Consider the following 452063-nt stretch of genomic DNA (forward strand, 5'->3'; position numbering starts at 1 on the left):
TGGTGATCTTGTTTGGTGAGCATGCGTGCGTAACTCGCGTCTCCTGGGCGATCAGCCTGGTTGATCACCTTGAGGCGAGCCCTGCGTTCGGGCTCGGTTCCCGGTCCTGCTGATTCAATCAATGGCATCGCTTCCACCATGAGTTCAGCGGTGAGAGTGCTCATGCGTTTGGCCAGAGTGTGGCCGTTTTCAAGTAACCCAATCGGCAGGTTTCGCTCAATCAGAACAGGTCCTGTGTCCAGTCCCTCTTCCATGGCCATCACACCCACGCCGGTTTCGGGGTCTCCTTCCAGAATGGACCACTGAATTGGTCCAGCACCTCTCCATCGGGGAAGTACGGATCCATGGCCGTTCCAACACCCCAGTGGCGGTTGATCCAGCACACGTTTCGGCAAGATTTGACCGAATGCCACCACGACGGATAGGTCCGCTTGAAGCTCGGCAAGTTGCCTTTGGCAGCCTTCGTCCTGCTTGATCCGTGCCGGCGTGAACACGGTGATCCCCATCTCAAGGGCCTTGGCTTTCACCGCTGAGGGGATCAAAGACTTACCACGCCCTCGGCGTCGATCCGGTTGGGTGACCACTCCGACGAGCGTATGGCCAGCTTGATGCAGAGCGACCAGGGTTGGCACTGCATAGTCGGGAGTTCCCCAAAACAAAATCTTCATCGAGCGAAGCTCAGGCCTCGCCTGTAATTGCCAAACCATCCACCCACACATGGGGTGACACACCTTGGTGGGTCACCACCTCATTGGGTTCCAAGTGAACGATCCCTTTCAGAACATCTCGGATGTCGCCAGCGATCGTGGCTGCTTCCACAGAGATGCGCTCACCATCTTTCACGAGCCAGCCATCAAATGGAAGTGAAAAGGCCCCTTGACTCGCCTTTACGCCTGCATGGAGTGCGCTCAAACTTTCGATCAATACGAAAGTATCCCGAGTATTGCGATGGTCGAGATGGGCAGCGGCACTGCTGCCCTCTTCGCTTGTACTCACTTCAAACCAATCTGGACCAACGGACACCTTGGCTCCGAGTCCGGCATGACCGGTGGGTTGAACACCAAACTGACGAGCTGTGGCCTCGGAATGGAGCAGATTCTCCAACTTGCCGTTGCCAATCAGACAGAGGCGTTTGGTTGGTGTGCCTTCTCCATCAAAGGCAGCTGCTCCCACGTGATTGGGATGCAAACCGTTGTCGTGCAAATTAAAAAATGGCACCGCCAGTTGTTGGCCGAGCGATTCCTTGCTGCTGAGACTGATCCCATCAAGAATGGAACGGGCATTAATCATGCTGCTGAATGCACCGAGCAGATCCAGGAAAGCCTCTGGCGTGAAGCAGACCAGATAGCGACCGGTATCGATCGGTTGGTAGTTGAGATGGCTGATTGTGCGTTCGGCTGCTTCCTTGATGCAGCCGCTCAGATCCAGATCAGCGCTTCCCAGCGCTACGCGCACAGCTCCGCCACTGCGAGGTTTTCTGCCACTTTCTTCGGCACGGGCATACAGGTAAAGGCTGGCCTGAGTCCGTTGCATGTGGCGAAGCGCCCCTTCGCTGTTGAGGTAAATCCGCTCGCTATTGCCCTCGCTCAAGCCGTTATAGGGAACGGTTTCGATTGCAGGGTGTTTAGCAAGGAGTTCTCCTTCCACATCTTTCAGGGTGCTGAGCAACGTCTGAATGCTCTGAGAGGGTTTGAGAGGTCGATCAATCTCGGGGATCGGTGCTGTTGCGAGTGGCGAAAAGCCTGGAATGTCTTCTGCATTTCCAAAAGCACTGGCCTGATAAGCACCATTGAGTGCCTTCTCGAGGCCTCCTGGTGACAGATCAGAGGTGCTGGTCACACCAACCAGTCCTTGCTCATTCCAAACGCGCACAGTGATGGAACTGCGTTGAGCAGCCTTCATTTGCTTCGCTTCCCCTCGATCCACTTGGACCGAAGCATTCATGCCTCTGCTGGCTCCAAGATCCCATTGACGGATTCCATCCCTGGTCGCTAGGGCGTGGAGCTGATCGCGGAGCTCTTCCACATTGAGAGGTGTATGGGTCATGGTCAGCGGCCTCCCACCGTGATCGAATCAACCTTGATGTGGGGTTGCCCCACCGTGACAAAAATGCTGCCGCTCACCGATCCGCAGTATCCAGCGGCTAAATCGAGGTCGTTGGCGCACATGGAAATCCTCGGCATGACTTCCTTGGCTTCACCGATCAAGGTGGCTCCCTTCACCGGACGCCCCAGTTGTCCATTCTCAATGATGTAGCCCTCTTCCACAGAGAAATTGAATTGACCGGTTGGTCCCACACTTCCACCGCCCATCGATTTGCAATAGAGGCCACGATCAACGGATTGGATTAGTTCGTCAGTGCTGTGGGGACCTGCAGCGATGTAGGTGTTACGCATGCGACTTGCAGCAGCAAAACCATGGTTTTGTCTCCTACCGCTTCCAGTACGCACATGACCGGTCCGTAGTTCACCGGCACGATCACTCAAAAATCCTTTTAAGACGCCTTGCTCGATTAAGACCGTGCGTTGTGATTCCATCCCCTCATCGTCCATGGATAGGGAACCAAAGGCACCGCTACTCAAACCTTCATCAATCGCGGTGACTGCAGGGTTGGCAATCAGTTCTCCGACTTGATCTGCAAAGGGGGTCGTTCCCCGTTCAACCTGTGTGGTTTCGAGCAGATGGCCGCAGGCTTCATGGAATATGACCCCTCCAAAACGATTGGCGAGAACCACTGGCATCTGCCCTCCATCCACGTAATTGGCATGGAGCATGGTTGCAGCACTGGTGCACACTTCGTTGGCCGCTGCATCCACATCCCAGTCCCGTAGGTCATGAGGGCGATCGCTGGATCCAAACCGGCGAGCGATGTTTGCACGATGCTCGCCATCTGCGGCCAGGACACTCAGGCCGCTGGACTGATGCAGACGGATGTCGCGGGCATAGGTCCCATCACTGGCTGCCACAAGAACCTCTTGCCAATCCCGTGAAAAGCTGCCTCTTCGCACCTCCAGGTGCTCTCCAAGCTGATCAAGACGAGCTGTTCCTTCCAGCAGTCGCTGCGTGATTTCACTGAGCTCAGGGGACTGAGTGAGCCAGGTGTCTTTGTTGACCCCAAAATCTCTGAGTGGATGGAGCCCCTGAAAGCCTCGATCATGCTGGAGAGCATTGTGCTCCAATTCGAGCATGGCCAAGGCTTGGTCAAGCGCTTGGGCTAAGCCGGATTCACTGAGATCGTTCGTGCTCACGAAACCGTCTCGGTGTCCGAGGAAGACGCGGATTCCTGCGCCCATTCCGAAAGATGGAGACACACTTGTGATGCGTTCCTGTTCGGCGAGCACACCTAAATGATCCGTGCGTTCTAGGAACACTTCTACAAGATCCGCACCAGCACGGACCCCTGTCTGAAGAAGCGTTTCCAGGCGATCTTTCCAGGGCGTGTGGCTCGGATCCAGATTGAATGTCTGGTTAAGAGCGGGATGGGTATCGACCAAGCCCCTCATCTGCATCAGCCTTGATTATGGAGAATCGCAGAAGGAAACGCAGACAGAGGTGCTGGTCGATAGGTCCCTCTCAACGAACGCCTGGGTGATATTGATCGCTGCGGATCGGGGCCATTAAGAACAACGATGCCATTTGAGCTCCGTTGGCCACCCAATGGGGCAGTTTGCGCAGCAATTTGATCGGTGCAGGGGCTTGCGATGCATCCACTGCGCTCAGCGCTGCGTTGTTGTTCACCAAGCGTTCGAGACCGTCGAAAAAGCGAGGATTCTTGACATCGAGGACCACTGGAAACACCCGAGCAGTGTTTTCATTGGTCTTGTCGATCACCAAGCGGTCGTATTCCCGCGCATCCAGCCCCAGAGCTTCGTAAAACTCTTTGCGAGCGACATCTCGCACATACATGGTGGCAAACACCGCAAGCAGAAAGAAGCGGCACCACAGTCGTGCACGTAGTCCCCTCACAGTGTCTGGTTGCGCTTTCATCAACGCATCAAAGAAATCACCATGGCGATTTTCGTCCTGACACCAATTTTCGAAGAAGTTGAAGATTGGGAAAATTTTATGATCTGGATTCTGTTCAAGATGGCGGAAAATGGTGATGTAGCGCCAGTAACCAATTTTTTCAGAAAGATATGTGGCGTAAAAAATAAATTTTGGTTTGAAGAATGTATAGCTTTTATTTGCTGTTAGAAAGCCAAGATCAAGCTGCAGGCCAAAATCGCTCATCGACTTGTTGAGGAAGCCGGCATGCCGAGCCTCATCTCGCGCCATATGGGAGAAGCATTCGGCTAGTAGGGGATTTTTGGTTTTGATCCGACGACTGAGCTCTTTGTAAAGCAAAAACCCTGAAAATTCAGACGTGCAACTTTGCTCTAAAAATTCAACGAATACTTTCCGTGTTGCCGGATCGAGCTGATCTGCAGCTCCATCAAACTCGCCATTGCGTACAAAGTGATGGCGGTTGTAATCCTTTCGAAATTCTTCGCAGATGGCCTCTAGTTCTGCCTCATTCGGACGCAGATCCATCGCGGCCATCGCCTCGAAATCTGTCGTGTAAAAACGAGGGGTGAGGATCGTGTCCTTCTCCGGGTCTTTCGCCGTTACGTTGGACCCTGGTGCTGCTGTGGCTTCCGTCACGGCTGTTGGAGGCACCATCAGTTGCGTCAGTAAGTACCTCTCATCGTAGGTCGCCCTCTGGAAACCCCGCCTCCACTGTTAAGAGCTCTCAGTTAATTCCCACCCAGCCATTTCTGGCCATTCAGGCGCTGCAGCAAACGGGACTGCAGAAGAGCCAGATTGATGCGCTTCTCATCGATCAAAAACGACTCCAGCAGGCTGGGCTCCGTTCCGGACTCGGCAAGAGCAATGGTTTTACCAGATGTGATCGAATCCGATTCAAAACAAACCCAGAATCGCCGATCGCCCGGCAACTCACCCATGACCATCCAGCATTGGCCTCCCACAACAGGACGATCGCCCTCGATTAAATCGATCGAGGCGTTGATCTGATAGTTGCTGCTAAGCGCTTTGCTGAGGGATGGGATGAGATCGTCCTTAATGAACGCTTGAAAGGGCTTGTCCTCCAGCTTGGGCTTCGGGGCAGGTTTTGCTGCCGGCTTTGCCGCTGGTTTGGCTGCAGCTTTGGGTGTTTCGGGAGTTTCGCTCACCGGACTTTGATTGCTGGGCGAACTGTAGACAGCCCAGTGCTTTCTCTACCAATCATCGCCAATCTCTCGATTCCAATCGTCAGGATCAGAGTCTGCTGCTCCTCTTGCAGTAGCAGTAGACGGATTGGTGTCTTGGCTTTGGGTTGGTGTTGCGTTGGCTTGGTTGCCTCGATGCACCACCCTGAAGGGCACTGAGACGGTTGGGGCTGGATCGCGCACGTCACGTTCAGGCCAGGGCGTGGCTTGAGCTGTTCTGGCCTCATGTGGTTGCTCACGAGGCAACGGATCTTGAACATGGGGTCCTGTTGCCGGCCGTCGAACCTCTCGACGCAGTACGGGGCTCGAGGTCACCATTGCCAATCCACCCACAGCGCTGACGCCCGATCCCAAGATCGTTGCAACAGCGATCCAGGCCCCAATCGGCAAGCTGGGCAATCTCCATGTGAGCACTCGCAACGATGACGCTTGTCCGAGATTGAGTGAGGCGATCAACAGCATCAATACCACTGGACTCAGACAGGGAATCAGCAGCAAGCGTTGAAGAGCTGTCATGGCTGGCGCCCCTGCCAACGTTTCAGAGGCCCTAAATCCTCACCAAGAGAGTCGAAGAGTCTCACCACCAAGAAATCCACCATCTCGCTGAGATTTTGGGGCTGGCTGTACCAAGCAGGAATCGGTGGTGCAATTCTTGCTCCCGCTTCAGCCAGAGTTGTGAGGTTGCGGAGATGAATCAGGCTCCATGGCATTTCTCTTGGTGCCAGCACCAGGGGGCGTCCTTCCTTGAGATGAACATCAGCACAACGTTCGAGCAGATCACTGGCCACTCCTGCCGCAATACGCCCCACGGTTCCCATCGAACAAGGCACAATCACCATGCCTCGGGTTGCCACACTTCCACTGGCAATCGTTGCGGCTTGATCTCCCCAGCGATGGCAAATCAATGATCCTGTTTGAACATTCAGCCGAGATCTCCAAAAGCGTTCCTGAAGCTCAGGATCGACGGGGACCTGGATGGATTGTTCAGCGAGCCAAACCTCATGAGCACCACGACTCATGATCAGGTGAACGCTGCGTTCCTGCTGAAGCAACAGTTGTAGGGCCCTCTCAGCAAGCGGTTGGGCTGAGGCGCCGCTCACCCCAAGGACATAAGGACGATCAGGTTGCTCCAACAGCGACACGTCCTTAATCCTCACTCACGGCCACGGGCATCGGGGACTCGTCCTCTGCTTCTTCCTTTGACATCACGATGTCTAGGTCGATCTGATTGCGCAGGACGTCCACCTTGGTTACACGCACTGTGACGGGATCTCCAAGTTTGTAAACGCGACGATTACGACGACCCACAAGCCGATTTTGGCGCGAACGGTATTCGTACCAATCGTCGTTCAAGGAGCTGACATGCACCAAACCCTCCACCATGGAGGGGGCAATTTCGACGAAGAACCCATAACTTTGAACGCCGCTGATCACACCTTGTTGCTCGTGGTCGAGCATCGGTTCGGCGCTTCGTGCTTGCGCCATCGCAATCACATCTCTAGAAAGCTCAGCTTGTTGGCGACGCCGAGAATTGAGACGTTGAAGTTTGCGTTCTGGAAGGATTTCCTGCAATCGTTGTTGAAGAGATCCACTGAAGAGTGGCCAGGTCATCGTTGAAGCGGCACCTTTGCTGCCCAAGTTGACCGTTTCTTTTTGGCGAACGCTTGGACGATCTTTGCCGTCGTTGAGAAGCTGACACAACACCTGTTGGTTCAATAAATCGGCGTAATGCAGGGTGGGACAGCACCAAGGCGCCAATAACGGAGTCGCCCCATCCTGAGTAGGAGGAGTGATCGCATCAATGTCTGCTGCTTTGTCGAGCTCTTCATCACCTTGTTCTGTCTCAGTGACCGATTCATTGTTTTCATTGGTGAGAGCGATTTGCTTGGCTTTCGACTGGATGAAGCGGAATTGAGGATCTGGAAGGGTCTGTCGCAGCTGCAGGTTGAGCACCCGTCTCGATGGACTTGTAATCAAGGCTTGCGCGAGTTCGGACGCCGAGGTGGTCCCTTCTTCATCCAGGGAGATCGGCAGCTCTAAGGCAATGGCTGCTTTGGCGACGTCATTCAGCGATCCACTTTCGGGATCATTGGCTTGAAGCACCAGGGCTGGAAGATTGAAATCCAGGCAATGCTGAGTCCAAGTGGCATTCGCTGCTCGAAGGAAAACAGCCAGGATTGAGAAGGGATCCTCTTCTCTCAGGGGTTCAATCCACTGACGATTGCCACCATCAGGTTCGGCGGCTCGGAGGTCTCCCAGCGTTTCCAAATCAGGGGTTGGAAGATCTAATTCGATTAGGCCCTGTCTTAACTCTGCGGCGTGCAGAGCTTTGGCGCAAAAGATCAGTGTCTCGAGTTGTCCGATGTGATCTTTGATTGGTTTCAGTGCTGCTGGAATCGCGCGAGAACGGGGCTTGCGCCCTGCCAAGGCCGTTAAGGCTTCCGAGGTCACTTCTGCGACAGGCCGAATCTGTGTCAAACAGAATTCCCAGTCTTGAACGCTGCCTTCAGCGTCGAAATCAATGCGAACACTCACTGCCGCTTGTGATTCTCCAACGTTGAACGCTGCCGCTTTGGAGAGGTTGGGACTCAGTAGTGGAATCCACTTATTGCCCAAACAAAGAGCTTCGCTTTGTTCGCACAGCCATTGATCAAGACTGTTTCCGGGGTTCACGCGTTCAGCGACAGCAGGAGCATGAATCCACAGCTGGGTCCCACCTTCATGGGGGATGACATGGGCTGCTGGTAGCTGGGGAGCACCATCAATCACCCAATTGTTCAAGAGTAAACAGGGCTGATCGGTGAGGTCTTTGCGTCGTTTATCGACTGGAGCCTTAATCGTTGTTCTTGGGACAGTTGCCCTGTTATGTAGGTGGGCTTTCGTGAGTAAAAGATCTCGATCAGCATCGACACCACCGTTGAGTGGCAGCGAACGGGCCACATGACCACGGGCTGGGTGTTGAGCGATCGGGTATCGATCGAGCTGCACTTCAACCACTGATGTGGCTGGTCCCTCGACTCGATAGTTGCTATCTCCTTCGGGTAACTCGATGGAGGCGAGAACACGATCATCGAGGGGAACGGCGAGAAGTCGCTCATCCTGTTGTTCCACTTGAGCCAGAAGACTTGTGGTGGCTCGCTGCAAAATGCATTGCACCCCCCCTTCTGGAGATCGACGGCGGCCTGCATCACGGATGATGCGCACCAACACGCGATCACCATTCCAAGCGTGATTCAGCTGATGGTCACGGATGTAGACGTCTTCACCGCCGTCATCACGAATGGCAAAACAGAACCCTTTGCTGCTGCAGCGCAAACGGGCTTCAATCAAACCAATGTCGTCTTCTCTGGAGACCGAACTCTCCTCTTCAAGGCTCAGAACACCAAGTCGATCAAGCGCTTTCAGCGCAATGCCGAGAGATTGTTTATCCGCTCGATTGGTTAATCGGAGAATCTTTTCGAGCTTGCTGACCTCAACGGAACCGTCATGGGGGACCTGATCGAGAAGGTCGGCGACCGTGAATTTCATCGGAGCATGCAAGAAACCGGCCTTCAGGACCGGGAGTTGAATCAAAACCGCAGCACTCGAAGACTTGTAGTGCAAACAGTGAATGACAGTCCAACTCTAATCGCTCGACTGTGCGCGATTCGTCCCTTAGTCCTCGGCCTGGGTGGATCCCAGTCCGGCTTGGAGCATGGGCATGAGCAGGCGGCCCCCGATCACTAGAAACCCAGTTGAGGCAATTAGTTGCAACCAGTCAGCTGGAATCACAGCCGATAAGGATCCTCCCGCGACAGCGCCAATCAAGCTCGCGAGTACTAAAGCGCTGGATGATCCGAGAAACACCGCTAAGGGGCGATTGGATGTGCCGCTAATAGCAACTGTTGCTAATTGGGTTTTGTCACCGAGCTCTGCCAGGAACACGGTGACAAAAGTGGAAATGAGAAGGGTGAAGTCCATAACAATTTCAGAGTGATTGGGTCTCTAACAGTGACTTCAAGGCCTGAGTTCCCAGCCACAAACCCAGTCCCACCATCAGCAAACCTGCCATTTGTTCCAGCCGTTCTGGGGGAAGGATGGTGGAGAGCCAACGTCCCACCAGAACTCCTACCAGGCTTGAACAAATCAATGCCAGCGCGGCCCCGATAAACACCAACCATGGTTCGCCGGATTGGGCCGAAAGAAGGAGAGTGGCTAATTGGGTTTTATCACCCAATTCAGCCAAAAAAACGGTGGTGAAGGTGCTCAGCAAAATGGCGTTGAACCCAAGCTTGCTGTCGCTACCTGCTTCAGTCATCGGAATCCTGAGGTGAGCGAATCAACCGCTCGAACTTACGCAGTTCCAGGCTTCTTCCGCCATGAACCGAGCGAATTTGCTGTCGACAGCAATCAATGGCGAACGCATTGACCTCCTCGGCTGGTACTGCAAATAAATCGGATAAACCAGTCACCCGGCAAAAGTCAGGTCGGTTCTCATAAATTCTGCAGCGCCGACCACCCTTGTCGAAATGTCGACACCAACCGTCTTCTCCCACCATTTCTAGGTAGATCGTTTGCTGCTCGTCCGATAGCGCTTCAAGCGCTTCCGGTCGTTCCGCCGGAGCGAGCCTGCAACAAGCACCGCATTGACTCAGGCAGGACCAGTGAAGGGGAGGGCGGCTCATGGTTCAATTTCAATGGTGCTGTGACAAGGCATCACAGTGATACCTCTCTTCAAAGGCAATGCGGGGGAACGCCCCGTACCCTTTTGGAGGCATCATGCTGATCAACTGCTTTCCTCCCATGGGATTTGATATCCACCTGATTGCAAATTTTGGGGCCCTCGCTCTGATCACGCTTGCTGGCCCAGCTGTGATCTTCATCCTCTTCTACAGGCGCGGAGCTCTCTGAAGCTTTGCGAGAGCGTGATACACCGGTGTTCTGGAGACCAGCCGTCCGGTGTAAGCGGCAATGATGGCCGTGAGACAAGCTCCTGCAAATAACTGTTGATCGCCCACCAGTCGCCAGGAAAAAATGAGCGAGACCAGCGGCAGTTGGGTGGCACCAGCTAGTCCTGCCGCTAGTCCAAGACCTACACCCACTTGGGTGCTGAATCCAATCACCGCACAGGTGCTGTAACCGAGTACGGCACCGAAGGTGAGTGATGGGTCGATCAATCCGCCTGGCACTCCTGGTGCTAGGGCGAGCATGGGGCCAATCACCCGGACCACCGTGATCCAAATGCTCACGAGTCCTGAGCGGACATTGCTGTGATCCGACCCCAATTCTGGTAAGCCTCGCTCGAGGAGTTGCTTCACGAGTGCTTCACCGTCCGCAGTGCTAGTTCCCCAGCTCAACAAGGCGAGCAGACTGAGTGCTGCGCCAAGGAATAGGCCGGTGCGCAGGGGACGTTGTCGCACCATTGGAGCTAAACGCGATGTGGACCAAACCAGACCACGGTTAAAGAATCCACCGACAAGTCCAGCGGCGATTCCGATCGGCACGGCCAGCAAGAGTTGTTCACTTTCGGGTGCAAACACATTGATAAGACCTAAGCCAAAGATCGGCTCCCCTCCAAGGTTCGAAAAACCAGCCGCGGCGATGCACACCAGCAAAGCTGGCCAGATCGTGACGATTGAATATTCAGCGGTGAGCTCCTCAAGCATGAAGACAACACCAAGTAGGGGGGTGTTGAAGCCGCCGGCTAGGCCAGCACCTCCGCCGATGGCAACCATCTGCCGTTCAGTCAGAGCTGGCATCCAATTGGGCCAACGTTTCTGACAGGCGCGTGCCACAGCAGAGCCAAATTGCACCACCGGGCCTTCCCGTCCCAGAGGAAACATGGCTGCTGTTGCCAGCGACCACAGAATTCCTCTGTGCACTGTGCTGCCTGCTTCCATCGCACTGGGCATCAACGAAGGATCTCCCAGGGCGTTCATCGTGGATGGAATTCCTGATCCAGCACCTGCACGCCACGGTCCCCGCTGAAGAATTAACAGGATTGGCATTACCACCACAGGAGTGAACACAATCAGCAGACCGATCGAGGTCCACGGGTTTTCGCCGGTTGTTGGCAGGAACTGGAAGAGCCACTCCTGAATGCGATCAACAAGATTCAGTGGGAGGCACGCCAGGCCGATCAAGACGCCAACAACCAGCAAGCCAATGAAGTGGCGCCCAAGTCGACTGATCTCGTTGAAAACCGCCGCTGTGCCCAGGAACCGTGAGCTGGTGGATTTGAGTTCAGAAGTCATGGAAGGAGGCCGAGGCCAATGCAAGCGTCTTGAATGAGGTCAGCAACGTAAGGGTGGCTTGCCCTTTTGTCTTCACTTTCGAAAACTCCTTTGCTGTTCACCGATCCAGACAGTCGCTCTCCTGTGGGGTTCTGAATCTCTACGCTAGAAGCGGCGGGGCTTGTGCAGCGATAAACCCCTGGGCCGCGGAGCAGATCTAAGCAGGCATGATGTTCTCGAAGCGCCTGAATGTCGAGCTGCAGTTTTGCTTCTCCCTGCCAGCGGTTGAGGCTGATCCGAAACGCAACATCAACCGTGGCTGGCAGGGGCTCGGTTTGTTGCCAGCGCCAGGCGATGGCTTCCCGCTCACAGTCGTCCTGAGCCAGGGTGAGTTTCAGGTGCCCGCCGCGGAGCAATCGTTGTGATGTCACCTGGCATCCTCTCGACCAAAACAGAGGGGCTGGATGGCCAATGCCAAAGGGTTCAAGAGACAGCAACGCTGACCAAAGGTCGTGATTGATCGCTGAGAGCGATAACAGTGCTTCTGGTTCCACCAGAAGTCCTTCTCCACGGGTTTGGATCCAAGACAGAGCCAAGACATTGAGCGCCTCATGCAGGCGATGCACATGTTCGGCCTTCACGGTGAAGCCCCCTGCGGCGGGGTGGCCGCCATGGCGTTCCAGGAGGTTGGTGCAGTGGTCTAGTGCCTTGTCGACAGCAAACCCTTCGGGTGCCCGTACCGAAGCCCGCATGAGGCCATCCCCATCAGCAGCCAGCAAGGCGGTTGGGCGTTGAAATCGGTCCATCAGCCGTGCAGCAACGATGCCAATCACACCGTGATGCCAGTGGCCTTGCGCGAGAAGCAGAAAGGGTGGTAGTGGATCACGGTCAGACTCCAATAAGGCCAATGCTTCGGCCTCAATGGCATCGCAGAGTTCCCGCCGCTGTCGGTTGAGACTGTCGCATTGACGACCCAGCTCAATGGCGCTGTCTTGGTCCTCTGCCGTGAGCAAATCCACCACCAGCTGGGGATCGCCGATGCGTCCCACCGCGTTGATTCTGGGGGCCAGTTGAAAACCGATGTCATCGGCGCGCAGTGGTCGATCGCCGAGTCCTGCAAGTTGCTGCAGGGCGCGTACACCCGGACACTTGCTTCGATGGAGATGAAGCAACCCTTCTCTCAGGAGTGTCCTATTCGCGCCTGTCAGAGGTGCCATGTCGGCCACCGTTCCAATGCAAAACAAATCACGAGCACTGGCGATAGCAGCGGGTTGGCGCATGCGTTCTGCGAGTTCGCGCGCAAGCACATACGCGAGCCCAACGCCTGCTAATCCCCGATAGGGAGAGTGGTCTGGCGTTGTGGCCGGATGAATCAACGCGAGAGCTTTTGGGCGTGTCTTTGGGAGCGTGTGGTGATCGGTGAGCACCACCTCCATCTCCAACTCTTCAGCTCTATTCAGGGCCTCGTGAGCAGCCACTCCGTTATCGACAGTGACAATGAGGCGGACTCCACAGTTGTGGAGTTCATTCACCATCGAACAGTTCAAGCCGTAGCCATCAGCCATACGGCTTGGAATCGCTGCTTGCGGTTCCGCTCCCAAGGTGCGCAGGGTGCGCAACAACAACGCTGTGCTTGTCATGCCATCAGCGTCGTAGTCGCCACAAATCGCAACGCGCTCTGCCTTTAAACAGGCCTGATGTAAGCGATGGACCGCCTTCTTCATGTCAGGGAAGTGACCATCAGGCTTGGGTAAGGGTGAATCGTTTAGCAGTGCATTCACCTGAGCTGGTTCTCTTAGACCTCGCCGGGACAACAGGGCAAGGAGGGGCAGAGGAAGGGGCACTGCCTGCAGAGCCGTGAGATCAATCCCCCTGGGTAGTTGCCATTGCTGAATCGAGGCGGCAGACGGCAACGGGCAGGTGCTCAAGGAGCCTGCATTGTGCTTCGTCCTTCAAGCTGTTGCCATTAATTGCATGGCTGTCATGCCTGTCTTGAAGACCGTGTTCTGGGATGTGGATGGCACCCTTGCAGACACTGAAATGGATGGACATCGACCAGCCTTCAATCGAGCTTTCGCTGAACAGGGTTTGAAGTGGACCTGGGATCCAGAGACCTACAGGCGTTTGCTCAGCATTCCTGGTGGTGGCCTTCGGATGAAAACCTTTGCGCAGCAGCAGGGTGACGTCTTGAGTGATGCGCAGTTTGCTCAGCTACGCGTTTCCAAACAGCGTCACTATCTCGATGCAGTGCGTGCCGGAGCTGTGTCGTTTCGCCCAGGCGTCAAAAGACTGCTTCGTGAGCTTGAGCAACGTGCGATTGCTCAATGGATTGTGACCAGCAGCGGCGGTCCTTCCGTCTCCGCGCTGTTAGGCACTTTGTTTCCTGGCGGCGACCATCCGTTTGCTGGGGTGATCAGTGCCGATGATGTATCAAGGCACAAACCCGGTCCTGAGCCTTATCTGAAAGCGTTAGAACGCAGCCACACCGATCCGGCTGAGGCTCTGGCCTTTGAGGATTCAACACCGGGTCTTCTCTCGGCAAGAAGCGCTGGCCTGCGTTGTCTTCTGATGCCTTCCCCATGGGATCAGGAGCTTGATCATTATCAAGATCAGGCCGTGGCGGTCCTGGATCATCTTGGAAGTGCCCAGGTTTCATGCAGTGTTTCGAGCGGCCCCCCTTGTGTCGAGGGCTTTGTCACGCTGGAGTACTTACAGATGCTTCTCGTCTTAACGGATTGATGACGACCCATCTCACCCGCTATGAACAGTTTCAGCGACGGATTGGTGTTCAACTCACACGAGCGCTAACTGGATCTTGGCGTCGCCGCAGCCTGGGTGTTCTCTCCCTGCTGCTGGGGTTCCTTTTGGGCAGCAACTTCACCATGTATTGGTTTCAAAAGATCGGCCAACGCCCCGTAGTCGTTTTCTTGATGGTGGTTGTGATTGAGCTGCTGATTCGAGCACGTACCTATGTCAAGCAAGAACCATGGCCCCTGGGGTGGCTAGCCCTCGACAACATCCGGATTGGTTGCGTGTTTTCAGTCGTCTTTGAGGCCTTCAAGCTTGGCTCCTGATTCGTCGCAAATGGCTCCCAAAGGTCTGTCTTTGCTCCTTGAAACCTTGGGATGGACAGATCCAGATCTCTGGTGGAGCCATTGGCAGCAACGCGGTGGCTTCGAGCTTGCCCGTCGTGTCTGGCCTGCAGAAGTGAAGGATGAATGGTTGCTGGGCGTGGCATTGCCACTGCTTTCGCAGGCAGAGAGCCTCTTAGAGAGCGGTGGTCGTCCTCTGCTCGGATTGAGTGCACTCCCTGGATGCGGGAAAACCACGCTTTGTGATTGGCTTGTTCAAGCGAGTTCCGAGTTGGGGTGGTCGATCGCGTTTCTTTCGATCGATGATTTTTATTGGCCTGGTCCGGAGCTTGATCGACGGATGGCAGGAAATCCGTGGGGAGTGCCCAGGGCCATACCTGGCAGTCATGATTTGGAACTGATGGCTACAGCTCTCGACCGTTGGCGAGAGACAGGAGTGTTGTACGCCCCTCGCTTTGATAAATCCCTACGTCAAGGTCGAGGAGATCGCAGTGAATGGGTTCGCTCCACTCCAGATTTAGTTGTTTTTGAAGGATGGTTCGTTGGCGTTCACGTTTCCGACGAGGTCTCTTTTGATCAGAATTCCACCACCGAGCCGCCTGTTGCTGAGACCATCGATTCGCTGGAACTCACGACGGAAGAGTTGTTGTATCGCGAGCAGTTGATTCGGCTCATCCCTGACTACGTACCGATCTGGAATCGAATCGATAAGCTCTGGCACCTCAAATCTCAAAGCGGAACATCAAGCCGGCTTTGGAAACGACAGCAGGTGGAGACTCAGGCCAAGACCACTGGTGTTCAAGTGCCTCAAACAGCTGTTCAAAATTTTGTTCGGATGATTGAAACTGTGTTTCCAGCTCCTTGGTTGCAGGATCTGCATCAATCCGATGTTGTGATTGATCTCACCAACCAACGCGCTGTTCGTGAGATCACCTTGAAATGAATTCAGTCCTCGCTGTCATCAGCATCAGCAACCGGATACACAAAACCTTGAGCACGACCACTCAAGACCGACTTGCCGATTGACATGGCACGTTGTGCAGCAGTGGCAGCTTTTGCTTTCCAAACAGCATGCCGTTGATTGCGCTTGCTCTTTGAGGTTTTCTTCTTCGGTACAGCCATTGCAGCCGGAACTCTTGCAAAGGCCCATATTCTCCTTTCGAGAGTCCGCTCGTCAAATCGCTACTCTTAATAGATCGCAGGAACGGTGTGAGTTCAGGTCAGGAAGATCGTGAAATCATTGTCTCCCAGGCATCTGGGGGGGATACCAAGGAAAGGCCCACCAATCCTTTTGCTCGTTTCAAATCGGATCCACCGCCGAGTTACAGCGAGTTATTGACACAAATTTCAGAGGGAAAAGTCAAAGATCTGCAGTTGGTTCCTGCTCGGCGGGAAGTGATCGTTCAATACGACGACGGCCGCAATGCCACTGTTTCCACGCTGGCGAACGATCAGCAAATCCTGCGCACAGCTGAATCTGCTGGTGTTCCCCTAACGGTCAAAGATGTTCGTCAGGAACAAGCATTGGCTGGTTTGGCGGGAAACTTGGCCCTGATCGCCTTGATTGTGATCGGTCTTTCCTTTCTTCTTCGTCGCTCAGCGCAGGCGGCAAACAAGGCCATGGGCTTTGGTCGCAGTCAAGCGCGGATCCGCCCTCAAGATGAAATCACCGTTCGATTTGAGGACGTCGCTGGGATCAGCGAAGCCAAGGAGGAACTTCAGGAGGTCGTGACCTTTCTGAAGCAACCGGAGAGTTTTATCCGTCTTGGAGCCCGGATCCCCCGGGGTGTTCTCTTGGTGGGACCACCAGGAACGGGCAAAACCTTGCTTGCTAAAGCCATCGCTGGAGAGGCTGGCGTTCCATTTTTCTCGATCGCTGCATCTGAGTTTGTTGAGCTCTTTGTGGGCGTTGGTGCCAGCCGCGTTCGCGATCTGTTTCGCAAGGCCAAGGAAAAGTCGCCTTGCATCATTTTTATCGATGAAATTGACGCTGTGGGCCGTCAACGCGGTGCAGGAATTGGGGGAGGAAATGATGAGCGCGAGCAGACCCTGAATCAGTTGCTGACTGAAATGGATGGTTTTGCGGATAATTCAGGTGTGATCCTGCTAGCGGCCACCAATAGAGCTGATGTTCTGGACACAGCTTTGATGCGTCCAGGCCGTTTCGATCGTCGTATCCATGTCGACCTGCCTGATCGCAAAGGGCGTGAAGCGATTCTTTCGGTCCATGCCCGAAGTAGACCCCTCTCAGACGAAGTCTCTTTGGCTGATTGGGCCTTAAGAACACCAGGCTTTTCAGGTGCTGACTTGGCCAACCTCATCAATGAGGCCGCCATCCTGACGGCACGTCATGAGCGCTCTTTTGTGGGGAGCTCAGAGTTAGAAGTTGCGTTGGAACGCATCACGATGGGCTTATCCGCGTCTCCACTGCAAGACAGTGCCAAGAAACGCTTGATTGCTTATCACGAAATTGGCCACGCCTTGGTGGCAGCTCATACACCTCACGCTGATCCCGTGGACAAGGTGACTCTGCTCCCACGTAGTGGCGGTGTGGGCGGATTTACCCGATTTTTCCCTGATGAGGAGGTGATTGATTCCGGCCTGGTGAGCAAAGCTTATTTGCGGGCGCGTCTTGTGATGGCACTTGGTGGTCGTGCTGCAGAGATGGTCGTGTTTGGACCTGGTGAGATCACTCAGGGAGCGAGCGGAGACCTTCAAATGGTGTCTCATCTCGCCAGAGAAATGGTGACTCGCTTTGGATTTTCTTCTTTAGGGCCCGTCGCCCTTGAAGGGGGAGACCAGGAGGTGTTTTTAGGCAGAGATTTAATTCAGACCCGTCCTTCCTATGCAGAGAGCACTGGTAAAGCGATTGATGCTTGTGTTCGCCAACTTGCAATCCAAGCTCTCAACGAGGCGATCGCCTTGTTGGAGTCGCGTCGCGAGGTGATGGACCGTCTTGTGGAGGCCTTGATTGCCGAAGAAACCCTATCGAGTTCGCGTTTTTATGATTTGGCAGGTCTTGATCAACCCCTCAGCCAATCCCCTCTGGCTCACAAGCCAGCCATGACTTGATTCGCTCTACTCCAGTGGCAAAGATCATCTGGACGTTAGGGCGCTTTGGGATCTTGTTGATCCCCTTGATTGTGATTGTCTCCAGGCTCCAGGTGGAGTGGTACTGGTTCGATCAATTCGACTTCGGCTCTGTTTATCGAAAACGCCTATTACTTCAAATAGCTGGCGCACTGTTTGCATTTCTATTTGTCGGGGGTTGTGCGCTTTGGCGTCAGTCTTGGCTGCGTTTACCTGAATCTTTAAAAGCTGAGAAAAAACCTGTCTTAACCGGATATCGCTTTGGCTTCAGCTTGATTGCATGCCTCCTGGTTTTGCTATCTGTCCTTGCAATCGATACACGGTTGGCCTGGCTGGCTTGGAACGAACCTTTTTCACTGTCCTACTGGTGGAGCCTTCCCTTTTCGACAGGTTGGCCATTGCTGAGCTTGTCGATTCTGTTGCTGACCCTGATTCTGTTCGGCCTTACGCGCAGCCGTCGTTTAGGTCTGGCCCAGGTTTACGGAAGCGTGTGTCTTTGTTTGATCGTTGCGCGCAGTTGGGGACTTTGGAGTCTTGCTTTATCGATTCCTGATATGGGACGAGTTGAACCCATGCTCGGTTCGGATGTGAGCTTTGGTTTGGGTCGTTTTTCTGCGATCGCGCTGGCACTCGAGTTAGTACTTTTGCAGCTTTCACTCACCTTGAGTACAGCTTTATGGAGTCGATTAACACGTTCAACTTGTCTCAGTGATTGGGCTTTTCCAGGATTAACTGTGCGGCAGCGACATGGATTGAGACCTGGTTTTGCCTTGGTGCTGATGACCTGCTCTGGATTGATGTGGCTCTCAAGGCACCAGTTGCTTTGGACTCAGGATGGAATTGTTGCAGGCGCCGGTTGGCTTGATGTTCATCTGCTGCTCCCTCTCCGATCTGTGGCCGCTGTTGCGCTATTTGTGTTGGCGATTGTTGTTTTGCCTTCACCCTTTTCCAGTCTTCGGCGCCAACAAATACGGCTCATCTTGGCCTCAATTGCTGTGGCTTCGTTTGCCTTGGAGATGGTGTTGTTCCCTTTGATGCACTGGCTTGTGGTGCGTCCCCGAGAATTACAGCTCGAGCGCCCTTATATCAGTCGAGCGATAGAGGCCACCCGTCACGCTTACCAATTGGATGCAATTGAGACTGAGCCTTTCGATCCTTCGCCTCGATTGAGCCCTGAAGATCTTCAAGACGGTTTGAGTACCTTGCGCAATATTCGGTTGTGGGATAGCCAACCGCTGCTTGCGACCAATCGGCAGCTTCAGCAGCTCAGGGTTTACTACCGCTTTACCAATGCAGCGGTTGATCGCTATCCGTTGCGTCCTGATTTACTTGAACGCCAGCAGGTGATCCTTGCTGCTCGTGAACTCGACCAGGCAGCGCTCCCCAAGCGATCACGGACCTGGCAAAACCGTCATTTCGTCTTTACGCATGGTTTTGGATTCACCTTGAGTCCAGTGAACTCACGTGCAGCAGACGGACTCCCTGATTATTTTATTAGTGATATCGGTCGTTCAGAGCGTATTAATGGCAACGAAACTCTTGGTATTAGTCGCGCCGATGTCAAAAAGAATGTACCAATTGGTCGGCCTGCTCTCTATTTTGGAATGCTACCTTCTCCCTATGCCGTTGCGCCAACGCAAATTGAGGAGTTCGATCATCCAGAAGGCGATGAAAATACCTACAACCATTATTCAGGGAGAGCGGGCGTTCCTCTTGCATCTTTAGGACAGCGAATTGCTGCATCGATTTATATCCGGGATCCCAGGTTGCTGAATACGGGTGTATTGAAGACTGATTCACGTTTATTGCTGAGACGTGATGTTAAACAGCGTGTCAATGCTTTGGCACCATTTTTGCAGTTGAAAGGTGATCCTTATCTTGTTTCTGTTCCCATGGAGTCTGGTCTTGATCAGTATCAGGAGAATCAACATCAGTATTGGATTGTTGATGGATATACCAGTTCCAATACCTATCCCTATGCATCAACGCTTCCAGACGGACAAGAGATGCGTTATGTGCGCAACTCCGTGAAGGCGATTGTTGATGCCTACAACGGAACAGTTCATCTTTATGTGAGTGAGCCTGACGACCCGATGATTCTTGGTTGGCAGAAGGTGTTTCCCGAGTTGTTCCAACCCTTGGAGGCAATGCCCACGGCTTTGAGTCAGCATCTCATGGTTCCTAGTTCCATGTTTGAACTACAGGTGCAACAATTACTCCGTTATCACGTTACGGATCCACGCATTTTTTATAGTGGAGATGACGTTTGGCAGGTTCCCAAAGAGCTGTATGGAAAGACGCAGATTCCTGTTGCTCCGTATCATATAACGGCTCAATTAAAGCGCAGTTTGGACTCTGAATTCTTGCTTTTGCAGCCGCTTACTCCACTAGCTCGTCCCAACCTTTCCGGTTGGTTGGCAGCCAGAAGCGATGCAGATCATTACGGAGAACTGATTCTACTGCGTTTCCCAAGTGATGTACCGATTTTTGGGCCTGAACAGATTCAGGCTTTGATTAATCAGAATCCCGAAATTAGCCAACAGTTTGGTCTCTGGGATCGCGCGGGCTCGCAAGTTGTGCAAGGCAACCTTTTGGTGTTGCCACTTGGGAACGCTCTTCTCTATGTCGAACCAATTTATTTAAGAGCACGTCGTGGTGGGTTGCCGACCCTAACGCGCGTAGTTGTCAGCGATGGAAGTCGTGTAGCGATGGCGAATGATTTAAACACGGGCCTTGAAGCACTTCTTCAGGGCAGTGGATCGAAGGATGTTGTTGTTCAGGAGCTTGATACGGCTTCCTAGGCCTCATGGCTAATATTCAATTCTGCTGGAAGATAAAGGCCAGTATTAATGCCAATTGGAACACTTAAGCCTTCCAGTCTCCTCAAACCCATCGAAAACATGAGGTGGATCTTGCCCTAATGTCCTGTGTCGGTCATACAGACTGAAGGAATCGACGTTACCTGGCCGTGTGTCGATAGCTGCCCTATGGAGCGTCTTGCTGCGGAACTCCATATCCAGCTCAGTGATGTGCCGGACCATGTGTTGCTCTGCAGTACAAGTGATCTGCGTCAACAAGGATTAACGAGACATGAAAAAACGGGATAGATCAGTGACCTACCCCGTGAACTCAATGATTAGCTTCTATGCGCTCAATTCCTTGTAAATCAGAGAATTTACAGGGTCATTGGAGTATTGATCAGCCGATTGCAGCAAAAAACTCTTTACTGCCCTTGGGATCAGGCTTCATGGTCTTCTCGCCTGGTGTCCAGTTGGCTGGACAGACTTCATCTGGGTTGGACTGCACGTACTGGAACGCTTGAAGTACACGCAGGGTCTCGTCAACATTCCTGCCAACAGGCAAGTTGTTGATCGTGGCGTGCATGATCACACCCTCTGGGTCGATGATGAACAAACCACGCAGAGCCACGCCTTCAGCGTCATCGAGAACGTTGTAAGCAGTGGAAATTTCTTTCTTCAGGTCTGAAACGAGCGGATAGTTGATATCGCCGATTCCGCCTTGATTGCGTGCGGTCTGGATCCAAGCCAGGTGACTGAATTGGCTGTCTACTGAAATACCCAGCACTTCAGTGTTTTTGCTTGAGAAATCAGAGTAGCGATCGCTGAACGCTGTGATTTCAGTTGGGCAAACAAAGGTGAAGTCCAGAGGGTAGAAAAACAGGACCACATACTTGCCGCGGTACTGAGACAGGCTGATCTCTTTGAACTCCTGATCCACTACAGCGGTAGCGGTGAAATCAGGGGCCTGTTGGCCCACGCGCAGGCAACCGTTGTCGGTCATGATGAAAGCTCGATGGGTACGTGACGGAAGCGAGGGACCAGACTCAATCCAAAGTCGGTCCGACTTCTAGTTACACGTCTCAATTTATCACGCCCTGCCCTTGAGTGCCGTCGGCTGAAGTACGAATAGTTTTCAGCAGATGGAGTTATAAAATTGTCAGATGATTGATCAACCGATGTCTTGGGATCAGGCCTTATTGCGCAAATTCAGCAGTACTGGTCACTTTCGACTCTTAAATCAAGTCCGCAGTGAGCTCAAAAGCCAGCCACTGAATCGTGACCCTCAGACCAGAAAGCTCACCCTTCAGGCAAGGCCTCACCACGGACAGTCGGTGCGTCAACAGAGGCGTCCTAATCCTGTTCCCGAAGATCAACCAATATTGACAATTGAAGAAACAACAAAAGACCACCCAACATCATTCAGAGAGAGACTTAATGCGATCGAAATGCGCTGAGTTTAATTCGCATTAACACGATCTAAGTAAAACAAATTGAGTGGCTCGGGGGAGACTTGAACTCCCGACCTTGGGGTTATGAATCCCACGCTCTAACCAGCTGAGCTACCGAGCCATAACCTCTACATTTTAGACGATCGCCTGATCGTGTTAGGCCTGGCGGCGTGCTGGAAGCTTTGCCATTGGATCCAATGCTGAGCCTCCACGTTGGCGAATTTCGAAATGCAGATGAGGCCCAGTGCTTCTCCCAGTACTGCCCATGAGTGAGATTTTCACTCCCTGGGCAATGATTTGTCCTTTACGTACTAAAAGGCGACTGTTGTGGGCGTAACGGGTGGATGATCCATCGGAGTGTGTTAACTCGACTAAATAACCGTATCCACTACTCCAACCAGAAAATTTCACAATGCCATCTCTGGCGGCAACGATTGGGGTGCCGACGTTGTTTGCAATGTCAATTCCCTTGTGCATTCGCCCCCATCTCCATCCATATCCAGATGTAAAGACCCCTTTTGTGGGCCACATGAAGGTTTCATTTCCAGCCCCGCCGTTGTCCATGCCGGGCAATGCGGGCAGGGCTGGGAAGCTGGCACCACCTGAAACTGTTGGACGAATCGCCAATAGAGCCCTTGGGGAAGCTTTGGCTACACGCACTTCACTGCCAATTGCCAAACGGGCAAGATCAAGCCCTGGATTCAGTGAACGCAATTCACTCAAGCTCAAGCCTTGATCTCGAGAAAACGATGACAACGATTCGTTGGCTTTGATGCGCACAACGGATTGTGGAGCTGGAGGCGACTGAAGTGGTGCCTTGCGCAGAACCGTGGTTCCGTCCAGACGGGTAGCGTTAACAAGACTTTCCTCAGCGTCGGCGGGGATCACAATCCATGCGCCGGCCTTGATTGTCTCAAAGGATGACTGGTCGTTAAGAGCGGTTAAATCAGAAGAGGAAAGGCCGAGATCCGCGGCTATATCTTTAAGGGAACTTCTCCTAGCAAGCTTCACCCAAAGCCGTGTTTGGGTTGATGGCGCCGATGCCAGAAGAAGGGGAGCCTGCACATGACCGGCGTCGGCAAATCCTGGGTGCTGAGACAAAACAGATAGGGACGTTCCTGATGCGATTGCCGTAACGAGAACGAGAAGGGGCTTCATCTGAATCAGCGATTTTTAACGTTCCTGGAGAAGCCACCACAGCTCAGGAACGGGCTGAAAGTAGCGGGAGTATGAGAGGAGCGCAAGGGCTGGGGTGTCAGCTTGGCGATTACCACAGCTGAAGCTGCGATCCTGCTTGGTGGCTGACGATGGCACACGCCACAGAAAGATTGAGGCTCCGCACGCCCCCTTGGCCATCTTCCCCGGCGCTGCACGGCATCGAAATCGTTGTGATTTGACTACAGCGGCTGCGTACCGCTTCCGATAGGCCGGTGTCTTCGCGGCCGAACAGCAAAACATCTCCCTGTTGGAACTGCATCTCCCTTAGGAGAATCCCTCCGCGACGGCTACAGCCAATCACCCTTGAGGGTTGCGTCAATGACTCGAAAAACGCGTCAATATCCTTGTGAATCGTGAGGTCAACGTGGGGCCAATAATCAAGACCAGCCCTTTTTAAATAACGATCATCAAGACTGAATCCAAGTGGTTCAATTAGATCCAGTGGTAAACCAAAAGCTGCGCAAGTACGGGCAATATTCCCTGTGTTTGGAGGAATGCGTGGTTCAAAGAGTGCCACCCTTAATGGTCTTCGGATCAGAGACTGCTTATCTGATGATTGATTCTTTGAGACTTTGTTCACGGAACGAGTACGCCTAATTGTGAGAGGTTGATAGCTCTTCCTTGGATCACCAGCCAGCTATCGGCTGAATGTTGTTCTAAGCGTTGTGCGAGCCAGCCTTGGCGGTCCCTAAATAGCCCGCCAATCTTGGTTGCTGGGACGACGCCCCAGCCTGTTTCTTCAACCACGATCACGGTGGGGCGTGTACGGGAAAGAAGACTTTGAATCAACTCTTCCACCTCTTGCTCCCACTGCAGATCATTGCGATCCAGGTGCAAGGCCGTAAAACCACCAAGGGCATCGATCAGTAAGGGTTGATTGGCCTCCTCTCTTCGAATGCATTCGGCAAGCTTTGATCCGGGTTCGCGCAGCTGCCAGTGCAAGGGGCGTCTCTCTCGATGCAGATGAATCCTTTTATCCCAGCTTGGATCGTTCGAACGAGGAGCCGACGTCGCGACGTAGGTCACTGTTTCTTCAGCGCTGAGCAAATGTTCAGCCCAGCGGCTTTTTCCTCCACGGCTGGGTCCGCTAACAAGAATGATCCCGTTGGGAACCTCTGGTTTGCTGGTGTTCGGATCAGCCAAGGCGTTATCCGCCTCCGTTCATACCTCGCAATGTGGCAACCGAGGATGGACTGACACGGTTGAGATAGCGGAAGATCCAATATTTAAAAATGGTCGCTAAAATGACAGGGAAAGTAGCGATGAAAAGCAGGATAAAGTTTTCGCGGGCGGGGAATCCAAAGTGATTGGCAATCCCATCAAGAAGCACAGTCCAACCCTCTGGACTATGAAATCCAACAAAGATATCAGTAAATAATATAATTGCGAAGGCTTTAGCTGAGTCACTTAATCCGTAGACAGCCTCATCAAAAAATCCTCGAAGTACCCTGAGCTCTTCACGGCTGAACAAGCAGACCATGACAAATGCAAGCGTGGCAGAGATGTCCGCTAAAACATTTTTCACAGCATGGGTACTTTCTGCATCGGCCTCTTCTTTGAGCTCAGCAGCTTTTTTCCCAAGCTCTTGTTGTAGTTCTTCTTGGCTTGGGATTGTGTCACCGCGAAGAAGTGCATCGAATTCAATTTCTGCCTTATACACTCTCAACTTTTCTACAGCTTGTTCTTCGAGTTGTGGCTTTGGGTAACTCAAAAAGGGGAGGTCTGGAGCAAAGCGATCTACGGCAGGACTAATGATGTAGGTGCGGCTGACCTGTTGGACTAACAAAGGCACAAGAATCAGCAGCAATAGAACTTTCAATGAGATCAGGGTTGAATCCCTTCGTCTCCGAAAGCCTGCAACTAAGGTCGCTTCCCCAGCTGGATTGAGCTGCCGGCGCACCTTGTCGAACACCCCTAGCAACGATCGTGGAAGCGGATCTGGCTCGCGAGTCATGGTCGGCGCAGCCGAGACCCGTTTGGGGCTGTACCGGTTGACGACACTTTCAATGAGCTGAAGTTGACGCAGTTCCTGAGGATCCAGCTGAGAGCGCTGGTATTCCAGTTGATCGAGCGATGCTCGACAAACATTGATGGCAACACGAAACTTGCGCAGAACCGTTGCCTGGACTGACTTCGGAACAGAGAGCTCTAGATCGGGACGGATGGGGCGGTCGCCGTAGTACTCGAGCTCCAAGCTCTGGATCAATAAGGCCGCCTCGTAGCCCCGATCGAGATCAGAGTTGACGTCAAGGGCGTTGGCCTTACCAAAGGCTCCGATCCAATTGCGAAATGCCATAGCTGATCAGCGGGAGAAGACCCACCAAGTGGCCATTGGCACAATGGTTCCGACCACTAGCAGCACAATCACCCAAGTGAAGGCGTTACTCTCGCGCGTTTCCTCAATCGTTGGAACGTTGGTGGGAATCGAGGTGCGTTCCATTTCAATCGGTGGGCCGGGATCTTCGCCTCCATTGAGAACCACGGCAATGCGGTCAATTCCATCCATCGATGCCTGACGGAATCTCTCTCCGTTGCGCATTGGCTGACTCATTGTGGTCCGGCCGGTGCTGCGGAGCAATGCATCTGGAAGCTGATCCCTTAGCTCTGGTGAGACAACAACCGCAGCTTGATTGTTCTGTATTTCTTCAAGAAAAAGAATGAGAGGACGTTCGCTTCTGTTCTCATTGTTTGACCACCGTTCAACTAATTCTTCTCCGAACCCTGAAAGACTCAGCCCATAGTCAAGTCGCCGCAAGGTAATTACCCGGGCGTCAACTTTTGAGGATTCCAATTGATTCAGCCGACTTTCAATTTCACTCTTTCCAGCCCGACTGAGTACATCAGCAGAATCAAGAACAGCTTCTTCGGGCGGCTGAGCTGGTAAATCTTGGGGAGACAAGCCGAAACCCGCAGGCACTGCCAAAAAGAAGCAGAGGCTGGTGGCAATGAGCAGCTGCAGAGACTTGAAGAGGCTAGGCATCATGGGAAGTTCGATTTGGAGAGTCTGCTTCAGCTGGCAAGGCTGTCGTAATTCAAGGCCATGATCGCGTCCATCACGGCTTGAGCTTTGCCTTGCGGTAAGTCAACGCTTTGAGCAAGCTCGTTGAGGAACGCTTGTTCCTCTGTGGTCACAGTTCGATCAGCGTGAACCAGCTGAACGGCTACGGCAAGAGCCGTTTCCTTTTGGGGCTGTTTTAGATGAGGAAGGGCATCTTTGATCAATTGGCTTGATCCATGTTCGCGAAGGCGTTTGAGCAGCTGGTCAAACAACATTGCCATTTCACGCTCACTTCGATCTTTATAGGGAGTTCGATATTCAAGTTGACGTCTTAAAGCATGCGCTTCATCCTTTCCTAATATTCCATCGCAAGCCACTGTGGCCAGCGCAATTGCGGCAAAGGCTTCAGATTCAGTCATCAGCGTTGGGGGAATGCTTCTATTTCAGCAAGAGTGCATCGATCTGACTGCTCATGAGTTGCAAAATATGTTGAGATCCGCCCAATGGTGTTTGCTCGCAGGCGTGCTTGTTTTGGGGCTTTCGATCCTGAATGCCAGCACTGCTGAAACCATCACTCCAAGTCTGGAGCGAGCCGATGTTCTTGCCGGGATGGCGGGAGTTGGTTTGATGCTTGTTTCCATACTCTGGACCCGGGCCTCCCCACGCAGTCCGGATGCGGTTGAACTTGAAGGTGAGCAGGGTTTTGTGCTCTCTTCCAACTTGACCGATGCGGTACGAGCTGAAATGGCGTGGGGTAGCCATCAATTCCTTACAGCGACCTCCGCCGCCACGATTCTTGTCTTTTGGAAGGGTTCCGTTCTGCTTCGACGTGGCCTTTTAGGAACTGGTGATTTTGAACCGGGCCAAATTTGTCGACGCTCCCTCCAAAAGCAAGAACTTGTTTCGCTCGTGAAAACAGCCCTCTATCCGGGTAAAGCTGAGTTTGACCCCGTTTTGCCCGGCTTGCCTTCCGTGATGGTGCAACCACTTGGAGATAGTGGCTGGGTTGTGATTGGTGGCTGGTCGGAGCGATGTTTCAGTCGATCCGATGAACGGTGGCTGATGGGTTGGGCTGAAAGGCTTAAAACAACACTGGAGCTTGAGAACGCTCTTCTGATTGATCCTGACGATTCGTCTTTTCCTCAATCGTGAGTTCGGAACGTACCTTGTTGCCTGGAGCTGAGAAAGTCAGTGATCCTTTCTCTCCTACAGATCCTCTGAGCGTTTGTGCCTCTGTAATTTGATTGTTGTCATCCCGTTCTACCCGAACGTTTCCAGTCGCTAAAACTTCGTCTGTTTGCCAATTCCATCGGCATTTCCGCGCGCGTAACCGTTCGCCTGGTTGTTTGATGCGGCAGCCCTCAGGGATGATCACAGTATTTTGATCGAGTTCAGCGCTGAAACGTTCACCATTGATCTGGATGTCATTGATCAACCCCTCAAATGAGTCGTTACTTCTCAGGGTTTGTTGACGGAAATTCCAGCTGGTGTCTTTGGCCAGTAACAGGCCTTTGCTTCTAGGCATGGTGACGGTCACAGGAGATTTCACCGTGATGACGCCTTTCTTGGTATTGCCGATCAATTCACGTCCCTCGAGCTGCTCTAAGACAACGCCCTCTTGATCGCGACGTTGACCCAGAACTGGTCCATCCGCTTTGAGCGCGCCGTTTTCTAGGTTCCACAGCGCCTTTCCTGTTCGGACAGCCGTATCTGGCTTCATCGTGAGTGCGAGCTTGTCTTGCCAGCGATCGAGTTGAACAGGACCGTTGAGAGTTAGGTCATTGGTGTCTTGCTGAAGAATGGCAATGGTTGCGGTGATTCTCGAACGAGCATCAAAAGCTCTTGGCTTTTCTTCCATCACCAGGCGAGAGAGTTCTGGAATCCAACGCAATCTTTCACCTTTAACTAATAGCTTTTGACCATTGATTTGCTGTAGCTGAACATCGCCTTCGAGAATTATCTGTTCACCATCATTGATGACTACCGCAAACTCAGCTCTAATTTTAAAAGATGGTTTGTTCTTGTTGTAGAGAATTCCTATGGGTTGCTTAGCTCTCACTAATCTGCGTGACAGTTCATAGCGAGCTTCGGGGCTCGAGAGTTTCCAGTCGATATCTCCACTCGATTTTTTTTGTTCAAGCTCCAACTTGCGAAACACAAATGGCAGGGGTGCATCAGTTCCCGCGCGATTGTCTGTGGATGAGGTGCATCCCAGCATGAGGGCACTAAGAATCACTGGAGTCATCAAGGTTGCGCTTTTCAGCAACCTGTTGATGGTGAATTGCTGAGCCAAGGTCACAGTGCTTCTTCGAGTTCCAGTCGTTGCATCACTGGCTGGGGCTGGGGTAGGGGATGGCCAGATTCGAGACGTCCCCATACCAGTTCTCCGGTCCAGTTAGTTGCTGAAGGTTGGTTGAGCTGGGACAAAATCCTCTCGCTCAAATCAGGAACGAGAGGTTGGAGTAGCCATCCCACAAGTCGAGCGCTCTCTAGAACTCCGTATAAGTCGACCGCGACCTGAGCTTCTTGACCACCCTTCTTCATTTTGCTCCAAGGTGCTTGGTCATTAAGGTATCCGTTCGCTTGAATCGCTAGGTGAAGAATGGCCTCAGCCGCTTTCTGAAAGGCCATGGATGGCATGGCCTCGCGCACCGAAGCAATAGCTGTTTCTGCGGACTGGCGTAACGCATGTTGATCGCTGTCTTTGGACGTAACAGTGGGAGTGGACTCGTTAAACCATTTACGAGACATCGATGAGGTTCGATTGAGCAAATTGCCAATGGTATTGGCGAGGTCATTGTTGACGAGATCGACAAAACGCTGCTGTTGGAAATCACCATCGTCTCCAAATTGAATATCGCGTAAGAGATACCAGCGAACGGCATCTGTGCCGCAGCGATTTAAAAGTAATTCTGGGTCAAGCACGTTGCCAATCGACTTGCCCATTTTTTGACCTTCTCTGGTTAAAAAACCATGACCAAATACTTTTTTGGGTAAAGCTAAACCTGCTGACATCAACATTGCTGGCCAATACACAGCATGGAAACGCAAGATGTCTTTGCCAATCACGTGTTGATTCGCTGGCCAGCCAACAGCATTTAAGCGATCAAGCTCAATAGTCCCACCATCGTCTAATAGAGCTGTGAGGTAGCCGAGTAAGGCATCGAACCAGACATAAAAGGTATGGCCTTGATGCCCTGGTACTGGTAATCCCCAATCCACATTGACCCTTGAGATGGAAAAGTCGCGCAATCCACCTGCTACAAAATTTTGAATCTCGTTGCGACGACTCGCTGGTGCAATGAAGTCGGACTGCTCGATTAGCTTCTCAATTTTGTCTTGGAAGTGCGACAAACAAAAGAAAAGGTTTTCCTCATCTCTCCACTCCAATGGTTTCTGGTGGATCGAACACGTTGGGTTAACTGCTTCGGCGGGATCATCCTTGAATTCCTCACAACCAACGCAATACCAACCGGTTTGTCGTCCACTTCTGATATCTCCTGCCTCTTCACAGCGTTGGAAAAACTGTTGGACCAGCGGCAAATGGCGTGGTGAGGTGGTTCGGACAAATCGATCGTTGCTGATGTCCCATTCCTTCCAAGCTTTTTCGTACCTGGCTGTGATCCGATTGCAGTGATCAATTGGACTAATTCCCTGATCAGCAGCTGTGCGTTGGATCTTTTGACCGTGTTCATCAACGCCAGTCACGAACACCACTTCATGGCCTTCCAGCCTTTGAAAGCGGGCCAATGCATCACAAGCAATGGTGGTGTAGGTGCTTCCTAAGTGTGGTTTGTCGTTGACGTAATAAAGCGGGGTTGTAAGGGTATAAATCATGGTCGTCTCGGGGTGGTCCCCTTCCGGCCTTGGATCCTAACGACCCCCCTTCGCTCCGCCATGCCGATTCTCAACGTTGCGTTCGAAGATGAAGCGAGGTCCACTTGGCTTGCGGCGTTGCACCAGTTGGCCCTAGTTGATGGAGACTTCGATCCTGAGGAACAGCGGCAGCTCGCTGAGCAGCTCAATAACGATTGTCCAGTTCAAGACTTTGATTGGAATCTTTGGCAGGCCCCTGATCCGGAAGACATCAGACGACTGTTTTCCTTGGACCCCAACCAAGCGGAGCAATTCCTGAGATCTGCTGTGGTGGTTGCTTTGGCTGATGGCCATCTCAGCCAAGTGGAACTTGACTTACTTCAGATCTGGGCCGAGGCGCTTGGCCTGAATAGCGAATTAATCAGCAGCTTGGTTCCTTGCTCCAGTGGGGTGACTCAGCCATGGAAGCCTTTAGATCCCCTGAAGAATTGGCTGGATGATCTGGATCCCTGTGACGAGAGGATTTCCTCCTTCATCGTTCACCTGATTCCTTCTCAGTGCCCGTTTGAGCGCGACATCATTTTGTTTGGCCGCAAGCTGGTCCACATTCCACCGATGTGCAAAATCAACCCTTTGTATGAGCAGCTTGTGGCGCTGCGGTTTCGTTGCCTTGGTCATCTTTCAGTGGATGAACAATTGCGGATTAGCTGTCTCGATTCCGCTCAGGCATGACAGCGCAAACTTGCCACATCCCAGTATTGGTTTGGGGTGGTGGGACCGGAGGCGTTGCTGCTGCAGTTCAGGCTGCTCGGTCCGGGGCAGACACGCTTCTTCTCACTCCAGGTCGCTGGCTTGGGGGAATGGTCAGTACGGCGGGTGTGTGTTGCCCTGATGGCAATGAACTTGCCCCCTGGCAGACCGGTTTGTGGGGTGCCTTCCTGAGGGCTTTGTATCAAGCCGAGCCTGAAGGTCTCGATCAGAACTGGGTGAGCTGCTTTGGTTATCGGCCTACGACGGCTGAGGCGATTCTTCAAAACTGGGTGCAGGCACTCCCGAATCTTCAGTGGTGGGCGGATTGTCAGTTGCTGGATGTGGAACGCTCTGGATCTTCGGTCCAAGCAGTGCTGATTCAACGCTCCAGTGATGTTCACCGCATTGTCTGCGATCTGGTGATCGACGGAAGTGATCGCGGAGATTTATTGCCTTTGGCTGAGGCACCCTTTCGTTTTGGGTGGGAGGCTGAGGAGGTGTGGGGGGAGCCGAGCGCTCCCAGCGAGCAGCGCCTTAAGACAGAAGATTTTTTTCGAGAGCAGCCTGTGCAGTCCCCCACCTGGGTGGTGATGGGTCAGCTGCAGAGCGATCGTTTGGAGCCCGATGCTTCCTCCAACATTCTTCTCCCTGATCAGCCGGTGTTACCAGCGCCGTTTGAGCGGGCTTGCGAGGCCTTCGGCCTGGAACGAACCATCACGTATGGCCGCCTGCCTGGCGGACTGGTGATGCTCAATTGGCCGTTGCACGGCAATGACTGGCACCGGGGGTTGGAGCCTGCATTTCGTGGAGATCCTCAAAGGGAAGCAGAGCTGTTTCGGGAGATGCAAGCCCACAGTCTTCAATTTGTTGAGGCCCTTTCAGAAGCAAGCGACGGTTGGTTGGCCTTTGGCCATGGGTTCCCTCAGAAGTCTGGAAGCCTGGCTCCCTGGTTGGCGGCCATGCCCTACTGGCGGGAGGGGCGCCGGATGATTGGACTCCGGACAGTGATTGAACAGGAGCTGCTGCCTCAGACGACCGGTCAATCCATCGCTGCACTTCCTTTGAATGACGCCGGTGAGCTGCAATCAATTGCTGTTGGTAATTACGCCAACGACCATCACTATCCAGGACCTGATTGGCCATTAACCCCAAAAAGCTGTCGCTGGGGTGGTCGTTGGTCAGGGACTCCCTTCTGCATCCCGTATCAAGCGCTGGTGAGTGCTGATGTCGACAACCTGTTAGTTGCTGACAAGGGTTTTAGTACGAGCCACATGGCCAATGGGGCCACAAGGCTCCAACCACTGATTTTCAATGTGGGACAGGCTGCTGGAGCTGCTGCGGCCCTGTCGATTCGGCTCCGACATCCCCTCGCATCTCTTCCAGTTCGGCTTGTTCAAGAGCTCTTAATCGAGGAGCCCACGGCTCCTTCCGGACTTGTTCCGCTTTGGGACACCCCTTGGCATCATCCCCATTGGCAACAAAGGCAGCGCGCTTGTCTGAACAACCCTGAGCTACTGGGCCCGAATGGTTGTTGGCTAGGTCCAGAGGAGAAGGTTTCGATCTCTCCTCCTCCCCAGCCTCAACAGGGCGTTTGGTCAGGAACACTGGTGCCTGATCACCACGGTGGATACGAACTGGAACTGGTGGGTGGTCGACGTTGGCCCTTGATCACCCTGGAGCCTGAGCTGAGCGATTGGCTTGCGGATCAGGAACGTCCTAAAGCCGTTGAGTTACGCGCCGTCGCCAACCCCTGGGGGCCTTGGTTACGGGGTATCAGCCTGCATGACTCCGGGGACAGTCAATGAGCCGTGGCCACAAGTCTGAGTTGATCTCGTGCCGAGTCCACATGGTGCACGTTGATCAGCATGCCTTCGCCCGGTTCTGAATCTCTTGGACAATCCGCAGCCACATCCATGGCTAGGTCGTCGATTCGCACCAATCCAAGCTGATCTTGAGGTCTCAACCAGCGCAAGAACTGAGCAGCCCATTGCTCCTTACGGTGGTGTTCAAACCAAACCTGCTGCCAGTGGCGTTGGTCTTCCCGGGAGATCCCAATGCCTTCACGCACCGCTGCATCAAAGTCGGTGATCAGCAGTTGCATGGCATCGCGATTCAGAGCTTCCTCGCCATTGAGTTGAGCTTGCAATTGCCGCTGCACAACGAGATCGCCATAGCGACGGATGGGCGATGTGGCCTGGGCATAGGCGGCCAGTCCCAAACTGAAGTGGGCTGCGGGTTGGGTTCCCATCAGTCCACGACTGAGACAGCGCTTGATGGCGGCAAATCGTACGGCTCCATCGGGGAGCGCCTCCAATTCGGAGCTGGTGGGGAGGTCAGCGGTCAGCTGGCTGCGAAACGGCAAGGCGAGGTCATGAACTTCCGCAAATCTGGCGACCGCCGCACCCGCCAAGATCATCGCTTCGGCCACCATCTGTCTTGATCTACCAGGTTCACTGACCTCCAGAGAAGGCTGACCATCTCGACACCGAATTCGCCCTTCTGGAAGATCCATGAGCAAGGCTCCATCGCGGACTCGGCACTCACGCCTGAGGCTGAGGAGCGCATCCAATTCCGCTAGGTCGGTGTCTTCTGGGGGTGCCAATTCGATCAACTCATCGGCATCGTCGTAGCTGAGTCGGTAGGTGGGTTGGACCCAGCTCCGTTGGATTCCGTGATCTCCGAGTTCTCCTTCGGATGTGAGTTCCGCCCAGATGCTCCAGGCAGCCGTTCGCGTTCGTGCTCGCAAACTGAAAGGCCCCGTCGACAGGCATTCTGGAAACATTGGCAGATTGCCTTTCGCTAAATAAAGGCTGCTCCCGCGACGCCTCGCCTCGAGATCAAGAGCTGAGTCTTGATCGATCAGTCGTCCGGGGTCGGCAATATGGATCCAGATTCTTTGGGTACCATCGTCGCGGCGTTCAAGCGCGATCCCGTCATCAATATCCCGGGTCTCTTGATCGTCGATCGTGAAGCAGCGCTGATCACAAAGATCGATGCGTTCGGAGTCACCGGGGCGTTCGCTCGCGTTGAGCCCCACCAAGCGTTCGGCCTCTTCAAGTAGAGCCGGGCTAAATCCCGATGACCAGGTTGTTCCGGCCATCGACGCCAGTTGATGAGGATCCCAAAGTCCGAGATCCACCAAGAGAAGTCGAAGCTCAGCCCGGTCTTGATCGAGACGTAGACCCACCAGGCTCTGCTGAACGGACCGATCCAATTGGGCAAATTCGATGGAACCTGAAACCAGGTCCTTGAGTTGCTCGAACCTTTCGCATAGGGCTTGGGGGAGGCTTGCGAGATCCAGCTGTTTTCGGGAGCTCAACAGCTGTTTCCAGAGTTGTTCTCTTTGCTGTTCCAGGGCTTTGAGTCGTTGCTGTCGGCGCAACGGTTTCAGTTCATCTGCTGAGCGAGCCTTGATTTGATCCTGCTTGTAACGGAACCAAAGCTGGGGACCCATTAAGGCCAGCCAACACAGCGCCAACTGGCTTGGACTGGTTCCTCCGCAGACCAGATCACACAAAAAATCAATCTCAACTGTCTCGTCTGACTCCAGAAGCAAGAGCCATGCCGAGCCCCAACTGCGACGATCGAGACACGCAGTGTTGACTTGTTCGGGTTTCAGATTCCAAGGAGAAGCCCCCAGACCATCCGGAAGTTCAGCTCCGGAGGGCAGGGGGCAAATAAGATCCAATTGCCGTTGAGGTAGAACAACAGATTTGCGATCGAATCCGAGTTTCAAGCGCGCTTTGCTGCCTTGAAGCGATTCGATGACAGCCAGTTGATTACCTTTCGACTCGTGAACGCCGACAAGATCTCCTGGTTGGAGAGAGGACGAAGCCAGTGGATCAGCCTTCAGGGTTCACGAAGGGCAGCAATGCAACGATGCGCGCACGCTTCACCGCATTCGTCAGGTCGCGCTGCTGCTTCGCAGTCAGCCCTGTCAAACGACGAGGAAGAATTTTTCCTCGCTCGGTGATGAATTTCTTCAGTAGATCCACATCTTTGTAGTCAATGGGATCTCCAGGTTTGATCGGAGAAAGACGCTTCTTGAAGAAGGAACTAGACATAACTCAGGAAAGCTGTTGAACGAAGAACACCTGCAAAATCACTTGATTTCCTTGTGGAGAGTCATCTTGTTGAGCTGGGGGCAGAATTTCATGATCTCCAGCCGCTCAGTGGTGTTCCGTCGGTTCTTCTCCGTCGTGTATCGAGACACGCCGGGAGAACGCTTTTCAGAGGCGGAGGCGGACCGGCATTCAGTGCACTCGAGAGTGATCACGATCCGGACGCCCTTGTTTTTAGCCATAAAGGACGTTGCGCCGCAAAAGCGAAGCGTAGTAACAAAGAACGACTTTACATCTTCAACTGACACCATTCAAATTTTTGACGATTCCAATGGTGTTTTGTTTTGACGATTCCACGGTGCTTCGTAGGATCGCGATCCGATTGAATCGTTGATGTGCGGGTCTCCCTTTCCTGGTTGCAGGATCTCGTCCAGGTAAATGAAGCCGCAGATCAACTCGGCGAACGCCTTTCCATGGCTGGATTTGAGGTGGAGGAGATCGATGATTTGAGCCGAATGGCGCAAGGTGTTGTGGTGGGCCATGTTCTCGAACGCGACAAACATCCCAATGCCGACAAGCTCAGTGTCTGTGTTGTGGATATTGGAGCAGAGGAGACGGTTCAGATCGTTTGTGGTGCAAGCAACGTGCGAGCAGGTATTCATGTTCCTGTTGCCACCATTGGCGCCGTTCTTCCTGCGGTGAATCTCACGATCAAGGCTGGTGAGTTACGTGGGGTCGCGAGCCAGGGAATGATTTGTTCGCTCGCCGAGCTCGGGCAACCCACGGATGTTGACGGCATTGCTGTCTTGGACGATTTGCTTGAAAGCCTTCCTGCACCTGGAACACCAGTGGCGCCATGCCTTGGTTTGGATGACACCGTTCTGGAATTGGCGATTACTGCGAATCGGCCAGATGGTTTGTCGATGACAGGAATTGCAAGGGAAGTGGCGGCGCTGACAGGAGCGTCTCTGCACTTACCTCAGCCGGAGGCTCCAACGTCCGTAGCTGATCTGAACCCTTCAGCAGACCATGCATCTGCGATGAAGGAGGGGGGTGTTTACGCCCTGACTGAAGTGGGCGGCCTTGATGGTGGAAAAGATGCTCCTGCGTGGCTCCAACAGAGACTTCTCCGGGCCGGTGTGAAACCTGTTAACGCCATTGTGGATATCACCAATTTGGTGATGTTGGAACAAGGTCAACCCCTCCATGCGTTCGACCTTGATGCCTTGGAACGGCTTTGTGGCAGCGACCTCAAGCCCTCTGATTTTGGACTGAGGCAAGGACGCTCCAAGGAACCCTTCACGGGTTTAGATGGCCGCACCATCGAGGTGGATGAGCGCGTTCAGTTGGTGACTTGTCGTGATCGACCGGTTGCGATTGCGGGGGTGATCGGTAGTGCTGAGTCCGGAGTGACGGCGACGACCAGCAAAATTTGGCTGGAATCAGCCCTGTTCACTCCTGCTTCGATCCGTAGCAGCAGTCGTGCAACAGGATTGCGTACGGATGCCAGTTCTCGTTACGAGAAAGGTCTACCGCGTCAGATCACCTTGCCTGCGGCTGGTCGTGCGCTTGAACTAATGGATCAACTCCTAGGTGGTGTGGCTGGCATCAGCTGGCAGTGCTCTGCCGAGGAAGATCCTGAACCGGTGGTGACTCTTCGCCGTCACGCCCTTCATCAGCTTCTGGGGCCTTTGGCTGCTGAGGGCCAAGCAGGAACCGATGTGAGTGATCAACAAGTGGAAGATTGTTTGTCAGCACTCGGTTGTCAACTCAACTCTTCTGAGGACGGCTGGACTGTGGTGGTCCCCCCCTCCCGTCGAATGGACCTTCGTCGCGAGGTGGATCTGATCGAGGAGGTGGCGCGTCTTGTGGGATTCGACTGTTTTGGTGCTCACTTGCCTGATCCCCTCGCTCCAGGGGGGCTCACCGATAGGCAGCAGGCGGAGCGTCGGTTGCGTCGCCGCCTTTGTAGTGCTGGTCTTCAAGAGATCACCTGCTTATCGCTTACGGGTGCGGATGCCGATGATCCCAATCGGATTCCTATCAGCAATCCTCTCTTGGCGGAGACCAGCCATCTCAGAACTGCGCTCTGGCAGGAGCATCTTCAGATCTGCCAACGCAACCTTCAAGCGTCCCAGCCCGGCTGCTGGGTGTTTGAAATTGGCCATGTGTTTCATCCTCAGGACCGAGAGATTGTCCAGACAGCGCGTCTTGGTGGAGTGATTTGTGGAGAACGGCGTGTTTCACGCTGGTCCAGCAGCGGCAAGCCACTCATGCCCGATTACTTCATGGCTCGTGGTGTACTCGCCACCGTCTTGAACTCCCTAGGCCTGGAAACTCAAGATCGCCCTCTCTCTGACGACTCGCGACTTCATCCCGGGCGTGCAGCAGCAGTGGTGGTCGAAGGACGCAGCATGGGTTGCTTTGGCCAGCTCCATCCCCTGCTGTGTTCGCAGTACGAGCTCCCCGACGCCACCTATCTGTTTGACCTTGATCTGCCAAGGCTCTTGGAAGCGGCAACGCGGCGCAATCGTTGGGTTCCCACTTTCAAAGCGTTCTCAACACTTCCTGCGATGGAAAGGGATCTGGCGATGCTTGTGCCGAAAACATTGCCAGCTGCCGACCTGATGCAGGCCATTCGCAAAGCGGGGAAGCCGCTTCTCGAAAGTGTGGAATTGATCGATCGGTTTGAAGGAGGTCAACTCCCTGATGATCAATGTAGTCAGGCTTTCCGCCTTCGTTATCGCGGCAAAGACAGCACGCTGACCGATGAGCAACTACAGCCTGTGCAAGACAAGGTTCGGCAGGCCTTGGTCAAACAATTCAACGTTGAGCTTCGAAGTTGATGCGCTTCATCAGCACCAGGCATTCCAGATGGGTTGTTTGGGGAAAGAAGTCCACCGGTTGAATGCGATCAATGGCGTAGGGACCGTTATCTGAGACCAGTCGTTTGATGTCCCGCGCCAAGGTTGCAGAATCACAACTCAGGTAAGCCAGGCTTTTGGGTGGACAATTCAGGATGGCGTCTAGCACATCTGGCGTTAATCCTTTTCGTGGTGGGTCCACCACAAGAGCATCGTGATCCCGAAGGTAATCTCCCAGTAGTAATGCCACATCGCCGGCTTCAAAGCTGGCTTCAGTAATTCCATTCAAGGCCGCGTTCTGTCGTGCCTGTTGGACAGAAGCCGGATTGATTTCAAGACCAACGACGCCTATTCCAGCTGCAGCGATCGGCAAGCTGATGGTTCCAATGCCGCAATAGGCATCAATTAATCGTTTGCAGTCTCCAAGCTGGAGAAGCCAATCGCGCAAAACAATCACGATCTGCTCAGCACGATCGGTATTCACTTGGAAGAACGTGGTGGTTCCTAGAAGGAGTTGAAGATCGCAGAAGCGTTCGCTGATGCAATCTCGACCAGCGAGCGTGTGGGTGATCGCACCGAGAACGGTATTGCTACGGCGTGGTTGCAGGTTCAAGGTCACACCGGCTAGGGCAGGCCACCGGTTCATCCACTCCTCGGCCAGCGTTTTTACACCGTTGAGTTCGGCTGTTGCACTGACCAATGTGATCAGCAGTTCTCCTGTTCTCACACCCACGCGCAAGCCAAGGTGGCGCAGACCCGGTTCGCCATGCAAGTCAGCATCAGCTGGCCAGCCGCTGGCTTCCAGGTCTTGTTTGAGAGGTTTGATCAGGGCATCGATGCGCGGGTCCAAGACTGGACAACGATTGAGGTTCACGATCCGGTGGCTCCCGCGTCGGTAGTACCCCAGTCGCAGTTGATCTTCTCGCCGAAGCAAGGGAATCAGGGCTCGATTGCGGTAGCCCAAATGGTCAAGGTCGTTGTTGATCGGCGCAGGCGACTGGATGTCGATTCCACCGATCCGTCTAAGGGTCTGTTCCAGACGCGTGCGCTTCCATTCCGCCTGGAGGCTGTCTTCGAGGTGCTGCAGAGAACAGCCTCCACAGTCTTGAGCAAGGATGCAGGGGGATTTTCTTGCGCCTGGGCCTGCAACGAGCGTTTTGAGATGGCGTGCAAACCATTGCGACTTCTTGCGTTGCAGCAACTGCACTTGGGCTTCTTCCCCTGGAAGCAGCTGGGGAACAATCACCACCCAGCCTTGCCAGCGAGCCAGTCCAAGGCCCTGGTGATTGAGATCGCTCCCGAGAACGGTGATGATTTGACCGGCGACTGGTGGGTCGCTCAAGGACTGGGCCATTGCAAAGGCGTAACACCAATCACCGCAATTTCATGCGAAGCGATCGATAGCTCTAGACTCATTCAAGCTTGCCAGCTGACATGAGCGTTGTACGGGATCTGATTCTCAGAGCAGATGACGATCTGCGTTACCCCAACAGTGGTGAACTGCGATCCATGGTTGATTTCCTCAGCCAGGGTTCGAATCGTTTATCTGTTGTTCGAAGTCTCACTGAGAACGAAAAGAAAATCGTCGATGAATCAGCGAAACAGCTGTTCAGTCGAAAACCTGAATACGTTGCTCCTGGAGGCAATGCCTTCGGTCAGAAGCAACGAGCCCAGTGCCTGCGTGACTACAGCTGGTATCTACGCCTCGTGACCTATGGAGTTCTTGCAGGCAGTACCGAGCTCATCCAACAGATTGGTCTAGTGGGTGCGCGTGAGATGTACAACAGCCTTGGTGTTCCGATGCCTGGAATGGTGGAAGCCATGCGCTGCATGAGACAGGCTTCTTTGACACTTCTTTCTGAAGACCAGCAAGCACTCGCAGCTCCTTATTTCGATTACCTCATTCAAGGGATGCAGACCTCGACCTAAGCCATCCTGTCTTAATCCCACAGCCGCCTGACCAGTGCTGTTTTCTTGCTGACTGCTCTCGAGACTGTGTTCCACACGTCTCGTTCGAGACACTTCATGAGTGTCTTTCGGCTTAAGCGATGCCTCTAGGCATTTTGGTTTCTCCCCAATGTCACCGGTGAAACCCCACGTTCTGGCAGGAATGGGGCGGTTCGTTTCTGCGCCAAGGCAGGAGAACCTTTATCGCGCACAACCTAATCACTTATCTCGCTAGTCTCAGTTGCGTCTTGTTATCAGTCTATTAATAAGACACGAGTGAGCCGCATTTGATTGTTTTCGGTTCCGTGAGCGCTTCCGGTGTTTAGTCCCAAAAAGGTGGCCCGGGGCATAAGGCTGGCTAGGGCTGAACAGGGAGGCCAGCGTTCTTGCGTCACTGTGTCTACAGCAGGTACGCGAGCTTCAAGAAGGCTGCAAGCACTTGTGTTTGCATTGGCCATCATTGCCTTGGACATGCAATCGCTGTACGTGGACAGGGATTGCATCGTGGCTTTGCGGTGAGCGCATCGCAATCAGAGTTCCGTCTCGGACGATCCATTCGTTTTTATCGGCTCAGTCGACAGGGTGCTGAAGGTTCCTGCATTTAAAACGATGGAAAAGATGGGTCTTAACAACAAGTTGACCGGGAGTCTCACTTGCGACTCTTTCTTGGACTTGCCTTGAGACCTGCCTGAGACAACTGATTCAAATTGATCCCAATTGAGTCTCTCGGTGAGTCCATTGATGAGCCTCGAGCGAGACTGCTGAGGTTATTTGTCTCTGTAGAGCTCGCGCAACATTTGGTAAGCCTCGTTGAGTCGTCTCATGCCGTCCGTAGAGCCACCTGCATCGGGATGGGCCTCGATTGCCTTTTTCTTGTAGGCGTCTCGGATGGTGCGCAATGTGAGTGATGCTCCAGCCTGTGTGGGCAGATCTAACAAACGCAGAGCACCATGAAGGGTCATGGTGGATTCCAAGGTTTCAAATGACGTCACACGCCGGCTCCGTTTGAAGCGGTTCACAAAGCGGCGAATCAAGGTTGGAATGCGATCCTCCAAGCTCCCTGCTGCAAATGGATCCTCGAGAACTGCAGCAGCGACAATCACATGTTCGAATTTTGGAGATTGCACAGACCAATCCGCACAGACGTCTTGCATGGACTGGTTCACCTGACTCCAGGTGAAGGTGCGGCCCTCGCTTCCATCTAATTGGGGCCAAATATCTCGGGCCATCCAGAGCATGACCGCTTCAAGAACCGTTGCTCCTGGCATTGATCCATAGAGATTGGTCCAATGATCGATGGCCTTAGCGCAGCAAGCGGTGAGGTGGTCAAAACTCACCACCGGTACAAAGGGACTGTCGGGCCGCTCTTCTGGTACTTGCGGTTTTTGCAGGCTGGTTCGGATGGCTTGTGTACGGCTGCGTACAAATCCCGGTAGGTCAATGCCAGGACTTTTCGTTTTTCTTTGGTTCGGCTGACTGGTCTCATCGGTGAGCAGCGACGCTGCGTCTTGCTCCTTAGGGTCTTGACTTCGGCGCACTAAAACGATGGCCCGGTCTTCGTCGTAGGAAGGTTTTGTGGGTTGCTGGCCTGGGGTAGATCCGATGGCATCAGGCGAGCTTGATGCCGAAACGTCCTCTGGATCCTCGATGGCTCCGCTCTCGAGCAGATCATCGGCATCTGTCTCGAGATCTGTCTCGTCAGTCCAGATTTCTTCGAGCAATCGCGTTAAGCAATCGCCTCTCGATCTGATGCACCACTCTTTCTTCAGCTCGTCGAGGCGATCGACGAGATGATCAGGAAGTTCAAGTGTGATCCGACGCCCCATTCAGTCTGCCGCGATGATCCGAGTAAATGAAATGCGCGAAACCTATTGACCTTGTAGTCGACGCAACCAATCCTGTTGGGCCTTGATTGCATCGCGATAACGTTGCTCCAGCGAGTCATTCACGCGCTGAGGCATGATCATCGCTGACGGCAACTGATTGGTGCCACTTGATGGTGCGGCAAGAGACGGAGGAGGAATCCTTGGGGCAGGTTTGGGATAGGTCTGCGGTGTGGCTTGAGGTTGAGGAGATCGAATGATCGGCTTTGCCTTGTTGTCTTTGGCCTGACGCAGATTCGGCTGTGCATTGATTGCCGGTGGAGGCGTTGTCGGAACAACCTTTCGTTTTTTAGCTGCTGCTTCAGCTTTTCTTGCCGCTTTGAGCATCTCTTCGCGGCGGCGAAGCATGGCGAGCTGGGTCACTGGAACCACGCTTAAGAGGTGACCTGGCGTTGCATCGGCTGGATAAACAAGGCTCACCGTGACCGGATTGACAGAGTTTGGCTGAGCCTTGATTTGGCCGAGGGGCAGGCTCTGGCCCGACTTCATTCCAACATGAACTTCTCGATAGCCTTCGGCACTTTTAATTCCAATGGATCCTCGGAATGCAGTGAAAGGTTTTCGTCCGGACGCGACTGGATGGCTTAAAACTAATTCGTGAGCGCCAACGCCTGAAAGATTCATCTCAACATCAAAACGTACGCCATAGGTGCCCACATTATTGAGTGCAGAATCAATCATTCGCGTTGACAATTGATTGACCTGTATGTCTCTTGTTCCAAAATGATGCTTGCGAGTGCTTGTTAGTGGAATGTGCAGAGCTCCCTGTGAGAGATCATGATTGATTGAGGCCTTGTACTCATCGCCAAGGGCTACACCAGCCACTCTTGAAAAGACTTTGCCGGTACGGATCTCATTCAGACGGTTTAAATAAATGCGTCCTGGAGCAAGCTTTTTTCTGTCAAGAACGGCTATGAGTTCTTGCTCTTGGCTTGTTTCTTCTGCTGCAATAACAGCAAGTTGGAAGGGTCCATCACTGCGGCCTCTGAGCAGTCCATTCATAATTCCCCTGGCAGGAAGAACTGAACTCACAATGACCTTACGGCTTCGAGCTGGGATCGTTATTTCAGCTGGGAGTTTGCGATCGAGTTCTCCTCGCAGCATTTGAACCGCTGTAGCGTCACCAGGACCTGTATTCCAAGGACGGCGGCCGAGGGGCTTTACCCCCATCAGACGGTTGGGGTGATAAGGAGCCTCAAAACTGTTTTTTACAGACCCTCTTTTAAATCTTAGTGTGACTGGATTATTGCCTGGGTTGATAGCGATTGCAGCAACCGTTAATAAACCTCTTGCGCGACGTCCACCTAATTTACTGCTGTCTTGTGGATAATATTTATGGTGCATATGCAAGCCGAATTCGCCATTAAAAGTAAATTCAGGATTCTTGATTGGTTGATTGTTTTCGGCGGCAATCGCAGATCCTGGCGCTGTGGTGACGAGGATTCCAGGTCCTTTAACAATTTCGGGTTGATTGGAATGAAGGACTGGAACGTTATTAAAGGTGCCATTAAGAGCTCGAGCCCTTTGACCAGCCATCAGTGGCACATAGGCGTGCGCACACTCCATGACACCTAAATTGAGCGTCGCAATTGCGACGCTGCCTAGGACCAGTTTTGATAATCGGTGAGACACGCGAGACTGGTTGTGGGGGCGCTGAGGCCTGAGCTCTCCGCAAGCTCCAAACCTAATCGTCTGGTTCAGAAGCGCCAAGTGTGTGTTGGCAGTCCCGATTTCTGGAACAATTCGCCAGGATTATGGAAGATCATGTGTTTAATCATGCTGCCTCCCTTTTTCTGTCAGTCCTCATGTGAGTCCAGTCATTGGCGCAGTCATCACCAGCAACGCAAGATGGAGATGCTCCGTTTTTGGCGTGATGGCCTTGAACGCCAACTTGCTGCTGTAACAGCAGCGATGTCCACGCTTGAAGGGCAAATTCAGCGGGACCACAGCGACGACGAATCCTGATCACCAAGGTCTTGGCGCAACTGGGCTAGGGCGCGCTTCAGTCTGCGCTGCATGGTCATTGCGCTCACACCCTGCTTTGTTCCGGCTCCACGAAGGCTGGCACCCTCCAGCACCACTTCAATGAGCGCCCTTTTCTCTGAGGGCCCTAATCCGTTGATTGCCGTCCAGATCCGTTTGGCCCGCTCCTGCATCAGCAGCGGTTGCCATACAGGGTCGTCAGCTGCAACCCTGCCTTCGTCTAGAGGTTCCCATGACTGTCGGCAACGATAGGCATGCACGTTCAGTTCCAGCTCAGCAGACATCTCCTGTCTTTGTTGTGGCTGTGCAGAGTTGTTTTTAATCGTGTGCTGCGCTTGTTCTTGGAGGCGGCGGGGGAGTTTGACTAGTCCCACACTGTCTCTGAGGTAATGAAGGATTGCCCCTCTGATATGGGGCCTTGCATACACCTCAAAAGGTTTCTCCTGGCTTTGCTGATAACCCTCCGCGGCACGTAGCAACCCAAGCCTCCCCACCTGTTTGAGATCTTCTCGATCGAGTCCCGATCGCCTGGCGTAATGGCCAGCAATGGGATCAACAAGTTTCAGATGTCGCTCGATTCGTTGATTTCTGATCGCGTGGGTTTTGTTCATGGCTGTTGTCGAAGGAAGGGTCGGTGTCGGCCGGATGTCCCTCCTCAGACAGACATCTAAGGGGTTCTCTTCACAACCGTGTTTCCACGGATTTCGAGAATCACTTCTCGCAATAAAGCCTCGGGTCCATGGGTCTTCAGCCAGTTCAGATCTGAGTTTGCAGTGGCCAAGAGATATCCAGCAAATCCAAGGGCATTGATACTGAAACCAGCTGCGCCTTCTTGGCGACGCCTCACCATCGCCATCCATTGCGGTGTTAACAACAGGTTGTAAAACGATCTTGGACGATGATCCTGAGAGGGATGGCCTATGCCTAGCTGTTTAGAGAGTGATAAATAGCTGTCCTGAAGATCTTGTGCCTGTTCATCAACATCGTTGCTGTGATGGAATCGTGAGATAACGGAACAGCCGTTCAATAAGGGATCGCTAGAGGATTCGTACGTTCCTTTCGATATCAATCGGTTTAGAAACCAGAGGTCTCTAGGACAACTTGTCTCGTCTTTGCTGCGTGGGAGAAGTTGAAGATGTCGATGGGGCTGACTCGCTCCCGCAATCGGACCACTGTTGAAGAACCACAGCCCAGATGTGTCTTGGTCAACGCACACTAAAGCTCTCCAGTCAGCCAGAGTGAGCCAACCATCCTGGGCGGCCCAATCTTTAGTAATCAGGAGCATGTGTCCGCGTTGGACAGGATATTTATTCAGGATGACGGCGTGACCTGGATTCAGAGTTGCCACTTCCAGCGACGGATCCCATGGTTGAAATGGATTGGGTTTGGGCCCGTCTATTTTTAAATGTTTGGGTAAGCGACTTTCAAGAGTTCTCAACTCGAAATGTGATTCTGGACTCCTAAAAAGATGTTCTAATGAGGTGCTCAGTGGAACTAGAGCACCAGACATCAATGCCCTCTCGCTTTGCTCGAGCGCTCGAGTCCAGTAGGTTTTAGTTCCCATCTGTTTTGAGCCTCGCGAGGGATGCACCCACGTAATATCGACCAAGGATTTCATTGAATTTGAGACCCTCCATTGCTAAGTTTTGGGCACCGTGCTGACTCATGCTTGCGCCTAAATGGCTATGCGCTTCAGCAGCGATTTCACTTGTCGATGCATATAAAGATTCCACCAGTCCTCCTTTAAAACTAAGTACAAGACCTTGTGTGGCTTTAGTGGCGTCGGTTGTGGCCACGCTTTGACTCTCCAGGCCTCCATAGGCTTGCCAACGTGTCGTATCACCAAGATTGAAATCAGAATCTGCAGGACGCACAAGATGCACTAGGGCGTAGGAGCGTGCGGCTACTGCTTGTGCCTTTAATGCTTCAGGATTCCAGTGACTAGGCATCTCCGCGCCAACAACAGAGGCAACGTATCGCTCCATAGGCAGCTGGTTAATCACAGTCCAACCATGACCTCTGTTAAGGAAATAAACCGTCTCCGGATACGAGCGTTCATTCACGACGATGGTGCCAGTTTGACCTGAATGGCAGGTCACAAAATTCGAATGATGACCGGCTATTAGTTGATTTAGGGTTCTTTTTTGTACGACTTTACCGTTGCTCAATCTGCATTCGACCTGTCCTGATAAGTCCACAGAGCGGGGTGGCGACTGACTTAACAAAGCAACGCGCACAATTGGATTGCCTGGGGCTCCTAGCGGCTTAGCACCAGGACTTGCGTGCAGTACCGATTTGGATGCATCGGCTGAGTTGATGGAGTCATCAGCAGAGGCGTGAACAGGTTGATGATCGGTGCCGGATTCCTCTAGCAGCGTTTCGAGGAGGTGTTGTTGGGTGCGTTGTTGTTCAAGCTGCCCAATCGCTTGGACACCCCAGGTGACCACCCCGATCAGTCCCGCGGTTACGGACATTCCCAGCAACAGTGGTGTGAGCTGTCTCACTGTCCCTCGGACCACGCTTTCGATCATGCCTGAAATCAACAGAGTTGCTTGGATTGGCCGTGCCTTGATCGTTGGCCGTGGCGGTCTTGGTACGGCACTTGCGCAGGAACTGCAACGTCGTCAGCCCACTCTGAAGGTGACGCTCTGTGGTCGAACATTGGGGTCAGACGCTGATTGGCTCGTTGATCTTGAGTCTGCAGAGAGTTTGCAGGCGTTGTCTCAGAGGCTCCTGGAGGATCCCCAGCCCCTTCGATTGGTCATCAATGCCACAGGGCGACTGCATGGAGCTTCCTTGACCCCTGAGAAGCGTCTGCAGCAGGTTTGTGCCGATCATTTGATGGAATCGTTTGCCATCAATGCTGCGGGGCCTTTGCTACTCGCCAAAGCGATTGAACCTGTCCTGACGCGTGATCGTCCTTTTCACTTTGCGAGTCTCAGTGCGCGGGTGGGGAGTATCGGTGACAACCACAGTGGGGGCTGGTACTCCTATCGCGGATCCAAAGCTGCCCAGAACATGTTCTTGCGTTCGTTGAGTGTGGAGTGGGCGCGGCGATTTCCACTCGCCACCGTCACGATGCTCCATCCAGGGACCACCGATACGGCTCTTTCCAAACCGTTTCAGAGTTTTGTTCCGCCGGATCGCTTGTTCAGTCCTCAGAAAGCGGCCGCTCTATTGCTCGATGTTTTGTTGCGTCAGACAGCTGGCGAAAGCGGTCGTTTCCTGGCTTGGGACGGTCAGGAGATTCCCTGGTGAGCGTGCATCTTGAGGACCTCTAACGGGATCACCTCCAGCGCTGTGGATTCGGTTGCTTCGAGTCGCACGGGTGGAGCCATACCGTCGTCGTAGGCCTGTTTCCAACGTGGGGCGCAGACACACCAGTGATCGCCTGGTTGAAGTCCAGGAAAGCCAAAGTTGGGCATCGGAGTGCTCAGGTCATTCCCCTGGGCCTTGCTGTAATTCAGAAATTGTTCTGACATCACGCAGCAGACGCTGTGTTGTCCTGAATCGCTGGCATCGGTGCGGCAATGTCCATCTCGAAACCAACCTGTCATCGGTTCACAACTACAGCCTTCAAGCTCGCCACCTAAAACATTCAGATCCCTTTTCCCAACTGGCTTTTGCCCTTGTTCCTTTGACGGCATTCGCTTGCTTTGGCTGCCTGGAGTCTGCCGAATGACTGGCACATTCTGAAACGAGATGGTTGACGGATCCCGGGGGTTAGGCGTTAAAGGTCGTTCAGTTATGCCTCCTCGATGGATTGGGAGTTCACTGAAGACGCCGCGTTTCTCGCCCTCTGCGACGCGTTCCGCGAAAGTGGCGAATCGTCCGCTATTGAGTTCCTCGCCAATGGTGAGGGAGCGTTCCACTTTCAGGATCTTGCGCAGAACGCTGCGGGAGAGGGATTTGATTTGAGCGAGTCCAGTGCGCTCGACGATTTTCAGCAGGAAGTGATCGACACGATGGAAAAGCTCTGCCAGGAATAATCCTGAACAGAGCTCGGTAAAGGTGGCCGCTCAACTGAAGAAAAAAGCGATCTCCTTGGCTTTCAGCCCATCCCAGCCGGCATCGATCAGCCGTTTGTTCAGAGTGTCTTGATCGAAATGCTTGGCACCGGTCTTGACGATCCGATTGCGCATTGATTTTTTGACGCCACTACGTGCCCGCTTGCTCTCCAGGTCCATGACCTCGTTGTAGAGGTTCACCATCGGCCCTGGAATCGGGGTTCCATCCAGGTCGAGGCCAGCTGCGATGGCTTCATCGACACCACCAGGTCCTGCTATTGCCATGGGAATTGTTCTGCAGCGGCTCAGGTTGGCATGTCAGGCGCTGAAGTATCGAGCTTGGCTGTGGAGTGCCACCAAAGCGGTTGTGCTCTGCTCAGGCTCTAACTGGTCGCTGTCGTCCATGGAGAGGCCGATGCGTTCTGCATTCAGCCAATCGAGCTGCGGCCTTGAATCGGCGACATTCGGGCAGGCGGGATAGCCAAAGGAATAGCGGCTGCCGCGGTAGCGCTGGGCCAATACATCGCGTAGGGCCGACGGTTCATCAGCGCTGAAGCCAAGTTCACGGCGGATCCGGGCGTGGGTCCACTCCGCCAGAGCTTCGGCCATCTGGACGCCCAGGCCGTGAAAATACAGATAATCGCTGTAGCGATCAGCCTGGAACAGTTCCCTCGCAAAGGCACTGGCCTTCTCTCCCATGGTGACGGCCTGCATGGGAAGAACATCAGTGGGTCGGCCCTCGGGGGAGAGATCCCGATAGAAATCACCGATGCAGTATTTGTTTCCCGAACGCTGCCTGGGAAGTTCGAAGCGGCCCAGCTCAACGCTGGGATCTGCAGGATCGAAAACGACGACGGCATTGCCATCCCTGCCGCAGGGAAAGTAGCCATAGGCCACCCGTGGCGTCAGCAACTGCTCAGAGCGGGAGCGTTGCAACCATTCCTGTAATACGGGCTCGGCCTTCTCCTTGAGCTGTTGTTCATACTCCTCGCGGCTCTGATCCTTGCTTTTGCGGATCTGCCATTGGCCAGCGAAGAGTGCATTGCGATCGAGATAACTGAAGACCTCCTCCAGATTGATCTCCTCCTCTGAAAGTACGTTGGTTCCCCAGAATGGTGGCTCCAGAGCAGGTTCCTCAGGCACGGCCTTCGAGCGCTCGCGGCTGACGGGAGCCTTGGGCTTGGCCTCTTCCTGCTTGGCACTCGAATCAGCCTCTTCGGTCTCATGACTGTTGGCATCCCCATTGAGCCCCAGACCTTCGGGAATGGCGCCCATGAAGCCCTTGTTGTTATCCCATTCACCACCTTTTTTGGCCTCCACCAGAGCGTCCATGAATCTCAGGTCTGCGAAGGCATCACGCCCATAAATGACCTGGCCGTCATAGACCTCACGGCAGTCTTTCTGAACAAAGCGAGGTGTGAGTGCCGCACCGCCGAGAATCACTGGAACGGAAATACCAGCCTCATTGAAGGCCTGCAAGTTGTCTTTCATGAAAGCGGTTGATTTCACCAAAAGACCACTCATGGCGATGCAATCTGCTTCATGGGTTTGTTGAGCTTCGATGATTGCATCGACCGATTGTTTGATGCCTAGATTGACTACTTCGTAGCCATTATTGGTGAGAATAATGTCCACAAGATTCTTGCCAATATCGTGAACATCACCCTTGACTGTTGCAATTAGGAATTTGGCCTTGGCTGAACTTTTCCCCTCGGTTTTTTCCATATGCGGTTCGAGATAAGCCACCGCACTTTTCATGGTTTCGGCGCTCTGCAGCACAAAAGGCAGTTGCATTTGACCTGAACCGAAGAGTTCACCCACCACCTTCATGCCATCGAGCAAGAATGTGTTCACGATTTCCAAAGGTCTGTACTGAGCCAGACCCTCATCAAGGGCTGGTTCTAGGCCGATGCGCTCGCCATCGATGATGTGCTGCTTCAGTCGCTCTTCAACGGGAAGGTCAGCTAGAGAGGGACCTGAGGCCCGGGCTTCCTTAGTGCTTACACCTTCGAACAGCGTGGTGAGTTCAGTGAGCGGGTCGTAGGTGCAGACATCCCCCTCAAATCGACGCTTGTCATTGATCAGATCACGGCAGACCTGCTGATGTTCCTCGCTGATCTTCATCAGCGGCAGGATCTTGGCGGGGCTGACGATCGCCGCATCCATTCCCGCCTTACAGCAGTCATGCAAGAAGACAGAATTGAGGTTGATCCGTGCCGCTGGCGAGAGTCCGAAACTGATGTTGCTGACGCCAAGCACCACATGGACACCGGGCAATTCCGTGGTGATTCGCCTGATGGCTTCGATGGTTTCACAGCCGTTGCGGCGGTCCTCCTCGATGCCCGTTGAGATTGGCAGCGCCAGAGGGTCGTAGAAGATCTCGTGAGCGGGGATCCCGAATTCGACCGCATCCCTGTAGGCGCGCTGGGCGATGGCGAATTTGCGGTCCGCTGTCCTGGCCATGCCGTCTTCATCGATGGTGCCGATCACCACCCCCGCGCCATAGGCTCGAGCTAGTTCCAATACCTTGAAGAAGCGTTCGTCGCCGTCCTCGTAATTAGTGGAATTCAGCAGGCATTTGCCACCGGCCACCTTGAGGCCGGCTTCCATCTTTTGCCACTCGGTGGAATCGAGCATCAATGGCAAGTTGACGTTGGTGACCAAACGGCTCACCAGGTCATGCATATCCTTTTCGCCATCGCGACCGACGTAGTCGACGTTTACATCAAGCACGTGGGCGTTTTCCTTCACCTGGCCGCGGGCGACCGCTACAAGGCCATCCCAATCTTCGGAATTAAGGAGGTCCCTGACTTTTTTTGAGCCACTGGCATTGAGCCGTTCACCGATGATCAGAAATGAGTTGTCCTGGTGATAGGGCGTTGTTCCGTAGATCGAGGAAACGGAAGCTTCAGCCCCAAGCAGTGGGCGCTCCTTTCTGAGGACTGGGGTTCGTACCGGCCGGTCAGCGGGACGCATCTCCTGCGACAGTTCTGAGAGAGCGGCGATGTGAGCGGGTGTGGTGCCGCAGCAGCCACCGATCACCTGAACGCCTAGATCTTCGATGAAGTGGTGCATCGCCATCTTCATCTCAACCGGAGTTAAGCGGTAGTGAGCCACACCACCGATGTTCTCCGGCAGTCCGGCGTTGGGAATGCAGCTCACCACGAAGGGAGCGTGGGCACTCAGATATTTGACGTGCTCCTTCATCTGCTCCGGACCGGTGGCGCAGTTGAGACCGAGAACATCAATGGGGAAGGGCTCAAGGATCGACACCACCGCTGCGATATCGGAGCCGACAAGCATCGTGCCGGTGGTTTCCATCGTGACGCTGACCATCAATGGTCGTCGTTCACCGGCCACCTCAAATGCCTGTTCAATGCCACCCAGAGCCGCCTTGATCTGCAGGGGGTCCTGACAGGTTTCGATGATGAAGAGATCCACATCCCCTGCCAGCAAGCCTCTGGCCTGCTCGGCAAAGGAATCGCGCATCTCATCGAACCCCACATGGCCGAGGGTCGGCAGCTTTGTGGTGGGGCCCATCGATCCCGCCACAAATCGGGGTTTCTCAAGGGTGCTGTAGCGATCGGCCATCTCCCTGGCCAACCGTGCAGCCTGAACATTGAGTTCGTAGGTTTGATCCTGAAGCTCGTATTCCGCTAGTACCAGGGAGGTGGCTCCGAACGTGTCGGTTTCGATCACATCGCAGCCCGCCTCAAGGAACTGGCGATGGACCTCCTGCACGGCATCGGGCCTTGTGACCACAAGATTCTCGTTACAACCCTCGAGGTCAACGCCACCGAAATCATCTGGACCGAGATCCATCTGTTGAAGCGACGTACCGGTGGCACCGTCGAATACCAACACGGGACGCGACGGATCATGCAGACGTTGTAGAAAGCGGGAAGCGTTCAGGGTTGAAGTCTTTGTGACGGCCTGCATCGCTTAATCGCTTCTCTCACCCCATTCTATGAACTGCTCTTGATCCCAAGAGCCATCCTTAGCCTTCGAGCTCGATCCTGGTCACCCAGTGGCTGAACTCCGGATCCTTTCCTTCCGTAATCGCAACCAGACGTTTTCTTAAGGCATCCATCACCGGTCGGTTGGTCGGCAAGACGGTGGATTCGAGTTGACGAATCGGCGTGATTTTCGCGGCCGTTCCCGTGAGGAACACTTCATCAGCGATGCAAAGTTCAGTTTTATCCACGGGGCGTTCGATCACCTGCAATCCCATGTGCTTGGCCAGCTCAATCACGCTGGAGCGGGTGATTCCCTCAAGAATGTCTTGATCAACGCCAGGGGTGATCAGGACGCCATCGCGCACTAAAAACAGATTCATCCCACTGGCTTCGCTCACCTTTCCCCGCGTGTTCATGAGCAGGGCTTCATCAAAGCCGCTGGTGACGGCTTCCGTTTTGGCAAGCGAACTCGTGATGTAAGCACCACTGATTTTTCCGCGTAGGGGAAGGGAGCGATCCTCCTGCCGGGTCCAACTACTGATTCGGCAACTCACGCCATCGGGAGAGAGGTAATCGCCAAGCTCTAAGCCGTAAATCAGAAAATCAGTCTCGATGTTGTGCAGCCGTGGTGCGATGCCTAAATCACTGGTGTAAACAAACGGTCTGAGGTAGATCGGCGTCGTGGGTTTGTTCGCCCTGAGTACGGCGATCAGAGCCTCCATCACCGTTTCTTCCGTCAGATCAGCGAGCAAGAGCTTGGCGCTTTGTGAGAGGCGGCGCGCATGGCGATCGGGTCGAAACAACAGCATGCCGCCAGGTTTTTCCGGATCCGGTATGGCGCGCATGCCTCCGAACGCACCGGTGCCGTAGTGCAGGGCATGGGTTGCGATCGACACTTTGGCCTGGTCAAACGGGATGCAGCGGCCTTCAAACCAGGCGTAGGGAAGGAACTGATGCATCGCACATTGATCGATGCTCAAATTTTCTCACTCACCTCGCGCGGTTGGTGGGATGTGATCAGACCAGAATGGAGACATGCATCGACTGAGCAGTCTTCCGGGCGCCGAAAGCAACGAGGTTTTCACCGTTGTTGAGCAACCGCCCGCCCCGATTCTTTTCCTGACGAGCGCAGCGACCGATATCAGCACCCTTTCAGCCTGCCTTCGGCAGCCAGAGCTGCAGCATTGGAAGGAGCAGTTGCGAGCTTTACCCCTCGATTGTCTTCGGCATCCCGCTCAAATTGATCACTATCTGGCCACGACGGCGAGCTTGGCTCGGGTGCTGGTGGTGCGCCTGCTGGGTGGGCGAGGTCACTGGAGTTATGGGCTTGAACAGTGCCGGCGTTGGCAGGCGTCTGCGCAACATCGAACCTTGCTTGTTTTGGCGGGGACCGCCGATCAAGACGACGAACTCCATCCGATTGGATCGGTGTCTTCGACGCTGTCTCAACAATTAGCTCTGTTGTTGCGCGAAGGGGGGATGCCCAACATGACCAAGGTTTTGAAGGCGATTCACCCCTTCATCAACCGCTGCAAGGCACCTGAACTCCTCAATGTCGGTATCGATCTTCAGCCCGAACGGATGGCTGATCCAGCTCCGTTTGATTGGTGTGATGAACCTGGTGCGAAGGTCGGAGTCCTGCTCTATCGGGCTCATGCCCGTGCCGCAGACACGGACTGGTGTCATCAACTTTTAACGGCGTTGCGAAGCCGTGGATTATCACCGCGTGCCCTGTGGGTGAGCAGCTTGAGAGATCCCGTGGTCCAAGAGGGGGTGCAACGAGCATTTCAAGCGCAGGATGTCCAGCTAGTGGTCAGCACCACGGCCTTTGCATCGGTGCAGTTTCAAGAGGCAGGGCTTGGCACTCCGCTTTGGGATGGCCTTGATCTGCCCGTGTTGCAGCTGCTGTGCTCTGGACGATCCAAGCAGGATTGGGACGCTACAACCCAGGGTCTTGATCCCATCGATCTCTCCCTTCAAGTGGTTCTTCCTGAGTTGGATGGCCGCATCACCACAAGAATCGGTGCCTTCCGGGAAGTTCAAGATTCGGAATCCAGTTTGTCGACGGCTGTTAAAGGTTTGGTTCCCGACTCCGTTGGGCTGAATTGGCTGGCCGACCATGCCCGTTGTTGGGTGGATCTTCGTCAAACGGAAGCAGCAGAGAAGCGCGTGGCATTGGTGCTTGCGAATTACCCAGTTCGCAATGGACGTTTAGCCAATGGGGTTGGTCTGGACACACCCGCCAGCACCATCAATATTTTGAACTGGCTTGCTGAAGCGGGCGTTGAGCTGGGCAGCGAGTCGCGTCCCGATTCGTCTGAGGCGCTGATGGCCCAATTGTTGTCTAGACGCAGCAACGATCCCGAGAGTTTTCACCTTCAGCCCCTGACCTATCTACCTCTCCACCACTATTTGCGCTGGTGGAGTCAGCTCCCACCTGGCGCACGAGCTCTGATTGAGCGTCGTTGGGGCTCACCAGAACAGGCCGTGGATCTGGAGGAGAAGGGGTTTGCTGTCCATGGTTTGCTTCTGGGTCATGTGGCCGTGTTGATTCAACCCAGCCGCGGCTATGACCCCGATCAGATCAGTGATCTTCATTCGCCTGATCTTCCTCCCCCTCATCGTTATTTGGCCCAATATCTTTGGCTGCAGGAGGTGCACGCCACCCAGCTGATGGTCCATGTGGGGAAGCATGGCAGTGCCGAATGGTTACCAGGCAAGTCGGTTGGACTGAGTGAAGCCTGTGGTCCAGGGCTAGCGCTTGCTCCGATCCCTCACGTTTATCCCTTCATCGTGAATGATCCGGGGGAGGGATCCCAAGCCAAGCGTCGGGGACATGCCGTGATCCTCGACCACCTCACTCCGCCCTTGGGTCGGGCTGGATTGCATGGATCTTTGCTGTCTCTGGAAGCCTTGCTGGATGAGTACGTCGAGGCTCGTCAAGTTGCTGCTGAACGCTGCGATGTACTCGAGCAGCAAATCAAGCAGTTGCTACAACACCTCGATTGGCCATCCTTCCCCGATGCATCGAATGATTCTTCCAGCGCGGCTAATCAAGACAACGCTTCTTGGGCCCGCTGTCTTGATCAGGTTGAGACCTATCTCTGTGAGTTGAAGGAGGCGCAAATCAGAACCGGCCTGCATCGTTTTGGCAGCCAGCCTGAACGCTCGGTTCAAAGAGAACTCGTGCTGGCTATTGCGCGATCGCCGTCGGGTGGCTGCCAAGGCATCACCCAGGCCATGGCCAAGGTGGTTGGACTGGAATGCGACCCCTGGTCGGATGAAGATGGTGCCCGTTTGAGCGACCACGACCGCAGAACCCTCGAGCAGTTGGGTTGTGATCATCCCAGACGTGTCTCGGCTGCTGTGAGTTGGCTCGATGGTCAAGCGCTTCGCTTGCTGGAGCAGATCACAGACGAGCCCGGTGAACCGCTATGTCCAGCGCTCCAGCAGTGGCTCCACGACAACAAGGAGCCTGCTCTCCTGCGCCTGCACGATGAGCTGTTACCGCGTTTGTTGGCCTGTGCCTCGAGTGAAAAGAAGGCCTTCCTTGCTGCTTTGTCTGGAAGACGGATCGCCAGTGGACCTTCCGGAGCTCCAACGCGTGGTCGTCCAGATGTATTGCCAACGGGGCGAAATTTCTATTCCGTTGATCTGCGTGGTCTTCCAACCGAAGCGGCCTGGGATTTAGGCCGGCGTAGCGCTGAGCAATTGTTGGATCTCTACCGACTCGAGGAAGGGGAAGATCTGCGTCACCTTGCCCTCTCGGTGTGGGGGACAGCCACGATGCGTAACGGCGGTGAAGACATCGCACAGATGTTGGCTCTTCTTGGCGTTCGACCTCTCTGGGATGGCCCAACACGGCGAATGGTGGACCTTGAAGTGATTCCTTTGAGCCTGTTGGCTCGACCCCGGGTTGATGTCACCCTGCGAATGTCAGGACTGTTCCGCGATGCCTTCCCTCAGCTTGTGGGTTGGGTGAATCGCGCTGTGCAACTCGTCTCAACCCTCGATGAAAGCGACGATGTGAATCCTCTTGCCTCGATCACCCGCGAGGAAGGCCCTCAAGCCAGGATTTTTGGTTCTGCACCAGGTGCGTATGGCGCTGGATTGCAGGCCTTGATTGATTCGGGCCAATGGGACCATCAGGAACAACTTGGCGAGGCTTTTTTAGCTTGGAGTTCGTGGAGTTACGACGGCGACGTTCAAGCTCATGCCAACCGCACAGGGTTAGAACGAGCTCTGCGTCACGTGCAGGTGGTCCTCCATAACCAAGACAACCGGGAACACGATTTACTCGATTCCGATGATTACTACCAGTTTCATGGAGGGATGACCGCAGCGGTGCGTCGCTCTGGAGGGACCAACGTGCGGCCATGGTTTGCAGATCACTCTCGCCAGGAACGACTTCGCATTCATTCCCTCAGCCGTGAAATCGACAAGGTGGTGAGAAGCCGTTTATTGAACCCACGCTGGATCGAAGGAATGCAACAGCATGGCTACAAAGGAGCGTTCGAAATGGGAGCCAGCCTCGATTATCTGTTTGCTTATGACGCTTCAACTGAAGCGGTTCCTGATTGGTGCTACGGGGCCATCTGTGATCAGTGGCTGCTTGAAGTCAGCACACAAGACTTTTTAAGGCGGTCGAACCCCTGGGTTCTCAGGGATATGGCCGAACGCCTGTTGGAAGCTGCAAACCGAGGCTTGTGGTCTCAACCTTCCCCCGATCAGCTTGAGCAGATCCGGGGATTGGTTCTTCAGGCCGAGGAGGCCGTCGAGAAAGGAGGCCTCAGTTGTTGAGGTCGCGAACCATGTCCTTAAACGGATCAATCGATCCTGGCTTCGAGGATGGAGTCCGCGTCTGCATTTGAGGAGCAGGCTGCATTTTGGGTGGTTCGGATTTCAATTCTTCCTTGCGACCTGCAGGGGCTGCATTGGGAGCCATTGGTGCGTTGACACCTGCCGTACGCAACGCATTTCCCTTGAGTTTTTGATCTAGCTCCTCCTTTGTCATCGCCTCGGCGAAAGTCTTTTTCACCGGGGTGGGAATGCCACTTGAAATCACCGAGGGGATCGAAGGTTCTTCGTTGGGTTTCTCATCTCCCAATCCTTTGGAACGGGTCCCAACTTTGAGATCCATTGCATCCACTTCGGTCACCAGTTCCTTATTGCCTGGATTGTCGGCGGATCCTGGGAAGGTGCGGCGGATGGTTTTGGCCTCCCGCATGTAGTCCACATTTCCGTAGGAGGAGGACGTGTCTGAATCGAGAAAGAAGGCCTCTGCTTTCGCTTTGACGTTGTCCTTAGGAAGGCCCTGTTGACCGTCCTTCTTGGAGCTTGAATTAAGCAGCCGATCGAAAAGACCCATTGCAACCATCCAGATCGTTGAATGAATTTAGCGGCCCTTAAGGTCAATTCCGTGTGTATCAGTGCCGCAAGTACGCAAAAGGCCAAGGTTTTTTAACTGTTGATCGATCGATTCACAGATCAATGGCGTGGGTGACCAGCGTTGTTGCATGTCGTAGTCGTACCAGGCTTCACCACCATCGAAACCGAGCTCAGCGGCTGCATCGATTAAGACCGAGAACCCCAACCTGTACCGACCTGGATGGGCAAGGATTGCGATCCCGCCGGCTTCATGAATCGCTTTACGAACCTCGCCTGCCCTCAGAGGTGCACCAACCGCAGCATCGCCGGTGGAGTAAGGCAACAAAGCGGTATGTCCTGGCGTAAAGCCCAGAGCTAGGACGTGAACCAAACAACCGCGCAGGATGCAACTGATTTCCATCCCACTCCAAAGCGTTGGAGTGTTCACGCCCTGATCGCGAGCACGCTCAAGCCAACGAACCATCGGACCATAGGCGGCGATCGAATGGTGATCGGTGACGGCAATGTGACTCAGCTTGCGCGCATTGGCTTGTTCAATCAGTGCAACCGGTTCCAGGCTTCCGTCACTGCAGACGGTATGGCAATGAAAATTGAGTAAACCTGGACAGCTCTCAGGTCCAACCGTGTTCAGAACAGCCCGCAGTGGGTGCTGGTCATGCGTCACTGGCTGACTCCTGCGCGAGCGCTGCTTCGCGGAGACGTCGCCAGCGGGCATAAAACTGAATGGTGCCGGCCATAAACACCACGAGTCCAACGGTTAACCAGGTTGCTGCTCCTGTTGGAAATTGGGTTTTGAAGACCACCAGCATCACCACGAGAACAAGCAACAGGGTTGGAAGTTCGTTGAGAGCACGGAGTTGCCTGCCGCTCCACTGGCAAACCCCAGCTTGCAGTTGTCCCATCAGTCGATAACAGAACACGTGATAGGCCAGCAACAGAGCCACAAAGCCGAGCTTTGCGTGCATCCAGCCTTGCTGCAGCCAGGATGGTTGTGTGATCAACAGACCTGCCGCCATTGTCACGGTGAGGATCAGGCCAGGTGTGGTGATGATGTTGGCCAGCCGCCTTTCCATCACTGCGTACTGCGCTTTGAAGGCTTCGCGAACAGGCGACTCCACCTCGTCCGCTTCAACGTGATAGATGAACAGTCGAACGAGATAAAAGAGACCCGCGAACCAGACCACCACGCCAACGATGTGAAGGGTCTTGAACCACAGGTAAGCCTCAGGAGGAAGCGTCAGTGTCATGACCCCATCAATCTCTCCTCAACAATAGAAAGCCGCTAGCTGAGTGAGTCAAGAAACTGTTGCGCCTTGGAGTAATGCGTTTCCATTACCTCGGCTGCCATGCGATCGAGATTTCGAGTCATCATCGCCAATCTTGGTTGTGAACGAAAAAAGTCTCCATGACGATGAATAAAACTCCAGAACAAGCCATCCCATATCTCACACCACTCTCCGCGTTTGTAGTCAGACATTTTGCGAACGTAATTGGAGCCTGATATATAAGGTTTGCTCGTAAAGATTCCACCGTCTGCAAACTGACTCATCCCATAAACATTAGGAACCATGACCCAATCGTAAGCATCCACGAACAGTTCCATAAACCAAGTATAGATACGACTGGGATGAAAACCACAAAGAAGCATCGGGTTTCCCAGCAGCATCAGGCGCTCAATGTGATGACAATATCCAGTGTTCAAAGCACGTTTGATTGCATCATCAATCGGTGGAATCCCCGTGGTTCCTTGGTAAAATGCGTCTGGGATGGGGCGATCTTCAAAGTTCCAAAAATTGCTATTGCGCATCGTTACTCCATGGCGCAGATACATCGCAGCCATGAATTCACGCCAACCAATGATTTGCCTTAGAAAACCCTCCAGAGAATTCAGTGGGATCTCACTAGATTCTGCAACGTCGAGCGTTTGGGTGAGAATCTGCTGGGGAGTCAGAAGCCCGAGGTTGAGCATCGGGGTTAAGACGCTATGCCACATCACACGGTGTTTGGAGCTGATGGCATCTTCATAGGTGCCGAAACCAGCCAGTCTTTGTTCCAAAAAGGTGTCAAGCCATTGTTTTGCTGATCGGTGATCAATAGGGAAATCAATTGATGGTTCTTCAGGAACCGTGATTCCTTTGGGAAGTTTTTTACGGTTATCGGCGTCATAACTCCAGCGACCACCCACAGGATCTCCCTGATCATCGATCAACACTCCTAAGCGCTTGCGCTGCATTTGATAGAAATTGGCCATCATTGGTTTGCGTCGGCCGCTGAAATATTTATCCATCACTTCGGTTGGCGTCAGCAACATCGGAGTGGGTAGAAGATTGAGAATGCAATGGCGCCGTTCCAATGTCTTTTTGACTCTTTTATTCAACAAATCATCGATTGGATCGACCATGTAAAATGTTTGATATCCAGAATCAATTAATTGGTTCAGAAGATCTGATGTTTGCTGATTCTGATTGGGTGTGAGTATGCAAACGCTAAAACCTTTGGACGCAAGATCCTTTTGGTAGGCAAGCATCGTTTGTTGATGCAACTTGAGCTTGCGTGGGTGGATGGTGAGCGGCCATTGAGGATCACCTCCGAGGATCAAGCCATCTGCAATCAAGGCAATGCTGCGGTTGTCACAAATACCTGGATGGTGTTCGAAAAGCTGATGGGGGAAAACAAGCGTGATTTCCATAACGTCTTATCCGGTTTCTCCCGCTAGTCGGCAGGCACGCCGTCCCAGCGCTGTGGCTGGGATGCGATCCACCAGCCCTCCTCGTGGGCTGAGCTGCTGGTTTCGGCAGTCCATCACGACACGCTCCCGATGCCCTTGTTGATCTTCCAAGCGCATCCGCAGTTGCCAGTGATTTTTGGCGCTGCGGGTGATCTCATCGGCGCACACCACACCTGTGCATAGGCCCGGTGCCGCCAAGGCTCGATCAGGATTTATCAGACAGATGGAGAATGCGATCAACACAGTGCAGACCAGGTTCGTGGCGTGAAAGCAGCGTTTCATTCCGTGTCCTCACCTGCCATCCCCACGTTGTCCTCATCCAGTTCCTGCGGATGAAAATAGGTGCGGATCTGTTTCGCCAGAGAGAGTCCAACCCCGGGGGCTTGATGGATTTGCTCCACGCTGGCCAGCTGAATGGCGTCAATCGACTGAAAGTGAGCCAATAGATCACGCACCCGTTTCGGCCCCAGCCCAGGAATGTCAGATAGTCGTGAGCGCTTCATCCGCTGGCCACGCTGCTGTCGATGGAAGGTCACTGCGAAGCGATGCGCCTCGTCGCGCAAACGTCGCAACAACGTCACTCCGAGTTGATCCGGTTCGCTCTCGAGGGGCTGCTTTGCTTCTGGGAGGAAAATCTCTTCGCGTTGTTTGGCCAAGGAACAAACCACTAGGTCCTCATGCAAATCCAACTCGCGTAAGGCCTCCATCACTGCGGACAACTGCCCCTTACCACCATCAATCATCACGACATCGGGCCAATCGTGGAGTCCATTCATGTTCAGGCTGCTATTGGATTGACGACGGACCTCATCCAGGTCAGCACCTTCAGCTTTAACGCGGGCCCATTTGCGAAAGCGCCTGCGCATGATTTCTGCCATGGCCATGAAGTCATCGCTGTGGCCGGCCTGAATACTGCTGCTTTGGATTTTGTATCGGCGGTAATGCTGCTTGGCAGGAAGTCCGTCAATAAAGACCACCTGAGAGGCCACAGCATCACTGCCCTGAATATGACTGATGTCATAACCCTCAATTCGTCTTGGAGGTGTGGCTAACTCAAGAAGTTGAGCGAGATCCTCATTCGCTAAGGCTTGCTGCTCCTGAGTCTGACGAGCCCTGCCCAGTTCAAATTCAGCGTTACGCATCACCAAATCAATCAGGTCTGCTTTTTGGCGTCGTTGGGGATGCAACACCTGAACTTTGCGCTCTCTTTGCTCGCTCAGCCATTCAGTAATCAAGCTCTGTTGAGGTAGCTCATGCTGCACCAAAACTTCTGGAGGAATCTCAACAGCATCAACCTGGCTGTAGTGCTCTTCAATGACGCGTTGAAGAATGATTCCTGCCTCTAGATTTGTTGCATCTGCGGCGAAACCAAGTCTCCCCACAAGTTTTCCAGCACGCATCTGGAACAACTGAATGGCTGCAAAATGATCGTCTTGGGCAACAGCCAGAACATCTCTACTCACTGATGCATTAGGCAAGCTCATTTTTTGGTCAGCTGTTAATTGATCAATACCCTGAAGTTGATCGCGTATTCGTGCTGCAGATTCAAAATCAAGCCTCTCGGCGTAACGTTCCATTTGCTGGTTCAGGAGTTTCCTGAGTTCATCACTTCGACCCTGAAACACCATCGCAACTTTGCGTAAAATTTGGTGATAATCCTCAGAGCTCACCTTCTCTTGACAAACTCCTGGACAACGGCCAATCGAATAATTAAGGCAGGTTCGATTAGGATAAAGTGGTCGTGGTCGTTGGCGTAGTGGAAAAACACGTTTTACAAGAAACAGGGTCCTTCTCAGTAAGCCCACATCCACATAAGGTCCATAAAACCGATCAAGTGGGCTTCTAAACCTTCGACGTCTAGTAATGAAAATTCGGGGGTAGGCTTCGCTCCAGGTAATGCAGAGATAGGGATATTTTTTGTCGTCTTTCAGCAACACATTAAAATGTGGTTGCTGGTTTTTGATCAGATTCGATTCCAGAGCGAGCGCTTCAGCTTCGCTATCCGTGACGATGAATTCGATTTCACAGATTTGCCGCACCATCAAGCGGATGCGTGGACTCAGGTCATGGCTGCTTCGAAAGTAGCTTCGAACCCTGCTGCGCAAGGTTTTTGATTTTCCGACGTAGAGCAACCGGTCGTCGGCATCGCGCATGAGATAACAGCCCGGCTCTGGGGGGATCTCTTTCAGGCGCTGTTCCAGGCGCTCCGGTTGCTCTAGCAAAGGACGCTGCATCTCTTGAATCTAGAGAACCTGCGCTGCATAGGATCCGATCAGTCCTTCATGGCTGATGCGCGCTCTCTATCCGGGCAGTTTTGATCCACTCACCCTTGGTCATCTCGATTTAATCGAGCGTGGCTGTTCCTTATTCGGAGAAGTCGTTGTGGCTGTTCTCCAGAACCCAGGCAAGTCTCCCGCTTTTAGTCTTGATCAACGGTTGGAGCAAATCACTCAGGCCACCTCCCATCTGCAAGGGGTCACGGTGACCAGCTTCAACGGCCTAACCGTGAACTGCGCTCGCGAACACCATGCCCAGTTGATCCTGCGTGGATTACGAGCGATGAGTGATTTTGAATACGAACTCCAAATTGCCCATACCAACCGATCTTTGGATTCAGAATTTGAAACGATTTTTCTCAGCACTGCAGCCCACTACAGCTTTTTGAGCAGTTCGGTTGTGAAAGAAGTGGCTCGATTTGGTGGCCGTGTGGATCACATGGTTCCGGCGGTGGTGGCGGAAGACCTCAAGAGGTTCTTTAATTCGGCTTTATAAGCCAGTTGCGATGAGCGAGATCCAGTTCTCCGTGCTCGACCAGCTCGATCAGCTCGAGGAAATTGTTCTCGAAGGTAGTCGCATTCCTTTTAGCGGTGGCAGGCTAGTCAATGAGCAGGACGCCGTCGAGATTATCGATGGCGTTAGAGAGGCCCTTCCCGGGCAGGTCGTGCAAGCTGATCAGTTGCTGCAAAAGAAGGACGAATTCATTTCCTCAGCGCGCAGTCAGGCCGACGAAATTGTTCAAAAAGCCCAGCTTCAGCGCGAACAGCTTGTGAGTGCGGCTGCGGTTCGCCAGGAAGCTGAACGTCAAGTTAATGAAATGAGAGATCAAGTTCGCCAGCAGTGCGAACAGCTCCTCCAGAGTTCTCGCCAACAGGCCGCTCAAATGGAGCACGAAATGCAGTCCAAGCAAGTTCAACTTGATCAGCAATATGCAACGCGTCGTCAACATTTAGAGCAAGAGGCTCTGCAACGCCGTCAACAACTTGATCAAGAAGCGCTCGAACTCAAGCGCCAATTGGCTGAGCATCATGAGCGAAGTCGACAGCAGTCTGCTCAGGAGTTAGAGCAAATCCGTCTTGAAGGGGTCAAACTCCAGAAAGAAGCTCAATCGGAAGCTGAGCGTATTCATAACGATGCTCTGCAGTTTCGTCAGCAGACTCAACAGCAGTGTGAATCGTTGATTCAGCGCACACGCCAAGAAGCAGCCTCTGTTCAAGACGGTGCTAACCGCTACGCCGAGCAAACCCTTGGCGAATTAGAGCAGCGACTCAAGGAGATGGCTCAGGTGGTGTTGGCTGGGCGCCAGGAACTCGTCAAGATTCAAATGATTCGCCCCGAGAGTTCCGCATCTGAGACAGAAGCTCTTGAACCAAACAATCGTCAGGGAAAAGCGGTCTCGATGAACAAAGCACGTCGTGCAGCTTCCCGTCTTAGATCGATGAAGGGCACGGGCTGAGGTTGTACACGGTCCTCAAGATCTGGCCGATCGTTGCGTTAGGTCGGCTAGCACCATTCGAGATCATGCTCACGTAGCGAGGCCCGTCGTTCGTTTGGAGAATTCCTGAAATTGAGCGCACCCCGCTAATCGTTCCTGTTTTGCCCCAAAACTTGCCTTGGATCGGTGAACCGATGAAGTAGTTGCGCAGTGTTCCTCTCTGTCCAGCAATCGCCATCGAAGCTTGGTAATAAGCGGCGTAAGGGTGTTGATCCATCCGCATCAATAACGCAGCAATGGTCTGACTTGACACACGGTTGTTGCGCGAAAGACCACTGCCGTCTGCAACCCTGAGTCCCTCCACAGAGATCCCTTGTTGCTGCATCCAACGGTGTGCGGCTGCCGATGCCGCTCTCACATCCCATTGGTCAGCAGCTTGTCTCAGCAAAACTTCTGCCGTGAAGTTATGACTTTCAGTGTTGGCAAGGCTCATCAAGGCATGCATCGGAGCAGAGGTCTCTTCATGCACCACGATTTGATCGTCGCTTTGTTGTCGCTGTTGGCTGTTTCGAATCGGTAGCACTTGTTGGACCTGGACGGATCCGCCGCGCCGCTTCACCTCTTTCTTGAACAACGTCTCTAACCGTTTGTAGGGATCGTTCACAGCACCTCCTAGAGCGTTACTGGTTAGGGCAAGGCGAGTGATTGGGGCTCCATAGGCATAGGCGCGATCTGCGGGGTGCCAATCGTTCGGCCACCAGTTTTTGCGAGGTTCTTCCTGCACCATCAACTTCACGGATCCGGCTGAGGCTCCCCGTGCTCCTCCTTGACCCATAGCGGCCATGGCAAAACGCTGTAAACCGGCAATGCCAAGATCAGGATCCCCTTGACCCTTGAGTTCAAGGGTGCCATCAGCCCGTTGGACTAACTGAGTTCGCAAGCGGAAATCTGGACCTAATTGGTCGAGGGCGAAGGCGGTGCTGATGAGTTTTTGGTTGGAGGCTGGAATGCGTGCCATCCCGCCATTGACGTCACCCAGCAAATCACCATTGCTGTTAACCACTGAAACGCTCCAGGATCTGGCAACGGGTGCGAGTAAGCGATTCAGAGCTTGCTGCAGAGGTGCACAGGAGCGTCCTCTCTGTTGGAGATCGGGAAGAGGCTGGTTGGACGGTGGTGGTGGAAGGGTAAGCAGTGGGGGCTGCTCGGCCTTACCAGGAATTGAGGCTGTAGTGCTTGCCGCCAGCGTTAGGACAAGGAGAGCTGCTTTCATTGCACCTTCAAGCCACTAACCGTTCCATTGAGGCGGTAAAGCTCACCTTCAAGTTCGACGGGTATGCCGACTTTCAACTTGGTACCGGCCAGAACCACGCCAGATTTGGACACCGTTGCATCACCTTTCAGCACAAAGCGAGCATTCAATGTGCCCACAGTCGCTCGGTTTGGATCGGGTGCCGTCACGACGGATCCATCAGGTTGAACCGCTGCTAGCACTCGGTTGATGTCATCGACGCGAATCAACTTGACGCTTCCAGCGGGTTGATTCCGAATGATGATGCTCGCCCGTCCTGAAGCAAGCGCTTTCTGGACCAATGCTTCAGGGTCTGCGGCACTCACCCGACGAACGTCCACCATGATTTGCACAGATTTCACAGACCCGTTCGCTTTTGCGAACGTATTAGAGAGCTTTGGACTCCAAAGCACCCCACCAACGGCGACCAGTGCAATCAGGCCAGCAGTGGTATCGAGAACTGACAACCCTCGTAATCGGTCTCTGAAAGCCATACCCATTGCCGATCACCTGGCCAGAGTAAAAGCCTTATTCAGGAACTTCAACTCCTTAGATCCTCGATGAAGCGGTCGACGGCTCCTAATTGGCGTCCAAGACTGTCACCTTCGCCATTGATTGCCATTTCAATAGCCTCAGCGTCTGGCTTTGAGGGCATCGTTCCCAAGAACCGATAGCCATCAGGATCCGCTTTAAAGAGATGCCACATCTCCACTTCGGTTTGCAGGAGTGCCCCTGCAGCAAGCGGTTCTAAATGGAAAGCAGACCTCCAGACCGAGAGAAATCCTTTGCGTCTGGCCCTAGCGACACTGCCGAGACCAACTCCAGCATCTTCAAGCTTTCCATTGAGCAGAACCACCGTTCCCTGCCAGCTGTTGCAGATCTGTTCGACCATCTCGTAATCACTTGGCTGCGGTCCAATGGCCAAGAGCAACCGACCTGTGATTTCGGGATCCACGGAAAGCATTAGATCCTTGAGGGCAAGGCAGTGGGTCGCCAGTTCGGGGCTTTCTCGCTGCGCCAGGGCCGCTGCCCCTGCATCAGGCCAGCCCAATACCACGTCCTGACCGCCAGCCTCTAACGCTTTGGCTAGTCGCAAAGCTGGTTTTAAGATCCTGAGTCCTTCGAAGCGCCAGGTCACGGTCCAGCGCCGTTGCTGACGATCGCTCAGAGCTTTCTTGAGAGAGTCGAGGGTCATCGACTCGGCCTGGACAAGATCGGCAGGAAGGGTGACGGACAAACTCAACTCGATGGGAGGGCTTCGCGGGGAGAGTACCTAGACGTCAGACACGATTGTGGTTCATGCGATCGATGGCGTTTTGAAACCGATCGTTGATCTCAGTCAAGGTTCCAGGATGAATCCAGTAGCCAAGACTGAGTCGAAGCCCCGATCGTTGCCATAGGGGATCCACGCCCATCGCTTTAAGGATGGGGCTATCACTATCGCGGCCGGAGGAGCATGCACTCCCACTACTTGCTGCGATTCCTTCACGATCCAGTGCTCGTACCAAGGCACGACCCGACATGGGCTGTCCGTAGCGATCGGAGACCAGCATTGAGATGTGGTGCGGTAAACGCTCCGTGGGATGACCACTGAGACGGATTGCATCGTTTTGGCAAAGCAGGTCAAACAAGGCATCGCGCACGGTTGCGATTCCTGATCCTGATGATTCAACTTGATTTACCTGACAAGAAGCGATGTCACGGAATGCTGCTGCCATTCCTTGCGCCAGGACGGGGCACTCAGTACCGGCGCGAAGACCATTTTCCTGTTCACCTCCGGCAAACAAGGGCTGGATCCGTTCAGCGATCTCCTTTCTGATCAGTAACAGACCGATGCCTCTTGGACCACCGCACTTGTGTGCTGAGGCCGTTAGGAGATCAACCGGAAGCTCATCCCAATTTGGACAACCCTGGCTCAGGACTTGGGTGGCATCGGTATGGAACGGAATGCGCTTTGAACGACATGCCTCTCCAACGGCCTGAATCGGTTGAAGCGTACCCACCTCGCTCTGACCCCAGATTAAAGAGACGAGTTTGGTTGGAGGTTGCAGGAACCGATCCAGATGCTGCATTTGGATCTTTCCGTAGGCATCCACGGGCCATCGTTCAATCGTCCATCCGCACGCAATCAATTGCTCAGCTGCTGCAGAAACAGCCGGGTGTTCTACAGCAGAGATCACCAATCGTCCTGGTGACATGGATTTGGCGACACCAAGCAGGGCGAGATGGGCTGACTCGGTGGCACCTGAGCTGAACAGAATGTTTGATCGATCAGCTCTCAGGCTGTTGCTGATGGAAAGACGTGCACGTTCGAGTGACTCAGCAGCATCACAGCCGATTCGATGAAGGCTTGAAGGATTCCCCCAATTGTCTTGCTGCGCTCTGATCATGCAGGAGATCACGCTCTCCCTTAAGGGAGCGGTGGCACACCCATCCAGGTAAAAGTAGGGCTCTTCAGGGCCTCTCATCGCGTTGAAAGCGGGACAGTGTTCGCTCCTCCAGGGAATCGCCAGCGAGGTTGATCATGGCGTCGAGTGAAGTTGATGATAAAAATTCTTGGACGAGCGCTTGAGCTTCATCGCGTAAGCAATGGTCAGGTTGTTGGCAGGTGTCTTGGCAATCATTCGCGCAGTCCAAACTGTTCTTGGCTTGCGTTGATGGTGTGGAAGCATCGGCGCTTGATGGGGTTGTCTGTTCAACTGTTGCCGCTGATGTCGGCTGTTCCGGTCTTGGCTGTGGCAATAATTCAGGATTCAGAACTCCATCAAAAACAGCTACGGCAGGTCCTGTCATAAACACGGAGCCTTCGGGATCGGGCCAGCTGATCTCGAGTGGACCGCCCGGGAGTTTTACCGTGGCCTCTGATCCCGATAACCCGAGCAACGTTGCGGCAACGAGTGTGGCGCAGGCCCCCGTTCCGCAAGCAAGGGTTGGACCTGCTCCGCGTTCCCACACGCGGATTTCAAGGGTCTGTTCGTCGATCACTTCCAGGAAGTGAACATTGGTTTTGGCGGGAAATAAAGGAGCGACCTCCAGTGCCGATCCCCATGCATCAAAGGGAATGGACTTGAGGTCTTGCACGGGCACCACCACATGAGGATTGCCCATGCCCACAGCCGCGAGCTGAAGGGTGCAGCCCTGGAGATCAATGTCCCCTTGTGGAAGTCCAGACCGTCCTTTCGGAAGCGTGGTTGGAATTTGATCCGAATTCAGAAATGGCTGACCCATATCAACTCGGATCTGTCCGTCTTCACATAGTTCAGGGACGATGACGCCCGCCATGGTTTCGGTTCTCCAGGTTCGTCCTGGCTGATCTCCATCGCTATCAGCCAGAAAACGGGCTAGGCAGCGAATGCCATTGCCGCACATCTCTGCTTCGCTTCCATCCGCATTGAAAATGCGCATCCTCAGTTCTTCGCCCTGCTGTGGGGGCAGGGCCAAAATCAATCCATCGCCTCCGATCCCAAAGCGTCGATCACAGATCTGGCGCACCCAATTTGGATCTGGTTCGGTGATGTTGAGAGGAAGTTGTCCAGCACGACCTTCCAACAACACGAAGTCATTGCCTAAGCCCTGGTACTTGCTGAATTGGATCATCTCCTCAAACTCCAGTATGGAACTGGGTTCCTTGAATGTTTCCATGACCAGTATTGACACCCATTACGATACGTTACATGTGCTATTTGATCATCCTATTCGACACTCGTGCTGAAGACGCTTAGCCCTTTGAAGATTGCCTATCGAGCCTCTCTGCTTCTGTCGTTTCTAGCAATATCAAAGATAACGAGATTTGTCTCATAGCTTTACTGGCTCCTCTCAAAGTATTTAATTTGCTTAAGTCCTATTGAAACTAGTCACTACTGCAAACCGTATGTCTTTTGGAATCGTAGATCTGAATTGCCCCGATCTTTTATTTGCTCGGCCTCACTCAAAGCCTTCTCAGTAATTAAAAGTCTAAGCATCATATTTAGTGATGGGTAAAGATCTCCTGTTCCGCTCTTGGTGGCCTGGCGCGATAGACCGAACGTTCGATGAATACCCTGTCATGTCAATACTTTTCAGCGATCAGCCAGCGTAGATCCAGCCAGCAGCCCTAGGGGAGCCCATGCCCATGCTGTGTGTTCATGCTCGGTTGCTTTTCCTGATCGTGGAGGGAACGGACCTCCTTTGACCTGTCATGAGTGACGCTAACAGGTAGATAGCGCGGCTCATATGTATTAAGTATATGATTCGGTAATTATTTTGAAATGCATGGCTTCTTCTTGATTAGCCCTTTAAACTCAATGCAATACTCATGATCATTTAAATCATCAGGCTAAGGGGCGTTCGGAGGATTTCAGTAATATCTACATGCGACTTTGTCGTGGACTGCGTGCAGGCCTCGCTCGCTCGCGATCTCATCCAATTTTGAGATGACCCTCCACAGAATTACGCATCATCTGAGCTGTATTCGGCATCGATAGGGGTGCGAGGTCACGTCTGCCCTTTCTGCTTGCTCGTCGTAGCTTCTCTTCCTAAGTCTGCCTTCCTATTGAGCATTGTTATCTCAAGGCTTGGTTCTCAGCGTTTCCGATCTAGAGGATCTCCATAGGTCCATGTTTAATCGGTTCTTATAATGATCTGTCTGCAGTCATTCAATGGAGTTCCACGGGTCTTTGCTTCAGCTAAAAGCTGCTGTTGAAAAACTTGGTGTGCCTTGTCATTGGGAGCACCGACACGATTTTGAATCTGCTTTTTTTGACGATGAAGTCAGTAACCTTAAATTGAATTGGTGGCCTTCCACAGGCGTCATTCAAATGGTTGGCGATCCTGAAGTCAGGGAGGACATGTGGAATCGTCTTCTATTGGCTTTAGATCTTTGATCTACCCCCTCTTCGCTGGCTCGTTAGCGCCTTCCCCTCCTCATCGTGGGGTTTGATCAGTTCATCCTCAAGATGAAACACGCATGCAACAAGGGTCCTGTAGTTTTTGAGGAAAGCGGGGTTATCACCTGCTTGGTTGTCATCAGTGGTTCATCCAGAGATTGGAGAGAGTGGTTGTCGTTGGTCCTTTGATTCCATTTGACCTGAATCGTTTGAGCAAACTCAGAGATTCTTGGCATGCAAGCCATGTCACTGAACAAATGATCGTGCCTTCCCCAACTCACCTTCAATTCAGTTCTTAAGCGAAGAGCATTCAAACGGTCTGATCGAGAGCTGACTCATCTTTTTCTCAGATTTCTCAGCATTCTCTCAGTTCACTATCAGGTCTCTTTAGGCAAAGATTCATTGAAGTGCGTTAATTATAAACAATCATTGGTTTACCAACAATGGAAGGCTGGTTGCAAGATTCTCAAAAGTATTGGTCAGTGAGATTTCATAGTGACCCGGACATACGTAATGATGATGCTCGCGTTCTGGTTGATCATGGACGAGAGATGCCTCCTGGACAACCTGCTCTGCTGTTGTCACGCAGATATATGAGGTACGAGGACGCTGTCAGTCTCTGGAAACATCTGATACGAGGTGGCTGGGAAGAAACAAATGCTGTTTGGTGAGGCTCGCTAGGAGATTAAGCCGGTTCCGCAAATTAGATCTGATGATAAAGCTTAATGAGTCTACTCATCACTATTGGTTGGTATTATTCGCTTCGTAAAGAGTTCGATCGTTGTTAGATCAAGTTAGAATAGGTTGTTTTTATCCGTCTCTTGCAATGATTCCCTGAAAAACACCTGTCTCAGGTAGGTCTATCTATCGCAGAATGGGTGAAGTGGCATTTGTTTGTCGGATTGAAGAGGTATTCTTTTGTTGAGCCTGTGTCGCTAAGAAGATGAGTATTTTGTGCGTGCACTCTAGGGGCCTCTGGTGAGGGATTGATAGCAATCTGACCAATTTTAATGATCGTCCGCCTCACTCCTAAATCCTCACTGAAGCAATTGGAACATGGTTTGATCTGTCACTGTCGTGGTTTGGCGTGACGGGGCATCACTCTCATGGTCGCTGATCCTTGTAGAGATCATTCAGGCCGTAATTTCGGGTTTTTCTCCATGTCTTGACGATCTTTTCACAACGACTGGAAATTCTTGTTTTGATTTAAATCAGACAGTTCACTATTGGAAATTTTTTTGTAAAAGCTTTCATTCTCTGATTTTTATTCCAACTGCTCCAATGCCTTCCGCATTGTCTCCAAGCCAACTGAGCTATAGGTACCACTACCTTTGCTCTTTTTTGGACTGTGGCCAAGCAACTTGCCAATGGTCCTCTCATTTACTTCCTTTGTCCGAAGACACGATGCTGCCCAGTCACGTGTTGCTTTGGGTGATACACCGATGATGTCATTCCAGTGCATTCCTTCCGCCCAGCGTGCTCTATTTGGGTTGTAAGCCCAGGGGAATATCAAGCCAGAGTTACCGGCCGAGCACTCACTTCCCGAGCGCATGATCTCCATCAGCTTGGGATGTATGGGAATCGTTCTCTGTCTGAAAGCGCTCTTCAGGGGCCTTGTCTCATGTCCCTTGAAGCTGATCGTTCCCTCGTTCAGATCCATGTCATCCCAACGGAGTCCTGCTGCCTCTGAGGCATGACTCCCTGTCCATCTGAGGACATGCCAGAGCAGTTGATGGTGTTTAGGCAGGTTCTGCCATCTCTCATCGGCTTGGTCCAGTCTCACCACCTTCTTGACCCTGGCCTTGCTCGTCACCTTCTTGTTCAATCCTTCCATCGGGTTGCTTTGGATCCAACCCTCATCCACGGCCACGTTGTACAAGCCAGAGAGATACCTCAGGCGAGTCTTGGTCGTGCTGGCTGCTGTGGTCGTCAGCAGGTGCTTCCTGTAGTTCAGAGCGTCATCTCTGGTTAGCTCCGTAATGAATTGTTTGTGGGAGTGCTCCATCAGCTTCCCTAGATTCCTCTCCCATTCCTTCTTGGTGGACGGCGCAGGGCTCTTCGACAGGGTTGCAAGATCTAGCAGGTCATCAGCCGTCTTGGGCGTCTTGGTGGTCCCCTTCAGGACTCTCTTGGTTAGGCGGTGGAGCTCCTCATCGTGAGGGTTGATGTTCTCTGGGTCATCAAGGCGTATGAACTCCCTGCTGGTCGTCTGCGCCAGATCGTGGCTGTCTACGTTTTTAGGGAACTGGTTCTTCATTGGCAGGAGTGACAGGAGCTTCTGCTCTGGCATGACCTGCTGGCCCCTGGCCTCCCTGATGAGCTGGTCGGTCTCTTTGAGGAACTCAACAGCGTTCTTCTTTGCCTCATTGAGTGTCTTGCCTGCCTTGCGGCGCCACGTTGCGCACCCGATGCTGCCTCTGAGCTTTGGAGGGACAGACCGGATGAAATACCAGCCATCCCGACCTGTTCTTCGGGTGAGATAGCGAGGTTTAGAGGAGGTCGCCATAGGCATGGACCAGTCCCCCAATTCCTACTTGTTTTGTCGCTCTGTGGATCAGATCTTCCTTTCGATTTCGACTGGACCTAACGCCTACGGCTGCTTTGCATTGCTTGATGGTCAGGACATTCAACCCCGACCGTGATGGATGTACACATGTAGTGGCAAATTTGGAGTATCTCTTGTTGATAAACCCCACATGTGGAGCTGTCGATGGTTGTGGCGTTGATGCTGATGTCGTTGATGGTGTTGGTTGTTCTGGGAGATGACCTGCTCGCGCGTTAACCATCAAGACGCTGTCCTCACAGAGATTGATGAGGGCCGCGATGACGAGCTCTCTTGGGGGGACAGGCTTCATCGTTGATCGGTTTGCGTCGGGACTCATTGTTTTGGAGATCGATCAACCGGCGCTGCTCTAGCTGCCCTGTTATCTATGCCCAGATTCTATGCCCAGTTGTTGGTCAATAGCTAGTTATCAGCGGGGATCTAAACTCTCGTGTCCTATGCTCCGGACCTTGCTGAATTGCAGCATGACATGTCCGATCCCTTTGTGATCCTATGGAGCCAAGTTCCTTTGATCCGAGCTTGCCCAGCATTCGTTTGCTGCAGACATGGATTCGCGAACGGAAAATTCTCAGCCTTGAATTAAATGATGGACGTCGGCTGATTGGAGTCCTGATCTGGCAAGACCAACATTGTTTAGCCCTGCAACCCACTGACTCTGATGAACCGGTTTTGATCAGTCGAACCGCCATGCAGCTGGTCAGGCCGTTGCCCCGAGGCCTTTGAAAACAGCATTTGTGTCACGATCTCTCCAAATGGTCCTTTGCCGTGACGGCTTCCTCGTCCCCATCCTCTAACGCAGCCTCTTCGGCCACTGATCGGTATCAACCCCTAGCGCTCGAAGAGCGATGGCAAGCGCTTTGGAAGGATCAGCGCCTCTATGAAACGCAGATCCCGAAGCCAGGGCAGCGAACTTTTTATGCCTTGTCGATGTTTCCGTACCCCTCGGGAACACTTCATATGGGGCATGTCCGCAATTACGTGATTACGGATGTGATTGCTCGGGTGCAACGCATGCGGGGTGATGCAGTGCTGCATCCCATGGGGTGGGATGCCTTTGGCTTACCCGCCGAAAATGCCGCGATCGAACGGAAGATCGACCCCGGTGTTTGGACAGACAGCAACATTGCTCAGATGCGCGGCCAATTGGATCGTCTGGGGTTATCGATTGATTGGGATCGCGAGGTGGCAACCTGCCACAGCGACTACTACCGCTGGACGCAATGGTTGTTCCTGGAACTGCATTCCGGCGGCCTTGCCTATCAAAAGGAAGCCACTGTCAATTGGGATCCCGTTGATCAAACGGTGCTCGCGAACGAGCAAGTGGATGCTGATGGTCGCTCCTGGCGTTCGGGAGCGTTGGTGGAAAAGCGAGATTTGCGCCAATGGTTTTTACGCATCACGGATTACGCCGATGCCCTGCTTGATGATCTCGATCAACTCCAGGGTTGGCCTGAACGTGTCCGCACAATGCAAGCGAATTGGATTGGCCGCTCCATTGGTGCGGAGATCGATTTCCAAGTGGAAGCCCATCAAGGGACTTCCATCACCGTTTTCACCACGCGTCCAGACACGTTGTTTGGAGTGAGCTATCTGGTTTTAGCGCCTGATCACGCCCTCGTTGACCAACTCACCACAAACGAAGAACGCATCTCGGTGACTGCGTTCAGGGATCTCATGGCTGAACTCAGTCAAGAGGAGCGTACGTCTGATGATCAACCAAAACGCGGCGTTCCGACCGGCGCTTTCGCTATCAATCCGGCCAACGGTCAATCGATTCCCATCTGGATTGCTGATTACGTGCTGGCTGATTACGGAACGGGCGCTGTCATGGGTGTACCGGCCCATGACATTCGAGATTTTTCATTCGCTCGACAACACGAATTGCCTGTTCAAAGGGTGATTGAAGTCTCTGGCACCAATGAACATCTCAGTGATGGTGAAGCCTGGACAGGACCAGGAACACTGATTCATAGTGATGGCTTCAGCGGTTTAAGCAATGAAGAGGCTAAAACTGCGATTACAAATCATGGGGCCGAAAACGGTTGGGCTCGGGCTAAACGTCAATACAGACTTCGCGATTGGTTGATCTCAAGGCAAAGATATTGGGGGTGTCCCATTCCAATCATTCATTGCGATGATTGCGGTGCTGTTCCGGTCCCCCGCGACCAGCTTCCTGTGGAATTGCCAACTGGAATTGATCTGAAAGGGGCTGGAGGATCACCTCTCAATCGTGCAAAGGATTGGGTCAATGTGACCTGCCCCAAATGTGGCAAACCAGCTCGTCGTGAGACCGACACGATGGACACTTTTATGTGTTCATCGTGGTATTTCCTTCGATTTGCGGATCCTCATAATCGAGATCTTCCATTTGATGCAACCTCCGTTAATCGATGGTTGCCTGTTAAGCAGTATGTGGGGGGGATTGAGCATGCCATTCTCCACTTGTTGTATGCGCGCTTTTTTACTAAGGCATTAAAAGATCGGGATTTACTGGAAACCAAAGAACCCTTTGAACGCTTGTTAACGCAAGGCATGGTGCAGGGCATCACCTACCGCAATCCAAGAACTGGGCGTTATATCTCCCCGGCAGCCGTCCAGGACGAATCCAATCCCCTCGATCCGGATGACGGTGGACCCTTAGAAGTGTTGTTCGAAAAAATGTCCAAGTCGAAGCACAACGGTGTGGATCCTGCGGCTGTGATTGATCGTTATGGCGCCGATACGGCTCGGATGTTCATTCTTTTCAAAGCTCCTCCAGAAAAGGATTTGGAATGGGATGACGCTGATGTAGAGGGGCAATTTCGTTTCTTGCAGCGTCTTTGGCGTTTGGTGGATGCGGAGGTGAACCATGGCGAAACCTCCACCGCAACGGGCGAATCAGACAGCGATATCCGTCGTGCCGTGCACCAGGCAATCAAAGCTGTTAGCGAGGACCTCAGTGATGACTTTCAGTTCAACACGGCGATTTCGGAGCTGATGAAGCTCAGCAATTCCCTTTCCTCTGGCTTGGCGCAAGCCTCACCTGGAGTGCGGAAGGAAGCGATGTCAGCTCTTGTGCGCTTACTGGCGCCATTTGCACCGCATTTGGCCGAGGAGTTTTGGCAACGACTCGGCGGTGAAAACAGTGTTCACTGTCAGCCGTGGCCTGACCATGATCCAGAGGCCCTGGTCTTGGAGTCCATTGAAGTGGTGATTCAGGTCAAAGGAAAGGTAAGGGGATCGATGTCCGTGGCCGTTGACTGCAGCAAGGACGAACTAGAGCGCTTGGCTCTTGCGAGTGATGTGGCCCAACGCTGGTTGGAAGGCAAGCCGCCGAGACGAGTCATTGTGGTTCCAGGAAAGCTCGTCAACCTGGTGCCGAGCTCTTAACGGGTCAGCCTTTGCTGAAGCGCAGTGAGGCTGGACTATCCCAACTTCCCTGTGCCACGTATCCACGATTGTTCCCCGTGAGATGACGCAGGATCCAGAAAATAGCCTCATCCGTGCCTGATCCAATGGCCTTTTGGATTTCCACGGCAGACCTGGACACTCCGTCGGATAGGACCTCTTCCACTTGCTTCTGCAAATTCAAGATGGCAGCAGCGGCTTTTTTGCCCGCTTCAACGCCTGGTTGGTGATAGGCATTCACATTCACCAATTCTCCGTATAAACCAACGGCGCGTTCAAACAAGGCGATCAGCGCTCCGAGACGGCGCGCGTCAAAGCGACGCATGCTGATACTCAAGCTTTGACGTCCGCCTTCAGTGAGCGCTGATCGCGTGCCTTGCAGGAACCCATCAAGGAAGTCACCAGGGCGCTCCCCTTCGATCGAAGGGATATCTTCCACATCGCGCAGAACCTCGATGAAGGTCACGAAAAAATTGTCGATGCCGTCACGAAGTTGCTGGACGTACGCGTGTTGGTCGGTTGATCCCTTATTCCCATACACCGCAATGCCCTGATGCACTTCCTTGCCATCACGATCAAGGCGTTTGCCGAGTGATTCCATCACCAGCTGTTGGAGATAACGACTGAAGACCTCGAGACGATCGCGGTAAGGGAGCACGACCATGTCGCGTTTGCCTTTGCCTTCACCCGCGGCATACCAGGCTGCTGCCATCAAGGCTGATGGATTGCGACGCACATCAGGACAGCGAGTGGCTTCATCCATTTGGGCAGCCCCCGCCAAGAACCCACGGATATCGCAACCGATCAATGCGCCAGGCAGTAAACCCACAGCACTCGTGATACTGGTGCGACCACCAATCCAGTCGAACATATCGAAACGCTGGAGCCAGTTCTCTTGTTCGGCTTGTTGATCGAGCTTGCTGCCTGCCATGGTGACAACCACTGCTTGCCCCGTCCAACTGCCTCCGAGAGCTTCAAGACGATGTCTTGCTTGTTCCATGCCGAGGTGGGGTTCAGGTGTCCCCCCCGACTTGCTGACCGTGATCACCAACGTCGTACAAAGACGTTCTCCGAGGTCTGCAAGAACCCGGCTCATGCCATTGGGGTCAACGTTGTCGAAAAAGTGGAACGGAAGCCCTACTTGATGGTCCTGAAGAGCGCGAACCATGAGGAGAGGTCCGAGGGCACTCCCTCCGATCCCGATCCAAAGAACATCCGTAAAGGGCTTTCCGTTGGGAGCCTGGATGGATCCATCAAGAATCGACTTTCCAAATTCATCGATGGCGTCGATTTCAGCTGAGATGCTTGCCCCAACTCCTTGATCAGGCGCTAATTGCGGTTGACGTAACCAATAGTGCCCAACTTGACGTTGCTCATCTGCGTTGGCGATCGCACCTCCTTCTAAGTCCTCCATCGCCTTGAAAGCTTGGTCCAGGCGGGGGGTGAGAGTCTCGAGATCAGAACTGTTGAGATGCATCCGACTGACATCGAGCCAAAGGCCTAGATCGTCGTGATACCAAAGCAAATCGCAAAAGCGTTGCCACTGGGTCTGGCTATCGATGGCGCTGAAATCCGGGAAGCTCATCTCTTGCGGAGAACCTTCATCCCCGAACCTATCCGTGATTGTCCGAGATGCCCACGAATTGGAATATCGAGGTTATTCTCTCCGCGGAAACGTGGAGTGTCTTTTGTGAGTCTTTTTGGACGTCAGGTTGTTGCCACAGCGGGAGTTCTGGGCTTGATCTGTTTGTCCGTAGCTCACCTTCGCAGCACCGCTCAACTGCCATTGATTGATGCTGAGATCCAGACGCAGCCGATCCAGGGAGATCCGAGTGTCTTCAGCCCAGAAGAGCTCTTAATGCTGCAGCGCCGGTTTGGTGTGCATGGGCCACAGACTCGACTCGCTCAGTTGTTCACCCGAGGGATGGATCAATTCCAGCCCTTGCGAACCCAAACAGTCAATCGACTTCAAGCACTAAAGCCAGTCATCAAAAGAGAATCGAGACGCTATCGGGTCAACCCGATGTTAGTGACAGCGATCTTGTTTGATGAAATCCAGCATTCGAAGCCCGGAGAAGATCTGCCATTTGTTGTGCACTCAGGTTTTGTGTCAACGCACGGGCCTGCTCAGCTTGGAATTAGTGAGTTAATTCATCAAGGTCGTCTTCCGTTGAATCCATCAAAAACTGAAATCGCTGAAGCCAGAAATCTGTTGATGAATTCTGAAGCCAATGTTGAATTACTTGCGGCAAAAATAGCTCGGCTCAAGAAAGAATTGGGACTGGCTCCCGATCAAGTCCTAATAGCGAGTCGTTCATATGTTGATGCTAAGGCGATCGCAACACTGGCTTACCTTCACAACGGAAAACTTGATTATCCCAGGCGAGTGTTGCGCTACATGCAAGATACTGAGTTGCATGGCTTGATCTTTTCAGAGTCTCGCTCCACCAATCAACTATTGATTTAAGGATTGACCTCATTAAGTAAATAGGCTCTTGATGAACGAAGAATTCTGTCCTGAGTCGTCAGGGACAAAGAACTTGTAATGCGGCTAAACGTGTTTGAAGTTGATCCCAATCAAAACTTCTTGGGTCACCCCGCTCTCCACCAAGATCAACGTGCCTGTGGGTCGTAATCGCCGCTGGAGTAAATCCAAAACGATCGATCCAGTCTTTTAGTACAAGCGCTAATGAATCATATTGTTCACTTGAGTATCCGCTATGGGTTGATCTGCTATTACCGCCATCTTGAGGTGTTTCCAGGCTTAAGTGAAGGGCAAAATTATTGACTGAGCCCCTTATTTTTGGATTGGTGACGGCCCACTCACCAAGAAAAGCCGAATAGCCCGCTCCATAGGCGCGCTTGAGTGGATCCACAAGGTCAACGATCTTCCCATCGAGACCAATCACTGTGTGATAACTCACTTGATCTGCATCTCTGGGATGGGGAGTCATAAAGGTATTCACAGCTGATTGAAGCGAGTACACCGTTTCATGGAGTACAACGACGCGCGGATCAGGATTGAGAGTTGCTCCCCAGGGATTAATCCTGAAGCGTTCTCCAAAATTGGTAGGATCTGTAGCTACGGATACTCTCCGTTGCTTGAGTGTGCGTTGTTGAGCAGCTAGCCGATGTTTGACCTTCTCGTCAAAGCCTGAACATTGCTTGGCAAGAGGTGAAGACCAGGAGATCGCCCTTGGGGGTTGCGGTTGTCCGGATGGCTCAACTTGTTGACGTTCTCGCTTCGTCTCGCTGCCCACTTCATCAAGAAGATCGAGGAGAGATGGACTGCTCGCTTTAAGCGCACCACTTTGGTCATTGCTTAACCAGGCCAGAGCACCAATACCAAGAACCAGAGTTCCACTACAGAGAATCAGAGTCGCACCACGATGGGATAGGTGAGACTGCACTCGCTTCCAGATTTCAGTTACACGATAGAAAACCATCGATCACGTAATTCTTTTTGTGATGACGATGCACCAGCGTCCCAGGTGATCTCCCAGCGCTCAACAATTGGATCCTTTTTCTTCAGGATTGTCGTGCTGAGACGCCCGCGACGTGCATAAAGCACTGGAATGTGTTCGGGACCTTGAAGGAGTGCTTGCCAATGCTCAAGACCTCTGATACGCCAATCATGAGCTCCGACGATCTCGTCTCCTGGTACGAGACCTGCTTGTTCGCCAGGACTGTCAGGGCGTACTTTATTGATCAACAAACGATCGTTTTGCTTAGACAATTGCATCCCAACGTCTGCATGCTTCGAGTGAATCGGAACGGCAATCAAACCGAGGGAATTCAGGCAGTCATGAATTGGAGCGTCAATCGTTGTTTCAAGCCAGGTTGGTAAAACCTCGGCTAGTGACTTGTTGTGATCAGCTACGACCTGGATTAAATCTTTTGGTTCATACCCCTTGCCATAACGCCCTAAGCGAAGCCAAAGATCTCTCACAACAGAGGACAGAGCCGAACCAGATTGTCTTAGCTGTACATCAAGGCAAAATGAGACAACAGTTCCAAGTCGGTAGTAACTGATTTGGGCAACAGAATTGGCAGGTGTTTGCTTATAAAGCCTTAGCCATGCTTCTCTTGAGCTATCAGCCAATGATTGAATCCTGCATCCGGGATTTAGGAGTACATGAGAGATGTCTTTCCCTAAATCCTCAAGCAACGTTTGACGATCAGATTTTGACGCTAAAAGCGTCAGGGTTAGATCAAAATAGCTGGTAATTCCTTCTGCAAACCAAAGCCCATCGCTAATCTCAGCCCTATCGTATCGATAGGGAACATAGGCACCAGGCCGAAGCCTTCGCACATTCCATTGGTGAAAGTATTCATGGCCAATCAACTGCAGAAGCTGTCGATAGCCATCCTTTTTTGTCAGTGCATCCCATGAAAATTGAAGCACTGAGGAATGATCATGTTCTAAACCGCCATACCCTTGATCTAGTAGTTGAATCACTAATTGATAACGATCTCCAGCCGGTGGAGGGCTGCCCATCAAGGTGCAAGCTGCAGTGCAGACGGCTTCGATATCGGCTTGAAAGGTGGGAGGCCAACCCATCGGTGGCACGCCAATCGTCAACAATTCATGCTGATGCCCACAAACTGCAAAGGGACGTGAGTGAAAAGGACCGGCGTGGACGGGTGCATCGACGAGATGGTCGAAATCTTTAGCTTCATACCCAGCGTCAACCTGTGGCAGGGGCAGATGTCCCAACCAACCGTCTGGCAACAACAGCCGGAGGTGATGCGGATTCCAGCGTTCTCCATCAATCAACATGACCACTGCGGGAAGGCACAGGGATGCGAAATCTGGATCCAAATGATTGGTGCGGACCGTGAGCTGACGTGCTTCCAGCGTGTAGGTCAAGCAAACGGGATCGAGACTGACTAGTTCCGCGGTCCAGCACGATGGTGCTACACGCTTGGTGCTAACAGCCAGACCTGCTTGCTCAAACTGAAGACTGTGAAGATGCTGTGCGTGGTCTCGAACCGTGTAGGACCCAGGAGTCCATATGGGCATCAGCCATGATTGCTGAAGGACACGAGGTGTCCACTCGAGTTTCACTTTGAGTTGCTGACTTGCAGGCTCACAGAGATCGATCGAAATCCTGACGCGATCCATCAGGACATGGCTCGCTCAGCTCCCTGTTGCTCTGTTGTTGTGAGGGAAGGAGTAAAGGTGGCCCCGTCTGTCGAGCGCAGCGCTGACCTCAGGGCGTAGGCCCGCAAAATAGTTTTGAGATGGGTTTGATGTCCTGCGGAATCGTTGGTTTGACCAAGATCCAGCATCAACGCCAACGATCCATCGTCATCACGCCTCCAGCCCATTTGTAGCCCGCTGCGATTTGTGGCCACCAACTCAGCTGAATAAATATCCTGCCCAAATGCTTTGATCAGGCCTGGACGCTGTACAAGATAGTTTTCTGCCAACAGAGTTTCCTCAAGAAGCTCGAGGTCGGTGATGACGGTTGGCAGGATAGTCAGATGGGACATGAGCACATGATGCCCGCGCACTCGAACCTTAGCCACTGTGTTGATGATTCACTCGATTCAGGTCTCGCGCTCATCTCCCCATTGATTCAGACGTGGCCACAGTTCGAGCCACGTCTGCGTCTCGGTGTGATGGCCTCTGGCAATGGAAGTAATTTCGAGGCGATTCAAGACTCGATTTCTGCCAAAGCGCTGCATGCCGACATTCACCTCTTAGTGGTCAACAACCAGGGTTGTGGTGCAGAACAGAGAGCACAACGTCTCAATATTCCTTGCCAATTATTGGATCATCGTCAGTTTGAGACGAGAGAAAGTCTTGATCACGCTCTTGTTCAATCGTTTCTTGATGCTGATGTGGAGCTCATCGTGATGGCTGGCTGGATGAGGATTGTGACTCCAGTGTTGATTCAAGCCTTTCCAAACAGATTGCTCAATATCCACCCATCCCTCCTGCCCAGCTTCAAAGGTCTCGATGCGGTTGGACAAGCTCTACAAGCGTCGGTACGGATCAGTGGTTGCACTGCTCATCTAGTAAGGGCTGATGTGGATACCGGACCGGTCATTGCCCAAGCGGCTGTTCCAGTCCTTGAGGACGACACGCGAACGTCCTTGGCTATACGAATTCAATCTCAGGAACATCGCATTTTGCCCTGGGCAATCGCTCTTGCAGGATTGAAGTGGCGCCAGACCGTGGAGCCCCTGACCAGCACAGGTCAGGGGTAGAACGGAGCTAGCGGTAAACCTGTTTCACCTGGCAGGCCTGCCATGAGGTTCAGGCATTGAAAAGCCTGTGCGGCCTGTCCTTTCATCAAGTTGTCCACAGCGCTCATCAAGACAAGCCGTCCGGTCCGGTTGTCGACTTGCACCGATAAAAAAGCCCGGTTGGTGTGTTTAGCCCATTTCGTTGCTGGGTAGGTGCCAACAGGCAACACCGTGACACACGTGTGATGGCGGTAGAAACTATCAAGAACAGTGGTGCAGTCTTCGGCTGTTAGTCCGGGGTCGCGCAATCTGGCGTACACCGTTGACAGCAGCCCTCGCACCATGGGAACGAGATGTGGTGTGAACTGCAACTGGATGCCACATCCGGCAACCTCACTGGCCATCTGCTCAATTTCTGACGTGTGGCGATGGCCTACAACGCCGTAAGGACAGATCGATTCAGAGGCCTCCGCTAACAGAAGATGTTCTTTAGCAGCACGTCCGCCACCGGATGTGCCCGTCTTTGCATCGATGATCACACCGTCTTGTTCGATCAATCCTTGCTTGAGGAATGGCAACAAAGGCAGCAAGCTCGCGGTGGGAAAACAGCCAGGGGCCGCAACCAATCGTGCAGTTGCAATGGCCGATGCATTCCATTCAGGTAACCCGTAGACGGCTTCAAGACACAGGTCAGCATCCCTGCGCTTGCAAGAGAGAGCCTCCTGGGCGTAGACCCTCGCCCACTGATCGAGCGAGCGGTAGCGGTAATCAGCGGAGAGATCCACGACTCGAACACCACGTTCCAGAAGTTCAGGAACCATTCCGCTCGCCAATCCATTGGGAAGGCTGAGCAAAGCCACATCAGCGCACTCGGCAATTCTGCTGGGGTCAGGACTCTCCACAACGGGATCATCCGGTAGCGACAAAAAGGGGCAGAGCTCACTCCAACGCTTGCCAGCACTGCGTTCTCCGCCGAGCAAGCTGATCTCAAATTCGGGATGGGACTGCAACAGCCTCAGGCTTTGCAAGCCCCCATAACCGGATGCACCGATAACCGCAACTCGTTTGATCGCCATGAACTGAGCGGAATGATCGGCTGATCGTACTGGCGTCGATCATGATGAGAGCTTGTTGGATACCTAGAACGCTGAGCCATTCAGCCGTAGCTTCCGAGGGCATGGATCCGAACTTTGACTCCATCCCCGATGCCCTCAACGCCATCCGGAATGGCGAGTGCGTTGTTGTTGTCGATGATGAACGCCGTGAAAACGAAGGAGATTTGATTTGCGCTTCGCAATTCGCGACGCCAGAGCAGATCAATTTCATGGCCAAAGAGGCTCGCGGTTTGATCTGTCTTGCCATCGAAGGAGATCGTCTCGATGCTCTTGACCTCCCCTTGATGGTTGATCGCAACACCGATGAAAATCAAACGGCGTTCACGGTGAGTATTGATGCCGGCCCTGAGCACGGTGTCTCGACCGGAATTTCAGCTGAAGATCGCTCTCGCACGATTCAGGTTGTGCTTCAGGCCGATGCCAAGCCTTCTGATCTAAGGCGTCCAGGGCACGTGTTTCCGTTGAGGGCCCGTTCTGGAGGTGTGCTTAAACGTGCTGGACATACGGAGGCTGCGGTTGATCTCGCTCAGCTCGCAGGGCTGATCCCATCAGGAGTCATTTGTGAAATTCAGAACTCCGATGGCTCGATGGCTCGTCTTCCAGAACTTCAGATTTACGCCAAACAATTTGGCTTGAGGCTGATCAGCATTGCTGACCTCATCAGCTATCGGCTTCAGAACGAACGCTTTGTTCGTCGTCATGCACAGTGTGTGATGCCCAGTCAGTTTGGACAGTTCCAGGCGGTTGGATTTCGCAATGAACTGGACAACAGTGAGCATGTTGCTCTGGTGAAAGGTGTCCCTGGGCAATTGCAGGAACCTGTGTTGGTTCGGATGCATTCAGAGTGCCTGACTGGGGACGCCTTTGGTTCTCTTCGCTGTGACTGTGGTCCACAACTGGAGGCCGCCCTGTCGCAAATCGAGCAAGAAGGAGAAGGCGTTGTTGTTTATTTGAAGCAAGAAGGTCGTGGCATTGGCCTGATCAATAAGTTGAAGGCCTATAGCCTTCAAGATGGAGGTCTAGACACCGTGGAAGCGAATGAGAAGTTGGGATTTGGAGCAGATCTACGAAATTACGGAGTGGGAGCACAGATCCTTAGTGATCTTGGAATTCATCGCCTAAGGCTACTCACCAATAATCCTCGCAAAATTGCAGGACTCGGTGGATATGGTCTGGAAGTTGTGAGTCGAGTCCCGCTGATCATCAATCCAGGAGATCATAATGCCAATTATTTGGCCACAAAACGGGATAAATTAGGTCATCTATTTAATGCCAATAGTGCAGCTGATGTCGTTACTCTTGCCTGGGATTGCGGTGAAGATTTGATCGCTAAACTTCCAGATCTTCTTAAAAGGGCAGAAGAATCAGCGTCGAAATTAAGTCTTACCCTGCAACCAGAACAAACACCACGGCTCCTTGCTCTTTGGGAACGTCCGCAATTTGTTTGGACTGTTTCAGGTGATCTCACCGCAATTGAGTTGTTCCTCAAAACGTTGGCCTCTTGGACAGAAACAAAAAGACTCGGTTTCTTGAAAACGGCGAAAGCAGAACAACGTCTTCACCCTTCATTACAACTTAATCGTGAAGAAATGGACCTTTCATTATTATTGGATAATACAAAAAATGGCTGGTCAGGACATTCTGACCAGCCAATCTTAATTCACTGGTCCTAACGCATCAGTCGGTGACCGTCACACTTTCAATGCGGCTGCCATTTTTCAAGGCGAGAACCACATCCATGTCACCGGTTTGCCCAAATACGGTGTGCACACCATCAAGGTGGGGCTGAGCTTCGTGAACAATGAAAAATTGGCTTCCACCGGTGTTGGGACCGGCGTGGGCCATGGAAAGAATCCCTGGGGCATGCTTCCGGTTGTTGATTTCGCAATCAATGGTGTAGCCAGGACCGCCTGTTCCAGGCATTCCCTTGGCTCCTTCACGGCTGTTGGGGCATCCACCCTGAGCCATAAAACCATTGATGACGCGATGAAAGGCAAGACCGTCGTAAAAGCCTTCGCGCGCCAGCTTCACAAAATTGGCGACGGTGTTCGGCGCATCTTGATCGAACATTTCCAGCTTGATCTGGCCGGCATCCGTTTTCATCAGGACTGTCGTCAAGGCACCAAAAGCAAAAACCAATCTTAGGCAAGCGGGCAAGATGAGTGTCAAAGTGCGCCCTTTTTAAAAGAATGACCACACTCCATTCCTCCCTCCAAGACGCACGCGTTGGTGTGATCGGTGGTAGTGGCTTGTATTCGATCGAGGGCCTCGAATCCGTAGAAGAGGTCACGCTGGAGACTCCATTTGGCGCTCCCTCTGATTGTTTGCGTGTCGGCCAACTGAATGGCGTTGAGGTGGTGTTTCTTGCCCGTCATGGACGCTCGCATCACCTACTCCCTAGTGAGGTTCCCTATCAGGCCAATATTTGGGCCATGAGGTCCTTAGGGGTGCGCTGGTTGATCTCGGTTTCCGCTGTTGGATCTCTTCAGGAACATCTCCGCCCTCGCGACATGGTTGTCCCCAATCAATTCATCGACAGAACGATGCAGAGGCCCCAGTCCTTCTTTGGTGGTGGCTGTGTTGCCCATGTCAGCTTGGCGGATCCGTTTTGTGAGCGATTGAGTGATCTGCTTGCTTCTGCTGCTACCGCCGAGATGCCTTCTGGGCATCGCCTGCATCGAGGTGGCACCTATCTGTGTATGGAAGGTCCGGCATTCTCGACAAGAGCTGAAAGTGAGCTGTATCGCAACTGGGGTTGTGATGTGATTGGCATGACGAATCACACCGAAGCTCGATTAGCAAGAGAAGCTGAAATCGCCTATGCCTCCCTCAGCATGGTGACTGATTTTGATTGTTGGCATACCGAGCACGACGCTGTGACCGTTGAAATGATCATTGGCAACCTCCAAGCAAATGCCGCTGCCACGGGGCCAATCCTCTTTGCTCTGATGGAGAAACTAGGCCGTGAACGTCCTTCTTCTCCAGCCCATCACGCCCTTAAGGATGCCTTGATGACTCCTCCAGCTGCCGTTCCTGCAGCAATCCGCCAACGCCTTGATTTATTTACGAGTTCCTATTGGGGGCCTGCGACTGCTCCAGCCGACTAAGGGGTTCATTCAGGTGGATTCCGATCGAACCAAGAGCAGCGCGCAGGTTGCCGTCGTGATTGGCCAGCAGGATATGGGCCTGTTCAAGATCCATGGATCCAGCTGCCATCACCAGAGCCCGTTTGACCGATCCCTGGGCTTCCGTCAGCAGGGGAAGACCTTGCTCGCGAGATAGGCCAGCAAGATCCGTCAAGATCCTCAGAGACCGGTCGACAAGCTTGCTGTTGCTGGCAGAGACATCAACCATGCGGTTCCCGTAGACCTTTCCCAACTTCACCATCACCCCGGTGGAAAGGATATTGAGTGCCATTTTTGTTGCTGTTCCCGCCTTCAAACGCGTCGATCCAGTCAGCAGTTCTGGGCCTGTGATCAAGCGGACGTCCAGGTGACAGGGCATGGGTGCCTGTTCTGCAGGCACGCATGCCATCGCGATCGCCAAAGCATCCAAATCAACGGCGTATTGCAGGGCACCGAGTACATAAGGAGTGGTGCCACCAGCGGCAATGCCAACCAAACAATCGTCTGCGCTGAATTGATGACCTTTGAGGTCGTCTACTCCCCCCGTCTCTAGATCCTCAAGTCCCTCTGAACTGCGCAGAAGGGCAGGAGCACCTCCGGCCAAAACACCCTGGACCAATTCTGGTGGGCTGCAAAACGTGGGGGGACATTCAGCAGCGTCCAAAACACCAAGTCGGCCTGAGGTTCCTGCTCCGATGTAAAAAAGGCGACCGCCTCTGCTTAAACGCAATGCAACAGCATCGATTGCAGCACTGAGAGCGCCTGAGGCACCTTCAACAGCTAATTGAGGTTTGCGATCTTCATCGATGAACAACTTCACCAGGTCGTCTGTGGACAACACGTCCAAATCAGCGCTTCGTGGATTCGACTGCTCTGTAGTGAGGTAGCCCCGATTTTCAGAAGGATTCACAGCAAATCCTCCAGACGACGGCGAACATCATCCAGACCATCGCTTGAGCTTGATGGTTGAACGCTATCGACCGATTGATCTTCTGTTTGCCAATTGCTGACGTCTCGATTGGAACTGGGAGGGGCCAGCATCAAGCGTTCATCATCTGTTTTAGGGACAAAACCAGTTTCGACAAGTCGCGCTTCATACCCAGCCTCCGTGCAGAACAGCTCCACCTCGTGTTGATCGAGAGCTTCCACAGTCGGTGTTGGGAAATCCTGGGCCTCTAACAGGCCTGCATACCGTTCGGCGTCGTCGGAGTTTTCAAACATCAAAACCACCGTTGTCCCAGACAACTCCAGGGAATGGATGCCCTCACTGTCCTGACCAGCGTCGTAAAGAAGGACGTGAACGAGCATGAGCTGTTTGAGGTCCCTTTCAGTCTCTCATCGAAAGACCTGGATTAGATCCGCCCTTGGTCCAAGCTCAGTTCCTGAAGCCTCTGGTAAAGGGCTTGTTCGTCTTCGTTCAAATGGGCAGGTATCACGATGACCACTTCCACCAGTTGATCTCCTTGTCGGTCGTTCCAGACCAGGCCGCGTTCGCGTAATCGCAACAAACGACCACTCGATGACCCTGGAGGCACCTGAAGGGTGACGGATCCCGACAGCGTTGGAACATCCACCGCGCATCCAAGGGCGGCATCAGGAGGAAACAGTTCCAAGCGGTACAGCACGCGCAACCCATCAATGCGTAGCCCCTCAGCGGTCACCACTTGCAACTGCAAAAAGTGATCACGTCCGCCAGGTGCCACTCCCTCCAAACGGAGGCGCCAGCCATCCCCAGCAAATGGAGGCGTCTCCACCTCGATCACCGTTCCATCGGAAAGCTCCAAATTCACTGCTGTTCCGTGAAGGGCCTGGTCGGGGGTCAAGACAACTGTCGTTTCGAGATTGTCTTGTGAGCGAACAGGCGGAGGCGGTTGGGGAGATGGGGTTGGTCTGTGCTCCGATTGCGCTTGATCCTCCTTGTGAGTGGGTTCAGCTCGATCAGGCTCTGGTGGATCACCAATGCCCAGAACAACAGCGAGATACTCCTCGAAATCAGGGAACCCTGAAGCAAATGGATCTTTGCTGTTACTGCGACCCGAGCGACGTTGTTCCCAGGCGACACGCCTGTCGTGATCACTGAGGACGGCATAGGCCTCATTGACGAGTTTGAAGCGCTCTTCAGCTTGGCGATCGTTCCCATTGAGATCGGGGTGCCAACGCCTTGCCTCACGCCTGAAGGCCCTCTTCAGCGCGTCTGCGTCACTTCCTGGATCGAGACCAAGGAGGGCCCAATAATCGGGCTCAGCGATAGAAGTCATCATCCCAGGGGTCGATTCCTCGACGTCCACTTCTGATTCTTTCGTCGGAACGACTGTTACCTGTGGACCAGGGGTCATCGTCCCAATCGTCGTCTGCAAAGAGTTCGTCTTTCAACGTCCCCAGCGTGCTGCGAATGCCCTGAAGCGGCCCCGTATCGCTGCTTCGTTCTGCAGAAAGGCGTCGGTTTAAACCGAAGAGAGCTTCCTGAAGGCCGCTGACGCCCATCTCCAATTGCTGAGGATCATCTTGCTCCAGCAGATCTTGGACATCTCGCATGGCCATTTCAACGGCTCTCTGCTGTCGTTCAGCGCCATATGGACCGAGTTCTAGAGCGGCATCACGCAGACGTCGCTCCGCTTGCGCCACCAAAGTGAGGGCTGAGTTGCGCCGCTCAATCGCCGCACGCCGACGCCGGTCTTCATCTGCGCGAGCTTCCGCTTCGGCTAAAAGTGCTTGTAATTCGTCTTCGTTGAGATTCGATCCACCTTGGATCGTGACGGATTGTTTTCGACCCGTCGTGCGATCGGTTGCGCTGACCTGAAGGATTCCGTTGGCATCAATGTCAAAAGCGACCTGAATTTGCGGGACACCACGGGGCGCAGGAGGAATCCCTGATAAGCGGAAACGGCCTAGGGACTTGTTGTCTTGCGCCATTTGTCGCTCACCCTGCCAAACGTGAATTTCCACGGATGATTGGTTGGCACCAGATGTGCTGAATACGTCGGATTGACGGACTGGAATGGGTGTATTCCGTGGAATCAAGACCTTCATGAGGCCTCCCACAGTTTCCAAACCAAGGGACAGGGGTGTGACGTCATTGAGCAGAAGATCTCTCAGCTCACCGGTAATGATTCCGGCTTGAACGGCTGCCCCTACAGCAACCACCTCATCGGGATTGACGGATTGACAGGGGTCATGAGGAACCAACGTTCTCACCAGCTGCATCACCATGGGCATCCGGGTGCTGCCACCCACAAGCACAACATCGTCAATGTCTTCTGCAAGCCAGCCTGAATCGCGAAGAGCAGCCTGAACAGGGGTCAGCAGTCGATCAAGCAGATCAGGACACAGGCCTTCAAATGTTTTGCGATCGAGGGTGGTCTCGATGTGAAGGGGGCCTTCCTCACCGGTCGCGATAAAAGGGAGGGAAATGGGTGTTGTGGAAATGCCTGAAAGTTCTTGTTTGGCTTTTTCCGCCGCTTCAGTAAGACGTTGAAGCGCTTGGCGATCCCTGCGAAGATCAATTTGATGTTGCTTGAGAAAGGCTTCAGCAAGCCAATCAACGATGAGTTGATCAAAGTCATTACCGCCCAGCTGGGTGTCGCCATTGGTGGCCTTGACATCGAAGACGCCATTGGCGATCCGGAGAAGTGAGACGTCAAAGGTGCCTCCACCAAGATCGAAAACAAGAACGCGACGAACAGCACTTCGATCAAAGCCATAGGCAAGGGCTGCAGCCGTGGGCTCATTGAGAATTCGCTCAATCGACAAACCAGCGAGACGTCCTGCGTCTCGAGTGGCCTGGCGCTGGGCATCATTGAAGTAGGCCGGAACCGTGAGAACGGCTGCGTCAACTGTTTCGCCTAGATAGGTACTGGCGTCATCAACAAGTTTGCGCAAGATGCTTGAGACAAGCTCTTCAGGCGCATATTCACGTTCGGTTTGAGGGCATGCCACACGAACGTTGCCCTGGTTGTTCGCACTCACGGTGTAGGGAACGGTGAGCGTGTTGTCGTCGAGCTCATCCCAAGCGCGTCCTACAAAGCGCTTGAGGTTTGAAAATGTGTTGCGAGGATTAAGGACGAGCTGGCGCCTTGCAGGCTGGCCTACCAGCAGCTCATCCTCTTTTGTGTAGCCCACAACCGATGGAGTTGTCCTAGTTCCTTCCGCGTTGGCAATCACCACCGGTCGACCCGCTTCAAGCACGGCGACTACGGAGTTCGTGGTTCCCAGGTCGATTCCGACGATCCGGCCCATAACCGCGCATTTGGTGTCTCCAAGCTAACGGGCCAAACTCCAATCACCAAGCTTCTATGTGTTCGGATCCTGTGGTGTTCTTTCCCTTACCTTCCAAACAGCAGACGTAGGGATAGGGTTTAACAATCTGTCTGCCAGCAGAGTGACCAATTTCAAGGCTCAATACCTGCTGCGAAGCAGACCAGCAGCAGAAAAGTTTGTGGATGGCAGTTTTCAGAGGCTGGTCGTGGTCATGGCCTCCATGGTTGCGCTGATTCTCATCTCCATCCTTGTGGTGGTGTTTTGGGGATCATTGGAGTCGATGGGGCGGTACGGACTGAAATTTTTGGTCACGTCCAATTGGAATCCCGTTGATGATGAATACGGAGCGTTCACGGCGATCTATGGAACACTTGTGACCTCTCTGTTGGCACTTGTTATTGCTGTTCCTTTAGGAGTTGGTACTGCAATATTCATTACAGAAGACATCATTCCACTGAAGATCAGAAATATTATTGGCTTGATGGTAGAGCTGCTAGCTGCCATTCCCTCTGTGGTTTTAGGTTTGTGGGCGATCTTTATTTTAGAGCCATTTATTCGACCTTTTCTCATGTTCCTTTATGAGGATTTTGGATGGATACCATTTTTTAGTACGGAACCATTGGGACCAGGTATATCACCAGCTATTTTGATTCTGGTTGTGATGATATTACCGATCATCACTGCCATAGCCCGTGATTCATTAAACCAAGTGCCGATGCAACTCCGCCAAGCTGCCTATGGAGTTGGAGCGACGCGCTGGGGAGCCATTCTGAATGTCATTTTACCTGCAGCTGTATCAGGAATTGTTGGTGGAGTGATGCTTGCCCTCGGGAGAGCAATGGGAGAAACCATGGCGGTCACGATGATTATCGGAAACTCAAATGTCTTTAGTTGGTCCTTGCTCGCTCCTGGCAATACGATTTCAGCCATGCTTGCCAACCAGTTTGGAGAGGCAGATGTTGGGCAACTCTCTTCACTGATGTATGCAGCATTTGTTTTAATGATTCTTACTTTGCTGGTCAATATATTGGCTCAGTGGCTTGTAAAACGTCTCAGTCTAAAGTATTAATCAATGAACTATCCCTCATCAACTATTCGATCTGAAGCTCGAGTTCCGGACCTGAGCTACAAGGGTTTTTTAAAGAGAAATCTTGGTAGTCGTTTTTTATCATTTTTGGCCGGTGTGTTTTCAATTCTTTGCGTTTTGCCGTTGATTGCGGTTCTTGCTTATGTTTTGATCAAAGGTATTTCTACGATTAATGTTGATTTCTTTACCCAACTCCCGCCTCCTCCAGGCGGGCAAGGTGGAGGAGTTGGTAATGCCATTCTTGGAAGTATTGTTGTTACAACGATAGCGGCCTTGATTGCAATTCCCATCGGCGTTGGTGGTGGTATTTACTTAGCCGAATATTCCACTGGCCGTGGCTTTTCACAATTCATTCGATTTGGAACGAATGTACTTGCTGGTGTCCCGTCAATCATTGCTGGCGTTTTCATTTATGGAGTGATTGTTTCTACTCGAATCCTTTTTGGCCATACCTTCAGCGCGATTGCGGGAGGAACTGCTCTGTCTGTTTTGATGCTTCCCACTGTGGTCAAGACAACAGATGAAGGCTTGAAACTTGTTTCCAACGACCTGCGACGTGCTGCTTATGGAGTTGGTGCATCTCGTTTCGTGACTATCAGTCAAATTACGCTCCCCAAGGCTTTTACTCCGATTGCAACTGGGGTGGTGTTGTCGATCGCTAGAGCCGCTGGAGAAACTGCACCATTGATTTTTACAGCTCTGTTCTCTCCGTTCTGGCCGAATGGCATCTTTGATCCTATTGCAACTCTATCTGTCTTAATTTATAATTTTTCTGCACAGCCTTATGATCTGCAAAACCAACTCGCTTGGTCAGCATCCTTTCTTCTCGTTGTGTTCATATTCGCCCTCAATCTTCTCGCTCGTTGGTTTGGGAGGATGGCAAATAAGTGATATCGATGATTAAAGGCTTCAATTAATCAATTTCCGGTTCTGAACTTTTCTCTCATGACAGCCCTTTCATCAACAGAGTTGCAGGAACCAAATCTTGATACTTGCCTGTCGATTCAAAATACAACAATTAGTTATGGCGAATTTGAAGCCTTAAAAAATGTTTTCTGTGATATCCCAAGAGGCAAGGTAACGGCATTTATTGGACCCTCGGGTTGTGGCAAGTCAACTCTCCTAAGAGGTCTTAATCGAATGAATGATTTGATTGAGGGTTGTACTCTTAAAGGAAGAATACTTTTTGACGGTGCGGATTTATACGCTCCTGAAGTTGACCCAGTCGAAGTTCGTCGTCGCATTGGAATGGTATTTCAACAACCCAATCCCTTCCCAAAGAGCATCTATGAAAATATTGCTTTCGGTGCTCGCATTAATGGATATAACGGCGATATGGACGAATTGGTTGAACGCTCACTACGTCAAGCAGCAATATGGGATGAATGCAAAGACAAACTTAAAGAGAGTGGAAATTCCCTTTCCGGTGGCCAACAGCAACGTCTTTGTATTGCACGCACCATAGCGATCGAGCCTGAAGTGATCTTGATGGATGAACCATGTTCTGCACTCGATCCGATCTCAACCTTGAAAATTGAGGAAACCATCCATGAGCTTAAAAATAATTTCACGATCGTAATCGTGACTCATAATATGCAGCAGGCTGTACGTGTCAGTGACATGACAGCATTCTTTAATGCTGAGGCTATAGACGGAGAATCAGGGAAAGTGGGATATCTCGTAGAATTTAATGACACAGATAAGATTTTCAATGCTCCCTCACAGCAGGCTACTAAGGATTATGTCTCTGGTCGTTTTGGTTGATTGAATCGGTATGACGACCCCCTGTCTTTACCTCCTGTAGGACTATTTCCGATTGAATTGATTGAATGTATCAAGGAGCCCTTGATGCTCTCCACCCATTCATGAGCTTTGATGTTCATTTAAGAGATTTTTTGATTCCGCTTCATTCGCTAAAAGTGCTCCGTCTGTCGTTCTTTCTTGATGTGTTTGGATCAAACGATGTCAGATCGCTGATGCCCCCCTTTCAATGGTTGACTCTTTCAATGGCTGACTCGAGTCCAATCAAAAACCCCTCGCAAAGCAAGGGGTGGATGAGCTTCAACGGAGAGGGAGGGATTCGAACCCTCGATAGAGTTGCCCCTATACAGCATTTCCAGTGCTGCGCCTTCGACCACTCGGCCACCTCTCCAGTGGCTGAAGTGAGAATGTAGCAGGGCGTTTCCTGAGGGCCTGATATGAGACCAAATCACACAGTCACAATTCACTGGCTACAGGCTGGACGAACGATCACCCATCAGGTTCCAGAGGGGGAGTACATCCTCCAAAGCTTCGAGCAACAGGGAGATCCACTCCCTTTCTCCTGCCGTAATGGTTGCTGTACGTCCTGCGCGGTAAAAATCAAGGCGGGATGCCTCGATCAAGCAGAGGCCATGGGACTCTCAAAGGAGCTCAGGCAACAGGGTTATGGACTGCTTTGTGTTGCAAGAGCGCTGGGACCTCTTGAAGCAGTCACACAAGATGAAGATGAGGTGTATGAGCTTCAATTCGGTCGTCATTTCGGTCGGGGGCGGATACGCCACGGCATTCCACTGGAGGAGGAGTGATGTCTTCAGCACTTGATTGTCGTCAAGTTGCCTACGATGCTCAACTTGACGAATCCAGCCTGCGAAAGCTATCTGAGGTAGCCCGAACTGCTGCAAATCTCGGAGCGACCGTGCTGATGAAGCATTACGGCCGCCTCAGCAGTATCAAAAGCAAGGGCCGCGTTGGCGACTTAGTCACAAACGCCGATTTTGCCGCTGAACAAGTGGTACTCGACTATCTGAGGGAACACACTCCCTCGATTGCGATCCTTGCCGAAGAATCAGGCCCGAGCGGGAGCCCAAGTTCCCTGTGTTGGTGTGTCGATCCCCTCGATGGAACGACCAATTTTGCCCATGGGTATCCGTTCTTTGCTACCTCAGTGGGTTTGATCTGGAAGGGGACCCCACTGCTGGGTTCAGTGGCAGTGCCCTTTCTGAACGAGACCTATTGGTGTTCCCCTCAGATCGGAAGCTTTGTGAACGACACACCCATTCAGGTGAGTGATTGCAGCTCATTGCAAGACAGCCTTCTTGTGACGGGATTTGCCTACGACAGGCACGAACGGATCGATAACAATTACGCCGAGTTTTGTTGGTTAACCCATCGATGTCGTGGGGTTCGTCGGGGAGGAGCCGCTGCCGTTGATCTTGCTTTCGTTGCCACTGGACGTTTAGACGGCTACTGGGAGCGTGGTTTGGCACCATGGGATCTCGCCGCTGGTGCAGCGTTGGTGGCCTGTGCGGGTGGTTCTGTTGGTGATTACAAAGACACCCCATTTGATGTTGAGCAAGGCAGGATTCTCGCAACCTCACCCGGGCTACACCTGCCTTTAAAACAAGAATTGGCCAGCGTGACCGCTTTTGAACCCAAGCTTTATGGAGCTTGAGATTCAGCAGTCATAAGATTGTTGTTCGTGATTTGTTGACTAGCTGGATGGCCCTGCAACCCGCCACGGGCGCTCGAGATCTGAATCCGAAGCAAGTCCAACAAAATCAGTATTTGCGGGACCAGTTAGCGACGGTGTATCGCCATTGGGGATACGACGAAGTGTCGCCACCACAGGTTGAGAGGCTCGACACACTCATGGCAGGTGGTGCGATTGCCAGCCATGACGTGGTTCGACTTGTGGCTGATGACCCGCTCGGTCTCAGGCCCGAGATGACAGCCTCGATTGCGAGAGCCGCTTGTACAAGACTGAAAGACCGAGCGCGGCCACTACGACTTTGTGCCTGCGGAACCATTTTTGAATGCCGAGCAGCAGAAGAGGGGGGATTGTCTATTGAAGAGAAGCTGCACAGTGGTGTTGAGCTTTTCGGAGTGAAAGATCTGGCAGCAGAACTCGAACTCCTGACGCTGCTCTTACAGGCTATGAATGCTCTCTCCCTGCTTGGGGAGCATCAGCCACAACTTCTGATTGGCCATACGTCATTGATGGAATTGGTGTTGGCCCCATTTGAGCAACCGCTTCGGGAAGAAATCCGCAGCTGCTTAATCCAATACGACCGACTCGGTCTAGAAGCCATGGGACTTGAAGCTTCAGATCTCCAACGGCTGGTGAACCTTCTGGACTGTCGCGGCACACCCATGACAACCCTTGAACTGTTGGAAGAAAGTTTCGGTTCGCAACCTGTTTTGACTGACCTGACACGATTGTTTCTGCATCTCAGTCCACTTGCTGAACAACAATCTCTCGCACTTCAATTGGATCCCACCTTTCACCCTCACCATCAGCTCTACGACGGTTTTGTTTTCCAACTTGTTTGTCAGGGGGTTTCAGCTCCAGTGGTGATTGCCCGTGGAGGACGTTACGACGGTTTGGTAGAGCGATGTGGTGAAAGTGAGTTGAAGGCTGGAGGTGTGGGATTTAGTTTCTGTCTCGACGATATTCGCGACCTTCCTGGCTCTAACACTGAAATTGCGAAAGCCGAATCACGTATTTTAATTTGCTGGAGCGATGATTCAAGCCTTGAAAAGGCTTTAGTGAAACAGACGCGCTGGCATGCTCAAGGGAAAATCGCCGAATGTGATCTCAAGTCTTGTCACAACCGTGAAGAAGCAGAGAGGCGTCTCCAGTCATCCGGATGCAACACCATGGACTGGCTCTCTGATTAGATTGCCCTCGATAGGAACCAATCGCTATGGCACACACGATCGTCACTGACATCTGCGAGGGGGTAGCTGACTGTGTCGACGCTTGTCCAGTTGCCTGCATTAAGCCAGGCAGTGGGACAAACAAGAAGGGAACAGATTTTTATTGGATTGATTTTGATACCTGCATTGACTGTGGTATTTGTCTACAGGTCTGCCCTGTAGCTAACGCCATCGTTCCTGAAGAGCGAGCAGACTTACAAACGCCTGGATGATGTCCATCGATCCCAGCATGATCGGATATCGCATTTCAATCCCATAAGGCTGAACTGTGATTAAGAGGTTCGGAGAACCCCCTCAATCCGCCGTTGTACAACGAAGGGGCCATCACTAAAGTTGAGCTTTAATTTTGGTGTTATGGCGGTGTTGGACGAGCAGGGACAAATTCAGATTCATACCGAGAATATTTTTCCGATCATTAAGAAGGCCGTCTACTCCGGCCATGAGGTGTTTTTGAGGGAGTTGGTCAGCAATGGTGTTGATGCGATCAATAAGCGCAGAATGGCCGCTATGGCAGGCGACTGCAGTGAGGGAGAAGATGGCAAAATCAAAATTCATTTAGACCGCGAGGCCAAAACTCTTACGATTTCCGACAACGGAATTGGTATGTCTGCAGATGAGGTTAAACGCTATATCAATCAAGTTGCCTTTTCTAGCGCTGAAGACTTTCTCGAGAAATATAAGCAAGAAGACGATGCCATCATCGGCCACTTCGGTTTAGGTTTTTATTCGAGCTTTATGGTGGCGGAGAGCGTTGAATTGCTCACCAAATCTGCCAAGCCTGATCATGAAGCGGTGCGTTGGTCCTGCGATGGTTCGCCCAATTTCAATCTAGCTGCAGCAGAACGCACCGAAGCAGGCACCGATGTGATCTTGCATCTGATGGAGGAGGAGCTGGAATATATAGAGCCAGCCAGAATCAAAACTCTAATCAATACGTACTGTGACTTTATGTCAGTACCGGTGCAACTTGAAGGGGAAACTGTTAACAAAATGGTGGCTCCATGGCGTAAAAATGCCAGAGAGCTTTCGGATCAAGACTACATTGATCTTTACAATTATCTTTATCCTTTCCAGGGTGATCCGTTGCTTTGGGTTCACTTAAATACTGATTATCCCTATAATTTGCAAGGCATTCTTTTCTTTCCGAAGCAAACAGGAAGAGCTGACTGGGAAAAGGGAGAAATTAAGCTGTACTGCAATCAGGTGTTTGTAAGCGATTCAATCAAGGAGGTTGTACCACGCTATCTCCTTCCTTTGAGAGGCGTGATTGATTCGCCTGATATTCCTTTAAATGTCAGCAGAAGTGCACTTCAAACCGACCGTCGAGTGCGCTCCATAGGTAATTTTGTTGCAAAGAAAGTTTCTGATCGCCTTCGCAGTCTTAAAAAGGAGGATCCGCAAGCCTACGCAGAGGCTTGGGAATCCCTTGCACCGTTTGTGAAGATCGGGGCTATGGAAGATGACAAGTTTGCAGAGCAAGTAGAAGAACTTGTGATGTTCGCTACCAGTGCACCCGCCTCTACTGAAGATTCATCAGATCCAATCAGTGGGAACGAGCGGAGTTTTACAACCCTTGATGGCTATAGGGGCCGTATGGCTGGTGATGAGAAATTAATTTTGTATTGTACAGATGAAATATCACAATCAGCAGCACTTAATTTATGGACTTCACAGGGACGAGAAGTTTTGTATGCAGATACAGTAATTGATAGTCAGTTCATTCCATGGCTTGAAACACGCCACGAAGAACTTAAGTTCCAACGTGTTGATGCTGAATTAGATTCTTCGCTGAAGGAAGAATCACCTGAGCTAAGTGATGGAGACGGAGAAACAAAAAGTGAGAGCTTGCGCAAGTTGATTAAAGATGCTCTTTCAAACGACAAAGTGACGGTTCAGGTGCAATCTCTCAAATCAGGCGCCGAGGGTCCAGCAGCGCTCATTTTGCTACCAGAGCAAATGCGTCGGATGAACGACATCGGTGCATTGATGGATCAGCGACTACCTGGATTGCCTGACTATCACGTGTTGCTCGTGAATCAAAAGCATCCGCTAGTGGAAGGTCTGCTGAAACTCCAGGCTGGTGGCGTCATTGTTGGCGATGCAGGTCAATCACCGAGCGAAATGCTTGCACGAGACCTAGCTCAACATTTGTACGAGACAGCAAAGCTGTCTGTGGGGGGGCTTGATCCAAAAGAACTCGCAAACTTCCAAACCAATAATTTGCAACTGATGTCTCGACTGATGGAGCGAGGGATCTAAGCAGACACTTTGCTAATATTTCCACTCGGCCATTGGCCACCGCTTTCTTAAGGACGCCGTTATGTCACGGGTGTGTCAGCTCACAGGAACTCGCGCCAACAACGGCATGGCTGTGAGCCACTCGCATATACGTACCAAAAAGCTTCAACAGGCCAATTTGCAGCAGCGCCGGTTGTGGTGGGCCGAAGGGAAGCGTTGGATCAATCTGCGCATCACGACTCGTGCCCTGAAGACCATCCAGAAAAAAGGTTTGGATGCTTACGCACGCTCTTTGGGAGTCAACCTCGGAAAACTCTGAGTTTCTCTAGAATTTCCGAACTGACATCGGTTCGATGAAAAGACGATCCCTACTCCAGACAGCTGTTCTGGGAGCAGGGATTTTTTTATTGGCCCCCACCCGTGTCCGCGCGTTGGGAGGACAAGCTCCCCAGACCGGAATCAAAGCACCTGACTTTGACCTTCCTGGGTTTAGCCCTGTGCAACCTGACCAAAAGCACTGGAGCCTGACCGATTTTCAAGGTCGTTGGTTGGTGCTTTACTTCTATCCGAGGGATTTCACTTCTGGTTGCACGATTGAAGCCCACGGATTTCAGGACGCATTGCCAGCTTTCAAAAAGAAAGGTGCAGAGGTCGTCGCCATTAGTGCAGACTCTCTCAGCGACCACGAATCATTTTGTAGCTCTGAGGAGCTTAAGTTTCCTTTGCTTTCTGATCCTGATGGCGTTGTGAGCAAGGCCTATGGATCTTGGATGGCGCCTTACTCGATGAGGCACACCTTTCTTATCGATCCAGAGTCCGTCCTTCAGGCTGTCTGGACAGGGGTGCGCCCCGTAGGTCATGCCAATGAAGTGTTCACCCGACTCAGCCAGTTACAGACCAGTTGAGTTCTCAGCGCGTGTTAGAGATGGGGGGTTGACCATGGCTCGGTAGAGCTAGGAAAGAGAGGTGAAGCATGGCGGTCACAAAGGGGCAAAGTCCATTCATTCTTCTGTATCACCGGACCCCATTTGACGAGGGAAGAGATGAAAAGGGAAATAGGATTTGGTGCGATCAGAAAAGTCCCAATGGAATTATCCCGACTTTAAGGAATTTATTTCGAACGAGAGAAAACGGTACTTGGATTGCATGGAGGAAAGTTGACAAAGTTGAAGATGCTCATGATGAAAACATCTCAATGTCTAATCCGAAACCATTTACTCTCTGCAGGATCCCACTAGAAGAAGATCAAATCTCTAGTTTTTATCATGTAACCTCTAAGGAATCGTTCTGGCCAATTTTACATACTTTTCCCACACATTTTAATGTCAACAATGCAGATTGGGGTATTTTTGAAGAGGTTAATCTAAGGTTTGCGAAAGCCGCATGTCATCAGGCAGCCGAGTCAGCAACCGTTTGGGTTCATGACTATAACTTGTGGCTTGTTCCTGGTTATATCAGAGAATTACGGCCTGACCTGAAGATTGCATTTTTCCATCACACACCTTTTCCAGGAAATGATGTATTTGCCATTTTGCCCTGGCGCGAACAGATTCTCGAAAGTCTTTTGTGTTGCGATGTTGTTGGATTCCATATTCCACGTTATACCGAAAATTTTGCACGTGCTGCTAACTGCCTATTAGGAGCTAAAAAGGGATCGAAGCAACCTGTGAACTCTCGATTTGTATCGACTGGTTCGGCATTAACTGAACCATCGGAAACCCCTTGTTTACATTACAAGGGACGTAAGATTCAACTTTTGTCGTCACCAGTAGGAACATCGCCAGATGTTATCCAAGAACTTGCAGCACGAGCTGATGTTCAAGAGTTAGCCGATAAAATTGACGATGACACAAAAAAAGGTAGAAAGCTAATTCTTTCTGCTAGCCGTGTTGATTATACAAAGGGCAATGAAGAGCTTTTACTTGCCTTCGAACGTTTACTGGAGCGTCGTCCAGATTGGCATGGAAAAGTTGTTCTGATGCTGGCTTGTGTTGCAGCTGCAAGCGGGATGAAAATCTATGAAGACACGCAACGCACCATTGAAGAGACCGCTGGTCGTATTAATGGACGATTTAGTTTGATTGATTGGGTTCCTATCCGATTCTCAACACGTCGTATCCCTTACGAAGAAATGGTTGCATGGTTCACACGTTCAGATATCTGTTGGATCACACCACTTCGAGATGGATTAAATTTGGTAGCTAAAGAATATGCTGCTGCACGTAAGGACCGCGGAGGAGCATTAGTTCTCTCTGAGTTTACGGGTGCCTCTGTTGTGCTTGATGGAGCGATTTTGACCAATCCCTATTCACATCGTCAGATGGATGATGCGATTGAAAGAGCGCTAGAAATGCCCAAAGACGAGCAAATACTACGAATGAGCCGAATGAGTAGTGCTGTTGAGAGTTTCACCGTGAGTGATTGGGTTCACGAACAGATGGATGCACTTGAACACTAAGCTCAAGACCGATGACCAAAGTTATTTTCCCAAGACGATTACTAGGCCTTCTTATTGCTGTTTTAATTTGTAGTACATCCTTTGCCCTTGTCCAGGCAACAACGATTGAATCAGTTTCGTTTTTGATGGCAGCCCCTTTTGCTGATGCGACTCAAGATTTGGTGAAGCAGTTTAATCAAGAGCATCGTGGTGTCATTAATTTGAAAGTAATTAGGGGTCCACTGGAAACAGAAGCCATGTCTGATTTAGCTATCAGTAGCTTGCTTTTAGGTAAAGCTCCCTTTGATGTCTTATTGATGGATGTCACATGGCTACCAAAATATGCAGCAGCTGGTTGGATGGTACCTCTTGAGGATTATTTTAATGACAATGATATTAACGAATTAGCGACAGGTGCACGGGAAGGCAATTCATATAATGATCATCTTTATCGTTGGCCATTGACGGCAGATATGGGGTTACTTTATTACAGAACTGATTTGATGGATCAGCCACCAGAAACTCCAGAAGACTTGATTTTAATGAGTCAATCCCTGCAAAATAATCAAAAAGTAGATTGGGGCTATGTCTGGCAAGGTCGTCAGTATGAAGGGCTTAGTTGTGTCTATTTGGAAATGATAGATGGCTTTGGTGGTGATTGGTTGCAGACCAGTACCAATCAAATTGGATTAAATTCAACTCCCGGTGTTGAAGCAGCGGCATGGTTACAGGACCTCATCGATCAAGGTGTTAGTCCAGAGGCAGTCACCAATTATGCGGAATCTGAGGCGTTGCAGAGCTTCAAAGTTGGTGATTCTGCATTCATGCGCAATTGGCCCTACGCCTGGGCTGAACTTCAAAAATCGGATAGCGCTGTTAAGGGAAATGTTGGTATTACGACCATGGTTGCTGAACCTGGACACACCACTGCCACGCTTGGAAGCTGGGGTCTAGCGGTTCTACAAGGGTCTTCGCATGTGGAGGCTTCGATCGAAGCCATTCGTTTTCTCACATCTGAGTCTGCACAAAAGGAGTTATTTCTCAAATATGGATATACACCAACACAACAACGTGTTTTTGATGATCCACAATTACTCCAAGAATCACCAATCCTCGCTGAATTTGGGAAGGCTCTTAAAGTCGCTAAACCAAGGCCTCAAACGCCGTTATATGCTCAAATCAGTGATGTTTTACAACGTCAACTCAGTTCGATTTTAACTCGTGAGCAAACTCCACAGTTAGGGATGGATATAGCAGACATTAATACCAAGCAAATTCTGATTTCAGCGGGAGATGGCTCATGATTTCGTTTCTTTTAGCCCCAGCTCTGCTGTTACTTTTAGTTGTTTTTATTGGGCCCTTATTTCGTTATGGCTGGCTTAGTTTTCATGCCGATTCCGTGATTACAGGATTAATTGCGATTCCAAATGGAGGAGCCAATTGGCTAAGGCTATTGCAAGATCAACGGTTTTGGCAGGACTTGGCCCAAACACTGCGCTTCGCAGGCGTCTCAGTGGGCCTCGAGCTGCTTCTTGCACTCATGATCGCACTCTTACTTGACCAGAGCTGGCGGGGTCGTGATGCGGTGCGCACTTTGGCACTCATTCCTTGGGCCTTACCCACAACAGTGATGGCGCTGGGTTGGCGTTGGATTTTCAATACACCTTATGGCCCAATTGATCAATTCACAAGGATGATTGGTCTTCGCTCATTGAATATTCTTGGTGATCCCAGTTTTACCTGGATGGCAACAGTATGGGCCGATGTTTGGAAAACAACGCCCTTTGCAGCCTTGATCCTGCTTGCTGGCTTGCAGACGATTCCGGTTGATCTTTATGAAGCAGTACGCCTAGAAGGAGGCAATGCTCTCATCTGTTTGCGACGAATAACACTTCCATTGTTGCGGCCCTATATTTTACTTGCTTTGCTTTTTAGACTCGCACAAGCTTTTGGCGTATTTGATTTAATTCAAGTCCTCACTGGTGGTGGTCCAGCGAGTAGTACTGAAAGTGTTGCTTTGTATGCTTATTGGAATGCACTGCGGTTTTTGGACTTTGGATATAGCGCTACCATTATCATGGCCAGCTTTATACTTATTAGTTTAATTTGTTTCATTGCTTGGATTGTTTTGCAATTGTTGATTCCTGTCCATCCAAAAACAAGTCATTCTATCGAGCCATGAATCGACGATTCCTCATTGGGCTACTACTGCTTTGGTCTTTGGGGCCATTGATGTGGCAGCTTTATACCTCCTTCTGTAATGATCAAGCTCTAACTCAACCCTTTTCATCCATTGATCATCGTTGGACATTGATTCATTATCGCAATGTACTAACTTCCAATCCGCCATTCTGGCGTTATCTTGTCAATAGCTTAATCGTTGGAATATCCAGTACATTTCTTTGCTTACTACTAGCACTACCTGCTGCCTATGCATTGAATCGAATTCCGAGACAAATTTCAATCCTCAGTCGATTAGTCCTTGTTGGAGCTGCTTTGTTCCCCTATGTATTGCTATTCTTGGCTTTACTTGAGTTAGCACGGGCATTAAATCTGGGCAATCAACTTCTTGCTTTAAGCTTCCCGTATGCTGCCCTCTCGCAACCGCTGGCGATCCTGCTGCTCAACAGTGCATTTAAGGACCTCCCCCCTGAATTAGAAGATGCTGCAAAACTAGAAGGTCTCTCTCTTTTTCAACGAATGCGTTGGATTCTGATCCCTCTTATTTCACCAGCCACCGCTAGTACTGCAATCCTGGTGTTTCTTTTTTCTTGGAATGAGTATCCAATTGCCTTAACTTGGATAAGCGAATCAAGTAAATTAACATTGCCTGTTGCAATGGCGAGAATAGCTGGCTCATCAATTTATTCCGTTCCCTATGGTGCTTATGCAGCGGCAACTGTACTTGGTTCTATTCCTCTAGTTCTACTTGTTTTGATCTTTCAAAAACCGATTGTATCTGGTCTTACTAGCGGAGCGGTTAAAGGATGACTCTTCAAATTCAAAATTTGGGACGGCGTGTTGGGCAACAATGGATTGTGCGTCATCTCAACCTTCAGGTTGATGATGGTGAATGTGTTGCTTTAGTTGGTCCATCTGGCTGCGGAAAGAGTAGTACTTTGAGACTCATTGCTGGACTTGATCCAGTGTCTGAAGGAGAGATCCTTTTTGATCAAGCTAATGTCACGCATGCAAAAGCAGCTCAAAGAGCTGTTGGAATGGTATTTCAGAGTTATGCCTTGCTTCCGCACTTGAGTGTCCTGGCTAATTTAGAGCTTGGTTTGCGGGTACGTGGAGTTCGTGCGCCTGAGCGCAAACAGCGAATTGAAGCCATGCTCGATCTTGTGCAATTGCAGGACCGTGCTGATGTGTTGCCGGCACAGTTGTCTGGAGGTCAAAGGCAACGGGTGGCGTTGGCAAGAGCATTGTTGCGTGATCCTGATGTGTATTTGCTCGATGAGCCTATGAGCAATTTGGATGCCCAACTTCGGGAGGAGTTACGTCCAGAGCTTCGTCGCCTTGTTCTGAATCGGCAAAAACCAGTTATCCATGTCACTCACGACCAGCATGAGGCGATGGCGATTGCTGACCGTATTGCAGTTCTACATTCTGGTCGCATTCAACAGGTTGCTACTCCTGCTGAGCTCTATCGTCGTCCTGAAACGTTGTTTATTGCCAGGTTTATTGGGAGACCACAGATTAATTCCTTTATACATGACGATGGTTACGTTTGTGCCATTAGGCCCGAGTCCCTCTACTTTGCCAAGGAGGGGGTTCCTTGCAAATTAATCTCTCGCGAATGGCTTGGTAGTTCTCAGCTCCTTTACCTTGATTCACCTCAAGGGCCATTGAGGTTATCTTGTTCAACGGCTGTTGCCATACCTGAGTCTATCCATGTTTCATGGAATGTCTCTGATGAGCATCATTTCGATTCCACAAGTGGACATCGGCTTCCATAACCAGCTTTATTTTTCTTCAATATGTGTCAGTTTTCACTTTCTTTTTTGATTTTTAGTTCAGTTCATTGATTGAGATCTTCCAAGACTGATCTCAAGACTCTCTGGTGTTCGTAGGACTGTTCCCGAATGCTTTGAAGGTGTAGCTTTGATGGTGGATTTGACATGCATTGACACCAACTTTCCAACATAATTTCTAGGCTAGGTAATTCTGCTAAATCAACCCAGGGCACATCTGCGGTTCTTGCTGCTGCCTCTACTTTTGGGTCGTAGCTGAGTGCAGCTGAAGGACATTGACTTGCAATTGCCAGTATTAGTGCATGCAATCGCATTGCAAGTACTAAACTTGCCTCTTTGAAGATGGTCTGAGCATGTTCTATGTTTTCGGCTAGAACTGTTTGTGAATTTAGGTAGAGCGTGTTGGGTACCAATCCCTTTTCGTTCAATGCTTGGAGCAAGCTCGCATCTTGATGGGTATGAAATGCAAACCAAGTCACTGACTTTCCCGTAGTTTTACTGAGTTGATCGACTCCTTGAAGCAACAGTGACCAATCGCTAGCTGTTAACAAGTTGGTTGGGCGCCAACACAACACAATATTTCCCCCTCCTTGATGCTCACTCATTGGATGAGTCCAGACCGGATCTGGAGCTACTGTCATCGACGTTGTAATTCCAAGTCGCTTCGCCAGTTGCATCGATGCAGCATCTCTCCATGTAATCGACGTCACACCATTCAGCACCAGCCCTACGAGATAGCGACTCCACGAATGCCTAAGTGGACCGAGTCCTTGTCCCCACAACAGCACCGGTTTACGCTTAAATCGCGCCACCACAATCAAAATAATGTAATAAATAAGGCTTCGAAAACTTGTGCTGTCTTGGAGAAGGCTTCCACCTCCAAGGACCACAACCTGCACCTTCTTAATGCTTTTGAGGACAGTCTTCAACGACCTCCTGTTCACCACTGATCCACGGGGGACAATCGTGTGAACAGCGTCGAAATCATGGGCCGTAATCAGGGGATGCCAGCCTTGAGGCAACTGTTTGCTCAATACCTCAAGTAAGGCGTCATCTCCGAGGTTGTGTTCTCCGTAATAGCCACAGAGGAGAATGCGCCTCGGCGATGAAGACGAAGCCAGGCCAGACATTCAGAACACCATGGATGTATCCATTATCCGCGCTTAGGCCGCCTACGTTGGTGAAAGGCTCGGTTGTGAAGCATGCATGCCCTTTCACTTGGCACATGGTGGATTCATGTGGCATCAGTCTTTGAGTGGTTGTTGGCGATGGTGCTGATCGCTCAGCGCGGTTCAAAGCGCTCTCAAACGAGCATGATCTGGCTCTCTGCAGCCATGATTCCTGCCTTGATCAGTGCCATGGCTGCGTGCACTTGGCACTTCTATGACAACACCGAGAGCCTTCGTTGGCTTGTCACTCTTCAAGCCAGTACAACCCTTGTAGGAAATGTCACGTTGGCCATTGCTGCTTGGAATTTGCAACGCGACGACATGGTGAAGGGATGACATTGAACTTTGATCCAGCTCCCCTCTTTGCCTTCTCGTTGATTCCCTATTTGGTGTTTCTGTACCACCTAGGCCGCAGTAGCAAACTGCCAAAATTGACCATTCTTGGTTTTCAGCTCACGCTTTTGTTTGTCGCCGTCACAATTGCTGCCGCTGTTTTTGCCCTCGTTCGATACGACTCTGAATTGGTGGCTGTGGATTGGCTTCATGGTGGTGCTGAAGCCTTTCTGACCTTGAGCAATGCCTGCATTGTTGCCGGGCTGCTTCGATCGAAGCCGAAAGAACCAGTGAATAACTCTTACGAGGAGGAGATCTTGGGCCGTTGAAATCGGAAGATAAGGTGTCGCTTGCTGTGTTGCATGTTTACTCCTCTTCTGGCTATCGCTCCAGCCACCCTTTCCTGGTCCCCCAAAGTTGGCCTTGTGATGGTGGTCTGCAACATCATTGCCATCGCGATTGGCAAAGCCACGATTAAGCATCAAGACGTAGGTCTCAAACTGCCTGGTTCAAAATTCTTTGGTGGTATGAGCCACGCCAGCATGGTTGCCACCACAAGCCTTGGTCACATCATCGGTTTTGGTGCCATCCAGGGACTCGCAGCCCGAGGTGTTCTTTAAGTTTCCCTCGAAGTGGGAGTGCATCTGAGGCAGCATTGCTGCTTCAGATGATTCATGCTGAGCCAGCTGAAGACACTTCAGCTGGTGCAATCTCTTCGAGGCTGAGGGACCCTGTTGTTGAAAGCAGGAAATGCTGCTTGATTCGGACTGCCATTTGATCCGGTGTCAAACCCAAGGCTTCAAAGCTTTGCTGGGGAGTTGCATGATCCACCAGTCGATCAGGAATACCTATGCGGAGCATGGGAATCGCTAACCCTTTCTCCTGGAGCGATTCAAGAACAGCTGAGCCAAAGCCACCAGCTAACGCTCCCTCTTCCATCGTGACAATCTTGCCAATCTTCTTCGCCATGGGATGAATGAGTGCTTCATCCAGCGGCCGTAAATATCGGGCATTAATCACAGCAACCTCTACCCCCACTGCTGCCAAACATTTCGCCGTCGCCACTGCCTTTGGCACCATGGCTCCATAAGCAACGACCAAGATATCCTTACCCTCACGTACGACTTCACCACAGCCAATCGGGAGAGCCTCCCAGCCTTCTTCCATCAATGGCACTCCTTCACCAGGGCCACGAGGAATTCTCAAAGCTGTGGGGCCATCATGGTTGAGGCAAGTCACCAGCATTCGTTGAAGCTCCGCCTCATCCTTGGGCGCCATCACGGTGAAATTGGGAATTGCACGCATGTAGCTGATGTCGTATTGGCCTTGGTGGGTTGGGCCATCAGCACCGACAATTCCAGCCCTATCCAATACAAACGTCACCGGCAGTTTTTGAATCCCTACATCGTGGATGAGCTGATCAAAGGCTCTCTGTAAAAACGTGCTGTAGATCGCGACCACTGGCCTCAATCCATCGCAAGCCATGCCTGCGGACAGGGTGACGGCATGCTGTTCAGCAATGCCAACGTCGATGTATTGGTCGGGGAGTGCTTTTTGGAGAATATCCAGGCCAGTTCCAGTCGCCATCGCTGCTGTAATTCCAACAACTTTTGGATTCTGTTCGCAGAGTTTGACAAGAGTTTGACCAAACACCTTGCTGTAACTCGGTGGTTTTGGCGTTTTGCTAGGCCTCGCTTTGCCTGTACTGAGGTTGAAAGCTGACTGCGCGTGGTAACCAACTTGATCAGCTTCTGCGTAGGGATACCCTTTGCCTTTCTTTGTAACAACATGAACCATGACCGGACCGCCCACGCGATGAGCGGATTGAAACGTTCGGGTCATTTCAGCAATGTCATGACCATCGATCGGACCGATGTAGGTGAAACCAAGCTCTTCAAAGACGGCGCCAACTTTTGGAACAGCGAGTCGTCGCATGCTCTCCTTGAGCCGATTCAGCTCAGGTGGAATCTCTCCCCCCATGAAGGGGAGATTTCTTACGCTTTCTTCAACGCTTCCAGACAAAAATTGAATTGGTGGGCTTAATCGCATCCGATTCAGGTAGGTCGACAGCGCTCCAACAGGTGGAGAAATCGACATGTCGTTGTCGTTTAAAACAACGAGAAGTGGAGTGGATGGAAGATGACCTGCATGGTTGATCGCCTCTAAGGCCATACCACCAGTCAGCGCCCCATCACCAATCACAGCAACGCATTTGTAATCAAGACCTTGCCGATCACGGGCTATGGCCATTCCCAAAGCTGCCGAGATGGATGTGCTGGCGTGCCCAGCACCGAAATGATCAAAACGACTTTCCGTTCTCTTGAGGTATCCGGCAACTCCTCCCTGCTGACGCAGGGAGTCGAAGCTTCCATAGCGTCCAGTAATCAATTTGTGCGGATACGCCTGATGACCCACATCCCACACCACCTTGTCTTGATCAAGATCAAGGGTTTGGTAAAGGGCCAGTGTTAATTCAACAACTCCTAATCCGGGTCCGAGATGGCCGCCACTGTTGGACACCACTTCCAAATGGCGTTCACGAATTTGTTTGGCCACATCCTCAAGCTGGGTCTCCGACAGCCCATGCAGCTGATTGGGATGGGTTAATTCGCTCAGATGCATACCCATCCTCACACCGGTTCAGTCAATCTACGAGCCCCACCGACCCTTTGCGATCTTGAGCGGTTGTCAGACTGCAGCAATGGATCATTATTTGCCGAGGATCCTGCGCGCCCGTGTCTATGACGTGGCCCGGGAAACCCCTTTAGAACTCGCCAACAATTTGAGCCGACGGCTGAGCAACAGCGTTTGGTTGAAACGGGAAGATCTTCAACCCGTTTTTTCTTTCAAGCTGCGAGGTGCTTACAACCGCATGGCTCAACTCTCAGAGGCTGAGCTGTCACTCGGGGTCATCGCTTCCAGTGCTGGAAATCATGCCCAAGGTGTGGCCCTCAGCGCCTCCCATCTCCGCTGTAGAGCTGTGATCGTGATGCCAGTCACGACCCCTGGTGTGAAAGTTGATGCTGTGCGCCAGCTGGGAGCCGAGGTGGTGCTTCATGGTGAGACGTACGACGAGGCCTACGCCGAAGCCAGGTCACGGAGCGAAGCTGAGCAGCTTTGCTTTATCCATCCATTTGACGATCCTGAGGTGATCGCTGGACAAGGCACTGTGGGCATGGAAATCCTGCGCCAGTGTCATCAGCCACCCGACGCGATTTACGTGGCGGTGGGCGGTGGTGGTTTGATCGGCGGAATTGCCGTTTACGTGAAGAGTCTCTGGCCTGACGTCCAAATCATTGGTGTTGAACCCCACGATGCAGCCGCCATGACCCTGTCCCTAGAGGCCGGTGAACGCATCCGTTTGCCTCAAGTTGGGCTGTTTGCGGATGGAGTGGCTGTTCGTGAGGTAGGTGAACACACTTTTGAATTGGCTCAAAAGTATGTCGATGACATCGTGACCGTTAGTACTGATGAAATCTGTGCAGCGATCAAAGATGTTTTTGAAGACACCCGCTCGATTCTCGAACCCGCCGGCGCTCTCGCTGTTGCTGGTCTCAAAGCAGATGTGAGCCGAAGGTCGCTCCAGAATCAAAATCTTGTTGCAGTGGCCTGTGGCGCGAACATCAATTTCGCGCGTCTGCGTTTTGTTGCCGAACGTGCCGAATTGGGTGAAGAACGCGAAGCGATGCTCGCCGTGGAAATACCAGAACGTCCGGGCAGTCTTCGCTGTCTGTGTGAATTACTGGCCGACCGGAGCCTGACTGAATTTTCCTATCGAATGCGAGCTGGTGACCAAGCCCATATTTTCATGGGCGTTCAGGTGAGCGGGCCCGATGACAGATCGTCCTTGATTGGCCATCTCAACACGCACGGCTATCCATGCCTTGATCTCAGTGACGATGAACTCTCCAAAGTTCATCTTCGGCACATGGTTGGAGGTCGGCTCCCTGCCAGTGCAACGACCAGCCATGTGCAGGAGCTGCTGTATCGCTTCGAGTTTCCAGAGCGACCAGGGGCCTTAATGCGCTTCGTTACGGCTTTGCATCGCGACTGGAGCATCAGCATTTTCCACTACAGAAACCATGGAGCCGATGTGGGTCGGATTGTGGTGGGTGTTCTTGTCAGTCCAAACGATCTCAAGGCTTGGCAATCCTTCCTTCGCGACCTTGGTTACAGCAGTTGGGAAGAAACGAGTAATCCGGCATACCAACTGTTTCTTGGTGGATGATGAGGAGTGAATAGCCAAAACATCTACCAGCGTTACTTTGAAGCCGGTTCATAGGGGGAGGTCATGGCGCAAGGATTGGATCGAAGCAACATGCAGGAGCTCAATCTCTCCCTTCCAGCTCGCTTGGAGGCCATCCTTTATCTGAAGGGAAAATCTCTATCGGTTTCGGAGCTGGCCGAGCTAGCTGATGCCAGTGAAAAAGAAGCAGAGCAGGGCTTGCTCGCATTGGTCGCTGGCTATGCCCAACGGGATACCGCCTTGGAAATTCATGAAAACAGTGGCCGTTACAGCCTTCAGCTCCGGGCTGGTCTTGGTGAACTTGTTCGTAATCTTTTACCGGTCAACCTCTCCACGGCAACGCTCAGAACGCTGGCCACGATTGCTTTGAAACGCCGAATCCTTCAGTCGGAGCTCGTTGAATTACGAGGGTCAGGCGCTTATGACCACATCAAAGAGCTACTCAGCCAGAACTTCATTGAGCGCAAACGCCAAAGCGATGGGCGTTCCTATTGGCTCAGTCTTTCTGAAAAGTTTCATCGCACATTTTCTGTGCTTCCTGATAGAGGGATCTCAGAACCGGATCAGGCTGCATAAAGTTCATTCATAACTCTCTCAAGAAGCACCAATGGATTTGAGTTTTGTTTCCACCTTTCTGCAGATCATTGCGCAGACCCTGCAGATTTATTCTTTTGTCTTGATCGTTCGAGTGCTTCTTACCTGGTTCCCGAATGTTGACATGGGAAACCCTGTGCTCAGCACGGTGAGTTCGATCACTGACCCTTACCTCAATGCCTTTCGAGGCCTGATCCCTCCATTAGGTGGACTAGATCTTTCGGCCATTCTTGCTTTCGTTGCCCTGAGCTTGATGCAACAGCTCTTGGTGTCGGCCAGTTATGCCTTTGCAGGTGGATTTGGCACCTACGGCTAAGCCTGTCGTCAGCCATGGACCTCAGCGATGATCTCCGCTCCCCTTCAACTGCCCACGAGCTGATCGGTCACGCAGTTTCCTGAGGTTTTGGTTGGCCACATCCTCCAGCTCATATCCCAGTTCACTCGCGAGTTGAGCCACGTACCAGAGCACATCACCAAGCTCCAGGGCGATCTCAGCTCGCACCTCTTCATCAAAGAGCCCGGCTCGGTCGCGCAGCACCTTCTTCACCTTGTCTGCCACCTCCCCGGCCTCACCACTGAGGCCCAGGGTCGGATAGATGGGATTGCTGCCAGCATCGGGGTATAGAGCCGTCAGCCTTGCAGCGGCCTGATAGGAATTCAGGTCCATACGAATCATGTTGAAGAGAGTCATCATCCAACAACTTTTCGAGTCCCAAAGGGCAAGACGGTAGATTCCGCAAGCTTCAAGACCTGTGGATGGCTCAGATCGATCTAACCCGTAGAACCAAGATCGTGGCCACCATCGGGCCCGCAACGGAAAGTCCAGAAAGGATCCGTGAACTCATTCAAGCCGGAGCGACCACGTTTCGACTGAACTTCTCCCATGGAGATCACAGCGAGCACGCCGAACGAATCGCCACGATTCGGCAGGTGGCCCACGAATTGGGAGCCCATATCGGCATTCTTCAGGATCTTCAGGGTCCGAAGATTCGCTTAGGTCGGTTCGAAGAAGGTCCGATCACACTCGCGAAAGGCGATCAATTCGCCCTTACGGCGAAGCAGGTGCGATGCAATCAGACGGTTGCAACAGTGACCTACGACAAGCTGGCCGAAGAAGTCTCTGCTGGCAGTCGAATCCTTCTGGATGATGGCCGCGTTGAGATGAAGGTTGATCGTGTGGATAGCGTCGACCAGACCCTCCACTGCTTGGTCACCGTTCCTGGCGTGCTGTCCAACAACAAGGGTGTCAACTTCCCGGATGTGCAGCTCTCTGTCCGCGCCCTAACCCAAAAAGATCGCCAAGATCTGGCCTTTGGTCTTCAGCAGGGTGTCGACTGGGTGGCGCTGAGTTTCGTTCGCAACCCCTCTGACATGCAGGAGATCAGAGAACTGATTCGTAAGCACGGATACAGCACTCCTGTGGTTGCAAAAATCGAAAAGTTCGAAGCGATCGATCAAATTGACGCGATTTTGCCGCTTTGTGATGGCGTGATGGTCGCTCGAGGTGATCTGGGGGTTGAAATGCCAGCAGAAGAAGTCCCTCTTCTTCAAAAAGATCTGATCCACAAAGCCAACAGCCTGGGGATCCCGATCATCACGGCGACCCAGATGCTCGATTCCATGGCCTCGAGCCCTAGGCCTACGCGTGCTGAGGTCAGTGACGTTGCCAATGCCATTCTCGATGGCACTGATGCGGTGATGCTGTCCAACGAGACCGCTGTTGGTGACTTCCCTGTTGAGGCTGTTGAAACGATGGCGACGATCGCTAGACGGATCGAACGGGATTATCCTCAACGGCCCATTGATACGCATCTGCCGAGCACGATCCCGAATGCGATTAGTGGGGCCGTGAGCAGCATTGCCAGGCAGCTCAACGCGGCTGCGATCTTGCCTTTAACCAAAAGCGGTGCCACCGCCCATAACGTCAGTAAGTTCCGCCCCTCCACTCCGATCCTTGCGATCACCAGCGAAGTCAACGTGGCGCGCAAGCTTCAGTTGGTTTGGGGCGTGACTCCACTGTTGATAGAAACTCAGAAGAGCACCACCGCCACCTTCACTTTGGCGATGGCTTATGCCCAAGAGATCGGTGTGCTCAAAGACGGTGATCTTTGCGTGCAAACAGCAGGGACGCTTGCGGGAATCAGTGGTTCGACTGACCTGATCAAAGTGGGGATCGTGAGTGCTGTACTCGGACGAGGTACGGGTTTCGGAACTGGCTCTGTGAGCGGAAAAGTGCGCATTGCGATGTCTGCCAGTGATTGCGCCCGACTGGAACCCGGAGACATTCTTGTGGCTCGGGATACGTCAGCGGATTACCTCGACGGCATTCGCGATGCGGCAGCTGTGATCACAGAACAACCAGGTGAGGACTCACACGCTGCGGTCATCGCCAAACGCTTAGGCGTTCCCGTGATTACAGGGGTCGCCAATGCCACACAAGATCTCAGAGAAGGCGAAGTGGTCACCTTGCACGTGAAAGATGGTGTGGTTCATCGGGGAACCGGCAGCAACCAGGCGATGAAATTAGACACCATGCTCTGAGTTTGGTCCTATTCGCTCATGGCCAGCAAGTTGCCGCTTGCCGACACCGTCGGCATGGCTCTTACCACACTTAAAGCAAATCGCTTACGCAGCTTGCTCACGATGCTCGGCATCGTCATTGGAAACGCCTCAGTCATCACGCTTGTAGGTGTAGGGCGAGGGGCCCAAAATTTGGCGGAGAACCAGCTCAGCAGTCTTGGAGCCAATGTTCTGTTTGTGGTGCCTGGGAGCAACGACACGCGCAGGCAGGGGGTGGAATTTCCTCGCACCTTGGTTCTGGACGATGCCACTGCGATTGCTACGCAGGTTCCAAGCGTGAAACGTGTCGCTCCACAAATCTCAGCCAATGAAGTGGTTCAGGCTGGAGCGAGGAGTACCAGCGCCTCGATCTCAGGGGTCACACCCGCTTTTTTACCAGTGCGCAGTTTTGAAGTTGCCCAGGGTCGATTCATCAGTGCTGAAGATGAACAGAGTGCCAAGACCGTTGTGGTGATCGGGCCAGATCTTCGCGACAAACTCTTTCCCTCTGGTGCAGCGGTAGGCCAAAGCCTTCGCATTCGAGACCAGGGTTTCAGTGTGATTGGAGTGATGGAACCCAAAGGAGCGGTCTTTGGGTCAAATCAGGATGAAAATGCTTATATCCCTCTAACAACAATGGTGAGCCGTCTCACTGGCCGTAACCCAACCTATGGCGTGAGTCTCAGCTTCATTAGCGTTGAAGCAAAGGATGAGCAAAGTACTGGACCAGCCAAGTTTCAAATCACCAATTTGTTGAGGCAACGGCACCGCATTTTGCGCAAGGACGATTTTGCAGTTCGATCCCAAAAAGATGCTCTCACTATCGTTGGCACGATTACAGGCGGCCTAACGCTGATGCTCGGAGCGATTGGTGGCGTATCGCTGCTGGTAGGAGGCATCGGAATCATGAACATCATGTTGGTATCGGTGAGTGAGCGAACGGAAGAAATCGGTTTACGCAAGGCATTAGGTGCACGTAGTTCCGATGTGCTTCGACAGTTTTTAGTGGAGAGTCTTGTTTTGGCGAGCCTTGGTGGAGTGATTGGAACCGCACTAGGGCTTGGCACCGTCACAGCGGTTGCATTCCTGTCGCCTTTACCAGCAACGATTGGCGCCACAACAATTTTGGTCACTGTGGGCCTGTCTGGATCGATCGGTTTGTTTTTCGGAGTCGTGCCTGCCAAGCGTGCAGCCATGCTCGATCCGATCGTTGCACTACGAAGCCTCTAAATCCCCTTGCCCTGAAACAGCGGTTTAGGTAATGAAACTCTTACAGTCGTGTGAATCACGATGAATCCATGAATCAACGCTGGCGTCAGATTGCCCTTTGGATTCTTCCCATCGGCGTCGCGTTGCTGCTGGTATGGCAGCTGGTCGGAAGCGGAACTCTGAATAACGTCCGCACCACCAGTAGTGCTTCAACCGGTGGAGCTACCACGGTTGCTCCTCGCAATGCGGCTGTTGCTCGAATGAGTTACGGACGTTTCTTGGATTACGTGGAAGCTGGTCGTGTCACGGCAGTTGATATCTATGACGGTGGCCGCAATGCCGTCGTGGAAGCGGTAGATCCTGATCTTGATAATCGGGTTCAACGGCTCCGGGTTGACCTGCCTGGCTTGGCTCCTGAATTGATCAATACTCTGAAGGAAGAGGGCATCAGTTTTGATATTCATCCACCTAAGACCACACCTCCAGCTCTAGGAATTCTTGGGAACCTCCTCTTCCCGCTTCTGCTGATTGGATCTTTGATCTTTCTCGCTCGTCGGGGAAATTCCATGCCAGGCGGTCCTGGACAAGCGATGCAGTTCGGCAAGACCAAAGCCCGTTTTGCGATGGAAGCCGATACAGGGGTGAAATTTGATGATGTTGCCGGTGTCAGCGAAGCCAAGCAAGATCTTCAAGAAGTCGTCACCTTTTTGAAACAGCCTGAGCGTTTTACGTCTGTTGGTGCTCAGATTCCTAAGGGCGTTTTGTTGGTTGGTCCTCCAGGAACAGGTAAAACTCTCCTTGCCAAAGCCATCGCTGGAGAGGCGGGTGTTCCTTTCTTCTCCCTTTCTGGTTCTGAATTCGTTGAGATGTTCGTGGGTGTAGGTGCAAGCCGCGTCCGAGATCTGTTCAAACGAGCGAAGGAGAATAGTCCTTGTCTCATCTTCATTGATGAGATCGATGCTGTCGGACGACAGCGTGGTGCGGGAATTGGTGGAGGCAACGATGAGCGAGAACAAACGCTCAACCAGTTGCTCACTGAAATGGATGGGTTTGAAGGAAACAGTGGAATCATCATCCTTGCAGCAACCAACAGGCCTGATGTCCTTGATTCGGCGCTGATGCGTCCAGGTCGTTTTGACCGTCAAGTTACGGTTGATGCTCCTGATATCAAAGGCCGCCTTTCCATCCTCGAAGTTCATGCGAGGAATAAAAAACTCGATGAGCAACTCACTCTCGACAGTATTGCCAGAAGGACTCCTGGTTTTACAGGCGCAGATCTTGCCAATCTGTTGAACGAGGCAGCAATCCTTACAGCGCGACGTCGCAAAGAGAGTATCGGAATTTCAGAAATCGATGATGCCGTGGATCGCATCATTGCTGGTATGGAAGGTCATCCCCTCACCGATGGTCGAAGCAAGCGATTGATTGCTTATCACGAGGTGGGTCATGCCTTAGTGGGCACCCTCGTGAAAGATCATGATCCTGTTCAAAAGGTCACGTTGATTCCACGGGGACAGGCTCAGGGCTTGACATGGTTTTCACCAGATGAAGAGCAGATGCTCGTGTCTCGTGCCCAACTCAAAGCTCGCATCATGGGAGCCTTGGGAGGGCGCGCCGCAGAGGATGTTGTCTTCGGTCACTCCGAGGTCACCACTGGTGCTGGTGGTGACATCCAAATGGTGGCTTCCATGGCCCGTCAAATGGTGACGCAGTTCGGCATGAGCCAATTGGGCCCCATGGCTCTGGAGGGCGGCAGCCAGGAGGTATTTCTGGGCCGCGATTTGATGACGCGTAGCGATGTGTCTGATGCCATCTCCAAACAGATTGATGAGCAGGTGCGATTGATCGTGATGAAGTGCTACGAGGAAACCGTTGCACTCGTTGGTCAACATCGCCAAGCCATGGACAAATTGGTAGAGCAATTGATTGAGCAGGAAACGATGGACGGTGATGAATTCCGTAGTGTCGTTGCTGAATTCGCTGAAATTCCTGATAAGGAACGTTTCTCTCCCATCCTGGCTTAAAGCAAAAAGACCAGACTTTTAAGAAGTCTGGTCTTCAATCATTTTCAACTCATTTGAAAGACCCTCTTTATGAGGGTCTTTTTTTATACCGAGCGGACAGGGCTCTTATCGATGACGTTGTCGATTAAGCCATATTCCAAAGCCTGTTGTGGAGACATAAAGAAATCTCGATCAGTATCGGCTTGGATTTTGTCTAGAGGTTGTCCAGTGCGATCGGCCAGTTCATGGTTCAAACGATCCTTAAGGAACAGGATTTCATCGGCCTGGATTCGAATATCACTGGCCTGACCACTTGCTCCACCCAAGGGCTGGTGAATCATGATCCGAGAATGCTGCAAACTGCTGCGCTTACCTTTGGCGCCAGCACAAAGAAGGAAAGCACCCATACTTGCGGCAAGGCCAACACAAACGGTATGAACATCCGGTTTAATGTGCTGCATGGTGTCAAAGATCCCCAGCCCGTCGTACACCGATCCACCTGGAGAATTGACATATAGAAAGATCTCTTTTTCGGGATCTTCCGCTTCCAGAAAAAGAAGCTGCGCAACGATTCGATTGGCAGAATCGCTGGTGACAGGCTCACCTAAGAAAATGATTCGCTCCCTCAAGAGACGAGAATAAATATCAAAAGCCCTTTCTCCTCGTCCTGATTCCTCGATCACAATCGGGATCATGTTGCATAGCATCAGTTAGAACAATCCTAACGGCGGCAGCAGCGGCGCTATGGTCTTGATTCAAAGTGGGGTGGAAGGACCTTGACGGATCAACGGACGATCGCTGACAGCAAACGTGCCTTTCATACAGCTTTTCCCTATGTGATTCCGTCTCTGTACAGGAGGACGGCTGACGAGCTATTGGTTGAGCTGCATCTTCTCAGTCACCAACAGCATTTCAAGAGCGATGCCTTGTTTGCTGTTGGCTTACGTCAGGTGTTTACGGCGTTCACTCAGGGCTACAAGCCTGAAAAACACCTCGATGAGCTCTATGCAGCCATTTGTACATGCAATGGGTTTGATCCTGAAGCCTTGCAACAGCTCGCAGAGGGATCGACCTCAGCGGTGTCAGGACACACAATCAATGAAGTGCGTGAGTGGCTTTCCAATCGCGGGGCTGGGGCTCCTGAGCCTTTGGCATCTGGAATCTCAAGTGTTGGTGGTGAGTCATTTCACTACTCGCGACTAATGGCTGTGGGCTTGTTGAGCCTGCTCTCATCCGCTCAAGGTGGAGAACCCTCAGATCCTGACGAACTCAAAAACCTCGCCCATGAAATCGGTGAGCAACTTGGACTTTCCAAACCTCGTTTGGATAAGGACCTCAGCCTGTACACATCCAATCTTCAAAAGATGGCCCAGGCCGTGGAACTGATTGAAGAAACCTTGGCAGCAGAACGTCGTAAACGGGATCGTCAGGTGGCCAATTCTCAAGCAAGCGATTCAAAGACACCGGACGCTCAATCTGCGTCGCCCGATGAATCAGCTGCGGAAGAGATCACTAATTGACCACTCATCTCCCACCATGCCTGTTGGCCTGATGCCTTCGGGTTAGGAGAAGGTATGGCCGGCTTGACTTGAAGATGCAAGGAATCGGCCTGCTTTAGAAGTGCAGGCCACGATCCATTCATGAGTCCCAGAATCTCAAGGTTTCGGGGACGGGCATTGAGCTTCAGCGCTGCAGGGGATGACAGTGGAAGTACTTGATAAAAGGGTTTGGTGTCGGGAAGGCTTGCTAGCCCTGCACTGAAGATCGGCGCTTTTTGGGATTCCTGCAACCATCGCCAACCCCCCACAACTTTGCTCTGCCCGTCACGTTGATCGTTCCAAATCACAGCATCAGCTGGGTTTGCCTTGTCTTGAGCTGGAGTAGATCGTTGAAAGCCGCGTTCCTCTAAACGATTACTTACTTGATCAAGAACAGTGGCCCAAGCGGCAGAGCCTCCAGGCAACGGTGCTTGAAATTGGAGTCCAGCCCGGTAGGGCCCTTTGGTTTGTTGTTGTAATCGCAGCGAAAAGGGTGAGAGTGCGAGCCTTGATCGCGTGGATTGATTCACTCCGTACTGAGATTCCAAGGGTTCTTGGATGATCTGCCGACTCAGCAGCATTCCCAGAATCAAATCAACACGGGCTCCATGCACTTCAAGGAGGCTGGCCTGGTCAAAGTTTGATGGTTTTTGACGATCAGAGACTGAAAACTTCCAGCCTTGTTTGGGTTGTGATGCAGCAAGAGCAATCGAGCGATCGCCAACGTATCCGCCCCAATGAAGAGTGTTGCCATTGAGGCGCAGTGCAAGACAGCCATGACTCCCTTGCTGAAGCAAGGGAGCTGTGGTTCCGCTGATTGCAGCGAGTGCATCACTCGTCCAAAACACCGCTGGAGCGTCAGCGAGACGCTGCATACAACGACTGTGAAGGGAGGTTGGTTGCGTTGGGCGTTCGGAGTGGCGCTGAAGTCTTTGAATGAGTTGTTGACGATGCAGCTCATCGGAGCCGAGCAAGCTCAAACCCAAAACCTGGTGTTTGCGCAGATTTTTGCTGTCGTCTGCCAGAAGTTGATCGGGAAGAATCAAGTAGGCATCGCCATCTTCTGACCACCCCTGCCACCAAATCGATCGCCCCTGCCGTTTCCATAGGTTGCCAGCTCGCACCAGACCCAAGCGTTGATTCCAAAGCTTGGGTGCTGGGCGTTTGGCATCTCCGTGAAAGGACTGAATCAAGCTGAAGGCCCCTGAGACGCGACTGAGCGATGCAGGGGTTCCATCGTCTTGATGTGATGGCTGATTCAGAATGACGCCAATCAGACCGCTCAATAAAACAGTCCCTAACCCCAGTGTCGTGAGGGGGAGGGACTGAGCGAGAGATCGATAGGTGGAGATCTTCAGGAGTGATTCAGCTGCGGTCACGAGAACGCCTGCGACGACGATCTTTCCACTCGATGGTGGAAAGGTAAACGACTATCACGCTGACAAAGACCAAAAGAACCGCAGCGGTCATCGCCAATCCCTGACTGACGATGGGAGCTTGCAGTGCCTCGTTCACTTCAGAAATTCAGGGTGCCATCACCGTTGCGGCCCCAGACCACCATCGCAATCGAGAAACTGAAGACAGCAGCAAGGGATGCCCAGGCAATCGTGAACAGCATTGAATTAACGCTTGAATGTAGAGAGTTTACCTAGGTTCCCCCTCCGGAACTGACTGGTTGATTCATTACTTCTTATGACCATGGCAACTCCTGGAACCGCGAGCGTCCTGCAGCCCGAACGCACAACCCTGCGTTACCCGAATGCCAGAGTCATCGTTCTCAACGATGACGTGAATACGTTCGAACACGTCGTTGAGTGTTTATGCAAAATCATTCCTGGGATGAATAGCGATAAGGCTTGGACCCTGGCCCATCAAATCGATGGAGAAGGCGCTGCAGAAGTGTGGGCAGGCCCCCTGGAGCCCGCAGAGCTTTACCACCAACAGCTCAGTAGCGAGGGACTCACGATGGCTCCCCTGGAACGCAATTAACGCCCATGGCCGCTTCCATTGAGATGAACGAGGTTCAAGGTCTTCGCTGGCCAACCCTGCTCCGATTAAGTCTCTTCCAGGCTTGTCTTGGAACCCTCGCGGTGCTTTTCACTGGGACCTTTAATCGGATTCTCATTACAGAACTTGCCTTTCCTGCATTGCTGGCAGGCGGTGGTTTGGGATTTGAGCAACTGGTTTCACCGGCACGGGTGTTGTTTGGCCATCTCAGTGACTCGCATCCCTTAATGGGTCAACATCGGACTCCCTATGTACTGCTTGGGACCATCGCCATTTGTCTATTGGCGACTTTAAGTGTTCCCGTTAGTTTTAAAGTAAAAGAAGCTCTAGACAGTGGATCTCCCTTATTAGCTTCGGCTGGAGTTGCGGCATTTTGTGGTTTATTTGCTCTTTACGGCTTGGCGACTTCTCTAGCTAGTACCTCCTATTTAGCCCTTGTGATCGATCGCACAACGGAAGAACAACGACCGCGATGCATCGGAGTGATTTGGGCGATGCTCACTATCGGAATCATCGTTGGAGCGATTGCAATCAGTCTTGCTGTCAGCTCGATTGATGGCATTTCTGATCCAATCGTTCTTCAGAGTTGGCTTCAGAAGTTCATGATCTCGATCACCTCGATCGTGATGGTGTTGACCATTATTTCGACCTGGGGGGTGGAAAAGCCAATAGCAACTGGAACAGTTCGACCTGTCCAGGATTTGATCACACTTCAAGATGCATGGGGTGTTGTCACCTCAAGCCGACAAATTGTGATCTTTTTTGGATTTTTAGTTTTATTTACCCTTGGACTCTTTTTACAGGATCCAATTCTGGAAAGTTTTGGAGCTGAGGTCTTTTTGATGCCTGTGTCTAAAACCACTCTGCTCAATGCTTGGTGGGGATCAGGAACACTGGTTGGTTTGCTTCTAGCGGGCTGGTTCATCACACCAAAACTTGGGAAGTTGGCCACTGCCCGTTTGGGTTGCTGGATGGTGATGGGTTCTCTGTTTCTGTTGGTGATCAGCGGCTGGCAGCAAGCCTCAGGCCTTCTCCCCCTCGTCATGGTCTTGTTTGGCTTTGCTGCAGGCGTCGGCACCAACAGCGCACTGACCTTGATGCTTGATCTCACTCTCCCAGCGATGGCAGGAACCTTTGTAGGCATTTGGGGCTTAGCTCAAGCCCTCTCACGAGGGATGGGAAAGGTCGTAGGTGGTGGACTGCTTGACCTTGGGCGTCAGCTATTACCCAACGCTGGTCCGATGGCTGGCTACGGCTTGGTGTTTTCGATCGAAATTGTTGTCATGGCAGGCGCATTGATTGTTCTTAATCAGTTGAGCGTCGGCCAATTCAGAGAATCCACAGCGCAGCGACTCGACATGGTGTTGATGGCCGAAATCGATGGTTGAATCAAGCGGCAGGTTTACTCGTGGAGGTGGTTAAGGACAACAGGGCTTGGGTGTGTAGCCGTTGCGTTTGAGCAGCAAAGACATACCGAATCACTTTTCCAGGACAAAGAGCTAGACCCCGCACCTCATCGCCATGCACCTCAGCCGTAAGGATCTTGGCTTTTGGTCCCATTCGAGATGTCAACGGACCTGAGAGCTCAGTTCTGAGGGAATCGACAGATCGGAGCATGGCTCGCAAAGAACACTTACCTGATCTTTAGCCAGAGTGGCTAACTTAAAGAAGCTTTACTTTTGAACCCCTAGTGGGCCGTCTTGTCTTGACCCATAGCACCTACGTGAAAGGGCTCATACCCTGGCTCAAGGTGTTAGCGAATGACCCACAGATCCAAACCATCACTCCAGGAGTGATTGCAAGGGTCAAGGGACGCTGCCAAGACTTGACGCTTAGGCCATCGGTCCCAATCCGAGGTGGATTCAAGTTGATGGCACGCCGTGGCAGGACTGCACAGGAGGTGTTTGTGATTACAACTCTGCAGAAAATAGATTTAGTCCAACGCTTAGCTAGCTCTAGATCCTCAATTCTCTAAGTGCATCAAACGAGTCAATCTCTATCGCTTTGCCACTGCTCCATTCCATAGTCTGAACCCACAATCAAGAATCTGATACCTCTGAATTCAACGACTTCAAGCTTCCTTGAATCTCTTCTGTTGATTATTTTTGTTCTATAGCCCTTCACAACTCGCAGCCCTTGTCTTTTCTTTATTGAATTGAAATGGTCATTGAAACAATGTTCATCCCAATCAAATCACTAGGCTTCTGTTCTGGTTTTTTCGTAGCACCTAATGCACCACTTCTCAGTTTCACGATTAACACCCCATCACTAGAAGACGAACAATTATTTCAAACCAACAAGACTCAGAATATCAACCTAAAAACATTAATGATGACTTGATTCTGCAAGTCACTCCCATCAACGCTGAATGTGAATCCTTGTGAGGTCCCAGCCAGGTAACAGGCAGCTTCCTGCCCTGCTGACGGCATCCATGGTGGTGAACCGCTGTGCCGTGCGAGCCCCAGTGTTCGACCTGGAGTTACCAGAAGGGGCGAAAGATTTCGAGAGGATTCGTTTCCGGTTACGAGACCGGTTTACGGCACCAACACGACAGTCACCCCATGTCGAAAGAGAGTCAGATCAGAGCACTAGAGAAAGGCTGTCACCAACACAGCAGTTCGCTACCAATTTAGGGGAAGGGGCCAGATTTCACGAATACTTTGCAGCATGTGCTGTGCTCTCTCGGCCCGTTCAGCAGCGCTATGGCCCTTCAGCAGGGTGGTGACATGCCCCAGTTTTCGTCCCGGGATTTCATCTTTTCCATACCAATGCAAATGCAACTCCTCAATTGAGCGGAGTTTGGAAAGACGTTCGTCAAGCGGTTCAGCCTGGTCATGACTCAGGCCGAGCAGATTGACCATCAAGGAGCCATCTGCAATGAGCTGTGGATTAGGGACTTCCAGACCTGCAGCGATACAGAGTTGTTGATCAAATTGACTACTGGAACAGGCCTCAATTGAAAAATGCCCTGAATTATGAGTTCTAGGCGCTACTTCATTGACAAATAAACCCGATGATCCATAGAAAAACTCCAAAGTCATCACCCCCACATAACTAAGCTTTGTAAGAAGTGAAGCGGCAATGTTGTAAGCCGTAGCCTCAACGAGTTGACTTACTGCTGCCGGTGCAATCACCCAGTCACAAACTTGGTTTTTCTGATGCGTTTCGGCTAATGGCAGGCTTCGAATTCGCCCTTTTGAATCTCGGCTGACAACGAGGGCAAGTTCCTGTTCGTAGGAAATCCAGGCTTCGATGAACCACTCATTGGCATCGACGTTGCGAAGCAACTGAGCCAAGCCGTTGAGATCGTTCACAACCCGTGTGCCTTTGCCGTCGTAACCGCCATAGGCAGCCTTCGCCATGACAGGGAACGTCCATCCGCTCGGTAAGGATGGCGACCCAGGATTCAGTTCAGCTAATGAAATCCACTCTGGACTTGGGATTAACAGATCATCGAGAAGCCGTCTCTGGGACAACTTATTAACGAGAGGAACCAAGCTGGCAAGTGATGGAGTGAATTGCACTCCCTGTCGCTCGAGAGGCATCAATGCATCAACAGCGACCCATTCATTTTCGAAGGTAATGCCGGCGCAATGTGTTGAGAGCTCTCTCGTTGCATGGGCATCTGTGGATCCAGCGATTACTAAATCCTTCGCCAGGGAGGCTGCAGGATCTTCAGCTTTTGACGCTTGAACCGCAAGGGTCACACCTCGTGTTTGCGCTGCTTCACCGAGCATCAGGGCAAGTTGTCCGCCACCGATAACGCCAATTGTGTTGTCAACGCTGGGCATCCGTTGCAGATCGGTCTGGGGGAAGCTTGCCATTCTCTCCTTTTAGCAACGCTGGCAGCCCTAAATCAGGCTTCGTTCTCCTCCGAACGCAAGTCGAATGGCAGTCAGTAACAAAACCAATAGGAACAGAGCGAGTCCAACCGTGCATGCATAACTAATCTCTAGTTCTGCAAATGCCTGGTCATAGACGTAATACACAAGGGTGCGCGTTGAGTCTGCAGGACCTCCCTGTGTCATCAGAAAAACCTCCTCAAACACCTTTGTTGCAGCAATCGCCGAGATCACAGCCACAAGGGTCACGTACGGACGGAGCAACGGCAGAGTGATATCAACATGCTTCCGCCAACCTTCACTTCCATCCAACTCAGCGGCTTCATAAAGTTCCTTCGGGATTCCTTGCAGTCCTCCCAGAAAGATCACCATGTAGTAACCCAAGCCTTTCCACAGGGTGACAAGCATCACTGAGGGAAGGGCCAAAAAGGGATTGGTTAAAAAATCAATGGGGACGAATCCCTGACCAAACAAAGCGCTAAGCCAACCGTTAATTAAACCGTTTTCGGCATAGAGCCAACGAAAAGCGATGGCAGCCACAACAATCGAGACCAAAACTGGCGTATAGAAAGCAGCGCGCAGGATGTGCACACCGGGAAGGATTCGATTGACAAGAACCGCCAGGGTTAGGGCGCCGATCACAATGGGTGGAACGACGCCGAATAAGTAAATCAGAGTGGTGCCAAGCACCTGATAAAACATTGGATCGCCGAGGAGTCGCTGAAAGTTGGCGAAGCCGATGAATTTGAGTGGCTCGGTAACGTCTAAACCTGTTTGCGTGAAACTAATCACCAGAGCCATGAAGGCCGGAACCAAGACGGAAAGGCTCAAAAGAAGGAGAGCAGGAGCTAAAAATCCCCAAGCAATGAGCGTCGATCGCTGTTTGGACGTTGAAGGCAGAGCCATCACCAGCGCCAGATGATTTGGAGGAGAATAGATCCGTCACAGCGGGCGGCATGATCCAATCCCAACCGAGCACAACAGCATCGGCAGATGAAAGACGTCTCAGCGTTGCACTCGAACGCGATCCCTATGACGTCGTGATCTCCGCCGGTGGGATCGACTATCTCGGCAATGAATTGCGACGACTCGGGATTCGCGAACACACAAAAATTTTGGTGGTTAGCAATGTTGATGTTGCGACTCCCTATGGAAGCCGTTGTTTGACCAGCCTCGAACAGGCGGGATTTCAGGCCACCTTGCTCACGATCCCCGCGGGTGAAGAACAGAAGACCTTAACCACCTTCAGCACGATCCTTGATGCTGCCAAAGACGAAGGATTAGAGCGCCAGTCACTCATGCTCGCTTTAGGCGGTGGGATTGTGGGTGACATGACAGGTTTTGCAGCGGCATGCTGGCTGCGAGGAATCGGTGTCATCCAAGTGCCTACAACGTTGTTGGCCATGGTTGATGCCGCGATTGGCGGAAAAACTGGAGTGAATCATCCAGGAGGGAAAAATCTGATCGGCGCCTTCCATCAGCCTCGGCTGGTCATGATTGATCCAGATACGCTTCAAACCCTTCCTACGCGGGAATTTAGGGCTGGTCTCGCTGAGGTGATCAAATACGGCGTCATCGGAGATTCAGAGCTGTTCGAATTGCTCGAACGATCCGTCAGCTTTGACAACCCTCTTTCGATTTCTACAGAGCTGCTGGCAACGATGCTCGAACGTTCTGCACAAGCCAAAGCACTTGTTGTTGCTGCGGATGAAAAAGAAGGTGGTCAAAGGGCCATCCTGAATTATGGCCATACGTTTGGTCATGTGGTCGAGACGCTGACCGGATACGGCACCTGGCTCCATGGCGAAGCCGTGGCGATTGGGATGGTGGCGGTGGCAGCACTCGCCGTGCAACGAGGTGTGATGGCTCAAACCGACGCGGAGCGACAAACACGTTTGATCCAAAGCGCTGGATTACCCAGCCAATGGCCTGATCTGGATCCAGATTGTGTCTTAAAGACGCTTCAAGGCGACAAAAAAGTCCGTGATGGTCGTCTTCGCTTTGTCTTGCCGTCAAGCATCGGTGTTGTGTCGATCGTGGACAACGTTAGTCATGAAGAAATCAGAGCCTGCTTGGCTGCGTTGCGTTGAGGCCTGATGGTTCTTGAAGGAATTGACTTCGCTCACCCGGTGTGTTGCTGGGAACCAACGGATTGAATCGCAGGAACGACAGCCATCGAAACTCCCCAAGGCAGGAAGGGTCGACGAGACGCAGGAGTGCTTCACGACGTTGAAGCACCTCAGAGAGTTGGTTGCCAGGAAGTTGTTGAAGACTGCTGAAACGCTCAGCAAGGCCTAAGGCGAGTAAAGCCTCACCCTGGCGGCGCTGCCCCTCCAGGCACCACCCATTGGTTGTGGCTTGGTGAACCATCGTCTCAAGGCAAAGATGAGCCGTGATGTCTTGCTGTCCTGCATCCATCAAGACACTGTTACTGGCCCTTTGGTTTCGATAGGCGATCAGAGTCCCATCGCTGCGTCGAGCGGAGTAATAGCGATGAGCCTCTAGGGCATAGTCGACAACAAGGAGATGGCCCTCGATTAACGCCTCAGAGGCTTCAGCAAACCAACTGGCGCATTCGTCATGCCATTCCGTTGTCCAACCATCCTTCGCATCTGCTGGAGGCAAGCTGATCTGCGTTGCTGACAGTGTTGAATTCATGCGCTCCTGAAGCGCGTGAGGAATGGGTTCAGTTCCCCAATGCAGATCTGCACCGCCAGTTTGTTTTTGATGCAATTGAACGGTCTGACGACGAAGTTGGCCGTCGATCAATTCCAGGCGTTCCACCGGAAAAGCATCGAGGAGCTCATGAGCAATCAAGACACCAATCACCGGCCTTGTCTTGAGATCTGACAAGGAAGTCCAGCGTTTCGGAAAGAGTGGTTGAGTGTGTTGTGAATCCTGGTGCTGCTCCAGACGATTGCGTTGACGCTGTTCCATCCCAGGATTGATTTCAACTAACACCAGCTCAAGCCGATGCATCAGGTCAGGAAGATGTTCGGACAAATGATCGATGAGATCACAACTCAACTCCGCTTCTCCAGGCCCAACTTCAACAATGGAGAGGGTTTCTGATGGGTGCTTCTGAGCGAGAGCACGCAACCACTGGACGAGTTGACAACCCATTAAGGCTGAAAAATCAGGCCCCAGAGTTGCTGACGTCACAAAATCACCACCCTTGCCAATCTTCAGTTGGCCACTTCCATAGGACCCGTGCTCAGGGTCATGAAGCGCCCAGGCCATGAACTGGGAGAAGGGAACTGAACCGCCTGATTGAACAAATCGCTGATGAAGCCATAAAGGGCAGGGCGCAGCAGGGCCTGTCATTGAGGAGAATGCCTGTAATGCGACAGAGCTATGGGAACACAACCGCGCTTCACACGATTCTTGTTCCCATTCTTCAGCTTATTTCTGTTGCTCCTGGTCGCAAGTCCCGTCAAGGCGATCGACAACCCAGAGCTGCTTCCGGACCATCCGACGCCTGTGATCGATCTGGCTCGAGCCTTCAGTGACAATCAGCTCAAAGAGCTTGAAACATCACTGGATGCTTTTGAAGAACGCAGCGGATGGAAAGTTCGAGTTCTCACCCAATATGAAAAGACACCTGGACTTGCCATCAAAGAGTTTTGGGGCCTCGATGAACGAAGCTTGTTAATTGTCGGAGATCCCCGCGGCGGCAACCTGCTCAATTTCAACGTGGGCGATGCATTCTTTGCCTTGATGCCACGCACCTGGTGGGTGGAACTTCAAACCCGTTATGGGAATCAGTATTACGTCCGAGACAATGGCGAGGACGGTTCAATCCTGGCAACGGTCGGAGCGGTAGAGCTTTGTCTTGATCGGGGAGGTTGTCAGTTTGTTCCTGGTCTACCAAAGGAACAATGGCTTTTAACTTTGGCCACATCCGTACTGGGTGGATTAATTGCGGGTTTTGCCGCTTATCCGCGTCAACAAGGTGAACGGATCGCCTGGGCTTGGGTGCTTTTGCTGTCTCCCCTATGGGTGATGTTGTTTGGTGTGTTTGGGATTGCACCCGTGGTCACACGCACAAGTGATCTCTTGCCGCTGATTCGAAACGGCATGGGTTTCATTGGAGGGATGGTGGGCGCATATTTGATCGCCCAAGCAACAGTGGGAAGGAAATTGGCTGAAGAGTCAGAAAAGTAATTCGAGTACTTCACTCAAGGGCCCGTTCAGGGCATTCCACAAAGAATCGTTGGACCGGTACAAACGGGAGCTTTAGTTCCTGTGCTGCCCGACTCTTCACTCAGCGCTTGCTGACGCTGATCTCTAATCTGACGTAGCTGACTCAAATTGACGTTGTAAAACGACTTAAGATTGGCAAAACGCTTCACGGGTTGTCCGTAGTAGCTGCGTCCACGAAGAGTGGGAAAGGAAGCCCACTCCGGCGCAAGCTTCGCCGCAAGCTGAGGTGTCATCACACCCACATCGGTGAGCCTTAAGGCTTTTCGCCTTTGGACTAAGAACAGAGCACCTTGATCTTGGACTTCAGGTCCAAAACCCCTAACCCCCAAACTTCGCTTCACTAGATCCCAGGTGAAAGGCATGAACTGGTAAGCACCAGCCGCCGCACTCGCATAACGGGAGGAGTAAATCACGCGATCGGGATGGCGATCCATCGAGCGCATCAAACTTCCGCCAAACATCACGCGGTAGCCAACATCATGGCCGTTTTTCCAAGTTCCCTCGGCGAAGCGAATGGTATTGAGAAGCGCGCGACGCTCTGGAGTGATGATGTATGGAAGGGCACTCGCTTGGGACTCTTCATGGGAAGTAATCAGACCAGAGCGGGAAACTTGCAGCGTTGGAAGCGAAGCAACGGAAGCTTGAGAAGCCTGAGAAGAAACTAAAACAGGAGCAAAACCTGCGAGAGCTGCTGGAAGGAACCGACAGACAGTTTTCGCAAGAGAGGACATACGTGAAAGAAAGGAATTGACCGGAGGAGGTGATCAACAGACCGTTCAGATGACGGCGATCGAAATATCAGACAGGAACTCAATTGAACGCATCGGGTTCAATGGCTGGAACTTTGACGAACGGGTCCAAGCAAGCCAAGAGTTGATGTGCCAGACGAGTAATTGTCCCTAAAGGCAGACAAGACTCAAGTTGGACGCAAAGTGCGTCAAAGCGAGAGCAGGGGTGGCGTCTCAGCTGAGATTAAAAAAAGTAATTGGAGCAATCAGCCGTGCTGAACAGTGCTCGACGCGACCTGGGCCAAGGCCTTTGCTGCCTCTTCAGCACCATGCTTTGAAGCCATGGGATGGATGGGTTGGACCAGTGGCTGGTCCAACCCCCATTCACCTTGAGCGAATGCATCGCGGCTCAGAATCCTGTGATTTCCAAAACGACGAAGGCCATCCATCAGCACGGAAGCTTCGGCGAAGCCATCACGCTCCACGACATGCATCCCCAGTTCCTGACTTAAAGCCTCGCAAAAGGTGCTGTAACCAGGCTTGCCTAAGTGCCGGTCGCAATAAGGCATCACATCAAAAGGCCGCACACTTTGAGGCAAAAGCGTGACATTGGCCTCCCATTCAAGCTTGGCGTGAAGTTGGGGAGCCACCGGGGCTGGCATCAGAAAATGATGATTGGGCCAGAGACGGAATAAGGCAGGGTCGATAGCAACACCAAGGCCCCCAAATCCAACAAGTACAAGCGGCTGTTGAATCTGTTCCAAGTGGTGACGCAACGGTCTTGGCAATTCACGCAACCCAGAGACCGTGACACCTAACTCTTGCTCTTTTAAACCCCAATCCATCGCCAGTGAAAAAGGGCAGCGCAACAGCAGTTCCCCCTGTTGATAATGAGCTCTCGCAGCAGCTGCATACTTGGTGAAGAGTCCACCAAGAGGCTCATAAATGTCATCCCAACCGAAATTCCCCATCCATACCAAGGGAGCTCCAATTCGTTCAGCAAGAACTGCTGCGGACGGTGGAATGTCACCAACAACAACAACAGGTGTTTGTTGCTCTGCAAGCCAGGCGCTCTCTTGGTCAAGACGGTGTGGGAGAGACCTGTCGAGAGCCATCAGGAAACTCAAGGTTCTGTCTTGATCAACGCCGAGTGCATCGGCTTGGATCATGCCCACATCCCAACCAACGAAACGTTGCTCTACGGGGACAGCCCCGCAGGCAAGCTTGAGAAAATCTGCAGAGACAAGGGAACTGACCACAAGCCTCCAGGTTGGTTGGAGCCGATGCAAAGCACTCAAAACAGTGGCTTGCCGGGCAGCATGACCAAACCCATGACTGCTGAGACACAGATAAATCAGCATGCCGAAAAGCTTTCTCTTGGTTGCCGCAACAACGTTTGTTCATAGGCAAGGGTTCCATCCAGATGAAACCAGCGATGGCTGACAAGACTGAGATGACGCCCCTCAAATTCCACCCAGGTGAAGTGAATCAAAGTCTGTCCAGACTCATCTGATCCAGAGCGTGGAACGCAAGCCGCATTGACATAAGCAGTGCCATATCGATCGCGATGGAATGTCAGGCGTTCTCCCTTGCCTCCTCTAAGGCAGTGATGCATATGACCAAAGACCACGAGATCAGCAGCTCGGTGACGGCGCATGGCCTCTACAGCGATTGCAAGGTCTCGATCCCCCCAGTCGATGTGAGGATGTTTCCAATCACGACCACAGATGCTCGACGCATCGGATCCGAGACCAGTCGGACCACTGTGGGCTAAAAGAACAAGTGGCCAGGTTTCGGGGGCGCCAGAGGCGGCTTGAACGATCCGGTTGGCCGACTCCTCTTCGGTGACTGGACCAAAAACACTGCGAACAGCTTCAGATAGGTGGAAACCTCCTCCTGAACTGCAGGGACGGCAGCCAATAATCGCAACGGGCGGAGAGGACCAATTGCGCATCCTCCACGAGCAATCAAGCTCTCCCAGCATTAGAAGCTGCTGTCTGAGCTTCTCACCACTGCGATCCCTTCCGCGATCGTGATTACCCAGAATCACAGCGCAGGGACGGTTCAGGCGGGTGATTGCCTTGACTAAGCGAAGATCACCGTCACTGAGGTCGCCCACAAACAACACGGCATCAGGCTTCAGCTGATCGAGCAACTGCTCGTCGTCAAAGGTCCAATCACCGTGGAGGTCGCCGGCAATGGCGAGGCGCAATCTGGTCAGGAGTGATGCCTAGGCTATGGATATCCTGCCCGATGTGGCCAGAATGGCCGCAATCAACTCCGAGACAGGTCTAGGGATCAGGATCATGAAAACAACTCCCGATGATCTCGTCAGGGCAATCAACCAGCTTCGAAGAGAACGCAACGCAGTCGTATTGGCTCACTATTACCAGGAACCTGAAATACAAGACATCGCTGATTTCATTGGAGACTCCTTAGAGCTGTCCCGCAAAGCTGCGAGTACAGATGCGGATGTGATTGTTTTTTGTGGTGTTCATTTCATGGCCGAGACGGCAAAAATTTTAAGCCCAGAAAAAATTGTTCTGTTACCTGATAACGAAGCAGGTTGTTCACTCGCCGATGATTGCCCGGCCGATGAATTCAAAACTTTCAGGGCCAATCATCCCGAACATTTTGTTGTCAGCTATATCAACTGTACCGCTGCAGTTAAGGCTCAAAGTGACTTAATCTGCACAAGTAGTAATGCAGTAGATTTGGTCAATCAACTCCCCTCTGATCAACCAATTCTATTTGCACCAGATCAAAATCTTGGACGATGGGTACAGCAACAAAGCGGACGCGATCTAACACTATGGCCAGGACGCTGCATCGTGCATGAAACGTTTAGCGAGGAAGCATTATTAAAACTGAAGCTGAAATACCCAGACGCGGAGGTGATCGCCCATCCCGAATGCATGGAAAACCTTCTAGATCTAGCTGACTTCATAGGCTCAACAAGCAAACTTCTATTGCACGCACAAACAAGCCAAGCATCGACTTATATCGTACTCACTGAGCCAGGTATATTGCATCAAATGCAAAAATTGGTTCCGAACAAAACGTTCATTGATGTTCCGGGAATTGACGGATGCAGTTGCAATACATGTCCATACATGCGCATGAATACTCTTGAAAAACTTTGGCATTGCCTAGAGACACTAGAGCCAAGAATCGAGATGAACGAAGAGATAAGAGTGAAAGCATTGGAGCCAATTCAACGCATGCTTGAAATGAGCAAATAGCTGATAGTGCAACAAAATCTATACCCCAGATAAAATAGCAATCACAACCCGGAAGGAATTCACAATAATCACTAACCAGCATTGAAACTAAGATGCTATTAGACAAACGAGACAGGAAACATAAACCTTAAAGATACAGCAAAAGTTAAAAAGTACACCCAGATGCAACCCCTGCTTTATATTGAATATCAAAAAAAAATCGAAAAAATGCAAATCAGAATGGCAGAGACAAACGCAGCTAAAATGGAATACAGAAAACCATAATACTCAAGCCATTAAACAGTTGTATACGAGCATGACGAAGGAAAGCAGAATGCGCTTAAATCCACAGTCTAAAGAGAATTACGTCAAGATACAAAGATGTCAGTTTTGCATTACCTCAACCAAGGTTTGTATTGTCCAGCCGCAGATGCATGGATTGACCCTCCCTGCCCGGTCAAACGTGCGATCATAACCCATGCTCATGCTGATCATGCCAGACCAGGATGTGGAGAATATTGGGCCTGTGATCAGTCCGAAACGATACTAAGGCAAAGACTGGGAAGAGACATCAAAATTCACTCCATAAACTATGGGGAGGAGTTCAGACTTGGGCAGGCAAAACTTTCATTACATAGCGCAGGACATGTTTTAGGAAGTGCTCAGGTACGTATTGAAGTTGGAGATGAGGTATGGCTCGTCACTGGTGATTACAAACGTTGCCATGATCCAAGCTGTGAACCATTTGAATCAGTGAAGTGCGATGTACTCATCACTGAATCAACATTTGGATTGCCGATCTACCGTTGGAAGTCAGGCAAACAAGTAGCGAGAGAGATTTATGAATGGTGGAGGACAGAGACTGAACATCCTTCATTACTCTTCTGCTATGCATTTGGCAAAGCGCAACGAGTACTCGCTGAACTGAAATCGCTAGGCATTATGGAAGAAGTTCTACTGCATGGAGCAGTCGAGACCATAACCGGTCATTATCGAGAGGCAGGAGTGGACATGGTACCTACGAGACCGGTCAGTGAATTAGAACGAAAAGATCCCTTGAAGGGACGTCTCATCATCGCACCACCATCTGCCTATAAATCACCATGGATGAAACGTTTTAAGGAACCACAGACAGCATTCGCATCAGGATGGATGGCAGTTAGAGGAGCCAGAAGAAGACGGGGGTATGAGCGAGGATTTGTACTAAGTGACCATGCAGATTGGACAGGTTTGATAATGACAATCAAACAAAGTGAAGCTAAGAAAATCTACATAACACATGGGCAAGAAGATGTTTTGGCACGATATTTAACAGAAGTAGAAGGTTTAAATGCATTTCCACTCGAAATGCTAAAATAAGAGAGTAGATATGAATCAAGCAAGTTTACATGAATTTGGAGGCCTAATCACTGCTATTGATCGATGCAATAAAACCAACACAAAGATCAGCTTAATTTCAGAATTCATTGAAAACATTGATCCACGGGATGGATGCTGGACACTATGTCTTTTACTCAACCAACGAAAGCAAAGACTGATAACAGGCCAGAAACTCAGGAGAATACTAAACGAATGCACAAGTATACCTTCATGGCTGTTGGATGATTGCTTTACTCAAGTAGGAGATTCTGCCGAGACACTAAGTTTACTCTGGCCTCAGATTAAACCCAACATACAAAATATAGAATACAAATTCAAAGACGCAACAGATGAGATTTACTCTACTGTAAAAATAACAGACTCTCTTCACTTATGGATGGAAACAGTACTGCCTTTATTAAAAAGCAAAACTGATACAGAACAAAGACATTCAATGATTGAGTTATGGAAAAATATACCAGATGATCATCATTATCTGGTCAATAAGCTGATCACGGGAGGGTTCCGAATCGGGGTATCCAAGGGGCTTGTCGTAAAGAGTATTGCTCAGGCTTATGAAATCAATGAAAGCACAGTAATCGAACGTCTGATGAAATCCGAGGCTACAACGCAAAATTGGTTTAAAGAATTGGTCAAACCGCGACAAGAAGAAGAGGATGATCGCGGAGCCATTCCTTATCCCTTTTATTTAGCAAGTCCTGTAAATCTTGAACAGTTAAAAGCGTCGCCTGTCCAAGACTGGAGCTTAGAGTGCAAATGGGATGGCATACGCGGTCAATTAATACGCCGTCAATCAGGAATATTTCTATGGAGTAGGGGGGAGGAGCTAATCAATATATCATTCCCAGAAATAATTAATCTGGCAGAACAGTTACCTTACGGAACTGTGCTTGACGGAGAAATAATTTGCTGGAGAGATGATGCAAAGCAACCAATGACGTTCGCAAGTCTACAGAAAAGACTTGGGAGAAAATCAATAACTAAATTGCTATTACAAGAATGTCCTGTCAAATTTGTTGCTTACGATTTAATAGAGCATGAGAGTAAAGACCAAAGGAGCAAACCACTCAACGAAAGGAAGAAAATATTAGAAGTTATCCATAGAAATCTCAATCACAATGATCTGGTCTTAGGGGAATGCAAATCAATATCAAATTGGAGTGAATTGGAAAAAGCAAGAGATGAAACAACTGAACAAGGAGCGGAAGGATTAATGATTAAAAAAATAGATTCAATCTATCTATCAGGCAGGAGGAAAGGATCTTGGTGGAAGTATAAGCATGATCCAATGACATTAGATGTGGTGTTAATCTATGCACAAGCAGGGACTGGAAAGCGTGCGAACCTTTTTACAGATTATACCTTTGCATTATGGGATGAACCAAGGACATCGATTAGAACGAGGAAACTGATTACATTTGCGAAAGCATATTCAGGACTGAAGAATGATGAAATTATTCATCTCGATCGCTGGATCAGAAAGCATACAATAGAACGCTTTGGACCTACACGCGTAGTTGAACAAAAGCAAGTATTTGAAATTGCGTTTGAGGGTGTGATGGAATCGAAACGACATAAATGTGGCTTAGCAGTTAGATTTCCTAGAATCGTCCGATGGAGAGTCGATAAAAAAGCTGCAGAAGCAGATTGCCTAGAGCACGCACAAGCGCTTTGTAAAAAAGATTAAATGAAACCAAGCAAACAGCCAGCATCACTGGGTAATTTGAATACGAATCAGTTGGTATTCGAATTGATGAATGTGAATACTACGGACAGAAGAAGACAATGAAATTTAGATATGTACACAATTATTACAGGTTAAGAATCTAGGCAGAATGCAAACAGAAATCATTCACCAAGTCGAATCCTGGTTTAAATCAAAAGGCTGGGAGCCATCAACCTTTCAAAGGCAAAGCTGGAACGCTTTTCTAGAAGGTTCTAGTGGTCTCATACAAGTCCCTACTGGATCAGGTAAGACCTTTGCAGCGGTAATGGGCCCAATCGTACGGATCCTTTCGGACAAGCAACAAAAGAAAGGAATTCGGCTCTTATACATCACACCATTGAGGGCACTAAGTCGCGACCTGACATTAGCGATACGGGAACCAATCGATTCAATAGGTTGGCCAATACGAGTTGCCGCTAGAAATGGGGATACAACAAGTACAGAAAGAACGAAACAACTCAAAAACCCACCTCAGATTTTAGTGACGACACCGGAATCCCTTTGTGTTTTGCTAGGGAATCCAATGGCAATCAATCTATTTGCGAATCTCGAATCAGTGATTCTTGATGAGTGGCATGAGTTAATAGGAAGCAAGAGGGGTACACAAACTGAGTTAGCCCTTAGTTGGTTAAGGATGAATAATCGACAGCTGCAGACATGGGCATTAAGTGCAACGATTGGCAATCCTGTTCAGGCATCAGAACATGCACTCGGAGTGAAGACTAAAAAAATACTGATCAATTGTGCGCCAAAACGCTCTATATCAATTAAAAGTATCATTCCTGACTCTATCAATGGATTTCCATGGTCTGGACATCTTGGGCTCAGGCGGTATGAGGATTTAATCGCTGTATTGGATGTCAGTAAAAGCACATTAGTATTTACTAACACACGAAATCAATCGGAGCGTTGGCACCAGTGCTTAAGATTTGCCTGTCCAGCAATGGAGTGTGCATTAGCTCTTCATCACAGCGCAATAGATCGGAGTAAAAGAGAATTGATTGAAGAACAGATGAAAAACGGACAGCTTCGTTGGGTTGTCTGCACTAGTTCTTTAGACCTAGGCGTTGATTTCCAACCAGTAGAAAGAGTCATACAAATCGGTAGTCCGAAAAATATTGCACGACTGATTCAAAGGGCAGGTCGGTCTGCTCATTATCCCGAGGGTAAGTCTGAAGTTTTGTTTATGCCAACCAACGCACTAGAGCTTCTCGAACTAAGCGCCTTAAGACGTGGATTGAACAACGACTTAATTGAAACAAGAAAACCTCCATATAAACCACTTGATGTTCTCTTACAGCACCTAACAACGTTGGCATGTGGACCTGGATTTAACCCCACAGACACTCTGCAGGCAATTCGCAAAACTGCCTGCTATCAATCCATTACGAATGAAGAATGGCAATGGTGCCTCCTGTTTTTGGAAAAAGGAGGGAATTGTTTGAGCGCGTATTCTCGGTATCGCAAAATTGAATGGAACCAAAATAAGAAACTATTTTTCGTCAGGGATGGTTCCATAGCACGACTTCATAAGCTTAATATTGGAACAATAACTTCGGCACCATCAATTCGAGTTCGCTTTCACCGTGGAGCAATAATAGGACACGTAGAGGAAACCTTTATCAGTCAATTGAATCCTAAAGATGTATTCTTCTTTGCAGGGCGTCAATTAGAACTAATAAGGATCAAAGACATGACAGCTTATGTAAAATTATCCACACGAAAAAGTACAACAGTGCCTGCATGGGCAGGTGGACAAATGGCCTTGTCTGATCTATTAACCACTAAATTAAGAGAAGAGGTAGAACTAGCTTCTGAAAATAAACTGAACACAGCAGAGTTGAAAGCATTAAAACCACTTCTAGACCGTCAAAAAGACTTATCAATTCTGCCTAAACAAACGGAACTGTTAATCGAAACTTGTATGACCAAGGAAGGTCAGCATTTATTTGTTTATCCGTTTGAGGGTCGTTTTGTGCATGAAGGTCTTGGTTTTCTATGGGCATCACGATTGACTAAAAAAATGAGAAGTACAATCACAGTGTCAGTCAATGATTATGGTTTTGAACTCTTAGCACCAAAAGACTATCCATTAATTAAACTTTTTGAAGAATCACTAGACAATCTTATTAAAGATTCAGAGATAGAATCTGATCTCGAGAATGCTTTAAATTTATCAGAGCTTTGCAAGCGACGCTTTAGAAGCATCGCTCAAGTATCAGGTTTGATCCAACAAGGGTACCCGAGCAAGAACAAAACTAGTGGTCAAATACAGATTAGTAGCACACTGCTATGGGAAGTATTTAGCAAGCATGAGCCTGGCAACCTATTACTAAAGCAGGCACGACATGAAGTTCTTCATGACCAGCTAGAACTATCGCGCTTGACAACTGCATTAACAAGAATGAGAACAGGGAAAATAATACATAGTGAAATTCCTAGACCAGGACCATTAGCTTTCCCTCTATTGGTTGAACGATTACGAAACAGACTGAGCAATGAGTCTATACTGGAGAGAGTTAAGAGAATGCAAATTGAAGCCTTAAAACATGAAACCTACGAATAGTCTCAATAGAGTTCATAACAGAATTTCAGACATCGGTTCCATCAAAAGAGAAGATATGGAGCACCAAGAATGGTAATTTTGTGCAAAACTACTGTTGATCAAAGAAATGGACAACGGTTTTACCTGCTGATGTCTAAAATAATTGAAACGCCGTCACTGAATGCCAATCAAGGAAAATGTATCGGATTATCCTAGACCGCCACAAATTGAACTGATCATGGGTCAGGTGTCAGTGGCAATTGGAAATGAAGTAATCGCTAAAGATCATCGCTATATTCGTGTCTGTGAAACGTTCCACCCGCCTACTATCTATCTTGACAAGGATGCGTTTGCCATTGGAACACTGCATCAAACCTCTGGACGCGTCTCTTACTGCGAATGGAAGGGATTGGCAGAGTACTGGACAGTCAGCAAGTCCGATGGAAGTGACGCACGAGATCGTGCTGGATGGAGCTACCCAACTCCTACAAAACACTTTGAAGGGCTTGCTAACTGGATCGGTCTGTATCCTCGTTTAGTGGATACATGCATCTTGGAGGGAGAAATAGTAAAGCCACAACCTGGATCCTTTTATGGTGGCTGGGTCACAAGTTGGACAATCGGACCTTTCAAAGGAGATCCGAATCATCCTGAAATAATCTAATGAATTGCACCGCACAACTCATTGAACTTCTTCTGAAGGATTCCAAAAGCAACTTAATACCATCACTCATTCAAGATGTTGAATCGTGTTCACAAGTGAACCTTCAACATAATGGAGATCTATTGAAAGGAGTGTGGGAGTTGAAATGGAGTAGCTCACCACAGCCTTGGCTCAAACAATCCTCCTGGCTTGAAAATCTACAAATTCTTGATCCTAAGCAACGGAAGGGTATGAATTTACTTCGTTTACGCGGTCCGATTAGTAATCTTGCTGTCATTGCTGTTGAGGCTGAATTATCAATTGATGGAGTCAATCAGGTAGGCGTCCAATTCAAACGAGGTGGTTGGATAGGTCCTTCCTTGAACACTGGCTGGAGACCTAAACTACTTAAATCAATTAATCAATCCTTTCCTGCATGGTTAGATATCACATCAATTGATGAGACATTAAGAATTTGTCGTGGGAATGCAGGTACGTGCTTCGCACTCATAAGAAGAGACGACTTATCAATAGAGGATTGGATTCCACAACAAATGTAAATACCTTGACTTTAAAATGTTTTTAAATAACACTTGTCTCAAGATAGATAATCAGTACGATTGACTAATTCAAGAAATTCAATGAATTTTTTCGAAGGGTTTCTAGAAGTATTATAATTAAGCAGATTCAGGTAGCCCGTGATTTTTCCGTACTTAATCGTATTTTTGATTGTTACATCATTTTTCAAGCCATTCTGGAACTTGTATCGTCTTTTAATGCATTGGTTGATTTTACTGATTTTATCACCGTGGATTGTTGGTAAAGCATTAAGCGCTCGTTGGGCAGAGGACGATTATGGAAATGGTCCGAGGCTTATTGCTCTTCCAATCGCGCTAGGCGGATATTGGCTGTTATACGGTTCTTATGTTCATCCCGAATATTCTTTATTTCCTTTATTTATTTACTATTTTGTGGCTTGGCCAGCCTTTCGTCATAGCGATGCATGGGAAAAGTTGAATCAAAAGCCTAAATAAATCTACGCTCCCATTTTCAAATTCATTAAACACCTATTTAAACCTTCTAGCTTCTAAACATTCATGGCATAATGCAATCATTAACACCAATGATACCTTGTCGAAATATTAATTTGGATTGATGTTAGTCGCTTGTTTCACTGCCTTCTTTCAGAGTTAAATCCTCCGGCAACCGAAATCCTGTACTGACCTGAAACTGCTTCAACAATGTTGCAATCGAGAGATTTGTCTGACCTTCTCGTTCTCCAATGAGATTGACTTCTTCAACCTCAATAGGTTGAACAGTATCGCTTAGCATGGTGAGAAGTGGTTCAAGCTTTTGCAATAAGAATAGACGCTTTGCATCATCACCTGACCGTTGCAATGATTCGACTAAATCACGTAGACCTTCAGCTTGTGACCGTCCTTGTTCAATGATAGTTGCAGCTTCACCTTTAGCTTCCGCCATCATGGTTTGGCACTCAGACTCTGCAGGAGCAATCACGTCAGCTTCTAATTGCTGTGTGACTTGTTTAATTCGTTGTTCTTGTACTGGTAGCTCTGCTTCTGCTCGAGCTAATTCAGCGCCAATGCGAGCCTCCTCCTCAGCTACCAGCGCATCACGTCTCGTCAAAGCATCCTGAACTCTCTTACTTGCATTGGCTGTCGCGATTGCTAGGTCTTTATCAAGTCGTCGCAGGGATGTAATTCTTTCGTTTTCTGCTCGCTTAACAGCAGATTGTGACTTAGCCTCTGCCTCTGCAATGCGAGAATCTCTCTTCAATTCAACTAACTGCTTCCTGCCAATCGAATCGAGATATAAAACATCATCAGAGATATTTTGAATCTGAAGAGTATCCAATACTAAACCTAATTTTTGAAGGTCATCCTCAGCCTCCTCCAATAGTGTACGAGCAAAGGTTACCTTGTCTTCATTTAATTGCTCCGGAGTCAAACTGGCCATCACTCCTCTCAGATTTCCTTCAAGAGTTTCCTTGGCAATATGTCGAATATCATCTTGAGATTTCCCTATTAAACGCTCAATCGCATTATGAATTCCAGGTTCATCGCCTGCGATTTTGATATTTGCTACACCAGACACATTCAAGGGAATACCTCCACGCGAATATGCATTTGCAACTTGAAGATCAATGATCATATTGCTTAGATCCAAACGCATCACCTCTTCGAGCAATGGAATACGTAGTGCACTTCCACCACGAACAGTGCGATATCCCACCTTTTGACCTGATCCAGTTGTTCTCCTAAGACCAGCAAAGATCAGTGCCTCACTTGGTTGACAGATGTAATACAACTGACGAAGGAGAACTACAAAGGCCCATAAACCTGCTGCACCTGTTAACCCAATAGCTAAGAACATGACTAATTTCCTCTGTTTGAAAGGGTGTCAATAAGATCAATACCAAAGATTTCTTTGACCTGATCAAAGAACTGACGAACAACGACGTGATTCAGAGCTACAAGACTGGCAAGACTGGAGGCATCATTTCCGTCCAAGGTTGTGATCCTTTTCAAATGAAGACGTGCTGGAAGACGTGTGGCGTGATCAAGCACCATTTCAATTTGCTGAAGCAGAAAAACAAGCTCTGCAGTGCTACCAGCCTCTTCCCAGACTTGGGTGAGTAGATCATTCACTAATGCACTTGCCTTAACGTCCTCGGCCGTTGCAGCAGCCATACCACGAGCTCTAAGTTCTTTAGCCTTTTGATTGGCTTGTGCTGGGAGCACTTGTTCTGCTTGTAACCTTAACCGTTCAAGCTCAGCTCTTACTTTTTGAAGTTTTTGCTCCGCTATTGCTCTAGCTTCCAATTCAGCTGCTTGTGTTCTCTCCTCTTCCGATCGAGCTTTCTTTTCCATTTGGGCTATTTTAGTCCGAACAGCGTTATCTTTTTCAAGCACCACGGTTTGAGCCTCAGTCCGTACTACTTCAGCTTTTTCTTCCATCTCAGCTTCAACGCGCTCAGCTTGTCCAATCGCCTCAGCTTCTGCAATCTCTGCATCACGAACGATCTGAGCAACTCTTCGACGACTAATTGAATTGAGATAATCAACATCATCAGAAACGCTTTGAATCTTCAACGTATCCAGTTGCAGACCAAGTCGTCTCAGGTCATCTCCCACATCCTTGGCAATTTGCTCAGCAAATCGAAGCCGGTCTTCATTGACCTCCTCTGGTGTGAGCTGTGCAAGAACACTACGAAGATTTCCCTCTAGGTTTTCTTGGGCAACTTGGATAATTTCACGGGAATCACGTCCAAGAAAGCGTTCAATTGCATTGTTGCGAACCTCAGGATCAGTACTGACCTTCACGTTGGCAATCGCTTGGATATTCAGAGGTGTACCTCCATTCGAGTATGCATTTTTAACTTCGACCAAAACAGGTAGAAGCGTGACATCCATCCGCCGTGCTGTTTCGAGCACTGGTTTCACAAACGTCCAACCACCATTGGCAACAACGCGATATCCCTTGAACCCCTGACTGCCTTGATTGGAGCGTGACCCCGTGACAACCAACATTTCATTGGGTCGACAAATGCGTATCATCCATCGACTCAGAAGGGTCAGTCCCACAAGACTGACAACAACAATTCCCACTCCACCCGCAACTGTGTTGTTTTGATCCCTGGAGAGGAATCCCAGCGGTGGCGATGGCTGCTCGTGGAGCAGTCGTGAAGACATGCGTATCCGACTCACTGACCTTGGCTTAGCTCTCCTAAGGGAAATTGACCACGGAACTCACAGCCGATCCACGCGAAGGGTGTGCTGATCACTAGCCACCACCACCACCGCGGTCCCCTCTTCAAGTCTTCCTGCATTGCTGAAGGCAGGCCTTCGGATCAAACTGCCACGCACATTCAATTCAACAAAGCCACGCTGCTCTTTGCCAACAGTCAGGGTGATCTTGCCTTGTTGACCCACCAAGTCGTCATTGCGGATCAGGGTGTCTGCCTCCCTGCGACTCATCAAGCGCAAAACATGGGACGCTCCCCACCCCATAGCAAGACCCATGGCACTGGCAACTAGCAAGCTTGGTAAGCCACTGTCCTTAGGGCTAAGAATCAGCATCAGTAGACCGCATAAGCCAAATCCACAGAGCCCAAATGACCAAAACGGCGTACTGAATAACAGGCTTAGATTTCCACCCATACCATCGCCATCAAGCCCACCTCCATCATTATCAAGAGAAAGCGCAATCAAAACGGCGCCTGCAACAAGGCAAAAAGAGTAGGTCCAAACCATTGAAGATCAGCAGCTGAGTGCTCATGATGCAGTTCATGAGAGATTCTGGACCCGTTAGCCGATCACAGCCACTACTTACGGGTTGGAAGGATCGGCCAGAGTCATATACAGAAATCAGTAGGATCGAATCAAACCGATCAACCATTCCATAACACCGTAAGGTTTTCACTAAATTCCTCACATTGAGCACAATTTTTTAATCCGGAAAAATCATGAAAGAACGTGAGTCGGCAGCTATACAAAACTGGAATTCATTTTGGAATTTCCACTTGGGAGCCTGGAATGGTAGATGGTCGCGTTATCAACCAAATGGAAAGTTATCTGAAACCTTCTCAAGTAAACGTTCGTTTAGTTCAGATCAAGACAAAAAACTGATCAACCAATTGAATCAGTATTTATATGATGATGGGCAGCAGTCAGAAAAAGACTGGAACTATAGCCTCCTAGAACACTGCAAACAAGATGGATTCATGCATCCAGCAAGTGATTACATGAGGGGCCTAGCGTTCAAGAATGGTGCCGCCGCTTGGCTCGTTCCTCAGATCATCCCAAATCAATATTTTCCAATGGAGCTGTTTCTTGCGAACAAAAACATACGCCTCAGCGTCGGCATGCTCTATGGCCTGAACGGCACACTTGAGAGAACAGCCTGCATTCGTGAGCAAAGGAATCATCTAGCTGAATCACCCTGGACTGATGACGTTCAAATCATTCCGGCTTGGGACACAGGAAGCAACTGGAGAGGAATCACTCATATTATTGATGCAGAATTACAACGATCGAAAGTTAAAGGTACCCTTGAAATCCCGGTACAACCTGGCGAAAAAATATATTTTTTTCCTGATAACATTGTTTTACGTTGCCCAGAACAAATTACCTTAAACAAACCATTTTCTGTAAGTTCGATATGGCTTGATTCAAGCTATAAACTTAGAACAATCATGGCAACCTACGGAGCAGATTCAAGATTGATTGACGTTCGGCTTCAGCATTTATCACGACAAACAGCATGACTATATTTGATGATCTAATCATTGATTAGAAGTTGCTGATACGCTTCATTGATTTTACGAAATTCGTCAGCAGATCCACCTAAATCAGGGTGATGGTGTTTCACCAAACGACGATAAGACTTTTTAATCTCGTCCTGCGATGCACCACGCTTCAGCCCCAAAACTTGAAGCGCATCACGAACCGAAAACTCCCATGGATTGGCATCGTTCCCATAGGAACCAGAATCTCGGTCGGAAGCCCTCTGATCAGTTCTTGTTCTACGTCGTTGCCGCGAACTCTGTTGTCGGTTTTTTAATTCAAATACAACGCGTTGCGGGTCCTCATCCAGCCACTCACGAGACCTGATGCCATAGAGGGCAAAAGCAGCAAGCACTGCAGATCGTTTTTTTGTCATCGGCTTCGGTACTGCAGCCAGCAAGTCAGTACCTAAACCAGGCATCAGCCGATCCAAACGTTGTTGGAGATTCAGATGAGAGTGAAAACTCGCGCGATTTAAGGTGTCGATGAGGTCTTCAAGTTCCTTGAGACGAAGCGCACTCCAACCTCGCTGACATGCAAGAGCTTCTCCCCAGCGCTCAACCTGATCAGCGGTGACCGATGGAGTTTTCTCCTGACTCTCATCTCTTTGTGCTTGGGAACGTTGTTGATATCTGGAGCGGGCATGCGTCCACTGACGTTGACGCAGCAAATCAATTTGCTTCTTGAGCTGCAGTACCTCTCTACGAAGACTGTCATTTTCAGCCAAGAGTGCATCAACATTGCTTGTAACGGTCTGACGACGATGCGGTTCAGCCGCTGAAGACCAACGCCGAGGGTCAAACCCCATTAGCTGCCAACACAAGCCACGGCATCCACTGCCTGATTGCTTTGGTCACCATAGAGTGTCAATCCAGCAGCTCAATGAGGTCATTGTCAAAGCCGAGACATCTGTCTTACATAGACTACTCAGAGATTATTGATTCAGCCGACCTAATACTACAGAACAAAACAATCGATCAGAGCAAAGATGTTTATCACTAACGAGACTCGCGGCCACTTATGAATATCATTCTCCTACAAAAACAAGACTTTATTAGTAATTCAACAACTGCTCTCATTGATGATGATCGATTCCTTCATATTCGACAAGTCTTGAATCCAGACGTGGGTCAACCACTGAAAGTTGGTCTTTTAGGCGGAAGCTGTGGATATGGAATCGTCGAGTCTATCGATGATAATGGGGTAGTTCTCCAGGTTGTTCTCAATCAACCAGCACCACATAGACATGTATTTGACATCGTTCTTGCTTTACCACGACCAAAGATGCTGCGTCGTATTTTACGGACAATCGCAGAATTCGGAGTAGAGAATCTGCATTTGGTCAATAGCGCAAGGGTCGAAAAAAGCTTCTGGCAAAGCCCACTCTTACAACCTGAAAAAATCAATGATTCTTTGTTCGCAGGCATGGAACGATCCAAGGATACAGTCATAACAAATGTTAGATTGCACCGACGGTTTAAACCTTTTATAGAAGACCAATTGCCTGAGATATGTGGAGATCGTAATTGTTGGATTACAGATATGAGCGCAACGAAATCGGTTGTTGATTCTGATATATCTTCAGCACCTGCTGTTGTGATGATAGGCCCTGAAGGTGGCTTCGTACCTTTTGAAATTGAATTAGCACTGGCAACAATTGCACAGCCTGTCAACTTAGGAGGAAGAACTCTTAGCGTAGACACGGCAGTCACTACTGTATTAGCCCAAGCCTTACCAAGGAGGTGACTCTATGAGAGATCATCATCTACAAGAAAACGGCTCAAACTGATGAACTAGCCAATGCCCAAGGTTATAAAGCTCATCTCAAACTGAGCTGCAATCGGCGTGCTTCTGCAATGAGGATGTTGCATGTTCTTTGGAACAATTTGGATTGACTGAACAGAATGCAGAAGAAACAAGAAACTCCTACAGCAGACAATCTCTATAAAGTCGATAGAATAGAACAACAAATAATTTACCTAGTCATCCAGACATGTACAAAGCTTCTAGACAACATGCTTTAAAATCAATAAAGTTCAAGCCAGCTCAAAGGTGGGGACATAGCTTGTGCCAATTGAATTGTTGACATACATTTAAAGAGTTATCGCAACGAATTCCATTTCAAGCGATAATATAAGTCAACGATCAATGACTTAAAGAAACTCTTGATCACTTGCCCTAGCAGCACCAGGTTCGCTAATGAGTCTTGAGGAATTCCAGAAAGATCTTTCAAATCGAATTGGAAGACGTGTCACCGACGTCTTTACCAGAGATGGTGAACCTGTTAAGGATTTAATTGAACTCTACCAACCGTCTCCAGCTGGTTTTGCAGGACAGCTGGTTTTATCTGATTCTTCTCGCCACTCCTGGGAGTTGTGGCAGGAGGCAGGAGAAATTTGGAACTTTCAATCAACACGGATCTCAAGATGAATGATCTTTGATTTATGTGTATTGAGAGGTGACACTTTCAAAAATGCTAACTTTAAACTGATTCATAGGTGAACTCCTCTCCTTTATTTTGCCTACGGATTACGACAGTATTCAGACTCCTCCCAGATGGATGCTGAGGACGTTCTCTGTGAGCGACCTCCTAATGCCAAGCCACCGCGCTATGTGATACTGCTCAGTCGATGTTCTTCCGTTTCTAGCAAATGACGGCGTCTTGATTCGCACAACTGGAACTCAATGCCGGTGATCGAGCACTGAAGATTGTGTAGCAAACTGGTGATTGTTTCAGAGAACCCTTTGGCCACCTTTCTTGTCACAGGCGCAAACAGGGGAATCGGTCTTGAATTCTGCCGTCAATTGCACGATCGCGATGATCACGTGATTGCGGTATGCCGACAAGCCTCTCCAGAGCTTGAGGGTATGGGTGTGGAGATTCAGGCAGGGATCGAACTCACTTGTGAAACCTCTATCCAACGGTTAGTTCGGAACCTGGGAAAACGACAATTGGATGGTGTCATCCTCAATGCGGGGATTCTGCAATCAATGAGTCTCGAGAACCTGGATAGCGAAGGGATTAAACGTCAATTCGAGGTCAATGCGTTAGCGCCGTTGTTGCTGGCACAATCTCTGATCGAACAGATGCCTCACGGGGCGAAGCTCGCCCTGATAACCAGTCGAATGGGGTCTATCGACGACAACACTTCGGGTGGCTCATACGGCTATCGAATGTCAAAAGTGGCACTAAACATTGCTGGACGATCCCTATCGATCGATTTGAAACCACGCGGAATCGCAGTCGCCATCCTTCATCCAGGGCTCGTCAGCACGAGAATGATCAACTTCAACCCGAATGGCATCAGCACCAAAACAGCAGTGCTGGGGTTGTTGGCACGGATTGATGAGCTTGAACTAGAAACGAGCGGGAGGTTTTGGCACTCCAATGGCCAGCAGCTTCCTTGGTAAATAGATAAGCGGCAATGATCAGTGACCATGGATTTTCTGATTTCCCTTGCAGAAAGCCTTAATTCTTCATACTATTTAAGAAGGAAATGCGTCGAGCTCTTCACTCTTGTGGGGGGTTCTTTTTTTTGAATTCTCAAGAACAGCATAAATAAGGCTAACAAAAGAAATTCAGCACTTCTCAAGCGAGGGCCTTCATTCAATAAAGATCTAGCCTAAATTTGGGAAACGAGATAACTCTTTATGAATGAGTGGAAAGACTCCAATGAATCTTGCTCTTTCTTCATACAATCTCAACATTATCCAAGGCGGAGAAGTTTTGATTCAGATCCTTGATACCAACGAGGCTAGTGATGCAACGGCTCAAGATTACCAGCGAATCTTAAATCAGATTCATCGAGCTTGATTTAAAGAGACATTGAGCCTCAATAAATTCTCTATAAAACAGGAAAAACTAAAATCTAATCAAAACAGTTATTTAGAATTTATTAACTTGAGACAAAAAACGTTGTAGATTTATTGTTCGAAAAGTGTCTACGAGTTCAGGACAGGCACTAAACCGGAGTGGGCATGAGCATCGAAGGTGAGCTCAGGCGAAATCCTGTTGATTTGATTTTGTGATTGGTCACCTTGGCATTGATCGTTCTCGCATCAGGAGGATTTTGGTTCGCCCAGATCACAGGGGGCAAGCCATCAATGTCACAAATTTCATTTGACAATTCACGCCGACTGAGCTGCATGTCATCAACAAGATTATAAATCCCTGCAAGCTGATTACTGAAAGCAAAACACACACCATTGGTGATATCAAAAACACCACTCCAAGCAGGTATGTCATTTCCATTTTTGGGAATCGGTTGTCCAGCTGCTTGCTTAATCATGGACACCATGTCTCGACCAGGACCGTAAATACCACCCAAGCGCAAGACGCAGATTGTGGTGTCGGGGCGATCGATTGTGAGTAGAACGTTTTCGGCCTCAACCAACATCGCATTGACAGGATTTAAACAATCCACTGCCGAATCCTCGGTCACCAATTCACCGTGATGATCTCCATACACTCCGGCTGAGCTGATGTAGGTCACATGGAGCTGCTGGGTGGACTGTCGACAGCGCAGAGCTCGGGCAAGATTTCGGATCCCATTCGAAAAAACGTCTTGATACCCGTCACCATTTTGCGTTGGGGCGACGCTAATCAGCAAACCCTGCTGATCCTCAAGAAATGAAAAATCGCAGTCTTGCTGTGCAAGGTCAAGACTGATTGGCTCGTTGACCACATTGCGCAATTCGGCAAACCGTTGTGAAGAACGGGTTGTTCCAACGACGTAATGCCCTTGATTTTTCATGCTTGCCGCCACGTATCTACCGACGTAGCCACAGCCAATGACTGAATAGGAGGTCATCACGACATCAACGAGTCAACCTATTTTTACAACTCTTTACCCATCAACCGTGAGTCGGTCGATACCAAATGGACAGGGTCGCAGATATTGGAAGGGGCAAAGGGGCTTCTGCTCTTCAGCTGGCAGGGGAACGAAGGGCAGCAGTCGAACCCTTTGCGGTCACCAACCCTCAAGACATTCACCCTGTGCCAAGAGCTCAGCCATAGGTTGATCCCCAGAGACAGGTCTCAAAGACATCACCGTAAGTTTGAAAAACGACGTTGGGCAAAAGAGAAATCTCTGATCATCGCGAGCCATCAAGGTTGATGAGGTTGTCGACCTCAGAGATCGAGGCTCGATCAAACACAGGCTGATTCCAGGACACACAAGCGAAGATCCCGGTTCATAAAATTACAGGCTGTCTTATCACAACAATCCTGAGAATCCACCAGAAACACTGAGCTCAACGGCTCCGGTCAATGTTTTATCTAGCTTGTAGAAACAAAGGACCTGGTTTGATGATCTGGGGTAGAGCGCTCAACAACCGCGATCGACAACCGGAAGTGATGGATCAACCGGGCCTCGATCCCAGAGAGCATGCAAAAGCGTTAAAGGGTTTGAGACGCATCAATACGATCAGTCGCTGCTCTGCTGGCCTGTATCGGCCCATCGAGTCTCTAGCGATCACTCAGCCAGCCACACCGCTTCGTGTTCTCGAACTTGCCTGTGGAGGCGGTGATACAGCCATCGACCTTGCCCTGATGGCCAAGCGAAAGGGTTTGGGACTCGAGATTCATGCCTGTGATCTCAACCCTGAGGCCGTCGAGATTGCTAAGACCAATGCAAGAACAAGAAAGGCTGAAATCACTGTCTTTACTGCTGATGCTTTGGCAAAGCCAGCGGACCCGATCACTTTTGATGTGGTGTATTGCACGCTGTTCGCGCATCACCTAGATGAGATTGACGTGGTTCGCCTCTTAGAAGTGATGGCACTACGATCTCGAAAACTCATTCTCGTGGATGACTTAATTCGTAGTCGACTTGGGTTTGCATTGGCCTGGATTGGCACCCGACTCTTAAGTCGTTCCTGGGTGGTTCATACCGATGGTCCACTGTCTGTACGGGGAGCTTTTCAACCCGATGAAATGATGGGCATCGCCAAGCGAGCAGGTCTGAAAGGTGCGCAGATCAAACGCTCATGGCCAGAGCGATACCTGTTGAGCTGGACACGGTATTGAGATGCAAACGTTGTGGGATGTCTTGATTATTGGAGGAGGCCCAGCCGGAGGTCTTGCAGCTTTGGATTGTGCGAAACATGGATTGCGCGTTTTGCTCGTTGAACAACGGTTATTTCCGCGCTGGAAGGTCTGTGGATGCTGCTTCAACAATCAGGCTCAAGCGATTCTGAACTCGCGAGGTCAGAACAACTTGATTGTGGATAGCGGTGGACAGGCACTAAGAAGCTTGCGCCTTGGTCTGCGTGAACGGGAAACAACGTTAGCCCTACCCAACGGGTATGCCCTGTCCCGTGAACGATTCGATCAAGCCCTGATCCATGCTGCAATCCAAGCTGGAGCAACAGCTCGCTTTCACGTTACGGCCCAAGTTGAAGCCGTATCCCCTGAGTACAGACGTGTGCGCCTAAAAGATCATCAAAGTGGAGCTACCAGCCATGCCAAAGCGCGCGTTGTGCTGGTGGCAGCTGGTCTGACCCAACGCTGCCTTCCCAAACATGAAGCAGGACTAAGCGACATTCACCAGCAATCAAGACATGGTGCTGGATGCGTCGTGTTTGATGACAGCCATCACTACCCGGTAGGAGCCATTCATATGGCTATTGGTGATAGGGGCTACGTGGGATTGGTTCGAAGGGAGGACGGATTGCTCAACCTGGCAGGAGCCTTTGATCGTGAGGCGCTATCCCAAGGAAAAGGAGCCATTGATGCTGCTCAACACGTATTAAATCAGGCAGGATTTCCGGTACCTGAAGCAGTTCAACAAGGCCAACGCTGGCAACGCACTGCAGCGCTGAGCCGGAGCACGGGTGTGGTGGCAGGTGAACGCTTTCTAGTGATGGGCGATGCCGCGGGATATGTCGAACCCTTCACCGGTGAAGGAATGGCCTGGGCGCTAACAGCGGGTGCTGCTGCTACACCGTTCGTTCTGAAAGGAGTGGAACGATGGACTGAGGATTTGGAAACGCACTGGAAGAGCACGCTTCAGCTGACGATCGGCAGGCGTCAAATGGTCTGTCGGGCCCTGTCTTCGGTGTTAAAACGCCCAAGGCCCACAGCTTTGTTATTTGAGCTCGTGAATCGATGGCCCGCCGTGGCTGAACAGATCATCTCCAGCCTGAACGAGGCCAAGCTGCCATCGCCCAAAGGTGAGCCATGCCTTTGAGTGTTCGTGGGCTCGGTACCGCAATACCCGAGCAAACCGTCAATCAAACAGAATCAACAACACTGTCTCAATGGGTCAGTGCCGACAGTGAAAAACAAGCGTCGCTCGTACGACGCATTCAAAGGCGCTCGCAAGTCCAAACCAGAGGCAGTGTTTTATTAACTGGTGATGCAAAGCAGGCAATTCATCAACGCTTGCCGTTTTACGGGGATGAGAGCCCCAGCACGGCAACACGGATGGAAGCGTATCGACTGCATGCCACGTCATTGGCGCTGAAAGCAAGCAAACAGGCACTAGCAGAGTCGAAAATCTCTGCTCATACCATCACGCATCTGATCACAATCAGTTGTACAGGTTTTCATGCTCCTGGTGTTGATTGTGATCTGATTGATCAACTTCACTTACCACTAAATACACAACGCACGCATGTGGGATTTATGGGATGTCATGCGGCATTAAATGGTTTACGCGTTGCTCATGCTTTTATAGAAGCAGATCCCAAAGCTGTTGTTCTGCTTTGTGCTGTTGAACTATGCAGTCTGCATTTGCAATACGGCTGGAATCCTGAGCAGGTCGTGGCCAATACTTTGTTTGCAGATGGTGCTGCTGCAGCGGTCGCGACGTATTCTGAGAGGGTCACCCATGAGCCAAGTTCAAGCGGATTGTGTCTACAGGCCTCCGGGTCCACAGTGATTCCAGAGACCAGAGAATTAATGCATTGGCAGATTGGAAATCAAGGTTTCTCGATGGGCTTATCCCCTAAAGTTCCTGAAGCAATTGCCAACACATTGCAACCATGGCTATGTGAATGGCTGGATGCCCGTGGCACAGATCTCAAGAACATTCAACATTGGGCCATTCATCCAGGAGGTCCAAGAATTCTTCAAGCATGCGCTGAAGCCTTATCACTGAGTGAAGACCAAGTAGCTGTTTCAAGACATGTCCTGAGTCACTACGGAAACATGTCGTCTGCAACCATTTTGTTTGTTCTTAAGCATATGCGCCAGCACCATTGTCATGGACCCTGTGTTGCACTTGCCTTCGGGCCCGGGTTATGTGCAGAAGTTGCTTTGATATCCCTATAGGTGCAATCCACTATCGATGAGTTGCTAGTTTTAACGATCAAGATTTCAAAGGAAGCCAGCACTTATGATCAAGAGAGTACCGGTGGGATCGAGATGAAACGAGTTTATTTAGGGGTTTTAATGGCACTATTTTTTGCCATTCTCTCTCTACCTGTGAATGCTCAGCAAGCCGCAACCATCATTGAGCAACCATTGAGTCCGTCAACTCGCCCCAAGATTGCCATTTATCGATCTGAAAGTTGTGGGTGCTGCACGAAATGGGGTGAGTACATAGAAGCTGAAGGCTTCCCAATCCAAGACAAGGTGGTGAAGGATATGGATTCTTTCAAACAAGCCAACGGCATCACGCCAGAGCTGGCGTCTTGCCACACTGCAGTTGTGGAGGGATACGTTGTGGAGGGGCATGTTCCTGCAGCATCCATCAACAAAATGTTGGACGAACGTCCAGACATCAGAGGTCTCACAGCTCCAGGAATGCCCATGGGATCTCCTGGGATGGAAACTGCAGGGATCAAAGCTGAAGCATTTGATGTCCTTGCCATCGCGAACGATGGAACGACCACAATCTATGATCACATCAGGCCTATGTGAACGCCTCTCTGCTGATTTGTGAAACACTAAGCTTCACGAATAGCAAGGTTGCGCATCAGCAGACCCCAAACACTGGGTTACCCGCTGATGGCGACTCATGCTCGCCAACACGGCCGGCCGATGGCGTAGGCGCATCACCTAGTAGCGGATGTCTGCACCTTCAAATTTGAGTTTGGCATCGATGTCGCTATGGGGCGTCATGTCATCCAGAGGGAGGATCGCAGTGCCAAAGCGCTCAAACTTGCACTGTTCCCAAGGGAGGGCGGTCAGTATCGCTACTGTCATGACGCGGTGATCACTGGATATACGCCTTAGCTCATCACAACTAATATGAAAGAATTACATCCAACAAGTGGTCAGAGAAGCACTCCTATCATCAGAGCTGTAGCGATACCAACATGCTGAATCAGCATATTGAATAAGAACTGGATGAAGGGGTGTCACGAAGAAGAATCTGTACTGTCATGAAATAAGAAAATTTGAAGGATCTCATGGCAGAATCACTCCAAGCATTGACCCTAAAAAGCGTGGACAGGCATCAAAATCCAAGCCGTGAGCTCAAAGCTTGTCCATCCATGTGAATTGTCAGACATTCCGAACAAAATAAATCTGAAATATCCAGGCAATGCCCGGGTTGATGCACTAAAAAGAAGACATCTGATCGCTTCCAAGTGTCCACAAAGCAAGAGGCTCATACAATTATCAAGGGCTGCCTTGAGACCAACAATGCTTGGGTTGAAACCTTTAATGAACTCGGTTGCGTGCTGGCATTCGACATTGACCCGATGCTTGAAGGGACCGTTACAGTGGACTTCATCGTTAAAGATCTCTGGGACAAAGGCATAAAGGCCACTCAAGATGAAGTGGTTAAAAGTATTTGCAGCTATGCGATTGAAAATAATTATGTTTGGTCTGTTGAAACTATTTTTGACAACTACGACTATACAGCTAAAACCCTCGAGAATCTTGGTGAAGACAGCAAAGCCCTGTTGACTGATATGGCCGATGATTCGGACAATGAAGCCTTTAAAGCCATGGCAAAAGGTGGCTAATGGATGAACCACGGCCTGCTAGAAGATTTGAGCCACTATCAATTAAAATTAAAGCCGACAACCATTAACAAATTTAATTTAACCCGCCAATGACTAGAGCTGAATAAACGATAACCAAGATTTACCATCGCCCTACAGAAAAACCAGTGTTGGCTTTCGTAAAATTTCACAGGCCACATTGACAACATGCAACGTCTCCTACAACTCATTCAGCGACTGACAGGAAAAAAGCAGAAGCCCCCGCTTCACACACCTGAAGAGTTGGAGTGCTTCAAAAGGGATGCCATCGAGAATCGGGGCAAACACTACTGATGCAAGGCGCATTTGAGTTAGGGCTGATTGCCATCCTTGTTCTCGGACTTCAAGTTTGCTGGGTCAGCACAGTGCTTTTGAATCGACAACGAAGCCCATACGCTCCAATGCACTCCATAACAAGCGCAATGCTCTGGAGAGGATCTTTGGAACATGCTGATCACTCCAACACGTCCATCATTAAGTCCCTGCTTTGATCACACCTGGATCAGATCAATTCCCCTAGAAGTAGAGAAGACTTGACCGGCACAGACGGAGCGCCTCCCGAGCCGAATTCAACGATGCCTTGTTGGGTGCGATCAAACCTTCTGGAACCACAAGTGCGTCATTAGGATCAAGGTGCACCCGACCAGAGAACCAAGATCCACCCCCAGGAACCGATGCGCGGCAAACCTGATTCTGTTCACTATCCAACTTGCGTTCAATCACCCAACCATCCACGCGATCAAGGATCTGAAAACGCTGCGCCAATGCTGCTGTTCCAATCAGAGAAAGCAATAGCAAGGTGTGCTTCATCAGTTCAGTTTGCCAAAGTCAGTCAATCGTGCCCGTTCTACTCAGTGACTAGAAGTTGAGTTGATATACAAGTTTGACACCCAGTCGAGAGGTTAATGCAACCTTGAGAGAATCTATTCGTGATCGATAGATCAATGCCTGGAGGTCATTGCATGAAGAGCAACACGGTTGATCTTACCCACAGAATTCAGAGGAAGAGAGGGAAGGACCTGCAGAACTTCAGGAGCCTTGTAGCCAACCCGCTCACGGGCAAAAGAAATCAGCTCTGGAACTGAAGGGGCATCAAATCCAGATTTGAAAGACACATAAGCGTGCACATTTTGTCCATGCACGGAATCTTCAATTCCGATCACTCCTGCCTGGTCTACGGCGGGGTGCTCCATCAAAGCTTCCTCTACATCTTGGGGACAAATATTGGATCCGTCGTGAACGATGATTTGTTTTCTGCGACCGCAAAACCAGAAATAGCCATCATCATCAAGACGCATGGCGTCACCGGTGTTAAACCACCCCTCCTGCAAGGACTCCGCTGTAGCAGAAGGATTATTCCAATATCCGACCGTCAAAGTGGGGGACTTCACCCAGAGAACACCTTCCTCGCCAAAACTCAGCTCTCGTCCGTCGGATGAGCGGATGCAGCCTTCAAAACCAGGACACATTTGTCCTACAGAACCAAGCCGATTTTCACCTTCAATCGGGGAGAGGCTTGCAAAGCCAATCTCACTCATGCCATAGCACTCATCAATACGCTGTCCGGTGGCATTCTCAAACTCAACATGCAACTGATGATTCACTTTGTCTCCACCACTGATGCAAAGGCGAACCGATGAAAAATCACTGCGTTGTAGACGTTCATCGCGCACAAGGCTGAACAACGTGACAGGTAAGGCCATCAAGACCTGCGGGTGGTGCTGCCGAAGCAACATTTCCAGGGATGTACAGCTGAGATTGTTAGGCACCAGAACAGAGGCCCCACGGCACAGTGCAGACAAAGAAAACGTTGATGAGGCGATATGGGATAGAGAACCGCCAGCAAGAAATTGCTCACCAGGCTTTAAGGCGGTGGCATCGAGCAGAGAAGAAAACATCCAGCCCAAGCTTTGCCGTGTATGAGTGACACCCTTCGGTTTCCCTGTGCTTCCTGAAGTGAAGAATAAAAAGCAAGGTTGATCAGATTTATGCTCTGTTTGGGATAGCGCAAGCTCTCCAAAGTCTTGGCTCAGCTCGGAGGTGAATCCATCGTCATTCGCCGTGATGCAGCCAAGATCGCAGACACTTGAAACATTGCTGGCATCAACATCAGTCTGACGTTCGCAGTGATGCAACAGGCATCTGGCAGCGCTGACCTCAAGAGCATGGTTGATTTCGGGAACGGTATAGCGATAGTTCAGTGGCGTTAACACAAGCCCACAGCGCAAGCCAGCTAAATAATGAATCAACACCTCCAAACTATTAGGCATGAGTGAGGCAATTCGGTCGCCAGGGCGAAGACCGATGCTCAGGTAATGCTTCGCAAGTGCATTGCACGACTGTTCAAGTTCAGCCCAACTCATGCTGCCGTTTAGATCATGCAGAGCCACTGCGCCTGGATCTCGGCTCAAAGCTGATCGGAGCGGATCGTTCAGTTCGACTGGTTTAGCAAGGAATCGACCGGAAACCTGCAAGGCAACAACTCAATTTCTTCCTTTGATAGCACGCATCAAGCGATCGAATTCTGTAATGACCTGCCTGCAAAGCCACATTCAGAACACACTGGAAGAGTCCACCTCTGCCATCCAAAATCTGTGACAGGGAATCCGCTTCAACCCCTCCAACAGTTGGCTCCCTACATCGTGGGTCGTGTTCGGCGTGGAGTTGTCGGCAGCAGTCGCTACGCCTGCAAGCTACGTGAAGCGATCCGCAACGCAGCCTCAGATTCCGAGCGCAGGCCTGTTCTGATCTCCGGGGAGCCTGGCTTGGAAAAGGACAATATCGCGTCCTTGATTCATTTTGGATCGCCAGACCGAAAGCAATTAATGCTTCGGCTTGATGGAGCTCTTCTTAAACCCGATGGCAGCGACATTTTCGGTTCTTCGGGAGATCCATCCAAGGCTTCGCTACTCCAACAACTGGGGCATGGATCGCTACTAATCGATCAACTGGAACGGGTGCCAGAACAGCTCAAATCTCGCCTGTTGGAGTTAGCAGAAGGAAAGGTTGATAGCCAAGTCCGTCTGATCTTCACATCAGAAACACTCAGTCCTGGCTTTGATCGTTGCTGCACAGTAATCCGCGTTCCTCCCCTGCGTGTAAGGCGTCAGGATCTCGGAGAATGGCTGCGTTACGGAGTTCGGCAACGTAGTTCCATCTTGGGCTGGGCTCAAGCTCCTCTGGTTCCCGAGGCGGTGGTGAAACAGTTGCAGGCTTACGACTTCCCCAACAATCTGCGCGAGCTCGAAACGCTGATACAGCAGGCTCTCCAACAAATGGAACAGGAGGGCCAAGCCGCCCCTCACGTGATACCTGAAGTGGTGTTTTGGACGCCTCAAAGACAACAGCTCTATCGCTTCGACATTTGGCGTTGGAAACCAAAGCTACGTGAGTTGATGCGCTCCCCATCGCTATGGAATGGATTGCTGTTTGGAGTTGTGAGCTGGTTGTTTGTGTTGGTGAACCTGTGGTTATGGCTCGGACCACAAGACCGGGCCCATAACGGTGCTCTCAATCTTTTCTGGGGCTGGTGGTGGCCTCTCATTCTTTTGAGTTATCCATTCGTGGGTCGACTGTGGTGTTCCTTCTGCCCTTTCATGGTCTGGGGAGAGATTGTTCAACGCTGCGCTCGTCGACTTGGCTGGCAACCCAATCGCTGGCCTCGAAGTCAAAGCGACACTTGGGCCTCACCCATGCTCGCAGCTGGATTTGCTGTGATCTTGATCTGGGAAGAGGTGTGGAACCTACAAAACACAGCTTGGTTGAGCAGCTGCCTCTTGCTTGTGATTACAACAGGCGCAGTAGTCAGTTCACTGCTGTTTGAGAAACGGTTTTGGTGTCGTTACCTCTGTCCGGTCGGTGGAATGAATGGGTTATTTGCCAAACTTTCCGTCTTGGAACTGCGAGCGAAAGCGGGAACATGTAGCGGCAGCTGCAGCAGTTATGCCTGTTTCAAAGGAGGACCCTCGGAAGGGGAAGGATTGGCCACAGAGGGCTGCCCGCTAGGAACGCACCCCGCCCATCTTCAAGACAACCGTAATTGCGTGCTCTGTCTCACCTGCGCTCAGGCCTGCCCACACCAATCCGTACAAATTTCTGTGCGACCCCCTGCCGCAGACATTCAGCGCTCCATGGAAGTTCCAAGTGGCGAACCCGCTCTCATCTTGGTTTTAGCAGGAGATATTTGCTTACAAAACTGGCATCAACTTTGGGGCTGGTGGACTCAAGCTCCGCTGACTCTGGCGGAAGGTCCATTGCTGCCAAGGCTTGGGATCGCAGTCATGACTCTGGCTTTTCCTGCAAGCATCTTCGCAATCGCTCGTTTTCTGCTGAAAAAGGAACGACTCCAACGCACGCTCTATGGATTGCTGCCTTTGCTTTGGGCCGTCATGCTGGCTCAATATCTACCTTTAGGTATGAGCGAGGGTGGAGCTTTCTTACCGGTGAGCTTCTCTCCTCTTGATCTGTCTTGGCAGGAAGCGCTGCCTGTCTGGAGAGCTGATTCCCATGTGATTGGTTTCTGCCAAAGCGGAGCTGTAGGTCTGGGTTTGTTGTGGAGTGTGGTGCTGCTCAGGCGTCAGCTGGCTACCCATCGCTCGGCTTGGATAGTCGCTTCCGCTTGGGTCTCCGTGCTTGCAGTAGGTGGACGATGGCTTGTCGACAGCTAACTCATAGGTGATGAGAAGAAGATCACGTCCTTACCCTCCTGACCGTCAACCAAATCCAAGCTTCGACGGTCCTGATCCACCTGACGCACTAAGAAATTCAATGTGATCGCTGGCTGGGTCATAAAGGGTGTAATTCGCCCCGGAGCCGATACCGATCACACTGCGTTTTGGAACGGTGTGTTCCTGTGAAGCTTCGCCTGCAGGATCAATCACCTTTGACTGAATTTGACCACCTGTGAGCTGAAGTCGGAATTGCCGACCACTGCGAGCGGTAAACAAACGATTCACATCCAGACGGGTGAGGCGATCCAAAAGGATCAGGGGTGACGTTGTCTCAAGCAAACAATCACCCACATCAGCTGAACTTCCGTGGATCAAACCGCAATCCAGTTCAACGAAGCCAAACTGTAGTGAAGCCAACCAATTGAGATGATCCTGGCTTACCGCCGCACGCAGTTTCTCAAAGGTCGTTGGATCGTGATCGCCGTCTAAAGCCTCTGGTTTCTGATCGCCTCGGTAACCATGTCCAGCAAGAAGCTGCTCTTCCCACCAGCCATAGATGCAATTGGGTTGGAAATCTCCACGCTTGGGTTGGCGTAACCGGGTTAGCAAGGCATTGCAGTTGCGATCTGGACTGACCATGTCACCCAGCACAAAAAGATGCGCTATCCCGTTCTTTCGTTTCAAGTCGGATTGGATTTGTTCATAGAGATCGAGATCTCCACAAAGTCCAGAAACCAGGGCCCAACGTTCCATCAGCGCTCACACACGTGGCTGGCATCTTCCGCACGTTCGGCGTATTCGAATCCATGGCTCAGTCGCCATGCGAACACCTCTGGCAAACCCGCATCCAAAATGGCTCTGCAGGTTTTTGCCACGTCATAGTTCACCTCGCGGATACTCACCTCACCCGTTCTGTCGTCATGGATGACATAGGTGGCATTTGTGTTGCCGTGTCTAGGTTCACCAACCGAGCCAGCATTCACGATGCGGCGCAACGGCAGGGTCATCTCCTGTTCATTAGATGGCTGCACCCCTCGCTGTTGAACGCTGACACGAATGGATCCACCAGTGAGTACGCGGACATAAGGCTGATGGGTATGACCACAGAACAGGGTTTCGGCTCCTGCCGTTTCCACCCGTTCTAGTGCTGCAAAAGCATTCATGTCTGGCAACAGATATTCGTGTTGACTGTTGGGACTACCGTGCACAAACAGCAACTTGTCCTTACGCAACGTCAATGGAAGTTCAGCAAGAAATGCCTTGTTGTCCTCCGTTAAACGGCTCGCCGTCCAATGATGGGCGTGATGCCCTCGGCGCTCTGCAAGCTGTGACGGGTAGCTGCATTCGCAAGAATTAAGGCCATCGACAATGTCCTCATCCCAACAGCCTTGGCATGTGGGTATGGAGCGCTGTCGCAGCAGATCCACCACCTCATTGGGCTGGGGGCCATAGCCCACAAGGTCGCCCAGGCAAGTAACGGTGTTAATTCCTTGTTGGTCAATGTCATCCAACACGGCTTCAAAAGCGGCGAGATTGGCGTGCAAACAGGAGATCACAGCATGAGCCATCGTTATCAGTTGAGTTGAAGGTCTGGTTGTTGTTGACGCAGTTGGGCCTGTTGCATTTCGAGAACCTCGTCAGCGAGTAGGCAGTCGCTGATCGTGTTCTGGATCCCGACCTGATCGAGAGCCTTGCCCTGAACAACAAGGTGAGAACATCGCGTTGGCCTACCAGTGGGGGGCTCGACAGTCTCAAGAGGGAGGAACTGCGAACCCTCCTGACTCACCATCCAGTTACAGAAAAAAGAACGACCGTCAGGCAAGTTCATCAGGGCCTTAGCGCGATACACATCTCCATAGGCACCATTCACAAGCTCAAACCAAAAACTACTGAGGCTGCTCGGATCCCAAACGCTGTCGCGAAGGTTGAGATGCCAAGCCTCAAGTTGAGTGAAATCCAAAGTGTCTTGCTTAGGCAACTCAGAGTCGCGACCGAAATGCAAGGTCTTATCAGGTTTGAGATTCAAGCGATCCAATTGCTGCTGAATCCGAGGATCGATCCGATCAGAATCCGCGATGGAGGGAAACCTGAACTGCTGAGCCTCAATCAGTGCCAAGCAATCCTCAGAGGGAGGCAGAGGCGAAACACTTGCATTAGAAAGATCTTGCAGCCGCGGAATTTGATCGCTTAACCAATTGCGATCGATCCCCGCGTTGATCCCCGCCTCTAAACCTTCGTGACTACAACCATCAAGTCGCAAATAGGCACACGAACCTTGATGCTTCAGCAGGGTTTCGCGAATCCAATTGGTTTTTCCGCAGCCGGGAGGGCCAACGATCAACCAGGTCTGCGGCATGGCTCAGAACTTAATGACTTCACTTCCTCGGCAGGTCAACACCAGGAAAAGGAATGATTCTCATTATGGTCGATCAAATGCCACTTGTGCCTGTAACAAGTGTTCAGATCCACAACGTTTAGACCACAAAGCTGCCAGATGAGGGGTGTGAAAACACAACCGACGCCCATGAGCAGCTCGGAAACATGCGTTCAAAGTTGAAAAATCCCCGAAAGCTGTTGAGCCTTCAATGTCACACATTGGATGAAATTCGTGCACGGATAGAACTCAAAAGAGAGTGGGGCTTCTAGACCTAAAGAGGAATGCTCAATATGCTGAGACTGCGTCTGCGTTAACCGGCCTTGAGAAGGAACAATCTGGTGTTTTCTTTTTTAGCTGGTCTCTGCTGCGTCTTGATTGTGTCTGGTCTGCCAACCCTCGCAGTGTCGACAAGCAGTGGCCACCAACCACTGAATCTCAGACATGAGAGTTCTCTCCCAGTGATTCCACTGGATAATCAACCTTTTTATCCAGAGCTCGTACAAAGAGCCGATCTCTGGCTACACACTCCTCTAGGTCAGGTCGTTGGCGATACCCCAAGGGACACATTACTAAACTTCTATGCCGTTATGGCTGATGTGGGGATTCTCATTGATGAGGTCACAGCCAACCATTTGAATGATCCAGGTCTGTTCTGGAATCGTCAAACACTGCTCGAGATGGCAGAGGCAGAAGATTTATTTGATGCAGCTGTTTCTGCCTTAGATGGGTCGTCGTTTCCCCTAGGTGTGCGCTCCTACCTTAAAGATGAAGCAGCCATTCAACTGAAACAGGCCCTTGATTTTATTTTCAACAACAGTCGCCAAATCATCAATATTCCAGATGCCAAGGGAATGAAGGAGCTGAATGAGAATCGATCCAAACAAACACAATCATGGACGCTGCCTGGTTCATCGATTGAGCTAAGCAGTCAGATTCCTGAAAATCAAACCAATAACAATTTTTACTTCTCAGCTTCAACGGTTGCCAATGCATCAAACATCTACGAGCAGGCACAGGGTCAAGCCACAACTGAAGAGAACCAAAAATTTTCTACGAATACATTTTATGAAGACTTCATCCATACACCCGGACACCTCTTTCCACCCAAGTGGTATTTAATTTTACCCAGTAAGTTCCGAAGTTTGATTGAAACAGAAATCCTATTTGGCGAAACGCTATTCCAAGTCGTTTTAGCTGCTTTTGCAGTGAGTATCTTTGCATTGATTACAGCAATACTCTTTCATCAGTTAATTCAAACCTACCAGAAGAAATCAGAGGATCCATCCAGGGCTTGGCTGTTGGATTCCCTTGCCTGGAAAAGAACAGCGCTCATGCTTCCATTGGTTCCACTGGCAAAACTAACCGAAATCTTCATTGACGAATATCTTAACTTCACAGGTTTACCCTTAATCGTATTCACAATCATATTTGAAGTTACTTATTTCAGCTTCCTCGTGATTCTGGTTTTCCTCTTTTTTGAAGCATTTGGACGATCAACATCAGAAACACTAGTTCGAATGTCTGGGACTCAGGAGGTCTGGGAATTATCAAGAACCAGCAATCGCATCATGCCCATTTGCCGCGTGCTTTCCGGTGTTGTCGCCATTGCATTGATCTACCGAATGTTACTCCAACTGGGTCTATCTCCATCCGTTGTTCTAGCCCTATCTACAGTCCCTGGTCTAGCGATTGGCCTAGGCGCATCCAAGTTGCTTGGCAACTTATTTGCTGGTCTGTCACTACAGACCGATCGGCCCTTACGCGTAGGCGAATTCTGCGAACTAGGAGATGATCAAGGCTTCATCACAAAAATTGGTTTGCGTTCTGTAGAGATTGAAACAGCAACAGGAATCATCACCATTCCGAATGCAGTTGCTGAAGACTGCGTTGTGAACAATCTCTCTAGGAATCAACTCAAGTCAAGCACTTCGATGATGCAAGGACTGGAATTGAAGCTTGATCTTGAAGGCCAATCACCATTCAGTCCAGATCAAATCTCGGATTTGCTGTTGTTGTCAAGAACCTATGCCAACAACCGCGTTGATGTCAGTCATCCATGTCTCACTGTTGAGCTACAAGCAGGAGGTGAGCAAATCCTTCGCTGCATCGGTCTCATCAAAGTATCGAACTGGCGTGAATACATCGAGTTAACTGAATCACTAACATTAGCACTTAATCAACTCATCGTTCAAGTTGAAAAGTCTCATTTTGTTGTATCAGTGTCCTACGCCACAACGGATACGCAGCTATCCACAATCCCGGGAATTGTGCAAAGTATCATTGACGACATCCCAGGCTTTGAACTCAAAGCCTGCCGTTTGATGGACATCTCTGAATTCAGCTACGACTTCATATGCCATACCTTTTCTCAAGGACTGACGTATTCACAGTTCAAAGACTCTATCGATCTAATCAACCGTAAGCTACTCAGAGCCATGGCAGATGCAGAGATTGTGATTCCTTTCCCAACAGCGATTGAACTGGAGTCACAACCCGAACGCTTCACAAAGAGGAAGGATTAACAGGCTGAGACATTTAGCATCAAAAAACATTGATAATATTAATTTCACCCTTTATGCAACGTAAATGACAATTCCATCATGAGCTTGGTAGACACATCATTAAAGCAATCATGATTATCAAAAAATGCAAAGTGACGACCTCCGGCATCTCATGAAAAGATCTCCAGCAATAAATTAGGAGTCTGACGATAAATGCAGCGTAGACTCATTGCTGGTACAACACTATATTCACCTGAATCATCAAAGTTGGAATCTAATTCCGTGTGATCAAATCACGCCAATCCTGGGGCCAATGGTTGACAAGCAAAGACGCTGCATGCTGCCAATTAAATCTTAAATATTCAGCCATAATCAAATCTCGGTTATTACTTCTAATCTGATCACTAGGCATGCTATCCATCAAACCTCTGGTCAATTGATCAATCGGTAGGACCTTTCAAGCGGCACAGGTTTGGTTGAGTTGACACCAAGAATAACCCCTCACAACACACCAGATCAAAGAGATAGCCTAAATTGTTAATGGTCCAGTCATAACAACAACTGGTATTGAAATTCAGGATGCAATAGTGAAGATCAATAAAGCTGATTGCTAGACTTCGCGCAAGCAGCATATCGAAACGATGGGCGATATATGGTTTGATGCCAATCACATAGAAGCCTGGCTAGGTGGCCATCCAGTGATTCACGATCTATGTTTACAACTAAGGACTGGAGAATCAACGACGATACTAGGACCAAATGGCGCCGGTAAAAGCACGATAGTCAACCTCATCAATCGCAACCTTTATCCATTAGTGAAGCCAGATTCTCATTTTAAACTATTTGGTCAAAGCACGATCAATATTTGGCAGCTACGCTCCTCACTTGGACTTGCAAGCAGTGATCTCGAGACACGATTTTCCCCACAAATTCGTGCAAAAGAATTAATTTTGAGTGCTTTTTTTGGATCTACGAGACTTGGTCGTGATCAGATCCCTAATTCGAAACAGCTAGAACGAAGCGAATCACTTCTGGCACAATTGAATCTTGATACTTTTGCGAAGCAACCTTTTGGAGAATTATCAGATGGCCAACGTCGTCGGTTGATGATTGCAAGAGCACTCGTGCACGACCCCAAGGTCTTGGTTCTTGATGAACCTTGTAGAGCTCTCGATCTCAAGGCATGCCATCAACTCCTGGATACGATGCGGAAACTATGCCATCAAGGCACCACTCTGCTTGTCATCACGCATCGCATCGACACCATCATTCCAGAAATGAACAGAATTTTGTTCGTTAAGCATGGAAGACTCTGTGGGGATGGAACTCCTAGGCAATTACTGCTGGATCACAAGCTGAGCAATCTGTTCGCAACCCCCTTACGCGTCTTTGAACACAAGGGTTACAGACAAGTTCTGCCAGGTTAAAAAATCACTGCTAGGCAGAGCCATTACTGATGCTTGTCTCAAACGATAGCGGATAGAGCGATTCGCCTATAGCAATCACACCGTGACTTATAAAGGCATCAGATTGAGAGTGATTCATCAATGATTGCCCTTTTCAGTGTTGACTCTAAAAAATGTACATTTGTTACCTAAAAGATGGAGCATTGTTGCATTTTAGAAACTTTACGATGAGATTTGTGTTTAGATTTAATGTTTCCTTAAATCCACATTCTTCTTGCATCATATTGGCTCATAGTAAGGAGATGTTATTGATAGGTGAGATGGAGAAAGACACTTCAGCCAATCAAGAGGAGTTGCCGTTCAAAGAGCCAGATGTGGTCTCGCCTATCGAGCTGAATTCAGAGGAAGCAGAACAACCTCAATCACTTCCGGAACCAGTTATAGCTGTTGCTCCAGAAGCTGGTGAAATTGATGTTGTTTCTTCCCAAGACGAAGACAGCAAAGAGACTCCACCTAATGTTTCTCAACTCTTTGAGTATCTCAAGCAAGGAATGGAGTCGTTACGAGGACTCAATCTTGAAGGATTTAGGCACATCTATCCAGTATTTCTCTCCATTTTCGGAGCGATCCTGCTTGGTTTGGCACTTTTAATGACGGTTAATCTATTGCACTCAATGAATCAACTACCTCTTTTTGGTGGTGTGCTTGGGAGTATTGCAGAGCTTATAGGGCTTGTGGCTTTGGTTCGCTTTGTGACTTCTAACCTATTAAAGCAACAAAAGAGAGCTGAATTATTGACACGTATTGCACATTTAAAAAAGGAACTTCTTGGTTGAACCTCTCAATTACGGGATCAAGACAAAGAACAGGTGTGAATGGTGAAGCATGCAGCGATATCGGCGGGGCCGTTGATCGTAAGCGGATGAGTGACTGCGCTGATCCGCTGAAACAACAGTGGACCTTCTGGAAGTGGAAGTCGCTGGGCTAGCTCCTGCCTTCGCTCAAGAGTGTCTTGGCAATACAGCAAGCTCAGATGCGGATCAAGCCGGTAGCCGCAATCAGACGCTGAGCGTTGACGTAGCTGGATGAACCAAGGGAACAGTTCGGCCCTGGCTCCAGTGTTGAAGCGAAGAACAAGACTCTGCGTGTAAATCCGAGTGGCTTCAATCGCTTTAGGCCAAAGCTGCACAGGTTGACGGCAATCGGCGAGCTTCTGAAGTCGATCGATCACTTGCTCTTGGCTGGCATCAGGAGCGCCATCAAGAGGCTCGCTGTAGAGCGTGATATGCGGAGGCAATGTACAAGCCATGACCGACTGACAGGCCAGTGCAGAAAGTTGATCCAATGCCGCCTGATCCTTCCCGCCGGGAAGCAGCCAATACGACACGGCTTGAGCAGACGTTATCAATGCAGTTGGTAGCAACAGATGTCAACAATGGTGTTCTGATGATCGAAGAACAATCCCTTGAGTTCGTACTAGCTGGAAACGGTCAAAGGGAGCTCCCAGCACGATCATCATCGCTGCCATTAGCGAGAGGAATCAATGCTCTGTATCGACCCGGCACAGCTGATCCGTTGAACATTGCCATAGGAGAGCCTTTAGTCAGGTAACGCCGATTTAGGAGTCGTCGTCTGGTGAAAGATTTCAATGACCTCCTCGGCTAGGGGCTGGCTCTCTTCAGCAGGAATGAGCACTTCGAGGTAAGCAGCACCTTGATGAGCGCTGATTGCGGAGAATGCTTGCTCAAGTTCCGCAACGGTTCCAGCCCGTCCACACCACCAACCCTTGCAGCCAAGGGCAGCAGGAATGTTTGCGTAGCGCCAAGGCGGCAAATCGTTGTAGGCATGTCCCGTTTCACTGATCAACGCCTCGATCCCATGGAGGCCATTATTCAGAACGATCACCACAGGATTTACCCCTGTAAAGCCCATCACCCCGATTTCCTGCACCGTGAGCTGGTGGGCGCCATCACCGGTGACCAAAACGACCCGACGCTCGGGTTCAGCTAAAGCGCATCCAAGAGCTGCCGGTGTGCCCCATCCGATCGATCCCCAGAGGGTTTGACTTTCCATTGTCACGCCGTCCGGTAGCCGGATGGCGTTGAGTTTCAAAAGGCATGTGCCGGTCTCGGATAACAACAGGTCGTTGGGGCGCAGGAATTGCTGCAAGCGGGGGTAAAAGCTTGCTGAATCGGTGGGTTGATCTGGCGCTCCAACACGGGGAAGCATGGGAGCGGGCTGTACGGGTCGATGCTCTCCCCAGTAAGAGAGACGTTTCGACGAGGACTGAAAGCGTCTCGTTAGTCCTGCCAAGACATCACTGATGCTGACACTCGTGAACACCTGATGTCCGGCTTGGACCCAATCGGCATGCAAAGCAACGATCCGGTTGGGATCGAGTGACCCACTCCAGAGGCCAGTGTTCAGGTCCTCCAAAACAAGCCCCCCTAGATCGACCACCAGATCGGCATCTTCCACCACACTTTGCAGGGCAGCTGGGGTTGACCGACCGCCGTTATACATCCCGAGGAAAGCGGGGTGTTGCTCACTGAGTAGTGCCTTGTCCATGGGGGTCGTGGCATAAGCCAGACCGGAGGCCTTGAGAAATTCCTCGAATGCATTCACTAGACCGAAACGCTTCAAGGTGATGGTGGGGAGCACGACTGGACGTGAAGCTGAGGCAATGCGTGCCTCCAGGAGATCAAGGACAGCCTCAAGTTCCGCAGCAACACTGTCGTGTTGATCGATTACACCAAGAGGAGAACCCTGGATCGGCGTACCAGTGATCGGCATGAGAGCCAGATCCATCGGAAAGGTGAGATACGCAGGCCTGGATTCCTCCAGAGCTTTATCAATCACCCGCTCCAATTCGATGACGGCGTTTTCGGGCGTGAGCCTGGCGCTGACACAACTTGCAGAAGCAGAGATGGCCTCAAAGCGGTCATAGTTTCGATCGCCGAGGGTGTGATGACAGATGAGCCCTTGTCGCACGATCCGAAGACTGGGAGTGCCTACCAGATGAAACACGGGTAGACGTTCAGCCATTGATCCCATCAGGCCATTCAGAGCACTCAGTTCGCCCACTCCATAGGTGGTGCAGACGATGGCAGCGCCTCGGCGGCGGGCATAACCATCAGCGGCGTAAGCCGCATTCAGCTCATTGGCTGAGGGCACCCAGCTCAGGCGGCGATGCACCTCCACCGCATCATTGATTGGAAAGGCATAGTCACCCGGTACACCAAACACATGGCCGATACCGAGATCTGCTAACCGATCCAAGGCATAAGTCACGACAGAAGGAGTCATCAAGCCGACATGAGGATCACTTGGTGAGTCTGATCGTGGTCTTAGCGATAGGCCATGAGATAGGTCGCTATTCGGTATCGAAACAGACATTCGATAGCGATGAACTGAGGCTTCTTTTTGAGAATGGCCTTGGTGTTGGGCTGCTCACGATCATGCGGCTGGTGCGGTTTGAACGTGAGCACGGCTGGGCATGAGCTGGATGACGACTCGTAGACGCTGCCATTGGAATCATTGGCTACAAGCGGAATCAACCCTGGCGAGCAACACTTGCCTTCGTGGTCGCTGAAGCCACACAGGACTTCGAGCTGATTCTTGTGCGACTGGGGTTGATGATGATTGATCGGAATTTTTAGATGGCGCCGGTCAGCACGAGTTCTTCTGGTTGAGCATCCGACTTTTCACGAGATGAAAGGGGGTCGAGGCTGATCAGCAGTTTTGTTGCTGATCCGGTGGGTTGCGGTGGAATGGTCATCACCACATTGCCTGCCTGATCCGGCAGAAAGTGAACGCAGCCTTTAACCCCGTCTGGCGTCACAGCCCAGAGGCGGTAAAGCCTTCCTTCAGGAGCCTGCGGCAGTCGATTCAAGGTGAGGAGGTTGCTTGCCTGTCCAGGACGAATGAGAACCTCACCATGCGCGCTTTGCATCTTTCCTAGTGTCGTGGCATGCAGCTTCACCCTTTGATCACCAGGGTGTAGAGAGATGGGGGACGTTTCTCTTCTCACAGAAGCGATCTGCAGTTTGGATTGATAAAGCTCAACGCCAGTAATCGCGAGGATCAGAAGTAAGGCTCCAATCAACCAGTTCTGGGGGTTGGAGGTGCTTTTTTTAATCGACGAATTCAGAAGTCTCTCTCTGACTGCATCAGAAAGTGGCGGTGCAGAATGATTCTCAATTCGGCTGTGGGTTGTTTGCAGGTTCTCAAGAAGAGTTTGCTCTTCTTGAGACAATGGTTCAGTCGCCAAAGCTGTTTGCTCTTCGGGACTGAGGTTGCCCAGCACCTTCCCGGCTAACAGTTCATCCCGTTTGCTGAATTCATCGTGGATTTGTGAACGCGAAGTCATTGTTAGTTTTCCTCTTGTGATGAAAGTGCATGACGGAGTTTGAGCAATGCCCGACGACTGATCGTCTTGACCGTTCCCAGTGGCAGTTGTAGCGATGCTGCAATGTTGCTTTGACTGATGTCTTGGTGATAATTCATGGCCAGGATCTGTTGTTCACGCGATGAGAGCTGAGCCAGGGCCTGTTCAAGTCGGAATCGGGAATCAACGGCCTGGAGATCAATTGGATCCTGCTGACAGTGAGCTGGACGAAATCGTTCGAGAATTCGTCGGCGATTGCGATGTTTGTTAATTCTGTTGAGGCCCATCGATCGGGTCAGGAGCAAAAGGTACTGACGGATTTCCCCACGATTCGAATCGAAGCCCCCACGTTGTAAGCGTACGAAAACATCGTGAGTGAGATCTTCAGCCTCCTGTCGCTGTGAGAGAAGGCTGAAGGCGAGCCGATGCACAGCAGCTGAATGTTCGTCGTAGAGGAGGGCTAGCTCCTCAGGACTGATGGCTTCATGAGAGCTCACGTGTGACCCTGCAGCACCAGATCCTGGACCCCAGTCCAGAGGTAGATCCCACCAAATGTCAGCAGAACCATGGCACTAATTCCCGTGATCTGCTCCCCACGTTTGAGCAGGGCGCGGCGCAGACCACCGAGTTCAACACCTAATCCTGCTAGCAAGATCACCATGCTGTATCCAATGGAATACAAAACCATTGATAGAACTGCCAACGGTGGCGTGCTTGTGGCTGCAGCTGCACTAAGTACGGCGGCAAGCACCGGGCTTGCACAGGGAGATGTGACCAAAGCGAAGGTGAATCCAATCAAGAAAGGGCCTGCCACAACCCTGTGGATCCATCTCGGCACTGCAATGCCTCCAACATTGAGGCGATGCCAGGGGAACCGGGGGCCCCAACCTTTCAACTGCAAAGCCATGGCAATCACGATGACACCTGCAGTGACGAACAATCCACCTCGGTGATCAATGATCAGTGCTCCTGCCAAGGATGTGAACAAGCCAAGAATGCTGTAGGCCGTCACCACGCCAAAGCTGAACTGGATCACCTTGCCAGGGTTTGGGCGTTGCTGCTTTTGAGCCCCCAGATAAGAGAGCTGTACGGGAAGCAACGCAAGCACACAAGGAGACACGCTGGCAATCAGTCCGCCTCCAAAGGCCAGTGCTGGCAACCCGAATACAGCCCAGGCATTTTGCCCAGTCCAACGTGTGAGCCAATCTGCATAGCTCTGACTGATTAACAGAACGGCTGACTCAAGCTGCGCTGCAGAAATGACAACAACCGCTGCGATCAAGGCGAGAACCAAGAACTGAGCGCGGCGTGATGTCCAGAGATGTCTAGTGGAAGTTGCCATGTCTCTTCAGCGACCAAGCATGAAGCGAGTTTTCTTGATGGCCTGGAGATAAGGATCAAGCTTGGTCTGCGCACGAAACGTTTTAACTGCTTCGCCGGTTTCTGGATTGAAGATGCTGACCAGACTGGTTTGACTCCTATTGCGCATAAAGAATTGCCCTAAGCCGAGTTTCTCTGCTCGTGCAGCAGAAGTCTGAGCAGCGGTGGTATTAGAGACATCGAAACTCACCCAATGCACTGAGTTGCCTTCTTGTTGGCGTAGAGAGTTCATGACCGGCTTAATTTTCTGGCAAGCGCTGCACCAGGTTGCATAAACCTCAACCATCACCGGTTTTCCCTGGAGAGAGGTGGCGAGGGGACTTGCTGCTTTTGCTGGTTTTAAGAGCGAAAGTGCCACAGGTGTTTCTGGAAGTGGGGCCAGAGTTGCGGCGATAGGAACAAAGGCAGCTCCCAACAGTGTGATGGCCAGAGCACGTTGTTTCAAAGTGAGAGTTGAATCACTGCCTATCCATACCGGCGGAGCGCTCAATCGGATTCAAAACAGAGCAGAGTTGATCCAACCAGTTCTGGGAGCCCCCTTCAAAGCAATTAAAAACCAAATAACGAACAAACCTCAAATGGGTTCAACCTTGGAACGTGTTCGGCTATTAAGTAACATCGCAAGCAAAAACCCTAGAAACTGAACCATCACGACTGAAGGCCCTGAAGGAAGATTTGACAAGCCTGAAAACAAAAGTCCTAGCAATGCGCACCCACCACCAATGACAGATGAGATGATCACATAAATAGGAAAACTTCGACTAAGCAATCGACCTGCACAAGCAGGAATCACAACAAAAGCTGAAATCAACAAAACGCCTACGGCTTTTATTGATATTGCAACAACAACAGCCAAAAGAATGATAAATGCCAAACCATGCCAACGCGTCCGAACTCCCATCGCACCCGCTAAGTCTTGATTGAGAGTAAGCAACACCTGAGCCCGCATACTCAGGCCAAGATAGACAACACTTGCAACCAGAAAACCGGCAATAACAATAACATCAAGCCGACTTATTCCGAGGATATCCCCGAACAAAAGCTGTTGAATTCCTCCTCGATAGGTTTCTACACGGCTAAGCATCAAGATTGCTATTGCAAGTGAACTTGAATAAACAATGTTGAGAAGCGCATCCGTGGGAAGAGCGCTGCGCTCAACCAACTGACTAACAAGCAGTGCGAACAGAACAGCAAAAGGAATCAAAACAAGGGTGGGATTCACCCCGAGCAAAATGCCTAAGGTGATTCCTAACAGGGATGAATGGCCTAAAGCATCGCTGAAAAAAGACAGCTGCCTCAGAACAGCAAAGCTGCCAAGTACACCGCCAAGGGCTCCGGTGAGCATGCCGCCAAGTAAGGCGCGTTGCATGAACGGCTCAGACAGGAGGCTTAAAAAATCTGCTTCAGCCATGGGTCTGATGGCGCTGAGAGACCATGTTCAGTCCATAAAGCTCACCCACACGCTCCTCACTGAGGGTTGCCTCAGGACTACCACTGCAGCGCAGACTTCGGTTTAAGCACAGCACCTGATCGCTGCTTCGGCGGACCATCTCAAGATCGTGAGACACCTGCAAAACAGTCCAGCCTTCCTGACGACGTAGTTCCAGGAGTTGTTGTTGAAACTGCTCAATGGAATGAACATCTAAACCTGCTTGCGCTTCATCAAGCACGAGCAATCGACGAGGACGTACCAGGCAAAAAGCCAGCAACACCCGCTTCAACTGACCACCTGAAAGTTCAGTCAACAGGCGATGACGTAGATCACAGGTTTGAGTTCGCTCTAGGGCCGTCAACACGGCATCCTTTCTCTGCTTCCCTGATCTCCAGGGCAGGCGTGGCCCCGGCAAATCAAATCCGAACCCAACAAACTCAGAAACGGTGAGAGGCAATAAACCTTGAACCACAAGGTTTTGGGGTACGTAGGCGATCTGCGCACGCACAGAACGCGGTAAACAACCATGCGCATCAAGGGGTTGACCCAACAACTCAACTCGACCAGATGCGTGAGGAAGCAGCCCTAACAAAGCAGAGACAAGAGTGCTCTTTCCTGCTCCATTAGGACCAACGAGGGCCGTGTCACTTTCTGCGGGAAGGGCGAAGGAAACGCCTTCTACTGCCAAACGTCCACGACGTTCGACACTGAGATCATGAACCGTTAGGACTGCTTCTTTCACGCTCATCACTAGCCGCCGAAGGCCTTGATGAGGGAGGCCACGTTGCTCTTCATCACTTTAAAGTAAGTGTCGGGTTGTTTCGACGCTTCTTCCGAACCAGTCTCCAATGGGTCAAAGGTCACGACGTTGACACCAAGATCCTCTGCTACGGCGTTAAAAGAGCGATCACCTTCCTGGGGTTCACTTAGCAGAGCCTTGAGTTGGGTCTGCTCCACTCTGTTGGACACGCGTTGGAGATCCGCGGGAGTGGGGTTCATGTCGGGAACGTCAACGACAAACTCAGCTTTGAGGTCATAACGCTCTGCGAAATAGGGTGCGAAGTCATGGAAGGCGATGAAGGTCTTACCACTGAAAGGCTTGAGCTGAGTGGCAAAGGTTGTATTCAACTCCTTCAGCTGATCGCTGTATGCAGACGCCCGTTGGGTATAGCCGTCAGCACAATCTGGATCAGCCTTGACCAAACCGTCACGGATGTTTTCGACCTGTTGGACAGCGCGGAGTGGATCCAACCAAATGTGGGGATTAACCTCACCATGATCGTGATCATGGTCATGGTCGTGGTCACCACCCTCGTCCTCATCCGACTCAATCACAGCAACACCGCGACTGGTGTCAATCACCTGAAGCGAGTCGTTTTCGGCTGAATCGGTCAGCTTGTCGAGGAAATATTCCATACCCAAACCATTCTTAACCAAGACTGAAGCCTTACTCAGGGCAGCAATGTCAGAAGGAGTGGCCTGAAAATCGTGGGGGCCAAGGTTGGGTGGAATCAGGGCCGTGACAGTCGCACACTCACCGGCGACCGCTTCCGTAAACAGAGTGATTGGCAAAAACGTTGTAACAACGTTTAGCTTTGATTGATCGCTATTAGTATCTGTTTTTTGTGCAGTGCCACAGGAGACAAGAGCCGCCATAAGCAGCAGAGTTCCTGAGACAGACCAGAGAGATTTAGGACGAAGGCTTGAGGGTAACAAAGACATGAGAGGACATTAAACAAGAAAGAACGAAGGACGTAGTTTAAAAGTTAAAGGTTGTTTTCACTAATCCACCAAGCTGACTCAAAGCATCATCGCCACCATTTAGATCAGTATTCTGACCTTCAGGACGACTCAAATAGAACAATGCGGGTGTAACACTAATGTTGTCGGTAACCTGGAATTGATACCACCATTCCCAGACGTAATTACCATCTACAGGAACTTCATCACCCTTCAAATCTGTTGCGAAAACAGGCTGTCCGACAGCCATACCTGCATTGTTACCCTTCAAGAAAACGTCACTCCATTCCAGGCCAACATTCCATGACTGACTTGCCCTGACATCTCCATCATTCTTAGCGTAGAGAGAGTTGTAACCATAACCTGCAGAGATCGATGGTATCCAACCACTGTCTTGTGGCTGCCAAGAACCACCAATGCCCCAAGCATTCATAAAGGCTTTACGGCCAGAGAAGTAATTATCGGCAGCAAAGGTAGTGCCGAATCCACCGACCAATTCAGATGGGCTTTGAACGCCCGACCAAATAGCGGCGATGTTCCAGTTTTCTGATTCATACGCAAGTTGTACAGTTCCTGAAGCTTCAGAAAATTCTGTTCCTATGCCACCAGAATTAGGGTCTGAATTAGAGCCTTGTGCAGCAACATAATTCGCAGAGACACTGAAACCGTTGTCAGTAGCCCAACTAACACCAGCTCCTGCACCCAGGTTTTTGTTGTAAGCAGCTGGTGCACCATTAAGCGTGGTTACATCCAAAATTGGGTCACTTGGATATGCACTAGGCCAAACGGCAAGCATGTCTTCCTGACCAACACGAGCACCTAGCGTGAAAGTCAGTGAGTTACCGACAGGGAACTGATAAAAGAGTTTGTCAATACCTACAGAATTAGCACCAGAATCCTCCTGAAATGCTGTTTCTAACGTTGACAAGCCGTTTGGATTGCCACCGAATACAGAGTTATCACCAAAATTGCCTGACCTCAAGACTGTCAACAGCAAATCCTTGCCAGTGAAACTGGTTTCAAGGCTTAACTGAAGGTCGTAGTTAAAGGTAGTGGCACCAAAATCTCTATTTGCTGGATCGGCTTTTGATTTGGTTCCGGAAAAATTATTTGCACCAACAACAAACGTTGCCAATCCAGAAAGCTTGGTGGTGGTGGAGAACTGAGTGGCTTCCAGTTCGCCAACGCGGGCTTCCAAACCGTCAACACGGCCCTTGAGGATGGCGAGTTCCTTTTCGAACTCCTTCATCAGGCGCTTGAGCTCGTCGGTCACTTCGGTGACGCGGTCGAGACAGGCGTTCAACAGAGCAGCCGCTTCAAAGCGGGTCATTGCCCTGTTGCCGCGGTACGTGCCGTTGGGGTAACCGGCCACACAGCCGTAGCGCTCGATCAGGTTGCTCAGAGCCTGATAAGCCCAGTCGGTTGGGTAAACGTCGGAAAACTGAGTGATGCTGGTGACTTGTTCGCGGCTGCTCAATGCAGAGGTCGCGGCATAGTCAGACACACCGTTGATGTTGAGCTCAGTGGCGTTCGCAGCCACAGGTGCCAAAAGGCCCAAGGCAGCTGGAGCCACCAGCAGTTGATGGAAAAGTTTCAAGATGGGCCTCACACGAAAAAGAGCGTGAAAATGATAATCATTCTCACGCGACGTCAAATATAGGAGATAGAGCGTCGTACTGCCACCATTTGAACCCGAAACCAAGAGAAAGGGGACATCGAATTGGCCGAACTACAAAGATTGCAGAGTGACATCAACACTAGAAAGCAATTCAATCAACGATCAAAGTGCACATTTTACCAAAACACTATCTGGGAGACTAAATCATAAAGAAAACATAGAACAATCGAAGCAGACAACATCGAAAACACGCAAACCAATCAAAAGAAACAAGCAATAGCAAATCAGGGCATCACCATGCGAAAGAATGACCCATATTGAAAAAGACAGGATGGTGATTACATGAAACAACGAACAAAATTGGCATCAATATTGATGGCAGCAGGCTTGTCAGCAACGATCACGAGTGCCTGTACGTCAAAATCGCAGGCTGTGCCAACAGATCAAGATGTCAGCAGGGCTTTAGTCAATGATGTGGTTTTACCTAGTTATAAAGAATTAGTGGGTGGAACAGAAAGGCTTAATCAGGCACTCCAAGCTCTGATCGATAATCCAAACTCTGTCAATCTTAAAACAGCTCGTGATGAGTGGAAGCAGTCTCGTGATACTTGGGAAACAACGGAAACTTGGGCTTATGGCCCTGCTGAAACAGAAAATTTCGACCCTAATCTTGACGACTGGCCAGTCAGTGATAAGGAATTAGCTGAGGCTCTTTCTGAAAAAAATTTCACACAAGAAAATTTTGATGCTCTAGATACAACAGGAAAAGGTTTTCACGGGATTGAATATGTGATTTTCGGAGACGGAGATGCTTCTATTGAGGCATCTGATTTAACGACTCAGCAGCTAGCTTATTTAAGGATTGCTGGTAATAACTTAGAATCAAATGCTAAAGAGCTATTAGCTGCATGGAGTGGGCCAGGAGGGTTTGGTAAGGCTGATGTTGAAGCATATCCTGCTAAAACAGTGAATGACATCCTTGAAGGGATGGCAGGATGTCTTGATGAAGTAGGAAACACTAAATTGGGAGAAGCACTGGCTAGCGGAAAGGGGGAATTGGAAAGTACATTTAGTGGGAACACTGGTGCTGATGTTTTGTCAAACTTACAAGGAGTTCAACTGGCCTGGAAAAAATCGAAAATGCAGGACTATGCCAAAGCTAAGGATCCTGAGTTGAGCAATCAGTTGACAGCAGAATTGAAGGCGGCGCTCGCACAGGCGAAGGAACTACCAACGCGTCTGAATGACAAGCTTGATGATGGTGCGACCCAAGAGCAAGTTCAGAAACTGATTAAAGCAATTTCGCAAGCATTTAATACGACTGAGGCTTTGAAGGCAAAGATTGGATGATTGACTCAAAAAACTTTAATGTGTATCAAGTTGTAGTTTGAGGGGATGTAAGAATGAGATATTCACATTCCAAATTTTTAGTCGGATTCCTAGCCCTTCTCCTAACAGTAGGTCTAGGTACCTTTTTAAAGTTGGAGAGGCCCATGTGGGCAAGAGTTGGTGATCCACAGAAAGCCGCTGGGAAGATGACAGTCTTTAATCGATCATTCACCGCATATGCAACACCCGCTGCTGGACTCAGTGAGGCAGAGCTAGATCGCCATGTAGAAACAGATCCACTTTTTGATCAAAGCCACATTCCATTGGTTGGTCATGTTGGCGCTGGTTTAGGACCGATTCATAACGCAAAGTCGTGTGCTTCCTGCCATGTGTTAAATGGACGAGGGCGTCCAATTGCTGGTCAATCTCTATTTCGAATCGCGATGAGAGAGGGAGAAGGTGATCAACCAGTACCAGGACTAGGGTTTCAATTGCAAGACAAGGCAATTTATGGCCACAGCCCAGAAGCAACGGTTGAAAGGATATGGATTGAACGCAATGGTTTACGGACAATGCAAGCCAAGCTTACGAAACCAGATGGTGCTGAAATCTCGCCAGTCACCGTGGCAAGTTCCTTAAGGATTGCTCCACCAATGATTGGATTGGGATTGCTTGAAGCGATCCCTGAGGCAAATCTGCTTGCGAATGCTGATCCAGATGATCTGAATAGCGATCACATTTCAGGACGACCTGTTTGGGTTGAAGATGAAGATGGAGAACTTCGAATCGGTCGTTTCGGTTGGAAATCAACGACGACAAGCATGCTTCAACAGAGTGCAGATGCTTATCAGCAGGATATGGGGCTTACAACCGCCACTGGTCCTGACAGTCGATTAGCTGCTGATGGAAAGCCCGCAGACATCAGCTGGAACGAACTCGTTGGTGTGGCCTATTACACTCAGACCCTTGGATCTCCTGCGACTGCGAAACAAGCATCAAGCAAAGTGGTCAGTCGTGGAACACTTATATTTGATCAATTACAGTGTGCAAAGTGTCATGTTCCAAGTCAACAAACTGGCTTTAGCCCAGACGCAGTTGCTGCCGTACTGAATAATCAAAAAATCTGGCCGTATACAGATCTTTTAGTTCATGACATGGGACCTGGACTAGATGATGGTGTCGTAGAAGAGGGGATAAGTCTCTCCTCTGAGTGGAGGACTGCCCCATTGTGGGGACTAGGAATGACGCAACCAGTCAACCGAGGCGCAGGTTTTCTTCATGATGGTCGTGCCAGAACAATTGACGAAGCGATACGTTGGCATGGAGGTGAAGCACTACAAAGCAAAAATGACTATCTAGACTTATCGGAAAAACATCGAAAGCAATTGCTAAGCTGGTTAGATCAGCTGTAAAGAAAGCTGAGAACAAACGAACGATCAATACAGATCAAATATCGAATAGATATCAAGCATATAAGTAACGAAAAAGGTATTAGGACACTCTCATCATGGTACATAACGAGAATATTCACGAGAGGCTCAACAGAAAAAGCAGAACATTGACAGAACACTTAGATCAAAAGACAAAGGAAAAATAGATGATTCAGAGAGCAAGAGACGATCGATAGAATTCAAGTTCGGGAACCATATACAATTACTAAGCATCCTAGAGATCATGGCTCTAAAGGTTAGCAGGAGTTAGATTTAAGAGATGGCATAGGCAAAGCAAGAGACAATGAATGTTGAAACAACAAAGACAACAATCCGCCTGGGCGGATCTGTCGATGAAATTCGGTTTTTTTACACAGGACAAAACATTAAACTGGTTGTTGAACATCGAGGCCCAGAGGATGCCCCGATGCTGCTCTTACTACCAGCACTAAGCACTGTGTCTAGCAGGGGGGAATGGCGAAATTTTGTCGATTCTATTCAGGATAAATACCAGATCATTAGCTTTGATTGGCCTGGCTTTGGAGATAGTGATAGACCAAGATTGAAATACAATCTTGATATTCTACGTAGCGCACTATCGGCCATTTTTGATTACCTAAAGCAATACAAGCAAGAAAATCTTACAGTCATAGCGGCTGGTCACAGCGCTTGTGTTGTACTAAGTTTGGCTGATGACTATTCAGAGAAGTGGGAGCAACTCATTCTTGTTGCACCAACATGGAGAGGCCCACTACCCAGCATGAGCAGTTGGCATCCAAAATACTTTGGCTGGCTACGTCAGATTGTCTCATGTTCGATCATTGGACCAATACTCTATTACATCAATACATCTCGAGTAATCTTGAAATATATGTTGCGAAGACATGTTTGGTGCAATATTGAATTATTGACACCAACAGAAATTCTTGAACAACAAAAGTTAAGCCGACAACCAGGGGCGAGATTTGCGAGCGTTTCATTTGTTAGTGGTGGCTTTGATCCATCAGGAGAGCGATCGTGGTGGCTGAAGAAAATAAGACATCTCAGATGCAGATTGCAGGTAGTGGTAGCGATGGAAGCACCAGCGCGATCAAAGAGAGAAATGCAAATTTTGGCAGAACATGCTCATCAGTTCTTACAAATAAACGGTCGCTTAGGATTACACCAAGAGTTTGGGAAAATTTTATCGAGCAAAATATTTTCGAATTAATATTGCGAGGCAGAAGATCAAAAAAAACTTAGGGCAAATATCAATCAGAAAACATAAACCTTGTGATCAACAGTGGGAAGATAGAAGATGAGACAATTATCTGATCCAGGCTTTTTGGATTATTCCACTGAGATCGGATAAGATATTCTTTTCTAGCTTGAATAAGAGAGGCAAAAGAGTATGCAGTTGAGAAGGGTTATTAATACATGCTAACCAAATGACATCGCATAAATCAAAGCAAAAGGAATTTAAAACAAAACCTAGAGAAATGATAATCATTCTCACAGCTTGAGCTTAGTCGCTTTAATATATAGATATAATTTTTGTGCTAAAAGTGAATCAAAAAGTACCTGTTACTATCCTAACCGGATTTCTAGGATCGGGAAAGACAACCTTACTGAACAAAATTCTGAGCGAGGAGCACGGTAAAAGAATCGCTGTGATCGAAAATGAATACGGTGAAGTTGGTATTGATCAAGGCCTTGTGATCAATGCTGATGAAGAGGTATTTGAAATGTCAAATGGGTGCATATGTTGCACCGTAAGAGGAGATTTGATTCGAGTCTTAGGAAACCTAATGAAAAGACGAGATAAATTTGATTATATCCTAGTAGAAACTACTGGCCTTGCTGATCCTGGCCCTGTCGCCCAGACATTTTTTATGGACGACGAAATACGCGATGAATTTTCATTGGATGGAATCGTAACACTAGTCGATGCAGCCCATATTCAACAACAGCTTGGTCGCAGTGGAGAAAGTTCAGAACAAGTTGCTTTTGCAGATGTTCTTATTCTAAACAAGACGGATTTAGTGAGCGATAAAGATCTCAATGATCTTGAATCGCGTCTTCGAGAGATGAATAGAATGGCACGTATTGTAAGAAGTAAAGAAGCCAATGTACCTGTTGAGACTGTCTTAAACCTAAGCGCTTTTGATTTGGATCAAGTGCTAGCACGACGTCCAACCTTCCTTGAGCCAGAGTATCCATTTGAATGGACAGGCGTATTTGATCTTGAGAAAGGCAGTTATGAATTAAGCCTCGAGGAAGGCCCCGACCCAACAATGTCAATCATTGTGCGTCTTAATCAGGGAACAGATGAGAATTCATTGAAATTAGGTGCTGAACAATGTGTAAGATTATATGCTCACCCACCGATTGATTTGGAGCCAAATCAATCAATTCCAATCGGTGAACATGTCAATTTATTATTGAAACAAAAAGGACAAAAGAGATTTCAATTAGACCTGCTAGAATCATGCCAAGTTGGATTATTTACTCAGCATACTGCTGAAGAATTTGATATCAAGCTCAAGAAATTCTCATCCACTGGTCAATCGAATTCCAATGACAATCCGGATATTCCAACAAACGTCGAACGAATTTGGGTAGCCGAACATGAGCATGACGACGAAGTCGGATCCATCGCTATTGAACGTACTGGAAATGTTGATCCTGAAAAGCTAAATCAATGGATGGGCAAGCTGCTTGCAGAGAAAGGTGTTGATATTTTTAGAACGAAAGGGTTTATTAGCTATGAAGGAGAATCTCGACGGATTGTTTTCCAAGGCGTTCACATGCTGTTCACCGCTCAAGCCGACCGAGAATGGGGAGATGAGCCTCGACATAATCAACTCGTTTTTATTGGTCGAAACCTTGATGAAGTTGCCATGCGTGAGGGTTTTGATCAGTGTCTGATTTAAATGTTTATAAACCTCAAGGCATGCTCCACGAAGGTTGGACTGCCGTGGTTGATGACTACGCCATGTTTTGCGCTTGGATTCACAATGGTGAATCCTTGCTCGTAGCAGATGTTTGTGGAGGTTTATATTCATTTGATGGTCTAACTGGCGAAATAAATTGGCAGAAGAAGAATACTCACGAGGGTGGTTTATTGACCATGGCCATTCACCCCAGTAATAATCTATTTGCAACAGCTGGACAAAATGGATCCATTATGATCTGGGACAGTAAAACCTACCGTGTCTTAAGTACTATTGAACTCGGTCGTGGTTGGGTTGAACATCTCAAGTGGTCGCCAGATGGTAAGTCTTTAGCAGTAGCAATGTCTAGGTATGCGTATGTTTTTGATCATCATGGAAAAAAGATTTGGCAATCAACCGAGCACAACAGCACTGTAAGTGCTATCTCTTGGTCATCCTCCAAAGAATTAGCGACAGCGAGCTATGGCGGAGTCATTTTTTTCGACATAGCGAATGATGTTGTTAATCAAAATCTTGAATGGAAGGGTTCACTCGTCTCCATGGTGCTGAGTCCTGATGGAGATATAGTTGCTTGTGGAAGTCAGGATAAATCTGTTCATTTTTGGAGAAGGTCAACGGAGCTTGATGCAGAAATGACAGGATATCCCTGCAAGCCAAGTCAATTAGCATTTGATCAGTCAGGCAGATTTCTTGCAACTGGAGGAAGTGAGCAAATCACCGTTTGGAATTTTCATGGTGAAGGTCCTGAAGGTACTGCACCTGGACAATTACTTTTGCATGTAGAACCTGTTTCTAGCTTGAATTTTGCAAACAATAGTCTTCTTTTAGCCTCAGGTTCCCGAGATGGCTCACTCCTCGTCTGGTTTTTGGATGATTACGGGGACGGTCACCCATTAGGAGGCGTTTATGTTGGTGACAGAATCAGCGATATTGCATGGAAACCGAATGACCAAGCAATTGCTACGGTCAATGCAAGTGGTGGTGTTAATGTTTATACATTCAAACTTCGCGAGTCTCCTTCTCTGAACAGTGATTAGCTACACATAGCTACAAAAACCAAGCGAACTGTCAAACAATCACTAGTTCGACTAATCAATCAACCATTATAATCAATGGCTATCATATTCAGTCAGCAAAGAAAATATTTTCCGAAATTTCAGAATAGCACTTTGCCTCGATTTATTATCAATATAAATGTAACAAATTTCCCAATGCTGCAGATCGATTCATCATTTTTTATAGACTGAATTCAGCTTTTCAACTATTGCATAAGCTATGGCTTCATTCATATGGAAGGAATCAAACCTAACGGCTGACTGTCTTACTCTTGAGGACATGGCCAGGAGATTTGAAGAAACTGCTGCACTTATGCACAGACTTCATCGATGTGGCTTTGAACTCAATCGTATCAAAGGTGAGCAAAGCATCAGCCATAAGAATGTTAGAACCTTTTCAAGATTTGGCTTTGTAATTGATAAAGTATTGTCAAATATAGAACAACGCTCCTTGAAGCTTGGCGAATAAATAATTCAACACCGTAAAGATACAATTACTACTAAGTTGTAGTAGACACAAACTACGCCTCAAGGAATCAAGTCAAATAGTGTTAACGCGATCAAGCGATCCAGATCAAATCAAAATAGTTCCTTATTGAATACCATCTTGTCTTGGAAGGTTTAATGACTCATAAATGATTGCAGACTTAAGAACTGGAGAAATCATTCGAACCAAGGAGAATAGTCTTGCCAGGGAAAATCGAGAGCTATTCAAGCGAAAGCTGTGACATCAATGCCAGATCAATTTAATAAACGACAAATTAACCATTGTTCACAGATTTTGCTGGAACCGGATCATAACCACCTGGATGAAAAGGGTGGCAGCGACCAAGACGGCAGAATGTCAGCCAACATCCTTTCAAAGCACCATGAATTTCAATAGCTTCCATCGCGTACTGAGAGCATGTGGGAGTGAAACGACAATTACCGCCGAGAAAAGGGCTAATCAATACTTGGTAAAACTTGATCGTCAATCTCATTAAGTTTTGGACTAGAGAGTAACCATTGTTATTAGAAGGAAGCATTTTAGTTAACTAACCGTTTGGCTGAAGGGAAGAGTGGTGATGGGAAATTTTCCATTCTCCATCTTCAAGCATATAGATAAAACTATAGCGAGCTTCTGCCGTTGTTCCATCCTCAAAGTTAAAGCTATAAAGCCCAGCATCCTGAAGCATATTGCAACCGATAATAATCTCACGCTGATCGATGGAACCTTTAGGACTTTTCTCTAGAAAATGTTTAAAATAATCGACAATTGTGTCATGATCTGTTCGTGGTAAGTCAGAGAGTGTAGGGAGCAATATTGCATCACGGCTATATAAGTTTGCAACTTCTTCAGGGTCTTTGGTTTGCAATGCTGCATTCCATTTCTCAAAAAGTTGTTGCACCTCATTTTGAGAGATGAGGGCACATCCGCTGACACCATCTTTGCGCAATTCACCGCATTGACGATCTAGCAATTCCAGATTGAGCCAAATCAAACTATTTCTCGGTAACAGCGAGCTGTAGGACAGACAACTGGGACGGTCCCGCGGGCCCAGACGCCATCGATACTGCTGACCGACGGAACCACCTAACAGTTCCGATTCAATCCAATGAGGCAGCTTGCCTTGCCCGACAGCCATTGAAAAAATCTGACGCCCCGTGGTGAGCCTCTCGTTCAAATCGGTTGCCTGCATGGAGACCGTCAATACCGTTTTGGAACCAGAGGAGGCGGTGGAGTGCATCATCAGCTGTTCGAGTCTCTCCTCGTAGTGGCTTTGCGTAAAGATTACATGAGAATGATTATCGTTCTCCACGTAAACCGCTGGATGGCAGGTCTCAGAGCGACCAGACCTCTGAAGTCCAATCAAGGCACAGAGGATCAATGCTTCATCGCAGCCTGCACGAGCCATAAACCGGCCAGCGAGGAACAAAGCACAACGCGGAAGATTGGAGGTCTACGGCTTCATGCAGCATGTTTTGATCTTGAGAGAGCTCTTATTAACCTTTAACGAAAACACTTATCGTTGAATCATCTCTTGACTTCAAAATTACAACCTATCCCATCAGCAGTAACAACGAATCCTCTAAAGCCAAGCAAAAGATATTCACTATCATGACATTAACCGTCCGCTTGAAACATTAAAAATGCTTCTCTAGATTGATTATTCCTATCCATAGAAAGATAATGACTAGCGTTCGCTCAGCCATTAGAATCATCTGAAGCGAGAAGCTTGTAACGAACAACCAACAGGTTGGCCGTCTACCTGCCAAGATGGAATGAGAATCATTCTCGCAATGACGAGCTCCACGGCGTCTCAAGTGCCAGTCACCATCCTCAGTGGGTTTCTTGGTGCTGGAAAGACCACGCTGCTGAACCACATTCTCAGCAATCAAGTGGGGGTGAAAACTGCAGTGCTGGTCAACGAATTTGGCGAAATCGGAATTGATCATGATCTGATCGTTTCGACCAACGACGACATGGTGGAATTGAGCAATGGCTGCATCTGCTGCTCAATTAACGATGAGCTGAAAGAGGCTGTGGAGAGAATTCTGAACAGACCAGAGCAAATGGATTACATCGTGGTCGAAACCACCGGACTCGCGGACCCTCTCCCGGTGGCAATGACATTCGGGGCCACAGAGTTACGTGACGCCACTCGTCTCGATTCGATCATTACTTTAATCGATGCTGAGAATTTCAATGATGAAATACTCCACACGCAGATAGGCCGCGCTCAGGTGATTTACGGCGACATCTTATTACTCAACAAAACAGATCTCGTCTCCAAAGAACGTCTTGAAGAGGTGGAACAGAAGCTGCGTGATATTAAGACTGATGCCCGAATCATGCACTCCATTCAAGGTGAAGTGCCCCTGGCTCTGCTACTGAGTGTGGGCTTATTTGAGTCTGACAAGATCGTCAATCAGAGCGACCACAGCCATCACGACCACAGCCATCACGATCACGATCACGACCATCACGACCACAGCCATCACGATCACGGCCATCACCACGAGCACCATCAAGCAATCGAGGGTTTCACCTCCCTGTCGTTTGAAAGCGACGGACCTTTTTCATTACGCAAGTTTCAGAATTTTCTTGATAACCAGTTACCCAAGGAGATCTTTCGTTCGAAAGGAATTCTCTGGTTCCAGGAGAGTGAACGCCGTCATGTGTTCCACTTAACTGGGAAGCGCTTCTCTATCAATGACAGTGATTGGACTGGAGAACGCAAAAATCAGATTGTCATGATCGGACGTGACATCAATCACGACTCCTTGCGTCAGCAGCTTCAGAACTGCGTGGCCAGCACCAACTCCTGAATCCGAGTTGATCGCTGAAGGCAACCTGTTACGAGAACAGACTTCGCTTAGGACTACAACTAGTCCTCGAGTGTTGTGCTCATCGGCTTTGAAGCCACAAGGGTCGAACTTCGGCTCTGGACAAAGACAGTGCTTTTAGTCCGACCCATCAACAGCAATTCGTCTTTCTACTGAGGTGTTGAGATCCAAGACCTCGCAATCACAGAGGGCGTCCCCAATGGCCCCTTTGATGTTGCGAATTCTGCAGATGGTGAATCCAATCAAGACCTGGATCAAATGCGGCACTTCACCTCCGCTCCGCTCTCACCAAAAGGCCACCGCGGGGAGTGGGGCTGGGAATCTGTTGTAGCGAGAGATCCTGGTCCGCTACCAGCTGCAAGCTCAGATTACGGAGCAGGCCCACAGCCATCAAACGGATCTCCAGGTCCGCTAGGGCTTTACCCAGACAGACCCGTTCACCAGCTCCAAAAGGTAAAAGCGTCTGATTGAACGACCCATCCAGATGACGCTGCGGACGAAAGGCGCCAAGTTCATTGATTCCAGCAGGAGGTGTCGATCTCAGTGTCACTTGGATCACGCGATTCTCGGGAACCTCCACATCGGCAAGCTTGATCGAGCGCAGATTGCGACGGAAGAAGCCTCCTACAGGAGGAGTGAGGCGCATCACCTCCAAAACCGTGGCATCCAGCCGAGGCGATCGCGGCAAGGTGTCGACATTCTTGGGATATTCAAGAACTTCGGACAACAGCCAAGACTGGGCATCCGGATGAAGCAGCAGGGCACGGAATAGGCAACTCAGCGATGACGCGGTTGTCTCATAACCGGCGAACAGTAAGAGCAGGAGCTGTTCCACCAGATCATCATCATCAAGCGGAATGCCTGCTTCATCGAGACCACCGCTGAGCAAATCAAGCCCACCTGATCGGGCACCATCCCTGCGCAGAACACCCTTCAATCGCGACAGAATGCGCTGTCTTGAAGCCAGAGCACGGGCGAAAGGCGTTCCTGGCAACGCAATTGGGAATGAAAACAGGGCTTTTGACCAGATCTCAAAATCAGCGAAAAGCTCATCACTGCTGGAGCCATCCAGGCCCAACACGGTGGTAGCGATCACGGCGAAGGCGAAACGGCGCATCCTGGGAACAAGAGGGAGAGGAGCTTCCGCTTCTCTCAACTCAATGATCAGTTCATCAACCAAGCCCTGGATCGAAGGGGTGTAACGGATGAGGGCAGCACTGGAAAACAGTTGCCCAACCACCCGGCGACGGGCCTTGTGACCAGGCCCACTGCGGTTCACCAGCGAGCGTTTCCCGAGCAGTTCACGCACACTTTTTGGCCACCAACCTTCCAGCACATCGCCCTGGCTGAGTAGATCGGCAATGGCTCGATCACCGCGAATGAACACGATGCGTTGACCAAGCAGTTTTGTTTCAAAAACATCGCCATGGATGGCAAAGCGCTGCTGTGCAAACGCTGGATCGTTAAAGAAATCGAGGGTCTCTCTCAGACCGGTCACCGCACCAGTATTGGGCAAGGTCGCGGTGGGAAGAGTCGCGGAAGGCATGGTCACCGATGCGCAGCAAGCAAGCTATCGCCCGATCAATCCTTGCGGTGAGCTTTTCCGGCCACCGTTTTCAAGGTTTCTGATCCAAGACCGATGCACTACGCTCTTTCTTGAATGAAGGTATGGAGCCAGAAGAAGTCAAAAGCAAGCTCCGCAAACAGTATCGACCAAAGAACATTGGTTTGATCTGAATGAGATCAACCGTCTAAATACAAGCATTCAGAGCAAAAATATTCCGATACCATTCATATCTTATAGACCCAATCCAGACACTCCTTACCGAGTCAACGAAGATCAATACCATGCTTCGCTGAATTATAAAAGTTACATTGGCATTCATCACTAATCATTGCCCTGGAAATTCAAGTTGGCCCTCATAACAGCAAATTGGGTCTAGAAGGCAGGCGAAAATGCTTTCAACGACTTTATAAAGCCTACAATGACTGCAGAAATTTTAAAAGCTACAATCTCACCAAGATAGTTAATCATTGCACTAATAGATCGACTACATGCCCAGCAAGGGCGACTAACCAACATGAACAAACCTCCTCTTAAGGCCTTAAATTGACATGCACTCAAGGAATAACAAAATTTCAAGAGCCAAAAAGAAACGAAACGAATCAACGACACGCGTCCTTCACCAAAAAGGCGAAAAGCCAAAACAATCTCAGAATACTCTCAGAAGCCTATAAGCATCAATTCAGGGGCATTTAATTAAGAATTCAGGGCTTGATTCATCCAGCTATCAGACAATTGAGAAATATCTTGTTCGCGCCTTAGGAATGCCTGAGAACGTCAATAGTATCGATCGTTCCATCCTTTTAGAAGAGCTTGAGGCTGCTGGGGTCATTGATGCAGGGGATGTCCTAACAAGTACGCGTGATCAGGAAATCACCGCCAATCAGCGCAATCGCTTGAAAGGTGGCGATGGGGACGATCATTACATTGGTGAAGACGGAAAGAAGGAAACTTTTATCTTTGATGGTCGCAATGACAACAGGGATGAAGGTCGCCATGTTAATGTCATTAGCCATTTCTCTTTTCATGATCAGGATCGTCTGAGGATCCGCCTCGATGGAGGCTTCTTTCAAACTGACGATGGAAACAATCTGGCTCAATCCAGTGATGGGGATCAGGCCTACTTTCAAACAGCAAGAGATATTGCCGATCTGCTTTTACACATCAACCGAAAGGACGGTATTAAGGAAGGCATTGGTGAAGACCTTACCATCAGCCCAGTTGAGATAGTACAGCAAACAAGGGAAAAGAACGGCAAGGTTAAGGGCCAGTTCCGTAGGGAATTAAAGCAGCAGCAGATCGAGGGAAGCTATGTCGAGATCGTAGGCAATCATCTCGTCATTAACCTCGATGACGGAGATGGATCAGGAGAAACTGTTGACAAATGGGGGAATTATAAAACCAACGATGTGATGCTCGTTTATGAGAACTTCAATGAACAACTGGCCTCACAGCTGGCCAGTGAATTTGACTTTGATGCTGCAGATTTTACGGCCAATGCAGGCAGCATCAAAATAGAAGGTGACAGCGGCGATGTTCTTTCCTCTGGTTTTGACGATGCAGTGTTTATTTTAGGAAACGCTGCTAGCACAATTCGCATCAATAGTGAGCAGGATGGTGGCAACAACCCGAAAAAAATCAATATCATTTATGGCTTTGATCTCGATGCAGATACAGTCATTATTGACAACAATGCAAATTATTTCATAGGTATCGAAGGCAATAGCTTTAAAGAGTTTGTCGGTAAAGATGGCATTGGCGAGTTAATTGCAGCTGCCTCAAGTTTTGAGCAAACAGGCAGTGATCTGGTTGTGGAATTACAATCTGAAGGTGAAGAGAGCATTGTTATTGTTTTTGCGAATACTGATATCAACGACATTACGAATGGGGGCATCGAAAATATTGCGGATAATGTTGAGATCAGTTCGAGTGAAGGCAATCTTCTCGATATTGAGGGTTTGTCTCTCAATGATGAGCAATTTCAGGATGAAAATGGAGAGTTGATCGATCCAGCAGCACCTCCAAATGCTGAAGAGAATGGAGCGCTGTACATCCAGGCGACACCGATTGCTCTGACGATCAACCCAGATGAAGCGTCTTCAGACTTAGAGGATGCAAACCCCGCTAGGGATGGAACTCAGGTTGTTGTAGAAATCAATCTCACAGATGCGACCCTGAATCGCAATACGGTTAATTCACTTAGAAAGTTTGTTTCACAGTCTGTCCTTGATGACTATCAGCAAGCCGGCTTAGGAGACGTTCTTCTGGACCTCAATGGTGAAGCCATTACTCAAGCGGGCTGGTATGACTTCACACGCAAGAAGGATGAGCAAGGCAATTTCATAGGCGATGGTGCCGAATTGGTTTATGGAGACAATGGAATCCTTCAAACAATTAATTTGTATCTGACGGACAATCAATTTGGCGACAACAGCATCAATATCAATCAAATCAATGATCCCATTGTATTGGGTTATGAAGCGGAAGATACGGGCTTTATCAATGAAGACGAGACAGAGTCAATAGGAGGAAGTCTAAAGCCAAGCGATGTAGAAGGAAGTTTTTCAGCGCAAATCAATAGCCAGGGACTTTATGGATCATTTTCCCTTGATGAAGCAGGGCAATGGTCTTATTCCCTTGACAGTGAAGCGGCCCAGTCGCTGACCGATGGTGAAACTGTCTTGGATGTTTTCAATGCAGAAGGAGTTGTTAATGGTGAAACTGTTTCAGAAACAATCACTATCACCATCAGCGGCAGTAACGATGGCCCTGTCGTCAATGTGGAGGGATCGACCCTCAGTGGAGAGGTCACAGAAGACGGTGTTGATGATCAAGGGAATGAAACTCCAGGCAACTCAACTGCATTAGGTTCTGTAGTTTTGGATGATGTTGGTACCGAGATTTGGTCCATCCAAGGCACACCGTCTACGACTTACGGAACGTTCGAGCTTGAAAGCAATGGTGATTGGAAATTCACGCTCAATAACGCAAGTGCTGCGACGCAAGCGCTGCAGCAAGACGAAGAGGTATTTGAAAGCTTTACGGTTCGAGCGACCGATGAATTTGGTGCATTTGTTGATCAAGAGATCACGTTAAAGATCAGGGGTGCGAATGATGGCCCTGTCGTCAATGAGGAGGGATCGGCTCTCAGTGGAGAGGTCACAGAAGACGGTGTTGATGATCAAGGAAATGAAACGCCAGGCATTTCAAGTGCATCAGGTGCGTTATTAGCGGATGATGTTGACGGTGCCACTCAGACTTGGTCAATTCAAGGCACACCATCAGCGGCCTACGGCACATTTGCGCTTGATGAATTCGGTGCATGGAGCTTCACGCTTGATAACGCCAGTGCTGCAACGCAAGCCCTGAAAGAAGGCGAGCAGGTCAGCGAAACCTTTAGTGCACGCGTCACTGACGAGTTCGGCGCTTCTGCCGATCAAACGATCACGGTGACAATCACTGGCAGCAACGATGGCCCTGTCATCAATACTGTTGCCTCGGATCTCAGTGGCGATGTTTTAGAAGCCGGCACAACAGATGACGGCACCGTCATCGCAGGCACCTCTGTTGTTAGCGGCCAACTGTTGGCAACCGATCTGGATGCTGATGCCACGCAAACCTGGTCCATCCAAGGCACACCATCAGCGGCCTACGGCACATTTGCGCTTGATGAATTCGGTGCATGGAGCTTCACGCTTGATAACGCCAGTGCTGCAACGCAAGCCCTGAAAGAAGGCGAGCAGGTCAGCGAAACCTTTAGTGCACGCGTGATTGATGAGTTCGGTGCTTATGCCGATCAAACGATCACGGTGACAATCACTGGCAGCAACGATGGCCCTGTCATCAATACTGTTGCCTCGGATCTCAGTGGCGATGTTTTAGAAGCCGGCACAGAAGATGACGGCACCGTCATTGCTGGTACCTCTGTTGTGAGCGGCCAACTGTTGGCAACCGATCTGGATGCTGATGCCACGCAAACCTGGTCCATCCAAGGCACACCATCAGCGGCCTACGGCACATTCTCCCTAGATGAATTCGGTGCATGGGGCTTCACGCTTGATAACGCCAGTGCTGCAACGCAAGCCCTGAAAGAAGGCGAGCAGGTCAGCGAAACCTTTAATGCACGCGTGATTGATGAGTTCGGCGCTTATGCCGATCAAACGATCACGGTGACAATCACTGGCAGCAACGATGGCCCTGTCATCAATACTGTTGCCTCGGATCTCAGTGGCGATGTTTTAGAAGCCGGCACAACAGATGACGGCAGCGTGATTGCTGGCACCTCTGTTGTTAGCGGCCAACTGTTGGCAACCGATCTGGATGCTGATGCCACGCAAACCTGGTCGATCCAAGGCACATCATCCACAAGTAGCGGTTGGGCCACGCAAGCTGGAGGTACTGGATTCGATTACGGCAACAGCATCACGGCCTTAGCGGATGGCTCATCGCTGATTACTGGTCGATTCGAGGGCAGCGCCAGTTTTGGTGAGACCACCCTCACTTCTGCGGGTAACAATGATGTCTTTGTTGCCAAGCTCAATGCTGATGGCAGCTACGCCTGGGCCACGCAAGCCGGAGGCATTTCAACAGATATCGGCACCAGCATCACGGCGCTGGCGGATGGCTCCTCGCTGATTACTGGTTATTTCCAAGGCAGCGCCAGTTTTGGTGAGACCACTCTCACCACTGCAGGTGGCAATGATGTCTTTGTTGCCAAGCTGAATGCCGATGGCAGCTACGCCTGGGCCACGCAAGCTGGAGGTACTGGATTCGATTACGGCAACAGCATCACGGCCTTAGCGGATGGCTCCTCTCTAATCACGGGTCGATTCGCTGGCAGCGCCAGTTTTGGTGAGACCACCCTCACCGCTTCGGGTTTTGATGCCTTCATTGCCAAGCTCAATGCTGATGGCAGCTACGCCTGGGCCACGCAAGCCGGAGGCATTTCAACAGATATCGGCACCAGCATCACGGCGCTGGCGGATGGCTCCTCTCTAATCACGGGTCGATTCGCTGGCAGCGCCAGTTTTGGTGAGACCACTCTCACCACTGCAGGTGGCAATGATGTCTTTGTTGCCAAGCTGAATGCCGATGGCAGCTACGCCTGGGCCACGCAAGCCGGAGGTACCTCCAACGATGAAGGCTTTGGCATCACGGCCTTAGCGGATGGTGCCTCGCTGATTACGGGGTGGTTCACTGGCAGCGCCAGTTTTGGTGAGACCACCCTCACCGCTTCGGGTTTTGATGCCTTCATTGCCAAGCTCAATGCTGATGGCAGCTATGCCTGGGCGACGCAAGCCGGAGGCACGTCAACCGATTTCGGCCAGAGCATTACGGCCTTAGCGGACGGCTCCTCATTGATCACTGGTCGATTCTTTGGCAATGCCAGTTTTGGTGACAACACTCTCACTTCTGCGGGTCTCGGTGATGTCTTTATCGCCAAGCTGAATGCCGATGGCAGCTACGCCTGGGCCACGCAAGCTGGAGGTACTGGATTCGATTACGGCTACAGCATCACGGCGCTGGCGGATGGCTCCTCGCTGATTACTGGTTATTTCCAAGGCAGCGCCAGTTTTGGTGACACCACCCTCACCTCTGCGGGTGGCGAGGACGTCTTTATTGCCAAGCTCAATGCTGATGGCAGCTGGGGCACCATCACCACGATGGAGGAGCCATCCAGTGCTTACGGCACATTCTCCTTAGATGAATTCGGTGCATGGAGCTTCACGCTTGATAACGCCAGTGCTGCAACGCAAGCCCTGAAAGAAGGTGAGCAGGTCAGCGAAACCTTTAGCGCACGCGTCACTGATGAGTTCGGTGCTTCTGCCGATCAAACGATCACGGTGACGATCACTGGCAGCAACGATGCTCCTGTCATCAATACTGTTGCCTCGGATCTCAGTGGCGATGTTTTAGAAGCCGGCACAACAGATGACGGCACCGTCATCGCAGGCACCTCTGTTGTTAGCGGCCAACTGTTGGCAACCGATCTGGATGCTGATGCCACGCAAACCTGGTCCATCCAAGGCACACCATCAGCGGCCTACGGCACATTTGCGCTTGATGAATTCGGTGCATGGAGCTTCACGCTTGATAACGCCAGTGCTGCAACGCAAGCCCTGAAAGAAGGCGAGCAGGTCAGCGAAACCTTTAGTGCACGCGTCACTGACGAGTTCGGCGCTTCTGCCGATCAAACGATCACGGTGACAATCACTGGCAGCAACGATGGCCCTGTCATCAATACTGTTGCCTCGGATCTCAGTGGCGATGTTTTAGAAGCCGGCACAACAGATGACGGCACCGTCATCGCAGGCACCTCTGTTGTTAGCGGCCAACTGTTGGCAACCGATCTGGATGCTGATGCCACGCAAACCTGGTCCATCCAAGGCACACCATCAGCGGCCTACGGCACATTTGCGCTTGATGAATTCGGTGCATGGAGCTTCACGCTTGATAACGCCAGTGCTGCAACCCAAGCCCTGAAAGAAGGCGAGCAGGTCAGCGAAACCTTTAGTGCACGCGTGATTGATGAGTTCGGTGCTTATGCCGATCAAACGATCACGGTGACAATCACGGGCAGCAACGATGGCCCTGTCATCAATACTGTTGCCTCGGATCTCAGTGGCGATGTTTTAGAAGCCGGCACAGAAGATGACGGCACCGTCATTGCTGGTACCTCTGTTGTGAGCGGCCAACTGTTGGCAACCGATCTGGATGCTGATGCCACGCAAACCTGGTCCATCCAAGGCACACCATCCACAAGTAGCGGTTGGGTGACCCAAGCTGGTGGAACGGCCAACGATGAAGGGCGGAGCATCACGGCGTTGGCGGATGGCTCCTCGCTGATTACTGGTTCTTTTCAAGGCAGCGCCAGTTTTGGTGACACCACCCTCACTTCTGCGGGTAACAATGATGTCTTTGTTGCCAAGCTCAATGCCGATGGCAACTACGCCTGGGCGACTCAAGCCGGAGGTACCTCCAACGATGAAGGCTTTGGCATCACGGCTTTGGCGGATGGCTCCTCCCTGATTACTGGTTATTTCCAAGGCAGCGCCAGTTTTGGTGACACCACCCTCACCTCTACGGGTAGCGCTGATGTCTTTATTGCCAAGCTGAATGCCGATGGCAGCTACGCCTGGGTCAGCCAAGCCGGTGGAGCTTTTTCTAATAACGTAAGAAGCATCACGGCATTGGCGGATGGCTCTTCCCTGATTACGGGATATTTCCTGGGCAGCGCCAGTTTTGGTGTCACCACCCTCACCTCTGCTGGTAGCAATGATGTCTTTGTTGCCAAGCTCAATGCCGATGGCAGCTACGCCTGGGCCACCCGAGCGGGTGGGTCTTCCACAGACTTTGACTTGGCTGTTGCCGAGAGCATCACGGGATTGACGGATCGCTCCTCCCTGATCACAGGTCGATTCTTTGGCAGCGCCAGCTTTGGTGACACCACCCTCACCTCTACGGGTAGCGCTGATGTATTTATCGCCAAGCTGAATGCCGATGGCAGCTACGCCTGGGCCACGCAAGCCGGAGGTACTTCCAACGATGAAGGGCGGAGCATCACGGCCTTAGCGGATGGCTCCTCGCTGATTACGGGTTATTTCCAAGGCAGCGCCAATTTTGGAGACACCACCCTCACCTCTACGGGTAGCAATGATGTGTTCATTGCCAAACTGAATGCCGATGGCAGCTACGCCTGGGCGACTCAAGCCGGAGGTACTTCAGGCGATTACGGCACCAGCATTACGGCGCTGGCCGATGGCTCCTCGCTGATTACTGGTCGATTCAGTGGCAGCGCCAGCTTTGGTGAGACCACCCTCACCTCTGCGGGTAGCTTTGACGTCTTTATTGCCAAGCTCAATGCCGATGGCAGCTACGCCTGGGCCACGCAAGCCGGAGGCCAGGCAAGCGATTACGGCTTTGGCATCACGGCCTTAGCGGATGGCTCCTCATTGATCACTGGTCGATTCGAGGGCAGCGCCAGCTTTGGTGAGACCACCCTCACCTCTACGGGTGGCGTTGATGTCTTTGTTGCCAAGCTCAATGCTGATGGCAGCTGGGGCACCATCACCACGATGGAGGAGCCATCCAGTGCCTACGGCACATTTGCGCTTGATGAATTCGGTGAATGGAGCTTCACGCTTGATAACGCCAGTGCTGCAACGCAAGCCCTGAAAGAAGGCGAGCAGGTCAGCGAAACCTTTAATGCACGCGTGATTGATGAGTTCGGCGCTTCTGCCGATCAAACGATCACGGTGACAATCACTGGCAGCAACGATGGCCCTGTCATCAATACTGTTGCCTCGGATCTCAGTGGCGATGTTTTAGAAGCCGGCACAACAGATGACGGCACCGTCATCGCAGGCACCTCTGTTGTTAGCGGCCAACTGTTGGCAACCGATCTGGATGCTGATGCCACGCAAACCTGGTCCATCCAAGGCACATCATCCACAAGCAGCGGTTGGGCAACTCAAGCTGGTGGAACTTCAGACGATGAAGGGCGGAGCATTACGGCGTTGGCGGATGGCTCCTCGCTGATTACGGGGCGATTCAGTGGCAGCGCCAGTTTTGGTGACACCATCCTCACAACGTCTGGCCAATTTGATCGTGATGTCTTTGTTGCCAAGCTCAATGCTGATGGCAGCTATGCCTGGGCCACGCAAGCCGGTGGATCCTCAACAACGGGAGTAGATGAAGGCACCAGCATTACGGCGCTGGCAGATGGCTCCTCCCTGATCATTGGGCGATTTACTGGCAGCGCCAGTTTTGGTGATACCACGCTCACTTACGACGGGAATAGCGGTGACAGCAGCATTCCTGATGTCTTTATTGCCAAGCTCAATGCTGATGGCAGCTACGCCTGGGCCACCCAAGCGGGTGGGTCTTCCTTTGATCAAGGCTTTGGCATCACGGCCTTAGCGGATGGTTCCTCGCTGATCACGGGGGCCTTCGGGGGCAGCGCCACTTTTGGTGACACAACCCTCACCTCTGCCGGTGGCACTGATACTGATGTTTTTGTTGCCAAGCTTGATGCTCAAGGTCAGTTCCTATGGGCTACCCAAGCCGGAGGCGCGGCAGGGTCAGGCGACAGAGGCACCAGCATTGCGGCGCTGGCGGATGGCTCCTCCCTGATTACAGGCTGGATTACAGGCAGTTCAGGAGGCAGCGCCAGCTTTGGTGACATCACTCTCAACTTTTCTGCCAACAGCAGCAATGATGTCTTCATTGCCAAGCTTGATGATCAGGGTCAGTTCCTATGGGCCACGCAAGCTGGAGGCACGTCAACCGATATCGGCTTTGGCATTACGGCGTTGGCGGATGGCTCCTCGCTGATTACGGGTCAGTTCCAAGACAGCGCCAGTTTTGGTGACATCAGTCTCACCGCTGCGGGTGGCACTGATGTGTTTATTACCAAGCTCAATGCCGATGGCAGCTACACCTGGGCTACCCAAGCGGGTGGGTCTTCCTTTGATCAAGGCTTTGGCATCACGGCGTTGGCCGATGGCTCCTCCCTGATTACTGGTCGATTCTTTGGAAACGCCAGTTTTGGTGACATCAGTCTCACCGCTGCGGGTAGCAATGATGTGTTCATTGCCAAGCTCAATGCCGATGGCAGCTACGCCTGGGCCACGCAAGCCGGAGGCCAGGCAAGCGATTACGGCTTTGGCATCACGGCCTTAGCGGATGGCTCCTCATTGATCACTGGTCGATTCGAGGGCAGCGCCAGCTTTGGTGAGACCACCCTCACCTCTACGGGTGGCGTTGATGTCTTTGTTGCCAAGCTCAATGCTGATGGCAGCTGGGGCACCATCACCACGATGGAGGAGCCATCCAGTGCCTACGGCACATTTGCGCTTGATGAATTCGGTGCATGGAGCTTCACGCTTGATAACGCCAGTGCTGCAACCCAAGCCCTGAAAGAAGGCGAGCAGGTCAGCGAAACCTTTAGTGCACGCGTGATTGATGAGTTCGGTGCTTATGCCGATCAAACGATCACGGTGACAATCACGGGCAGCAACGATGGCCCTGTCATCAATACTGTTGCCTCGGATCTCAGTGGCGATGTCATAGAAGCCGGCACAACAGATGACGGCAGCGTGATTGCTGGCACCTCTGTTGTGAGCGGCCAACTGTTGGCAACCGATCTGGATGCTGATGCCACGCAAACCTGGTCCATCCAAGGCACACCATCAGCGGCCTACGGCACATTCTCCCTAGATGAATTTGGTGCATGGAGCTTCACGCTTGATAACGCCAGTGCTGCAACCCAAGCCCTGAAAGAAGGAGAGCAGGTCAGCGAAACCTTTAGTGCACGCGTCACTGATGAGTTCGGCGCTTCTGCCGATCAAACAATCACGGTGACGATCACTGGCAGCAACGATGCTCCAACCGTCACCGAGGCCATCGATGTCACAGGTGCTGTCACTGAACTCGCTGAACTTGATGTCAATGAAGGCAGCGCTGCACTCACCGATTCCGGCTCCTTCGCTATCGCTGATGTCGATCTGAGCGATGTCCAGAGCGTCTCCGTCACTGCATCGACAACCACGTCCACCGAGACGGCTGAAACGTCCACCACTCTCGGCAGCCTGACTGCCACCGTCAGTGATAACACCACCGCTGATGGCACTGGTGCCGTCAGCTGGACCTACTCCGTCGCCGATTCCGCTGTCGATTACCTCGCCGCTGGACAGACGATTAGCGAAACCTTCACGATCACTGTCGCTGATGGCAACGGTGGTAACGCCAGCCAGGACGTGACCGTCACCGTTACGGGCACCAATGACCAACCGGTGGCAGCTGCTGTCGCCATCAACGCCACAGAAGATGGCCCCACTGTTATTGGCAACTTCACTGAAACCGACGCCGACAGCACAGACAGCCACACCTTTGCGATCGGCAGCTGGACGCAGATTGGCGACGATATCGATGGAGAAGCGGCGGCTGATCGGTCCGGCTATTCCGTCTCCCTGTCGGGCGACGGCAACGTCGTGGCCATCGGGGCACCCTTCAACGACGGCAATGGCAGCTCCTCTGGCCAGGTGCGGCTCTATCGCAATACCGGAGACAGCTGGGCGCAGATCGGAGATGACATCGATGCAGAAGCCGCGGGTGATCAGTCCGGCACGTCCGTGGCCCTGTCGGGCGATGGCAGCATCGTCGCCATCGGGGCACCCTTGAACGACCCTGTTGGTAACGCCTCCGGCCACGTCCGGCTCTATCGCAATACAGGCGATAGCTGGACGCAGATTGGAGAAGACATCGATGGAGAAGTTCCGTCTGAACAGTCCGGTTTTTCCGTGTCCCTGTCGGAAAACGGCAACGTGGTGGCCATCGGGGCACGATGGCGGTCCAGCCGTTCCGGCCAGGTGCGCCTTTATCAACTCGAGAACGACAGCTGGACGCAGCTTGGCGATGACATCGATGAAGCAGCGGCGGGTGATGAGTCCGGCACTTCCGTGTCCCTGTCGGCCGACGGCAGCGTGGTGGCCATTGGCGCCCCCTTCAACGACGACAATGGCAACAACTCCGGCCAGGTACGCCTCTATCAACTCGAGAACGACAGCTGGACGCAGATTGGCGACGATATCGATGGAGAAGCGGCGGGTGATGAGTCCGGCACTTCCCTGGCCCTGTCCGCTGACGGCAGCGTCGTAGCCATCGGGGCACCCAACAACGACGGCAATAACGCCTCATCCGGGCAGGTGAGGCTTTATCGCAATACGGGAGGCAGCTGGACGCAGATCGGAGAGGATATCGATGGAGAAAAGGCGAATGACTACTCCGGTTGGTCCGTTTCCCTGTCCGCCGACGGCAACGTCGTCGCCATCGGGGCCAACAAAAACGATGGCAATGGCGGCAACTCCGGGCATGTCCGGCTGTATCAGAACGTCAACGACAGCTGGACGCAGATTGGAGCCGACATCGATGGAGAAGCGGCGCTTGATGAGTCCGGTTGGTCCGTGTCTCTGTCCGCCGACGGCAGTGTCGTGGCCATCGGTGCACGCTTCAACGACGGCAATGGCAGCTCATCCGGCCAGGTGCGGATGTATCAACTCGAGGGTCTCAACATCACCGGCGAGCCTGCTGAAGGCTCCATCGTCAATAACAACGACGGCACGTTCAGTTTTGATCCAGGCAGTGATTTCCAGGACCTAGCAGAGGGCGAAACCCGTGATGTCACCTTCACCTATACGGCGACTGATGACAGCGGTGCCGGCAACGCCACCAGTGATCCCGCCACCGCCACCATCACCGTTAGCGGCAGTAACGACGCTCCTGTTATCAATCCGGGGGGATCGGATCTCACTGGTGAGGTCACAGAAGATGGTGTTGATGATCAAGGAAATGAAACGCCAGGTATATCAAGTGCATCAGGTGCTTTATTAGCGGATGATGTTGACGGTGCAACTCAGACCTGGTCCATCCTAGATAACACAGTTGAGAGCTACGGAACATTCGAGCTTGAAAATAATGGAGATTGGAAATTCACGCTTGATAATGAAAGTGAAGCGACGCAAGCCCTGTGGCAAGACGATTTCGCAGTTGAAACCGTTACTGTTCGAGCGACCGATGAATTTGGTGCATTCGTTGATCAAGAGATCGAGTTTTTTTTCAATGGAAGTAACGATGGACCTGTCGTCAATGTTGATAACTCGACCCTTAGTGGAGAGGTCACAGAAGCTGGTGTTGATGATTTTGGCGAACAAATGCCAGGCATATCCAGTGCCTTGGGATTTTTAATAGCGGAGGATGTTGACGGTGCAACTCAGACCTGGTCCATCCTAGGTACACCGTCTGAGACTTACGGAACGTTCGAGCTTGATGAATTTGGATTTGGTGATTGGACCTTCACGCTTGATAACGAAAGTGCTGCCACCCAAGCTCTGCAGCAAGACGAGGAGGTCGTTGAACTGTTCAGCGTTCGAGCCACCGATGAATTTGGTGCGTTCGTTGATCAAGAGATCTCAATCACAATTAGGGGGGCGAATGATGATGACAGCACCGATCCTGATGATTCGACTCCCTTAGAACCGATTATGGTCGGCGACATTGGCAATGATGCACTTATTGGCATCGATGACGAAGAGGAATTCTTCGGAGGAGGCGGCGACAACTTGTTGAACCTACCGCAAAATTTTACAGATTTTGTTTAACTCAAATCGTGCACAGTTTATCTGGTGTTGTTGTTAGGGGGTGCTTACCATGCACCAGCTTGACAACACAGATTGGATAATGGTGGAGGCAGCCTTAATCAGGCGCGCAGGGTTGTGGTGGAGATAAAAATGCCGTCTCAGATGTATCTACCAGGCTCTCCAATCAGGCGTGCCTCCACTTTGATTCGTGGCGGAAATTGGAACGATGCCTCTCCATTTCTGCCCATTGAGGTACGGTCAGCCCCCTGCTGACTCGAGTCGGGTCGATGACTGATCGATTGCAGTGGCGATCGTTTATGGAAGGTGTGCCCCAGCGTTGAGTCTTCACTTCAGCCATCAGTGCTCATGCTCAGCCAAGCCAGGAAAAAATTGCATTTGTATTGAATGCATCTGGAATGAAGCAGAGCTATCTAGTTTCAAGAGACCGTTAGATATCTGAAATCATGGATATCGATTCCAATACTTTGCCTCAGGGCGGCATGAAACGGGGTGGCGGTTGGTCCGTCATCACTGGGTGGGGACGGGCAACGATCAGCCGCAGAGGCAAAAGGCTCTGGCAAACCTTGAATCACAAGAGTGCTTGTTTGTCTTGTGCGTGGGGCACTGGTGGCCAGAACGGTGGTTTTCGCGATGAGCTCGGGGAGCCGCTCCAGCGTTGCATCAAAAGCGTGGAAGCGATCCGGGCCGAACTGCAGCCGGCTGTTCCCCGCCATGTGTTCAAGCGTCGCAGTGTGGGGGAGCTGCAGCAGTTGGATTCATCCTCTTGTGACCGGTTAGGTCGTCTGGAACACCCTCTGATTCAGCGCTCGGGATGCGACTTCTACGAACCGATCCAGTGGGACGAGGTGTATGCCCTTCTTGCTGAGGCCTTCAAGACCTCGTCTCCTGAGCGGGTGGCTTCGTACAGCTCGGGGCGCTCTTCCAATGAAGCGGCGTATCTACTCCAGTTGCTGATGCGGGCCCGAGGTTCAAACAACCTCGCGGATTGCTCAGATCTTTGCCATGCCCCATCCAGTGTGGGGCTCACTCGCGTTTTCGGAAGTGGCACCTCCAATGTGAGCTTGGAGAGTTTGCGTCAAGCCGATGGTGTGGTGCTTGTGGGTTCCAACGCTCCTGCCAATCATCCCCGTTTGATGAATGAATTGATTCGGCTCCGGGAACGAGGGGGCACGGTGGTGGTGATCAATCCGGTTGTTGAGGGGGGTCTGCTCAAGTTTGGTTCCCCTGCCTTCCCGATCCGTTCGTTATTGCTAAGCAGTGAGATCGCGTCTCTTTATTTGCAACCGATTCCGGGATCCGATACGGCCGTCTTCCTTGGGTTTCAAAAGGCCTGGTTGGAGAGTGGCGCTATCGCATGGGACTTTGTGAAGTCGCATAGCGACGGTTGGGAGGCCTTACAAGACCAACTGATGGTCACCAGCTGGGAGTCGATCACCCAGTGCTGTGGCCTCAGTCGCGAAGAGCTGGAACACACCGCTGCCCGTTTGGCGAGTTGCCGTGCTGTGGTGTTCGCCTGGGCGATGGGGATCACGCATCACTCCAATGGAACCACCAATGTTCAGGCGATCGCCAACTCGGCTGTTTTAAGCGGAAATGTGGGCCGTCCTGGAGCGGGAACGATGCCAATCCGTGGTCATTCCAACGTGCAGGGGTTTGGCTCGATGGGGGTGTCAGTTCGCTTGCGCGAACCGATGCGACTGGCCCTTGAGGCCTTGCTCAAACGCCCCTTGAGTCGCACCCCTGGTTTTCACGCTAGGGATCTGATTGAGGCTGCCGATCGTGGTGAGGTGGATGCACTGCTCTGTCTTGGCGGGAATCTCTTTGGCGCCAATCCGGACAGCACCCAGGCGCGTCGCGCACTCGGGCGGATTGACACCATCGCCTATCTCGCGACCAAACCCAATCAGGGCCATTTTCATGGGCTTGGTGCTCGCCAGACCTTGCTCCTCCCGGTCTTTAATCGTTTTGAGACGCCCCATCGCACAACGGTGGAGTCGGGGAATAACTGGGTTCGATTCAATGAGCCTGGAAGCACTCATTTAAAACGAGCCAATCTGTCCAGCGAAGTGGAATTTTTGGCTGAGTTAGCGCATCGCATCTTTGGTGATGATCCGATCCACTGGAAACGTCTTCAGGATCCGATTTATGTGCGTGAATTAATTGCCAAGACGGTGCCAGGATATGAGGGAATGGCGGGTATTGATGCCACCAATCGCGAGTTCCAAGTGAGTGGCAGGGTGTTTCCAGTGCCCCGTTTTTCCACCCCAAACGGACGGGCTCAGCTCACGCCAACGCCGTTGCCAGAATTGACTCTTCCTGATGTGGATCACTTTGGTGGTTTGGCCGATGGTGAGCGGGGTTTTGTGCTCAATCTCATCACTGCCCGCAGCCATGGGCAGCACAATACGGTTGTGTATAAGACAGCTGATCGGTATCGCGGCATGCCCCACCGACAAACACTACTGATTAACCCTGAGGATTTGCAGAAGTTTGGTTTTGTAGCTCACGATCAAGTCACGGTTCAGGGTGAAGCGGGGACCCTTCAGCAGATTGAATTAATCCCAGGATCGATCAGGCAGGGGTGCGGACTGATGTTTTTCCCGGAAGCCAATGTCTTGATGCGTGGGGTATCTGATCAGGCCTGTGGAACGCCGGCTTTTAAACGCGTTCCTGTTCTGATCCGTGCACAAGTTCCTGCAAACGACAATTGATTGTCCATTTAGCGCTAATTGATCTAAAAATTGTTAGCTCATCCCTACATATTTTTGATGAATCAGAACGTCATGAGCGATGAAAACTAGGTGATCGACGATAAACCGGAGTCTCAAGACCAACTAAGCGGGCTTTGAGCTGTAGCGCCAAATAAAGCGAGTAGTGACGGCACAAATGCAAGTTGCCCCCATGAATCCAAAGGTTCTCCACTTGAGTGGGCTTCCACATGTTGCGAAGCTCACCTTCCCAGGGACCGGGGTCCTTCGGGGTATCAGAGCCAAGCCCCCAAACCTTGCCTACCTTCGCTGCCACTTCGGGTGAGATGAGATCCTCCAAGAAACGATTCATGGAGCCATAACCAGTGGCGTACACCACCAGATCAGCCTCCAAAATGCTTCCGTCGTTGAGCACCACTGTTTCAGGAGTGAAACGTTCGATTTCGACCCCACTACGAAGCTTGATACGACCATCCGCCACAAGCTCCGAAGCACCCACATCCATGTAATAACCAGAGCCTCTGCGCAGAAATTTCATGAACACGCCAGTATCGTCAGACCCGAAATCAAGTAAAAAACCGGCCCGTTCTAACCGGGTATAGAAGTCTGCATATTCAACGCGCATCGCGTCATAAATTGGCTTCTGCCACTTCGGTAGAAGCTTGTAGGGGATCGAAGCCATCGTCATATCCGACTGCTCAGGTGTGATGCCCTGCTGTATTGCTTCATCTGAATAAATAGACCAGGCACCAAATTTTTCTAGCGCCGGCACCGGCGCAATCATCGTCGAACTGCGTTGCAACATCGTCACCTCTGCCGCTCCGACCTTCCATAGAGCTGAGGCAATGTCATGGGCCGAGTTATTTGAGCCCACAACCACGCAGCGCTTGCCGCGATAAGCGTCAGGTCCGGGATGGGCGCTGGAGTGGTGCTGCTCTCCAATAAAACTGTCAGCACCAGGAATCTCAGGCAGGTTCGGATAGCCCGCAACTCCCAAAGCCATCACCAGGTGGCGGGGTCGCAGCTCCACCGACTGGCCGTCACGCTCTGTACGTACCAGCCAACGATCCTGGTCGGGATCAAAGCTCGCGCTATGGGCTGGCGAACCACACCAGACGTGCAGTCCCATCAAGTTGACGTAGGCCTCCATCCAGTCGGCAAGCCGATCCTTGGGAGCAAAGAGGGGCCATCCTTCAGGGAAGGGCAAATAAGGGAATTTGCAGTACTGAACGGGGTCATGCAAACAAAGGGTTTTGTAGCGGCGGCGCCATTGATCGCCAGGTCTGGCCAACTTCTCCAGCACCAGGGTGGGCACCTCCAGATGCCGAAGGCGAGCGGCAAGGGTTAGACCGGCCTGACCGCCGCCAACGATGACGACATCCGGCTGTTCCGTGACCCCCAAAGACTGCTGCTCTGCTTCACGACGCTCCGCCCATGACAAACGCTGGCGATCAACGCCAAATTCAGCACCGCGCTGCCGATGTTCGCGAACCTGTTGTTCGTGCCCCTTGAGAGCATCCATCGCTGTAAGAAGCGTCCAAATCCTTCCCTGACGCAGGCGGACATGACCTCGACAGCGAGCCACACGGGTTTGAAAGCAAAACCAACCGTCTAAAACACCATCAACGTCCTGAGGAACTCCAACGATCCGGAAATCTTTCGGCGCCACGTCAGCCAAGCGTTCATACAGCATTGCTTCGATGGCGGCAGGCCCTTCTTCTGTCGTTAAATTCCAAGTAAATGCAACCAAATCACGCCAGAAGCAATCCGGAGCAAATAACGGCATCACGGCTGTAGGGTCGCCTGACTGAAGCAAAGAATCGAATCTGATCAACCAGTCCTGAAACAAGTCCGTGGGAGAAGTCATCTGGACTGATCAAATTCACACTATGGACATGAGCCCTAGGGATGTCAGTCTTGACGTTGCCATTTTTCGTAAAAATTTTTTATACACTGGATCCACGTTATTTCGCCGCTAGTTTGATATCTTGAGTCTTCACCATGTCCAGTGAAATCATCCATTGATTGGCCACTGATTGCTTGCTGAGACGAAGAGCCACCGCCGATATCAATTCGATTGATCGCCAAAAAAGCCTGACCTCCAAGGGAGGATCATCTGATCTAAAATCCTGAATGCTTCAACAGCAAAGCTCCCCGGAGCAAGACATCTATCGGGCGAGCAGAATCCGAAAGGAAAGAGAGCTCTAGAGAAGAACTAAACTTCCTTGAGTATCAATCTCGTACGAATATACTTATAAAAGAGATATTCAGGAGAGTGATAAATATTAGGGAGTGAAGAGTGCAAACGCTGAAGGCAATCCCAGCATATTGTTCGTTTAACTTTTTCAAGACTGCTGCCCGCCTCAACCAACCGTCGTAAGGCTTTGCAGTAGGAGGGGAAACCGCTTTCCAGATCTGCAATGGTTTTTGGCTTGATGGTCTTAGTCATTGTCAATGACTGAAGGCAATACCAGCTTCATCTCACAAAGAGGTTGCGTCCTGTGTCAGGGGTTACTTGATCAAGTATCCGAGCGTTGAACGCATTAACGACGACTTACTTTTTGTATAGTTGTATACACAGACTACTTGGATATCGTTGATCCAGCGGTGAATTCACGGGAGGACTCATCAGAGAATGACAGAACAAATCACCAGGCCCCTGCTTCTGGCGATCGCCCCTTGATGCAGCGGTGTTGACGCAATCAACAAAGTGGATAGTTCAGAAGCATCTGATTCATCTGGTAAAACATACAAAACAAGCAAAATAAAATTGAAACTAATAGCCTGCAATCCAGGCAACACGACCCTGTCGCGTTAACAACATAACATCGACGACTTAATTGAAGCTTAACAATACCTTGAACTGCTCTTATCAGTACCTACATCTTCTTGGAACTAGTGTCGAAATGTGTCAAAAATGGCATCACCAATTCATCACTCATGAACTCATTCAAGAAGCTTTCAATTGCCACTATTTTAGTTGCATTTGGAGCTGGAGTCTCTACACATTCAGCTCCTCGACTAACAGGAGCTGGGGCTTCATTCCCAGCAAAGATCTACACCCGCTGGCTTGCAGACCTAGCCAACTCTGGGGGACCACAGGTCAACTACCAGTCCGTCGGTTCTGGTTCTGGTCGCCGTCAGTTCATGGCAAACACAGTTGATTTCGGTGCATCGGACGATCCGATGAAAAAGAAGGACATGGCCAAGGTGAAGCGCGGCGTCGTCCAAATCCCCATGGTTGGTGGCACGATTGCGTTCGGCTACAACAAGCCTGGCTGCAACCTGAAGCTGACTCAAACTCAGGCCGTGCGTGTCGCGATAGGCAAGATCACTAACTGGAAGGATCTTGGTTGTGCCGCTGGCCCCATTACCTGGGTGCATCGTTCAGACGGCTCTGGCACCACCAAAGCCTTCACAAACTCCATGCAGGCTTTTTCTCCTGAATGGAAATTAGGAACGGGTAAGTCTGTGAAGTGGCCTGGCAAGAATTCTGTCGGAGCCAAAGGAAACGAAGGTGTCTCAGCTGTGATTCAAAATAAAGTTGGAGCGATTGGTTACGTTAACCAGTCCTATATCAGGGGAAAAGTTGTCGCTGCAGCACTACAGAACAAATCTGGTGAATACCTGAAGCCATCAGTTTCAGCTGGAGCCAAGGCACTGAATGGGATCTCTCTCGACAAAGACTTGGCAGGTAAAAACCCCAATCCATCCGCAAAAGGTGCATACCCCATTGCAACCTTGACATGGGTCCTGGCTTATAAAACTGGTAACGGTGCCAAGGCCAAGACGGTTCAAGATACTTTGAACTACATGCTGAGCAGCAAAGCACAGAAAGTTGCGCCCTCTCTTGGTTTTGTTCCATTGAAGGGCAACATCTTGGCGAAGTCCAAAGCTGCGGTGAAAAAGATCGGCAAATAATCAAATCAGCCTGAGTAAATTGAATTCCGACTGAATGTCTCCAACAATTTGCTCCTAAGTTTCGCAAGCCCCGCACAATGCGGGGCTTTTTGTTGGCCATTTGCTTGAAGAGGAACAGTGTGTTCTAGATATCCATGTGGTTTTTTAGATTAACTAGCGTCTTGAAGAGACGTTCCCTTCACTATGTCTGCCTTACTGGAGGTATTCCTTCAGTTTTTTGCCTTGGGCTGCACATCGTTTGGAGGTCCTGTAGCCCACCTTGGCTACTTTCATGAACGGTTTGTGCTGCGCGAACGTTGGCTCACGGCTGATGCCTACACCGAACTCGTCGCGCTGTGTCAATTGCTGCCAGGACCATCGAGTTCCCAAGTTGGGATGGGCATTGGCTTGATCAGGGCTGGATGGTTGGGAGGGCTAGCGGCCTGGTTTGGCTTCACGTTGCCCTCAGCGGTGTTGATGGTTGTAGCCGCAGCCTTTCTCTCGTCTCAACCCAACTGGTTAGGCGATGGCTGGATCCATGGCCTGCGGGTGGCAGCCGTGGCAGTTGTGGCCCAGGCGATTCTTTCGCTCCAGCAGGCACTCGCCCCAGATCGGGAGCGAGCCACCTTGATGGCTTTGTCTGCGGTTCTGATTCTGATCGTCCCTCATTCCTGGGGGCAACTGCTGGCCTTGTTGATTGGCTGTCTGGCGGGCCTTGTGGTCCTTTCTCCTCCAGAGCAGGCGTCCTTGCAGTCGAACCGTCTTGACGTTCCGCTCAGGCGGTCGCTTGCTTTGGCGTTGTTGGGATGTCTGTTGGTGGTGTTGCTAGCTCTGCCTTGGCTTTCGGCATCGGATAGGCCTCTCGTTGTTCAGCAGCTCAGTGGATTTGTCCGGACCGGTGCGCTGATCTTCGGGGGTGGGCACCTGGTGCTGCCCCTCTTGGAGCAGTCCCTTGTTCCCCACGGTTGGATCGGGCTTGATCACTTTTTAGCGGGGTATGGGTTTGCACAAGCCGTACCTGGGCCGATGTACAGCTTTGCGGCATTCCTGGGCTTTGACCTACAGGCCGGGCTTCACGGCCTCGTTGGCGCCATGGCGGCACTCATCGCTTTGTTCGCTCCAGGATTTCTATTCATCGGAGCCATCTTGCCCTTCTGGAGTGACCTTGGCCGCCTCTCTGCGATGCGTCGGGCATTAAGGGGGGTCAATGCAGCGGTCGTCGGAATTCTGTTGGCAGCATTCTTTCAACCTGTCTGGCAGACAGCAATTCGTGGTGGCACTGAGTTCAGCCTTGCCATCACTGCATTTCTGCTGTTGGTCTGTTGGAGGCAACCGGCATGGAGAGTTGTGCTGTTTTGTGCCTTGGTGGGCGGGATGATCTTCTCTTGATGTGGGTTGTTCAGAATCAGGGAAACTGCGCCTGAATTGCTTGGCAGCAAGGGAAGCAAAAACTACTGAGCAACATGGGGCCTGGTGGCCTACAAAGCCGCTCTTTTTCTTTGAGTTTTCGATGACACGTCTCATTGTCCATCCCCCATCCGGGGGATGCCTAATGGGCAAGTTAAGAAGACACTGACAAAGACAACAGCACGTTCAGGCCCGATCGCTGGTTTCAGTTAGAGCCGTGAGATGGGACAAGACAAAACTGGTGATGGTGCTGGCGAGCTTGCCGACAGCGTCTCGAGCTTGCTTAACAGATCGGCGCTGCAGCGAATACCGCCATGGCAGAGGGAGATCTGTGGATGACGGCGAAGCCGTGCTTGATCGCAGCCTGGGTGACGGCGTAGACGTCTCTACGGTTGGTTGAGCAACGCTTGCTCGTGGCGCAGACCATCGGCAAACAGCTGTAGATCCAGCCCAATCACCACTGGCATGCTGCCTTCCAAGAGATTGAGTGTTTTCAACTGCTACCAGCACACCCCAATCGCTGGACTGGTCAGAACAGCGACAGCTGGCTTGGGGTGATCAGGCGGGTGGACATGGATGACAGAAAGGGCCCGTCACGTGGTTCTCGTCTTGAAGAAAAAAGCGCTCCCCCAAATAGGGGATACGGTCATTCGTGATTCGAGCCACACTGAAAAGACAAAGCCCACATCCAATCATTGGCACTCCATGATTCAGATCAGTAATCAAGAGTTGACGTTGGAAAACATCCCTGATCCGGATGTCCATTGGAATGTATGGAGTCGCTTCACGCACACGGACAATGGCCACGAGCTACAAGGTGGAATTAAACCCTGTTCAGATTTAGCCAATGATGGAGAGGCGGAAACTCTCACGGATAGTTGATTGACCTAGAGGCAGCCACAATTGATCAACAGACCTAAAAAAAACACTTGCACTGCCACTCCAAGCATGTGCACTCGTCGGCTCTCTCTCGAGTAGGCGTTACAACTAATCCTGTTGCATCGAATCAAATATCAAGCAAAACCCTCAAGGCCAGCATTGAACATGCTCCCCAGAGGATGCCGTAGTGATCGATTCAAAGGGAAACAGGATTGGTGTTCAATCTGGAGAAGCGGATGGTGCTGGTAATGGTGAAAGCTAGAAGTTTCCCTTCCGAGAGATGATCAATAAAGAGGTTCTGTTTGTGAATTCCAGTGATCACACAGACACACCTGTGAGAGATCCACTCACCTTTGCAGAAAAGATGGCGACTGAGTCCATCAACGGTGCTCAGACATTGAAGTTCGAGGATGAGATCCGGTCGATAAAACGGGCAAGAGTGTAGATAACAGAATTCATAACACCCAGGTTCTGCTGAAGATGACGAACAGGAACGCTCTGCAGCAATGATTGACGGCTGGGCTGTTAGCGAGGATGCCTCATCAGTTGAGTGTTCAAGATGGTTCGCCATAGATCGCCATCAGCACGATGAAAAGCTGACCTGTAACAAGGCTAGATTTTGCAGACGCCGGTCCCTGGCGAAAAAGCACACCTAAATGATGACGAGTGCCAAAATCATTGGATGAATTGGAGCAGAGTGAACTGGTTAAAATAATTCCGACAGACCTGTTACATTAAGGAAGACAACACAAACAGTTTCTAATCCAAGGGCTCGGATCCGTTGTCGAAGCGTGGAGTTAGGACAGTATTATCGTAGACTAAACAATGAGTTAAAACTCGATGAGGCACGAGTAAAAAAGAAATCTAACTCGTATAATCACATTGATAGAGCAACGTCTCTCTTCAATGCACCATCTAGCGAATAGCCACTCCTCCTTGACTCAGGTGCTTGAGCTTGTTATGGATGAGCTCTTGGATGGAATATTGGTAATAAACTGTTCTAGCAGAAAAGTGTCTTATTTTAACAATAAATTCGCAAGCATGTGGGGAATACCTCACCATATTTTAGCAAGCAATGACAATCAGACACTTTTAAATCATGTCAAAACAAAGATTTCATATCCAGAAGAATTCTTAAAGCCGATTCAATCACTTTACAAAAACGATGAAAACTGGCAAGATGAAATAAGGTTCAAGGACGGTCGCACACTTCTCAGGAAAAGTATTAGCATACCAGGCACAAATACACTAAAATCACGTGTATGGATTTTTAAAGATATAACGAATGAGAAAAGTGTTTTCATTGACAGTCTGACTGGATGCTTGAATCGAAAAGCATGGGATTCACTTGGAAATGAACATGGAGAAAAGATTAATCATTCAATTCAGTATTGTGTGGCCGTTATCGACCTTAACGACTTTAAAAGCATTAATGATGATTTTGGGCACGAAGCTGGTGATCGAGTTCTCAAAAGACTAGGAGCAACTTTAAAACGCCTAATTAGAAACAAGCAGGACAAAGTGTTTAGAACTGGAGGTGATGAATTCTGCATTTTACTTGAATCAACCACCGATATATCTAGTAGCATAGCAACTCGCCTATCCAACGAACTTATTGCGGCAGGAATTAACGCAGCTACTGGTGTATACATGTCAAATCAGGAAGGAGGAATTATCGATGCATTTAGAAAGGCTGATGAAAGAATGTTATCTAGAAAAAAGACACAAAAACATCTGCATAATAGCCTTATCCATCCATCTCATCTAGTCTCCACAAGAAAGACTAAAACCGATGAGGAGATAGAAATGCTGGCGAACCTTTCGGTTGCAATAAAAAAGGGAGAGCTTAAACTTGCATTTCAACCGATATTTAACAGATCCAATCAAATAGCCTGGATAGAAGTATTATGCCGCTGGAAGCATGAAGGCCAAGATATTCCCCCTAATGTCTTCATCCCTTTGTCAGAATCTACAGGACACATTCACCGCATCTGGGATTGGGCACTGGAAGAATCAATCAAAACAGTTCACAGATGGAAGCAAAACTCTCAATATACTTCTATATCAATAAATTTTTCAGCTGTTCAAGTTGAATACTATAAAAACACAGGCTTTTCATACCCTGATCAAATCAAGAGAATATGCTATCAATACAATGTGTCCCCAAAGTGTATAAAAATTGAGCTTACCGAAACATCTCTATTAACTGACTTAGACAAAGCAAAGGAATTATTTAATGAACTGTCGGAAATGGGTATCGATATTTGTATTGATGATTATGGTACAGGCTTTTCATCATTATCTATCATGCAGGCATTGCCTATTAAGTGCATCAAAATAGATGGTAGCTTCGTTAATGGCGTGCCACATAATTTGTCAAATACTGCGATTTCTAAGGGGACTATTTCTATGGCACACGAGCTAGGCATAGAAGTCTGCGCTGAATGCATTGAAAATGCTGATCAAATTCAGTTCTTGGAGTCATATGGTTGCGATTATTTTCAAGGTTACTTTAAATCAAAGCCTTTATCCGCTGAAGAGATGGCAAAGTGTATTGAGACGCACCTAAATTAATAGCCAGTATTGGGTAAGTTTTGGACTGGGAGTCTGCTTAGAACGACTATTCGTACCCTCTTAGCAATTAACCATTCAATAGTTCAATCGTAAGCAGACTCATTAAGTTTTAAACTCAAAGTTCCAATTGTTGAGTGATTCTGCGAGTCTTGCTCCTCTTGTATGATCAACTCACTCTTCTAATTTAAAAACTGAGAATAAATGACCATCTGCCTGAGAGTTCTCTTAGTTTGCCGACTATATGGCATGATTTTGCTAAGCTAACAGTATTACTGTATACATTTTGAAATATTCTTATCTTAAGCATTTATCGCAGTTCACGTTTTTAGCTCTGTCTCTATCGCTAGTTGGATGCAAACTTGAGCATGCTAATCGATTAAAAATTTCACATTCAGAATGGCCTGGCTACGAATATCTCAATCTAGCAGTATCTAAGGGTTTAGCTCCTGGTGCGGAAATTGTCTCGTTGACGGATCAATCTGAAGTGGTACGGTCTTATTTACGAGGCGATCTTGATATTGTTCAACTGACTACTGTTGATATTCTTGATATTTGCTCAAAACAGCCAAAGAAATGTCCTGTCATTGTATTGGTATTGGATGAATCGGTCGGTGGAGATCAGATTATGTCCTTGAAAATTAAATCTGTCTCCGATCTGCTAGGTGCAAAAGTTGCGGTAGCAGCTAATTCATTTGGACCATTTGTTTTGGAACAGGCATTGAAATCTATCGACCTTTCAATCGATGATGTAAGTATGATGCCCATGTTAGTTTCTGAGATGCCAAGGGCTCTCTATGATCGTAAGATCGATGCTGCAGTTCTATATCCTCCCAATAGTGAAAAAGTGAGGTCCATTGGGGGCAAAACTATTTTCGATAGCTCTGAAATACCTGGTCAGATTTTAGATGTACTTGCTGTTTCACCATCTGCTTATTCATCGCGGGCTGAGGATGTTTCCGTAATCGTCTCTGGTTGGTTCAAGGCTCATCAATATGCATTGAATAATGAAGTATCTTCCATTGCCTTTATGGCTTCAAGCCTGAATCTATCGCCCGATGAGTTCAAGCAATTATTGAAAGGGATTGCCTTTTATCCAAAAGTCCATAAGCAAAGTAAGTTAATGCAGACTCAAGGCATTGTCGAATTAAATATTGAGAATGTAAGGCAGTCAATGCAAAATTTGAATTTCATTTCGTTAGATACGCCATCTCCAAAAATTACCGATCGTTTCTTGCCATGAGACAAATATTTAAACCACTTCGCAGTCTTTGGAAGGAGATACGTTCATCCTCAAACAGTGTTAGCCGGCTTGTTCTTTATATCCAAATCGTCACAGTTGTTACAACTCTCTCTTCAGTAATATTGATTGAAGCTTTCACATCGCTCTCTTCTCAAAGTTCTAAAAAACAGCTTAACTCTATTCTTCTTGAAGAAACTAAAGTTACATATCTTGTTGGCAAACTGGGAGAAATTGACCATATCAAGGAAGATTTTTTGTTATCCACTAACGACTCAGACGACTCTACGCGTGAGTTTATTTTGCGTTTACAGGAACATTTATTGAGCCTTTCTTATGAATTCGAGATTGGTTGGATGAGGCGAACTGATGATGCTTTACCTCCCCTTATCACCAAAGAATTTGATTCAGCTCAAATGCGTATTTTACGTGCACAACGTGTTGTTTCTACGCTTCTTAAGAATAGTACGCTGACCAGAGATGATGCACTTGATGTTTTACGTGGATACCCATTAAAGGATCTTCGTCTCGCTCACGACAATCTTTTAGCCTCCAACAATGATCTCAATTTACTGAGTCAGGATCTGGAGCGAGAGATTAGGCGCACTGAGTTAAACTACGAAATACTACTCATTATTACCGTCATTATTGCATCTTGTGTGGCAATGTTGTCATCTTATCTTGTGTATAAGCGTAAAATCGTAAAGCCTTTGGAGTCAATTTTTTCGATCACTTCAGCAGTTCCTATTCTGAATACAGCAGGTGATACCTCTGAGGGTCTTGCTGATCTTCAAGTTGTGGAGAAGGAACTTCAATCTTCTGACAATGGAGTCCTTGAAATCAGGATGTTGCGTCAGATGGTGTCTGGCCTTCTGAACCGTCTGGTTCTTTCCTGTATGGCGCTGAATGATCTCTCGATGACCGATCCGTTATGTCAGATTGGTAATCGTAGGTCTCTGGATATTTATGGGGCAAAGGCCTGGAAGCAGGCAGTGCGAACAGTTAGCCCAATAGCTATCTTGATGATTGATGTTGACCATTTTAAACAGTTCAATGATGTTTATGGTCATACGACCGGCGACCAGGTTTTGGTCTCTATAGCTAGTTGTATTGCTAAAGCATTACGACGGCCCTTGGATGATTGCTTTCGCTATGGAGGGGAAGAGTTTTTGATCCTCATGTATGACGTTTCTGCTGAAAATTTTGATCACTTTTGTCATGAGCTTCGTGCTTCTGTTGAAAATCTTTCGATTGAGCATCTAGGTGCAGAGGCTGGTCGAATCACAATCAGCTGCGGTGGTTGTTATGTCTTCAACCCTTGCTCTTTATCACTTGATGATGCGATTCAACGCGCTGATCAAGAGCTTTATCGCTCTAAAAGGCAGGGCCGCAATCAGGTTTCCATCTATTCGCTTGAGCGACCTTGGTTCGTGAAACCACCAAACAATTCAGTTAATATCTGATCTTCGTTTTCTCTCTCTTTTGCCCAGTCAAGATTCGGAACTCCTCTTTTCCTTTCTATGCCGCACTTATTTGTTAGCTAATTGTGGTTATTTTTGGCGGCGGTGTGTTGTCGATCCCTTCTAGTTCTCTAGGTTACTTTTCTGGATGGAGAGCTCACACTGGATTTTGAGCTATCAAGTGTACAAGGGCCTTCGTCTGATTCGGGTCGATTCATCAGCCAGGTGCTCCAAATAGCTGCTCACTATCAAGAATGACTCGCTCGCAGATGCCGATTCATTAGCGGCTCAGGGAAAAGCAAGCCGGTACACTCTCTCATCTGAGAAATCGACAAATGCGATGCCTGCAACTCAGTGACGAATGTAAGACTATCGGCTTATGGCGACTGCCTTACTTAAGAGTGTGGCCTCAGCCTGAACTACTTACTGATGCTGGTTGCATCGGTTTCTTCTGAGGTTCAAGCCTAACGGATGCAATGGCATTGCGCTTTATCTCGAGTGATACAGCACGCTTTTTCATTAAAACCCTGTTAGGACATTTCTCTGTTTGTTGCTCATCACATCGTTGTTGAGTCTACTGACAACGAATGGTGAATTAAAATCCTTAACTTTACAAGATTTAGTTACTAGTAATCATAATTATATCAATGCAGTCGCCTCTAGCAGACATCTGTGGATTTTCAAATTGTTTAATCTCAATATCTTTTATGCGCAAAAATGGAAACACCTAAGTGATCAGATAAGCCAACTATTTTAACCTGAATTTATGGCGAGTGCTTTGTTTTTAGGACCATTTCATCGTCGAGGAGGGATTCTCCTCGAAATAGTGTCTGTAAAGTGCTGCAAAGTTACCGCGAGTCTGGAAGCCGTAATGTTCTCTTATTCGTTCAACAGTGTTTGCGGACAGTTAATTGCGGATTATTGAATTTCCTAGTGCCTTACGGACGTGCTCTAGACGTATGTATCGCAAAATTTCCATCGGACCAATGCCCATAGTTTCTTTGCATCCTCGGGAGAGAGCTGAGCGGGTGGTGTGAAGCTGTTCGATTGCAACCTCCAGCGATAGGGGTACATCAACGTTGTCATAACCCCAAGCAACTAGATCTTTACATAACACATGGCGTTGCGTCTCTTTTAAAGGGATGTTCTTTATTAGTTGAGAGCTATCAAGGCATTGGGCCAAGCTTTCCATGGCATTCTTACTGTAATTCTCTACTTTCGTAGCCTCATTGCCACTCAGCCTCAGAGCGGACTTTACTATTGATCGAAATTGATTTAATGTTTGAACGGACGGAAGTATTGCATTGGATTGATTTGCTATTCCTTCAAAACTTGAAGAGCATTTGTTTGTATAGTGAGTGATATTCTCTCTTTTGCCGCTAAAATTAAGTATTCGACTATTTGCTGGCAAATGGAAAAGCCGGAAGTTTGTTTTATTTGTAAACCCACCGAGAACCTGTGTTGCAACATGGGATAAATCGTTGCTGAAGTTGCGTAAATTATTGACGGGCCCTGTTATGCTGGCATCAGTGCAACTAAAATTAATTACCCCATCTTTTTTGTCGCCGCAAAAAATATTGAGCGGTTTGCGCTGATGCTGAAAAAGACATTATCTTGATCTATTAAGGCTGTCAGACTGCACTCCATCGCTCCGGGTTGAGTTTTAACTGCAAATACTGGATTGCGAAATAGTATTGATAAGGAATTTGCAACATCGACTGCTGTTGAAAACTGAAACTGCAAATAGTTTTTCGAACCACTCAATGTTGTAATTGTTCTTACATTGTGCATTCACATATTACACAAGGGCTTGTTCAGCAATTGTCCCTGTTTTTTGGTGCAACTGAGACCAATCGTGTACAACTCAGCTCAGGCTGCTTGTTGAGGGCCTGCACAGGTCGGTGATAGATGGATTCTGATCTTCTTTGAGCAACTTGCTGAAAATCTCGCAATCATGGGCTCAACAATCAACTGAATACATGCGCGCGTTTGTTCTCAGCTGTGCTCTTCTGTGTGGTGGTGGTGTTCAGGGCTTAATTGTTCCAGCCTCTCTGGCCCATTCCGGCCATGGCGATGAGTTCGTCCAGAACGGTGAGGTCGATCAGGTGAAGGCTTCGCCTGAGCAGGATCAGCTCCTGGGCATCACCACCGCTGCACCTCAGAGCGGACCCGATGGGCAGTTGACGCTACCGAGCGTCGCCATCGTTGATGCAGAGGGGAAATCACTGGTGTTCGTGCGCAGCGGTAACACCTACGACCCGGTGTTCGTCCGTCTCGGGACTGCAACGAACGACCGCACGGTTGTTCTGGAGGGTGTTAGCGCCGATGAACAGGTGGTGGTCTCAGGAGCTCTTTCGCTTTACGCGGAGTCGCAGAAGAATGATCGTGTTCTGATTGAGACCAGCGCAACAAGCACCGCCGGCGACGAGTCGGGGCAGGCTGACGTTGAGCCTGCACAAAACAGCGCCCCTACATGGCTGCTCCCCGGAGGCATCGGAGTTGTTCTGCTGGTGATCCTCGGTGTGGTGTTGGGCATTCGCAGCCGTGGACCTGGATCGAAGCAAGGATGATCTGACGGATCGATGTTGAACACACTGCTCAACGCCATCCTGCGCGGTTCGATTGCACGCCGATGGCTCGTTGTTCTCTGTTCGCTGCTGATCAGCGTTTGGGGAGTGCTGAACCTTGTTCAGATGCCCATGGATGTGTTTCCCCCCTTTGCGCCGCCGCAGGTAGAAATACAAACGTCCGCTCCTGGTCTGGCACCGGAACAGGTTGAGCGGCAGATCAGTGCGCCCATTGAGGCGGCTGTGAATGGGCTGCCAGGCGTGGATGTGGTGCGCTCCGCATCCAAGCCTGGGCTCTCGATGGTGCAGGTGGTGTTCCGCGATGCATCGCAGTTGCAGAGCGCTCGCCAGTTGGTGTCTGAACGCCTGCAGCAGCTCCGCACTCAATTGCCGGCGTCGGCCGATTCCCCGGAAATCTCCCCACCTCTTTCGCCCCTCGGCACCGTTCTCCAATACGCCTTCACGCTGCCTGAATCGGCAACGGCAGATCAGCAATTCCAGTTGCGCTCGTTGGTTCAAACCACCTATGAGAACGCTTTGCTCGCCATCCCTGGCGTGGCCCAGGTCACGATCTACGGCGGTGACCTGCCGCAGACTCAAGTTCAGCTGAACCTAGGTGCACTTCAGCAGCGCAATCTTTCCCTGTCCGACGTTGTTGAGGCAACCCGTGATGCCCTGTTCAAGGGTCGCGGTGGTGTTCAGATTTCTGGTGGGCAAGAACGTCTGATTCTTCCTCCCACCTTCAGCACCGCCAGGGCTGATCTCGCACAGGCACCCTTGCGTGCAACGACAGGTGAAATCACCGCTTTGGGCGATGTCGCTGAGATCCGCTCTGGAGCATCTTTAACGCGGGGCGAAGCCACATTCAATGCCAAGCCGGCTGTGGTGTTGATGATCAACAAGCAACCGGATGTGGACACCCCGCGGCTAACGAAAGCTGTGGAACAACGGGTTGAGCAACTGAATGCGTCCCTGCCAAAGGATGTGGTGGTGAGCCAAACGTTTCGTCAAGCCCAGTTCATCGAGATTGCCATCCGCAATGTGAGCGAATCACTGCTGCTGGGCGTTGTGATCGTGGCGGCTGTGCTGGTGCTGTTTTTGATGAACTGGCGCACCGCTGTGATCACCCTCAGCGCCATTCCGTTGTCGTTGTTGGTTGGTCTGTTGTTGATGCGGGGGCTTGGGCTTCAGCTCAACACCATGACCCTCGGTGGGTTGGTGGTAGCCATCGGATCGGTGGTCGACGACGCCATCGTCGACATGGAGAACTGCTACCGGGGTCTGCGCCGGAATCGGCAGTTAGCGTCGCCCCAAGACCCCCTGGAGGTGGTGTTCCGCACCTCGGTGGACGTCCGTCAACCTGTGCTGTTTTCCACCCTGATCATCGTTGTGGTGTTCGCTCCGATCTTCACGCTCACGGGCGTGGAAGGGCGCATTTTCATGCCGATGGGCATCGCCTACGTGCTGTCGATTATGGCGTCGACGCTTGTCGCACTCACCCTTTCACCAGCCCTCTGTGCTCTGTTGCTGAGTCGTTCGCCGCTGCCGGCCAACCCCTCTTGGGTTGAGCGCACTGCGGAGCGGCTCTACAAGCCGATTCTCAATCTCGCTCTGACCACTCCGCGTCGCGTCTTGGCTCTTGCCCTGGCAACGGTGATGGCAGCTGTCTTGATTCTTCCAGGTCTTGGACGGGTGTTTTTGCCGGAGTTTCGCGAGCAGTCGCTGGTGAACTCGATGGTTCTTTATCCCGGTGTGTCTCTCGAGATGACGAGCCGCGCCGGCACAGTTCTCTCGCAACGTCTCCAGTCCAGCGATGACGTCGACTGGATCCAGGTGCGCTCCGGGCGTGCTCCAGGGGATGCCGATGGTGCGGGAGTGAATATCGCTCACGTGGATCTGGAATTGAGTGATCAGGCCATGGCTGATCGTTCTGCTGCCATCGCTCGCATTCGTGAGGCCTTTCTCGCTCTACCTGGCGTGGCCCCCAACATTGGTGGATTCATCTCCCATCGGATGGATGAAGTGCTCTCTGGCGTACGCAGTGCGATTGCGATCAAGATTTCGGGCCCTGATCTGAATGAACTCCGCCGCCTTGGTGAGCAGGTTCGTGATGTGGTGGGTGAGGTTCCAGGCGTGGTGGATCTTCAGCTCGAACCTCTGCTGCCGGTGCCCCAGATCCAGCTGACCATTGATCGTGAGCGGGCGCTACGGGAAGGGGTCAGTGTTGCAACGCTTGCGGAAGCCACGGACGTCGCCCTGCACGGTGCACTCATCAGCCCTGCTGAGCCAGCCAGTGGCCGCCATCCCTTGGTCGTGACTCTGCGACCTGAGGAACGCAGTGATCTGGACGTGTTGAGTCGGGTACCGATTCGAACCGCCTCTGGAGTGCTCAAACCGCTTGGCGACTTTGTGTTGGTGAAGTCAACTCGTGGCCCGAATGAGATCAACCGTGAGGATGTGTCTCGTCGAATCGTGGTATCAGCCAACGTTGCCAGCCGCCCCTTGGGGCCGGTGGTGAATGACATTCGCAGCCAGGTGGCACAGTCCGTCCGGCTGCCTGTTGGTTACAGCATTCGCTATGGAGGCCAATTCGAATCAGAGCAACGCGCAACCCGTGCCTTGGTTCTCTACAGCCTCTTAGCTGCTGTGGTGATCGCTTGTTTGATGCTGGTTGCGGTGCGCTCTTGGCCAGCCACAGTGGCGATCCTGATCAATTTGCCCCTGGCCCTGGTGGGTGGTCTGGTCGCCGTTCTGATCAGTGGCGGAGTGCTGTCGGTGGCCTCGCTGATTGGTTTCATCACGTTGTTCGGCGTGGCCGTTCGCAATGGCCTTTTGCTGGTGGACAACTTCAATCGGCGCCATCAAAGCGGTGAGCCACCAATGGAGTTGATCCGCAACGGCAGCCTGGAGAGGCTGAACGCCATTTTGATGACGGCACTGACATCTTCCCTGGGCATGTTGCCGCTGGCCCTTGCGTTTGGCGCAGGCAATGAAATCCTTCAGCCCCTCTCCATCGTTGTGCTCGGAGGGCTGATCACCTCCACCTTGCTCACACTGGTGGTGATTCCGGCCCTGTATGCCCGCTATGGGCGTTGGCTTCTCCCTGCTACTACTCGATGAACCATGGGTGTCTGCAGAATCACATCAGTAAACGGTTGATTTGGGTGGCTGAAGCTGGTGGGAATCCTGCTGATCAGCGCTGGGGTTTCTGGCCTTTGCTGCCTCTTTGTCCACAGTTGCTTTAATCGGTCTGAAGGGCATGTCCCCGAGTTGTCCCTGGTTTTTTGTGCAACTGGGGTCGATGGTGTGCAACTCAGGCATCAATCCACTGAGACGAGCTCAGGTCTTGAACGTCTCCAGCTTGTCTTCGAGGGTCTGACGAAGCCGCTGGCACACCAATGAACAAAGGTTGTCGACCAATGGATCGTCGGCATGAACAATGACCCGTTGGCCTTGGCGCTCGCTTCGCACCAGGTCGGCCTGACTCAGTTGGCTCAGTTGCCTGCTGATGTGTGACTGAGACAAAACGGTCTTCTCTATCAGGGTCTGCACGTCACTGGGTGATGAACGCAGTTCGCAGATCAGTTGAATTGATCTTGATAACAACTTTGTTTCCAGCGATTGAGTTCATGCCCTATGCGAATGATATTGATTGATCTGACTTTGCAATAACTGATCTGAATAGCTGAGCTTCATTTTCCGCATCATTCTTCGCTGATCATTGTCACCAATGGGTCAACAAGGAACGACACGGCTACACAGAGACCTATGAATTTCAAGAAAAATTCATGCAGTTCATGCTTGTAACAACAGATTGGCATTTTGGGCCATCCAAACTGGAGTCGGCAATCGATTAAGGACGATGGATCTGAGATCTATCGATTTGAGGATGATGCATCCGTTTGATCTATTCATTATCAATAGAGAGATTGTCTTCTCCATTTTGCACCCTCTTGATTAAGCAGTTGCGGTTACAAGCTGTGAGCATTGCACAGGGATGAAACCTTTATTTTGTAGCATGTAAACGCCTCTTAAATGACTGCCCTAAAGTGGTTGACAATTGCGTTTCGATTCATCCCTACTTTGTGATCAAGCCTGGCTGCTCCGACCAATTCCGCGAAGTTTGCAAGAAGTTCATTTCCAAAACATCCAGCGAGCAAGGTTGCTTGTATTACGGCTTTTCCTTTGCGGGCCATCAGGCCTTCTGCCGTGAGGGCTATGTGGATGCTGATGCGGCACTGCTCCATTTGGATAATGTAGGTGTTGTAATTCAGGAAGCGCTTCAGTACGCTGAAATTGAGCGCTTGGAAATCCATGGGAATGCAGATCAGCTTGATATTCTTAAAGAGAAAGTCGCTGCATTGAACCCAGTTCTATTCACTCTGGAACAGGGATTCCGCCACTGAACATTTCTTGGACAGCTCAGCGTTGCCAGCTGTGGTCTTCACGCCTGGCATCATTCATTCCAACCGCAAGCACAACGTCCTGGTCACGAGGCGTGTTGAGTGTGTCTGAATCAAGGTTGTTGTCGATGTTTGCGCCATCACTACAGTTCTCATCCTCCAAGATCTGAGACGTCCACGACTTCGTTTGGCAAATCCAGACTTCAATTCAGGATCTCAGTATTCTCTGCTTCGGCCAGAAGCCATGGGAAAGTGTCAACGATTTCCTTTGATCGTTTTCGCCGAACTGGAATCAGACACTAATTGTTTGCAGCTCAATACTACCGTGACAACCAAGCCAACACCGAGAGCGACAGTGGCGATCTCAAACAAATTCGTATAAGTGGCTCCACGCTTGAGAAAAGCCGACATTCCAAGACTTCCCACACTCAACCCAAACGCAAAGATCAGACTCAGGTTGCCCCATACCCTGGGATGTTGTTCAGGGCCAACGCATTCCATCGTCCGCTGAGAGGTTGCTGATACCATCCCAAGAACAAAGAAGCCTGAGAGGCCAGCCGCAACAGCCATTAACACAATCTGTTTGGTGATTAAGACAAGGATCAGACTCGCGATACCGCTTGAAAACATGGTCAGTAATGTGGCGCGACTTCCGAATTGCGTGACCAGTAATCCACTGCTTCCTGCACCAACTGCGAATCCCAATCCAAGAAAACTGAAGATCTGACTCGCTTCTGCAATGGCAACCCCTAAATCACGATGCAAATAATCGGTCATGAACAAGGTTGGTGGCTGCATACCGATCGCCCCACAGGCATAGGCAACGCCAAGACCCATCAGCACTTTGTTCTGGTTTCCCGTGAAACGTGCGGACTGAGGCGGCGCTGGGAGCGGTTGTTCCGATGCCCGTGACGTGAGTGGCCAGACAGCGAGAGAGGCAACGGCGATCAGGAGTGCTTCATAGAACCAGCCAATTTGTACGTCTTTTGTTAGAACAAAGGGAAGCGTTAATGAAACGAAGAGAGTGAACAGACCAGCTCCAGAGAAGGCCAACCCAGCCCCAATTTTCTGGAGTTTTTCCGGCAATTGAGACGCTAAAACTGAAGGTGTTAAAACCACCAGAGGTGCGGCCGATAATCCAGCGATAAATCTTGCTGCAACAAGCCATGAAAATCCAAAATTGAAGGACGACATCAAGACACCCAACAAAGCGAATACAAGCCCCATTCTCATCACTGATTGAATACCACAGCGTCGCGGGAAAAAGATTGCGATCAAACAACTAACGACGTAACCCGTACAGTTGGCTCCTCCAAGAAAGCCAGCCTGGGGCACATCGACCCAACCATCCCTGATCAGTGCGGGTACAAGAGGCGTGTAGGCAAATCTAGACATCCCAAGTGCAACACCAATTGCACAAATACCTGCCAGTATTGATCTGAACGGACTTAATCTTGTCTGATGCATAGGTTGTTGATCAAACGCCTTGCTTGAATACAAATCTCATCGAGTTATGCATGACTCGCCTTCCAACTGATCAATTACAGTTCTCAACCCTCTTTTAACACTGAAGCACGTCTTGCGCTCTTTCCATTTTGAACAGAGTTCGATTCCATGATCAATCAACTGTGAGACGGCTGCCTCTGCAGTTCCCATCAAGTTCGCCCCCTCAGGCCTTCCTTTCATCGTTTGTGCTTCATCGTTTTTGCGCCTTCGTGCATGGGTTCATCGCTGCCGACGTACTTGCTGCACTGTCTTGATAGCAATGCAATCAGGAAGACGGCTGCAGAGCAGTGCTGTCGAACTGATGCTGATCTATAGCTGAATCCAGTTATGGCAGGAGATCTGAGTACAACTGAGGTCGTCTCGCGAGACGACCAGACCTGGCCATGGTGGCCACTGCTGCCACCAAGCTCCAAGTTTTCGAAACTAGTTTGAGGGGCTTGTCCACCAGTTGTCTCTGGAATTTTGTCCAACTGGGCAGGATTGATTTCAACTCCCCAGTGGTTCGACCTCGCTTTGAATCCTGCTTCACAGGAGATGGACAGAGAGAACTTGCGCATATGTCCCTAACCAAGGAACTTCTCCCCAATGAAAGTTGGTGTGGTCATCACACCGCGAAAGTGCCATTCGGCGCAGTTGAGACGAGCAGGGATGGGCCTGGCTGATCGACATCAGATCGTCTACCTCTGACACCTAGCGGAAAGCCAGGGCTATGTCCGGCGCCGAAACTGCGGTAGCAAAGCTGCCGAAGACGACTCACAGAACCAAAGTGGAGACGATCACTGAGGCATAGAGGGATCAATCCCCAACCAGACCATGCAATTTGGCGAAAGGATCCCAGCTTGGATCGCGGTGCCACTCATATTCAGCGAAAGTCGCAACCTGATCTGCCAACTTGGGGCTGATCAATTGGGCAATCACCGCCAAGGACATGTCGATCCCTGCCGAGACTCCCGACGAGCTGAAGAATTTTCCATCTTCCACCCAACGCGCTTGTTTCTCCCACTGCACCAAGGAGCTCTGGGACGTCACCCAATCGAAGGCCATTTTGTTGGTGGTGGCATGTACCCCATCCAGCACGCCTGCTTTGGCCAGTAGGGCACTGCCGGTGCAGACGGAGGTCACGAGAGTGGCTCGCTGCGACTGATCCTTCAACCAATCCAACAGCACCTGATTGCCAACCTCATGCCGTGTACCTGGACCGCCCGGAACCAGCAGTAGATCGAACCCTTTTGCATCGCAAAAGGAACAATCCACGATGCTCTTCGGCCCCTGGCGGCTGGCGATCACGCCGCCATGCTCACAGACCAGGCGGATGTCGAAATGGTCTGCTGCAATTCCATACATTTCCAGTGGACCAAAGACATCAAGAAGTTCAAAACCTTCAAAGAGAAGAACTCCGATGCTTCGTTTGTTGGACATTGGCTAGTCCTCACGAGTGGATGACGCCTACAGCTGGTGCCAGCGGCCGTTGCCAAGGCTGCTGGCTTGGAGATCAGAGCCGCGTACCGCTGCGAGTAGCACTGGCGGGTTCGCTGATCGGCACTCCTGGCCTCCAGTGCTGCACAGAGAACGTTTGATTTGGGGCGGGGATGCCGCTTGATGGTGGCTTGATCAGACTGCGCCAACCGCTGGTCCACTTGATCATCACGCTGCCATTGTCACGCAGCGACCAGGAGCCATCTGCCACTTGATCGATGTTGTTAAAAGCCATTCCCGAGGAGGTGAGCACCGCGAGATAGGGGGGTTTCTCGGGCTGGGTTGGCTGCAGTTTGTACGCACCCACCCAAGCCGAGATCGGACGAGTGAGTTGCACCGCCTTGCCGTGATTACTGGGGCCTCCATTCAGTGAGGCACCTGGTTTCCACGACCACTGGACCAGACCGGCCGGGCCGAGTTGAATCGTGTCGGTCCAACCGTCACGATAGGTCGAGCGGATGCCATTACCCCAGGCCTGCCAGCTGCCGGTCTCCAACAGCTGATTACGCGTCATGCGTTGCGGCTCTCCAAGATCGGGATGACGTTTGCCGATCACTGTGAGCGAAGAGCCATCGGCTCGCAGGATCAGATTGAACGGCACATTGTCATTGTCGGTAAGCACCCAGGTACCCAGCATGCGTTTGGCATCGGGCTGAGGAAAACCAGCCCCGAGAAGCGCGCCACACAGGAAGAGTGCAGCAGGGGCTTTTAACCAGAAGAGGCCCATCTCAATTCGGTTGATTCCCTTGGTTTAGCAACAGTGCACACAAGCCACCGCAGGCTCAGGAAACACAGGCAAGGCAAGTGAGTGGTTCTACTCAAGTGCTTCAAATGGTTATCAACAGCACGATCAGACTGGAACAGCGAAGAGCACATTGAGAGTGCTGGGGCCTCAATCGGTGATCATCACCATGTTGACGCCGGCATTGAAAACAGACACCGAAATGCTGCTGTTATGGACTCGCTGACTGCCTTTGCTGCCATTGGATTGACAGCTGTGGCTTGGGATGGCTCGCTCACTCCAGCGGGGGGACGGGCCTTCCGCCATGCGCTCGATTACCGCGAGCCCTACTGCAACATGCGTGAGCAATCCATGGTTGATCTCATCGACTGCCTCCTGACACGTCGCCGTGAAATCGGTAACAACGCGCTCATGCTTGAAGCGGCTCAGGCGCTGAGCAGCAGCCAATCACTCACCGCTTACGCCATGGCATCAGAGTTGATGCGATCTGACGGACCTTACGAGCCCGAGGAGCGCCGACATCTGGATCATCTGGCTCTGATTCTCTCGATTGCCAAACCAGAATCCGATCGTATCGATTCGGTGTTTGATGTCTTGCACAATCAACTGAAGCTCTGGTCTAAGCAGCAAGCACAACCAGCCTGAAGATCCTGAATCTTCAGGACGATGACGTCAACGACAACGCCTCGATAAGGGTGCAAGAGGTGATATCGACAGAACCGAGGATCAAGCGTGGGAGCAGATCGCGATCCAGCTAATCAATGCTGGCCTTGTTTGCCGCTGCTGCCACCTAGCTCCCAGTTTTCGAATCTTGTTTGAGGGGCTTGTCCCCCATATGTCTCTGGAATTTTGTGCAACTGGGCTGGATTGAGCTCAATTCCCCAGTGGTTCGACCTCGCTTTGAATCCTGCATCACAGGAGATGGACAGAAAGAACTTGCGCATATGTCCCTAACCAAGGACCTTCTCACCGATGAAACTTGGTGTGGTCATCACACCGCGAAAGTGCCATTCGGCGCAGTTGAGACGAGCAGGGATGGTCGTGTGAATCCAGCCAAAGCCGCTGAGATGCGGCAGTTGGCGGAGGCATGATCTAACAAAGCTGCGGCCACCCGCCGGACTGTCGGATGATCGAAGCGCATGGGGAGCTCCTGCTGTGGCATCGACCAACCGCACCTTGCTGAAGCGACTGGCCGTAGATCTGGCTGAGCTCTGCAGTGATCCGGAGAACCTCGACTTTGCCTTCGACCTGCTCAATGCCACCTACGGAACGGAGGTGGCGCAGGTGGCCCGCATCCGCCTCAAGACCGACCCGGCCATCCGTCCGCTGGTGCAGGAGCGCTACTGGGGGAACTGGCCGGCCCTACCTGAGCTGGTGGCCTTGCCGGCGGGATCGCTGGGCCATGTCTACGGCCTGTTTATGTCATCGCAAGGTCTGAGTGAACTGCCCGCTCCCGTGCTGCCGGATGGGGTCGAAGGCGACGACGCCTACTTGCAGATGCGCATCCGCCACACTCACGATCTCTGGCATGTGATCGCCGGATTGCCGATCACCATGGCCGGCGAAGCTGCCGCCAACGGTCTCACCACCGAACAGCTGCGCTGGCCAGGCAGTGCACTCCTGATCGCTGCCGACCTGGTCCATCGAGTCAGCGACGCAGACTCCGATGACACGGACACAAATGCAAGCGAGGGTGCAGGAGTTGACGTAGGTGTGGCGATTGCCTACGGCCTCAATCTTGGTGCCAAGGCTCGCCCCCTGCTCGCCCAGCGCTGGGAGGAGGGCTGGGAAACCCCTCTCGATGTGTGGCGCGAGAGGCTCGGCATCTGCTCGCTGCTTCAGACCAGCCCGTTTCCGCGGCTGCCCGGGGAGGCGGCAGACGGTTGAAGTTGTCATGACCATTGCCGACTTGACGAGATCAGCGATGGCCTTGGTTTCCGCTGATGCTTCTAGCAAGCGACTAACTGAGGTGAGTTTGAGAACTGGTAACTAAGTTCCCCAGAGTTGTCTGTGCAATTGGACGTGATCAAAGGCAACTCGGGACCATACTGAAGGCCATACTCAAAAATGAACCATTTAAAACCTATTCGCGATAGATGTATGAACGAACCTCTTGCGCGGTCTTGTGTATGACTGCTGCCTGATCATGTACGCAGTCTATGGCTACATCCTGGGCAAGCAAAAATCGACAGTCAGTACACCGTTCATGCCGTCTTCAATTAATGGCATCATCATTGGTGATAAGTCAAGGTGAGGCTTTGAAGTGTCATATGCAATGCGATAATTTTTGTTTTCAAAGACAATAAACAAACAGTGATTGTAACCCCTGGCCAAAAATGTCGCATCAGGCGAAATGCCGAAGGCATCCACAATTTCCTGCGGGAAGTTAAACATTTCCAAGGGGCCGGCGTGTGCCAATTCAATCCCTGGGATTCTGGTTTTGAATGACTTAACCTGCTTGTCCACATCTGTAATTGCTATTGGACTCACGTCTTTCTTGATTTTCCAAAGCCCAATGTGAATAATTTTGGGTGATGACATCATCGAATCATTTGTTCTGTTCTGCATAGACATTCCTCTGGCTCCCCGTGGAGAATGCCTCTGGAACAAAGAGGCTGTTCTTGTAACTCTATGTGCTCTTTGTATGTCAAAGTGCCATTTTTTAAGACCATCATTAGCTGACCTCAGACAGGTCTTGTGCCTTGAGTGGCTGCTGCTGACAGTCTGGATTCTCTAATTGCGGGGGTTGAGTGAAGCGTCCCCCCTTTTTCTTCCGCTTGGCTTGATTCTGTGAAAGTGAGCCTTTTGAAGCAACTGACTTGTTTATGACGCAATTGCTTTCTTGGGTGGAGTAAGCGTTGGCCATCGTTTATGGAAGGTGTGCCCCAGCGTTGAGTCTTCACTTCAGCCTGGCGTTGGTGGCGTTTGTTCTGTTGGTGAGTTGGCGGCAACCGGCGTGGCGTGTGGTGCTGTTTTTTGCGCCGGAGTGGGTGGTTTGACCCTGGCCTGATCCATTCCTCTGCAGAATCACTGCATTGACGGGGAGCATGGTGGCTGGAGCTGGTGTGAATCCTCCTGATCAGCGTTGGGGTTGGTGGCCGCTGCTGCCGCTGTATCCCTATGGCAAGCGCGCCACCCACGTTGAAGAGCTGATCCCCGGCCAGGTGTGGAGCTTTGAGCAGCTCCAGGGCATCTATTACGTGGCGGTGCCGATCCGGCTCACCGTGGTGAAGGTGCCCGGCGGCTTGATGCTGGTGAATCCGCTGCCACCCACGGCCGAATTACTCGCAGGCCTGGCAGCACTGGAAGCTGAGCATGGGCCCGTCTGCACGATCGTGTTGCCCACCGCATCTGGCCTGGAGCACAAGCTGCCGCTCGGCCCCCTCGCTCGCGCCTTCCCTAAGGCTGACGTGTGGGTCTGCCCAGGCCAGTGGAGTTTTCCAGTGCAACTTCCTCTGAGCTGGCTCGGTGTACCGGCAGCACGCACCAAAGTTTTGCTCAGGGATGGCGTGCCCCATCCCGAGGTATGCCAATGGATTTCGCTTGGTCCACTCGATCTCGGTGTAGGCCGGTTTCAAGAGATCAGCTGCCTGCATCAACCCAGTGGCTCCCTGTTGATTACCGATGCCCTGGTGGGCATTCACTCCACACCACCCGCGATCTTTGATCGCGATCCCACGCCTGTGCTGTTTCATGCGCGCGAGCGTGGTGATCAACCCCTCACTGATTCGCCTGAGGCCCGCCGGCGTGGCTGGGCCCGATTGGTGCTCTTCGCCTCGTATCTCAGGCCCCATTGCTTGCGCGTGCCACCCATGGCAGAGCTGCTGCGCCATGCCTTCCGGCCTGGCTTGCGGACTTGGACAGCCCATTTCGGGCTGTACCCCTTTGATTGGCAAGAGGGGTGGCGTGACGATGCTGCGGCCTTAATGGGGGATGAAGCAGCCAAGCTGCAGGTGGCCCCGGTGCTGGAACGACTGGTGTTACCGCGAGCCCAAGAAGCGATCACCGCCTGGCTTCAACAACTGGAATCCAAATCGGATCTGCGCTGGTTGATCCCCGCCCATTACAGCGCGCCTCTGCCATTCACCACTCAGGATGCATCGACGTTGCGATCGGAATTGAAACAGAAAACATGGGCACCTAACGAAGGGAATTGGGCTTTCCTCGGTGGCATCGACGAGCAACTTTTAAAGATTGGATTTGTCCCTGACGACCCATTAAAAAACGACTGATCTTCCAACAAATCGGTCAATCAATGCAAGCAATGAAAAAGATTCAAAACAGACTGATTGCAGCAATTAGTCAGAACAAAATGGACTCAGAGATTTAAATCATTGTCTGGGTTCACAGCCATTTCATCATCAGCGAAAAGCGCTTCTTCAAGCTCCTTGCGCTGCTCCATCTGACGCAGGAAATACCCAGTCATCATCGCGGAGGCCAACATATTGGCCAAATTGTCGCGATTAGAGGTGACTTTCACCTCAAACTGCTCGCCAGGAAGCATGCCCAGCAATCCTTGAACGTTGTGGCGAATGATGTCTTGAATATCGTTACTGGCTGAACGAGCCACCCGCTGCAGCACGTCTGGCGATTGGTCCTGGAGATATTGGATCAAGCTGTTAACGGGCTGGCCGTCCTGGCTGTCCGTGGTTAGGAACTCTGGATTGAACACCCTGCCCACCGTTCGTCAGTCATGTGACCCTATCGCAGCTGCGATCTGCGGCACCTCAGAATCTTGGTGTAAGAACCGAATCGGACCGAACCGGTTCAAGGGCCAGTAGCGCCAGACCGCGGTGCCAATCACCTGTTCATCGGGCAGAGCACCCCAGACATGGGAATCGAGACTGGCATTGCGGTTGTCGCCCAACACCCAGTACTGCCCTTGGGGAACGGTGAGTGGGCCCTGGTCGTAATCCATCGCCGCAGGCATCCAACCCTCTGGCACCGGACTGCTGTTGCGCAGCAACTGGCCGCCGCGCACTTCAATCGTGTCTCCAGGACGACCCACAACGCGCTTGATCAAGGCGGCGTTGGCGTCATAGCCAGCCTCAACGAGCTGGGGTGGAACGGCAAACACCACGATTTGATCCAAGCCGATCGGCCTATGGCGTTGGCGGTTCAGTTTGGGAGTGATTTTCTCCACCAGAATTCGGTCCTGCAGCTGCAAGGTGGGCAGCATCGACCCCGAAGGAATCCAGCGGGGCTCGATCACCTGCCATCGCAGAAAAAGGGCCAACAACACCCACAACAGCAGACCTTTCCAACTGTTGCGCTTGGGTTCTGAGTTGGGAGTGGTTGCCATGGCAGGTTCTGCGTTAGCCGAGGATCGCATTAGCCATCGCCTCTTCCCTGACGCAGGCCCTCGCCAATCTGCAGGCTGCTGTCCTGTTGCTTCAGACCCTCCAGCAACAGGGTCTGCGCCATGTGGTGCTGTGTCCTGGGAGTCGATCCGGCCCATTAGCCCTTGCCGCAGCAGGCTTAATGCGCGCTGGGCTGATCACGCTCAACACAGCAATCGATGAACGATCTGCTGGGTTTTATGCCCTGGGTCGATCCAGCGCCTCTGGGATTGCCACGGCCGTGATCACCACCTCCGGAACGGCGGTGGCCAACCTGTTGCCCGCCGCCGTAGAGGCGGATCGCTCAAGCCAGCCACTGCTGCTGATCAGCGCGGATCGCCCCCTAAGGCTCAAAAACAAAGGGGCGAATCAAACCGTGAATCAGGAATCCTTCCTGACCTCGGTGTGCCGCTGGTACGGATCAGGGCCCTTGGATGGCCTTAGCGCAGGGCTGGATCATGAGCTGCAAGCCCTTGCTGAGAACGCCTGGAGGCATCTGCATCAGCCGCCCGGACCTGTCCATCTCAATCTCCCCTTTGAGGAACCCCTGCACCCTGATCTGGATCAGCAGAACGCGTTTTGGAGGCAATGGAACAGTGCAAAGTCCGTGGCCATCACCCACAACCAAGAGCTGTGGAAGCCCGCCAGTCAGTTCGCGGCACCAGCCCTCGACCCCGATCAACCCGGTGTCATCGTTGCCGGACCCTGGCGAGGCCTGAGCGGCACGCTTGAGGCCTATCAAGCCGCCTTAATCGCCTGGCAGGAGCGCTGTGGCTGGCCCGTGCTCGCCGATCCCCTCGCGGCGGTTCCGAGCCAGTTAGGAGGCGTCATTCGCTCTTGGGATCTGCTGCTTCCCAACGGCTTGAGCCAGCTGCCAGCAAACGCCCAGGTGCTTCGGCTGGGCTCGATGCCTGCCAGTCGTCGCCTCGAGGCCTGGCTTGCCGACCAACAGGGCCCCCAACTCCTGATCACAGAAGGAGATCCCCGCCCGCTCGATCCCCTTGATATCGCCGAGCAATGGAGCGGCGGCCTGGCGCAATGGTGGAAGCAGGTCAAGCCCAAGCTGCGGGCTGTTAACGCAACAAATCAGAATGTTGAAGCTCATGGAGGGGCGCTCCTGGAGGCCTGGAGCAAGGCAGATCGTGATCTGCAACAACACCTCTTTGAGCTTCTGCCAACGCGGGGAGCCGCCAACGAACCCGCGTTGATGCTCTCCTTAGGGCAACTGTTGCCAGCAGAGCTGCCCGTGATGCTGGCAGCAAGCAGCCCGGTGCGCGATTGGCAAGCCTTTGCCGCAAGCGATATCGGCCGGAGACGCTGTTTCAGCTTTCGGGGAGCCTCAGGCATTGATGGCACCCTCTCCCTGGCCCTGGGCATCGCGGCCGAGCTCGGTCCAACGATGCTGATCACAGGTGACTTAGCGCTTTTGCATGGCAGCAACGGCTGGCTCCTGGCCAGCGCTGACCAGCTGCCCTTATTGGTGCTGTTGATCGACAACGCCGGAGGCGGCATTTTTGAACAGCTGCCGATCAAAACGTCCCCCAGCGATGGCTTTAACCAGCTGTTTGCGATGCCCCAACAGGTGGACCCACTGGCTCTCGCCGCAGCCCATTCCATCCCCGTGCGTCAGCTCGCCTGCCTCGACGATCTCCCCACCGCTTTGGAATGGGGGTTGGGCCGTGCTGGACCAGCGCTCCTGCGGGTCTGCACCGATCGCAGCAACGATGCCCAGCTTCGCCGGAATCTGCGTAAGGCGTTACAACTGAGCAAAAGCCTTTCCTGATCGCCATGCCAGAGCCCGTCATCCGACAGGTGCTCCCAGGATCCAGCGGAGTGAACTGGCAGCCATGGGGGAACTACGAGGATGTGCTCCTGGATCGATCTGATGAGGGCATCGCCCGTTTAGCGATCAATCGACCCACCAAGCGCAATGCCTTCCGGCCTCGCACGGTTTCAGAACTTTGTGATGCGTTTGCCCGGATCCGCGATGACAGCCGCATCGGGGTGGTGCTGCTCACCGGTGTAGGTCCTGCTGCCGATGGGGGTTATGCCTTTTGCGCCGGCGGCGATCAAAGCGTGCGCGGAGATGGGGGCTATCTCGACGAAACAGGCCTGCCACGCCTCAACGTGCTCGACCTTCAGCGCATCATTCGCAGCCTGCCCAAGGTGGTGATCGCCCTGGTGGCGGGTTATGCAATCGGTGGCGGTCAGGTCCTGCACCTGCTCTGCGACCTCAGCCTGGCGGCAGAGAACGCTGTCTTTGGTCAAACCGGGCCTCGGGTTGGCAGTTTTGATGGCGGCTTCGGGGCCGGCTACTTGGCCCGCGTGGTGGGGCAACGCAAAGCCAAGGAGATCTGGTTCCTCTGCCGTCAATACGGCGCTGAAGAGGCCCTTCAAATGGGACTCGTCAATGCCGTGGTTCCCCTCGATGCCTTGGAGGCCGAAGGGGTGCGTTGGGCCAGGGAGGTGTTGCAGCACAGTCCCACAGCGATTCGCTGCCTGAAAGCAGCTTTCAATGCAGAAACCGATGGCTTGGCTGGCATCCAGGAATTAGCAGGACAAGCCACCCATCTTTTTTATCGAACCGAGGAGGGCCAAGAGGGCCGCAATGCCTTTCTGGAAAAACGCAATCCTGATTTTTCCGACACGCCATGGCTGCCATAGCCCCTGAAGTCGCTAAAAAATAGGGGCCAGTCTCGCCTCCTCTGATGCGTTGTCCAAAGCAAGCTCCGACATTGGGCCTGCGTACTTCGCTGCTAGCGGCCTCGCTGCTGAGCCTCCTTGGTGGAGTAGGGGTTGGAGGAGCCGGCATTGCAGCGGCGCAAGAGATTGCGGAAGACCGTCAAAGAGAGATCAAGGGCGAGATTTTGGTGGAGGCTCCAGAGGAGGTTCCAAAACGCAAATCCGATCCGATCCCGCCCCTGGCGATCCCATTGAGCGATGCCGCTTCACTAGCCCGTGTTCCGAGCGATGTGATGGAGCGCAAGGGTTTGCAGCTCGTGCTCGACCGCAAGCACCATCAACTCCTGGTTTTGAGAGATGGCCGGATGACACGCCGGTTTCCAGCGGCGGTGGGCACCACAGGTTGGGAGACCCCTGCCGGACGCTTCCGGGTGTTTGAAAAGGTGAAAGAACCGGTGTGGACCCATCCGGTGAGCGGTGATCTTGTGGAGGCTGAAAGCACAAAAAACCCGCTGGGATCACGCTGGATTGGCTTCTATCGCGACTGCAATGGACGCTCGGGATGGGACGGCGAGCAATACCTGGATATCAACGGCTGCACCGTGGCAGGGTTCCACGGCACCCCCTATCGCTGGACGGTTGGCCGGGCCGTTTCCCATGGCTGCGTGCGTCTGTATGAGGAGAACGTTCAGGAGGTGTTCGATCTCGTCAGGGTGGGGACACAGGTGACCGTGATCCCTTGAAAGCGATCACAAGGCGGTTATGCGTCTAAAGTCTCGCGGCTTATCAGGTTTGATCGTCCATGCGCGTGCTCTTTGCCGCCGCCGAATGCGCCCCCATGGTGAAAGTCGGTGGGATGGGCGATGTGGTCGGATCCCTCCCCCCTGCCTTGAAGGCTCTGGGGCACGACGTGCGCTTGATCATGCCGGGATACGGCAAGCTCTGGTCTCGGTTGGAGATCCCGGCGGAACCGATCTGGCGAGGCCAGACCATGGGAACGGAGTTTGCGGTTTTTGAAACCCGTCATCCCAGCAATGGACTCACCATCTACCTGGTTGGTCACCCCGTCTTTGACCCAGAACGGATTTATGGCGGAGAAGATGAAGATTGGCGTTTCACCTTTTTTGCCAGCGCTGCAGCTGAATTTTCCTGGAACGTCTGGAAGCCCAACGTTCTCCATTGCCATGACTGGCACACCGGGATGATTCCGGTGTGGATGCACCAGGATCCAGAGATCAGCACCGTTTACACGATCCACAACCTCAAATACCAGGGCCCCTGGCGCTGGAAGCTGGATCGGATGACCTGGTGCCCTTGGTACATGCAAGGCGACCACACCATGGCTGCCGCCCTGCTCTATGCCGATGGCGTGAATGCGGTGTCACCCACCTATTCCAGGGAGATCCGCACCTCGGAATACGGCGAAAAGCTTGATGGGTTGCTCAATTACATCTCCGGCAAGCTGCGCGGCATCCTGAACGGGATTGATCTGGAGGCCTGGAATCCAGCCACCGATCGAGCCTTGCCCGCCACCTTCAGTGCCGATGATTTGTCGGGTCGCGCCCGCAACAAACAGGTGCTGCAGGAACGGATGGGTCTTGAAGTCAGACCTGATGCCTATCTGCTGGGCATGGTGAGCCGTCTGGTCGATCAAAAAGGCGTCGACCTGCTGTTGCAAGTGGCGGATCGCCTACTCGCTTATACCGACACCCAGATCGTGGTGCTCGGCACCGGTGATCGCGGCTTGGAGTCCGGTCTATGGCAGATGGCCTCCCGCCATCCAGGCCGAGTGTCCGTGTTCCTCACCTACGACGACGACCTCTCACGCTTGATTTACGCCGGCAGTGACGCCTTCCTGATGCCCAGTCGTTTTGAGCCCTGTGGCATCAGTCAATTGCTCGCCATGCGCTACGGCTGTGTGCCCGTGGTGAGAAAGGTGGGTGGTCTGGTCGATACGGTTCCACCCCACGATCCAGGGCAGGACAGCGGCACTGGCTTCTGCTTCGATCGTTTCGATCCCGTGGACTTCTTCACCGCCCTTGTGCGCTCCTGGGAAGCCTTCCGCCATCAAGACAGCTGGCGCGAACTCCAGCGAAGGGGCATGCGGCAGGACTACAGCTGGGCCCGTTCCGCTCTGGAATACGACCAGATGTACCGTGAGGTCTCTGGTCTCAAGGAGCCAGGCCCGGATGCTGCTGCTGTGGAACAGTTTTCCCAGGGGCAGGATGCCGATCCCTCCTTGGCCCAAGGCCAACATGGAGCCCCAACCAGTCCCCCTGAACAACCCAGCGAAAACCTGTCCAAGGGAGCCGACGACACACGCAACCCCCTGGCCAGACTGTTTGGTGGTCAGCGACGCTGATGCTGCAGGCAACCTCGAATGCAGGATTCCTTCCAACCGCAGTCCTCTGACAAACAAAGCGACCTACCGGCTCCTTACAACAGCCCGTGGAAGGCCCTAAGCCAAGACCTGAAGGCCGTTAGCGCTGATGTCCGTCTGCGCAGCCAAGAGATCTGGCGACGAAACCGCGAGGGAGATCTTTCGGTTCCAGCGTTCTGGCCCAAACAATGGACAGCACTGTTTTGGCCTGCGCTGCTGGGGTTCAGCCTCGCCGTGCTGATCCTGGGCGGGATTCAACTGCGTCAGGCCCTTCAAGGCCAATCGCCACCCTCACCGCCAGAGGTGGAGCGCGTCCGTACCACCGCCTTTCCGGAAGCTCGTCCTCTACCGATCACCACCAGCGTCGATGCCGATCTCAACAACCAAGGACTGGCGGAGGTCCCAACCGAGCAAAACAGCAGCAGGCCCAAGGAGCCAGACGAGCTCATAGCGGCTGAGGAAGCCCCAACGCCTGTCAGCGGGGATCATGAACCGCCCTCCGCAGAGACGGAGTCAGGTGAGTTGCTCGTTAATCCTCTCCTGGACCTTCTGGTTGAAGAAGGCAACACACAGAGCAGCCAGGGATCAGCTCTGATTGTTTCGGCCCAACCGCAACCGGAGCGGAATGCTGTGATTCTGCAAATCGATGCTGCCGCTTGGCTGCAACACTCTCCAGATCAACGCCAACAACTGGCAGACACCTGGTGGAACCGACTGGAAGAACAGGGTTACGCCGATTTGCGTCTCGTGAATGCACACCAAGAGCTGTTGGCACGACCCGCCAGAATTGGTGGGGGCATGATCGTGTTCGATCCAAAGAGGATTTGAAAGTGCTGGATCTGGCTGATCTCGTTTCGCTCTGGGGGCCACCGCAACGGGCTGATGGCGCCGTGCCCAACCTCCAACAACGCTTGGGCCGTGTCTGCACAGATAGCCGACTGCTCACTCCAGACGACTTTTTTGTGCCGCTCCGCGGTGAGCGCTTTGATGGCCATCGCTTCCTCGCATCTGCCACTGAACAAGGCATCCAGGCAGCCGTTGTAGCCCGTGATAGCGAGATCCCAATACCTCGGAATCTGTTGCACTGGACCGTGGACGACACGCTCAAGGCCTACCAACAGATGGCCTGCTTGGCGCGACGCAACCTCAACAGCGCTGTTGTAGCCGTAACCGGCTCCGCCGGTAAGACCACCACAAGAGAGCTGATTCGTGCCGCGCTGGCACCCCTTGGCGCCGTCCAAGCCAGTGTTGGCAACAACAACAACGACGTTGGTGTGCCGCTCACATTGCTCGGGGTAGACGAGCAGCACGCCGCTGTCGTGGTGGAGATGGGAATGCGCGGACCCGGTGAAATTGAACGCTTATCGCGTTGTGCTGAACCGGATATTGCTGTGATCACCAATATCGGCACGGCACATATTGGTCGCTTAGGCAGTCGAGAGGCGATTGCCGCAGCCAAGTGTGAAATCACAGCTGCCCTCTCACCAGATGGCCTTGTTGTCATTCCAGCTGGAGACCCTCTCTTGGATGCGGCCCTGGCCCAATGCTGGAGTGGTCGAGTGCGACGTGTTGCACTCATCGACGATGACAACACCACCACGTATGTCGCTGATGATCTCGGCGAGTACAACCCGCTGACTGGTCGCATCAGCCTGGGAAATCACTCCTACAACTGCCCCCTGGAAGGGAGGCACAATGCACGCAATTTCCTGTTGGCAATCGCCGTCGCTCACGCCCTCGGGGTTGAACCCTCAGACCTGGAACAGCTCGAGGTTGAAGTACCAGGGGGTCGCAATCGCCGACGGCAAATCGGCGCATTGACGATTCTTGATGAGACATACAACGCATCACCGGAAGCCGTATTTGCGGCGTTGGATCTCCTGGCGGCTCAGCCAGGTCGACGTTTTGCAGTACTCGGCACGATGCTGGAGCTCGGAGCAGACAGTGTTCGCTTGCATAAAGCGGTCATCGACCATGCCGCAACGCTGAACCTTGATGGACTGGTGGTTGTAGCAACCGGCGCGGAGGCCAAGGCCATGAGCGATGCCAGTTCAAAATGGCCTCGATTTCGACAGGTGGAGACCCCCGAACAGGCTGCAGAGCCTCTGATCGAGTGGCTCAGGCCTGGAGACACCGTGCTCTTGAAAGCGAGTCGAGGAATTGCTCTTGAACGATTGCTGCCGCTACTGCCACAGCTTTAGATCAGGCGACTCTCAGCGAATCTGACTGGCCTTCGCAGCGGATCAAATCGATCGCATGGGGATGATCATGGATATAGCGAATTTTCTCCATTGCCAAAACCCGCGCTTCAAAGGCATCGGCTGCATAAAAGCATTCTTCTTGGTAATCACTACTCGCATCGCGATAGCGAACAGTAAAACGCTTGTAATCAGTCATGGGACTAACAACCTGACGCCCCACGCTTACGCATCGATGAAGGAAGGCCAAGGCCATGCTGTGAAAAAAGTCTGTTGATTTAGCTCAGCCATCAACAAACCAGTGCTCAAGATTGAGCAGCCTTAGTGTTGCGGTCCCATCCTTCCTTGGTGAGTTGCTTCGCACGGCCGATCGCCAGGGAACCATCAGGAACAGCTTTAGTAATTGTGGATCCTGCTCCGATCGTGACATTTTTTCCGATTACAACAGGAGCAACCAAAACAGAATTGGCCCCCGTTTTACTGCCCTCACCAATCACGGTGAGATGCTTATTCGTGCCATCAAAGTTGGCTGTAATCGTGCCAGCTCCTACATTCACATTGGCACCTAATTCCGCATCACCGATGTAGCTGAGGTGATTCACCTTGCTTCCAGCAGCGATCACACTTTTTTTAATTTCAACAAAATTTCCAATCTTGCAGGAATCACCAACATGTGTAGCTGGTCGGATGTGCGCGAAGGGACCAATGGCAACATCATGACCAACGCGTGCATCGCGCACCACGGATTGCACAACCGTGACATCACACCCGAGTTGTGCATTGTCCAGCAAGCTACCAGGACCTAAACGGCAGTTATCTCCAATCCGGCAGGCGCCACGCAGATGGGTTTGTGGTTCGATCACCACATCAGAGCCAAAGCTGCAGTCTTCACTGAGGGTGCAACTGGCAGGGTCCACGAAGGTCACACCCTCATCCATCCAGTGATCACGCAAACGCTGTTGCAAAACGGCCTCACACTGAGCCAGTTGTCTGCGGTTATTGATTCCATTCACTTCATTGGGATCACTCACCTCCATCTGCATCGCCACATCTAAGAGCTGAACCGTGTCAGTGAGGTAAAGCTCGCCCTGATCGTTATCGGTGCTCAATTTCGGCAAAACCTCAGCAAGTTTTCCCCAGTTGAAGCAATAGATTCCAGCATTCGTGAGATTGTTGGCCCGTTGCTCATCGCTGCAATCTCGATGTTCAATGATTCCGCTCACCCGACCCTGGTCATCCGCAAAGACACGGCCATAGCCAGTGGGATCGTCGAGCCTTGCTGTTAACAAGGTCACATCCGCCTTGCTGTTGCGGTGAGTCCTCACGAGTGCATCGATCGTCTCTGCTCGCAACAGCGGGACATCACCATTCAGCACTAACAAATCACCCTGAAAACCCTTGAGAGGAGCCAACAACTGCTGAACAGCATGCCCTGTTCCGTTCTGCGGCTGTTGCAACACGAATTCGAGCCCGCCATTGGAGCTGAGCTGTGCTTCTACCCGCTCAGCCTGATGGCCAACGATCAACAACCGGCGCTCCGGCGCGAGATTACGGGCACTAGCGAGCACGCGTTCCACCAAGGTTGCGCCCGCCAAGGGTTGCAGCACCTTGGGTAGCGCACTTTTCATGCGGGTGCCTTTCCCAGCAGCAAGAACGGCAACAGCGAGCATGAGACGGGTGCAAGACCGGCGAAATCTACCGGCGAAACCTCACTCTGGGAACAGGTCAACACTGAACTGCTGAAGCCAGATCGCCACAAGAAACTTGGGGATCGAGACAAGAGCTCTGCCGGCACCTCCACCGCCGCTAGGCCTACGACATCAAGACCAAGGCCTAACTCTCAACGCTCAAACAGACGCAGGGCTCTAAATGAATCACAATCTGCAAACCCGTGAACAATGAGACATCACAATCACGAAGCGCAGTCAAAGATGGAATCGACACAATAAGCAAAGAGTCTAGATTAAAAAACACCGAAAGTCATAGCCACCATCCAACCGCAACAGAGAAGACTCGAATACAAAACAACGCAGCGATAACATGTTAAATTCAAACAAAACACAGAATAGAAATGCAAAACAATCTGGATTGCGAAATATTCATTGCCGGCCTGAAAGACCTAATCGACTGCGGCGATTACGGCACGAAAGAGCAATTGAGTGTTCTCAAAGCGTTCGCGCTCGGAATCTTTAACATGCCACTCGAGTCTTATAACAACCTCCAACCCATCAGCCAGCAGACATTAGGCAAGGCAGTGGTTGAGCCATTGACGCGAAGACGCTACATCCAATTCGCGATCATGCTTGAACTCTGCAGACATCCAAAATCACATCTACAACTGAGCAAACTGGAAGCATCAGCCGAATTGCTCGGCCTCGGTGGAGATGCTTTAACGGTATGCAGAACAATGGTCGATTCATCCGCACTTGAAGCAACTACTGATTACATCAGGCGCTACGAGCAATACTTTTTAGCCCTGCAGGAAAAGCATGGGGTAGAGACTTTTAATCATGAAGGCAGCCGCCAATATGACGAATCATTTTTCAAGACACTAGATGCATTTTCCAGCATGAGTGATGGTAGCTTGGGTAAGGAATTTTTCAACTTCTACGAGCGCAATGGAATGCGCTTGCCAAGCCGAACATCGATCAACCCAGGCTATTATGTATGCCATGACATGAACCATGTGATCACTGGCTACGAACCCACGGGTATTGGAGAAATTTGCCTAGGAGCTTTCAAATTGAGCATGAACGATTGTGATGCTAATTGGATGGCATCCATGACTAATTTTTTAATCCACGAAGCCGGAGTGTTCAAACCTGGGCATAGCGCTCAATATGAACCCGTCGGAGCCAATGGAGATCCATTTGATGGCCTTGATGGAAAACGGGGTGTGATGACCTTGAAGGGTGCTCCTGAAATGTTGGCTGACGCATTTGCAAGGGGATCAAAGTGCAACCGAGATTTCAGCACGATTGATCACATTGAAATGGCCACCATTCCCCTGAAAGAACTACGCGAAGAGTTCAACGTAACCCCTCCACTCATGAACGTTGCAGATGCAAGTATTCGCTGGTAAAAGCCAAACAACAAACCGCTCACAAAACAATTTCCAAGCATTGTTGGCGACTACAAAGACAATCTCAAAGTTCAATACATCGTTCCGTGAAAAAGACTCACATCGAGCTATCACTTGCTAAAAATGGATTAATTTTCATCAATCGGCTCAGGCCATATCGCCTGACATCCTGGATCTCGAGCTAATGCGACTGACTTCACTTGCTCCACATCCAGATTGCCAAGTTGATGGGCGTTCATTAAGAGCATCAAACGCTTTAAAGCCTGACGACCCTGATCGGCCTGGAGCCAACCCAGGCCGTAATAGGTGCATGTGGCATTCAGCCAACCTTGGGCCTCTCCGCGCAACTTGATCTCAAGATCACCGAGAGCAGGCATCGCGATGGATGGAGTGGCAGTCAGCAAACAAGTGGCAGCAACAACGATCAAAAGCTTGCGCAAAGTGAAGCCTCCCAATTCCTCAACATGGAGGCCGGAATTCAACACTCTGCCACTTTCGCTGCCAAGCACTGGTACTGGTGTGATGGCATAACGCCTGTTCTTGCTGGCGACGCTTCAAAATCAAAGGGGCACCATCCATGCCTGAGGGATCTCGGTAGGGGACAGCAGCACGCGTCTGCAGATGCTCTTCCTCCATCACGCTTAACTCGCGCCAACCAGCACCCATTTCGGGAACAGATTGATCGTCATCATTGCTGAGTCGCAATGCCATCGTTCCAGAACTCCACCCTGCACCTTCTCCTGGTTTGGGAAGAAGCGAGCGCAGCTCAAGACCGGCATGACGCAAACTGCTTCGCACTGCAGCTGCTCTGCAATAGGTCAACAACCGTCCACCCGGTGCAAGCAAATCTGCAAGGCTCTGCAGAAATTCCTCACTCCAGAGCTGGGGACATTTCCCAGGCGAAAAAGCGTCGAGAAGAATCAAATCCAAACGCAAACCCGTTGGTAAGGAGCGGAGCTGCTGACGTGCGTCTCCCCAGAGCATCTGAACAGACTGCTGGCGGCACGCATCCTGCCAACATCCCTGAGCAGAAACGGCTTCTAAGCAAGCCACAACATTCTTGGGCCAAAGGGCTTTAAAGCTCGGCTCAGCGAGGGCTAAGCGCAAAGGCAATCGATCGAGTTCTAACCCCCAACAGTTCAAGGCTGGACCGCCAACCTTGGGGAGAGCTGCCATCAATGCAGCCGTGTTGTAACCCAACCCAAAACAAACATCTAAAACACGTAAACAACGGCCGCTAGTAAAGCGATCGAGCTGGGCGGGCAGCACAAACTTGCTGTTGGCTTCTTCAAGGGCACCGCCAGAACTATGGAAGCTCTCAGCGAAACTTTGGCTATGCAGACTGAAGCTGCCGTCTGCCGTGAAGCGCGCACTCAGCACAGAACCATCAGCGACGCAATCTCTCAAGATCGTCCCAAAAAGTGGGGTAACTCACAGCCGCTGCTTCACTGCGGGTAAGCCTTGAATCACCCTCGGCCATTAAACCAGCAACAGCAAGGCTCATGGCAACACGATGGTCTGTCTCACTATCCAATTCAGCACCTTTCAGGGAGTGACCACCTCGAATCGTGAGGCCATCAGGATGTTCATCAATGTCGGCGCCCATCGCTTTGAGTTGCCGAGCCATCACAGCCAGTCGATCCGTTTCTTTGACACGGAGCTCTGCTGCACCGCTAATCCGACTTTCTCCATCACAAAAACAGGCTGCCACACTCAGGATTGGAACTTCATCCACCAAGCGCGGCATGATTTCTTCTCCAAACTGAAAGGCCTTGAGAGGTCCATGACTCACCTGAAGATCACCGACAGGTTCACCCGCAACATCGCGGCGATTCAACACGTCAATGGAAGCGCCCATCATCTCCAACACTTCAAGAATTCCCGTGCGGGTGGGATTTAAACCAACATTTTCAACCGTAATCCTGGCCCCAGGAACAAGGGCACCAGCCACAAGCCAGAAGGCAGCAGAACTGATATCTCCTGGCACCACAACATGCTGTCCCTTCAGCGTGGCGCCTGGACGCACCAAAATATGCCTACCCATCTCACCACCCACTTCAAGGTCAGCACCAAAAGCTCTAAGCATGCGTTCACTGTGATCACGGGAATGAGCTGGTTCGATCACACTCGTTGCCCCTTCTGCAGTCAGAGCCGCAAGCAGAATGGCAGATTTCACTTGAGCGCTGGCAACGGGTGTCCCAACCACAGCCCCCCTCAACCGTTGACCTTGAACAGCAAGCGGAGCCAAATTTCCATGATCCCGACCACGCACATCCGCCCCTAAAAGGGAAAGCGGATGTCCAACCCTGTTCATCGGCCGGCGACGGAGAGAAGAGTCACCAGTCAAAACGAAATGACGCCCCTCTCGGCCAGCGAGGAGACCCAGCATCAACCTCATTGTGGTTCCGGAATTCCCACAATCAAGAATTTCCGAAGGTTCTTCTAAACCATCAAGACCAACCCCCTCAATGGTCACAATTTCACCATTCTGAATAGGCGAAATCGTTGTCCCCATCGAGCGCAGACAGGCAGCAGTACTAATCGGATCCTCTGCTGGCAAGAGGCCCTCAATGGTGGTTCTGCCCTCTGCAATGGCACCGAAAAGCAAAGCTCGATGGGAAATAGATTTATCGCCTGGCACGCGGACAGAGCCACTGAGGCTTCCACCTGACTTCAGATCCCTTGGGGAGCCATTTGATCCCGACACCGTTGAAAAGCCTGTGGTTGATTAAACAATCCTATTGGCTCGATCTTCAAAGGCTCTGGCTTGTAGATGAAGTTGTCACCAACGCTTGGAAATATGCCCAGAAGTTCAAGCTGGAGAACGCATGGCAGGTAGCAGTAACAACTCAATCATCAACAAAACAGAGTGATCAATGTGCACAAAACAAGTAACCATTAAAAGCAAAGGGATAAACCCATAGGAGAAACAATGTTCTATTTAAAGAGGCTAATAGTGATCCAACGACCACGACTGGAGCAACAAAATCTGCCTTCGAATGCGCGATCATTTGATACAAACCTATGATTCATTTGATGAGCAGCGACAAGCAAGGCTTAGATATGGTATTCAGAATTGTCAGGCATTAATTGCATTGCCTCAAAAGGGGTCAGAGCTTAGATATCACATTCATGGATCTTGATGATGATGAGTGCAAAAGCTCCCATTTCATCAACATAGAATACGGGGTTGCACGGATCAGCCTCGTTTCAACAATCAATTCCGAGCTGTTTCCAATTGGTTTTTTTGGATCAGAATGGTTAAGGCTTGAAAGGGAAAGGCTTAGAGACTTTTCACTGCGACTGGAAGCATTGAACGAAGTCAAATTGAAAATCACAACAACTTGCGATTCCACAAAAAAAATAGATTCTATTTTCCACAGTCAATGGCTCCTGATATTATGCATGATCAAATCATCAAATCAGATTGAAATCCGTATTTGCCGATTAATCGCCATTTTGGTATTTTCATTTGGAAGAAGGAATAAAGAGAGCTACACGCTTCCGTTCGAGTTGAGCCATTCACAAATTGCTCTTTTAGTAGGCTGCACCCGCTCAACGGTCACACGACAACTTGGATTCTTGAGAGAGAAAGAACTAATCAGCTCTGATAAAAACAATTATGGAATCGTCGTGAGCGAAAAACTAATCGCACAGGAAGCAATATTTGTAGACCAACTGCAATTTAGCTAATCAACCTCGACCGCATCGACAATGACCACCTTTCCACTTTGAACATTTTGATTTCTTGCATCCTTTCTTCTTACTAAAAAGAGTGATAATTGAAAGTCTTTTTGAAATTTTTTCGATCCCAAGGCTTTCCTGTGAACCCTGAAGTCGCGCCATTCGAGCCATCTTGAGATTGACTCTCATTATACATGGTCGAAAGCGCACAAAATAAACATTGTTGCTTGACGAAACAGTCAGAAAAGTCAATAATCAAAATGTGCTTTTTGAATCAAAGGAATGTTCAATATGACGACTTCAAATTCGTCAATACAAATGGCAGGGGACGTTGCTCAGGGCCCAAACGGGCGTGCATTAGCCGAGTCCATGAATCCTGATTTACTCGGCGCAATCCAGCAACACATCTCGATCGAAAGGTATGCGTCGATCACCTATTTGGCCATGTCCATTTGGAGTGCGGAACGCGAGCTTGCCGGTTTCTATCAATTTTTCGACGGCGAAGCCAAAGATGAACAATCCCATGCAGTGCATTTCACCCAGTATTTAGTTGCGCGAAGTCAGTCCAACGATCTGCAAGCCTTGGATGCTCCACGTCAAAACTGGGACTGCTTAGCGTCGTTAATGGCAACAGCGTTTCAGATGGAAGCTGATACGACATCTTCCATCCAAAGCGTCTATGCCTTAGCTGAAAGAAACAGTGATACCAGAACAACCGTCTTTCTTGACCCGTTGATCGAGGCCCAAATCCAATCCGAAGATCAATTCGCTTACTTACTCGGACGCGTCAAATTTGCAAATGGTGACCCCACAGCACTGCTTGTCATCGATAACGAATTAAGAGCAGGTCAAACGCAGCGAGGATGACCTTAGCGTTGCTCGTTTGCTTTGTTCATAGAGCAAACGAGCGCCAAGAGTGAGTTGCTCCAAATTTAGAAGGTCGAAAGTCTCATAAATTTCAACGAGCCTGGTGTGAATTGATTCCAAATCATCTCTTAATCGCTGCTTGAGAGTTGGAGTAATTGACTTCATCGTTCTCTCTATCGCGATGCGTTGATAACTCGATAAAGACTCTATCTCTTTGCTCAAGGCCAGAACTAAACATTCACTTGAAATTCTTTCCATACCATTACCTAAAAACCGAGTGGACTGGATTCAATCAACCTCGGAGATAGCTTCATTGTGGCCTCTCCAGAGTTTGTCACCAACATTTCCCCATTGCGAAGCTTGGAAATCAAGCGTGTTGAAGTCACTCTTGTGGAACCAATCAGTTCACCAATGCGATCGTGTGTAAGGCGAAAAGGAAGGTTGCACCATTCTCCATATCGCTTACCCAACCGATTCACAAGAAGACTAAGCAAGGCATGTAAACGCTGTTCTGCTTGCCCTAAGTGACGGATTCGCAGCAGCTGCAAAGTCCACTCATTCACAGAGTCATAACCGTTTGGTGATGGCTCCAACGACTTGGTTTCGATTCTCAGAGGGGTCATGGCCTCGACGCAAATGCCATCACTGCACAAACAATCGGTGCGGAGCTGATCGCCCGTCTGCAAGAAAGCAAGGGTCATGCCTTCTGTTTCTTCACAAGGGCAATACACCCTGGCAATTCCCTCAAGCACATTTAATTTCATGCACTCACTGCGTCCGTGCGTATCAACAAGAACGGTTTGGCCGGTTGGGATTTGGATCGACGAGGTGGGGTCGTCAGGCAGAAAGCGGAAGCTCACGGAGGGGGTTAACGCTAATGAGAATTGATAGCAACATAAACGAAACAGGGGCTTTCTGCAATCGATTCTCAATAGCTATTGCTTGTTGATGGCGATTGTGTGCGATCTCGACCATTCCTGACCAAAAACCGCTGACTTTGCGTCTGATCACTGACGAATGCATCCCTACCTACGAGGGAATCGCGTCGCACCAGAACGAACGCAACCGCCACAAGCACTGCAAGAACAAGCAAAGAAGCTCTTAAAATGAAATTGGTGATGTTCAATTCTCAGATTGATTTGGGCGCCATTGTCTAGAAAACAGAATGAACCTGGGCTAGCAGGTATCAAATGACGTGCGCACTTGTGCTTTATGCCAAAAAGATATGTGATGAACAGGGGTATGGAAATGTCTTTTTTAAGTCGCATTTTTGATCAAGAGGAATTAAGTTTCCGTCGACGCATTTTGCGTCATCTTGTGTGAGGATCATTTTGAAACTTTTCCATCAACTGCTGGTGGCCCCAGCTGCCTTGGGCCTTTTGGCTCCTTTGGCTGCAAACGCCACTGAGCTCAACATCAACGGTGTGTCTGACTATGCCGCGACCTCTGCATTGAGCAGCCGCGAACAAGTCACCAGCATCACTCAGTTTTCCGACGTTTACCCAACCGACTGGGCTTATCAGGCTCTGAGCAACCTGATCGAGCGCTACGGCTGTGTGGCCGGTTACCCCAACGGCACGTACCGCGGCAACAGGGCAATGACCCGCTTTGAAGCGGCTGCTCTGTTGAACGCCTGTCTCGACCGCGTCACCGAAGTGACCGACGAGCTGAAGCGCCTGATGAAGGAGTTCGAAAAGGAACTCGCCATCCTCAAGGGCCGTGTTGACGGTTTGGAAGCTCGCGTTGGCGAACTGGAAGCCACTCAGTTCTCCACCACCACCAAACTGAGCGGTAAAGCAGAATTCACCATTGGTGCTACTTCATACGGCGGTGATAAAACCGACGATCTGCAGGACCCAGCAACTGGTGAATACCTAGGTGATACAGGGACGGTCTTCTCTTATCGCACCACCCTTAACCTGAACACCAGCTTCACGGGCAAGGACTTGCTCTATACCCGTTTAAGAACGGGTAATTTCGGTGATAACACCTTCTCTGGAAAGGGTTACACCGGAAAGCAAACTCAGATCGAAGCTTCCAAAAGCAGTGAAAACAGCCTGAAGGTTGACAAGCTTTGGTATCAATTCCCCCTCGGAAATGACTTCCAAGTCTTTGCTGGTCCCCTGATCGAAAACTACTACATGTTGGCCGCCACCCCTGGCGTGTATAAGCATGTCTTGAAGCAGTTCAAGCTCGGTGGCTACTACGGTGCCTATGGTGCAAGTACATCACCTGGCGCAGGTATCAACTGGATCAGCAACAGAAATGCTGATTACGGTGATGCCAAACTCAAAATTAGTGCCAACTATGTCGCTAAGAATGGTGCCAAGAGTGACCCCAATGATGGCGGTATCGCCGGTGATCGTTCCAAAGGTAAGTTCCTGAGCCAAATCGCTTACGGATCACCTCAGTGGCAAGTATCAGCAGCTTATGCTTACTCACAAGCTGGCATGACCGTTGGTGGTGCAGGTACTCCCGCTGGTCTTAACAAAGGAGGATATTCAGACGCCAATCAGTTCAACCTGAATGCTTATTACCAGCCCCTAGATAGTGGTTGGATCCCCAGCATCAGTGTTGGTTGGAGCATCACCAGCTTTAACCAGAAAGATGGCTTTAGTGACGGCGATGTCACCCAATCACAAGGTTGGCTAGTGGGTCTGAACTGGCAAGATGCCTTCATGCGCGGTAACCGCTTAGGTTTCGCAATTGGACAACCTCAGTTTGCGACTGCTCTGAAGAATCAGGGTAAAGACGGCAATGGTTATGCAGACGATGGCAACTATGCCATGGAACTGTATTACGACTTCCAAGTCACCGATAACATCACTGTGACTCCTGCTCTGTTCTACTTGAGCCGTCCTTTCGGCCAAGAAACTGGAGACAGCGCATCTAAAGGTGGGGCTGGTGCCGACCAGTTCAATACCTTTGGTGGTCTTGTGTTGACTACATTTAAGTTCTAAAACTTAAATTTCATCTCATCAAAGAGGAGGGTTTCAACCCTCCTTTTTTTGCGTTCAAATTTCCATTAAAAAAGGAGGGTCTCACAAGTCCCTCCTTAGAAGCTTAGAACAAGCTTCGTCTTACCAGCAATTCTCGCCCTCACCAATCGGAATACAAAGATTCTGCTCTTTTGCCTTTTCAGCTGCAGCCTTGGCATCAGCATCTTTCTTAGCTTCTTCATCAACATCTTGATCTGTCGACCATTCCTGCAGACCTCCACCAATCATGTCTTGATCTGCTTGAGCGGGTTCGACGATTGCTAGCTGACCTGATAGTGCAGCTGCACTAGCAAGAAATATTGAAAGGGCAGTCGTCTTTTTCATGAAATTTGGGTATACACCTTATTTTACTGAACACCAGGAAAGGGAGCAGATCTTTTGATACATCCCTAGCTGCCTAAACGTCGCAACAGGTTGGTATAGGCCAGGAAAATTAAATCAAGTTCGTCACTACGACCGTGCTTTGCCAAAACCGCTCGTGCACCACTTTCCAGTTGAAACAAACAGATGCGATCATTTTCGTTTTGAACATAACTCTCAATCCAACCCACACAAACTGTGCGAACACCCCTGGTGACAGTGCAAACGCGATGCAAGGATGTGCTTGGATAAACAACAACTTCACCCTGCTTAAGCTTGATAGGGTATGACTCAGAAATACTATCAATCTCCAATTCACCACCCTCATACATTGTGTCATCTGTCAAAGAGAGGGTAAATGACAAATCACTTCGTCCACTGCTCATATAGGCATTATCAACGTGAGTACCATATCCACCTTCCTTTTCTGTTTTAGAAATTAAGAGTCGATGGAGCTTGCGAGGAAGGCAAAACCCCTTCACTGCAGGATGATTCCACATTGCACGTTCTACGAGCTCATGAATTTCTTTTCGCAATGCAGAGTCATAGTTAATTTGAAGATTTCTTTTACCCCCCTTAGCTTGAGCACCAGCGGTTAGCGAACCATCCAACCATTCCGCTTCGCTGGCAAGTCGTTCAAGCAAGCGCTCACAGGTTGTTTGATCCAGTATTTGCAATCGCAAGTGATTCATTGTTCAGTCCTTGTATCTCTGGCAAGATCGGCGAAGCGTAGCGCTGTGACAAATGATTCGTTTGCGTCCCAACAGGCTTCTATAATAAAAGAAAATGCTTTATTAAGATGAAACCTTTTTTGTTCCTCACATCTCTTTTGCCACTGGCTCTTTTTGCACCAGCGTTTGCGGCAGAAGAAGTCAGGGTTTACTCAGGTCGCCATTACAATACAGACCGGCAGGTTTACAAAAAGTTTTCAGATCAAACCGGAATCAAAGTTCGCTTAGTAGAAGCATCGGGAATTTCTTTGGTTCAACGATTAAAAAGTGAAGGCAAGAATACGAAAGCAGACGTGATCATTTTAGTGGATGCTGCACGCATCAACAATGCAGCCAATGCTGGACTCTTTGCCCCAATTCAATCTTCTTCACTAAGCAAATCTGTACCCTCTCGCTATCGAGACCCCAACAAAAGATGGTTTGGCCTAACACGACGAGTACGAGCAATTATCGTTAATCCAGCCATTGTTTCTCCATCGTCAGTGACATCATATTCACAACTAGCAAGTCCAGCATTAAAAGGAAAAGTATGCCTAAGGAAGAGAAAAAATGTCTACAATCAATCACTTGTTGCTGATCAACTGGCACTAAAAGGCACAGCCAAGGTTAAATCCTGGCTGAAAGGTCTTACTAGCAATGTCAGTCAACCCTATTTTGGTGGAGATATCGGGCTGATTCGGGCTGTTGCCCAAGGCCAGTGTGGCGTTGGAGTTGTGAATCACTATTACTTAGCGCGTATGAGAGCGGGGGTTAACGGAAAAAAAGATCAGCAATTAGCCAATGATGTGAAAATAGTGATGCCCAAACCTGCTCACGTCAATATCAGTGCTGCAGCAGTGTCGCGTTATTCCAAGAACAAAAAAAATGCAGTCAAATTAATTGAATTTTTAGCATCTCCTCAGGGAAGTGCCGGTATTGCAGGGCCCACCTATGAATTTCCCCTACAAGGCGTTGGTGGTTCAACCTATCTCAAAGGAATGACAAAATTCACTCCTGATCAAGTCACTATCTCGCAACTAAGCCGTTACAACAAAGAAGCCATCCGTCTTATGACCGAGGCTGGATGGAAATAAGCTTATCCAATACATAACCAAATAGTGCAGGATTTGGTTCGTCATGGTCCAGATCTGACAAGCCAAGCTCCTCGAGCCGATCTGATACTTTTTGCTCTAAATCATCTGGTCGGCTCAAAGGTTCACCCCATTCGTGATTCTTTTCTGGGCCAACTTTGGTTGTTGCATCGATAGCCATCCTTCCACCAAGTCCCAATTGCTCACTGGCAAAGTCAAGGGTGTCAAATGGTGTATTTTCCAAGATGAAGAGGTCCCTCTGTGGATCAACCTGTGCAGCAATTGCCCAGACAACCTGACGTGGATCCCGCACGTTGATATGTTTATCAACGACGACGACAAACTTGGTGTAAGTGAATTGAGGCAGTGCACTCCAGAATGCCATTGCAGCTCTTTTCGCCTGACCTGGATAGGCTTTATCAATTGAAATAACCGCTAATTTATAACTTAGTGCCTCCATTGGCAAAAAGAAATCTCTGATTTCTGGAATTTGTTGACGCAGAATTGGTGTATAGATTCTGTTGAGAGCAATCGCAAGCATCGCCTCCTCTTTTGGAGGACGGCCACTAAACGTGGTGAGAAAGATTGGTGACCGCCGCTGTGTCATGCAGTGGAAGCGCACCAAGGGTGAATCCTCCACACCACCGTAAAAGCCCATATGGTCGCCAAAAGGACCGTCTGGGCTCACCTCTCCAGGGGTAATGGTTCCTTCTAACACCACCTCACTGCAACTTGGCACCTGCAGATCAATCGTTTTGCAGGGAGTGAGACGTACGCCCTCCCCTGCATAAATTCCTGCGAAAAGCCATTCACTGAGCTGAACAGGAATCGGAGTTGCTGCCGCCATCACGAGTAAAGGGTGCACACCAATAGCGATGGCAACCTCCAGCTTTTTGCCCATCGCCGCTGCCTTACGCAGATGACGAGCCCCACCACGAACGCTCAACCAGTGCACGGTCATGGTGTTGACCGATTGGCGCTGCAACCGATACACCCCCACGTTTGGGACGCCGGTTTCTGGGTCCTTCGTGATCACAAGTCCCAACGTGATCACACCACCAGCATCACCCGGCCAAGGTCTGATCAAAGGGATTTGATCAAGATTGACCTCATCACCCAGAAACACCTGCTGCCGGCAAGGAGGAACAAGATCTCGGTCGGGTCGTGCCTTCACGAGATCCCAAAACACCCTCGCGAATTGCTTGGTCTCCTTGAGGTCTTTCGGAGGCCTCGGCTGCTGAAGAATCGCGAGCCTGGATCCAAGCTCCTCAAGCTGTTCAGCGCGCTCCAGACCCATGCTCCAGACCACGCGCTCCACAGTGCCGAGCGTGTTGACAGCAACAGGCATGCTGGAGCCAATCACGTTCTCAAACAGCAAAGCTGGTCCACCAGCGGCAAGAACCCGATCAGCAATGGCGGCGAGTTCTAGGTCTGGATCGACCGGAGCCGTAATGCGCCGCAGCTGTCCGCGCTCTTCTAGAAGCTGGAGAAAGCCCCGCAAATCTCTTGTTCCAGGGCCGGGTCCAATCAAAGCCATGGAGATGAAAGGGTGATCAGGAAGCAATCTCGTTACTGTGACGCACGCTGATCGAGATCGTGACCATGAAGGTGTCCTATTTCCACGTTGCTGGTGATGTGCCAGACACCATCAAGGGGCCTGATGGTCCTGACGCCGCAGTTGTGATCGATGTCCTGCGTGCCACCACAACCATTGCCTGGGCTTTGCATAACGGAGCAGAAGCGGTCCAAACCTTCGCTGATCTCGATGAACTTCAGGCCCAGGCCAACGCTTGGCCGGAAACCAAGCGACTGCTGGTGGGCGAGCGAGGGGGTTCCAAGCTCGATGGGTTTGATCTCGGCAATTCCCCCGTTTCCGTTGTTCCTGAGACCGTGAAGGGCAAACGCCTCTTTATGAGCACAACCAATGGAACCCGCTCCTTGCATCGGGTACGCGAGGTGGCCTGTGTGCTCACGGTGGCCTTGCCGAACCGTGAAGCGGTTGCACAACGACTCATCCGCGATCAGCCCAAGCAGGTGTGGATGGTGGGAAGCGGCTGGGAGGGCACCTATTCCTTGGAGGATTCGTTAGCCGCCGGCGCTCTCGCCGACTCCCTTCTGGCAGCAGGGGCCAGCGTTGCAAACGATGAAATGCAAGCGGCGTTGGCGTTGTGGTCCCAATGTAAAGACCATCCAGAAGGCTGTTTACGGATCGCCTCGCATGGACAGCGTTTGATTCGCTTGGGTGATCACGACGCCGATTTCCAACGCTGTGCTGGTCTTGATCAGCTCTCAGTTGTGCCTACACAGGCCGAACCAGGCGTGCTTCGTGCGGTTTCTGGGTAGCCGTACGGCTGTAAGCCAATACCATTTGCGCATCGGAATTAACGCACGTGAGTGACTTTTTGGCTGCGGCCCTGCAACTCACCAGCACAACGGACCCTGAAAGTAATTTTGCGGCCGCTGAGGAGCAAATCGATTTAGCAGCTCGTCGTGGTGCCGAGCTGATCGCTTTGCCCGAAAACTTTGCCTTTATGGGTGACGACGCTCAGCGCCTGGAGCTGGCACCAGCGTTATCGGAGAAGGCGTCCAAGTTTTTGGTCACCATGGCTCGCCGCTACCAGGTGGTCATCCTCGGTGGGGGATTTCCTGTTCCGGTGGGTGATGGCCAACGGCATTTTCAGAGGTCACAGCTGGTCGGTCGTGATGGGCAGGTGTTGGCGAGTTACGACAAGATCCATCTCTTTGACGTTGACCTCCCAGACGGGAGCTCGTACCGGGAATCAGCGAGCTTTAGCCCCGGAATGTCTCCCCCTCCCGTTGTGGATGTGCCTGGTCTGTGTCGGGTGGGGCTATCCATTTGCTACGACGTGCGCTTCCCTGAGCTGTATCGCCATCTCGTTGGAGCCGGAGCCGAGTTGTTAATGATTCCCGCTGCCTTCACAGCCTTTACAGGTAAGGATCATTGGCAGGTCTTGCTCCAGTCTCGGGCGATCGAAAACACGGCATACGTGCTGGCACCCGCCCAAACGGGCGTGCATTACATGCGCAGACAGAGCCACGGTCATTCCATGGTGGTGGACCCTTGGGGAACGGTGTTGTCCGATGCCGGGGTTGCACCAGGTGCAGCCATCGCTCCGGTTGACCCAAGCCATCTTCAACGCATCCGCGGCCAGATGCCGAGCCTGAAGCACCGCCAACCCGCGTTGTTCTGAAGGTCATGGCCCCGCTGCCCTTTCGCTTCACTGCGCTCGTCCTTGCCGCGGCTGTACAAGCCTCATCGCTGCTGATCAGCCTGCCAGCCCAGGCCGCTAGTGCCCTTGCAGCGTGGAAACTCAGCTCTTCAGGGGAGCTCCTGTTACGAACCGCTGCGGGTGCACGACTTCAAGCCTTCTTCGAAGCCGGAGATCGACAGCGCGGGCCCAGGGTGTGGATCGATTTTCCAGGTGAGCTCAGCCGCGCCAGAAGCCTGCCCGGTTCTGGCCCTGTCCGCGAAATTCGTCTTGGTAAACCGAGCCCGGGTGAAACCCGTTTGGTGATCGAGTTTCAGCCAGGGGTTGATCTCGATCCCAGTCAATTGAAATTGATCGGTACCGCTTCAAACCGCTGGAAGCTGAGGTTTCAAGGACTTTCCACCACTGGATTGCGAGCGATCGGGGAAGGAAATATCAACCGTGCAGCCTCAGGGTCCTGGGCCGGTGGCCTACGCATCCAACCCAGCCGAACTCCGGTGAATGCCGCAGGCTTACCCACCGTGACGCGAGGACGATATCGCGTCGTGATCGATCCAGGTCATGGTGGTCCCGATCCTGGCGCTGTAGGGATCCGAGGCATCCGGGAGAGTGAAATCGTTCTCGATATCTCGCTTCAAGTCGCTCGATTACTGGAAGCCAGGGGGGTTCAGGTCACCATGACGCGGACAGCGGAAGTGGATGTGGATTTGCCACCCCGAGTTTCGATTGCCAATCGCGTTGGTGCCGATGCTTTCGTCAGCATTCATGCCAACGCGATCAGCATGGCCAGGCCAGATGTGAATGGGATCGAGACCTTCTTTTACTCCGACCGTCGTTCCGCACGCTTAGCCACTCATCTGCAGCAGCAAATGCTAAATGTGTCCCCCGGCAGCCCGAATCGGGGTGTTAAAAGAGGTCGATTTTTTGTGATTAGGCGCACCACGATGCCAGCAGCTCTTGTCGAGATGGGATTCGTCACTGGCAACATTGATTCTCCGCGCCTCGCAACCTCGTCCCACCGTCAACGGCTTGCTTTAGCGATTGCCACCGGCATTCTTGATTATCTAAAAGGTGTGCGTTGACCATTCGTCTTGGACTGTTTGACAGTGGCATTGGCGGGCTCACCGTGCTGCGCAGAATCCTGGAGCGCCACGGTGCAGTGCCAGTGACCTACTTAGGCGACACCGCCCGTGTTCCCTACGGAAGTCGCTCTCCTTCAGAAATTCGTTCGATTGCGGCTGAGGTTGTGGCTTGGTTGCGAGCCCAAAAGGTCTCCACCGTTGTGATGGCTTGCAACACCACCAATGCTCTCGCCAGAGACGTCACCGAGGGACAGGCCGGCGTACCTGTTGTAGGTCTGATTGGAGCTGCCGCTGCTTTGGTTAAAGAATCGCGAGTTGGTGTTCTCGCCACGCCAGCAACAGTGGCCTCTGGCGCCTATCGAGAGAGCATCGAAGCGCTCCATCCAGGAACCTTGGTCGTGCAACAGGCCTGTCCGGACTTTGTTCCGCTGATCGAAGCCGGAGATCTCCGTTCTGATGAGCTACGTAAAGCGGCAATTCGATATTTACAACCCTTACTCGAGGCCTCCGTTGATTCGGTGGTGCTCGGCTGCACCCACTACCCGCTGCTCGTGCCGCTTCTTGCGAACTTATTGCCGCCTCATATGCGTTTGATCGATCCTGCTGTCGCCGTCGCAACGCAACTCGACGCCTTTCTGGGCCAACCGTTACCGGGAAGCCAAAATCAACCGGTATCACTGGAAGCAGCCCATCTTTGCGTGACGAAAGACGCCCAAGGCTTTGCGGAGAGAGCCACGGCTTGGCTGGGCCAAAGGCCTTGCGTTGATCTCGTGAATCTGCATCCATAGGTCTGCGTTACCTAGGATCACTGCACCGAGGGGATTCATGGCCACCGTCACCGAGTTGCTGCAGCCGGTCGAGGCGGATCTAGAGATCCTGCTAAGCGACCTTCGCAGCCTGATAGGAGCCGGTCACCCGATTCTCCAAGCAGCTGCCGAACACCTCTTCAGCGCAGGGGGGAAACGGCTTAGGCCAGGAATCGTTTTACTCATTTCTAGGGCGCTGTCTCCAGACGGAGAGCTCAGTTCGCGCCATCGACGCCTGGCGGAGATCACTGAGATGATCCACACCGCCTCACTCGTCCACGACGATGTTGTCGATGAAGCGTCCACCCGCCGTGGTGTTGAGACCGTCCACAGCCGTTTTAATTACAGAGTTGCCGTTTTAGCCGGTGATTTCCTGTTCGCCCAGGCGAGTTGGCATTTGGCAAATCTCGACAACCTCGATGTTGTGAAATTGCTCAGCCGCGTGATCATGGATCTCGCTGATGGTGAAGTAAAGCAAGGCTTGTTTCGCTTTGATACCGGTCAATCCTTCGAAACTTATTTCGAGAAGAGTTACTGCAAGACGGCCTCATTAATCGCCAATAGCGCAAAAGCAGCTGGTGTTTTAAGTGGCTTGCCTGAGTCTCAACTCGAGTCGTTATATCACTACGGTCGTCAGCTAGGTCTAGCGTTCCAGGTTGTGGATGACATCCTTGATTTCACCGCTAGTGATCAACAACTTGGGAAGCCAGCAGCTAGTGATTTATCGAGCGGCTATCTCACAGCGCCCGCTCTCTATGCCCTTGAGGAGCATCCTGCTCTATCGGGTTTGATCGAACGCGAATTCAGTGGAACCGGTGATCTCGAAACTGCTTTGGCTTTGGTTCGTGAATCAGAAGCGATTCCTCGCACAAGGGAACTCGCCAAAACATTTGCACGCGAAGCAAGACAATCCCTGGATTGGTTGCCCGAATCCCCGTCAAGAACAGCCTTACTCGAATTACCAGACTTCGTGCTTAGTCGTTTGTACTAAGGCTTTTGCAGAGTTGTCTCTCTGCTTCCGCCAAATTGGTGATACGAGTGAGCCGAGAATGGTGCAGTCCATCGGTTTCAACGAAGGCGTTTTGACTGAGAGCAGTTTCACTGGGTGGTGGGACCAATTGCCAGACCAAGCAACCTGCTTCTAAGGCCGACTGACACCCAGCCTCTGAATCTTCAAACACCCAGCATTCTCTTGGCAAAACCCCAAGTCGCTGGGTCGCTAACAGGTAGGGATCAGGAGCTGGTTTTCCTGCCCGAAGTTCAGGGTCATCACCCAACACACGGCTTTGAATCAAATCCAACCAAGGATGTCCAGAGATCTTGTACAGCAGGGACGCTTCCTTACTGCTGGTGACAAGTGCCATCGGCAAATGCTGAGAGCGGCAAAAACGGATGAGTGACTCAGCGCCAGGAACCGCTAGAGCCGAAGCCACTAATCGCTTAGCAATCGGCTCCCGCGCTGTCAGGAGCTGCTCCGCTGAAACGGACTGCTGCAACCATGAACACACCAAGTTGGCATTGTCATCCCGGCGACGTCCCTTGAGCTGCTGAAGTTGCTGAGGCGTTAAGGATCCGTTGAAGCAGGCTGCCGCTGCCTTCCAAGCCTCTGCCTGCAAGGGTTCGGTATCGAGCAGGAGCCCATCAAGATCAAACAAGCATGCTTTTGGCGCTGACAAGGATCCAGCCTTTGGCATCGTTGCCATATCACTCTTCTGTGGATTCTGACAACGCGACTGGTGCGGATGCTGAAAGCGTCGATAGTGTTGTGCTGTCAGTGCATTTGAGCAGCAGGCGATGAGTGAGGGTTCCACCATTGAGAGCGTGCTTCAAGAACAGCGTGTCTTTGATCCACCGGCGGACCTCGCCAGCGATGCGCGAATTTCTGGGATGGAGTCCTATCGCGCTCTTGCGGAAGCGGCCAAAGCAGATCCAGACACGTTCTGGGGAGACGCGGCCCGTCGTGAACTGCATTGGTTTGAACCGTTTCACACCGTTCTCGACTGGACTAATCCGCCGTTTGCGCGCTGGTTTGAGGGGGGAACCACCAACCTTTCCTACAACTGTCTTGACCGGCATCTGAATGGACCGAAGGCCAACAAACCAGCCCTGATCTGGGAGGGAGAGCCCGGGGATGTCCGCACCTTCACCTACAAGGAGCTGCATGCCGAGGTGTGTCGAGCTGCCAACGCCCTTAAGACCATTGGGATCGGCAAAGGCGATCTAGTCGCTCTGTACATGCCCATGGTTCCGGAGGCCGCTATCGCCATGCTGGCCTGTGCGCGCATTGGTGCTCCTCACTCTGTTGTGTTTGGTGGGTTCTCAGCAGAAGCCCTGCGGGATCGTCTCATCGACGGTGAAGTCAAAGCGGTCATCACGGCCGATGGTGGTTTCCGAAAAGACAAGCCTGTATCGCTGAAGCCTGCTGTGAATGCAGCGCTTGCCGATGGTGCTTGCCCAACGGTGCAGTCAGTACTCGTGGTGAAGCGCACCGACGAACCAGTGGAGATGGTGGCTGGGCGTGATCAGTGGTGGCACGAACTCGTGGACCATCAATCCGATGCGTGCACCGCTGAGCCCATGGCGAGCGAAGACAGATTATTTGTGCTTTACACCTCTGGATCAACCGGAAAACCCAAAGGTGTGGTCCACACCACTGCCGGATACAACCTCTGGACCCATTTGACCTTTCAATGGATCTTCGACATCCGTGATGACGATGTGTTTTGGTGCACGGCCGATGTGGGCTGGATCACTGGACACAGCTACATCGTCTACGGACCTCTGTCGAACGGTGCAACCACGGTGATGTACGAGGGTGCTCCTCGCCCCTCCAAGCCAGGGGCCTTCTGGGAGCTGATTCAGAAACACAAAATCAGCATTTTCTATACCGCTCCTACGGCGATTCGTGCCTTTATGAGGAGTGGCCGTGCGGTACCTGATCAATACGACATGAGCAGCCTGCGCCTGCTCGGCACCGTCGGTGAACCGATCAACCCTGAAGCCTGGATGTGGTATCGCGATGTGGTTGGCGGTGAACGCTGTCCGATCGTCGACACCTGGTGGCAAACAGAAACCGGTGGTGTGATGATCAGCCCTTTGCCTGGAGCGACCCCGACCAAACCAGGCTCTGCCACCTTGCCCTTACCGGGGATTCAGGCCGACATCATTGATGCCGAGGGCAATAGCTGTGATCCAAACGAGGGGGGGTACCTGGCGGTGCGAGCCCCTTGGCCAGGCATGATGCGCACCGTTCATGGAAATCCCCAACGGTTCCGGGAGAGCTACTGGGAAGCGATTCGCCCTGCCGATGGATCGCATCTCTACTTCGCTGGTGACGGAGCGCGCAAAGATGCCGACGGGTATTTCTGGGTGATGGGGCGTGTGGATGACGTCATCAACGTCTCAGGCCATCGTCTTGGCACGATGGAGATCGAGTCGGCCTTGGTCAGCCATCCCGCCGTCGCCGAAGCGGCTGTAGTCGGACGACCCGATGATCTGAAGGGTGAGGGGATTGTTGCCTTCGTGACGCTGGAGCTGGGACGAGAGTCCAGCGACGCCCTCGTTGCCGAGCTGCGCGCCCATGTTGGAAAGGAGATCGGACCGATCGCCAGACCGGATGAGATTCGCTGCAGCGATGCCTTGCCAAAAACGCGTAGTGGCAAGATTATGCGCCGGATTCTGAGAGCTCTTGCTGCCGGCGAAGAGGTCACTGGCGACACCAGCACTCTGGAAGACCGCTCCGTTCTCGATCGTTTACGCGGCTAGGGCCACCCCATCCATGCAGAGGCAGCTATCGCCTCGCTGTTTCTGCATGGTTGATCTCTCAAATCATCGGAAAATCAGGTGGAAGCAAGGCTTGGTCGGGCCATCCATCTTTTCCATAAATGGCATCCAAAATCACGTTGAGAAGCGAAGGTTTCTGCTGGAGCTCTTCTTTTGCAGCCCATTGAATTTCGCTCAATTCCTCCTCCGAAACGTGAAGAGCTGCGATCAACTCGCGATAAGCCATCCGTTCTTTTGGATTGATATCCGATGCATCGCCTGGGTTCCGCGACACACCAGCCACCAAACAAGCCACTCGGACCGCTGTGCACTGATCGGTGTGATTCGTGAGCAACTTGGCCAGCTCAGTCAAACTTTGTGGCTGATTGGGTCTGTAATCAGGGGTGGTGTCCGTGAGATAAAGGCGCTCAGGTAAGTCTTTGAGCAAACGCTCTTCCTCATCTGAAATCGAGCCATCACTCAGCGCGATGGACCTAGCAATCTGCAGAAGAACTTTTTGCGTGTTGTTGTCGCTCACAACAATTGAACAAGAGCTTCCTTAATCATGGCTGACGTTCAAGACCAAGTCGCACGTTGCTGATGGAATCAACCAATTGACCGATCACCCTGGCTCTTGAAGGATCATCGGCCCAATCACCGAGAAGGCCCTGTCGAAGTCCAGCACTGGCCGGGGTGAGGTGATCTCCCTTCATGGAAACAAACTGGCTTTGGTCATCGGATCGCCTGCTCAGCGCCTGCATCAAGTCCTGGCTTTGATCAAGCTGATCCGTCCCGAAGCGAATCACCAGGTTGTGGGGCTGTAAGTAATAGCGTTCAATCAAGCGCAGAGTTTCCTCTGGCCCAGGACTGAATTCCGTGACCACACCAAGGCTTGGCGCCAGGGTGCCAAGGAGGGGAATCGACCGTTCAGCGGTGAAATTATTGAAACTCAACGCGACCATCGCAACACTGTTGCGTCCGCCATCCGGTGCAAGCAAATGCAACTTGCAGCCCAAGCTATGACCGACGCGGACCGGAGCAAGATCTTGTCCTAAACGCTGATTCAAGGCAGAGCGACAGGTGCGAAGGGCCTGCCAACCTTCTCGGGCCTGCAGCTGATGGTCGAAACCTGGCACAAAGCTCCAAGCGTGGACAGCGAACTGACGGGCAGCCAATCCTTCCAACAGACGCCGGTAACTGATCTGAGGATTGGTGGCGAGATAGCTTCCTCCAATAAATTCAATCAGTCCTTGCGGTGAGGCAGGCCAGAGGCACCAGCAGCCCTGTTGTCGCTGCCAGCGGCTCATCCTTTTGACAGCTCCTTCACGATCCGCTCGGCTTCACGCACATGCGCCGGGCCATCGAGCATGTTGTTGAAGAGATGACGAATCGTGCCCTCCGCATCAATCACATAGGTCACTCGTCCTGGAAGCAATCCAAGAACTTTCGGAACCCCAAAACTCGAACGCAGTTGTTGACCCTGGTCACTCAGGAGAGGGAACGGCAACTGGTAGCGCTGAGCAAATTTTCGATGACTCACAGCATCGTCGCTGCTGACACCCCACACCACAGCACCGAGAGCCTCGAAAGAGGAATAGGTATCGCGGAAGGCACACGCTTCTGCTGTGCAACCAGGGGTGTCGTCTTTGGGGTAGAAAAACAACACCAAGACCTTGTCATGCAGCTCATCACGACGACGCAGCACGCCGTCTTGATCTTCGAGGGCGATCTCTGGTGCCCGGTCTCCGATCGTGAGAGCCATGGAGGGAATCAAGAATTAGCGGCACCCTAGGAAGCACTTAGGGCAAGACGGGAGAATGCCTGTCAGAACGGAAAAGCTGCAGTGATGGAGTCAGGCGCAGTTCCTGGTCAATTAAATCTTCTGGGTGAATTCCAGGTAGAAGAGCCGGTAGCTCTTCCGATGCAACAGGAGCAAGAGAGCGATGAAGCAGCCGTTCAAACCCTGTTGATCATTGATACGGAAACCTCAGGCCTGGCACCTGAAGCGCATCACTGCCTCGAAATTGGCGCCATTTTGTTTGATGTCCCAAGCCGGCAGATTCTGGCCCAGATGTCTTGCCTCTTGCCCGTTGAATCCAATGCGGCTGAGGCCATCAATCGCATCCCCGCCGCAGTCACTCGACTACCACAACCCTGGAAACCAGGACTCGACTACTTCCAGGAACTACTGAACGCTGCTGATCTACTGGTGGCCCATAACGCGGCCTTTGACCGGCAATGGTTTGGAAGAGGCCATCTTCCTGCAACAAATCTGCCCTGGCTTTGCAGCATGGAAGACATGCGTTGGCCCGAAGACAAGCAGCTCAGGTCACGACCTTCAGTCCGTGACTTGGCACTCGCCTATGAGATTCCGGTTTGGGCGGCCCATCGAGCGTTAACCGATTGCATCTATCTGGCAGAAGTGTTCCGCCGTTGCGATCAACTGGAACAACTCATCGAACGTGGATTGGAACCCCGTTCCTTAATGAGGGCTCAGATTTCCTATGACGATCGCCAGTTAGCTCGAGATGCAGGCTTCCGTTGGAATGATCCAGTGAAGGGGGCTTGGACCAGGCGTCTCAGCCAACGCGAAGTGGAAGAACTGCCATTTGCAGTTGTGCCCCAAGACGAGAGTTAACGTCAACCATCCTGATTTATTTCAGCAATCCGAAGCCACGTAGGTGATTTTTGAAGGGTCAGGCTCACGGCATCAGGCTGTCAGTACGGTTGTTCTCTCATTTCGGCCCAGCGTGCAGAGATTTCTCAGCCACTGCGAATTCCGGAGCTTTGATCCCTTACGGCAGCGCTTGAGGCGCTGGCAGGAGGTTCGCACCTGGGCCCGTCTGATCAGAGAAGCGGAATCCCTGTGGCACGTGGATGTTCGTGAGTTGAGGCGACTCGGAGCGATTGAACTTTCACAGTTGCTGGACGAAGTGCCTCCGACGGAACGAATCCGAGTGAATCGCTGGCTCATTCGCTATTCCGTCGAAACGCGTTTGACCTGCCCTCAAAACGATCAAACCGCCACCCCCAGGACACACAAACATCAGGAACATGACGACCCATAATCCGAACGAAACGATGGATCAACACCAAGCAAATGAGAACCGATAACCAGTCCTTAACGCAACCTTTAAGTGCCTATGGATACCAACACCTAAAACAAGCATGCAGTGATTTCGCAACATGCGTCGTCCTTTCTTGATTAGCTCATCCATGACTCTCATGGGTGTAGCAGCAGGCCTAGGCCTTGCAGCCTGTACCAGTACAGAAAACAGTAACAGCAACATCGAAGGGACACTTGCAGCTGCTGGCGCTTCCTTTCCCGCAGCGATTTATCAACGTTGGTTTTCTGACCTAGCGCCACAAGGAATCCAAGTGAATTACCAATCCGTGGGTTCCGGAGCGGGTGTGCGCCAATTCACTGCAGGCACGGTTGACTTCGGGGCTTCTGACAAGCCAATGAAACCCGAAGCCATTGAAAAAGTGAGTCGTGGTGTCGTGCAGATCCCGATGACGGCAGGTGCCATTGCCGTTGCTTACAACAACTCTGGTTGCAAACTTGAGTTATCACAAAAACAATTAGCAGGAATCTTTTTAGGCAACATTAATAATTACAGCGAACTTGGATGCGATCCAAAAGCCATCAAAATTGTTCATCGCTCCGATGGATCTGGCACCACCTACAACTTCACTAAGCACCTTTCAGCGATCAGCCCTGAATGGAAAGAAAATGTTGGAGCTGACAAGTCTGTTCAGTGGCCAACAGGAATTGGAGCGAAAGGAAACGAAGGAGTGTCTGCGCAACTTCAACAAATCGATGGTGGCATTGGCTACGTCGAGCTGGCCTATGTGAAAGGAGATCTCCAAGCAGCTGCTGCTGAAAACGGATCAGGGAAGAAAGTCTTCCCCACCAACAAAACTGCCAGTGAAGCACTGGGGTCCATCGATCTTGGTCCAGATCTGATCGGTGGCAACCCAAACCCCATGGGTGGATATCCAATCGTGACGTTCACATGGGTGCTGGCCTACGCCAACGACAATGCTGAAAAGCTCCCGCTTCTTCAGAAGACCTTTAATTACATGCTCTCGGACGAGGCCCAGTCCAAAGCTCCAGAGCTTGGTTATGTGTCACTTCCTCCAGAAGTGATCAGCAAAGCGAAGGAAGCCGTTAACACACTTAAGGAGTAATCTTTAGAAGAGCAACATATAAAAAGAAAGCCCAGGGGGGAGCAGAATGTTGCCCCCATTTTTAATGATCAAAAATCTAAGGCTTGTTACCCTGGGTCTGATCAAGAACAAGTCCGGGAAGGTCAGCACAGCACAACTTCAACATCGCCGAAAAGCTAAAAAAACAACAAACGAATACGATCCAGGGAAAGACAAGAACAACTAACTTAACCACTTAAAACAAAAAAGGAATTCACACATAAAATCAATCAGAATTCTCTAATCAACTCGAGCAATTACACTGATTGAATAGAGTTAACGCAATGCCTAGGCGGTAAAGGTAATTTGCAACTGCTCAAAAACGCTAGACCAACAAGAAGACAAGACATCCATAAACAAGCCTGCATTCCACCTAGCAAGAAAATACCTCCAGACAACAATGTCCCCGTCAAACGTCCCGCCGCATTCGCCATGTAATAAAAACCTACGTTGAGGCTGACGCTCTCAGAATCGGTGTACGAAAGCACCATGTAGGAGTGAATGGAGGAGTTCATCGCAAACACAATTCCAAAAGCAGCCAAACCAGCAGTGATGGCAATCGAAACATCTACCTCACGCCACAGCGCTACAGCGATGAGAGCCGGTATCGCAGTTAATAAGGCACTCCAGAACTGGAGGGATGAAACCCCAGGTGGAGTGTTTTTCCCCCAAAGACGACGTAAAGCAGGAGCAGAACCCTGAACGATGCCGTAACCAATCACCCAAAGGCCAAGAAAACCGCCAATCTCCCAGAAGTTCCACCCCAAAGACGCCTCGAGAAAGACGGGCAAAGCCACCACAAACCAAACATCTCTAGCCCCAAACAAGAAAAAACGAGCCAAAGACAGAACATTGATCCCCTGAGATTTAGAGAGCAGGGAGGAAAACGACGGTTTGACCCTCATCTTGCCGAAATCAGCTGGCAAAACCAAGGTTGGCAGGAATGCAAATGCCAAACCCGCAGCCATCCAGCCGACTGCTGCATTGAAGCCCAAGGAGGTGAGAAGAACACCACCCAGAAAAAAACCTACGCCCTTGAGAGCATTTTTGGAGCCAGTAAGAATGGCAACCCATTTAAACAGTTGTGATTCACCGGCCTGCACATCATCTGCATTCACGGGAACAACGACCTTAATTGCGCTTTTAGCACTCATTTTGTTGAGGTCTTTTGCAATGCCACTAACTGCCTGAGCCACCATTACATAACTCACACTCAATAACTTAGGCCAGCTAGCAGCAACAGGTATCAGCATCAACAATGCAACAATCTGAAGCAAAGTACCAACCCATAACGTAAGACGTAACCCATAGCGAGCACCAATCAAACCACCATAGAGATTAGTGAGGATCCCAAAAAATTCATAAAAGAGAAACAAAAACGCAATCTCAAGAGTGGAGTAACCAAGTTCATGGAAGTGAAACAACACCAACATGCGCAAGGCACCGTCAGTAAGCGTGAACGCCCAATAATTCGCAGTCACGATGCTGTATTGCTGCAGCGAAGAAAACCTCATTCCTCGAGGCAGGCCACATGGCATGCCAAATCCGCCATTCGTGAACTGTATCCCCATTCATTGTCATACCAAGCATAGACCTTAATTTGAGTGCCGTTGATGACCATGGTCGACAAGCCATCAATGATGGTACTGCGACTGTCATTGACATAATCCACAGACACCAATGGACGGGTTTCATAGCCAAGAATGCCCTGAAGTTCTCCATTGGCAGCGGCTTCAAAGGCTCCATTAACGTCCTCTATGCTCACTTCTTTCTCCAGTTCAAACACTGCATCAGTAAGGGATGCATTCAAGAGTGGAATTCTCACCGCATGACCATTCAACTTACCTTCTAATTCAGGAAAGATAAGACCGATAGCTTTTGCTGATCCAGTTGTGGTTGGAATCACACTTTGAAGACAGGATCTAGCACGTCGTAAGTCATTATGAAAGCCATCCACAACAACCTGTGTATTAGTGACATCGTGGAGTGTAGTAATCGAACCGTGCTTAATCCCGAAGCTGTTATGAACAACCTGAACAATGGGTGCAAGACAGTTTGTCGTGCAAGATGCTGCTGTTACAACCTTGTGATGACTGGGGTCATAGAGATGGTGATTAATACCATAAACAATATTCAGAATATCAACGCCATCAACATCACCTGTAACTGGACAAGCAACCAGTATTCGCTTCAGGTTTAAAACATTTAAGAATAATTTGAGCGATTCTGATGTTTTAAATTTTCCACTACATTCTAGAAGCATTTCTACGCCAGATTCAATCCAGGATGCACTCGCAGGATCACTCTCTGAGCTATATCGCACTTGCTGTTCACCGACAAGAAATCCATTCAAGTGGGGGCAAACCTGATGTTGCCAGCGGCCATGAACAGAGTCAAAGTGAAGGAGATGGGCAGCAGCAACAGCATCACCAGCGCAATCGTTCACATGAACAATGTCAATGCCTGGACGGCCCCATAGCGCACGAAAAACGAGCCGACCAATCCGGCCAAAACCATTGATGCCAATTCGCATCGAAGCCAATCAAAAGCTGTGTCCACATCTACTCACAACAGGGCCGCGGTGTGTTTAGAAAGGGTTAAAATGCCGTGTAAGCCAGGTAAAGTTTTGCTCTTCCTCAAGCACCACACCTAAAGCCAGCCATCAATGACTCGAGCAGGAGGGTGGGAAAATAAATCAAGAAGTACTATCGAGAAGCATTATGCAGATCAGGAGATTATCAGTAATCGCAAAATTCCTTAAACAAACCATTACCAGTTCTTTGCTCAGTGCTGAATGAGACTCCATTAGGTTATTTGTGAAACCACGAGAACATCGCGAAATGGTTTGCACTCCTAGCAACTCCAGCGAATTCATCGGAGATTTAGAAAACAGTTATCAACGTCGCCTTATTCATTTCGATTCAGGAGCCAAGGTTCCCTTACTACCCGATCATCTTTGGATAGTCGTAAGAGGTATTGTCAAATTGAGTTTCCTCAATGAGCAAGGTGAAGATATTTTGATTGGACTTGCAGGAGCAAACGAACCTTTTGGAGAGCCATTAACGCACCTCAATCTTTACGAGGCCACGACTCTTGATCACTGCGACTTACTTGGTCTTTCAATGAAAGACGTCAATACCAATCCAGATCTGAGCAGAAGTCTGATGAAGGCGATGATGCGCAGAACACGTCAGTCCGAATCGCTAATCGCCCTATTGGGTCTCCGTGGTGTTGAAAATCGCATCAAAAGCTTTTTAGAACTTTTAGCAGAAGATTATGGCCATCCATGTGATCAAGGACTGAATCTAAATTTACGCCTAACCCACCAGGAAATAGCCGGTGCAGTAAGCACAACTCGAGTCACCGTCACGAAGGTACTCGGTCAACTCAAAGAGAGCGGCTGGCTTCAGTATGACAACAATCAACGAATCATCGTGAGCCACCTTCCAAATCCTATTAAATACAAAAACATTCCAACTCATGAAACTTCTTCGAGAGGATGAAATACGCCAAAGGCTAAAACCATAAATCTCGAACCATAAGATATATCAATTAAACTTTCCAAGGAAATCTATCAGCATTTACTGGTTTTCAGTAGATTGACGATTTCATGTAGTTGACAACCCTAGCGATGTCTTAATTACAAATCAACAAAAACGGTACCCAAAACCTCGCACAGTAAATATCTTAGCCGGACTAGAAGGGTTGATTTCAATTTTCTCACGAAGCCAACGAATGTGAACATCAACCGTTTTTTTGTCGCCGATATAATCGACCCCCCATATCTGATCTAAAAGCTCGTCTCTACTCCACACTCTCTTAGGGTTTTGCATGAAAAGCTCAAGGAGTTTATATTCTTTAGGCGAAAGCTTGAGATCGCAACCATCACGACAAGCCCTGCATTCATCGGGAAAGAGCTTGAGATCACAACACTGAAACTGTTCAGGAGCCGTTCCTTTCAATGCGGCTCCACTCAATGGATGGCGTCGTAAAAGAGCTCTACAACGAGCTAAAAACTCACGATAGCCAAAGGGCTTCACTAAATAATCATCGGCACCAACTTCGAGACCTAACACACGATCAGCTTCCGTATTTAAACTACTAGTCATTAAAACAAGAGCTTGATTATTTTGCATCCTGAGTTTTCTACAAAGATCAAAACCACTGAGCCCGGGTAGCTTGCGATCAAGCACAATCAATTCAAACTCTTCACACTGTAAAAGATCCCATCCAAGTAATCCATTGTCCAAAGATTTAACATCAAATCCCTCTTCCCTTAGAACTCCACAGACCTGATCACGAATTTCTTCATCTTGATCCAAAACCAACAAACGGGCGGCATGGGAGATATCAAAAAAATCGGATGTCATCTGGATATGAACAACTTGAAAAAATCCTTTAGGGACTCTCTCATCAGTATAGCCAACGAGCTGTTTCTCTGTATAACTCTTGCCATCGATCGAGAAGCTAATGAGAACCAGGTAAGAGAGAGCAGGTAACCAAGAAACGATCCAAAAGAGATTGATTCACTCCAACCGATCAGATGGGATACGACACCGGTTCATCCGCAGAAAATGGGATACAGCCGTAAGAAGATATAGGGAAAAAACTCCATCATGAAATAGCAAACCATAAAAAAGACCCCCAGCAAAAGCAGAGGGTCTGACATTAACAAGCTAACTGAGAATTAGTGTCAAACTCTCCTTAGAATTTAAAGGTTGTTTGAACCAATCCACCAAAGACATTAAACTGGCCGTCATAGCCTCTTCCGTTCCCGAAAGCTTGAGTGTCCTGTCCTTCAGGACGAGATAGATAAAACAATGCTGGAGTAACAGCAATGTTGTCCGTCACCTGGAAATTGTAATAAAGCTCGAAGACATAATTGCCATCGTAGGGGGTATCACCGCCCTTTAGAGCCGTTGCGAAAGTAGGTTGACCAACAGCGAAGCCAAGATCATTCCCTTTCAAAAAGACATCATCCCACTTCAAACCAGCCATCCAACTTTGCGTAGTCACAGGCGAGCCTTCGACCTTGTCGTTTGAACTAACTGTATTCAGACCCCAACCAAGAGAGATGGAAGGAATGAAACCAGGATCCTCAGGTGCCCAATAGGCATTGAGGGCATAGCTGTTGGTACTACTGCCCCTACGAACGCCGTTAGCGTCGAAACAACTGTTGTTCCAGTTATTGTCTTTTGCGAAAGATGTACCGCGACGTAGGCCATTACCGCTATCGCATTGACCATATCGATAACCAAAAGCAAGTCCCCAGCGAGGACCGCCATAACCTAATTGGGCCATGATACTAGCCTCAGAATTAGAGGTCATAAATCCACCCTCATTAGGGTTTGAATTATTTCCATCCTTATCGTCAGCAACATAGTTTATGGAAACACTCAAATTGTTATCGCCTTTCTTAACTTTTTGCTGCCAATAAGCACCAATCAATTGACCTGTTTCCTTATTGTAGACACCACTGGTACCCATGAGTGAGGTCCAATCAAGAATCTTTGCCCCACCTTTGTTGTACTTAGATGGCCAAAGAGCAATGGATTCAGTATTACGTGCAACAGCACCAGCGATCACTGTGAACTCATTCCCAACTGGGAACTTGTAATACAAGCGGTCAATAATGACATTGTTGTTAGCACCGCCGCCACCAGCAGAATCGGTGGCAACATCAAGTGCTGTCAGATTCACTCCTGAGCCGCCGAAGGCGTTAGAACCCTTTGTAAAATTACCTGTACGAAGGCGAGTCAATAGTTTGTCTTTACCCGTGAAGCTGGTGTTAAGAACTAAACGCTGATCGTAGTTAAAAGTTGTTGCTCCATAACTGGCATTGTATGCATCGGCAGCATCATCGTCTCCACCGCCGTTGACGGCACCAATCACAAAGGTGGTCTTGCCCTTCAGCTTGGTGGTGGTGGAGAACTGAGTGGCTTCCAGTTCGCCAACGCGAGCTTCCAAACCGTCAACACGGCCCTTGAGGATGGCGAGTTCCTTTTCGAACTCCTTCATCAGGCGCTTGAGCTCGTCGGTCACTTCGGTGACGCGGTCGAGACAGGCGTTCAACAGAGCAGCCGCTTCAAAGCGGGTCATCGCCCTGTTACCGCGGTAAGTGCCGTTGGGGTAACCGGCCACACAGCCGTAGCGCTCGATCAGGTTGCTCAGAGCCTGATAAGCCCAGTCGGTTGGGTAAACGTCGGAAAACTGAGTGATGCTGGTGACTTGCTCGCCAGAAGCGGCGTAGTCAGACACACCATTGATGTTCAGCTCAGTGGCGTTTGCAGCCACTGGTGCCAAAAGGCCCAGGGCAGCTGGGGCCACCAGAAGTTGATGGAAAAGTTTCATTTTTGGTCCTCACACCAAAAAATTAATTTGGGAATCAACCCGAGTACAAATTATTAGATTCTGTATCAATAGGCAGTGTTCTGCGCAACAAATGAATGTGTCCCACGCCACAAATGAGTCCCTACTAAATTGCATAAACAAGACTTTTCCTTTCGTTAACTTCGGCTTAACCAAAAGCAATCGTTAACCTTATCGTTATCCAAGCAATTACCAAGGAAAGGGCTTTCAGCTTTATCAGACAGGCGCCGAATCAGCTTAAGCATAAATTCATTGATCTTCTTGGGTTGAAACTCTTGAATTGAAGTTCCTGCATTGAGGGTCTTGTCCGACCAAGTCACGCGTCTCGAATGTTCAAAAACCAAAGTTTCATCAACATTATCTCCCCTTTCTTGTAAACATTATCCAAGCTAGCTTCGCATCAAGCTCTATTAAATTAATCAACTTGCTTGTTAATCAGATCTGAATGCAATCTTTTGTCCTTCTCGGGCGTAGTTTTTATTTTACTGGGACCTTATTCTTCATCATCTGATCCAGCAGGACATAAGCGATCAATCGGAATTAAAAATGTGCCCCGACGGAAGCGCACCGCGGCAATTTCGAGGGGATGAAGGGCAACCACCGCTCCGGATTCATCGCTGCCAACAAGATCGGAAGGGCGAAGCATTGGCATGGGGTCTGCCGTTTTGAGATAGGGCATCGGGCTGATCAGTTGGACTTGGTCACCGATAGAAACGGTCATGACACCTGGGCAATCACCCTCTCCTACAGCAGGATGGGGTCAGTTGATCGTTGCCCGTGCGGGCTCTTGCCACCTGGAGCGGCGCAATCGCGGGACTGCTTCTCATTCTTGTGGGAAGCTTGATTCCGGCTGCCATCGTGCTGCCGGTCGCAGAACTCCCCCCCCGATTGCTGAGTTTGCCAAGCACCTGGCAAGTTCCAGCACTCCTGCTTTGTGCCCTTGTCTGCGGCCCACGATCAGGCGTGATCGCAGCGGTTGCCTACATCACCGTGGGGCTGGTTGATCTTCCCGTATTTCATGACGGTGGAGGTTTGGCCTACGTGCTCACTCCCGCCTTTGGTTATCTAGCTGGCTTTGTGCCAGCAGCCTGGCTCAGCGGACGGCTCGCCCATCAAGCGGGGATGAACGACTTAGCGCGCCTCACGTTGGCGGCAATCGCTGGTGTGATCACGATTCAGCTATGCGGAATTCTTAATTTATTGATCGGAGCGGGGTTGGGCCGTTGGAGTGATTCGCTTCTTGATTTGTTGTTCAGTTACAGCCTCGGCCCCTTGCTCACCCAACTGGCTCTTTGCGTCGCAATCGCCTTGATTGCGCTTCCGATTCGTCGTCTGCTCTGGATCGAATGATCAGCCGCAGCAACCGACTGATCCGGCGTCGCACGATTGTGTTGATCAGCCTGTTGATCCTGCTGCTGGATCAAGCGTCCAAATATTGGGCTCGATCCCAGTTGCTTCCGAATCTGTCGCAGCCGTTCCTACCTGGATTTCTGCAGTTTCGGCTCGTGCGCAACACCGGCGCAGCCTTCAGCATGTTGAGTGATTCCACCGCCCTGCTGGGACTCCTCAGCTTGCTTGTTTCACTTGGTTTGCTGGGCTGGATCTGGCGATCCAAGCGACTTGAGCTCTGGTTAGGTCTGGCCCTGGCCTGCCTCCTGGGCGGAACGCTTGGCAATGGCATCGACCGCTGGCAACTGGGCTATGTCACCGACTTCCTGGAGCTCGTGCCCTTCCGTTTTCCCATCTTCAACGGCGCAGACATCGCCATCAACCTCGCCGTCCTCTGCTTCGCCATCGACGCTCTCTCCCAACGCAATGGACAAGCGAAATCCTGACGGCCCCTCCTCAGCCCAACTGATCATCCATCAACGAGATCAGCCAGATCGAACGATTGCGTTGCATGGCGATGGCTATCGGATTGGACGCGATGGTCCCCTAGAAGTGCGCATCGATCATCCGGCCGTCAGTCGCCAACATGCTTTGCTGCAACGCCAAGGTCGGCGTTGGATCCTTCAAGATTTGGACTCGACCAATGGCTTGTGGTGGAAAGGTCGTCGGATTCAACAGCTTGAACTGCGCGATGGAGACGACGTTCAGTTTGCGCCGGCTCTAGAGGCAACGGCTCCGTTTCTGCATTTCGATGATGCAGCAGGGCGACGACGTCATCGGATTGAACGCTGGTTGGGCCTCTTCCTGTTGGGGTGCCTTGGTGGTGGAGGTGCTCTGCTGTTGCTGTCCAACCTCACCATGCCGATTCGTGGGCAACTGGCACGCGTGCGCGGTCCGTTGGCCATTTACGACGGCAATAACCAACCGCTCGCCTCCGTTGATTCCAGCCGTCATCGCGAGCTCAAGTCGGTGAATGCGTTCTCACCCCTGCTGGTTGATGCTCTGCTGAGCAGTGAAGACAACCGCTTCTGGTGGCATCCGGGGGTCGATCCCATTGGCACGCTGAGAGCCTTCAGCACCAATTTGATTGGCGGACAAGTGCTGGAAGGAGGCAGCAGTCTCACCCAGCAGTTAGCTCGCAGCCTGTATCCCGATTACGTGGGAGAGGGAGACACCCTGGCGAGGAAATGGAAAGAGTTGCTCGTGTCCTTGCAGTTGGAAAGTCGCTTCAGCAAAAGCCAGTTGCTTCTGAGCTATCTCAATCGGGTGTACTTGGGTGTTGGTTGGGGATTTGAAGATGCCTCACGCGTGTTTTTCGATCAATCCGCGGCAGAGCTGAATGTGCAGCAAGCCGCTCTGCTGGTGGGTCTGTTGCCATCACCCAATGGGCACGATCCCTGTCAGTTTCCCCAGCGCGCTCTCAAAGCACGCAATCGGGTGATCAACAAAATGGCCGATGGCGGTCGTCTGTCCTTGGAGCAGGCGCGGTTAGCGCGTCGAAAACCGATTCAATTAGCCAAACAGGCCTGCAGTCGGGAGCAGGTCAGTCGATCCGCACCCTTTTACACCGATCAAGTGCGGCGAGATCTCACAGAGCTCGTGGGCCCAGACGTGGCCAATGAAGGAAATTTCCTGATCGAAACCCATTTGGACCCCGTTCTGCAATCCGTGGTGGAACGCCAGTTGAGCGGTTTATTGGCCAACAACGCATCGCATGGGGTTCAGGAGGGAGCTGCCGTTGTGCTGGATAGCCGCACAGGCGGGGTTCTCGCCATCGCCGGAGGTCGGGACTATCGCTCGAGCCAGTTCAACCGTGCCTCGATGGCGATGCGCCAACCAGGCAGCACCTTCAAACTCATCACTTATTTGGCGGCCCTGGAGCAAGGACTAAAACCCAACGACACTTTGGATTGCAGCCCCCTCCGCTGGGGAGGACAACGCTTTGACAGCACCTGTTCGGGCCAACTGACCCTGGCCAGTGCCTTCGCCTCAAGCCAGAACACTGCAGCGCTGCGCCTCGCCCAACGCGTAGGCCTGGAGCAAATGGTGAGCTTGGCGAAACGTCTGGGAATCTCCACGCCCTTAGATCCTGTACCTGGGCTAGCTCTTGGACAGAGTGAGGTTCGCTTGATTGAGCTCACCAGTGCCTATGCCGCTGTGGCCAATGGCGGCATCTGGCAACCTCCCACCACCATTCGTCGTTTGCTCGATGCAGAAACCTGCCGCTTGGATCGCCCGAGTGGCTGCGGCAGCCTGACTGGAGACGGCGGTGCTGGAGACAGCAATCAGCGCCAAGCCTCTCGTCGTGTCCTGAAGGGACAGACGGCTATGCAAATGCAGGGTTTAATGCGCGCAGTCATTCGCAGCGGCACCGGGCGTTCAGCCTCGCTCGGTGGACAAGAGGGAGGGAAAACAGGAACCACCAACGATGGGCGTGACCTGCTGTTCATTGGCTACGAGCCGAGTCGCCATTGGGTGCTGGGAATCTGGCTAGGCAACGATGACAACAGTCCTTCAGCCAGTTCCAGCGCCTTGGCAGCCTCGCTCTGGAGTCGCATCATGCGTGCTGCTGGACAGGGCGGTGTGGCGGGCCGATGAAGGGATCCAATCGCTTGATTTTGTTGGGTGCAGCGGGACTTGTTGTCCTGCTGGTGCTCGGCCTGGTGCTCCAGGGCATTCGCAATCTGCTCTGGGATCTCAGCTACATCCTTCCGCCCTGGCTTGTGGGTCCAGTGCTGCTCATCGGCACCATCCTGGTCCTTGCCTTCGTGTTTCAAGTTGGCTGGCCGTTGTGGAAGGGATGGAAAACCCGCCGCAGAGCCACCAAAGCCACCACGACTTCCCCTTCTCCTCCGGGCTCGCGTCGTCAAGCGGCTGAACAAAGCCTGGACAGCATTGATCGCCTGCTGGAACGTCTCCAAGACGATGTTGCCCGGCAAGCTCTGCATCTGGAGCGCGAGCGCGTCGCGCGGGAATTGGCGCGCGGCGATTTAGTGGTGGTTGTCTTTGGAACAGGCTCCAGTGGGAAAACATCCCTGATTCGTGCCCTGCTCCAAGACATCGTTGGGCGAGTTGGGGCACCGATGGGCTCCACAACTGGCAGCCAAACCTATCGGCTTCGCCTCAGCAAGCTGGAACGAGGCCTGCAATTGGTCGACACTCCTGGAATCCTGGAAAGCGGACTGGATGGAAGAGATCGGGAACAAGAAGCGCGTGAACGCGCCAGCCGTGCTGACTTGATGCTGGTGGTGGTGGATGGTGATCTTCGCTCTGCTGAATGGGATGTAGTGCGCAGCCTTGCGGGTTTGGGCAAGCGCCTGATGTTGGTGTTGAACAAATGCGATCTACGGGGAGAGGAAGAGGAAAAACGTCTACTGGCCTTGCTTCGCGGACGTTGCCAAGGCCTGCTCACCGCTGAAGACGTGATCCCGACCAGTGCCTCCCCCCAATCCTTGCCAAGACCTGGCCAGAAACCCTGGCAACCCCCAGCTGAGGTAGCTGTGTTGCTCCAACGCCTGGCCGTGGTGCTCCATGCGGACGGCGAAGAGCTTCTGGCCGACAACATTCTTCTGCAATGCAGAACGCTGGGCGACAAGGGGCGATCGCTTCTCAACCGACAGCGCCAGACGGAGGCGCGACGGATCGTGGATCGTTACAGCTGGATTAGTGCAGGCGTTGTGGCAGCGACACCACTACCAGGTATCGACTTGCTTGGCACCGCGGCGGTGAATGCCCAGATGGTGATGGAGGTCGCGAAGGTCTACAACGTGCAGTTGACACGTGACAAAGCACAAGAGCTGGCCGTCTCGGTGGGGCGAACCCTGGCAGGTCTTGGTGTTGTCAAAGGCGGTGTTGCCTTGATTGGCACCGCTCTCAGCGTGAATCTGCCCACCCTCTTACTGGGAAAAGCCGTTCAGGGTGTTGCAGCTGCATGGTTAACGCGGATTGCAGGAGCCAGTTTCATCACCTATTTCCAACAAGATCAAGATTGGGGAGATGGTGGCGTGCAAGACGTGGTGCAGAGGCACTACGACCTCAACCGACGCGATAGCGCCCTCAAACGCTTTCTCGACACCGCTCTCAGACAGGTTGTGGAACCCCTGCGGCAATCGGCAAAGAAGCGGTTACCACCCCAACCAGGGCCTCGGGCGGAGGAGGGCGCATCGGGCCACGGGCATCGAGAACCGTGATCAGAGCCAAATAGGCCACACCAATCAGCACGGACACAATGCCTGTGACGATCGCCACCCAACGGCCGCGTTGCTGTTTTGGGGCAGCCATCAGGGCAGAGCCTCCACGGATTGATTCAAGATTGATGCCAGTTGGTCCAGCAAACCGTGATCGGTGTGCGGGTTGCCAAGAACAGCCTTGAGGAAATGCCGTCCTTGATGAAGTGGCCTCGAAACCATGATGCTCCGGCTGAGCAAGAGCCGGCGTGTCTCCATCGACCAGGCTGCGTGCTGCTGAGCCTGTCCGCATTGGGGCCTACAGGCCAGCACATGCAAGGGACCGGTGAGAATGATCAGCCTGTTGGGATCTAATTGTTGCTGGAAATACTGACGTCGAGCGATCGCGGCGGACAACACCTGTTCAATCCCTGATTCACCGAGCTGGCGCAAGCCAAGCCAAAGTTTGAGCACTTCCGCCGGCCGACTCCCCTGAAGACCCAGTTCTCCGCCGTGATCATGCTCTAGGGCAGGCTCCATATACGGAAGACCTGTGGAGAACGCTTCAGAAAGAACTTTGGCCTTGCGCACCAACAGAAGGGATGAGGTCTTTGTGATGCCAAGAACTTTCTGGGGATTCACGGTGATCGAATCAGCGCGCTCAATCCCATGAAGCAGATGGGTGGTGGTGGGGCTGAGAGCAAAAACCGCGCCGATCGCCCCATCCACATGCAGCCATAGGCCCAAGCTGCTGCAGAGATCAGCCATTGCAGAAAGGGGGTCGATCGCACCTCGCACCGTCGTGCCTGCTGTGGCAACCACTGCCATACAGGGACGTCCTTCCCTTGAAAGGGCTTCGAGTTCATCCTCGAGTTGTTGCAGATCGATGAGCCCTTGTTCATCCACCGGGATGGAACGAACTCCATCACTTTGAAGTCCCATCACGCGCGCTGCTTTGCGCCAGGAGACATGCGCATCAGCACTCACCACCACCACAGCATCTGGGTTGTGATCCAAGCCAGCGTGATGGCGGGCGGACACCAAGGCGATCAAATTGCTCAGCGAGCCCCCACTGGCGGCAACACCAGAAGCGCCGGTAGGAAAGCCAATGCGTTCAGCAAACCAGGTACAAAGCTGCCGTTCCAGATGACTCAAACTGGGGGACAGCTCCTCGGCCAGAAGGTTGTTATTCAGCCCAGCGCAAATCAAATCGGCAGCGATTGACGCACTGAGCGGCGGCGGATCGAAATGGGCCAGCGACCCGGGATGGGAGGGCTGAAACGCCCCATCCATCACCTGCTGAAGGTCATCCAGCAGTTGTCCCATGTCGCGACCATGGACCTGCGGTGCAGCATCTGGAAGGATCCGGAGCGCTGGCAATGGACCCCGCTCACCGGCCGAACCGATCCAACGGCATAGCCGCTCGGAAGCACCCTCCAAAAACTGAAGGAGTTGAGGGTCGAGCGCATCGGGTGAAGCAAACGCCGAAAGAGCTACCGGTTCAGGATTCCTTGAAGGTCCGACCAAGAAGACAAGATGGGGAATGACCATTCTCCCCTGTGGTGGCACATCCAAGTGGTGGCACATCCAACGATGCGCACGGCCAAGAGCCTGACGGTGCAGTCTCCAATCGAACTATCTCCGAAGCAGATGCAAGCGTGGATGGGGATTTTGATCGAGCGCGCGCGTCGTTTCGGCGAATGCGGAGAGGTGCCCGTTAGTGCCGTTGTTTTGGATCACCAGGGCCGCTGCATTGGCCATGGCATCAATCAGAGAGAGCTGCATCACGACCCCCTAGGTCATGCTGAGTTGATGGCGGTTCGTCAGGCCTGCCGTCTGCGTGGTGACTGGCGCCTCAATGACTGCACGCTGTTGGTGACCTTAGAACCCTGTCCCATGTGCGCAGGCGCCTTGGTTCAGGCAAGAGTCGGGCAGGTCATTTTTGCAGCGACTGACCCGAAGCGGGGAGCGATGGGAAGCACGATCAACCTGGCCACACACATCAGTGCACACCACCGAATGACCGTGATCGGTGGTGTGCAGGCTGAGGAGGCGAAAGAAATGCTGTCGAGCTGGTTTAAGCAGCGACGGCGACGTTCTGACGGAACTGGGGCAACTCCGTTTCAAACAGGTTCAACAACCTGCTGACGTTCTCAGGGTTTGAGTTGTAACCCATCAGTCCAATTCGCCAAATTTTTCCAGCAAGAACGCCAAGACCACCACCCACTTCGATCCCGTGGTTGTTGAGCAGGTGCTGAGTGAAGGCCTTTCCATCCACATCATCAGGAATACGGACGGTAGTGAGGGTGGGCAATCGCAGCTCCTCGGGAACATGCATTTCAAGACCCATCGATTCCAGGCCAGACCACAGCGCTTCAGCGTTGCTGCGATGACGCGCCCAAGCCATATCCAATCCTTCTTCCGCCAGCAGCCTCAGCGCTTCACGCATGCCGAAGTTCATGTTGACCGGTGCTGTGTGGTGATAAACACGGTCACTGCCCCAGTACTGATTGAGCAGGGAAACGTCGAGATACCAATTGGGCACTTTGTCTTGACGCGCTGCAAGCTTGGCTTCAGCACGCGGTCCCATGGTGAATGGACCAAGACCGGGAGGGCAGCTCAATCCCTTCTGACTGCAGCTGTAGGCCAGATCAACTTTCCATTCATCCAGATAGAGGGGAACGCCTCCAAGGGATGTGACGGTGTCGAGCAACAGCAAGCAATCGTGCTTTCGGCAGAGATCTCCAATCCCTTCCATCGGTTGACACACGCCGGTGGACGTTTCGGCATGCACCATCGCCAGGATGGTGGGCTTGTGCTCAATCAGCGCCGTTTCGAGCTCATCCTTCGTAAAGGCTTCCCCCCAGGGCTTTTCGACCACCTTCACATTGGCGCGGTAGCGACCGGCCATGTCGACAAGACGATTGCCGAAATAGCCCTTCACAGCAACGAGAACGGTGTCGCCGGGTTCCACCGTGTTGGCAAGCGTTGCTTCCATGGCTGCGCTGCCCGTGCCGCTCATGGGCAAGGTCAAGCGATTGTCGGTCTGCCAGGCATAACGAAGAAGCTCCTGAACTTCGCCCATCAGCTCCACATAAAGCGGATCGAGATGACCAATCGGAGTTCGAGACAAGGCCTTGAGCACCGTTGGATCGGCATTCGAAGGTCCTGGACCCAGCAGCAAACGATCGGGGGTGCTGATCGGGGCAATGGCCCTTCGATGGGACGAATCAACCAACAGGGGGGAGTGCGTCGTCGCCAAAGCCAGGATCACCAATCAATGGCCAGCAGCCTACGCATGGACTGGCCTAAAAAGGGAGCAAAACAGTCGGTTTGCAACGCCTCTTGTAATGAGGTCAATCTTTGATCGCTCAGCGCTGGCTGATGTCGTTTGCAGAGAGACCTGATGCCAGATGATCGAAGGGTTTGCGAAGCATCTGGCATTCGCTGGGATTCGATCCTTCAGCCACCATCCGTTCGCAGAGAACATCTGCCAAAAGAATCATGCTCCGAACCGTGGGTCCGGTGGGCACACCCAGGCTCTTGTAGGTGTCGTCCAAACCGTTGAGCACCCTTTCATTGAGAATCGTGCTGTCGTCAGCAATCAGGGCATAGCTGGCGTAGCGAAGGAAGTAATCCATGTCGCGCAAACAAGCTGCAAGCCGACGGGTGGTGTAGGCATTACCACCAGGCAAAAGCAACTCAGGGTCACCGACAAACAGCCTTTGGCTGGCCTCTCGTACCAGCTCAGTCGCCTCGCGATTGATCAACTCAACGGCCTTGAGTCGCAACTGGGCTTGGCCGAAATATCCCTCAATACGATCGATCGCTGATCGATCGAAATAGCGACCCAATTGGTCGTAACGGCCGATCAACCCGGTGATGGCATCACGCATGATGGTGGGACGCTAGGGATCACTGGCTGGAAGGTAACACCACAAAGCCGACCAGAACGCACTCATCACCTGGGATCCAAGGAATTTGACAGAAACGGTTACCAAGCGCAGCTCCAAGCCTCACCAAGAGGCCTCCACTATTAAAAAAGTGCGCGTTGATACAAAAGGGTGTCAGATCGATGCCTACGGTTAGAAACGATATTCTCGGCTGAAGCCTCAAACATGGCTAAAACTGCTCAGGACGTGCTTCGTCAGATCAAGGACGAAGGAATCGAGCTGATCGACCTCAAATTCAGCGATCTGCACGGCAAGTGGCAACACCTCACCGTGTGTTCAGACATGGTCGATGAGGATGCATTCAAGGAAGGCTTGGCCTTTGACGGATCCTCCATACGCGGCTGGAAAGCGATCAACGCGTCTGACATGTCCATGGTTCCAGACCCCGCCACAGCCTGGGTCGACCCTTTTTATCGCCATAAAACCCTCAGCCTGATCTGCTCGATCCAGGACCCAAGAACAGGGGACCCCTATGAGCGCTGCCCCCGTGCGTTGGCGCAGAAAGCTTTGGCTTATCTCTCCAATACAGGTCTGGCCGACAAGGCATTCTTTGGTCCCGAGCCTGAATTTTTTCTGTTCGATGACGTTCGCTACAACTCGAGCGAAGGCGGATGTTTCTACAGCGTTGACACCATTGAGGCTGGATGGAACTCCGGAAGGCTGGAGGAAGGCGGAAACCTTGCTTATAAAATTCAACTGAAGGAAGGCTATTTCCCTGTCGCACCAAACGACACAGCACAAGACATTCGCTCCGAAATGTTATTAATGATGGCCCAATTGGGGATCCCAATTGAGAAGCATCACCATGAGGTAGCTGGTGCCGGCCAACACGAATTGGGAATGAAGTTCGACGAACTCATTCAAGCTGCCGATAACGTAATGACCTACAAATACGTTGTTCGCAACGTTGCAAAAAAGTACGGCAAAACAGCAACTTTCATGCCGAAACCAGTGTTTAATGACAACGGCACTGGCATGCACGTGCACCAAAGTCTTTGGAAGGGCGATCAACCCTTGTTCTTCGGGGAAGGCACCTACGCCAACTTGTCTCAGACAGCCCGTTGGCATATCGGCGGAATTTTGAAGCATGCGCCGAGCTTCCTAGCCTTCACCAACCCCACCACAAACAGCTACAAGCGACTTGTTCCTGGATTCGAAGCACCTGTGAATTTGGTGTACTCCGAAGGTAACCGATCTGCTGCAGTTCGGATCCCCCTCACCGGCCCCAGCCCAAAAGCCAAACGCTTGGAATTCCGTTCCGGTGATGCTTTAGCGAATCCCTATTTGGCCTTTGCCGCCATGATGATGGCTGGGATCGATGGCATCAAAAACCAGATTGATCCTGGTGATGGATTCGATGGCGACCTCTTTGAGCTGCCAGCTGATCAGCTCAAGGACATTGCCACCGTTCCAGCATCACTGAACGGAGCCTTGGAAGCTTTGAATGCTGATCACCACTACCTAATGGAAGGTGGAGTGTTCACGAAAGACTTCATCGACAACTGGATCAATATCAAATACGAAGAGGTGCAGCAGTTGCGTCAGCGACCCCATCCCCACGAATTCACGATGTACTACGACGCCTGATCAAAAGGTCTTGGTAGCACTGAGGTCTTCAACAAGACCCCAAATGATCCCCGTCATGGGGATCATTTTTTATGGGCAGAGAGGGGCTTAGAGATGTTAGATCTGCTGCCAACTCAATGAAGGGAATAAACGCAACCAATGCAACCCAAAATTACCCATCAAAAATATATTTACCTATACAATTAATTCAAGAAGCTATCGATCAATCAACCATTAAGGGGTTCAGCCTGATCATTCATTTCTGCTTCGCTTCCTGAAGCAAAGCATGAAGCGTCTGCCGGAGGTCGTCTCATATGCCCGGATCTACCACCAACATCACTTCTGCGGTTAGAGGCCACCGTTTAACTCGAGGCTACGAACGCAATCATCGAAGAGAGCAAGTTCAAAACCATCGTGGTGTTACCAATCACCTGGAACGCCCAATTGCGGGACCAAAGCCTGCAAACCCTCCACACTCCCTTGAAAATTGATCGGGATCTTCTGGATGTTTTCCAATATTAACTTCACACGAAATCTGTATCCAATACAACAATATCTTCGAGGGTTTAAAGATCAAAGTCAATGATTTAGGCACACCATTCAGTTCCGATCAAGGATCCTCACTCGTGGACGTCCATGTCAACAATCCCTCTCGAGACCGAGCTCTCCTCTCTGTACGCCCTCTTTGATGTCAATGGAGATGGGGCCATCACTCCAGCCGAAGTGGAACAGGTGCTGAGCTCCATGTCGGGGATCATCGCTGAACAGGAAGCCAAGGTCCTACGCAAGTTCATCGAGAGCCAAGGTGCCGTCACCCGAGAGGACTTCCTGCACTGGGCAAACAAGCAGCCAGGGTTGGGAACCCATCAGCTGCTGAGAGATCTGTTTCACCTGGTGGACACGGATGGGAATGGTTGGCTCAATCACGATGAGCTCTCGACAATGGTGTCGCTGCTGGGCACACCAGAAGCATCCATTAATTCCCAGGAGTTGCTGGAGAGGCTTGATCGCGATGGGAACGCAAAGATCAGCGTTGATGAGTTTTTAACCCTGCTCGAGGACAACACTCGACTCAAATGTTCTCTTGCAGACTTAAAACGTTTAAAGAAAAGCCTGGCACAGATCAGCAGCACGGCTGGGCTGAATGGAGTGAGCCTTGTGGAGGTGGACTGTGACCTGGGAGCGGGACAACCAGGCGCAGGTGCAGGCATTGAGATGCTGAAAAGGGCTGTCGAACACCAGCAAGACCTCCAAAAAATGAGCGCAGGTTTGATCGCCGAGATTCGAGGAGAGCAAGCACCAACGGCCCATGCTGCCAGCGCGGGACAGAGCACCACACCCCACGCTCGTCACATCAAAACCATCGCTGGCGTAATGCACGACGCAGCGAATTTGGTGTGCACAACTCTTCAGCAGCAGTGCTTCCCACTCGTCCTTTCCGGAGACCACTCCACCGCTGCCTCAACAATTGCGGGGATCCGTCGTGCCCATCCTCAGTCGCGGCTTGGGGTGATCTGGATTGATGCCCACGCTGATATTCATTCCCCCTTCACGACGCCTTCGGGGAACATGCATGGAATGCCCTTGGCGATCGCCTGCGGGCACGACAACCTTTCAGAAGCGAGGAATGATCCAGACCCTGTCACCCGGAAACTCTGGAAGGATCTAAAGAAACTGCACGGTCTTGAATCTGCAGCGATCGACTTCCGTGATCTGATCTATGTAGGCGTCAGAGACACCGAGGCCGCTGAGGACGCCACCTTGGCCAACCACGCCATCCCAGTCATCAGCATCGAGGAGGTGAGACGCGATGGATCCATCAACGCTGCCAATCGCTGCCTATCCCACCTTGGCGACGTGGACCTGATCTATGTGAGCTTCGATGTGGATGCGTTGGATTCAACAATCTGCAAAGGCACAGGCACCCCAGTCCCAGGAGGTCTCTGGGCAAATGAGGCCATTCTCCTGTTACGCAAGCTTCTCTCAGATCCACGCGTTTGTTGCTGGGAAATTTGTGAAATCAATCCCCACCTTGATGAGCTCACTACGATGGCCGAGCTGTCTTTGGGCATCTTCAGGGCTGGGCTGGAGGTTCTTGGAGAACGGTTCAGCTCGACATCTTCATCCCATGCAAGCTGACGCACCCTCTATTTATGAGCTGCTGCAAGAGCTCCTGCCTCCGCCGCCACCGCCGGTAGAACGAAAGGGTTTGTTTGCTGAACAGCATTTCCCGACAGGCTCCTGGGGAAGCGCTCTACGCAGCTTTTCCCAAGTGATCTTTATCAACCATCCACTCAGTGGTGCCCTGCTGCTGCTGGCCTTTCTGATCCAATCGCCGTGGATGGCTCTCTTGGCTGTGTTGGGGATGGCTACAGCAAACGCCGTTTCCAAGCTGCTGAATCTTGGCCAAAGCCTGCGCGATCAGGGAATCCACGGCTTCAACGGTGCACTTGTGGGATGTGCCGCGGCAGTGCTCTCAGACTCCAGCTCAGTGAAAGATGCCGGGCTGATCGCGGTGTTAGTGGCGTTCGGAGGCGGACTCACAACGCTGATGCTCGAACTGTGGCGTCGCCGCTTTCATCGCCGCGGAGACCCGCCGGCACTCACCCTGCCGTTCTGCCTGATCACCTGGGGACTTGTGGCATTGGTGAGCCCTCGAATGCCAGACACCATCGAGACGGTGAAAGTGGCTGCTTCCCCTACTGCAGCTCAGGTGTTGGTTATCGGACTTCCCCACAGCTTCGGACAAGTCTTTCTCTGCTCCGACCTTGTCAGCGGATGGCTCGTACTCCTTGCCGTTGCTATCGCAAGCCCCATCGCCGCCGCGCTCGGAGCGTGCGGCGCCCTGGCGGGAATGTTGACCGCCTTGGCAAGCGGTACTGACACCGCTGCTGTGGCCCAAGGACTATGGGGTTACAACGGCGTTTTGGTTGCGATCGCCCTCGGCGGAATCTTCCACGTGCCCGGACGCAGAACCCTGGTCCTAGCTCTCCTGGGAGCAGGGCTTGCCAGCCTGCTACAGGCGCTACAGGGGAGGTTGATGGGCAACCTTCCAGCTCTCACCCTGAGCTTCGTGATCACAACTTGGATGATGCAGCGTCTGGCTGGCCGAACACTACCGGCACTGATTCCTGTTGCCCTACATGCAGTCGTCACCCCTGAGGAACACCGCAAACGGTTTCTCGTGGCAAGTGAACTGCTGGGCTCCTTCCGCCGCAACCTGCGACAGAGGGTGGACGGCATGGACCCCCTCGTCGGGAGAGAACAGCCACAAATCCAGCTGAATAGCCAGATGCAACATCTATTCGATCAGCTCGACCAAAATCGTGATGGCCATCTCAGCCTTAACGAGCTTCGCAATGCGCTGGTGTCAGGAGGTGGCAGCAATAAAACCCATCTGCGCCGAACGTCATCCCTGAACAATCAATTGTTGGCAACGATGGCTTCCATGGATCTCAATGGCGATGGCCATATCGACTCCGCTGAATTCAGCAAGCTCATCCAACGCTTGCAACGACTCCGAGAGGGAGAGGAGCGGTTGCTGCTGTACTTAATGCCCGTCGATGCCAATGGCAACGATCGTCTCGATCAAGATGAATTAGCTCGACTGCTGAAGAGCATCGGCCAAGCGCCGCTCACCGCCGGGGAACAAGCGTTGGTGTTCCGAAACCAGCAACAAAGCCTTAGCTGGCACGATTTCGTGGATCGCTTGTTATTGAGCTAAGCAATGGTCAGGCTCAAGTGTCTTCTCCATCAGAATCCCTGCCGCCTCACCGCACTCCATAACATTGCCCTGCGTTGCAAACCCTTGCGCTGGGGATAGCGACTTCGCTCCACGAGAGTTCAACGCCATCTATACCTTGAAAAACGATCGATTGATGCCCCGCTTCAATAAGAGGGCGACTCAACAGAAACAGCTTTCGTCAGGTGCTCATGCAAGGCTTCTCAATTAGTCGCCATCTGGATGAATGACACCGTTGCTCGATAACAAATGGCCATAGAACTTCCTTAGGGCTGCAATCAGATTTCTAAGAGAAACTGTGATTAGGCGTTGCCATGTCACTCCTCATTGAACGACGTACACGTTGACTCGTTGAGTACTTGCCTTCCCATCCAAGTTTAACGCGCCAACAGTCAAACATTCTCGTTATTATTTGACACCCTTCAAATAAAGCCAGTGTAGGTTAAAGCAAATTACAAGGCGGCTGATAAGGATCAAAGGCAGTCTTACAAGAAAGAATGTTGATGCAGACTTCAAAAGCAAGCTAGACTATTTATAGCAATGCAGCAATGATGAGACACTTCGCACCATTACTACTGCTATTAGGCTTAGTCGGTTGTTCGACGACATATTCATCGTCTAAGCAGGCAGAGAATGCATGCGCTGAATGGGAAAGCCAGAAAGTAATCATTGGGTATGAAGCGGAGCAGGTGAATAAAACTTATGGCTCACGCTGGTGCAAGCAAAACAAAAAAGAGAATGAATTCCTAGGTTACAAAAATCATAAAATGGAGGATGGAACCTGGAAAAACAAAGAAGGGAAGGAAGGCAGATTTCAAATAGTAAAGCGATTCCGCTATTAGCTTCACGTGCTGTCCAAACATCACGACAAGGAAGCTCAAAGAGATAAGAATTAGTGGATCCACAACGCTTAAGGCCTATGACCCTGCCATAGGACGTGTCACCACTCCAAACATGCTTGCATTCACCAAAGGGAGCACTTGGACTGCAGCGAATAGACATTGAGTTCGGCCGTGGAGCTTTCCCGGTACAAAACAAATTCGCCAGGAGTGTCTCTTCAAAGCATTCTCAAAGCACAAACCATCCGAGATTCCCCCATTCAGGGGATGAAGGAACCAGAGTGTTCCATTAACACTGAGCCATTAGCAGAAGAATCACCAACCCACCACAAACGATGAAACGCCTGGTCTCAATCTCTGCTGCTTCACTTGTGATGATCGCAGCGGCATGGTTAACGCAACCATCGGCAGAAGCTCAGTGGCAAGGGATTAATGAGAAAACATGGGCCGAATCCATCCAATCTGCCATTCGCGACAAAGCTTCAGAACAGGAAATTTGCACAAATTCCAGGAATTTTGCAACAGCCTCGAAAGAAGAAGCCTTCAAAGATTGGGCTTATTCAATAGCCAAAAAGTACTGTACGGTGGCGGACGGCAAAATAGAAGCAGTAGCTCCCATTTCCAAGAAGGAAGAGCAGTGCCATCTCGATAGCTCTGACATCTACCTAATCAGCATTGGGGAGAAGATTCGCAAACAAGGCAAGGAATGCTGGGCTTCTTTCAATTAAAGATCAATACAAACACATTCCAATCAACTGATTTTATCTCTTCCAACAATGCATTATTGACAGCAAAAATAATCAACAGCCTGTAATCGATACACATACTTAATTCCAGCAGGGAGCCCCATTTGTGATACCTAGCTGGTGACTGTAAATGTCCACTTTGGCGCTTATGACAATTCCATTGGACGAGGATCGACCCTTAGACGAGCGATCGTCTCAACTCCTGCCTCCTCGCTTAGGGAAATGACTTCAAGGGCGCTGGAGACACCTCGTGAGCCAGCAGAGAATTCCAACGGCAAGGGCCTTGCGTGGAGAATTTTCGATTGAAGAGCTCTGCGCACGCTGACATCGCTCGCTCGGTTGCGTTGCATTTATTGGATTTAAAGGCATGCAGCTTGCAGGCTGCATGCAGATTCAAAAGCGGTCCCTGAGATTTTGAGATCCAGTCAAGCTGTAAACATCTCTCCTCCTTGAAGACGATCAATGCACGCCGACTGACATGAACATAGGTCCCAATGCTCAGTGCTATACCTGCTAAAAGAGAAGCCAAGAACCAATGTCAGAAGAGCAATTAAACGCCTTCAGAGAAAAGGTCCAATCCGACGCCCTTCTGCAGGGCCAGCTCAAAGTCGCGGCAGACGTCGAAGCTGTCGCTGCCATTGCAGCAGAGAACGGATTTCATCTCAAGCCAGATAACGCGTTACGGATGCTGATGTGGGAGTTTCAAGAAGCAGAATTAGAAGGTGGCGATTGAAAATCACCTCGTCAAGCCAATCAACTCCTTCGTTCAGGCCTGCTCAGCTGCAATGTGATCAATCATTCATTGCGTGAGTCCAAAGAAATTGATTCTTTTATAGGATCAATCTAGGTATCAAAGTCCCCTTTACGGCACAAAGTAGTCACCAAGTTGATTGTTAAACAACAAACTCAGCGACACTCTCTCTTCAATCGCAGCTTCAACTGGCTTTTTCTCTCTTAACGAGCCATCATCCGAACCTCACGGAACGGAATGGCCCCGGTCAATGCCTGTTTCCGATGCTCAGCATTGTTTCGCTCCGAAGACGATCTAGTGAATGGTGTTCACACGTCCACGACAACACACAGGGCCAGGCATTGACCCCGAGGACTCAGCCATGCCGTAGGTGGGCCATCGCGCTGTTGTGTAGATGCCTTTCATGGGCATGGCGATTGGCCCAAACCCGCTGTTGTGCCAATGCGCTGTTTGAATCGAGAAGGTCTGGATGCCCTTCAAGCTGGACGTGACTGGATTGGCTCAGACGTTGCTCGTGGGCGTGATGATCGGCCCAAGCAAGAAACTCAGCAGCTGCCTTCTGGCGGCGTTCCAGCACATTGCTGCTGTAGTCAATTTGAAGCGAACGAAGAGTGGCGTTCATCATGCAAGCCTCGTCTCGACTTAAACATTCTGTATCGGTTGATACGGAATTTGCGTTGACTTCATAATTCTTTCCCTAACGACACGATTTGCAGCCTCGGTTGTATGGGTTCATCCATTGAAATGGGCGTATTGATCCGACCACTGCCCAATGGCGTCGAGCCTGACTGAAATCGCTTACCGCACCATCCAGCAGGGACGAAGCCTGGCAGGACTGGCCCATAAGGAGCTGAGCACCAAAGCCATGGAGCTGTTGGCACCCGACGTTGTTCCCAACACAGAACCTGTTCCCGACGCATTACTGAACGAACTTCGACGCTCATTAAGCGCCCTTCAGGACATCGATTGGCAGGAGTCAGAACAAGGTCTCTATCCCTCATCTCTGCTGTTTGACATCCCCTGGTTGGAATGGGCGGAGCGCTACCCACGCATTTGGCTTGATCTTCCCTCGAATTGGGCTAGACGGCGAGCTCGCAACGTCCAGGACATTCCAGAGACGCACGACAAAGAGTTGTATCCGGATTACTACTTACAAAACTTCCATCACCAAACCGATGGATATCTCAGCGATCACTCTGCTGAGCTCTACGACTTGCAAGTCGACATTTTGTTCAATGGCGCCGCAGACGCCATGCGCCGAAGGCTGATCGCTCCCTTGAAACGGGGTTTGAAACGGTTTAGTGATCGCCCTGAAGCCAGTCTGCGCATTCTTGATGTGGCGACAGGAACCGGTCGGACCCTCCATCAAATCCGAGCTGCACTTCCGAAAGCTTCACTCTTTGGTCTGGATCTCTCGGAATCCTATTTGCGTCAGGCCAATCGTTGGTTGAATAAGGGGAACGACAGCCTCGTGCAACTGCTCCAAGGCAATGGAGAATCCATGCCATTTGGTGATGAAAGCATGCAGGCGGTGACCTGCGTTTTCCTGATGCATGAGCTTCCTGCCGAGGCGCGGCAGGCCGTTCTCAATGATGCGTACCGATTGCTCGAGCCCGGTGGCGTTCTAGTTCTTGCCGACTCGATTCAACTCAAAGATTCGCCGCAGTACAGCGTGGCGATGGACAATTTCCGGAGGATCTTTCATGAGCCTTTCTACCGAGATTTCATTTCAGATGACATCGAATCACGCCTGAGCAATGCTGGCTTCACTGGGATCTCAGCTGAATCCCATTTCATGGTGAGGGTTTGGACTGCCAACAAGCCTTGAAGTGATTCCCTGACATACCCGTCTTGATATCGACCAGCGCCCCATAGGGTGCAGGAACCCTTGCCGAGGGCTTTGATGATCAACCCTTTTTATGTCCGCTGGCTTCAAGGCTGGACATTTCAGTTGGTCCTAATGGAAGGGAAAGTGCAAGTGGAGGCTCATGGTTTTGGAATTTGTATTCGTACAGCTCTATTGCATGGCGAAACACCCCAACGGGCCGCTGATCGCCTCGTCCTCGAAGAAGACAAGCGACGCCATGCCCTGCATCAAGCTTGGTTGAAAGGACAGGCCGTTCCAGCTCATTCCAGTGATCTGCCGTCTTTTGCTGAAACGTCTAATAACGGACCAGAATCACTCGTGGTAGTACATCAACAAACTCTTGTGAGTTAAATCAAGGCTTTTATTGTTACTTCACGTCGACAATTTTGCCAGCACAAATCCAATCAAAAGTCCTGGTCCACCCCAACGCAGCGAACGCCAAAAGATTGGAGCTGAGGTTGTTTTAAACATCCACTCAAAATTATTTTGGCCTTCAACAACTTGTTGAATGAGGCTTCGACGTTGCAATCGTCGCCTCGAACGAACATCGCTTCCTTCCCAACGCCTTGGCTGAAAGTGAATCAACGTGGCCAGGGCGTGTAAGGGACGCAAGTTTTTGCGACGGAAACCTGATGCCATGAAAGCTTTCACTGTGCACGTCGCAGCGTCAGACGTGAAGCATCAGGATAAGGGCAACCGATCGTCAGAAGACAATGTCAACGGCTGAATCGCGCTGGCCAGAACACGCCCCTGAACTCGCGAAGCAGCTTCATGGTTGCCTGAGTCTTGGCGACCGTGACTGGCATCGCTTCAAGACCGATGCCAACCGTCGTAGCGCTGAACTGATGGCTGCTGCTCTGTCCCAACTCATCCAGGGTGGAGAGCGCCACGATGTCGAGGAACTCACAGAGCAAGCCCTGCGCTGGATCAGAAGGGAACTGAAAGACCCTGGCTGTCCGCACCGTTGAAAGACGCCACTCGAGCGTCGGGGCGGCGACTTGCCAGCTGGACGCGATTTCCACGTCGACTCCAGCGCACATCGTCAAAACACTGATACATCAAAAACAGTCCACGACCTTGATTCGCTTCGATGCACCCAGGAAGCTCCCCGAGACGTGCATGGGAGGGAACTCCTTGACCTTCATCCTGGATCTGCCAAATCATCCATTGAGGGGTAAGGATGCGACGCACGCGCAAACACTTGTTGGGGTCGCCAGAGTTCCCGTGACGAACAGCATTAACGAGGGCTTCCTGAAGACCGAGCTGTAGCCGACCGGTTGTCTCATCACACTCCACGGGGTCGAGGAGCAACTCCAACAACGGAGAGAGTTGGAGTGTGGAAGGAAGAATGAAGTCAGCCCAGCGCGTTCGTTGGAACGAGGGGGTGAGATTGAAACTGAACGACCCTGAAGTCGATCCAAGCCTTGATGACATCAGGACCGAAGCATCCTGTTTTGACCATACCCCTTGATCTGATTCATGCCAGTAGGTCGGTCACTCATTGACGAGCAACCAGGGACGGATGGTTGAGCAATGCATCGATCAGTCGAACGCCTCTCAGCTGATTGATCAAAGGCATATGGCCCTCTGGCGCCTTCAGTGACCAATCGAAAGCACCGGGATAGCGTGTCCAGACTCCCTCCTGTTTCCAGCCAATCCGAGGCCAGAGCTTGTCGTAACGACCATTGAGAGTGGCCAGCAAACGAGCTTGAACTGTGAAGCCAAACCGGCCTTGGGAGTAAGCGATCCAGAGACGATCCATCGTGACGAGATCCAACCCGCTCATGGGCATGACTTCGCTGAAATAGACATAACCCCGCCGTTCGGCCTGCTCACCGGCCAGCTTGCGCAGGAAGACGCTGGTGAGGCGATCAGCCTCTTCAAACCGTTCTTCGAGAAGAGCCTGCTGAAGAGGGGAATAGTCGAGATCGCATTCTGAACCGGTCACAAACCATCCTCCGGAATCACCACAAAGAGGGCTCAAGACCGCTGGTTGATGACGATGCAAGATCTGAAGAATCCAACCAGCCGTCCACTCATCTCCTTCACGATCGAAGGAGGCGAGGGCACCCTCACCCATCAAAGCCAATTGATCAGCAGCTTTCTCAACTGCTGGGATCAAGGAGCGTTGTTGTCGTGCTGAGCCACTGGAGAATTTCTCTAGGAGCTCATCGATGCTGAGATCGGATGAAGAAGACAGACCAGAAAGCATGACGAGCGACCTGCTCTAACTGGCACGGCGTTATCCCACTATGTCAGGGATGGGATCCACAAACGTGAGCGGAATCAATCAGTTTCGGGCGACGGACGGAACGCTGGTTGATGTACGCACTCCATCCGAATTTGCCCAGGGTCATTGGCCTGGCGCGATCAACATCCCCCTGTTTACCGATGAACAGAGAGCCGTTGTGGGTCGTGCCTACAAGCAAAAGGGCCGCAAACAAGCCATCGAGCTCGGCCTGAGCTTCACCGGCCCAGCCCTTGTTGATCTCTCCAAAGCTCTAACGAAGGCAGCTGGAGGCCCCGACCAGCCGCTTCGGCTGTATTGCTGGCGGGGGGGGATGCGCTCCAACAGCATGGCCTGGCTTGCGGCACTTCAGGACCATCCCACCCTTGTGCTCGAAGGTGGCTACAAGGTGTATCGCCGCTGGGTGCTCGAGCAATTTGAAAGGCGCTGGCCAGTCCAGCTCCTGGGCGGAAGAACGGGCACTGGAAAGACAGATCTCCTGATCGCCTTGCAATCGTTCAATGTGGCTGTGGTGGATTTGGAGGGCTTGGCGCATCACCGTGGAAGCAGCTTCGGTGGTCTTGGCCAACCCCATCAACCCAGCACTGAGCATTACGAGAATCGACTCGCTGAAGCCTTGGATGGCTATCGGAAACAACACGCCACACAAATTTGGCTGGAAGCAGAGAGCTCCTCGGTGGGCTGCTGCCGCATCCCGAAAGCACTGTTCATGCAGATGCAACAGGCACCGGTGCTGGAAATTCGCCGCAGTCTCGAGGAGCGGATTGATCAGCTCGTGGCGGTGTATGCCTGCCAAGACCCCGATCAGCTGCAACAAGCTACGGAACGCATCCAGCGCAGGCTCGGGCCTCAAAGGACCCAAGCAGCCTTAGAAGCGATCAGAGATCGGCGCTGGCGCGATGCTTGCAGCGCGATGCTCGACTATTACGACCGCTGCTATGACCACGAGCTCAAACAAGCCAAAGAAACATCGAATCTTGATCTCAGTGGCCGCAGTCCACGGGATGCGGCAATAGAACTGCTGGACACCGGTCGCGTTGTACCGATCGATGCCCCTTAAGATCCCGCTTAGGTACTGGAACAGGATTCATGGCAGACGGAAGCAAGGCAGTAATCCAGTTCCTTCGTGGCGTGGATGAACCCGTCGTTCCAGACATCCGCGTGACTCGCAGTCGTGATGGACGAACTGGACAGGCGATCTTCGTGTTTGAACAACCCGAGGCACTGGCTCCTGAAGTGATGGAAGCCATCACAGGCATGTTCATGCTCGATGAAGAGGGCATGCTCGTCACCCGTGAGGTGAACGGCAAGTTTGTGAACGGCAAAGCAAGCGCTTTGGAGGCCACATACACCTGGAAAAGCGAACAGGATTTTGAGCGTTTCATGCGCTTCGCTCAGAGGTATGCCGAGTCCTCAGGTCTTGGTTATTCCCAGGATTCAGGCGAAGCTCCTGCGAGTGACAGCTCAAACGGGTGAAGCTTCAACACTGGTTTGGACTTTGCGCCGTTCTGGCAACAGGACTGTTGTTCTGGAGTTTGCGTGAAGTCCTGATCCACTTGTTTGCAGCCATCGTTTTAGCAATGGCGCTGTGCACACTCGTTGGAGCACTTCGTCAGCGCTGGAACCTTCCCAGACCCTTGGCACTGCTGGTCTGCATTGCTGGTCTGGTGGTGATGGTGTCTGTGGGCTTAACCGTGATCGTGCCGCCTTTCACGAGCCAATTTCAACAACTCATTCTTCAGCTTCCATCGGCTGCCAAAGCCCTGAAAGACCTGCTTTTACAGGCTTTTTCGTCGGTTAGCTCCATGGTGTATGGCAATGGGAGCTCCAGCACTTGGAGCCAACTGCTCTTCCCTAAAGGCTTGGCGGACAGCCCAGGCGGGCCTGCGCTCGCCTCCAGCTTGACCGGAGGCTTGTTGGGACTTCTTGGCTTAGCAGGCAATGTTGGCAGTGGTCTGCTTCAGCTTCTCATCGTCTTTGCCGTCACTTTGATGGTGGCAGTCCAACCCCATGCCTACAAAAACGTTGGCATTCAGTTGTTGCCGTCCTTCTATCGAAGGCGGGCTCGCGTGATCCTCAACATGTGCGGGGACGCCCTCAGCAACTGGATGATCGGCGTGTTGATCAGTTCCGTTTGCGTTGCTGTTTTGGCTGGAATCGGACTCTCACTCATGGGAGTGAAGTTGGTGATGGCCAATGCCTTGCTGGCTGGCTTACTCAATGTGATTCCCAATGTGGGGCCTACCCTCAGCACGGTCTTTCCGATGTCCGTCGCTCTGCTCGACGCCCCTTGGAAAGCCTTAGCTGTCTTGGGGCTCTACATCTTCATTCAGAACATGGAGAGCTACGTAATCACGCCTTCCGTGATGCAGCGCCAGGTCAATTTGCTGCCAGGGCTCACCCTTGCCGCTCAATTGATCTTCACTGTTCTTTTCGGCCCGCTTGGCCTGCTGCTTGCTCTTCCCCTAGCGGTTGTGTTGCAAGTTCTCATCCGCGAAGTCGTCGTTCACGATCTTCTTGACCCCTGGAAGCGGCAGAAATTGACCTCATGAACGCTCGCACCCTGCTGATTGCGCTCACATCCATCCTGCTCACACTGCTGTTGTGGCAGCTGCGCTGGGTGCTGCTGATTTTGTTTGGAGCCGTTGTGTTGGCCGTGACACTCGACGTTCCGATCCTGAAGTTGATGGAACGCTTCAGGCTCCAGCGGCCCGTTGCCCTATTGGTCGTTCTTGTGGTTCTGTTCCTGGGCGGAACCTTGGTGGTTCAACTCCTCCTCCCAGAACTGCTGGGACAATTCGAACAACTCACCGCTCTGTTGCCCAATCTGATCGACAAGATCAGGTCGATCATCGCAAGCCAACCAAGCCTGTCAGACCTCAACATCAGTCCATCTGAATCCCTCAGCTGGACGGGAATTCAGCCCGTTGGGGCGCAGCTACTTGGGTATGCCGGTGGTGCTGCAAATGGCTTGATTCAAGTTCTTTTGATGAGTCTGTTGGCGATCCTGCTCGCACTGGATCCCAAATCCCATCGCCAAATGCTGATCGCGGTGAGTCCTCGCCCTGCACGGGCTCAAGTCACGAAACTGCTGGATCGCTGCCGAGACGCTCTCGGCGGATGGCTTGCCGGCATGACCATTTCAGCAACTGCGGTGTTTGTCCTCACCTGGACTGGGCTCGCCATCCTTGGTGTGCCATTGGCCCTGCTCAGCGGCTTGGTATGCGGCTTGCTCACCTTTGTCCCCACGATTGGGCCTACGGCAGCAACGCTTTTGCCGATGGGGATTGCTCTTTTAATCTCCCCAACCCTGATGTTGCAGGTGTTGGTCTTGCGGCTTGCTCTGCAAAACCTCGAGGCTTTTGTCCTAACACCTGTTCTGCTGAGTCGGACGGTGAATCTGTTGCCAACTGTGGCGTTGACCGCCCAGTTAAGCCTGGGAGCCCTACTGGGGCTGCCAGGCGTTCTGCTCGCTTTACCTCTGGTGGTGGTGCTTCAGGTGATCATGCAGCAAGTGGTGATCAAGCAGATCATGGATCGCTGGGAGCTATCCCCCGTATTGCCATCCCGTGCTGCTGAGCTCAAGGGCAGCAGCGTCACGGTGGAGAACCGCTGATTTCACCTGGCCAAGAAACACGGTGTGATCGCCATGGGCAAGTTCACCCACAAGCTCACACTCCACTGCACCGAGGGCGTCCTTGAGAATCGGTAAACCCAGCTCGCCTGTTGTGAATGGAGCGGCCTCAAAGCGTCCGCCAACCGCCTGCTGTGGCTTGAAAAACACAGCAGCCAAATCCTTCTGATCGGCGGCCAACACGTTGAGGGAGAAGCGGCGAGTGCGTTGAATCATGCCGTTGCTGGTGCTATCGGCACGAACAGCCATCACCACCAGGGGTGGATCGAAGGATCCCTGTGTCACCCAACTAGCAGTGAACCCATTGACCTGATCCCCTTCTGCGACACCACAGATGAACAAGCCATGGGGGATTTTTCTAAGCAGGGTTTTCTTGGCGTCGAGATCGAGCGACATCGTGCATTCGAGGCGATCTCCAACTTAGGAGTCAGCGCTCAGACCGACGCACAGGTCCGTAGTGACGCCACATGGAGGGAAGGAGAGCGATGACCACAACCGCCAGAAGATGGTGCCGAATCGCAAACATCAAACTGGTCAGAGTGATGTGATCGAGCAGAAGACGAAGCTCAACGCGTAAATCAAAGAGAGCCAGTAGGCCCAACAACAGGGGGACCCAGCGTTGGGCTGGGGAGCTGGATGTCATGGCCACTCACGCACCCGCCGTTCGTTGTCTTGGCCAGATACTGAGGAGGGAAGGGGCCAGAGCAATACTCGACCAACTGCCCACAATCACGCCAATCGCAAGCGCCACTGCAAACCAAAACAAGGTCGATCCACCAAACAAAATCAGACCCAAGAGGGGTAGCAAGGTGGTGCCACTGGTGTAGAGGGTGCGGGTAAGCGTGGCAGAAACGGCACGATCCACCTGCGCATCAAGAGGTAAGTCACCATCTTCACGTTGGCGTTCGCGAATGCGATCAAAGACCACCACGGTGTCATTCACCGAATAGCCGGCGATGGTGAGGAGTGAAACAGCAAACAAACTGTCGACCTCCAAACCGCTCATCAATCCAAGCCAGGCGAAAACGCCACACACAATCAACACGTCATGGCCTAAGGCCACGAGCGCCAAAACGGCATAGCGACCGTCGTAGCGAATGCTGATGTAGAGAGCGATGCCGGCAAATGCCACCAGCAACGAGATCAAGCTGCTGCGCAGCAGCTGACCACCAAGACTGGGGCCAATCGTGTCAACGGATTGGCCACCCACTTCAAAGGGGCCAGCGATGGGTTCGACAGCTTCGATCACGGCCTGCCCCTGTGAGGCGGTTAGGGCCGGCATGCGCAACACCACCGATTCACCTCGATCGAGCAACTGAACCCGAGCCGTTGCGAGATTAGGCAGGGTATCGGCGTCTTGATCGCGACCTTCAGCCGGCAAGGTGAGGCTGGCAAGCTTCTCCTGGATGTCGATGGCCCTGACGTCTTGGCAATTATCTGTGCACAAGCGCTCGAGCTGGATCTGGGTTCCACCGGTGAAATCAAGCCCAGGCCTTAAGGGGGAGCGAATCTGAGGATTCGTCCAGCTCAGCACCAAACCAAGAGCGCTGATCAACAGCACGAGCACGGAGATCAACCAAACCTTTCGCCGTTGGCGACTCAGGGGAAAACGCAAGGGGCGTTCTTGACCAGTTGGGGAAGACACAGCCATGGCTCAAGCAGCGGAGGAAGGCAGCTGCCCTGCGGGCAGAAAATTGGTTGGGCGACGCAGCGATTGATAACTCATCAAGAAACGCAAGAGCGTGCGCGTGCAGGTCAGTGCCGTGAACAAGCTGAGCAGAACACCGATTCCTAGCGTTGCTGCAAAACCTTTCACCAAACCCGTTCCGAGGAAGAACAACGCAGCGCAACTAATCAGGGTGGTGATGTGACCATCAACGATCGAAGAAAAGGCTTGAGAGAACCCCGTTTCGATCGAGCGGATCAAGGTGTTGCCGCGACGCAATTCGTCTTTGATCCGCTCAAAGATCAACACGTTGGCATCCACGGCCATACCGATACTGAGGATGAACCCAGCCGTCCCAGGCAGGGTGAGGGTGACCGGTATCAGCGCGTAGGCCGCCATGTTGAACAGGGCATAAAGGCTGAGGGCCAGCACAGCCACCACGCCTGCAAGTCGATAGACGAGCAGCATGAAAAGGGCCACCAACACCAAGCCCGCAAGTGCGGCGATCAGGCTGCGACGCACATTTTCAGCACCCAAACTGGGGCCAATCGTGCGCACCTCAAGAATTTCCACGGGAAGGGGCAGAGAGCCACCACGCAGTTGCACCTCGAGGTCCCGGGCTTCCTCAGCGCTGAAATTGCCTGTGATCACAGCAGAACCACCGGTAATACCAGCGGCTTTGAATTGCTCGCCCACTCCGGCTTCACTAATGGGCCGGCCATCCAACACGATGCCAAGGAGACGCCCGGTGCCTGCGATCGAACGGGTGAGTTCTGCAAATTTGTCACCCCCCTCTCGGTTGAAGGTGAGTGTGACTTCCCAGCTGCTGCCGTTTTGCTGCTGTTGGCGCCCTGCGGTCACGAGATCCTTACCGGTGAGCGCCGCGGGCTCGAACCGATCCACAATTTCTTCGTTGGCGCGAGCTAGGAGCTGTTCCAACTGCTCTTGCTCAGAGTTCGCCGTGCCATCAAGACCCAACTCTTTTTGAGCCTTGGCTAACTGCTCAGGGGTGGGGCCATCCTCTTGATCGGCTGGATCTGATGCATCCTTGCTGGCGTTCAGTGCCAGCAAGCTTCTCAGCTGAGCCCTGAGTTGAATTAAGCCGCGTAGCTCCTCCTCTGAACCAGGCTTCTGTGCCCGAAACTCCAACAACGCTGTGCTTCCCAACACGCGAGCTGCTCTAGATGGATCGGTGACGCCTGGAAGCTGCAAAACGAGTTGGTTATCGCCAACGGTCTGGAGGGTTGATTCGGCGACACCTAAGCCATTGACGCGACGATCCAGGACGGCTTTGACGGCTTCCAGCTGTTCGGCTTTCACTTTGGTGATCTCAGCCGATGGCTGCACTTCCAGCGTGAGCTGGCTACCTCCACGGAGATCGAGACCCAACTGAAGAGGGAAGCTTGCGAGAACGGATCCAGCTGCGATGGCCAGAGCGAGGATGAGGGCAAACCAGCCCTGTTGACGAGCCATGAATCAGAGCCCCGTGCGCACGATGGCCTGAGCCGTTTCCACGATTTGATGGGGCTGAATAATCGTCAGATTTTCAAGATTGCCGTTGTAAGGGGTGGGAATGTCCTGACTGGACAAGCGAATGGGCCTGGCATCGAGATCATCGAAGCAATGCTCCGTGATCAGCGCAATCAACTCAGCACCGATGCCGCCGGTCTTCATGCACTCCTCAACAACGATCACCCGATGGGTCTTACGGATCGAGCGGGCGATCGTTTCCATGTCGAAGGGCTTGAGACTGATCAGATCAATCAATTCAGCCTTGATTCCATCCGCGTCCAGCTGCTCCACAGCTTTCAAACAATGGTGCCGCATGCGGGAATACGTCAGGATCGTGACGTCACTGCCTTCTTTCACAAGATCGGCTTGATCAAGGGCGCAGGTGTAATCACCTTCAGGCAGCTCTTCCGTGAGGTTGTAGAGCAGCACGTGTTCAAAAAAGAGCACGGGGTTGTTGTCACGGATGGCAGCCTTCATCAGCCCCTTGGCGTTGGTGGGCGTGCTGCAAGCCACGATCTTGATGCCAGGGACGGCATGGAAATAGGCCTCAAGGCGCTGACTATGTTCAGCTCCTAGCTGACGGCCCACACCCCCTGGACCACGCACCACCGTTGGAATCGTGAAGTTTCCTCCACTGGTGTAACGGAGCATCCCCATGTTGTTGGAGATCTGATTGAAGGCCAACAGAAGGAAGCCCATGTTCATGCCTTCCACGATTGGCCGCAGGCCTGTCATGGCGGCACCAACGGCCATCCCCGTAAAACTGTTTTCTGCAATCGGCGTGTCGAGGACGCGTAATTCGCCGTATTTCTCGTAGAGATCCTTTGTGACTTTGTAGGAGCCGCCGTATTGACCGACGTCTTCACCCATCACGCAGACATGGGCGTCACGGGCCATCTCTTCGTCGATGGCCTCACGAAGTGCATTGAAGAGAAGCGTCCCTGCCACGGCGTTGCTGCAATCCCGGCCAAGCCGGCGTGAGTGGCCAAGCTATCTCAGCAGGGAAACATCAGCCTCCTGCAGCAAACGTCGACAGCAGGAGCACCGAGAGGAGTAATCCAGGTGAAAGCAGCAAAATCAGCTGACCAAGATCGTGGGGAGTCATCACCAATGACCGCCAATAGCAAGTCAGGACAGTGATTTGACGCTAGGCAACATCGGCTTCTTTGCCTGTGAAAAGACTGCGAAGAAACACAAGGAACAGGCCAATCCCAATAAAGACAAAGCTGAATGTGGCGAGGAAACACATGCCGATCAACAAGGTCTTCAACGCTGAGGCAATGCTTTGAGCGGTGGGAGAACTAAACGTGGGTGGCCGGTTTGCGAAATAGGTCACCATCCCTTTGCTCAATCCGAGGCTGAGCCAGCCCATCAGCAAACTTGTGAGTGACCCTGATAGGAAACTGAGAGGACCCTTTTTCCGTTCTGGAGTCGCCTCTGGCGTTTGGGTGTCGTTGCTACTCATGGCATCAGCTTGGCGCCATGACCGACGAATGAACAACTCCACGCGTTAAGACCGGCTTGAGCAAATCGATCACGAGCTGCATCCAACGCTTGATCAGCTTCCAGCCGATTGGCAAACAGGGCAAAGCAGCTGGGACCGGAACCACTCATCGCTGTTCTCAGTTGCCCAGGGAGATCCCGGAGCAAGCGCAGGGCCGTTTGCACAGAAGCTGTTTGAGGTGCCACCACATCCTGCAAATCATTGCGAAGCGGAGGTGGCTCAGCCGCTCGCAGAGGGTTCAACCACGACGCTGCACGCAAATCCTGCCGCCGTTGGGCAAAAGCCTCTTCATCGCTCAAATAGTGGTCGCCCTTGAGACGACGACACTCGCCATAGGCCCAGGGCGTTGACACGCTGACCGTGGGATCTTTGACCAGCAGCACACCGAGAGACTGCGCAGCCGCTGGAATCGATTCAAGAGATTCACCTCGACCGAAACAGAGCTGAATCCCACCGGCAAGACAAAACGGCATGTCGGAGCCAAGCTCAGCCGCCATGGCTCGTAAATGGTCAGGGGTGTGTCCGAGCCCCCAGAGCGTATTCAGCGCCAGCAGAGCTGCAGCACCATCACTGGAGCCTCCGGCCAGACCAGCGCCAATGGGAATGCGTTTGCGCAGATGAAGATGGGCGCCAAGCTCATTGAAACCAGACCGCTGCCGGAGCAGTTCGGCGGCACGCATCACCAGATTGTCGCTGCCGCAACTGAGTCCAGGCTGATCACAGCTGAGTTGAATCAATCCATCAGCGCTGTTGGAACAGTCCAGCTGATCAGCGAGGTCGATGCTTTGCATCACCATCGCCAATTCGTGAAAACCATCGGATCGCTGACCGAGCACCTCTAGATGGAGATTGATTTTGGCGGGAGCGGTGACGCGAACGGTGGCGGTCATCCGATCAAGCAGCAGAGTCGACCTGATTCAAACCCTTCGCCAGGGCAACCCAGGCGTCTGGTGCCACGTCCTGAGGTCGTTGCTGAAGGCTGATGCCTGCCGCTCCTGCCAAGGATTGCAAGTGGTCTGGTGAGCAGACAGGAGCCAGGGTGTTGCGCAGCATTTTGCGACGACTTAAGAAGGCCATCTTCAGCAGACGTTCCACCCCTCGGGCCAAGGCAGCAGTAGGACGCAGCTCAGCAGGGAAAGGGTCGATGCAGATCACCTCCGACTGCACTTTGGGGGGTGGTTGAAAGCAGCGTGGAGGCACAGGGCATACGTGGCTGCACCGTCCCAACAACTGCATGCGCACACTCAAGGCACTGAAATTGCTGTGCCCTGGGCGAGCCCGAATGCGTTGAGCGACCTCATGCTGAACCAGCAAAACCAGTCGTTGATAGGGAGGATCAACAGGGCGGTCGAGACGACCGATCAAACGATCCAGCAACGGTCCTGTGATGTTGTAAGGAATATTGGCCACAACTTTATTGGCGGGTACCCCACCGGACAGTTCCAAGGGAACGGACAACACGTCGCCCTGCTGCAGGGAAAACTTGGGATGGCTTGCAAAGGTCTGTTGAAGCCCAGCGACGAGGTCACGGTCAAGCTCCACCGCATGGATGGCCGCTGCCGCTGAGGCCAAGAGACGTTCGGTGAGAGCCCCGCGACCAGGCCCCACCTCCAGGACGCGATCCCCGTCCTGAAGTTCGGCGGCCTCAACGATTCGATCCAGCACTCGCTCATTGATCAGCCAGTGCTGGCCAAAACGCTTGCGGGCCGTGTGCCCTGAAAAAGTCATGACATTCACAGCGTTGATTCACTGTGCCCTATGCAGGATTGAACGACTGGGGCAACAGCGTGATGGCAAAGGTTCCTGTGGTTTGCATCACTGGCCCCTCCGCAGTTGGGAAAACTAGGTTCACCCTGGCCCTGGCAGAAGCACTCGGCGCGATCGAGATTGAAGTGCTCGTGATCTGCTGCGACAACTACTACAAACAGCGTGGACAACCTCACCCACGCTTCGGATTTGACACAGCGGAGGCGATTGAGATCGATGCGTTACGAGCTGAGCTGGATCAGATCACGCAACACACGGCAAGCAGCTTGCGTACCTACGACATGCACACGCGTGACGTGGGTCGCAAACCCCTCAATCAGCGCTATCAACTTGTCTTGCTTGAAGGTGCCTATGGACCGCAAGACCTGCTGGTCGATGGCTCGATCACGGCGCTGTTCTATCTCGAAGCACCCTTACTGCTGCGCATGATTCGACGGCTCCGACGAGATCAACAAGAGCGTGGACGACACCCAATGCAGATCATCCAACACATGTTGATGCACATGATTCCTGGTGAACGAACCTTTATCCGCCCACTGCGATCGTTCTCGAAGCTTGTGATTAACAACCCACGCCGGGGACAAAGGGCTGCGCTTGCAGTCATCCAAGGCCTGCTCACTGAATCAGCCGTGTGATCTCCGACTCATGCCATCAAGCACGTCGATAGGGATCCAGCGCAAGCCATGCCTGTGCACTGGAAGGACCACGAGCGCCAACACAACTTCGAAACAACTTGCCTCACTCCAAGCGTTGGCTGCTCGCCAGCAGTCCACTGTGCGGGCCAAACGCCTTCGCTTGGCTTGATGAAACGCAGCAACACCCCAACCATCCAACCCTGAACGGCGACGAGCCTTCACCTCAACCACCAGGATTCGACTCGCGGGCAAAGACTGTTTCGTGAAGAGCAGATCAATTTCTCCATACCGACAGCTCCAGTTGTGTTCCAACAAGCGCCATCCATGACGCAGCAAGACCTCTTTGACATAGAGCTCTGCCTGAGCTCCTTGCACTTGAGAGTTAGACCACAAGGGAGGGCGTAACAACATGTTCTCAACCATTCCCCCCTGATGAGCAGAGTTCAAAAGCGAAACTGAATGGCTATAAACCTTAAAGATTGAATCGTTGTATGCGCATCGCAGTTAGCGGCACTCATTCACAAGGGAAAAGCACATTCGTTCGCGACTGGATCAAGCGCCATGATCACTACATTCGCGAAGAAGAGCCCTATCGAGCGTTGCATCAAGAGGGCTATGACATTCGCTTTCGCCAAGAAAGCACAAGACTGCATAACGGGATTCAGATGTACTACAACATCAGTCGATTGATGAACTACCAGGAAGATAGTGATTGCGTCATTTTCGATCGCTGCCCAGTTGATTACATCGCTTATTCACAATATACCGCCAATCATAGAACCACTGACATTAATGATGAATTTGTTGAATCACTAGCAGAAAGAGTAAGGGACTCTCTCCAGAAACTTGATCTACTGATTTTTTTACCGATTACAAATCAATGGCCCATTGCCATGGAAAACGATGGAATTCGCCCCATTGACCTTCCTTATCGCGATGAAGTGGATGCCATTTTTAAACAAATATACAGGGAAAAACGATTCTCAGTGATGCCAATCAACAATCCGCCAGTCTTCATTGAACTTTGGGGTGCCAGAGAAGATCGCCTGAACAGCTTGGAGCAGGCAATTCAACGCGAAAAGAACAAACGGATCTAAAAGTCCTAGTCTGAACAACAGTTGTCTCACTCCCGATGCGATTGCGCTTCTTAGCTGCGCTGATGGTTCTTTGGGTCACGCTGGCGCTGCCAATGCAGCCGGCATTTGCCGCTATGGATTACGCCAAGCAGGTATTGATCGGAGCCGACTTTTCAAATCGAGACATGCAAGGTGTGACGTTTAACCTCACCAATCTTCGAGAAGCCGATCTTTCTGGAAGTGATCTGCAGGGTGCAAGCCTGTATGGGGCCAAACTTCAAGATGCCAATCTGAGTAACAGCAATCTTCGTGACGCCACGCTTGATTCTGCGGTCCTGAATGGCACCAACCTCACCAATGCGGTGCTTGAAGATGCGTTTGCCTTCAACACACGCTTCATCGATGTGACCATCACAGGTGCCGATTTCACCAACGTACCTTTCCGTGGTGATGCCCTGAAAACTCTCTGCGCCGCAGCTGACGGCACCAACCCAGTGACCGGTCGAGACACTCGCGAGACCCTTGGCTGCTCATGAGCTTTGATCCCCGTAGCTTGGAGCGTCTTAAGGAGCTGGGCCGCTCGTTGCCCGAGCCGATTGCGCCCCCCCAATCGAACCCTGATCGCCCAGTGAAGGCGACCGAAAAGCGCCATCGCATTGAAACTGAAGACAATCCTGAACGTCTGTTTCAGGAACTGATGAAAGCGAGCAGTGATGGCACTGTTCCTGAACATTTAATGGCGCGGCTCAAGGAGGCTGAGCGCCACATTGCGTCTCAGAACAAGGCGAAAGCAAAGGCGCAGGTCCCGCCGTCTTCTCAGACCCTTTCCAGACAACCGCTTCGCGGCGGCCAGGGAAAAACGACCCGTCCCTCCCGTCCGGATGTGGCCGCTGGGAGCGAAGAAGAATCGCTGTATGTGGCCTTTGGGCAGCTTCTTTTGGAAGATGACGAAGACTGAATTTGAGACCTGCCTGCGTTTGGATCTATTGGGATGAATCCCTCTCGCTGCCGCATTATCGCCATCGGAAAAGTTCGCAAGTCCTGGATTCAGGAAGGAATTGAGCTCTATCGCAAACGCCTTCCTGGACTCACGATCGTTGAGTTGCGGGATGGCAATCCCGAAAAAGAAGCTGAATCCATTCGCCAGACACTACGAAGCGACGAAAGGCCTGTGATGTTGATGGAACAGGGTGAAACGCTGACGTCGATCAACTTTTCTGAGCGGCTCCGCAGCCTTGGATCGCAGCGGCTTGCGTTCGTGATTGGTGGCGCTGATGGATTCACTGCTGAGCTGAAGAACCTGGCCCATTGGAAGCTCAGCCTCTCACCAATGACATTCCCCCATGAGCTTGCAAGACTTCTCTTGATCGAGCAACTGTTCCGAGCCCAAGCCATCCAGCAAGGAAGTCCTTATCACCGTGCCTAAACAAAAGACTTTCTTGTTGGCCTACTGCTAGACGTGATGCTGTCTTCAGATCAATCATCAGATCAAGCCTTGATCCAAACATTGGATCAAGAGAACATGGAGCCAAAAAGTATTTTGTGTTTTGGAGACTCCAACACCTGGGGAATGGCGCCTGATGGGAGTGGGCGCTTGCCATTTAAAACACGCTGGCCCAATCGTCTCCAAAACATTCTGAATCAGCAAAATCCAAATCATCAAATCTGGACTGTTTTTGAACAAGGCTTGAATTCAAGAACCTGGGTGATGGATGATCCCCTGGGAGCCGTTAATTATGGTGGCGACTACAGCTGTAATGGCAGGCAACACTTGTCCATGATTTTGCATAGCTGTAAACCCCTGAACATTGTCATTCTTGCGCTTGGATGCAATGACTGTAAAAGCCACTTACATCTTTCTCCAGAAGAAATTACATCTGGAGCAAAAATCCTGATCCATGATGTGCGCATGTCCTATGAATGTGGACCACGCCATTCCAATCACCCCCCAACGATTGTTTTAGTCAGTCCTGGAGTGATTCAAACCACACCACAATCTCTTGCTTGGGGGTTTAAAGGAGGCAGCGAAAAGTCTCGATTGCTTCCCTCCCTCTATCGCAACCTTGCTGAACAAGAGTCGGTGTTCTTTTTCGATACACAAACTGTTGCCGAAACATCTCCCCTAGACGGTGTTCACTTTGGCGCCGATCAACAAGACGGCATTGCTGCTGGATTGGCAGAACTCATCACAGCGATTGCAGCGTGAGACCGATTCAGCGTCCCCTTCAGCCTTCCTTTGTCTGCGACGCCTCAAGTGCAGTGAACGTAATCGGCTTGAATTTGGCCACGCTCACACTCCAACAACGTGAGCTGATCGCCAACAATCCGCTCCGAAAAGCTGCGCTATCTCCGGTGGTGAGCCATGCCGCTTTGAGAACCGGTAAATCTTCAGGCAAATTCTCCATGCCTAATTCAGCCATCAGCAAACTTCCAGACCCCGCGTCGCGCTGCAAAGGCCCCTGATCACTGCGTTGCCAGACACGAAGCAGGAGTTCCAAAGCCAGCTCACGGGCTATCTGCGCAGGAACCCCCGCTTCATCTTGGGTCGCATCCAATGGCAAAGATCGTCCCCCGAGGGGCATGGCTCGTTTCCCATTCTGCTCAAACAGGGCGATTGCCAGGAGATAGGGGGAATCGGCCATCAGCAGCAGCTTCAGAAGCAATCATCTTGATCGATGCAGGCATCAAGCTTCAACGACAGGTCCCCAAAGGATCGTTAGGGACCATCTTCAAGGGAGCGCAAGAGCTGACAGGAACATGGATTGAAAGCTCATCGATTCCAACCAAACGCTCCTAGACGAGATCCTTCCGGAGATCATGCCATTGGCAGGTCTCAATCCTGCCAAGCTTTTTATCGACACACTGACAACTTTGCACAACCCTCTTCATCAATCGTTAATGAGCCGACATTGATCCCACCCACAAGCAAAGGCAAAGCGAGCAAAAAACTTAAACAATTTCAAATTAACTTTTATTCTCTTTTGTGCGCATTTCACTGTTGGCGATCAAACTTCTAAAAAGAACAAGTGCTTGACTTGAAAAAGCCTGATATTCCCATCAATGAATCGGAAAGGCTAAAAGCACTGAGTGAATATAGAATTCTTGGCACAAAACCTGAAGAGAATTATGATGATATAACGAAAATAGCCTCTCTGACATGTGGTACTCCCATTGCTCTCTTAAGCCTGGTTGATTCAGATCGGCAATGGTTTAAGGCCAAGGTTGGTATTGAAGCTCAAGAGACTGTGCGCGATTGGTCATTCTGTGCTCATGCGATTCACTCCTCTGAACCTTTAATTGTTGAAGATGCACTAGAAGATGAACGATTTTTTGATAATCCTTTGGTCAAAGGAGATCCAAAGATCAGACTCTACGCTGGCTTTCCTTTGCAGAATGACGAAAATCACAGAATCGGGACGCTCTGCGTGATTGATCGAGAGCCACATGGGCTTACAGATAGACAATTCAGCATCATGGAATCCTTGTCTAGACAAGCAGTTGCCTTTCTTGAACTAAGGAAAAGATCCATCAAATTAATTGAATCTTATTGTTCACGTACAGATGGCGAACATATCATTTCGACCTGCTCTTACTGCAGAAAAGCGAAAGACAATAATGGAAGCTGGTTGCATCTAGATCGATATTTATCGAAGCGCACTAATCTGAATTTCAGCCATGGAATCTGCGATTCATGCATTGAAGAACACTTCCCTGATGTTCTTGAGGTCTGGCAATCAGAAGAAAAGCTCAAGCTTGAATGCAAATCAACCAATCGAAAGACTGCGCCCTAAACGTTGCTACTAAAACAGCGCATATCGCCTCTCTCAAGTTGCGCAAAAGCTAGGCCCCCTGCCTTTGAGATTGGTGTCCATAGACCTGGCATCGGCTTCAAAACATGGCCAGCCAGCGATCAACCAAAGACTGCTGTGCACGCGGGGGGCCAGAGGGCCAAACCCCACTCAATCCCCAGCAAATGAGAATCACTTGCAATTCGGCCCCCTTTCCGATTGAATTGCGAACAATTCTCATTAAACTGCGATGATCCGTCTTTTCGGCACCAGGGACGACTTGCTCGCAGTCCTGACAGCGCAGTGGGCGAACGAGCAGCTAGGCCTTGGCGAGCGCATGCCAGGCCCGGCGCACGCCACCCACGCCGGGAAGACGCAGAAAACCAATCAGAACGTTTGTACTATTGACTGAGTGCGAGCATGGGCTTCCGTGACAATCGATCGGATATCGCTGGAACCACCCCAACCTCTGCGACTCCAGCGTGAAAGCCTCAGCCTGCCTCTGGCGCATGACCAGATTGCCGCAGGGTTCCCCTCCCCAGCTGACGACTACATCGACGTGGGGATCGATCTCAATGAACAACTGATTCGCCATCCCAGCAGCACCTTTTTTCTGCGTGTCAGCGGCGACTCCATGACTGGTGCAGGCATTCATCATGGCGATCTATTGATGGTTGATCGCAGCCTCGACCCTCGCCCTGGCCGAGTGGTGGTGGCCATCCTGGATGGGGCTTTCACTCTCAAACGCCTCGTTCGCCATCGCGGCTCTTTAGGCCTGGAAGCGGCCAATCCTGACTATCCCCATTTAGATCTCCATCGTTGCGGAGATGTGCAGATCTGGGGCGTCGCAATTCACGTCATCCATCCGCTCTAACGCTCACATCGTCGCGATGACCCAGGTCACGGCACTGATTGATGCCAACAATTTTTATGCCTCATGCGAGCAGAGCCTGGATCCGGCCCTGCTCGGCAGGCCAGTGGTGGTGCTCTCAAATAATGATGGCTGCATCGTGGCCCGCAGCGCTGAAGCGCGAGCTCTTGGCATCGCTATGGGCACCCCTTATTTCAAGGAGAAGCGGCATCTGGAACAGCACAATGTTGTGATTCGCAGCTCGAATTACGCGCTCTACGCCGACATGAGTCAACGGCTGATGAGTTTGCTGGAAAGCCAAGTGGAGGATCTGGAGATCTATTCCATTGATGAAGCGTTTGCACGGCTCAGCCGTCCATCGGACGAAAGTCTGCGCCCATGGGCACAGCGGTTGAGAAGCTTGGCTCGACGCAACCTCGGTTTACCCATTGCCATTGGTCTCGGGGCCAGCAAGGGACAGGCCAAACTCGCCAACCGCCTGGCGAAAGTGGTACCGGCCCACGCCGGATTCTTTGATCTTGGATTGTGCCCTGATCCCGATCGCTGGCTGGAAACGATTTCCATTGAGGACGTCTGGGGAATCGGCCGCAAACTCGCTCTCTGGTGCCGAATGCGAGGAGTGGTCAACGCCCGTGAGCTCCGTGATATGCCCAGTGGATCTCTGCGAGCTAAAGCCGGAGTGGTGGGAGTTCGACTCCAAAGAGAACTACAAGGCCATGCCTGCTTGCCGCTTGATCTCGACCCCTCTCCAAAGCAGGAGACCTGCGTCAGCCGTAGCTTTAGTCATCCAATTACCAGCCTGGAAAAGCTCCGGGAAGCGGTAGCCACCTATGTGGTGCGAGCGGCTGAAAAACTGCGAAAGCAGCATCAACGCACAGCAGCTCTCACGATTTATACGCGCACGAGCCCATTCATTCCAGCCTTTTACAGTCGAGCTGCCAGCACCAGCCTGGATCTACCCAGCAACGACACGCGTGTGTTGTTGGAAGCTGCATTACCCCTGGTGGAACGTATTTTTCAACCAAATCGCCCTCTGGCGAAGGCAGGAGTGCTGATGCAACACCTGCAGGGAATCGATCAACTTCAACAACATCTATGGGTGCCCTGTACGGAGCAAGAGCAGCAGAGACGGGAGCGCTTGATGGCAACGGTCGATCGTCTCAATCACCGCTATGGGAGAGGCACGGTGCAATGGGCCGCCTGCGGTCTGGATCCAAGCTGGGCCATGCGACGCGAACGGCTGGGTCGAGCCGCCACAACTCGATTGAGTGACGTGCCTGTGGTAAAGGCCTAAGAGATGCAAGCCTCACAAAACATCCAAAAGAGCGCCGTGCTTCATCAACACCACACACAAAGATAATGGAATTGTTCAATCAGCAGTGACCATGTCAGGCATGATGCCTATGTTGAAGAAACCGACTCAATTGCATCCGGAACAACAATTCTTTCCATGGCGAAATTGGCATTCGTCATCACCATGCTTGCCAAGGAATACCCAACGTTAGCAACTTAAGCGTATGCGAAAAGACAGGCATAAATTCACAACGAGTCTTGCAATAACTGCAGTTCTAATTCACGTCGACTAAGCAATAAAACCATGCGATATCCGTGGCTATTAAGACCTGTCTGTTCTCGCACAAGATCTGTATGCGCGAGAGCAAGGCCACAGGTTTCAACAAACAGAACGGGAAGACTGCGGGCATTCCCACTCATCCCTTGAAGATCAAGAGCCTGACGCACTGCTTGCTGTGCTTTCTCAGATCCCAATCGTTCCACAAAAGCAGGCCAGAGGTGGTTCACTGGCGTGTAGGTCGAGAAGTCAATCGTGGAATCAGCCATCAAACGGGCAACTGCTCAATCGCGACTGCAATCATCTGAGGAGTCACCGTAATCACTTCAAGGGCATCCTGATTATCAAGATAGGAATCGAAGGAGGCGAAACGCTCGATACGAGGATTAGCACCCTCCACAGCACATGCCTCGATCCAATCATTATTTTTAGGCTTCACAACCACAAAGGCCTGAAGGGCTTCATCGAGATCGCCACCATCTCCGATTCCTTCTCCATGCCAGATCGCTTCAAAAAATTCAGACATCGCTGAGAAGAGCTGTTCACCCATTATCAGGGATGCAAGATCTCCAAGACCATGGCAAGCCTTGCTCGAAAGCCACTGAGCTGTGGTGGCGTTATTAGCTGCTTGCCACACCGAACACTATTGGCAGGTCTCAGTGATTGCGATCAACACGTGGTGTTTCGGGGTGAATCACCGCAGCCAAAGGATCTTGAGGTTGCTCCACGCTTGCAGAACCCGAAGGGGTTTTCCATCACCATCGCAAACCATCCGTGCAGAGCAAGACCGGTTCTAACGCTTAGCGATCACGATGACGTTGTGCTGATCATGCGCTGCCTCGCCCATCGGCGAGACACGGGCGAACGAACTGGACCAATTGCTGTAGACAAAATAGTGCCCTCTGATTCAATCAACCAGTTGAAATCCCTAACAAGGTCAACCCTTGATCAAGCATCAAGCACTCAAGCCAAATCTTAAAAACCTACAAAGCCCAACAATCCTCCACCAATGGTTTCAATGAAGAGACGGTTATAACTTTAGCAAAAGATTAACTTTGACCATGAAAGCCGAAGGACCTCGTTAGTTTTGCATGACGGACAAGCAGAAACTATTCCTACCCGAACAACAATCAGAATCACTCAACGCCAAGATTGTCAAACAAAAAGCCCTGCTAAAAGCAGGGCTCAAAGAGTCAAGATTGAGAGATTGGCCGAAAAAGACCAATGCTCAACGCCTATCGCTTGCGTCAGCGATGTACTGATAGTCCTATCAGTTCGACTTCTTGTAAGCAGCTACTGCTCTTGCAATACAGTTTTCATCTGATTCAGTAGCTTGACTATTACCAGCAACAGAGGCATTGCACGCCTCTTGAATTGCACTCATGACAGAGTCAGGCACTCCTGGAGCAGCTGAGACAGCCATAGGTGCTGCAAGAGCAACAATGAGTGTGGCGAGCGCAGTTTTCATTGGTATTGAAGAACACCTTTAAGGTCTAGCTGCAAAAAAACACTACGGCATCATTGATGAGGCCAGACGGACGAGTTCTCCGTCTCAGCTCATCATCTTGAACACTCTTTTGGATCAAATGACACATCTGCGCGACGATCCGCATCCGTGGATTCAAGGGTGAGGAACGCTGGTGTTTCGAAACCAAGACATACAGATGATTGGGCTCGCACCAATCCATCAAGCCGCAGGAGGAATGAATTCAGGGGGGTTAGCAACAGCAACCTCATAACCAGCACAGCGTTGTTGATCAAGATGCTGAATATGCTTCCTCTCGGAGTAATAAAGCTCTTGCAATCGAAGCGCATCCGCATTCAACTGTTCAAACATCTCCTGAATACGACCTTCCATATCCACTCCCTCTGCCGACGCTGTCTGCTCTTGCTCACGAGCAATCAGCGAAGCAATACACCGTTCCAGAGTCTCAAGCCGTTGACTACCCCAAGCCTCTAACAAGTGACGGCAACGTTTATGACTCTTCTGTCGCTCCAAAATAGCCGCGGTGCCCCGTAAAACATCCATGGGACGCGCCAATGCCAAACGCTGGAGCTCCGCGGGTTCTAAAAGCGGCGTCAACTTGGCCACTAACGCACTGTTGTCCAGCAGCAGCTGATCGGTAAGCAAACGAGGTAGATCCAGATCGGCCAACTCATGACCCGGATCTTTGCCCCGACTGATCGCCTCTAGACGACCGGAACCGATGTTGCCCTCTTCAAGGTCGGTAATTGCAGACCACAACAGACGGTGGTGCTGAAGAGCGAAGTCTTCCAACTCCCGTTGGCGTAATTCGCAACGCACCTGGGAGCGATGAATCGGACAGTGCAAGTAAATGCGCAGGATCTCGGCTTCGCAGCGCTCTCGTTGGCTGACTTCACCAGCCTTTTCATGCCGGGCTGAACGTCCATGCCAGCGTTGACCTTGCACCTGTTGGCGCAAATCCTGCTCCAACTGCAACGCCAAACGGCCTTGACCACCGCTTAAGCGCTCCGCAACTTGCTGGAGGTAGTGCGTGCGAATCGCTGATTGAGGCAGTTTGCCTAACAGCTCCACCAAGCCGCTAACAGCTTGTTGGAACTGATCAGCCTTGGTCAGATCACGACCTTCCAGCACCTGTTCGATCTGCCAATCGAGCCAAAGCGGTGCCTGATCGAGCAAGGCGCGATAGTCACCAGCTCCGTGATCCTTTAAGTACTCATCTGGATCTTTCCCAGAAGGTGTATGAAGAACTCGCAGCTCCAACTGTCCTTGAAGCGCAAGCTGCTCGACCTCACCGATCGCGCGGTTCGCAGCTCGGATCCCTGCACGATCGGCATCAAAATTGAGAACGATGCGTTTGCCGTCACTGCACCGGCACAGTTGGGTGATCTGTTGACCGCTGAGGGCCGTACCAAGCGACGCCACAGCATTGGTAACTCCCGCCGCATGCAAGGCAATGACGTCGAAATAGCCCTCCACCACCACAGCTCGATCGTCCTTGCGGATCGCATTGGCCGCCTGATCGAGACCAAAGAGGTGCTTGCCTTTTTCAAAGACCTCTGTTTCAGGTGAGTTCAGGTACTTGGGATCGCTGCCATCGAGACTTCGACCGCCAAAGCCAATGACCCGTCCCTGCCGATCACGAATCGGAACGATGACACGGCCACGGAAGCGGTCATAAAACCCCTTGCCTCCTTTCCTTGGAACGACCAAACCTGCTGACTCAAGCAGCACTGGCGATAAACCCTCAACGTGCTGAAGATGCTTGAGCAAACCGTCCCACTGATCGGGGGCATAGCCGAGCTCGAAGGTCTCCAGCGTGGCTTCGCTCAAGCCACGCTGATCGCGCAAATAAGCAAGGGCCTCTTGGCCAGACTCACTCTTCAGCTGACTGCGAAACCAGCCTGAGGCAAGGGCCAACGCACGATGCAGCTGATCACGCCGCGAGAGTTGTTGACGCAGACGCTCCTGTTGAGGACCGTCAACCGTTTCCACCGGCAGTTGATACCGGCGCGCCAAATCCAGAACAACGTCGCTGAAGCTCTGCCGTTGGAACTCCATCAAAAACTTGATGGAGTTTCCGCCAGCACCGCAGGAAAAGCAGTAGTAAAACTGCTTTTGCGGCGACACCGTCATCGACGGCTTGCTGTCGTCATGAAACGGGCAAACGCCAACGAATTCCCGTCCCTTTTTTTTGAGCACCACGTGCTCACCCACCACATCAACGATGTCGGCACGCTCCTTAACGGCGTCGATGGTGCGGGGGTGTAGACGGGGCATCGCCATCTCCCCATTCTGCGAGCCCCGATGCCGTTTTGGCTGTTCAGCGCGATGCGCAGTGGCTGTTCAACGCAATGCGCCATGGTTGGCAGGTGTCGTCGGAACCACCATGCAGGGGCTGTTAGGCGCGATACGAGGCAGCCAATCCGCTAAGGAGTGGCGAGCCTGCGGTGCCCTGATCGCCTGTGCATTGGCGTTCAGTTTGATGACCGTTTGCGTCAAACACCTTGGGGGACGCTTGCCAGTGGCAGAAGTCGTTCTGGTGCGCTCCTTGATCAGCATTGCCATCACCCTGGCGATGTTGCGTCGTCTCAAGGTCTCGCCCTGGGGTGAACAACGTGGGTTGTTGTTGATTCGTGGAGGATTAGGGACTGCAGCCTTGTTGTGTTTCTTTGAGGCCCTCGCTCGGCTTCCACTCGCGGCAGCAACCCTGCTGCAATACACCTACCCAACGCTGACGGCACTGGCGGCATGGCTGCTTTTAGGAGAGCCCATCCGACGCCGAATCGGCATCGCTGTGCTGTTAGGCCTGCTGGGGGTGACCTTGGTGGTTCAGCCCGAATGGGTGGGGGGCACGATCGGAAGCCTGCCAGCCATGGCAGCTTTGATCGGTCTGGGCGGTGCGTTGCTTACGGCACTGGCCTACGTGAGTGTGCGTCAACTGTCGGTTCAAGAGCACCCACTCGTCATCGTCTTTTACTTCCCCTTGGTGTCGGTCCCCGCAACCCTGCCGTTGCTCTGGGGGCAGCCCACGCTGTGGCCCAATCCAACCGAGTGGCTCTGGCTGATCGGGGTTGGGGTGTTCACGCAGATCGGACAGATCTGGTTAACCGAAGGCCTCTCCGCCCTACCCGCAGCGCGTGCCACCTCGATCAATTACGTCCAAGTGGTGTTTGCAGCACTGTGGGGCGTGCTGTTTTTTGCCGAACCGATTACAGGTGCTGTGGTGCTGGGAGCCCTGTGCGTCTTGGGGGCCACGCTGATCAGCCTGAGTGCCAGGACTGCTCGAAAAGCTGAAAGCTGAAAGCTGTCGGCTGACAGATCAAGGCGAATCAATCGGCAAAGGGTGGGTGATCCAATCTTGTGAAGTTCCGTCGCTCGAACCAACCGGTTGGGCTAAACGCCAACTTTGTCCCCGTTCACCCCGCTCTAAGAACAACTCAAAAGGACTATCAACACGCACTGAATCTGCGGGAAGCCTCCAATCGAAGCGACCGGTGAGATGAATTCCACGTTGCTCACCAAGACGGATCGACTCCTGCTCTTCTACGCGCACACGACTCACATCTGGGACACCAACAGGCTCTAACTCCAGGGACTGGGCAATCGCTGTTTGAGTCAATTGAATTTGCAGCCCAAGCGCTTTCAGCAACACGCCACGGGGAGGTTGATCGGATGGTCCGCAACCGGTTAAACCAAGGTTGAGAAGCAACAGCACGCAAACAACCAGCACACGTTGAACGTTGCGCTTTAGCGATCGAATCCAACCGTTCAGGCTTGGCGGAGCGGGCGGCATGAGCAGCCAATCAATGCTGATAACGATAGTTGCCAATTGGATCAATCTTGATGGCAATCCAGCAGTCAAGGGGCAAAACAATCAGCCCCATGCGGATGACTGCAGAATCATGCATGGGGTACAAACTGATTACTTTTTCTTGGCAATCCGCACCGCTTGAGGATTGAGAGGGCAGGCCAAGGCGTGAAACGGTTTGTGATGACCTTCAAAAATCAAGCTCCCCATCGGTTGAGCATGAGCGGTATGAATTTCCATGAGTGAATACATCGATGCATTCGTTCTAGAAAGGCAGTGAGCCAGATGCGGTAAGTAAAACCACTCATCCATGGTGGTCATCATCCACACCCGTCTGGTCAATCGCCGAAGCTCAGGGCAAGCGGTTGTGATGGCGACCATGACGATGCAGTCGGCGATCGAATGAGCAAAATCGGCTGATTCCATTCTTCGTTGATCAAAGGCGGCCCCACACTCCACCCTTCACGAAGCGAATCAGACGCTTGGAATCACTCATGAGGCACGCCATTCCCAATTTCGGTGGTTTCTGCTCTGAAGGCAATGCGCCTTTACACCGATGGCAAGGGTGCTCTGCTGACACAAACTATCGACATCGAGATCGGAGGCGCTTTGACAGACGACACTCCACCTGAGTTATCAGCAGAAGCAAGCTGACTTCAGGTCCCTGCTCCAACAGTCTCAACAAGACGTGGGTTGTTCCTTTGGTAGGCAATGCCTTGCGCGCCACGCCAATCGATGCTCCACCTGCACCGTCCTAGGTGCCCTACGGAGAACACGACCCCACACCTAGAGCTCCGGCCCCAGGTGATCCTGCAGACAGTCGCTTCGCACCAATCTTTCAGTTCACTGTGTTCGATACGAGGTCCAGACTTCCGCGATACAGATTCACTGATTAATGGTCTGCGATATGCATAAACGAGCGAGTTAGGCCGTCTTTCCTATCTGGGAGGGGCGGCCTCTCTTCATGGGGCTTTGTTGTTGTTCATGCTCAGCAGTGCTGACGTGGACGGCATGAACAGGCCTCCTCCGATGGGCGTTGAAAGCAGAGCTCTGGGGCTTCAGTGATGACTGAAAACAGATTGATGCATTCACTAAAAATTGAATGCACAGGCCTCCCTAATACAACAATTTTTGAATCACATACCACTCTCCTGAATCACACCGAGGCAGGCTCTGACTCAATGATCCTTGACTGCACAAGGGCTTTCGCTCTCACCGCACATAGTCGCTCTTATCTTTTCACTTTGGATCGATGCTTACCTTCCCCCTACAGAAGGATTAAAGCTCTTCCTTTAGACGAGCAGGACCACTCTCCCTGCATCCATGACCGACTAACAATTATCACTGTGAAGCATGTAATCTCCCCTGCACAAAAGCAAACATCCTAAAGCCTGCCGAATGGGAAAGGAAGCCAAGAGAGCTCCAGGTCTAGTAGACAATTAATCTTCACTGGTTAAATACAATACCTCCATAAATTGCTGGGGCAACTGCTCTGGTGCAGACCCAAGAATTGGCGCTTCAGACCCCAAGAACTCAAGAACTACAACGCAACCGATCAGGGCAAAAGGCAGTGGAATGAACTTCATCAGACAATTCTCCTTTCTCTTGCGAAAGATGTAGCGTTCCATTTCTTATCTCCAAGTCCCAAAACCCTAACCAGTCAGCTCAAAGGTTAAATGAGCAGGTGATGAACACCAACTAAGATTTTTCTTATCTTCCAAGTTATCGATTAACCCTTGGAGTGAAATAACCCCTACAGAGCCATCTAGAGATGGCAATGAACAAGAAGATACTCCTGCTTCCTGTTCTGATTTTGTGAGTCTCCTGGTCTTTGGTGAGAAAGAAGCATCGAAGGACTTGTGTATTGCCTTTCGGCACCTCCTGAACAACCTTCAAGCAATTCAATTTCTGGTTCCTGCATAATGTTGGTCCTGACATAGCCAGCCACAACGTTGCCCATTCCTCGCACCATATGCCCTGTAATCGTCTTCAAGACCTAAGGAAGGTCGTGACAGACCAAAGTCAGCAAGGTCAACCGATGACGCACGATTCGCATCGATTGGGACGAATCAATCATGGCCACGAGCTTTGATTGTCGTGTAACCGCGACATACCAGAGGCTCAGGCCTATCAACTCTGGTGGTGAACCACCGTCGAACGGATGGTCGAGTGGTCGTGACCAGGACCTATCCAGTGGTAGGCAGTCGCGGTGCAATGCAGATCCATCTTGGCGGCCATGCCGATTGCCTCCTTTGAGTTCAACGATGACAAGCAGAATCTCTGCGCAAACGGCCAAGGACTGAAGTTTGAACTGTTCAGCAATGGGTGAGCATCGTTACAAACACAAATAGAGAGATGCAAGATCCTTTGTCCAGCGGCGTCGAGCTGCTGACAAAAGGGAGAGAGCGAGCGGATTGAGAACCCGCTCGTTTTTTTTGATCCGTGATCGACGACTAAGGGCTCTGACTGAATCCAGCCAATGAGGTTATGGTCAAATTCAGGACATCTAAGGATCGTCAGACAAAAGAAAACCCCGCCAAAGGCAGGGTTTCTCGGCTTCTTATAGGGCGTGTTGCCTTGTTTCCACTCCGTGAAGAAGCCCTCCTCACACAGCCATTCTGCGTCTGGACTGGCACTGTGCCAGTGTTCACCAACACTAAAGCAATTGTCACACCGCTTCCGAGGGCCATGGTCCAGCCAACTCCCGACAACAACTTGACTGCTCAACCCAGCTGCAAATAGATGCGTTGGCGCCTTTGATGCCAAGGATTGGAGCGAACTGCTGATTGAAAGCGCTCAATTCAGGAATAAAAGCACTGGCAATCGCAGGACATCGGCTTTATTCACGCAACTCACTCATTCGTCACAGCTATTGAGAACTTTTCTCACTTGCTGTGACGACGTCTACCAAAGAATGGTTTGGTGACTCTTTGGACGGGGTCAACAGTCCCACAACCATCAATCTTTCGCGATTTAGAAGCCCGCGGAAGGTTGAGGGACATTGTCTGGCCCTCAACTGCTTTCCAATGCTTCATCCCTTCCATAGCGACAGGAAGACTGGAAGAGCCATTGGACTCGATCATCCTTAAGACAAGGCCAAGAACAAATCAGAGCAGCACCCGTCGACAGGGACTATTGACATTTGTCAAAGGCAAATCCGAATTTTCTTTCCACAACAACTCCATCAACATGGACAATTGATGTTTCATAAAGATCACAGGTTTTCTTTTTGAAATCAGACATTTCATCAGGATCAAAAACAACAGCATTTGCATATCCTCTTTCTTTCATTGTCCTCTTCACGCAATCCTTATCCCAGAGCTGAGCTTTTTTCTCCCAGCGGCCTGCACTTCCAAGACGAGCATAAACCTCAGTACCTTCAATAACACAATTATCCTTCACATTATCCCATTGCTCAAACGTCATAATAGTGAGACCATCTGGATGATTGGCATTCGTTTCTGCTTTTGAATAAGGCAGCGAAAACATTGAGATCGACGCTGCTCCTAGTCCGGCCATTGCAACAAAAATTTTAAGACGGCTCATCGTTTCACTCTTTTAATCACATTGTAGCCATAAGAGAAAAAAGCCTCAAGTCACTATGAAATGTTGGAAGACGCGATTAACGAAGCAGCTTGATCTTCAACTCCATGCCAATCATTCACATGGGGCTGAAAGCCATCAAAAACGCACTTTCCTCAATGAGCCACCCCTCTCTTTTGATTAGGCTGCACAGGGGTATTCACATGGGGATTCAAGACCCAAGTGAGCAGACCAAAGCAGGCAACCATGACTCAAAGGCCTATTGGACAAGCTCTACTGGGTTAACCAAGATTCTGCAATCGCTGCCTCCAATGGATTCATCGCTATCAAAATCTTCGAAAGAGTCCAGGTTTTTTGTTTTTCTCATCGACGATCTCTTCGATCATCCGAATGGGGCTAAAATGAACATTAACATCAATTTTTTTTACAACACTATGCGTGTTCCAAAGTCCAACTTGGACTTCTGACCTGGAATAGGTGACTTGCCAACAGTAATCAATTGGGATGACAAGAATTTGTGTCCAAAACGAATTCGTACTTTTGCCAGGGAAGAGACGATATCTTTCGGATCCATCCTCTTCTTTCTCTTTAGCGAAGCCAAGCTGCTGTAGCCGACTCGACCAATTTGTCATTTTAGCTAATGCTCTCGTGCCATGTGATCATTTAAATCAAGACCCAACCAGTAAATGTTTTAGATCAAACATTGGCGAAGTACGAATGATTCACCTCCAAAAAACGATCATCGCAGAGTGACAGAAACCGATCAGACGCCTTAAAGCCATCCAGCAATCACAAACAAAAGACAACCCTGCAAAAGACCTTGAACCAAGGGTTGGTGAGCTCAACCATGCTGGAAAGAAGATCTACCTCAGCAATCAACCCATCTCAGGGGCCCAGCCCACTGTGCTCTGCCAAGTTGGCGCCCATAGCTTGCAGGTCTTTGTGAGGTGATGCCCCTGTTGCAGTTGCTTCTGGCGAATGTTGCACCCCACCAACGTGTGGCAATGCTGGTCCACACCATGCCGAAAGTGCTGGCACGCCACACACACACTTGAGCAACGGCAGTTACTCAACTCGCTTTCGTCCAGATAGGCCCACTCCTCCACAGCACCTCACAAGCAATACACCTGTACTAGCCCAAGCGGGTCGCTTTGGTCAACTATCTCTGGGCAGGCTCAAGAAACGGTGGTTGTCCTTCTGGAGTCAGCAACACTCGTCTCTCCATCGAAACAACCTGATGGAGCAGTGCGAATCCCTAGTGATCAGTCAACAACCCGCCTGGCTCTTCGCCCGAACCTGAATCAAGACAATCCCTGGAAACAAGAGGCATCGCGGATGTGAAGCAGAGTGTCTCGGCTTTTTACAAGACGTGTTTCCTCATTTCCACTGCACGAAGAAGCTCTCCTCGCAAAGTCTTCTTGGTGGACGGGAAACGTCCTGCAAGACACACCTTCACCCTTATTGTATTGCCACACAACCAGGCCATTGACTCAACAAGAAAAAGAAGGCATCAAACAATGCATCTCTAGTGTCCACCCACTTGGCTGTGACACAGCGATTGAAGCCAAGAGCGAGATGCTCTTGGCGAGCGAGGGGCCTCAATGACTTCCAAACACTTTAAGGACTGCCAAATAGACTAAAAAGTCAACACTGGTTAGGTTTTTCCCTTGTGATTGGACAGCTTGGCTTGTTGTTTCCACCCGGAGAAACACGCTCTCTTCAAGTGAAAAACGGCTCATACCTCGAAGCAAACAAGTCTCTACGTATCAGTTAGTTGACTGAATGGCACATGCTTATTAATTATGGATGTGGCCATCTCCTCACAAGATTTGGCTCCTCACACCCCCAAAGAAGGCAAATTCGCCTTCTTTTTTTATGCCATCGCATGGAATGGCACCGAGGCGATCAGCTGTTAACCGTTGTTTGAGCAAGATTTGGCTTCCCGCGATGGCACAAGGTCACTACATCAGACTCCAAGCGGTTGGTTGTTGCCTGTTGAGGCCTGTTTCAGATTCAGCTGTCAGCGATCGGTGGCTTGACTTGTTCAATGCCTTTCCCAACAACACGCCTTTAGACGCCTCAATAGGCCCATTGGAAGGAATCGCATGATCGGCTGGCTTCGAGGAGAACGAATCGAACACTGGAGTCAGGGTGGGCGTCAGGGATTAGTGATTGCTTGCGCTGGGGTGGGGTATGAGGTTCAACTTGCCTCGAGGTATTTGCAACCTCTCTCCGCAGGCAAAACTTGCACCGTCTGGATTCATCAGGTTCAAAGGGACGATGGATCAAGTTTGTTTGGCTTCCCGGATCGAAGGGAAAGGGACCTGTTTCGCGTTCTAATCAGCGTGAACGGTGTCGGCCCTCAGGTGGGACTGGCGTTGTTGGAGAGCTGCAGCGCTGCTGAGTTGATCGAAGCGATCATCGATGGGGACCTGCGTCGCCTGACCCAAGCGCAGGGAGTAGGAAAACGAACAGCAGAACGACTTGCAGTCGAACTTCGCGATCGTCTAGGGGCTTGGAGTCCAGAGCAGATCAGTGATCGTTCCGACCTCTCCCTTGTGGACAGGAGTGATCTCAAATCGCTGCCAATTGAACCCGACCCACTTCAAGATTTACAGCTCACCCTCAGCACACTGGGGTATGAAGATTTAGAGATCCGTCGAGCAATGCGTGCCGTTGCCACCGGGGAAGAGGTCCCGGCATCCAATGACGGGGATGGGTGGTTACGCGCCAGTCTGCGTTGGTTGAACCGCCCATCGGCATAAGTGTGCCCATGAAGAGGTAAATTGGTTCTTTGCACAAGTAGGGCCGGTCGCTTCGCATGTCGCTCGATACAACTGAAAAGCAGCAACTCATCAACAGTCACCAAACCCATGCCACCGACACCGGGTCGGCAGAGGTTCAGGTCGCCATGCTGAGCGAGCGCATCTCCAAGCTCAGCAGCCACCTACAGCAAAACATCCACGACTATTCATCCCGCCAGGGTCTGCTGAAGATGATTGGTCGTCGCAAGCGTCTGCTTGGTTACGTCCGAGGCAAAAGCGAGCAGCGCTACAGCGATCTCATTTCTAAGCTTGGAATCCGCGGCTAAGCAAGCTGCACAGGACTTCAGGAGCCCATGGCTGATCGACGCAACTCTCTGCCCTTCGAGCCGCGCCGGTCAGAAGAAGGAACCAAATCAAAATCCAAACGATCTGCTTCCCAACCAAAAAGCAGTCAACCCATCCCGAAGCCGGTTGCCAACCGAATGGCGAGACGCGTGGCAATCGCCACTGGTATCCCTTCAATTATGGGGATGGGTGTTTTCGTAGGAAGTTATTTCCTGGTCTCGCGTCAAATTATGGATGTCCCTCCTGGGATCACTTTGCTTGGATCTGGAGGTTTCTTTTTGCTGGGCCTTGGAGGTCTAAGTTATGGAGTTCTCTCTGCCAGTTGGGAACAGGATGCGGGATCCTTGCTTGGATTTGAACACATCAAGCCCAACATCCAACGAATGCGCAAATCCATGCGTTCTCAAAAACAGAGTTAAATCAACGCTGTAATTTGTGATCAATACTGCACTTAATTCAGCAGGGGTTCGCTGCATTTCACCTTAAAAGCCTTCTCTTGGAGATGCAGCGCTGCAGCAGACGCGTCACGTACACAGAACTGAGGTCCAAGCCGCACATAGCGAACCGTATTGCCCTGTCGAACTGCGGCAACAACAGGAACGCGAACGCCCAACTGTTCCTGATCTGGACGGTAGGCCTGAAGACATTCACGCAATTTGTGTTGGACCGCCACATCGCTGGCCTGTTCTGGATCAAGTTCCACCATCAGTAGACGTAGATCATCGATGGCCCGGCAGTCATCGACGATCAGTTGAACCCGCTCGTCGCGGCGATCCACAGCTGCCCAAACCAGCAAACGAGCCTCGGCCATGAGGTGATCAGCCAAACGTGCATAGCTTTTGGGAAAGACCACCGCTTCACAGGATCCAGTGAGGTCTTCAAGGGTCAAGACCGCCATTCGATCTCCCTTGCGAGTGGTGACCTGGCGCATCTCACTCACCATTGCGATCGCGCTGACCTTGGCTTTATCGGCTTGTTCTTCAAGACTCCCTAGCCCAATGGGAGCCAAAAGCTTCGCCGGAGGAGTGAGCTGTTTTAACGGATGATCAGAGAGATAAAAACCAACCAGATCCTTCTCAAGCCGGAGCTTTTCGGTGGGGTGGTAATCCTTCACCGGAGGAGACTTGGGCGCCAAGCTGAGATCCGTTCCCGCATCTTCATCACCCTCACTTGAGGCTGCTGCCATCAGATCAAACAAATTGCCCTGCCCACTGGCCCGATCTTTGGCCCTCGACGTAGCCCAATCAAGAAGAAGATCTAAATCGGCCATCAGTTGAGCCCGATTCGCCTCGGGCTCGAGAGCATCCATCGCCCCGCAATGGATCAGCGACTCCATACTTCTGCGATTCAGCACCGCAGAAGGAAGACGATCACAGAGATCAGCGAGTGACTGGAACGAACCTTCTGATTCTCTAGAGCCAATCACGGCACGGATCGCTCCATCTCCGAGATTTCGCACAGCCGACAAGCCAAACAGGATGCGATCACCCTTAGGAGTGAAATCAATCCCTGATGCATTGATGTCGGGAGGCATCACTTCGATACCCATCGCATTGCAATTGGAGATGTAGCGCTGCACTTTGTCGCTGGCTCCAGCATTCACCGTAAGCAAGGCAGCCATATAAGCCACCGGGTAATGCGCTTTCAGATAGGCCGTTTGATAGGTAACAGCTCCGTAAGCCGTTGAATGGCTTTTGTTGAAACAATATTCAGCGAAAAGAACCATTTGGTCAAAGAGTTCATCCGCAACTTTCTTATCCACACCACGATCGGAAGCACCTTGTACAAAGATCCCCCGGTGTTTCTGCATTTCTGACACTTTTTTCTTGCCCATGGCGCGACGAAGTAAATCAGCTTCGCCCAAGGAATAACCAGCCATGTCTTGAGCAATTTTCATAATTTGCTCTTGATAAACCATGATCCCGTAGGTTTCTTGAAGAATCGGTTCAATCGAGTGATGTGCAAAATCAATGGTCTCACGACCATGCTTTCGATTGATAAATTTTGGAATCAAGCCTGCGTCCAAAGGACCGGGTCGGTAAAGAGCCAAAATCGAGGAAATATCCTCCAAGGATGAGGGCTTGAGATCACGAACGATTTGACGCATTCCCGTTGATTCAAGTTGGAAGATTCCCTCTAAATCACCACGGGCAAGCAGGGCATACGTTTCAGGATCTTCTAAGGGAAGCTTGTCTGGATCAACCCTTTCACCGATCGTGGAGGCGACCAACTCCAGAGTTTTATCAATCATCGTGAGATTTTTGAGACCCAAGAAGTCCATCTTTAGAAGTCCCATGGACTCCACATCCTCCATGAAGTATTGAGTAATGACCTGCCCATCATTGTTTCTTTGAAGTGGAACAAGTTCATCGAGAGGATCCGCTGCAATCACAACTCCAGCAGCGTGAACTCCATAGGTTTTGTTAGTCCCTTCAATGCGCATCGCCATATCAACCCAGCGCTTCACCACTGGATCTTTTTTGTACTTCTCGCGAAATTCAGGATTGGGAGATTCCTCACCGATCATTGCTGCCAACTTGGCAGGTTTACCGCGTACAACCGGAATCAATTTTGCTAGTCGATCGGCATCGCCATAGGGAATATCAAGCACTCTTGCCACATCTTTCAGCACCGCCTTGGACGTCATGCGGTTAAACGTGATGATCTGAGCCACCTTGTCTTCGCCATAGCGACGGGTGACGTAATCAATCACTTCACCCCGGCGTTCGATACAGAAATCGGTATCAATATCAGGCATTGACTTGCGTTCAGGATTCAGGAATCGCTCGAACAACAGGCCATTACTCACAGGATCGATATTCGTGATTCCCAGGGCATAGGCCACGAGTGATCCAGCCGCTGAGCCTCTCCCCGGTCCAACAGCAATTCCCTGCTCTCGTGCAAAGCGGATGTAATCCCACACCACAAGGAAGTAGGTGGGGAATCCCATCTGTTCCATGATCGTTAGCTCATGGGACAACCGATCTCCATAGTTCGGATCAATGGCCGTTTCGGAATCAATCTCCAAACGATTGCGTAACCCCTGCTCCGTGACTTCCCGCAAATAACTCACAGGAGTGTGTGGCTCTGGAATTGGGAAACGCGGCATCTGATACCGGCCAAGGATGTCGTAATCCTCTACTTTTTCAGCAACTTGGACGGTATTACTGATCGCTTCCGCCACCACATCCTGCTCAAGATGATCGGCAAAGAGCCGTGACATCTCCTCTTCACTTTTAAGGTATTCGGTACCCGTATAACGCAATCGTTTGACATCGCTGATCAACTTGCCTGTCAAAACACAGAGCAGTGCATCATGCGCTTCAACATCGTTGCGCGTGAGGTAGTGAGCATCATTGGTGGCGATCAAAGGAATTCCAAGTTCCTTCGCAATCCGAACGATTTCTACATTGACAATCCGATCTTCAGGTGAGCCGTGATCCTGAATTTCTAAGTAAAAGTCATCACCGAAGGTTTGCTGATACCAAAGAGCCACATCACGGGCCACATCAGGACGATCACGCATGATCGCCTGAGGAATTTCACCGCCGAGACAGGCAGTGGCCACAATCAAACCTTCGCCATATTGCTTCAGCAACTGTTTATCAACACATGCACGGGAAAAAATTCCTCGTCCTCGCATTCCACGCAGGTGGCTAATGCTGGTGAGCTTCACCAAGTTTCGGTAGCCAGTGGCATTCTTGGCCAGCACCACAAGGTGATAGCGGCGCTCTTTTTTGGGTTGCGGGTCATCAATCGAACCATTGATGACATACATCTCATTGCCAATAATCGGCTTGATGCCTGCTCCTTTGCACAGCTTGAGAAGCTCTACGGCTCCATACATCACTCCGTGATCCGTGAGTGCCAGTGCCGGCATCCCTAACTCTTTGGCACGTTCAACCATCTGAGGGAGCTGTGAGGCTCCGTCCAAAAGGCTGTAATCGCTGTGGTTATGGAGGGGAACAAATGCCATACCCCCAGCCTAAGCGCATGCGCAAGATGTGGAGGCAATAATCCCGCACAAGCACTACATGCAGCGGTTAAGACTCTGTTCTGCGCCTTCAGGCGGGAATAAAAGCGCCCTCGGGGCGACGGGACATCACATTCGCAGACTGCTCGTACTGATGGGCCACTTGCAGAAGCAAGGGTTCTTCGAGCACGTTGCCAATGAGCTGAACACCAATCGGCAGCCCCTCGCTGTCAAACCCACACGGCACGTTGATCGCTGGTAGACCGGCGAGATTGGCAGGAATGGTGAGTAGATCCGCCAGGTACATCGCCAGCGGATCGTCTGCATGGGCACCAGCCGCAAAGGCAGTCGACGGAGCGGTGGGGGTTAACAGCACATCCACGGAGGCAAAGGCCGTCTCGAAGTCCCGACGGATCAAGGTGCGAACCTGCTGGGCCTTGCGGTAATAAGCATCCACATACCCGGCAGAGAGGGCATAGGTGCCAATCAAAATGCGGCGTTGGACTTCACTGCCAAAGCCTTCGGCTCGGCTTCGAGCAGTCATCGAGGCAAGGCTGGTGGCATCCTCAGCTCGGAAGCCATATTTCACGCCGTCGTAGCGAGCCAAATTGGCTGATGCTTCGGAAGGGGCAATGACGTAGTACGTGGCAATCCCGTCGTTAAAGCGAGGACAACTCACATCCACGAGCTCAGCCCCTAAGGACTGCAATAAGTCAGCAGCGGCAAGGACTGATGCTTTGACCTGAGGATCGATTCCTTCCTGGTCAAAGCATTCGCGCACCACTCCGATGCGAAGCCCGCTCACGGAGCGCCCCAGAACCTCCCGGTAATTGGGAACAGGGGCCTTGAGGCAGGTTGAATCTCTTGGATCTTCCCCAGCGATCGATTGCAGAAGTTCGGCTGCATCGGACACGGACGTAGCAAAGGGACCCACTTGGTCAAGCGAGCTTGCAAAGGCCACCAGCCCATAGCGACTGACGCGCCCATAGGTGGGCTTCAGACCAACCACGCCACAAAAAGATGCTGGTTGTCGGATCGATCCACCTGTATCGGACCCCAGGGAGGCCATGCATTCGCCTGCCGCAACGGCAGCTGCACTTCCGCCAGAACTCCCCCCAGGCACATATCCCGTATTCCAGGGATTGGTTGTCGGTCCAAACGCTGAGGTTTCGGTTGAGCCGCCCATGGCGAACTCATCCAAATTGGTCTTTCCGATCAGAACCGCTCCTGAACGCCAGAGGCGATCCGTGACGGTGGATTCATAGGGCGGAACGAAAGACTCCAGCATTCGGCTGGAGCAAGTTGTGCGAATGCCTTTCGTGCACAGGTTGTCCTTGATCGCAATCGGCACCCCTGCCAAGGGGGGAAGATCCTCTCCTGCAGCTCGGGCCTCATCCAAGCGATCAGCATCGGCGCGAGCTCGATCTGCCGTGACCTCTAAAAAGGCATGAACGCTTGAATCAACTGCCTCGATTCGGGCCAGATGATGATCAGTCAGCTCCCTGGCGGAGACTTCACCTCGTTCAAGTTGCTGACGCCACTCGGCAATCGCCATCTGAAGGATTTGGGTTCCAACATCGACGCTATCAGCCTCAGGATCACCCTTGAGCGTTGATGGTTAGAGGTTCGGATCGACGGCAGCGGAGAACCGAATGATCGATGGAAGAAGGTGCTTCTGAAGACAGGTCTTCGAGAAAGGCCGGCAGGACTTCTTCAAGACCGTTCTTGGTCACAAAAGGACCAAACCAATACGTGACATCAGGCCCATGGGTCTGGACACGTGCCCACCATGCAAAGCCAAGACCGTTGGCGAGACTGCGCAGGGGCCTGATCAATGGGCTCATGAAAGAGCGGTCAAGGTAAATATATTTTGCCTTGCTTCATGACATTTGCTCGAAATTAGAGATCAATACTCACTGCAAAAGCATCAGGTCCTGACATTTCAGACTCCCGCTGTAAATCAAGACTGACCAGTGACGCCTCCGAAGCTTGCTCAGTGACCTGCTCAGAAGCCAGAGCAGATGGCTGTTCTGAGGGCATTTCTGGGAGCTGATCTGATGGTTGAGAAGACGATGGATCAGCGATGGAGGAGTCGCCGGGTTCTGGAACAACAGGGGGCGTTTCGACAGGGGGTCCAGCCAATTGCGGCCTTGTGATTCGTGGCGATGGGTTCTGTCCCTTGAGACCCTTCATCCAACCGCGACGCGCCACCTCGTACAGACAGAGGGCAGTGGCCACCGATGCATTCAAGCTTGGGGTGACACCTCGTAAGGGAATGCGGATCAACTGGTCGCAATGACGACGCGTCAACATCGACAATCCTTGCCCTTCAGAGCCGGTCACAATCACTAGGGGACCATCCAAATCCACCTCTTCGAGAGTGAGATCCCCTTCCTCAGCCAATCCGATCACCCGATAACCAGAGGATTTCAAGGTTTCTAGAGAGCGGTTGAGATTGACAACCCGCGCAACTGGTAAGTGCTCAAGCGCACCGGCAGCCACCTTGGCAACAGAGCCCGTTAGCCCAGCACTTCTTCGTTGAGGAAGAACAACACCATGAGCTCCTAGCGCTTCAGCTGAGCGCACGATGGCGCCTAAATTATGGGGATCGGTCAGACCGTCGAGGGCTAACAACAGCGGTGCCTCGTCCAAGGCGCTGCATCCCTTCACCAAATCATCAAGATCGAAGGTTTCAGCAGCGGCCGTTTGCAAGACAATGCCCTGGTGCACAGCGCCTCCGGTGAGCTGGCCAAGCCTTGCCCAGGTGACCTCCTCCACCAAAACTCCGGACGATTTGGCATCTCTGAGCAGTTGAAGGAATTTCGAGGCACTGCGCAACTCAGAGGTGCACCAAATGCGATGAATAGGCCTGCCTGCCTCTAAAGCCGCTTGGGTGGCATGGCGCCCCCAGAGCAAGTCGTCGGCCACAGCCTCCGCGGCATGTGGACTCGACTCACCACGAGGTTGGTCGTCCAAACGTTGGGAAGAAAGCCTTTTGCCACTGCTGCCGCCCTGACTACGACGTTCCGCAAAACGCGCTCGACGCTCTCCATAGGAGCGATCAGAGGACCGGCGATCAAAAGATGGGCGACGATCCGTTGCGCCCGAATCTTTAAAACGTCGTTCAGAAAAACGCCGATCGGAGAATGAACCTTCAGGGGGGCGACTGTCGGCAAACCGGTCTGAGGAGCTATCGACGGAGGGGCGACGGTCGAAGGAAGACCGACGGTCAGTCGAGCCAGAATCTCTGGAGCGATGTTCTGGAAAACGGTTGCCTGAAGAACGGCCCTCTGGGGAGTGACGATCAAAGGAAGGCCGACGATCATTGGAACCCGAATCGCCATATCGACGCTCTGAAAAACGCCGATCAGACGACTGTCGATTCGAAAATGGTCGGTCCGAGGGTCTGCGGTCAGACGAGCGGCGATCAAAAGCCGGTCGACGGTCCGTTCCATATGAATCACCAGAACGCCGTTCTGAAAAGCGCCGATCCGAGGGACGCCGATCACTGGAGCGTCGGTCGCTGTTCCCGCTTTCAGGACGACCTCCCCAGCTGTCATTCCGATCGCGACGCATGGGTGGTGATCCATCACGAAACGGACGTCGACCACGTGAACCTGAGCCGCTGCCAGAGCCGGAAGGGGGGCGGCGATCGAATCGTGAGCTCATAGCAGGGGTGGTTATGACAGGACGGTGTCGGTCTCCTCGAGTTGATCCAAGAGCTGCGCAAGCCGCGCCGGATTTTGCAAAAAGAGCCAGCCAATCATTGTCTCAAATCCCGTTGCTCTTCCATAGATGACGGCATCAGCTCGCTTGGGTCCCCGGCCAGCCCTATTGCGACCACGCCTCACGTAATCGCGTTCCTGATCCGTCAAAAACGGCTCAAGTTTCTCAAGTGCAGCCGCTTGGGCGTCAGCCCTAACGAGAGAGACGACGGCTTGGTGAAGATCCTGAGAACGTCCTGGAGTTTTACAAAATCTCAGCCGTTGATGCAGTTCCCAAACAGCATCCCCAAGCCAAGCGAGTTGGAGCGATCCAAGATCACGCTCAGGCTCTTGAGGAAACTGAGAACGAATCCAGTCACTCAAGTTGCAAATTGGCTAACAGCTTTATCAAGATCTTCAGAAAGGTGGAGAAACTCTTCAAGTCTCACCAACTTGACGGTTTGAACAACTCGGGCATTACCAACCACCGCAAAGCGTCGCTTGGAGTCTTTGCATTGTTTGGCGAATTGAACAAGAGCACCTAAACCAGAAGAATCAAGAAAATCAACCTTGATGAGGTCGATCACGGCCGGTGACTTATTCGTTTTCAAAACATCAGTCACATAGGTCATGAACTGACTCTCGGAATAGGCATCAAGCTGACCGGTGAAATGAAACACCACGCAGCCACCCTTCTGCTCGAAGCCACCCCGAAGCGAAACGGTTAATCGCTGCAGTTCAGTAATGGGACTAATCCCCCGAAATTCTGTTGCGACAAATACTAGTGAGCTTGGCTCCTTCTCACCACGATCTGATCACGATTCAACGGCGATCAGCCATCAAGCTCGCAAATCGAGCGAAATGATGATCGGCATCATGGGGGCCTGGGCTGGCTTCAGGGTGATATTGAACGCCAAACACCGGTTGGGTTCGATGGGCCAATGCCGCCACGGTGCGGTCGTTCAAGTTGAAGTGAGTGATCTCTACGTCCTCCGTAGGCAATGAAGCTGCATCAAGAGCAAAACCATGGTTTTGACTTGTGATTTCCACCTGACCAGTGCTGCCACATGGATGATTGAGGCCCCGATGGCCATACGCCAACTTGAACGTTGTGCCACCGAGGGCCAATCCCAGAATTTGATGCCCCAGACAGATCCCAAACATCGGCAGCTGCCTGTGTTCCAGCAAGCTGCTGGCCAGGGTGATGCCTGATTGCACAGCCGCAGGATCGCCAGGTCCGTTGGACAGAAAAACCCCTTCCGGTTCGTAGGAGAGCACGGTGTTGATATCGGTGTTGGCAGGCAAAACCGTTAAGTCACAGCCATGGCTCACAAGACGTTCAAGAATGGCTCGCTTAATTCCGAAATCAATCGCTACAACTCGATAGGGGCGTTCAGGACGGGGCTGAAACCGTTGGTCAAACAAGACATTGCAGGGCTTGGTCCAGCTGTACCCAGTTGAAGTCGACACCTGATCAGCCAGATTGAGACCCTCCATCGAAGGGGCTTGCTTCAGTTCCTCTAAAAGCTCAAGGGCCGAGCGCCCATCGCTGCTGATCACACCGTTCATGGGGCCCAACTCGCGCAAATGCCTAACGAGAGCACGGGTATCCACACCGTGAATTCCGATCACACCGTTTTGCTCCATCCATTCAGGAAGAGATTGTTGGCTGCGCCAGTTGCTGTCTTGTGGGGCCAACTGCCTCACGATCAATCCACGGGCATGAGGCTGATCCGCCTCTTGATCATCTGGGTTAACACCCGTATTTCCTATCTCTGGATACGTAAAGGTAATGAGCTGGCCTGAATAACTGGGATCCGTCAACACCTCTTGGTATCCAGTCATGCCTGTGTTGAACACCACCTCTCCGATCACACTGCCGCGCTGACCGCAGGCAAAACCTTCGAGAACTGTGCCGTCCTGCAGGACCAGACGCGCTGTGAATGGGTTAGGAGCGGTCATTAGCAGAAGCAAGTGTCGGCCATGGCCTCTTCATTCTTCCTTGCGACCTTCCAAGGCATCACGGAGAGACACAAGTCGATGCCACGGCTGACCTTCTTCCAGGCTTGTCAAAGCCTGTTTGACACCCTCAGCCAGATCAGACTGAACACCTGCAGCCCAAAGGACCAGCGCGGTATTGAAGGCAACCGCATCACGGTGCGCCTCAGGAGCTTCACCCTTCAAGACCGCCTCAAGAATCTGCTGATTGGTCACCAAATCCCCACCTCTTAAGGCCTCAAGGGGCGCAGGAGTCAGACCAAAATCAGAGGCAGTGAGTTGCTCGGAACGAACGTTTCCGTTTTCAAGAATGCGTACTTGATTGGGTCCCTCCAGCGAGGCTTCATCCAGCCCTCCTGCGCCATGCACCACAACGGCGCGTGTGAGACCAAGTTGTTGCAACGCCTCGGCCATCGGGTCCAACAGGTCAGCTTTGGCAACACCAAGAACTTGAGCTTCGGGTGTGAGTGGATTCACAAGAGGGCCGAGCAGGTTAAACACCGTTCTCACCCCCAAACTGCGGCGAAGCGGTGCGAGGTTGACGAGTGCTGGATGCCATGCAGGTGCAAAGAGGAACGTCACTCCCGAAACAGGCAAGGCACCCACCACTGATTCCAGCGGCGCCTTGAGACGCAGGCCCAATCCCTCCAGAACATCAGCAGAGCCAACCTTTCCACTGGCGCTGCGGTTGCCATGTTTAGCGACATGAGCCCCACAGGCCGCCGCTGTAAACGCCACAGCTGTCGAGATGTTGAAGGTATCGGCTCCATCTCCACCAGTGCCACAGGTATCGACCAGCCCAAGAATGGGTGTCGCGGTTTGGAGTGCACACGCCTTGCGCAAAACCTCGGCCATCGCAGCGAGTTCTGATCCATGAACATCGCGTGCACGCAACGCCGCAAGAAAGGCACCGGTCTGAACTGGCGTGAGCTCTTCCGCCAGCCACGCCTCCATGAGCGCAGCAGCGTTCTCCTTGGACAACACGTTGCCTACCAACAATTGCTCAAGCAGTTGGGGCCAGGACGCTGATGCAGTCACCATGAGAGAAACGCGATGGAAGTAGCTGGTCAGAAAAAAGCCCGGTGTGCAGACGCACGCCGGGCCGGGTGATGGGGACTTCTCCACTATCACCTACAAACGAGGCAATGACCAGATCGATCAGTAACCAGCTGTGACTCGCCGGGGCTCAGGTTGCGAGCCAACTTCTCATCAAGCCGACTGCCTAGGTTGATAGCTGTTCTGCACCAGGCATGGCCGCCTTCCGCCTCGATTTAATCGGTCGCTATCTGCGGCCGCACCGTCGCACGGTTGTGGTGGGAGCCCTAACGCTGGTTGTGGTGAATATTCTCAGCGTCACGATCCCGCTTGAGGTCAGGCGAGTGATTGATGACTTACAAGACGGGTTCGCAATCTCCGACGTGCTGCGTCAAGCCGCCTTCATCGTGCTGCTGGCCACGAGCATGGGAATCGCACGGCTGATTTCACGCCAATTGGTGTTTGGGGTTGGGCGGCAGGTTGAGGTGGAATTACGCCAAAAATTATTTGATCAGATGCTGCTGCAAGAGCCCGGCTGGGTGCAGCAAACGGGAAGTGGAGAAATTATTAGCCGTGCCACGAGCGATGTTGAAAACGTCAGAAGACTTCTTGGCTTTGCTGTCCTCAGCCTGACCAACACCGTCTTGGCATACGCCTTCACGCTCCCAGCAATGTTGGCAATTGATCCAGGGCTCACCGTTGCAGCGATCGCGTTGTATCCAGTCATGCTCGGTTCGGTGCGCTTGTTTGGCGGCCGGATGATGCGCCAACAGCGACGCCAACAGGAAGATCTAGCGGGTCTAAGTGAGCTCATTCAAGAAGATCTTTCCGGCATCGCGGCGATCAAGATTTACGGACAAGAGGCTCCGGAACTAGACGCCTTTGGCACTCGAAACAAAAACTACAGAGATTCAGCCATTCGCTTGGCTCGAACCCGCAGCACCCTTTTTCCACTATTAGAAGGAATTTCCTCCATCTCTTTGCTGCTCCTGATTGCCCTTGGCAGTGGGCAGTTGGAACGGGGAACGCTCACCATCGGCGGTTTGGTTGCTCTAATCCTTTATGTGGAACGACTGGTCTTTCCAACGGCGTTGTTGGGCTTCACACTCAACACTTTTCAGACGGGCCAGGTGAGCCTGGAGCGGGTTGAGGAATTGCTATCTCGCCAACCTCGGATTCGAGATCCCCTCGAACCCGTTGCAGTTCAACAAGGGATGCAAGGCGAACTGATCGCAAATAATTTGCATATTCGATATGACGGAAGCGATCAAGACACCTTGAGAGGCCTTTCGTTCCGCATTGCGCCTGGCGAATTGGTGGCTGTTGTTGGTCCTGTTGGTTGCGGAAAAACCACCCTTGCCCGAGCCCTTGGTCGCATGGTGGAAATACCTGAGGGACAGCTGTTTCTGGATGGCTTCGACATCACACAATTTCGACTCCAAGACCTCAGAGAACAGATCGCTCTTGTGCCACAGGAGGGCTATCTGTTCACGAGCAGCCTTGCCGACAACCTTCGCTACGGAGAGCCTGAAGCAAGCATGGATCGCGTCGAAGCAGCAGCTGATCAGGCCCGATTGCTCGCCGATGTGAAAGGTTTCCCCGATGGTTTTGACACCTTGGTGGGAGAGAGAGGGATCACGCTCAGCGGAGGTCAACGGCAACGGACGGCCCTTGGCAGAGCCTTGTTGATGACATCACCGTTATTGGTTTTAGACGACGCACTAGCCAGCGTTGACAACAACACCGCCGCAGAAATTCTCGCGTCCGTCCGTCGGCAAACGCAACGCACGATTGTGATGATCAGCCACCAATTGTCGGCTGCAGCTGCTTGCGATCGGATTCTTGTTCTGGAACAGGGCCGCCTCGTCCAACAAGGCCATCACAACGAACTCATCACCATCCAAGGTCCTTATCGCAGCCTTTGGGAGCGCGAGCAGGCGGCAGAACGCTTGGATGCCGTTGCTTGAAACATGAAACGCTTATCCATAAAGCCACGACAAATCTTGCGTTCGGGGCTTAGCTGGATCAAAAGGTTTTAGCGATGTCTTCCAGCCCTCCCTTCGCGGTGCGCTGCACCCTCACCTTCGGCGACGTCTATGGCCAAATCTTGGCCTGGATGGCAGTGATTTTTGTGAGTTTGGCCTCCGGTCTGGCCCTCATGGGATCTTCTAAGCCGCTTTTCGCGCTAGTGGGTGTTGGTCTGATTCTTGTCTTGAGCTTGCCGTTCCTTTTATTCGCCTTTGTCACGACTCTGCTGAATCACATTCAGCTGGAACCCAAATCAGTTGCCTAGGGTTTTGGCATTGGCTTACCTGCAATGCTGCCTTCCTGGCTTACTGGACAAACCTCACCCTCACAGCCGTCCAGCGATCAAGGGCGGCATGTGGTGCTCGGGACTGCACTGAATGCGCCGCTCATGGACGATCAGGAAGAGGCCCTGTTTGGTTGCGGCTGTTTCTGGGGAGCTGAGAAAGGCTTTTGGAGACTTCCTGGTGTGGTTTCAACAGCCGTTGGTTATGCGGGCGGGAAAGTCGAAAATCCAAGCTATGAACAAGTTTGCAGCGGACGCACAGGCCACTCGGAAGTCGTGAGGGTGGTTTGGAGCACGACGGCCATTGATTTCAGTGATCTCTTGAAATTGTTTTGGGAATGCCACAACCCAACGCAAGGCGATCAACAAGGAAACGACCGTGGCAGCCAATATCGCTCAGCGATTTACACCAGCACAGAGCACCAAGCGGAGCTGGCAGTCGCAAGCCGGGATTGGTATCAGTCTGCATTGAACAAACAAACCCCCGCTGCAATCACAACGGAGATCGCGGCCGACCAAGTCTTTTTTAGGGCGGAGGAGTACCACCAGCAATACTTAGCTCGACCAGGCAGCAGGCCCTATTGCTCAGCCATGCCAACTGGTGTTTTGCTCGGAGACTTCGCAGGTGCAAACTACAAACTTCCAAGTTCGGTTTGGAGCCACTACGACTGGTCCATCAGTCACTGTGTTTTACGCGGTGACAACAGCCCCATTTCTCTGAAGGATTAAACCCATGAACAACGCCTTGCCAGACAGGGTCGTCATGGCTGCAATTGCGCTCACACTTGTTGTGGTGTTCGTTTTGATCTTCAGCTTGAGACCCAATGACAACAACACAGAGCCATTTCTGTGGAAAGAGCAATCCACCCCAAGCGGAAGCTCCTTGGCGATTTGATCACAAACAGAGATTTGAATGGGAAAATCAGCTTATTTAGATCAACTAAGGCACCTAAAAAAGGTACGTGAAGCCCTCACCTGACTCACGCCAGCCCCGTCGGCTGCACCCATTACCTAAGGGGTTGGTGGAGCTCTATGGCTTGATTGCCGTTTTGGTGGTGCTCATTCCTGAGTGGCTTGCGGATGGAACGCTTGCCTTAAACGAGCGCCCTAGCCGCTCTGCAATGCCGATGACCAGCAGAGCTTGGCGCACCCTGCCTGAGCTCCAGTTAGCTTCAATGACGCTCAGTGAGTTGCGTCTCCTTGCAAGGGATTTGCGCCTCTGGGGTTACAGCAGCGACCCCCGCGACAAATTGACAAATCGACTGCTGAAACGCTCCACAAGGTTGAACAAAGCGGGGAATGCGCTGTGATAGCTTCCTTCTGACGGGGCGTAGCGCAGCTTGGTAGCGCACCACTTTGGGGTAGTGGGGGTCGTGGGTTCAAATCCCGCCGCTCCGATTTCAAAAAGCTCAAATCCCTATCAAAAAGCCGGTTCTAAGAACCGGCTTTTTGATGACCTGCACTATCACTTCAACAGTCTTATCTCTGCCCAGTCCATTGCATAGTGCGTTGAGATAAAGCCTCGGAAAATAAACAGAATCAAAGACAATTGGCGATCTAGGACACCACTAACGATTCAGTCAGCAGCTTGGCACAACTGGAATGTCATGTTCCAAGCATGAAGTGCTGCGTCTTCACTTCCAAGTTGCTGTGCAGCGATAGGACGTTTCACCACCCATGCCAATCTCAATCGACATGCATGACGTACCTATCACTTTTTTTCCTTGTGGAACTTTGGATAAGGCTCTGTTTGTCGCGACCTCCTCATCCATCGCCTGTTCAGTCACTGACCCAGCAACGGCAACCCCAGTGGTTCCCAGCACGATGACAGCAGCTGTCAACAACAGAATGGCTTTCATCAGCAAGAGACAAAGAAGATTAACTCCTCTCTAGCAAAACATTTAGGATTTGCCAAAAGCCGCCATCAATACAAGCCTGAAAAGCCTTGTTCAAAGCAAAATCACGGCGATTAGCCTCAACAAAATCCAAAAAGAATTAACTGCTTATTGTTATTTAGTATCAAACAATTCGCCAGCCATCGTCTTATAAAGCTTCAAGGATGCACCTGGACGACGCTTTCGGTTTGGCAAGCCCTGTCCCGGCAGAAGCTTTTCTGAAGCAAAATTAACCGGAAGAGCAACCTCAACTAGTTTTTGGGATTCTGCGAGCTCTTGAGCAATCGATTCCGCTGTCGTAAGTTCCCACCTCATCTCACTGGAAGAAGGATCTAGCTCTTTCTTTCTTTCTTCAGATTTACTTGGAGACGCTGGAGCTGAATCAGAGGCTGCGATAGATGCCGATGCACGAGCCAAAGGCCGGAGAAGCGCAAACCCAAGCGTCAACACCAGCAAGGAGATCACTGTGCTGGGAAGGCCCAGTGATCGGCCCAGGAAATTCCAAACAATTCCTGATCCAGCCAGGCCAAACACGCCAATTACCGCAAGCAGCGGACCTATCAATTTAAGAAGTAGCTTTTTCATCGGGCCATTTCGACGAGTTTCAGACCCTCACTGTGGCTTAGATCAACGCTCACGACAAACCTCCTAGGCAATACTTTCAAACAACTCAAGAAAGCAGAGGCAACAACAGCATCAAGCCTGAAACGCAGAGATCATCAATGACTTCAGCAATGATCGCGTCAGCTGTCACTGCGCCTAATCCCACTCCATTCAACATTCAGGCTAGTAAAACATCATTGCCTTTATTCTTTCATTTGATACTGATCTCCTTTTCTTTTGAATAAAAAGAACCGAGCCTGTCTTCGTAGTCTAAATCATCCGGCATCAATACATTCATGGACTTAGAGATCGGCAAGCTAAACAGACTCGATCAGATTTCATTCGCCCACCCATGGATTCCAAAGCGTGACTTAATATTAATTCTGCACCATACATTCCACAGATTTGCAGATAAATACTCTGGCCAGATACTACAGATGCATCTGGATCGCTGGACCGATATGGCATGCAGCATCTCTGAACACGAAATGAAAGACTTCATGTCACGCGTGAAAGAATTTGCAGTATTTGAAGACTAGTGCTATTTCCATTTTCAGAAATTCAATAACAAACAAGACAACAAAGCCCGATGGGCATGGCACAGCCATGATGGCCAATAACCCCTAGAGGTCATCAGCAGGGATTCCAGCTCGGTGCCTCTGAAGCCTGAACCAAGAGCAATTCGGTAGGTCGATCACCAATACACCAAGAGCAATGCCCTTGCTGATTGAAAGTTCCTTGATCGCCACCGAAACTGATATCCCCAGGCCCCATTTCCACCACTGTGCCGTCCATGGTTTTCACTGCCCAATGACCGCGCAGAGTCATGATCCATTGAGGAGCAGGATTTTCATGCCACGCAAACACATCTCCAGGCATCAAGATCAGCGTGACCAGTTGACTTTCAACCGGGGAGTGACGTGCACACCATATTGGCGCAGCACCTTGAGCAAAAACAGATTGCTGGTGATTATTCAACGCATGAAGTGACTGAGAGCTGGTTCCCTTTTCATTGACCCAGAGACGCCAGTACTTAATTATTGGTGATTGCATTGTTTAACAAAGACAGTCCTATTTTATCGTTAATAGCATAGAACGAAATCCCTACAATCAATACACTCAAAAGGCTACCGATGTGCCTTCAATTCAAGGAATGACAATCTGATTTTAAGGCAACTGAAGCCTTCCAGACATTCAACGTTGACCAAGTGCTTGTTGCCATCGATCAGCCAAGGATTCAATCGCAGATTGTGGTCCAGAAAGACTGAGAAGAGGATTGGCAAGATGGCGGGATGCTGCCAAACGCAAAGCAGTGCCATCAAGGGTCTCTAAAGCCTCCATGCAGTCATGGTCATGCTTATCGGGAAGGCCAAGGCCTCGGAGCTGAGCACGACGTTCAGCTCTCTGACCGGTTGTTTGAGAGGCATGGGCCAACTGACCACGTAATTTGGCCCGCGCCAGATTGAGGTCTGTGCTCACAAGGGTGTGTTCCATCAGTTCCTGCCAACTCATCATCAGCAGGTCCAAGCTCGTTAAGGCCTTGTCGACCGCGGTTGAAGCATGCAAAACAAAAGGTGAGGCTTTGGCTCTTGCTGGATGGTGCACGCCGACGTCATAGGCCACGCCGTGGTCTTCGCGAAGCCGGCGAAAAAGCAAGCTGGACATACCGGTACCCAAATGGGTTTGCAGCAAACGAAGCGCAAGATCGTCTGGGTGTCCGTGAGGGAGTGTTGGCTGACCGAGCATCAGCACAACCTGCTCGGTGGACTGCGGGTGGAGGTGAACGGTTTGTTCCGCGCTCAGTGATGCTCGGTTACTCGATTCTTTGACGTCCAGATCCGATTCAGCGGATTGGGGTTGAGGACAAATTCCGTCTGCTTGAAGCTGGTCCAACAATCCCTCTGGAATCGAACCCGACAACGCCAAAATCGCTGGTTCAGAACTGAGCGATGTGGCAATCGGCCGTAGAGACTCTGCATTGAGTTTCTCCAACTCACTCGAAACTCCCAGGGGGTCATGGCCATAGGGGCCCGCGCCATAGGCCAGTTGGCGCCAGCCATCAAAGGCCAGATGGAAGGGATCTTCTCGCTGACGCTGCAAGGCCTGAAGACTCAACTCCCGCTCCAGGTTCACCTGATCGGCTTGCAGATGCGGTTCATGAACCATCGAACCCAAGAGGGGAAGCAATTGGGGACTATCGAGATCCCGGCATTTCATGCTGATCAGCAAGCCATCCTCATTGGTGTCGCAGCGAAGGCCTGCACCACAACCCTCCACGAGATCAGCCATTTGGATGGCATCGAGGGAACCACAGCCGCGAGTCATCACGGATGCCAACAGTTGATGAGCTCCCCTCTGACCGATCGGATCAGCAGAGCTTCCACAACCGATCCACATTTTGGCGGCCAACACACCGGGGGTCTGAACAGGATCCAGCACCAAATCTGTCGTGCTCACTCCGAGTCCTCGGGTAAGGCCAAAAGGGTGAACGCTTGATCCGGTTGCAAACGAGGCAGAAGGGACTCTTGCAAGCGCTCAACCGTCCAAGTCTGCAGATGACTGAGCGGAGATAACAACGTTTGGGTTCGGCCCCATAGGGATTGGGATCCAGCAATTGCAGCCACTGATCCTGGGGCTTCCAAGCTGAATCGAAGGCCATTCCCCACCAATTGCTGTGCTCGATGCAGTTCGTCATCGGCGATGGCATCCACCGTGGCCCGTTTCAATTCCTCCGCGATCACGGCTTCAACCTGATCAATCTGGTCTTCAGGACAACAGGCCTCCAACATCACCACGCTTCCCTGTTCCATCACAGTGACGTCCATATCAATGGATTCCACGATTTGTAGGTCTTCCCTCAAGCGTTGCACCAAACGACTACGCCTCCCCTCCGCCAGCAGGGTGGTCGCGAGGTCGGCACCCATCACGTTGTCTTGGTCGTTGGCTGCAGCCATCGGCCATGCCATCAGCAACCGCGCTGCCTCCAGACGAGGGAAGCGAAGGGCTTGCCGGCCGCTTTGAAACGCGAGCGAACTGGAAGCGGATGCGGATTCGTCGCCAAGATCAAGGTTGCCTTCGAGTTCGGTGAGACGGCTGGAGTGAATCTGCTCCAAGACGCTCGATGTCACAGCTCCACTGATGGCCAAACAACAGTTGGGGCCGCGATACCTCCTGTTGTGAAATCGGCGCATTCCCTCTGGAGTGCTATCGATCAAACTCTGTTCCCATCCGAGGATTGGACGGCCGTATGGGTGTTCTCCAAACCCCTTAGACAACAGAGTTTGGAAAACTTGTTCATCCGGTTGATCTCGGTACTGGGCAATTTCTTCCAGGACCACATCCCTCTCCATGCCATAAGCGTCCTCTCTCAACGCTGGATTGAGCACAAGGTCAAGCAACAGGTCAAGGGCGTTCTGAGCGCAGTTGGAAGGCACCAAGACGTGAAAATGCACATCATCAAAACCGGTTGCCGCATTACTGCTGCCACCGAGGGCTTCAATCCGACGATCAAATTCTCCGGCCTGAAGAGTGTCGCTGCCCTTAAACACCATGTGCTCTAAAAAGTGGGCAAGGCCTTCTTCCCCATGACCTTCCCAGGTGCTTCCTCCTCGACACCAGAAATCAAGACAAGTGAGGGCTGCATCTGGCATCTCTGCGCAAACGGTGCGGCAACCGTTGTTCAAGAGCTGATGCTGTAGCCCAGGGCCGGAGGCGATCTCGTTCAGGGTCCCGTGACTTCGACCTCTACAGACACTCCGGGCTGACCTGATAACCATTGAAGAACGACTCAACGAGTGCCGACCAGCTGTAAGTGCTTATCAGTCTTATAGAGACCAGTTTGACGATGAAAGGAACAAAGCGCTGTCCTGAGGAGGGAAAGTCTGACAACTCCTGGACACGCGGATCGAACAGGGCGATCGGATCGAGCTGGAAGGATGAACACGACCATGTCGATGGGACACCGCCTGGGAGAAGCACCACGACCTGGCGTTGGCCACTAGCACCATGACGGGAGGCTTGCACTTTGACCAGCAAGATCTGAGGTGCACAGGACTACGGTTCAGGGAATTAGACGGAAAGACCTCAACGCGCAGATCTTTAGAACAAAACCTGACGAACCAAAAGATCAATTATCACGAGACGATAGAAACACTTAAGCCATGATCTTCAGACGCACCTGACATCAAATCTATAACCAAATCATTGCCAAGCTCAATACAATCATCGTGCTCAAAAAAGCTTAGCCTTGCACCTTCTACCACGCTGCCAAGCAACGCAAGCAGGCGATAGCATTTCTTAAAAGAGTAAGCAGTGACCACAAGTTGCGTGACGAAATCAGCACTGAAAACAATAATGAAGAGCTCGTGAGTATTGCGGAAGAGGCAGGGTTTCATCCGTCTAGCGAGGATATTTGACTGTACGAAGACCGCAACTTCAAAAGAAAGGCTGCGCTTCGTGGATGTTATTTTCTTAACTTTGGATCTAAACACGTCTTTGCTTGCAGCTCATGATTGTGCTCAGATAGTAATGAAGAAAAAATCTCAGCACTCGCCAGGCCGCAGACTCTCCGTATTGACTCCGACATCGATGAAACCCCTGGTACGACATCTGCCGAAAAGGCGTTGATGCACCTCAGAGTGAAACAATTACTGCCAAAAAAAATTTCCGTGCAACTATCTGACGTACTATTTACTCAAAATTAATCATATGATCTTCTGAACCCCCAATCGCGAAGCTTCTTCTTCCCAGCTCATACATCTCTTGATGAATGCCAGAAGACTCTCTCTGAAACCAATCAACATATTTAGGTGCTTCAACTTTTTTCACTCCTAAGTCATAGAGGATGTATTCAAGGGTTATAAAGTCTCCGCCTTCTGCCCTATATCCCAGCTCTAGCAAAACCCTTCCGTTGTCAACTGGAAGACTAATCTCCGCGTTGCTCCTAGCCGTTGTCGTTTCAATGGTCAAAGAAGCATTTGTTCCGTCGCCCGATACATCTCTGACCCTTAGAAATAGAGCAGAGTTAAAATTACTATCTATGAGCATTTTTGTACCTTTCCTGATTTTCCAATTGCATTTGATTACTCCAGAATGAAGATTACAAACAAAACTAGACGGGTCTTCATCACTGCTCTTGACAAAATAATTCTTTAGCAATAAACCGAGCCAAGAAAGGAAACGCTTCATGCCAAAAAAATTACTCGTACATCTTTAAGAGACCTCAGGAGATCATGGCTTGAAACTTCTAATGTCTTAACGACTGTATAAGAAGATACACTTATGCATTAGCAATTGCAAGGCAAAACCCCTCAAAGACCTTTTTGCCATTTTTTAATCTTACAATGGCGAGCAAAGCATGGATCAAAAAAACAATTTAATTGTGATCGATTTTATTAACTTTAATGTCCGCTCATTGCTGAGTCAGGAGATGAACAGCAAGCAAAAACGAACCAACACCGATCCTTCTAGATAACAGATAGAAAAGACCACATCTATAGAACGGCGCAAGTGCTTCCTCCCTCTTCAAGGATTTTCAAAATCAAAGGTCTAGCGCTTTTTGGACAGCTCCATCGGCGTCTCTCAATGCGCAAAAGCAGGCCAGCAGAGACCACCTAAACAGCACTCAGGCCAAAGGAAAGTAGTGCATCGAGACCAAGCCATTGGAGAATCTTTCTGAGGTGCGTCATCAAGGCTTTACGACTCTTGGCTCTGGATCTGTCCAAGCAACACCCTCAAGTAGCCTTACCTATCCAACAGATGGCCCTTAGCCACTGACAATTCACTGACACAACAGTGACAAAGGGTTGAGCAAACCCCAGTCATAGCCTTGATCAGTTGATCAGTCAGGGGTAGTCCCACTCTGTGCTGTCCCTCGCTGGACTGATGTCCCAATCCACCAACGGTCTTGAACTGCATCCGCTGGTGACCTCCCTAGCGGAGCAAATTCGCACATGTCGGACAGCCCTCCCTGAACTTTCTCCTTTGGCTGTCGATCCTGCATTGGAGGCAATCAGCGGCATGCTCGATGGTGAAACACTCTTCATTCGCAACGAGCTGCATCAATGCCTTGGACTGCGCAAATTACATCTCGAAATTGCCCGACTGGGTATGGGACTGCAGATCCTTCACTGCGTCTTTTTCCCAGACCCCAGATTCGACTTACCCGTATTTGGTGCCGATATTGTTGCCAGTAAAGCAGGAATTTCGGCGGCGATCGTTGATCTTTCACCCGTATGCGATGCATTGCCCGATGCGGTAAGTCAACCGCTCAGTACTCTGCAATTGCCGCCGTTTCAGCAGGTACGAGACCTACCCGCTTGGGGAACCATTTTTTCCCCTTATGTGAAATTCATTCGACCCGTCGATGAACAAGAGGAGACCTGGTTCGTTGATCTTGTCGCTGACTACCTCAACATCCTCCGCCAGGCGATTCTGGCAACGGCTCCCGATGCTCTTGATGAACTCCCTACGATCAGACGTCATCAAGGTCAACTCTCCTATTGCCGGCAACAGAAACGCAACGACAAGACCCGACGCGTCCTAGAGAAAGCTTTCGGAAGCGCTTGGGCCGATCGCTACATCGAGGAGATGCTCTTCGACGATCCTCCAGCTCTTCGATGAGGCGACTACCTCGTTGGGTCATGGTTGGGGTGCTTGGAGCTGCCGTAGTCGGTGCGGGTGTCTGGATCACACGCCGTCCAACACCGGATGCCCCACCTGCTGCCGCAGTTCCAAAAGTCCGTGCTCCCGAGGCGGTTGCGGCCCTAGGCCAACTCAAACCAGCTGGCGAAGTACGTCGCTTGGCGGCTCCAGTGAGTGGGTTTGGCGGTACGCCTCGCATTTCCGCCCTACTGGTGAAAGATGGGGACCAGATTCGCAAGGGCCAGCCCTTGGCAATCTTTGACAGCCGACCCCAAATCGAAGCCGAAATCGCTGAAGTTGACGTGAAAATTCAATCGGCTGCCATCGAAGTCGAGCTGCAACAGCGGGAGGTGTCCCGCTATGCAGCCGCGGCCAAGGTAGGAGCTGCTGCGATGGTGGCCTATGAGGAAAAACAGGATGAACTTCGACGCTTCCAACGGGAAGGCGTGGAGCTGATCGCAAAGCGACGAAGCCTCGAAACCGACCTTGCTGAAAGCGAATTGGTGTCTCCCATTGATGGCGTGGTGCTCAAAATTCACAGCCGCGTTGGGGAACGTCCTGGCAGCGACGGTGTGATGGAAGTGGGAGCCAGCCAAGCCATGGAGGCCCTGGTTGAGGTGTACGAATCGGACATCAATCGAATTTCATTGGGTCAGGCCGTCACCTTGACCAGTGAAAATGGCGGATTCAAAGGAACACTCGAGGGCCGCGTCGAGCGAATCACACCGCAGGTGAGACAGCGAAAGGTTCTTTCAACCGATCCCACCGGTGATGCAGATGCACGGGTCATTGAGGTGGATGTGGTTCTTTCCCCGGAGTCGGCTCAGCGTGTGACGCAACTTTCTGGTTTGAAAGTGATTGCCCGCTTCAAGACCCCATGATCCGAGCCTTGTGGCAGCGGCGCAGAATTCCATTGGCATCTTTGATGCTGATCCGCCAACCCGTTCGTTTGGCGGTTGCTCTAGCAGGCATCAGCTTTGCCGGAATTCTGATGTTCATGCAGTTGGGCTTTCGCGACGGCTTGTTTGACGCCAGCGTCGTTGTTCATCGTCTATTTGATGCAGACATCGTCTTGATCAGCCCGCGATCCACCAGTTCGGTGAGCATGGCCGGCTTCCCTCGCAGGCGACTGATTCAAGCCATGGCCTCTCCAGAGGTGGAGGGGATTACCCCCGTCAACTGGAATCTGCTGCTTTGGAGAAATCCTGAAACCCTTGGAACCCGCTCGATCCTTGCGTTGGGATTTGAACCCGGCCATCCGCTCTTTACCGATCCAACCCTGGCCGCAAAAGCCAAGCGGCTCACCCAGAAAGGCAGGGTCTTATTTGACGAAAAATCGCGAGCAGAGTTTGGTCCTGTAGACGAATGGTTTCGTGAGGGACGCACCGTTGAAAGTGAAATTGCAGGCAAAAGAGTACGCGTAGCGGGTCTGATTGGCCTCGGAGCTTCTTTTGGTGCTGATGGCAACTTATTAACAAGCAGAGAAACATTTTTGGATTTAATTCCAAATACTCCCTCAGGAAGTATCGAAGTAGGCTTAGTTCGCCTCAAACCTGGCAGTGATGCAGATCAGGTAGCGCAACATCTCCAATCCCAGTTACCGGACGATGTCACCGTGCTGACCAAGCAGGGATTCATCGATTTCGAGCAAAATTATTGGCGAACAAGCACATCAATCGGATTCATTTTTACCCTTGGAGCTGCCATGGGTTTTGTGGTGGGCTGCGTGATTGTTTATCAGGTTCTGTATTCAGATGTGAGCGATCATCTACCTGAATATGCAACGCTGATGGCGATGGGTTACAAGCTCAATAGCTTGCTGGGAGTTGTGGTCAGAGAAGGGTTATTGCTTGCCCTGTTTGGCTACTTACCCGCTTATGCAGCTGGACAGGGCTTGTACTTATTAGTGCGTAATGCCACCCAGTTGCCAGTGGCGATGAACACGGTTCGAGCCGTGAGCGTATTCAGCATGATCTTGATCATGTGCATGCTCTCAGCTGGTCTTGCCATGCGCCGACTCGTTGATGCCGATCCGGCGGAAATTTTTTAAAGCGATGGGAAACAACGCACTGACGGTTGATATCCATGCTCTGAGCCATTGGTACGGCAAAGGCTCCACCCGTAGGCAGGTGCTTCAAGGTGTGGACTTGCAAATTTCTGCAGGTGAGGTGGTGCTGCTCACCGGTCCTTCCGGCTGTGGAAAAACAACCCTGCTCACCTTGATTGGAGCATTACGAAAGGTTCAAGAGGGTGATGTTGAAGTGTTTGGGCAGCAGCTACTTGGAGCAGCTCGAGGGCAGCGTCAGAGGTTGCGCCGTCGCATTGGCATGATTTTCCAGGGCCACAATCTGTTGCGCTGTCTTACCGCCGAACAAAATGTTCAGATGGGCGCTGATCTGTTGCCCAATCTTGGATACAGAGCACGACGCGACCAAGCACGGGAGTGGTTGCGCTCTGTAGGACTTGAAGACGAGTTGGGAAAACTTCCCCATGACCTTTCCGGGGGCCAAAAGCAGCGAGTTGCGATCGCAAGAGCCCTTGCCGCTAAACCTCAGCTCCTGCTCGCTGATGAACCAACCGCGGCGCTAGATAGCGGCACCGGCCGAGAAGTTGTTGAGTTATTGAAGCGGTTAGCGCGAGAACAGTCCTGTTCTGTACTGATGGTGACGCATGATCCCCGCATCCTTGATGTGGCAGATCGTCTTGTTCGAATGGAAGATGGACGTCTCTACCAGACGATTCGTTAAGTTGGTCTGAGTTTAAGAGTTGGAATCTTCCAAAACGCATGGCTAAGCGCAGAAACCTCAAGAAGGAAAAGCAGGAGCGCAATCGCGCTTACGCCCGCAAATTTAAAAAACGCAAGCTCCGCAATGACGGCCGTGGCGAAGGTGCGGGTAATGGCGTAACCGGTACTGCCAACAACGGTGGTGCTGCGGATTAATCGCTTTGGAGTGACTCCGCATCGATTGCTTTCAGCAAGGGGGGGAGACCCCTCTTTTTTATGGCTTTAGGCTGAAGTCTTCTTGTGCCTATCTCACACGGATGTTCATCAGCGTCGTCATCCCCACCTACAACCGACGCTCCATTCTTGAGAAGTGTCTGCAGGCACTAGAACACCAAGATCCCAGCGGAGAAATCGAGAGCTACGAAGTGGTTGTCGTTGATGACGGCTCCAGTGACGGCACCCCGGATTGGTTGCGACAAGAGGAAGCTCGCTTCCCCCATGTCCGCTTGATAGAGCAACAACATGGCGGACCTGCCGAAGGCCGTAATCGCGGTGTTGATCATGCAAAAGGAGATGTGATCGTCTTTATCGATAGCGATTTAGTCGTCACATCTAGCTTCCTGGCATCCCATGCGCATGCCTTAAGTCGGCGTTGGAATCAGCAGGGGAATCGTCTCTGTTTCACCTATGGAGCCGTGATCAATACGGCCAACTTTGATCAACCAACGGCAGAACGGCACAAACTGCGTGATTTGTCTTGGGCATATTTCGCAACGGGAAACGTAGCCATCGATCGGGATGTATTGGAGCGTTCCGGATTATTTGATGTTGGATTCCGGCTCTACGGATGGGAAGACCTGGAGCTCGGAGAGCGGCTCAGGCAAATGGGTGTGGAGCTGGTGAAATGTCCTGAAGCGGTTGGCTATCACTGGCATCCAGCCTTTCGCCTGGAGCAAATCCCCGACCTGATTCGCGTAGAGAAAGAACGCGCCCGAATGGGATTGGTGTTTTATCGCAAGCACCCCAGTCGTCGGGTCCGGTTCATTATTCAATTCACGTGGTTGCATCGCCTGCTTTGGTCTTTGCTCACGCTCGGAGGGCTTCTCAATGAACGCAGCCTTCGTCCGCTTCTGGCTTGGCTGATTCAACGGGGGCAACCATCCCTGGCTCTGGAGTTATTGCGCCTCCCCCTCAACAGAATTGGTGTTGAGGCGCTGTATCGAGAAGCCCGTCAAGCTGGCTTGAACTGAACCGAACGGTGGCGGAGCTGCGTCGGCTAATGATCGAGCCCAAGCGATTGGCCGATCGTGATCGCAATGGATGCCTGGTCCTTCGTGATGACGAACGTCATTACCTGCGCCGGGTTTTACGGCTGCGTCCTGGAGCGCCTGTGGCGGTTGTGGATGGCCGCGGCCATCTATGGGAAGGATGGCTTCAGGAGGAAGGACAGCTGCTGCTCCCCGGAAGTTGTACAACCACAACCCCAGCCAAAACACCTCAGCTGGGCCTTGCGATTGCTCTGGTGCGACGAGGCATGGATGACGTGATGCGTATGGCTTGTGAATTAGGCGTGGATTGCATCCAGCCCTTGCAAGCAGAGCGAAGTACACCCCAGGCGGACTACAAGCCAGAACGGTGGCAACTGATCCTGAAAGAAGCGGTCGAGCAATGCGAGCGGCTCTGGATGCCCCAGCTCCTCCCGCTGGCATCCACGGGTGACTGGTGGACGATGCCTGGGGATCACGACAGTCTGGCGATTGCCACCACACGCTTAGAAGAGCTGACTGCATTGGAGCCCTGGTTGCAGCGCCAGACCCTAAAGGAGAGCTGCATCTGGCTTGCCATTGGCCCAGAGGGAGGCTGGGACCCTCTGGAACAAGCCCAGGCACTCCGGGAAGGATGGTCACCGATCAGTCTCAGTGAGGATATTTTGCGCTCTTCCACAGCAGCGATTGCAGGAGTCACAACGCTCAGCAGTTGGCGTCGTACGACGCTGAGCACTGAGCAAACCCACTGCTGAGACCACTGAAATGGACAACTGAAGTGGCGTCAGCTGCTGAACAGTTCTGAGGCCATGTCACGGAAGCCCTTCAAGTTTCTTCCTGGACGACGACGCTGAGGACGCAAAGCACGACCGGGCCGGATCATCTCAGGAGCAAACGTGCTGAGCGTTACGACAGGACGGGCCGCTTCCGCTTCCGCCAGAGCAGCTGCGATCGCTTCCGCCGTCGTCAGGGAACCTGTTGCCGCTGCGGGGGCAGATGGGGCAGGGGCTGTGGGGGCAGAAGTTGCTGGTGTAGATGCAGCAACTGGCGTCGCGACCGCTTGAGCTGGTTTGACTGGCTCAACCGTGCGACTCCCATCAACCAGTTTGGAGATGGCAGGAATCGGGGCAAGAGAGACCTCTTGATCGTCCTCGACAGGAAGATCTCGCACAGGCGCTATCTGAAGCACCTGGTCGGTTGAAGCACCTTCCTCAAGGTTGAGGAAAAAGCCTTTGCTCTTCAGCACCATGCCAGGTTCCGGTGGACAACGTGGGCTGATTATCCAATCCAAACAGTCTGAATGGACTGATCCTTAGGGCAGTGCAACACAGACCGATGGTTTTGCCTGACCAGAACATCACGATGTGGGGGATTGCCCTGCTTCTCAATGGCCTGCTGATTGCCATGGCGCAGCGCCTTCCCCTTCTCACTAGCAGGGGTTGGGTGCATGCCGGAATCCTTGGAACAATCCTCTGGGGCTGCCTGGGCTGGAGAGGCTGGGTTGCAGTTGTGATCTACCTCGTACTGGGATCAATGGTCACGCGCCTTGGCTTTGCACAAAAGCAGAAGCAAGGGCTTGCGGAGGCGCGAGGTGGCCGGCGAGGTCCAGCAAACGTTTGGGGATCTGCCTTGACTGGCACAGTGATCGCTCTCTTGATTGGAGCAGGTCTCGGCTCCCCGACGCTGTTGCTGATTGGATTTGCAGCCAGCTTCGCGGCCAAACTTGCTGACACCTTTGGCAGTGAGATCGGCAAACGCTGGGGACGAACCACAGTGTTGATCACCAGTCTTCGCAGAGTGCCAGCAGGAACGGAGGGTGCCGTGAGCCTGGAAGGCACCCTGGCGAGTGCCGCTGGCAGCCTGCTGATGATGCTGGTGATGGCGGGGCTGTCGATCGTGACCTCTCCCACGGCGATGCTGGTGGTCGCACTTGTGGGTCTGATCGCGACCCTGCTGGAAAGCCTGCTGGGAGCTCTGGCTCAGGAGAGGGTGACCTGGTTAACCAATGAGATCGTCAACGGCTTGCAAACCGCCTGGGCCGCCGTCTTAGCGATGCTGATTGCGCTTGCGCTGGGTCTTGCGGGCTAATGGGAGGCACTGCTGTAGAGGTCGTGCTGCCTGTCGCAATCGGCTCAGCGACTCTCGGATTGATTGGCGTAGAAAGCCTGCATCAACCTTTTCTCTCAAAGCAAGGTCCTTGATTGGAATGTTGTCGACATAGCGAGCAAGGAGCCAACAACACTGTTGAGGCTCAAGTGTCTTCAGAGCGTCCTTCAACCAGCGAAGGCTGGGTTCCTCCACCGAAACAGGCACAGATGAGGGATCCTCGATTTGATGAAGCAGGGAGCTTCTCAGCTCTCCGTCTACCGCCTGAATGGAAGGAGCAACATCAAGCGAAGCCACGTAGCTGAGGGAGTGAGCGATCAGGGCCTCTCGCCAACGGTGAGGGCTCACGTTGAGGGATGCTGCGAGGCCTCGCTCATCCAGTGGATCCAGACTCTGTTGCAACCGTTGCGCCTGAAGACGCACACCCCGACTATGCAAGTCCTTCAAACGCCAAGGAATCCTCAGCGCATGTTGTCGATCGCGACGGAAATGCAGGATTTGGCCGTTCACCCTGGTTAACACATAGGTGCTGATGCGACATCCACGTTGAGGATCAAAGTTGGCCATTCCATGAATCAAGCCCAAGCGACCTTCCTGCACTAAATCGTCTTGCTCTCCTGGAAAGCGAGCCGCTTGATGGATGGCGGCATGGTGCGCCAATCCAAGATGTTCAAGCACAGCATCGTTGCGCTCAAGAATTGACTGGGGCAATAATCTGCGGTGCTCGCGCCGTCGAAGGCTCTCAGGAGAAGGCATGAAATGTGGGTGATTTGGACCCCTTCAACGTCGCTTTCATCTGCCTTTACACCCTCCTCCTTTCCAATGGAAGGTTCCACTCGAAAGGATGAAAACCAAGCCATCCGAAGAGTGAACACTTGCTATGAGTGGAACGATACAAACCCTTAAACCATGATCAAATCACGGACTCACCACTCAATCACTTTCGTTTTTTTGTCTCTTTTCAGCGGTATAGCGATGACACAAGCGATGCCTAGTAACGCCCAATCGATTGAAGAATGGTATGAAAGCCGCCCACCAGAACAACTTTGCGAGCTTTATCGCTCAGGGGCAATTCGACCAGATCAACTCCCTGGGGGAAGAGACTCAGAGCCTTGCGCGAATTTTCCGACCCCGGATCAATACGTCATCAAGGATGTGAACTGACAATGGGGCTCCAGACCAGCCCAATGAAGAAGTGGCTTCCACTCCTGAAGTCGTTGATGAATCCAGTGATGACCTGTGCTGTTGAGATGAATGCCGTCAGGTTCCAACCAGGTCAACCAATCGGGCTCTGCGGCCATCGCTCGGTGCAGGCTTAAAAATGGAACATCGGCTTCAAGGCACGTTTCCTCCAATTGCGCTTCATGGATAGCCACTGCCTCATTGCTGTACCAAAGGCAATCAGCGAAAGGCATGACCGCTTCATCAACAACGCTGAGCCCCATCACCATGACTTGAGTGACTGGCGTCATCGCCGCAAGCAATTGCTCAAGCCCGAAGCGAAACGCTTCAGCACTCAATTGCTGCCGTCCATCAAGCCGGCCCACCCGTGCGCTGTCATTGAGCCCCACCGAGAGCAGCAAACCATCGGGCTGCTGGCGACGGAGCTCACCGCGGCAACTCCACTCTTGCTGCCATCGCTGAGCGATGCGCTCCAGTCCATCCCCACGTACGCCAAGCCCATACACCACGGGGGCTGAGGGCATCGTCATCCATTGACGCCTCAAGCGTTCACACCATCCCCCTCCCTCTGAATCACCCCATCCGTACACGCCACTATCCCCGATCACGACAAGCTGCCGCGGCGCTGTTGTCATCACTGGCGGTCACGCAATCCAGACGTCAGCTTTGCAGCCAGAGCGAACGGCAGCGGTCACTGAGTGATTCCCCACTGATGGTGAGGGCGCAATAGCAACAAAGCACTAATACCACCGCAGCCCAATGAAAGGAGCTGAGTGATTCCAGCAGCTGCCAGCCCAAACCACTTCCCCCAATCATTCCCACTACCACTGTTTCGCGGAGGATCACATCACTGCGGTAAGCCCCATAAGCCAGATAGCTAGGACTTTGAGGACTGAGCAGGCCATACAACCAGCTCATCCGCTCTGAACTCCCCATCGCTCTGAGGGCTTCTTGACGCTGGCCCCTTTGTTGCTGAAGCCCTTCGAGCAGCAACCGCCCCATCACCCCACTGTTGTGAAGTCCGATCGCCAAGGCACCAATCGCCAGGCTCGGGCGATTGCTGAGCAGTAGGAGCAGCACCATTAATGGCGGTGGGATCCAGCGCATGAAGGCCCAGAACAACGAGCAACACTGATGCCACCTGGAGGAGGGCCATATGAGCAAGGCCAGGGGGGGAAGTCCGATCGCAATCCCCGCAGCCAACAAGGTGAGGCCCAGCGTTTCCAAAATCATGCGCAGCCAAGGAAGCTCAGTGGCGGCCGCACTCAGCTGGGTCCAGGAAGGAACCTCCATCCCGATCCAGCTGAGTCCAGAAAACTGATCAGGAACGATCAGCCGTAGCCAAAACGTGCCGATCAATCCCAAAACGATCGTCAAGGTGCCGAACAACAGAATTCGACGTTGACCCTGAACCCCGTCTCCAGAACGTCCTCGCCAAAATCTCAACAGCTGCTCCAGAATCAACATCACGGCCGATAGAACCCACAACCCTGTCCACAGCTCACGAAACTGCAACGACTGAAGGGTGAGCTGCAGTTCGGTTCCAAGCCCCCCTAAACCAAAAACCCCCAGCAAGGTGGCGCTTCGCAAGGCACATTCGAGCCTGTACCCCCCGTAGCTCATCAAGACAGTGCCCATTCCTGGGTTGAGAGCCGTCATCAAGGCCGACAGGGGCTGCACCCCTGCGCTGATTAAGGCATTCAGAGGACGATGATCTGCGCTGTCGAGATGATCTCGCCAAATCCTTGCCACGAGGGCGCTGTAAGGAATCGCGATCGCAGCGACAGCAACGTAGGGATGAAGCCCCAACACCTGAAGCAACAACAGGCCCCAAACCAGCTCATGCACCGCTCTTGGGATGGCAAGGACCCCTCGTAGCGCTTTCGCTGGCCAAGGGGGAAGAGTCCAGCTTCTCCACACCACATCCGCGCAAGCGCTGCCGAGAAGCACACCCAACAACAAGCTGAGACTCCAGCTCAGAAAAGCCGTGGCCATGGTGACTCCAAGACCATGCCAAACCGCATGAAGGACATCGGGATCCAACGACGGATGCAGGGCTCCTGAAAGGAATTGCTGCCAAATCGACAGCCCGCCTCCATGCAGCCCGATCAAAGTCACGATCAAAACGGGCACCAGAGCCATGGCAGGCAACAAGGTGAGCAGGGGTGCCGCTGGTCTCGGGCGGTTCATCCGGCCGCGTACAACCTGGAAAGGTCAGTAGGAGTGAGTTGATCTGCTGGTTGGTCCATCACAAGCTGCCCATCCTGCAAACCGATCACACGATCAAAGCGATGGACGAGTTCGGGTTGATGCAAGCTGATCACAATCGCCTGAGCGCCACAATTCAGCTGCCCCTCGGGCGAACGGTTCAAGAAGTGATCCAATAAGTCAGAGGCGATTGCAGGATCCAAATTTGCAATCGGTTCGTCGGCCAAGATCAGTTGCGGTTGCTGACGGAGCAAACGGGCAAGAGCCACGCGTTGTCTCTGCCCTCCTGACAGCTGGCGGATCGGAGCATCAATCAAGCCACGATCGATCAGATCAGCATCAAAACCTGCCCGCTGCAAGCAATCTTTGCAGGCGGATTGATCCACATTGAACAACAGATTGGCCAATGCCCAGATCAGGTTGTGACGGCCCAAGGCACCGCTGTTGACGTTCTGTCCAACGCTGAGCTCCTCCACAAGCAGCAGGTCTTGCCAGAGCATTCCAATCTCCCTTTTTTGGCGACGAGGCATGGTGCGAATCGACGCACCACACCAACGCACCTCTCCCTGCTCAACACGAAGACTGCCATTGGCGATGGCCAGCAAAGTGCTCTTTCCGGCCCCGCTCCGTCCAAGCAAGGCGATCCGCTCTCCCTCAAACACCGAGAGGGAGATCGAGCGCAGTCGATCTCCTCTTGGGCCACTCAGGCTGACGTTCACCAACTCAAGAAGAGAGGTCAACGGATCTTGCCGAGCTGACGACCCACCTGCTCAATGGGTTGATATTGAGATTCCTGCGCTGGAATGAAACGTTTGGCGGCAAACAACTCCAAGATGGTTTTCTGTCGCACGTTGGTGGGGGTTAAAGCCAAAATGGCCTTCTGGAGTTTCGTGGTGAATCCCTTCCCAAAGCGTTGATCAAGATTGGGGCGTACCACCCAGTGGTAATTCCCAAAAGAAGGGGTTTTCCAAATCACCTTCACCTTTGTGGGATCCACTTTCCCGTTCTTAACGGCCACATTCCAGACAGGCTGACTCAGAGCACCAGCCTGATAGGAACCGCTCTGCACCAAAGCGATCGTGGCATCGTGACTTCCACTGAAACCTGCTTGTCCACCAGCGATTTGCTTGGGAGTCACGCCCGCTTGGGCCATAAAATACTGGGGCATCAGTCGTCCCGACGTGGAACTTTCTGATCCAAAGGTGAAGCGCTTTCCTTTAAGGCTTTTCAGACCATCAATGCTGCTAATGGGTTGTAAACCTGATGAAGTATTGGCGATAAAAACACTATTAAACTTCGCGTCGATGGCTCGTTGTGCCAGAACCTTGGCACCTGGCGTTTGAAGTCGAGCCTGAATCCCTGTCAGACCTCCAAACCAAACGAGATCGAGACTTCCGGTCCTAAAAGCACTGACGGCCGCTGGGTAATTGCTCACTGGCACGTACCGGACAGGGACCTTGAGAGTGTCGCTGAGTTCGGCGGCAAGTTGGCCGTAACGACGGTTTAACCGTTCTGGGTTTTGATCGGGTATGGCTCCGATCCTGAGGGTTGGTTGAGCGTTCGCTGGAAGGACCGTTGTGCCCTGACTACAGAGAAGAGCCAAAAGAACAACGGCCCCTTTTTTTCGGACCCGTGTCAAATGATTGGTCATGCCTGACAAATGATGAGGTTATGGACGAGTCAACAAACTCTGAAACCGACTGAGCCCATCGGAAATCGTCTCACGCGAAACGGCACAAGACAGCCTGACGCAACGATCATCGCCAAAGGCACCACCGGGAACGATCGCCAGTCCTTCCTCCTCGAGAGCACGCTCACAAAAGGCCAACGAATCGGGAATGGCATCAGGCAAGCGAGGAAAGGCATAAAAGGCGCCTCTCGGTGGTACGAGAGTGATGCCCTCCATCTGTTGAAGCCCAGTACAAAGCTCAGTACGCCGCGTGTTGTAGCTAGCAGCCATCTCGCGGATGCAGTCCCGAGAGCCCTGAAGCGCCGCCAAAGCACCCCGTTGAGCAAAGCTGCACACATTGCTTGTGCTTTGGCTTTGCAGGGCAGACGCGGCCTTGATCACCGTGCTGTCACCACTGAGATATCCGAGTCGCCAACCGGTCATGGCCCAGCCTTTGGCAAAACCATTCACCACAAAACACCGCTCTCTGAGATCTGGAGCTACGGCAGCAAAACTGTGGTGGGATTCACCCTCTTCCAACAGGTATTCGTAAATTTCATCGCTCATCACCATCAGGTTGGGATGCTTTCGCACAAGCTCTGCCAGGGCTTCTAGTTCACTGAGACTCAACACACGACCTGTTGGGTTGCCCGGTGAATTGAGCACCAGAACCTTGGTTAACGGGGTGATGGATTGTTCAATCTTGTTGAGATCAAGTCCAAACCCATCGCTTGCTGACGACGACACCGTGACAGGGTTTCCCCCAGCCAAGCGAACAATTTCTGGGTAACTCAACCAATACGGGGCCGGAATAATGACTTCATCTCCTGGGTTCAGAAGAACTTGAAACAGGTTGTAAATCGCCTGTTTTCCGCCATTGGTGACCAAAACCTGATCGGTTTTGGTGGGGATGTTGTTTTCAAGACTCAATTTCTGAGCGATGGCAGCCCGCAGCTCTGGATCGCCAGCAGCCGGTCCATACCGGGTGATGCCATCCCTTAGGGCTTGGATCGACGCCTCAACAATGAAGTCTGGCGTCCCGAAATCCGGCTCCCCCGCACTCAAGCTGCACACATCCACACCCTTTTGCTGCAGGGCTTTTGCTCGGGCGCTGATGGCAAGTGTGAGCGATGGCTGCAGAGCCAAAGCTCGGTGCGAGAGAAATGGGGGGCCTGGCATCAGCACGGCACCCCCTCGATGGATGCTCGGATATGTGAAACATCATCCTGCCTGATGTGGCGTCGGTGACAACACCGATGTGCTGATGACAGCCTGGATCGAAATGTTGTCCATGCCGACCATGTCAGCTGAAACGACCTCATTGAGTTGGGTGTTGGCGGCCAACAATCCCCAATCTCTCGCGGAGTTTTATGCGAACGCTCTGGGATGTGCGTGCCGTCAAGGACTGTCAGACCAGCACTGGATGCTGTCTCTACCCATGGGCGGAACACTGCAGATTTATCGCCCTTCCCGTCAACGGCCTTGGCCCGTGCAAGGTGCAGCCCTGGCCCCTTGTTTTCAGCGGATTGGAACCGACCATCCAGAGACGGAGCTGGCCGGTTGGATCGAGCAACTGGAGGGCTTGGGAGCGCGGCGGCGCGAAACCACTCGTCTGGAATCGTTTGGAGCGGAATGCTGGATGGAGGATCCAGAAGGGCAGCCCTTTCTCACCTTGGTGCTGACGCAAGGTTCCACTGGCTCATAGGGTTTTGAGCTGAGCGATCCATGCGCGTGTCCTTAGAAGACTTCGAGGCATCCTGTCTCCAGTGTCAGCGCTGTGATCTGGCGCAAGAACGCAAGACTGTTGTGGTCAGTCGTGGAAACCCTTCAGCGCGGCTGATGGTGATTGGAGAAGCGCCAGGGGCTGATGAGGATGCTCAGGGGCGTCCTTTTGTTGGGCGATCCGGTCGCCTCTTGGATGCATGCCTAGCCGAGGTGGGGCTTGATCAAGCAGACGACACTTACATCTGCAACTTGATCAAATGCCGCCCCCCTGGTAACCGACGCCCCACCCCAGCAGAGCTCATGGCCTGCAGACCGTGGCTTGATCGTCAAATTCTGGAGGTCGATCCAGAGATCTTGTTCATTCTTGGAGCAACAGCCACAGCGTCACTGCTCCAATGCCGTACACCGATTAGTCGATTAAGGGGGCAGTGGACGGAATGGGAAGGGCGCTCAGTGATGCCGAGTTTTCATCCCTCGTACCTCTTGCGAAATCCTTCACGAGACCCTGGGAAGCCCCGGTCGCTGTTTATGGCTGATCTGACCCACGTCAAGCGCGCACTGAACGGGGTTGTGTCAGGGTTATCTCCAGATTCGAGCGATCCTTGATGACCGCCTCGCAGCGTTACGACACCAAGATTCATCGCCGGGTGACGCGCACGGTGATGGTGGGCGATGTACCCATCGGAAGTGAGCATCCGATTGCGGTGCAATCGATGATTAATGAGGACACGCTTGACATCGACGGGTCGGTCGCGGGAATTCGTCGGCTAGCCGATGCCGGATGCGAAATCGTGCGTGTCACGACTCCGTCGATCGGTCATGCCATCGCGATGGGGAAGATTCGCTCAGCACTTCGAGCACAGGGATGCAAGATCCCACTCGTGGCCGATGTCCATCACAACGGCACCCGCATTGCCCTAGAAGTCGCCAAGCACGTCGACAAAGTGCGCATTAATCCTGGGTTGTTTGTTTTCGACAAACCAGATCCCAATCGCCAGGAGTTCAGCAAAGACGAGTTTGATGCGATTGGAGAAAGAATCAAGGAAACATTTGCTCCGCTCGTTCAAGTCCTGAAAGAGCAAAACAAGGCCTTGAGAATTGGAGTGAATCACGGTTCCTTGGCTGAACGCATGCTGTTCACCTATGGAGATACCCCTCAAGGCATGGTCGAATCGGCCATGGAGTTCGTACGCATCTGCGATTCACTCGATTTTCACAACATCGTGATTTCAATGAAGGCATCGCGGGCGCCCGTGATGCTGGCGGCCTACCGATTGATGGCGGACACCATGGATCGTGAAGGGTTCAACTACCCCCTGCACTTAGGAGTCACCGAAGCAGGTGATGGCGACTACGGCCGAATTAAAAGCACGGCAGGAATCGCAACGTTGCTGGCAGAAGGGCTTGGAGACACCCTGCGGGTGTCCCTCACAGAAGCTCCTGAAAAGGAAATTCCCGTGTGCTTTTCGATTCTGCAGGCACTGGGAATCCGCAAGACGATGGTCGAATACGTGGCCTGTCCGAGCTGCGGTCGCACTTTGTTTAATCTTGAGGAGGTTCTTCATCAGGTCCGAAACGCCACCTCTCATCTCACCGGTCTCGACATTGCGGTGATGGGTTGCATTGTGAATGGACCTGGCGAGATGGCTGATGCTGACTACGGTTACGTCGGCAAGGGGCCTGGGGTGATCGCCCTGTATCGCAACCGTGATGAGATCCGAAAAGTACCCGAGTCTGAGGGGGTGGCAGCCTTGGTTCAGCTCATCAAAGACGACGGCCGCTGGGTTGAACCCGACTGATGTCGTTAGGGTGCTTAAAAGGTCCTCATGGACGATATGAGCGCTAAAAATTTCGGCACCAAAGGATCTCAACGTCACAGCTGGTTTTTAGCTCTAGGCGCAGGGGCTGTTACAGCGGCTGTTGTCGTGGCAAATCCTGGTTTGGGTTTGCCAAGCACGACATCGTCATCAATTACCAATAGCCCGAAAGAGGTGATTGATCAGGTCTGGCAGATCGTGTATCGAGATTTCCTGGATTCTTCAGGCGGATATGACCTCGATCAATGGTCAATCCTTCGCAAGGATTTGCTCTCCAAGTCTTATGCAGGAACAGAGGAATCCTATGAAGCGATTCGAGGAATGTTGGCGAGTCTTGATGACCCTTACACCCGATTCCTGGACCCAAAAGAGTTCAAGGAAATGCAAATTGACACGTCGGGGGAATTAACCGGTGTCGGCATACAAATTTCATTAGACAAAGACACCAAAGAGATTGTGGTGGTGTCGCCGATTGAAGGCACACCTGCCTCCAAAGCCGGGGTCCAACCCAAGGACGTCATCGTTTCGATTGATGGTCAACCCACCAAGGGAATGACAACGGAAGATGCGGTGAAGCTCATTCGTGGAACGGAAGGAAGCGACGTCGTCCTGGGCTTACGCCGCAATGGCTCCATCCTTGAGGTTCCCCTCATTCGGGCTCGCATTGAAATCCAGGCCGTCGACAGTCAGCTCAACACCAGTGCCAACGGAACCAAGGTGGGCTACATCCGCCTCAAGCAATTCAACGCGAATGCCTCCAAAGAGATGCGAGCAGCGATTCGCGACCTTGAAAAACAAGGATCTCAGGGTTACGTCCTTGATTTGCGCAGCAACCCAGGTGGCTTGCTCGAAGCCAGCGTCGACATTGCCCGTCAATGGCTGGATGAAGGGACGATTGTCAGCACAAAAACCCGTGAGGGCATTCAGGACGTCCGCCGTGCCACAGGAAATGCTTTAACAGACCGTCCAGTGGTGGTGTTGGTCAATGAGGGCTCCGCGAGCGCAAGCGAGATTCTTTCAGGAGCGCTTCAAGACAACGAACGCGGGGTTCTGGTAGGCCAAAAAACCTTTGGTAAAGGGCTCGTCCAATCCGTGCGCGGACTCTCTGACGGATCTGGGATGACCGTCACGATTGCGAAATACCTCACACCCAAAGGCACCGATATCCATAAAAACGGCATCCGCCCGGATGTTCCTGTGGAGATGAGTGAGAAGGAGATTAAAACTCTCACGATTGAACAGTTGGGGACCAACAAAGATGGGCAGTACCGCGTAGCGGAAACCACCCTGCTCAAAGCGCTACAGGCTCCAAAAGCGGAAAGAACGTATCAACCAGGAGCCGCCAACCTTCAGTCAGCACTTCAGCGATAGGGAGCCAACCCAAACCCTTCGCGTTCGCTTCGACTCTCTGCGTACCTGCGGCCTTGGTGTGTTGCAGGAATAATGGCCGTTCTGGCTGGAGCAGCTTCACGGACCCTCTGCAAGAGAGCAGTGCAGCCACCAGCAGAGTGGATGGCATCGTCCAAGCTGCTCAGCGGAATGCGTTGTCCCCAAGTCCTAGGCCATCCCCAGGTTTGGCCTTGTCGTTCCAACAAAGTCAGTGCCTCTGCCCGCTCGATTGAACCGGAACGCATCAAACAGGTGGTGGTAGCCAAAGTGGCAACCTGAAGATTGGAGGCTTTAGACGAGCGCGTGGGATACACAGGTTGAACCTGGCGCCTGATGGGAAAGGGCCTAGATGGAATATTGAATGGGGTTTGAGACAGGCCACCCCCAGACATTTGCCCAAGGGCTGCGATCGCTAATTGCAGGAGAAGATTATTCATCGTTCAGTTGTGATTCGTTTGTTGGGGAGATGTGCTTACACGCGAACGGTTGAGCCGCAGTAGCGATCGAAGAGCTTCATGACATCTTTGGCAGGAAGTTTCGCCGTATAGCGAGCCTCAAGTTCTGCGAGATGCTGACTACGGGGATACGCCCTAATCGACTTCCATTCCTCTGGCGTTTCCCGTCTCAAGACGCGAGACATCATGAGATGTTGACTGGGAAGAGTGATCGATCCACCGGCGCAGCGCTGCATTCTGTGCGTGGCTTCGTGAGCCAGGGTGTTCCAAACCTCTGCCGCATTGCGGTGAGTGCGACACACAATCAAGGTGTCATTTTTCGGGTGGTAAGCCCCCTGCAATCCCCGTGTTGAGCAATTGCGTTGAAACACTCTCACGCCATGAGACGAGAGTTTGTTGCGCAAGGCATCAACCGCTGCCCAAGATTGAGCATGAACAGGTGCTGCAGCGAGAAGAAGAAGCACAGGGGTGAAGCATGCAATCGATGGCCATTCTTTAAAGAAGTCAAGCGGCTTGATTGGCATGGGCAGCCGTCGGAGAGCACCTCACAGCGTCGGACAGTAATACACAAAAAAAATCACCCAAAAGGGTGATTCTTATGACTAAATGTGAGCGAAGCTCGGCCTAAGCGACGGGTTGCATCAGGCCACTACCTGGAGACGAGTCGTCGTCATCGTTTTCCGTATCGTTCTGCCACATGGCGAAAATTCCCAGTGCTGCTGCACCAACCAAACTGCCTAGAAGGCTGAGGGAGCTTTCCGATGCAATTGGATCGATGAATTCAGCCACTGGGTAACACGCCGTATCGCCACATAGTAACGAAGGATTGCGAATTGTGTTGCACTTTCTCATCTTTCCAGGGCGGGCTTGAGCTCAAACCGTCAAAACCGCTTCGTTCTGGTCTTTTTGCTGTTGCTCACGCTGCTCACGCGTCAGTCCATCCGGATCCGGAATCTGTGATGCCATCTGCTCTAGCCAGCCTTTGAGCTCATCGAGCTGCCTCTCCATGGGCAGGACCCCAAGGCCTCTGGCCAGGACCTTGGCAACGCTTCCACTTCCTGACTGATATACGAGTCGACCATGGAGATGTTGAGGCAAGCCCTGACGGAGCAGACGAAACGCGGGTTCCTCCATCGGCGTTTCGAGCGCAATATTTGGTTTTTCCGGACGAATCCGGGCGAATCCGCAACGTTTCGCGAGCAGCTTGAGTTCCATCAACTGCAACAGGGATTGAACCGGCCCGGGCAAGGCCCCGTAACGATCGGCCCAACCAGCAGCCAGTTCCACCAGAGCTTCTGAACTGAGACACTCGGATGCAGCCCGGTAGGCGGACATCTTCTCGTCGGCATCGACGATCCAGTCGGCAGGGATAAACGCCGTGACCTGCAGATCCACCTGCGTATCGTCCACAGCGGGAATGTCTTGCCCCTGAATTTCAGCCAACGACTCTTGCAACATCTCCATGTAGAGATCGAAACCAATGGCCTCCATCTGTCCGCTTTGTTCCACACCGAGCAGGTTGCCCACCCCCCGGATCTCCATATCCCGCATCGCCAGTTGATAGCCACTGCCGAGCTGGGCGAATTCCTGGATCGCGCGTAAACGCTGTCGTGCCGCCTCACTGAGCGAGGCATCTCCGGGATAAAACAACCAGGCATGAGCTTGGACACCGCTACGCCCCACGCGTCCCCTGAGCTGATAGAGCTGAGCGAGTCCAAACCGGTGCGCATCTTCGATCAGAATCGTGTTGACGCGAGGAATGTCGAGCCCGCTCTCCACAATGGTGGTGCAAAGCATCACGTCGGCTTCTCCACCGTTGAACGCCACCATCGCGCTCTCCAGCTCACCTTCGGCCATTTGTCCATGGGCAACGAGGAGCTTGAGGCCAGGAAGCATCTCACGAAGCTTGCCGGCAACCTCCTCAATCCCCTCCACGCGAGGCACCACATAAAACACCTGGCCACCACGATCAAGTTCTTGGCGAATAGAACTGCGAACGGCTTCGTCATCCAGCGCCGCCAAGTGGGTTTTAATCGGCCGGCGCAAGGGGGGTGGAGTCGTAATCAAACTCATTTCACGCACCCCAGAGAGGCTCATATAAAGGGTTCGAGGAATGGGCGTGGCTGAGAGCGTCAAGACATCCACGTCCTTGCGCAAGGCCTTGATTTTTTCCTTTTGATTCACACCGAAACGTTGTTCCTCATCCACCACCAGCAAGCCAAGTTTGTCGAAAGCCGTGTTCTTACTGAGCAACTGGTGCGTGCCCACCACAGCATCAATCGTGCCTGTTTTGAGCTCCTCAAGAATTGTTTTGCGCTCACCTGCCGTGCGGAAACGATTGAGAAGAGCCACCTTGATCGGGTATGGGGCAAAGCGTTCTGAGAGCGTTCGCCAATGCTGTTGCGCTAACACCGTTGTGGGAGCCAGCATCGCCACCTGTTTGCCAGCGGTAATGGCTTTGAAAATCGCTCGAATGGCCACCTCTGTTTTCCCGAAGCCCACATCACCGCAAACCAAGCGATCCATCGGCTCTGGTTTTTCCATGTCACGCTTCACATCCACCGTGGCCTTGAGCTGGTCCGAGGTGGGTTCGTAGGGGAAGGAATCCTCCAGTTCAACCTGCCATGGCCCATCGGTCGGAAAGGCAAATCCTGCAGCTTGATGGCGCTCGGCATAGAGCTTCACCAGATCAAGGGCAACTTTGCGAACCGCCTTGGTAGCCCTCTCCTTCGCTTTCACCCAAGCGGAGCCACCCATTTTGCTGAGCTGCGGCGGCGTATCACTGTTGGCGCGAAACCGACCAAGGCTCCCCAGCTGATCAGCGGCCACTCGCAAGATGCCATCGGCATACTGAACGACGAGGTAATCGCGAACCTCACCACTAATCGCTAATTTTTCGAGCTTTTTAAAACGACCAATCCCATGGTTGCGATGCACCACGAAATCCCCTTGCTGCATCTTGTTGGGATCAACCGTGCGACTGGACGCTTTGCGCCGCCGGCGCACGTAACCGCTACTGGTGAGTGATTGCTGTCCAAAAAATTCGCGGTCAGTGAGCAGCACAACCCTCCAAGCGGGCAGTTGCAGTCCTTCGAGCTCAGCCGTTCCTCGGGTTTTCAAGGCCACAGGTGTGCCCTGCTCAATCAGGCGATCAATCGCTTGCGTATCCGCTGCATTGGGGACAAAACGCGTGATGCAGTCGTGTTCTTCAAGCAGAGCAACAGCGCGGCTGGGCTGCGCTGACAACAACCAAACAGCTTGACGCTCCCGTTGGTGCTGTTTGATCAATTCACCGAGTTTTCCAAATTGATTGGGGTAAGAGGGAACAGGTCGACTGGCGAGATCAAACGCATTGAGGTGACTATCGTCCTCAAGAAGTTCGGCCAGATCGAAGCCAGAAAACGCCTCGGCAAGTTCCATCGCCTCTTCCACAGGGCGATGCAAAGCGGGAATCGAAACAGGCAGCTCGGCATGTTGCTCTTCGGCGTGATCAAGCCATTGCTGCCCATGGGCCCTTCCATGACGACGCTCATCGATGGCGATGCACGACTCAGCAGGCAAATAATCGAGCAGAGACGCAGGTGCATCCCAGGCCAATCCCATCAAGCGCCGCATCCCCTCAGGGGTTCCGCCCTCCAGCAGCTCAGTAATCTGCGCCTCACTCAGCAGCTGGTCAAGGTCATCAGGCACCTGCTCGCGCAGACGTTCAGCAATCAGAGGACTGAAGCCGGTTGGAGTGAGCTTGAGCGTGTCGACCGCGTCGAGGGAGCGCTGACTCGCCGGATCAAATTCGCGAAGCTTGTCGAGTTCATTCCCAAAGAACTCCAATCGCACGGGGAGCTCGCTACTGACGGGAAAGACATCAACAATGTCGCCGCGACGGCTCCATGTTCCTTCTTGATCAATCGTCGAGACACGCTCATAGCCAAGTTGGCTCAAATAAGTCGACAACTCTTCGAGATCCACAACATCACCCTTTTTCAAGGCCCGGCAATGCTCTGCCAATGCCTGCGGAGGCGGCAAGTGGGGCTGCAGACATCGCTCTGTGGCAACGATCGCCAAATCGCTTGTGCTGCGGTCTGTTTGCAGTTCACTTAAAACCTGGAGCTGCCCCCAGGTGATTTCGGTGGTGGAGTCGAAAGGTTCATAGGGAGACCCTTCACTGGTGGGATACAGCTGGGCACGCGACCACCCCATAAGCTCCAAGAGAGCTGTCCAACGTCCTGCTTCCTCCAAGGTAGGAACAACCACCAGCAGGGGCTGGTCCATGCGACGAGCCAAGGCACTGGCCACCAACGCCCTAGCGGCTCGGCCAGCACCGCGCATCAACAGCCTTTGGTCTCGTCCCGCCCGTTCGCACAACTCACCGCTCAGCGCAGAGGTCTGCAACAGACGCACCAAAGAGCTGAGGGGCATGGCAGAACAACTGTCGGCAACGCATGATTGTCGCAATTCACTGCCTGGTAGCGCGGGATTCGCCACCACCCAAAACATTCATGCCCCGTTTTCGTTGCCCAGAATGCTGTTGTGGACCAGCTGTTGTCCTGCACCCACCCCCAGGAGCGACGCCGATTTGTGTGCGCTGTGGAGCCGTTTTAGAGAGGCAGCCCCTCGTCAAACCAGTGCCCCTGCTCGTATTGCTGGCCGTGGGTAGCGCCTTGATCACGCTGTCCATTCCGGCATTGTTTACACCGCGACCACTACCGCCTCAAACCAATCCACCGACCACAAGCGTTTAATGACAGGAACCAGGGTTATTAACAATCAACCATGAATGATCAAATGGCAGAACTTGAGATTAAGAAAAGTCGGAGAGCCCGATTCGAATCTCGTTTTGAACATTTACTTTGGCGATTCCGATTGGTCACCATCCTGCCTGTTGTCATGAGTCTCCTTGGCAGCGTCAGCTGCTTCATCCTTGGAACCCAAGAGGAGATCCACGCACTTCACAAACTCTTCAATGGTTACTTAAATTCAGAAAAAAGCATTTTATTACTCGGAAAAGTGGTTGGAGGCATTGATTACTATGTGATTGGCATTGCCCTACTTATTTTTGGATATGGCGTGTACGAGCTAATTATTTCCGATATTGATCCACGACTTCAAGACCTATCCCAAGAAAGGCGAAATATTCTTAGCATCACCTCACTTGAAGGCCTAAAACAAAAGCTAACCAATGTCATCATTGTGGCATTGATCGTCACAGCATTCAAGCTGATGATTAGCTTTCAAGTGCAATCAATTTCAGAATTACTTCAATTCTGCGGATGCGTACTCATGCTTGCATTTAGTGCTTGGCTCGTAGGCAAAAATCACAAAAGCACATAAGGATTCCAGCCAGCCCCCTCATCAATACCAATCCCATCGCAGAGCAGACTCAAGCCGAAGATCTTGATCTGACATTGTTTACATCTCATTATTTGCATCCTAAACTCATTCACGCCTTGACCAATTGCTATGAAATTTTATCCAAAAGGCACGGGAGCAGGAATTTCACTGTTCATCGTGATTGCGCTTGGTATTTACGCCGTCTCTCAAATCGAAGCCATGAAGCGTGCCGCCTTCAGAGAAGGGTTTAGCTGCGCCATCGACGAAACAACTCAAAGCCTTCACTCGTCTTACCAATGCAAAGATTACAGAAAAGATTTCAAATGAAAATCTAATACCTGAAACTGCGAAGAGAAACAGGAACAATTATCTCCCATCAACCAAAGCCAACATCAACGAGCCAACGCTAGCTGCAATCGCCGCAAAGACAAAAACTTAAGCATCTTCAAAAATAACCAAAGTTTCGCAAAACCCATGAGGCCAATTAAACAATTCTATTGACTATTGCGCGACGTAAGCTCAAGCAATTCAGCCTTCGAAGCATTAATCGAAACTCAATAGTGCATCATAAAACCCCTGCGATTTGGCAGGGGCTAACAGTGAATAAAAACCGATCGAAGCAACAACAGAGCAGCCTGGCTCTACGTCACATGTCTACGGGCGCTTGCTGTTACGGATCCCCTGAATCGCCGCTGCGTAATCGGGCTGGTTGAACACACCCGAACCGCTCACGATCGCATTCGCACCAGCTTCAATCACTTTCCAAGCATTAGCGCCCTTCACGCCACCATCCACTTCAATCCAAGGATCCAAGCCTTTTTCATCACACATCCGACGAAGATCACTGATTTTCTTGACTTGATTATCGATAAAACTCTGTCCCCCAAAACCAGGGTTCACACTCATGATCAAAACAAGATCACAAAGCTCTAAGCAGTACTCAAGGGTGTCCAGTGGAGTACTGGGATTAAGAACAGCCCCAGCCATTTTGCCAAGGTCTTTAATTTGAGCAAGATTGCGATGCAAATGAGGACAGGCCTCAACTTGTACAGAAATAATATCTGCCCCCGCTTTTGCGAATTCTTCGACGTAATTCTCAGGCTGCACAATCATGAGATGCACGTCCAAAGGTTTTTTAGTAACCGGACGCAAGGCCTCAACAATTAGAGGGCCAATCGTGATGTTGGGAACAAATCGACCATCCATGACGTCGACATGAATCCAGTCAGCACCTGCCTCATCAACGGCTTTGACGTCCTCACCCAGACGAGAGAAGTCAGCAGACAGGATCGATGGAGAGATCACCAGGGGTTTGGTGCTCATAGCGGAGGGGGCTAAGGGATGGGCAGATTGTAAAGAGCGCTGACACCACTGATACAGTGAGCCGCGCATATGAGACAGAAATCCCTGCTGTTGCAGGCTTTCTCCTCAAAGCCTCTCTTTACCCCCGCAGCACTTACGTGGATCGCACTCTCATCCAGGAAATTCTCGAGATCGTCGAGCAGGCCGCCATCGCTTCCGCCACGCTCTCCGGCAAAGGTCTGAAGGATGAAGCGGATGCATTGGCTGTTGATGCCATGCGCAAGCGCATGAATCAGATCCAAATGCAGGGGCGCATTGTGATCGGCGAGGGGGAACGCGACGAAGCTCCCATGCTCTACATCGGAGAAGAAGTGGGTACCGGCACTGGCCCTGGTGTGGATTTTGCCGTTGACCCTTGTGAAGGCACCAATCTTTGTGCCTACAGCCAGCGCGGCTCCATGGCGGTTCTCGCGGCTTCCGACCGTGGTGGACTGTTCAACGCTCCCGACTTCTACATGAAGAAGTTGGCAGCGCCACCGGCTGCAAAGGGCAAGGTTGACATTCGCAAATCAGCGACTGAAAACATCAAAATCCTTAGTGAGTGCCTGGGCCTTGCTCCTGATGAACTCACCATCGTTGTGATGGATCGTGCCCGCCACAAAGATCTGATCACTGAAATCCGCGCCACCGGCGCTCGTATTCAGCCCATTTCTGATGGTGACGTGCAGGCAGCGATTGCTTGTGGTTTTGCTGGAACTGGAACCCACTGCTTGATGGGCATTGGTGCGGCTCCTGAGGGAGTGATCTCCGCTGCTGCGATGCGTGCACTTGGCGGACACTTCCAAGGACAACTGGTGTATGACCCAGCCATTGCTCAGACCTCTGAGTGGGCCGATATGACGAAGGAAGGCAATCTCGCCCGCCTCGCAGAAATGGGCATTACCGACCCAGATAAGGTGTATGAAGCCAGTGAGCTTGCCTGCGGAGAGCACGTTGTGTTCGCCGGCAGCGGCATCACAGATGGTCTTCTTTTCAACGGAGTGAAGTTTGAAACTGATTGCACCCGCACGAGCAGCTTGATCATCAGCAACCTGAACAACACCTGCAGTTTCACCAACACCATCCACATGAAGGATGGAGCTCAAAGCATCGCTTTGAACTGATTCACGCAGCAACAGAGGGATTTTCTCCATGCATATCGCCGTCATCGGCCTCAGTCATCGAACGGCTCCGGTCGAAGTGCGCGAAAAGCTCAGCATTCCTGAGCAAACCATGGAGGAATCCCTACAAAACCTGCGCAATCATGAGCAGGTGTTGGAGGCCTCGATCCTCAGCACCTGCAATCGACTGGAGATTTACACCTTGGTCCGCAATCCAGATTTAGGGATTGCTGCTGTACGCGATTTTCTGAGTGGCCACTCCGGTTTGGAAAGCCGTGATCTCTCTCCACACCTCTTCACTTATCACCATGACGAAGCCATTGCGCATTTGATGCGAGTGACTGCAGGACTCGACAGCCTTGTTCTTGGTGAAGGGCAAATCTTGTCCCAGGTCAAGAAAATGATGCGCCTGGGCCAAGAACACAAATCAATCGGTCCCATTCTCAATCGTCTGTTAACGCAGGCTGTCAGCACAGGAAAGCGAGTCCGCTCTGAAACCAATCTCAGCACCGGTGCTGTGTCCGTGAGCTCAGCAGCGGTTGAGTTGGCTCAACTCAAACTTGGACAATCACGCGGCCAAGATGCGTTGGTCACGCTTGAAACGGAGCAAATAGCCGTTGTTGGTGCTGGGCGCATGAGTCGTTTGTTGCTTCAACACCTCCAGTCGAAGGGAGCATCTGGAGTGGTGTTACTGAATCGCACCATTGAACGCGCCTCAGCCTTAGCAACCGACTTTCCGAACCTTCCCATTCACTGCCGGGGACTCAACGATCTTGATCAGTGCTTGAGCACCTGTTCGTTGGTCTTTACGAGCACAGCAGTCGATGACCCGATCATTGACGCCAACAGATTGAACGCTCTGAATCGCCGCAGCACATTGCGACTGATTGATATCGGGGTTCCTCGCAACATTGCTTCCGATGTACGCGAGGTGTCCGGGGTGGAATCTCACGATGTGGATGATCTACAAGAGGTTGTAGAGCGGAACCAGGAAGCTCGACAGCAGGTTGCTCGGGAGGCTGAAGGACTGCTCTTAGAGGAGGGACGGCTATTCCTCGAGTGGTGGGACAGCCTGGAAGCCGTTCCCACCATCAACCGCTTGAGGGCATCACTTGAGGAGATCCGAGTCGAGGAACTCACCAAAGCACTAAGCCGCATGGGTCCTGATTTCTCAGCGCGAGAACGCAAGGTTGTGGAAGCCTTAACCAAGGGAATGATCAACAAGATCCTTCACACACCTGTGACTCAGCTCCGCAGTCCACAGCAACGCAGCGAACGACAACAGGCACTCCAGGTCGTGGAAAAAATCTTTGATTTGGACTCTGGAGCGCAGTCACAAGATTAATTTCCTGCAATCTCCACGATCTGGCCCAAGGGTTGGTTGCGAACGCGAAAAATCCAGTAAGTTTGCCCCGCATAGCCGAAAGGCGGGAGCTGCATGAAGCGAGTACTGGCAATCATTCTCGGGGGAGGGGCTGGCACCCGTCTCCAACCACTGACAAAGATGAGAGCCAAGCCAGCAGTGCCTTTGGCAGGCAAATATCGCCTCATTGATATTCCTATCAGCAATTGCATCAACTCCAACATCAACAAGATGTATGTGTTGACGCAATTCAATAGCGCGTCACTGAATCGTCACCTCAGCCAGACCTACAACCTCAACGCCGGATTTGGGCAAGGGTTTGTGGAAGTCTTAGCTGCGCAACAAACGCTCGATAGCCCATCCTGGTTCGAAGGAACAGCGGATGCGGTGCGCCAGTACCAAACTCTGTTCCGCGAATGGGATGTTGATGAATACCTGATCCTTTCCGGTGATCAGCTCTATCGAATGGACTACAGCCGTTTTGTAGAGCATCACCGCAGTACCGGCGCTGACCTCACGGTTGCAGCTCTGCCTGTGGATGCTGCGCAAGCAGAAGCATTCGGTTTGATGCGCACCGATGAGGACGGAAATATCAAGGAGTTCCGCGAGAAGCCCAAAGGAGATTCCTTGAAGGCCATGGCGGTTGACACCTCCCGTTTTGGCCTCAGCGTTGAGTCCTCCAAGGAGCGCCCTTACCTCGCGTCCATGGGCATCTATGTGTTCAGTCGCAAAACGCTTTTCGATCTCCTGGACGCCAATCCCGGCCATAAGGATTTCGGCAAGGAAGTGATCCCTGAAGCCCTGTCACGTGGCGACACTCTCAAGAGCTACGTCTTTGACGATTACTGGGAGGACATTGGAACCATCGGTGCTTTCTATGAAGCCAATCTGGCCCTCACTCAGCAACCAACACCACCCTTCAGCTTTTACGACGAAGCCTTCCCGATTTACACACGTCCTCGGTATTTGCCCCCGAGCAAGTTTGTAGACAGCCAGATCACAGATTCGATTATTAGTGAGGGATCGATTATTAAGGCCTGCAGCATCCACCACTCTGTACTTGGGGTGCGCAGTCGCGTGGAAAACAATGTGGTCCTGCAGGATTCATTGTTGATGGGAGCTGACTTCTTTGAATCGCAAAGCGAACGCGAAACTTTAAGAGCTCGCGGCGGTATTCCAGTTGGCGTTGGCGAAGGCACCACTGTGAAAGGAGCCATTCTTGATAAAAATGCTCGTATTGGTAAAAACGTCACCATCGTGAATAAGGATCGCGTCGAAGAAGCTGATCGTCCTGACCAAGGCTTCTACATTCGTAATGGAATCGTCGTTGTCGTTAAAAATGCATCGATTGCCGACGACACAGTGATTTGACGACAAACTGAATAGAAAATCGGCGCTTCCATCTCTTATCCCTGACAGAGGTAGACCAGTTTGCAGCCGATTTTTGATCCTGTGGTCACACTGACTTCAGTGAATGCAGTTTTTGATGTCCAAGTCTCACTTTGGTCTTATCGGTCTAGGCGTGATGGGCGAAAACCTTGTTCTCAATGCTGAGAGCAATGGTTTTTCAAGTGTTGTTTACAACCGCACTTATTCAAAGACGGAAGACTTTCTGAAAGGTCGGGGTGCCGGAAAAAACATTCAAGGAGCCACCGACCTTCAGGATTTTGTCAACAAATTAGAACGACCTCGCCGCATCTTGATGATGGTGAAAGCGGGCGGTCCAGTTGATGCAGTGATTGAACAGATTTCTCCCTTTTTAGACGAAGGTGATCTCCTGATTGATGGTGGCAACTCGGAATATCACGATACGGAGCGTCGTGTTGCCGAGTTGGAAAGCAAGAGCTTTGGCTTTATTGGCATGGGCGTGTCTGGCGGTGCCAAAGGTGCTCTTGAAGGACCGAGCATGATGCCCGGCGGCACCAAAGCGTCTTACGACGCCATTGAAAGCCTCGTCACAAAAATGGCGGCCCAAGTCGAAGACGGCCCTTGTGTCACCTACATCGGCCCAGGCGGTTCAGGGCACTTTGTCAAAACAGTGCACAACGGAATCGAGTACGGCATCGAGCAAATCCTGGCTGAGGGCTATGACCTCATGAAGAGGGTTGGGGGGATGAACGGCACCCAGATGGCTGATGTCTTTGCCCATTGGAACAGCACCGAGGAGCTCGCCTCCTACCTCGTTGAGATCACAGAGGTCTGCTTACGCACAAAGGATCCCGATGATGGGAGCGATCTGATCGAAAAGATCCAGGACAAAGCTGGCCAAAAAGGTACGGGTTTATGGACTGTGGTGAGTGCCTTGCAGATGGGTGCGTCTGTGCCAACCATTTATGCAGCTCTCAATGGCCGCGTGATGAGTTCGATGAAAGATCAACGAGTCAAAGCGGAAACCATCCTCAAAGGCCCAGCGGTCAAGGCCTTTGATCTAGGCACCCCTGCCGATGGAATGGCACCACTGATGGATGCGATGGTGCTCGCCTGCATGGCCAGCTACGCCCAGGGAATGGAGCTTCTTCGGATCGCCTCCGCAGAGCACGATTACAACTTGAACATGCCTTCCATCGCTCAGATCTGGAAGGGTGGCTGCATCATTCGCGCGCGACTGCTCCAACGGATTCAGGATGCATTCACAACCGATCCGCAGCTGAACAATCTGCTGATTGATCCTTGGTTTGCCAATCAGGTCAACACCCGACTTTCTGGTTTAGCCCAAGTCGTTGCAGGAGCCGCTGAGGCCGGAATTCCTGTGCCGTGCTTGAGCAGCACCCTCGACTACATCAACAGCTATCGCACAGCTCGCCTGCCACAAAATGCAGTTCAAGCCATGCGCGACTGCTTTGGCTCCCACACCTATCAACGTGTTGACAAAGAGGGAACGTTTCACACCGAGTGGTTGGATTGAGCTGATCGATGACCTCCTATCGACTTGAACGAGCCCGAGATCCCCAGGATCTAGCGCGGCGGGCCTCTGAATACATCGCCACAGCGATACAACTAGCGCTCGATCAACGTGATCGTGCTCAGATTGCACTCTCTGGAGGGACCACTCCCTCCCAGGCTTATCGGCGATTGGGGCAACAACATTTACCCTGGAATCGCGTGGATGTCTTCCTAGGAGACGAACGCTGGGTGTCGGCCGATGACGAGTCCAGCAATGCGCGCATGCTCCGCGCCACCTTGCTCCAGGCCGGTGAGCCCGGGGCAGCGGCCTGCTTTCATCCTGTCCCAACCGTTGAGCTTCCCTCACCAGAAGCCAGCGCGGATGCTTTCGCCCAGATGATTGCCAACAGCTGCAGTGGCGAACCACCCATCTTCGACGTGATGGTCTTAGGTCTTGGGGATGACGGTCATACCGCCTCACTGTTTCCAGGCACTGAAGCTCCTGAAGTCCGTGATCGCTGGACCACGATTGGACGGGGCAAAGGGTTGGAGCGCATCACACTGACAGCACCGGTGCTCAGTGCGTCTCGAACAGTGATGTTCCTCGTCAGTGGTGCCAACAAACGGGACGCTCTGCGACGCTTGCTCGATCCAGCTGAGTCGTCAGAACGCACCCCCGCAAAATTGGCTCGACCGAAGGCAGAAATTCTTGTCCTTACCGACGAAGAAGCTAGCGAAGGGCTTTAAATAAGCAACACTTCTTCGGCATGACAATACTTTTAGGGGCGGCTAAATATTGACCGCCCTTTTTAATTATTTTAATGGGTATGCTTTGGATAGTATTCTTCAAGCTCAATGATAGTTTCCTTCAGCTCGCCAACGTGCTCCAAGTCTGAATTTTGCTTTGCCTTCATCGAGGCAACGATCACTGCATGATGTTTTTTCAATCGCTCTGCGTAATCCTCTTGACTGGGTTTAACGCGTTGAGTTAAAAAATAATCACTGACGGTTTCTATGATTGATTGCGCGTGGGATTCCTTGTTAGCAATTGACCTTGCTAGCTGATTACTGGATTGAGCATCATTCCTTCCTGAGTTGTCTTTAATCAGAATCACTGTTTTTTGGATCGTATCAGCATCCTCAAGCATCGACTGAACACGTGCGTTGTCATCGTAAATGCCGCAAGGCAGCTGGCAATGACTATGGGCTACGCCTGTGCTCAGCAGCGCCGTTGCAAGAGTGAAACCGGAAATCAGGAGTTTCATGAAGGCTTGTTTGTTAAGGAAGTGAGATATTTACTCCTCAGCACCTTATCAATTTTTCAGCTATTTATCATCATTTTACTTGGCTGATTAACTCTATTATCACGCACTTCTCAGTTATTTCTCATATAACTATTCTTTCTGGGTTTTCAATTAGTGGTGGTATAAACCAATCGCTCGTCGCGGCCTAGTCCGACAATATTTTTTAACTCAGCTCCGAGGGGTGCGGGACGATTCTGACTTGCGCTTTCCGCACTCGTGCTTGGAGATAGGAGAGTCGAGTGAATAAAACCAGAGGAGAGCATCTGGTTGCTCGCTAAAGATGCGTTTATGGATGGATGGAAGAATGGGCTGGAAGACGAGTGTCCCACTGGATTGCGGTGACGATGGAGCCGCCTACTTTTGACCTCGTCCTATCTGCGTGATGCTGATAAGAACCGGTCTGACTGCTCTTCTGGTCGTCTCCCTACAGTTGGCTCAAACGCCTGCTTCAGCTGAGTCGATGCCAAAAATTGATGCGAAAGAGAATGTCATCTCCCTAGAAAATTGGACCACGCTGAATGACACCATCATGGGCGGGACAAGCCAAGCCGGCTGCCGCCAAACCCCTGAAGGCCTTTTACTGGAAGGTGAAGTGGTTGCGGATGGGGGAGGTTTTGTGAGCTGCCGTTCCCCCTTGCTCAGACCGCCCCTCGATCTTTCCGCCTTCAGCGGATTGCGATTAGCAATCGAAGGAGAAGGGCGAACCTTGAAATTTGCAGTGGCCTGCTCTGATGGATTGATGGGCCTCACAGAGATGATTCCTGGCGGACTGCGCTGGGTCACGCCTGTTCCCACACAGGTGGAAGGTACCAGCGTTGTGGAGATTGCCTTCAAAGATCTTCAGCCCGTGGTCCGTGCCAAACCTGTAGGGCTGCCTTTGCGTTTTGATTCGTCCGCGATCACTCGATTACAAGTGCTCCATTCACGCTTTGATGAGGCAGGATCAACGAATCCAGGCTTCCGTGCAGGTGTAATCCGCGTTCTGATTCATTCGATCGAAGCCTATCAATGATTGATTTAGCTGTCGTGATTGCTCACACCGCTGATCTTTGCCGCAAGCCTTATCAGCATGCTGTTGTTCCGATTCACGAGGAGGAGGGACCATCCAGCATTGATGATCTCTACGTTCGCATCGAGACCCGTGATGCGTCCGGCTCTCGAATGGAGGCGATGGATCTCGAACTCGAGATCTATCGGAGCGGAAGGGATGTGAATCTCATGCTCAGTTGGTGTGATCAACCGGAGCGTCCCATGCTTTGGCAAGGGCAGCATCCCGTTTGGATGCATGGAGACAACGGCATGCGCTGCTCAGCTCCAGCAGACGGACAACCCTTAGAAGCGATCGCCAGACGGCTCAGAGCACAACTTGTTGGTCAATCAAAAGACGACTAAATATCAATCAGACAATCGCCCAGCGATCAATGGAATTCCACTTCAATTAGCTTAATCAGGCTGATCTGTTACGGCACCACGGCTTGAACTCGAGACCAACCTGGCATATTTACCAAGAATTCCTGTCTTGTATTTAGGCTGATGTCCTAACCAAGAGCTGCGGCGTCTTTCAAGCTCAGCATCACTCACATTGAGCTGGAGAAGGTTTTGATTCGCATCCACGGTGATGCTGTCTCCCTCCATCACAAGACCAATGGCTCCCCCAACCGCGGCTTCTGGTGCCACGTGGCCAACGACCAAACCGTAGGTTCCACCGCTGAAGCGACCATCCGTGATCAGCGCCACCTTCTCCCCGAGTCCCTGTCCAACAATGGCAGCGGTTGGTGCCAACATTTCACGCATTCCAGGACCTCCCACGGGGCCTTCTTGGCGTATCACGATCACATCACCAGCTTGAATTTGTTTTCCAATAATCGACGCTAAACAATCCTCTTCGCTTTCAAAAACGCGAGCAGGACCTGTGAGAACAGGAGTTTTAATGCCGCTGATTTTGGCAACAGCTCCTTCGCTTGCCAAATTTCCTTTCAAGATGGCCAAATGACCTTTTGCATAGAGGGGATTGCTGATTGGCCTGATCACCTCTTGGCCTTCAGGAGGCGTTGAAGGAATATCAGCCAACAATTCTTTCAATGTTTTCCCTTCAATCGTGCGGCAATCGCCATGGAGTAATCCCGCATCCAAAAGCAATTTCATCACCTGTGGAATGCCGCCAGCCTGATGAAGATCCACGGTGACATAACGACCACTTGGTTTGAGATCACAGATCACCGGAACGCGTTGGCGGATCTGTTCAAAATCATCGATGCTGAGATCCACGCCTGCAGTGCGCGCAATGGCGAGCAAATGCAACACAGAGTTGGTGGACCCACCCACCGCCATGATCACGCTGATGGCATTTTCAAAAGCCTCACGGGTTAGCAAATCAAGGGGGCGAATATTGGATTTGATGGCGTCAACGAGGACTTCACCAGAACGGGCCGCACTCTCTGCTTTTTCCTCATCTTCTGCAGCCATCGTTGAACTGTGGGGAAGACTCAGCCCCATCGTTTCAATCGCGGCACTCATCGTATTGGCGGTGAACATGCCTCCACAACTGCCAGCACCTGGGCAGGCATTTTTTTCAATCGCTGTGAGCTGCTCTTCATCAATTTTCCCACTCGTAATCTGACCGACAGCCTCAAAAGCACTCACAACAGTGAGGTCACAGCCACCTAATTTTCCCGGCTTAATGGTTCCCCCATAGACAAAAATCGAGGGAATATTCATACGCGCCATTGCCAACATGGCGCCAGGCATATTTTTATCGCAACCACCAACCGCCAGAACGCCATCCATGCTTTGGCCATTGCAGGCCGTTTCAATCGCATCAGCAATCACCTCACGGCTCACCAAGGAATACTTCATTCCCTCGGTGCCCATCGAGATGCCATCGCTAACGGTGATGGTGCCGAAGGTTTGAGGCATTCCACCTGCCTTTCGAGCCGAGTCTTCGGCACGACGGGACAACGCATCCAATCCCACGTTGCATGGTGTGATCGTGCTGTAGCCGTTGGCGATGCCGATGATTGGCTTGCCGAAATCATCATCACCAAAGCCCACCGCTCTCAGCATGGCCCGATTGGGTGAGCGCTGAATGCCTTGAGTGACGGCGTCTGAGCGAAGCATGGCAACGACTGGATCGCAGATGGGGACAAGTCCCAACTTACCGGCCGTGGTGATGACTACTTGGAGCCGAGATCTTCCAACTGACGACGGACATCAGAGATGGCTGAATTCAGCTGCTCAACACGATGTTCCAGCTGATCATCACGATCAGCGTATTGATTGGCCTCCAATGCTTCACTGCCGTCTTGCATTCTTGGCGCATAAAGCATGGAGCGCTGTCGCTTCAGCCGCTGACGCCGTTCTGCTTCGCTGAGCAGCCACCAACCGACTCCTGCTGCCCCAATGAGAGCTCCACTCAGGAGTGTGAAAAGTGTTCCTGAGGTGGATTCCTGCTGCCTGCTCATCGCCGCCGATGGATTTCTTCAAGCCTAGGTCGGTCAAGCTGTTCTGATTTGCAGCCGTTGGGATGTGTTGCCAATCCCCGGGACGATCTGACCAGTCTCATTGAGTTGTTCATCAATGCAGGCGGTATGGATGGTGAGCTCTGGAAATGTTTCACCTAATCGTTTGAGCCCAGGACTGGCGGTTAAGGCCGAAATCACACGAAGTCTTCGGCTCTCTACCCCTCTGGACACAAGCGCTTCCATCAGCCCAACAAGCTCCTCACCATCACTGATTTGATCCATCAGCAACACAAGACCAGCATTGGCTTCGATCGTTTCGGGCAAGCCTCCGAGACAAAGCTCTGCATGAGGCAGCACTTGCCTTGCCCCCTCCCAGAGCATCAGCCCACCAGGAAGACAAGGCACGGCTAACAAAGGAACACCCGTTTCGATCACGGTTCCTTCCGTAAGCTCGAGTGGGGTTTTCACCTCTTCACGGCGATGGGGGAGCCAGTCACGCAACGCCTCATAGGTGAGCCAACGTCCCAACTCCTCAAGGGCTGTTCGATAGAGCGATGCTGGAGTACCGGAATGGCGCAGCATCGTGAGCCAGTGGGCAATCAGTGGATGGGGGGGAACAACCACCCTTAAAGTTTTGGCCATGGCACGTGGCGGGGCAGCTGTCTGCCATAACGTGACCGTTCAAGTTAAGGCAGCTGCAGCCTGAAGCCGGCTGCATCCATTTCTGATGCCCCTTCCCGATTTGTTCCGTAAGCACCTGTTACCTGTTCTGTTCGGGGTGCTTCTCACGTCGAGTTTGATCTCCTTTCCCTTCGCAGTTCAAGCGATCACTGCGCCTGAGTTGCGCGGCCAGTTTGCACTGCAAGACATCAGCAATGACATGCATGGCCGGGATTTGAAAGAAAAAGAATTTTTGAAAGCTGACCTCCGCGGCATTGATCTCAGCGACACCGACCTACGTGGGGCTGTCATCAATACCTCTCAACTGCAGGGAGCTGATCTCCATGGAGCCAACCTTGAGGACGTGGTGGCGTTCTCAAGTCGATTTGATGAAACCGATTTAAGCGACGCAAACTTCACAAACGCGATGCTGATGCAAAGTCGGTTTATGGATGCGCGCATTGATGGGACGGATTTCACCAACGCCGTGATCGATCTCACCCAGATAAAAGCCCTATGCGGACGTGCCAGCGGCGTGAACAGCGTCAGTGGAGTCAGCACCCGCGAAAGCCTGGGTTGCCGCTGATGTCTGAACGCCTTCCCGTCACCGTGATTACCGGCTTTCTTGGAGCCGGTAAGACAACACTCTTACGCCACTTATTGGTCCACAGTGGCCAACGCCTCGCGGTGATGGTCAACGAATTCGGAACCGTGGGGCTGGATGGCGATCTCATCCGAAGCTGCGGTTTCTGCCCAGAGGATGAAATCGAGGGGCGTCTCGTTGAGCTGAACAACGGGTGTCTGTGCTGCACCGTGCAGGACGATTTTCTACCCACGATGGAAACGCTGCTCGCTCGCGCTGATCAACTCGATGGAATCGTTGTTGAAACCAGTGGGTTAGCTCTTCCCAGGCCCCTGCTTCAGGCCCTCGAATGGCCTGCGATCCGGGCTCGAGTGCACGTGAATGGGGTGGTCACTGTTGTGGATGGGGAAGCTCTGAACAACGGAAGTCCTGTGGGAGATCCAGAGGCGTTGGAACGGCAAAGGCAAGAAGACCCAAGCCTGGACCACCTCACCGCCATTGATGAGTTGTTCGCCGATCAACTTCAATCCGCTGACCTGGTGTTGGTCAGCCGCTCTGATTGCTTAGAGCCCACCGAACTAGACCAGATCCAGCAATCACTTGTCCCCAAGATCCGAACCGGTACAGCGGTGATCCCCATGAGTCGCGGTCAAGTTGACCCGAGCTTGCTTCTTGGCGTGGAGCGTCAGACGTCTGGCGAGCATGACCAGGCTCATGAGCATGACCATGAGCACCACAACCATGACCATCACGACCATGCGCATGATCACCACGATCACACGCACTTAGATGTTGAGGGCGGCAATGTTCGTTTCGAAGGTGTGATTCAACGTGCGGATTTCGAGCGACTCCTTCCTCCTTTTGTGACCGAACATCAGGTGGTGCGCTTAAAGGGAAGAGTCTGGTTAGCTGGTAAATCTCTTCCTCTGCAAGTGCAAATGGTTGGTCCCCGCTTGGAGACTTGGTTTGAAGCGGCTCCTGATCAGGCCTGGACTCCTAAAAGTCAGTCAGGAGTGGATTTGGTTGTGATTGGATTTGATCCAACGGCCTCTGAAAAACTCAGCACCATTCTCCTTGATGCGACCCATTAAGTTCGAGGAACCACTCACAGATCGTCAAAATAGACCCGCCAAATCACTAACTCAACGGCTCTAACTTTCAGGTCTCGATGAAAGAGTAGGTGTCGATTAAATTCAAACTCAAGTCAAATCCTTCTCAGTCTTCAACAACCAATAAACGCACATCACTGACCTGGATCAACTGAGACAGCTCGAGCATGTCATGTTCACGAATCAGTCCGATACATCCCAAGGTGCCGCTGTTTCCATTGAGACCAGCACTTGGGTCTTGATGAATCCCAAGCACCCTCCGGCCCGTGGTGAACGTCGGTTCGATGCCGATCCAAACCGGCCCTAATTCTGGATAAGCTCCCTTGGCAAGAGGCTCAACTGGTCCGAGGGTGTAGCTCCCGGCTGGCAAGGGAGCTTTGCTCCCCATCTGATCACGGTCTGCGTTCTGGCGATGAGCGCGACCACTCACGGCATCGAAATGACGCACCGGTTGCCCAGGGATCTCAAGCCGCAAATCCCAGATCGGATCTCCTGTGGAGCGGATCTGTCTCTTTGTCCGGTTCAGGACAAGCTGAGGCTCGGGATCCGGGATGGCGATCGGAGGCTCCAGAATCGCTAAAAGCCTTGAACTGACCTCAACGGGTTGAGGGCTGTTCAGCACAAACTCGTTGGCCTGACTTGGGGCACTGAATTCGAGACCTGCGCAGACAGCACCAAGGAGCAACACGCAAGGGGTGGCTCTACTCGCCAGCAGCTGAAAAGGCGCAGATCGAACCATCCGAAACGATCGAAAAACGTCCTTGTCTTAAGGGGTTTATTTATTTTTTTTGAAAAAAATAAACGGTTGTTCAGCTGGCCCTAACCCTTGCGCCAATCCAAGCCAGGAATCCCGGGCACGATTGCTGGTGTATGGGCGCAATACTGCAAGTAATCCGGATGGACGCTGCAGAGGCGCTCCTCTTCACGGTGGGCCTTGCCATTGAGCACCGCCACCAAGAGCACAAACAACCCCAGGTGCAGCAGGCTGCCTTTGGCCAAAACCACGCCAAGGGAGCAAATCACAACAGCTCGATAGAGAGGGTGCCGGCAATGGCCATAGACCCCTGTCGTGATCAAAGCGGCCTTGGGCTTGGGATCCGGTAATGGAGAAAGGCTGGGGCCTAACGCCAGAAAACCCTGCACTGCCAGGCCAAGCCCAACAGCGAACACGATCAACCCTGTGACATGAAGCCAGACCGGCCAACTCCAGGCTTGGAAGAGCTCGGAGGGCCAGGTCGGAAGGATGTGCGCGCAGATCAGAACACCTTGCGCCAATAACCACCACTCACCCTTTTGATTGTTGAGCCATCCTCGCCAACTCAGACCCCAACCCTGAAAACTCTCACGCCAATCCACCTGTTGCCGTGGCTTCTCGCAGGGACGGTCATTGTTTTGCATGGAGATCTGCAGGATTAGTCCATCGGCAGGTCGCCTCGGGCGCAGACCTCACCCCAGCAAAGCGCACCCTCATCGCTCCAACTGGCCTGCACGCTGTTCCAAGACGAGCGCTCATTGATCCGCATCCGCATCAAACCGGTGCCGTCATGCTCAAACTGAATCCTCTGGTTGCTGAATGCCAAATTCCAGCGGCTACCCACGGGATCGGCCTCAAAACGGCATGGCTCCCATGCCTGATGGCTCCAGCGACATTCCACATCAACGGCCAGCGGCTCAGCGTGTGAGAGCCGCATCAGACCTGGCGCAAGCAAGACCAGGGGTGTGATCAACCTGAGTGTGAATCCGATGGATGGGATCACAGAAAAAGGACATGACGTCGTGGTCTGTTTTCAACGTGAAGAGAAAGGGGCTGGAACGGGACTACGGCCTGCCAAGATTTAACAATTCCTGCTCCGAGCCCGTGCCTCGTTATCAAGCTCGTGTTCTGGTGCATCTGCGCCCTTCTGTCCTCGATCCAGCCGGTGAGGCCACCCGTTCTGCTGCCAGTCGATTAGGGGTGCAGGGCATCGAGCGCCTCCGCATCGGCAAGGCTGTCGAACTTGAACTGGAGGCGTCTGATGAAGCCGATGCACGCCAACAGGTTGAGCTGTTGAGTGATCGACTCCTCGCCAATCCTGTGATTGAGAACTGGACCCTGGAACTCAAGTTGTCATGAGCATTGGTGTTGTTGTCTTTCCTGGTTCCAATTGCGACCGGGATGTCCGTTGGGCAACCGAGGGGTGCCTTGGCATGCAAACCCGTTACCTCTGGCATGAGGAGACAGATCTGAGCGACCTCGACGCTGTGGTCCTACCGGGAGGGTTCAGTTATGGCGACTATTTGCGCTGCGGAGCCATCGCCAGGTTTGCCCCAGTGCTGGAATCCTTGATCGATTTCGCGAACAAAGGCGGGCGAGTACTAGGCATCTGCAATGGATTTCAAGTGCTCACTGAGCTCGGCTTATTGCCAGGAGCACTCACGCGTAATAGCGGTCTCCATTTCATCTGCGAAGACGCTCCACTCAAGGTGGTGAGCGCTCGAACCCCCTGGTTGGCACACGAACAAGCAGGACGTGAAATCCAGCTGCCCATTGCCCATGGAGAGGGCCGTTATCAATGCAGCGAAGACACGCTCAAAGCACTTCAAGACAACGACGGCATCGCGTTGAAATACAACAACAATCCCAATGGCTCCATTGCCGACATTGCCGGAATCACGAATCCAGCGGGCAACGTGCTCGGATTGATGCCCCATCCTGAACGGGCCTGTGATCCTGCAACGGGTGGCATTGATGGACGTCGATTGCTGGAAGCCCTGACCTAGGAAGACGACCCATCCTGATCAGCTCTAGAAGAAAACAGAGAGCTCATGGGCATCAGTTCATTGACGCTAACTTGAGGAGAATTAAAGAAGACTAGTTTTTATCTGAAGCAGTCAAGCCAAACCATCATTGATCAGGCGTTATCGATAAGACCACTACAAGTATGAATCATGCATGATCGAGAGTTGCGAACTGATCTTTACTGTTTCACCCGATTTTCAAGGCTGAGCTTGATTAATGGCTTTAAGCATGAAACCAATCAAATTGTCAGACTCCTGTTAGGTAGAGATGAAGGCCTTTGATGCATCGTCGATCATTTTTAAGGTTGGGAGTTCCAGCGGCCTTGGCGATGGCCGTTCCTTTTTCGACTCATGGTTTGGCAGCATCGACTCAAACGAAGCCCCCACTTCGTCCGTTAAAGAAGGGCTCAAGACTTCGAGCCGTTAATGCCGGAACTTGGCTCGAGCCTGAAGCAGACTTTGGCCCGTTAGTGGAGCGCTGTGAAGCAGAGGGTTGGACGCTAGAAGTCCCAGAATCGGTCAAACGTCAGTGGAAATGGTTTTCGGGCACCGATCAACAGCGAGCCGATGATCTGGAGCGTGCCTGGAACAATCCTTCCCTTGATGGTCTGATTTATGTCGGTGCTGGCTGGGGAGGCGCCAGGGTGTTAGAAGCTGGCTTCCGCTTCCCCAATCGACCGCTTTGGACCCTGGGGTTTTCTGACACCAGCTCGATGCTGATGGCGCAATGGTCCGCTGGCTTGCATGGCGCCATCCACGGATCCACCACTGGACCGGACCAACAGTGGGAACGAACGGTCCATCTCCTGAGAGGGGAACAGGTCGCTCCACTGCAAGGGCGTTCCGTCCGTTCCGGGGTGGCCAGAGGTCCGCTCGTGGTAACCAATCTCACGGTTGCAACCCATTTGATTGGCACACCCTGGTTCCCTGATCTGCGTGGATCAATCCTGGTCCTGGAAGATGTTGGAGAAGCTCCCTACAGAGTGGATCGCATGCTCACGCAATGGCGCAGCTCTGGAGTCCTGCGTGGCCTTGCTGGCGTCGCGACGGGACGATTCAGCTGGAAAGGGGAGGTCGAGCCAGGTGATTTTTCAATGGATGGGATCCTGGAGGAGCGACTGTCTGATCTCGGCATCCCCTTGGTCATGAATTTGCCCCTTGGGCATGGACTTCCCAACATGGCTCTCCCCCTTGGTGCAGAAGCAACGCTCAACGCCAATCAAGGAACGCTGGTCCTGAATCCTGATCGCACGTAGCCATGAGGCCATCAAAAAAGGGGGGCTGACGCCCCCCGCTTTGTTGGTTTTGACCGAATAATCAGGCAGCAACTGCTGTCTTGGGGTCAAGGGTGCCTTTTGCATAAAGGCCGGAATAGAAGTTGATGTCGCGCTGCTTGATCTTGCTGGCATTGCCGGCAGCCCAGAACTGCTGGTAGCGATCCAAGCAAACCTGCTTCATGTACTTACGAGCCGGCTTGTTGAAGTGACGGGGGTCAAAGTTGGCAGGATCAGCCATGGCTGCTTCACGCACGGCAGCGGTGAAGGCCAGACGGTTGTCGGTGTCGATGTTCACTTTGCGAACACCGTTACGGATGCCTTCCTGAATTTCTTCGACGGGAACGCCGTAGGTCTCAGGGATGGCACCGCCGTACTTGTTGATCATTTCCAACCATTCCTGGGGAACGGAGGAGGAGCCATGCATCACCAGATGGGTGTTGGGGATAGCTTTGTGGATTTCAGCAATACGGCTGATCGCAAGCACTTCACCCGTGGGCTTGCGGGTGAACTTGTAGGCACCGTGGCTTGTGCCGATGGCGATTGCCAAGGCATCCACCTTGGTCTTGGCGACGAAATCAGCAGCTTCAGCGGGATCGGTTAGCAGCTGATCCTTGGAAAGCTCACCTTCAAAACCGTGGCCGTCCTCGGCTTCGCCTTTACCGGTTTCAAGGGATCCAAGGCAACCCAATTCGCCTTCAACACTCACGCCGATGGCATGGGCAACGTCGACCACTTCCTTGGTGACATTGACGTTGTAGTCGTAACTCGCAGGAGTCTTGGCATCAGCCTCAAGAGAACCGTCCATCATCACGGAGGTGAAGCCGTTCGCAGCTGCTCCAAAACAAGTTGCGGGGCTATTGCCGTGGTCCTGGTGCATCACGACAGGGATGTCGGGATAGGTCTCAACGGCCGCCAGGATCAGGTGACGCAGGAAATTCTCACCTGCATAAGTGCGGGCTCCACGTGAAGCCTGGAGGATCACAGGAGAGTCAGTCTCGTGAGCCGCCTCCATGATCGACTGCACCTGCTCAAGGTTGTTGACGTTGAAAGCAGGGATGCCGTAGCCGTTTTCCGCGGCATGGTCGAGCAGAAGTCGAAGCGGAACGAGCGCCATAGTGAAGTCCTAACGAAGGCCGATAAACGGACATGTGTCCGTAGCCGCGAGACTTTACAGTTGAGTCGTGTGAATGTCACGACACTCTGTTGCAGAAAATGCTCCGGAGTGTCAGCGAATGATCATTCAGTAGGTGTAACCGGCTACAAAAAGCTGCTCGTCTGATGAGGGTTGAGAGCCTGGTACGTAACGCGCTTGCGAGGCCTCAGAGTTGGCTTTTGCCCGCGCAAGCAAGGCTGCCTGGCCAGCAACTTGGTCCTTACCAGCCCATGCCTTGAGGCAGGAATGCTGCAAAGCGCGTCCATAGGAGAAGCCAAGATTCCATTGCGCTTTTCTTGAAATCTTGTTCATGTTGTTGAGATAGACAGACGCCGCTTCTTCACTCAAACCGCCTGATAAAAAGACAATTCCAGGAACACTTGCAGGAACACAACGCTCCAGTGTTCTCACGGTCATTTCTGCAACAATTTGAGGATCAGATTTCTGAGCACAATCAGCTCCTTGAATCGTCATCGAAGGCTTGAGAAGCGTTCCCTCGAGCAGAACTCCATTGAGCTGGCAAGCGAAGTACACCTCCTTAAGAATCTGCTCTTGAACCGCTGCCGTGACTTCAATCGAATGATCACCATCCATCAAAATCTCAGGCTCAATGATTGGCACGAGACCTGATTCCTGAACGGATCGTGCATAACGCGCTAGGCCCCATGCATTTTCACGAATAGCCAGGTCAGAGGGACATCCATCAGCCGTGATCTGCAGCACAGCTCGCCATTTTGCAAAACGTGCGCCTTGGGCGTAATAATCTGCAGCCCGTTCCACCAAGCCATCCAAACCCGTACAAACGGTTTCAACGGATTGGGCGCCGGGCAAAGGGCAAAGGCCCTTATCCACTTTGATACCAGGAATAATTCCCGCTTTATTTAATTTCTGAACCATTGTTTCGCCATCAGCATGGCTCTGAAACAAGGTTTCTTCGTACAAGATTGCGCCACTAATAAATTCACCAAGGCCTGCCGTCGTAAACAGCATTCCTCTGTAGGCCTGACGATTGGCCTCAGTATTTTCAACTTGAATCCCACCTAGTCGCTTACCGATGGTCTTCGTGGATTCATCAACCGCAAGGATTCCCTTCCCCGACTCTGCCAAAGCGTTGGCTGTTGCAATTAACTCTTTGGAATAAGCGGAGAGAGACATAGGGATGAAGCAACAACGACGAAAGCGCCAGAACTGTACACAGCAAATCTAGGTCGAAAAAAGATATTTGACGCCCAGGCAAGTATCCAAGGCCGCAGAGAAAATTGATTATTAATTCTTCAACCTGTCAAATTCAATCGGTCCCTATGGTCGATTGATCACATGCTTGCTGACTGACCAGCCCCTCTGAAAGGCCAGGCACCATGGGAGCACCCGTTTGAATGCTGTGCGCCCACCAACTCTGGATGCGGGCCACGGGCGCCACTCGACCATCACTCCAGGTGGTGGTGAACATGAACTCGGGATCCGCCTCGATATTGCGAGTGGCCTCTCCCATCGGCGTGTACCAGAGCCCAAAGCCATGGACATAATCCTTTTGGTTTGAGCTACCGAGGGTGAGGCTGCCATGAGATCCATAGATCTCGAGCCAGCAACCTCGACCATTGCGGGCCACAGACGCCAAATTGACCTGGGCTGGAACCCTCTGATCCGAGCGGCCCTGCCAATCGAGCTGCATCTGAATCAGCGAGACATCTTCAGCATCCACTGGCGCCATGCCCCCGCTGGGATGGGGACGCTCCTTAATCGACACGCTATTGAGACCTTGAACGGATCGAATCGGTCCGATTAACCAAGCCAGCATGTCGAAAGCATGGGTACCAAGGGCACCGAGTACGCCACCACCGGCTTCCCGTTGTGAATACCAGCTCCAGGGTCGAGACGCATCCGCACGGCTGCTCATCAACCAGTCGAGTTTCACCAGCCACGGAGTGCCCACGGCACCTGCCTCCAACATGCTCGCAGCCTGCATGAACAGAGGCACAGCCCGATACTCATAATCCACTGCAACACTGAGCCGGTTCTGAATGGCGAGGCGTTGGAGCTCGGCCACCGATTCAGCCTTAAGAGCAACAGGCTTTTCAAGCAACAAGTGTTTGCCTGCTTTCAGCGCTTGAAGGGCTAACGCAAAGCGTGGCTCCGGAGGGGTGGCAATGATCACGGCCTGCACGCGAGGGTCGCTGAGCAAAGCCTCCCAATCTTGATAACCAGGGAGGTTGTGCTCAAGGCAGGCCTGATCGAGGCGTTCACGGCGGGGATGCCAGAGCGCTACCGCTTCCAGATCAGACTGAGCGGCAAGGGCTTGCAGATGAACCGATTCACCAAAGCCAAGACCCGCAATCGCCACTCCAATGGGGGAAGGGCTTGAAGATGGGAGCGCCATAAGGGAGGCCGAGTTGGGATCAGGACAGCGACGAAAGTTCGTCCGATGAGCACACACCGGAAAGAACACCGTCGATCAAAGGATCAGAACCAGAAGGTTGCCATTCGGCCCTGAATTGAGGCAAACCATTTTTTTGCTTGTCTCGATACAGCTGTTGGCTGCAGTCAATCTCCATCACGACAAGCGTTCCCAAAGCAGGGCGATCATCCTCCTGACGCAAGCTGTAGCGGCTCAGGACTGACACGGTGCCATCCTTCTTCAGCCGCAAACTTCCGGCATCCCACCATTGCTGTCCCTCTCCACTGGAGGGCACTTCTCGCCATTCAACCTGACCTGCACAAACAGGAGCAGCACAAAGGATCAGGGCTAAAACAACTGCAGCCACCGGCCTCAAACGTGAGGACAAAACTCGAATCATGAGCTGGTGACCCGAGATTCACAACCGTGCAATCGGAGCAAACTCGCCAAAGTTGATCGCAATTGCGTACGCGGAACAATCGAATCCACGAATCCGTGGTCTTGCAGGTACTCGGCAGTCTGAAAATTATCCGGTAATTTTTCCCTCAAGGTCTGTTCAATCACGCGCCGCCCTGCAAAGCCAATCAGAGCTTTTGGCTCCGCCAAAATCAGATCTCCAAGCATCGCAAAACTTGCTGTGACTCCTCCGGTGGTGGGGTGAGTGAGCAATGGCATGTACAACACGCCCGCCTCGCGGTGACGTTCCAAAGCACCAGAAATCTTGGCCATCTGCATGAGGCTCAGCATGCCCTCCTGCATCCTCGCTCCACCGGATGCACACACAATCAGAAGTGGCAGCTTTTTAGCGGTCGCCTCTTCCACCAAGCGGGTGATCTTTTCACCAACCACCGAACCCATCGAACCGCCCATAAAACGGAAATCCATCACGGCAAGAGCCATAGGGATGCCCTCAACCTCACAGAGTCCAGTGATAACTCCGTCGCGAAGACCTGTGCTGGCTTGCGTTTCGCGCAGGCGGTCGGCATAGGCCCTGCGGTCTTTAAAACCCAATGGATCCGTGGGTTGAAGCTCTTGATCCATCGCCACGAAGCTGTTGGGATCCACCAACACCGCAATCCGCTCACTGCTATCGATGCGGTGGTGATACCCACAGTTGCTGCAAACACTGGCGTTGCTCAGCAGATCCTTGCGATACACCACCTGCCCACATTCCGGGCACTTGCTCCAAAGACCGTCCCCTTCATCGGGCTCTTGATTCACCTTGCCGACGTACTGACCCTTACGGCGGTCAGCGAACCAGTCGAACAAACTCAAGGTTGATTACTCCTTAATGGCAACAGCAGATCTCAGTTGGCATTGGGGCTTTCGGTTTGTACGAGCGCCACATTGGGGAGATCCGAGAGTACGAATGATCAAGCCAAAGGCCTGAATCCTGTACCAATCCCCTCAGGCTAGGACAGGGATGTTGCAATCTCTCGGTGCAGCAGCCAGGGAGCTGATTTCTGTTCTTTTAAAGGCCACCAAACAGGCTGAACCATTGCTGGCCCCACCATTCAGGCCCACCGAGCCAGGTCAGCCAAATCCCAAGGGCGATAAAAGGACCAAAGGGGAAGGGCTGTCTCGGCCCTAACCGTCCAGACACCCGTCCAATCGAGCCAAAGATTGCACCACTCAAAACGGCGATTGCCAAAGCAACCAAAACACCAACCAAGCCAAGCCAAGCTCCTGCAACAGCTGCCAATTTGGCGTCACCAAGTCCAAGAGCGGGTTGTCCAAGCATGCGCTCCGCAAGAGCGCTTAATCCTTCCAGCGCCAGCAATCCTGCTGATGCCGCCAACAAATGATTGAGAAGCATGGCACTGGCGTCTGGACCAGGGATCACCAGAAAAAGAGACCCGGTGAAGGCAAGGCCAAGCAACACCCCAATCCTGCAAAGAGGTTCGGGGAGCCAAAGATGGTCGATATCAATCAAGACCAATGGAAGTAGCACGCTGATGAGAACAATTCCTGCCACCACATTGAGAAATGCCAGGCCTAATTGATCTGAAGCGGCGAGCAATCCATGGCCCCACAATGCGCTCAGCCAAAGGAGGGCGCTCAAAAGTTCCACCAATGGGTAACGGCTCGAAATGCCCTGATAGCAATCGCGACAACGTCCCTGAAGCCAGAGCCACCCCATCACCGGCACATTGTCGTGCCAGCGCACGGCCTGCCCACACTTCGGGCAGTGGCTGCCGGGCCAAACCACTGATTCCCCGCGAGGCAATCGCCAGGCCACAACATTGGCAAAGCTCCCCACACAGGCTCCTGCCACCACAAGGCTCAGACCCAGGACACTGACACTGTTCACAGCCCTGACCCTCTTGGTCGCTCTCGCCAGCCACGCGGGCGCCGCAGTCGTCGACCGATCAGATCAATACTGATGAAATGTTCTTGAAGCAACAGTGTGGGGCTTTCGAATACAACCCTGCCCTCATCTAAATGCTCATTCACAACAACACCCATCGGTTCAAGCTGCTGCCCAGAGTCACTTAGGAAGCGAAAGTAGATCCGTCGTGCCAACGCGATCAGACGTCGACTATCCACTCTGTCCCAGCGCGGTGGAGGAGTTGATGATCGACTGGCACCTGCAATCTCAAAGGAGGGAGAGGACAAAAAAAGGACCCACCTGATCATTCAGATGAGTCCACGATAGATGTGATTGCTCGATGTGTTCGAGAGAAGCAATCAGGAGACCTTGCTCTGCTCTTCAATCATGCGGTGAATGATGGGGGTCAAGATGAGTTCCATCGCGAATCCCATCTTTCCGCCGTTCACAACAATGCTGGTGGGACTGCTCATGAAAGAGTCATGAATCATGCTCAGCAAATAGCTGAAATCAATTCCCCACTTCTCACGAGCTCCCTTGCGGAAGTGAATGATGACGAAGCTTTCATCTGGGGTCGGGATGTTCCGACAGATGAATGGGTTTGAGGTATCAACCGTGGGCACCCGCTGGAAATTGATGTCCGTGCGGCTGAATTGGGGACAGATGTGATTGATGTAATCCGGCATGCGGCGCAGGATCGTGTCAACGATCGCTTCGGCTGAGTAGCCACGCTCGGCATTGTCACGGTGAATTTTTTGAATCCACTCGAGATTGGTGATCGGAACAACACCCACCAGTAGATCGGCTAGAGAAGCCACGTCGTAGCCGTCTCCGACAACACCACCGTGAAGGCCTTCGTAGAACAACACGTCTGTGCCACCAGGAATGTCTTCCCAGGGGGTGAATTGGCCGGGTTCCAAGCTCACACCAAGGCGAGCATTGTGTTCAGCGGCCTCCTCTGGACTGTGGAGGTAGTAACGCTTCTGGCCTCCACCTGTTTCGCCATAGACGCGGAAGAGCTCTTCGAGCTTGTCGAAGAGGTTGGCTTCAGGACCGAAGTGGGAGAAATTCTCACCCTTCGCAAGCGATTCAGACATGGCGGTCTTCATCGCCATCCGCTCGAAGCGGTGGTAGCTATCGCCCTCCACTACTGCAGGAGTGATGTTCTCCCGAGCGAAGATGTGCTCAAAAGCCCTCTTGACAGTGCTAGTGCCTGCACCTGAGGAACCCGTGACAGCCACGACGGGGTGACGCTTCGACATCGACGGAGGAGGAAATGGCCCGATGAGTTTGGCAGGTCAAAGGGCAAATTCCACATTTTTCCTGCCAGGTCGCATCAGAGTGTCTTAAGAAGTTCCTCCCCCATCGCCTGACAGCCCAGAGCAGTACAGCCTTCAGACATCAAATCACCAGTACGGAATCCGGCTGCCAAAACACGATCAACAGCCCGTTCAAGATCGTCAGCAGCTGCATTTTGCTTGAGACCAGTCCGCAACATCATCGCTGCGGAGAGCACCATGGCCATCGGATTGGCCTTGTCTTGACCAGCGAGATCGGGGGCTGAGCCATGAACAGGTTCATAGAGACCTGGCCCCTCGCTTCCTAAAGAAGCTGAGGGAAGCATGCCAATTGAGCCGGTGAGCATGGCCGAAATATCGCTGAGAATGTCTCCGAAAAGATTGCCGGTGAGCACCACATCGAACTGGCGAGGATCTCTCACCAGTTGCATCGCCGCATTGTCCACATAGAGGTGACTGACATCCACGGAGGCGTAGTCACTTTTCATTCCCTCCACGCGATCACGCCACAGTTGGCTGACGTCGAGCACATTGGCCTTATCCACCGAGCAGAGCTGACCGCGACGCTCTGCGGCGAGCTTGAACGCCACCCTCGCGATTCTGTCGATCTCAGAATCCGAGTAGGTCATGGTATTGAACGCACGCTCTTCACCATCAGCCTGCACCCGACCTTTCGGTTGACCGAAATAAATCCCGCCGGTGAGTTCCCTCACCACCATCAGATCCACCCCTTCCACCACTTCAGGTCGCAGGCTGCTGGCACCAATCAGCGCTGGAACAATTTTGACTGGCCGGAGATTGGCGAAGAGTTCCATGCCCGAGCGCAGGGCTAGCAAGCCACTTTCAGGCCGTTGCTCCCGGGGCAACGAATCAAATCGAGGGCTCCCAATCGCTGCAAGCAAAACGGCATCGGCAGCCTTACACGCTTCAAGGGTGCTCGCCGGTAACGGCTCACCGGTGGCATCGATGGCAGAGCCACCGATCGGCGCTTCACTGAATTCGAGCGAGAAACCATGACGCGAAGACACGGCTTCAAGGAGCTGCTTCGCCACGTCAGTGATCTCTGGACCAATGCCGTCACCCGGAAGCAAAACAACGCGATGCTGTGGCATTGGTTCTCAGAGGGATGAACCTGCGAGGTTACTGAGCGGCTTTCTTCAGTTCACGGATCTGTTTCGCCATCTCAGGCAATTTGCTGAATGCTGCCGAACATCGCAGCCAAAGCCTGTTGGGAATCGCTGGATAGCCACTCACCACTTCACCAGACTCCACCTCACCATGAATCCCGCTCTTTGAACTCGCAATCGCACGATCACCGATGACCGCTCGGTTGGCCACACCAACCTGTCCAGCCAAAATCACCCCATCACCGAGGCGAGCACCCCCCGCAATCCCCACCTGCGAAGCCAAGGCACAGCCTCGTCCGGTGACAACGCCATGGCCGATTTGGACAAGATTATCGATCTTGGTTCCCGCCCCGATTCTGGTTTCACCAACGGATGGGCGATCAATCGTGCTTCCGCAACCCACTTCAACACCCTCCTCCAGGACCACCAGACCCGTTTGAGGCATTTTTCGCCATCCCTTAGCAGTGGGAACAAATCCAAACCCCTCGGAGCCCACCACGGCGTTGGAGTGAACCACGCAATGGCTGGCTAAACGCACTCCGGGATGAAGCACTGCATTCGCATGCAATTCGCAGAACTGACCAACCTTCACATCGCCGTAAATCACCACGCCAGCGTGAATGGTGCTGTTGGCACAGATGCGTGTGTCGTCACCGATGCAAACGTGAGGTCCTATCGAAACGCCAGCATCAATTTGAACCCTGTCACCGATCACCGCTGAAGGATGAATGGTTGCTTGTGTTCTGGGCCGAGGATGCAAACACTCGAGCGCTTCTGCAAAGGCCAAACGGGGATCACGCATGACAGCCCAAGCCAAGCCGCGCTGCTTAGCCATGGCCTTGAGGTCATCCTGATTGGGAATCAAAACAGCGCCGACATGGCTGGTTTCCAGGCTCTGCATCAGAGCGTTGCCCTTTTCAAGAAAGCTGAGTTGATCGGCACCGGCTCTTTCCAAAGATGCTGCACCACGGAGCTCAGGATTGCTGCTGAGCTGATGCTCCAGCAGACCTGCCTCTCCGTCCTGAAGGACGGCGATTAACTGGCTGAAACGCATGGATTCAGGGGTCTGGTGGGCGGATCGTAGGCGTGCTGAGGACAAGCACGTCGCGATGAACCACCACAGGTGAGCTCCCTTGCCGGTCAGTGCGCGCCGGCTCTTTCACAAGACTTCGAAGGGTCTCACTACTGAGAGAGCTCAGGCCACGGGCCACTTCATGGCCTTCCTGATCAAGAATCCGAACAGGTTGGTTGGCCTGGAACTCCCCCTTTAAATCTGTGATCCCAACCAACAGCAAGGAGGCGCCTTTGTTGCAGAGCGCCTTGCAGGCGCCGCCATCGATTTGCAGGCTGCCCTGAGGTTGCAACGCATGGGCCAGCCAGCTTTTTCGAAGGCCAAGGGGCTGGGGATGGGGATGAAAGACCGTGCCTCCGCGCCCGCCCGCCAACATGGTTTCAAGCATGCGCTGATCACGACCATCCGCCAGATGCACGGTGATTCCGCTCGCGGTGGCGATCCGAGCGGCCGCAAGCTTGGTGGTCATCCCGCCGGTTCCCCAACGGCCTCCATCTCCTGCGCCCTGTTCGAGGGCCTGGAGTTCTGCTGGGTGATGCACGTCCGAAATCGGCCGAGCCGATGCATCACTGCGCGGATCAGCGGAATACAGGCGGTCGATATCGGTCAAAAGAATCAGATCGTCCGCATCAATCGCTGCTGCCACTAAGGCTGAGAGCGTGTCGTTGTCGCCAAAACGCAACTCCGCAGAAGACACCGTGTCGTTTTCATTGATCACGGGTAAAACCTTCCATTCGATCAATTGATGCAGGGTTGCGGAGGCGTTGTGATAGCTCCGACTGTCGGCCAGGTCCGATCTGGTGAGAAGCACCTGCGCTACAGGGATCCCATGGACTGCCATCGCATCTTCGTACAGAGCCATCAGATGGCCTTGACCGATCGCCGCAGCAGCTTGAAGACCGCTCAAGGTTGAAGGCCTGGCCTTCAGGCCAAGGCGCTGACATCCGAGGCCAACAGCCCCACTCGTGACTAAGACCACCCGGTCGCCTCGATGGAGACATTGGGCGAGGTTCAGACACAGAGCTGAGATCGCATCAGCAGTGCTGCGACTTTCCGTGCTGCGCAGCAAACTGGTCCCCACCTTCACCACCCGCAGGCTCATGCGAGGCCTGCTCCAAGCCAGCGGGCGAGTTGCCGCTCCAACACCTGAACACGATCGTGATGACAAGGTGTTCCGTCTTCTTTGAGGGGTCTCACCAAAACGGTATAGAGACCCAGTCGGTTTCCGGCAAGAACATCCGTAAACACGCGATCGCCCACCATGGCGATTTGCTCCGGTTTGAGATCTAGGGTCTCAATGACACGTCGGATCGCTCCGCGACGGGGTTTGGCAGCTGAGCTGGTAAATCCAATCCCAAGCTGATCAGCCACAGCCCCAATCCGCTGGCGGGAGGGATTGTTACTGATCAAGTGGAGATGGGTATGGCGTTGAGCAGATTGGGCCCAGCGAAGAACCGAGGCAGGCAACTCAACATCGCGTCCTGGAAGCAGGGTGCGATCAACGTCAAGTAAAAGAACCTTGATGCCTCTGCCAAGTAAGGGCTCCAAGGGGAGATTGGCCAGGGTTAAGCCCGGATCCCAATCAGGTCGCAGCCAATCACGACGCATCACTCAGATAGCTCACGCTCATCAAGCTCAGCCTCGATTCGAGGTTGAATTTGGTCAAACTCATCCCCTTCCACCAAAACAGCAGCACCATCATCCATTCGGGCCACAACAAAAAAAGGATCTAAGGGGATGTAAAGCCCATATTCCAATTCATCAACCAAAAAGCTCACCAGCAATTCATAGGTCTCCGATTCATCGTCACCCGCCTCATCCTCATCGAGATCTTCAGGATCGGGCTCATCGAGCTCACCATTCACCGTGAGTGTTACCGCGGAGCGCACGAGGGTGAGGTCATGCTCTTGGAGAACCACATCAGCAACCGAAAGAATCGGTTCATTGCTTGTGATGCTGTCAATGAGCTCAGGCTCCTCTCCATCCTTCAACCGAAACAGGCAGACCGGAGTGTCGACAGGAGTGAGTAACGCGTAATCCTGACCATCGAGGGGGATGAGCTGCTCAAGGAAACAAAGAAGATCACGCCCTTCACTGTCTTTCACCAGCAGAGTTGGCACGTCTCCGCTGTTGTTCGGGCCGCTAGAACTCATTGCTCAGGAATCAGTCCCTTCAGGATCCTTCATTGCCGACCGTCTCGCTAGCAGACGGGGTCGCCATGTCGACCAGTTCAGGCTCTGGCCCATCAGCGATCCATTGCTCAAGGAGGAGTGAAGCGGCAGCACTATCGAGTCTGCCGCTGCGATCACCTTGTAAGCCATGACGTTCGGCCGCGGCCCAACTACTGCTGTGTTCATTGACGAGCGCAAGAGGCAGCTTTAAAGCCATGGCCAAGCGCTGGCCATAGCGCTGGCAATGGGCCGCTTGCTCTGTGAATTGACCCGCTGCGTCCAGAGGTAAGCCCACAACCAGGCCTTGCACTCGACGGGTCAGGCAAACCTGTTCCAAATGCCCAAGATCTTGCTTAAACGCCCTGCGTAAAAGTGCGGGGAGTGGACTCACGGTGATTCCTAACGCATCACAACCAGCCAGCCCAATGCGCTTTCGCCCCACGTCAAGGCTCAACATGGAACGGGGAGATGGGCTCATGATCAGCGATCTCGTCCCAGTGTTGGCGTCGGCAAGGGGGGCTGCTGCGGCTGGAGACGACCCAGCATCGATTCGAGGGGACGAAGACCACTGAGCTCTCGGCTGCCAAGTTTGCGCCAGAGGCTGCGGCCGAGGACGAGCTGGGTGTGCTGCAACTGGAATCCAGAGCGCTGAACGATGGTCTGGAGACGGTCATCCTCCCCATCGACCAGAAGTTCAGGGGCTGGCTGAAGCCGGGCCAAGCGCTTCAAGGCAGGGGGTAGGGCCTCCGTGAGGCGCTCATCCCAGGCCAAACCACGCAACAGCTCAAGCCTTGGTGTGGCAAAGCCAGAGGGTCTTGCAACCAATCCTGCAAGAACTTGATTTTGATCGGAGTCGATCTGCTCTAAGAGACCGCACCCCTTGGAACCTTGATCCACCAGGTCTTGCCATTGGCGATCAAGAAGTTGCCGATGGTGCGTCGAACAACAGGCTTGCTCGAGAGCCAGCAGTTGTCTTGCAGTGCTGTTGTCGAGAGGGCGCCAACGACAGTGAGGCGGCAGCTCAGAGATGGATGCGCCTGAGAGGGAGGAAGGGTCGACCCGCCAAATCCCAAGCCTCCTCAACGGTTGAAATCCCAGTTCCCGGGACAGATCGAGCTGATCTTGATCGTTGCTGTCGCAACGGATCAACCAACTCTGTGAACGGGCGACTCCATCGCTGAGCGCCTCATGCAGCAACTGCCTGACCACCGAAATTCTGCTGGTGCATCTTGGCTCTACCCGTTCCTCGAGTTCGAGCTGCCAGCAGCTACGACGACGATTCAGAGACCGCAAAACCACCAGGGAGAGCAATTGGTCAGCTCTTGCTTCGTCTTGCTCCAGAGCAACGAGCACTCTCAGCTTGCGGAGAAGCCAGCTCTGCAGAATCATCGCCTGCGGTTGATCGGCCCATTGGTTCGATGAACTGACCTCAGCAGACGTCAACAGCAGACGCAAGTTGGCTGCGCTAAGAGCTTCCACCCGTAGAGAGCTGCCGGATGCTTGATCCACATCGCGTCCGCCGTAGGTCTTTAATGTATCGCTCACTTCGAGCAGCCGAGGATTTAGGCAGGTCGAACCAACACAAGAGGCGTGCGTTCGTTGGCATTACCAGCAGGGTTTGGCTTCAGGGCACGGTGGAGCAACGCTTCATCGCAACCACGACTGGAAGCCAGCACTTTGACCCGACCTAGATCGTTGACATCAACGATTGCCACCGACACGCCCAGAGACTCAGCGGCAGCATTGCAAAGCTCTGAGGGAGAGTCCGGACCAAGAACAATCGTTTGGTCATAGGGAGGTGTGGTGCCTGTGATGTCGTCAATGAGTCGTGCTTGATCACCAGCAAGTCGATAGAACCAACCCTTCTGACCCACGAGTTTTAAAACAAACCCCACACTCCAAGCCACCAGAACGCGTGTAGGACCGACCTGATCGATCAACGTTTGAAGGCCACAGGCTGTTGCGAGGCTGCTGGTGGGATGAAACACACGGCAGAGCAAGCGGGCGATCCAACTTGGCTGAACAGTGGAGGGGTGAGCGTATCGGCCTTGAATCACAGCAACCGGCGTTTCCCCAATCGTGAGGACATCTCCAGGCTGAAGCAGACCACTTGCGTAATGCTTCAGCACATCAACCGTGTCATCTAAAGGACCGAGCAAATGCGTCTTGATGGGTAACACCGCGCATCCATCACCCTGACGAAATGACGCATGAGCCACCTGAAGCGGTTCGGGTTGACGGGTAGGAACCACCATGCCCTGTCGACGATGTAAACGGCCAAACGGCCCATAATTCACCCACTGCACATCAACCCAAACGCTGTCGACGCGATCTTTGATCGCAACCTCTTGATCCGCACTGACTGTGAGTTTCACCTTCACCTGAGTGCTCTGACGACCTTTCACGATGTAAGCGGCCCAATACCCATCAGGTCGTGCGTGCTCATCAGGGTGCTGCGCTGTGATGCTGGTTTGGACGTTGAGTGAACTGAGGTCGTTATTTCCGAGCAATGTGGGGATCACTTCAAGTTCCGGCACCATGACTTCCATGCGCTGATGCGGATTCGTGATCGTCAACAAGCCCTCAAGAACGAGGCTTTTTGGCGTGTGTTGCACTTGCCAATCGTGAGCGCGTAATTGAAGGGGTGACGCAGGTCTGAGCCTGTGCCGCGCCTCAATCCAAAGCACACCGATGCCGAGCAGGAGCAAGATCAGCAGCAGCGTGCACATAGGAAAACGGTCAGCGGACCGGAAACAATCAAGCAGCGTAAAGCGTTCCCGTGGATTGATCAGCGCGAGAGCACTTCTGTATTGAGCTCGTTGAAACTGATGGTGGTGCTGCCCTGGGCAGGTGCCTCAATTCCAGTGGCTGCGCTGATGGCAGCGTTGATGGCTTCAAGAGGAACCTGTCCGTCCTCATCGAGCAGGACATTGCCCTTTCCATCGATCACCACAACCTGCGGGATCGTGCCATGCCAATAGGTTGCTGGTTCGGATGGGTCTTGGCTGTCCTCACCTTGAAAGGCATCGGTGGTAAACGGCAGAAGATCCAGCTCACGTCCCCACAAGCGCTGAAGTTCAGACACAACAGGGGAAAAAATCTTGCTGTTGCTGCTGTCATCCAAGTAAAAGACGATCACGCTGGTGCGTTCGTTCTCTAAAGCGTCTTTCAGGGTTGTCGGAGGTGGAACAAGCGACCCATTACCTGCATACAGCGCAAAAATATTGCCGTCATAACTATCGGTGTCCCTAGCTGCCTCGGAAGGGCTTGCAAGCAGCAGCAAACTCAACCCCACAGCGATGAGAGAACGCAGGACCGGGCGCATGATGCTGAGCAGAGGCATGGTGCTGAACAGTGGAAGCAGCATTCTGACCGCTTGGATCAGCTGCGGTTGAAGCTGCGGCCCATTCCTTGAGCGATGCCTCGACCCACCAGTCCAATGGCCCGACCAATCACTTGGGTGAGAACAACCGCCAGCAAATCACCCACTCTGCGGACGAGAAGTTGAACCTGAGGAGCCAGGGCATCCCGCGCTTCTAGCAGAAGAGCAACCTGTTGTTGCCACCAGCCAAGACGATGCAACTCTTCGTCTCTGGGTTCGGTTAGCAGCAACGGTGCAATCGTTCCATTGTTGAGTTGATAGAGAAGCCGCTGGCTTTCGTAGAGGCGAATCGGACGTTGAATCCAGGTTTGCCAACGAGACTGGGTATTGAGTTGGTTGCGTAGACGTTCCAGCTCTCTGGTCGAGATCAACCGTTGCTCTAACAGATAGCGCCTCAACTCAGGCCAATCTCCACAGACGCCAAGTAACTCAGAGCCAATCAGTTCCGCTGTGCGCACCAACCAGTTGCTCACCAACGTTTCAAGCTGCAGCAAGGCGCGGGGATCATCGGCTGGCAACAGCTGTCCATCGACCAAAACAGGCTGGTTGTCAAGGAAAGGAGCCAGCATCCGCTTCGGATTTGGCAGTTCCTCATCCATGTCTTCGAGCTCGGTATTGAGAAGCAGGTGATCGGCCACACCGCTTAATTCCTCTCCCATGGGAAGGCGGACGTAATGACCCGCCATCGTGCATAAAGCCTGCTGACGCAATTCAGGTTGCAGAGCCTGCCAGTGCTCCGAAAGAGCCTGATCGGATCGCTTTTCGACGCAAGCCTGCTGATCGAGGCGCAACCTTTGCAAAACTGCATTGAGCTGATCCAAAAGGGCAAGCAAGAGCTCGCGTCGTCTCTCAGGCTGAAGACCTTCAATCGCCAGCATCTGACCGGTCGCGTTGCTGAGACCTCCAGTGACCGCCGTTTCAAGGCGTTGATGAATGGCGTTCCACACCGCAGCACCATTTCTCTCCTTTAACTGAATCGAAGTTCCTGGAGGTTCACGGAAGGGAGACGATTGTTGGAGGGGAACAGAAGCTTCAAGCCCCAATTGCAATGGACCCCAAAGCCAGAGCAACAGCTGACGGGCACTGCGCAATTCACGACAACGTCCCTCCAGCATGAATCGCAGCATCGGATTCTCTGGTGGTGGGTTCAACAGGACCTCGATCAAGCGCAGGTCATGATTGATTTGTTGAAGCCCAGTCATCAACAACCAAGACCCAAGTCCTGGTGACTGGACAGGTTCAAACAACTCGGACGAGGGGTGCGACGTCAATTCGACCACCCTGCCCCCAGAGAGCAGCGTCTCAATGCTCTGCTGCAATTGCGTGAGATCAGGGTCTTGAAGCAATCCCGCGCAGTCCAGGGAAAGAAGATCAGTGGGATCGCAAGGGAGGTTCGCGGGGAGCAACAACAGCAGAGGAGCTGATCCCCAACGGCTTTGAAGCTTGATGACTTCGAGCTGAAGAAGGGCCGGAGATGCAACCGTTTCAATGGACCAGATCACAAGATCAGGTTGTCCATCCAGCTGATCTGTTGAAACAGAGACCACTATCTCTTTGTTGCCAGCCAGCCCCGACAAAAGTGATTCAGCAAGCAGATTCCTTGCGATAAGCAAAATCTTGTTTGGAATCCCGTTCACCGCTGTAATCCGTTCCACACGAATGATCGCAAGGAATTGGTGCAGGAGCAAATGCTCCTGCAAGAATCATCAGCGCCCATCTAACTCTCTAGGCCGTCCACTGAGTTGAAGGGTGTAGGCCTCAATTGTGTAACCAGTGCGCTCCTCGATTTCCCGCACGAGTTCATCAGGCAGTTGAACATCGAGATCCTCAATGCGTCCAGTCTCGAGGCAGGTGAGATGACTGTGGGGGTCACTTCGGTAGCCGTAAAGGCGACCACTGGCCCGATCCAGACATTCGATCACCCCAGCTCTCTGGAGAGCTTCGAGGTTTTGATACACCGATGTATGCCCAATTCGTCGACCTTGATCATTCAACTTTTCAAAAATATCTCTGGCGCTCAAATGGCTGGCTTCAGTCCAAAGCAGATCAAGAACCATCCGCCGCTGCTGACTGAGGCGCATCCCAAGCTTTCGGCACAACTCAAAAGTGGCTTGGAGTCCACTGGATGCAGCGGACAATTCCGAACGTTGATTCCTGCTATCGACCGCCACTAATGCAACTTTATTAAACGCATCTTAAAACCCTATTCAAGACTTCGTTGAACACAAGGAGCATCCAGGGTTCCAATGAATTCAATTCGTATCAAGCGATCGTGCTGCTGTGATCACTCAGAGGGTCTTGCAGACGTCCCTCACCAATCGCCTGGATAGCTTCATGCAAGTCGACGCGACCATCGTAGAGCGCTCGACCCACGATGACTCCCTCCACACCCAACGGTTCCAGGGCTAGGAGCGAAAGCAGATCTGCCATGCACCCCACGCCTCCAGAGGCGATGACGGGCACCTCACTCGCTTGAGCCATGGCACGCAATGCTTCCAGATTCGGACCAGCCAACGTGCCATCCGTTGCAATATCGGTGCTGATAATGGCCGCGATGCCCGCCGTACTCAAATGCTGAGCCAGAGCCGTGGCCTCCACGTCGCTCTCTTCCACCCAGCCACGCGTGGCGACAAGCCCATTGCGTGCATCAATGCCCACCACAATTTTGTGAGGGTGGCGGCGAGCAAGGGTCCTCACCAACTCGGGGTTCTCAAGCGCCACGGTGCCGAGAATGACCCGATCCAGTCCACAACTGAGCAGCTCTTCAGCCCGCTCCAACGACCGCACTCCGCCACCCAGTTGCACGGGAATCGATAACTCTTTGGCAATCAAGCGAACCGCTTGATCATTGATGGGCTGACCACTGCGCGCACCATCGAGATCCACCAAATGGAGGCGGGTTGCACCCTGTTTCACCCAGTGTTGAGCCTGTGCAAGTGGATCGTCGCTAAAGCGAGTGACCTGGTCGTAGTCACCCTGATGCAGACGAACACAGCTTCCCTGCAACAGGTCGATGGCGGGGATGATCTCCATGACGCCCGTGGCACGTTTCTCTCTCCCATCCTGCAGGCCAGGGGGTCAAGCTTCATGCCTGCGGTTGAATGGGCGCGCTTCAATGGCTGGGTTGAGCGCCTTGCTGATGAAGATTCTCGTAATGGGTGGCACCCGCTTTGTTGGGAAGCCATTGGTCGCAAGGCTTCAGGACCAGGGGCATGCACTCACCCTGTTCACACGAGGTCGCCTTCCCTCACCCGACGGAGTGGAGTCAGTTCAAGGAGATCGCAGCGTTGATGCCGATCTCGAACAACTCAAGGGACGCGGCTTTGAGGTCATCATCGACAGCTCGGGACGCACTTTGGACGACAGTCGTCGCGTCTTAGCGATGACAGGCGCCCCCACCCATCGCTTTCTATACGTGAGTTCCGCCGGGGTCTATGCCGCATCGACGCAATGGCCGTTGGATGAAACAGCTGAGATCGATCCCGCCAGTCGACATTCCGGCAAGGCTGACACCGAACAATGGCTCCAAGAGCAGGGGATCCCCTTCACCAGCTTCCGTCCCACCTACATCGTGGGGCCTGGGAATTACAACCCAGTGGAGCGCTGGTTCTTTGACCGAATCGTGAATAATCAGCCGATTCCCCTTCCAGGATCAGGAGACACCATCACCCAGATCGGCCATGCAGAAGACCTTGCTGAGGCGATGGCTCGCTCGCTTGAGGTGGATGCAGCTTGCAATCGGATCTACAACTGCAGCGCAAGCCAGGGCATCAGCTTCCGCGGCTTGATCGAAGCGGCAGCCGTGGCCTGTGGGCGAGACCCTCAAAGCTTGGATTTACGACCATTCGACCCCAGTGGACTGGACCCCAAAGCGCGCAAGGCCTTCCCTCTAAGGCTGAGTCACTTTTTGACCGACACCACCAGGGTCAGGCGTGAGCTGGCTTGGGCGCCGCGGTTTGACGCTTGTGCCTGTCTTGTTGACAGTTATCAACGGGAGTACAAAGACCAACCCACATCCAATCCAGACTTCAGCGCTGACCAGGCTTTGATCGGTAAGGCTTGAGATACCCCCAAGCTGACCACAAAGCCAAAACCAACGAGGGCCAAAACAAACCCACGCCAACCACTCTTAAAGCTTGAACGAGTGCTGGATCTCCCCACAACGGGGGCCAAAGCATGAGGGCAAGGCTGAGGAATTGGAGGATTGTTTTCGCTTTACCTGCAGCGGATGCTGGTGCCCCATCACTGCTGTCACCACGCCAGCCAGAGATCAGCAATTCACGGGCCAGCAAAAGCCAAACCGCCCAGACCGGAAGGATTCCTTCTGCCGCCAACCAGATCAGCGGTGCGCTGATCAACAACTTGTCAGCGAGAGGGTCAAGCCGGGCACCCCAGGTGCTGCCACCGTCGGCACGTCTCGCCAACCACCCATCCGCTGCATCGCTCCAGCCTCCAAGCAACAAGAACCACCAGGCCAACGCGTCGTATTGCAACGCCAAAGCGAGAAGAAGCGGGAGTCCCATCAGGGCTCGCGCCAGGGTGAGTCGATCGGCCCAGAGGCGCCATGGAGAGATCAAGGATCAGAATGCATTGAGATGCGTGGATTCCATGGTGCTTCAGCAGACGGTCAAGGAGGTGATGTCATCCCCCGTATTGACTGTGACACCAGAAACGTCATTAAAAGATGCCGTGAGTCTGCTGAGCGATCACCACATCAGTGGCCTGCCGGTGGTGAATGAGAGCGGCCTTCTGATCGGTGAGCTCACGGAACAAGACCTCATGGTTCGTGAAAGCGGAGTCGATGCCGGCCCCTACGTGATGCTTTTGGACAGCGTGATCTATCTGAAGAACCCGCTCAACTGGGACAAACAGGTTCATCAGGTCCTTGGCACCACTGTTGGCGATCTGATGGGACGTGACCTTCACAGCTGTTCAGAAAGTCTCCCTCTTCCCAAAGCAGCATCGTTACTGCATGAGCGCAGCACCCAGCGACTGATTGTGGTGGACGACAACAAACACCCCGTGGGTGTGCTGACACGGGGTGACATCGTCCGAGCCCTAGCCTCAGGGCAGCCTTAGCGAGACGCGAGTGGCTTGATTCGAATCGCCACAGGCTTGATAAAACGGAACTCCACCAGATCTCCGAGCGCTAGCTCATCAAACACTTTTCCAGGCATTCGCTTGCGGACGTCGAGATTGTGAATCTTCCCGAATGGCCCGCGAAGACTCAAGGTGCGATCGGTCCGCGAAATCCTCACCACTTCGGCACTGCCTGTCACCATCGCGACGCGAGTGCCCTTGGGAACGGGACCAAAATCGCCTGCAATTTCAACATCCTGGCGCTCAAAACTGAGGGCTTTGTTCGTGGCAGGTCGAAGGTCAACCACCAACCCATCCAGGATGTCGATCGCAATCTCTGTTCCTGGACTCAACTTCAAGCTGTTGAGGTCCACAGCTGAAGTCACAAGAAGGTTGTGGCCTTCAGGGCCTTCAATTTCCAGCACCTTCTGATCTGGAAGAAGGCGGGTCACGGTTGCGTGGAGATGGGTGATCTCAAACGACTCAAGAAGTTCCGCCTTCAGGGTGGATCCTGAACGAAGCAGATTGGCCTTTAAGGGTGCCGTTAGAGCAGAAGGGCGGCTTGCAGAGCTAGCTAATTTGCGAACGTCAACAGCGATGGGCTGCACCAACCGGAAATCAACGAACTCGCCAACGTTCAAATCCTCAAGAGGATCATTTTCTGGGGTTCTTAAAACGTCGAGATTATTGATACCTCCAAACGGACCCATCAGGTACAGGCTTCCATCCTGACGGTCAAGCTTGACCACCCTTCCCGTACCTGAGGCAAGGGCAACGCGCATTCCTTTCTTCAATCTCCCCATGTCACGAGGAAGAATGATGTCTTCACGACTAAAGCTCAAATCTTGATCTTGGCTCGGCTCAAGGTCGATCAACAATCCATCGAGAACGGACAGGCTGACCTCATCTCCAGGCTCTAAACCAAGGGGCGCTAGATCCAGACCAACCGTATAAACCTCGGTGTGCCCTTCTGGATCAACAATTTCGATCACTTTTTCTTTGGCCAGAGCTTCGCTAACAGTGCCTGTCAGCTCCGTCACCTCAAAACCAGCCAGTTGCTCTTCATTGAATCCAGCCAGAGCACGCTGGGGGCAGATCACAGCTGAAGCCAGCAAGGTGCAGATCAGCAGCACTCGGCCATGGAGTTGTTGACGGGTCTTCTGGCGCGATGTGCGGATCATTGGTTGGTGATCAAACGTGCAGAGACGGTAGCTCCCTATTTTAATGAGTCAAAATACGCACACTTTTGCTTGCGGCGCATGTCAAGTTCCTGGATACGCCGAGTGGCTCTTTGCATCGGTCTCGCGGTGGTTGCTTCGTCGACGCAGCTACCAGCCCGCGCTGAGAAGAGCATCGAAATCAGCTTGAAGGATCGTTATTTGAAGCTGCTGGATTCCGGGGTTGTGGTCGCTCGCTATCCCGTTGCCATTGGAGCGCCTGAATCACCAACGCCAGCAGGGAGCTACGAGATCACCCGCATGGAAGATGCGCCGGTGTATCACAAGAAAGGAAAGGTCATCGCACCTGGTCCCAAGAATCCTGTTGGAGTGCGTTACATGGCCTACTTCCAGCTTGGATCCGGTGAATACGCCATCCACGGAACAGCCTGGCCCAACTGGGTCAATCTCAGAGCTGCTGTCAGTCTTGGCTGCATTCGCATGCTCAACAAAGACGTGATCACCCTGTTCAATCAAGTGGACGTCGGAACTCCCGTCGTTGTGACATCCAAATAAACCCACCATCAAGCCATGCGTTTCAATCCACTCCTGTTGGTTGCGATTTCAGCTTGCATCGCCGCCCCCGTTCAATCTCAAAGCGCATCCGGCCGAGAGATGCCAGAACAACAATTTTTAGATCAAGTTGAAGCCCCTGGACATGTTCTGATTTCAGCCCGTGGTGCTGACGCGGTCAACGCTGAAGCCAGGCGCAAAGGCCTCAAGTTTCCAGCTGTGGGCTATTGGTCTCCCGACGACGTGTGTTTCAGCAAGCCACCCAAGGGAGATTGCAATGGATTGTTCACCCGGTGAAGCGCATCAAGAGAGCGATCAAGGCAAGGGTGGAGGAGGGAGCACCGGTGGAGGTGGTGCTCCGTAAATGATGCTCGTCTCGTCCTCCGCTGACGACGCCGATTCCTGCTCCTCAACCCCTGATGTTGGTGGGATGGGTTCAGGCCAGGCGTCAGGATCCTCCGGAAGGATCTGATCCTCCTGCAGCAAGACGGGCGGAGGCAGGTCGGGAGGAAGATCGAAATCCCATGACGGAGACTCAGCCGCTGAGTTGAGCGGCTCCTCCAGTTCGGTCTCTACGTCCGACCGTTCTCGGAGCACGAGTGGGTCGGCGGTAATCGGAGGTTCCCGCAGCGGTTGCCTCATCGGCACCTTTTTGGTGACAGGGGTGGTCTGATTGTGATCGAAACGTGGTGTGCGCTTAGGCGCCCAGATCATGCGCGCAACTGGCTCAACACCTTGCTCCATCACACGGTTCAAACCAGCCAAAGCACGATCCATGAGCTGCCCCCCATAGAAGAACGCACAGTCGGATGCACCATCACAGCGCTTGCTAGACTCGATGCGTCTGGTCAAATCAGCCATCATCCCTCCTTCCAGTGGGACTCGACGCTTACTCAGCCGGAGTAGGTAGGGGACATGCACAAAACTGGTGGCGCCACCACTAATCCAGTTGGCATCCTCTTCGGTGAAACCTTTCACTCCAGGAATTATCAGACGACTCTTCGAGGCGTGATCAGGCATATAAGCCGCCACAAGACCCCGCCTGCGTGCAAGATCCTTCGTTTGTTCAAGAGTGAGACCGTCTTTACTCATCAGCATTTCAATTCGACCATCGGCCTTCAAGCCATAGACCATCCGAATCCGTGGCAGGTAATAACGAATCCGTTGCCCCATGCTGATGCTGTAAGCCCCCTTGTAGCTCTCAGGTGGCTCCTCAAGGTCGTTGTAGATGCTGTGCAGCCCCCCCACAAACATGTCGTAGGTGTTGGCGCGATCGGGAGTTAGCTCTCCATATCCAAAATCAACGGTTCCATCCTTGAGGATGCCGATAAAGGCACGTTGTCTTGAGGCCGTGCGATTGCGACCACGCCACACCCTGCTACCAAGCTTCAAATCACCAAGGGGAACGGTGATTTCCTGACCAAATTCATCAATATGCCGCTCATACATCGGTCCTGAGACGTAGGCGAGAGCAGCAGTGTCTTCAAAGGCATCCTGTTCACGATCCCAACCTTCCAGGAGGCCTAGCCGCACATCGCGAGGGTCGAAATCAAGTGCATACACCTCATCATCGGGTTGATAAGCAAAAGGCCCCGCCACAGAGTTGGAGGTTTCAGTGGGCTCGGGCTCGGTTGCGATCTCCTTTTTATCGGGATTTCCAGGCGCCAGAGCTATCAAACCCGTGAAGACCGTGACAGGAAGCACCACGATCAGCCAACGCTTGCGCCAAAGGATCGAACGCTGGGGCTTTGATTTGGGCTTACGCCTCTTCTTCTTCGAAGAGATCTCTGCAGCAATCGCTGTCGTCCGATTGCGAATCACCGGACCAGCCTTTTTTTTCGAGCTCGGGATTCTGGGTTCTGCCAAGGAACAATGGTGCCCTCAGCCACCAACCATTTGCGGTCAAGCTGATCGCATTCTTGCCCTCCCGTCAACTCACCAAAGGCCGGAATCAACAATCTCGCCTCAGAAGAGTCGTAGGCAAAGCAGGGAAGACGAAGGCGATCACTCCCAGAGCTGAGGTTCGCAACAGGATGAAGGTGGCCGCAAATATTAAGCAAACGATCGTGTTGGCAGAAAGAAGCGGGTGCATGCTCCGGTTCATGGCTGAGCCAAAGTTGCCCGAGGCGATAACTCGGTTGCTGAATCAAACCCAACATGCGGCAGTGACGATCATGGTTGCCACCTACCAGGGTGATGGGGCAACCAGTGAGCTCAGGAAGTGCCGCCAGCGTCTCGCGAAGCGAGGAGGTCAACCCAAGGGGGCCGTGGACGAGATCCCCAAGGATGATGAGCGTCTTGGGCTGTAGCCGTTCGCAGAGGTCAAGCAACGGATTCAACGTGCCGCGATCCCCATCACTAGGTAAGGGAATGCCATGGGCTTGAAACACTTCGGCTTTGCCCAAATGCAGATCGGCAATCAAAAGCTCATGCCCTTCAGGTCGCCAGAGAGCCTTTTCAGCAAGAAATTCAAGCCGCTCCTGCTGCCAGCTCCAGCACAGGCCATACCCTTCTCGCCGAGGTTCACCGTGTCTTGGCTGGATCAACTCTGATTTCACAAGATGCGTCCGCAACGACAACCTGGTCGCTTCAGGATGCCGATCATCGCTAAGACGAGGAGTCAGGGCACTGTTTGATTGCAATTATCACGCAGGTGTTCCCTAGAGAGTTCCCTCCAGACAGGCGTAATGAGAGTCTTTGAAGGATGACGCATTAGAACGATGACCCTGGCATTGCTATTTGCCCTCCTTGGATCGCTGATCGCCATGGGATTCATTATTCGTCGCCTCGAAAGGGGCTGATCAGGCCGAGGTTGTCTTGTTACGTACGCTTTTGCTCACAGGAATCGTCCTGATTTCACTCCCCATTCAGACAGTCGCTAAAGAGTTGCGGGTGGGAGTGAGTGGATCTCCTCCATTTGTCATGGATGAGGATGGCAAACTGAGCGGGATCAGTATTGAAATTTGGAAGGACGTTGCAAAGCGTCTCGATCAACCCTACAAATTTGTTATTCAGCCAAACACCAATGCGAATGTAAAAGCTGTTGCTGATGGCAGTGTTGATCTCGCGATCGGTCCAATCAGCATTACTCCAAACCGATTAGCGAATCCAAAAATTGATTTTACGCAACCGTATTTTCATGGCTACGAGGGCTTACTGATCCCTCAGAAACCCCCTGGAATCATCACACGTTTACGTCCATTTATTGGCTGGGCTGCGTTGTCATCAGTCGGCATCCTTGTTTCGCTTCTATTTATTTTTGGAAATCTGATTTGGCTGGCTGAGCGACGCAAAAACACGGAACAATTTCCACGCCAATATCTACATGGCGTTGGGAACGGAATGTGGTTTGGGCTGGTCACACTGACCACAGTCGGATACGGAGATCGAGCGCCACTTTCAAGAACTGGTCGCACTATTGCAGGAATTTGGATGGTGATGTCACTTATGGCAGCCTCATCAATCACAGCAGGACTGGCTTCAGCATTTACCTTGTCTCTCGCAGAACTGGCTCCTTCAGCAATTCGAAACAAAGCAGATTTAAGAGGAAAAAAAATCGCCGTTGTAGAAGGGACTACAAGCCTTAGATGGGGGAAATTATACGATATCAATCCGGTCTTAACAAAGAATTTAAACGAAGGAATCAATATTCTAAAGCAAGGAAAAGTCGAGGGGGTTATTTTTGACGCAGCACCTCTACGCCACTACCTCAAAGAAAACGAACTAAGCAAATTAAAACTAGCAAACTTTCCATTGGCTATTCAGACCTATGGCTTCGTACTGCCGATGGGCAGCCCATTAAGAAACCCACTCAATATTGAGTTGTTAGGCATGGAACGCAACGGTGAAACACAAAGAATTGAAAGCAATTTATTAGATTGAGCACTCTTTTACCGAATAACAGTGTGACGCCTTAAACCATCCTCTATCAGAAATGTTGCCAAACTGCTACAGCTCCTCCCTTCCTTAAGGGCTTGTTGTTTGAGCCGGCTCATAATGCCAGCAGGAAGAGTCACGTTGAGACGCTCAGACGTGGCCGACTCGGCCACTTGGCCTGCACTGATTGAAGAGTCCACAGGAGCCAGCTGATCCTGCAACTCATGCAGAAGACTTTCTAAAAACGACACGTTGACGTTACGCCTAAGGTACGCACGCGTATCGTAGCAATGGATCAGGTTCGGGTTAGTCTTCTTAGTGCAAAAAGGGAAGGCCAACTCGACGAATGGATACGCTGACGCTTCATCTTGAGCCAGGCCAAGACCTACTGCGATCCGTTGCTGAGGTAGCCCAAGAGAAGAGGATCAGCGGATTTTTATTAGGAGTTGTTGGAAATCTATCAAAGGCATCCTTTCAATGCCCTGGACGAGATAAGCCAACAGTTCTAGAAGGTGAACTTGAAATCATCACCTTAAATGGAACCTTTGATGCAGATGGAGTTCATCTCCACTTAAGTCTTTCTGATGGTGCATGTCAGGTTTGGGGAGGCCATCTCGAACCAGGCTCACTGATAATGAAAGGCGCAGATCTTCTACTGGGGGTTCTCAAACAGGGTCAAGAAGCAGGACAACGAGCCAAAACACGGCTAGAGATCGCAGTGCTGCCAGGATGTCCATGGTGCGACAGTGGGCTGCGACTCTTAGAGGCCTACAAGATTCCACACAAAGTCATTACTGTAGATAATGACCTCACCTTTCAACAGTGTCAGCAACGAAGTGGGATGAATACCTTCCCACAAGTGTTTATTGATGGAGCCACGGTGGGTGGTTTCGATAGCCTGGAAAAGCTGCAACGTTCAGGCGAATTGCTCTCACTAAAATAAGTGATCAATCATCAAATCTAGATGTCAAGTCAACGACCAGTGTTAACGATCAAGAGTTGAGTGCCTGAGCAAGATCGAGGCCCCTTGGCCTAATCATTTCACTTAAGTTCGATCGTCACTTCTCTCTAAACTGCTGCTTTTCATGGAGCAACTCAGTTTCTAATTGATGAATCAACTTCGTGACAAGCGCCTGAAATTCGGGCTGGCAACCACGAAATGCAGCTTTGTGGCGAATCGGCTCGTTTCGCGTTCGTAGATCCGTCAGCATCAGCTGCAAGGCATCAATTTTTGCTGTGAAATTCATGGCTGAGCTTGTCACACAAAAGAGGCTATGACACCGTTGGGATCTTGAAAAGCATTTGTAACCGAAGCAGGGGAATAAGGCCTAACAAAAGAAAGCCAGTCAACCAAGGGAAAAGGAAAGCTGAATCTGAATCACAAATCTAAGATCAACAGACTCGTTAAATCAGCAAAAAGCCAGAATTAAATCAACAAGAACATGATCCAGCAGCGATCAGATAGTCGGCGAACCAACGATTAAATAGTATAATCCAACCACACAAGACGCACACTGCAGGGTTAATATCCCCAGGAGAGAACAGTCAATGCCCAACCGATGCTGCCCGCGCTGTGGATCAACCTCCCTTCGGGCTGATCGCTCCCTTGGTGGACGCATCGTTTGCACTAGTTGTGGTGCTTCAGTGGGTCAAGGACAAATCTATAGAGCCAATCAACAGTCATTCCGCACAGCCAACCGCCAATGGATTTGGTGGACACTTGGACTGGGAACATTGTTGATGATAATCATCGCTCAATCAAACTAATGTAATTCACAAAAACAAAATCAGGAGTTGAAAACTAAATCAGTTCAATCTGCAAAGGCAGGCAACAATTTATTTAATAACCTAGAGATTTGATAGAAAGCACAAAGAAACATTCAGTCAAGTTTTGATAGATTAAGAAATCAGAGGACAGTGAAATATCTCCATGGAATACCAAAGGTGGCCAATGCATGACCGTTGTCCCCCGTATCTACAGGAAAAACTGCTGCAATCGCCAATTCGTCATCCTCAAAACAGGTCCGAGATTTGACAACAAAACTTGCCAAATCATCAGCACCCCACATCAAGGTTCCCGCTTGTTTTTCTTCTTGATAGTCATCAAACACAACTGAAAACTCTTTTCCATTCTGGCCATTTAGCATTTGATCGATAGCGGCATCAGAACCACGGTCAGGATATAGATCAAATAACTGACGCATCAAAGGGTGATCAATCTTGGTGGAGACACGCAAAACATTACCCAAACTTCCAACAGATGATTGAGTTAACACAGGTGGCTCTTGTCGAGCATCAATGACAGCTACTGGAAGGTTGAAGTCCCAGACCAGGCGCTTTTTCACGTCAGCAGCAATCACCGCCAGAGGATCAGCCAACTCCTCCACCAATCGTTTCACTCGGTCTTCTGAAATGGTCATGGGTACAAATTAACAGTTAAAAACGACAACTGAGCAAAGCAACGAGGCTCAGATCGCTCAATGGCAACAAAGGAACAAATACAAAAAATATAAGCGATCAATTTACAACAGAAAGGAGGCCTCAAAATCAATGCACCTCGCTCAGAACAATTAGGTATCCAGTACGAATCAATCAATCAATCAATCAATCAATCAAGAGAGAACGGTCATCCGAGCCATCAATACTTTCTAAACAGCTCAGAATCAGGAAATCATATCGGCAATCCCAAAAGGGGAGCATGCCTTAACCACAAAATCAAAACACAAGCATTTGTCGATAAAAACAACTTAGAAAGAACAAGTCGATTGACAATCAGATGCCATCTCTAATAATTTTAAAAATCAAACAAGTGAATCTGCATACATCCACATCGCAGTCATCACGCCTACAGCAATGGTGATCATCAGCACGCTCATGCTTATGGTATTGAAACGAATACGCCTTTGAATTTCAGCCATAACTTTTACCCTGAAAGCTCACATGACAATACGACGAATAAAAGTCTGTGACGAGTTCTTATTATTCCTTCGTGAAAGAGATATCTCGGTGGATCATCTACGGCATAAAATCCAGTGAGACCAAAGGATCTCAAGGATTGCAAGCAAAGCCGTGTCCGCCGAACAGATGAGGGAGAACGTGCGTGCATTGAGCAGTAATCAGCAAAAGAAACGGTTCCAGGAAGGAACGCACCATCAATGGATCGCATTCAATGCCAACCAGCCATGGCCACTAGTATGGATTTAACCGTGTGTAGAATTTGCCGAGCACAGATAACGGAATGCAGGCACTCATCCGTAAAAAGCAGGCTTTTTTAATTACGCTGCTAACGGGAATAACACTATTGAATCCTGCATCTGCAGACAACAAAAAAAGTCAAGATTGGATTCAGATTGGACTGTCAGAAGAGTTCGAAGAGATCTCTATCAAAAACATCAGAAAATTGGGCAACAAAGAGTTCTCGTATCAGAACAAAGACAATACAATTATTCTTGTAAAATGCGATGACGAAAAAATCCTAGTACGATATTGGTACTTTACCAAGATTGAAAGCACTAACCCTAGAGAATCCACTAGAAAGATGCAGTGGCATAGGGCAGAACCTAAATCACAAACAGAAATAGAGAGCGAGTTCGTATGTGATTACGGCTAAAGCGCAAGAGATTAACTCCATAGGCTTGTTTCACTCATCAAAAATCGAACAAAGCGAATCAAATGATGCCTCCAACAGGAGGAAGAGGAGCTGAAACCCACAGTTGACGTTAAAAAAAATCCTCTACTCCTTGAAGAGCAGAGGATAGAAAAAAACAACGATAGGCTTTTAAGAAAAAACCAGACCTGCTATCAAGACCAGCCTTTCACCGATTGAGATTCAACATAAGCGGCAACATCACTGATATCGTCGCTTCCAAGTTTGGAGCCAAAGGCGGGCATACCGTTTTTACCGTTGGTGACTTGGTAAACGATGGCCGACTCATGACCATCGTTGTAATCAGTCAAGTAGGCCTTCAGGTCATCCTGCTTCAAAGTGCGCTGGCCATTCACCACATTCCCTCCACCCATATGGCATGCAGCGCAATTGGCTGAAAACACCTGCTCTCCATGGGCAACATCTGCAGCAAAGGCAAAGGAAGGCATCATGAACCCAATGAGGGCAACCAAAGCGACTGAAATGATGTGACGCATGACTCAAATTAATGACACATAATTCTCCTTCAAATGAGACCATTCCATGCCCGCTGAGATAGAGCTTTATTTTTGTTTTGTAAAGTCAGAGCCAAAATCGAACAAACTGACTGTTGATCCTTGATCGACTAAGCCATGTTTCGAACTGTGCACTCCGCACTTTTCGCCTTCGCACTGGTGGCCTGCTTCGTTTTTGTTCCGTCCACAGCGATCGCTTGCGTTGAAGGCTTGGCTTGGGGGATGCCCCAATCAGAGATCAACGACCACCTCGATGGGGCGGCCATCAGACAGGAAGACCTCAACCATCAACGTTTGATCGCACGCAACGTCCATCTCGATCAATTACCTGTTCCTCAGCTCACATTGGATATGAACGATCAGGGAGGACTTGAATCACTGGCCTACGAATTCAGCATGGATGACATGACAGAAGTTCTTGCTGGTTTAAGGGCTCGGCACGGCAAGCCCATCAGCACATCGATTCAAGAAGCTGACTATGAGGATCAGCTCTGGGTTTGGAACACAGGTGAAGACCTGATCACAGCCGTGAAGCGAACGAGCGGGACTGTCCAAAAATTTCTGATTGGCTACCGACCAAGCCGACTCAAACCTGAAATGCTTTAAATCCCAATCGATTTCGCAGCATCAAGAACATTAGCCAGCATTGTGGTCGTTGCTTAAACCCCTTGAAAAGAGATAGTTGCTTGCAAAGCCCAAACGAAAAAGTCTGAATCAGCCTCTCATCCCCTTCAAAGGTTGCTATCAATTCAAAGAAGATGCGGTGCCATCAGCTGATGAGCGATTTTTTTCACTTTCTGGAAAGCTGGAGATGGCCTATAGCAATCGTCCTTTCCATGTATTTTGTGAGTCGTGCCCTCATCATGGTTGCAAGAATGGGGATCCGAGTTGAAATCTTCACGCGTCTACCCATTCTTGTAGGAACTGGAAGAGAACCCATCAAAGCAGAAGTGGGAAAAGTGCGGATCTAAGAGACACACACTTAAGACATCTTCGTTTCAGAGTCTCTCGATCTCTCGATTGATCTCCGCTTCACTAAACGAGTGACGATGGGGATGAGTGATTTTCCAGCCTTGAATCAAGAGTGCGATCCCCCAGCCGAAGAGAGGGTAGATCGGCCAGAAAAATCCAAATCCAGTTAAAGACCACACCACAATCAAAAGACCATTGACCCAGAGGTAATTGATCACCTGATGGCGATAGGCCCTCTTGCGGCTGAGACGGCTAATAGCTAGATGACGAGAGTCATGATCGTAATCAAACGTATCTGAAGATCTAGTCATTGCAGAGGAATTAAAATTAGAAGCTAAAGCTAACACCCGTACCAATATGATGCTGCCAACCTATTCCCCAACCACCTGCTTTGCGCTCATCGGTGCTGTAGATAGGCTCCCAATGAGCAAATAAGACGACTTGGTCATTAATCGGATATTCAAGAGCAATTTCTCCACCCCAGTCAGTTCGTTGCGATAGACCTGAATAGTCTCCTGGAGTGTAAAAACGTGGTCCTCCCGTGAGAGTCACATTTAACAAATCAATGTTGAAGCCAAAACCAAGCCATGTATCAGTGTAATTACCTAAATAGGTTCCGTCACTTTCCCATCCACTACGATTTTCAGCTGAAATAAAGATGCCATCTGCAATTGATTCCAGCCCGTCACCCAGTGCAAAATTTAGATCACCATCTCCAAATGCATAAGCTAGTTTGGCGCCAACTTCATGCTTCAGCCCCTTAGTATCTTCAGCGATACTGGAAGTGACGTAGTAAGGCTTCCAATCAATCGATATAGAGAAACGATCATTGGGCTGATATCTGGCTGCTAAATAAGCTTTTGCATCAACCCTTCGAAAGGGTGCACCTGATTCTTCCTCTTCTTCCTCTTCACCTTCTTCCTCAATTTCAACCCTTCCATAAAAGTGCTCCGCTTCCCCGTAAACAGCAGCAGGTCCGATCAGTGCTTCAATCGCAAAAGCACCATCGTTCTCGAGCCCCCACTCAAAAACACCTCCAAACTGAAGATCAATAGCGTAATGCCTGGGTTCACCTTCTAGGTTGTCTTCTAGTCCTGCATGACCTTCGATGGTCAGGACGGGCGAAGCTTTAAATTCTCCAGCTTCTAATGATTCACCACCTGCAGCGCCATGAGCTCTTACGGCTGTAAAAGATGAAGTAGAAACGACAAGAAATGCAGCCGAAGCACCAATGCGAACGAGTGGTCGAATGAATGATGAAAACATGAAATTGATGAGATAAGGATGCAATAGAATGAACGCTAATTATTTAATAGAGGACCATTGCTTTTGCAATCTGCTAGCAGCGGCTTCATTACAACTACCACCTTGAGCCACTACAAAAATACAAACATTGCTCGTAGCTGTTTGCACCAAACTTTTCCCTGGGGCTTGACCATCAGCAAAAAGAGATTGCTTTGCTATTGGAACCCCGCTGCTACGACTAATCCGTCGCATCGTTTTAGAGGGAGGAAGTGACTCAGGGAAAATGGCCTTGCTTCCAGATGCTTTGATCGACTTGCTAATCGCTGACAAGCTGGAGGGTCGCAAGGTCCCACCAGTGGTGTAGTCATCCAGAACGGGAAGCTCACGAACGCCGTAACGGTTAGCCAAGAAAGAAAAAGCTCGATGACCGGTCACAAGGACGCGCTGCTGTTCTGGAACAGTTGCGACCTGTTGACCAATCCATCCCCCAAGAGAGGCAAGAACGCGATCGGCCTTCGCGCGACGCTGATCAATCTGAGTCTCACCATTGACATCAAACAGCGGTTTCAAACTCGATGCCACGGTATTAGCCATGGCAATCACATTGGCTGGATCATGCCAAATATGGGGATCTTTTAAAGAGTTGTTGGGGACAGCAATATTTCCAACTTTGACAACATTCCCAGGGGTTCTGATTTTATTTAACGCCGGCGTGAGGTTGTACCCGTTCAAAAGCACAATTTTAGCTTTCGCAAGATTTTGACGATCAGCTGGACGCAACGCCAAGGTGTGGGGATCTGACCCTGGTTTGATCAAACAGATCACTTTTGCTTGGTCCCCCACCAAGGTGCGCGTGAGATCGCAAAGGATCCCATCGGCGGCCACCACGGTTGGAGTCGCCACATTTGAAGCCGCAAGCAGGAGACTTGCCAACGGTAAGGACGCGGGCAGGGGCACTTAAGAAGGATGAATTCAGCGGAATGATAATCATTCTCAAATATTTGTCTAGGTCTTTCTCCAGGCCAATGGGCAAAGCAAAACAACGCACGCCACGCCGATTAACGGTCCTGGCGGGAGATTAAGAGGCAAGGCCAAAAGGAAACCTCCGCCACTCAGGGCCAAACCCACCACAGCTGCCTGGACCATCGCCGCTCGAAGACTTCTCACCCGACGAAGCCCTGGAAGAACGGGAGCACACAGCAAACCAATCACCAAAATCACTCCCACTGCTGCCATTGCACTAACAATCACCACAGCCGTTACCGCAGATAGGGCAAGCCGTAGACCTCGCACTGGTAATCCCGCCGCCGCCGCACCCTCTGGATCAACGCCCAAATAGACAAGCTGCCGATAGCGAGTACCAAGAAGCAAAGCAACAGCAAGGCAAGCAAACATCACCCGACCCACGTCGAGCCAACCCACCGTGAGCAAGTCACCAAACAGCAAGGCCTCGAGGTCCAGGCGCAAACTCAGCAAGGGGATGAGCAAGACTCCGAGCCCAAGAAAACCAGCGAGCACGGTATTGATGACAGCTTCCTCATTCAGCTTCGAGCTTCGCTGCAATCGTTCCGCCAATAGAGAACCAAGAATGCCGCTGATCACGCCCCCCACTGCTGGGTCAAAACCAAAGGCCACCGATAATGCCAATCCTGGAAGCACGGCATGGGAAATGAGGTTGGCCTGAAGAACGCGGCGCTGGGTGACTAAGAGAGTCCCTGTGACAGGACACAAAATCCCCACCAAAAGTGCCATCAACAGAGGCAACAACCAAAAAACGATCTCATCCACAGTGATGATTTCCCGGATTGACCAAACCTTTGAGAGCGCGTCTCACCTCAGCAGGAGGGCCATCCGCAAGAACCCGCCGATCAACCACGATGACGCGGTCGTAGGAATCAAGCGCCTCCCCCCAGTCATGACTGCTCACCAGCAAGGTATGCCCGGTATCAGCCAACTGCCGCATCAGCAGTAAAAGCTGATCCCTGGAAGGAGGATCGATCGCCGCACAGGGTTCATCGAGAAGAAGCATGCGAGAGGGTTGAACAAGCGAACGGGCCAGCAATGCACGTTGCTGTTGTCCACCCGAAAGAGCATCAAGGCGTCTGTTCGCAAGATCAGCAATCCCAACACGTTGCAATGCTGCCTCCCGATCGCAACATCCAAAAGAGCGGCTATTCATCAAGCCAAGATCCACAAGATCACGCACGCTGATGGGGAACGACCAATCAATCCGACTGCGCTGAGGCATCAACACCACCCGTTCACGACATGTCTCGATCGGATCCCCATCGCAGTAAACCGAGCCACTTGAAGGATGCAGTTGCCCCTGAAGTACATGCAGAAGTGTGGATTTACCGGCTCCATTCGCGCCAACAAGCGCTGTCAATGTGCCTGAATGCAGCTTCAGTGAGACGTTTTCAAGCACGACGCGATCGCCGTACTGCACATCGACACCCTCTGCTCTCAGGACTGGCTCTTTCAAGATCGAACCGTCAAGTTGGCTCAACCTATCGACGGACCTGATGAAATTCATCCAAGTCACCACCGGCCGGTAACCATCGTGCCAAGACAACTTGAGGCTTAAGAAGCTCAAACTCCAAACTGCTGCCATCAATTAGGGCAGCTCGGCGTTTGGCACCATCCCCATCTGTCATCACTGTGAGAAGACGATTCGTGGCGGGATCCACATCAAGTACCGCTCCTGAAGCCAAATACCATCCAGGGAAATACCTGCGCTTAAGCACTGATCCAGAGCTATTCACAAGCAGTAGTTCATCGCGAAGAGTGGGCGATGCATCACGAAGAACAATCCAAATTTTTTCGCCCCGGTTATCGCAAGCCGTTGCCATGACCCCCTCCTCCCCCAACCAAACCTGGCGTGGGGGCTGTCCAGGAATCACCAGCTCTATCGATCGTCGATAATCAGGCCAATTCCTTAACAAAACCGCGCGACCGGAGCCAGAACAAAACGACTTAAGTTCCCGACTTCCAGGAAGGCTTTGTGGAGAATTCCCTGTTTTTTTAGGGTTCATTGGCAGGAGGTCAAGACCTTCATAGGAAGGAACAACCAAGCCACTTCCATCAGGAAGAAGACGGATCGGGCCTGCAACCTCCAGATCGAGATCACGACGCTTGGCATTAGCCGAACGAATCCAGGTTCGGTCACTACCAACTTCAATACCGCCAACTTGCACAAGTAATTCCCCGCGCTGATTACTACTTAAATGTGCAAACAAAAGTGATCCAGACGCCAATGATTGGATGGCACCTGGAAGAGGATCTGCCAAACCTTGCGCTTGATCGCTGATCGCCCGAGGCCTGAGTTGGCGGAGCAACACCTCCAGCTTGGATGGATCGTGATCAGTCACGAAAGCAACGCCCTCTCCATTGCCAAGAGGCTCGATCTGAAGAATCCGCTGCTCGACAGACGACAACGGCAACCAACTGCCATCCTCACGACGCAATTTCAACTGCTCTCCGTCCTCCTCGACCATCACCGCCAAGAGATAAGAACGAGGGTCCCACCAAATGGAACGGTTTGGCAGTGCAAGGCCCCGTTGATCACGCCCGGCAAGAACAAGCTTCTGGGGCGAACGAATCAGGGCACCAGGATCGAGGAGCAAACGAAACTGGTCCTGCTGACCAAACCACTGATGGGGCTGATGAGGCAGAAGGCGACTGTTTTCAGCCACCGACTTACGGTCCATCGCCCGACTAAAGCGCACATCAAGAGCTGCAGCGCCTGAACGAATGGATTGAATCGCGACGGATCGCAAACGCGGGGGACGACGCAACAAAATCTGCTGCTGGATCAAAGCGACAAGACCCAAGCCCATCAAAGCGATGCTCAAGAGTCGAACCTTGCCAGTGGATGAGCCAAACCCCGTTGAGCTCATGGTTCCAGAGGCCGCTCAGGTCGGGGGATGGCTGTAATTGTGCTGGGCTTCACCACATTGATGAGCAGTCCATCCCTCATCTTTGTCGTCATCGTTCCCTCGATCGCCAGCCATTCATCCGGCTTCGGATCCGCGGTTGCAGGCCAGTCAATTGGAAGACCAGCAGGAGTTGCATCAGCCAGACAGCACCGCACCGTGAGGCGGGCGAGCTGGGGTTGACTCCCTCGTCGTTGAAGCACAAAGCCACTAATCCGCACGGGATCTCCTGCATGCAAATTGGGGTCGGGTTGACTGCGCAACAACCGCACCCATTCCGTCAACGTGCGTTGTTCTGGCGGAAGGAAAAAACTCAATCGCGGCGCCTCAGGCAAATTTTCACTGCGATTCGCTGCCAAATCACTGAAGGAAGGTGATGGGGGAAACAACAAAACCAAACAGGCCACCGCGATCGAAATCAGCCAACTCAGAGGCGCTAACGGAGTTTTCAAGCGTGAAGCAAAGCGCAGCTGAACAGCACCGAGCACCATCAGAACAAATCCAGCAATCGCAACCACCGGGTGGAACAACGCATTGAGAAGCAGATCCAAACGAGCGGACACAGTGCTCCAGACCAAGACCCATCCCCAAAGCAACAAAACAAGGGGGGGAAGATATCGCGTTTGTCGAATTCGGTTCAGACGTGGCATCGCGTTACAACAGCACAAGATTGACCCACTGGCCGATCAATAAAACGAGCAACGAGGCTGCAACTGCGGTGATGGCAATGGCTCGCGTTGAAAGAAGCACAGTGAACAAGCCAGCAAGCTTGAGGTCGACCACTGGACCGAGAAGCAGAAAGGCCAACAAGGCTCCAGGCGTGACCTGGGCGGCAAAGCCAAGGGCAAGAAATGCATCAACGCTGGAACAGACCGAAACCACCAGTGCCAGAAGCATGAGAGCTAGCACCGAAACGGTTGGGCCTGAACCCAAAGCCAACAACCAACTGCGCGGCAACCAAGTTTGAACCGCAGCAGCGAGAGCACAACCCAACACCAGCAAGGTGAGCAGGCTCAAAAATTCACGCGTGCTGTGTTGCAGCAGCTCCGCAGGGCGAAGCGGAACCGCTTCCAGCCGAGGTTCAGAATCATTGATGTTCAATCCAACCAGCCCACTTCGACGTTCAAGCAGTCCCACACGCGAGAGGGGTTGGCTCAGTCTTCGCTCCTCGAGCAAGGCAGACGCCAACAAGCTGGATTCAGGCAGCAACCCCAAAAGAGCACTGAGCCCGATGGCAATCAGAAAAGCACCCATGGGTCTCCCCCAAAGCAACCAGGTCTGATCAGGGAAAGCAGCCCAAGTACTGGCTAAGACAATTGGATTGAGAACTGGCGCTGCGAACAAAAAACCAAAACCGGTGCCCAACGGTGCTCCGCTAGCAAGCAGACGTCTGGCAACTGGAACGTTCCCACATTCACAGGCGGGCAACGCGAAACCGAGCAAGGCTCCAACCACTGGAGCAAGCAGGGGATGGCGTGGCAAACGCTTGATCCATGTTGACTGGGGGACAAGCCATCTCGCCAAACCAGCAATCGAAACGCCCAGAAGTAAGAAAGGAAGCGCTTCGATTAACAGACCTTGAAAAATGGCCCAGCCAGTGGCGAAACGTGTCATCAACGCTTGGAGCAGCTAACTCCAGCCATGGCTGGCTTGATCTTCCACGTAGGCCGCAACATCCGCAATTTCATTTTCACTCAGCACATCCAAGAATGCAGGCATTGCATTACGCCCATAGGTCACTTGAGCCACAATTCCAGTCTCATGACCGGTGATGTAGTTGGGGAGAAAGGCCTCAAGGTCGTCCTGCCGCAAAGTCCTCTCACTCTTCACAATATTTCCACCGCCGGCATGGCATGCGGCGCAATTGGTAGTGAAAATCTGACCACCCCTCACCGTGTCAGACGCCATTGCACGCAGGGGCATGCTCAAGACCAGCACCAAAGCAAAAGCAACGGAGAGCAAAAAACGCATGGTGCCTCATATCAATTGTCACCATTCTCAGGAGATCTGAAGCACCGGTGGTGACGTTGCTGCAGATCGTTATGGAATGACTCTGAGAGTGGTTAAGCCACCAGTGCAGCCCAAGCGAAAGCTCCGCCAACACCGATCCAAATCCCTGCAGCAACACGTTTGCCCTGGTCGCCAAGAGCATTCAACAATCGCTTCGAGCCAAGGCTGACAGCTAGAAGCAAGGCGCCTTGGGCAATCAAAAGGCCTAAGAAGTAAGTGAGGAGAGGCGTGGATTCAGCTCCAACAATCGCCCCACCTAGCAGATACCCATGCAATCCAATCACCGGCAGTAAAAGTCCTGCAGGAATGAAATTGAGAGCGATCAAACCCTCAACCAGCAAACTCAGTGAGACGAGCGCCTCACCAGCAGGCTCAAGACTGGTGGGAAGGGGAAAGAGTTGCATCAAGACCGCGCCTCCAAGGGCGAATGCCAAAAGGGGAAGCACCCAAGCCATTGGGCGCCTAAGTCCGATAAATCCAATTGCCAGCAGAAAGAGGAGATGGTCAGGGCCGAGCAGGGGGTGGCCAATTCCACTGAGCAATCCCTGCAGCGCATTGATTTCACCTCCTTCCGGCATCGCGAAGGGGTGGTGGGCAAAAGCGGGCCCAGCCGTCGCGAGTAACAACCCACCTACAGCAAAAACTCCGAGACCGCGAAAGAGTCTGATGATTCGTTTGGACGTCAATGGTCGATCCTCGTCGATTGAACAAAAATCGGCGGGCGTTCTGACTTCTGCTGAAGAGTTTTCAGCAGTTCACAGCTGCGGGACAGCGACGGAATTTCACCATTCTTTCCCCGTTACCTCTAGTGACTGAATCCCACTAGAACCGATGAACTGGTTTACGTCAGTTCCAATTCAGTGTCCTGCACTGGAACCGTGGTTATGAGTATTGCAAGGCATCCATTTGTCCCCCATCTGATGGGCCCCCTTGCAGTTGAACAAAGTTGCGGCCTCCTCGGCTTCCGCCTTCGTGTCATACATCGCTTTGATGGGCTCAGTACCAGGTTTCGCTGGGGAGGGATCCTTCCCCATCGAAAGCAACGTTCTGCTGTGGTCAGAACCGATCTCGTGATGAGCAATTGCCGGAGTCGTCAAAGCCAGCAAGCTCAAGAGCAGTCCAGCGGATGGGGTGAGACGCATCTCAGGTTTGATTGCAACTCTCTGATTTTGATGCATCAGGCGCCGCTGGACAGTTTCCGCTAAACGCTGGGCTTCGTACGGTGCTGAATGTGATTGAGAATGATCTCAACGCTTCCATCCCACAGCTCACAAGCGGATCTTATGGATTGGGCAATCTTGAGATTGGCATCGACGATGCAAATCGATGGCGCAAAATCCCATGCTTAGGAGCAAAGAGGAACGCCATCACAAATAAACCTGTCTGTACAAGAACGATGCAACCAGCTGGGGAGCTATCAGTCCAATAACTTGTGTACACACCAAGAAGACTGGAAAGAATGCTGCTGCCAATCGCCAACCAACTCATTCGATCAAAGCGATCTGTTAGTAGATAAGCAGTAGCCCCAGGAGTGACCAGCATGGCAACCACCAAAATGATGCCTACTGTTTGTAAACCAGCAACCGCAGCAAGAGAGAGCACGGAGAGCAGCAGGTAATGGAGAACACCGGTGTTGATTCCAATCGAACGTGCATGCGTCGGGTCAAAACAAAACAACAACAGATCACGACGCAATAACAAAAGAACAGCCGTTACAAGACCTGAAATGAGTAGCGTTTGTTGAATATCAGCAATAGAAATACCAAGCACATTGCCAAAAAGAATATGAGTAAGATCAATATTGCTCCGCGTCTTCGAGACCAGCACCAGTCCTAAAGCGAAGAAACCAGTAAAAACAAGGCCTATCACCGTATCTTCCTTGATTCGGGATTTCTGCTTGACGAAGCCAATCATGGCAACTGATCCCACACCGAAGACAAAGGCCCCAACCGAAAAAGGCAGTCCTATGGCATAGGCCAGGATGACCCCTGGCAACACTGAATGAGAAACCGCATCACCCATCAGCGCCCAGCCTTTGAGGGTCATGTAGCAAGAAAGGAGACCACAAACACCACCAACGGTCGCACTGATCAACAGAGCCCGCACCATGAAGGCGTGATGAAGTGGCTCGAGCAAAAATGTATTCAAACGTCCTCCGAGGAACTATTTCCGGTCAACAAATCCGGAGGGAGGCCCCCAAAGGCCAAAGAAAGATTTTCTGGAGTAAACACCTCTGACGTTTCACCGTAAGCCAAGACCGTTTTATTGATTAGAACTGTTAGATCGCAAAAGTCTCTGACATGACTGAGATCATGCGTTGAAATCAAAATGGTGCGTCCTTCCTTACGCAACTGGAAAAAGAGCTCTGCCATCAACTTCTCGGTACGAACGTCCACGCCATTGAAGGGTTCGTCCAACAACAACACCGATGCGCGCTGTGCAATGGCTCTTGCCAAAAAGGTCCGTTTACGTTGGCCACCGGAGAGAGCAGCGATCGGACGATCCCTTAGATCAAGAAGCTCAACGCGCTCAAGGGCATGTCGAACCGCAACCCTGTCTGACTGCCGTGGGATCCGCAGCACATTCATGGCTCCATAGCGGCCCATCATCACCACATCCCAAACAGAGATCGGAAAATCGCAATCGATCCCTTCGTTCTGGGGGACGTAGGCAACAGCTTGATCTCGCTGAGCCCTAGACACACTGCGTCCGTTGATTTTGATGTGTCCACGCGAGGGACGAATAAAGCCAGTGAGGGCCTTGAAAAGGGTCGATTTACCAGACCCATTCATCCCTACCAATCCACAGATACATCCCGAAGGCAGATGAAGAGAAGCGTCGTAGAGAGCAACTGTGCCGTTGTAGTCAACACAGATCTGATCTGCCTCGATCCGCATCAATTCACTCTGGGTCATGAGGACTTTTCGGCGGAAGCAGCCAACCCCTGCCTAAGAAGTTTCACATTGTGGCGTTGAAGGTCGAGCAGAGTTGGCGCAGGACCGTTGCGTTTTGATAGAGAGTCCACATAGAAGCTGCCACCAAAGCGAGCGCCTGAAGCACGAGCCACCTCTCGTTGGGCTTTATCACTCACGGTGGTTTCACAAAACACCGCAGGAACTTGATCTCTCTTCACACGCTCGATCAACCTAGCCATTCGTCTCGGAGTGATCTGGCTTTCAGCATTAACAGGCCACAAATAAGCCTCCTCAAATCCATAATCTTGAGCTAAATAAGAAAATGCACCTTCACAGCTGACCAAAACCCGCTGTTTTTTGGGAATAGCAGCGAGGAGGTTTCGTAACTCGGTATCCAAGTTTTCCAATTGGAGCTTGTAGCGTTTGCCATTGTCTCGATAGATCTGGGATCCCTCTGGATCAAGATCAGAAAAGGCATCGACGAGTTGATCAACATATCCCTGAGCCCGTAAAGGTGACATCCAGGCATGGGGATTGGGCTTACCGGCATAGACATCACCCTCAATGAGCAATGGCTGCATCCCCTGGGTGAGAGTGACAGTGGGCACATCTCCAGCTGATTGAACAAAGCGACGGGCCCAAAGTTCTAATCCCAACCCATTTTCAACGATTAAATCTGCTCCTGATGCTTGTTCTAAGTCCTTAGGAGAAGGCTCATAACCATGAATTTCTGCACCCGGTTTGGTAATCGATTTCACCTGCAAACGATCACCAGCCACCTGACGAGCCATATCAGCAAGGATCGTAAATGTTGTCAAAACGACTGGACGATCATCAGAAGCGGTGCTGGTTTTATCAGTTAAATCACCTTGTTTTGAGCATGCAACAACTAAAGGCAAGGCGACGGCAAGAGTTGTCACCTGCCGCAGAAGACGTGATCTCAATGTCTTTGACAGAAAGTTGTTCATAGTCTTCAAAAGTATTAAATCAGCAGGTCGAAGAACATTGATTTATGAAGATGATTTTGCTCCACCAGACCCTCGTCGGCGTCTACAGCGCTCTGAGCAGTAACGAACCTCCCCCCAAACGTCCTTCCATTTGCGACGCCATTGGAAAGGGCGACCACAAACAACGCATATTTTTGTGGGGCGATCCAGTGGTGGCACCATCAGGCAGTCAAACCGATATGGGAAGGCTGAACAGGATTTGAAAACCTCCAGATTTCTATCCTAAAGGCTGACGATGCTGGAACGAGACCACAGAACCAGGTACAACAGAATTCAATCAAAATGGCCTCAAATCAAGGCGTACTAACGCCAAAACAATGGTCCAACTTTATTGCTTTAATGAATAAAATAAGATCGTTATTTTGGTCAACCCAGCCAACGCATATCAGCCAACACTTTGATCCCTAGGAGTCGTCATCAGATGAATCTGTCCAGCGCCGCTCCACTTGAACAAACAGCAGCCAGGCCAAGGATGCTTCTGCTCCCGTAACCCAATCCGAGCGCAGCAACGCCACCAATGCCAAAGTGCTTGCCACGATTCGCAATGCTCGTAGGCCAAATCGGCTGTACTGGCGCAAGCGATCGTTCATAGCTGAAGGCAAGAGGCATCGGCATCAAAACCAAACGGAGCGAAGGGAGAAGCCCAGCCGCTGCCATCACTGAGCTGAGGGGAACCGAACGAAAAATTGCACGCGGTCGCGAACCCTGACGCATAGCTTTACAGAACTTCATCACACCGCGCCATGGTCGAGATTTATTTAGAGGCCACCTTGCACAACCAAATCAGTGTTGAGCACTATCGCGAAGTTTTGCTGAACCGCGGATTGGACGAGACAGACCAAAAACTGAGGAGCAATCTGCTGAAACGCATTGAAGCCGGAACGATTCAGCTGTCATCCTGACTAATCTGTTCAAGCAGATCTTATGTTCCAAACCAATGACCCCCGCTTCTGGAGAGCGGTTATCGGAATCATTTCATTGACATTAAGCTGCGCACTGGCTTGGCTGATCCTTAAACTCTGATTTTTTTGATCAATCAGGGGCTTAATGCTACAAACCTCAACCAAAACCAGAAATTCAGAGAATTGGCAAACAATTGACCTCCTAAAAAAGAAAATTTGCAAGAATCATCATCAAAAATCCAAAAGCTAAAATTGATAAAATCAGCAAAAAAATCAGAGTGCTGCCAGCAATCAAGGCGAAACGTTTTGCTGTGCCTGGAAACAGTAGATAAAAACTAAGAGCTGCCGCAAGTCCCCAAAGAGGTGGAATCAAGACACACACCCCGGTCAAAACAACGAGACGCACGCGTCGATGTCGTTGCTGTTCGATCAGCCTCAACGATTGAGTCTCCTCCTCTTCCAAGGCCAAACGCTCTTCATCGCTGAGCCAGCGTCCGAACTGTTGCGCCTGCTTGAACTCACGTTCAAGTTTGTCCGTGCTGGGAAAAGGATCCATCGAACTAATTTATCGCCGTTTTCAACGGGGGCTTCGCTCCCAGGCCCGTTCGAGTGACTCTCTGATCGCTTTGCTCGAAGGCTCAGCCAATCCATTGTTTCGACGAAAGGCTGCTGTAATCCGCCAGAAACGGGTCGCGCAAGCAATCGCGACGACGAACCAAGCGAACAAGATCCAGGCAGAACCGTGCACGACAACGTTGTGAATACCCCCATGATGGTGGTTGTGGGGATTTCGTCGATGAACGGCAAGCTCGTAGTTGGGGCCATCGCACTGTTTGTGAGCGCAGTTGCGATCTATGAATTCTTGTTGTTGAGAGGGTTAGCACCCTCGAGCTGAGCCACACAGGAATACGTTTCAATGGACGCTTTCCTTTGGCGGAATTCAGGATGATCAACATCCTCCACCCGCCACCACCAACGCCCATCGGTGTAGCTGGGTGGACCAGCATTGTTGGTGCGTGGCAGTTGCAAGTTGAGGTCTCGCCAGTGGAGAACAATCCCATCGCCAGGCACGGTTCCATCAGAACTATTGGGGATCGGTTCCAAAACAGTGCCGATTGCCTCCTGACCCAAATTGGTCCGCTCGGCAGTCAGCAGGTCTCCCTCACACCAATAGCTTTCAGCAAAGACAGCAGTACATGGGGCGAGCCAAAACAACACCCCCAGGCAAAACGAAAACAGAGAGCGCAAAGCGAGCGAAGTCGTTCACACCACCCAAGCACCAAACACGACAGAGTGTTGTGAAGTCGGAGCCTATTGATGATCCCTACGAAAGATCAGGTGCTCGCCGCATCCGCTGGCTGGGTGGCCGTTGTCTTGAATGTGGTGCCCGGACTTGAAGCCGGTTACTTATATCAACGACGTTGGAAGGCTTACTGGATCACCTCCGTACTGGCCACAACCTGGTTTGTTGCTGGTGCCGTGTTAGCTCAGGACGCCGCAACGGCAGCTGAACCACAAAACCAACTCGTTGGACTGATCGGTTTGATGGTGCTCGCCGCTGTAACCAGCGCTGAAGCAGGCATCGCTGTGAAGGCAGTCCGTCAAAACAGCTAATGCAGACCAGCCCGAATGCGGTACTCCGCTTCTGGTTTCATGACTGTCGCCCGCACCAATGGTTTCGCAGAAATGCAGACTTTGACGCAGTGGTGTTGAGACGCTTCGGCAAGCTCACATGCTCAGCCTTGGGGGGTGAACTCAGCCACTGGGAGCAGAACGCGACCGGTGCACTAGCGCTGGTTTTGATGATGGATCAATTCACGCGACAACTGTGGAGAGATGAACCCAGAGCCTTCGCTGGCGATGCTCACGCCCTAAGGCTTACCCACAAAGCGATCGAGGAAGGATGGATCGCCCAAGAACCAGAACAGGTGCGTCGCCAGTTTTGGTTAATGCCGATGCTCCACAGCGAGGAGTTAGCAGACATTGAGGACGCGGTTTCCTTCCTGGAGCGTTGGAGCGACCCAGCCACAGTTGCAGTCGCTTGTCGCAACAAGACCTTGATCCAACGCTTTGGACGTTATCCCCAACGCAATGCGGCACTGGGCAGACTCTCCACTCATGAGGAGTTGAGGTTTTTAAAGGATTGGCATTCACGTACCAAACAGAAACGATTCCAATTTCACGCTTGTGACCAATGCTCTAGACAAGGTCCAATTCACTACAGAGTGAAAACAGCAGAGCAACCAAATTGGCAATTTGCATGCCCTAGCTGCTGGAACAATCTGCAACACCAACCTGGTTATCAATACGGGGGAACGCGAAAAGCAAACCGTCGTGAGCGACAACGTTGATGCGCCATGAATTCATCACATCAACCAGTGAGAATGAAAAAGCTCTGAAAACAAAAAAGCAATGCGAAGCCTCTTTACCTCTCCATGAACAAAACCTGTCTTGGACCCGTGGGATAAGGGTTAAGCGTGATGGCTTTAAAACCATGAGCCCGATGTTTCAGTGTTTGCTCTGTCGGCAAACGATCGAACGTTCAACCCGTGCCTATTGGAAACATAAGGGGCATCTGCTTTGCTCCACCTGCAAAGACAACATCGAGGCAGAAGTTCGTCAAAGTAGGCAGCAGACGCCGCCAAGCTCTTGAACCTGATCCAGATTGTGGCTTGGGTTGCAGGCATGACAGCTCTAGCGGCTGGGATAGGCCTAACCATCCTTCTCTTAGGCCTACAACGCGTCTTTGCCTCAGCTCCAACGCTCTGGCACAACAACGATGAGCAGATCACGGACACCAGTCTCACCGTTGTCATCCCAGCCTTCAACGAGGCGAACAACATTGAGGCTTGTCTGACTCACTTACTGATGTCAGACAAGCCGTGTTCTCACTGGGAGGTGTTGGTTGTCGACGATCAGTCCAGCGACAACACCGTCGAGATTGCGGAACAGACAATCTGTACCGTCGCTAGTGCTGACCAACCCTGTGCAGCCGTTCTCCAAGCTGGCCCGCGACCGACAGGAGAGCGCTGGGTGGGAAAAAACTGGGGTTGCAGCCAAGCCATGGAGCGGGTCCGAAGCGAATGGGTGCTGTTCATTGACGCCGATGTGACCTTGGCGCCCGATGCCATCCGTCGCGCACTCCACCAGAGCATCAACGAAAATGCCGATTTGTTCAGCTTGGCTCCACGTTTGACCTGTGGATGTCTTGCCGAATGGATGGTCCAACCGATCATTGCGAGCTTGTTAGGACTTGGATTTCCGATCCTTGAAGCCAATGACCCTGCTTCAAAGGTGGCCTTTGCTGCAGGCCCTTTCATGTTGTTCCGCAGAAGCAGCTACAACTCCATCGGCGGCCACAGGGCCCTCGCAGGAGAGGTTGTGGAGGATCTGGCCTTGGCGCGTCGGATTAAGGAGGGGGGATTCCGCTTGAGATACGTCCTTGGAATTGATGCCGTCGATTTACAGATGTACGCCAATTTCGAGGCTCTCTGGGAAGGCTGGAGCAAGAACTGGTTTCTCGGTCTAGATCGCAGCATCAGCAAATCCCTGGGAGCTGGAGGTGTGGTGCTGTTGATGTTCACGCTGCCATGGCTCCTTCTACCGACCAGCCTGACGATGGCGTTTCTGAGCAACCACGATCAGATCCTATGGCTCATTGATGCGGGTTTCGGATTGATTGCAATCTTGATGCAGCTCAGCGTTCGCCTCTGGACCCAAGCCCGTTTTTCGGTGCCATTGCGACACTGGTGGCTGATGGGCATCGGCGGAGTGATCATCGGGCTGATCGCACCCACTTCCGTTTGGAAAAGCTTGACGGGGAGGGGCTGGACCTGGAAAGGACGATCCCTTGCAGAGGCTCAGGCGCTCTAGCGGTTAGAGCCACTATCCAGACAAAATAAAAGCAACCGTACAAACCCCATGTACCGACTTGGTGCACTCTTGGCTCTGTGCCTGGCATTGCTTATGCCTGCAACAGTGCAAGCCAGCACAATTGAACTCACGATGAATCTCATCAACACCGAGGGAATCGGTGAATCCATCGGCACGATCAGTGCCCGGGATACAGACCAAGGCTTGGTGATCATTCCTGAACTCAGTGGCTTGAGCGAGGGCGAGCATGGGTTCCACTTGCATGCCGGCGATCAGTGCGCTCCACAAACCAACTCCGAAGGAGCCTCCATTGCAGGGCTGGCAGCTCTAGGACATTGGGATCCAGACGAAACCAACACCCATCTCGGACCTTTTGGGAATGGACATCGCGGTGATCTCAGTCGATTAGTGGTGGACCGAGATGGCAACACCACAACAAGCGTGGTGGCACCACGACTTAAGGCCTCCGATCTTCGCGGCCGCGCTCTTGTGGTGCATGCAGGGGGAGACACCTACTCCGACACGCCACCGCTGGGAGGAGGCGGTGCTCGAATCGCCTGCGGTGTGGCGTCTTGAGCTCATCTCGCCTGCTCCTCATTCATCCCATTGGCGTTGGCCTATCCAGTCGATTTTGGGATCGATTCATCACCTGTTGGCGAGCCTCTGACCACACGACTACCTTGCTCGCACCTGACCTGCTCGGTTGCGGAGTCAATGAGCATTCCAATCAACAGCTTGCCCCCGAAGATTGGGCGACATCACTGATCGATCTGCTGAGAGAACACAACAACACCCCAGCGATTCTTGTCTCACAAGGAGCGTCGCTTCCAATCGCTTTAGCTGTGATCGAGATCGCCCCTGAACTCGTGGCTGGCTTGATCGCGATCAGCCCACCAAGCTGGCGCATTCTTGAGGAACCTTTTCCAAGAATGCAATCGCAACTCCTCTGGAGATTGCTGTTTCAAGGAGCAATCGGGTCTCTGTTTTTCCGCTACGCACGCCGCCGCAAATTTTTAAAATCATTTTCGGTCAATAATTTATTTGCAAGCTACGAAAATGTTGATGCTGAATGGCTCGACATGCTGGATCAAGAAGCAGCCAATATGACGACACGCTGGGCAACATTTTCCTTTTTAGCTGGTTTTTGGAGACGCAACTGGACCAAGCAATGGCAAGACATCAAGAAACCTATATGGCTGCTATTCGGGCAGGAGGCAACCGGGATTGGCCGTTCCGAGTATTGGGATGATGCACAAGATCGCATCGACACTTATGCGCGGGAGATGCCGAATGCTTCGAGTGCAACGATTCGCGGGAGAAACGTTCTTCCCTATGAATCAACGGCTGAGTGTGTGAGCCAACTCCAAAGCTGGTTGCTGCACAACTAAACCTGCATCAAATCCAGCACGAGCGCGACACTCTGCGAGCGCTCTCCTAAGCCAATGGCTGACCTTCATGGGGGGAGACGTCTCGCATGGCCTCAGATGGATTCAATGAACGCGCTAAAGCCAACAGGCCAGCGGCAAGCACAGTTTCACCTTCAAGCTGCATCATGCGGTGGAGGCTGATGACCTCGCTGTAATCAGCAGCAGCAGTTCCATTGATCAGACCGCGAGCGGTGCATCGAGCCACAGCCAGTTGAAGGGAGATCGTCATGATCTAAAGCTGGCCCAAAGGATCAGCAAAACCACCGAAGCTTCCAGTTTCCAGCTGATTCACAAACACAAATCAGCAACAAACCTGTTAACGTTTCTTAACATCAGGGATGCATGGCATGCTTTCGACACTTTTCCCCTTGGCCTACGGGACTGTCTTCGTATTCCTTTTGATTCAAGCCTTTCGGATGATGCGCTTGAGCCCTGGCCCCTCTAGCCCTGCTCATTCAAGACGCCGCGCAGACCGTACTGGACTGTTGACAACCCATCCAGAACTGCTTGATGCGAATGGATCCATCACAGATGAAGACCTGTTGGTAGTCCACTTCCCAGGCTTGGACCAACCTGAGGCTTCCCTCACGGATTGAAGATCCGCAAAGCCGCATTCAGAATGGGGGAACAACTCTCGAGCCCATGACCCTCAACCATTTTCTGATCTTCTTAATTATCGGAATTGCCATAGCAGTGATAACAAGCGCAACTTGGATTTGGTGGATACTTGCGATCTGCACAGCCTTGGTTGTTATTAAACTGTTAATGAAATAACTCGTCAGACATGGCAACGCAATTAACAGCAATCAACTGGGCCAAAGTGGTCACAATTGCACTAATTCTCTTATTAATCCCACTCTTTGGCATCCATGGGCAGCGACAGATACTCTACGCATGCATGCACATCAGCTACTGCATATGGTGGCTGCTAGAACAAAAAATCTATCCTGATCGTTGCAAGCAGATTTTCACAGAAAAGGTTGATACCAGTGCATTCATAGGGGCACTCCTTATTGTTGGTATTTTTTATTCACTACCAGCCATTTTAGCTTTCACCAATCCGACAGAGATCTCGATAGCAGCCACCGCAACTGCCATTCCACTTTTTTACTTTGGCAGCTTGATTAATACCGCCGCCGACATCCAGAAAACAACAGAAAAAGCAGCTGGCACAGGCTTGGTTCGCACGGGCATCTGGAGCGGGGTAAGGCATGTCAATTACACAGGTGATTTAATGCGTTATTTAAGTTTTAGCGTTGTAGCCGGATCCCTTTGGGCATTTTTAGTGCCATTATCAATCTTCGTTTTATATGTACAGAGAATCCGAGACAAGGAATCTTCGATGAAAAACAAATATCAAGACTTCTCAGATTACAAATCAAAAAGTTTCCGTTTGATCCCTGGAATTTGGTAAGAATGAACTCATGGTTAAATCAATCCTCAATATTCTTTGGGTCATCCTTGGCGGATTGCCCATGGCATTGGGCTGGTGGTTAGCGGGTCTTGTCTCTGCCATCAGCATCGTGGGCCTTCCATGGAGCCGATCATGTTTTGTGATTGGTCAATTTGCTCTGTGGCCTTTTGGTTATGAAGCTATCAACCGACGCGATCTGAGCGGACGCATTGATCTAGGCACAGGCCCAATGGGACTCATCGGAAATGTAATTTGGTTTTTAGTGGCGGGCTGGTGGTTAGCGATTGGCCATCTCACCTCAGCACTGGCATGCTTCGTCTCCATCATTGGGATCCCCTTCGGAATTCAACACATCAAACTCGCTCTGATTGCCATAGCTCCGATCGGAATGACCATCGTTCCAGCTCAACGCACGAACTAATCCAGAGGAGCTATCCACGAGGCACAAAACCATGAATCCAGAAGTCCGACAATTCGTGATCGCTCAGCTTTTGGTGATCGTGATTCCTGTTGGAACCCTGTTTGCAATCTGGATCAGCATGCTGCGCTGGAATGACAAACACTGAGGGAGGGGATGAGACAGCTTGCAACTGAGGTGGTCCTTCAGGACATCCGTTGCCAAGCTGCAAACAACGAGCTTGCCAATAATCAGAATTGCAATGAACATTCCAAGCGACTTTCAAGCCTTTTCCAACGTCCACGCCATCAGAGACGGCAGTGCATTCATCAATGTGCTCGGCTGGATGTGGACCGAAGACAAAGGCGTCCAGTATCTCGCCTGGGACGGAAGCATCTACTCAGCAAGTTCGATCGACGGGATCAGCCCGCAAGCGTCACACCAGATGTATCGAACAGCAAACTCCCTGGAAAAGCTGGCGGATCAGTAGGCAAACGGACAGGGTTGCAAACTGACAGCAAAACGTGCCAGAACGAAGGAACGCATGTCTTTGGCAGATGACCAGCACAGCTCAACGCACGATTCAGACCACAACAGGCGAAGACATGCTGATTGATGCCTTACGAGGGATCAAAACAAAACCAGAGCTCAAGCTCTTGCAAGAGCGGCTGACATCCAACCCAGCCAATCCTCCACTGTTCAATTGGGTTTGCAACTTATTGATCGAACGACGGATCTCGCGAGGTCTAGCCGCGCGGGTTTTGTCGCAATTGCATGACGAGGAGTAGGCCGATTAGGCCAGAGACCGGTGGAGGCCCAAGCGTCCCTGTTCCGCCTGATGGCTTTGGATACAGAAACTCAGGATCCAACACATCAGTAAGACCTCTCACAAAAAAGTTAAAGACCGACAACCTAGAGGCAGAAGGATCTAAGCCACATCATCAACAGGAAAACCAACAGCAAAGGGAAAGAGGAGGAAGGGACAGAGAGGTTGTAGCTTAAGCAGTCAAAATCCATAAAAATACAAAGAAGGACAACAAACGACTCGATCGACATCAGCAGCAGGACGGAAGAAATACACAAATGGAAGTCAAATCAATCCAATAAGTTGACTTAGATAAGGATGGGCTGTTAGTAATAGTTTGTTGAAGCTTTTCTCAAATGCTGACTGGTGCAGACCTGCTCGCTAAGGTCAAAGACCTTGGCGATGTATCCAAAACCGATTTAGCCACGCAGTGCGGCTATGTTTCCCAGAAGAAAGATGGAAGTAATCGAGTGAACTTCACGGCATTTTATGAAGCTCTCCTCAATGCAAAAGGCATTGATCTCGGTGGCGGAGCAGGGGGAATTGGTAAAGGTGGACGAAAACTGAGCTACATCGCCAAAGTTCAAGGCAATGGAAATCTGTTGATCGGAAAAGCCTATACAGCAATGCTTGAGCTCAATCCTGGCGACAATTTCACCATCAAACTAGGGCGAAAGCAAATTCGACTGATCCCAGAAGGCACGGAAGACACCGAAGAATAATCGCTATCATTTGCAATAAAAAAGAGGCTAGCAAAGCAAGCCTCTTTTTTATTGCAAATGATTTTTAAAACATTTTAGAAAGCAATTGACAAACAATCAAATTATTGATCGCAATAATTTTGACAGCCAATGACTTGAAGAGGGAAAAAGATCAAACAAAGATCAACGTTGACAAGCAAGAGGCTGCGACAGCCAATCCAGCCTTAGAGAATAAAGCGTCGTCAAACGTTGTCCCATTTAATTTTCCCGTCAAGGAGCTCCATCAGTTCCTCAAGCTTTTGATTCGTCACGCGAACATCTGCAGCATCTGGCATAGTGCCCTCCTCGATGAGAACGTTGTAGTGCTCTCGACACATATTGCGAAGTTCCTGCAGGCGCTTCTTGGTAATGGTGCGCTTCTCTTCTGCTGTTGCCATGCTTGAATCCTTGACCTATGGACAGTCTGCCTTATGGGGTGCAACAGAAGACTGATCTGGGCCAGTGAGCTCATCAACCTAATCACTGAGAACACCTAGGAAATCAACGAAAAAGCCGAGGAGAGACCGCAGAAAGACGACAATCACCCGCGACGATGCTCAGCCAATGGATTATTCCAGCGAAAAAACGATAAAGCGGTGCTTCAAAAACACTTTGAACAAACAAAACACTTCTACAAAGGCGCAATCAGAACATCGAATACGTCACAACACATCCATATGAAGAAAATTTGATCAACACACACTCATTAAGCCTTGAGGCAAAACGCCGATCCCGTAACCGGGTGTCGCCTGTCATTGGCTATGACGAGTCACCCACTTTGCATGGCGACTCCGACTCTCGATTTCCCAACGACGCCACTCCGTTGCAGAAGCAGGTGCCGCAGACGACATCAAGGCTGGATCAGTCCAATAGTCAGGTGAATCGAGAGTGGATTGATCGATAGGGCAACAGGGTCCGTGGATCACGCCAGATAACTACAGATTTTCTTCATCTTGCCTCCCTGGGCTGCCGTTTCGCAATGCTTGCGAGAAAGAATTCACTTCACCACCCTGGACAAGGGGCAGGGCATTCAGAGTCGCACAGCGCAGCACTCTCCCTAGAGAGCCTTGGATCAGGGAAAACCAATGAGGAAACAGCGAATTACAGAATTTCTGAAGGGTAAAGCCAAGAATGAGCCCGTTCTGAGTTCAAGATCCAACGTAAGCTCAAATACCTAATTGATTGGTCGATGTCCGCACCTCTTCAGAAATATGAGTTGTCGTCGATGAAGTGGGCGTCGAATGGAGAGCTCTCGACCCATGACATCCATAAGTTGCTTAGGAAAATGAATCAGGCACAAGCTTTTGAGCGACAAATCCGGTGCCTGGAACCCACAGAAAATCCAAAATAATTTGGATGCGGATACTCAGAAGTTAGTTCAACTCTTGGCACAGATACGCGCTAATTCAAGTGAAACTAAATAAAAAATACAGAAATGCCTTTGAATAGTCAAAAAATTTTTCTGATCCCAAGGTTAATCAGTAGATCGAACGTTTTTTAGCCAATCAAGGCCAGCATATCAATAACGGAAAAAGCTTGATGTACACGATTGAACACTTGTCTGATGAAAGCTGGACACCTGAAGTAACCAGAGAGACCGAGTTCAAAGCATTTGTAGATGCTCGGACCAAGTGTTTGGCTACAGGGAAGATTTATAGAGTCGTGGACGACAAACGGAATGTAAGATACACAATCACTCTCGATGCCTGCAAAAAGCAACTTTTTTCAAATCATTAATTGCTTGTGCCTCAAGGTCGTACCTGCAAGGCTGGGAGAGCTTCTTGCAGCTCGTCTGAAGAATCAGAATCGCTAATGCCATTGGTCAGCTGAAATGCTAAAGCAGCTAAGCCAAGAAAAGCCAAAATAACGACTATGAGCAAAATTTTTGTTGGTGACATGAACGGCAGTAGGTTCTTTGGAATCTAGGATATCGATAAAAATTCAGGCCATTCACCTCTCTTAAAGCATTAAGCCACCAGACTGAAGACAAATCATGAAGTCCAATGGCTGATTCATCCAATGGAGTATTAATCGAATCCTTAATCAATAAAGACTTCGACGAAAGGACGTAAGCCTACCGAGGCATAAAAAAACAGACTTATCAAAGAATCCTAATAAACCACGTCCATCGCAGACAAAAAACCGCTCATCGCAAGAGCGGCCTCTAACCAAGCAATCCCCATCACCCGGCCTTTTGCACCACATGGAGATGTGATGTGTAGATCATAGTGACAACACACTCAAGCAGAGCACGAGTATCGATTCACTCAAGATTGTGACTAAATTATGTAAAGCAGTCACAAGGAAGATCAAGCAAAAAGAAGAAGCAGATCAACGACTCATACGATGTATGCAGTGAGGAAAGAGCAAACAGCATCTTCTCACCTCTGTTACTGATACTAAAGATGGATTCAGCTCATTTAGGGGAACGCAATAAGTTTCTGACTTGAAGAACCAACATCCTAAATAACCCACAACTCAAGCAAAGAGTTAAGTCATTACAATTGAGTATTCAACTCGCTCATCGGAGCAGCATAAATCCCCATAAAAGCTCTCTAGCTCATCATAGGCATCGTCGTAGCAAGTAAACCTTAACTGAGTGATCGAATCTTCCTGAAGATCATCACGAACAATGCGATAGATAGGATCGTCTTCATCTGGCATTGCATTCGGCCGAAGAGCCTCACCTGATTCATTTTTCATAAAGTCGCATTATCAGCCAACAAAGTAATAATACAATCAGAAAGAACCCTGAGTTGAAATAGATTGAAAGCAATTTACTTCCATTGAATCAAGAAACGTCTACACCCTTTCCGGATAAAAAAGCAAATCGATAACGTATCGCTTCGGCATCAGGCTTTGGAGTCTCATAGCTCCAAGCCACATTCGTCAGAATTTGCTCATCAACAATCAAATCCCAGTAGCGAGCCTTACCCTTCCAACCACACACCGTCGTGTGCCGAGAGTCGCGAAAGTATTGAACTTGCATTGATTCACGGGGAAAATAAGGATTTCCATCGACATAAACGATATCGTCGCTTTCAGCAAGAACACTACCGTTGAAAATTGCTTTCATTGAAAACCAGTTTTTTCCATATTAAGTAGCAATGTGCTGAGGTGTGAGGATTCGCATCACAAACACCAATGAAGCTGGGTCAGGAAATGTCCAATAAAATGATCAAACTCAGACTCACTTCATAAATTCTTAAAGGAAAATTCTAATCTATGTTGCTAAACATCAACTCATCGACGTTATGAGACCAGACAACGAACCAGATTTTTATTCTCTACAAAAATCTATTTCGATCTGAAAAGGAACAAGAGAAAAAGGAGCGCAATGGTCCGATGTTGACTTAGACCATGAGTAACTGAGTCAATCCAGTGGCCTTTCTCAGCAGAATTTGCGCAACATCCAAAGGTTCAACAATCGATGCCGTTGGGAATGGGAAATACCGAGTCTGTGACAAGGAATTCACTTGTTCAGAGGTTGATGGATTGTGGAAAGCCTATGAAGTGCTAAGAACTCAGGAGCAGCGAGTGAGCTAACAGTTGTGTGGCAGTCCACTTCTCTGAACCGGCTTCCACTCCAACAAAACGGTTAGCGCATCAGCAATCTCAGTAGCAAACAGACGTGACCCCAAATCCTTGGGGTCAGTAACATGCATCCCCTTGCTTGAGCTTATAAGCAGCTTCAGGGTATGCATTCTTCCAGATAACGCAATTCTTCTCTTCCTGAGACAAACTTGTAAATTCATTTACGGGAGAGGAAGGAGTGGCTGGTAGATCTTTATCTTGCAGCGGTTTAACATCAGCTGCTTGTGACTTTTCGACACTATTATGAGTTTCACGATCAAGGAATGATTCTTCCAAATAAGGTTTTGACTCGGATTGAGTCACTTCCCGCTGGGGTGAATCCAACTGTATTTCACTATGGAATTGAGTTCCGATCAAAGTTGAGCCAAGATAAAAGCCTATTAAGGAGAAACCGATTCCTACCAATAATTCGATTCTGTTAACTGAGCGCAATTTTTTGAGCATATTCTTCCCACAACCCTACAAACATTAGAAATAAAATTATCTCAAGTCAAGCTTTGACGACTAAAATTATTCTATGATTTCAAGAAATAAGCAAAAATGCCTAACCAAAGATGGGGCAATCATCCCCTGGATTGAGCATCATCTTTACTCTGAACCCAAGCAATGACTTCAAAAGACTAAAAAAAAGACCAAACCTCGCTTAACCGAAAATGCATGATTAAATTTCCAAAAAAATTCAGCAGAAAGGGTTAACAGCATAATACTTTGAAGGAATAGTCAATCACAAAAATTTTTCGGACTAATCAATGATCGAAACAAAGAGACTCAAACAGAGATCCAGTGAAACAGATTCTAGACTTAGCCTTTAGGCGAAAATTTGAATAATCAGCTTCAATTCATATCAAACAATCTCGCCATGCGTAGAGGTGCAGTTGTCACACCTCTCAACCATGATCAACGATGGCGACCAAGAGGTTCAATCCAATCGACCAGCACCTCACGATGATGCAGCCAGCGTTCTGAGACACGACAACCAAGATTGACCTGACCCTCGTCCATGAGACGGCCTAAACGAATAGCAGCTGCTTCTTCAGGCCGTGAGAAGGTCTGGAGGTGATTTGTCAGCCATGTGACCTCATCTTCCGTAATGACCCCCGTAGAGAGGGTTTCGAGCACAAGTTCGCCGACGGTCATGGGATTTGTAACAACTTCGTTACATCCTGGCGCAACGGCGGCCCAACCGTGGCCCCCATTCCTCATCAAGAGTTTTTAGGCTGGCTCTCTCTACAGGAAAATTCATGCAAGCCACTCTTGCTCAGCAATTCGAAACAGAATCAATCAAGAGACAAATTGACTCGACGACTGATTTGGCTGAACTCCAAGCACTAGCCAGACATCTTGCAGATCTCTATCTGAAGCAACGCGTTGCCACTGCCTGGGTCATAGCAAATAAGTGATTTAACCAATTTCAAGTTCTTCTTTTTGAAGGACTCCTAATGTGTTGCTTTGGTCTCAAGATTTAACACCAGTGCCCCCTGATTCGATTGAGACGAAAAGGCATTTTCACCAGATTGACGAAAACATATTGACGACTGATACACCATAAAAATCAGGCTCTCAGAAAAAGCTTCTTCAAATGATTCGAGCTCACAGTGACCTATGACCACCTGTCAAGCAAGATTCAGCGCTTATCAATTGCCCGTTTGCCTTACAGACCCCCGTCCACATCCGGTCCCTCCCAAAAACCTTGAGACATTTTGAGGCGACTGCTCAAGGGATTGGACGTCCCTCACCAGATCAAAGCTGAAAGACGGTTCCAAGCACGCTGGCTGGATGCTCAGACTTCTCTGCAGTTCGACGCTCTAGCTGAGCAATCATCACGAGATGAGCCGTGAATCGAATCGCTGACAGCAACGCCAAGCCAATACAGAGAGGACAGTGAGTCAAAGTCATAAAAGCAATTTTGGAGCCAGTTCATGCCTCTGACTCCGATCCTTGCCATTTCTTGACTTAATGGAAGATTCGACAGCTGATCTTCAGAAGCGGCACCCAACCTCATGGATGAGGTCAATACTGTTGGGCCATCGCCGAATGTGCTCGTAAAACTCCATGGCAAGGATGCGAGCCTCCCAAGCGTCGGACGCGTAGAAACAAGCCTCTTGTTTGCTGCCATCAGACATCTTGTAGCGAATCGTGAAATGTTTGTAGTGACTGAAATAAGCCATCGGTTAAGCCACCATTTCGTGATCAGTCTGAATCGCGGTCGAGCCAGAGCGATTCATGATGCAAACCATCTCATCCAAAGGGTTGAGGACTCTCGCAGATTGTCCCTCCTGTTGGCTGAGGGCATGAGCAGCTCCAAAAGCCTCGATTTCAGTGGCTCTGGATCCATGATCCGTCCAGCCGGAGGAGCCCAGCTCTTGAATTCTGTACATCAATGACGATTCGTATGTACACAACTTATGCACCCAACCTGCAAAACACGGTACAAACCACCCACATTGATCAGAAGTCTTCGGGATCACGGATGATTGATGTGGTGATAGACACAAATAAACGCGATTTTTCAAGATTTCATCACATTCAAAGGAAATACAAGCGACGAATAGAACTCGTTGGGCATGCATGCAAAAGACCAATAAAAAGGCCGTGACCCCCCGGCCACGGCCCACGAGACGCATTCATTGAGCTTGATCTGAACCCTTCCAATTGGGCTCTTTCGTTATGGCGCATGCAATCTCCCAGATACATCAGTGTTTGTACTCAGAAGCTTCACTCAGTAACGGTGTGGATATTCACCAGGATGATCGACACGATGAACCCTCATCCCTTTTAAAGACTTACCGGATAGCAACAGCAGCTCGCTACCAGACACGGGATAGCCTAGCTCCTGAGCGATCATTGCAACCTCAGCAGCTGTCATTGCCGACTGAACGCGGCTTTGCAAACGAGAATCCCTTTGCAAGTGCACCAAAAAGGACTGGAGAGAGCTCAAATCAGATGTCCCATGTCCTTTTTCTCCGCTAGTGAATCACGAAAGGGAACCACGACGAGAGTCGACGCAAGCACAAGAACAACCGGAATGACCAACTGAAGCGGTCATGACATGACGGGCAAGGGTCGATGGAGTACGAATCAAGGCATGACCCATCACCCATCTCCAGCGATTGCTGGCCGAGAAACCGATTTGCATTCCCTTTTGCAGAATCGCAAGCCTATCTGGATACAACACACAAATCTGAGGCTTGAGGGGATCAGCTCAGCGTTCGCCTGTGCCCTGCACATGCATCAGCCCACGATCCCTGCCGGCAAAAGCGGAGAACTGGTCTCCCATTTGCAATACATGGTTGAAAACCAGGGGGAAGGCGACAACCACAACGCGGAGCCCTTCGCGCAGTGCTATCGACGCATGGCTGATCTCATTCCTCAGCTGATCAGCGAAGGATGCAATCCGCGAATCATGCTCGATTATTCCGGCAACCTTCTCTGGGGAGTTCACCAGATGGGTCGTGAAGACATCACAGGCTCACTGCGCTATCTCGCCTGTGATCCGACCATGCAACGCCATGTCGAATGGCTGGGTACGTTCTGGAGCCATGCGGTCGCGCCATCCACACCCATTCCCGATCTCAAACTTCAGATCAGTGCCTGGCAACACCAATTCGTTGATCTATTCGGGGAAGAAGCACTCCAGAGGGTGAAAGGGTTTTCACCTCCCGAAATGCATCTACCCAACCACCCAGATACCCTTCATGCCTTCATCCAGGCACTCAATGACTGTGGTTACAACTGGATGATGGTTCAAGAACACAGCGTCGAAAACCTGGATGGTTCACCTCTTTCCCAGTCACAGAGGTACCTCCCCAACCAACTGGTCGCACGCAGCTCAACAGGAGAGGTTACACGGATCACGGTGTTAATCAAGACACAGGGATCCGACACGAAACTGGTGGGTCAAATGCAGCCCTATTACGAAGCGCTCACCCTTGGACAACAACCGCTGGGAAGCAGAAACATTCCTTCCGTAGTAACGCAAATTGCTGATGGAGAAAACGGGGGGGTCATGATGAATGAATTCCCGGAGGCGTTTCTGCAAGCACACCGCAAAGCGATGCATCAGAACTCACAGGAAGACAGCGGACAAGCCCAAACGGTGGCGATCAACGGCAGCGAATGGCTCGAGCTTCTCGAGCAGGAAGGGGTGAAAGCTTCCGATTTCCCTGCAGTGCAAGCTGTCCATCAACACCGGCTCTGGAAGCAGGTAGGCAGCTGTTCGAATCGTGAAACCGTCGACGCAGCAATCGATGACCTCAAAGCCAGTAACAGTGGATTCTCAATGGAGGGAGCCTCTTGGACCAACAACCTGAGTTGGGTTGAGGGGTACGACAACGTTTTGGAACCAATGAACCAATTCAGCGCAGCCTTTCATCAACATTTCGACCAGCAAACGGCAGAGGATCCATCGTTCACGACAAGCGAGAGGTATCAACAAGCATTACTGCATCTGCTTTTACTGGAGACAAGCTGCTTTCGTTACTGGGGCCAAGGCACTTGGACGGAGTACGCACGCACCATTCACAGCCGAGGCCAGACTTTGCTGAGTTAATGCCGTTCAATGACCTCGAAGGCAGCCCAGAAATGCGGTCTGCCATCCATTGGATCAGGACGAAGGGACTCGATCAACACAGATGATCGACCATCCCTTCATGATCAACCAGCAGCACGTGATCGACGACGCACCACTCGGCGACCATCAGGTGTCTGCTCCACATCAGGCTCGCTGTCAGCACTGGTTGTGACATCTTGACCCTCTGGTTCATTCTCAGGCGGTTCTTGCTCAGCAATGAGACCCACAACAACCGCAGCCTGAACCTGATCGGACAGATCGCCAATCACCATCAGAGCCTTGAGGGTGAGCTCCAATCGAGATTCGCGAGGCAAACCTGGGCGGAGCTTCTTGACAGAACCCCATAACTCCATTCCAACTTCTTTGAGTAGCTCTTTGTCTGCCATCTAAATTATTGTCAATCACATCAACTTACCGAACGAACGGTTGGAGGGGTTGCTGAAGACACTGGTGTACGACGGTGGATGTCCTTTCTGCAAAGCATTTGCCTTGCGAAGCGAACTGAAGGGGGGGGTTCCGGATCTCCTGATCCGAGATGGAAGGCTTGAACATGGTCTCCGAAACGACTTACGTCGACGGGGATTCAATTTGAGTGAGGGAGCCGTATTAATAGACGGAGATCAGATTTGGCACGGAAGCGAAGCAATTTCTATTCTCTGCAGCGAGCTGAAACCGAGCGACCCTCTTTTGGTATTACTGAATGGGCTCTTTCGGAATAAGAAACGAGCCAGTCTTTTGTATCCAGGGTTGCTTGCTGCTCGTCAACTCGCTCTAACACTCAAAGGGTTGCCTGTTGATCCAGACCGAGCCTGAGACGTTTGATTGCGCTGCTCTTCCAGATCCATTTGATAAGAAAACTCGCGAATCTCAGCTTGCATCTCTAGGAGCATGACCACGAGTGAACGTGCCAGATCCTTGCCAAAAGAATTCTGCATAGATGACGCTCGACACAGGTCATAGTTCTTCTAGTGGACTTGAACACCCGTTCGTGGAAACGGTGTGGTTGCTGTTACACAGCTCAATACTCTTTAATTCAATAAGGATGGTGGACCAACAAAGAAGCCTGGACCTCGCATCAAAAAACCGCTCAAAAAATGATTGGATTGTCACAGCAACAGTCCCCTGGCTGGGGGCCTCTGCTTGGGAAGCTGAAAGCCCTTTGGCGAACGTTGTGGAACGACTCGATAGCGAACACGAACTTGCGTTTTGGATGCGCAGTGAGTGAGCACACCCAAGAACAACACCACAAATAGCCCCCTCAAAACACGATGATTCACGCCCTCACCTCATCAGGACAGGCACCACAGCAAGAAACGTCATTCCCGAGGATCAAGTTGCGTGCATGAATAAAATTCACAACGATTTGATCTTGATTTGATCACCATAACCAGTCCTCAAAAGGATTGAACGATTGAAGAAATAAGAATTCCGGACAAGAATAAATTTCAAACAATCATGATGACAATTCAATGAAACCTGACTGGACGAGAGCTTGCTCTTAAAAAGCATTTATTTCTTAGAACTAACGATCACCGAAGGGGCACCACCATTGGTTCCTGGCAATCCAGGAACGACCTGGGTCATCCCATCCCACTTATCAAGAAATAGTTTGTACAAAACACGATCATCAAGGCTTTGGTTCAAGGTGTCGTAGCGTAAAGCCTCTTGCTCAGCAATTTTCACCTCAGTTTGAGCTCTGAGAAGTTGCTGCTCAGCAATCTGTTTCTGCTCAATTGCTGCCCGATACTCTTCAGCGATTTCCAAACCAGTGAGATCTAAGCCTAGCACTTTTACATAGTCAAATTGGTCAAGCTCATCGGCAACTGTCTCAGCAACGAGAGTTGAAATATCATTCCATTCGGAGGCGATTGTGACCAGTTCATACTGAGAAAAAACAGACTTAAGTGCTTTCAACAACGAAGGCTGAATAATTCTTGGATAGACATCGCGATCACTGCTGGCGATCGTGCTGTAAGCACGACCAGCTTGATCAGCTCTCAGTGCATATTTGATGGTGGCCGTAGCCTCAATCACCTGCAGATCCTTCGTCAAAGTCGCAAAGTTTTCAGGCCGTACCTGCGTACGGATACTGAAAGGCCAAACCTGCTGAACAAGTGGGATCTTGGCATTTAATCCAGGCTGGCGAGGAGCACCACTGACCTTGCCCAGTGTCGTTACAACTGCAACTTGACCAGCTGGCACAACAAACAAGGCCTGAGCAAGCAAAAGCAAAGCAGCTAAGACGAGACCAAGGATTGCGACCAGCCCTCCCTCAGGCCCTCCTGGGGTCACCGAACGCATTTGGGATGGGGTCTGCATGGGAAATGTTGTCCACTAGAACTTTTCAGTACCTTCTTTAGCGAAAATGCACTGGATTGAGGCGACCATCGTGCTCAAAATGCCACAGTGAACTTGGTATCGACTGGAGAGCGATGTCCCAGCGATTCACCGTTTTCTTCAAAATCACCGGTGAGAGTGTCGGCTCCATCACCGTGTTTGCCTCAGACCACGCAGCGGCTTGGGCTGCAGCTCTTGATGAATTCGGATCTCGAACGATCTCAGTGATTCGAACTGCAGATGATGACAGCGCCCTATGAACGTTGATTCAGCGTCGCTTTCAATCTGTCCCACAATTTTTGCTGCCAAGGAGTCACATCCATAGGGATGCGATCAGACGATTTCTGCTGAACCTGATCCAGTAGCTCGAGTTCACGGCGCAGTTGGCGCAGGATCGGGATCAGGGCAACTGCAGCTAGCAAGCCTGAAATCAGAAGGATCGGCAACACGATGGGGAGCAACACCCCAATCACCACCAAACCGAGGCCAACACCAAGACCAGAAATGAGTTGTTGCTGCCAACGAGGACGCGTGCGACCTGGAAGCTGTTTCATGACATCGCTGTCAGCCTTACCGCACTCTTCCACATCAGCCCCGAATGGCCAGGCCACAGCTCATCGTCTTGTACGTCAAGGGTGGAAGGTCATCGCAACGGAACAAAACAGAATCGCTGTGCGATCTGCATGAGCAAGGGGCAGAAGTGCTGCTACTCGATATCAGTGACATCGATTCAAAACATTTTCCTGTGACACAAATCCATCAAGAGTTGGAAGCTCAAGATGCGCTGATCAACAACAGAGGATTTTGAGGCAGAGAGTCTGCAGAAGCCATACCAATCCAAATAACTCAGGACCTGCTTGGAGTCAAGGTCTTCGCTGTAATCGATCTGATCCAAAGACTTTTGCCGTAAGAAAGAAAGCGTGAGAGAGAGGGAAAGAGGGGGGAGGTATCCATCTTTCCTTGATCGCGGTTCAATTTGTGCCCCCTAAAGCGGGCGGTTCCGGACCAGCAAGCTTGCCGTTGAGGCGCTTAACGATGCCGTAAGCGTGCCGAGCCTGCAGTCATACAAAGGCTTCTGCCCACACCTTTGCGGAACGGCACCCTTCGCACACTTACCAGCAATCCCATACCAGGTCAACGCCAAAACCGCGCCACCTTCGACACAGAGTGTTACGCTTCACAAAACTTCAAGAACGGAACTTCCATGTTCACGATCGATAAGGCCGCTCAGATATTCCCCGACACACGCACTGCGGATGCCGTTCCAGCGATTACCGCCCGCTACAAGTTATTGAGTGCAGAGGATCAACTCGCACTCATCTGGTTTGCCTATTTAGAGATGGGTCGCACGATCACTGTTGCAGCTCCAGGCGCTGCACGAATGGCGATCGCACAGCCAACCCTGAATGAAATTATGGGGATGAGCTTCAGCGAGCAAAGCCGTGTGATGTGCGACTTGGCAGGAAAAGTTGATGCTCCCATATCAAAGCGTTATGCCTTCTGGTCGATCAACGTGAAGCTGGGGTTCTGGTACGAACTCGGCGAGCTAATGCGTCAAGGAAAAGTTGCACCGATTCCTGCAGGCTATACGTTGTCAGCCAATGCAAACGCTGTTCTTGAATCAGTCAAGAAAGTTGAGCAGGGGCAGCAAATCAGTATCTTGCGTAACTTTGTTGTTGACATGGGTTTTGACCCCGACAGCGACGATTCAGCCATTGTTTCTGAACCGATTGTTGATCCAACACCTACAGAAGCTCGCGAAAAAGTTTTCATTCCTGGTGTATTGAATCAAACGGTTCTGGACTATATGGAATTGCTTAATTCCAATGATTTTGATGAATTAATTCAATTGTTCTTATCGGATGGTGCTCTTCAACCGCCCTTCCAAAGACCCATCGTCGGAACAGAAGCTATTCTTAGATTCTTCAAGCGCGATTGTCAGAATCTCAAGCTTTTGCCTAAGGGCGGTTATGGCGAACCCACAGATGGCGGTTTCAACCAAATCAAAGTGACTGGACAAGTTCAAACACCTTGGTTTGGAGGAGAAGTTGGCATGAATGTTGCCTGGCGTTTCCTTCTCGATGAGAACGACAAGATCTATTTCGTTGCTATCGACCTCCTCGCCTCACCAGCTGAACTTCTGAAACTTGGCAAAAGCTGAAACAATTCAGCAGCATGAGTTGGGTTTAGTACTTGCAGCAATGATTACAGCGATTTGGTTCATCACACTTGTGAGTTGCCTTTCGACAAATCTGGAGTCTTTGAAGCTTGCAGCATTAATCGCACTCGTTTTGTTGAGATCTTTTATTCAAACGGGGTTATTCATCATTGGCCACGATGCCATGCATGAAAACCTCGCACCAAAAAGACCCAAGCTCAATCATTGTATCGGATCTACTGCTCTCTTTCTTTATGCAGGTCTCAATTATCGGCTCTGCAAAAGGAATCATATTCTTCACCATTTAAAGGCAGAGACAGAAAGCGATCCTGATTACCAAGGCCATCCAAATCATTCCGTATTGCGCTGGTTTTGGGACTTCATGAGCCGATACTTGAATACCAGAACCCTCACGATTCTGGTGACGTACTGGATGACTCTCGTCATCCTTATCCCTTCAAGGCATGAACAAGCAGTTTTATCCGTTGCTGTGTTCTGCATCCTCCCTTTGATCCTCAGCGCTCTGCAACTTTTTTTTGTTGGCACCTGGTTTCCCCACCATCTCAACAAAAAGGATCCCAATCGTCAGACACCGAGAAGCTTGAGGATTCATCCATTGCTCTCGTTCGCAGCTTGCTATCACTTTGGATATCATCGCGAACACCACCTGTCACCGTCCACCCCCTGGTTTGATCTTCCGCGTTTACGTCAACGATCCCCATTGAGTCAGACGGCCTGAAGCTCCGGCTAACACCACCTCTTTTGATTCAAGTCATGACGCAAGTTGACTGGCCTTCCACAGAAACAGAAATCGCTCGTAAAGCTTTCCAAAAAGGCAACGAGCGTGCCGTGACTGTTTTAATCAGTGTCATCAAAAGCAAGAGTCAATCTTTAAATACGCTGGAATCAGTTTGTTCACTCCATGACTATCTCAGTACGGAGAGATTCGAACTAGAAGGTCGAATGGAATTCAACCATGACACCATTCTCTTTTCTCTCGCAGAAATGATGAAAAGAGAGCTTATTGAAGCCAACGACCTACAAGGATTGGACCCCAAAAAAGTTTCAAAAATCAAAGCAATGGCTCTCTTCTAAACCAGTAGTCTCATCAAGAATCAAAATTAAACCAAATCAGGAAACACTCCAACGCTGCTCTATTGATTAACTCTCTATCTCTCTAGGGAAAGACGCTAAGCCAACATTTATAAGTCGATAGTCAGAAACTTATTTGCGTATCGATTTCGTCTTGAGGGCCTTTTTCCAGTTTTTTCTGTGTTTTGGCAGCTTTCTTTAGAATTTTCTGCGCTTCGTCGCGCGTGAGACAGATCTCTGCCTTGGAAAGAAGCTTATGTAGCTTTCGATGCTGCTTCGCAGGGTTCATTGCTTGCCTATCAGAGATCCTTTGTAACATTCTTATAGGTACAGAGGCAACTACGTGGAATATTTCTTCGTTGGCCAACAACATCAGTAACCATCTGCCCTCAAAAGCCCCATTGCGGCACTGCTCAAAGCATGCTGAGAGCGCACTCAAACAGTTGCCTTAGTGCCCTGGTGGGATATCCCGATCCTGATCGGCCTTGGCCTCTTTGCGGGGGGGTTAGCTGGATTATTAGGAATCGGCGGCGGCCTGATTTTTGCGCCGGTTCTGCTCTGGCTAAACCTGCCTCCTCATCAAGCCCTTGCCACCAGCAGCTTTGCGATTGTCCCGACCGCTTTAGCCGGGACAATCGTGCATCTTCAAAGTGGACGCTTGCCTGCACGCTCAGCCTTCGCCATCGGCTTAGCAGGATTCGGATCAGCACTTTTATTTGGAGGACTCGGTGGCCTTGCCGCTGGATGGATGTTGCTCGCCATGCAGACAGCTGTGTATGTGTTGCTGGCTTTCACCATCAACGAACAGCCAGAGGCTGAGCCAGATCCAAATGCAGAAACAGTTACAGATATCGATTCAGAAAAAATGGAAAAGAAAGAAATGAACGAGCCACCCTGCTCAGACACAGACGAAACCTCCGCTCCACTGCTGGCTGGTGTGGGCTGCATCGCGGGCTGGACGGCAGGCATGCTGGGTCTCGGAGGAGGACTTGTGCTCGTACCACTGATGAGTGGGCCTTTCGCAGTCCCGATTCATCGAGCCATTCGACTCAGCACAGTGGCAGTGCTGTGCTCAGCGAGTGCGGCGTCGCTGCAATTTCTGCACGAAGGTCGGGGTATTCCCTGGATGGGACTCACGCTGGGAAGCGTGGCGGCACTAACCGCCCAATGGACCGCAAGGCGCCTCGATCTTTTCGATTCTTCAGTGTTGGTTCGTTGTCTGCGGGGACTAGCCATCGTGTTGGCCATCGACAGCAGTCGACGCGCCATTCAACTTGTCCTCAATTGACCTCTCATATCCATACACAAAGAAACAAAATGAGCGCATGATATAGAAGACCGAGCTTCACATTTCACAGATTATCAATCAATCTTTCAGGCAATTTTAAGAGCAACAAAATCCAACTCGATATTATTTGAGAACAACAAACAAAATCCATGACAAGCGCTCTGCAAGGGTTTGATTATGGCCATTCCAAAAAAAATCCACTGCGACAACTCATTGCCAAATCAGTTGTCATAGGAGTGGTTGCACCTCTTCTAGCCGCAGTTGCTCTGAGCCAAAAGCTATCCTCATCACCAACAGATCCAACTAAATTTCAACTCTGGTAATCAAAAGTCCAAATTGCAAGAAGTGGCCTATTGCCAATAACAACTCATGAAGAGAGACTATGGAAATAGCAAGCGAACTACAAATGGCCAACGATTCAAGCAAGAACAAGGACTATTGGATTGACGAAATTGCCTTCCTGGAATCAAGGCTGAACGGAAGCCAAGGCAAGATCGATTCCGAGGATCGATCGGCCTGTGAAGAAGCACTGAAGGTAGCGAAGGAGAACCTGACATCCCACATGTGATTTCACGCAGGATTCAAAACACTAAGCGATTGATGCAATGCCGAAATAAGAGTCAAAGCAGCATTGAACTAATCAATTTCAACGACAAAAACTTGACGTTGAAATGTCAAAGTAAAATCATGATCCCTTCAAAATCAAACCGCTTTCTACTGAACTGAAACTGGCCTCTCCTTTCACTTTTCACCGCAACAACACAACGATGACCCTGAACAGTCAACCCATGGAAGATATCTCCTACGGAGCAATTTGACCCACGTAAAGCGCTGATCGCCAATGGTAAGGCCACAACACTGACCTCCACTTTCAACAAAAAAGTCTCAGGGAAGGCTTCCCTGCGGCATGGTGACATCTGATTACTATCCAACTCATGCTTTGGCGCTCCTTGGTTTCCATACTGATCGCAGCTTGGTTGCTGATCAGTACCCCCGTTCTGGCCGCTGAGTTGAGGTTGAGTGACGTGGCCTTAGCTCCTTGCGACGCTCATGATCCAGGGGCACAACCCGGACAGGCTCTCGGGAATACACGCAACAACATCTCGAGTCCTGAGGGAGCGAGCTGCTACGTCCTCAGCGGGACAGTGGAGAATCCAAGCAAACGCGCTGTGGTCGATACGGATGTCTATGCACGCATTCTCGATCGCAGCGGTGAACCGGTGCTTCAAAACCGAACACGGGTTGGATCCATTGGAGATGTGGAGCCAGGGTCCCAAGCCTTTGCTCTCCGACTCGCTGTACCCAAAGGGACACCGGGACCTTTCGATGTCAAAAACCCAAGAGCACGCGGATTCAATGCTCCTGTCCGAAGTCGTGCGAATGACGACGATGAATTACTACCACTCGAACAGAATGTAGTGACGGCCCAGGATTGAAAATGAGTTCCCCGCTCAAGTCTGGATTCACCTTGCTGGGCTTGATTGCTGTGATGTTGCTCATCAGCTTGAACCCAAGAGCAGCAAATCGAGACGACCCTCTGCGATCGCTCAAAGACAATCGAATGATGACCCGCAACAGCGTGCGACGACTCAGGGAGCAACGGATCAGAGACTGATCGACCAACCTTTGGAATGAATCAGCGTTCGTTGATTCAAGGAGAGGTGATCTCAAATAGTGAGCCCTGGATGGACGTTGGGAAGGGTTCGTTTCCTCCCCGTTGAATCGGTTCCACCATCCAACCTTGAGGATCCCAACCCATGAGGAGTGGCTCTAAGGCCCGAAGCTCATACCCATCAGCTCTTGCTAGCCAGGCCTCTTCCAGACCATCCGGAATCAACACAGGCATTCGATCATGGAGCGGCTGAATGAGAGCATTCGGCGCAGTGGTGAGAATCGTGCAGGTATCCAGTTCACTCCCATCTGAGCCAAGCCAGCGTTCCCATAACCCAGCGATCCAAAAGGAACGTTGATCTCGACGGCAGACAAAGTAGTTTTTCTCGAAAAATCCTGTGGCTGGGATCAAACATCGCCGATGACGCCAAGCAGCTTTGAAACTTGACTTCTCTGCAACCGTTTCTGAGCGAGCGTTGATGGGTCTAGGGCCAGCAGAAGGGTCTTTCGCCCAAGAGGGAATCAAGCCCCACAGCATCAGAGCTGCCTCGGTCTTGCCCTCCTCTTGACGCAATCCCAACACAGGTTCCGAAGGGCGAATGAGCTCCCGAGGCGCATAGCGCGACAAATGCACATCAGACATTCGCTCCCGAATGGCCTCCGGAAGCTGAAGGGCATCTGCCTTGAGTGCAAAACGACCACACATGTCATCCATCATCAATGGCGAATGGGATCGGTGGCGGGCTCGATCAAAAATCTCACAGATGAGAGATCAAACTCGTCAGAATCGGAAAAATTTTGTTGGCGCAGGAATGCTTCCTCTCAATCCGTTTTACCTGCTGAGTGCAGGCAAGGTTGCTGGTCTTAAAGCCACCATTTTGATTTTGATGGTGATGCTGATGAAGTCCAAGCTTCTACGCATCAAGATGTCGCTTCTGGGCTCCTTGATTGGTTTCACTCTGTTGGTTGGATTTTTGCTCACAACAGGAGCCCTGACGCTCGTTGCAGGTGGAGCAGTCGTCTATGCGGCAAAGAAATAAGAAATTCAATCCCACATGGTTGTGGGAGCAGCCCAGCACTAGCTCACCGCTCAACCCAATTCCAAACAGGCCAACGCAAACACGTCGCTTAAATCAACTTTTGGTAAACCACCTCGATACATCCGCATGGTTTCCGACTCAGCCTTAAAACCAAGTGTGGCCATTAGATCATTCGCAGCAGAATTCAATCCAGGGGTATCAATTAACAACACCCCTGG

Annotated in this window: 471 protein-coding genes, 3 tRNA genes, 1 other RNA gene and 1 riboswitch (2 of these 476 running past the window's edge); of the genes, 224 read left to right on the top strand and 251 right to left on the bottom strand. The window is 51.7% G+C overall.

The window, feature by feature from the left end; translation table 11 throughout:
• From fmt to SIC18_RS09075, 11 genes are all read right to left on the bottom strand, one after another.
• Positions 1–668, bottom strand: the 5' portion of a protein-coding gene (gene fmt / locus SIC18_RS09025) for a methionyl-tRNA formyltransferase (RefSeq protein WP_413429381.1). 361 nt of this gene lie to the left of the window's left edge; 668 of the gene's 1029 nt are visible here — the first part of the coding sequence; its start codon is at positions 666–668; its stop codon lies beyond the left edge, outside the window.
• 10 nt (positions 669–678) lie between these two features.
• The gene (locus tag SIC18_RS09030; RefSeq protein ID WP_413429382.1) at positions 679–2046 is read right to left on the bottom strand and encodes a TldD/PmbA family protein; all 1368 of its coding nucleotides are present in this window, start codon (positions 2044–2046) and stop codon (positions 679–681) included.
• Positions 2047–2048: 2 nt separating this feature from the next.
• Positions 2049–3509, bottom strand: a complete 1461-nt coding sequence (locus SIC18_RS09035) for a TldD/PmbA family protein (RefSeq protein ID WP_245407300.1) — start codon at positions 3507–3509, stop codon at positions 2049–2051.
• A gap of 64 nt (positions 3510–3573) precedes the next feature.
• Entirely contained in the window at positions 3574–4659 is a 1086-nt protein-coding gene (gene acsF, locus SIC18_RS09040; protein ID WP_048346432.1) for a magnesium-protoporphyrin IX monomethyl ester (oxidative) cyclase, read from the bottom strand.
• A 74-nt stretch (positions 4660–4733) separates the two neighbouring features.
• Positions 4734–5171 carry a DUF2996 domain-containing protein gene (locus SIC18_RS09045; protein ID WP_413429383.1) on the bottom strand — a complete coding sequence of 146 codons (438 nt, stop codon included), beginning with the start codon at positions 5169–5171 and terminating at the stop codon, positions 4734–4736.
• A gap of 45 nt (positions 5172–5216) precedes the next feature.
• Positions 5217–5723 carry a hypothetical protein gene (locus tag SIC18_RS09050; protein WP_413429385.1) on the bottom strand — a complete coding sequence of 169 codons (507 nt, stop codon included), beginning with the start codon at positions 5721–5723 and terminating at the stop codon, positions 5217–5219.
• Positions 5720–6349 (bottom strand): flavin prenyltransferase UbiX, encoded by a 630-nt coding sequence (locus SIC18_RS09055; protein WP_413429386.1) that lies wholly within the window; start codon positions 6347–6349, stop codon positions 5720–5722. The genes SIC18_RS09050 and SIC18_RS09055 overlap by 4 nt, the downstream gene beginning before the upstream one ends.
• A gap of 4 nt (positions 6350–6353) precedes the next feature.
• Entirely contained in the window at positions 6354–8735 is a 2382-nt protein-coding gene (locus SIC18_RS09060; protein ID WP_413429388.1) for an RNB domain-containing ribonuclease, read from the bottom strand.
• 126 nt (positions 8736–8861) lie between these two features.
• Positions 8862–9167, bottom strand: coding sequence for a TMEM165/GDT1 family protein (locus tag SIC18_RS09065; RefSeq protein ID WP_048346435.1), 306 nt, complete (start codon positions 9165–9167; stop codon positions 8862–8864).
• A gap of 7 nt (positions 9168–9174) precedes the next feature.
• Positions 9175–9504, bottom strand: coding sequence for a TMEM165/GDT1 family protein (locus tag SIC18_RS09070; protein ID WP_048346436.1), 330 nt, complete (start codon positions 9502–9504; stop codon positions 9175–9177).
• The gene (locus SIC18_RS09075; RefSeq protein WP_048346437.1) at positions 9497–9871 is read right to left on the bottom strand and encodes a YkgJ family cysteine cluster protein; all 375 of its coding nucleotides are present in this window, start codon (positions 9869–9871) and stop codon (positions 9497–9499) included. Before SIC18_RS09075 ends, SIC18_RS09070 begins: the two co-directional genes overlap by 8 nt.
• A gap of 118 nt (positions 9872–9989) precedes the next feature.
• Here SIC18_RS09075 and psb30 point away from each other — a divergent pair, with 118 nt between their 5' ends.
• Positions 9990–10097 (top strand): photosystem II reaction center protein Ycf12/Psb30, encoded by a 108-nt coding sequence (psb30, locus tag SIC18_RS09080; protein ID WP_038013133.1) that lies wholly within the window; start codon positions 9990–9992, stop codon positions 10095–10097.
• On the opposite strand, the gene SIC18_RS09085 is transcribed toward psb30, so the two are convergent.
• Both SIC18_RS09085 and recJ read right to left on the bottom strand, forming a co-directional pair.
• Positions 10076–11440 carry a chloride channel protein gene (locus tag SIC18_RS09085; protein ID WP_048346438.1) on the bottom strand — a complete coding sequence of 455 codons (1365 nt, stop codon included), beginning with the start codon at positions 11438–11440 and terminating at the stop codon, positions 10076–10078. The two genes, psb30 and SIC18_RS09085, sit on opposite strands and share 22 nt — an antisense overlap.
• Positions 11437–13332, bottom strand: a complete 1896-nt coding sequence (gene recJ, locus SIC18_RS09090; protein WP_413430530.1) for a single-stranded-DNA-specific exonuclease RecJ — start codon at positions 13330–13332, stop codon at positions 11437–11439. Before recJ ends, SIC18_RS09085 begins: the two co-directional genes overlap by 4 nt.
• Before the next feature lie 61 nt (positions 13333–13393).
• On the opposite strand from recJ, the gene SIC18_RS09095 reads away from it, so the two are divergent.
• Genes SIC18_RS09095 through SIC18_RS09105 form a run of 3 tightly spaced genes read left to right on the top strand, consistent with a single transcriptional unit; the run spans position 13394 to position 15454 of the window.
• The gene (locus SIC18_RS09095) at positions 13394–14158 is read left to right on the top strand and encodes an HAD-IA family hydrolase (RefSeq protein ID WP_245407301.1); all 765 of its coding nucleotides are present in this window, start codon (positions 13394–13396) and stop codon (positions 14156–14158) included.
• A complete protein-coding gene (locus SIC18_RS09100) occupies positions 14158–14493 on the top strand; it encodes a DUF565 domain-containing protein (protein WP_048346440.1) in 336 nt (111 codons plus the stop codon). The genes SIC18_RS09095 and SIC18_RS09100 overlap by 1 nt, the downstream gene beginning before the upstream one ends.
• A 10-nt stretch (positions 14494–14503) precedes the next feature.
• Complete coding sequence (locus SIC18_RS09105) at positions 14504–15454, top strand: kinase (protein WP_413429389.1); 951 nt, start codon at positions 14504–14506, stop codon at positions 15452–15454.
• 2 nt (positions 15455–15456) lie between these two features.
• Here the strand turns inward: SIC18_RS09105 and rpmF are convergent, their stop codons facing one another.
• Positions 15457–15633: a 50S ribosomal protein L32 gene (gene rpmF, locus SIC18_RS09110; protein WP_006852524.1), complete on the bottom strand. Its 177-nt coding sequence runs from the start codon at positions 15631–15633 to the stop codon at positions 15457–15459.
• A 114-nt stretch (positions 15634–15747) separates the two neighbouring features.
• Between rpmF and ftsH (SIC18_RS09115) the strand changes: the two genes are divergently transcribed.
• Positions 15748–17583, top strand: coding sequence for an ATP-dependent zinc metalloprotease FtsH (gene ftsH, locus SIC18_RS09115; protein ID WP_413430531.1), 1836 nt, complete (start codon positions 15748–15750; stop codon positions 17581–17583).
• 14 nt (positions 17584–17597) lie between these two features.
• Entirely contained in the window at positions 17598–20402 is a 2805-nt protein-coding gene (locus SIC18_RS09120) for a UPF0182 family protein (RefSeq protein ID WP_413429390.1), read from the top strand.
• Between the two features lie 397 nt (positions 20403–20799).
• Here the strand turns inward: SIC18_RS09120 and SIC18_RS09125 are convergent, their stop codons facing one another.
• A complete protein-coding gene (locus SIC18_RS09125) occupies positions 20800–21402 on the bottom strand; it encodes a peroxiredoxin (RefSeq protein ID WP_006852528.1) in 603 nt (200 codons plus the stop codon).
• Positions 21403–21562: 160 nt separating this feature from the next.
• On the opposite strand from SIC18_RS09125, the gene SIC18_RS09130 reads away from it, so the two are divergent.
• On the top strand, positions 21563–21856 hold the full coding sequence (locus tag SIC18_RS09130) for a hypothetical protein (protein ID WP_413429392.1): 294 nt from the start codon (positions 21563–21565) through the stop codon (positions 21854–21856).
• Positions 21857–21897: 41 nt separating this feature from the next.
• On the opposite strand, the gene SIC18_RS09135 is transcribed toward SIC18_RS09130, so the two are convergent.
• From SIC18_RS09135 to SIC18_RS09165, 7 genes are all read right to left on the bottom strand, one after another.
• Positions 21898–21971 (bottom strand) — tRNA-Met (locus SIC18_RS09135).
• 35 nt (positions 21972–22006) lie between these two features.
• Positions 22007–23008: a M23 family metallopeptidase gene (locus SIC18_RS09140; RefSeq protein WP_413429393.1), complete on the bottom strand. Its 1002-nt coding sequence runs from the start codon at positions 23006–23008 to the stop codon at positions 22007–22009.
• Positions 23009–23117: 109 nt separating this feature from the next.
• Positions 23118–23648: a tRNA (cytidine(34)-2'-O)-methyltransferase gene (locus SIC18_RS09145; protein WP_245407302.1), complete on the bottom strand. Its 531-nt coding sequence runs from the start codon at positions 23646–23648 to the stop codon at positions 23118–23120.
• Positions 23645–24211 (bottom strand): bifunctional adenosylcobinamide kinase/adenosylcobinamide-phosphate guanylyltransferase, encoded by a 567-nt coding sequence (locus tag SIC18_RS09150; protein WP_048346446.1) that lies wholly within the window; start codon positions 24209–24211, stop codon positions 23645–23647. The genes SIC18_RS09145 and SIC18_RS09150 overlap by 4 nt, the downstream gene beginning before the upstream one ends.
• A 4-nt stretch (positions 24212–24215) precedes the next feature.
• Positions 24216–25364 carry a proton extrusion protein PcxA gene (gene pxcA / locus SIC18_RS09155; RefSeq protein ID WP_048346447.1) on the bottom strand — a complete coding sequence of 383 codons (1149 nt, stop codon included), beginning with the start codon at positions 25362–25364 and terminating at the stop codon, positions 24216–24218.
• A gap of 6 nt (positions 25365–25370) precedes the next feature.
• Entirely contained in the window at positions 25371–26048 is a 678-nt protein-coding gene (gene psb32 / locus SIC18_RS09160) for a photosystem II repair protein Psb32 (RefSeq protein WP_048348126.1), read from the bottom strand.
• Between the two features lie 29 nt (positions 26049–26077).
• Positions 26078–26485, bottom strand: coding sequence for a tellurite resistance TerB family protein (locus tag SIC18_RS09165; protein WP_048346448.1), 408 nt, complete (start codon positions 26483–26485; stop codon positions 26078–26080).
• A gap of 67 nt (positions 26486–26552) precedes the next feature.
• On the opposite strand from SIC18_RS09165, the gene SIC18_RS09170 reads away from it, so the two are divergent.
• A complete protein-coding gene (locus tag SIC18_RS09170; RefSeq protein WP_250395466.1) occupies positions 26553–27218 on the top strand; it encodes a cofactor assembly of complex C subunit B in 666 nt (221 codons plus the stop codon).
• Here the strand turns inward: SIC18_RS09170 and lptC are convergent.
• Positions 27148–28443, bottom strand: coding sequence for an LPS export ABC transporter periplasmic protein LptC (gene lptC / locus SIC18_RS09175; RefSeq protein ID WP_413429394.1), 1296 nt, complete (start codon positions 28441–28443; stop codon positions 27148–27150). The genes SIC18_RS09170 and lptC overlap by 71 nt on opposite strands.
• A complete protein-coding gene (metG, locus tag SIC18_RS09180) occupies positions 28362–29903 on the bottom strand; it encodes a methionine--tRNA ligase (protein WP_250395464.1) in 1542 nt (513 codons plus the stop codon). Before metG ends, lptC begins: the two co-directional genes overlap by 82 nt.
• 60 nt (positions 29904–29963) lie before the next feature.
• On the opposite strand from metG, the gene SIC18_RS09185 reads away from it, so the two are divergent.
• Positions 29964–30614 carry a Mo-dependent nitrogenase C-terminal domain-containing protein gene (locus SIC18_RS09185; RefSeq protein ID WP_413429395.1) on the top strand — a complete coding sequence of 217 codons (651 nt, stop codon included), beginning with the start codon at positions 29964–29966 and terminating at the stop codon, positions 30612–30614.
• Positions 30611–32437 (top strand): FAD-dependent oxidoreductase, encoded by a 1827-nt coding sequence (locus tag SIC18_RS09190; protein ID WP_413429396.1) that lies wholly within the window; start codon positions 30611–30613, stop codon positions 32435–32437. The genes SIC18_RS09185 and SIC18_RS09190 overlap by 4 nt, the downstream gene beginning before the upstream one ends.
• On the opposite strand, the gene SIC18_RS09195 is transcribed toward SIC18_RS09190, so the two are convergent.
• From SIC18_RS09195 to rpmG, 3 genes are all read right to left on the bottom strand, one after another.
• Positions 32431–34368 carry a ribonuclease catalytic domain-containing protein gene (locus SIC18_RS09195; protein ID WP_048346452.1) on the bottom strand — a complete coding sequence of 646 codons (1938 nt, stop codon included), beginning with the start codon at positions 34366–34368 and terminating at the stop codon, positions 32431–32433. The genes SIC18_RS09190 and SIC18_RS09195 overlap by 7 nt on opposite strands.
• A 106-nt stretch (positions 34369–34474) precedes the next feature.
• On the bottom strand, positions 34475–34696 hold the full coding sequence (gene rpsR / locus SIC18_RS09200) for a 30S ribosomal protein S18 (protein WP_006041316.1): 222 nt from the start codon (positions 34694–34696) through the stop codon (positions 34475–34477).
• Positions 34697–34734: 38 nt separating this feature from the next.
• On the bottom strand, positions 34735–34935 hold the full coding sequence (rpmG, locus tag SIC18_RS09205; protein ID WP_011619264.1) for a 50S ribosomal protein L33: 201 nt from the start codon (positions 34933–34935) through the stop codon (positions 34735–34737).
• A 153-nt stretch (positions 34936–35088) separates the two neighbouring features.
• Between rpmG and pheT the strand changes: the two genes are divergently transcribed.
• Complete coding sequence (gene pheT / locus SIC18_RS09210) at positions 35089–37539, top strand: phenylalanine--tRNA ligase subunit beta (protein ID WP_413429397.1); 2451 nt, start codon at positions 35089–35091, stop codon at positions 37537–37539.
• Here the strand turns inward: pheT and rlmD are convergent.
• Positions 37517–38911, bottom strand: a complete 1395-nt coding sequence (gene rlmD / locus SIC18_RS09215) for a 23S rRNA (uracil(1939)-C(5))-methyltransferase RlmD (RefSeq protein WP_413429399.1) — start codon at positions 38909–38911, stop codon at positions 37517–37519. The genes pheT and rlmD overlap by 23 nt on opposite strands.
• 80 nt (positions 38912–38991) lie before the next feature.
• Here rlmD and SIC18_RS09220 point away from each other — a divergent pair, with 80 nt between their 5' ends.
• Positions 38992–39486 carry an allophycocyanin subunit alpha-B gene (locus SIC18_RS09220; RefSeq protein ID WP_048346455.1) on the top strand — a complete coding sequence of 165 codons (495 nt, stop codon included), beginning with the start codon at positions 38992–38994 and terminating at the stop codon, positions 39484–39486.
• 785 nt (positions 39487–40271) lie between these two features.
• On the opposite strand, the gene SIC18_RS09225 is transcribed toward SIC18_RS09220, so the two are convergent.
• The 5 genes from SIC18_RS09225 to SIC18_RS09245 form a co-directional block, all read right to left on the bottom strand.
• Positions 40272–41330: a molecular chaperone DnaJ gene (locus tag SIC18_RS09225; RefSeq protein WP_413429400.1), complete on the bottom strand. Its 1059-nt coding sequence runs from the start codon at positions 41328–41330 to the stop codon at positions 40272–40274.
• Between the two features lie 42 nt (positions 41331–41372).
• Positions 41373–42953 (bottom strand): DUF3370 family protein, encoded by a 1581-nt coding sequence (locus tag SIC18_RS09230; RefSeq protein ID WP_413429401.1) that lies wholly within the window; start codon positions 42951–42953, stop codon positions 41373–41375.
• A 368-nt stretch (positions 42954–43321) separates the two neighbouring features.
• Complete coding sequence (locus tag SIC18_RS09235) at positions 43322–43981, bottom strand: sigma-70 family RNA polymerase sigma factor (RefSeq protein WP_048346459.1); 660 nt, start codon at positions 43979–43981, stop codon at positions 43322–43324.
• Between the two features lie 56 nt (positions 43982–44037).
• A complete protein-coding gene (locus SIC18_RS09240; protein WP_371190323.1) occupies positions 44038–44988 on the bottom strand; it encodes an ATP adenylyltransferase in 951 nt (316 codons plus the stop codon).
• Complete coding sequence (locus SIC18_RS09245) at positions 44924–45901, bottom strand: SpoIID/LytB domain-containing protein (RefSeq protein ID WP_413429402.1); 978 nt, start codon at positions 45899–45901, stop codon at positions 44924–44926. Before SIC18_RS09245 ends, SIC18_RS09240 begins: the two co-directional genes overlap by 65 nt.
• On the opposite strand from SIC18_RS09245, the gene SIC18_RS09250 reads away from it, so the two are divergent.
• Entirely contained in the window at positions 45900–46628 is a 729-nt protein-coding gene (locus tag SIC18_RS09250) for an SDR family NAD(P)-dependent oxidoreductase (RefSeq protein WP_413429403.1), read from the top strand. The two genes, SIC18_RS09245 and SIC18_RS09250, sit on opposite strands and share 2 nt — an antisense overlap.
• Here the strand turns inward: SIC18_RS09250 and SIC18_RS09255 are convergent.
• Positions 46610–47017: a DUF2237 family protein gene (locus tag SIC18_RS09255; protein ID WP_250395393.1), complete on the bottom strand. Its 408-nt coding sequence runs from the start codon at positions 47015–47017 to the stop codon at positions 46610–46612. The genes SIC18_RS09250 and SIC18_RS09255 overlap by 19 nt on opposite strands.
• A gap of 111 nt (positions 47018–47128) precedes the next feature.
• On the opposite strand from SIC18_RS09255, the gene SIC18_RS09260 reads away from it, so the two are divergent.
• Positions 47129–47359, top strand: coding sequence for a hypothetical protein (locus tag SIC18_RS09260; protein WP_048346462.1), 231 nt, complete (start codon positions 47129–47131; stop codon positions 47357–47359).
• Between the two features lie 30 nt (positions 47360–47389).
• On the opposite strand, the gene SIC18_RS09265 is transcribed toward SIC18_RS09260, so the two are convergent.
• The 3 genes from SIC18_RS09265 to SIC18_RS09275 are packed head-to-tail and all read right to left on the bottom strand — an operon-like array spanning position 47390 to position 52292.
• Positions 47390–47662, bottom strand: coding sequence for a DUF4090 family protein (locus SIC18_RS09265; RefSeq protein WP_413429405.1), 273 nt, complete (start codon positions 47660–47662; stop codon positions 47390–47392).
• A 33-nt stretch (positions 47663–47695) separates the two neighbouring features.
• A complete protein-coding gene (gene metH / locus SIC18_RS09270; protein ID WP_413429406.1) occupies positions 47696–51316 on the bottom strand; it encodes a methionine synthase in 3621 nt (1206 codons plus the stop codon).
• A 58-nt stretch (positions 51317–51374) separates the two neighbouring features.
• Entirely contained in the window at positions 51375–52292 is a 918-nt protein-coding gene (locus SIC18_RS09275; protein ID WP_006852572.1) for a branched-chain amino acid transaminase, read from the bottom strand.
• Positions 52293–52368: 76 nt separating this feature from the next.
• Here SIC18_RS09275 and cobN point away from each other — a divergent pair, with 76 nt between their 5' ends.
• Positions 52369–56133, top strand: coding sequence for a cobaltochelatase subunit CobN (gene cobN, locus SIC18_RS09280; RefSeq protein ID WP_413429408.1), 3765 nt, complete (start codon positions 52369–52371; stop codon positions 56131–56133).
• On the opposite strand, the gene SIC18_RS09285 is transcribed toward cobN, so the two are convergent.
• Genes SIC18_RS09285 through uvrC form a run of 6 tightly spaced genes read right to left on the bottom strand, consistent with a single transcriptional unit; the run spans position 56123 to position 61683 of the window.
• On the bottom strand, positions 56123–56701 hold the full coding sequence (locus SIC18_RS09285; RefSeq protein WP_413429409.1) for a hypothetical protein: 579 nt from the start codon (positions 56699–56701) through the stop codon (positions 56123–56125). The two genes, cobN and SIC18_RS09285, sit on opposite strands and share 11 nt — an antisense overlap.
• A 27-nt stretch (positions 56702–56728) precedes the next feature.
• Positions 56729–57436: a PHP domain-containing protein gene (locus SIC18_RS09290; protein ID WP_413429410.1), complete on the bottom strand. Its 708-nt coding sequence runs from the start codon at positions 57434–57436 to the stop codon at positions 56729–56731.
• A complete protein-coding gene (hemJ, locus tag SIC18_RS09295) occupies positions 57375–57962 on the bottom strand; it encodes a protoporphyrinogen oxidase HemJ (RefSeq protein ID WP_413430532.1) in 588 nt (195 codons plus the stop codon). The genes SIC18_RS09290 and hemJ overlap by 62 nt, the downstream gene beginning before the upstream one ends.
• A 41-nt stretch (positions 57963–58003) precedes the next feature.
• A complete protein-coding gene (locus tag SIC18_RS09300; protein ID WP_413429412.1) occupies positions 58004–59410 on the bottom strand; it encodes a cryptochrome/photolyase family protein in 1407 nt (468 codons plus the stop codon).
• Between the two features lie 6 nt (positions 59411–59416).
• Positions 59417–59731: a hypothetical protein gene (locus SIC18_RS09305; protein WP_413429413.1), complete on the bottom strand. Its 315-nt coding sequence runs from the start codon at positions 59729–59731 to the stop codon at positions 59417–59419.
• Positions 59728–61683, bottom strand: coding sequence for an excinuclease ABC subunit UvrC (gene uvrC, locus SIC18_RS09310; protein ID WP_413429414.1), 1956 nt, complete (start codon positions 61681–61683; stop codon positions 59728–59730). Before uvrC ends, SIC18_RS09305 begins: the two co-directional genes overlap by 4 nt.
• Positions 61684–61738: 55 nt before the next feature.
• On the opposite strand from uvrC, the gene coaD reads away from it, so the two are divergent.
• The gene (gene coaD, locus SIC18_RS09315) at positions 61739–62221 is read left to right on the top strand and encodes a pantetheine-phosphate adenylyltransferase (protein ID WP_048346471.1); all 483 of its coding nucleotides are present in this window, start codon (positions 61739–61741) and stop codon (positions 62219–62221) included.
• Positions 62222–62231: 10 nt separating this feature from the next.
• Positions 62232–63182 (top strand): hypothetical protein, encoded by a 951-nt coding sequence (locus tag SIC18_RS09320; RefSeq protein ID WP_048346472.1) that lies wholly within the window; start codon positions 62232–62234, stop codon positions 63180–63182.
• On the opposite strand, the gene dacB is transcribed toward SIC18_RS09320, so the two are convergent.
• From dacB to dapF, 5 genes are read right to left on the bottom strand one after another with little or no spacing between them, the layout of a single operon-like run.
• A complete protein-coding gene (dacB, locus tag SIC18_RS09325) occupies positions 63157–64434 on the bottom strand; it encodes a D-alanyl-D-alanine carboxypeptidase/D-alanyl-D-alanine-endopeptidase (RefSeq protein WP_048346473.1) in 1278 nt (425 codons plus the stop codon). The two genes, SIC18_RS09320 and dacB, sit on opposite strands and share 26 nt — an antisense overlap.
• On the bottom strand, positions 64431–64946 hold the full coding sequence (locus tag SIC18_RS09330) for a DUF4330 domain-containing protein (protein ID WP_048346474.1): 516 nt from the start codon (positions 64944–64946) through the stop codon (positions 64431–64433). The genes dacB and SIC18_RS09330 overlap by 4 nt, the downstream gene beginning before the upstream one ends.
• A gap of 47 nt (positions 64947–64993) precedes the next feature.
• Positions 64994–65695: a DUF1995 family protein gene (locus tag SIC18_RS09335; RefSeq protein WP_245407305.1), complete on the bottom strand. Its 702-nt coding sequence runs from the start codon at positions 65693–65695 to the stop codon at positions 64994–64996.
• A 37-nt stretch (positions 65696–65732) separates the two neighbouring features.
• Positions 65733–66920, bottom strand: a complete 1188-nt coding sequence (locus tag SIC18_RS09340; protein ID WP_413429415.1) for a cysteine desulfurase family protein — start codon at positions 66918–66920, stop codon at positions 65733–65735.
• Positions 66907–68049 carry a diaminopimelate epimerase gene (gene dapF, locus SIC18_RS09345; RefSeq protein WP_413429416.1) on the bottom strand — a complete coding sequence of 381 codons (1143 nt, stop codon included), beginning with the start codon at positions 68047–68049 and terminating at the stop codon, positions 66907–66909. The genes SIC18_RS09340 and dapF overlap by 14 nt, the downstream gene beginning before the upstream one ends.
• 1040 nt (positions 68050–69089) lie before the next feature.
• Between dapF and SIC18_RS09350 the strand changes: the two genes are divergently transcribed.
• Positions 69090–69314: a hypothetical protein gene (locus tag SIC18_RS09350; RefSeq protein ID WP_048346477.1), complete on the top strand. Its 225-nt coding sequence runs from the start codon at positions 69090–69092 to the stop codon at positions 69312–69314.
• A gap of 446 nt (positions 69315–69760) precedes the next feature.
• Positions 69761–69988, top strand: coding sequence for a DUF1651 domain-containing protein (locus SIC18_RS09355; protein ID WP_071840734.1), 228 nt, complete (start codon positions 69761–69763; stop codon positions 69986–69988).
• A 593-nt stretch (positions 69989–70581) separates the two neighbouring features.
• On the opposite strand, the gene SIC18_RS09360 is transcribed toward SIC18_RS09355, so the two are convergent.
• Positions 70582–71823, bottom strand: a complete 1242-nt coding sequence (locus SIC18_RS09360) for a tyrosine-type recombinase/integrase (protein WP_413429418.1) — start codon at positions 71821–71823, stop codon at positions 70582–70584.
• Between the two features lie 549 nt (positions 71824–72372).
• Here SIC18_RS09360 and SIC18_RS09365 point away from each other — a divergent pair.
• Positions 72373–72603 carry an Hfq-related RNA-binding protein gene (locus SIC18_RS09365; protein ID WP_048346480.1) on the top strand — a complete coding sequence of 77 codons (231 nt, stop codon included), beginning with the start codon at positions 72373–72375 and terminating at the stop codon, positions 72601–72603.
• Between the two features lie 42 nt (positions 72604–72645).
• A complete protein-coding gene (leuS, locus tag SIC18_RS09370; protein ID WP_413429419.1) occupies positions 72646–75249 on the top strand; it encodes a leucine--tRNA ligase in 2604 nt (867 codons plus the stop codon).
• A gap of 4 nt (positions 75250–75253) precedes the next feature.
• Here the strand turns inward: leuS and SIC18_RS09375 are convergent, their stop codons facing one another.
• The gene (locus tag SIC18_RS09375; RefSeq protein ID WP_048346481.1) at positions 75254–76852 is read right to left on the bottom strand and encodes a glucose-6-phosphate isomerase; all 1599 of its coding nucleotides are present in this window, start codon (positions 76850–76852) and stop codon (positions 75254–75256) included.
• 105 nt (positions 76853–76957) lie between these two features.
• On the opposite strand from SIC18_RS09375, the gene SIC18_RS09380 reads away from it, so the two are divergent.
• Positions 76958–77734, top strand: coding sequence for a helicase DnaB (locus tag SIC18_RS09380; RefSeq protein ID WP_084764224.1), 777 nt, complete (start codon positions 76958–76960; stop codon positions 77732–77734).
• A 58-nt stretch (positions 77735–77792) separates the two neighbouring features.
• Here SIC18_RS09380 and SIC18_RS09385 read toward each other — a convergent pair whose 3' ends face one another.
• Genes SIC18_RS09385 through SIC18_RS09395 form a run of 3 tightly spaced genes read right to left on the bottom strand, consistent with a single transcriptional unit; the run spans position 77793 to position 80763 of the window.
• The gene (locus SIC18_RS09385; protein WP_413429420.1) at positions 77793–78713 is read right to left on the bottom strand and encodes an N-acetylmuramoyl-L-alanine amidase; all 921 of its coding nucleotides are present in this window, start codon (positions 78711–78713) and stop codon (positions 77793–77795) included.
• Complete coding sequence (locus SIC18_RS09390; protein ID WP_413429421.1) at positions 78695–80392, bottom strand: PDZ domain-containing protein; 1698 nt, start codon at positions 80390–80392, stop codon at positions 78695–78697. Before SIC18_RS09390 ends, SIC18_RS09385 begins: the two co-directional genes overlap by 19 nt.
• Positions 80392–80763 (bottom strand): DUF1257 domain-containing protein, encoded by a 372-nt coding sequence (locus SIC18_RS09395; RefSeq protein ID WP_413429422.1) that lies wholly within the window; start codon positions 80761–80763, stop codon positions 80392–80394. The genes SIC18_RS09390 and SIC18_RS09395 overlap by 1 nt, the downstream gene beginning before the upstream one ends.
• A 9-nt stretch (positions 80764–80772) precedes the next feature.
• On the opposite strand from SIC18_RS09395, the gene purN reads away from it, so the two are divergent.
• Positions 80773–81483: a phosphoribosylglycinamide formyltransferase gene (gene purN / locus SIC18_RS09400; RefSeq protein ID WP_048348139.1), complete on the top strand. Its 711-nt coding sequence runs from the start codon at positions 80773–80775 to the stop codon at positions 81481–81483.
• On the opposite strand, the gene argC is transcribed toward purN, so the two are convergent.
• Complete coding sequence (gene argC, locus SIC18_RS09405) at positions 81474–82538, bottom strand: N-acetyl-gamma-glutamyl-phosphate reductase (protein WP_413429423.1); 1065 nt, start codon at positions 82536–82538, stop codon at positions 81474–81476. The genes purN and argC overlap by 10 nt on opposite strands.
• A gap of 101 nt (positions 82539–82639) precedes the next feature.
• Between argC and ribBA the strand changes: the two genes are divergently transcribed.
• Positions 82640–84250, top strand: a complete 1611-nt coding sequence (ribBA, locus tag SIC18_RS09410) for a bifunctional 3,4-dihydroxy-2-butanone-4-phosphate synthase/GTP cyclohydrolase II (protein ID WP_245407307.1) — start codon at positions 82640–82642, stop codon at positions 84248–84250.
• Positions 84251–84254: 4 nt separating this feature from the next.
• Here ribBA and SIC18_RS09415 read toward each other — a convergent pair whose 3' ends face one another.
• The gene (locus SIC18_RS09415) at positions 84255–84680 is read right to left on the bottom strand and encodes a peptidylprolyl isomerase (RefSeq protein WP_371190339.1); all 426 of its coding nucleotides are present in this window, start codon (positions 84678–84680) and stop codon (positions 84255–84257) included.
• Between the two features lie 86 nt (positions 84681–84766).
• On the opposite strand from SIC18_RS09415, the gene mtnP reads away from it, so the two are divergent.
• A complete protein-coding gene (mtnP, locus tag SIC18_RS09420) occupies positions 84767–85684 on the top strand; it encodes an S-methyl-5'-thioadenosine phosphorylase (protein WP_048346486.1) in 918 nt (305 codons plus the stop codon).
• On the opposite strand, the gene murQ is transcribed toward mtnP, so the two are convergent.
• From murQ to dnaK, 4 genes are read right to left on the bottom strand one after another with little or no spacing between them, the layout of a single operon-like run.
• Positions 85641–86612: an N-acetylmuramic acid 6-phosphate etherase gene (gene murQ, locus SIC18_RS09425; protein ID WP_048346487.1), complete on the bottom strand. Its 972-nt coding sequence runs from the start codon at positions 86610–86612 to the stop codon at positions 85641–85643. The genes mtnP and murQ overlap by 44 nt on opposite strands.
• Positions 86609–87010, bottom strand: coding sequence for a DUF3110 domain-containing protein (locus tag SIC18_RS09430; RefSeq protein ID WP_048346488.1), 402 nt, complete (start codon positions 87008–87010; stop codon positions 86609–86611). The genes murQ and SIC18_RS09430 overlap by 4 nt, the downstream gene beginning before the upstream one ends.
• Before the next feature lie 44 nt (positions 87011–87054).
• Entirely contained in the window at positions 87055–87960 is a 906-nt protein-coding gene (locus tag SIC18_RS09435; protein WP_048346489.1) for a DnaJ domain-containing protein, read from the bottom strand.
• Positions 87944–89938, bottom strand: coding sequence for a molecular chaperone DnaK (dnaK, locus tag SIC18_RS09440; RefSeq protein ID WP_048346490.1), 1995 nt, complete (start codon positions 89936–89938; stop codon positions 87944–87946). The genes SIC18_RS09435 and dnaK overlap by 17 nt, the downstream gene beginning before the upstream one ends.
• 142 nt (positions 89939–90080) lie before the next feature.
• On the opposite strand from dnaK, the gene pstC reads away from it, so the two are divergent.
• From pstC to pstB, 3 genes are read left to right on the top strand one after another with little or no spacing between them, the layout of a single operon-like run.
• Positions 90081–91028: a phosphate ABC transporter permease subunit PstC gene (gene pstC / locus SIC18_RS09445; protein ID WP_250395195.1), complete on the top strand. Its 948-nt coding sequence runs from the start codon at positions 90081–90083 to the stop codon at positions 91026–91028.
• A 3-nt stretch (positions 91029–91031) separates the two neighbouring features.
• Positions 91032–91937: a phosphate ABC transporter permease PstA gene (pstA, locus tag SIC18_RS09450; protein ID WP_413429424.1), complete on the top strand. Its 906-nt coding sequence runs from the start codon at positions 91032–91034 to the stop codon at positions 91935–91937.
• Positions 91938–91991: 54 nt separating this feature from the next.
• Positions 91992–92810, top strand: coding sequence for a phosphate ABC transporter ATP-binding protein PstB (gene pstB / locus SIC18_RS09455; protein ID WP_250395193.1), 819 nt, complete (start codon positions 91992–91994; stop codon positions 92808–92810).
• A 301-nt stretch (positions 92811–93111) separates the two neighbouring features.
• Here pstB and SIC18_RS09460 read toward each other — a convergent pair.
• Positions 93112–93198, bottom strand: a tRNA-Ser gene (locus SIC18_RS09460).
• 46 nt (positions 93199–93244) lie between these two features.
• Here SIC18_RS09460 and SIC18_RS09465 point away from each other — a divergent pair.
• From SIC18_RS09465 to SIC18_RS09520, 12 genes are all read left to right on the top strand, one after another.
• On the top strand, positions 93245–93613 hold the full coding sequence (locus tag SIC18_RS09465) for a 2Fe-2S iron-sulfur cluster-binding protein (protein WP_048346494.1): 369 nt from the start codon (positions 93245–93247) through the stop codon (positions 93611–93613).
• Positions 93613–94479: an inositol monophosphatase family protein gene (locus tag SIC18_RS09470; protein ID WP_048346495.1), complete on the top strand. Its 867-nt coding sequence runs from the start codon at positions 93613–93615 to the stop codon at positions 94477–94479. The genes SIC18_RS09465 and SIC18_RS09470 overlap by 1 nt, the downstream gene beginning before the upstream one ends.
• Positions 94480–94526: 47 nt before the next feature.
• Positions 94527–95705, top strand: coding sequence for an ATP phosphoribosyltransferase regulatory subunit (locus SIC18_RS09475; protein WP_048348141.1), 1179 nt, complete (start codon positions 94527–94529; stop codon positions 95703–95705).
• Positions 95706–95731: 26 nt separating this feature from the next.
• Positions 95732–95956, top strand: a complete 225-nt coding sequence (locus SIC18_RS09480; protein WP_071840735.1) for an indolepyruvate ferredoxin oxidoreductase subunit alpha — start codon at positions 95732–95734, stop codon at positions 95954–95956.
• Positions 95957–96098: 142 nt separating this feature from the next.
• The gene (gene htpG, locus SIC18_RS09485; RefSeq protein ID WP_413429427.1) at positions 96099–98003 is read left to right on the top strand and encodes a molecular chaperone HtpG; all 1905 of its coding nucleotides are present in this window, start codon (positions 96099–96101) and stop codon (positions 98001–98003) included.
• A 61-nt stretch (positions 98004–98064) separates the two neighbouring features.
• Positions 98065–98301 carry a 50S ribosomal protein L28 gene (gene rpmB / locus SIC18_RS09490; protein ID WP_048346497.1) on the top strand — a complete coding sequence of 79 codons (237 nt, stop codon included), beginning with the start codon at positions 98065–98067 and terminating at the stop codon, positions 98299–98301.
• 34 nt (positions 98302–98335) lie between these two features.
• The gene (locus SIC18_RS09495; RefSeq protein ID WP_413429429.1) at positions 98336–98887 is read left to right on the top strand and encodes a peroxiredoxin; all 552 of its coding nucleotides are present in this window, start codon (positions 98336–98338) and stop codon (positions 98885–98887) included.
• Between the two features lie 68 nt (positions 98888–98955).
• Positions 98956–100440, top strand: coding sequence for a glucosylglycerol-phosphate synthase (ggpS, locus tag SIC18_RS09500; RefSeq protein ID WP_048346499.1), 1485 nt, complete (start codon positions 98956–98958; stop codon positions 100438–100440).
• An 11-nt stretch (positions 100441–100451) separates the two neighbouring features.
• Positions 100452–101723, top strand: a complete 1272-nt coding sequence (locus SIC18_RS09505; protein WP_413429431.1) for an ABC transporter substrate-binding protein — start codon at positions 100452–100454, stop codon at positions 101721–101723.
• Positions 101720–102601 (top strand): carbohydrate ABC transporter permease, encoded by an 882-nt coding sequence (locus tag SIC18_RS09510; protein ID WP_413429433.1) that lies wholly within the window; start codon positions 101720–101722, stop codon positions 102599–102601. The genes SIC18_RS09505 and SIC18_RS09510 overlap by 4 nt, the downstream gene beginning before the upstream one ends.
• The gene (locus SIC18_RS09515) at positions 102598–103410 is read left to right on the top strand and encodes a carbohydrate ABC transporter permease (RefSeq protein WP_413429434.1); all 813 of its coding nucleotides are present in this window, start codon (positions 102598–102600) and stop codon (positions 103408–103410) included. Before SIC18_RS09510 ends, SIC18_RS09515 begins: the two co-directional genes overlap by 4 nt.
• A complete protein-coding gene (locus SIC18_RS09520) occupies positions 103407–104378 on the top strand; it encodes an ABC transporter ATP-binding protein (protein WP_413429436.1) in 972 nt (323 codons plus the stop codon). The genes SIC18_RS09515 and SIC18_RS09520 overlap by 4 nt, the downstream gene beginning before the upstream one ends.
• A gap of 62 nt (positions 104379–104440) precedes the next feature.
• Here the strand turns inward: SIC18_RS09520 and csaB are convergent, their stop codons facing one another.
• Positions 104441–105523, bottom strand: a complete 1083-nt coding sequence (gene csaB, locus SIC18_RS09525) for a polysaccharide pyruvyl transferase CsaB (protein WP_413429437.1) — start codon at positions 105521–105523, stop codon at positions 104441–104443.
• Positions 105524–105595: 72 nt separating this feature from the next.
• Between csaB and SIC18_RS09530 the strand changes: the two genes are divergently transcribed.
• From SIC18_RS09530 to psaK, 3 genes are read left to right on the top strand one after another with little or no spacing between them, the layout of a single operon-like run.
• Positions 105596–105898 (top strand): DUF2499 domain-containing protein, encoded by a 303-nt coding sequence (locus SIC18_RS09530; protein ID WP_413429439.1) that lies wholly within the window; start codon positions 105596–105598, stop codon positions 105896–105898.
• A complete protein-coding gene (locus SIC18_RS09535; protein ID WP_413429440.1) occupies positions 105895–106224 on the top strand; it encodes a DUF3593 domain-containing protein in 330 nt (109 codons plus the stop codon). The genes SIC18_RS09530 and SIC18_RS09535 overlap by 4 nt, the downstream gene beginning before the upstream one ends.
• A 33-nt stretch (positions 106225–106257) precedes the next feature.
• A complete protein-coding gene (gene psaK, locus SIC18_RS09540) occupies positions 106258–106515 on the top strand; it encodes a photosystem I reaction center subunit PsaK (RefSeq protein ID WP_048346507.1) in 258 nt (85 codons plus the stop codon).
• Between the two features lie 52 nt (positions 106516–106567).
• Here the strand turns inward: psaK and dxs are convergent, their stop codons facing one another.
• On the bottom strand, positions 106568–108517 hold the full coding sequence (dxs, locus tag SIC18_RS09545) for a 1-deoxy-D-xylulose-5-phosphate synthase (protein ID WP_413430533.1): 1950 nt from the start codon (positions 108515–108517) through the stop codon (positions 106568–106570).
• Between the two features lie 79 nt (positions 108518–108596).
• Between dxs and ilvA the strand changes: the two genes are divergently transcribed.
• The 3 genes from ilvA to SIC18_RS09560 all read left to right on the top strand — a co-directional run bounded on the left by ilvA (position 108597) and on the right by SIC18_RS09560 (position 111051).
• The gene (gene ilvA, locus SIC18_RS09550) at positions 108597–110123 is read left to right on the top strand and encodes a threonine ammonia-lyase, biosynthetic (protein WP_048346509.1); all 1527 of its coding nucleotides are present in this window, start codon (positions 108597–108599) and stop codon (positions 110121–110123) included.
• 90 nt (positions 110124–110213) lie between these two features.
• Positions 110214–110717: an SMC-Scp complex subunit ScpB gene (gene scpB / locus SIC18_RS09555; protein ID WP_048348142.1), complete on the top strand. Its 504-nt coding sequence runs from the start codon at positions 110214–110216 to the stop codon at positions 110715–110717.
• A 31-nt stretch (positions 110718–110748) separates the two neighbouring features.
• A complete protein-coding gene (locus tag SIC18_RS09560) occupies positions 110749–111051 on the top strand; it encodes a YggT family protein (protein WP_048346510.1) in 303 nt (100 codons plus the stop codon).
• A gap of 21 nt (positions 111052–111072) precedes the next feature.
• Here the strand turns inward: SIC18_RS09560 and SIC18_RS09565 are convergent, their stop codons facing one another.
• A complete protein-coding gene (locus tag SIC18_RS09565) occupies positions 111073–111402 on the bottom strand; it encodes a nucleoside triphosphate pyrophosphohydrolase family protein (protein WP_048346511.1) in 330 nt (109 codons plus the stop codon).
• A gap of 89 nt (positions 111403–111491) precedes the next feature.
• On the opposite strand from SIC18_RS09565, the gene pyk reads away from it, so the two are divergent.
• The 3 genes from pyk to ftsH (SIC18_RS09580) all read left to right on the top strand — a co-directional run bounded on the left by pyk (position 111492) and on the right by ftsH (SIC18_RS09580) (position 116527).
• Positions 111492–113276 (top strand): pyruvate kinase, encoded by a 1785-nt coding sequence (gene pyk, locus SIC18_RS09570; RefSeq protein ID WP_048346512.1) that lies wholly within the window; start codon positions 111492–111494, stop codon positions 113274–113276.
• A gap of 18 nt (positions 113277–113294) precedes the next feature.
• A complete protein-coding gene (locus tag SIC18_RS09575) occupies positions 113295–114524 on the top strand; it encodes an ABC transporter permease (protein ID WP_048346513.1) in 1230 nt (409 codons plus the stop codon).
• A gap of 68 nt (positions 114525–114592) precedes the next feature.
• On the top strand, positions 114593–116527 hold the full coding sequence (gene ftsH / locus SIC18_RS09580; RefSeq protein ID WP_048348143.1) for an ATP-dependent zinc metalloprotease FtsH: 1935 nt from the start codon (positions 114593–114595) through the stop codon (positions 116525–116527).
• An 83-nt stretch (positions 116528–116610) separates the two neighbouring features.
• Here ftsH (SIC18_RS09580) and clpP read toward each other — a convergent pair whose 3' ends face one another.
• On the bottom strand, positions 116611–117201 hold the full coding sequence (gene clpP / locus SIC18_RS09585; protein ID WP_413429442.1) for an ATP-dependent Clp endopeptidase proteolytic subunit ClpP: 591 nt from the start codon (positions 117199–117201) through the stop codon (positions 116611–116613).
• An 81-nt stretch (positions 117202–117282) separates the two neighbouring features.
• On the opposite strand from clpP, the gene psb29 reads away from it, so the two are divergent.
• The gene (gene psb29 / locus SIC18_RS09590) at positions 117283–118026 is read left to right on the top strand and encodes a photosystem II biogenesis protein Psp29 (protein ID WP_413429444.1); all 744 of its coding nucleotides are present in this window, start codon (positions 117283–117285) and stop codon (positions 118024–118026) included.
• On the opposite strand, the gene SIC18_RS09595 is transcribed toward psb29, so the two are convergent.
• Genes SIC18_RS09595 through petN form a run of 3 tightly spaced genes read right to left on the bottom strand, consistent with a single transcriptional unit; the run spans position 117978 to position 119662 of the window.
• Positions 117978–119423: a hypothetical protein gene (locus SIC18_RS09595; RefSeq protein ID WP_413429445.1), complete on the bottom strand. Its 1446-nt coding sequence runs from the start codon at positions 119421–119423 to the stop codon at positions 117978–117980. The genes psb29 and SIC18_RS09595 overlap by 49 nt on opposite strands.
• Positions 119410–119559: a hypothetical protein gene (locus SIC18_RS09600; protein ID WP_157028569.1), complete on the bottom strand. Its 150-nt coding sequence runs from the start codon at positions 119557–119559 to the stop codon at positions 119410–119412. Before SIC18_RS09600 ends, SIC18_RS09595 begins: the two co-directional genes overlap by 14 nt.
• A 1-nt stretch (position 119560) precedes the next feature.
• Complete coding sequence (gene petN, locus SIC18_RS09605; protein ID WP_011619345.1) at positions 119561–119662, bottom strand: cytochrome b6-f complex subunit PetN; 102 nt, start codon at positions 119660–119662, stop codon at positions 119561–119563.
• A gap of 74 nt (positions 119663–119736) precedes the next feature.
• Between petN and clpS the strand changes: the two genes are divergently transcribed.
• Together clpS and SIC18_RS09615 are read left to right on the top strand one after the other, a co-directional pair.
• The gene (gene clpS / locus SIC18_RS09610) at positions 119737–120033 is read left to right on the top strand and encodes an ATP-dependent Clp protease adapter ClpS (RefSeq protein WP_011619346.1); all 297 of its coding nucleotides are present in this window, start codon (positions 119737–119739) and stop codon (positions 120031–120033) included.
• Between the two features lie 5 nt (positions 120034–120038).
• On the top strand, positions 120039–121439 hold the full coding sequence (locus tag SIC18_RS09615) for a BCD family MFS transporter (RefSeq protein ID WP_048346516.1): 1401 nt from the start codon (positions 120039–120041) through the stop codon (positions 121437–121439).
• Between the two features lies 1 nt (position 121440).
• Here the strand turns inward: SIC18_RS09615 and SIC18_RS09620 are convergent, their stop codons facing one another.
• On the bottom strand, positions 121441–121668 hold the full coding sequence (locus SIC18_RS09620; protein WP_413429446.1) for a hypothetical protein: 228 nt from the start codon (positions 121666–121668) through the stop codon (positions 121441–121443).
• A 73-nt stretch (positions 121669–121741) separates the two neighbouring features.
• Here SIC18_RS09620 and SIC18_RS09625 point away from each other — a divergent pair, with 73 nt between their 5' ends.
• The gene (locus tag SIC18_RS09625) at positions 121742–122026 is read left to right on the top strand and encodes a DUF2103 domain-containing protein (RefSeq protein WP_413429447.1); all 285 of its coding nucleotides are present in this window, start codon (positions 121742–121744) and stop codon (positions 122024–122026) included.
• A 460-nt stretch (positions 122027–122486) separates the two neighbouring features.
• Here the strand turns inward: SIC18_RS09625 and ssrS are convergent.
• From ssrS to SIC18_RS09640, 3 genes are all read right to left on the bottom strand, one after another.
• Positions 122487–122674, bottom strand: a non-coding RNA gene (gene ssrS, locus SIC18_RS09630) — 6S RNA.
• The gene (locus SIC18_RS09635; RefSeq protein WP_413429448.1) at positions 122673–123875 is read right to left on the bottom strand and encodes a 5-(carboxyamino)imidazole ribonucleotide synthase; all 1203 of its coding nucleotides are present in this window, start codon (positions 123873–123875) and stop codon (positions 122673–122675) included. Before SIC18_RS09635 ends, ssrS begins: the two co-directional genes overlap by 2 nt.
• A 27-nt stretch (positions 123876–123902) precedes the next feature.
• Positions 123903–124799: a carbohydrate ABC transporter permease gene (locus SIC18_RS09640; protein ID WP_048346519.1), complete on the bottom strand. Its 897-nt coding sequence runs from the start codon at positions 124797–124799 to the stop codon at positions 123903–123905.
• 50 nt (positions 124800–124849) lie between these two features.
• Here SIC18_RS09640 and aroB point away from each other — a divergent pair, with 50 nt between their 5' ends.
• The gene (gene aroB, locus SIC18_RS09645; protein ID WP_413429449.1) at positions 124850–125983 is read left to right on the top strand and encodes a 3-dehydroquinate synthase; all 1134 of its coding nucleotides are present in this window, start codon (positions 124850–124852) and stop codon (positions 125981–125983) included.
• Here the strand turns inward: aroB and SIC18_RS09650 are convergent.
• On the bottom strand, positions 125955–127217 hold the full coding sequence (locus tag SIC18_RS09650) for a class I SAM-dependent methyltransferase (protein WP_413429450.1): 1263 nt from the start codon (positions 127215–127217) through the stop codon (positions 125955–125957). The two genes, aroB and SIC18_RS09650, sit on opposite strands and share 29 nt — an antisense overlap.
• A 30-nt stretch (positions 127218–127247) precedes the next feature.
• Here SIC18_RS09650 and SIC18_RS09655 point away from each other — a divergent pair, with 30 nt between their 5' ends.
• Positions 127248–128057 (top strand): TPM domain-containing protein, encoded by an 810-nt coding sequence (locus SIC18_RS09655; protein ID WP_413429451.1) that lies wholly within the window; start codon positions 127248–127250, stop codon positions 128055–128057.
• A gap of 26 nt (positions 128058–128083) precedes the next feature.
• On the opposite strand, the gene SIC18_RS09660 is transcribed toward SIC18_RS09655, so the two are convergent.
• The 3 genes from SIC18_RS09660 to SIC18_RS09670 all read right to left on the bottom strand — a co-directional run bounded on the left by SIC18_RS09660 (position 128084) and on the right by SIC18_RS09670 (position 131036).
• Positions 128084–128827: an endolysin gene (locus tag SIC18_RS09660; protein ID WP_413429453.1), complete on the bottom strand. Its 744-nt coding sequence runs from the start codon at positions 128825–128827 to the stop codon at positions 128084–128086.
• Between the two features lie 263 nt (positions 128828–129090).
• Positions 129091–130185, bottom strand: a complete 1095-nt coding sequence (locus SIC18_RS09665; protein WP_413429454.1) for a hypothetical protein — start codon at positions 130183–130185, stop codon at positions 129091–129093.
• Positions 130179–131036, bottom strand: a complete 858-nt coding sequence (locus tag SIC18_RS09670) for a TIGR04168 family protein (protein WP_413429456.1) — start codon at positions 131034–131036, stop codon at positions 130179–130181. The genes SIC18_RS09665 and SIC18_RS09670 overlap by 7 nt, the downstream gene beginning before the upstream one ends.
• Positions 131037–131130: 94 nt before the next feature.
• Between SIC18_RS09670 and nadA the strand changes: the two genes are divergently transcribed.
• The 7 genes from nadA (at position 131131) to SIC18_RS09705 (ending at position 139373) form a co-directional block, all read left to right on the top strand.
• Positions 131131–132066: a quinolinate synthase NadA gene (nadA, locus tag SIC18_RS09675; protein WP_048348146.1), complete on the top strand. Its 936-nt coding sequence runs from the start codon at positions 131131–131133 to the stop codon at positions 132064–132066.
• A gap of 360 nt (positions 132067–132426) precedes the next feature.
• Positions 132427–133404, top strand: coding sequence for a ligase-associated DNA damage response exonuclease (locus tag SIC18_RS09680; protein ID WP_048346525.1), 978 nt, complete (start codon positions 132427–132429; stop codon positions 133402–133404).
• A gap of 10 nt (positions 133405–133414) precedes the next feature.
• The gene (locus tag SIC18_RS09685) at positions 133415–135112 is read left to right on the top strand and encodes an ATP-dependent DNA ligase (RefSeq protein WP_413429458.1); all 1698 of its coding nucleotides are present in this window, start codon (positions 133415–133417) and stop codon (positions 135110–135112) included.
• 148 nt (positions 135113–135260) lie between these two features.
• Positions 135261–137717, top strand: a complete 2457-nt coding sequence (locus SIC18_RS09690; RefSeq protein ID WP_413429460.1) for a ligase-associated DNA damage response DEXH box helicase — start codon at positions 135261–135263, stop codon at positions 137715–137717.
• Positions 137718–137877: 160 nt separating this feature from the next.
• The gene (locus SIC18_RS09695; protein ID WP_048346528.1) at positions 137878–138360 is read left to right on the top strand and encodes a DUF427 domain-containing protein; all 483 of its coding nucleotides are present in this window, start codon (positions 137878–137880) and stop codon (positions 138358–138360) included.
• A complete protein-coding gene (locus tag SIC18_RS09700; protein ID WP_048346529.1) occupies positions 138360–138899 on the top strand; it encodes a PAP/fibrillin family protein in 540 nt (179 codons plus the stop codon). Before SIC18_RS09695 ends, SIC18_RS09700 begins: the two co-directional genes overlap by 1 nt.
• Before the next feature lie 138 nt (positions 138900–139037).
• On the top strand, positions 139038–139373 hold the full coding sequence (locus tag SIC18_RS09705) for a hypothetical protein (RefSeq protein WP_245407309.1): 336 nt from the start codon (positions 139038–139040) through the stop codon (positions 139371–139373).
• 124 nt (positions 139374–139497) lie between these two features.
• Here the strand turns inward: SIC18_RS09705 and SIC18_RS09710 are convergent, their stop codons facing one another.
• The 3 genes from SIC18_RS09710 to SIC18_RS09720 are packed head-to-tail and all read right to left on the bottom strand — an operon-like array spanning position 139498 to position 142613.
• Positions 139498–140733, bottom strand: coding sequence for a flotillin family protein (locus SIC18_RS09710; protein ID WP_048346531.1), 1236 nt, complete (start codon positions 140731–140733; stop codon positions 139498–139500).
• Positions 140734–140735: 2 nt separating this feature from the next.
• Entirely contained in the window at positions 140736–142052 is a 1317-nt protein-coding gene (locus SIC18_RS09715) for a flotillin family protein (RefSeq protein WP_413429463.1), read from the bottom strand.
• A 57-nt stretch (positions 142053–142109) separates the two neighbouring features.
• Positions 142110–142613, bottom strand: a complete 504-nt coding sequence (locus SIC18_RS09720; RefSeq protein ID WP_048346533.1) for an NfeD family protein — start codon at positions 142611–142613, stop codon at positions 142110–142112.
• Positions 142614–142825: 212 nt separating this feature from the next.
• Here SIC18_RS09720 and SIC18_RS09725 point away from each other — a divergent pair, with 212 nt between their 5' ends.
• Positions 142826–143626: a DUF3598 family protein gene (locus SIC18_RS09725; RefSeq protein ID WP_413429464.1), complete on the top strand. Its 801-nt coding sequence runs from the start codon at positions 142826–142828 to the stop codon at positions 143624–143626.
• A 14-nt stretch (positions 143627–143640) separates the two neighbouring features.
• Here SIC18_RS09725 and SIC18_RS09730 read toward each other — a convergent pair whose 3' ends face one another.
• Positions 143641–144453 carry a J domain-containing protein gene (locus SIC18_RS09730; protein ID WP_413429465.1) on the bottom strand — a complete coding sequence of 271 codons (813 nt, stop codon included), beginning with the start codon at positions 144451–144453 and terminating at the stop codon, positions 143641–143643.
• A gap of 212 nt (positions 144454–144665) precedes the next feature.
• On the opposite strand from SIC18_RS09730, the gene SIC18_RS09735 reads away from it, so the two are divergent.
• From SIC18_RS09735 to SIC18_RS09745, 3 genes are all read left to right on the top strand, one after another.
• Entirely contained in the window at positions 144666–145391 is a 726-nt protein-coding gene (locus SIC18_RS09735; protein WP_413429466.1) for a 16S rRNA (uracil(1498)-N(3))-methyltransferase, read from the top strand.
• A gap of 453 nt (positions 145392–145844) precedes the next feature.
• Entirely contained in the window at positions 145845–146075 is a 231-nt protein-coding gene (locus tag SIC18_RS09740) for a hypothetical protein (RefSeq protein WP_048346537.1), read from the top strand.
• A gap of 315 nt (positions 146076–146390) precedes the next feature.
• Positions 146391–147056 carry an SDR family oxidoreductase gene (locus SIC18_RS09745; RefSeq protein WP_048348147.1) on the top strand — a complete coding sequence of 222 codons (666 nt, stop codon included), beginning with the start codon at positions 146391–146393 and terminating at the stop codon, positions 147054–147056.
• Between the two features lie 551 nt (positions 147057–147607).
• On the opposite strand, the gene SIC18_RS09750 is transcribed toward SIC18_RS09745, so the two are convergent.
• A complete protein-coding gene (locus SIC18_RS09750) occupies positions 147608–148456 on the bottom strand; it encodes an NAD-dependent epimerase/dehydratase family protein (RefSeq protein ID WP_413429468.1) in 849 nt (282 codons plus the stop codon).
• A gap of 68 nt (positions 148457–148524) precedes the next feature.
• Between SIC18_RS09750 and SIC18_RS09755 the strand changes: the two genes are divergently transcribed.
• The 5 genes from SIC18_RS09755 (at position 148525) to SIC18_RS09775 (ending at position 152511) form a co-directional block, all read left to right on the top strand.
• Positions 148525–148662: a hypothetical protein gene (locus SIC18_RS09755; RefSeq protein WP_413429470.1), complete on the top strand. Its 138-nt coding sequence runs from the start codon at positions 148525–148527 to the stop codon at positions 148660–148662.
• A 291-nt stretch (positions 148663–148953) separates the two neighbouring features.
• On the top strand, positions 148954–149673 hold the full coding sequence (locus tag SIC18_RS09760) for a class I SAM-dependent methyltransferase (RefSeq protein WP_413429472.1): 720 nt from the start codon (positions 148954–148956) through the stop codon (positions 149671–149673).
• Between the two features lies 1 nt (position 149674).
• Entirely contained in the window at positions 149675–150835 is a 1161-nt protein-coding gene (locus SIC18_RS09765) for an NAD(P)/FAD-dependent oxidoreductase (protein WP_048346539.1), read from the top strand.
• Entirely contained in the window at positions 150826–151920 is a 1095-nt protein-coding gene (locus SIC18_RS09770) for a type III polyketide synthase (protein WP_048346540.1), read from the top strand. Before SIC18_RS09765 ends, SIC18_RS09770 begins: the two co-directional genes overlap by 10 nt.
• Before the next feature lie 315 nt (positions 151921–152235).
• Entirely contained in the window at positions 152236–152511 is a 276-nt protein-coding gene (locus tag SIC18_RS09775; protein WP_413429474.1) for a DUF411 domain-containing protein, read from the top strand.
• Positions 152512–152649: 138 nt separating this feature from the next.
• Here the strand turns inward: SIC18_RS09775 and SIC18_RS09780 are convergent, their stop codons facing one another.
• A complete protein-coding gene (locus SIC18_RS09780; RefSeq protein WP_250395101.1) occupies positions 152650–152796 on the bottom strand; it encodes a hypothetical protein in 147 nt (48 codons plus the stop codon).
• A 386-nt stretch (positions 152797–153182) separates the two neighbouring features.
• Here SIC18_RS09780 and SIC18_RS09785 point away from each other — a divergent pair, with 386 nt between their 5' ends.
• Entirely contained in the window at positions 153183–153563 is a 381-nt protein-coding gene (locus tag SIC18_RS09785; protein ID WP_048346541.1) for a hypothetical protein, read from the top strand.
• A gap of 534 nt (positions 153564–154097) precedes the next feature.
• Here SIC18_RS09785 and SIC18_RS09790 read toward each other — a convergent pair.
• Together SIC18_RS09790 and SIC18_RS09795 are read right to left on the bottom strand one after the other, a co-directional pair.
• On the bottom strand, positions 154098–154391 hold the full coding sequence (locus SIC18_RS09790) for a hypothetical protein (protein WP_048346543.1): 294 nt from the start codon (positions 154389–154391) through the stop codon (positions 154098–154100).
• A gap of 131 nt (positions 154392–154522) precedes the next feature.
• Positions 154523–156055 carry a class I adenylate-forming enzyme family protein gene (locus tag SIC18_RS09795; RefSeq protein ID WP_048346544.1) on the bottom strand — a complete coding sequence of 511 codons (1533 nt, stop codon included), beginning with the start codon at positions 156053–156055 and terminating at the stop codon, positions 154523–154525.
• Positions 156056–156175: 120 nt separating this feature from the next.
• Here SIC18_RS09795 and SIC18_RS09800 point away from each other — a divergent pair, with 120 nt between their 5' ends.
• Entirely contained in the window at positions 156176–158248 is a 2073-nt protein-coding gene (locus tag SIC18_RS09800) for a 4Fe-4S binding protein (RefSeq protein ID WP_048346545.1), read from the top strand.
• Between the two features lie 45 nt (positions 158249–158293).
• Here SIC18_RS09800 and SIC18_RS09805 read toward each other — a convergent pair whose 3' ends face one another.
• From SIC18_RS09805 to SIC18_RS09815, 3 genes are read right to left on the bottom strand one after another with little or no spacing between them, the layout of a single operon-like run.
• The gene (locus SIC18_RS09805; RefSeq protein WP_413429476.1) at positions 158294–159004 is read right to left on the bottom strand and encodes a phosphoesterase; all 711 of its coding nucleotides are present in this window, start codon (positions 159002–159004) and stop codon (positions 158294–158296) included.
• Entirely contained in the window at positions 159004–159819 is an 816-nt protein-coding gene (locus SIC18_RS09810) for a metallophosphoesterase family protein (RefSeq protein ID WP_413429477.1), read from the bottom strand. The genes SIC18_RS09805 and SIC18_RS09810 overlap by 1 nt, the downstream gene beginning before the upstream one ends.
• 5 nt (positions 159820–159824) lie before the next feature.
• Positions 159825–160607: an ATPase gene (locus tag SIC18_RS09815; protein WP_413429479.1), complete on the bottom strand. Its 783-nt coding sequence runs from the start codon at positions 160605–160607 to the stop codon at positions 159825–159827.
• 479 nt (positions 160608–161086) lie between these two features.
• Between SIC18_RS09815 and SIC18_RS09820 the strand changes: the two genes are divergently transcribed.
• The 3 genes from SIC18_RS09820 to SIC18_RS09830 all read left to right on the top strand — a co-directional run bounded on the left by SIC18_RS09820 (position 161087) and on the right by SIC18_RS09830 (position 165371).
• On the top strand, positions 161087–163150 hold the full coding sequence (locus tag SIC18_RS09820) for a mechanosensitive ion channel family protein (protein ID WP_413429480.1): 2064 nt from the start codon (positions 161087–161089) through the stop codon (positions 163148–163150).
• A 620-nt stretch (positions 163151–163770) separates the two neighbouring features.
• Complete coding sequence (locus tag SIC18_RS09825) at positions 163771–164556, top strand: ABC transporter ATP-binding protein (protein ID WP_413429481.1); 786 nt, start codon at positions 163771–163773, stop codon at positions 164554–164556.
• A 299-nt stretch (positions 164557–164855) separates the two neighbouring features.
• Positions 164856–165371 (top strand): CAAD domain-containing protein, encoded by a 516-nt coding sequence (locus SIC18_RS09830; RefSeq protein WP_413429483.1) that lies wholly within the window; start codon positions 164856–164858, stop codon positions 165369–165371.
• Positions 165372–165388: 17 nt separating this feature from the next.
• On the opposite strand, the gene SIC18_RS09835 is transcribed toward SIC18_RS09830, so the two are convergent.
• Positions 165389–165943, bottom strand: coding sequence for a hypothetical protein (locus tag SIC18_RS09835; protein ID WP_413429484.1), 555 nt, complete (start codon positions 165941–165943; stop codon positions 165389–165391).
• A 191-nt stretch (positions 165944–166134) separates the two neighbouring features.
• A complete protein-coding gene (locus tag SIC18_RS09840; RefSeq protein WP_413429486.1) occupies positions 166135–167841 on the bottom strand; it encodes an alpha-keto acid decarboxylase family protein in 1707 nt (568 codons plus the stop codon).
• A gap of 23 nt (positions 167842–167864) precedes the next feature.
• Between SIC18_RS09840 and SIC18_RS09845 the strand changes: the two genes are divergently transcribed.
• Positions 167865–168035 (top strand): hypothetical protein, encoded by a 171-nt coding sequence (locus SIC18_RS09845; protein WP_413429487.1) that lies wholly within the window; start codon positions 167865–167867, stop codon positions 168033–168035.
• Positions 168036–168190: 155 nt separating this feature from the next.
• On the opposite strand, the gene SIC18_RS09850 is transcribed toward SIC18_RS09845, so the two are convergent.
• From SIC18_RS09850 to SIC18_RS09885, 8 genes are all read right to left on the bottom strand, one after another.
• Entirely contained in the window at positions 168191–168904 is a 714-nt protein-coding gene (locus tag SIC18_RS09850) for an anti-sigma factor (RefSeq protein WP_413429489.1), read from the bottom strand.
• Positions 168905–168906: 2 nt separating this feature from the next.
• Positions 168907–169419 carry a sigma-70 family RNA polymerase sigma factor gene (locus tag SIC18_RS09855; protein WP_413429490.1) on the bottom strand — a complete coding sequence of 171 codons (513 nt, stop codon included), beginning with the start codon at positions 169417–169419 and terminating at the stop codon, positions 168907–168909.
• Positions 169416–170264, bottom strand: a complete 849-nt coding sequence (locus SIC18_RS09860) for a cytochrome c biogenesis protein CcdA (protein WP_413429491.1) — start codon at positions 170262–170264, stop codon at positions 169416–169418. The genes SIC18_RS09855 and SIC18_RS09860 overlap by 4 nt, the downstream gene beginning before the upstream one ends.
• Before the next feature lie 6 nt (positions 170265–170270).
• Positions 170271–170792, bottom strand: coding sequence for a thioredoxin domain-containing protein (locus tag SIC18_RS09865; RefSeq protein ID WP_413429492.1), 522 nt, complete (start codon positions 170790–170792; stop codon positions 170271–170273).
• Positions 170793–170876: 84 nt separating this feature from the next.
• Positions 170877–171713: a metal ABC transporter permease gene (locus SIC18_RS09870; protein WP_413429493.1), complete on the bottom strand. Its 837-nt coding sequence runs from the start codon at positions 171711–171713 to the stop codon at positions 170877–170879.
• Entirely contained in the window at positions 171706–172482 is a 777-nt protein-coding gene (locus SIC18_RS09875) for a metal ABC transporter ATP-binding protein (protein ID WP_048346560.1), read from the bottom strand. Before SIC18_RS09875 ends, SIC18_RS09870 begins: the two co-directional genes overlap by 8 nt.
• A gap of 2 nt (positions 172483–172484) precedes the next feature.
• The gene (locus SIC18_RS09880; protein WP_413429494.1) at positions 172485–173306 is read right to left on the bottom strand and encodes a metal ABC transporter solute-binding protein, Zn/Mn family; all 822 of its coding nucleotides are present in this window, start codon (positions 173304–173306) and stop codon (positions 172485–172487) included.
• A gap of 187 nt (positions 173307–173493) precedes the next feature.
• Positions 173494–175071 (bottom strand): iron uptake porin, encoded by a 1578-nt coding sequence (locus tag SIC18_RS09885; RefSeq protein ID WP_413429495.1) that lies wholly within the window; start codon positions 175069–175071, stop codon positions 173494–173496.
• 363 nt (positions 175072–175434) lie between these two features.
• On the opposite strand from SIC18_RS09885, the gene SIC18_RS09890 reads away from it, so the two are divergent.
• From SIC18_RS09890 to SIC18_RS09915, 6 genes are all read left to right on the top strand, one after another.
• On the top strand, positions 175435–176442 hold the full coding sequence (locus SIC18_RS09890) for an imelysin family protein (protein WP_413429496.1): 1008 nt from the start codon (positions 175435–175437) through the stop codon (positions 176440–176442).
• A 185-nt stretch (positions 176443–176627) separates the two neighbouring features.
• Positions 176628–177833, top strand: coding sequence for a di-heme oxidoredictase family protein (locus SIC18_RS09895; RefSeq protein WP_413429498.1), 1206 nt, complete (start codon positions 176628–176630; stop codon positions 177831–177833).
• Between the two features lie 322 nt (positions 177834–178155).
• Positions 178156–179061: an alpha/beta fold hydrolase gene (locus SIC18_RS09900; protein ID WP_413429499.1), complete on the top strand. Its 906-nt coding sequence runs from the start codon at positions 178156–178158 to the stop codon at positions 179059–179061.
• A gap of 334 nt (positions 179062–179395) precedes the next feature.
• Positions 179396–180763: a CobW family GTP-binding protein gene (locus tag SIC18_RS09905; RefSeq protein ID WP_413429500.1), complete on the top strand. Its 1368-nt coding sequence runs from the start codon at positions 179396–179398 to the stop codon at positions 180761–180763.
• Complete coding sequence (locus SIC18_RS09910; protein ID WP_413429501.1) at positions 180751–181821, top strand: WD40 repeat domain-containing protein; 1071 nt, start codon at positions 180751–180753, stop codon at positions 181819–181821. Before SIC18_RS09905 ends, SIC18_RS09910 begins: the two co-directional genes overlap by 13 nt.
• Before the next feature lie 298 nt (positions 181822–182119).
• A complete protein-coding gene (locus SIC18_RS09915) occupies positions 182120–182308 on the top strand; it encodes a hypothetical protein (RefSeq protein ID WP_245407315.1) in 189 nt (62 codons plus the stop codon).
• A 292-nt stretch (positions 182309–182600) separates the two neighbouring features.
• On the opposite strand, the gene yidD is transcribed toward SIC18_RS09915, so the two are convergent.
• Both yidD and SIC18_RS09925 read right to left on the bottom strand, forming a co-directional pair.
• A complete protein-coding gene (yidD, locus tag SIC18_RS09920) occupies positions 182601–182819 on the bottom strand; it encodes a membrane protein insertion efficiency factor YidD (RefSeq protein WP_371190325.1) in 219 nt (72 codons plus the stop codon).
• Between the two features lie 54 nt (positions 182820–182873).
• Positions 182874–183734 carry an SgcJ/EcaC family oxidoreductase gene (locus SIC18_RS09925; RefSeq protein WP_413429502.1) on the bottom strand — a complete coding sequence of 287 codons (861 nt, stop codon included), beginning with the start codon at positions 183732–183734 and terminating at the stop codon, positions 182874–182876.
• A gap of 385 nt (positions 183735–184119) precedes the next feature.
• On the opposite strand from SIC18_RS09925, the gene SIC18_RS09930 reads away from it, so the two are divergent.
• Entirely contained in the window at positions 184120–185148 is a 1029-nt protein-coding gene (locus SIC18_RS09930; protein ID WP_413429503.1) for a CobW family GTP-binding protein, read from the top strand.
• A gap of 286 nt (positions 185149–185434) precedes the next feature.
• On the opposite strand, the gene SIC18_RS09935 is transcribed toward SIC18_RS09930, so the two are convergent.
• Positions 185435–186712, bottom strand: coding sequence for a cytochrome P450 (locus SIC18_RS09935; protein ID WP_048346569.1), 1278 nt, complete (start codon positions 186710–186712; stop codon positions 185435–185437).
• Positions 186713–187494: 782 nt separating this feature from the next.
• Here SIC18_RS09935 and SIC18_RS09940 point away from each other — a divergent pair.
• Entirely contained in the window at positions 187495–199887 is a 12393-nt protein-coding gene (locus tag SIC18_RS09940; protein ID WP_413429504.1) for a VCBS domain-containing protein, read from the top strand.
• A 443-nt stretch (positions 199888–200330) separates the two neighbouring features.
• Complete coding sequence (locus SIC18_RS09945) at positions 200331–202598, top strand: FdhF/YdeP family oxidoreductase (protein ID WP_413429505.1); 2268 nt, start codon at positions 200331–200333, stop codon at positions 202596–202598.
• 70 nt (positions 202599–202668) lie between these two features.
• On the opposite strand, the gene SIC18_RS09950 is transcribed toward SIC18_RS09945, so the two are convergent.
• The 3 genes from SIC18_RS09950 to SIC18_RS09960 all read right to left on the bottom strand — a co-directional run bounded on the left by SIC18_RS09950 (position 202669) and on the right by SIC18_RS09960 (position 205397).
• Positions 202669–204462 (bottom strand): NAD(P)/FAD-dependent oxidoreductase, encoded by a 1794-nt coding sequence (locus tag SIC18_RS09950; RefSeq protein ID WP_413429506.1) that lies wholly within the window; start codon positions 204460–204462, stop codon positions 202669–202671.
• A gap of 348 nt (positions 204463–204810) precedes the next feature.
• Positions 204811–205044: a DUF3136 domain-containing protein gene (locus SIC18_RS09955; RefSeq protein ID WP_413429507.1), complete on the bottom strand. Its 234-nt coding sequence runs from the start codon at positions 205042–205044 to the stop codon at positions 204811–204813.
• A gap of 179 nt (positions 205045–205223) precedes the next feature.
• The gene (locus SIC18_RS09960) at positions 205224–205397 is read right to left on the bottom strand and encodes a hypothetical protein (protein WP_413429508.1); all 174 of its coding nucleotides are present in this window, start codon (positions 205395–205397) and stop codon (positions 205224–205226) included.
• Positions 205398–205535: 138 nt separating this feature from the next.
• On the opposite strand from SIC18_RS09960, the gene pstS (SIC18_RS09965) reads away from it, so the two are divergent.
• From pstS (SIC18_RS09965) to SIC18_RS10005, 9 genes are all read left to right on the top strand, one after another.
• Positions 205536–206516, top strand: coding sequence for a phosphate ABC transporter substrate-binding protein PstS (gene pstS / locus SIC18_RS09965; RefSeq protein WP_048346571.1), 981 nt, complete (start codon positions 205536–205538; stop codon positions 206514–206516).
• A gap of 183 nt (positions 206517–206699) precedes the next feature.
• On the top strand, positions 206700–207884 hold the full coding sequence (chrA, locus tag SIC18_RS09970; RefSeq protein WP_413429509.1) for a chromate efflux transporter: 1185 nt from the start codon (positions 206700–206702) through the stop codon (positions 207882–207884).
• A gap of 235 nt (positions 207885–208119) precedes the next feature.
• On the top strand, positions 208120–208302 hold the full coding sequence (locus SIC18_RS09975) for a hypothetical protein (protein ID WP_413429510.1): 183 nt from the start codon (positions 208120–208122) through the stop codon (positions 208300–208302).
• Between the two features lie 209 nt (positions 208303–208511).
• On the top strand, positions 208512–208784 hold the full coding sequence (locus tag SIC18_RS09980) for a hypothetical protein (protein ID WP_413429512.1): 273 nt from the start codon (positions 208512–208514) through the stop codon (positions 208782–208784).
• Between the two features lie 942 nt (positions 208785–209726).
• Positions 209727–211355, top strand: a complete 1629-nt coding sequence (locus tag SIC18_RS09985; RefSeq protein WP_413430534.1) for a putative bifunctional diguanylate cyclase/phosphodiesterase — start codon at positions 209727–209729, stop codon at positions 211353–211355.
• Positions 211356–211821: 466 nt separating this feature from the next.
• A complete protein-coding gene (locus SIC18_RS09990) occupies positions 211822–212595 on the top strand; it encodes an ABC transporter substrate-binding protein (RefSeq protein WP_157028572.1) in 774 nt (257 codons plus the stop codon).
• 122 nt (positions 212596–212717) lie between these two features.
• On the top strand, positions 212718–214055 hold the full coding sequence (locus tag SIC18_RS09995) for a GGDEF domain-containing protein (RefSeq protein WP_413429513.1): 1338 nt from the start codon (positions 212718–212720) through the stop codon (positions 214053–214055).
• A 1976-nt stretch (positions 214056–216031) separates the two neighbouring features.
• Positions 216032–216622 carry an efflux RND transporter periplasmic adaptor subunit gene (locus tag SIC18_RS10000; RefSeq protein ID WP_413429514.1) on the top strand — a complete coding sequence of 197 codons (591 nt, stop codon included), beginning with the start codon at positions 216032–216034 and terminating at the stop codon, positions 216620–216622.
• A gap of 12 nt (positions 216623–216634) precedes the next feature.
• On the top strand, positions 216635–219739 hold the full coding sequence (locus tag SIC18_RS10005; RefSeq protein ID WP_413429515.1) for an efflux RND transporter permease subunit: 3105 nt from the start codon (positions 216635–216637) through the stop codon (positions 219737–219739).
• A 219-nt stretch (positions 219740–219958) separates the two neighbouring features.
• Here the strand turns inward: SIC18_RS10005 and SIC18_RS10010 are convergent, their stop codons facing one another.
• The 4 genes from SIC18_RS10010 to SIC18_RS10025 all read right to left on the bottom strand — a co-directional run bounded on the left by SIC18_RS10010 (position 219959) and on the right by SIC18_RS10025 (position 222417).
• Entirely contained in the window at positions 219959–220171 is a 213-nt protein-coding gene (locus tag SIC18_RS10010; protein WP_413429516.1) for a hypothetical protein, read from the bottom strand.
• A gap of 479 nt (positions 220172–220650) precedes the next feature.
• Positions 220651–220935: a hypothetical protein gene (locus SIC18_RS10015; RefSeq protein ID WP_250395722.1), complete on the bottom strand. Its 285-nt coding sequence runs from the start codon at positions 220933–220935 to the stop codon at positions 220651–220653.
• Between the two features lie 106 nt (positions 220936–221041).
• Positions 221042–221185, bottom strand: coding sequence for a hypothetical protein (locus SIC18_RS10020; RefSeq protein WP_413429518.1), 144 nt, complete (start codon positions 221183–221185; stop codon positions 221042–221044).
• A gap of 92 nt (positions 221186–221277) precedes the next feature.
• Positions 221278–222417: a YbfB/YjiJ family MFS transporter gene (locus SIC18_RS10025; RefSeq protein WP_413429519.1), complete on the bottom strand. Its 1140-nt coding sequence runs from the start codon at positions 222415–222417 to the stop codon at positions 221278–221280.
• Between the two features lie 494 nt (positions 222418–222911).
• Between SIC18_RS10025 and SIC18_RS10030 the strand changes: the two genes are divergently transcribed.
• A complete protein-coding gene (locus tag SIC18_RS10030; RefSeq protein ID WP_413429520.1) occupies positions 222912–223190 on the top strand; it encodes a hypothetical protein in 279 nt (92 codons plus the stop codon).
• Between the two features lie 133 nt (positions 223191–223323).
• On the opposite strand, the gene SIC18_RS10035 is transcribed toward SIC18_RS10030, so the two are convergent.
• Together SIC18_RS10035 and SIC18_RS10040 are read right to left on the bottom strand one after the other, a co-directional pair.
• A complete protein-coding gene (locus tag SIC18_RS10035) occupies positions 223324–223947 on the bottom strand; it encodes a DJ-1/PfpI family protein (protein ID WP_413429521.1) in 624 nt (207 codons plus the stop codon).
• A gap of 73 nt (positions 223948–224020) precedes the next feature.
• Positions 224021–224731 (bottom strand): hypothetical protein, encoded by a 711-nt coding sequence (locus tag SIC18_RS10040; RefSeq protein WP_413429522.1) that lies wholly within the window; start codon positions 224729–224731, stop codon positions 224021–224023.
• Positions 224732–224959: 228 nt separating this feature from the next.
• Here SIC18_RS10040 and SIC18_RS10045 point away from each other — a divergent pair, with 228 nt between their 5' ends.
• The 3 genes from SIC18_RS10045 to SIC18_RS10055 all read left to right on the top strand — a co-directional run bounded on the left by SIC18_RS10045 (position 224960) and on the right by SIC18_RS10055 (position 226633).
• Positions 224960–225391, top strand: coding sequence for a tellurite resistance TerB family protein (locus SIC18_RS10045; protein WP_048348159.1), 432 nt, complete (start codon positions 224960–224962; stop codon positions 225389–225391).
• A gap of 239 nt (positions 225392–225630) precedes the next feature.
• A complete protein-coding gene (locus SIC18_RS10050) occupies positions 225631–225837 on the top strand; it encodes a hypothetical protein (RefSeq protein WP_413429523.1) in 207 nt (68 codons plus the stop codon).
• A 238-nt stretch (positions 225838–226075) separates the two neighbouring features.
• Positions 226076–226633 carry a Coq4 family protein gene (locus SIC18_RS10055; RefSeq protein WP_413429524.1) on the top strand — a complete coding sequence of 186 codons (558 nt, stop codon included), beginning with the start codon at positions 226076–226078 and terminating at the stop codon, positions 226631–226633.
• Between the two features lie 276 nt (positions 226634–226909).
• Here the strand turns inward: SIC18_RS10055 and SIC18_RS10060 are convergent, their stop codons facing one another.
• A complete protein-coding gene (locus SIC18_RS10060; RefSeq protein WP_413429525.1) occupies positions 226910–227320 on the bottom strand; it encodes a hypothetical protein in 411 nt (136 codons plus the stop codon).
• Between the two features lie 100 nt (positions 227321–227420).
• Positions 227421–227612: a hypothetical protein gene (locus tag SIC18_RS10065; protein ID WP_413429526.1), complete on the bottom strand. Its 192-nt coding sequence runs from the start codon at positions 227610–227612 to the stop codon at positions 227421–227423.
• Positions 227613–227793: 181 nt separating this feature from the next.
• Here SIC18_RS10065 and SIC18_RS10070 point away from each other — a divergent pair, with 181 nt between their 5' ends.
• A complete protein-coding gene (locus SIC18_RS10070; RefSeq protein ID WP_413430535.1) occupies positions 227794–228978 on the top strand; it encodes a DUF4336 domain-containing protein in 1185 nt (394 codons plus the stop codon).
• Positions 228979–229064: 86 nt separating this feature from the next.
• Here the strand turns inward: SIC18_RS10070 and SIC18_RS10075 are convergent, their stop codons facing one another.
• Together SIC18_RS10075 and lepB are read right to left on the bottom strand one after the other, a co-directional pair.
• Positions 229065–229418: a DUF760 domain-containing protein gene (locus SIC18_RS10075; protein WP_048348161.1), complete on the bottom strand. Its 354-nt coding sequence runs from the start codon at positions 229416–229418 to the stop codon at positions 229065–229067.
• Between the two features lie 15 nt (positions 229419–229433).
• Positions 229434–230048 carry a signal peptidase I gene (gene lepB / locus SIC18_RS10080; protein WP_413429527.1) on the bottom strand — a complete coding sequence of 205 codons (615 nt, stop codon included), beginning with the start codon at positions 230046–230048 and terminating at the stop codon, positions 229434–229436.
• A gap of 86 nt (positions 230049–230134) precedes the next feature.
• Here lepB and menD point away from each other — a divergent pair, with 86 nt between their 5' ends.
• From menD to SIC18_RS10110, 6 genes are read left to right on the top strand one after another with little or no spacing between them, the layout of a single operon-like run.
• Positions 230135–231868 carry a 2-succinyl-5-enolpyruvyl-6-hydroxy-3-cyclohexene-1-carboxylic-acid synthase gene (menD, locus tag SIC18_RS10085; RefSeq protein ID WP_413429528.1) on the top strand — a complete coding sequence of 578 codons (1734 nt, stop codon included), beginning with the start codon at positions 230135–230137 and terminating at the stop codon, positions 231866–231868.
• Between the two features lie 5 nt (positions 231869–231873).
• Positions 231874–232749 carry a 1,4-dihydroxy-2-naphthoyl-CoA synthase gene (gene menB / locus SIC18_RS10090; protein WP_048346588.1) on the top strand — a complete coding sequence of 292 codons (876 nt, stop codon included), beginning with the start codon at positions 231874–231876 and terminating at the stop codon, positions 232747–232749.
• Positions 232750–232793: 44 nt separating this feature from the next.
• Positions 232794–233510 carry a L,D-transpeptidase gene (locus SIC18_RS10095; RefSeq protein WP_413429530.1) on the top strand — a complete coding sequence of 239 codons (717 nt, stop codon included), beginning with the start codon at positions 232794–232796 and terminating at the stop codon, positions 233508–233510.
• A 59-nt stretch (positions 233511–233569) separates the two neighbouring features.
• Complete coding sequence (glgA, locus tag SIC18_RS10100; protein ID WP_413429531.1) at positions 233570–235129, top strand: glycogen synthase GlgA; 1560 nt, start codon at positions 233570–233572, stop codon at positions 235127–235129.
• A gap of 18 nt (positions 235130–235147) precedes the next feature.
• Positions 235148–235975 carry a hypothetical protein gene (locus SIC18_RS10105; protein WP_413429532.1) on the top strand — a complete coding sequence of 276 codons (828 nt, stop codon included), beginning with the start codon at positions 235148–235150 and terminating at the stop codon, positions 235973–235975.
• A gap of 2 nt (positions 235976–235977) precedes the next feature.
• Positions 235978–237348, top strand: a complete 1371-nt coding sequence (locus tag SIC18_RS10110) for a UDP-N-acetylmuramoyl-tripeptide--D-alanyl-D-alanine ligase (protein ID WP_413429534.1) — start codon at positions 235978–235980, stop codon at positions 237346–237348.
• Position 237349: 1 nt separating this feature from the next.
• On the opposite strand, the gene SIC18_RS10115 is transcribed toward SIC18_RS10110, so the two are convergent.
• Positions 237350–237544: a hypothetical protein gene (locus tag SIC18_RS10115; protein WP_048348164.1), complete on the bottom strand. Its 195-nt coding sequence runs from the start codon at positions 237542–237544 to the stop codon at positions 237350–237352.
• A gap of 106 nt (positions 237545–237650) precedes the next feature.
• Complete coding sequence (glmU, locus tag SIC18_RS10120) at positions 237651–239015, bottom strand: bifunctional UDP-N-acetylglucosamine diphosphorylase/glucosamine-1-phosphate N-acetyltransferase GlmU (RefSeq protein WP_048346592.1); 1365 nt, start codon at positions 239013–239015, stop codon at positions 237651–237653.
• Positions 239016–239416: 401 nt separating this feature from the next.
• Between glmU and SIC18_RS10125 the strand changes: the two genes are divergently transcribed.
• Entirely contained in the window at positions 239417–240427 is a 1011-nt protein-coding gene (locus SIC18_RS10125) for a hypothetical protein (protein WP_413429535.1), read from the top strand.
• A gap of 128 nt (positions 240428–240555) precedes the next feature.
• Here SIC18_RS10125 and SIC18_RS10130 read toward each other — a convergent pair whose 3' ends face one another.
• From SIC18_RS10130 to aroA, 3 genes are read right to left on the bottom strand one after another with little or no spacing between them, the layout of a single operon-like run.
• The gene (locus tag SIC18_RS10130; protein WP_413429536.1) at positions 240556–240909 is read right to left on the bottom strand and encodes a hypothetical protein; all 354 of its coding nucleotides are present in this window, start codon (positions 240907–240909) and stop codon (positions 240556–240558) included.
• A complete protein-coding gene (locus SIC18_RS10135) occupies positions 240887–241807 on the bottom strand; it encodes a tRNA (5-methylaminomethyl-2-thiouridine)(34)-methyltransferase MnmD (RefSeq protein ID WP_413429537.1) in 921 nt (306 codons plus the stop codon). The genes SIC18_RS10130 and SIC18_RS10135 overlap by 23 nt, the downstream gene beginning before the upstream one ends.
• Positions 241808–241814: 7 nt before the next feature.
• Positions 241815–243134 carry a 3-phosphoshikimate 1-carboxyvinyltransferase gene (aroA, locus tag SIC18_RS10140; RefSeq protein WP_048346595.1) on the bottom strand — a complete coding sequence of 440 codons (1320 nt, stop codon included), beginning with the start codon at positions 243132–243134 and terminating at the stop codon, positions 241815–241817.
• A gap of 425 nt (positions 243135–243559) precedes the next feature.
• Here aroA and SIC18_RS10145 point away from each other — a divergent pair, with 425 nt between their 5' ends.
• Both SIC18_RS10145 and SIC18_RS10150 read left to right on the top strand, forming a co-directional pair.
• Positions 243560–244120, top strand: a complete 561-nt coding sequence (locus SIC18_RS10145) for a helix-turn-helix domain-containing protein (protein WP_413429539.1) — start codon at positions 243560–243562, stop codon at positions 244118–244120.
• Positions 244121–244429: 309 nt separating this feature from the next.
• Entirely contained in the window at positions 244430–244978 is a 549-nt protein-coding gene (locus tag SIC18_RS10150; protein ID WP_413429540.1) for a ferritin, read from the top strand.
• A gap of 266 nt (positions 244979–245244) precedes the next feature.
• Here the strand turns inward: SIC18_RS10150 and SIC18_RS10155 are convergent, their stop codons facing one another.
• The gene (locus SIC18_RS10155) at positions 245245–245838 is read right to left on the bottom strand and encodes a Crp/Fnr family transcriptional regulator (protein WP_011619462.1); all 594 of its coding nucleotides are present in this window, start codon (positions 245836–245838) and stop codon (positions 245245–245247) included.
• 471 nt (positions 245839–246309) lie between these two features.
• Between SIC18_RS10155 and SIC18_RS10160 the strand changes: the two genes are divergently transcribed.
• Positions 246310–247938: an iron uptake porin gene (locus SIC18_RS10160; protein WP_413429541.1), complete on the top strand. Its 1629-nt coding sequence runs from the start codon at positions 246310–246312 to the stop codon at positions 247936–247938.
• Between the two features lie 120 nt (positions 247939–248058).
• Here SIC18_RS10160 and SIC18_RS10165 read toward each other — a convergent pair whose 3' ends face one another.
• Positions 248059–248301 carry a hypothetical protein gene (locus SIC18_RS10165; protein WP_413429542.1) on the bottom strand — a complete coding sequence of 81 codons (243 nt, stop codon included), beginning with the start codon at positions 248299–248301 and terminating at the stop codon, positions 248059–248061.
• A gap of 65 nt (positions 248302–248366) precedes the next feature.
• On the bottom strand, positions 248367–249029 hold the full coding sequence (locus SIC18_RS10170) for a Fe2+-dependent dioxygenase (RefSeq protein ID WP_413429544.1): 663 nt from the start codon (positions 249027–249029) through the stop codon (positions 248367–248369).
• 107 nt (positions 249030–249136) lie between these two features.
• Between SIC18_RS10170 and SIC18_RS10175 the strand changes: the two genes are divergently transcribed.
• Complete coding sequence (locus SIC18_RS10175) at positions 249137–250141, top strand: extracellular solute-binding protein (RefSeq protein WP_053068535.1); 1005 nt, start codon at positions 249137–249139, stop codon at positions 250139–250141.
• On the opposite strand, the gene SIC18_RS10180 is transcribed toward SIC18_RS10175, so the two are convergent.
• Positions 250116–251675 (bottom strand): UbiD family decarboxylase, encoded by a 1560-nt coding sequence (locus SIC18_RS10180; RefSeq protein WP_413429546.1) that lies wholly within the window; start codon positions 251673–251675, stop codon positions 250116–250118. The two genes, SIC18_RS10175 and SIC18_RS10180, sit on opposite strands and share 26 nt — an antisense overlap.
• Positions 251676–251740: 65 nt before the next feature.
• Between SIC18_RS10180 and SIC18_RS10185 the strand changes: the two genes are divergently transcribed.
• Genes SIC18_RS10185 through sds form a run of 5 tightly spaced genes read left to right on the top strand, consistent with a single transcriptional unit; the run spans position 251741 to position 256247 of the window.
• Complete coding sequence (locus tag SIC18_RS10185; RefSeq protein ID WP_413429547.1) at positions 251741–252481, top strand: 2-phosphosulfolactate phosphatase family protein; 741 nt, start codon at positions 251741–251743, stop codon at positions 252479–252481.
• 47 nt (positions 252482–252528) lie between these two features.
• A complete protein-coding gene (locus SIC18_RS10190) occupies positions 252529–253350 on the top strand; it encodes a carbon-nitrogen hydrolase family protein (RefSeq protein WP_048346602.1) in 822 nt (273 codons plus the stop codon).
• Between the two features lie 5 nt (positions 253351–253355).
• Complete coding sequence (locus tag SIC18_RS10195) at positions 253356–254450, top strand: N-acetylmuramoyl-L-alanine amidase (RefSeq protein ID WP_048346603.1); 1095 nt, start codon at positions 253356–253358, stop codon at positions 254448–254450.
• Positions 254447–255238 carry a glutamate racemase gene (gene murI, locus SIC18_RS10200; protein ID WP_048346604.1) on the top strand — a complete coding sequence of 264 codons (792 nt, stop codon included), beginning with the start codon at positions 254447–254449 and terminating at the stop codon, positions 255236–255238. The genes SIC18_RS10195 and murI overlap by 4 nt, the downstream gene beginning before the upstream one ends.
• Positions 255239–255275: 37 nt before the next feature.
• On the top strand, positions 255276–256247 hold the full coding sequence (gene sds, locus SIC18_RS10205) for a solanesyl diphosphate synthase (protein ID WP_413429549.1): 972 nt from the start codon (positions 255276–255278) through the stop codon (positions 256245–256247).
• Here sds and SIC18_RS10210 read toward each other — a convergent pair.
• Positions 256231–257070 carry an HAD family hydrolase gene (locus SIC18_RS10210; protein WP_413429551.1) on the bottom strand — a complete coding sequence of 280 codons (840 nt, stop codon included), beginning with the start codon at positions 257068–257070 and terminating at the stop codon, positions 256231–256233. The genes sds and SIC18_RS10210 overlap by 17 nt on opposite strands.
• On the opposite strand from SIC18_RS10210, the gene acs reads away from it, so the two are divergent.
• A complete protein-coding gene (gene acs, locus SIC18_RS10215; protein ID WP_048346606.1) occupies positions 257051–259021 on the top strand; it encodes an acetate--CoA ligase in 1971 nt (656 codons plus the stop codon). The two genes, SIC18_RS10210 and acs, sit on opposite strands and share 20 nt — an antisense overlap.
• A gap of 58 nt (positions 259022–259079) precedes the next feature.
• Here the strand turns inward: acs and SIC18_RS10220 are convergent, their stop codons facing one another.
• From SIC18_RS10220 to SIC18_RS10230, 3 genes are read right to left on the bottom strand one after another with little or no spacing between them, the layout of a single operon-like run.
• Positions 259080–259556: a hypothetical protein gene (locus tag SIC18_RS10220; RefSeq protein ID WP_048346607.1), complete on the bottom strand. Its 477-nt coding sequence runs from the start codon at positions 259554–259556 to the stop codon at positions 259080–259082.
• Between the two features lie 25 nt (positions 259557–259581).
• A complete protein-coding gene (locus tag SIC18_RS10225) occupies positions 259582–260325 on the bottom strand; it encodes a DUF1350 family protein (protein ID WP_413429553.1) in 744 nt (247 codons plus the stop codon).
• A complete protein-coding gene (locus tag SIC18_RS10230) occupies positions 260322–260780 on the bottom strand; it encodes a peroxiredoxin (RefSeq protein WP_048346609.1) in 459 nt (152 codons plus the stop codon). The genes SIC18_RS10225 and SIC18_RS10230 overlap by 4 nt, the downstream gene beginning before the upstream one ends.
• Positions 260781–260864: 84 nt before the next feature.
• On the opposite strand from SIC18_RS10230, the gene SIC18_RS10235 reads away from it, so the two are divergent.
• From SIC18_RS10235 to pstS (SIC18_RS10245), 3 genes are all read left to right on the top strand, one after another.
• Positions 260865–261656, top strand: coding sequence for a 3'-5' exonuclease (locus SIC18_RS10235; protein ID WP_413429554.1), 792 nt, complete (start codon positions 260865–260867; stop codon positions 261654–261656).
• 112 nt (positions 261657–261768) lie between these two features.
• Positions 261769–262086, top strand: coding sequence for a hypothetical protein (locus SIC18_RS10240; RefSeq protein WP_048348170.1), 318 nt, complete (start codon positions 261769–261771; stop codon positions 262084–262086).
• A gap of 118 nt (positions 262087–262204) precedes the next feature.
• Positions 262205–263209: a phosphate ABC transporter substrate-binding protein PstS gene (gene pstS / locus SIC18_RS10245; protein ID WP_413429556.1), complete on the top strand. Its 1005-nt coding sequence runs from the start codon at positions 262205–262207 to the stop codon at positions 263207–263209.
• A gap of 275 nt (positions 263210–263484) precedes the next feature.
• Here the strand turns inward: pstS (SIC18_RS10245) and arsJ are convergent, their stop codons facing one another.
• Together arsJ and SIC18_RS10255 are read right to left on the bottom strand one after the other, a co-directional pair.
• A complete protein-coding gene (gene arsJ / locus SIC18_RS10250) occupies positions 263485–264741 on the bottom strand; it encodes an organoarsenical effux MFS transporter ArsJ (RefSeq protein WP_413429557.1) in 1257 nt (418 codons plus the stop codon).
• Entirely contained in the window at positions 264738–265760 is a 1023-nt protein-coding gene (locus SIC18_RS10255; RefSeq protein ID WP_413429558.1) for an ArsJ-associated glyceraldehyde-3-phosphate dehydrogenase, read from the bottom strand. The genes arsJ and SIC18_RS10255 overlap by 4 nt, the downstream gene beginning before the upstream one ends.
• A 307-nt stretch (positions 265761–266067) precedes the next feature.
• On the opposite strand from SIC18_RS10255, the gene SIC18_RS10260 reads away from it, so the two are divergent.
• Positions 266068–266730 carry a Crp/Fnr family transcriptional regulator gene (locus tag SIC18_RS10260; protein ID WP_413429559.1) on the top strand — a complete coding sequence of 221 codons (663 nt, stop codon included), beginning with the start codon at positions 266068–266070 and terminating at the stop codon, positions 266728–266730.
• 144 nt (positions 266731–266874) lie between these two features.
• Here SIC18_RS10260 and SIC18_RS10265 read toward each other — a convergent pair whose 3' ends face one another.
• The 3 genes from SIC18_RS10265 to SIC18_RS10275 all read right to left on the bottom strand — a co-directional run bounded on the left by SIC18_RS10265 (position 266875) and on the right by SIC18_RS10275 (position 270317).
• A complete protein-coding gene (locus SIC18_RS10265) occupies positions 266875–267597 on the bottom strand; it encodes a response regulator transcription factor (RefSeq protein ID WP_413429560.1) in 723 nt (240 codons plus the stop codon).
• Between the two features lie 334 nt (positions 267598–267931).
• Positions 267932–269578 (bottom strand): iron uptake porin, encoded by a 1647-nt coding sequence (locus SIC18_RS10270; protein ID WP_413429561.1) that lies wholly within the window; start codon positions 269576–269578, stop codon positions 267932–267934.
• Between the two features lie 511 nt (positions 269579–270089).
• On the bottom strand, positions 270090–270317 hold the full coding sequence (locus tag SIC18_RS10275) for an NAD(P)H dehydrogenase assembly family protein (protein WP_413429562.1): 228 nt from the start codon (positions 270315–270317) through the stop codon (positions 270090–270092).
• A gap of 56 nt (positions 270318–270373) precedes the next feature.
• Here SIC18_RS10275 and SIC18_RS10280 point away from each other — a divergent pair, with 56 nt between their 5' ends.
• From SIC18_RS10280 to SIC18_RS10295, 4 genes are read left to right on the top strand one after another with little or no spacing between them, the layout of a single operon-like run.
• Positions 270374–270946 carry a biotin transporter BioY gene (locus tag SIC18_RS10280; RefSeq protein ID WP_413430536.1) on the top strand — a complete coding sequence of 191 codons (573 nt, stop codon included), beginning with the start codon at positions 270374–270376 and terminating at the stop codon, positions 270944–270946.
• Positions 270943–271431 (top strand): signal peptidase II, encoded by a 489-nt coding sequence (lspA, locus tag SIC18_RS10285; protein ID WP_413429564.1) that lies wholly within the window; start codon positions 270943–270945, stop codon positions 271429–271431. The genes SIC18_RS10280 and lspA overlap by 4 nt, the downstream gene beginning before the upstream one ends.
• Positions 271412–273583, top strand: coding sequence for a transglycosylase domain-containing protein (locus tag SIC18_RS10290; RefSeq protein WP_413429565.1), 2172 nt, complete (start codon positions 271412–271414; stop codon positions 273581–273583). The genes lspA and SIC18_RS10290 overlap by 20 nt, the downstream gene beginning before the upstream one ends.
• Positions 273580–275175: a YcjF family protein gene (locus SIC18_RS10295; protein ID WP_413429566.1), complete on the top strand. Its 1596-nt coding sequence runs from the start codon at positions 273580–273582 to the stop codon at positions 275173–275175. The genes SIC18_RS10290 and SIC18_RS10295 overlap by 4 nt, the downstream gene beginning before the upstream one ends.
• 90 nt (positions 275176–275265) lie before the next feature.
• Here SIC18_RS10295 and SIC18_RS10300 read toward each other — a convergent pair whose 3' ends face one another.
• Positions 275266–276702 carry a pyridoxal phosphate-dependent decarboxylase family protein gene (locus tag SIC18_RS10300; RefSeq protein WP_413429567.1) on the bottom strand — a complete coding sequence of 479 codons (1437 nt, stop codon included), beginning with the start codon at positions 276700–276702 and terminating at the stop codon, positions 275266–275268.
• 42 nt (positions 276703–276744) lie between these two features.
• On the opposite strand from SIC18_RS10300, the gene SIC18_RS10305 reads away from it, so the two are divergent.
• A complete protein-coding gene (locus SIC18_RS10305; protein WP_071841258.1) occupies positions 276745–277299 on the top strand; it encodes a nucleoside deaminase in 555 nt (184 codons plus the stop codon).
• Here SIC18_RS10305 and SIC18_RS10310 read toward each other — a convergent pair.
• Both SIC18_RS10310 and SIC18_RS10315 read right to left on the bottom strand, forming a co-directional pair.
• Positions 277229–278413: a pyridoxal-phosphate-dependent aminotransferase family protein gene (locus SIC18_RS10310; protein ID WP_048348171.1), complete on the bottom strand. Its 1185-nt coding sequence runs from the start codon at positions 278411–278413 to the stop codon at positions 277229–277231. The two genes, SIC18_RS10305 and SIC18_RS10310, sit on opposite strands and share 71 nt — an antisense overlap.
• Positions 278414–278522: 109 nt before the next feature.
• Positions 278523–279047, bottom strand: coding sequence for an allophycocyanin (locus tag SIC18_RS10315; RefSeq protein WP_048346624.1), 525 nt, complete (start codon positions 279045–279047; stop codon positions 278523–278525).
• A 222-nt stretch (positions 279048–279269) separates the two neighbouring features.
• Here SIC18_RS10315 and glnA point away from each other — a divergent pair, with 222 nt between their 5' ends.
• The 5 genes from glnA to SIC18_RS10340 all read left to right on the top strand — a co-directional run bounded on the left by glnA (position 279270) and on the right by SIC18_RS10340 (position 286730).
• Positions 279270–280691 (top strand): type I glutamate--ammonia ligase, encoded by a 1422-nt coding sequence (gene glnA / locus SIC18_RS10320; protein ID WP_413429568.1) that lies wholly within the window; start codon positions 279270–279272, stop codon positions 280689–280691.
• Positions 280692–281306: 615 nt separating this feature from the next.
• On the top strand, positions 281307–282809 hold the full coding sequence (locus SIC18_RS10325; protein WP_413429569.1) for an arginase family protein: 1503 nt from the start codon (positions 281307–281309) through the stop codon (positions 282807–282809).
• Positions 282799–284394: an urea transporter gene (locus SIC18_RS10330; protein WP_413429570.1), complete on the top strand. Its 1596-nt coding sequence runs from the start codon at positions 282799–282801 to the stop codon at positions 284392–284394. Before SIC18_RS10325 ends, SIC18_RS10330 begins: the two co-directional genes overlap by 11 nt.
• A 1192-nt stretch (positions 284395–285586) precedes the next feature.
• A complete protein-coding gene (locus SIC18_RS10335) occupies positions 285587–285979 on the top strand; it encodes a hypothetical protein (RefSeq protein ID WP_413429571.1) in 393 nt (130 codons plus the stop codon).
• A gap of 553 nt (positions 285980–286532) precedes the next feature.
• Positions 286533–286730 carry a Nif11-like leader peptide family RiPP precursor gene (locus SIC18_RS10340; protein WP_048346629.1) on the top strand — a complete coding sequence of 66 codons (198 nt, stop codon included), beginning with the start codon at positions 286533–286535 and terminating at the stop codon, positions 286728–286730.
• 373 nt (positions 286731–287103) lie between these two features.
• Here SIC18_RS10340 and SIC18_RS10345 read toward each other — a convergent pair whose 3' ends face one another.
• Complete coding sequence (locus SIC18_RS10345) at positions 287104–287370, bottom strand: hypothetical protein (RefSeq protein ID WP_048346630.1); 267 nt, start codon at positions 287368–287370, stop codon at positions 287104–287106.
• Positions 287371–287520: 150 nt separating this feature from the next.
• Here SIC18_RS10345 and SIC18_RS10350 point away from each other — a divergent pair, with 150 nt between their 5' ends.
• Positions 287521–288576 (top strand): class I SAM-dependent methyltransferase, encoded by a 1056-nt coding sequence (locus SIC18_RS10350; RefSeq protein WP_048346631.1) that lies wholly within the window; start codon positions 287521–287523, stop codon positions 288574–288576.
• A 75-nt stretch (positions 288577–288651) separates the two neighbouring features.
• Entirely contained in the window at positions 288652–288966 is a 315-nt protein-coding gene (locus tag SIC18_RS10355; protein WP_048348173.1) for a hypothetical protein, read from the top strand.
• Positions 288967–288987: 21 nt separating this feature from the next.
• Here SIC18_RS10355 and SIC18_RS10360 read toward each other — a convergent pair whose 3' ends face one another.
• A complete protein-coding gene (locus SIC18_RS10360) occupies positions 288988–289254 on the bottom strand; it encodes a hypothetical protein (protein ID WP_413429573.1) in 267 nt (88 codons plus the stop codon).
• A 74-nt stretch (positions 289255–289328) separates the two neighbouring features.
• On the opposite strand from SIC18_RS10360, the gene SIC18_RS10365 reads away from it, so the two are divergent.
• Positions 289329–289583, top strand: a complete 255-nt coding sequence (locus SIC18_RS10365) for a DUF6439 family protein (protein ID WP_048346632.1) — start codon at positions 289329–289331, stop codon at positions 289581–289583.
• Here SIC18_RS10365 and SIC18_RS10370 read toward each other — a convergent pair.
• Positions 289543–290049, bottom strand: a complete 507-nt coding sequence (locus SIC18_RS10370; RefSeq protein WP_413429574.1) for an ATP-binding protein — start codon at positions 290047–290049, stop codon at positions 289543–289545. The genes SIC18_RS10365 and SIC18_RS10370 overlap by 41 nt on opposite strands.
• Positions 290050–290113: 64 nt before the next feature.
• On the bottom strand, positions 290114–290827 hold the full coding sequence (locus tag SIC18_RS10375) for a GUN4 domain-containing protein (protein WP_413429575.1): 714 nt from the start codon (positions 290825–290827) through the stop codon (positions 290114–290116).
• 40 nt (positions 290828–290867) lie between these two features.
• On the opposite strand from SIC18_RS10375, the gene mnmH reads away from it, so the two are divergent.
• Genes mnmH through SIC18_RS10395 form a run of 4 tightly spaced genes read left to right on the top strand, consistent with a single transcriptional unit; the run spans position 290868 to position 294479 of the window.
• Positions 290868–291923, top strand: a complete 1056-nt coding sequence (mnmH, locus tag SIC18_RS10380; RefSeq protein WP_048346635.1) for a tRNA 2-selenouridine(34) synthase MnmH — start codon at positions 290868–290870, stop codon at positions 291921–291923.
• A gap of 29 nt (positions 291924–291952) precedes the next feature.
• Complete coding sequence (gene psb28 / locus SIC18_RS10385) at positions 291953–292339, top strand: photosystem II reaction center protein Psb28 (protein WP_048346636.1); 387 nt, start codon at positions 291953–291955, stop codon at positions 292337–292339.
• Positions 292336–293415, top strand: coding sequence for an AI-2E family transporter (locus SIC18_RS10390; protein ID WP_048346637.1), 1080 nt, complete (start codon positions 292336–292338; stop codon positions 293413–293415). The genes psb28 and SIC18_RS10390 overlap by 4 nt, the downstream gene beginning before the upstream one ends.
• Complete coding sequence (locus SIC18_RS10395; RefSeq protein WP_048346638.1) at positions 293412–294479, top strand: AI-2E family transporter; 1068 nt, start codon at positions 293412–293414, stop codon at positions 294477–294479. Before SIC18_RS10390 ends, SIC18_RS10395 begins: the two co-directional genes overlap by 4 nt.
• Here the strand turns inward: SIC18_RS10395 and SIC18_RS10400 are convergent.
• From SIC18_RS10400 to rsmA, 8 genes are all read right to left on the bottom strand, one after another.
• Positions 294411–294893: a flavin reductase family protein gene (locus SIC18_RS10400; protein WP_041427011.1), complete on the bottom strand. Its 483-nt coding sequence runs from the start codon at positions 294891–294893 to the stop codon at positions 294411–294413. The two genes, SIC18_RS10395 and SIC18_RS10400, sit on opposite strands and share 69 nt — an antisense overlap.
• 31 nt (positions 294894–294924) lie before the next feature.
• The gene (locus SIC18_RS10405) at positions 294925–295140 is read right to left on the bottom strand and encodes a hypothetical protein (RefSeq protein WP_250395858.1); all 216 of its coding nucleotides are present in this window, start codon (positions 295138–295140) and stop codon (positions 294925–294927) included.
• Positions 295141–295146: 6 nt separating this feature from the next.
• Complete coding sequence (gene secF, locus SIC18_RS10410) at positions 295147–296148, bottom strand: protein translocase subunit SecF (RefSeq protein WP_048346639.1); 1002 nt, start codon at positions 296146–296148, stop codon at positions 295147–295149.
• Between the two features lie 3 nt (positions 296149–296151).
• Complete coding sequence (gene secD, locus SIC18_RS10415) at positions 296152–297636, bottom strand: protein translocase subunit SecD (RefSeq protein WP_413429577.1); 1485 nt, start codon at positions 297634–297636, stop codon at positions 296152–296154.
• Between the two features lie 3 nt (positions 297637–297639).
• Positions 297640–298623 carry a pyruvate dehydrogenase complex E1 component subunit beta gene (locus tag SIC18_RS10420; protein ID WP_048346641.1) on the bottom strand — a complete coding sequence of 328 codons (984 nt, stop codon included), beginning with the start codon at positions 298621–298623 and terminating at the stop codon, positions 297640–297642.
• A 199-nt stretch (positions 298624–298822) separates the two neighbouring features.
• On the bottom strand, positions 298823–299140 hold the full coding sequence (locus tag SIC18_RS10425) for a DUF3082 domain-containing protein (RefSeq protein WP_048346642.1): 318 nt from the start codon (positions 299138–299140) through the stop codon (positions 298823–298825).
• Positions 299137–300069 carry a 4-(cytidine 5'-diphospho)-2-C-methyl-D-erythritol kinase gene (gene ispE, locus SIC18_RS10430; RefSeq protein ID WP_048346643.1) on the bottom strand — a complete coding sequence of 311 codons (933 nt, stop codon included), beginning with the start codon at positions 300067–300069 and terminating at the stop codon, positions 299137–299139. The genes SIC18_RS10425 and ispE overlap by 4 nt, the downstream gene beginning before the upstream one ends.
• Before the next feature lie 4 nt (positions 300070–300073).
• Positions 300074–300907: a 16S rRNA (adenine(1518)-N(6)/adenine(1519)-N(6))-dimethyltransferase RsmA gene (gene rsmA, locus SIC18_RS10435; protein ID WP_048348176.1), complete on the bottom strand. Its 834-nt coding sequence runs from the start codon at positions 300905–300907 to the stop codon at positions 300074–300076.
• A gap of 62 nt (positions 300908–300969) precedes the next feature.
• Between rsmA and SIC18_RS10440 the strand changes: the two genes are divergently transcribed.
• Positions 300970–301581 carry a uridine kinase gene (locus SIC18_RS10440; protein ID WP_250396011.1) on the top strand — a complete coding sequence of 204 codons (612 nt, stop codon included), beginning with the start codon at positions 300970–300972 and terminating at the stop codon, positions 301579–301581.
• Here the strand turns inward: SIC18_RS10440 and SIC18_RS10445 are convergent.
• The gene (locus SIC18_RS10445; RefSeq protein WP_048346644.1) at positions 301570–302004 is read right to left on the bottom strand and encodes a YraN family protein; all 435 of its coding nucleotides are present in this window, start codon (positions 302002–302004) and stop codon (positions 301570–301572) included. The two genes, SIC18_RS10440 and SIC18_RS10445, sit on opposite strands and share 12 nt — an antisense overlap.
• A gap of 68 nt (positions 302005–302072) precedes the next feature.
• Between SIC18_RS10445 and SIC18_RS10450 the strand changes: the two genes are divergently transcribed.
• The 5 genes from SIC18_RS10450 to SIC18_RS10470 are packed head-to-tail and all read left to right on the top strand — an operon-like array spanning position 302073 to position 304863.
• Positions 302073–302678: an AAA family ATPase gene (locus SIC18_RS10450; RefSeq protein ID WP_413429579.1), complete on the top strand. Its 606-nt coding sequence runs from the start codon at positions 302073–302075 to the stop codon at positions 302676–302678.
• A gap of 35 nt (positions 302679–302713) precedes the next feature.
• Entirely contained in the window at positions 302714–303193 is a 480-nt protein-coding gene (locus SIC18_RS10455; protein ID WP_048346646.1) for a pentapeptide repeat-containing protein, read from the top strand.
• Positions 303190–303615: a hypothetical protein gene (locus tag SIC18_RS10460; RefSeq protein ID WP_048346647.1), complete on the top strand. Its 426-nt coding sequence runs from the start codon at positions 303190–303192 to the stop codon at positions 303613–303615. Before SIC18_RS10455 ends, SIC18_RS10460 begins: the two co-directional genes overlap by 4 nt.
• 33 nt (positions 303616–303648) lie before the next feature.
• The gene (locus SIC18_RS10465; protein ID WP_048346648.1) at positions 303649–304083 is read left to right on the top strand and encodes a 23S rRNA (pseudouridine(1915)-N(3))-methyltransferase RlmH; all 435 of its coding nucleotides are present in this window, start codon (positions 303649–303651) and stop codon (positions 304081–304083) included.
• A gap of 36 nt (positions 304084–304119) precedes the next feature.
• A complete protein-coding gene (locus SIC18_RS10470) occupies positions 304120–304863 on the top strand; it encodes an SGNH/GDSL hydrolase family protein (protein WP_350223235.1) in 744 nt (247 codons plus the stop codon).
• Positions 304864–304882: 19 nt separating this feature from the next.
• On the opposite strand, the gene SIC18_RS10475 is transcribed toward SIC18_RS10470, so the two are convergent.
• The gene (locus SIC18_RS10475; RefSeq protein ID WP_413429580.1) at positions 304883–305299 is read right to left on the bottom strand and encodes a hypothetical protein; all 417 of its coding nucleotides are present in this window, start codon (positions 305297–305299) and stop codon (positions 304883–304885) included.
• A 393-nt stretch (positions 305300–305692) separates the two neighbouring features.
• Between SIC18_RS10475 and SIC18_RS10480 the strand changes: the two genes are divergently transcribed.
• The 3 genes from SIC18_RS10480 (at position 305693) to SIC18_RS10490 (ending at position 308610) form a co-directional block, all read left to right on the top strand.
• Positions 305693–306448: a GAF domain-containing protein gene (locus SIC18_RS10480; RefSeq protein ID WP_048348180.1), complete on the top strand. Its 756-nt coding sequence runs from the start codon at positions 305693–305695 to the stop codon at positions 306446–306448.
• 427 nt (positions 306449–306875) lie between these two features.
• Positions 306876–307319, top strand: coding sequence for a LexA family protein (locus SIC18_RS10485; protein ID WP_413429582.1), 444 nt, complete (start codon positions 306876–306878; stop codon positions 307317–307319).
• 16 nt (positions 307320–307335) lie between these two features.
• On the top strand, positions 307336–308610 hold the full coding sequence (locus SIC18_RS10490) for a Y-family DNA polymerase (protein ID WP_413429583.1): 1275 nt from the start codon (positions 307336–307338) through the stop codon (positions 308608–308610).
• 245 nt (positions 308611–308855) lie between these two features.
• Here the strand turns inward: SIC18_RS10490 and SIC18_RS10495 are convergent, their stop codons facing one another.
• Both SIC18_RS10495 and SIC18_RS10500 read right to left on the bottom strand, forming a co-directional pair.
• On the bottom strand, positions 308856–309155 hold the full coding sequence (locus SIC18_RS10495) for a hypothetical protein (protein WP_048346650.1): 300 nt from the start codon (positions 309153–309155) through the stop codon (positions 308856–308858).
• Positions 309155–309412: a hypothetical protein gene (locus SIC18_RS10500; RefSeq protein ID WP_048348182.1), complete on the bottom strand. Its 258-nt coding sequence runs from the start codon at positions 309410–309412 to the stop codon at positions 309155–309157. The genes SIC18_RS10495 and SIC18_RS10500 overlap by 1 nt, the downstream gene beginning before the upstream one ends.
• Positions 309413–309977: 565 nt before the next feature.
• Between SIC18_RS10500 and SIC18_RS10505 the strand changes: the two genes are divergently transcribed.
• On the top strand, positions 309978–310148 hold the full coding sequence (locus tag SIC18_RS10505; protein WP_413429585.1) for a hypothetical protein: 171 nt from the start codon (positions 309978–309980) through the stop codon (positions 310146–310148).
• 8 nt (positions 310149–310156) lie between these two features.
• On the opposite strand, the gene SIC18_RS10510 is transcribed toward SIC18_RS10505, so the two are convergent.
• A complete protein-coding gene (locus SIC18_RS10510; RefSeq protein WP_250395377.1) occupies positions 310157–310354 on the bottom strand; it encodes a hypothetical protein in 198 nt (65 codons plus the stop codon).
• A 219-nt stretch (positions 310355–310573) separates the two neighbouring features.
• A complete protein-coding gene (gene dnaG / locus SIC18_RS10515) occupies positions 310574–312655 on the bottom strand; it encodes a DNA primase (RefSeq protein WP_413429587.1) in 2082 nt (693 codons plus the stop codon).
• Positions 312656–312758: 103 nt separating this feature from the next.
• Here dnaG and SIC18_RS10520 point away from each other — a divergent pair, with 103 nt between their 5' ends.
• Positions 312759–313673 (top strand): DMT family transporter, encoded by a 915-nt coding sequence (locus SIC18_RS10520; protein ID WP_413430537.1) that lies wholly within the window; start codon positions 312759–312761, stop codon positions 313671–313673.
• A gap of 18 nt (positions 313674–313691) precedes the next feature.
• Here the strand turns inward: SIC18_RS10520 and SIC18_RS10525 are convergent, their stop codons facing one another.
• Together SIC18_RS10525 and SIC18_RS10530 are read right to left on the bottom strand one after the other, a co-directional pair.
• Positions 313692–314165 carry a hypothetical protein gene (locus tag SIC18_RS10525; RefSeq protein WP_413429589.1) on the bottom strand — a complete coding sequence of 158 codons (474 nt, stop codon included), beginning with the start codon at positions 314163–314165 and terminating at the stop codon, positions 313692–313694.
• A gap of 129 nt (positions 314166–314294) precedes the next feature.
• A complete protein-coding gene (locus SIC18_RS10530) occupies positions 314295–314606 on the bottom strand; it encodes a hypothetical protein (RefSeq protein ID WP_413429590.1) in 312 nt (103 codons plus the stop codon).
• 93 nt (positions 314607–314699) lie between these two features.
• Between SIC18_RS10530 and SIC18_RS10535 the strand changes: the two genes are divergently transcribed.
• On the top strand, positions 314700–314834 hold the full coding sequence (locus SIC18_RS10535; protein WP_413429591.1) for a hypothetical protein: 135 nt from the start codon (positions 314700–314702) through the stop codon (positions 314832–314834).
• Positions 314835–317312: 2478 nt separating this feature from the next.
• Here SIC18_RS10535 and SIC18_RS10540 read toward each other — a convergent pair.
• Positions 317313–317726: a hypothetical protein gene (locus SIC18_RS10540; RefSeq protein WP_413429592.1), complete on the bottom strand. Its 414-nt coding sequence runs from the start codon at positions 317724–317726 to the stop codon at positions 317313–317315.
• Positions 317727–317830: 104 nt separating this feature from the next.
• Here SIC18_RS10540 and SIC18_RS10545 point away from each other — a divergent pair, with 104 nt between their 5' ends.
• The 5 genes from SIC18_RS10545 to SIC18_RS10565 all read left to right on the top strand — a co-directional run bounded on the left by SIC18_RS10545 (position 317831) and on the right by SIC18_RS10565 (position 321252).
• The gene (locus tag SIC18_RS10545; protein WP_413429593.1) at positions 317831–318190 is read left to right on the top strand and encodes a hypothetical protein; all 360 of its coding nucleotides are present in this window, start codon (positions 317831–317833) and stop codon (positions 318188–318190) included.
• A 584-nt stretch (positions 318191–318774) separates the two neighbouring features.
• A complete protein-coding gene (locus SIC18_RS10550; RefSeq protein WP_413429594.1) occupies positions 318775–319023 on the top strand; it encodes a hypothetical protein in 249 nt (82 codons plus the stop codon).
• Between the two features lie 805 nt (positions 319024–319828).
• A complete protein-coding gene (ruvA, locus tag SIC18_RS10555; protein ID WP_048346662.1) occupies positions 319829–320488 on the top strand; it encodes a Holliday junction branch migration protein RuvA in 660 nt (219 codons plus the stop codon).
• Positions 320489–320544: 56 nt separating this feature from the next.
• Positions 320545–320814, top strand: coding sequence for a 30S ribosomal protein S15 (rpsO, locus tag SIC18_RS10560; RefSeq protein ID WP_006852884.1), 270 nt, complete (start codon positions 320545–320547; stop codon positions 320812–320814).
• Positions 320815–320841: 27 nt separating this feature from the next.
• On the top strand, positions 320842–321252 hold the full coding sequence (locus tag SIC18_RS10565; protein WP_413429595.1) for a PAM68 family protein: 411 nt from the start codon (positions 320842–320844) through the stop codon (positions 321250–321252).
• A gap of 32 nt (positions 321253–321284) precedes the next feature.
• Here the strand turns inward: SIC18_RS10565 and SIC18_RS10570 are convergent, their stop codons facing one another.
• The 8 genes from SIC18_RS10570 to trpD form a co-directional block, all read right to left on the bottom strand.
• Positions 321285–324809, bottom strand: a complete 3525-nt coding sequence (locus SIC18_RS10570) for a DNA polymerase III subunit alpha (RefSeq protein WP_048346664.1) — start codon at positions 324807–324809, stop codon at positions 321285–321287.
• An 88-nt stretch (positions 324810–324897) separates the two neighbouring features.
• Positions 324898–326361, bottom strand: coding sequence for an Asp-tRNA(Asn)/Glu-tRNA(Gln) amidotransferase subunit GatA (gene gatA, locus SIC18_RS10575; protein ID WP_048346665.1), 1464 nt, complete (start codon positions 326359–326361; stop codon positions 324898–324900).
• Positions 326362–326404: 43 nt separating this feature from the next.
• Positions 326405–326650: a DUF1816 domain-containing protein gene (locus SIC18_RS10580; RefSeq protein ID WP_048346666.1), complete on the bottom strand. Its 246-nt coding sequence runs from the start codon at positions 326648–326650 to the stop codon at positions 326405–326407.
• A 55-nt stretch (positions 326651–326705) separates the two neighbouring features.
• The gene (rlmB, locus tag SIC18_RS10585) at positions 326706–328475 is read right to left on the bottom strand and encodes a 23S rRNA (guanosine(2251)-2'-O)-methyltransferase RlmB (RefSeq protein ID WP_048346667.1); all 1770 of its coding nucleotides are present in this window, start codon (positions 328473–328475) and stop codon (positions 326706–326708) included.
• Between the two features lie 11 nt (positions 328476–328486).
• On the bottom strand, positions 328487–328894 hold the full coding sequence (locus tag SIC18_RS10590; RefSeq protein WP_413429596.1) for a Mini-ribonuclease 3: 408 nt from the start codon (positions 328892–328894) through the stop codon (positions 328487–328489).
• Positions 328891–329247, bottom strand: coding sequence for an STAS domain-containing protein (locus tag SIC18_RS10595; protein ID WP_071840744.1), 357 nt, complete (start codon positions 329245–329247; stop codon positions 328891–328893). Before SIC18_RS10595 ends, SIC18_RS10590 begins: the two co-directional genes overlap by 4 nt.
• An 85-nt stretch (positions 329248–329332) precedes the next feature.
• Positions 329333–330472 carry a glutamine-hydrolyzing carbamoyl-phosphate synthase small subunit gene (gene carA / locus SIC18_RS10600; protein WP_413429598.1) on the bottom strand — a complete coding sequence of 380 codons (1140 nt, stop codon included), beginning with the start codon at positions 330470–330472 and terminating at the stop codon, positions 329333–329335.
• 30 nt (positions 330473–330502) lie between these two features.
• Positions 330503–331549, bottom strand: a complete 1047-nt coding sequence (gene trpD / locus SIC18_RS10605; protein WP_413429599.1) for an anthranilate phosphoribosyltransferase — start codon at positions 331547–331549, stop codon at positions 330503–330505.
• A gap of 209 nt (positions 331550–331758) precedes the next feature.
• Between trpD and SIC18_RS10610 the strand changes: the two genes are divergently transcribed.
• The 6 genes from SIC18_RS10610 to SIC18_RS10635 all read left to right on the top strand — a co-directional run bounded on the left by SIC18_RS10610 (position 331759) and on the right by SIC18_RS10635 (position 335252).
• Positions 331759–333510 (top strand): ABC transporter ATP-binding protein, encoded by a 1752-nt coding sequence (locus tag SIC18_RS10610; protein WP_413429600.1) that lies wholly within the window; start codon positions 331759–331761, stop codon positions 333508–333510.
• Positions 333511–333584: 74 nt separating this feature from the next.
• Positions 333585–333836, top strand: a complete 252-nt coding sequence (locus SIC18_RS10615) for a hypothetical protein (protein ID WP_048346672.1) — start codon at positions 333585–333587, stop codon at positions 333834–333836.
• A gap of 24 nt (positions 333837–333860) precedes the next feature.
• Positions 333861–334583 (top strand): peptide-methionine (S)-S-oxide reductase MsrA, encoded by a 723-nt coding sequence (gene msrA / locus SIC18_RS10620; RefSeq protein ID WP_250395553.1) that lies wholly within the window; start codon positions 333861–333863, stop codon positions 334581–334583.
• 4 nt (positions 334584–334587) lie between these two features.
• Positions 334588–334749 (top strand): hypothetical protein, encoded by a 162-nt coding sequence (locus SIC18_RS10625; protein WP_245407324.1) that lies wholly within the window; start codon positions 334588–334590, stop codon positions 334747–334749.
• Between the two features lie 67 nt (positions 334750–334816).
• The gene (locus tag SIC18_RS10630) at positions 334817–335164 is read left to right on the top strand and encodes a hypothetical protein (RefSeq protein WP_048346674.1); all 348 of its coding nucleotides are present in this window, start codon (positions 334817–334819) and stop codon (positions 335162–335164) included.
• 14 nt (positions 335165–335178) lie between these two features.
• A tRNA-Pro gene (locus SIC18_RS10635) sits at positions 335179–335252 on the top strand.
• Between the two features lie 236 nt (positions 335253–335488).
• Here the strand turns inward: SIC18_RS10635 and SIC18_RS10640 are convergent.
• Together SIC18_RS10640 and SIC18_RS10645 are read right to left on the bottom strand one after the other, a co-directional pair.
• Entirely contained in the window at positions 335489–335713 is a 225-nt protein-coding gene (locus tag SIC18_RS10640; RefSeq protein ID WP_048348185.1) for a hypothetical protein, read from the bottom strand.
• A gap of 150 nt (positions 335714–335863) precedes the next feature.
• Positions 335864–336205 carry a hypothetical protein gene (locus tag SIC18_RS10645; RefSeq protein WP_413429601.1) on the bottom strand — a complete coding sequence of 114 codons (342 nt, stop codon included), beginning with the start codon at positions 336203–336205 and terminating at the stop codon, positions 335864–335866.
• Positions 336206–336648: 443 nt separating this feature from the next.
• Between SIC18_RS10645 and SIC18_RS10650 the strand changes: the two genes are divergently transcribed.
• Complete coding sequence (locus SIC18_RS10650) at positions 336649–336891, top strand: hypothetical protein (protein ID WP_048346676.1); 243 nt, start codon at positions 336649–336651, stop codon at positions 336889–336891.
• Positions 336892–336985: 94 nt separating this feature from the next.
• Here SIC18_RS10650 and SIC18_RS10655 read toward each other — a convergent pair whose 3' ends face one another.
• The 5 genes from SIC18_RS10655 to SIC18_RS10675 all read right to left on the bottom strand — a co-directional run bounded on the left by SIC18_RS10655 (position 336986) and on the right by SIC18_RS10675 (position 340671).
• On the bottom strand, positions 336986–337180 hold the full coding sequence (locus tag SIC18_RS10655) for a hypothetical protein (RefSeq protein WP_250395555.1): 195 nt from the start codon (positions 337178–337180) through the stop codon (positions 336986–336988).
• Between the two features lie 366 nt (positions 337181–337546).
• Positions 337547–338809 carry a M16 family metallopeptidase gene (locus tag SIC18_RS10660; protein ID WP_048346678.1) on the bottom strand — a complete coding sequence of 421 codons (1263 nt, stop codon included), beginning with the start codon at positions 338807–338809 and terminating at the stop codon, positions 337547–337549.
• A complete protein-coding gene (locus SIC18_RS10665) occupies positions 338806–340002 on the bottom strand; it encodes a M16 family metallopeptidase (protein WP_413429603.1) in 1197 nt (398 codons plus the stop codon). The genes SIC18_RS10660 and SIC18_RS10665 overlap by 4 nt, the downstream gene beginning before the upstream one ends.
• Before the next feature lie 94 nt (positions 340003–340096).
• On the bottom strand, positions 340097–340387 hold the full coding sequence (locus SIC18_RS10670) for a hypothetical protein (RefSeq protein ID WP_048346680.1): 291 nt from the start codon (positions 340385–340387) through the stop codon (positions 340097–340099).
• Between the two features lie 98 nt (positions 340388–340485).
• Positions 340486–340671: a hypothetical protein gene (locus SIC18_RS10675; RefSeq protein ID WP_245407325.1), complete on the bottom strand. Its 186-nt coding sequence runs from the start codon at positions 340669–340671 to the stop codon at positions 340486–340488.
• A 3-nt stretch (positions 340672–340674) separates the two neighbouring features.
• Between SIC18_RS10675 and SIC18_RS10680 the strand changes: the two genes are divergently transcribed.
• The gene (locus SIC18_RS10680) at positions 340675–340767 is read left to right on the top strand and encodes a hypothetical protein (protein ID WP_413429604.1); all 93 of its coding nucleotides are present in this window, start codon (positions 340675–340677) and stop codon (positions 340765–340767) included.
• A gap of 274 nt (positions 340768–341041) precedes the next feature.
• On the opposite strand, the gene SIC18_RS10685 is transcribed toward SIC18_RS10680, so the two are convergent.
• Entirely contained in the window at positions 341042–341539 is a 498-nt protein-coding gene (locus SIC18_RS10685; RefSeq protein WP_413429605.1) for a hypothetical protein, read from the bottom strand.
• Between the two features lie 696 nt (positions 341540–342235).
• Between SIC18_RS10685 and SIC18_RS10690 the strand changes: the two genes are divergently transcribed.
• The 7 genes from SIC18_RS10690 to SIC18_RS10720 all read left to right on the top strand — a co-directional run bounded on the left by SIC18_RS10690 (position 342236) and on the right by SIC18_RS10720 (position 347739).
• Positions 342236–342973 carry a phycocyanobilin:ferredoxin oxidoreductase gene (locus tag SIC18_RS10690; protein WP_048348186.1) on the top strand — a complete coding sequence of 246 codons (738 nt, stop codon included), beginning with the start codon at positions 342236–342238 and terminating at the stop codon, positions 342971–342973.
• Positions 342970–343875 (top strand): HlyD family efflux transporter periplasmic adaptor subunit, encoded by a 906-nt coding sequence (locus SIC18_RS10695; protein ID WP_048346683.1) that lies wholly within the window; start codon positions 342970–342972, stop codon positions 343873–343875. Before SIC18_RS10690 ends, SIC18_RS10695 begins: the two co-directional genes overlap by 4 nt.
• A complete protein-coding gene (gene devC, locus SIC18_RS10700; RefSeq protein ID WP_413429606.1) occupies positions 343872–345044 on the top strand; it encodes an ABC transporter permease DevC in 1173 nt (390 codons plus the stop codon). Before SIC18_RS10695 ends, devC begins: the two co-directional genes overlap by 4 nt.
• Positions 345019–345741, top strand: a complete 723-nt coding sequence (locus SIC18_RS10705; RefSeq protein ID WP_413429607.1) for a DevA family ABC transporter ATP-binding protein — start codon at positions 345019–345021, stop codon at positions 345739–345741. Before devC ends, SIC18_RS10705 begins: the two co-directional genes overlap by 26 nt.
• A 38-nt stretch (positions 345742–345779) precedes the next feature.
• Positions 345780–345935: a hypothetical protein gene (locus SIC18_RS10710; protein ID WP_006171625.1), complete on the top strand. Its 156-nt coding sequence runs from the start codon at positions 345780–345782 to the stop codon at positions 345933–345935.
• Between the two features lie 101 nt (positions 345936–346036).
• The gene (locus tag SIC18_RS10715) at positions 346037–346969 is read left to right on the top strand and encodes a glycosyltransferase family 2 protein (protein WP_413429608.1); all 933 of its coding nucleotides are present in this window, start codon (positions 346037–346039) and stop codon (positions 346967–346969) included.
• Positions 346970–346977: 8 nt separating this feature from the next.
• Positions 346978–347739, top strand: a complete 762-nt coding sequence (locus tag SIC18_RS10720; protein ID WP_413429609.1) for a 16S rRNA (uracil(1498)-N(3))-methyltransferase — start codon at positions 346978–346980, stop codon at positions 347737–347739.
• A 29-nt stretch (positions 347740–347768) separates the two neighbouring features.
• Here SIC18_RS10720 and SIC18_RS10725 read toward each other — a convergent pair whose 3' ends face one another.
• On the bottom strand, positions 347769–348233 hold the full coding sequence (locus SIC18_RS10725; protein ID WP_048346688.1) for a hypothetical protein: 465 nt from the start codon (positions 348231–348233) through the stop codon (positions 347769–347771).
• Positions 348234–348319: 86 nt separating this feature from the next.
• On the opposite strand from SIC18_RS10725, the gene SIC18_RS10730 reads away from it, so the two are divergent.
• Positions 348320–349072, top strand: coding sequence for a DUF92 domain-containing protein (locus tag SIC18_RS10730; protein WP_413429611.1), 753 nt, complete (start codon positions 348320–348322; stop codon positions 349070–349072).
• On the opposite strand, the gene SIC18_RS10735 is transcribed toward SIC18_RS10730, so the two are convergent.
• The 6 genes from SIC18_RS10735 to SIC18_RS10760 all read right to left on the bottom strand — a co-directional run bounded on the left by SIC18_RS10735 (position 349031) and on the right by SIC18_RS10760 (position 355328).
• Entirely contained in the window at positions 349031–349846 is an 816-nt protein-coding gene (locus SIC18_RS10735) for a sigma-70 family RNA polymerase sigma factor (RefSeq protein WP_413429613.1), read from the bottom strand. The genes SIC18_RS10730 and SIC18_RS10735 overlap by 42 nt on opposite strands.
• 380 nt (positions 349847–350226) lie before the next feature.
• Positions 350227–350907, bottom strand: a complete 681-nt coding sequence (locus SIC18_RS10740; protein WP_048346691.1) for a GDSL-type esterase/lipase family protein — start codon at positions 350905–350907, stop codon at positions 350227–350229.
• Positions 350908–350932: 25 nt separating this feature from the next.
• Positions 350933–352462 carry a phosphonate ABC transporter gene (locus tag SIC18_RS10745; protein ID WP_413429614.1) on the bottom strand — a complete coding sequence of 510 codons (1530 nt, stop codon included), beginning with the start codon at positions 352460–352462 and terminating at the stop codon, positions 350933–350935.
• Entirely contained in the window at positions 352459–353220 is a 762-nt protein-coding gene (locus SIC18_RS10750; protein ID WP_413429615.1) for a phosphonate ABC transporter ATP-binding protein, read from the bottom strand. The genes SIC18_RS10745 and SIC18_RS10750 overlap by 4 nt, the downstream gene beginning before the upstream one ends.
• Complete coding sequence (locus SIC18_RS10755; protein ID WP_413429616.1) at positions 353217–354131, bottom strand: putative selenate ABC transporter substrate-binding protein; 915 nt, start codon at positions 354129–354131, stop codon at positions 353217–353219. The genes SIC18_RS10750 and SIC18_RS10755 overlap by 4 nt, the downstream gene beginning before the upstream one ends.
• A gap of 18 nt (positions 354132–354149) precedes the next feature.
• Positions 354150–355328: a pyridoxal phosphate-dependent aminotransferase gene (locus SIC18_RS10760; RefSeq protein WP_413429618.1), complete on the bottom strand. Its 1179-nt coding sequence runs from the start codon at positions 355326–355328 to the stop codon at positions 354150–354152.
• Between the two features lie 85 nt (positions 355329–355413).
• Here SIC18_RS10760 and SIC18_RS10765 point away from each other — a divergent pair, with 85 nt between their 5' ends.
• Genes SIC18_RS10765 through SIC18_RS10780 form a run of 4 tightly spaced genes read left to right on the top strand, consistent with a single transcriptional unit; the run spans position 355414 to position 359062 of the window.
• Positions 355414–355854: a VOC family protein gene (locus SIC18_RS10765; RefSeq protein ID WP_053068538.1), complete on the top strand. Its 441-nt coding sequence runs from the start codon at positions 355414–355416 to the stop codon at positions 355852–355854.
• Positions 355855–355874: 20 nt separating this feature from the next.
• Entirely contained in the window at positions 355875–356480 is a 606-nt protein-coding gene (locus tag SIC18_RS10770) for a uracil-DNA glycosylase (protein ID WP_413429620.1), read from the top strand.
• The gene (ispG, locus tag SIC18_RS10775; RefSeq protein ID WP_048346696.1) at positions 356480–357673 is read left to right on the top strand and encodes a (E)-4-hydroxy-3-methylbut-2-enyl-diphosphate synthase; all 1194 of its coding nucleotides are present in this window, start codon (positions 356480–356482) and stop codon (positions 357671–357673) included. The genes SIC18_RS10770 and ispG overlap by 1 nt, the downstream gene beginning before the upstream one ends.
• A gap of 36 nt (positions 357674–357709) precedes the next feature.
• Positions 357710–359062: a S41 family peptidase gene (locus tag SIC18_RS10780; protein ID WP_048348189.1), complete on the top strand. Its 1353-nt coding sequence runs from the start codon at positions 357710–357712 to the stop codon at positions 359060–359062.
• Here the strand turns inward: SIC18_RS10780 and SIC18_RS10785 are convergent.
• The 4 genes from SIC18_RS10785 to mfd all read right to left on the bottom strand — a co-directional run bounded on the left by SIC18_RS10785 (position 359053) and on the right by mfd (position 363951).
• Positions 359053–359517, bottom strand: coding sequence for a hypothetical protein (locus SIC18_RS10785; protein WP_413429622.1), 465 nt, complete (start codon positions 359515–359517; stop codon positions 359053–359055). The genes SIC18_RS10780 and SIC18_RS10785 overlap by 10 nt on opposite strands.
• A 35-nt stretch (positions 359518–359552) precedes the next feature.
• Positions 359553–360059, bottom strand: coding sequence for a hypothetical protein (locus tag SIC18_RS10790; RefSeq protein ID WP_413429623.1), 507 nt, complete (start codon positions 360057–360059; stop codon positions 359553–359555).
• A gap of 100 nt (positions 360060–360159) precedes the next feature.
• Positions 360160–360324 (bottom strand): hypothetical protein, encoded by a 165-nt coding sequence (locus tag SIC18_RS10795; protein ID WP_413429625.1) that lies wholly within the window; start codon positions 360322–360324, stop codon positions 360160–360162.
• 84 nt (positions 360325–360408) lie between these two features.
• On the bottom strand, positions 360409–363951 hold the full coding sequence (gene mfd, locus SIC18_RS10800) for a transcription-repair coupling factor (protein WP_413429626.1): 3543 nt from the start codon (positions 363949–363951) through the stop codon (positions 360409–360411).
• Positions 363952–364031: 80 nt separating this feature from the next.
• Here mfd and SIC18_RS10805 point away from each other — a divergent pair, with 80 nt between their 5' ends.
• The 3 genes from SIC18_RS10805 to SIC18_RS10815 all read left to right on the top strand — a co-directional run bounded on the left by SIC18_RS10805 (position 364032) and on the right by SIC18_RS10815 (position 365190).
• Positions 364032–364274, top strand: a complete 243-nt coding sequence (locus SIC18_RS10805; protein ID WP_071840748.1) for a hypothetical protein — start codon at positions 364032–364034, stop codon at positions 364272–364274.
• Between the two features lie 31 nt (positions 364275–364305).
• A complete protein-coding gene (locus tag SIC18_RS10810) occupies positions 364306–364863 on the top strand; it encodes a YqhA family protein (protein ID WP_413429627.1) in 558 nt (185 codons plus the stop codon).
• A 129-nt stretch (positions 364864–364992) separates the two neighbouring features.
• Entirely contained in the window at positions 364993–365190 is a 198-nt protein-coding gene (locus SIC18_RS10815; RefSeq protein ID WP_048346699.1) for a hypothetical protein, read from the top strand.
• Positions 365191–365517: 327 nt separating this feature from the next.
• Here SIC18_RS10815 and rpe read toward each other — a convergent pair whose 3' ends face one another.
• Positions 365518–366186: a ribulose-phosphate 3-epimerase gene (rpe, locus tag SIC18_RS10820; RefSeq protein WP_048348192.1), complete on the bottom strand. Its 669-nt coding sequence runs from the start codon at positions 366184–366186 to the stop codon at positions 365518–365520.
• Between the two features lie 137 nt (positions 366187–366323).
• Here rpe and glpX point away from each other — a divergent pair, with 137 nt between their 5' ends.
• From glpX to pgl, 5 genes are all read left to right on the top strand, one after another.
• Positions 366324–367328 carry a class II fructose-bisphosphatase gene (gene glpX, locus SIC18_RS10825; protein WP_048348193.1) on the top strand — a complete coding sequence of 335 codons (1005 nt, stop codon included), beginning with the start codon at positions 366324–366326 and terminating at the stop codon, positions 367326–367328.
• Between the two features lie 28 nt (positions 367329–367356).
• Positions 367357–368670 (top strand): glutamyl-tRNA reductase, encoded by a 1314-nt coding sequence (locus SIC18_RS10830; protein WP_413429629.1) that lies wholly within the window; start codon positions 367357–367359, stop codon positions 368668–368670.
• Between the two features lie 93 nt (positions 368671–368763).
• Positions 368764–370059: a glucose-1-phosphate adenylyltransferase gene (locus SIC18_RS10835; RefSeq protein WP_250395277.1), complete on the top strand. Its 1296-nt coding sequence runs from the start codon at positions 368764–368766 to the stop codon at positions 370057–370059.
• 115 nt (positions 370060–370174) lie between these two features.
• Complete coding sequence (gene gndA / locus SIC18_RS10840; protein ID WP_048348194.1) at positions 370175–371593, top strand: NADP-dependent phosphogluconate dehydrogenase; 1419 nt, start codon at positions 370175–370177, stop codon at positions 371591–371593.
• Positions 371594–371601: 8 nt separating this feature from the next.
• A complete protein-coding gene (gene pgl, locus SIC18_RS10845) occupies positions 371602–372318 on the top strand; it encodes a 6-phosphogluconolactonase (protein WP_250395275.1) in 717 nt (238 codons plus the stop codon).
• Between the two features lie 71 nt (positions 372319–372389).
• On the opposite strand, the gene SIC18_RS10850 is transcribed toward pgl, so the two are convergent.
• Entirely contained in the window at positions 372390–372836 is a 447-nt protein-coding gene (locus SIC18_RS10850; protein ID WP_048346703.1) for a superoxide dismutase [Ni], read from the bottom strand.
• Between the two features lie 499 nt (positions 372837–373335).
• Between SIC18_RS10850 and SIC18_RS10855 the strand changes: the two genes are divergently transcribed.
• Together SIC18_RS10855 and SIC18_RS10860 are read left to right on the top strand one after the other, a co-directional pair.
• The gene (locus tag SIC18_RS10855) at positions 373336–373887 is read left to right on the top strand and encodes a CIA30 family protein (RefSeq protein ID WP_250395279.1); all 552 of its coding nucleotides are present in this window, start codon (positions 373336–373338) and stop codon (positions 373885–373887) included.
• Entirely contained in the window at positions 373884–374267 is a 384-nt protein-coding gene (locus SIC18_RS10860; protein ID WP_250395571.1) for a hypothetical protein, read from the top strand. Before SIC18_RS10855 ends, SIC18_RS10860 begins: the two co-directional genes overlap by 4 nt.
• A 51-nt stretch (positions 374268–374318) precedes the next feature.
• On the opposite strand, the gene ilvD is transcribed toward SIC18_RS10860, so the two are convergent.
• The 3 genes from ilvD to SIC18_RS10875 are packed head-to-tail and all read right to left on the bottom strand — an operon-like array spanning position 374319 to position 376978.
• The gene (ilvD, locus tag SIC18_RS10865) at positions 374319–375992 is read right to left on the bottom strand and encodes a dihydroxy-acid dehydratase (RefSeq protein WP_413429630.1); all 1674 of its coding nucleotides are present in this window, start codon (positions 375990–375992) and stop codon (positions 374319–374321) included.
• Positions 375993–376048: 56 nt separating this feature from the next.
• Positions 376049–376336, bottom strand: a complete 288-nt coding sequence (locus SIC18_RS10870; protein WP_048346704.1) for a membrane protein — start codon at positions 376334–376336, stop codon at positions 376049–376051.
• 33 nt (positions 376337–376369) lie between these two features.
• Positions 376370–376978: a uracil phosphoribosyltransferase gene (locus SIC18_RS10875; RefSeq protein ID WP_048346705.1), complete on the bottom strand. Its 609-nt coding sequence runs from the start codon at positions 376976–376978 to the stop codon at positions 376370–376372.
• Between the two features lie 85 nt (positions 376979–377063).
• On the opposite strand from SIC18_RS10875, the gene SIC18_RS10880 reads away from it, so the two are divergent.
• Complete coding sequence (locus SIC18_RS10880; RefSeq protein ID WP_048346706.1) at positions 377064–377582, top strand: pentapeptide repeat-containing protein; 519 nt, start codon at positions 377064–377066, stop codon at positions 377580–377582.
• The gene (gene cobW, locus SIC18_RS10885) at positions 377582–378670 is read left to right on the top strand and encodes a cobalamin biosynthesis protein CobW (protein WP_413429632.1); all 1089 of its coding nucleotides are present in this window, start codon (positions 377582–377584) and stop codon (positions 378668–378670) included. The genes SIC18_RS10880 and cobW overlap by 1 nt, the downstream gene beginning before the upstream one ends.
• A gap of 124 nt (positions 378671–378794) precedes the next feature.
• Here cobW and SIC18_RS10890 read toward each other — a convergent pair whose 3' ends face one another.
• From SIC18_RS10890 to SIC18_RS10900, 3 genes are all read right to left on the bottom strand, one after another.
• Positions 378795–379427 carry a L,D-transpeptidase gene (locus SIC18_RS10890; RefSeq protein WP_048346708.1) on the bottom strand — a complete coding sequence of 211 codons (633 nt, stop codon included), beginning with the start codon at positions 379425–379427 and terminating at the stop codon, positions 378795–378797.
• An 80-nt stretch (positions 379428–379507) separates the two neighbouring features.
• The gene (locus SIC18_RS10895; RefSeq protein WP_413429634.1) at positions 379508–380086 is read right to left on the bottom strand and encodes a methyltransferase family protein; all 579 of its coding nucleotides are present in this window, start codon (positions 380084–380086) and stop codon (positions 379508–379510) included.
• A gap of 14 nt (positions 380087–380100) precedes the next feature.
• A complete protein-coding gene (locus SIC18_RS10900; protein WP_245407329.1) occupies positions 380101–380445 on the bottom strand; it encodes a hypothetical protein in 345 nt (114 codons plus the stop codon).
• Positions 380446–380546: 101 nt separating this feature from the next.
• On the opposite strand from SIC18_RS10900, the gene purS reads away from it, so the two are divergent.
• The 3 genes from purS to SIC18_RS10915 all read left to right on the top strand — a co-directional run bounded on the left by purS (position 380547) and on the right by SIC18_RS10915 (position 382722).
• Complete coding sequence (purS, locus tag SIC18_RS10905) at positions 380547–380801, top strand: phosphoribosylformylglycinamidine synthase subunit PurS (protein ID WP_011619618.1); 255 nt, start codon at positions 380547–380549, stop codon at positions 380799–380801.
• The gene (gene purQ / locus SIC18_RS10910; protein WP_048346710.1) at positions 380798–381448 is read left to right on the top strand and encodes a phosphoribosylformylglycinamidine synthase subunit PurQ; all 651 of its coding nucleotides are present in this window, start codon (positions 380798–380800) and stop codon (positions 381446–381448) included. Before purS ends, purQ begins: the two co-directional genes overlap by 4 nt.
• Positions 381449–381795: 347 nt before the next feature.
• A complete protein-coding gene (locus SIC18_RS10915) occupies positions 381796–382722 on the top strand; it encodes a S66 peptidase family protein (RefSeq protein ID WP_048348199.1) in 927 nt (308 codons plus the stop codon).
• A gap of 61 nt (positions 382723–382783) precedes the next feature.
• On the opposite strand, the gene fba is transcribed toward SIC18_RS10915, so the two are convergent.
• From fba to hisA, 20 genes are all read right to left on the bottom strand, one after another.
• Positions 382784–383857, bottom strand: a complete 1074-nt coding sequence (fba, locus tag SIC18_RS10920) for a class II fructose-bisphosphate aldolase (protein WP_006853056.1) — start codon at positions 383855–383857, stop codon at positions 382784–382786.
• 126 nt (positions 383858–383983) lie between these two features.
• The gene (locus SIC18_RS10925; RefSeq protein ID WP_250395385.1) at positions 383984–385051 is read right to left on the bottom strand and encodes a class I fructose-bisphosphate aldolase; all 1068 of its coding nucleotides are present in this window, start codon (positions 385049–385051) and stop codon (positions 383984–383986) included.
• Between the two features lie 133 nt (positions 385052–385184).
• A complete protein-coding gene (locus SIC18_RS10930) occupies positions 385185–386273 on the bottom strand; it encodes a Gfo/Idh/MocA family protein (RefSeq protein WP_413429636.1) in 1089 nt (362 codons plus the stop codon).
• A gap of 19 nt (positions 386274–386292) precedes the next feature.
• Positions 386293–386691, bottom strand: a complete 399-nt coding sequence (locus tag SIC18_RS10935; protein WP_048346713.1) for a hypothetical protein — start codon at positions 386689–386691, stop codon at positions 386293–386295.
• Positions 386688–387566 (bottom strand): acetyl-CoA carboxylase, carboxyltransferase subunit beta, encoded by an 879-nt coding sequence (accD, locus tag SIC18_RS10940; protein WP_048346714.1) that lies wholly within the window; start codon positions 387564–387566, stop codon positions 386688–386690. The genes SIC18_RS10935 and accD overlap by 4 nt, the downstream gene beginning before the upstream one ends.
• Positions 387567–387762: 196 nt before the next feature.
• Entirely contained in the window at positions 387763–388602 is an 840-nt protein-coding gene (locus SIC18_RS10945; protein ID WP_413429637.1) for a prepilin peptidase, read from the bottom strand.
• The gene (locus SIC18_RS10950) at positions 388599–388928 is read right to left on the bottom strand and encodes a hypothetical protein (RefSeq protein ID WP_048346716.1); all 330 of its coding nucleotides are present in this window, start codon (positions 388926–388928) and stop codon (positions 388599–388601) included. The genes SIC18_RS10945 and SIC18_RS10950 overlap by 4 nt, the downstream gene beginning before the upstream one ends.
• 51 nt (positions 388929–388979) lie before the next feature.
• Entirely contained in the window at positions 388980–389882 is a 903-nt protein-coding gene (locus SIC18_RS10955; protein ID WP_048346717.1) for a phosphoribulokinase, read from the bottom strand.
• Positions 389883–389956: 74 nt separating this feature from the next.
• Positions 389957–391030: a 3-isopropylmalate dehydrogenase gene (gene leuB / locus SIC18_RS10960; protein WP_413429638.1), complete on the bottom strand. Its 1074-nt coding sequence runs from the start codon at positions 391028–391030 to the stop codon at positions 389957–389959.
• 28 nt (positions 391031–391058) lie between these two features.
• Positions 391059–392099 (bottom strand): UDP-3-O-(3-hydroxymyristoyl)glucosamine N-acyltransferase, encoded by a 1041-nt coding sequence (gene lpxD, locus SIC18_RS10965; RefSeq protein ID WP_413429639.1) that lies wholly within the window; start codon positions 392097–392099, stop codon positions 391059–391061.
• Between the two features lie 4 nt (positions 392100–392103).
• The gene (gene proB, locus SIC18_RS10970) at positions 392104–393219 is read right to left on the bottom strand and encodes a glutamate 5-kinase (RefSeq protein WP_048346720.1); all 1116 of its coding nucleotides are present in this window, start codon (positions 393217–393219) and stop codon (positions 392104–392106) included.
• Complete coding sequence (locus SIC18_RS10975; RefSeq protein WP_048346721.1) at positions 393216–393725, bottom strand: YqeG family HAD IIIA-type phosphatase; 510 nt, start codon at positions 393723–393725, stop codon at positions 393216–393218. The genes proB and SIC18_RS10975 overlap by 4 nt, the downstream gene beginning before the upstream one ends.
• Positions 393725–394270 (bottom strand): DUF3727 domain-containing protein, encoded by a 546-nt coding sequence (locus SIC18_RS10980; RefSeq protein ID WP_048346722.1) that lies wholly within the window; start codon positions 394268–394270, stop codon positions 393725–393727. Before SIC18_RS10980 ends, SIC18_RS10975 begins: the two co-directional genes overlap by 1 nt.
• A gap of 19 nt (positions 394271–394289) precedes the next feature.
• Positions 394290–394766, bottom strand: coding sequence for a Holliday junction resolvase RuvX (ruvX, locus tag SIC18_RS10985; protein WP_084764027.1), 477 nt, complete (start codon positions 394764–394766; stop codon positions 394290–394292).
• Positions 394767–394768: 2 nt separating this feature from the next.
• On the bottom strand, positions 394769–395833 hold the full coding sequence (locus SIC18_RS10990) for a hypothetical protein (RefSeq protein ID WP_413429640.1): 1065 nt from the start codon (positions 395831–395833) through the stop codon (positions 394769–394771).
• 17 nt (positions 395834–395850) lie between these two features.
• The gene (locus SIC18_RS10995; RefSeq protein WP_048346723.1) at positions 395851–397017 is read right to left on the bottom strand and encodes a F420-0--gamma-glutamyl ligase; all 1167 of its coding nucleotides are present in this window, start codon (positions 397015–397017) and stop codon (positions 395851–395853) included.
• A 59-nt stretch (positions 397018–397076) separates the two neighbouring features.
• The gene (locus SIC18_RS11000; protein ID WP_413429642.1) at positions 397077–397655 is read right to left on the bottom strand and encodes a thylakoid membrane photosystem I accumulation factor; all 579 of its coding nucleotides are present in this window, start codon (positions 397653–397655) and stop codon (positions 397077–397079) included.
• A 14-nt stretch (positions 397656–397669) separates the two neighbouring features.
• Positions 397670–399307, bottom strand: coding sequence for a DUF3685 domain-containing protein (locus tag SIC18_RS11005; protein WP_413430538.1), 1638 nt, complete (start codon positions 399305–399307; stop codon positions 397670–397672).
• A 69-nt stretch (positions 399308–399376) separates the two neighbouring features.
• Positions 399377–399808 (bottom strand): Fur family transcriptional regulator, encoded by a 432-nt coding sequence (locus SIC18_RS11010; RefSeq protein WP_048348204.1) that lies wholly within the window; start codon positions 399806–399808, stop codon positions 399377–399379.
• Between the two features lie 124 nt (positions 399809–399932).
• The gene (gene hisA / locus SIC18_RS11015; RefSeq protein ID WP_048346724.1) at positions 399933–400703 is read right to left on the bottom strand and encodes a 1-(5-phosphoribosyl)-5-[(5-phosphoribosylamino)methylideneamino]imidazole-4-carboxamide isomerase; all 771 of its coding nucleotides are present in this window, start codon (positions 400701–400703) and stop codon (positions 399933–399935) included.
• A 106-nt stretch (positions 400704–400809) separates the two neighbouring features.
• Here hisA and SIC18_RS11020 point away from each other — a divergent pair, with 106 nt between their 5' ends.
• On the top strand, positions 400810–401733 hold the full coding sequence (locus SIC18_RS11020) for an NAD-dependent epimerase/dehydratase family protein (protein ID WP_048348205.1): 924 nt from the start codon (positions 400810–400812) through the stop codon (positions 401731–401733).
• Here the strand turns inward: SIC18_RS11020 and SIC18_RS11025 are convergent.
• Complete coding sequence (locus SIC18_RS11025) at positions 401699–402247, bottom strand: CDP-alcohol phosphatidyltransferase family protein (protein ID WP_413429645.1); 549 nt, start codon at positions 402245–402247, stop codon at positions 401699–401701. The two genes, SIC18_RS11020 and SIC18_RS11025, sit on opposite strands and share 35 nt — an antisense overlap.
• Before the next feature lie 31 nt (positions 402248–402278).
• Here SIC18_RS11025 and SIC18_RS11030 point away from each other — a divergent pair, with 31 nt between their 5' ends.
• Positions 402279–402749, top strand: a complete 471-nt coding sequence (locus tag SIC18_RS11030) for a CBS domain-containing protein (protein ID WP_048346725.1) — start codon at positions 402279–402281, stop codon at positions 402747–402749.
• Here SIC18_RS11030 and SIC18_RS11035 read toward each other — a convergent pair.
• Complete coding sequence (locus SIC18_RS11035) at positions 402746–403930, bottom strand: hypothetical protein (RefSeq protein ID WP_048346726.1); 1185 nt, start codon at positions 403928–403930, stop codon at positions 402746–402748. The two genes, SIC18_RS11030 and SIC18_RS11035, sit on opposite strands and share 4 nt — an antisense overlap.
• Before the next feature lie 78 nt (positions 403931–404008).
• Between SIC18_RS11035 and SIC18_RS11040 the strand changes: the two genes are divergently transcribed.
• A complete protein-coding gene (locus SIC18_RS11040; protein WP_413429646.1) occupies positions 404009–404482 on the top strand; it encodes a L,D-transpeptidase in 474 nt (157 codons plus the stop codon).
• A gap of 15 nt (positions 404483–404497) precedes the next feature.
• A complete protein-coding gene (locus SIC18_RS11045; RefSeq protein ID WP_084764029.1) occupies positions 404498–404776 on the top strand; it encodes a hypothetical protein in 279 nt (92 codons plus the stop codon).
• An 18-nt stretch (positions 404777–404794) separates the two neighbouring features.
• On the opposite strand, the gene SIC18_RS11050 is transcribed toward SIC18_RS11045, so the two are convergent.
• Complete coding sequence (locus SIC18_RS11050) at positions 404795–406345, bottom strand: hypothetical protein (RefSeq protein WP_413429648.1); 1551 nt, start codon at positions 406343–406345, stop codon at positions 404795–404797.
• Positions 406297–407022, bottom strand: a complete 726-nt coding sequence (pdeM, locus tag SIC18_RS11055) for a ligase-associated DNA damage response endonuclease PdeM (RefSeq protein ID WP_413430539.1) — start codon at positions 407020–407022, stop codon at positions 406297–406299. Before pdeM ends, SIC18_RS11050 begins: the two co-directional genes overlap by 49 nt.
• A gap of 379 nt (positions 407023–407401) precedes the next feature.
• Between pdeM and SIC18_RS11060 the strand changes: the two genes are divergently transcribed.
• Positions 407402–408361, top strand: coding sequence for a transporter substrate-binding domain-containing protein (locus SIC18_RS11060; protein ID WP_413429649.1), 960 nt, complete (start codon positions 407402–407404; stop codon positions 408359–408361).
• An 8-nt stretch (positions 408362–408369) separates the two neighbouring features.
• On the opposite strand, the gene SIC18_RS11065 is transcribed toward SIC18_RS11060, so the two are convergent.
• Entirely contained in the window at positions 408370–408474 is a 105-nt protein-coding gene (locus SIC18_RS11065) for a ribbon-helix-helix domain-containing protein (RefSeq protein WP_413430540.1), read from the bottom strand.
• Between the two features lie 227 nt (positions 408475–408701).
• Between SIC18_RS11065 and SIC18_RS11070 the strand changes: the two genes are divergently transcribed.
• Positions 408702–409298: a PCC domain-containing protein gene (locus SIC18_RS11070; protein WP_413429650.1), complete on the top strand. Its 597-nt coding sequence runs from the start codon at positions 408702–408704 to the stop codon at positions 409296–409298.
• 115 nt (positions 409299–409413) lie between these two features.
• On the opposite strand, the gene SIC18_RS11075 is transcribed toward SIC18_RS11070, so the two are convergent.
• Complete coding sequence (locus tag SIC18_RS11075; RefSeq protein ID WP_041427037.1) at positions 409414–409602, bottom strand: hypothetical protein; 189 nt, start codon at positions 409600–409602, stop codon at positions 409414–409416.
• Positions 409603–409928: 326 nt separating this feature from the next.
• Between SIC18_RS11075 and SIC18_RS11080 the strand changes: the two genes are divergently transcribed.
• Positions 409929–410096: a hypothetical protein gene (locus SIC18_RS11080; protein WP_245407332.1), complete on the top strand. Its 168-nt coding sequence runs from the start codon at positions 409929–409931 to the stop codon at positions 410094–410096.
• A gap of 166 nt (positions 410097–410262) precedes the next feature.
• Here the strand turns inward: SIC18_RS11080 and SIC18_RS11085 are convergent, their stop codons facing one another.
• Positions 410263–410775 (bottom strand): hypothetical protein, encoded by a 513-nt coding sequence (locus SIC18_RS11085; protein WP_048346731.1) that lies wholly within the window; start codon positions 410773–410775, stop codon positions 410263–410265.
• Between the two features lie 818 nt (positions 410776–411593).
• Between SIC18_RS11085 and SIC18_RS11090 the strand changes: the two genes are divergently transcribed.
• On the top strand, positions 411594–411965 hold the full coding sequence (locus SIC18_RS11090; protein ID WP_048346732.1) for a hypothetical protein: 372 nt from the start codon (positions 411594–411596) through the stop codon (positions 411963–411965).
• 191 nt (positions 411966–412156) lie between these two features.
• Here the strand turns inward: SIC18_RS11090 and SIC18_RS11095 are convergent, their stop codons facing one another.
• Positions 412157–412498, bottom strand: coding sequence for a c-type cytochrome (locus SIC18_RS11095; protein WP_048346733.1), 342 nt, complete (start codon positions 412496–412498; stop codon positions 412157–412159).
• Positions 412499–412633: 135 nt separating this feature from the next.
• On the opposite strand from SIC18_RS11095, the gene SIC18_RS11100 reads away from it, so the two are divergent.
• Entirely contained in the window at positions 412634–413122 is a 489-nt protein-coding gene (locus SIC18_RS11100; RefSeq protein ID WP_048346734.1) for a hypothetical protein, read from the top strand.
• A 392-nt stretch (positions 413123–413514) separates the two neighbouring features.
• Here the strand turns inward: SIC18_RS11100 and SIC18_RS11105 are convergent, their stop codons facing one another.
• The 16 genes from SIC18_RS11105 to SIC18_RS11180 all read right to left on the bottom strand — a co-directional run bounded on the left by SIC18_RS11105 (position 413515) and on the right by SIC18_RS11180 (position 425187).
• Entirely contained in the window at positions 413515–413799 is a 285-nt protein-coding gene (locus tag SIC18_RS11105) for a 2TM domain-containing protein (protein WP_048346736.1), read from the bottom strand.
• 16 nt (positions 413800–413815) lie between these two features.
• Positions 413816–414754: a hypothetical protein gene (locus tag SIC18_RS11110; RefSeq protein ID WP_048348211.1), complete on the bottom strand. Its 939-nt coding sequence runs from the start codon at positions 414752–414754 to the stop codon at positions 413816–413818.
• 39 nt (positions 414755–414793) lie between these two features.
• Positions 414794–415690: a metal ABC transporter substrate-binding protein gene (locus SIC18_RS11115; RefSeq protein ID WP_413429653.1), complete on the bottom strand. Its 897-nt coding sequence runs from the start codon at positions 415688–415690 to the stop codon at positions 414794–414796.
• Between the two features lie 48 nt (positions 415691–415738).
• Positions 415739–416521, bottom strand: coding sequence for a metal ABC transporter permease (locus SIC18_RS11120; protein WP_048346738.1), 783 nt, complete (start codon positions 416519–416521; stop codon positions 415739–415741).
• On the bottom strand, positions 416514–417266 hold the full coding sequence (locus SIC18_RS11125) for a metal ABC transporter ATP-binding protein (RefSeq protein WP_048348212.1): 753 nt from the start codon (positions 417264–417266) through the stop codon (positions 416514–416516). Before SIC18_RS11125 ends, SIC18_RS11120 begins: the two co-directional genes overlap by 8 nt.
• Positions 417241–418629 carry a hypothetical protein gene (locus SIC18_RS11130; RefSeq protein ID WP_413429654.1) on the bottom strand — a complete coding sequence of 463 codons (1389 nt, stop codon included), beginning with the start codon at positions 418627–418629 and terminating at the stop codon, positions 417241–417243. The genes SIC18_RS11125 and SIC18_RS11130 overlap by 26 nt, the downstream gene beginning before the upstream one ends.
• Positions 418626–419315: a TIGR03943 family putative permease subunit gene (locus SIC18_RS11135; RefSeq protein ID WP_413429655.1), complete on the bottom strand. Its 690-nt coding sequence runs from the start codon at positions 419313–419315 to the stop codon at positions 418626–418628. Before SIC18_RS11135 ends, SIC18_RS11130 begins: the two co-directional genes overlap by 4 nt.
• Before the next feature lie 4 nt (positions 419316–419319).
• Positions 419320–420279, bottom strand: a complete 960-nt coding sequence (locus SIC18_RS11140; RefSeq protein WP_413429656.1) for a permease — start codon at positions 420277–420279, stop codon at positions 419320–419322.
• Between the two features lie 15 nt (positions 420280–420294).
• A complete protein-coding gene (locus SIC18_RS11145) occupies positions 420295–420636 on the bottom strand; it encodes a c-type cytochrome (RefSeq protein WP_048346741.1) in 342 nt (113 codons plus the stop codon).
• A 92-nt stretch (positions 420637–420728) separates the two neighbouring features.
• A complete protein-coding gene (locus tag SIC18_RS11150; RefSeq protein ID WP_413429658.1) occupies positions 420729–421361 on the bottom strand; it encodes a HupE/UreJ family protein in 633 nt (210 codons plus the stop codon).
• 12 nt (positions 421362–421373) lie between these two features.
• A riboswitch (cobalamin riboswitch) is annotated at positions 421374–421523 on the bottom strand.
• A gap of 9 nt (positions 421524–421532) precedes the next feature.
• Positions 421533–421817 carry a DUF3721 domain-containing protein gene (locus SIC18_RS11155; RefSeq protein ID WP_413429659.1) on the bottom strand — a complete coding sequence of 95 codons (285 nt, stop codon included), beginning with the start codon at positions 421815–421817 and terminating at the stop codon, positions 421533–421535.
• 139 nt (positions 421818–421956) lie between these two features.
• Positions 421957–422784 (bottom strand): metal ABC transporter permease, encoded by an 828-nt coding sequence (locus SIC18_RS11160; protein WP_084764034.1) that lies wholly within the window; start codon positions 422782–422784, stop codon positions 421957–421959.
• A 35-nt stretch (positions 422785–422819) separates the two neighbouring features.
• Positions 422820–423572, bottom strand: coding sequence for a metal ABC transporter ATP-binding protein (locus SIC18_RS11165; RefSeq protein WP_048348214.1), 753 nt, complete (start codon positions 423570–423572; stop codon positions 422820–422822).
• A 14-nt stretch (positions 423573–423586) separates the two neighbouring features.
• Positions 423587–424558: a metal ABC transporter substrate-binding protein gene (locus SIC18_RS11170; protein ID WP_048346745.1), complete on the bottom strand. Its 972-nt coding sequence runs from the start codon at positions 424556–424558 to the stop codon at positions 423587–423589.
• A 42-nt stretch (positions 424559–424600) separates the two neighbouring features.
• Complete coding sequence (locus SIC18_RS11175) at positions 424601–424759, bottom strand: DUF2256 domain-containing protein (protein WP_071841223.1); 159 nt, start codon at positions 424757–424759, stop codon at positions 424601–424603.
• A 242-nt stretch (positions 424760–425001) separates the two neighbouring features.
• Positions 425002–425187 (bottom strand): hypothetical protein, encoded by a 186-nt coding sequence (locus SIC18_RS11180; protein ID WP_071841224.1) that lies wholly within the window; start codon positions 425185–425187, stop codon positions 425002–425004.
• A 153-nt stretch (positions 425188–425340) separates the two neighbouring features.
• Here SIC18_RS11180 and SIC18_RS11185 point away from each other — a divergent pair, with 153 nt between their 5' ends.
• Positions 425341–425499 (top strand): hypothetical protein, encoded by a 159-nt coding sequence (locus SIC18_RS11185; protein WP_245407333.1) that lies wholly within the window; start codon positions 425341–425343, stop codon positions 425497–425499.
• Positions 425500–425701: 202 nt separating this feature from the next.
• On the opposite strand, the gene SIC18_RS11190 is transcribed toward SIC18_RS11185, so the two are convergent.
• From SIC18_RS11190 to SIC18_RS11200, 3 genes are all read right to left on the bottom strand, one after another.
• Positions 425702–426055: a hypothetical protein gene (locus SIC18_RS11190; protein WP_413429660.1), complete on the bottom strand. Its 354-nt coding sequence runs from the start codon at positions 426053–426055 to the stop codon at positions 425702–425704.
• 21 nt (positions 426056–426076) lie between these two features.
• Entirely contained in the window at positions 426077–426226 is a 150-nt protein-coding gene (locus SIC18_RS11195; RefSeq protein WP_245407334.1) for a hypothetical protein, read from the bottom strand.
• A gap of 125 nt (positions 426227–426351) precedes the next feature.
• The gene (locus tag SIC18_RS11200; RefSeq protein ID WP_084764036.1) at positions 426352–426747 is read right to left on the bottom strand and encodes a hypothetical protein; all 396 of its coding nucleotides are present in this window, start codon (positions 426745–426747) and stop codon (positions 426352–426354) included.
• A gap of 69 nt (positions 426748–426816) precedes the next feature.
• On the opposite strand from SIC18_RS11200, the gene SIC18_RS11205 reads away from it, so the two are divergent.
• From SIC18_RS11205 to SIC18_RS11230, 6 genes are read left to right on the top strand one after another with little or no spacing between them, the layout of a single operon-like run.
• Positions 426817–427113, top strand: coding sequence for a hypothetical protein (locus SIC18_RS11205; protein WP_413429662.1), 297 nt, complete (start codon positions 426817–426819; stop codon positions 427111–427113).
• Positions 427113–427850 (top strand): DUF924 family protein, encoded by a 738-nt coding sequence (locus SIC18_RS11210; RefSeq protein ID WP_048346751.1) that lies wholly within the window; start codon positions 427113–427115, stop codon positions 427848–427850. The genes SIC18_RS11205 and SIC18_RS11210 overlap by 1 nt, the downstream gene beginning before the upstream one ends.
• The gene (locus tag SIC18_RS11215) at positions 427850–428152 is read left to right on the top strand and encodes a hypothetical protein (RefSeq protein ID WP_048346752.1); all 303 of its coding nucleotides are present in this window, start codon (positions 427850–427852) and stop codon (positions 428150–428152) included. The genes SIC18_RS11210 and SIC18_RS11215 overlap by 1 nt, the downstream gene beginning before the upstream one ends.
• Positions 428153–428184: 32 nt before the next feature.
• Positions 428185–429372, top strand: a complete 1188-nt coding sequence (locus SIC18_RS11220) for a glycosyltransferase (RefSeq protein ID WP_413430541.1) — start codon at positions 428185–428187, stop codon at positions 429370–429372.
• 48 nt (positions 429373–429420) lie between these two features.
• On the top strand, positions 429421–429948 hold the full coding sequence (gene sodC / locus SIC18_RS11225) for a superoxide dismutase family protein (protein WP_048346753.1): 528 nt from the start codon (positions 429421–429423) through the stop codon (positions 429946–429948).
• Positions 429945–430760 carry an alpha/beta hydrolase gene (locus SIC18_RS11230; RefSeq protein WP_413429663.1) on the top strand — a complete coding sequence of 272 codons (816 nt, stop codon included), beginning with the start codon at positions 429945–429947 and terminating at the stop codon, positions 430758–430760. The genes sodC and SIC18_RS11230 overlap by 4 nt, the downstream gene beginning before the upstream one ends.
• 46 nt (positions 430761–430806) lie before the next feature.
• On the opposite strand, the gene SIC18_RS11235 is transcribed toward SIC18_RS11230, so the two are convergent.
• Positions 430807–431028, bottom strand: a complete 222-nt coding sequence (locus SIC18_RS11235) for a hypothetical protein (protein WP_413429664.1) — start codon at positions 431026–431028, stop codon at positions 430807–430809.
• A gap of 118 nt (positions 431029–431146) precedes the next feature.
• On the opposite strand from SIC18_RS11235, the gene SIC18_RS11240 reads away from it, so the two are divergent.
• The 6 genes from SIC18_RS11240 (at position 431147) to SIC18_RS11265 (ending at position 434137) form a co-directional block, all read left to right on the top strand.
• Positions 431147–431395 (top strand): DUF2973 domain-containing protein, encoded by a 249-nt coding sequence (locus SIC18_RS11240; protein ID WP_048348218.1) that lies wholly within the window; start codon positions 431147–431149, stop codon positions 431393–431395.
• Positions 431396–431583: 188 nt separating this feature from the next.
• Complete coding sequence (locus SIC18_RS11245) at positions 431584–432213, top strand: methyltransferase family protein (protein WP_048346755.1); 630 nt, start codon at positions 431584–431586, stop codon at positions 432211–432213.
• Positions 432214–432223: 10 nt separating this feature from the next.
• Positions 432224–432634: a YccF domain-containing protein gene (locus tag SIC18_RS11250; RefSeq protein WP_413429666.1), complete on the top strand. Its 411-nt coding sequence runs from the start codon at positions 432224–432226 to the stop codon at positions 432632–432634.
• A 238-nt stretch (positions 432635–432872) separates the two neighbouring features.
• A complete protein-coding gene (locus SIC18_RS11255; protein WP_041426597.1) occupies positions 432873–433100 on the top strand; it encodes a hypothetical protein in 228 nt (75 codons plus the stop codon).
• A gap of 67 nt (positions 433101–433167) precedes the next feature.
• Positions 433168–433398: a hypothetical protein gene (locus tag SIC18_RS11260; RefSeq protein ID WP_048346758.1), complete on the top strand. Its 231-nt coding sequence runs from the start codon at positions 433168–433170 to the stop codon at positions 433396–433398.
• Positions 433399–433771: 373 nt separating this feature from the next.
• Positions 433772–434137, top strand: coding sequence for an AbrB family transcriptional regulator (locus tag SIC18_RS11265; RefSeq protein WP_048346759.1), 366 nt, complete (start codon positions 433772–433774; stop codon positions 434135–434137).
• A 221-nt stretch (positions 434138–434358) separates the two neighbouring features.
• Here SIC18_RS11265 and SIC18_RS11270 read toward each other — a convergent pair whose 3' ends face one another.
• Positions 434359–434553 carry a hypothetical protein gene (locus SIC18_RS11270; RefSeq protein WP_011619698.1) on the bottom strand — a complete coding sequence of 65 codons (195 nt, stop codon included), beginning with the start codon at positions 434551–434553 and terminating at the stop codon, positions 434359–434361.
• A 344-nt stretch (positions 434554–434897) separates the two neighbouring features.
• On the opposite strand from SIC18_RS11270, the gene SIC18_RS11275 reads away from it, so the two are divergent.
• Complete coding sequence (locus SIC18_RS11275) at positions 434898–435059, top strand: hypothetical protein (RefSeq protein WP_157028579.1); 162 nt, start codon at positions 434898–434900, stop codon at positions 435057–435059.
• A gap of 1887 nt (positions 435060–436946) precedes the next feature.
• Here SIC18_RS11275 and SIC18_RS11280 read toward each other — a convergent pair.
• The 6 genes from SIC18_RS11280 to SIC18_RS11305 all read right to left on the bottom strand — a co-directional run bounded on the left by SIC18_RS11280 (position 436947) and on the right by SIC18_RS11305 (position 440663).
• Entirely contained in the window at positions 436947–437231 is a 285-nt protein-coding gene (locus tag SIC18_RS11280; protein WP_048346761.1) for a DUF427 domain-containing protein, read from the bottom strand.
• 575 nt (positions 437232–437806) lie between these two features.
• Positions 437807–438193, bottom strand: a complete 387-nt coding sequence (locus SIC18_RS11285) for a hypothetical protein (RefSeq protein WP_048346762.1) — start codon at positions 438191–438193, stop codon at positions 437807–437809.
• A 453-nt stretch (positions 438194–438646) separates the two neighbouring features.
• Positions 438647–438886, bottom strand: coding sequence for a hypothetical protein (locus tag SIC18_RS11290; protein ID WP_048346763.1), 240 nt, complete (start codon positions 438884–438886; stop codon positions 438647–438649).
• Between the two features lie 603 nt (positions 438887–439489).
• The gene (locus SIC18_RS11295; protein WP_413429668.1) at positions 439490–439645 is read right to left on the bottom strand and encodes a hypothetical protein; all 156 of its coding nucleotides are present in this window, start codon (positions 439643–439645) and stop codon (positions 439490–439492) included.
• Positions 439646–439728: 83 nt separating this feature from the next.
• Positions 439729–439917, bottom strand: coding sequence for a hypothetical protein (locus tag SIC18_RS11300; RefSeq protein WP_006853144.1), 189 nt, complete (start codon positions 439915–439917; stop codon positions 439729–439731).
• A 551-nt stretch (positions 439918–440468) separates the two neighbouring features.
• Complete coding sequence (locus SIC18_RS11305; RefSeq protein ID WP_245407364.1) at positions 440469–440663, bottom strand: Nif11-like leader peptide family natural product precursor; 195 nt, start codon at positions 440661–440663, stop codon at positions 440469–440471.
• 171 nt (positions 440664–440834) lie between these two features.
• On the opposite strand from SIC18_RS11305, the gene SIC18_RS11310 reads away from it, so the two are divergent.
• The gene (locus SIC18_RS11310; protein ID WP_413430543.1) at positions 440835–442298 is read left to right on the top strand and encodes a glycosyl hydrolase family 57; all 1464 of its coding nucleotides are present in this window, start codon (positions 440835–440837) and stop codon (positions 442296–442298) included.
• 104 nt (positions 442299–442402) lie between these two features.
• On the opposite strand, the gene SIC18_RS11315 is transcribed toward SIC18_RS11310, so the two are convergent.
• A complete protein-coding gene (locus SIC18_RS11315; protein WP_250395839.1) occupies positions 442403–442705 on the bottom strand; it encodes a TIGR03894 family protein in 303 nt (100 codons plus the stop codon).
• A gap of 49 nt (positions 442706–442754) precedes the next feature.
• Here SIC18_RS11315 and SIC18_RS11320 point away from each other — a divergent pair, with 49 nt between their 5' ends.
• A complete protein-coding gene (locus tag SIC18_RS11320) occupies positions 442755–443132 on the top strand; it encodes a hypothetical protein (RefSeq protein WP_048348220.1) in 378 nt (125 codons plus the stop codon).
• A 293-nt stretch (positions 443133–443425) separates the two neighbouring features.
• Here SIC18_RS11320 and SIC18_RS11325 read toward each other — a convergent pair whose 3' ends face one another.
• A complete protein-coding gene (locus SIC18_RS11325) occupies positions 443426–443596 on the bottom strand; it encodes a hypothetical protein (protein ID WP_245407339.1) in 171 nt (56 codons plus the stop codon).
• A 232-nt stretch (positions 443597–443828) separates the two neighbouring features.
• Positions 443829–444638 (bottom strand): prohibitin family protein, encoded by an 810-nt coding sequence (locus SIC18_RS11330; RefSeq protein ID WP_245407340.1) that lies wholly within the window; start codon positions 444636–444638, stop codon positions 443829–443831.
• Between the two features lie 113 nt (positions 444639–444751).
• Here SIC18_RS11330 and SIC18_RS11335 point away from each other — a divergent pair, with 113 nt between their 5' ends.
• Positions 444752–444916, top strand: a complete 165-nt coding sequence (locus tag SIC18_RS11335; protein WP_157028581.1) for a hypothetical protein — start codon at positions 444752–444754, stop codon at positions 444914–444916.
• On the opposite strand, the gene SIC18_RS11340 is transcribed toward SIC18_RS11335, so the two are convergent.
• On the bottom strand, positions 444911–445267 hold the full coding sequence (locus SIC18_RS11340) for a hypothetical protein (RefSeq protein WP_413429671.1): 357 nt from the start codon (positions 445265–445267) through the stop codon (positions 444911–444913). The two genes, SIC18_RS11335 and SIC18_RS11340, sit on opposite strands and share 6 nt — an antisense overlap.
• 11 nt (positions 445268–445278) lie before the next feature.
• Here SIC18_RS11340 and SIC18_RS11345 point away from each other — a divergent pair, with 11 nt between their 5' ends.
• The 4 genes from SIC18_RS11345 (at position 445279) to SIC18_RS11360 (ending at position 447909) form a co-directional block, all read left to right on the top strand.
• A complete protein-coding gene (locus SIC18_RS11345; protein ID WP_048346768.1) occupies positions 445279–445464 on the top strand; it encodes a hypothetical protein in 186 nt (61 codons plus the stop codon).
• Between the two features lie 396 nt (positions 445465–445860).
• Entirely contained in the window at positions 445861–446817 is a 957-nt protein-coding gene (locus SIC18_RS11350) for an orange carotenoid protein N-terminal domain-containing protein (RefSeq protein ID WP_048346769.1), read from the top strand.
• A gap of 40 nt (positions 446818–446857) precedes the next feature.
• Entirely contained in the window at positions 446858–447553 is a 696-nt protein-coding gene (locus tag SIC18_RS11355) for a fatty acid desaturase (RefSeq protein ID WP_048348223.1), read from the top strand.
• A gap of 35 nt (positions 447554–447588) precedes the next feature.
• Entirely contained in the window at positions 447589–447909 is a 321-nt protein-coding gene (locus SIC18_RS11360; protein WP_413429672.1) for a hypothetical protein, read from the top strand.
• 121 nt (positions 447910–448030) lie between these two features.
• Here SIC18_RS11360 and SIC18_RS11365 read toward each other — a convergent pair whose 3' ends face one another.
• Positions 448031–448273 carry a hypothetical protein gene (locus SIC18_RS11365; protein ID WP_157028582.1) on the bottom strand — a complete coding sequence of 81 codons (243 nt, stop codon included), beginning with the start codon at positions 448271–448273 and terminating at the stop codon, positions 448031–448033.
• Positions 448274–448357: 84 nt separating this feature from the next.
• On the opposite strand from SIC18_RS11365, the gene SIC18_RS11370 reads away from it, so the two are divergent.
• The 3 genes from SIC18_RS11370 to SIC18_RS11380 all read left to right on the top strand — a co-directional run bounded on the left by SIC18_RS11370 (position 448358) and on the right by SIC18_RS11380 (position 450809).
• Positions 448358–449194, top strand: coding sequence for a sulfite exporter TauE/SafE family protein (locus tag SIC18_RS11370; protein ID WP_048346772.1), 837 nt, complete (start codon positions 448358–448360; stop codon positions 449192–449194).
• 935 nt (positions 449195–450129) lie between these two features.
• Positions 450130–450630 (top strand): hypothetical protein, encoded by a 501-nt coding sequence (locus SIC18_RS11375; RefSeq protein WP_413429673.1) that lies wholly within the window; start codon positions 450130–450132, stop codon positions 450628–450630.
• Positions 450631–450632: 2 nt separating this feature from the next.
• On the top strand, positions 450633–450809 hold the full coding sequence (locus SIC18_RS11380) for a hypothetical protein (RefSeq protein ID WP_157028583.1): 177 nt from the start codon (positions 450633–450635) through the stop codon (positions 450807–450809).
• Between the two features lie 36 nt (positions 450810–450845).
• Here the strand turns inward: SIC18_RS11380 and SIC18_RS11385 are convergent, their stop codons facing one another.
• Complete coding sequence (locus SIC18_RS11385) at positions 450846–451511, bottom strand: SOS response-associated peptidase (RefSeq protein WP_413430545.1); 666 nt, start codon at positions 451509–451511, stop codon at positions 450846–450848.
• 106 nt (positions 451512–451617) lie between these two features.
• Here SIC18_RS11385 and SIC18_RS11390 point away from each other — a divergent pair, with 106 nt between their 5' ends.
• Positions 451618–451845, top strand: a complete 228-nt coding sequence (locus tag SIC18_RS11390) for a hypothetical protein (RefSeq protein ID WP_048348224.1) — start codon at positions 451618–451620, stop codon at positions 451843–451845.
• Positions 451846–451895: 50 nt separating this feature from the next.
• Here the strand turns inward: SIC18_RS11390 and SIC18_RS11395 are convergent, their stop codons facing one another.
• Positions 451896–452063 carry the end of a GNAT family N-acetyltransferase gene (locus SIC18_RS11395; RefSeq protein WP_048346777.1) on the bottom strand. Its footprint extends 711 nt past the window's final position, so the window shows 168 of its 879 coding nt (coding positions 712–879); its start codon lies off the right edge, out of view — the gene reads right to left on this strand; it ends in the stop codon at positions 451896–451898.

The sequence above is a fragment of the Synechococcus sp. Cu2B8-bc1011 genome, from assembly GCF_047302735.1.
Lineage (GTDB): Bacteria > Cyanobacteriota > Cyanobacteriia > PCC-6307 > Cyanobiaceae > Synechococcus_C.

What these genes read in the sequence shown, in the direction of transcription:
- SIC18_RS10210 (WP_413429551.1), bottom strand. Translation starts at nt 257,070, where the DNA reads ATGGTGGAACCCTCACTCATCGCCTGCTGCTCAAATGCACTGACAGCA.
- SIC18_RS10450 (WP_413429579.1), top strand. Translation starts at nt 302,073, where the DNA reads ATGCGCATCGCAGTTAGCGGCACTCATTCACAAGGGAAAAGCACATTC.
- SIC18_RS10765 (WP_053068538.1), top strand. Translation starts at nt 355,414, where the DNA reads ATGACAGCCTGGATCGAAATGTTGTCCATGCCGACCATGTCAGCTGAA.
- SIC18_RS11000 (WP_413429642.1), bottom strand. Translation starts at nt 397,655, where the DNA reads ATGCTGCTTCCACTGTTCAGCACCATGCCTCTGCTCAGCATCATGCGC.
- SIC18_RS11250 (WP_413429666.1), top strand. Translation starts at nt 432,224, where the DNA reads ATGGTTAAATCAATCCTCAATATTCTTTGGGTCATCCTTGGCGGATTG.
- SIC18_RS10115 (WP_048348164.1), bottom strand. Translation starts at nt 237,544, where the DNA reads ATGACTGATTACAAGCGTTTTACTGTTCGCTATCGCGATGCGAGTAGT.
- clpS (WP_011619346.1), top strand. Translation starts at nt 119,737, where the DNA reads ATGACCATGGCAACTCCTGGAACCGCGAGCGTCCTGCAGCCCGAACGC.
- SIC18_RS09255 (WP_250395393.1), bottom strand. Translation starts at nt 47,017, where the DNA reads ATGCCGTCAAAGGAACAAGGGCAAAAGCCAGTTGGGAAAAGGGATCTG.
- SIC18_RS09690 (WP_413429460.1), top strand. Translation starts at nt 135,261, where the DNA reads ATGCAAACAGAAATCATTCACCAAGTCGAATCCTGGTTTAAATCAAAA.
- SIC18_RS11045 (WP_084764029.1), top strand. Translation starts at nt 404,498, where the DNA reads ATGCGTTTCAATCCACTCCTGTTGGTTGCGATTTCAGCTTGCATCGCC.
- SIC18_RS11255 (WP_041426597.1), top strand. Translation starts at nt 432,873, where the DNA reads ATGAACATTCCAAGCGACTTTCAAGCCTTTTCCAACGTCCACGCCATC.
- SIC18_RS11105 (WP_048346736.1), bottom strand. Translation starts at nt 413,799, where the DNA reads ATGACTAGATCTTCAGATACGTTTGATTACGATCATGACTCTCGTCAT.
- SIC18_RS09165 (WP_048346448.1), bottom strand. Translation starts at nt 26,485, where the DNA reads ATGACTGAATCTGAAGCCTTTGCCGCAATTGCGCTGGCCACAGTGGCT.
- SIC18_RS09535 (WP_413429440.1), top strand. Translation starts at nt 105,895, where the DNA reads ATGACATTGAACTTTGATCCAGCTCCCCTCTTTGCCTTCTCGTTGATT.
- rlmB (WP_048346667.1), bottom strand. Translation starts at nt 328,475, where the DNA reads ATGAGCTCACGATTCGATCGCCGCCCCCCTTCCGGCTCTGGCAGCGGC.
- SIC18_RS10850 (WP_048346703.1), bottom strand. Translation starts at nt 372,836, where the DNA reads ATGAAACTCCTGATTTCCGGTTTCACTCTTGCAACGGCGCTGCTGAGC.
- dnaG (WP_413429587.1), bottom strand. Translation starts at nt 312,655, where the DNA reads ATGGCGATGCCCCGTCTACACCCCCGCACCATCGACGCCGTTAAGGAG.
- SIC18_RS11240 (WP_048348218.1), top strand. Translation starts at nt 431,147, where the DNA reads ATGCTTTCGACACTTTTCCCCTTGGCCTACGGGACTGTCTTCGTATTC.
- SIC18_RS09895 (WP_413429498.1), top strand. Translation starts at nt 176,628, where the DNA reads ATGACAGTCTTTAATCGATCATTCACCGCATATGCAACACCCGCTGCT.
- SIC18_RS10565 (WP_413429595.1), top strand. Translation starts at nt 320,842, where the DNA reads ATGGCTGATCGACGCAACTCTCTGCCCTTCGAGCCGCGCCGGTCAGAA.
- SIC18_RS11190 (WP_413429660.1), bottom strand. Translation starts at nt 426,055, where the DNA reads ATGGATCCTTTTCCCAGCACGGACAAACTTGAACGTGAGTTCAAGCAG.
- SIC18_RS10475 (WP_413429580.1), bottom strand. Translation starts at nt 305,299, where the DNA reads ATGGCCGATTCCCCCTATCTCCTGGCAATCGCCCTGTTTGAGCAGAAT.
- SIC18_RS10105 (WP_413429532.1), top strand. Translation starts at nt 235,148, where the DNA reads ATGCAGGATTCCTTCCAACCGCAGTCCTCTGACAAACAAAGCGACCTA.
- ruvA (WP_048346662.1), top strand. Translation starts at nt 319,829, where the DNA reads ATGATCGGCTGGCTTCGAGGAGAACGAATCGAACACTGGAGTCAGGGT.
- SIC18_RS10695 (WP_048346683.1), top strand. Translation starts at nt 342,970, where the DNA reads ATGAGGCGACTACCTCGTTGGGTCATGGTTGGGGTGCTTGGAGCTGCC.
- SIC18_RS09955 (WP_413429507.1), bottom strand. Translation starts at nt 205,044, where the DNA reads ATGACTAAGACCATCAAGCCAAAAACCATTGCAGATCTGGAAAGCGGT.
- pstA (WP_413429424.1), top strand. Translation starts at nt 91,032, where the DNA reads ATGAACTATCCCTCATCAACTATTCGATCTGAAGCTCGAGTTCCGGAC.
- SIC18_RS09050 (WP_413429385.1), bottom strand. Translation starts at nt 5,723, where the DNA reads ATGACAGCTCTTCAACGCTTGCTGCTGATTCCCTGTCTGAGTCCAGTG.
- SIC18_RS09780 (WP_250395101.1), bottom strand. Translation starts at nt 152,796, where the DNA reads ATGACAGTAGCGATACTGACCGCCCTCCCTTGGGAACAGTGCAAGTTT.
- SIC18_RS09640 (WP_048346519.1), bottom strand. Translation starts at nt 124,799, where the DNA reads ATGGCTCTGCCTTCAACGTCCAAACAGCGATCGACGCTCATTGCTTGG.
- SIC18_RS09685 (WP_413429458.1), top strand. Translation starts at nt 133,415, where the DNA reads ATGAATCAAGCAAGTTTACATGAATTTGGAGGCCTAATCACTGCTATT.
- SIC18_RS11125 (WP_048348212.1), bottom strand. Translation starts at nt 417,266, where the DNA reads ATGAATTTCATCAGGTCCGTCGATAGGTTGAGCCAACTTGACGGTTCG.
- SIC18_RS10185 (WP_413429547.1), top strand. Translation starts at nt 251,741, where the DNA reads ATGAAGGTGTCCTATTTCCACGTTGCTGGTGATGTGCCAGACACCATC.
- SIC18_RS11130 (WP_413429654.1), bottom strand. Translation starts at nt 418,629, where the DNA reads ATGAGCTCAACGGGGTTTGGCTCATCCACTGGCAAGGTTCGACTCTTG.
- SIC18_RS09185 (WP_413429395.1), top strand. Translation starts at nt 29,964, where the DNA reads ATGCCGATTCTCAACGTTGCGTTCGAAGATGAAGCGAGGTCCACTTGG.
- SIC18_RS10470 (WP_350223235.1), top strand. Translation starts at nt 304,120, where the DNA reads ATGCTGTCTTCAGATCAATCATCAGATCAAGCCTTGATCCAAACATTG.
- SIC18_RS10690 (WP_048348186.1), top strand. Translation starts at nt 342,236, where the DNA reads ATGTCCCAATCCACCAACGGTCTTGAACTGCATCCGCTGGTGACCTCC.
- SIC18_RS09125 (WP_006852528.1), bottom strand. Translation starts at nt 21,402, where the DNA reads ATGACCGACAACGGTTGCCTGCGCGTGGGCCAACAGGCCCCTGATTTC.
- SIC18_RS09860 (WP_413429491.1), bottom strand. Translation starts at nt 170,264, where the DNA reads ATGGCAACTTCCACTAGACATCTCTGGACATCACGCCGCGCTCAGTTC.
- acsF (WP_048346432.1), bottom strand. Translation starts at nt 4,659, where the DNA reads ATGGTGCCTCCAACAGCCGTGACGGAAGCCACAGCAGCACCAGGGTCC.
- SIC18_RS10150 (WP_413429540.1), top strand. Translation starts at nt 244,430, where the DNA reads ATGGCAGGGGACGTTGCTCAGGGCCCAAACGGGCGTGCATTAGCCGAG.
- SIC18_RS10040 (WP_413429522.1), bottom strand. Translation starts at nt 224,731, where the DNA reads ATGGGCCTCTTCTGGTTAAAAGCCCCTGCTGCACTCTTCCTGTGTGGC.
- SIC18_RS10980 (WP_048346722.1), bottom strand. Translation starts at nt 394,270, where the DNA reads ATGAGTTCTAGCGGCCCGAACAACAGCGGAGACGTGCCAACTCTGCTG.
- SIC18_RS10095 (WP_413429530.1), top strand. Translation starts at nt 232,794, where the DNA reads ATGCGTTGTCCAAAGCAAGCTCCGACATTGGGCCTGCGTACTTCGCTG.
- SIC18_RS09665 (WP_413429454.1), bottom strand. Translation starts at nt 130,185, where the DNA reads ATGCTGATTTATCTGTGTCTCAGCAGTCATGGGTTTGGTCATGCTGCC.
- SIC18_RS11205 (WP_413429662.1), top strand. Translation starts at nt 426,817, where the DNA reads ATGATCCCTACGAAAGATCAGGTGCTCGCCGCATCCGCTGGCTGGGTG.
- SIC18_RS10640 (WP_048348185.1), bottom strand. Translation starts at nt 335,713, where the DNA reads ATGAAAGCCATTCTGTTGTTGACAGCTGCTGTCATCGTGCTGGGAACC.
- SIC18_RS09220 (WP_048346455.1), top strand. Translation starts at nt 38,992, where the DNA reads ATGAGCGTTGTACGGGATCTGATTCTCAGAGCAGATGACGATCTGCGT.
- leuB (WP_413429638.1), bottom strand. Translation starts at nt 391,030, where the DNA reads ATGCCACAGCATCGCGTTGTTTTGCTTCCGGGTGACGGCATTGGTCCA.
- SIC18_RS10930 (WP_413429636.1), bottom strand. Translation starts at nt 386,273, where the DNA reads ATGGCGCTCCCATCTTCAAGCCCTTCCCCCATTGGAGTGGCGATTGCG.
- SIC18_RS09230 (WP_413429401.1), bottom strand. Translation starts at nt 42,953, where the DNA reads ATGGAGTGTGCGCACGCCTATGTGCCACTGATGGCTGGTCAAAGGGCT.
- SIC18_RS10270 (WP_413429561.1), bottom strand. Translation starts at nt 269,578, where the DNA reads ATGAAACTTTTCCATCAACTTCTGGTGGCCCCAGCTGCCCTGGGCCTT.
- psb28 (WP_048346636.1), top strand. Translation starts at nt 291,953, where the DNA reads ATGGCAGACGGAAGCAAGGCAGTAATCCAGTTCCTTCGTGGCGTGGAT.
- SIC18_RS10580 (WP_048346666.1), bottom strand. Translation starts at nt 326,650, where the DNA reads ATGAGCCCATTGATCAGGCCCCTGCGCAGTCTCGCCAACGGTCTTGGC.
- msrA (WP_250395553.1), top strand. Translation starts at nt 333,861, where the DNA reads ATGCTGCCTTCCTGGCTTACTGGACAAACCTCACCCTCACAGCCGTCC.
- glnA (WP_413429568.1), top strand. Translation starts at nt 279,270, where the DNA reads ATGGCTAAAACTGCTCAGGACGTGCTTCGTCAGATCAAGGACGAAGGA.
- glmU (WP_048346592.1), bottom strand. Translation starts at nt 239,015, where the DNA reads ATGCTCGCTGTTGCCGTTCTTGCTGCTGGGAAAGGCACCCGCATGAAA.
- SIC18_RS09660 (WP_413429453.1), bottom strand. Translation starts at nt 128,827, where the DNA reads ATGTCCTCTCTTGCGAAAACTGTCTGTCGGTTCCTTCCAGCAGCTCTC.
- SIC18_RS10790 (WP_413429623.1), bottom strand. Translation starts at nt 360,059, where the DNA reads ATGCCAATCAAGCCGCTTGACTTCTTTAAAGAATGGCCATCGATTGCA.
- SIC18_RS10395 (WP_048346638.1), top strand. Translation starts at nt 293,412, where the DNA reads ATGAACGCTCGCACCCTGCTGATTGCGCTCACATCCATCCTGCTCACA.
- SIC18_RS10295 (WP_413429566.1), top strand. Translation starts at nt 273,580, where the DNA reads ATGAAGGGATCCAATCGCTTGATTTTGTTGGGTGCAGCGGGACTTGTT.
- pyk (WP_048346512.1), top strand. Translation starts at nt 111,492, where the DNA reads ATGGCTCAGATCGATCTAACCCGTAGAACCAAGATCGTGGCCACCATC.
- ilvA (WP_048346509.1), top strand. Translation starts at nt 108,597, where the DNA reads ATGGATCATTATTTGCCGAGGATCCTGCGCGCCCGTGTCTATGACGTG.
- SIC18_RS09715 (WP_413429463.1), bottom strand. Translation starts at nt 142,052, where the DNA reads ATGTCTTCACGACTGCTCCACGAGCAGCCATCGCCACCGCTGGGATTC.
- SIC18_RS10880 (WP_048346706.1), top strand. Translation starts at nt 377,064, where the DNA reads ATGCCCCTTCCCGATTTGTTCCGTAAGCACCTGTTACCTGTTCTGTTC.
- rlmD (WP_413429399.1), bottom strand. Translation starts at nt 38,911, where the DNA reads ATGGCCCAGTCCTTGAGCGACCCACCAGTCGCCGGTCAAATCATCACC.
- SIC18_RS09475 (WP_048348141.1), top strand. Translation starts at nt 94,527, where the DNA reads ATGGCCCTGCAACCCGCCACGGGCGCTCGAGATCTGAATCCGAAGCAA.
- secD (WP_413429577.1), bottom strand. Translation starts at nt 297,636, where the DNA reads ATGGCTCGTCAACAGGGCTGGTTTGCCCTCATCCTCGCTCTGGCCATC.
- SIC18_RS09260 (WP_048346462.1), top strand. Translation starts at nt 47,129, where the DNA reads ATGGATTGGGAGTTCACTGAAGACGCCGCGTTTCTCGCCCTCTGCGAC.
- ftsH (WP_048348143.1), top strand. Translation starts at nt 114,593, where the DNA reads ATGAATCAACGCTGGCGTCAGATTGCCCTTTGGATTCTTCCCATCGGC.
- SIC18_RS10650 (WP_048346676.1), top strand. Translation starts at nt 336,649, where the DNA reads ATGGACTTAGAGATCGGCAAGCTAAACAGACTCGATCAGATTTCATTC.
- SIC18_RS10180 (WP_413429546.1), bottom strand. Translation starts at nt 251,675, where the DNA reads ATGGCTTTGATTGGACCCGGCCCTGGAACAAGAGATTTGCGGGGCTTT.
- SIC18_RS09915 (WP_245407315.1), top strand. Translation starts at nt 182,120, where the DNA reads ATGGCCAGGAGATTTGAAGAAACTGCTGCACTTATGCACAGACTTCAT.
- ggpS (WP_048346499.1), top strand. Translation starts at nt 98,956, where the DNA reads ATGGCGGTCACAAAGGGGCAAAGTCCATTCATTCTTCTGTATCACCGG.
- SIC18_RS11390 (WP_048348224.1), top strand. Translation starts at nt 451,618, where the DNA reads ATGCTTCCTCTCAATCCGTTTTACCTGCTGAGTGCAGGCAAGGTTGCT.
- SIC18_RS11310 (WP_413430543.1), top strand. Translation starts at nt 440,835, where the DNA reads ATGACCCATCACCCATCTCCAGCGATTGCTGGCCGAGAAACCGATTTG.
- SIC18_RS11100 (WP_048346734.1), top strand. Translation starts at nt 412,634, where the DNA reads ATGTTTCGAACTGTGCACTCCGCACTTTTCGCCTTCGCACTGGTGGCC.
- proB (WP_048346720.1), bottom strand. Translation starts at nt 393,219, where the DNA reads ATGAGCCTGCGGGTGGTGAAGGTGGGGACCAGTTTGCTGCGCAGCACG.
- SIC18_RS09395 (WP_413429422.1), bottom strand. Translation starts at nt 80,763, where the DNA reads ATGTCCCATCTGACTATCCTGCCAACCGTCATCACCGACCTCGAGCTT.
- SIC18_RS10975 (WP_048346721.1), bottom strand. Translation starts at nt 393,725, where the DNA reads ATGCGTCGTGATTGGCTGCGACCTGATTGGGATCCGGGCTTAACCCTG.
- ispG (WP_048346696.1), top strand. Translation starts at nt 356,480, where the DNA reads ATGACCGCCTCGCAGCGTTACGACACCAAGATTCATCGCCGGGTGACG.
- SIC18_RS11160 (WP_084764034.1), bottom strand. Translation starts at nt 422,784, where the DNA reads ATGGTGCGGGCTCTGTTGATCAGTGCGACCGTTGGTGGTGTTTGTGGT.
- ruvX (WP_084764027.1), bottom strand. Translation starts at nt 394,766, where the DNA reads ATGAGCCCATCTCCCCGTTCCATGTTGAGCCTTGACGTGGGGCGAAAG.
- rpmF (WP_006852524.1), bottom strand. Translation starts at nt 15,633, where the DNA reads ATGGCTGTACCGAAGAAGAAAACCTCAAAGAGCAAGCGCAATCAACGG.
- SIC18_RS10340 (WP_048346629.1), top strand. Translation starts at nt 286,533, where the DNA reads ATGTCAGAAGAGCAATTAAACGCCTTCAGAGAAAAGGTCCAATCCGAC.
- psb30 (WP_038013133.1), top strand. Translation starts at nt 9,990, where the DNA reads ATGGGATTTGATATCCACCTGATTGCAAATTTTGGGGCCCTCGCTCTG.
- menB (WP_048346588.1), top strand. Translation starts at nt 231,874, where the DNA reads ATGCCAGAGCCCGTCATCCGACAGGTGCTCCCAGGATCCAGCGGAGTG.
- SIC18_RS11270 (WP_011619698.1), bottom strand. Translation starts at nt 434,553, where the DNA reads ATGGCAACAGCAGAAGAGAAGCGCACCATTACCAAGAAGCGCCTGCAG.
- SIC18_RS10235 (WP_413429554.1), top strand. Translation starts at nt 260,865, where the DNA reads ATGGAGTCAGGCGCAGTTCCTGGTCAATTAAATCTTCTGGGTGAATTC.
- SIC18_RS09365 (WP_048346480.1), top strand. Translation starts at nt 72,373, where the DNA reads ATGGAGCCAAGTTCCTTTGATCCGAGCTTGCCCAGCATTCGTTTGCTG.
- SIC18_RS09930 (WP_413429503.1), top strand. Translation starts at nt 184,120, where the DNA reads ATGACGAGCTCCACGGCGTCTCAAGTGCCAGTCACCATCCTCAGTGGG.
- SIC18_RS10780 (WP_048348189.1), top strand. Translation starts at nt 357,710, where the DNA reads ATGAGCGCTAAAAATTTCGGCACCAAAGGATCTCAACGTCACAGCTGG.
- SIC18_RS10330 (WP_413429570.1), top strand. Translation starts at nt 282,799, where the DNA reads ATGCAAGCTGACGCACCCTCTATTTATGAGCTGCTGCAAGAGCTCCTG.
- SIC18_RS10025 (WP_413429519.1), bottom strand. Translation starts at nt 222,417, where the DNA reads ATGTCTAGATTTGCCTACACGCCTCTTGTACCCGCACTGATCAGGGAT.
- SIC18_RS09250 (WP_413429403.1), top strand. Translation starts at nt 45,900, where the DNA reads ATGCCTGAAATCAACAGAGTTGCTTGGATTGGCCGTGCCTTGATCGTT.
- SIC18_RS09035 (WP_245407300.1), bottom strand. Translation starts at nt 3,509, where the DNA reads ATGCAGATGAGGGGCTTGGTCGATACCCATCCCGCTCTTAACCAGACA.
- acs (WP_048346606.1), top strand. Translation starts at nt 257,051, where the DNA reads ATGAGTGAGGGTTCCACCATTGAGAGCGTGCTTCAAGAACAGCGTGTC.
- SIC18_RS10290 (WP_413429565.1), top strand. Translation starts at nt 271,412, where the DNA reads ATGGACAAGCGAAATCCTGACGGCCCCTCCTCAGCCCAACTGATCATC.
- SIC18_RS09740 (WP_048346537.1), top strand. Translation starts at nt 145,845, where the DNA reads ATGAGTCTTGAGGAATTCCAGAAAGATCTTTCAAATCGAATTGGAAGA.
- SIC18_RS10665 (WP_413429603.1), bottom strand. Translation starts at nt 340,002, where the DNA reads ATGCCAGATGCAGCCCTCACTTGTCTTGATTTCTGGTGTCGAGGAGGA.
- SIC18_RS10725 (WP_048346688.1), bottom strand. Translation starts at nt 348,233, where the DNA reads ATGGTGCTGAAGAGCAAAGGCTTTTTCCTCAACCTTGAGGAAGGTGCT.
- SIC18_RS09140 (WP_413429393.1), bottom strand. Translation starts at nt 23,008, where the DNA reads ATGAAGCCCCTTCTCGTTCTCGTTACGGCAATCGCATCAGGAACGTCC.
- SIC18_RS10925 (WP_250395385.1), bottom strand. Translation starts at nt 385,051, where the DNA reads ATGTCTCTCTCCGCTTATTCCAAAGAGTTAATTGCAACAGCCAACGCT.
- SIC18_RS09130 (WP_413429392.1), top strand. Translation starts at nt 21,563, where the DNA reads ATGATTGATCAACCGATGTCTTGGGATCAGGCCTTATTGCGCAAATTC.
- SIC18_RS11350 (WP_048346769.1), top strand. Translation starts at nt 445,861, where the DNA reads ATGTTCACGATCGATAAGGCCGCTCAGATATTCCCCGACACACGCACT.
- psaK (WP_048346507.1), top strand. Translation starts at nt 106,258, where the DNA reads ATGTTTACTCCTCTTCTGGCTATCGCTCCAGCCACCCTTTCCTGGTCC.
- SIC18_RS10365 (WP_048346632.1), top strand. Translation starts at nt 289,329, where the DNA reads ATGTCAACGGCTGAATCGCGCTGGCCAGAACACGCCCCTGAACTCGCG.
- SIC18_RS10355 (WP_048348173.1), top strand. Translation starts at nt 288,652, where the DNA reads ATGATCAACCCTTTTTATGTCCGCTGGCTTCAAGGCTGGACATTTCAG.
- SIC18_RS09695 (WP_048346528.1), top strand. Translation starts at nt 137,878, where the DNA reads ATGCCAATCAAGGAAAATGTATCGGATTATCCTAGACCGCCACAAATT.
- SIC18_RS09340 (WP_413429415.1), bottom strand. Translation starts at nt 66,920, where the DNA reads ATGAGAGGCCCTGAAGAGCCCTACTTTTACCTGGATGGGTGTGCCACC.
- rpmB (WP_048346497.1), top strand. Translation starts at nt 98,065, where the DNA reads ATGTCACGGGTGTGTCAGCTCACAGGAACTCGCGCCAACAACGGCATG.
- SIC18_RS11165 (WP_048348214.1), bottom strand. Translation starts at nt 423,572, where the DNA reads ATGCGGATCGAGGCAGATCAGATCTGTGTTGACTACAACGGCACAGTT.
- purN (WP_048348139.1), top strand. Translation starts at nt 80,773, where the DNA reads ATGCCCGCGCACTCGAACCTTAGCCACTGTGTTGATGATTCACTCGAT.
- purQ (WP_048346710.1), top strand. Translation starts at nt 380,798, where the DNA reads ATGAGCATTGGTGTTGTTGTCTTTCCTGGTTCCAATTGCGACCGGGAT.
- SIC18_RS10345 (WP_048346630.1), bottom strand. Translation starts at nt 287,370, where the DNA reads ATGAACGCCACTCTTCGTTCGCTTCAAATTGACTACAGCAGCAATGTG.
- SIC18_RS09950 (WP_413429506.1), bottom strand. Translation starts at nt 204,462, where the DNA reads ATGACTTCTCCCACGGACTTGTTTCAGGACTGGTTGATCAGATTCGAT.
- dacB (WP_048346473.1), bottom strand. Translation starts at nt 64,434, where the DNA reads ATGAAAGCAGCTCTCCTTGTCCTAACGCTGGCGGCAAGCACTACAGCC.
- SIC18_RS10735 (WP_413429613.1), bottom strand. Translation starts at nt 349,846, where the DNA reads ATGCCTTCTCCTGAGAGCCTTCGACGGCGCGAGCACCGCAGATTATTG.
- SIC18_RS11210 (WP_048346751.1), top strand. Translation starts at nt 427,113, where the DNA reads ATGCAGACCAGCCCGAATGCGGTACTCCGCTTCTGGTTTCATGACTGT.
- SIC18_RS10510 (WP_250395377.1), bottom strand. Translation starts at nt 310,354, where the DNA reads ATGAAAACTGCGCTCGCCACACTCATTGTTGCTCTTGCAGCACCTATG.
- SIC18_RS11175 (WP_071841223.1), bottom strand. Translation starts at nt 424,759, where the DNA reads ATGGTGCCACCACTGGATCGCCCCACAAAAATATGCGTTGTTTGTGGT.
- SIC18_RS09095 (WP_245407301.1), top strand. Translation starts at nt 13,394, where the DNA reads ATGGCTGTCATGCCTGTCTTGAAGACCGTGTTCTGGGATGTGGATGGC.
- SIC18_RS10400 (WP_041427011.1), bottom strand. Translation starts at nt 294,893, where the DNA reads ATGTCGCTCGATCTCGACGCCAAGAAAACCCTGCTTAGAAAAATCCCC.
- SIC18_RS09680 (WP_048346525.1), top strand. Translation starts at nt 132,427, where the DNA reads ATGTCAGTTTTGCATTACCTCAACCAAGGTTTGTATTGTCCAGCCGCA.
- gndA (WP_048348194.1), top strand. Translation starts at nt 370,175, where the DNA reads ATGTCCAAGTCTCACTTTGGTCTTATCGGTCTAGGCGTGATGGGCGAA.
- SIC18_RS09105 (WP_413429389.1), top strand. Translation starts at nt 14,504, where the DNA reads ATGGCTCCCAAAGGTCTGTCTTTGCTCCTTGAAACCTTGGGATGGACA.
- SIC18_RS10730 (WP_413429611.1), top strand. Translation starts at nt 348,320, where the DNA reads ATGGTTTTGCCTGACCAGAACATCACGATGTGGGGGATTGCCCTGCTT.
- lspA (WP_413429564.1), top strand. Translation starts at nt 270,943, where the DNA reads ATGATCAGCCGCAGCAACCGACTGATCCGGCGTCGCACGATTGTGTTG.
- SIC18_RS09775 (WP_413429474.1), top strand. Translation starts at nt 152,236, where the DNA reads ATGGATTCTTTCAAACAAGCCAACGGCATCACGCCAGAGCTGGCGTCT.
- SIC18_RS10030 (WP_413429520.1), top strand. Translation starts at nt 222,912, where the DNA reads ATGGTGGCCACTGCTGCCACCAAGCTCCAAGTTTTCGAAACTAGTTTG.
- mtnP (WP_048346486.1), top strand. Translation starts at nt 84,767, where the DNA reads ATGACCACACTCCATTCCTCCCTCCAAGACGCACGCGTTGGTGTGATC.
- SIC18_RS09575 (WP_048346513.1), top strand. Translation starts at nt 113,295, where the DNA reads ATGGCCAGCAAGTTGCCGCTTGCCGACACCGTCGGCATGGCTCTTACC.
- SIC18_RS09765 (WP_048346539.1), top strand. Translation starts at nt 149,675, where the DNA reads ATGCAAACGTTGTGGGATGTCTTGATTATTGGAGGAGGCCCAGCCGGA.
- SIC18_RS10370 (WP_413429574.1), bottom strand. Translation starts at nt 290,049, where the DNA reads ATGTCATCAAGGCTTGGATCGACTTCAGGGTCGTTCAGTTTCAATCTC.
- SIC18_RS11355 (WP_048348223.1), top strand. Translation starts at nt 446,858, where the DNA reads ATGATTACAGCGATTTGGTTCATCACACTTGTGAGTTGCCTTTCGACA.
- SIC18_RS09100 (WP_048346440.1), top strand. Translation starts at nt 14,158, where the DNA reads ATGACGACCCATCTCACCCGCTATGAACAGTTTCAGCGACGGATTGGT.
- SIC18_RS10425 (WP_048346642.1), bottom strand. Translation starts at nt 299,140, where the DNA reads ATGAGTAGCAACGACACCCAAACGCCAGAGGCGACTCCAGAACGGAAA.
- SIC18_RS10170 (WP_413429544.1), bottom strand. Translation starts at nt 249,029, where the DNA reads ATGAATCACTTGCGATTGCAAATACTGGATCAAACAACCTGTGAGCGC.
- SIC18_RS10305 (WP_071841258.1), top strand. Translation starts at nt 276,745, where the DNA reads ATGCGCACGGCCAAGAGCCTGACGGTGCAGTCTCCAATCGAACTATCT.
- pstS (WP_048346571.1), top strand. Translation starts at nt 205,536, where the DNA reads ATGAACTCATTCAAGAAGCTTTCAATTGCCACTATTTTAGTTGCATTT.
- SIC18_RS10460 (WP_048346647.1), top strand. Translation starts at nt 303,190, where the DNA reads ATGAGCTTTGATCCCCGTAGCTTGGAGCGTCTTAAGGAGCTGGGCCGC.
- arsJ (WP_413429557.1), bottom strand. Translation starts at nt 264,741, where the DNA reads ATGAGGTTTTCTTCGCTGCAGCAATACAGCATCGTGACTGCGAATTAT.
- SIC18_RS09305 (WP_413429413.1), bottom strand. Translation starts at nt 59,731, where the DNA reads ATGAAACGCTGCTTTCACGCCACGAACCTGGTCTGCACTGTGTTGATC.
- mnmH (WP_048346635.1), top strand. Translation starts at nt 290,868, where the DNA reads ATGTCAGGGATGGGATCCACAAACGTGAGCGGAATCAATCAGTTTCGG.
- coaD (WP_048346471.1), top strand. Translation starts at nt 61,739, where the DNA reads ATGCGCGCTCTCTATCCGGGCAGTTTTGATCCACTCACCCTTGGTCAT.
- SIC18_RS11145 (WP_048346741.1), bottom strand. Translation starts at nt 420,636, where the DNA reads ATGCGTTTTTTGCTCTCCGTTGCTTTTGCTTTGGTGCTGGTCTTGAGC.
- SIC18_RS09480 (WP_071840735.1), top strand. Translation starts at nt 95,732, where the DNA reads ATGGCACACACGATCGTCACTGACATCTGCGAGGGGGTAGCTGACTGT.
- SIC18_RS09650 (WP_413429450.1), bottom strand. Translation starts at nt 127,217, where the DNA reads ATGACAGGCCCTGCTGCGCCCTGCCCTTTATGGCTTCATCAGCGATTT.
- pgl (WP_250395275.1), top strand. Translation starts at nt 371,602, where the DNA reads ATGACCTCCTATCGACTTGAACGAGCCCGAGATCCCCAGGATCTAGCG.
- SIC18_RS10255 (WP_413429558.1), bottom strand. Translation starts at nt 265,760, where the DNA reads ATGCGAATTGGCATCAATGGTTTTGGCCGGATTGGTCGGCTCGTTTTT.
- SIC18_RS09330 (WP_048346474.1), bottom strand. Translation starts at nt 64,946, where the DNA reads ATGGCTTTCAGAGACCGATTACGAGGGTTGTCAGTTCTCGATACCACT.
- rpsR (WP_006041316.1), bottom strand. Translation starts at nt 34,696, where the DNA reads ATGTCTAGTTCCTTCTTCAAGAAGCGTCTTTCTCCGATCAAACCTGGA.
- SIC18_RS10570 (WP_048346664.1), bottom strand. Translation starts at nt 324,809, where the DNA reads ATGGCATTTGTTCCCCTCCATAACCACAGCGATTACAGCCTTTTGGAC.
- SIC18_RS09940 (WP_413429504.1), top strand. Translation starts at nt 187,495, where the DNA reads ATGCCTGAGAACGTCAATAGTATCGATCGTTCCATCCTTTTAGAAGAG.
- glgA (WP_413429531.1), top strand. Translation starts at nt 233,570, where the DNA reads ATGCGCGTGCTCTTTGCCGCCGCCGAATGCGCCCCCATGGTGAAAGTC.
- SIC18_RS09350 (WP_048346477.1), top strand. Translation starts at nt 69,090, where the DNA reads ATGGAGTTCCACGGGTCTTTGCTTCAGCTAAAAGCTGCTGTTGAAAAA.
- SIC18_RS09565 (WP_048346511.1), bottom strand. Translation starts at nt 111,402, where the DNA reads ATGGACCTGAATTCCTATCAGGCCGCTGCAAGGCTGACGGCTCTATAC.
- SIC18_RS11140 (WP_413429656.1), bottom strand. Translation starts at nt 420,279, where the DNA reads ATGACACGTTTCGCCACTGGCTGGGCCATTTTTCAAGGTCTGTTAATC.
- SIC18_RS10465 (WP_048346648.1), top strand. Translation starts at nt 303,649, where the DNA reads ATGAATCCCTCTCGCTGCCGCATTATCGCCATCGGAAAAGTTCGCAAG.
- SIC18_RS09385 (WP_413429420.1), bottom strand. Translation starts at nt 78,713, where the DNA reads ATGGTTTTCTATCGTGTAACTGAAATCTGGAAGCGAGTGCAGTCTCAC.
- SIC18_RS10760 (WP_413429618.1), bottom strand. Translation starts at nt 355,328, where the DNA reads ATGCCAGGCCCCCCATTTCTCTCGCACCGAGCTTTGGCTCTGCAGCCA.
- chrA (WP_413429509.1), top strand. Translation starts at nt 206,700, where the DNA reads ATGTCTGCCTTACTGGAGGTATTCCTTCAGTTTTTTGCCTTGGGCTGC.
- SIC18_RS10495 (WP_048346650.1), bottom strand. Translation starts at nt 309,155, where the DNA reads ATGGCTGATTCCACGATTGACTTCTCGACCTACACGCCAGTGAACCAC.
- SIC18_RS11335 (WP_157028581.1), top strand. Translation starts at nt 444,752, where the DNA reads ATGTCCCAGCGATTCACCGTTTTCTTCAAAATCACCGGTGAGAGTGTC.
- SIC18_RS10035 (WP_413429521.1), bottom strand. Translation starts at nt 223,947, where the DNA reads ATGTCCAACAAACGAAGCATCGGAGTTCTTCTCTTTGAAGGTTTTGAA.
- rpe (WP_048348192.1), bottom strand. Translation starts at nt 366,186, where the DNA reads ATGAGCACCAAACCCCTGGTGATCTCTCCATCGATCCTGTCTGCTGAC.
- SIC18_RS10895 (WP_413429634.1), bottom strand. Translation starts at nt 380,086, where the DNA reads ATGCAAAACAATGACCGTCCCTGCGAGAAGCCACGGCAACAGGTGGAT.
- SIC18_RS10770 (WP_413429620.1), top strand. Translation starts at nt 355,875, where the DNA reads ATGCGCGTGTCCTTAGAAGACTTCGAGGCATCCTGTCTCCAGTGTCAG.
- SIC18_RS11380 (WP_157028583.1), top strand. Translation starts at nt 450,633, where the DNA reads ATGAGTTCCCCGCTCAAGTCTGGATTCACCTTGCTGGGCTTGATTGCT.
- SIC18_RS10950 (WP_048346716.1), bottom strand. Translation starts at nt 388,928, where the DNA reads ATGATCAGGTGGGTCCTTTTTTTGTCCTCTCCCTCCTTTGAGATTGCA.
- SIC18_RS10835 (WP_250395277.1), top strand. Translation starts at nt 368,764, where the DNA reads ATGAAGCGAGTACTGGCAATCATTCTCGGGGGAGGGGCTGGCACCCGT.
- SIC18_RS11215 (WP_048346752.1), top strand. Translation starts at nt 427,850, where the DNA reads ATGCGCCATGAATTCATCACATCAACCAGTGAGAATGAAAAAGCTCTG.
- SIC18_RS09435 (WP_048346489.1), bottom strand. Translation starts at nt 87,960, where the DNA reads ATGACTTCTATCGCTGAGCCCGATTATTGGGCCCTCCTTGGTCTCGAT.
- SIC18_RS10195 (WP_048346603.1), top strand. Translation starts at nt 253,356, where the DNA reads ATGGCCCCGCTGCCCTTTCGCTTCACTGCGCTCGTCCTTGCCGCGGCT.
- gatA (WP_048346665.1), bottom strand. Translation starts at nt 326,361, where the DNA reads ATGGCGATTGCCGAGTGGCGTCAGCAACTTGAACGAGGTGAAGTCTCC.
- SIC18_RS10815 (WP_048346699.1), top strand. Translation starts at nt 364,993, where the DNA reads ATGAAATTTTATCCAAAAGGCACGGGAGCAGGAATTTCACTGTTCATC.
- SIC18_RS09355 (WP_071840734.1), top strand. Translation starts at nt 69,761, where the DNA reads ATGGAAGGCTGGTTGCAAGATTCTCAAAAGTATTGGTCAGTGAGATTT.
- SIC18_RS09890 (WP_413429496.1), top strand. Translation starts at nt 175,435, where the DNA reads ATGAAACAACGAACAAAATTGGCATCAATATTGATGGCAGCAGGCTTG.
- rsmA (WP_048348176.1), bottom strand. Translation starts at nt 300,907, where the DNA reads ATGACTTTTTCAGGGCACACGGCCCGCAAGCGTTTTGGCCAGCACTGG.
- SIC18_RS10260 (WP_413429559.1), top strand. Translation starts at nt 266,068, where the DNA reads ATGGTTTGCACTCCTAGCAACTCCAGCGAATTCATCGGAGATTTAGAA.
- SIC18_RS09060 (WP_413429388.1), bottom strand. Translation starts at nt 8,735, where the DNA reads ATGAAATTCACGGTCGCCGACCTTCTCGATCAGGTCCCCCATGACGGT.
- carA (WP_413429598.1), bottom strand. Translation starts at nt 330,472, where the DNA reads ATGACCGCTCCTAACCCATTCACAGCGCGTCTGGTCCTGCAGGACGGC.
- pxcA (WP_048346447.1), bottom strand. Translation starts at nt 25,364, where the DNA reads ATGGCATTTCGCAATTGGATCGGAGCCTTTGGTAAGGCCAACGCCCTT.
- SIC18_RS09085 (WP_048346438.1), bottom strand. Translation starts at nt 11,440, where the DNA reads ATGACTTCTGAACTCAAATCCACCAGCTCACGGTTCCTGGGCACAGCG.
- SIC18_RS09065 (WP_048346435.1), bottom strand. Translation starts at nt 9,167, where the DNA reads ATGGACTTCACCCTTCTCATTTCCACTTTTGTCACCGTGTTCCTGGCA.
- lepB (WP_413429527.1), bottom strand. Translation starts at nt 230,048, where the DNA reads ATGGCAACCACTCCCAACTCAGAACCCAAGCGCAACAGTTGGAAAGGT.
- SIC18_RS10875 (WP_048346705.1), bottom strand. Translation starts at nt 376,978, where the DNA reads ATGGCCAAAACTTTAAGGGTGGTTGTTCCCCCCCATCCACTGATTGCC.
- SIC18_RS09470 (WP_048346495.1), top strand. Translation starts at nt 93,613, where the DNA reads ATGTCTTCAGCACTTGATTGTCGTCAAGTTGCCTACGATGCTCAACTT.
- SIC18_RS09560 (WP_048346510.1), top strand. Translation starts at nt 110,749, where the DNA reads ATGGATTTGAGTTTTGTTTCCACCTTTCTGCAGATCATTGCGCAGACC.
- SIC18_RS10860 (WP_250395571.1), top strand. Translation starts at nt 373,884, where the DNA reads ATGATTGATTTAGCTGTCGTGATTGCTCACACCGCTGATCTTTGCCGC.
- SIC18_RS10490 (WP_413429583.1), top strand. Translation starts at nt 307,336, where the DNA reads ATGACCCAGGTCACGGCACTGATTGATGCCAACAATTTTTATGCCTCA.
- SIC18_RS10175 (WP_053068535.1), top strand. Translation starts at nt 249,137, where the DNA reads ATGAAACCTTTTTTGTTCCTCACATCTCTTTTGCCACTGGCTCTTTTT.
- SIC18_RS09655 (WP_413429451.1), top strand. Translation starts at nt 127,248, where the DNA reads ATGGGAACACAACCGCGCTTCACACGATTCTTGTTCCCATTCTTCAGC.
- SIC18_RS09840 (WP_413429486.1), bottom strand. Translation starts at nt 167,841, where the DNA reads ATGACTCCTTCTGTCGTGACTTATGCCTTGGATCGGTTAGCAGATCTC.
- SIC18_RS11220 (WP_413430541.1), top strand. Translation starts at nt 428,185, where the DNA reads ATGACAGCTCTAGCGGCTGGGATAGGCCTAACCATCCTTCTCTTAGGC.
- pstS (WP_413429556.1), top strand. Translation starts at nt 262,205, where the DNA reads ATGCGTCGTCCTTTCTTGATTAGCTCATCCATGACTCTCATGGGTGTA.
- SIC18_RS10335 (WP_413429571.1), top strand. Translation starts at nt 285,587, where the DNA reads ATGAAACGCCTGGTCTCAATCTCTGCTGCTTCACTTGTGATGATCGCA.
- SIC18_RS11360 (WP_413429672.1), top strand. Translation starts at nt 447,589, where the DNA reads ATGACGCAAGTTGACTGGCCTTCCACAGAAACAGAAATCGCTCGTAAA.
- devC (WP_413429606.1), top strand. Translation starts at nt 343,872, where the DNA reads ATGATCCGAGCCTTGTGGCAGCGGCGCAGAATTCCATTGGCATCTTTG.
- SIC18_RS10325 (WP_413429569.1), top strand. Translation starts at nt 281,307, where the DNA reads ATGTCAACAATCCCTCTCGAGACCGAGCTCTCCTCTCTGTACGCCCTC.
- sodC (WP_048346753.1), top strand. Translation starts at nt 429,421, where the DNA reads ATGTACCGACTTGGTGCACTCTTGGCTCTGTGCCTGGCATTGCTTATG.
- cobW (WP_413429632.1), top strand. Translation starts at nt 377,582, where the DNA reads ATGTCTGAACGCCTTCCCGTCACCGTGATTACCGGCTTTCTTGGAGCC.
- SIC18_RS09075 (WP_048346437.1), bottom strand. Translation starts at nt 9,871, where the DNA reads ATGAGCCGCCCTCCCCTTCACTGGTCCTGCCTGAGTCAATGCGGTGCT.
- SIC18_RS09235 (WP_048346459.1), bottom strand. Translation starts at nt 43,981, where the DNA reads ATGAACAAAACCCACGCGATCAGAAATCAACGAATCGAGCGACATCTG.
- trpD (WP_413429599.1), bottom strand. Translation starts at nt 331,549, where the DNA reads ATGGTGACTGCATCAGCGTCCTGGCCCCAACTGCTTGAGCAATTGTTG.
- SIC18_RS11285 (WP_048346762.1), bottom strand. Translation starts at nt 438,193, where the DNA reads ATGCTCAAAAAATTGCGCTCAGTTAACAGAATCGAATTATTGGTAGGA.
- SIC18_RS10230 (WP_048346609.1), bottom strand. Translation starts at nt 260,780, where the DNA reads ATGGCTCTCACGATCGGAGACCGGGCACCAGAGATCGCCCTCGAAGAT.
- argC (WP_413429423.1), bottom strand. Translation starts at nt 82,538, where the DNA reads ATGGCGATCAAACGAGTTGCGGTTATCGGTGCATCCGGTTATGGGGGC.
- SIC18_RS09870 (WP_413429493.1), bottom strand. Translation starts at nt 171,713, where the DNA reads ATGGCTGAAGCAGATTTTTTAAGCCTCCTGTCTGAGCCGTTCATGCAA.
- SIC18_RS10540 (WP_413429592.1), bottom strand. Translation starts at nt 317,726, where the DNA reads ATGAGCCGTCTTAAAATTTTTGTTGCAATGGCCGGACTAGGAGCAGCG.
- SIC18_RS09875 (WP_048346560.1), bottom strand. Translation starts at nt 172,482, where the DNA reads ATGAGCGTGAAAGAAGCAGTCCTAACGGTTCATGATCTCAGTGTCGAA.
- SIC18_RS11235 (WP_413429664.1), bottom strand. Translation starts at nt 431,028, where the DNA reads ATGACGATCTCCCTTCAACTGGCTGTGGCTCGATGCACCGCTCGCGGT.
- SIC18_RS10445 (WP_048346644.1), bottom strand. Translation starts at nt 302,004, where the DNA reads ATGGTTGAGAACATGTTGTTACGCCCTCCCTTGTGGTCTAACTCTCAA.
- SIC18_RS11085 (WP_048346731.1), bottom strand. Translation starts at nt 410,775, where the DNA reads ATGACCATTTCAGAAGACCGAGTGAAACGATTGGTGGAGGAGTTGGCT.
- SIC18_RS09300 (WP_413429412.1), bottom strand. Translation starts at nt 59,410, where the DNA reads ATGGAAATCACGCTTGTTTTCCCCCATCAGCTTTTCGAACACCATCCA.
- SIC18_RS09390 (WP_413429421.1), bottom strand. Translation starts at nt 80,392, where the DNA reads ATGGATCGCGTCAGGATTTCGATCGATCTCTGTGAGCCTGCAAGTCAG.
- SIC18_RS09810 (WP_413429477.1), bottom strand. Translation starts at nt 159,819, where the DNA reads ATGGCTCATGCTGTGATCTCCTGTTTGCACGCCAATCTCGCCGCTTTT.
- SIC18_RS11295 (WP_413429668.1), bottom strand. Translation starts at nt 439,645, where the DNA reads ATGACTTTGACTCACTGTCCTCTCTGTATTGGCTTGGCGTTGCTGTCA.
- SIC18_RS10710 (WP_006171625.1), top strand. Translation starts at nt 345,780, where the DNA reads ATGGCTAAGCGCAGAAACCTCAAGAAGGAAAAGCAGGAGCGCAATCGC.
- SIC18_RS09790 (WP_048346543.1), bottom strand. Translation starts at nt 154,391, where the DNA reads ATGAAGCACACCTTGCTATTGCTTTCTCTGATTGGAACAGCAGCATTG.
- SIC18_RS10145 (WP_413429539.1), top strand. Translation starts at nt 243,560, where the DNA reads ATGGATCTTGATGATGATGAGTGCAAAAGCTCCCATTTCATCAACATA.
- SIC18_RS09935 (WP_048346569.1), bottom strand. Translation starts at nt 186,712, where the DNA reads ATGCCTTCCGCGACTCTTCCCACCGCGACCTTGCCCAATACTGGTGCG.
- SIC18_RS10935 (WP_048346713.1), bottom strand. Translation starts at nt 386,691, where the DNA reads ATGATTCGAGTTTTGTCCTCACGTTTGAGGCCGGTGGCTGCAGTTGTT.
- SIC18_RS10015 (WP_250395722.1), bottom strand. Translation starts at nt 220,935, where the DNA reads ATGGATTTCCAAGCGCTCAATTTCAGCGTACTGAAGCGCTTCCTGAAT.
- SIC18_RS09530 (WP_413429439.1), top strand. Translation starts at nt 105,596, where the DNA reads ATGCATGCCCTTTCACTTGGCACATGGTGGATTCATGTGGCATCAGTC.
- SIC18_RS09830 (WP_413429483.1), top strand. Translation starts at nt 164,856, where the DNA reads ATGGAGAAAGACACTTCAGCCAATCAAGAGGAGTTGCCGTTCAAAGAG.
- SIC18_RS11185 (WP_245407333.1), top strand. Translation starts at nt 425,341, where the DNA reads ATGGTCGAGATTTATTTAGAGGCCACCTTGCACAACCAAATCAGTGTT.
- SIC18_RS09725 (WP_413429464.1), top strand. Translation starts at nt 142,826, where the DNA reads ATGAAAGAACGTGAGTCGGCAGCTATACAAAACTGGAATTCATTTTGG.
- SIC18_RS11070 (WP_413429650.1), top strand. Translation starts at nt 408,702, where the DNA reads ATGGATACGCTGACGCTTCATCTTGAGCCAGGCCAAGACCTACTGCGA.
- SIC18_RS11095 (WP_048346733.1), bottom strand. Translation starts at nt 412,498, where the DNA reads ATGCGTCACATCATTTCAGTCGCTTTGGTTGCCCTCATTGGGTTCATG.
- htpG (WP_413429427.1), top strand. Translation starts at nt 96,099, where the DNA reads ATGGCGGTGTTGGACGAGCAGGGACAAATTCAGATTCATACCGAGAAT.
- SIC18_RS10610 (WP_413429600.1), top strand. Translation starts at nt 331,759, where the DNA reads ATGGCCGCCTTCCGCCTCGATTTAATCGGTCGCTATCTGCGGCCGCAC.
- SIC18_RS09730 (WP_413429465.1), bottom strand. Translation starts at nt 144,453, where the DNA reads ATGGGGTTTGACCCTCGGCGTTGGTCTTCAGCGGCTGAACCGCATCGT.
- SIC18_RS09925 (WP_413429502.1), bottom strand. Translation starts at nt 183,734, where the DNA reads ATGGCTCGTGCAGGCTGCGATGAAGCATTGATCCTCTGTGCCTTGATT.
- SIC18_RS10745 (WP_413429614.1), bottom strand. Translation starts at nt 352,462, where the DNA reads ATGAACCGCCCGAGACCAGCGGCACCCCTGCTCACCTTGTTGCCTGCC.
- SIC18_RS09070 (WP_048346436.1), bottom strand. Translation starts at nt 9,504, where the DNA reads ATGACTGAAGCAGGTAGCGACAGCAAGCTTGGGTTCAACGCCATTTTG.
- hisA (WP_048346724.1), bottom strand. Translation starts at nt 400,703, where the DNA reads ATGGAGATCATCCCCGCCATCGACCTGTTGCAGGGAAGCTGTGTTCGT.
- SIC18_RS11090 (WP_048346732.1), top strand. Translation starts at nt 411,594, where the DNA reads ATGCAGGCACTCATCCGTAAAAAGCAGGCTTTTTTAATTACGCTGCTA.
- ilvD (WP_413429630.1), bottom strand. Translation starts at nt 375,992, where the DNA reads ATGCTTCGCTCAGACGCCGTCACTCAAGGCATTCAGCGCTCACCCAAT.
- SIC18_RS10360 (WP_413429573.1), bottom strand. Translation starts at nt 289,254, where the DNA reads ATGGCATCAGGTTTCCGTCGCAAAAACTTGCGTCCCTTACACGCCCTG.
- SIC18_RS11315 (WP_250395839.1), bottom strand. Translation starts at nt 442,705, where the DNA reads ATGGCAGACAAAGAGCTACTCAAAGAAGTTGGAATGGAGTTATGGGGT.
- SIC18_RS10405 (WP_250395858.1), bottom strand. Translation starts at nt 295,140, where the DNA reads ATGACATCCAGCTCCCCAGCCCAACGCTGGGTCCCCCTGTTGTTGGGC.
- ribBA (WP_245407307.1), top strand. Translation starts at nt 82,640, where the DNA reads ATGGATCCGAACTTTGACTCCATCCCCGATGCCCTCAACGCCATCCGG.
- SIC18_RS10165 (WP_413429542.1), bottom strand. Translation starts at nt 248,301, where the DNA reads ATGAAAAAGACGACTGCCCTTTCAATATTTCTTGCTAGTGCAGCTGCA.
- SIC18_RS10505 (WP_413429585.1), top strand. Translation starts at nt 309,978, where the DNA reads ATGACGGACAAGCAGAAACTATTCCTACCCGAACAACAATCAGAATCA.
- mfd (WP_413429626.1), bottom strand. Translation starts at nt 363,951, where the DNA reads ATGCCCCTCAGCTCTTTGGTGCGTCTGTTGCAGACCTCTGCGCTGAGC.
- SIC18_RS11155 (WP_413429659.1), bottom strand. Translation starts at nt 421,817, where the DNA reads ATGCGTCTCACCCCATCCGCTGGACTGCTCTTGAGCTTGCTGGCTTTG.
- SIC18_RS10545 (WP_413429593.1), top strand. Translation starts at nt 317,831, where the DNA reads ATGCCAATCATTCACATGGGGCTGAAAGCCATCAAAAACGCACTTTCC.
- SIC18_RS10500 (WP_048348182.1), bottom strand. Translation starts at nt 309,412, where the DNA reads ATGTCTGAATTTTTTGAAGCGATCTGGCATGGAGAAGGAATCGGAGAT.
- SIC18_RS10740 (WP_048346691.1), bottom strand. Translation starts at nt 350,907, where the DNA reads ATGACAACAGCGCCGCGGCAGCTTGTCGTGATCGGGGATAGTGGCGTG.
- lpxD (WP_413429639.1), bottom strand. Translation starts at nt 392,099, where the DNA reads ATGCGTTTCAGCCAGTTAATCGCCGTCCTTCAGGACGGAGAGGCAGGT.
- SIC18_RS09285 (WP_413429409.1), bottom strand. Translation starts at nt 56,701, where the DNA reads ATGGGTCTTTTCGATCGGCTGCTTAATTCAAGCTCCAAGAAGGACGGT.
- SIC18_RS09415 (WP_371190339.1), bottom strand. Translation starts at nt 84,680, where the DNA reads ATGAAAACGGATGCCGGCCAGATCAAGCTGGAAATGTTCGATCAAGAT.
- SIC18_RS10685 (WP_413429605.1), bottom strand. Translation starts at nt 341,539, where the DNA reads ATGAAGCGTTTCCTTTCTTGGCTCGGTTTATTGCTAAAGAATTATTTT.
- SIC18_RS11180 (WP_071841224.1), bottom strand. Translation starts at nt 425,187, where the DNA reads ATGAACGATCGCTTGCGCCAGTACAGCCGATTTGGCCTACGAGCATTG.
- SIC18_RS11265 (WP_048346759.1), top strand. Translation starts at nt 433,772, where the DNA reads ATGCTGACTGGTGCAGACCTGCTCGCTAAGGTCAAAGACCTTGGCGAT.
- SIC18_RS10715 (WP_413429608.1), top strand. Translation starts at nt 346,037, where the DNA reads ATGTTCATCAGCGTCGTCATCCCCACCTACAACCGACGCTCCATTCTT.
- SIC18_RS10440 (WP_250396011.1), top strand. Translation starts at nt 300,970, where the DNA reads ATGGCAAAGGTTCCTGTGGTTTGCATCACTGGCCCCTCCGCAGTTGGG.
- cobN (WP_413429408.1), top strand. Translation starts at nt 52,369, where the DNA reads ATGCATCGACTGAGCAGTCTTCCGGGCGCCGAAAGCAACGAGGTTTTC.
- SIC18_RS09850 (WP_413429489.1), bottom strand. Translation starts at nt 168,904, where the DNA reads ATGACTTCGCGTTCACAAATCCACGATGAATTCAGCAAACGGGATGAA.
- metH (WP_413429406.1), bottom strand. Translation starts at nt 51,316, where the DNA reads ATGCAGGCCGTCACAAAGACTTCAACCCTGAACGCTTCCCGCTTTCTA.
- SIC18_RS09030 (WP_413429382.1), bottom strand. Translation starts at nt 2,046, where the DNA reads ATGACCCATACACCTCTCAATGTGGAAGAGCTCCGCGATCAGCTCCAC.
- SIC18_RS11290 (WP_048346763.1), bottom strand. Translation starts at nt 438,886, where the DNA reads ATGACCGTCGGCGAACTTGTGCTCGAAACCCTCTCTACGGGGGTCATT.
- SIC18_RS10805 (WP_071840748.1), top strand. Translation starts at nt 364,032, where the DNA reads ATGCCCCGTTTTCGTTGCCCAGAATGCTGTTGTGGACCAGCTGTTGTC.
- SIC18_RS11280 (WP_048346761.1), bottom strand. Translation starts at nt 437,231, where the DNA reads ATGAAAGCAATTTTCAACGGTAGTGTTCTTGCTGAAAGCGACGATATC.
- SIC18_RS10005 (WP_413429515.1), top strand. Translation starts at nt 216,635, where the DNA reads ATGTTGAACACACTGCTCAACGCCATCCTGCGCGGTTCGATTGCACGC.
- SIC18_RS11075 (WP_041427037.1), bottom strand. Translation starts at nt 409,602, where the DNA reads ATGAATTTCACAGCAAAAATTGATGCCTTGCAGCTGATGCTGACGGAT.
- SIC18_RS09170 (WP_250395466.1), top strand. Translation starts at nt 26,553, where the DNA reads ATGTTGAGATCCGCCCAATGGTGTTTGCTCGCAGGCGTGCTTGTTTTG.
- dnaK (WP_048346490.1), bottom strand. Translation starts at nt 89,938, where the DNA reads ATGGGCCGGATCGTCGGAATCGACCTGGGAACCACGAACTCCGTAGTC.
- SIC18_RS09945 (WP_413429505.1), top strand. Translation starts at nt 200,331, where the DNA reads ATGGATATCGATTCCAATACTTTGCCTCAGGGCGGCATGAAACGGGGT.
- SIC18_RS10225 (WP_413429553.1), bottom strand. Translation starts at nt 260,325, where the DNA reads ATGAGCCGCTGGCAGCGACAACAGGGCTGCTGGTGCCTCTGGCCTGCC.
- SIC18_RS10300 (WP_413429567.1), bottom strand. Translation starts at nt 276,702, where the DNA reads ATGGTCATTCCCCATCTTGTCTTCTTGGTCGGACCTTCAAGGAATCCT.
- SIC18_RS09240 (WP_371190323.1), bottom strand. Translation starts at nt 44,988, where the DNA reads ATGAAATCCTTGGTCGATATTACGTGGGTGCATCCCTCGCGAGGCTCA.
- SIC18_RS11245 (WP_048346755.1), top strand. Translation starts at nt 431,584, where the DNA reads ATGGCAACGCAATTAACAGCAATCAACTGGGCCAAAGTGGTCACAATT.
- rpmG (WP_011619264.1), bottom strand. Translation starts at nt 34,935, where the DNA reads ATGGCTAAAAACAAGGGCGTCCGGATCGTGATCACTCTCGAGTGCACT.
- SIC18_RS10855 (WP_250395279.1), top strand. Translation starts at nt 373,336, where the DNA reads ATGCCAAAAATTGATGCGAAAGAGAATGTCATCTCCCTAGAAAATTGG.
- SIC18_RS10350 (WP_048346631.1), top strand. Translation starts at nt 287,521, where the DNA reads ATGGCGTCGAGCCTGACTGAAATCGCTTACCGCACCATCCAGCAGGGA.
- dapF (WP_413429416.1), bottom strand. Translation starts at nt 68,049, where the DNA reads ATGATCCAATTCAGCAAGTACCAGGGCTTAGGCAATGACTTCGTGTTG.
- SIC18_RS10065 (WP_413429526.1), bottom strand. Translation starts at nt 227,612, where the DNA reads ATGGCCAACGCTTACTCCACCCAAGAAAGCAATTGCGTCATAAACAAG.
- SIC18_RS09520 (WP_413429436.1), top strand. Translation starts at nt 103,407, where the DNA reads ATGACTCTTCAAATTCAAAATTTGGGACGGCGTGTTGGGCAACAATGG.
- SIC18_RS11135 (WP_413429655.1), bottom strand. Translation starts at nt 419,315, where the DNA reads ATGCCACGTCTGAACCGAATTCGACAAACGCGATATCTTCCCCCCCTT.
- SIC18_RS11040 (WP_413429646.1), top strand. Translation starts at nt 404,009, where the DNA reads ATGTCAAGTTCCTGGATACGCCGAGTGGCTCTTTGCATCGGTCTCGCG.
- SIC18_RS11385 (WP_413430545.1), bottom strand. Translation starts at nt 451,511, where the DNA reads ATGTGTGGTCGTTTTGCACTCAAGGCAGATGCCCTTCAGCTTCCGGAG.
- uvrC (WP_413429414.1), bottom strand. Translation starts at nt 61,683, where the DNA reads ATGCAGCGTCCTTTGCTAGAGCAACCGGAGCGCCTGGAACAGCGCCTG.
- SIC18_RS11020 (WP_048348205.1), top strand. Translation starts at nt 400,810, where the DNA reads ATGAAGATTCTCGTAATGGGTGGCACCCGCTTTGTTGGGAAGCCATTG.
- clpP (WP_413429442.1), bottom strand. Translation starts at nt 117,201, where the DNA reads ATGATCCCGATTGTGATCGAGGAATCAGGACGAGGAGAAAGGGCTTTT.
- SIC18_RS10830 (WP_413429629.1), top strand. Translation starts at nt 367,357, where the DNA reads ATGCATATCGCCGTCATCGGCCTCAGTCATCGAACGGCTCCGGTCGAA.
- SIC18_RS10955 (WP_048346717.1), bottom strand. Translation starts at nt 389,882, where the DNA reads ATGTCGAAGCGTCACCCCGTCGTGGCTGTCACGGGTTCCTCAGGTGCA.
- SIC18_RS10000 (WP_413429514.1), top strand. Translation starts at nt 216,032, where the DNA reads ATGCGCGCGTTTGTTCTCAGCTGTGCTCTTCTGTGTGGTGGTGGTGTT.
- aroB (WP_413429449.1), top strand. Translation starts at nt 124,850, where the DNA reads ATGATCCAATCCCAACCGAGCACAACAGCATCGGCAGATGAAAGACGT.
- SIC18_RS10755 (WP_413429616.1), bottom strand. Translation starts at nt 354,131, where the DNA reads ATGACCAATCATTTGACACGGGTCCGAAAAAAAGGGGCCGTTGTTCTT.
- SIC18_RS09615 (WP_048346516.1), top strand. Translation starts at nt 120,039, where the DNA reads ATGGCCGCTTCCATTGAGATGAACGAGGTTCAAGGTCTTCGCTGGCCA.
- SIC18_RS09515 (WP_413429434.1), top strand. Translation starts at nt 102,598, where the DNA reads ATGAATCGACGATTCCTCATTGGGCTACTACTGCTTTGGTCTTTGGGG.
- SIC18_RS10915 (WP_048348199.1), top strand. Translation starts at nt 381,796, where the DNA reads ATGGCCGTTCCTTTTTCGACTCATGGTTTGGCAGCATCGACTCAAACG.
- SIC18_RS10070 (WP_413430535.1), top strand. Translation starts at nt 227,794, where the DNA reads ATGGTGGCTGGAGCTGGTGTGAATCCTCCTGATCAGCGTTGGGGTTGG.
- SIC18_RS10045 (WP_048348159.1), top strand. Translation starts at nt 224,960, where the DNA reads ATGGACTCGCTGACTGCCTTTGCTGCCATTGGATTGACAGCTGTGGCT.
- SIC18_RS09815 (WP_413429479.1), bottom strand. Translation starts at nt 160,607, where the DNA reads ATGCCGCAGACCTGGTTGATCGTTGGCCCTCCCGGCTGCGGAAAAACC.
- SIC18_RS09320 (WP_048346472.1), top strand. Translation starts at nt 62,232, where the DNA reads ATGAGCGAGATCCAGTTCTCCGTGCTCGACCAGCTCGATCAGCTCGAG.
- SIC18_RS11330 (WP_245407340.1), bottom strand. Translation starts at nt 444,638, where the DNA reads ATGCAGACCCCATCCCAAATGCGTTCGGTGACCCCAGGAGGGCCTGAG.
- SIC18_RS11375 (WP_413429673.1), top strand. Translation starts at nt 450,130, where the DNA reads ATGCTTTGGCGCTCCTTGGTTTCCATACTGATCGCAGCTTGGTTGCTG.
- SIC18_RS09825 (WP_413429481.1), top strand. Translation starts at nt 163,771, where the DNA reads ATGGGCGATATATGGTTTGATGCCAATCACATAGAAGCCTGGCTAGGT.
- SIC18_RS10810 (WP_413429627.1), top strand. Translation starts at nt 364,306, where the DNA reads ATGAATGATCAAATGGCAGAACTTGAGATTAAGAAAAGTCGGAGAGCC.
- SIC18_RS09760 (WP_413429472.1), top strand. Translation starts at nt 148,954, where the DNA reads ATGATCTGGGGTAGAGCGCTCAACAACCGCGATCGACAACCGGAAGTG.
- SIC18_RS09430 (WP_048346488.1), bottom strand. Translation starts at nt 87,010, where the DNA reads ATGCTCGTTCACGTCCTTCTTTACGACGCTGGTCAGGACAGTGAGGGC.
- SIC18_RS09510 (WP_413429433.1), top strand. Translation starts at nt 101,720, where the DNA reads ATGATTTCGTTTCTTTTAGCCCCAGCTCTGCTGTTACTTTTAGTTGTT.
- SIC18_RS10315 (WP_048346624.1), bottom strand. Translation starts at nt 279,047, where the DNA reads ATGCGTGATGCCATCACCGGGTTGATCGGCCGTTACGACCAATTGGGT.
- SIC18_RS11170 (WP_048346745.1), bottom strand. Translation starts at nt 424,558, where the DNA reads ATGAACAACTTTCTGTCAAAGACATTGAGATCACGTCTTCTGCGGCAG.
- SIC18_RS10525 (WP_413429589.1), bottom strand. Translation starts at nt 314,165, where the DNA reads ATGCCGCCCGCTCCGCCAAGCCTGAACGGTTGGATTCGATCGCTAAAG.
- SIC18_RS11065 (WP_413430540.1), bottom strand. Translation starts at nt 408,474, where the DNA reads ATGAGCCGGCTCAAACAACAAGCCCTTAAGGAAGGGAGGAGCTGTAGC.
- SIC18_RS10615 (WP_048346672.1), top strand. Translation starts at nt 333,585, where the DNA reads ATGTCTTCCAGCCCTCCCTTCGCGGTGCGCTGCACCCTCACCTTCGGC.
- SIC18_RS10785 (WP_413429622.1), bottom strand. Translation starts at nt 359,517, where the DNA reads ATGAATAATCTTCTCCTGCAATTAGCGATCGCAGCCCTTGGGCAAATG.
- SIC18_RS09505 (WP_413429431.1), top strand. Translation starts at nt 100,452, where the DNA reads ATGACCAAAGTTATTTTCCCAAGACGATTACTAGGCCTTCTTATTGCT.
- SIC18_RS09635 (WP_413429448.1), bottom strand. Translation starts at nt 123,875, where the DNA reads ATGGCAAGCTTCCCCCAGACCGATCTGCAACGGATGCCCAGCGTTGAC.
- SIC18_RS09805 (WP_413429476.1), bottom strand. Translation starts at nt 159,004, where the DNA reads ATGGAACGTTGGGCCCTGGTTTCTGGACTTTGTGGAGATCTCGATCTC.
- SIC18_RS10060 (WP_413429525.1), bottom strand. Translation starts at nt 227,320, where the DNA reads ATGTCTATGCAGAACAGAACAAATGATTCGATGATGTCATCACCCAAA.
- SIC18_RS09755 (WP_413429470.1), top strand. Translation starts at nt 148,525, where the DNA reads ATGGACAGGGTCGCAGATATTGGAAGGGGCAAAGGGGCTTCTGCTCTT.
- lptC (WP_413429394.1), bottom strand. Translation starts at nt 28,443, where the DNA reads ATGGGGACGTCTCGAATCTGGCCATCCCCTACCCCAGCCCCAGCCAGT.
- SIC18_RS09770 (WP_048346540.1), top strand. Translation starts at nt 150,826, where the DNA reads ATGCCTTTGAGTGTTCGTGGGCTCGGTACCGCAATACCCGAGCAAACC.
- SIC18_RS09225 (WP_413429400.1), bottom strand. Translation starts at nt 41,330, where the DNA reads ATGGGGCGTCGGATCACACTTGAACTTCCTGATCATCTCGTCGATCGC.
- SIC18_RS09620 (WP_413429446.1), bottom strand. Translation starts at nt 121,668, where the DNA reads ATGCTCCGATCTGTCGATTCCCTCAGAACTGAGCTCTCAGGTCCGTTG.
- SIC18_RS10995 (WP_048346723.1), bottom strand. Translation starts at nt 397,017, where the DNA reads ATGTGCACGCTGCTGCTGATCTTGCTCCTGCTCGGCATCGGTGTGCTT.
- SIC18_RS09265 (WP_413429405.1), bottom strand. Translation starts at nt 47,662, where the DNA reads ATGGCAATAGCAGGACCTGGTGGTGTCGATGAAGCCATCGCAGCTGGC.
- dxs (WP_413430533.1), bottom strand. Translation starts at nt 108,517, where the DNA reads ATGCATCTGAGCGAATTAACCCATCCCAATCAGCTGCATGGGCTGTCG.
- SIC18_RS10655 (WP_250395555.1), bottom strand. Translation starts at nt 337,180, where the DNA reads ATGACTCTGCGCGGTCATTGGGCAGTGAAAACCATGGACGGCACAGTG.
- SIC18_RS11300 (WP_006853144.1), bottom strand. Translation starts at nt 439,917, where the DNA reads ATGGCTTATTTCAGTCACTACAAACATTTCACGATTCGCTACAAGATG.
- ispE (WP_048346643.1), bottom strand. Translation starts at nt 300,069, where the DNA reads ATGACCGCCACCGTTCGCGTCACCGCTCCCGCCAAAATCAATCTCCAT.
- nadA (WP_048348146.1), top strand. Translation starts at nt 131,131, where the DNA reads ATGAAAACAACTCCCGATGATCTCGTCAGGGCAATCAACCAGCTTCGA.
- rpsO (WP_006852884.1), top strand. Translation starts at nt 320,545, where the DNA reads ATGTCGCTCGATACAACTGAAAAGCAGCAACTCATCAACAGTCACCAA.
- SIC18_RS09360 (WP_413429418.1), bottom strand. Translation starts at nt 71,823, where the DNA reads ATGGCGACCTCCTCTAAACCTCGCTATCTCACCCGAAGAACAGGTCGG.
- SIC18_RS10530 (WP_413429590.1), bottom strand. Translation starts at nt 314,606, where the DNA reads ATGGAATCAGCCGATTTTGCTCATTCGATCGCCGACTGCATCGTCATG.
- SIC18_RS11060 (WP_413429649.1), top strand. Translation starts at nt 407,402, where the DNA reads ATGGATGAGGATGGCAAACTGAGCGGGATCAGTATTGAAATTTGGAAG.
- SIC18_RS09700 (WP_048346529.1), top strand. Translation starts at nt 138,360, where the DNA reads ATGAATTGCACCGCACAACTCATTGAACTTCTTCTGAAGGATTCCAAA.
- SIC18_RS10870 (WP_048346704.1), bottom strand. Translation starts at nt 376,336, where the DNA reads ATGAGCAGGCAGCAGGAATCCACCTCAGGAACACTTTTCACACTCCTG.
- SIC18_RS09190 (WP_413429396.1), top strand. Translation starts at nt 30,611, where the DNA reads ATGACAGCGCAAACTTGCCACATCCCAGTATTGGTTTGGGGTGGTGGG.
- SIC18_RS10455 (WP_048346646.1), top strand. Translation starts at nt 302,714, where the DNA reads ATGCGATTGCGCTTCTTAGCTGCGCTGATGGTTCTTTGGGTCACGCTG.
- sds (WP_413429549.1), top strand. Translation starts at nt 255,276, where the DNA reads ATGGCCACCGTCACCGAGTTGCTGCAGCCGGTCGAGGCGGATCTAGAG.
- metG (WP_250395464.1), bottom strand. Translation starts at nt 29,903, where the DNA reads ATGATTTATACCCTTACAACCCCGCTTTATTACGTCAACGACAAACCA.
- SIC18_RS10265 (WP_413429560.1), bottom strand. Translation starts at nt 267,597, where the DNA reads ATGACATCCGATTTTTTTGATATCTCCCATGCCGCCCGTTTGTTGGTT.
- SIC18_RS11260 (WP_048346758.1), top strand. Translation starts at nt 433,168, where the DNA reads ATGACCAGCACAGCTCAACGCACGATTCAGACCACAACAGGCGAAGAC.
- SIC18_RS10520 (WP_413430537.1), top strand. Translation starts at nt 312,759, where the DNA reads ATGCAGGGGCTGTTAGGCGCGATACGAGGCAGCCAATCCGCTAAGGAG.
- secF (WP_048346639.1), bottom strand. Translation starts at nt 296,148, where the DNA reads ATGGCTGTGTCTTCCCCAACTGGTCAAGAACGCCCCTTGCGTTTTCCC.
- SIC18_RS09720 (WP_048346533.1), bottom strand. Translation starts at nt 142,613, where the DNA reads ATGGTTTGGACCTACTCTTTTTGCCTTGTTGCAGGCGCCGTTTTGATT.
- SIC18_RS09275 (WP_006852572.1), bottom strand. Translation starts at nt 52,292, where the DNA reads ATGCATCAGTTCCTTCCCTACGCCTGGTTTGAAGGCCGCTGCATCCCG.
- SIC18_RS09750 (WP_413429468.1), bottom strand. Translation starts at nt 148,456, where the DNA reads ATGACCTCCTATTCAGTCATTGGCTGTGGCTACGTCGGTAGATACGTG.
- SIC18_RS10275 (WP_413429562.1), bottom strand. Translation starts at nt 270,317, where the DNA reads ATGACCGTTTCTATCGGTGACCAAGTCCAACTGATCAGCCCGATGCCC.
- SIC18_RS09710 (WP_048346531.1), bottom strand. Translation starts at nt 140,733, where the DNA reads ATGTTCTTAGCTATTGGGTTAACAGGTGCAGCAGGTTTATGGGCCTTT.
- SIC18_RS09465 (WP_048346494.1), top strand. Translation starts at nt 93,245, where the DNA reads ATGAGACCAAATCACACAGTCACAATTCACTGGCTACAGGCTGGACGA.
- fba (WP_006853056.1), bottom strand. Translation starts at nt 383,857, where the DNA reads ATGGCGCTCGTTCCGCTTCGACTTCTGCTCGACCATGCCGCGGAAAAC.
- SIC18_RS10890 (WP_048346708.1), bottom strand. Translation starts at nt 379,427, where the DNA reads ATGGTTCGATCTGCGCCTTTTCAGCTGCTGGCGAGTAGAGCCACCCCT.
- SIC18_RS09245 (WP_413429402.1), bottom strand. Translation starts at nt 45,901, where the DNA reads ATGATCGAAAGCGTGGTCCGAGGGACAGTGAGACAGCTCACACCACTG.
- SIC18_RS09290 (WP_413429410.1), bottom strand. Translation starts at nt 57,436, where the DNA reads ATGCCCGCTGGCGACGTCTCCGCGAAGCAGCGCTCGCGCAGGAGTCAG.
- yidD (WP_371190325.1), bottom strand. Translation starts at nt 182,819, where the DNA reads ATGAGATTGACGATCAAGTTTTACCAAGTATTGATTAGCCCTTTTCTC.
- SIC18_RS09375 (WP_048346481.1), bottom strand. Translation starts at nt 76,852, where the DNA reads ATGAGCTTCCCGGATTTCAGCGCCATCGATAGCCAGACCCAGTGGCAA.
- pstB (WP_250395193.1), top strand. Translation starts at nt 91,992, where the DNA reads ATGACAGCCCTTTCATCAACAGAGTTGCAGGAACCAAATCTTGATACT.
- SIC18_RS11035 (WP_048346726.1), bottom strand. Translation starts at nt 403,930, where the DNA reads ATGATCCGCACATCGCGCCAGAAGACCCGTCAACAACTCCATGGCCGA.
- SIC18_RS10125 (WP_413429535.1), top strand. Translation starts at nt 239,417, where the DNA reads ATGCAAAACAATCTGGATTGCGAAATATTCATTGCCGGCCTGAAAGAC.
- psb32 (WP_048348126.1), bottom strand. Translation starts at nt 26,048, where the DNA reads ATGCCTAGCCTCTTCAAGTCTCTGCAGCTGCTCATTGCCACCAGCCTC.
- SIC18_RS10375 (WP_413429575.1), bottom strand. Translation starts at nt 290,827, where the DNA reads ATGCTTTCTGGTCTGTCTTCTTCATCCGATCTCAGCATCGATGAGCTC.
- scpB (WP_048348142.1), top strand. Translation starts at nt 110,214, where the DNA reads ATGCAGGAGCTCAATCTCTCCCTTCCAGCTCGCTTGGAGGCCATCCTT.
- csaB (WP_413429437.1), bottom strand. Translation starts at nt 105,523, where the DNA reads ATGTCTGGCCTGGCTTCGTCTTCATCGCCGAGGCGCATTCTCCTCTGT.
- SIC18_RS09900 (WP_413429499.1), top strand. Translation starts at nt 178,156, where the DNA reads ATGAATGTTGAAACAACAAAGACAACAATCCGCCTGGGCGGATCTGTC.
- petN (WP_011619345.1), bottom strand. Translation starts at nt 119,662, where the DNA reads ATGCTGTTCACGATTGCCTGGGCATCCCTTGCTGCTGTCTTCAGTTTC.
- SIC18_RS09495 (WP_413429429.1), top strand. Translation starts at nt 98,336, where the DNA reads ATGAAAAGACGATCCCTACTCCAGACAGCTGTTCTGGGAGCAGGGATT.
- SIC18_RS11030 (WP_048346725.1), top strand. Translation starts at nt 402,279, where the DNA reads ATGGTGCTTCAGCAGACGGTCAAGGAGGTGATGTCATCCCCCGTATTG.
- SIC18_RS11110 (WP_048348211.1), bottom strand. Translation starts at nt 414,754, where the DNA reads ATGTTTTCATCATTCATTCGACCACTCGTTCGCATTGGTGCTTCGGCT.
- SIC18_RS09735 (WP_413429466.1), top strand. Translation starts at nt 144,666, where the DNA reads ATGAATATCATTCTCCTACAAAAACAAGACTTTATTAGTAATTCAACA.
- SIC18_RS10705 (WP_413429607.1), top strand. Translation starts at nt 345,019, where the DNA reads ATGCCGATCCGGCGGAAATTTTTTAAAGCGATGGGAAACAACGCACTG.
- SIC18_RS10625 (WP_245407324.1), top strand. Translation starts at nt 334,588, where the DNA reads ATGAACAACGCCTTGCCAGACAGGGTCGTCATGGCTGCAATTGCGCTC.